391 protein-coding genes, 9 tRNA genes, 2 other RNA genes and 2 pseudogenes (1 of these 404 only partly in view) are annotated in these 461,373 nt (G+C 53.3%); 214 read left to right on the top strand and 190 right to left on the bottom strand.

Annotation, left to right across the window (positions count from 1 at the left end; all coding sequences use genetic code 11):
* On the top strand, window positions 1-309 hold the end of the coding sequence (gene ftsP, locus J5067_RS12850; RefSeq protein ID WP_264651269.1) for a cell division protein FtsP. 1,098 nt of this gene lie to the left of the window's left edge; the window shows 309 of its 1,407 coding nt (coding positions 1,099-1,407); its start codon lies off the left edge, out of view; it ends in the stop codon at window positions 307-309.
* 42 nt (window positions 310-351) lie between these two features.
* Here the strand turns inward: ftsP and J5067_RS12845 are convergent, their stop codons facing one another.
* Window positions 352-1,386: an alpha/beta hydrolase gene (locus J5067_RS12845; RefSeq protein WP_264651268.1), complete on the bottom strand. Its 1,035-nt coding sequence runs from the start codon at window positions 1,384-1,386 to the stop codon at window positions 352-354.
* A 28-nt stretch (window positions 1,387-1,414) separates the two neighbouring features.
* Complete coding sequence (locus tag J5067_RS12840) at window positions 1,415-1,921, bottom strand: phenolic acid decarboxylase (protein WP_264651267.1); 507 nt, start codon at window positions 1,919-1,921, stop codon at window positions 1,415-1,417.
* Between the two features lie 101 nt (window positions 1,922-2,022).
* On the opposite strand from J5067_RS12840, the gene J5067_RS12835 reads away from it, so the two are divergent.
* Window positions 2,023-2,916, top strand: a complete 894-nt coding sequence (locus J5067_RS12835) for a LysR family transcriptional regulator (protein WP_264643887.1) — start codon at window positions 2,023-2,025, stop codon at window positions 2,914-2,916.
* 13 nt (window positions 2,917-2,929) lie between these two features.
* On the opposite strand, the gene J5067_RS12830 is transcribed toward J5067_RS12835, so the two are convergent.
* Window positions 2,930-3,883 carry a PfkB family carbohydrate kinase gene (locus tag J5067_RS12830; protein ID WP_264651266.1) on the bottom strand — a complete coding sequence of 318 codons (954 nt, stop codon included), beginning with the start codon at window positions 3,881-3,883 and terminating at the stop codon, window positions 2,930-2,932.
* Window positions 3,883-5,283 (bottom strand): cytosine permease, encoded by a 1,401-nt coding sequence (locus J5067_RS12825; protein WP_264651265.1) that lies wholly within the window; start codon window positions 5,281-5,283, stop codon window positions 3,883-3,885. Before J5067_RS12825 ends, J5067_RS12830 begins: the two co-directional genes overlap by 1 nt.
* 779 nt (window positions 5,284-6,062) lie before the next feature.
* Here J5067_RS12825 and J5067_RS12820 point away from each other — a divergent pair.
* Window positions 6,063-6,800, top strand: coding sequence for a GntR family transcriptional regulator (locus J5067_RS12820; protein WP_264643890.1), 738 nt, complete (start codon window positions 6,063-6,065; stop codon window positions 6,798-6,800).
* 445 nt (window positions 6,801-7,245) lie between these two features.
* Here the strand turns inward: J5067_RS12820 and dkgA are convergent, their stop codons facing one another.
* From dkgA to J5067_RS12790, 6 genes are all read right to left on the bottom strand, one after another.
* Entirely contained in the window at window positions 7,246-8,091 is an 846-nt protein-coding gene (gene dkgA / locus J5067_RS12815) for a 2,5-didehydrogluconate reductase DkgA (RefSeq protein ID WP_264651264.1), read from the bottom strand.
* 252 nt (window positions 8,092-8,343) lie between these two features.
* Window positions 8,344-9,003 (bottom strand): DedA family protein, encoded by a 660-nt coding sequence (locus J5067_RS12810; RefSeq protein ID WP_264643892.1) that lies wholly within the window; start codon window positions 9,001-9,003, stop codon window positions 8,344-8,346.
* Between the two features lie 241 nt (window positions 9,004-9,244).
* Entirely contained in the window at window positions 9,245-10,438 is a 1,194-nt protein-coding gene (gene metC, locus J5067_RS12805) for a cystathionine beta-lyase (RefSeq protein WP_264651263.1), read from the bottom strand.
* A gap of 192 nt (window positions 10,439-10,630) precedes the next feature.
* A complete protein-coding gene (locus tag J5067_RS12800) occupies window positions 10,631-11,923 on the bottom strand; it encodes a TRAP transporter large permease (protein ID WP_264651262.1) in 1,293 nt (430 codons plus the stop codon).
* 15 nt (window positions 11,924-11,938) lie between these two features.
* Entirely contained in the window at window positions 11,939-12,445 is a 507-nt protein-coding gene (locus J5067_RS12795) for a TRAP transporter small permease (RefSeq protein WP_264651261.1), read from the bottom strand.
* 178 nt (window positions 12,446-12,623) lie between these two features.
* Window positions 12,624-13,601, bottom strand: coding sequence for a TRAP transporter substrate-binding protein (locus J5067_RS12790; protein WP_264628106.1), 978 nt, complete (start codon window positions 13,599-13,601; stop codon window positions 12,624-12,626).
* A 571-nt stretch (window positions 13,602-14,172) separates the two neighbouring features.
* Between J5067_RS12790 and exbB the strand changes: the two genes are divergently transcribed.
* From exbB to J5067_RS12770, 4 genes are all read left to right on the top strand, one after another.
* A complete protein-coding gene (exbB, locus tag J5067_RS12785; RefSeq protein WP_264651260.1) occupies window positions 14,173-15,207 on the top strand; it encodes a tol-pal system-associated acyl-CoA thioesterase in 1,035 nt (344 codons plus the stop codon).
* 3 nt (window positions 15,208-15,210) lie between these two features.
* The gene (exbD, locus tag J5067_RS12780) at window positions 15,211-15,633 is read left to right on the top strand and encodes a TonB system transport protein ExbD (protein WP_264643897.1); all 423 of its coding nucleotides are present in this window, start codon (window positions 15,211-15,213) and stop codon (window positions 15,631-15,633) included.
* A gap of 462 nt (window positions 15,634-16,095) precedes the next feature.
* Window positions 16,096-16,545 carry a YhbP family protein gene (locus J5067_RS12775; protein ID WP_264643898.1) on the top strand — a complete coding sequence of 150 codons (450 nt, stop codon included), beginning with the start codon at window positions 16,096-16,098 and terminating at the stop codon, window positions 16,543-16,545.
* 28 nt (window positions 16,546-16,573) lie between these two features.
* Complete coding sequence (locus tag J5067_RS12770) at window positions 16,574-17,239, top strand: NAD(P)H-binding protein (protein WP_264651259.1); 666 nt, start codon at window positions 16,574-16,576, stop codon at window positions 17,237-17,239.
* A gap of 11 nt (window positions 17,240-17,250) precedes the next feature.
* Here the strand turns inward: J5067_RS12770 and nrdG are convergent, their stop codons facing one another.
* The 3 genes from nrdG to ridA form a co-directional block, all read right to left on the bottom strand.
* Entirely contained in the window at window positions 17,251-17,715 is a 465-nt protein-coding gene (gene nrdG, locus J5067_RS12765) for an anaerobic ribonucleoside-triphosphate reductase-activating protein (protein ID WP_264651258.1), read from the bottom strand.
* 120 nt (window positions 17,716-17,835) lie between these two features.
* Window positions 17,836-19,974, bottom strand: a complete 2,139-nt coding sequence (gene nrdD, locus J5067_RS12760; RefSeq protein ID WP_264643901.1) for an anaerobic ribonucleoside-triphosphate reductase — start codon at window positions 19,972-19,974, stop codon at window positions 17,836-17,838.
* 475 nt (window positions 19,975-20,449) lie between these two features.
* A complete protein-coding gene (gene ridA, locus J5067_RS12755) occupies window positions 20,450-20,836 on the bottom strand; it encodes a 2-iminobutanoate/2-iminopropanoate deaminase (protein WP_264651257.1) in 387 nt (128 codons plus the stop codon).
* 20 nt (window positions 20,837-20,856) lie between these two features.
* Between ridA and J5067_RS12750 the strand changes: the two genes are divergently transcribed.
* Complete coding sequence (locus J5067_RS12750; protein ID WP_264651256.1) at window positions 20,857-20,979, top strand: hypothetical protein; 123 nt, start codon at window positions 20,857-20,859, stop codon at window positions 20,977-20,979.
* Here the strand turns inward: J5067_RS12750 and pyrI are convergent.
* Window positions 20,976-21,440 (bottom strand): aspartate carbamoyltransferase regulatory subunit, encoded by a 465-nt coding sequence (pyrI, locus tag J5067_RS12745; RefSeq protein ID WP_195314358.1) that lies wholly within the window; start codon window positions 21,438-21,440, stop codon window positions 20,976-20,978. The genes J5067_RS12750 and pyrI overlap by 4 nt on opposite strands.
* Window positions 21,441-21,454: 14 nt before the next feature.
* Entirely contained in the window at window positions 21,455-22,390 is a 936-nt protein-coding gene (pyrB, locus tag J5067_RS12740) for an aspartate carbamoyltransferase (protein ID WP_264643904.1), read from the bottom strand.
* 460 nt (window positions 22,391-22,850) lie between these two features.
* Between pyrB and J5067_RS12735 the strand changes: the two genes are divergently transcribed.
* Entirely contained in the window at window positions 22,851-23,318 is a 468-nt protein-coding gene (locus J5067_RS12735; RefSeq protein WP_264643905.1) for a YhcH/YjgK/YiaL family protein, read from the top strand.
* Between the two features lie 234 nt (window positions 23,319-23,552).
* Window positions 23,553-24,560 carry a LacI family DNA-binding transcriptional regulator gene (locus J5067_RS12730; RefSeq protein WP_264651255.1) on the top strand — a complete coding sequence of 336 codons (1,008 nt, stop codon included), beginning with the start codon at window positions 23,553-23,555 and terminating at the stop codon, window positions 24,558-24,560.
* A 21-nt stretch (window positions 24,561-24,581) separates the two neighbouring features.
* On the opposite strand, the gene argF is transcribed toward J5067_RS12730, so the two are convergent.
* A complete protein-coding gene (argF, locus tag J5067_RS12725; RefSeq protein WP_264643907.1) occupies window positions 24,582-25,589 on the bottom strand; it encodes an ornithine carbamoyltransferase in 1,008 nt (335 codons plus the stop codon).
* A 163-nt stretch (window positions 25,590-25,752) separates the two neighbouring features.
* On the opposite strand from argF, the gene rraB reads away from it, so the two are divergent.
* Complete coding sequence (rraB, locus tag J5067_RS12720) at window positions 25,753-26,187, top strand: ribonuclease E inhibitor RraB (protein ID WP_264643908.1); 435 nt, start codon at window positions 25,753-25,755, stop codon at window positions 26,185-26,187.
* A 49-nt stretch (window positions 26,188-26,236) separates the two neighbouring features.
* On the opposite strand, the gene J5067_RS12715 is transcribed toward rraB, so the two are convergent.
* Complete coding sequence (locus tag J5067_RS12715; protein ID WP_264643909.1) at window positions 26,237-26,740, bottom strand: GNAT family N-acetyltransferase; 504 nt, start codon at window positions 26,738-26,740, stop codon at window positions 26,237-26,239.
* Between the two features lie 380 nt (window positions 26,741-27,120).
* Between J5067_RS12715 and J5067_RS12710 the strand changes: the two genes are divergently transcribed.
* The 4 genes from J5067_RS12710 to J5067_RS12695 all read left to right on the top strand — a co-directional run bounded on the left by J5067_RS12710 (window position 27,121) and on the right by J5067_RS12695 (window position 32,454).
* Window positions 27,121-28,182 (top strand): alpha/beta fold hydrolase, encoded by a 1,062-nt coding sequence (locus J5067_RS12710; RefSeq protein ID WP_264651254.1) that lies wholly within the window; start codon window positions 27,121-27,123, stop codon window positions 28,180-28,182.
* 85 nt (window positions 28,183-28,267) lie between these two features.
* On the top strand, window positions 28,268-29,884 hold the full coding sequence (locus J5067_RS12705; protein WP_264651253.1) for a methyl-accepting chemotaxis protein: 1,617 nt from the start codon (window positions 28,268-28,270) through the stop codon (window positions 29,882-29,884).
* A gap of 311 nt (window positions 29,885-30,195) precedes the next feature.
* Window positions 30,196-31,377 (top strand): YjgN family protein, encoded by a 1,182-nt coding sequence (locus J5067_RS12700; RefSeq protein WP_264651252.1) that lies wholly within the window; start codon window positions 30,196-30,198, stop codon window positions 31,375-31,377.
* A gap of 9 nt (window positions 31,378-31,386) precedes the next feature.
* Window positions 31,387-32,454, top strand: coding sequence for a M48 family metallopeptidase (locus J5067_RS12695; protein WP_264651251.1), 1,068 nt, complete (start codon window positions 31,387-31,389; stop codon window positions 32,452-32,454).
* A gap of 150 nt (window positions 32,455-32,604) precedes the next feature.
* Here the strand turns inward: J5067_RS12695 and J5067_RS12690 are convergent, their stop codons facing one another.
* The 3 genes from J5067_RS12690 to pepA all read right to left on the bottom strand — a co-directional run bounded on the left by J5067_RS12690 (window position 32,605) and on the right by pepA (window position 37,595).
* Entirely contained in the window at window positions 32,605-35,460 is a 2,856-nt protein-coding gene (locus J5067_RS12690) for a valine--tRNA ligase (RefSeq protein ID WP_264651250.1), read from the bottom strand.
* Window positions 35,461-35,472: 12 nt separating this feature from the next.
* Entirely contained in the window at window positions 35,473-35,922 is a 450-nt protein-coding gene (locus tag J5067_RS12685) for a DNA polymerase III subunit chi (RefSeq protein WP_222159278.1), read from the bottom strand.
* 161 nt (window positions 35,923-36,083) lie between these two features.
* Window positions 36,084-37,595, bottom strand: a complete 1,512-nt coding sequence (pepA, locus tag J5067_RS12680) for a leucyl aminopeptidase (protein WP_195314366.1) — start codon at window positions 37,593-37,595, stop codon at window positions 36,084-36,086.
* 281 nt (window positions 37,596-37,876) lie between these two features.
* On the opposite strand from pepA, the gene lptF reads away from it, so the two are divergent.
* The 3 genes from lptF to J5067_RS12665 all read left to right on the top strand — a co-directional run bounded on the left by lptF (window position 37,877) and on the right by J5067_RS12665 (window position 40,292).
* Window positions 37,877-38,977 (top strand): LPS export ABC transporter permease LptF, encoded by a 1,101-nt coding sequence (gene lptF / locus J5067_RS12675; RefSeq protein WP_264643915.1) that lies wholly within the window; start codon window positions 37,877-37,879, stop codon window positions 38,975-38,977.
* Window positions 38,977-40,053, top strand: a complete 1,077-nt coding sequence (gene lptG, locus J5067_RS12670; RefSeq protein WP_264643916.1) for an LPS export ABC transporter permease LptG — start codon at window positions 38,977-38,979, stop codon at window positions 40,051-40,053. The genes lptF and lptG overlap by 1 nt, the downstream gene beginning before the upstream one ends.
* A gap of 154 nt (window positions 40,054-40,207) precedes the next feature.
* A tRNA-Leu gene (locus J5067_RS12665) sits at window positions 40,208-40,292 on the top strand.
* 405 nt (window positions 40,293-40,697) lie between these two features.
* Here the strand turns inward: J5067_RS12665 and J5067_RS12660 are convergent.
* The 12 genes and pseudogenes from J5067_RS12660 to J5067_RS12605 all read right to left on the bottom strand — a co-directional run bounded on the left by J5067_RS12660 (window position 40,698) and on the right by J5067_RS12605 (window position 51,469).
* Window positions 40,698-41,225, bottom strand: coding sequence for a hypothetical protein (locus J5067_RS12660; RefSeq protein WP_264651249.1), 528 nt, complete (start codon window positions 41,223-41,225; stop codon window positions 40,698-40,700).
* 399 nt (window positions 41,226-41,624) lie between these two features.
* Window positions 41,625-42,083, bottom strand: a complete 459-nt coding sequence (locus tag J5067_RS12655) for a hypothetical protein (RefSeq protein ID WP_264651248.1) — start codon at window positions 42,081-42,083, stop codon at window positions 41,625-41,627.
* Window positions 42,084-42,153: 70 nt separating this feature from the next.
* Window positions 42,154-43,095 (bottom strand): hypothetical protein, encoded by a 942-nt coding sequence (locus J5067_RS12650; RefSeq protein WP_264651247.1) that lies wholly within the window; start codon window positions 43,093-43,095, stop codon window positions 42,154-42,156.
* A 225-nt stretch (window positions 43,096-43,320) separates the two neighbouring features.
* Window positions 43,321-43,605 (bottom strand): annotated as a pseudogene (locus tag J5067_RS23235) (type VI secretion system PAAR protein); the annotation flags it as partial.
* A gap of 342 nt (window positions 43,606-43,947) precedes the next feature.
* Window positions 43,948-44,559: an ATP-binding cassette domain-containing protein gene (locus tag J5067_RS12640; RefSeq protein ID WP_264643921.1), complete on the bottom strand. Its 612-nt coding sequence runs from the start codon at window positions 44,557-44,559 to the stop codon at window positions 43,948-43,950.
* Window positions 44,543-45,328, bottom strand: coding sequence for an ABC transporter permease (locus tag J5067_RS12635; protein ID WP_264651246.1), 786 nt, complete (start codon window positions 45,326-45,328; stop codon window positions 44,543-44,545). The genes J5067_RS12640 and J5067_RS12635 overlap by 17 nt, the downstream gene beginning before the upstream one ends.
* Window positions 45,329-45,355: 27 nt before the next feature.
* Window positions 45,356-46,084, bottom strand: coding sequence for a molybdate ABC transporter substrate-binding protein (gene modA, locus J5067_RS12630; RefSeq protein ID WP_319802393.1), 729 nt, complete (start codon window positions 46,082-46,084; stop codon window positions 45,356-45,358).
* Between the two features lie 216 nt (window positions 46,085-46,300).
* On the bottom strand, window positions 46,301-47,509 hold the full coding sequence (locus J5067_RS12625) for an MFS transporter (protein ID WP_264651244.1): 1,209 nt from the start codon (window positions 47,507-47,509) through the stop codon (window positions 46,301-46,303).
* A gap of 349 nt (window positions 47,510-47,858) precedes the next feature.
* The gene (locus tag J5067_RS12620; protein ID WP_264651243.1) at window positions 47,859-49,025 is read right to left on the bottom strand and encodes an iron-containing alcohol dehydrogenase; all 1,167 of its coding nucleotides are present in this window, start codon (window positions 49,023-49,025) and stop codon (window positions 47,859-47,861) included.
* A 317-nt stretch (window positions 49,026-49,342) separates the two neighbouring features.
* A complete protein-coding gene (locus J5067_RS12615; protein ID WP_264629379.1) occupies window positions 49,343-49,561 on the bottom strand; it encodes a helix-turn-helix domain-containing protein in 219 nt (72 codons plus the stop codon).
* Window positions 49,562-49,646: 85 nt separating this feature from the next.
* The gene (locus J5067_RS12610; protein ID WP_264651242.1) at window positions 49,647-50,123 is read right to left on the bottom strand and encodes a helix-turn-helix transcriptional regulator; all 477 of its coding nucleotides are present in this window, start codon (window positions 50,121-50,123) and stop codon (window positions 49,647-49,649) included.
* Window positions 50,120-51,469: a type II toxin-antitoxin system HipA family toxin gene (locus J5067_RS12605; protein WP_264628011.1), complete on the bottom strand. Its 1,350-nt coding sequence runs from the start codon at window positions 51,467-51,469 to the stop codon at window positions 50,120-50,122. Before J5067_RS12605 ends, J5067_RS12610 begins: the two co-directional genes overlap by 4 nt.
* 276 nt (window positions 51,470-51,745) lie before the next feature.
* Here J5067_RS12605 and J5067_RS12600 point away from each other — a divergent pair, with 276 nt between their 5' ends.
* On the top strand, window positions 51,746-53,167 hold the full coding sequence (locus J5067_RS12600) for a hypothetical protein (RefSeq protein WP_264651241.1): 1,422 nt from the start codon (window positions 51,746-51,748) through the stop codon (window positions 53,165-53,167).
* Window positions 53,168-53,218: 51 nt separating this feature from the next.
* Here the strand turns inward: J5067_RS12600 and J5067_RS12595 are convergent, their stop codons facing one another.
* Complete coding sequence (locus J5067_RS12595) at window positions 53,219-54,556, bottom strand: aspartate aminotransferase family protein (RefSeq protein WP_264651240.1); 1,338 nt, start codon at window positions 54,554-54,556, stop codon at window positions 53,219-53,221.
* Between the two features lie 600 nt (window positions 54,557-55,156).
* Here J5067_RS12595 and J5067_RS12590 point away from each other — a divergent pair.
* From J5067_RS12590 to J5067_RS12570, 5 genes are all read left to right on the top strand, one after another.
* Window positions 55,157-56,173: an ABC transporter substrate-binding protein gene (locus J5067_RS12590; RefSeq protein WP_264643930.1), complete on the top strand. Its 1,017-nt coding sequence runs from the start codon at window positions 55,157-55,159 to the stop codon at window positions 56,171-56,173.
* A gap of 107 nt (window positions 56,174-56,280) precedes the next feature.
* Complete coding sequence (locus J5067_RS12585; RefSeq protein ID WP_264651239.1) at window positions 56,281-57,279, top strand: ABC transporter ATP-binding protein; 999 nt, start codon at window positions 56,281-56,283, stop codon at window positions 57,277-57,279.
* Window positions 57,276-58,922, top strand: a complete 1,647-nt coding sequence (locus J5067_RS12580) for an ABC transporter permease subunit (protein ID WP_264651238.1) — start codon at window positions 57,276-57,278, stop codon at window positions 58,920-58,922. The genes J5067_RS12585 and J5067_RS12580 overlap by 4 nt, the downstream gene beginning before the upstream one ends.
* 37 nt (window positions 58,923-58,959) lie before the next feature.
* Window positions 58,960-59,730, top strand: coding sequence for a DeoR/GlpR family DNA-binding transcription regulator (locus tag J5067_RS12575; protein ID WP_264651237.1), 771 nt, complete (start codon window positions 58,960-58,962; stop codon window positions 59,728-59,730).
* 132 nt (window positions 59,731-59,862) lie between these two features.
* Complete coding sequence (locus tag J5067_RS12570) at window positions 59,863-60,291, top strand: molybdopterin-binding protein (protein WP_264629042.1); 429 nt, start codon at window positions 59,863-59,865, stop codon at window positions 60,289-60,291.
* Between the two features lie 21 nt (window positions 60,292-60,312).
* Here the strand turns inward: J5067_RS12570 and J5067_RS12565 are convergent, their stop codons facing one another.
* Together J5067_RS12565 and J5067_RS12560 are read right to left on the bottom strand one after the other, a co-directional pair.
* A complete protein-coding gene (locus J5067_RS12565) occupies window positions 60,313-62,439 on the bottom strand; it encodes a peptidase domain-containing ABC transporter (protein WP_264651236.1) in 2,127 nt (708 codons plus the stop codon).
* Entirely contained in the window at window positions 62,432-63,703 is a 1,272-nt protein-coding gene (locus tag J5067_RS12560) for an HlyD family secretion protein (protein ID WP_264643935.1), read from the bottom strand. Before J5067_RS12560 ends, J5067_RS12565 begins: the two co-directional genes overlap by 8 nt.
* A gap of 582 nt (window positions 63,704-64,285) precedes the next feature.
* On the opposite strand from J5067_RS12560, the gene J5067_RS12555 reads away from it, so the two are divergent.
* Window positions 64,286-64,462 (top strand): hypothetical protein, encoded by a 177-nt coding sequence (locus J5067_RS12555; RefSeq protein WP_264643936.1) that lies wholly within the window; start codon window positions 64,286-64,288, stop codon window positions 64,460-64,462.
* A gap of 534 nt (window positions 64,463-64,996) precedes the next feature.
* On the top strand, window positions 64,997-65,323 hold the full coding sequence (locus J5067_RS12550) for a microcin (RefSeq protein ID WP_264643937.1): 327 nt from the start codon (window positions 64,997-64,999) through the stop codon (window positions 65,321-65,323).
* 83 nt (window positions 65,324-65,406) lie between these two features.
* On the opposite strand, the gene J5067_RS12545 is transcribed toward J5067_RS12550, so the two are convergent.
* Complete coding sequence (locus J5067_RS12545) at window positions 65,407-67,029, bottom strand: Na/Pi cotransporter family protein (protein WP_264643938.1); 1,623 nt, start codon at window positions 67,027-67,029, stop codon at window positions 65,407-65,409.
* An 874-nt stretch (window positions 67,030-67,903) separates the two neighbouring features.
* Here J5067_RS12545 and J5067_RS12540 point away from each other — a divergent pair.
* The 6 genes from J5067_RS12540 to J5067_RS12515 all read left to right on the top strand — a co-directional run bounded on the left by J5067_RS12540 (window position 67,904) and on the right by J5067_RS12515 (window position 73,322).
* A complete protein-coding gene (locus J5067_RS12540; RefSeq protein ID WP_264643939.1) occupies window positions 67,904-68,575 on the top strand; it encodes a nucleoside recognition domain-containing protein in 672 nt (223 codons plus the stop codon).
* Window positions 68,565-69,041 carry a YjiG family protein gene (locus tag J5067_RS12535; RefSeq protein WP_264625432.1) on the top strand — a complete coding sequence of 159 codons (477 nt, stop codon included), beginning with the start codon at window positions 68,565-68,567 and terminating at the stop codon, window positions 69,039-69,041. Before J5067_RS12540 ends, J5067_RS12535 begins: the two co-directional genes overlap by 11 nt.
* Window positions 69,042-69,123: 82 nt before the next feature.
* Window positions 69,124-70,227 carry a M20 peptidase aminoacylase family protein gene (locus tag J5067_RS12530; RefSeq protein ID WP_264643940.1) on the top strand — a complete coding sequence of 368 codons (1,104 nt, stop codon included), beginning with the start codon at window positions 69,124-69,126 and terminating at the stop codon, window positions 70,225-70,227.
* A 126-nt stretch (window positions 70,228-70,353) separates the two neighbouring features.
* Window positions 70,354-71,187, top strand: a complete 834-nt coding sequence (locus J5067_RS12525; protein ID WP_264643941.1) for an ABC transporter ATP-binding protein — start codon at window positions 70,354-70,356, stop codon at window positions 71,185-71,187.
* Entirely contained in the window at window positions 71,184-71,960 is a 777-nt protein-coding gene (locus J5067_RS12520) for an ABC transporter ATP-binding protein (protein WP_264651235.1), read from the top strand. Before J5067_RS12525 ends, J5067_RS12520 begins: the two co-directional genes overlap by 4 nt.
* Window positions 71,961-71,984: 24 nt before the next feature.
* Entirely contained in the window at window positions 71,985-73,322 is a 1,338-nt protein-coding gene (locus J5067_RS12515; protein ID WP_264643943.1) for an MATE family efflux transporter, read from the top strand.
* Between the two features lie 44 nt (window positions 73,323-73,366).
* Here the strand turns inward: J5067_RS12515 and J5067_RS12510 are convergent, their stop codons facing one another.
* Window positions 73,367-74,947, bottom strand: a complete 1,581-nt coding sequence (locus tag J5067_RS12510) for a methyl-accepting chemotaxis protein (RefSeq protein ID WP_264651317.1) — start codon at window positions 74,945-74,947, stop codon at window positions 73,367-73,369.
* A 404-nt stretch (window positions 74,948-75,351) separates the two neighbouring features.
* Here J5067_RS12510 and J5067_RS12505 point away from each other — a divergent pair, with 404 nt between their 5' ends.
* Window positions 75,352-76,071 carry a YafY family protein gene (locus tag J5067_RS12505; protein ID WP_264651234.1) on the top strand — a complete coding sequence of 240 codons (720 nt, stop codon included), beginning with the start codon at window positions 75,352-75,354 and terminating at the stop codon, window positions 76,069-76,071.
* Window positions 76,072-76,146: 75 nt separating this feature from the next.
* Complete coding sequence (locus J5067_RS12500; protein ID WP_264651233.1) at window positions 76,147-76,530, top strand: VOC family protein; 384 nt, start codon at window positions 76,147-76,149, stop codon at window positions 76,528-76,530.
* A 68-nt stretch (window positions 76,531-76,598) separates the two neighbouring features.
* On the opposite strand, the gene rhaM is transcribed toward J5067_RS12500, so the two are convergent.
* The 4 genes from rhaM to rhaB all read right to left on the bottom strand — a co-directional run bounded on the left by rhaM (window position 76,599) and on the right by rhaB (window position 80,634).
* Window positions 76,599-76,913 (bottom strand): L-rhamnose mutarotase, encoded by a 315-nt coding sequence (gene rhaM / locus J5067_RS12495; protein WP_264628922.1) that lies wholly within the window; start codon window positions 76,911-76,913, stop codon window positions 76,599-76,601.
* Between the two features lie 158 nt (window positions 76,914-77,071).
* Window positions 77,072-77,896, bottom strand: coding sequence for a rhamnulose-1-phosphate aldolase (rhaD, locus tag J5067_RS12490; RefSeq protein ID WP_264643946.1), 825 nt, complete (start codon window positions 77,894-77,896; stop codon window positions 77,072-77,074).
* Between the two features lie 6 nt (window positions 77,897-77,902).
* A complete protein-coding gene (locus J5067_RS12485; protein WP_264651232.1) occupies window positions 77,903-79,165 on the bottom strand; it encodes an L-rhamnose isomerase in 1,263 nt (420 codons plus the stop codon).
* On the bottom strand, window positions 79,162-80,634 hold the full coding sequence (gene rhaB / locus J5067_RS12480) for a rhamnulokinase (protein ID WP_264651231.1): 1,473 nt from the start codon (window positions 80,632-80,634) through the stop codon (window positions 79,162-79,164). Before rhaB ends, J5067_RS12485 begins: the two co-directional genes overlap by 4 nt.
* A gap of 334 nt (window positions 80,635-80,968) precedes the next feature.
* On the opposite strand from rhaB, the gene rhaS reads away from it, so the two are divergent.
* Both rhaS and J5067_RS12470 read left to right on the top strand, forming a co-directional pair.
* Window positions 80,969-81,808 carry an HTH-type transcriptional activator RhaS gene (rhaS, locus tag J5067_RS12475; protein WP_222159318.1) on the top strand — a complete coding sequence of 280 codons (840 nt, stop codon included), beginning with the start codon at window positions 80,969-80,971 and terminating at the stop codon, window positions 81,806-81,808.
* 33 nt (window positions 81,809-81,841) lie between these two features.
* Window positions 81,842-82,684: a helix-turn-helix domain-containing protein gene (locus tag J5067_RS12470; RefSeq protein WP_264643949.1), complete on the top strand. Its 843-nt coding sequence runs from the start codon at window positions 81,842-81,844 to the stop codon at window positions 82,682-82,684.
* Window positions 82,685-82,694: 10 nt separating this feature from the next.
* Here J5067_RS12470 and J5067_RS12465 read toward each other — a convergent pair whose 3' ends face one another.
* Together J5067_RS12465 and rhaT are read right to left on the bottom strand one after the other, a co-directional pair.
* The gene (locus J5067_RS12465; RefSeq protein ID WP_264643950.1) at window positions 82,695-83,225 is read right to left on the bottom strand and encodes a DUF1440 domain-containing protein; all 531 of its coding nucleotides are present in this window, start codon (window positions 83,223-83,225) and stop codon (window positions 82,695-82,697) included.
* 345 nt (window positions 83,226-83,570) lie between these two features.
* Window positions 83,571-84,605: an L-rhamnose/proton symporter RhaT gene (gene rhaT, locus J5067_RS12460; protein ID WP_264643951.1), complete on the bottom strand. Its 1,035-nt coding sequence runs from the start codon at window positions 84,603-84,605 to the stop codon at window positions 83,571-83,573.
* 303 nt (window positions 84,606-84,908) lie between these two features.
* Here rhaT and dgoD point away from each other — a divergent pair, with 303 nt between their 5' ends.
* Both dgoD and J5067_RS12450 read left to right on the top strand, forming a co-directional pair.
* Complete coding sequence (dgoD, locus tag J5067_RS12455; protein WP_222159322.1) at window positions 84,909-86,090, top strand: galactonate dehydratase; 1,182 nt, start codon at window positions 84,909-84,911, stop codon at window positions 86,088-86,090.
* 66 nt (window positions 86,091-86,156) lie between these two features.
* Entirely contained in the window at window positions 86,157-86,654 is a 498-nt protein-coding gene (locus J5067_RS12450; RefSeq protein ID WP_264643952.1) for a TIGR00645 family protein, read from the top strand.
* Between the two features lie 172 nt (window positions 86,655-86,826).
* Here the strand turns inward: J5067_RS12450 and ubiI are convergent, their stop codons facing one another.
* From ubiI to J5067_RS12430, 4 genes are read right to left on the bottom strand one after another with little or no spacing between them, the layout of a single operon-like run.
* A complete protein-coding gene (gene ubiI / locus J5067_RS12445; RefSeq protein ID WP_264643953.1) occupies window positions 86,827-88,047 on the bottom strand; it encodes an FAD-dependent 2-octaprenylphenol hydroxylase in 1,221 nt (406 codons plus the stop codon).
* A 24-nt stretch (window positions 88,048-88,071) separates the two neighbouring features.
* Window positions 88,072-89,250, bottom strand: coding sequence for a 2-octaprenyl-6-methoxyphenyl hydroxylase (gene ubiH / locus J5067_RS12440; RefSeq protein WP_264651230.1), 1,179 nt, complete (start codon window positions 89,248-89,250; stop codon window positions 88,072-88,074).
* 5 nt (window positions 89,251-89,255) lie between these two features.
* Complete coding sequence (pepP, locus tag J5067_RS12435) at window positions 89,256-90,629, bottom strand: Xaa-Pro aminopeptidase (RefSeq protein WP_264651229.1); 1,374 nt, start codon at window positions 90,627-90,629, stop codon at window positions 89,256-89,258.
* A 53-nt stretch (window positions 90,630-90,682) separates the two neighbouring features.
* The gene (locus J5067_RS12430; protein ID WP_264643956.1) at window positions 90,683-91,267 is read right to left on the bottom strand and encodes a YecA family protein; all 585 of its coding nucleotides are present in this window, start codon (window positions 91,265-91,267) and stop codon (window positions 90,683-90,685) included.
* A 186-nt stretch (window positions 91,268-91,453) separates the two neighbouring features.
* On the opposite strand from J5067_RS12430, the gene zapA reads away from it, so the two are divergent.
* The 3 genes from zapA to J5067_RS12415 all read left to right on the top strand — a co-directional run bounded on the left by zapA (window position 91,454) and on the right by J5067_RS12415 (window position 92,718).
* A complete protein-coding gene (zapA, locus tag J5067_RS12425) occupies window positions 91,454-91,783 on the top strand; it encodes a cell division protein ZapA (protein ID WP_195315702.1) in 330 nt (109 codons plus the stop codon).
* Between the two features lie 115 nt (window positions 91,784-91,898).
* Window positions 91,899-92,082, top strand: a non-coding RNA gene (ssrS, locus tag J5067_RS12420) — 6S RNA.
* Window positions 92,083-92,127: 45 nt separating this feature from the next.
* Window positions 92,128-92,718 carry a 5-formyltetrahydrofolate cyclo-ligase gene (locus J5067_RS12415; RefSeq protein WP_264643957.1) on the top strand — a complete coding sequence of 197 codons (591 nt, stop codon included), beginning with the start codon at window positions 92,128-92,130 and terminating at the stop codon, window positions 92,716-92,718.
* Between the two features lie 14 nt (window positions 92,719-92,732).
* On the opposite strand, the gene nadR is transcribed toward J5067_RS12415, so the two are convergent.
* From nadR to serB, 3 genes are all read right to left on the bottom strand, one after another.
* Entirely contained in the window at window positions 92,733-93,992 is a 1,260-nt protein-coding gene (gene nadR, locus J5067_RS12410; RefSeq protein ID WP_264651228.1) for a multifunctional transcriptional regulator/nicotinamide-nucleotide adenylyltransferase/ribosylnicotinamide kinase NadR, read from the bottom strand.
* 96 nt (window positions 93,993-94,088) lie between these two features.
* Window positions 94,089-95,471, bottom strand: a complete 1,383-nt coding sequence (gene radA, locus J5067_RS12405; RefSeq protein WP_222159329.1) for a DNA repair protein RadA — start codon at window positions 95,469-95,471, stop codon at window positions 94,089-94,091.
* A gap of 17 nt (window positions 95,472-95,488) precedes the next feature.
* A complete protein-coding gene (serB, locus tag J5067_RS12400; RefSeq protein WP_264643959.1) occupies window positions 95,489-96,466 on the bottom strand; it encodes a phosphoserine phosphatase in 978 nt (325 codons plus the stop codon).
* A gap of 141 nt (window positions 96,467-96,607) precedes the next feature.
* Here serB and J5067_RS12395 point away from each other — a divergent pair, with 141 nt between their 5' ends.
* Entirely contained in the window at window positions 96,608-97,285 is a 678-nt protein-coding gene (locus J5067_RS12395; protein WP_264627917.1) for a YtjB family periplasmic protein, read from the top strand.
* Between the two features lie 329 nt (window positions 97,286-97,614).
* Complete coding sequence (locus tag J5067_RS12390) at window positions 97,615-98,940, top strand: gluconate:H+ symporter (protein ID WP_264644365.1); 1,326 nt, start codon at window positions 97,615-97,617, stop codon at window positions 98,938-98,940.
* Between the two features lie 62 nt (window positions 98,941-99,002).
* On the opposite strand, the gene tam is transcribed toward J5067_RS12390, so the two are convergent.
* A complete protein-coding gene (tam, locus tag J5067_RS12385; protein WP_264651227.1) occupies window positions 99,003-99,776 on the bottom strand; it encodes a trans-aconitate 2-methyltransferase in 774 nt (257 codons plus the stop codon).
* 247 nt (window positions 99,777-100,023) lie between these two features.
* On the opposite strand from tam, the gene prfC reads away from it, so the two are divergent.
* The 13 genes from prfC to J5067_RS12320 all read left to right on the top strand — a co-directional run bounded on the left by prfC (window position 100,024) and on the right by J5067_RS12320 (window position 113,622).
* Window positions 100,024-101,613 carry a peptide chain release factor 3 gene (gene prfC / locus J5067_RS12380; protein WP_264643962.1) on the top strand — a complete coding sequence of 530 codons (1,590 nt, stop codon included), beginning with the start codon at window positions 100,024-100,026 and terminating at the stop codon, window positions 101,611-101,613.
* Between the two features lie 404 nt (window positions 101,614-102,017).
* The gene (gene osmY / locus J5067_RS12375; protein ID WP_264643963.1) at window positions 102,018-102,632 is read left to right on the top strand and encodes a molecular chaperone OsmY; all 615 of its coding nucleotides are present in this window, start codon (window positions 102,018-102,020) and stop codon (window positions 102,630-102,632) included.
* A 170-nt stretch (window positions 102,633-102,802) separates the two neighbouring features.
* A complete protein-coding gene (locus J5067_RS12370; RefSeq protein ID WP_196906570.1) occupies window positions 102,803-102,964 on the top strand; it encodes a DUF1328 domain-containing protein in 162 nt (53 codons plus the stop codon).
* 168 nt (window positions 102,965-103,132) lie between these two features.
* Window positions 103,133-103,345, top strand: a complete 213-nt coding sequence (locus J5067_RS12365) for a stress-response protein (protein ID WP_264643964.1) — start codon at window positions 103,133-103,135, stop codon at window positions 103,343-103,345.
* Window positions 103,346-103,396: 51 nt separating this feature from the next.
* On the top strand, window positions 103,397-104,242 hold the full coding sequence (locus J5067_RS12360; RefSeq protein ID WP_264628560.1) for a TatD family hydrolase: 846 nt from the start codon (window positions 103,397-103,399) through the stop codon (window positions 104,240-104,242).
* A gap of 314 nt (window positions 104,243-104,556) precedes the next feature.
* Window positions 104,557-106,089 carry an ABC transporter substrate-binding protein gene (locus J5067_RS12355; protein WP_264651226.1) on the top strand — a complete coding sequence of 511 codons (1,533 nt, stop codon included), beginning with the start codon at window positions 104,557-104,559 and terminating at the stop codon, window positions 106,087-106,089.
* 58 nt (window positions 106,090-106,147) lie between these two features.
* On the top strand, window positions 106,148-107,065 hold the full coding sequence (locus J5067_RS12350) for an ABC transporter permease (RefSeq protein ID WP_264643967.1): 918 nt from the start codon (window positions 106,148-106,150) through the stop codon (window positions 107,063-107,065).
* A gap of 71 nt (window positions 107,066-107,136) precedes the next feature.
* Window positions 107,137-108,042: an ABC transporter permease gene (locus J5067_RS12345; protein WP_264651225.1), complete on the top strand. Its 906-nt coding sequence runs from the start codon at window positions 107,137-107,139 to the stop codon at window positions 108,040-108,042.
* A 10-nt stretch (window positions 108,043-108,052) separates the two neighbouring features.
* The gene (locus J5067_RS12340) at window positions 108,053-109,042 is read left to right on the top strand and encodes an ABC transporter ATP-binding protein (RefSeq protein ID WP_264643969.1); all 990 of its coding nucleotides are present in this window, start codon (window positions 108,053-108,055) and stop codon (window positions 109,040-109,042) included.
* Window positions 109,039-109,920, top strand: coding sequence for an ATP-binding cassette domain-containing protein (locus J5067_RS12335; RefSeq protein WP_264643970.1), 882 nt, complete (start codon window positions 109,039-109,041; stop codon window positions 109,918-109,920). The genes J5067_RS12340 and J5067_RS12335 overlap by 4 nt, the downstream gene beginning before the upstream one ends.
* A gap of 35 nt (window positions 109,921-109,955) precedes the next feature.
* Complete coding sequence (locus tag J5067_RS12330) at window positions 109,956-111,386, top strand: M20 family metallopeptidase (RefSeq protein WP_264643971.1); 1,431 nt, start codon at window positions 109,956-109,958, stop codon at window positions 111,384-111,386.
* A 72-nt stretch (window positions 111,387-111,458) separates the two neighbouring features.
* Window positions 111,459-112,391, top strand: coding sequence for a LysR family transcriptional regulator (locus tag J5067_RS12325; RefSeq protein WP_264643972.1), 933 nt, complete (start codon window positions 111,459-111,461; stop codon window positions 112,389-112,391).
* A 214-nt stretch (window positions 112,392-112,605) separates the two neighbouring features.
* Window positions 112,606-113,622: a 1-aminocyclopropane-1-carboxylate deaminase gene (locus J5067_RS12320; RefSeq protein ID WP_222160934.1), complete on the top strand. Its 1,017-nt coding sequence runs from the start codon at window positions 112,606-112,608 to the stop codon at window positions 113,620-113,622.
* A 37-nt stretch (window positions 113,623-113,659) separates the two neighbouring features.
* Here J5067_RS12320 and J5067_RS12315 read toward each other — a convergent pair whose 3' ends face one another.
* Complete coding sequence (locus tag J5067_RS12315) at window positions 113,660-114,163, bottom strand: Lrp/AsnC family transcriptional regulator (RefSeq protein WP_264628249.1); 504 nt, start codon at window positions 114,161-114,163, stop codon at window positions 113,660-113,662.
* A 412-nt stretch (window positions 114,164-114,575) separates the two neighbouring features.
* On the opposite strand from J5067_RS12315, the gene J5067_RS12310 reads away from it, so the two are divergent.
* Window positions 114,576-115,853: a NupC/NupG family nucleoside CNT transporter gene (locus tag J5067_RS12310; RefSeq protein ID WP_264643973.1), complete on the top strand. Its 1,278-nt coding sequence runs from the start codon at window positions 114,576-114,578 to the stop codon at window positions 115,851-115,853.
* Window positions 115,854-115,887: 34 nt separating this feature from the next.
* The gene (locus tag J5067_RS12305; RefSeq protein ID WP_264643974.1) at window positions 115,888-116,625 is read left to right on the top strand and encodes a 4'-phosphopantetheinyl transferase; all 738 of its coding nucleotides are present in this window, start codon (window positions 115,888-115,890) and stop codon (window positions 116,623-116,625) included.
* A 27-nt stretch (window positions 116,626-116,652) separates the two neighbouring features.
* Here J5067_RS12305 and J5067_RS12300 read toward each other — a convergent pair whose 3' ends face one another.
* From J5067_RS12300 to J5067_RS23300, 3 genes are all read right to left on the bottom strand, one after another.
* Window positions 116,653-119,430, bottom strand: a complete 2,778-nt coding sequence (locus tag J5067_RS12300) for a hypothetical protein (protein ID WP_264627622.1) — start codon at window positions 119,428-119,430, stop codon at window positions 116,653-116,655.
* A 296-nt stretch (window positions 119,431-119,726) separates the two neighbouring features.
* Entirely contained in the window at window positions 119,727-122,537 is a 2,811-nt protein-coding gene (locus J5067_RS12295; protein WP_264651224.1) for a hypothetical protein, read from the bottom strand.
* 491 nt (window positions 122,538-123,028) lie between these two features.
* Complete coding sequence (locus J5067_RS23300; RefSeq protein ID WP_369076102.1) at window positions 123,029-123,187, bottom strand: Arm DNA-binding domain-containing protein; 159 nt, start codon at window positions 123,185-123,187, stop codon at window positions 123,029-123,031.
* A gap of 426 nt (window positions 123,188-123,613) precedes the next feature.
* Between J5067_RS23300 and J5067_RS12290 the strand changes: the two genes are divergently transcribed.
* From J5067_RS12290 to J5067_RS12275, 4 genes are all read left to right on the top strand, one after another.
* On the top strand, window positions 123,614-123,907 hold the full coding sequence (locus J5067_RS12290; protein ID WP_145522506.1) for a DUF1778 domain-containing protein: 294 nt from the start codon (window positions 123,614-123,616) through the stop codon (window positions 123,905-123,907).
* A complete protein-coding gene (locus tag J5067_RS12285) occupies window positions 123,904-124,392 on the top strand; it encodes a GNAT family N-acetyltransferase (protein WP_264628393.1) in 489 nt (162 codons plus the stop codon). Before J5067_RS12290 ends, J5067_RS12285 begins: the two co-directional genes overlap by 4 nt.
* A 437-nt stretch (window positions 124,393-124,829) precedes the next feature.
* Window positions 124,830-124,991 carry a hypothetical protein gene (locus J5067_RS12280; protein ID WP_264651223.1) on the top strand — a complete coding sequence of 54 codons (162 nt, stop codon included), beginning with the start codon at window positions 124,830-124,832 and terminating at the stop codon, window positions 124,989-124,991.
* A gap of 65 nt (window positions 124,992-125,056) precedes the next feature.
* Window positions 125,057-126,655, top strand: a complete 1,599-nt coding sequence (locus tag J5067_RS12275; RefSeq protein ID WP_264651222.1) for an anti-phage dCTP deaminase — start codon at window positions 125,057-125,059, stop codon at window positions 126,653-126,655.
* A gap of 191 nt (window positions 126,656-126,846) precedes the next feature.
* Here J5067_RS12275 and J5067_RS12270 read toward each other — a convergent pair whose 3' ends face one another.
* The 4 genes from J5067_RS12270 to mobC form a co-directional block, all read right to left on the bottom strand.
* Window positions 126,847-127,980 (bottom strand): beta family protein, encoded by a 1,134-nt coding sequence (locus tag J5067_RS12270; protein ID WP_264651221.1) that lies wholly within the window; start codon window positions 127,978-127,980, stop codon window positions 126,847-126,849.
* Between the two features lie 10 nt (window positions 127,981-127,990).
* Entirely contained in the window at window positions 127,991-129,220 is a 1,230-nt protein-coding gene (locus J5067_RS12265; RefSeq protein WP_264651220.1) for an ImmA/IrrE family metallo-endopeptidase, read from the bottom strand.
* Window positions 129,217-129,480, bottom strand: coding sequence for a type II toxin-antitoxin system HigB family toxin (locus tag J5067_RS12260; RefSeq protein WP_264628002.1), 264 nt, complete (start codon window positions 129,478-129,480; stop codon window positions 129,217-129,219). Before J5067_RS12260 ends, J5067_RS12265 begins: the two co-directional genes overlap by 4 nt.
* A gap of 303 nt (window positions 129,481-129,783) precedes the next feature.
* Window positions 129,784-130,530, bottom strand: coding sequence for a MobC family replication-relaxation protein (mobC, locus tag J5067_RS12255; protein ID WP_264628003.1), 747 nt, complete (start codon window positions 130,528-130,530; stop codon window positions 129,784-129,786).
* Window positions 130,531-130,671: 141 nt separating this feature from the next.
* Between mobC and J5067_RS12250 the strand changes: the two genes are divergently transcribed.
* The gene (locus tag J5067_RS12250) at window positions 130,672-130,833 is read left to right on the top strand and encodes a hypothetical protein (protein ID WP_264651219.1); all 162 of its coding nucleotides are present in this window, start codon (window positions 130,672-130,674) and stop codon (window positions 130,831-130,833) included.
* A 559-nt stretch (window positions 130,834-131,392) separates the two neighbouring features.
* Here J5067_RS12250 and J5067_RS12245 read toward each other — a convergent pair.
* On the bottom strand, window positions 131,393-131,743 hold the full coding sequence (locus J5067_RS12245) for a hypothetical protein (RefSeq protein ID WP_264628109.1): 351 nt from the start codon (window positions 131,741-131,743) through the stop codon (window positions 131,393-131,395).
* 185 nt (window positions 131,744-131,928) lie between these two features.
* Between J5067_RS12245 and J5067_RS12240 the strand changes: the two genes are divergently transcribed.
* A complete protein-coding gene (locus J5067_RS12240) occupies window positions 131,929-132,123 on the top strand; it encodes a YlcI/YnfO family protein (protein WP_264628108.1) in 195 nt (64 codons plus the stop codon).
* Window positions 132,124-132,281: 158 nt separating this feature from the next.
* Here the strand turns inward: J5067_RS12240 and J5067_RS12235 are convergent, their stop codons facing one another.
* From J5067_RS12235 to aspA, 7 genes are all read right to left on the bottom strand, one after another.
* A complete protein-coding gene (locus tag J5067_RS12235; protein WP_264651218.1) occupies window positions 132,282-133,544 on the bottom strand; it encodes an integrase arm-type DNA-binding domain-containing protein in 1,263 nt (420 codons plus the stop codon).
* 171 nt (window positions 133,545-133,715) lie between these two features.
* Window positions 133,716-133,791: transfer RNA gene (locus J5067_RS12230), tRNA-Phe, on the bottom strand.
* Window positions 133,792-133,921: 130 nt separating this feature from the next.
* Window positions 133,922-134,503: a transcriptional regulator gene (locus J5067_RS12225; protein WP_264643987.1), complete on the bottom strand. Its 582-nt coding sequence runs from the start codon at window positions 134,501-134,503 to the stop codon at window positions 133,922-133,924.
* 45 nt (window positions 134,504-134,548) lie between these two features.
* On the bottom strand, window positions 134,549-136,276 hold the full coding sequence (locus J5067_RS12220; RefSeq protein WP_264651217.1) for a protein-disulfide reductase DsbD: 1,728 nt from the start codon (window positions 136,274-136,276) through the stop codon (window positions 134,549-134,551).
* Entirely contained in the window at window positions 136,252-136,584 is a 333-nt protein-coding gene (gene cutA, locus J5067_RS12215; RefSeq protein ID WP_264643989.1) for a divalent cation tolerance protein CutA, read from the bottom strand. The genes J5067_RS12220 and cutA overlap by 25 nt, the downstream gene beginning before the upstream one ends.
* 108 nt (window positions 136,585-136,692) lie before the next feature.
* Window positions 136,693-137,994 carry an anaerobic C4-dicarboxylate transporter gene (locus J5067_RS12210; RefSeq protein ID WP_264651216.1) on the bottom strand — a complete coding sequence of 434 codons (1,302 nt, stop codon included), beginning with the start codon at window positions 137,992-137,994 and terminating at the stop codon, window positions 136,693-136,695.
* A 151-nt stretch (window positions 137,995-138,145) separates the two neighbouring features.
* Window positions 138,146-139,585, bottom strand: a complete 1,440-nt coding sequence (aspA, locus tag J5067_RS12205; RefSeq protein WP_264643991.1) for an aspartate ammonia-lyase — start codon at window positions 139,583-139,585, stop codon at window positions 138,146-138,148.
* A 499-nt stretch (window positions 139,586-140,084) separates the two neighbouring features.
* On the opposite strand from aspA, the gene J5067_RS12200 reads away from it, so the two are divergent.
* From J5067_RS12200 to ubiA, 5 genes are all read left to right on the top strand, one after another.
* Window positions 140,085-140,555, top strand: coding sequence for an FxsA family protein (locus J5067_RS12200; RefSeq protein WP_264651215.1), 471 nt, complete (start codon window positions 140,085-140,087; stop codon window positions 140,553-140,555).
* 208 nt (window positions 140,556-140,763) lie between these two features.
* Window positions 140,764-141,057 (top strand): co-chaperone GroES, encoded by a 294-nt coding sequence (locus tag J5067_RS12195; RefSeq protein WP_195312573.1) that lies wholly within the window; start codon window positions 140,764-140,766, stop codon window positions 141,055-141,057.
* 35 nt (window positions 141,058-141,092) lie between these two features.
* Entirely contained in the window at window positions 141,093-142,748 is a 1,656-nt protein-coding gene (groL, locus tag J5067_RS12190; RefSeq protein WP_264643993.1) for a chaperonin GroEL, read from the top strand.
* Window positions 142,749-143,017: 269 nt separating this feature from the next.
* The gene (gene ubiC / locus J5067_RS12185; RefSeq protein ID WP_264651214.1) at window positions 143,018-143,566 is read left to right on the top strand and encodes a chorismate lyase; all 549 of its coding nucleotides are present in this window, start codon (window positions 143,018-143,020) and stop codon (window positions 143,564-143,566) included.
* Window positions 143,567-143,578: 12 nt separating this feature from the next.
* On the top strand, window positions 143,579-144,442 hold the full coding sequence (gene ubiA, locus J5067_RS12180) for a 4-hydroxybenzoate octaprenyltransferase (RefSeq protein ID WP_264644366.1): 864 nt from the start codon (window positions 143,579-143,581) through the stop codon (window positions 144,440-144,442).
* Window positions 144,443-144,512: 70 nt separating this feature from the next.
* Here ubiA and plsB read toward each other — a convergent pair whose 3' ends face one another.
* Entirely contained in the window at window positions 144,513-146,978 is a 2,466-nt protein-coding gene (gene plsB / locus J5067_RS12175) for a glycerol-3-phosphate 1-O-acyltransferase PlsB (RefSeq protein WP_264643995.1), read from the bottom strand.
* A 128-nt stretch (window positions 146,979-147,106) separates the two neighbouring features.
* On the opposite strand from plsB, the gene J5067_RS12170 reads away from it, so the two are divergent.
* Window positions 147,107-147,475, top strand: coding sequence for a diacylglycerol kinase (locus J5067_RS12170; protein WP_264643996.1), 369 nt, complete (start codon window positions 147,107-147,109; stop codon window positions 147,473-147,475).
* Window positions 147,476-147,595: 120 nt separating this feature from the next.
* Window positions 147,596-148,207, top strand: coding sequence for a transcriptional repressor LexA (gene lexA / locus J5067_RS12165; RefSeq protein WP_264643997.1), 612 nt, complete (start codon window positions 147,596-147,598; stop codon window positions 148,205-148,207).
* Window positions 148,208-148,273: 66 nt separating this feature from the next.
* Here lexA and zur read toward each other — a convergent pair whose 3' ends face one another.
* Both zur and J5067_RS12155 read right to left on the bottom strand, forming a co-directional pair.
* The gene (gene zur / locus J5067_RS12160) at window positions 148,274-148,795 is read right to left on the bottom strand and encodes a zinc uptake transcriptional repressor Zur (RefSeq protein WP_264643998.1); all 522 of its coding nucleotides are present in this window, start codon (window positions 148,793-148,795) and stop codon (window positions 148,274-148,276) included.
* A 99-nt stretch (window positions 148,796-148,894) separates the two neighbouring features.
* The gene (locus tag J5067_RS12155) at window positions 148,895-149,596 is read right to left on the bottom strand and encodes a pirin family protein (protein WP_264643999.1); all 702 of its coding nucleotides are present in this window, start codon (window positions 149,594-149,596) and stop codon (window positions 148,895-148,897) included.
* Window positions 149,597-149,704: 108 nt separating this feature from the next.
* Here J5067_RS12155 and J5067_RS12150 point away from each other — a divergent pair, with 108 nt between their 5' ends.
* A complete protein-coding gene (locus J5067_RS12150) occupies window positions 149,705-150,601 on the top strand; it encodes a LysR family transcriptional regulator (protein ID WP_264644000.1) in 897 nt (298 codons plus the stop codon).
* A 28-nt stretch (window positions 150,602-150,629) separates the two neighbouring features.
* Here the strand turns inward: J5067_RS12150 and J5067_RS12145 are convergent, their stop codons facing one another.
* The 10 genes from J5067_RS12145 to J5067_RS12100 form a co-directional block, all read right to left on the bottom strand.
* The gene (locus J5067_RS12145; RefSeq protein WP_264651213.1) at window positions 150,630-151,625 is read right to left on the bottom strand and encodes a glutathione S-transferase family protein; all 996 of its coding nucleotides are present in this window, start codon (window positions 151,623-151,625) and stop codon (window positions 150,630-150,632) included.
* 108 nt (window positions 151,626-151,733) lie between these two features.
* Window positions 151,734-152,129, bottom strand: coding sequence for a DoxX family protein (locus J5067_RS12140; RefSeq protein WP_264644367.1), 396 nt, complete (start codon window positions 152,127-152,129; stop codon window positions 151,734-151,736).
* A 189-nt stretch (window positions 152,130-152,318) separates the two neighbouring features.
* The gene (locus J5067_RS12135) at window positions 152,319-152,603 is read right to left on the bottom strand and encodes a YqjK-like family protein (protein WP_264629437.1); all 285 of its coding nucleotides are present in this window, start codon (window positions 152,601-152,603) and stop codon (window positions 152,319-152,321) included.
* On the bottom strand, window positions 152,600-152,995 hold the full coding sequence (locus tag J5067_RS12130; RefSeq protein WP_264644003.1) for a phage holin family protein: 396 nt from the start codon (window positions 152,993-152,995) through the stop codon (window positions 152,600-152,602). The genes J5067_RS12135 and J5067_RS12130 overlap by 4 nt, the downstream gene beginning before the upstream one ends.
* Before the next feature lie 24 nt (window positions 152,996-153,019).
* Window positions 153,020-153,325, bottom strand: coding sequence for a YqjD family protein (locus J5067_RS12125; protein ID WP_222159365.1), 306 nt, complete (start codon window positions 153,323-153,325; stop codon window positions 153,020-153,022).
* Between the two features lie 185 nt (window positions 153,326-153,510).
* Entirely contained in the window at window positions 153,511-153,930 is a 420-nt protein-coding gene (locus J5067_RS12120; RefSeq protein ID WP_264651212.1) for a DUF1090 domain-containing protein, read from the bottom strand.
* Between the two features lie 6 nt (window positions 153,931-153,936).
* The gene (mzrA, locus tag J5067_RS12115; RefSeq protein ID WP_264644005.1) at window positions 153,937-154,317 is read right to left on the bottom strand and encodes an EnvZ/OmpR regulon moderator MzrA; all 381 of its coding nucleotides are present in this window, start codon (window positions 154,315-154,317) and stop codon (window positions 153,937-153,939) included.
* Window position 154,318: 1 nt separating this feature from the next.
* Complete coding sequence (locus J5067_RS12110) at window positions 154,319-154,993, bottom strand: DedA family protein (RefSeq protein WP_264644006.1); 675 nt, start codon at window positions 154,991-154,993, stop codon at window positions 154,319-154,321.
* A gap of 414 nt (window positions 154,994-155,407) precedes the next feature.
* The gene (gene exuR / locus J5067_RS12105; protein ID WP_264644007.1) at window positions 155,408-156,184 is read right to left on the bottom strand and encodes a transcriptional regulator ExuR; all 777 of its coding nucleotides are present in this window, start codon (window positions 156,182-156,184) and stop codon (window positions 155,408-155,410) included.
* A gap of 249 nt (window positions 156,185-156,433) precedes the next feature.
* Complete coding sequence (locus J5067_RS12100) at window positions 156,434-157,732, bottom strand: MFS transporter (protein WP_264644008.1); 1,299 nt, start codon at window positions 157,730-157,732, stop codon at window positions 156,434-156,436.
* Between the two features lie 547 nt (window positions 157,733-158,279).
* Here J5067_RS12100 and uxaC point away from each other — a divergent pair.
* The 4 genes from uxaC (at window position 158,280) to J5067_RS12080 (ending at window position 163,386) form a co-directional block, all read left to right on the top strand.
* The gene (gene uxaC / locus J5067_RS12095) at window positions 158,280-159,689 is read left to right on the top strand and encodes a glucuronate isomerase (protein ID WP_264644009.1); all 1,410 of its coding nucleotides are present in this window, start codon (window positions 158,280-158,282) and stop codon (window positions 159,687-159,689) included.
* A gap of 109 nt (window positions 159,690-159,798) precedes the next feature.
* A complete protein-coding gene (locus J5067_RS12090) occupies window positions 159,799-161,250 on the top strand; it encodes a tagaturonate reductase (RefSeq protein ID WP_264644010.1) in 1,452 nt (483 codons plus the stop codon).
* A 17-nt stretch (window positions 161,251-161,267) separates the two neighbouring features.
* A complete protein-coding gene (locus tag J5067_RS12085) occupies window positions 161,268-162,761 on the top strand; it encodes a UxaA family hydrolase (RefSeq protein ID WP_264644368.1) in 1,494 nt (497 codons plus the stop codon).
* A gap of 91 nt (window positions 162,762-162,852) precedes the next feature.
* Window positions 162,853-163,386, top strand: a complete 534-nt coding sequence (locus J5067_RS12080) for a YgjV family protein (protein ID WP_264644011.1) — start codon at window positions 162,853-162,855, stop codon at window positions 163,384-163,386.
* 59 nt (window positions 163,387-163,445) lie between these two features.
* Here J5067_RS12080 and sstT read toward each other — a convergent pair whose 3' ends face one another.
* A complete protein-coding gene (sstT, locus tag J5067_RS12075) occupies window positions 163,446-164,693 on the bottom strand; it encodes a serine/threonine transporter SstT (RefSeq protein ID WP_264644012.1) in 1,248 nt (415 codons plus the stop codon).
* Window positions 164,694-165,310: 617 nt separating this feature from the next.
* Here sstT and J5067_RS12070 point away from each other — a divergent pair.
* The 3 genes from J5067_RS12070 to J5067_RS12060 all read left to right on the top strand — a co-directional run bounded on the left by J5067_RS12070 (window position 165,311) and on the right by J5067_RS12060 (window position 166,387).
* Window positions 165,311-165,556, top strand: coding sequence for a hypothetical protein (locus tag J5067_RS12070; RefSeq protein WP_264651211.1), 246 nt, complete (start codon window positions 165,311-165,313; stop codon window positions 165,554-165,556).
* Between the two features lie 314 nt (window positions 165,557-165,870).
* The gene (locus J5067_RS12065; protein ID WP_264651210.1) at window positions 165,871-166,257 is read left to right on the top strand and encodes a nitrogen fixation protein NifS; all 387 of its coding nucleotides are present in this window, start codon (window positions 165,871-165,873) and stop codon (window positions 166,255-166,257) included.
* On the top strand, window positions 166,241-166,387 hold the full coding sequence (locus J5067_RS12060) for a hypothetical protein (protein ID WP_264651209.1): 147 nt from the start codon (window positions 166,241-166,243) through the stop codon (window positions 166,385-166,387). Before J5067_RS12065 ends, J5067_RS12060 begins: the two co-directional genes overlap by 17 nt.
* Before the next feature lie 84 nt (window positions 166,388-166,471).
* Here the strand turns inward: J5067_RS12060 and J5067_RS12055 are convergent, their stop codons facing one another.
* Together J5067_RS12055 and J5067_RS12050 are read right to left on the bottom strand one after the other, a co-directional pair.
* Window positions 166,472-167,425, bottom strand: a complete 954-nt coding sequence (locus J5067_RS12055) for a TerC family protein (protein WP_264651208.1) — start codon at window positions 167,423-167,425, stop codon at window positions 166,472-166,474.
* A 350-nt stretch (window positions 167,426-167,775) separates the two neighbouring features.
* A complete protein-coding gene (locus J5067_RS12050) occupies window positions 167,776-168,786 on the bottom strand; it encodes a Gfo/Idh/MocA family protein (protein WP_264651207.1) in 1,011 nt (336 codons plus the stop codon).
* A 208-nt stretch (window positions 168,787-168,994) separates the two neighbouring features.
* On the opposite strand from J5067_RS12050, the gene rlmG reads away from it, so the two are divergent.
* On the top strand, window positions 168,995-170,134 hold the full coding sequence (gene rlmG / locus J5067_RS12045; RefSeq protein ID WP_264644018.1) for a 23S rRNA (guanine(1835)-N(2))-methyltransferase RlmG: 1,140 nt from the start codon (window positions 168,995-168,997) through the stop codon (window positions 170,132-170,134).
* Between the two features lie 19 nt (window positions 170,135-170,153).
* Here rlmG and J5067_RS12040 read toward each other — a convergent pair whose 3' ends face one another.
* Window positions 170,154-172,166, bottom strand: a complete 2,013-nt coding sequence (locus J5067_RS12040) for an NADPH-dependent 2,4-dienoyl-CoA reductase (protein ID WP_264651206.1) — start codon at window positions 172,164-172,166, stop codon at window positions 170,154-170,156.
* A 207-nt stretch (window positions 172,167-172,373) separates the two neighbouring features.
* On the opposite strand from J5067_RS12040, the gene J5067_RS12035 reads away from it, so the two are divergent.
* A complete protein-coding gene (locus J5067_RS12035; RefSeq protein WP_264644020.1) occupies window positions 172,374-172,670 on the top strand; it encodes a hypothetical protein in 297 nt (98 codons plus the stop codon).
* 88 nt (window positions 172,671-172,758) lie between these two features.
* Here the strand turns inward: J5067_RS12035 and J5067_RS12030 are convergent, their stop codons facing one another.
* Together J5067_RS12030 and J5067_RS12025 are read right to left on the bottom strand one after the other, a co-directional pair.
* Window positions 172,759-173,184 (bottom strand): organic hydroperoxide resistance protein, encoded by a 426-nt coding sequence (locus tag J5067_RS12030; RefSeq protein WP_264644021.1) that lies wholly within the window; start codon window positions 173,182-173,184, stop codon window positions 172,759-172,761.
* An 88-nt stretch (window positions 173,185-173,272) separates the two neighbouring features.
* On the bottom strand, window positions 173,273-173,743 hold the full coding sequence (locus tag J5067_RS12025; protein WP_264644022.1) for a MarR family winged helix-turn-helix transcriptional regulator: 471 nt from the start codon (window positions 173,741-173,743) through the stop codon (window positions 173,273-173,275).
* 309 nt (window positions 173,744-174,052) lie between these two features.
* Between J5067_RS12025 and spy the strand changes: the two genes are divergently transcribed.
* The gene (gene spy, locus J5067_RS12020) at window positions 174,053-174,541 is read left to right on the top strand and encodes an ATP-independent periplasmic protein-refolding chaperone Spy (protein WP_264644023.1); all 489 of its coding nucleotides are present in this window, start codon (window positions 174,053-174,055) and stop codon (window positions 174,539-174,541) included.
* A 79-nt stretch (window positions 174,542-174,620) separates the two neighbouring features.
* Here spy and J5067_RS12015 read toward each other — a convergent pair whose 3' ends face one another.
* From J5067_RS12015 to J5067_RS12005, 3 genes are all read right to left on the bottom strand, one after another.
* Window positions 174,621-175,220, bottom strand: coding sequence for a hypothetical protein (locus J5067_RS12015; RefSeq protein ID WP_264651205.1), 600 nt, complete (start codon window positions 175,218-175,220; stop codon window positions 174,621-174,623).
* Between the two features lie 24 nt (window positions 175,221-175,244).
* A complete protein-coding gene (locus J5067_RS12010) occupies window positions 175,245-175,595 on the bottom strand; it encodes a DUF1304 domain-containing protein (RefSeq protein ID WP_264644025.1) in 351 nt (116 codons plus the stop codon).
* Window positions 175,596-175,681: 86 nt separating this feature from the next.
* On the bottom strand, window positions 175,682-176,599 hold the full coding sequence (locus tag J5067_RS12005; protein WP_264651204.1) for a LysR family transcriptional regulator: 918 nt from the start codon (window positions 176,597-176,599) through the stop codon (window positions 175,682-175,684).
* Window positions 176,600-176,742: 143 nt separating this feature from the next.
* Between J5067_RS12005 and J5067_RS12000 the strand changes: the two genes are divergently transcribed.
* Window positions 176,743-177,132 (top strand): RidA family protein, encoded by a 390-nt coding sequence (locus J5067_RS12000; protein WP_264627897.1) that lies wholly within the window; start codon window positions 176,743-176,745, stop codon window positions 177,130-177,132.
* Window positions 177,133-177,407: 275 nt separating this feature from the next.
* On the opposite strand, the gene J5067_RS11995 is transcribed toward J5067_RS12000, so the two are convergent.
* From J5067_RS11995 to rpsU, 5 genes are all read right to left on the bottom strand, one after another.
* A complete protein-coding gene (locus tag J5067_RS11995) occupies window positions 177,408-178,667 on the bottom strand; it encodes an LD-carboxypeptidase (RefSeq protein ID WP_264651203.1) in 1,260 nt (419 codons plus the stop codon).
* Between the two features lie 339 nt (window positions 178,668-179,006).
* A tRNA-Ile gene (locus tag J5067_RS11990) sits at window positions 179,007-179,082 on the bottom strand.
* 158 nt (window positions 179,083-179,240) lie between these two features.
* On the bottom strand, window positions 179,241-181,088 hold the full coding sequence (gene rpoD / locus J5067_RS11985) for an RNA polymerase sigma factor RpoD (protein ID WP_264644028.1): 1,848 nt from the start codon (window positions 181,086-181,088) through the stop codon (window positions 179,241-179,243).
* A gap of 220 nt (window positions 181,089-181,308) precedes the next feature.
* Complete coding sequence (dnaG, locus tag J5067_RS11980) at window positions 181,309-183,057, bottom strand: DNA primase (RefSeq protein WP_264644029.1); 1,749 nt, start codon at window positions 183,055-183,057, stop codon at window positions 181,309-181,311.
* A 137-nt stretch (window positions 183,058-183,194) separates the two neighbouring features.
* On the bottom strand, window positions 183,195-183,410 hold the full coding sequence (gene rpsU, locus J5067_RS11975; protein WP_001144069.1) for a 30S ribosomal protein S21: 216 nt from the start codon (window positions 183,408-183,410) through the stop codon (window positions 183,195-183,197).
* Between the two features lie 230 nt (window positions 183,411-183,640).
* Between rpsU and tsaD the strand changes: the two genes are divergently transcribed.
* A complete protein-coding gene (gene tsaD / locus J5067_RS11970; protein WP_264651202.1) occupies window positions 183,641-184,654 on the top strand; it encodes a tRNA (adenosine(37)-N6)-threonylcarbamoyltransferase complex transferase subunit TsaD in 1,014 nt (337 codons plus the stop codon).
* 64 nt (window positions 184,655-184,718) lie between these two features.
* On the opposite strand, the gene argR is transcribed toward tsaD, so the two are convergent.
* Entirely contained in the window at window positions 184,719-185,189 is a 471-nt protein-coding gene (gene argR / locus J5067_RS11965) for a transcriptional regulator ArgR (protein ID WP_222159505.1), read from the bottom strand.
* 485 nt (window positions 185,190-185,674) lie between these two features.
* Here argR and mdh point away from each other — a divergent pair, with 485 nt between their 5' ends.
* Window positions 185,675-186,625: a malate dehydrogenase gene (gene mdh, locus J5067_RS11960; protein ID WP_264651201.1), complete on the top strand. Its 951-nt coding sequence runs from the start codon at window positions 185,675-185,677 to the stop codon at window positions 186,623-186,625.
* A gap of 57 nt (window positions 186,626-186,682) precedes the next feature.
* On the opposite strand, the gene J5067_RS11955 is transcribed toward mdh, so the two are convergent.
* The gene (locus J5067_RS11955; protein WP_264644032.1) at window positions 186,683-186,964 is read right to left on the bottom strand and encodes a helix-turn-helix transcriptional regulator; all 282 of its coding nucleotides are present in this window, start codon (window positions 186,962-186,964) and stop codon (window positions 186,683-186,685) included.
* A gap of 184 nt (window positions 186,965-187,148) precedes the next feature.
* Here J5067_RS11955 and J5067_RS11950 point away from each other — a divergent pair, with 184 nt between their 5' ends.
* Window positions 187,149-187,535, top strand: a complete 387-nt coding sequence (locus tag J5067_RS11950) for a DNA-binding protein (protein WP_264644033.1) — start codon at window positions 187,149-187,151, stop codon at window positions 187,533-187,535.
* Window positions 187,536-187,801: 266 nt separating this feature from the next.
* Complete coding sequence (locus tag J5067_RS11945; protein ID WP_264644034.1) at window positions 187,802-188,185, top strand: DNA-binding protein; 384 nt, start codon at window positions 187,802-187,804, stop codon at window positions 188,183-188,185.
* 12 nt (window positions 188,186-188,197) lie between these two features.
* Here J5067_RS11945 and ispB read toward each other — a convergent pair whose 3' ends face one another.
* Window positions 188,198-189,169, bottom strand: coding sequence for an octaprenyl diphosphate synthase (ispB, locus tag J5067_RS11940; RefSeq protein WP_264651200.1), 972 nt, complete (start codon window positions 189,167-189,169; stop codon window positions 188,198-188,200).
* Between the two features lie 253 nt (window positions 189,170-189,422).
* Here ispB and rplU point away from each other — a divergent pair, with 253 nt between their 5' ends.
* The 4 genes from rplU (at window position 189,423) to cgtA (ending at window position 192,495) form a co-directional block, all read left to right on the top strand.
* A complete protein-coding gene (gene rplU / locus J5067_RS11935) occupies window positions 189,423-189,734 on the top strand; it encodes a 50S ribosomal protein L21 (protein WP_264644036.1) in 312 nt (103 codons plus the stop codon).
* Window positions 189,735-189,754: 20 nt separating this feature from the next.
* The gene (rpmA, locus tag J5067_RS11930) at window positions 189,755-190,012 is read left to right on the top strand and encodes a 50S ribosomal protein L27 (protein ID WP_264644037.1); all 258 of its coding nucleotides are present in this window, start codon (window positions 189,755-189,757) and stop codon (window positions 190,010-190,012) included.
* A 100-nt stretch (window positions 190,013-190,112) separates the two neighbouring features.
* Window positions 190,113-191,072: a DMT family transporter gene (locus J5067_RS11925; protein ID WP_264651199.1), complete on the top strand. Its 960-nt coding sequence runs from the start codon at window positions 190,113-190,115 to the stop codon at window positions 191,070-191,072.
* 250 nt (window positions 191,073-191,322) lie between these two features.
* Entirely contained in the window at window positions 191,323-192,495 is a 1,173-nt protein-coding gene (gene cgtA / locus J5067_RS11920) for an Obg family GTPase CgtA (RefSeq protein WP_195312619.1), read from the top strand.
* A gap of 88 nt (window positions 192,496-192,583) precedes the next feature.
* Here cgtA and dacB read toward each other — a convergent pair whose 3' ends face one another.
* Window positions 192,584-194,032 (bottom strand): serine-type D-Ala-D-Ala carboxypeptidase, encoded by a 1,449-nt coding sequence (gene dacB, locus J5067_RS11915; RefSeq protein ID WP_264644039.1) that lies wholly within the window; start codon window positions 194,030-194,032, stop codon window positions 192,584-192,586.
* Window positions 194,033-194,292: 260 nt separating this feature from the next.
* On the opposite strand from dacB, the gene greA reads away from it, so the two are divergent.
* Entirely contained in the window at window positions 194,293-194,769 is a 477-nt protein-coding gene (gene greA / locus J5067_RS11910) for a transcription elongation factor GreA (RefSeq protein ID WP_264644040.1), read from the top strand.
* Window positions 194,770-194,887: 118 nt separating this feature from the next.
* Here the strand turns inward: greA and yhbY are convergent, their stop codons facing one another.
* Window positions 194,888-195,181 carry a ribosome assembly RNA-binding protein YhbY gene (gene yhbY / locus J5067_RS11905; RefSeq protein WP_196906616.1) on the bottom strand — a complete coding sequence of 98 codons (294 nt, stop codon included), beginning with the start codon at window positions 195,179-195,181 and terminating at the stop codon, window positions 194,888-194,890.
* Between the two features lie 203 nt (window positions 195,182-195,384).
* Here yhbY and rlmE point away from each other — a divergent pair, with 203 nt between their 5' ends.
* The 6 genes from rlmE to J5067_RS11875 all read left to right on the top strand — a co-directional run bounded on the left by rlmE (window position 195,385) and on the right by J5067_RS11875 (window position 200,987).
* The gene (gene rlmE / locus J5067_RS11900) at window positions 195,385-196,014 is read left to right on the top strand and encodes a 23S rRNA (uridine(2552)-2'-O)-methyltransferase RlmE (RefSeq protein ID WP_222159517.1); all 630 of its coding nucleotides are present in this window, start codon (window positions 195,385-195,387) and stop codon (window positions 196,012-196,014) included.
* 47 nt (window positions 196,015-196,061) lie between these two features.
* Window positions 196,062-197,954: an ATP-dependent zinc metalloprotease FtsH gene (gene ftsH / locus J5067_RS11895; RefSeq protein ID WP_319801674.1), complete on the top strand. Its 1,893-nt coding sequence runs from the start codon at window positions 196,062-196,064 to the stop codon at window positions 197,952-197,954.
* Between the two features lie 165 nt (window positions 197,955-198,119).
* A complete protein-coding gene (gene folP / locus J5067_RS11890) occupies window positions 198,120-198,953 on the top strand; it encodes a dihydropteroate synthase (RefSeq protein WP_264651198.1) in 834 nt (277 codons plus the stop codon).
* 6 nt (window positions 198,954-198,959) lie between these two features.
* Entirely contained in the window at window positions 198,960-200,297 is a 1,338-nt protein-coding gene (gene glmM / locus J5067_RS11885) for a phosphoglucosamine mutase (protein WP_264644043.1), read from the top strand.
* Window positions 200,298-200,548: 251 nt separating this feature from the next.
* Entirely contained in the window at window positions 200,549-200,884 is a 336-nt protein-coding gene (gene secG / locus J5067_RS11880) for a preprotein translocase subunit SecG (RefSeq protein ID WP_264644044.1), read from the top strand.
* A 16-nt stretch (window positions 200,885-200,900) separates the two neighbouring features.
* Window positions 200,901-200,987: transfer RNA gene (locus J5067_RS11875), tRNA-Leu, on the top strand.
* A 120-nt stretch (window positions 200,988-201,107) separates the two neighbouring features.
* Here J5067_RS11875 and J5067_RS11870 read toward each other — a convergent pair.
* The 6 genes from J5067_RS11870 to J5067_RS11845 form a co-directional block, all read right to left on the bottom strand.
* A complete protein-coding gene (locus J5067_RS11870) occupies window positions 201,108-202,670 on the bottom strand; it encodes a TolC family protein (RefSeq protein ID WP_319802392.1) in 1,563 nt (520 codons plus the stop codon).
* 40 nt (window positions 202,671-202,710) lie between these two features.
* A complete protein-coding gene (locus J5067_RS11865; protein ID WP_264651196.1) occupies window positions 202,711-211,758 on the bottom strand; it encodes a putative Ig domain-containing protein in 9,048 nt (3,015 codons plus the stop codon).
* Between the two features lie 280 nt (window positions 211,759-212,038).
* Window positions 212,039-212,839, bottom strand: a complete 801-nt coding sequence (locus J5067_RS11860) for a phage tail protein (protein ID WP_264628213.1) — start codon at window positions 212,837-212,839, stop codon at window positions 212,039-212,041.
* Between the two features lie 306 nt (window positions 212,840-213,145).
* Window positions 213,146-215,251 (bottom strand): HlyD family efflux transporter periplasmic adaptor subunit, encoded by a 2,106-nt coding sequence (locus J5067_RS11855; RefSeq protein ID WP_264651195.1) that lies wholly within the window; start codon window positions 215,249-215,251, stop codon window positions 213,146-213,148.
* Window positions 215,248-216,582 carry an efflux RND transporter periplasmic adaptor subunit gene (locus J5067_RS11850; protein ID WP_264627906.1) on the bottom strand — a complete coding sequence of 445 codons (1,335 nt, stop codon included), beginning with the start codon at window positions 216,580-216,582 and terminating at the stop codon, window positions 215,248-215,250. The genes J5067_RS11855 and J5067_RS11850 overlap by 4 nt, the downstream gene beginning before the upstream one ends.
* Complete coding sequence (locus J5067_RS11845; protein WP_264644369.1) at window positions 216,579-217,367, bottom strand: efflux RND transporter periplasmic adaptor subunit; 789 nt, start codon at window positions 217,365-217,367, stop codon at window positions 216,579-216,581. The genes J5067_RS11850 and J5067_RS11845 overlap by 4 nt, the downstream gene beginning before the upstream one ends.
* A 386-nt stretch (window positions 217,368-217,753) precedes the next feature.
* On the opposite strand from J5067_RS11845, the gene J5067_RS11840 reads away from it, so the two are divergent.
* Complete coding sequence (locus J5067_RS11840; protein WP_264651194.1) at window positions 217,754-218,989, top strand: hypothetical protein; 1,236 nt, start codon at window positions 217,754-217,756, stop codon at window positions 218,987-218,989.
* Window positions 218,990-219,006: 17 nt separating this feature from the next.
* Here the strand turns inward: J5067_RS11840 and J5067_RS11835 are convergent, their stop codons facing one another.
* The 4 genes from J5067_RS11835 to J5067_RS11820 all read right to left on the bottom strand — a co-directional run bounded on the left by J5067_RS11835 (window position 219,007) and on the right by J5067_RS11820 (window position 228,752).
* A complete protein-coding gene (locus tag J5067_RS11835; RefSeq protein WP_264651193.1) occupies window positions 219,007-219,672 on the bottom strand; it encodes a two-component system response regulator DcuR in 666 nt (221 codons plus the stop codon).
* Between the two features lie 89 nt (window positions 219,673-219,761).
* Window positions 219,762-221,051: a dicarboxylate/amino acid:cation symporter gene (locus tag J5067_RS11830; RefSeq protein ID WP_264644054.1), complete on the bottom strand. Its 1,290-nt coding sequence runs from the start codon at window positions 221,049-221,051 to the stop codon at window positions 219,762-219,764.
* Between the two features lie 626 nt (window positions 221,052-221,677).
* On the bottom strand, window positions 221,678-223,429 hold the full coding sequence (locus tag J5067_RS11825) for a ShlB/FhaC/HecB family hemolysin secretion/activation protein (RefSeq protein ID WP_264651192.1): 1,752 nt from the start codon (window positions 223,427-223,429) through the stop codon (window positions 221,678-221,680).
* Window positions 223,430-223,445: 16 nt separating this feature from the next.
* The gene (locus tag J5067_RS11820) at window positions 223,446-228,752 is read right to left on the bottom strand and encodes an MBG domain-containing protein (protein ID WP_264651191.1); all 5,307 of its coding nucleotides are present in this window, start codon (window positions 228,750-228,752) and stop codon (window positions 223,446-223,448) included.
* A gap of 523 nt (window positions 228,753-229,275) precedes the next feature.
* On the opposite strand from J5067_RS11820, the gene J5067_RS11815 reads away from it, so the two are divergent.
* The 11 genes from J5067_RS11815 to cptA all read left to right on the top strand — a co-directional run bounded on the left by J5067_RS11815 (window position 229,276) and on the right by cptA (window position 243,717).
* Window positions 229,276-229,352, top strand: a tRNA-Met gene (locus J5067_RS11815).
* 218 nt (window positions 229,353-229,570) lie between these two features.
* Window positions 229,571-230,023: a ribosome maturation factor RimP gene (gene rimP, locus J5067_RS11810; RefSeq protein ID WP_195312632.1), complete on the top strand. Its 453-nt coding sequence runs from the start codon at window positions 229,571-229,573 to the stop codon at window positions 230,021-230,023.
* Between the two features lie 21 nt (window positions 230,024-230,044).
* Entirely contained in the window at window positions 230,045-231,556 is a 1,512-nt protein-coding gene (gene nusA / locus J5067_RS11805) for a transcription termination factor NusA (RefSeq protein WP_264644057.1), read from the top strand.
* 26 nt (window positions 231,557-231,582) lie between these two features.
* The gene (infB, locus tag J5067_RS11800) at window positions 231,583-234,297 is read left to right on the top strand and encodes a translation initiation factor IF-2 (protein WP_264644058.1); all 2,715 of its coding nucleotides are present in this window, start codon (window positions 231,583-231,585) and stop codon (window positions 234,295-234,297) included.
* A 93-nt stretch (window positions 234,298-234,390) separates the two neighbouring features.
* Window positions 234,391-234,792 (top strand): 30S ribosome-binding factor RbfA, encoded by a 402-nt coding sequence (rbfA, locus tag J5067_RS11795; RefSeq protein WP_222159527.1) that lies wholly within the window; start codon window positions 234,391-234,393, stop codon window positions 234,790-234,792.
* A complete protein-coding gene (truB, locus tag J5067_RS11790; RefSeq protein ID WP_264644059.1) occupies window positions 234,792-235,736 on the top strand; it encodes a tRNA pseudouridine(55) synthase TruB in 945 nt (314 codons plus the stop codon). The genes rbfA and truB overlap by 1 nt, the downstream gene beginning before the upstream one ends.
* Window positions 235,737-235,871: 135 nt before the next feature.
* Window positions 235,872-236,141, top strand: coding sequence for a 30S ribosomal protein S15 (gene rpsO, locus J5067_RS11785; protein WP_195312637.1), 270 nt, complete (start codon window positions 235,872-235,874; stop codon window positions 236,139-236,141).
* Window positions 236,142-236,441: 300 nt separating this feature from the next.
* Window positions 236,442-238,568 (top strand): polyribonucleotide nucleotidyltransferase, encoded by a 2,127-nt coding sequence (pnp, locus tag J5067_RS11780; protein ID WP_264644060.1) that lies wholly within the window; start codon window positions 236,442-236,444, stop codon window positions 238,566-238,568.
* 131 nt (window positions 238,569-238,699) lie between these two features.
* Entirely contained in the window at window positions 238,700-239,584 is an 885-nt protein-coding gene (nlpI, locus tag J5067_RS11775; protein WP_264644061.1) for a lipoprotein NlpI, read from the top strand.
* Window positions 239,585-239,760: 176 nt separating this feature from the next.
* The gene (locus J5067_RS11770) at window positions 239,761-241,677 is read left to right on the top strand and encodes a DEAD/DEAH family ATP-dependent RNA helicase (RefSeq protein ID WP_264651190.1); all 1,917 of its coding nucleotides are present in this window, start codon (window positions 239,761-239,763) and stop codon (window positions 241,675-241,677) included.
* A gap of 321 nt (window positions 241,678-241,998) precedes the next feature.
* Window positions 241,999-243,717: a phosphoethanolamine transferase CptA gene (cptA, locus tag J5067_RS11765; RefSeq protein WP_264644063.1), complete on the top strand. Its 1,719-nt coding sequence runs from the start codon at window positions 241,999-242,001 to the stop codon at window positions 243,715-243,717.
* Window positions 243,718-243,774: 57 nt separating this feature from the next.
* On the opposite strand, the gene J5067_RS11760 is transcribed toward cptA, so the two are convergent.
* From J5067_RS11760 to J5067_RS11750, 3 genes are all read right to left on the bottom strand, one after another.
* The gene (locus tag J5067_RS11760; RefSeq protein ID WP_264644064.1) at window positions 243,775-244,806 is read right to left on the bottom strand and encodes a luciferase-like monooxygenase; all 1,032 of its coding nucleotides are present in this window, start codon (window positions 244,804-244,806) and stop codon (window positions 243,775-243,777) included.
* A 97-nt stretch (window positions 244,807-244,903) separates the two neighbouring features.
* Window positions 244,904-245,782, bottom strand: coding sequence for a U32 family peptidase (locus J5067_RS11755; protein WP_264644065.1), 879 nt, complete (start codon window positions 245,780-245,782; stop codon window positions 244,904-244,906).
* 25 nt (window positions 245,783-245,807) lie between these two features.
* On the bottom strand, window positions 245,808-246,803 hold the full coding sequence (locus J5067_RS11750) for a peptidase U32 family protein (RefSeq protein WP_264644066.1): 996 nt from the start codon (window positions 246,801-246,803) through the stop codon (window positions 245,808-245,810).
* A 368-nt stretch (window positions 246,804-247,171) separates the two neighbouring features.
* Between J5067_RS11750 and J5067_RS11745 the strand changes: the two genes are divergently transcribed.
* On the top strand, window positions 247,172-247,696 hold the full coding sequence (locus tag J5067_RS11745) for an SCP2 domain-containing protein (protein ID WP_264644067.1): 525 nt from the start codon (window positions 247,172-247,174) through the stop codon (window positions 247,694-247,696).
* Entirely contained in the window at window positions 247,690-248,199 is a 510-nt protein-coding gene (locus J5067_RS11740; RefSeq protein WP_264644068.1) for a GNAT family N-acetyltransferase, read from the top strand. The genes J5067_RS11745 and J5067_RS11740 overlap by 7 nt, the downstream gene beginning before the upstream one ends.
* Window positions 248,200-248,403: 204 nt before the next feature.
* Here the strand turns inward: J5067_RS11740 and J5067_RS11735 are convergent, their stop codons facing one another.
* The gene (locus tag J5067_RS11735; protein ID WP_264644370.1) at window positions 248,404-248,706 is read right to left on the bottom strand and encodes a GIY-YIG nuclease family protein; all 303 of its coding nucleotides are present in this window, start codon (window positions 248,704-248,706) and stop codon (window positions 248,404-248,406) included.
* Between the two features lie 290 nt (window positions 248,707-248,996).
* Between J5067_RS11735 and J5067_RS11730 the strand changes: the two genes are divergently transcribed.
* The 5 genes from J5067_RS11730 to deoD all read left to right on the top strand — a co-directional run bounded on the left by J5067_RS11730 (window position 248,997) and on the right by deoD (window position 254,982).
* The gene (locus tag J5067_RS11730; RefSeq protein WP_264651189.1) at window positions 248,997-250,523 is read left to right on the top strand and encodes a methyl-accepting chemotaxis protein; all 1,527 of its coding nucleotides are present in this window, start codon (window positions 248,997-248,999) and stop codon (window positions 250,521-250,523) included.
* A gap of 235 nt (window positions 250,524-250,758) precedes the next feature.
* On the top strand, window positions 250,759-251,538 hold the full coding sequence (gene deoC / locus J5067_RS11725; RefSeq protein ID WP_264651188.1) for a deoxyribose-phosphate aldolase: 780 nt from the start codon (window positions 250,759-250,761) through the stop codon (window positions 251,536-251,538).
* 48 nt (window positions 251,539-251,586) lie between these two features.
* Window positions 251,587-252,921, top strand: coding sequence for a thymidine phosphorylase (gene deoA, locus J5067_RS11720; RefSeq protein ID WP_264644071.1), 1,335 nt, complete (start codon window positions 251,587-251,589; stop codon window positions 252,919-252,921).
* Between the two features lie 67 nt (window positions 252,922-252,988).
* Window positions 252,989-254,212, top strand: a complete 1,224-nt coding sequence (gene deoB / locus J5067_RS11715) for a phosphopentomutase (RefSeq protein ID WP_264644072.1) — start codon at window positions 252,989-252,991, stop codon at window positions 254,210-254,212.
* Window positions 254,213-254,262: 50 nt separating this feature from the next.
* A complete protein-coding gene (gene deoD, locus J5067_RS11710) occupies window positions 254,263-254,982 on the top strand; it encodes a purine-nucleoside phosphorylase (protein WP_264651187.1) in 720 nt (239 codons plus the stop codon).
* A gap of 90 nt (window positions 254,983-255,072) precedes the next feature.
* Here deoD and J5067_RS11705 read toward each other — a convergent pair whose 3' ends face one another.
* Together J5067_RS11705 and fhuF are read right to left on the bottom strand one after the other, a co-directional pair.
* Window positions 255,073-255,552: a discoidin domain-containing protein gene (locus tag J5067_RS11705; protein WP_264644074.1), complete on the bottom strand. Its 480-nt coding sequence runs from the start codon at window positions 255,550-255,552 to the stop codon at window positions 255,073-255,075.
* 134 nt (window positions 255,553-255,686) lie between these two features.
* Complete coding sequence (gene fhuF, locus J5067_RS11700) at window positions 255,687-256,433, bottom strand: siderophore-iron reductase FhuF (RefSeq protein WP_264651186.1); 747 nt, start codon at window positions 256,431-256,433, stop codon at window positions 255,687-255,689.
* A 65-nt stretch (window positions 256,434-256,498) separates the two neighbouring features.
* On the opposite strand from fhuF, the gene fhuD reads away from it, so the two are divergent.
* The 3 genes from fhuD to J5067_RS11685 all read left to right on the top strand — a co-directional run bounded on the left by fhuD (window position 256,499) and on the right by J5067_RS11685 (window position 261,752).
* Entirely contained in the window at window positions 256,499-257,419 is a 921-nt protein-coding gene (gene fhuD, locus J5067_RS11695) for a Fe(3+)-hydroxamate ABC transporter substrate-binding protein FhuD (protein ID WP_264651185.1), read from the top strand.
* Window positions 257,416-259,380 (top strand): Fe(3+)-hydroxamate ABC transporter permease FhuB, encoded by a 1,965-nt coding sequence (gene fhuB, locus J5067_RS11690; RefSeq protein ID WP_264651184.1) that lies wholly within the window; start codon window positions 257,416-257,418, stop codon window positions 259,378-259,380. Before fhuD ends, fhuB begins: the two co-directional genes overlap by 4 nt.
* 101 nt (window positions 259,381-259,481) lie before the next feature.
* Window positions 259,482-261,752 (top strand): TonB-dependent siderophore receptor, encoded by a 2,271-nt coding sequence (locus J5067_RS11685; RefSeq protein ID WP_264651183.1) that lies wholly within the window; start codon window positions 259,482-259,484, stop codon window positions 261,750-261,752.
* A gap of 49 nt (window positions 261,753-261,801) precedes the next feature.
* On the opposite strand, the gene rimI is transcribed toward J5067_RS11685, so the two are convergent.
* From rimI to J5067_RS11670, 3 genes are all read right to left on the bottom strand, one after another.
* Window positions 261,802-262,242 carry a ribosomal protein S18-alanine N-acetyltransferase gene (gene rimI, locus J5067_RS11680; protein ID WP_264651182.1) on the bottom strand — a complete coding sequence of 147 codons (441 nt, stop codon included), beginning with the start codon at window positions 262,240-262,242 and terminating at the stop codon, window positions 261,802-261,804.
* 15 nt (window positions 262,243-262,257) lie between these two features.
* Entirely contained in the window at window positions 262,258-262,674 is a 417-nt protein-coding gene (locus J5067_RS11675; RefSeq protein ID WP_264644080.1) for a DNA polymerase III subunit psi, read from the bottom strand.
* Between the two features lie 162 nt (window positions 262,675-262,836).
* Entirely contained in the window at window positions 262,837-263,382 is a 546-nt protein-coding gene (locus tag J5067_RS11670) for a chorismate mutase (RefSeq protein ID WP_264628895.1), read from the bottom strand.
* Between the two features lie 243 nt (window positions 263,383-263,625).
* On the opposite strand from J5067_RS11670, the gene rsmC reads away from it, so the two are divergent.
* A complete protein-coding gene (rsmC, locus tag J5067_RS11665; RefSeq protein ID WP_264651181.1) occupies window positions 263,626-264,672 on the top strand; it encodes a 16S rRNA (guanine(1207)-N(2))-methyltransferase RsmC in 1,047 nt (348 codons plus the stop codon).
* Between the two features lie 68 nt (window positions 264,673-264,740).
* Here the strand turns inward: rsmC and J5067_RS11660 are convergent, their stop codons facing one another.
* The gene (locus J5067_RS11660; protein ID WP_264651180.1) at window positions 264,741-265,739 is read right to left on the bottom strand and encodes an aldo/keto reductase; all 999 of its coding nucleotides are present in this window, start codon (window positions 265,737-265,739) and stop codon (window positions 264,741-264,743) included.
* A 112-nt stretch (window positions 265,740-265,851) separates the two neighbouring features.
* Here J5067_RS11660 and J5067_RS11655 point away from each other — a divergent pair, with 112 nt between their 5' ends.
* From J5067_RS11655 to J5067_RS11640, 4 genes are all read left to right on the top strand, one after another.
* Entirely contained in the window at window positions 265,852-266,748 is an 897-nt protein-coding gene (locus J5067_RS11655) for a LysR family transcriptional regulator (RefSeq protein ID WP_264644084.1), read from the top strand.
* Between the two features lie 121 nt (window positions 266,749-266,869).
* Window positions 266,870-266,955, top strand: a tRNA-Leu gene (locus J5067_RS11650).
* 49 nt (window positions 266,956-267,004) lie between these two features.
* A tRNA-Leu gene (locus J5067_RS11645) sits at window positions 267,005-267,090 on the top strand.
* A gap of 34 nt (window positions 267,091-267,124) precedes the next feature.
* A tRNA-Leu gene (locus J5067_RS11640) sits at window positions 267,125-267,210 on the top strand.
* A 71-nt stretch (window positions 267,211-267,281) separates the two neighbouring features.
* On the opposite strand, the gene J5067_RS11635 is transcribed toward J5067_RS11640, so the two are convergent.
* Complete coding sequence (locus J5067_RS11635) at window positions 267,282-267,572, bottom strand: DUF1435 domain-containing protein (protein WP_264644085.1); 291 nt, start codon at window positions 267,570-267,572, stop codon at window positions 267,282-267,284.
* 148 nt (window positions 267,573-267,720) lie between these two features.
* A complete protein-coding gene (gene fucO / locus J5067_RS11630) occupies window positions 267,721-268,872 on the bottom strand; it encodes a lactaldehyde reductase (protein WP_264651179.1) in 1,152 nt (383 codons plus the stop codon).
* Between the two features lie 778 nt (window positions 268,873-269,650).
* On the opposite strand from fucO, the gene gcvT reads away from it, so the two are divergent.
* The 3 genes from gcvT to gcvP all read left to right on the top strand — a co-directional run bounded on the left by gcvT (window position 269,651) and on the right by gcvP (window position 274,292).
* A complete protein-coding gene (gene gcvT, locus J5067_RS11625; RefSeq protein WP_264651178.1) occupies window positions 269,651-270,745 on the top strand; it encodes a glycine cleavage system aminomethyltransferase GcvT in 1,095 nt (364 codons plus the stop codon).
* Between the two features lie 133 nt (window positions 270,746-270,878).
* The gene (gene gcvH, locus J5067_RS11620) at window positions 270,879-271,274 is read left to right on the top strand and encodes a glycine cleavage system protein GcvH (RefSeq protein WP_264651177.1); all 396 of its coding nucleotides are present in this window, start codon (window positions 270,879-270,881) and stop codon (window positions 271,272-271,274) included.
* A 144-nt stretch (window positions 271,275-271,418) separates the two neighbouring features.
* A complete protein-coding gene (gene gcvP, locus J5067_RS11615) occupies window positions 271,419-274,292 on the top strand; it encodes an aminomethyl-transferring glycine dehydrogenase (RefSeq protein ID WP_264644089.1) in 2,874 nt (957 codons plus the stop codon).
* A gap of 75 nt (window positions 274,293-274,367) precedes the next feature.
* Here the strand turns inward: gcvP and J5067_RS11610 are convergent, their stop codons facing one another.
* Window positions 274,368-274,976 carry an HD domain-containing protein gene (locus J5067_RS11610; protein WP_264651176.1) on the bottom strand — a complete coding sequence of 203 codons (609 nt, stop codon included), beginning with the start codon at window positions 274,974-274,976 and terminating at the stop codon, window positions 274,368-274,370.
* 302 nt (window positions 274,977-275,278) lie between these two features.
* Here J5067_RS11610 and J5067_RS11605 point away from each other — a divergent pair, with 302 nt between their 5' ends.
* A complete protein-coding gene (locus J5067_RS11605) occupies window positions 275,279-276,790 on the top strand; it encodes a carboxylesterase (protein ID WP_264644091.1) in 1,512 nt (503 codons plus the stop codon).
* 123 nt (window positions 276,791-276,913) lie between these two features.
* Window positions 276,914-277,561: a hemolysin III family protein gene (locus J5067_RS11600; protein WP_264651175.1), complete on the top strand. Its 648-nt coding sequence runs from the start codon at window positions 276,914-276,916 to the stop codon at window positions 277,559-277,561.
* 61 nt (window positions 277,562-277,622) lie between these two features.
* Here J5067_RS11600 and ygfZ read toward each other — a convergent pair whose 3' ends face one another.
* Window positions 277,623-278,624: a tRNA-modifying protein YgfZ gene (gene ygfZ / locus J5067_RS11595; RefSeq protein WP_264651174.1), complete on the bottom strand. Its 1,002-nt coding sequence runs from the start codon at window positions 278,622-278,624 to the stop codon at window positions 277,623-277,625.
* 258 nt (window positions 278,625-278,882) lie between these two features.
* Here ygfZ and sdhE point away from each other — a divergent pair, with 258 nt between their 5' ends.
* Both sdhE and J5067_RS11585 read left to right on the top strand, forming a co-directional pair.
* Complete coding sequence (gene sdhE, locus J5067_RS11590) at window positions 278,883-279,149, top strand: FAD assembly factor SdhE (protein WP_196907542.1); 267 nt, start codon at window positions 278,883-278,885, stop codon at window positions 279,147-279,149.
* Entirely contained in the window at window positions 279,130-279,561 is a 432-nt protein-coding gene (locus tag J5067_RS11585) for a protein YgfX (RefSeq protein ID WP_264644094.1), read from the top strand. Before sdhE ends, J5067_RS11585 begins: the two co-directional genes overlap by 20 nt.
* A gap of 58 nt (window positions 279,562-279,619) precedes the next feature.
* Here the strand turns inward: J5067_RS11585 and fldB are convergent, their stop codons facing one another.
* Together fldB and J5067_RS11575 are read right to left on the bottom strand one after the other, a co-directional pair.
* Window positions 279,620-280,138, bottom strand: a complete 519-nt coding sequence (gene fldB / locus J5067_RS11580) for a flavodoxin FldB (protein ID WP_264644095.1) — start codon at window positions 280,136-280,138, stop codon at window positions 279,620-279,622.
* A 148-nt stretch (window positions 280,139-280,286) separates the two neighbouring features.
* Window positions 280,287-281,612: an MFS transporter gene (locus J5067_RS11575; RefSeq protein WP_264651173.1), complete on the bottom strand. Its 1,326-nt coding sequence runs from the start codon at window positions 281,610-281,612 to the stop codon at window positions 280,287-280,289.
* 319 nt (window positions 281,613-281,931) lie between these two features.
* Here J5067_RS11575 and xerD point away from each other — a divergent pair, with 319 nt between their 5' ends.
* The 11 genes from xerD (at window position 281,932) to J5067_RS11520 (ending at window position 291,947) form a co-directional block, all read left to right on the top strand.
* A complete protein-coding gene (xerD, locus tag J5067_RS11570; RefSeq protein ID WP_264651172.1) occupies window positions 281,932-282,831 on the top strand; it encodes a site-specific tyrosine recombinase XerD in 900 nt (299 codons plus the stop codon).
* Window positions 282,832-282,909: 78 nt separating this feature from the next.
* Window positions 282,910-283,626 carry a bifunctional protein-disulfide isomerase/oxidoreductase DsbC gene (dsbC, locus tag J5067_RS11565; RefSeq protein WP_264644098.1) on the top strand — a complete coding sequence of 239 codons (717 nt, stop codon included), beginning with the start codon at window positions 282,910-282,912 and terminating at the stop codon, window positions 283,624-283,626.
* 74 nt (window positions 283,627-283,700) lie between these two features.
* Window positions 283,701-285,434, top strand: a complete 1,734-nt coding sequence (gene recJ / locus J5067_RS11560) for a single-stranded-DNA-specific exonuclease RecJ (protein WP_264651171.1) — start codon at window positions 283,701-283,703, stop codon at window positions 285,432-285,434.
* 124 nt (window positions 285,435-285,558) lie between these two features.
* A protein-coding gene (gene prfB, locus J5067_RS11555; RefSeq protein ID WP_222159568.1) for a peptide chain release factor 2 occupies window positions 285,559-286,657 on the top strand; the annotation gives its coding sequence in 2 pieces (ribosomal slippage) (window positions 285,559-285,633 and window positions 285,635-286,657; 1,098 coding nt in all).
* 8 nt (window positions 286,658-286,665) lie between these two features.
* The gene (lysS, locus tag J5067_RS11550) at window positions 286,666-288,183 is read left to right on the top strand and encodes a lysine--tRNA ligase (RefSeq protein ID WP_264651170.1); all 1,518 of its coding nucleotides are present in this window, start codon (window positions 286,666-286,668) and stop codon (window positions 288,181-288,183) included.
* Window positions 288,184-288,323: 140 nt separating this feature from the next.
* Window positions 288,324-289,091 carry an AraC family transcriptional regulator gene (locus J5067_RS11545; protein WP_264651169.1) on the top strand — a complete coding sequence of 256 codons (768 nt, stop codon included), beginning with the start codon at window positions 288,324-288,326 and terminating at the stop codon, window positions 289,089-289,091.
* Between the two features lie 67 nt (window positions 289,092-289,158).
* Entirely contained in the window at window positions 289,159-289,842 is a 684-nt protein-coding gene (locus J5067_RS11540; protein ID WP_264651168.1) for a LysE family translocator, read from the top strand.
* A gap of 82 nt (window positions 289,843-289,924) precedes the next feature.
* Window positions 289,925-289,998: transfer RNA gene (locus tag J5067_RS11535), tRNA-Gly, on the top strand.
* A gap of 229 nt (window positions 289,999-290,227) precedes the next feature.
* The gene (locus J5067_RS11530) at window positions 290,228-290,437 is read left to right on the top strand and encodes a hypothetical protein (protein WP_264628203.1); all 210 of its coding nucleotides are present in this window, start codon (window positions 290,228-290,230) and stop codon (window positions 290,435-290,437) included.
* A 2-nt stretch (window positions 290,438-290,439) separates the two neighbouring features.
* On the top strand, window positions 290,440-291,327 hold the full coding sequence (locus tag J5067_RS11525; RefSeq protein WP_264628204.1) for a hypothetical protein: 888 nt from the start codon (window positions 290,440-290,442) through the stop codon (window positions 291,325-291,327).
* Window positions 291,328-291,785: 458 nt separating this feature from the next.
* Window positions 291,786-291,947: a hypothetical protein gene (locus tag J5067_RS11520; protein WP_319802390.1), complete on the top strand. Its 162-nt coding sequence runs from the start codon at window positions 291,786-291,788 to the stop codon at window positions 291,945-291,947.
* Window positions 291,948-292,094: 147 nt separating this feature from the next.
* Here J5067_RS11520 and J5067_RS11515 read toward each other — a convergent pair whose 3' ends face one another.
* Window positions 292,095-292,379 carry a HigA family addiction module antitoxin gene (locus J5067_RS11515; RefSeq protein WP_264644105.1) on the bottom strand — a complete coding sequence of 95 codons (285 nt, stop codon included), beginning with the start codon at window positions 292,377-292,379 and terminating at the stop codon, window positions 292,095-292,097.
* A 447-nt stretch (window positions 292,380-292,826) separates the two neighbouring features.
* Between J5067_RS11515 and J5067_RS11510 the strand changes: the two genes are divergently transcribed.
* From J5067_RS11510 to J5067_RS23230, 16 genes are all read left to right on the top strand, one after another.
* Entirely contained in the window at window positions 292,827-295,262 is a 2,436-nt protein-coding gene (locus J5067_RS11510; protein ID WP_264651167.1) for a DMSO/selenate family reductase complex A subunit, read from the top strand.
* A gap of 13 nt (window positions 295,263-295,275) precedes the next feature.
* Window positions 295,276-295,902, top strand: a complete 627-nt coding sequence (locus J5067_RS11505; RefSeq protein WP_264651166.1) for a DMSO/selenate family reductase complex B subunit — start codon at window positions 295,276-295,278, stop codon at window positions 295,900-295,902.
* A complete protein-coding gene (locus tag J5067_RS11500) occupies window positions 295,895-296,671 on the top strand; it encodes a DmsC/YnfH family molybdoenzyme membrane anchor subunit (protein ID WP_264651165.1) in 777 nt (258 codons plus the stop codon). Before J5067_RS11505 ends, J5067_RS11500 begins: the two co-directional genes overlap by 8 nt.
* Window positions 296,672-296,726: 55 nt before the next feature.
* Entirely contained in the window at window positions 296,727-297,320 is a 594-nt protein-coding gene (locus J5067_RS11495) for a molecular chaperone (RefSeq protein WP_264644109.1), read from the top strand.
* Complete coding sequence (gene napF, locus J5067_RS11490) at window positions 297,320-297,862, top strand: ferredoxin-type protein NapF (protein ID WP_264644110.1); 543 nt, start codon at window positions 297,320-297,322, stop codon at window positions 297,860-297,862. Before J5067_RS11495 ends, napF begins: the two co-directional genes overlap by 1 nt.
* 397 nt (window positions 297,863-298,259) lie before the next feature.
* Window positions 298,260-299,399 carry a UDP-4-amino-4-deoxy-L-arabinose aminotransferase gene (arnB, locus tag J5067_RS11485; RefSeq protein WP_264651164.1) on the top strand — a complete coding sequence of 380 codons (1,140 nt, stop codon included), beginning with the start codon at window positions 298,260-298,262 and terminating at the stop codon, window positions 299,397-299,399.
* Between the two features lies 1 nt (window position 299,400).
* A complete protein-coding gene (gene arnC / locus J5067_RS11480; protein WP_264651316.1) occupies window positions 299,401-300,393 on the top strand; it encodes an undecaprenyl-phosphate 4-deoxy-4-formamido-L-arabinose transferase in 993 nt (330 codons plus the stop codon).
* Window positions 300,390-302,369: a bifunctional UDP-4-amino-4-deoxy-L-arabinose formyltransferase/UDP-glucuronic acid oxidase ArnA gene (gene arnA / locus J5067_RS11475; protein WP_264651163.1), complete on the top strand. Its 1,980-nt coding sequence runs from the start codon at window positions 300,390-300,392 to the stop codon at window positions 302,367-302,369. The genes arnC and arnA overlap by 4 nt, the downstream gene beginning before the upstream one ends.
* The gene (gene arnD / locus J5067_RS11470) at window positions 302,366-303,283 is read left to right on the top strand and encodes a 4-deoxy-4-formamido-L-arabinose-phosphoundecaprenol deformylase (RefSeq protein ID WP_264644113.1); all 918 of its coding nucleotides are present in this window, start codon (window positions 302,366-302,368) and stop codon (window positions 303,281-303,283) included. The genes arnA and arnD overlap by 4 nt, the downstream gene beginning before the upstream one ends.
* On the top strand, window positions 303,283-304,941 hold the full coding sequence (gene arnT / locus J5067_RS11465; RefSeq protein ID WP_264627813.1) for a lipid IV(A) 4-amino-4-deoxy-L-arabinosyltransferase: 1,659 nt from the start codon (window positions 303,283-303,285) through the stop codon (window positions 304,939-304,941). Before arnD ends, arnT begins: the two co-directional genes overlap by 1 nt.
* Window positions 304,938-305,264 carry a 4-amino-4-deoxy-L-arabinose-phosphoundecaprenol flippase subunit ArnE gene (gene arnE, locus J5067_RS11460; RefSeq protein WP_264627814.1) on the top strand — a complete coding sequence of 109 codons (327 nt, stop codon included), beginning with the start codon at window positions 304,938-304,940 and terminating at the stop codon, window positions 305,262-305,264. The genes arnT and arnE overlap by 4 nt, the downstream gene beginning before the upstream one ends.
* Before the next feature lie 15 nt (window positions 305,265-305,279).
* Entirely contained in the window at window positions 305,280-305,669 is a 390-nt protein-coding gene (locus tag J5067_RS11455; RefSeq protein ID WP_264627815.1) for a 4-amino-4-deoxy-L-arabinose-phospho-UDP flippase, read from the top strand.
* Window positions 305,670-306,015: 346 nt separating this feature from the next.
* On the top strand, window positions 306,016-307,248 hold the full coding sequence (locus J5067_RS11450; RefSeq protein WP_264644372.1) for a PocR ligand-binding domain-containing protein: 1,233 nt from the start codon (window positions 306,016-306,018) through the stop codon (window positions 307,246-307,248).
* Window positions 307,249-307,264: 16 nt separating this feature from the next.
* Entirely contained in the window at window positions 307,265-308,359 is a 1,095-nt protein-coding gene (locus tag J5067_RS11445) for a response regulator (RefSeq protein ID WP_264644116.1), read from the top strand.
* A gap of 98 nt (window positions 308,360-308,457) precedes the next feature.
* Complete coding sequence (gene metK / locus J5067_RS11440; RefSeq protein WP_264651162.1) at window positions 308,458-309,612, top strand: methionine adenosyltransferase; 1,155 nt, start codon at window positions 308,458-308,460, stop codon at window positions 309,610-309,612.
* 19 nt (window positions 309,613-309,631) lie between these two features.
* Window positions 309,632-310,201 (top strand): BMC domain-containing protein, encoded by a 570-nt coding sequence (locus J5067_RS23230; protein WP_319802389.1) that lies wholly within the window; start codon window positions 309,632-309,634, stop codon window positions 310,199-310,201.
* Between the two features lie 634 nt (window positions 310,202-310,835).
* On the opposite strand, the gene J5067_RS11430 is transcribed toward J5067_RS23230, so the two are convergent.
* The 15 genes from J5067_RS11430 to J5067_RS11360 all read right to left on the bottom strand — a co-directional run bounded on the left by J5067_RS11430 (window position 310,836) and on the right by J5067_RS11360 (window position 325,060).
* Window positions 310,836-311,741 carry a permease gene (locus tag J5067_RS11430; RefSeq protein WP_264651161.1) on the bottom strand — a complete coding sequence of 302 codons (906 nt, stop codon included), beginning with the start codon at window positions 311,739-311,741 and terminating at the stop codon, window positions 310,836-310,838.
* Between the two features lie 152 nt (window positions 311,742-311,893).
* On the bottom strand, window positions 311,894-312,811 hold the full coding sequence (locus J5067_RS11425; protein WP_264651160.1) for a glycyl-radical enzyme activating protein: 918 nt from the start codon (window positions 312,809-312,811) through the stop codon (window positions 311,894-311,896).
* Window positions 312,812-312,899: 88 nt separating this feature from the next.
* Complete coding sequence (gene grpM / locus J5067_RS11420) at window positions 312,900-315,452, bottom strand: glycyl radical diol dehydratase GrpM (protein WP_264651159.1); 2,553 nt, start codon at window positions 315,450-315,452, stop codon at window positions 312,900-312,902.
* Window positions 315,453-315,559: 107 nt separating this feature from the next.
* Complete coding sequence (locus J5067_RS11415; RefSeq protein WP_264644121.1) at window positions 315,560-316,135, bottom strand: DJ-1/PfpI family protein; 576 nt, start codon at window positions 316,133-316,135, stop codon at window positions 315,560-315,562.
* 10 nt (window positions 316,136-316,145) lie between these two features.
* Window positions 316,146-316,445, bottom strand: coding sequence for a BMC domain-containing protein (locus J5067_RS11410; RefSeq protein WP_264627160.1), 300 nt, complete (start codon window positions 316,443-316,445; stop codon window positions 316,146-316,148).
* 28 nt (window positions 316,446-316,473) lie between these two features.
* On the bottom strand, window positions 316,474-318,000 hold the full coding sequence (locus J5067_RS11405) for an aldehyde dehydrogenase family protein (protein ID WP_264644122.1): 1,527 nt from the start codon (window positions 317,998-318,000) through the stop codon (window positions 316,474-316,476).
* Between the two features lie 50 nt (window positions 318,001-318,050).
* The gene (pduB, locus tag J5067_RS11400; RefSeq protein ID WP_264644123.1) at window positions 318,051-318,836 is read right to left on the bottom strand and encodes a propanediol utilization microcompartment protein PduB; all 786 of its coding nucleotides are present in this window, start codon (window positions 318,834-318,836) and stop codon (window positions 318,051-318,053) included.
* 25 nt (window positions 318,837-318,861) lie between these two features.
* On the bottom strand, window positions 318,862-319,143 hold the full coding sequence (grpH, locus tag J5067_RS11395) for a propanediol utilization system shell hexameric protein GrpH (RefSeq protein WP_195312699.1): 282 nt from the start codon (window positions 319,141-319,143) through the stop codon (window positions 318,862-318,864).
* Between the two features lie 291 nt (window positions 319,144-319,434).
* Entirely contained in the window at window positions 319,435-320,634 is a 1,200-nt protein-coding gene (gene tdcD / locus J5067_RS11390) for a propionate kinase (protein ID WP_264651158.1), read from the bottom strand.
* 53 nt (window positions 320,635-320,687) lie between these two features.
* On the bottom strand, window positions 320,688-321,197 hold the full coding sequence (locus tag J5067_RS11385) for a heme-binding protein (RefSeq protein WP_264651157.1): 510 nt from the start codon (window positions 321,195-321,197) through the stop codon (window positions 320,688-320,690).
* Window positions 321,198-321,470, bottom strand: a complete 273-nt coding sequence (locus tag J5067_RS11380) for a EutN/CcmL family microcompartment protein (RefSeq protein WP_264644126.1) — start codon at window positions 321,468-321,470, stop codon at window positions 321,198-321,200.
* Between the two features lie 9 nt (window positions 321,471-321,479).
* Window positions 321,480-322,241: a flavoprotein gene (locus tag J5067_RS11375; protein WP_264628739.1), complete on the bottom strand. Its 762-nt coding sequence runs from the start codon at window positions 322,239-322,241 to the stop codon at window positions 321,480-321,482.
* The gene (gene eutJ / locus J5067_RS11370; RefSeq protein WP_264651156.1) at window positions 322,238-323,059 is read right to left on the bottom strand and encodes an ethanolamine utilization protein EutJ; all 822 of its coding nucleotides are present in this window, start codon (window positions 323,057-323,059) and stop codon (window positions 322,238-322,240) included. Before eutJ ends, J5067_RS11375 begins: the two co-directional genes overlap by 4 nt.
* Window positions 323,052-323,741, bottom strand: a complete 690-nt coding sequence (pduL, locus tag J5067_RS11365) for a phosphate propanoyltransferase (RefSeq protein ID WP_264651155.1) — start codon at window positions 323,739-323,741, stop codon at window positions 323,052-323,054. The genes eutJ and pduL overlap by 8 nt, the downstream gene beginning before the upstream one ends.
* Window positions 323,742-323,923: 182 nt before the next feature.
* Window positions 323,924-325,060 carry a 1-propanol dehydrogenase PduQ gene (locus J5067_RS11360; protein ID WP_319802388.1) on the bottom strand — a complete coding sequence of 379 codons (1,137 nt, stop codon included), beginning with the start codon at window positions 325,058-325,060 and terminating at the stop codon, window positions 323,924-323,926.
* Between the two features lie 342 nt (window positions 325,061-325,402).
* Between J5067_RS11360 and J5067_RS11355 the strand changes: the two genes are divergently transcribed.
* The 6 genes from J5067_RS11355 to J5067_RS11330 all read left to right on the top strand — a co-directional run bounded on the left by J5067_RS11355 (window position 325,403) and on the right by J5067_RS11330 (window position 337,604).
* Window positions 325,403-328,096: a hypothetical protein gene (locus tag J5067_RS11355; RefSeq protein ID WP_264651154.1), complete on the top strand. Its 2,694-nt coding sequence runs from the start codon at window positions 325,403-325,405 to the stop codon at window positions 328,094-328,096.
* 195 nt (window positions 328,097-328,291) lie between these two features.
* Window positions 328,292-330,991: a hypothetical protein gene (locus J5067_RS11350; protein WP_264651153.1), complete on the top strand. Its 2,700-nt coding sequence runs from the start codon at window positions 328,292-328,294 to the stop codon at window positions 330,989-330,991.
* 725 nt (window positions 330,992-331,716) lie between these two features.
* Entirely contained in the window at window positions 331,717-333,084 is a 1,368-nt protein-coding gene (locus J5067_RS11345; protein WP_264644133.1) for an NCS2 family permease, read from the top strand.
* Window positions 333,085-333,412: 328 nt separating this feature from the next.
* Window positions 333,413-335,059 (top strand): Na+/H+ antiporter, encoded by a 1,647-nt coding sequence (locus tag J5067_RS11340; protein ID WP_264644134.1) that lies wholly within the window; start codon window positions 333,413-333,415, stop codon window positions 335,057-335,059.
* A 363-nt stretch (window positions 335,060-335,422) separates the two neighbouring features.
* The gene (locus J5067_RS11335; protein ID WP_264644135.1) at window positions 335,423-336,115 is read left to right on the top strand and encodes a response regulator transcription factor; all 693 of its coding nucleotides are present in this window, start codon (window positions 335,423-335,425) and stop codon (window positions 336,113-336,115) included.
* Window positions 336,105-337,604 (top strand): HAMP domain-containing sensor histidine kinase, encoded by a 1,500-nt coding sequence (locus J5067_RS11330; protein WP_264644136.1) that lies wholly within the window; start codon window positions 336,105-336,107, stop codon window positions 337,602-337,604. Before J5067_RS11335 ends, J5067_RS11330 begins: the two co-directional genes overlap by 11 nt.
* 18 nt (window positions 337,605-337,622) lie before the next feature.
* Here J5067_RS11330 and edd read toward each other — a convergent pair whose 3' ends face one another.
* Window positions 337,623-339,446: a phosphogluconate dehydratase gene (gene edd, locus J5067_RS11325; RefSeq protein WP_264644137.1), complete on the bottom strand. Its 1,824-nt coding sequence runs from the start codon at window positions 339,444-339,446 to the stop codon at window positions 337,623-337,625.
* 825 nt (window positions 339,447-340,271) lie between these two features.
* Here edd and gntR point away from each other — a divergent pair.
* Entirely contained in the window at window positions 340,272-341,267 is a 996-nt protein-coding gene (gene gntR / locus J5067_RS11320; RefSeq protein WP_264651152.1) for a gluconate operon transcriptional repressor GntR, read from the top strand.
* A 4-nt stretch (window positions 341,268-341,271) separates the two neighbouring features.
* Here gntR and J5067_RS11315 read toward each other — a convergent pair whose 3' ends face one another.
* Entirely contained in the window at window positions 341,272-341,799 is a 528-nt protein-coding gene (locus J5067_RS11315; protein WP_264644139.1) for a gluconokinase, read from the bottom strand.
* A 297-nt stretch (window positions 341,800-342,096) separates the two neighbouring features.
* Between J5067_RS11315 and gntT the strand changes: the two genes are divergently transcribed.
* On the top strand, window positions 342,097-343,431 hold the full coding sequence (gene gntT / locus J5067_RS11310; RefSeq protein ID WP_264651151.1) for a gluconate transporter: 1,335 nt from the start codon (window positions 342,097-342,099) through the stop codon (window positions 343,429-343,431).
* A gap of 44 nt (window positions 343,432-343,475) precedes the next feature.
* On the opposite strand, the gene actP is transcribed toward gntT, so the two are convergent.
* The 3 genes from actP to acs all read right to left on the bottom strand — a co-directional run bounded on the left by actP (window position 343,476) and on the right by acs (window position 347,545).
* On the bottom strand, window positions 343,476-345,131 hold the full coding sequence (actP, locus tag J5067_RS11305; protein WP_264644141.1) for a cation/acetate symporter ActP: 1,656 nt from the start codon (window positions 345,129-345,131) through the stop codon (window positions 343,476-343,478).
* Window positions 345,131-345,439, bottom strand: a complete 309-nt coding sequence (locus J5067_RS11300) for a DUF485 domain-containing protein (protein ID WP_264644373.1) — start codon at window positions 345,437-345,439, stop codon at window positions 345,131-345,133. The genes actP and J5067_RS11300 overlap by 1 nt, the downstream gene beginning before the upstream one ends.
* Before the next feature lie 144 nt (window positions 345,440-345,583).
* Window positions 345,584-347,545: an acetate--CoA ligase gene (gene acs, locus J5067_RS11295; protein ID WP_264651150.1), complete on the bottom strand. Its 1,962-nt coding sequence runs from the start codon at window positions 347,543-347,545 to the stop codon at window positions 345,584-345,586.
* A 784-nt stretch (window positions 347,546-348,329) separates the two neighbouring features.
* On the opposite strand from acs, the gene J5067_RS11290 reads away from it, so the two are divergent.
* The 5 genes from J5067_RS11290 to J5067_RS11270 all read left to right on the top strand — a co-directional run bounded on the left by J5067_RS11290 (window position 348,330) and on the right by J5067_RS11270 (window position 354,199).
* The gene (locus J5067_RS11290; protein WP_264644143.1) at window positions 348,330-348,728 is read left to right on the top strand and encodes a transcriptional regulator; all 399 of its coding nucleotides are present in this window, start codon (window positions 348,330-348,332) and stop codon (window positions 348,726-348,728) included.
* Between the two features lie 294 nt (window positions 348,729-349,022).
* A complete protein-coding gene (locus J5067_RS11285) occupies window positions 349,023-351,371 on the top strand; it encodes a TonB-dependent siderophore receptor (RefSeq protein WP_264644144.1) in 2,349 nt (782 codons plus the stop codon).
* A 154-nt stretch (window positions 351,372-351,525) separates the two neighbouring features.
* Window positions 351,526-352,050: a sigma-70 family RNA polymerase sigma factor gene (locus tag J5067_RS11280; RefSeq protein ID WP_264644145.1), complete on the top strand. Its 525-nt coding sequence runs from the start codon at window positions 351,526-351,528 to the stop codon at window positions 352,048-352,050.
* Between the two features lie 8 nt (window positions 352,051-352,058).
* Window positions 352,059-352,994: a DUF4880 domain-containing protein gene (locus J5067_RS11275; RefSeq protein WP_264628271.1), complete on the top strand. Its 936-nt coding sequence runs from the start codon at window positions 352,059-352,061 to the stop codon at window positions 352,992-352,994.
* A 194-nt stretch (window positions 352,995-353,188) separates the two neighbouring features.
* Window positions 353,189-354,199: an AI-2E family transporter gene (locus J5067_RS11270; protein WP_264651149.1), complete on the top strand. Its 1,011-nt coding sequence runs from the start codon at window positions 353,189-353,191 to the stop codon at window positions 354,197-354,199.
* 45 nt (window positions 354,200-354,244) lie between these two features.
* Here J5067_RS11270 and J5067_RS11265 read toward each other — a convergent pair whose 3' ends face one another.
* A complete protein-coding gene (locus tag J5067_RS11265) occupies window positions 354,245-355,771 on the bottom strand; it encodes an MFS transporter (protein WP_264644148.1) in 1,527 nt (508 codons plus the stop codon).
* Between the two features lie 564 nt (window positions 355,772-356,335).
* Between J5067_RS11265 and J5067_RS11260 the strand changes: the two genes are divergently transcribed.
* Window positions 356,336-356,545, top strand: a complete 210-nt coding sequence (locus J5067_RS11260) for a helix-turn-helix transcriptional regulator (RefSeq protein WP_264644149.1) — start codon at window positions 356,336-356,338, stop codon at window positions 356,543-356,545.
* Window positions 356,546-356,586: 41 nt separating this feature from the next.
* Here the strand turns inward: J5067_RS11260 and J5067_RS11255 are convergent, their stop codons facing one another.
* Window positions 356,587-358,077: a mannitol dehydrogenase family protein gene (locus J5067_RS11255; protein WP_264651148.1), complete on the bottom strand. Its 1,491-nt coding sequence runs from the start codon at window positions 358,075-358,077 to the stop codon at window positions 356,587-356,589.
* A gap of 204 nt (window positions 358,078-358,281) precedes the next feature.
* Here J5067_RS11255 and J5067_RS11250 point away from each other — a divergent pair, with 204 nt between their 5' ends.
* The gene (locus J5067_RS11250) at window positions 358,282-359,565 is read left to right on the top strand and encodes an O-acetylhomoserine aminocarboxypropyltransferase/cysteine synthase family protein (protein ID WP_264651147.1); all 1,284 of its coding nucleotides are present in this window, start codon (window positions 358,282-358,284) and stop codon (window positions 359,563-359,565) included.
* An 88-nt stretch (window positions 359,566-359,653) separates the two neighbouring features.
* Here the strand turns inward: J5067_RS11250 and J5067_RS11245 are convergent, their stop codons facing one another.
* From J5067_RS11245 to J5067_RS11220, 6 genes are all read right to left on the bottom strand, one after another.
* On the bottom strand, window positions 359,654-360,691 hold the full coding sequence (locus J5067_RS11245) for a L,D-transpeptidase family protein (RefSeq protein ID WP_264644152.1): 1,038 nt from the start codon (window positions 360,689-360,691) through the stop codon (window positions 359,654-359,656).
* 258 nt (window positions 360,692-360,949) lie between these two features.
* A complete protein-coding gene (locus tag J5067_RS11240) occupies window positions 360,950-361,750 on the bottom strand; it encodes an amino acid ABC transporter ATP-binding protein (RefSeq protein WP_264628165.1) in 801 nt (266 codons plus the stop codon).
* The gene (locus J5067_RS11235) at window positions 361,750-362,652 is read right to left on the bottom strand and encodes an amino acid ABC transporter permease (RefSeq protein ID WP_264644153.1); all 903 of its coding nucleotides are present in this window, start codon (window positions 362,650-362,652) and stop codon (window positions 361,750-361,752) included. Before J5067_RS11235 ends, J5067_RS11240 begins: the two co-directional genes overlap by 1 nt.
* 64 nt (window positions 362,653-362,716) lie before the next feature.
* Window positions 362,717-363,595, bottom strand: a complete 879-nt coding sequence (locus J5067_RS11230; RefSeq protein ID WP_264651146.1) for an ABC transporter substrate-binding protein — start codon at window positions 363,593-363,595, stop codon at window positions 362,717-362,719.
* A 74-nt stretch (window positions 363,596-363,669) separates the two neighbouring features.
* Window positions 363,670-364,473: a deaminated glutathione amidase gene (locus tag J5067_RS11225; protein WP_264644155.1), complete on the bottom strand. Its 804-nt coding sequence runs from the start codon at window positions 364,471-364,473 to the stop codon at window positions 363,670-363,672.
* Window positions 364,474-364,514: 41 nt separating this feature from the next.
* A complete protein-coding gene (locus J5067_RS11220) occupies window positions 364,515-365,498 on the bottom strand; it encodes a nitrate ABC transporter substrate-binding protein (RefSeq protein WP_264644156.1) in 984 nt (327 codons plus the stop codon).
* Between the two features lie 131 nt (window positions 365,499-365,629).
* Here J5067_RS11220 and J5067_RS11215 point away from each other — a divergent pair, with 131 nt between their 5' ends.
* The gene (locus J5067_RS11215; protein ID WP_264651145.1) at window positions 365,630-366,961 is read left to right on the top strand and encodes an aminotransferase class I/II-fold pyridoxal phosphate-dependent enzyme; all 1,332 of its coding nucleotides are present in this window, start codon (window positions 365,630-365,632) and stop codon (window positions 366,959-366,961) included.
* Between the two features lie 60 nt (window positions 366,962-367,021).
* On the opposite strand, the gene nifJ is transcribed toward J5067_RS11215, so the two are convergent.
* The gene (gene nifJ / locus J5067_RS11210; protein ID WP_264651144.1) at window positions 367,022-370,555 is read right to left on the bottom strand and encodes a pyruvate:ferredoxin (flavodoxin) oxidoreductase; all 3,534 of its coding nucleotides are present in this window, start codon (window positions 370,553-370,555) and stop codon (window positions 367,022-367,024) included.
* Window positions 370,556-370,905: 350 nt separating this feature from the next.
* Between nifJ and J5067_RS11205 the strand changes: the two genes are divergently transcribed.
* From J5067_RS11205 to J5067_RS11195, 3 genes are all read left to right on the top strand, one after another.
* Window positions 370,906-371,334, top strand: coding sequence for a hypothetical protein (locus J5067_RS11205; RefSeq protein WP_264644159.1), 429 nt, complete (start codon window positions 370,906-370,908; stop codon window positions 371,332-371,334).
* A 312-nt stretch (window positions 371,335-371,646) separates the two neighbouring features.
* Entirely contained in the window at window positions 371,647-372,306 is a 660-nt protein-coding gene (locus tag J5067_RS11200; RefSeq protein WP_264644160.1) for a metallophosphoesterase, read from the top strand.
* A 207-nt stretch (window positions 372,307-372,513) separates the two neighbouring features.
* Window positions 372,514-373,005, top strand: coding sequence for a GNAT family N-acetyltransferase (locus J5067_RS11195; RefSeq protein ID WP_264644374.1), 492 nt, complete (start codon window positions 372,514-372,516; stop codon window positions 373,003-373,005).
* A 52-nt stretch (window positions 373,006-373,057) separates the two neighbouring features.
* On the opposite strand, the gene J5067_RS11190 is transcribed toward J5067_RS11195, so the two are convergent.
* Window positions 373,058-373,435, bottom strand: coding sequence for a cytochrome b562 (locus tag J5067_RS11190; protein WP_264644161.1), 378 nt, complete (start codon window positions 373,433-373,435; stop codon window positions 373,058-373,060).
* A gap of 340 nt (window positions 373,436-373,775) precedes the next feature.
* On the opposite strand from J5067_RS11190, the gene J5067_RS11185 reads away from it, so the two are divergent.
* The 4 genes from J5067_RS11185 to J5067_RS11170 all read left to right on the top strand — a co-directional run bounded on the left by J5067_RS11185 (window position 373,776) and on the right by J5067_RS11170 (window position 383,421).
* Window positions 373,776-374,198 (top strand): hypothetical protein, encoded by a 423-nt coding sequence (locus J5067_RS11185; protein ID WP_264628454.1) that lies wholly within the window; start codon window positions 373,776-373,778, stop codon window positions 374,196-374,198.
* A gap of 377 nt (window positions 374,199-374,575) precedes the next feature.
* The gene (locus J5067_RS11180; RefSeq protein WP_264651143.1) at window positions 374,576-379,978 is read left to right on the top strand and encodes a calcium-binding protein; all 5,403 of its coding nucleotides are present in this window, start codon (window positions 374,576-374,578) and stop codon (window positions 379,976-379,978) included.
* A 12-nt stretch (window positions 379,979-379,990) separates the two neighbouring features.
* Complete coding sequence (locus tag J5067_RS11175; RefSeq protein WP_264651142.1) at window positions 379,991-382,093, top strand: type I secretion system permease/ATPase; 2,103 nt, start codon at window positions 379,991-379,993, stop codon at window positions 382,091-382,093.
* On the top strand, window positions 382,093-383,421 hold the full coding sequence (locus J5067_RS11170) for an HlyD family type I secretion periplasmic adaptor subunit (RefSeq protein WP_264627884.1): 1,329 nt from the start codon (window positions 382,093-382,095) through the stop codon (window positions 383,419-383,421). The genes J5067_RS11175 and J5067_RS11170 overlap by 1 nt, the downstream gene beginning before the upstream one ends.
* A gap of 43 nt (window positions 383,422-383,464) precedes the next feature.
* Here J5067_RS11170 and J5067_RS11165 read toward each other — a convergent pair whose 3' ends face one another.
* The 20 genes from J5067_RS11165 to J5067_RS11070 all read right to left on the bottom strand — a co-directional run bounded on the left by J5067_RS11165 (window position 383,465) and on the right by J5067_RS11070 (window position 412,289).
* Entirely contained in the window at window positions 383,465-384,055 is a 591-nt protein-coding gene (locus J5067_RS11165) for a hypothetical protein (RefSeq protein WP_264627885.1), read from the bottom strand.
* 150 nt (window positions 384,056-384,205) lie between these two features.
* Window positions 384,206-386,335, bottom strand: a complete 2,130-nt coding sequence (locus J5067_RS11160; RefSeq protein WP_264651141.1) for an HlyD family efflux transporter periplasmic adaptor subunit — start codon at window positions 386,333-386,335, stop codon at window positions 384,206-384,208.
* A complete protein-coding gene (locus tag J5067_RS11155) occupies window positions 386,335-387,690 on the bottom strand; it encodes an efflux RND transporter periplasmic adaptor subunit (RefSeq protein WP_264651140.1) in 1,356 nt (451 codons plus the stop codon). Before J5067_RS11155 ends, J5067_RS11160 begins: the two co-directional genes overlap by 1 nt.
* Complete coding sequence (locus J5067_RS11150; RefSeq protein ID WP_264644170.1) at window positions 387,687-388,433, bottom strand: efflux RND transporter periplasmic adaptor subunit; 747 nt, start codon at window positions 388,431-388,433, stop codon at window positions 387,687-387,689. Before J5067_RS11150 ends, J5067_RS11155 begins: the two co-directional genes overlap by 4 nt.
* Complete coding sequence (locus J5067_RS11145; RefSeq protein ID WP_264651139.1) at window positions 388,433-390,199, bottom strand: TolC family protein; 1,767 nt, start codon at window positions 390,197-390,199, stop codon at window positions 388,433-388,435. Before J5067_RS11145 ends, J5067_RS11150 begins: the two co-directional genes overlap by 1 nt.
* Before the next feature lie 105 nt (window positions 390,200-390,304).
* Window positions 390,305-398,461, bottom strand: coding sequence for a beta-propeller fold lactonase family protein (locus tag J5067_RS11140; protein ID WP_264651138.1), 8,157 nt, complete (start codon window positions 398,459-398,461; stop codon window positions 390,305-390,307).
* A gap of 55 nt (window positions 398,462-398,516) precedes the next feature.
* Window positions 398,517-400,136, bottom strand: a complete 1,620-nt coding sequence (locus J5067_RS11135; protein WP_264644173.1) for a pilus assembly protein TadG-related protein — start codon at window positions 400,134-400,136, stop codon at window positions 398,517-398,519.
* Between the two features lie 131 nt (window positions 400,137-400,267).
* Entirely contained in the window at window positions 400,268-400,870 is a 603-nt protein-coding gene (locus J5067_RS11130; protein ID WP_264651137.1) for a TadE/TadG family type IV pilus assembly protein, read from the bottom strand.
* Window positions 400,857-401,384 carry a hypothetical protein gene (locus J5067_RS11125; protein WP_264644175.1) on the bottom strand — a complete coding sequence of 176 codons (528 nt, stop codon included), beginning with the start codon at window positions 401,382-401,384 and terminating at the stop codon, window positions 400,857-400,859. Before J5067_RS11125 ends, J5067_RS11130 begins: the two co-directional genes overlap by 14 nt.
* Window positions 401,385-401,392: 8 nt before the next feature.
* Window positions 401,393-402,229, bottom strand: coding sequence for a tetratricopeptide repeat protein (locus J5067_RS11120; protein WP_264651315.1), 837 nt, complete (start codon window positions 402,227-402,229; stop codon window positions 401,393-401,395).
* A 52-nt stretch (window positions 402,230-402,281) separates the two neighbouring features.
* Entirely contained in the window at window positions 402,282-403,241 is a 960-nt protein-coding gene (locus J5067_RS11115; RefSeq protein ID WP_264644176.1) for a type II secretion system F family protein, read from the bottom strand.
* 12 nt (window positions 403,242-403,253) lie between these two features.
* Entirely contained in the window at window positions 403,254-404,234 is a 981-nt protein-coding gene (locus tag J5067_RS11110; RefSeq protein ID WP_264651136.1) for a type II secretion system F family protein, read from the bottom strand.
* Window positions 404,235-404,251: 17 nt separating this feature from the next.
* Complete coding sequence (locus J5067_RS11105) at window positions 404,252-405,655, bottom strand: CpaF family protein (protein ID WP_264644178.1); 1,404 nt, start codon at window positions 405,653-405,655, stop codon at window positions 404,252-404,254.
* Between the two features lie 28 nt (window positions 405,656-405,683).
* Window positions 405,684-406,883 carry a hypothetical protein gene (locus J5067_RS11100; protein ID WP_264651135.1) on the bottom strand — a complete coding sequence of 400 codons (1,200 nt, stop codon included), beginning with the start codon at window positions 406,881-406,883 and terminating at the stop codon, window positions 405,684-405,686.
* A 14-nt stretch (window positions 406,884-406,897) separates the two neighbouring features.
* Window positions 406,898-407,566, bottom strand: a complete 669-nt coding sequence (locus J5067_RS11095; RefSeq protein WP_264644180.1) for a CpaD family pilus assembly lipoprotein — start codon at window positions 407,564-407,566, stop codon at window positions 406,898-406,900.
* A gap of 24 nt (window positions 407,567-407,590) precedes the next feature.
* Entirely contained in the window at window positions 407,591-409,024 is a 1,434-nt protein-coding gene (locus J5067_RS11090; RefSeq protein WP_264644181.1) for a type II and III secretion system protein family protein, read from the bottom strand.
* A gap of 80 nt (window positions 409,025-409,104) precedes the next feature.
* A complete protein-coding gene (gene cpaB, locus J5067_RS11085; RefSeq protein ID WP_264644182.1) occupies window positions 409,105-410,037 on the bottom strand; it encodes a Flp pilus assembly protein CpaB in 933 nt (310 codons plus the stop codon).
* Between the two features lie 118 nt (window positions 410,038-410,155).
* Entirely contained in the window at window positions 410,156-410,707 is a 552-nt protein-coding gene (locus J5067_RS11080; RefSeq protein WP_222159633.1) for a prepilin peptidase, read from the bottom strand.
* Window positions 410,708-410,714: 7 nt separating this feature from the next.
* On the bottom strand, window positions 410,715-410,942 hold the full coding sequence (locus tag J5067_RS11075) for a Flp family type IVb pilin (RefSeq protein ID WP_319801676.1): 228 nt from the start codon (window positions 410,940-410,942) through the stop codon (window positions 410,715-410,717).
* 237 nt (window positions 410,943-411,179) lie between these two features.
* Window positions 411,180-412,289: a 4Fe-4S binding protein gene (locus tag J5067_RS11070; RefSeq protein ID WP_264651134.1), complete on the bottom strand. Its 1,110-nt coding sequence runs from the start codon at window positions 412,287-412,289 to the stop codon at window positions 411,180-411,182.
* 336 nt (window positions 412,290-412,625) lie between these two features.
* Between J5067_RS11070 and J5067_RS11065 the strand changes: the two genes are divergently transcribed.
* Together J5067_RS11065 and J5067_RS11060 are read left to right on the top strand one after the other, a co-directional pair.
* Window positions 412,626-413,402 (top strand): MBL fold metallo-hydrolase, encoded by a 777-nt coding sequence (locus J5067_RS11065; protein WP_264651133.1) that lies wholly within the window; start codon window positions 412,626-412,628, stop codon window positions 413,400-413,402.
* 60 nt (window positions 413,403-413,462) lie between these two features.
* Window positions 413,463-414,419, top strand: a complete 957-nt coding sequence (locus J5067_RS11060) for a GlxA family transcriptional regulator (RefSeq protein WP_264644186.1) — start codon at window positions 413,463-413,465, stop codon at window positions 414,417-414,419.
* 4 nt (window positions 414,420-414,423) lie between these two features.
* On the opposite strand, the gene J5067_RS11055 is transcribed toward J5067_RS11060, so the two are convergent.
* Entirely contained in the window at window positions 414,424-414,957 is a 534-nt protein-coding gene (locus J5067_RS11055; RefSeq protein ID WP_264628207.1) for a hypothetical protein, read from the bottom strand.
* A gap of 106 nt (window positions 414,958-415,063) precedes the next feature.
* Entirely contained in the window at window positions 415,064-415,783 is a 720-nt protein-coding gene (locus J5067_RS11050) for a hypothetical protein (protein WP_264628208.1), read from the bottom strand.
* 209 nt (window positions 415,784-415,992) lie between these two features.
* Between J5067_RS11050 and J5067_RS11045 the strand changes: the two genes are divergently transcribed.
* The 10 genes from J5067_RS11045 to J5067_RS11000 all read left to right on the top strand — a co-directional run bounded on the left by J5067_RS11045 (window position 415,993) and on the right by J5067_RS11000 (window position 427,721).
* The gene (locus J5067_RS11045; RefSeq protein WP_264651132.1) at window positions 415,993-417,018 is read left to right on the top strand and encodes an ABC transporter substrate-binding protein; all 1,026 of its coding nucleotides are present in this window, start codon (window positions 415,993-415,995) and stop codon (window positions 417,016-417,018) included.
* A complete protein-coding gene (locus tag J5067_RS11040) occupies window positions 417,015-417,998 on the top strand; it encodes an iron ABC transporter permease (RefSeq protein WP_264651131.1) in 984 nt (327 codons plus the stop codon). Before J5067_RS11045 ends, J5067_RS11040 begins: the two co-directional genes overlap by 4 nt.
* Window positions 417,998-418,753 (top strand): ABC transporter ATP-binding protein, encoded by a 756-nt coding sequence (locus J5067_RS11035; RefSeq protein ID WP_264651314.1) that lies wholly within the window; start codon window positions 417,998-418,000, stop codon window positions 418,751-418,753. Before J5067_RS11040 ends, J5067_RS11035 begins: the two co-directional genes overlap by 1 nt.
* Window positions 418,754-418,765: 12 nt before the next feature.
* The gene (locus J5067_RS11030) at window positions 418,766-419,578 is read left to right on the top strand and encodes a class I SAM-dependent methyltransferase (protein ID WP_264651130.1); all 813 of its coding nucleotides are present in this window, start codon (window positions 418,766-418,768) and stop codon (window positions 419,576-419,578) included.
* Window positions 419,575-420,429, top strand: coding sequence for a ModD protein (modD, locus tag J5067_RS11025; protein ID WP_264651129.1), 855 nt, complete (start codon window positions 419,575-419,577; stop codon window positions 420,427-420,429). The genes J5067_RS11030 and modD overlap by 4 nt, the downstream gene beginning before the upstream one ends.
* 26 nt (window positions 420,430-420,455) lie before the next feature.
* Entirely contained in the window at window positions 420,456-422,432 is a 1,977-nt protein-coding gene (locus J5067_RS11020; RefSeq protein WP_264651128.1) for a TonB-dependent siderophore receptor, read from the top strand.
* A 52-nt stretch (window positions 422,433-422,484) separates the two neighbouring features.
* Window positions 422,485-423,147, top strand: coding sequence for an MOSC domain-containing protein (locus J5067_RS11015; protein WP_264651127.1), 663 nt, complete (start codon window positions 422,485-422,487; stop codon window positions 423,145-423,147).
* A 246-nt stretch (window positions 423,148-423,393) separates the two neighbouring features.
* Entirely contained in the window at window positions 423,394-424,221 is an 828-nt protein-coding gene (gene licT / locus J5067_RS11010) for a BglG family transcription antiterminator LicT (protein WP_264644194.1), read from the top strand.
* A gap of 105 nt (window positions 424,222-424,326) precedes the next feature.
* Window positions 424,327-426,228: a beta-glucoside-specific PTS transporter subunit IIABC gene (locus J5067_RS11005; protein WP_264651126.1), complete on the top strand. Its 1,902-nt coding sequence runs from the start codon at window positions 424,327-424,329 to the stop codon at window positions 426,226-426,228.
* Between the two features lie 20 nt (window positions 426,229-426,248).
* Window positions 426,249-427,721 (top strand): glycoside hydrolase family 1 protein, encoded by a 1,473-nt coding sequence (locus J5067_RS11000; protein WP_264644196.1) that lies wholly within the window; start codon window positions 426,249-426,251, stop codon window positions 427,719-427,721.
* An 83-nt stretch (window positions 427,722-427,804) separates the two neighbouring features.
* Here the strand turns inward: J5067_RS11000 and dgcJ are convergent, their stop codons facing one another.
* The 3 genes from dgcJ to cbpA all read right to left on the bottom strand — a co-directional run bounded on the left by dgcJ (window position 427,805) and on the right by cbpA (window position 430,670).
* The gene (dgcJ, locus tag J5067_RS10995; protein ID WP_264651125.1) at window positions 427,805-429,319 is read right to left on the bottom strand and encodes a diguanylate cyclase DgcJ; all 1,515 of its coding nucleotides are present in this window, start codon (window positions 429,317-429,319) and stop codon (window positions 427,805-427,807) included.
* Between the two features lie 125 nt (window positions 429,320-429,444).
* The gene (cbpM, locus tag J5067_RS10990) at window positions 429,445-429,750 is read right to left on the bottom strand and encodes a chaperone modulator CbpM (RefSeq protein ID WP_264644198.1); all 306 of its coding nucleotides are present in this window, start codon (window positions 429,748-429,750) and stop codon (window positions 429,445-429,447) included.
* Window positions 429,750-430,670 carry a curved DNA-binding protein gene (cbpA, locus tag J5067_RS10985; protein ID WP_264644199.1) on the bottom strand — a complete coding sequence of 307 codons (921 nt, stop codon included), beginning with the start codon at window positions 430,668-430,670 and terminating at the stop codon, window positions 429,750-429,752. The genes cbpM and cbpA overlap by 1 nt, the downstream gene beginning before the upstream one ends.
* A gap of 275 nt (window positions 430,671-430,945) precedes the next feature.
* On the opposite strand from cbpA, the gene J5067_RS10980 reads away from it, so the two are divergent.
* The 7 genes from J5067_RS10980 to J5067_RS10950 all read left to right on the top strand — a co-directional run bounded on the left by J5067_RS10980 (window position 430,946) and on the right by J5067_RS10950 (window position 437,487).
* Window positions 430,946-431,461: an RNA polymerase sigma factor gene (locus J5067_RS10980; RefSeq protein WP_264644200.1), complete on the top strand. Its 516-nt coding sequence runs from the start codon at window positions 430,946-430,948 to the stop codon at window positions 431,459-431,461.
* Window positions 431,448-432,422, top strand: coding sequence for a FecR family protein (locus tag J5067_RS10975; RefSeq protein WP_264651124.1), 975 nt, complete (start codon window positions 431,448-431,450; stop codon window positions 432,420-432,422). Before J5067_RS10980 ends, J5067_RS10975 begins: the two co-directional genes overlap by 14 nt.
* A 160-nt stretch (window positions 432,423-432,582) precedes the next feature.
* The gene (locus tag J5067_RS10970) at window positions 432,583-435,024 is read left to right on the top strand and encodes a TonB-dependent siderophore receptor (RefSeq protein WP_264651123.1); all 2,442 of its coding nucleotides are present in this window, start codon (window positions 432,583-432,585) and stop codon (window positions 435,022-435,024) included.
* A 5-nt stretch (window positions 435,025-435,029) separates the two neighbouring features.
* Window positions 435,030-436,262 (top strand): MFS transporter, encoded by a 1,233-nt coding sequence (locus tag J5067_RS10965; RefSeq protein ID WP_264651122.1) that lies wholly within the window; start codon window positions 435,030-435,032, stop codon window positions 436,260-436,262.
* Between the two features lies 1 nt (window position 436,263).
* A complete protein-coding gene (locus J5067_RS10960; RefSeq protein ID WP_264644204.1) occupies window positions 436,264-436,713 on the top strand; it encodes a hypothetical protein in 450 nt (149 codons plus the stop codon).
* A 130-nt stretch (window positions 436,714-436,843) separates the two neighbouring features.
* On the top strand, window positions 436,844-437,089 hold the full coding sequence (locus tag J5067_RS10955) for a type II toxin-antitoxin system Phd/YefM family antitoxin (RefSeq protein ID WP_264644205.1): 246 nt from the start codon (window positions 436,844-436,846) through the stop codon (window positions 437,087-437,089).
* Window positions 437,089-437,487 carry a type II toxin-antitoxin system VapC family toxin gene (locus tag J5067_RS10950; RefSeq protein ID WP_264627926.1) on the top strand — a complete coding sequence of 133 codons (399 nt, stop codon included), beginning with the start codon at window positions 437,089-437,091 and terminating at the stop codon, window positions 437,485-437,487. The genes J5067_RS10955 and J5067_RS10950 overlap by 1 nt, the downstream gene beginning before the upstream one ends.
* 287 nt (window positions 437,488-437,774) lie before the next feature.
* On the opposite strand, the gene J5067_RS10945 is transcribed toward J5067_RS10950, so the two are convergent.
* The gene (locus tag J5067_RS10945; protein WP_264651121.1) at window positions 437,775-439,163 is read right to left on the bottom strand and encodes a sigma-54 dependent transcriptional regulator; all 1,389 of its coding nucleotides are present in this window, start codon (window positions 439,161-439,163) and stop codon (window positions 437,775-437,777) included.
* Window positions 439,153-441,108 (bottom strand): transporter substrate-binding domain-containing protein, encoded by a 1,956-nt coding sequence (locus J5067_RS10940; RefSeq protein WP_264651120.1) that lies wholly within the window; start codon window positions 441,106-441,108, stop codon window positions 439,153-439,155. Before J5067_RS10940 ends, J5067_RS10945 begins: the two co-directional genes overlap by 11 nt.
* A gap of 460 nt (window positions 441,109-441,568) precedes the next feature.
* On the opposite strand from J5067_RS10940, the gene J5067_RS10935 reads away from it, so the two are divergent.
* Window positions 441,569-442,828, top strand: coding sequence for an alpha-hydroxy-acid oxidizing protein (locus J5067_RS10935; protein WP_264651119.1), 1,260 nt, complete (start codon window positions 441,569-441,571; stop codon window positions 442,826-442,828).
* Window positions 442,829-443,078: 250 nt separating this feature from the next.
* Complete coding sequence (locus J5067_RS10930; protein ID WP_264651118.1) at window positions 443,079-443,996, top strand: Rpn family recombination-promoting nuclease/putative transposase; 918 nt, start codon at window positions 443,079-443,081, stop codon at window positions 443,994-443,996.
* A gap of 77 nt (window positions 443,997-444,073) precedes the next feature.
* Here the strand turns inward: J5067_RS10930 and J5067_RS10925 are convergent.
* The 3 genes and pseudogenes from J5067_RS10925 to smpB form a co-directional block, all read right to left on the bottom strand.
* Window positions 444,074-445,318 (bottom strand): annotated as a pseudogene (locus tag J5067_RS10925) (integrase domain-containing protein).
* A gap of 185 nt (window positions 445,319-445,503) precedes the next feature.
* Window positions 445,504-445,866, bottom strand: a transfer-messenger RNA (tmRNA) gene (ssrA, locus tag J5067_RS10920).
* Window positions 445,867-445,911: 45 nt separating this feature from the next.
* Window positions 445,912-446,394 (bottom strand): SsrA-binding protein SmpB, encoded by a 483-nt coding sequence (gene smpB / locus J5067_RS10915; RefSeq protein ID WP_264644211.1) that lies wholly within the window; start codon window positions 446,392-446,394, stop codon window positions 445,912-445,914.
* A 155-nt stretch (window positions 446,395-446,549) separates the two neighbouring features.
* On the opposite strand from smpB, the gene J5067_RS10910 reads away from it, so the two are divergent.
* Both J5067_RS10910 and J5067_RS10905 read left to right on the top strand, forming a co-directional pair.
* Window positions 446,550-446,984 (top strand): type II toxin-antitoxin system RatA family toxin, encoded by a 435-nt coding sequence (locus J5067_RS10910; RefSeq protein WP_264644212.1) that lies wholly within the window; start codon window positions 446,550-446,552, stop codon window positions 446,982-446,984.
* Complete coding sequence (locus tag J5067_RS10905) at window positions 446,977-447,261, top strand: RnfH family protein (protein ID WP_264651117.1); 285 nt, start codon at window positions 446,977-446,979, stop codon at window positions 447,259-447,261. Before J5067_RS10910 ends, J5067_RS10905 begins: the two co-directional genes overlap by 8 nt.
* Window positions 447,262-447,308: 47 nt before the next feature.
* On the opposite strand, the gene bamE is transcribed toward J5067_RS10905, so the two are convergent.
* From bamE to nadK, 3 genes are all read right to left on the bottom strand, one after another.
* Window positions 447,309-447,644 (bottom strand): outer membrane protein assembly factor BamE, encoded by a 336-nt coding sequence (gene bamE / locus J5067_RS10900; protein ID WP_264625736.1) that lies wholly within the window; start codon window positions 447,642-447,644, stop codon window positions 447,309-447,311.
* A gap of 178 nt (window positions 447,645-447,822) precedes the next feature.
* Entirely contained in the window at window positions 447,823-449,484 is a 1,662-nt protein-coding gene (gene recN / locus J5067_RS10895; protein ID WP_264651116.1) for a DNA repair protein RecN, read from the bottom strand.
* Window positions 449,485-449,571: 87 nt separating this feature from the next.
* Window positions 449,572-450,450 carry an NAD(+) kinase gene (nadK, locus tag J5067_RS10890; RefSeq protein ID WP_264644215.1) on the bottom strand — a complete coding sequence of 293 codons (879 nt, stop codon included), beginning with the start codon at window positions 450,448-450,450 and terminating at the stop codon, window positions 449,572-449,574.
* Between the two features lie 138 nt (window positions 450,451-450,588).
* On the opposite strand from nadK, the gene grpE reads away from it, so the two are divergent.
* The 9 genes from grpE (at window position 450,589) to nudK (ending at window position 459,853) form a co-directional block, all read left to right on the top strand.
* Window positions 450,589-451,176 carry a nucleotide exchange factor GrpE gene (grpE, locus tag J5067_RS10885; RefSeq protein ID WP_264644216.1) on the top strand — a complete coding sequence of 196 codons (588 nt, stop codon included), beginning with the start codon at window positions 450,589-450,591 and terminating at the stop codon, window positions 451,174-451,176.
* A 229-nt stretch (window positions 451,177-451,405) separates the two neighbouring features.
* On the top strand, window positions 451,406-452,644 hold the full coding sequence (locus J5067_RS10880; protein ID WP_264651115.1) for an Nramp family divalent metal transporter: 1,239 nt from the start codon (window positions 451,406-451,408) through the stop codon (window positions 452,642-452,644).
* A 161-nt stretch (window positions 452,645-452,805) separates the two neighbouring features.
* Complete coding sequence (locus J5067_RS10875) at window positions 452,806-453,960, top strand: iron-containing alcohol dehydrogenase (RefSeq protein ID WP_264651114.1); 1,155 nt, start codon at window positions 452,806-452,808, stop codon at window positions 453,958-453,960.
* A gap of 181 nt (window positions 453,961-454,141) precedes the next feature.
* A complete protein-coding gene (locus J5067_RS10870; protein ID WP_264651113.1) occupies window positions 454,142-455,158 on the top strand; it encodes a 2-dehydro-3-deoxygalactonokinase in 1,017 nt (338 codons plus the stop codon).
* 14 nt (window positions 455,159-455,172) lie between these two features.
* Window positions 455,173-456,165, top strand: a complete 993-nt coding sequence (locus J5067_RS10865) for a 2-dehydro-3-deoxygalactonokinase (RefSeq protein ID WP_264644220.1) — start codon at window positions 455,173-455,175, stop codon at window positions 456,163-456,165.
* Window positions 456,166-456,241: 76 nt separating this feature from the next.
* Window positions 456,242-457,549 (top strand): MFS transporter, encoded by a 1,308-nt coding sequence (locus J5067_RS10860; protein WP_264644221.1) that lies wholly within the window; start codon window positions 456,242-456,244, stop codon window positions 457,547-457,549.
* Window positions 457,550-457,634: 85 nt separating this feature from the next.
* Entirely contained in the window at window positions 457,635-458,303 is a 669-nt protein-coding gene (locus J5067_RS10855) for a bifunctional 4-hydroxy-2-oxoglutarate aldolase/2-dehydro-3-deoxy-phosphogluconate aldolase (RefSeq protein WP_264644222.1), read from the top strand.
* Between the two features lie 135 nt (window positions 458,304-458,438).
* Window positions 458,439-459,236: an IclR family transcriptional regulator gene (locus J5067_RS10850; RefSeq protein ID WP_264644223.1), complete on the top strand. Its 798-nt coding sequence runs from the start codon at window positions 458,439-458,441 to the stop codon at window positions 459,234-459,236.
* Between the two features lie 38 nt (window positions 459,237-459,274).
* Window positions 459,275-459,853: a GDP-mannose pyrophosphatase NudK gene (gene nudK, locus J5067_RS10845; RefSeq protein ID WP_264644224.1), complete on the top strand. Its 579-nt coding sequence runs from the start codon at window positions 459,275-459,277 to the stop codon at window positions 459,851-459,853.
* A 41-nt stretch (window positions 459,854-459,894) separates the two neighbouring features.
* Here the strand turns inward: nudK and tkt are convergent.
* Window positions 459,895-461,373: transketolase (gene tkt, locus J5067_RS10840; protein WP_264651112.1), on the bottom strand; the 1,479-nt coding region annotated here is incomplete at its 5' end.

Here is a 461,373-nt window from a genome sequence, read left to right as displayed (position 1 = left end):
GGTGCGATGTGGGATATGACGCGCACGGATGTACAGACGCAGGAAGGGCGCTGTGAACGCTGGATCGTTCACGCCGATTCACCGCAGCCGTTCCATATTCAGGGGGCGATGTTTCTGGTGCGCAGCATTAACGGCGCGGCTCCTGCTGCCGATCAGAGCGGCTGGAAAGACACGGTGTGGGTGGATGGCGACGCTGAACTGTTGGTTTATTTCACCCAATCGTCATCGGCGTCATTCCCATTCCTCTACTACAGCCACACGCTGGAGATGGCGGATCGTGGTTCCACCGCACAGCTGGTGGTGCAGTAAAACGGCCCTATAAGGGGGCGTAGGCCCCCTTTACGCTTCACATTACAGATTGGCGTTTGGGTTACTTGGTGTTGCTACGGCAGGTGTGGCAGCAGAAACCTTCAGCGTCAGTTTGAACCACTCCACCACGCGATGAATCAGCGGCTCTTGATACCACGGCAAATCGCCGTGATTCGCCCCTTCCAGTAACACATACTCTGCCGGATTTCCGCCCTGCTTTAATGCCTTAAACAACTGAGCACTTTGTACCGGGGAAACCAGCGTATCCGCGCTGCCGTGCAGGATCAGGAACGGCGGTTTTTTGCCGTTAATGTGCCCCATTGGGCTGGCGTTGAGGGCTTTCTTCTCATCCTTGCCGATAGCTGCACCGGGGAAATCGCGGAAGGCCGCACCATGCACCAGCAGCGCTTCTGTCGAGGCTGGCGAACGGTGCACCTCCTGAATATTCTCCGGGAAGCCAGCACCAATATTGAGCAGATTGGAGAGCCCATAGAGGGTGACCACGGCCTGTACATCAGAGGATTGGTTGAGATAATCCCCTTTATCGAAGGATTTTTCACCGTTGGTTACGCCCAGCATTTGCGCCAGATAGCCGCCAGCGGAGTCGCCCAATACGCCGATGCGTTGTGGATCGATGCCATATTCTGCGGCGTGTTCGCGCAGGTAACGCACGGCGGCTTTACCGTCTTGTACCGGTGCAGGAAAGGTGTCTGGCACGGTGCGATATTCTGCGGCGGCAACCACAAAGCCTGCCTGGGCAAGCGCCATGCGCATTTCGATAAATTTCTCATGATCGGCAGAGGTAAAACCACCGCCGGGGAAATAGACAATCGCCGGTTTTGGTGCGGCAGTCCGTGGGATGAGGAATGACATCCTTAACTGACGTACCGCACGTGGGCCTTTGATCTGGCTGTAGATCACATTGCTGATGGTATCAATTTGTCCGCGGGTAGCGGCAATCTGAATGACCTCAGCTCCGGGTGTGTAGCCGGGGAGTTGCTGTGGGGCAGCGTAGGCGGATGTGGCGGCAATGCCTGCCACCATCGCGCCAATCAAGGCAATCTGTTTTATTTTCATGACGTTCCTTAGAGTACTACGGTATCGGTTACTTCAGATTATCAGGAAAATTGGCGGGCAGTTCGCTGGCCGGGCAAGCGATCACGCTCTCGTTATCGGTGCCGCAATCACGCACAAAGGTAATGGTGGCAAACTCGTCGATCACTTCCGTTGGGTAGGCCGGGCCCGCAGCGCGGTAGGCTTCCATGGTAGGGATATGATCGTTTTGGAAGCACACGGTTTTTTGCGGATCGTTGATAACCCAACGGGGGAAGAAGATGGTGCCGTGGAACAGGCGATCGCCCAGATTCACGATCAGGCTGACATCGGTGCCGGTCGGTTCCGTCCAGGAAATTTTATAGACGCTGTGGGCAACGCGAACGATGTGGGCAAACTGATCCTTGACCCAACGGTTAGCGACGATGCCGCTGTGAATGCGGTAATCCAAGGTGTGGTCGTTCTTCACGTAAATCTCATAGTTCCAGCCATTATCGTAGGTATAAACCAGATGTTTGCCGACAAAATCGCTGAGATCGTGCTTATCAAATGTACTCATGGTCCTGCTCCTTTTGTTCTTGATGTCAGGATCATATTGCGTCACTGTATGAATTAATAACGCTGATTTTCCATCTAATTCATCTAAAATGTAGATTGATTATGCACAAGACAACGCTGGAACAATGGTTCTTGCTGGATAAAGTGATTGAGCTGGGCAGCTTTGCGCGTGCGGCACAGGCAACGCATCGCAGCCAGTCTTCGGTAAGCTACAATCTGGCGCTGCTTCAGGAGCGCCTCGGCGTGGCATTGCTGGAGGCTAAAGGACGTAAAGCAGAGATAACCCCTGCCGGCGCGCTGCTGCTGGCGCAGGTCAGGCCGCTGCTCAATGCCTTTCATTATGTGGAAACGCAGGCGGCCACGCTGAAAAAGGGGGTGCGCACGCGTCTTGATCTGGTGGTCGATAACGTATTTCCCCGCGAGACGCTGTTTGCCATCTTGCGTGAATTTCAGCAGTTGCACCCTGATACTCACCTCCACCTGACGGAGATACTGGAGAACCAATCCTGGGACGTTGATGCCGATGTGGCGGTACTGACGCGGCGTGAAGACATGATGGGACGGGGAGAATGGCTGATGAACATCGATTTTGTTGCCGTGGCGCACCGCGATCACCCGTTGCATCAACTGCCTGCGCCGTTACGTGAAGAGACGCTGTTGCGCTATCCGCTGGTGCGGATCGCTTCCCGTGAAAACAGCATGCCCTTGGCGGTAACGGCGGCCACTGAATATTGGACGTTCTCCACCGTCGAATCGGCGATTGAAGCGGTGATGCATCAGGTCGGTTATGGCTGGTTACCGGAAGAGTGGATTACCGCACCGCTGGCGTCGGGCATGTTAAAAACGCTGGCGTTAGGGCACGGCACGCGCCGTGCCACGCCGCTGCACCTGATTGTCCGGCGGGCGTTGGCACCGCTGGATGAACAGGTGAAAACTCTGCTGACCCTGTTTCGGCGCGCCAGCCGCGGTACGCCCCAAACGGGGCGTACCGAATAAGCGTGCTGGCGGCTTAGCGCGTGGGGAAGGCGGGCAGCGGAGCGGCGTCGGGGAAATAGTCGTCTAGCGTATTCCAGTCGGGAGGCTGTGACGAGCCTTGAACGGCAACCATGCAGGCGGCAACGCGATTAGCCAAATCGACCGCCTGCGTCAGCGGCCAGCCCGCAGAAAGGCCCGCCAGCAACCCGCTACAGTGCGCATCGCCCGCACCAATGCTGTCTACCACTGTGACCGGATACGGCGCCACGGCTTGCGGCGCGGCGTCCGGTGGGCAAATCCATGCCCCTTCCTTATCCAGTCGACAAATTAACGTGAGTCCGCTGCGCGCGGCGTACTGCTGTGCCAGCGCGATGATATCGCCTTCGCCCAGCAGGTGCCGCGCCTCGTCACGGTTTAGCGTCAATAGCGTGCGACTGCCAAACAGCGCAGTGATAAAGCCGGGCGGGATACCCGGTAAGCGAGGGCCGAAATCGATCAGCTTTTGCTGGGGTTGCGCCAGAACCCAGGCGCGCAGGGCGGCACCGCCAGTACCAAACAACTCGTAGCCATTCACATAAATCAGCGTATCGGCGGTGGGTTGCAGGTGGTGCAGCATGGAAGTGGTGATGTGGGCCTCACAGCCAGTGATACTGATAAACGTGCGTTCGCCGCCCGGCTCCGCCAGCGCCAAGCACCAGCCATTGTCCATATCGGTATGGCGCATCAGCACCGGCAGATGCAGTGCTTTCATGGCGGTTTCCACCGCATTACCCCAGGTGCCGTTGCCCACCGGCATGCCGTTGAGCACCGACGCGCCAAGGCGGGTGAGTGCGCGCGCTACGTTAAAGGCACAACCGCCGATTTGCAGCCCGTTGTCTTTGGCTTCCACGTCTTCGCCACTGAGCGGCATGCGTGGAACGCCCAGCAGCATATCGCCGCAAGCACCGCCGATCACCAGCACGGGTTGGAGCGTTTTCTCTTCATGCATTAGTGGTTCTCCTTGGGCTGTAGCATGACATAGAGGCCATACGTCACGCCGCTGACGCCGAAGGAGAGGAACAGCCCAAGGCTGGAGTTTTCAAAGATACCGGTTGCCCACGGGCCATCGATAAAGCCAGTCCTGGTCACCATCAGCCCGGCAAACGCGCCCAACAGCCAGCACAGTAACGGCACCCAGCGTATGCCGCTATTCTTGCCATTGACGGCAAACAGCGCATCGTTATCGTAGCCGTGGTGCTGGCGCAGGCAGATATAGTCCAGAATAAACACCGCAGACCACGGGCCGAGAAACAGACCACAAAAGATCAGAAACGAGATAAACGGCGAAAGAAAATCCTGCGAGACAAACAGGACGTAGACAGCAACGCCCACCACCAGCACGGCATCCAGAGAAACCGCCACCGACTGGCGCAGTTTTACGCCGATAGCCAGCAGGTTCAGGCTGGCGGAATAGAGGCTGAGCACCGCGATAGTAACGATACCCGCCGTGGCAGTCAGCAGGTAGGGCACTGACATCCACGGCGGCAACACCGTCCCGATAAGCGCGATAGGGTTAGCCGAACTGGTTAACTCCGGTAGCTGGGCGGACAGTAAAATGCCTGCCAGCATCAGCAGAACGAGCGGTAACGCCGAGCCGCCGACCACGGCAAAAAAGACGCTACCGCGCGTCGTCGTGGGGCTTTGATAGCGGCTGTAGTCCGCCCCGGCGATGGCCCAGCCAACCCCGGTGCCTGCCGCAATCACGGATACTGCGGGCAGGAAGCCTGTCAGCCAACTGCCGGAAGGCATCGCCAGCACCACTCCCCACGGGGTGTTGAACAAGATATACGCGACGACGATAAGCGTCATGGTGCCGAAGATTTTGGTGATCCAGCTTTGCATCAGGATCAGGGTGTTTTGCCCCAGAATACTCACCACAATGGTCAGGCCGCCAAACAGGATCAGGCAGATGGCGGTCAGCGTGGGGCTGCTGGTAAAACCGATGGCTTCAAACAGGGCTACCAGCGTCAGCGTGCCGGTGGTCAGGTTGACGGCTTCCCAGCCCATCAGGGTAAACCAGCCAAAAGCCGTAGGGGCGATATTGCCCTTCAGGCCAAACACCGCACGCGACAAGGTCAATGTGGCGGTGCGGCCTGTTTGCCCGGCAAACGAGGTGTATCCGACCAGTGCGAAGCTGGCGACGCCCACAATGGCGGCGAGCAGCGACTGAATAAACGATAATCCGAACGAGACGATAATGGCACCATAAACGATGCCAAGAATACCAATATTCGCAGCACACCAAATCCAGAACAGTTCTAACGGTTTTCCTGTGCGCTCCGCAGCAGGAACAATATCAATTCCTGTATTTTCAACTTGCCAAGTCTTATTCTGCTGTGTTTCACCCATGACGGCGGCTCCTTGTTGGCCTTAATGAAGCGGGTGGCGGAAAGGGCAGGCATGCAGTGATGATTGATAACGGCAGCCATGCCGAAGAGAGTCCGATGTTAAAACATAGCAGCGGAACGGCAGGACAGACAGTAATTTAATGCGTTTGTTGAGCTGTGGTGTGAGGAGTGCGCGTGGCGCTGGTGAGGAAAAAATAAAGGGGCTGCCAAAATAGAATGACCGCCCCTTTTCTCAGTTCATGCGTGGGTGAAACGAGTGATACCGAGTGACAAAATAAAACGACTGTTAAAGGTGTTGTTATGTGCCTAAGGTGTCTGGCACTAAGTACTGCTTATTGCTGTGTGTTGTCTTTATGCCATTTCATGTTAATGGGCTGTATTTCTAATGATATTCTTCACTGCACGACATTTTTGCTACGTATTTTCCTGGTATTGCTAAAAGTCCTTTCGTATGCCATTGAAACAACGGCTGGCATACCTGCTCAGTTCACATTTTCTGCTCTGAGCGCTGTTCTCATCGCACGATCTACTTAAATAACAAGGACATTATTGTGATCTGTGTCGTGAGACGCTACTTTGTGGTCAACTAAATGACCCCCTGGTGTTGGCACGTCTGTATTTAATGTATACAATCCACAGTACAAAATCAAGTCCAATTAAATGCCATTGAGATACCAATACCAGTCCTGAGTCTTGTCTCGTGGTAATGTGCCCCTGCCATGCTGACACCTGTCGGGGGGATGCTACCCGTGGCGCAAAAAAACACTATAAGGCCGTACTATGCAGGAGCTATTTCGTTGGGTCAGGCACACACTTGAGCAACCCTCTACAGCACCGCGCTATATGCAATTAGCGATGGTTTTGGAGCAAGGCATCAACCAGAACAAAGCGCTGGCAGGGCAATTCTTTCCCGCTGAACGCGCGATTGCGCAGCAGTTGGACATTTCTCGCGTTACGGTCTCTCGCGCTTTGGCGTTGTTGGAAGAAAAGGGATTGATTGTTCGCCAGCAGGGCGTCGGAACGCGTATCAGCCAGCACCTTGACTATTCGCTGGATGACGAAGAAGCCGGGTTCACCAAGCTGGTGTTGCAATCCGGAGGTGTTGCCGGTAATCGCTGGCTGGAGCGTACCACCACGCTGTTGCCGGACGAGGTTGCTAACAGCGTTCCTGCCTTGAAAGGTGAGCGGGTGACCAAACTACGGCGAGTGCGGTTGATCAACGGTGAACCTGTGTCGCTGGAAACCACATGGATCCCGCTGGCGCTGTTGCCCGCACCGGAGATTCTGGAGCACTCGCTCTATCAATACTGGGCGGAGCGTGGGATTCTCCCGGCGAAAAAGAAGGTGCGCATCAAGGCGATTGCCTGTCAGGCTGAAACCGCGCGTTTGTTAAACATTCAGCCAGGCATGCCGCTGCTGTTTTATCGCCAGCATACCTACAATGGGCAAAATGGTTTGCTCGAATATTGTGAAATTTACTGTCGCAGTGATATCTACGAAATACAGATATCGGATTGAAGCCGTATTTCAGCCAGCCTCATTGCCGTTGAGGCTGACTGTCTCGTCAGATTATTGACAACCGTCGCGAGCCTGGCAGCGTACCCACTCTGCTGAGCCCTCGTCCGGACCTGTTGCCGGGTCGTTGAAATACATCCGATCGTTGCCTATGTGCGCGTTAACGCCTGCGGTAAGGCTCAATATGCTCGCCAAGAGCAGATATTTGATTGCATTTTTCATCGGTAACATCTCCATCATTCATAGGGTTTTGGGTATTACACGAACGCCTGAACTGCGCCATGAAGCATGGAGTAGGGCTTATACCCGATCAACGGATGCGGAGTGGTTGTTTGGTTTCTGTTAACGTTGGGGAAAATTCTGATTGTTATTTGATAGGAATCTTCGGGGGAAAGGCGAGTGCCATGGAAAAAAAGAATTTCCGCCACCGGCAGTGGCGGAAGCGCGTTTAATCTTTGGTGGGAAACGTGGTGCGTGGCACATCCGGGTCTGGTCCCAGCCGTTTACCCGCATCCAGCTTGGCGATCTCGCCCAGTTCGTCTTTGTCGAGACGGAAATCAAACACATCGAAATTTTCTCGGATGCGCGTCGGGGTAACGGATTTGGGGATCACCACCAGACCAGAATCCAGGTGCCAGCGGATCACAATCTGTGCGGGCGTTTTGCCGTATTTCAGCGCGAGCTGACGGATCAGCGGTTGCTCGAATACCCCTTCTCCCCCTTGTGCCAGCGGACTCCACGACTCGGTTTGAATCTGGTGCGTGGCATTCCAGGCGTGTAATTGGCGCTGCTGGAACAGAGGGTGTAGCTCAACCTGATTAATGACTGGGAATACGCCGGTTTCTGCTTTAAGGCGTTGTAGATGGTGTGGATGAAAATTGCTCACGCCAATGCTTTTTACCAGCCCCTGCTCCTGCAAACGCAGCAGGCCGCGCCAGGCGTCAACATAGGTATCCTGATCCGGCACTGGCCAGTGGATCAGATAGAGATCGACAAAATCCAGCCGCAGCTTTTGCAAGCTCTCTTCCAGCGCTTTTTGCGGATCGGACTGATCGGTATTCCACAGTTTGGTGGTGATAAACAGCTGATCGCGGGGCAGCGTGCTGGACCGTAACGCCTCTCCGACGCCTGCTTCATTTTTGTAAATCGCGGCGGTATCAATGGCCCGGTAGCCGGTGTGTAGCGCATCGGTCACCGCGGCCACTGTTTGTTCGTGTGTCGCTTGCCACACGCCCAGGCCGAGCTGCGGCATGATGTTGCCGTCGGCCAGTTTGATCATGGGTTGCGTCGTCATGTCATTCTCCTTTATTCGAGAATCCTCCCTGCCGAGGTCGGCAAGGGCTCGGTTAGTGTTCAGCCACCGGATACGGTGATGAATGGTATCCCTTCAACCCTGTTCGTAATGGACAGGACATGTCGGTTAAGTCTAGCCGAAAATAGCAGCAAAGCGGTGAGGAGAGGTAACGGTACCTGCTTTTCTTGCACGTAACATCAAGAAAATCAGAGGGTAGCGGGTACCGTTGAAAGAGCCTGGAGAGGTCCTGCGTTAGGCGGCGGAGCGCCTTCTGTGCCACAACATCACCAGCATGCCAATCAATCCACTGATCAGTAACACAATGGGAAGAATGATCAGGGCGGTCATGACCTGGTCTTCATAACGCTTGACCAGGGGTACATGGCTAATGGCATAGCCCAGTGTGACAATACCAAACACCCACAGGAAACCGCTCAGCCAGTTAAATATCTGAAAACGCAGGCTGTTGAGGCCAGAAATGCCTGCCATGGTTGGCAACAGGGTGCGGATAAAGGCCAGGAAGCGGCCCACTAACAATGCCACCAGCCCATGACGATGGAACATATGGTAGGCGCGTTGGTGATAGTGTGCTGGCAGTTGCAGCAGCCACCCTTTTACGAGGCGTGTATCCCCTAGCCAGCGACCTTGCAGGTAACTGAGCCAACAGCCGAGACTGGCCGCGATGGTAAGCAGTAACATGGTGGGCACGAAGCTCATCACGCCTTTGGCGATCATGGCCCCAGTGAGCAGTAGCAGACTGTCACCCGGCAGAAACGATGCCGGCAGCAAGCCATTTTCCAGAAATAAGGTCGTGAAAAGAATGCCGTAGATAACCCAGATAACATTGGGGTCGGCCAACGCACTGAAATCTTGCTGCCACAGCGCCTGAATGATGTCGTGAACCACACTCATATTACTTCCTGCCAGGTGTAGGGGCCCAAAGTACAACCCTGCTCGCACAAACGTCGAACGGATCAATCTGTGTCGCTAAGCAATAGCGTAGGGCCAAGATCTTAGTGTCGCCAATACGAACACCTTTCGGCGACAGACATAAGCTCTGTTATTCGTGTAAAGCGGTTTTTTTGTCTTACTTATTCCGTTCATCATACACGCTTTACACACACCACCGCAGCCATATCAAGGGATATCGCCGTCACACTTTGTGAATTCTGTTGAATCCGGCTGTCAAATCATCGATCAGATCATCACAGTCTTCAAGCCCGATATGTAACCGAATAAGTGTGCCGGTGAAATCGATGCCGCCAGCGGGACGAATCGAGGCCAGATCCTCCGGCTGATTCGCCAGGATCAGGGATTCGAAACCGCCCCAGGAATAGGCCATGCTGAAATGCGCAAAATTGTCCAGATAGTCGGACAGTTGCTCCTTGCTCAGCTTTTGCTTTAGCACAAAGGAGAACAATCCGTTACATCCGGTGAAATCACGGAGATAAAACTCATGCCCTTTACAGCTCGGTAGCGCCGGGTGGTTGACGACCGCCACTTCTGGCCGTTCAGCGAGCCAGTGGGCGATGCGCAGGCTGCTCTCCTGATGCTGCTTGAGGCGAACCCCGAGGGTGCGCAGACCGCGGCTGGCGACGTAAGCGGTGTCGGCATCGACCATCTGCCCCATCAGATAGGAGTGCTCACGCAACTGATCCCAGCAGCGAGCGTTGGCAACGGCGGTGCCCAGCATGGCATCGGAGTGGCCGACAATATATTTGGTCCCGGACTGCACGGAGATATCGATATCGAACTCAAGCGCTTTGAACAGAATGCCCGCCGCCCAGGTGTTATCCATGATGATCACGATATCGGGGTTAACGCGGCGCACTGCGCTGACGATGGCTGGCACATCGTGCACTTCCATGGTGATGGAACCGGGAGATTCGAGGAACACCACTTTGGTGTTTTCCTGAATCAGGTCAGCAATACCCGCACCGATAAGCGGATCAAAGTAGCGGGTAGAGACATTGAATTTGCTCAGCACGTTATCGCAGAACGCCTGGGTCGGTTCGTAGACGGAACCGGTCACCAGCACATGATCACCGCTTGAAACAAAGGAGAGGATCGCATTAGAGATTGCCGCTGCGCCGCACGGATAGAGCGCACAGCCCGCGCCGCCTTCCAGCTCCGTCATCGCTTCCTGCAATGAGAAGTGGGTCAGGGTGCCGCGACGTCCGTAAAACAGGCCCCCTTTGGCCCGGTTGAGGGTGGCCTGTTTCTTGTCGGCAACCGTCTCAAAAATCAGCGATGAGGCGCGTTGGATAACGCTGTTGACCGATCCCTGAGTGTATTTTTTGCTGCGTCCTGCTGAGACCAGCGTCGTTGCTGTTTTCTTGCTGCTCATGTCTGTTTCACCAAAGAGAATGGAAGCGGTTACGTTAGCATGGTGTGAAGAAGAGAGGGATTGCGTTTTTTTCATCTGGGAGAAAAACGGTCAGAGTCACTGTTTTTGAGGAGGCAGAAATGATGTCATGCTGGAGAAAGCAGGGAAGTGCCAGCCCGTCTCGCACGAAGGGCTGGCGGAATTGAGGCGGCGTTACCCGGTATGAACGCCGAAAAGCTTGGGCAGCCACAGGGAAATGGCGGGAATATAGGTGACCAGCATCAAGACGAAGAATAGGCCGCAGTAGAAGGGCACCATCGCCTTCACCACCTGCTCTATTTTCTGTTTGCTCACGGCACTGGCGACAAATAACACAGAGCCAACTGGCGGTGTGATCAAACCAATCCCCAGGTTAACCAGCATGATCATGCCGAAATGCACCGGATCGACCCCGAGTGAAATGGCGACAGGTAACAGTACCGGCGTCAGGATCAGGATCAGCGGGGCCATATCCATCAGCGTGCCGACCAACAGCAACATGATGTTGATCCACATCAGAATGACGTACTTGTTATCCGAGATAGACGTGAAGAATTCGGTAATGCGACTCGGTAACTGCATGTAGGTCATGATGGCACCGAAAGCCGCAGCAAAACCGATCAGGATCATCACGATGGTGACGGTTTTTACCGTGCGGTACATCAGCTTCGGCAGCTCCGCCCAGGTGTAGTCTCTGTAGATAAACATGGTGACGAAGAAGGACCACACGCAGGCGATAGCCGCAGATTCGGTGGCGGTGAAGATCCCCGAAAGAATCCCGCCCATGATGATGACCACGGTCATCAGGCCCCACAGCGTATCAACAAAGATTTTAAGCGCCTGTTTGAAAGGCACCCGCTCGCCTTTGGGATAGCCGCGTTTATGGGCAAAGCCCACGCACATCACCATAATGGTAAAGCTCAGCAGCAGGCCTGGCATGATACCGGCGATAAACAGTGAGGCGATGGATACCGTGCCACCTGTGGCCAGCGAGTAGATGACCGAGTTATGGCTAGGCGGCGTGAGGATGGCCTGTACCGAACCGCTGGCGGTCACGGCGGCGGCAAAATCACGCGGATACCCTTTTTTCTCCATTTCAGGAATCATCACTGAGCCGATGGAGGCGGTGTCGGCAACCGAGGAACCTGAGATGGCACCAAAGAAGGTGGAGGCCACAATGTTCACCAGCGACAGGCCGCCACGAATAAAGCCAACAAAAATATAGGCGAAGTTCACCAACCGGCGGGCAATACCGCCTTCCGCCATGATGGCACCGGCCAGAATAAAGAACGGAATGGCTAACAGGGAGAATTTGTTCACCCCATTGGTTATCTGGATCATCACCGCTTCAAGCGGCAGATCGATCCAGAACGCACCGACAATGGCGCTAAGACCCACGGCGTAGGCCACGGGTACGCCAACGGCGAGCAGCACCGCCAGCGCGGCAACTAAAATAAATGCATCCATGGTAATGCCTCCGGATTAAGCGCTGCCCAGCATCACGACAGGACGTTTATCCTGCGGACCAAAGCATATTCTTTCGACAATAAACAGCAGTGTGATCAAAGAGCCGATCGGCAGCGGCAGATAGGTCTCGCCGGCTGTCAGTATCGGAAACTCAGCCACGGGCTGTTCCCACAGTTCGATGCAAAGTTGCGTGCTGTAATAGAGGATAAATCCGCTGATCAGTAGCATCAGCATGTTGGTAAGAAAACTGCACACGCGCTTGCCGCTCTCAGGCAGACGATCGGTCACCATGCTCACGGCAATATGCGAACAGGCGCGGTAACTGACGGCGGCACCGACAAAGGTAAAGGTTACCATGCAGATAATGGCAACCGGCTCCGGCCAGGAGAGTGCGGAGTTCAAGACATAGCGTGCGAAAATGCCAACCGGAATGATCAGTGTCATGACCAATAACGTTAGCCCGGAAACCCACATGGCAATCAGATAGAGAATATCCATTGCAGAAATATAAATACGACCCATTGCTTCCACCTGTACCACCCTGCGCCATTATCCTGTGCCATTATTGGGATATCGTCCGCGCCTTTAGCCCATGACAAAACTCAGACTGTGCAACGTAATAATGTCTGCCGGGGTAACTTATGCTATTAGGGATAATGGGCGGGCCAGTGCTAAACCAGCCCGCATTATTAACGGTAGACTATTTCACGTCTGCCACAGCCTTGATCAGATCCTGGTATTTCGCACCAAACTGATCGCGTACCGGTTGTGTCGCTTTGTAATAGTAATCGGTATCAATGTCGTAGAAATTCACGCCGCCGGCCTTCATTTTATCCAATGACTGCTGGTTATAGGCATTCCACAATTCACGCTGTTCCATTTGCGCTTCTTTGGCTAATTTAAGAATCAATTCCTGTTGATCTTTAGTGAGTTTATCCCATTTGGTTTTTGAATAGAGGAACAGCTCAGGAATAATAAAATGACGGCTCCAGGTAAAGTTTTTGGCGACCGGCATGTAGTTGTGCGCGACGAAGGTGGGCGGATTGTTTTCCGTGCCATCGATGACACCGGTTTGCATACCGCTGAACACTTCACTGGTTCCCATGGCGATAGAGTTCGCTCCCATGGCTTTCAGCGTGGCCAGCGCGACCGGGCTGCTCTGTACCCGAATCTTCATGCCTTTGAGGTCTTCCGGTTTGGCGACCGGGGCTTTGGTGATCAGGTTGCGCGTACCGGCATCCATCCAGCCAAGGAACACCAGCTTGGATTTACTGTTATTGGTAATCTTGTCACCAATTTCCTGACCAATTTTCCCGTCCAGCACTTTGTGCATATGATCTTCATCACGGAAAATATAGGGCAGGGTAAACACTTCGATTTCTGGCAAAATGGCAGCAACCGGGGTCATGGAGACGCGAATAATATCGATGGCACCCAGTTGCGCCTGCTCAATCATTTGCTTCTCATCGCCTAATACCCCGCCTGGAAAGGTTTTTATTTCCAGTTTTCCATCCGTGGCGGCCTTTAATTTCTCTCCCATTTTTTGTACGGCTACCACATTGGGATAGCCTTCGGGGTGAACATCGGATGCTTTGATTTGCAATGCGCTGGCTGAATAACTCATAAACAGCGTGGCGGAGCTTAGGCAGATGCCTATCAGTGTTTTGGATAGCTTCATTCGGGTCTCCAGAAGTCTCGAGGATATATTCGTGGTACGACTATTATTGTTCTATAAATAAAACCCGGTGCGTAATGAAGAGAATTAGAAAATTAAGTCAAAATAATTTCCCCTCATATTCAAGGGTAAACTAACCTATTATACCACTTTGCGGAATGACTCGTATCACAAAAGCGCAATATAGGTAACTGAATGAAACAATTGATGGTAATTGATTTCTTACGTGTCATTTGAATGTCTATAGTATTGTTTTTAGTGCCATTAATTATTTCTGATAAGGTCTTTCCTGTAAGACAACTTATCGATGTTTACTCAACAATGGTGTAATAACTCAAAGTCGATCACAGAACGCGACTTTTGTTGTTCCTGGGCTGGCAAATTGGCAGACCCGCGAAGGCGTCATGCCAAATCAGTGTTTCACCTTATGGATATTAGGGTTTTTTGTGCTCAAAAAGCATAAATACTAATGAGAACTACTATCAATTCGTGCTCAGTTTGATATCATTTCCCGTCGATTCGTTGCACTATTCATTGGTGTTGTACTATTCATTGGTATAGGTGGAGGCACAGCGTGAAAACGGCTGTCGGTCATATTTTTTCCCAGGCATTGCCCGCCTGGCTTACACAACGCGGCGCGTTCAGCGCATTTTCCCGTAGCATGTTGACGGCTCTGGTTTTAACGGCGGGGCTGGTCACGTCAGCAGGACTAAGTGGAAATGCGTTTGCGGCACCGGCCTCTACGCCTGTTGCCAACGCCGCTGCCGCCAGCGCACCACAGGCTGCCGCTACGGCATCGACGCCTTTGGCGGCTGAATCCGCTGTCGCAGGGGCTGCTGCGGTGCCTGCATCGCCGTTGGCTCTGCCGCAAGGCAGTGCAGGCAATATCATGAAAACCGATCTTTCCGTCTGGGGCATGTATCAGCATGCGGATCTGGTGGTGAAATCCGTGATGATCGGTTTGCTGCTAGCTTCCGTGATTACCTGGGCGATCTTCTTTGGTAAAAGCGTCGAACTGCTGGGTGCCAAACGTCGCCTGCGTCGCGAATACGCGGCGTTGGAACAGGCACGCACCTTAGATGACGCTGCGGATGTCGTTGAGGCCTTCAAAGCCGACAGCACCGCGGCGATATTGCTGGCCGATGCGCAAAATGAATTAACCCTTTCTGCCCGTTCTGATGACAATAATGGCATCAAAGAGCGTACCGCTTTCCGTCTGGAGCGCCGCGTGGCGGCTGCCGGTCGCCATATGGGGCGCGGTAACGGCTATTTGGCAACGGTCGGGGCGGTGGCACCCTTCGTCGGGCTGTTCGGTACGGTCTGGGGCATCATGAACAGCTTTATCGGCATCGCACAAACGCAAACCACCAATCTGGCCGTGGTCGCGCCGGGGATCGCCGAGGCCCTGTTGGCCACCGCGGTTGGTCTGGTCGCCGCCATCCCGGCGGTGGTGATTTATAACGTGTTCGCTCGCGGGATTGGCAGCTATAAAGCGCTGATGGGTGATGTGGCGGCACAGGTGCTGCTGCTGGTGAGCCGCGATTTGGATGTGGCCGCGAGTAACGGTAACCGTTTGACCGCAGCTAATCAAAAACTGCGGGTGGGTTAAGTTATGGCGATGCATTTGCACGATGATACGAGCAGTGACAACGAGATGCATGACATCAACGTCACGCCGTTCATTGACGTGATGCTGGTGCTGTTGATCATCTTTATGGTGGCAGCGCCGCTGGCGACCGTCGATATTCGTGTCGACTTGCCGGCATCCACTGCGGTGCCGCAACCCCGTCCGGAAAAGCCGGTCTATTTGACGGTGAAAGCGGACAAACAGCTGTATGTGGGTGATATTGCGGTGAGCGAGACCGGGCTCACCACGCTGTTGGATGAACAAACGAGTGCCAACAAAGAGACCACCATCTTCTTCCAGGCAGATAAAACCGTGGACTATGAAACCATGATGCGAGTTATGGATACCTTGCGTAAGGCGGGCTATCTGAAAGTCGGATTAGTGGGTATGGAGTCAGCGGGTAAATAATTGCCTGTACCGTCCCGCACTTCTGGCGGGACGGCCTGTCACCCTGTGCGCTCAGGTAAAACGCGTATATTGCTCCTGTGCGTCCGGTGTCCCCGTATAATCCTACCAACGTCAAACTCTCCCCCCAGCGCATCGTGTAAAGTGTGCCGTCGGCAACCAGCATCCGTCATGCACGATTTCACACGGGCTTTTTATCCTGAATACACGGCCTACGCTTTCGGCATCGATGACGCTGCCTGTTTGCATCACCGCACGGTGTAATGGTTACAACAGGTTGATTTTTCATCGTCATGACGCATTATGAGAGGCTATGAGTTACTTATCGAACCACGATAAGGTTTTACCGTGCAATCATGCATGGCACAGGGAATATAGCGGTGGAATCGGTAATGCGTAATATTCTGATTTTTGTTTTAACGTGCGCGGGTGTGTGATGCGTGTCATAGCACCAGGAGAAGCCTGATGAGCAAAGGAAATGAGCTGTCTATTATTTCCCGCTATATGAAAAAGCTGCATGTGTTGACGTTATGCGTAGGGGGAAATTCGGAATTATGGTGTGCGAGCTGCTTCTATACTTATGACGAAAATGAGGTCGCCTTCTACATCATGACAGAAACCTCGACGCGCCACGGTGAAATGATGCTGCGCTACCCGGAGGTTGCCGGGACCATTGCGGGCCAACCCAAAACCGTCATGCTGATCAAAGGCGTTCAGTTCAGCGGTCAGGCAATATCACTTCAGGGCGAAGACGCCGTGGCGGCCCGTGAGCGCTACACGCAGCGTTTTCCCATCGCCCGAGGGGCCACCTCACCCGTTTGGCGCTTGCGAGTTGATATCTTGAAGATGACGGACAATACATTGGGGTTTGGCACCAAACGCTATTGGTACCGCGATGAACAAAACGACGGATAACTGAATGAATCTGGCAACAGGAGGAGCCATGAGTCGAGTATTGCTGCTAGGCGCGACAGGATTAATTGGGCAGGAACTGCTGAAGCTGCTGCAAGCCAATAGCCGGGTAGAGGTTATCTATGCGCCCACGCGCAGGCCGCTGCCCACGCAGGACAAACTGGTCAATCCTTGTCATGAGGATGTGCGCGTTGCGCTGGCGCAATGGCATGAGCCGGTCGATATTGTGTTTTGCTGCCTGGGAACCACGCGCAAACAGGCAGGCAGCAAGCAAGCGTTTCGCTTTGTTGACTATACGCTGGTGGTCGACAGTGCCGCGCAGGCCAAGGCGCTGGGCGCCACACACCTGCTCACGGTGAGCGCCATGAGCGCCAATGCGACGTCACCGTTTTTCTATTCGCGCACCAAAGGTGAGATGGAAGCGGCGCTACGTCAGCAAGGATGGCGGCATTTGACGCTGGTACGCCCTTCACTGCTGTTGGGCGAGCGGGCAACGCGACGGCCGCTGGAACACTTTTCCGCTCCGCTGCTCAAGTGGCTGCCTGCTAAATGGCGAGCGATCGAAGGTAAAGCGGTGGCGAGGGCACTGATGAATCACGCCTTTTCACCGGAGCCAAAAGCCAGTGTGACGGTGCTCGAAGCCGAGGAACTGCGCGCCTGGGGCAGTCCGCCGCTTGCGCCGGATCTGCTCAGTTAAGCCTGCGACTGTCACCGCAAACGGTGGATGACCTGATTGCTGCTGCCACGCCAGATTAACGCAGGATCCTTGAGATCCTGTACAAATTTTCCGTCCACCAACACGTTGATGAGCGCCACGACCCGTTGTTGCTCGGGCGTGAGTTCAGCCAGCAGGTAGCCGGTCCACATCCAGATATCTTTTCCGGGGCATTCGGCGCGAATGCGCTCCACCAGGCGCAGCACGTCCGGTACGTTTTGCGGATGGAGCGGATCGCCACCGGAAAGCGTCAAGCCCTGGCGCGGAATCTGCGTATCCTGTAAATCGGCAATGATCTGGTCTTCCAGCGCCTGAGTAAACAGCTGGCCGGAATTGAGCCGCCAGGTGCTTTTGTTGTAGCAACCTGGGCATTGATGCACGCAACCGGAAACAAACAGCGTACAGCGCGTGCCGGGCCCGTTGACCACGTCAACCGGGTAATACTGATGATAATTCATGGTATGGCATTGTTTGCTGGGTAATGGTTTGTTGAATAGACGAGATCCGGCGTCCGTTGACGCCGGTAAACGTGCAAAGCTGGCCGCATCCCTGCGGCCGTCAGGCACGGCGTGGGCTGGTTAGCCCAGTTGACCATTGCCGAGGTGCTTGATCCGGCGTTTAACCTCTTCCTGCTTCCCGGCGTTGAACGGACGTGCATCCGGGCTGCCCAGATAGCCGCACACCCGGCGCGTCACGGATACGCGCGCGGAGTCGTGATTGCCGCATTTCGGACAGGTAAAGCCTTTGCTGGTGCACTCAAACTCACCGGTGAAGCCGCACTCGTAACACTCATCGATCGGCGTATTGGTGCCGTAATAGGGCACACGGCTGTAGCTGTAATCCCAGACGTCTTCCAGCGCTTTGAGGTTATGTTGCAGGTTCGGGTACTCGCCGTAGCAAATGAAGCCCCCGTTTGCCAGCGGCGGGTAGGGCATCTCAAAATCGATCTTCTGGTAAGGATTCACCTTCTTCTCCACGTCCAGGTGGAAGCTGTTGGTGTAGTAACCTTTATCCGTTACGCCCGGTACCACGCCAAATTCAGCGGTGTCGATACGGCAGAAACGGTCACACAGGTTTTCACTCGGCGTACTGTAAAGGCTGAAACCGTAACCCGTTTCCTCTTTCCACTGCTCGGTTGCCGCTTTCAGGCGCGCGACGATGGCGACCGCCTTTTCACGCAGTTGTTCATTGTCGAACACGTGTGTCTGGTTGCCGAACAGGGCGTTAACGGTTTCATGAACCCCGATATAGCCCAGTGAAATAGACGCCCGGCCGTTTTTGAAGATTTCAGCGACGTTGTCGTCCGCTTTCAGACGTACGCCGCAGGCTCCTTCCATATACAGGATCGGTGCAACGCGAGCTTTGACGTTTTCCAAACGAGCGATACGCGTCATCAGCGCTTTTTTCGCCAGTTGCAGACGATTATCCAGCAGGTTCCAGAAGCGCTCTTCGTTGTGCTCGGCCTCCAGCGCGATGCGTGGCAGGTTGAGGCTGATTACCCCGAGGTTGTTACGGCCATCGTGGATCTGCTTGCCCTCTTCCTCATACACCCCGAGGAAGCTGCGGCAGCCCATTGGCGTTTTAAACGAGCCGGTAACCTTAACCACCTGATCGTAGTTGAGGATATCCGGGTACATCCGCTTGCTGGCGCAATCCAGTGCCAGTTGCTTGATGTCATAGTTCGGATCGGCAGCCTTGTGATTGACACCGTCGCGGATAGCAAACACCAGTTTGGGGAACACCGCGGTTTTACGGTTTTTGCCCAGGCCGGCAATGCGGTTGCGCAGGATGGACTGCTGAATCAGGCGCGATTCCCAACTGATACCTAGGCCGAAACCAAAGGTGACAAACGGCGTTTGACCATTGGCGGTGTGCAGCGTATTGACTTCATATTCCAGCGACTGGAAAGCGTCGTAGCACTCTTTTTCGGTACGAGACAGCGCATAGGCGTCTGCATCGGGAATGTGCCACTCATCGGCGGTTTCCCGGTGCTTTTTATGGCTGGCGGTAACGAACGGTGCCAGAATCTCATCGATACGGTTAATGGTGGTGCCGCCGTAAATGTGGCTTGCGACCTGCGCGATGATTTGGGCGGTCACGGCCGTGGCGGTTGAGATGGATTTCGGCGGCTCAATCTCCGCATTACCCATCTTGAACCCTTTGGTCAACATGCCTTCCAGATCGATCAGCATACAGTTGAACATCGGGAAGAACGGGGAGTAGTCCAGATCGTGGTAGTGAATTTCACCGCGCTCATGGGCAAGCACCACGTCGCGCGGCAGGATATGCTGCTTGGCATAGTGCTTGGCAACGATCCCGGCCAGCAGGTCGCGCTGGGTGGGGATCACTTTACTGTCTTTGTTGGCGTTCTCGTTGAGCAGGGCCATGTTGCTCTGTTCAACCAGACCGCGAATTTCCTGATTCAAACGGCCACGCTGTTCGCGGGCGACATCACGATCGTGACGGTACTCAATGTAGGTACGTGCAAGCTGTTTATACTGGCCAGACATCAGCAGGTTTTCGACGGCGTCCTGGATATCACGGATATCGACACGTGCTTTCCCTTGCATTTGTTGAGCGACCGCACAGGCCACGGTTGCACAGTAATCTGTATCATCAACTCCTGCCGCATGCGCAGCACGTTCGACCGCCTGCTTGATGAGCATCTCATCAAAAGGCACCTGGCAACCGTCCCGTTTAATCACTACTGGTTTCAACGTTCGTTCCTCAGAGTTGTCCACAAGCGGAATCCGCAGCGGACAAGGGCTGCGGGGGGTTGTGGATGATATTGTGGATAAGTACTACATGTAGTGTCTGTAATTATGATAGACACTATATGTAGTTTTGGGTGAAAAGAAATTCGCGATTTATTGACCTGGAACAAAGAATTTCGAGCAGCGTAGAAAGGGTGTGCAATGCCGTTGAGCGAAATAAAAATAATGTATTGATTTGATTAGTAGTTTTTTATCTCTGCGCCATAAGGCAAATTACGAACAAAAAAGCATAATAAACGTAGGGAAATAACAATAACACCCACCTCTGTCATTCCCGCGCATGCGGGAATCTCCTACAGAGTAAACGTGTTCCTTCTGCCAGAGATCCCCGGCTTACGCCGAGGATGACGAAAAGTAAAGTGGCTTTGTTAGCAATCTCAAGGGGCAACGATGTTACCCCGTGCTACAGCGCTTGCGCTTAGCGGCGTACCGCGATGGCTTCGATTTCGATCTTCACATCTTTCGGCAGACGCGCCACTTCTACGCAGGAGCGCGCCGGGAACGGAGCCTGATGCAGAGTAAAGAAGGCTTCGTAAGTGGCGTTAACGGTGGCAAAGTCTTGCAGGTCTTTCACAAAAACCGTAGTTTTCACGATGTCGCCGACTTTCAGGCCTGCCGCTTCCACAATGGCCTGCACGTTTTCAAGAGACTGGCGCGTTTGTGCGACGATGTCCTCGGCAATCAGGCCGCTTTTCGGGTTTACCGGAATCTGACCGGAAGTGATGATCATGCTGCCCAGATCGACACCTTGTACATAAGGGCCGATAGCGGCTGGGGCGTGTTCCGTACTGATGCTACGTGACATGGCTTCTCCTGGATTTCGACATGGCTATTTTCGACGGGACAATTCCCACCGGGCCTGCGCCGGGCGGGAGACAGCTTACCATTATTCAGAAAAGCGCGGCGCAGGCAATGGTATTGATGAACCAGCGCCGCACAGTGGCTTAGCGGTCGGCCAGCACGGCCTGGCGTTCAAACTCTTTCTCGCAGTATTTGCACTTGAGGTGTGCATCGCCATCGCGTTGCTTGACGCTGAACGAGGACGTGACCGGCTCACTGCGGCTGATGCAGTTGCTGTTCGGGCAGGTCAGCACGCCATCAATACGTTCCGGCAGGCTGGGCACCAGTTTGCGTACCACCGCGTAGTCATCAATCTGGTTTACCGTGGCCTGCGGGGCGTAGATCGCCAACTGGTTGGCCTGTTGCTCTGTCAGGAAGATGTTTTCAATCTTGATCAGATCCTTGCGCCCCAGATGGTTGGAGGGCAGGTTCAGCCCGATGGTGATGCGCTGGTCGGTGGCGGTCAGCTTGAACAGCGTCAGCAGCTTGAAGCCCACCTGCGCCGGGATATGGTCGATAACGGTGCCGCGTTTGATGGCTTCAACCTGTAATTTGTTATCCTGAGTCATGATGCTTTCCCCTCTCACAGAACCAGTTCGCGATTTAATACCAGCGCCAGCAGCGCCTGACGTGCAAAGATGCCGTTGCCTGCCTGTTGGAAGTAATAGGCGTAAGGCGTGCTGTCGACATCCGTCGTTATCTCATCCACGCGCGGCAGCGGATGCAGTACTTTCAGGTTGTCGCGGGCTGTTTCCAGATCGGCGGCGCGCAGCACAAACTGCGATTTGATATTGATGTATTCGGACGGGTCCAGCCGCTCTTTCTGTACGCGGGTCATGTACAGAATATCCAGCTCCGACACCACCTCTTCAATGCTGGTGTGCAGACTGTAGGTGATGTTCTTCTCTTCCAGCATCGCCAGAATGTAATCCGGCATCGCCAGTGCGTCGGGCGCGATAAAGTAGAAGCGGTTGCCGTCGAATTTCGCCAGCGCCTGCGTCAGGGAGTGCACGGTGCGACCGTATTTCAGGTCACCGACCATGGCGATATTGATGTTATTCAAGCGTCCCTGGGTTTCCTGAATGGTGAACAGGTCGAGCAGGGTTTGCGTCGGGTGCTGGTTGGCACCGTCTCCGGCGTTGAGCACCGGAATGCCACCGGAGAACTCGGTGGCAAGACGCGCTGCGCCTTCCTGCGGATGGCGCATCACGATGGCATCGACATAGTGGCCGATAACCGAAATGGTATCTGCCAGCGTCTCGCCCTTCTTGCCGAGTGACGTGTTATTGCTGTCAGCAAAACCGACCACGGAGGCCCCCAGACGGTGCATCGCGGTCTCAAAAGAGAGCCGGGTGCGCGTCGAGGCCTCAAAGAAACAGCTGGCGATCACTTTATGTTTTAACAACTCCGGCTGCGGTTTGGCCTTCAGGCTAGCGGCTACCTGCAACGCCAGCTCCAAATCTTCGCGGGTGAGGTCGTTAATCGAGATGATGTGTTTTTGATAAAGCGGATTGACCATGTTTGCTTTTCTCCCAACGGTTAGCCCTGAAACATTTTTCTCTCGTCCTACCGCTGTCGGCCGACGAGGTTCGCCCGGTATAACAGGCAAAAAAAAGCCCCTTCAACGAGGGGCTTTTTTTAAACGATCGGTGATTGCCGGAAAAGAGGCGGCGCGCTGACGAAAAAAGGGGTCAGCAGCGTGATAAATACAGCATGTGGTGAGGCAAGCGCACATGGTTCCTCCTGGCAAATTGTGGCGCATTATACGCGCGAGATTTGCTATTTCAAGCGCTAATTTATGCGCAATAGTCGCATTTTTAGGCATTGGCAATCGGTTGCTTAGAGAAAACCTTACGCGTTCGACCAATGAAAATAAAGGGGATAGGTAGCACTTTTGCCACTGTAGACTAGCGAGAATGCCTATGGCGGAGTATAAAGTTCGCTAAAACGACGTTTTACTTTTCACGAGAGGATTTACTATGATCACCGGGAATATCCACCAGCTTGAATTGGTTCCTTATCTGCCTGCCAAACTGCGCGACGCGATCGAGTACGTAAAAGCCAATATTACGGCTGATACCCCGCTGGGCAAGCACGATGTCGATGGCAACAACGTATTTGTGCTGGTTTCCAATGACAGCACTGAAGCGTTTGAACAACGTCGCGCTGAATACCATGCCAAATATCTGGATATTCAGATTGTGCTCAACGGCGTTGAAGGCATGACTTTCAGCAACCTGCCGGCAGGCACGCCTGACACCGACTGGTTGGCGGATAAAGACATCGCGTTTTTGTCTGCCGGTGAGCAGGAAAAAACCTTTGTCATGCAACCGGGTGATTTTGTTGTCTTCTTCCCAGGCGAAGTCCACAAGCCGCTGTGTGCTGTGGGTGAACCTGCACGCGTGCGCAAAGCCGTCGTGAAGATCGACGCGTCACTGGTGCTGTAATCTTGCTACCGCGCGCGACGCCGAGGACGTTCGGTGCCGCGCACGGTGCGTCATCGGGATAATTGATCCCCCTTCATATATTCATCCATAATCACCTATATAAATATCGTCCCGTTCAGTGATGCCGCGGTTTGTGCTTATCGCGTAATGAGGGGAGCGCGGTTGTGCTGCCTCCTTACTGACAGTTGATGATGGCCTCGCCGTGACTGCGCGCGCCCTAAGGAAGGAGTAAAAATGGTTACGATACAGGATGTGGCGAAAAAGGCGGGCGTCTCTAAAGCGACGGTATCTCGCGTACTTAACGGCAAAAACGTGGTACGTGAAGATATGCGGCAGCGCGTGTTTCGCGCCATCGAGGAAACCGGATTCAGTCCAAACCTGCTGGCCCGCCAGCTCGCCACCCGCAAAACCAACTCGATTGGTTTGGTGATCACCAACTCTCTGTATCAGGGACCGTTTTTTTCCGAAATGACCTATCAGGCGGCGTCATGCAGTGAAAAGCATCAGCGCCAGCTGATTCTGGCGGATGGTAAAAACAGCGCGCAGGACGAGCGCAATGCCATCGGCATGCTGCTGGCACTGCGTTGTGAAGCCATTATTGTCTATCCCAAATTCTTATCGGCAGAAGCGCTGGAAACGCTGATCGAGCAGCATGAGACGCCGATCATCGTGATTAACCGTAAGCTGCCTCATCATCAAAATCACGCGGTCTATATCGAGCATTACCACAGCAGCCAACTGATGACGCAATATCTGCTCGATCAGGGGCATAGGCGCATCGCTTTTATTGCCGGGCTGCCCGGTTCCCCGTCAGGTGAACAGCGGCTTGCCGGGTTCCTTGATACGTTAAAGGCGGCGGGCATCGCACATGATGAGGCGCTACGTCTGGAAGGGGACTGGACGCCGGAAAGCGGCTATCGCGCCGCCCAAACGCTGTTGGCGCGCAATGTGGACGTCACCTGTGTGCTGGCGGCCAATGATGATATGGCGATTGGCGCAGCCAAGGTGTTTCTCGATGCCGGAAAACGGGTGCCGCAGGATATGTCGTTGGCGGGGTTTGATGACATGCTGATTGGGCGCTACTTTTCTCCCGCCTTAACCACGGTGCATGTGCCGATTGCTGCCATGATTCAGGATGCGATTGGTCGCCTGGTGGCGGCGTCAGAAGGCGATGCCATGCCGATCCCGCCTTGCCAACATCAAGGACGTTTGGTTATCCGAGACTCCGTCGCCAGGCGCTGAGCATGGCGCGGAGTGCGGCCCTTATTCCTGACCGAGCGTGGCAACCATCACCGCTTTGATGGTGTGCATGCGGTTTTCTGCCTGATCGAACACAATGCTGTGTGCCGATTCAAACACCTCATCGGTCACTTCCATGCCGCCGTGCAAACCGTACTGCTCGGCCATTTGCTTGCCGATGGTGGTGTGATCGTCATGGAACGCGGGCAGACAGTGCAAGAATTTCACCTGCGGGTTACCGGTGGCGGCGAGCATCGCCATATTGACCTGATAGGGTTTGAGCAGCGCAATCCGCTCCTGCCACACCTCTTTGGCTTCTCCCATGGAAACCCACACGTCGGTGTAGATGAAATCCGCACCGGCCACGCCTGCGGCGATATCTTCCGTCAGCGTGATTTTTCCGCCGGTCATCTCGGCAGCAGCGCGGCACTCGGCCACCAGATTGGCATCGGGCCAGCAGGCTTTGGGCGCGACCAGCCGCAGATCCAAACCGGTTAACGCAGCGGCTTCCAGCATGGTGTTGCCCATGTTGTTGCGCGCATCGCCCGCGTAGACCAGCGTCATGTCGCTAAAGGCGCGCTCAGGCAGATGCTCCTGCATGGTCAGTAAATCCGCCAGCAGTTGTGTCGGGTGAAACTCGTTTGTCAGCCCGTTCCATACCGGAACACCGGCGTACTCGGCCAGCGTTTCCACCAGCGCCTGGCCGTAACCACGGTATTGGATGCCGTCATAAATTCTGCCCAGCACGCGGGCGGTATCCTTCATTGACTCTTTATGACCGATCTGGCTGCCGCTTGGGCCGAGATACGTGACGCGCGCTCCCTGATCGTATGCAGCAACTTCGAAAGAGCAACGAGTACGGGTCGAATCTTTTTCGAAGATGAGTGCGATGTTTTTATTTTGCAGGTAGCGTTTTTCGGTGCCGTTCTTTTTGCCGGCTTTCAGTTGGGCAGATAAGGTTAACAGTACGCCGATCTCAGCGGGGGAAAAATCCATTAATCTTAAGAAGTGACGCTGGTGAAACGAGTTCATTGTAGTTATCTCCATGTGGCTCAACGCTGTTGGTTGAATTAAAATTCACTTTATATGTGTAATTATTCAATTTCAAGGGGCGACGTCAAACTTTATGGTGGAGAGGGCGTCGGGGGTGTGGGAGAATACGGTAATAACGTAGAGATTAACGGGGGACAGACACATGGCAAACCGCGATTTACTGGACGAACAACGGGAAGAAACGCGCCTGATTATCGAAGAACTGCTGGATGATGGCAGCGATCCGGACGCACTGTACACCATCGAACACCACTTTTCGGCGGAAAACTTTGACGCGTTGGAAAAGGTCGCTGTTGATGCCTTTAAAATGGGCTACGAAGTGACGGATGCGGAAGAACTGGAAGTGGAAGAGGGCAAACTGCTGATGTGTTGTGATGCCATTAGCGAAATGGCGCTCAATGCCGAGCTGATCGATGAGCAGGTAGAACAGTTAATCGAGCTGGCTGCACGTCACAACGTCAATTACGACGGTTGGGGCACCTACTTCGAGGATCCGGATGGCGAAGAGGGTGAAGAAGGCGAAGAAGGCGAAGACGACGATTTCTATGATGAGGACGATGACGGCAAACGTCATTAATCCCTCTCTGGTATCACGGGCGTGCCGAAGTGAACTTCGGCACGCCGCTTTAGAGCTGTTTTAGCATGGTGACTTCACAGTCACCGTGGCCGGTGTTGCCCATCGCGTGCGGAATGTGTTCAAACCCCAGTTTGCGATACAGCGCAATCGCCTGCGTCAATGTGCTGGTGGTTTCCAGATAGCAGCGTCGGAATCCCTTCTGGCGGGCGAAATCGAGCGCTTGCAGCGCCAATTGGCGCGCCAGTCCCTTGCCACGTAATACCGGCAAAAAGTACATCTTTTGCAGTTCACACACGTCAGCTTCTCCCTCCTGCAAGGGCGCGACACCGCCGCCGCCGACCACTTCTCCTTCGTACTCAATGACCCAGTAGGCGCTGTTTGGGTGGTTATACAACTGAAACAGGTTGTCTAAATTGGGGTCAGAGACCGTATATCCCTTATCTGCCGTCAGGCCAAATTCCGCAGAAACATGGCGGATCACTGCCGCGATGGCAGCGTTGTCCTGTGCGGTAATGGGGCGCATCCGCAGAGAAAGGGGAAGGGCGGTTGTCATGGTGCTTACTCTTATACTGATAGGAGACGATGATATTTTCTTACGCTGTAATACCATTGAACAGGGTTTTTGTGCAATACCGGGTTAACGGGCATTGGCCATGCGCAGCCTCACCATGATCCAATTCTCTGCGTTGATTTTTTGTCCGCGCATTTTTTCTTGTCTAATGGATTAGGCACAGTTATTGTACGGGTATGGCCGTTTTGCACGTTATTCAATCATAACATTATGATTGTTATCTGATTATGTAGGATGCGCCAGAAATTTACCTTATGACAATATATTATTGTTATTTAATGGTTAGCCTGCGATCGATATTGGGATGTGACCTGGGACACATTATTATTGAAATCCATTTACCCTTATGGATGACGAGTAGTATGGCCCATCGCATGTTGTCAGGCTGGATTAGCCTGTTTTTACTGTTTTTATCTCCCCTCGCTTATGCACAACCCTTACAGCCTCAGGAAGGCGATTGGCGGCCTGCCGAGTTTCGTTTTCATACCGGTGAAACGCGTAATGACCTCCGTCTGCACTACTACACGTTGGGTGACCGCAGTAAGCCTGCGGTGCTGCTGCTGCACGGCACCAATCAGCCAGTCAGCGCGCTGCTGGCGGACGGATTTGGCGGCGAGTTATTTGGGCCGGGCCAACCGCTGGATGTGACGAAACACTTTATTATCATTCCCGAAAGTATCGGATCGGGGAAATCCTCCAAACCCTCCGACGGTTTGCGCACGCAATTCCCGCAATATAACTACGATGATATGGTGCTGGCACAATATCGACTGGTGACGGAAGCGTTGGGCATCAAACATTTGCGTCTGGTCATGGGCTACTCCATGGGTGGCATGCACACCTGGCTGTGGGGGCAAAAATACCCGGACATGATGGATGCGCTGGTGCCGATGGCGTCACAGCCCAATGCGTTGTCGGGCCGTAACTGGATGCTGCGCCGCATGCTGATTGAATCCATCAAACGCGATCCGGCCTGGAAAAATGGCGATTATCAGACTCAGCCTCCGGCTTTGCAGACCGCTAATATCATGTTCAGCATCGCCACCACGGGCGGCACCCTGGCTTACCAGAGTAAAGCGCCGACGCGTGAACTGGCGGATAAGCTGGTGGATGCGCGACTGGCGGCTCCCGTGACCAGTGATGCCAATGACTTCATCTATATCTGGAATTCCTCGGCGGATTACAACGCGATGTCCGGTCTGGAACGCATCAAGGCCCCGATGCTGGTGATCAACGCCGCTGATGATGAGCGTAATCCGGTGGAAATTGGCTCGCTGGAACCCGCGTTGAAAAAGGTCAAACAGGCATCGCTGTTCTTGATTCCGGCAAGTGCGGAAACCAGCGGCCACGGAACCATGATGTCCGCCCGCTTCTATCGCACTGCGCTGGGTGAATTCCTGGCAAAAATGCCTTCCCATCAATAACTGCGGTTTTTTCTTCCGGGCAGGCGTGTTCACAATGAAGCGCCTGCCCGGCTTGCTCTTGATGACCACTCACTAGGGACGATGTATGTTTCGTAAGATAAAGATCCGCACGACGCTCAGCATCATGGTCTTATCGTTGACAGCGCTGTTGCTGTTTGTCGGGATGCTGGGGCTGTTTGCTGCCCAATCAGGTAATCACTCCTTCGCCAGAGTTGATAAAGAGGTGCTGCCCGGACTGGTCGCATTAAATGAAAGTTCGGAATTACTGCTGCGCGCGCGTCTCGATCTGCGCTTGTATGAATCGCTGATGAGCAACGGCTCGCAGGACGCGGCAACGGTGGCATTAAAACGCGCCAAAGGGAAAATTGATGGTGCCAGTGAAAAATGGCAGGAGTATTTGACCTATCCGCAGGCGGAGCAAGAGAAGGCGATTTCCGCCGAGATGGCCCGTAAGCGTGAAACCTTGATGACCACCTTTATCACCCCGGCGCTTGCCGCGCTGGAAGCCGGAAACCTGGATGAATATCGCCAGCGCGCGGGTAAATCCACCGTGCTCTATGCCGATTTTGATGCTGCGTCCAAGAAGCTGGTGCAGTTTAAACGCCAGAATATCGATGACGCCTACACCGCCTCCAACGCCAGCATCAACCGTATGGAGATGATGCTGACGGTGGCGATCGCGCTGGCGCTGGTATTGGCGCTGCTCTCCTGGCTGGTGATGACGCATCTGGTGGTTAAGCCATTGAATCAGGCCATTGGCGTGTTCGATCGCATCGCACAAGGCGATCTGCGCGCTCGCTTTGAAATGCAGGGCAAAAATGAGATCGCGCAGCTGTTAGGCGCCGCGCAACGCATGCGTGACGGGCTGGAGAATATGGTGCGCGTGGTGCGTAACGGCACTGATGCGATCGGGGTTGGCGTGGGCGAAATTGCGTCCGGCAATATCGATCTCTCCAGCCGCACAGAGCAGCAGGCGGCATCGCTGGATGAAACGGCGTCAAGCATGGAGCAGATCCTCTCGACGGTCAGTAATAACGAAGATAACACCCGCAAGGCTAACGATCTGGCGCAGAAGGCCTCGGCCTCGGCAGCGCGCGGTGGCGGTGTGGTCTCCGAGGTAGTGGATACCATGCGCACCATTCAGCGCAGTTCCGCCAAGATCTCCGATATTGTCGGAGTTATCGACGGCATTGCCTTCCAAACCAACCTGCTGGCGCTCAATGCCGCAGTGGAAGCCGCGCGTGCCGGAGAGCAGGGCAAAGGATTCGCGGTGGTTGCCAGCGAAGTGCGCACGCTGGCGCAGCGTAGCGCCACGGCAGCCAAAGAAATTGGCTCGATGATTGATAACTCGCTGACCAGCATCCAGCAAGGTGCTGGTCTGGTCGAAGTGGCCGGAAAAACCATGAGCGAGGTGCTGGATGACGTGAGGAAAGTGGCGGACATCATGGATGAAATCATGATGGCATCCGGTGAACAGAGCCGGGGCATTTCGCAAATCAATATCGCGATTAATCAGATGGATGGCGTGACGCAGCAGAACGCTGGACTGGTGGCCGAGGTGGCAACTGCGGCAGGATCGTTGCAGGATCAGGTTTCTCACTTGCAGCATGCTATCGCCAGTTTTCAACTTGATGATGGGCATGTGTCTGAGAATGGGCTGTTCCCGGCGGTATCGCCCGTGGCACTGGTGGGCGTGCGTTAATCGCCAGACAAAACAGGTTCCGTCTCGGCGGAGCCTTTTTTATATCAATATAGAATATTTATTCTGCTAACTAAATAAGCGTATTGGGTGTGTGTATTTCTCCGCGCAATACCATCCTCTCTTTGCCTGATTTATCAGATTTATCGCAGTGCATAATTCATATTTATATCGATGCATTTATCAAATGCAAAAAAAAGTTTATTTTTTCTATTCTGCGTGTTCAAATCAGGTGTTTTTATTATATTGCATCAATAAATTTGACTTATTTTTAGTTTTTGGATTTTTTCCACTTCTTTTAGGATGAAAGTGTTATGAGTGACAATATCTCGCAAGGGAACGGCAAACATGCCGTGGTTTTTCATGGGAAATCGGGAGAGTATTTTTTAATCTGGCTGGTCAATGCGCTATTAACCACGATCACCCTGGGTATTTATTCTGCCTGGGCGACGGTGCGCACCCGTCGTTATTTTTATGGCAATACTGAGATTAACGGCGATCGTTTTGATTATCACGCCGAGCCCATCCAGATCCTGAAAGGGCGCATCATCGTGATTGGCGCGCTGGTGCTGCTGTATCTTTTGCTGCTGTTTACACCTGTGGTCGGGCTGGCGGTATTGCTGGTGTTTTCCGCGCTGCTGCCGATGCTGATTATTCGTAACTGGCGCTATAACGCCATTATGACCAGTTATCGCGGCGTGCGTTTTAACTATTTGGGCAGCGTAAAAAGTGGCTATTGGACGTTTTTGGCGATTCCGCTATTAATGGCCGCTGTGTTGGTGCTGTTGATGACCACTGTCGGCAGCTTTTCTTCGCTTATCAGCAATGCGACTCCGCTAATTGTGGCTGCACTGCTTTACATCCCCGCGTTGATTGCGTTGGGCGGCGTGATGAAGTATATGATCGCCGATCTTTATGTGAATAACCTGCGGTTTGGTACCGCGGCATTTAATGCCGCGATCAGTAAAGCGGCGTTTATTAAAATTGCCTTTTTCAGCCTGTTGTTTTTTATCCCCTTCCTGATATGGACGCTGTGGTTTTCAGGGGCTGTACTGCTTTCAGTGATGGAATATGTACAAACAGGTGGGCATATCACGCATCGCGTGGACTACACGTCGCCCTATGGCGGTATCTTCAAACTGATCGCGGCGTATGTGTCGTTGATTATTGGCGGTCTGGTTGCCAAGTGCTATATCGTGGTGGCGGAACGCAACTATATCTTTAGTAATACCACGCTCAGTGACAATGTCCAGGTGCACTCCAACATGAAATTGGGCGCTTACCTGATGCTGTTATTCACCAACACACTGATTACGCTATTTTCTTTGGGGCTGGCCGCGCCGGTAGCACAGGTGCGCTATGCGCGCTTCATGGCGAATGCCACGCAAGTGAGCGGTGACCTTTCTCTGCTGAACGTGCAGGCGCACGGTGATACCGCGCGTTCGGCGGTGGCGGAAGAGGCTATCAGCGCACTGGATCTCAACGTGGGCATCTAAGGCGACCTGATGATTATCGAGGGATACTATCAGTATCCGGGGCGTGCCGCACAGGAGGCGGCACGCGTGACGCTTGGTGAGCTGGATGCTTCTTTGGTGCTGATGTGCCGCGACGCGGGTTCACAGGCGTTTATGCTGGCGCACGTCGAGGTCTCGCAAGCGTTAGGCTCAATACCGTTGACGTTGACCTTCCCTGATGGCGGGCGCTTTCGCCCTGCTGATGATGCGTTGTTTCGTGCCTGGGTCGCACAACATAAGCCTCCCAGCCTGGTGTACCGGCTAGAGAAGTACAAACGGGGCGCGCTGTTTACCCTGCTGGCGACGGTGTTGGTAGCACTGAGCTATGTGTATGTGGTGCTGCCTTGGCTGAGTGCCACAGTGGCGTTGCATATCCCCACTGCGGTGGAACAGCAGTTGGGGGAACATACGCTCGCCTTGCTGGAGCGTACCGAGCTAGCGCCGTCAACCCTTCCGGAAGCGCGCCAGCAGGCGTTACAGCGCCTGTTTGAGCAAGCGCAACCGCCTGAAATGCGTCAGGCGCGCACCCCGTTGCGTCTGCGCCTGATGAGTGCGCCGGGCATTGGTCCAAATGCATTTATGCTGGCAGATGGCACGCTGATCGTCAGCGATGAGTTGGTTAAGCTGTCGCGCCACGACGATGGTCTGGTTGCCGTGATGCTGCATGAAATGGGTCACCATGCATACCGTCATCCCATGCGCATGCTGGTGCGTTCCTCGTTGGTGTCATTGACGTTTATGTGGATCACCGGCGATGTCAGCGGAGTGGGGGATACCCTGTTACAGTCCGCGGCCTTCGTGAATGAGCTGCAATTCTCTCGTGATATGGAGCGTGAAGCGGATGCGTGGGCGATAGCGGAAATGCAGCGGCAGGGGCGTTCGCTTCAGGCGATGCAGGACATCTATCAGCAATTGATGACGGTATCGGAAAAAGAGCATCAGATTGAGCGTGTTATGCCGGATTGGCTCAGCACGCATCCCGATATGCAACAGCGCCTTGATGCCATCAAGGCACAAGACCCCTCTGTCATCCTCGGCGAAAGCCGGGGATCTCTGTGAGAATAAACGCGTTTCTTCTGTAAGGGATTCCCGCCTGCGCGGGAATGACGAGGGAGGGTGGGAATGACGGTGGGAGCAGGGCCGTTTGTCAGCAACATAAAGCCCGGACTTAGCGGTCCGGGCTTTTTATTTACACGGGGTAATTATCGATTACAGCGCGGCAATGGTGGCCTGCTGTTCCAACAGTTTGGCTTTCGCTACCGCATAGCCGTCACGTTTTTCACGCTCTTTGGCAATCACCGCTTCCGGTGCGCGCGCAACAAAGCCTTCATTGGAAAGCTTGCTGTCGATGCGGTTGATTTCCGCTTCAACCTTGGCAACTTCCTTGGCCAAACGCTCCAGCTCTGCGTCTTTGTCGACCAGATCCAGCATCGGGATCAGCAACTCCGCGCCTTCCAGCAGGGAGGTAACCGCTACCGGGCCTTTTTCGCCAGCAGGCAACAGTTGAACGCTTGCCAGACGCGCCAGCGTTTGGATAAAGCTGCGGTTCGCTTCCACGCGACGTTGCGTTTCCGGCGTTGCATCACGCAACAGTACATCGAGCGGTTTGCCCGGCGCGATGTTCATCTCGGCGCGAATATTACGCACGGCGGTGATCGCCTGCTTGATCCATTCCAGATCGGCCAGCGCCTGCGCATCTTCTGCGGTGGCATCATAGGTCGGGAACGGTTGCAGCATGATGGTATCGTCGGTAACGCCCTTCAGCACTTTAACCTGCTGCCAGATGGTTTCCGTGATAAACGGAATGATCGGGTGCGCCAGACGCAGCAGCGCTTCCAACACCGTAACCAGCGTGTGGCGCGTACCGCGCAGTTCCGCCTCGCTGCCACCGTTCATTACCGGTTTAGCCAGCTCCAGATACCAGTCGCAGAACTGGTTCCAGGTGAACTCATACAGGATACCGGCGGCAATATCGAAGCGGTAACCGTCCAGCGCGTCGCGGAAGGCTTTCACCGTGCGGTTGAATTCAGCCAGAATCCAGCGATCGGCCAGTGACAGCACTTTCTCGCCGCCGTTAAAACCGCAATCTTGCCCTTCGGTGTTCATCAGCACAAAACGGCTGGCGTTCCACAGCTTGTTACAGAAGTTGCGGTAACCTTCCAGGCGCTTCATGTCCCAGTTGATATCACGACCGGTAGAAGCCAGTGCCGCCAGGGTGAAGCGCAGGGCATCAGTACCGTGCGGTTCAATACCATTAGGGAACTGTTTCTCGGTGCGTTTACGGATTTTCTCCGCCAACTGCGGCTGCATCATGTTACCGGTGCGTTTTTCCAGCAACTCAGGCAACGAGATACCGTCCACCATGTCCAGCGGGTCGATCACGTTCCCTTTGGACTTGGACATTTTCTGCCCTTCGTCATCGCGGATAAGCCCGGTCATGTACACGGTGTGGAACGGCACCTGCGGCTTGCCTTCGTCATCTTTCACGAAGTGCATGGTCAGCATGATCATGCGCGCAATCCAGAAGAAGATGATGTCGAAGCCGCTTACCATCACGCTGCTCGGATGGAACGCTTTCAGCTCTGCCGTTTGTTCCGGCCAGCCGAGGGTGGAGAAGGTCCACAGCCCGGAGGAGAACCAGGTGTCCAGCACGTCTTCGTCCTGGCGCAGTTCAACCGAGTCAGCGAGCTGATACTCGCGGCGCACTTCCGCTTCATCACGGCCTACATAAACGTGGCCGCTGTTGTCGTACCATGCCGGAATACGGTGGCCCCACCATAATTGGCGCGAGATACACCAGTCCTGAATGTCACGCATCCAACTGAAATACATGTTCTCATACTGCTTCGGCACAAACTGGATACGGCCATCTTCAACCGCTTCCACCGCCGGTTTTGCCAGTACGCCAGCGCGAACGTACCACTGGTCGGTCAGCATCGGTTCGATGACCACGCCGCCGCGATCGCCGTAGGGAACGGTCAGATCGTGCGGTTTGATCTCATCAAGCAAGCCCAGCTCATCCAGCTTGGCAACCACCGCTTTACGGGCGGCAAAACGCTCAACGCCGCGCAGGAAATCAGGAATGTCATTGCTGTATACCGTGCTGGCTTCGCCGTTGGTATCAAACACTTCAGCTTCCTGACGGATGTCGCCATCGAACGTCAGGATGTTGATCATCGGCAACTGGTGACGTTTACCGACTTCGTAGTCGTTAAAATCGTGCGCCGGAGTGATCTTCACGCAACCGGTGCCTTTTTCCATGTCAGCGTGTTCATCGGCGACGATCGGAATACGACGATCCACCAGCGGCAGGATCAGGAACTTGCCGATCAGATTTTTGTAGCGCGGATCTTCCGGGTTGACCGCAACACCGGTATCCCCCAGCACCGTTTCTGGACGCGTGGTGGCGACCACCAGATAGTCTTTGCCATCAGCGGTTTTTGCGCCGTCGGCCAGCGGGTAGCGCAGGTGCCACATCGAGCCCTTGCTCTCGCGGTTTTCCACTTCCAGATCGGAGATGGCGGTGCGCAGTTTCGGATCCCAGTTCACCAGGCGCTTGCCACGGTAGATCAGGTCTTCTTTATACAGGCGAACGAACACCTCTTTCACCGCGTTGGACAGGCCTTCATCCATGGTGAAGCGCTCGCGCTCCCAGTCCACCGAGTTGCCTAAACGACGCATTTGACGGGTGATGGTGCCGCCGGATTCTGCTTTCCACTGCCAGATTTTTTCGATAAAGGCATCGCGACCATAATCGTGGCGCGTTTTGCCCTCTTCGGCGGCGATTTTACGCTCAACCACCATCTGGGTGGCGATACCTGCGTGGTCAGTACCTGCCTGCCACAGCGTGTTTTTCCCTTGCATACGCTGATAACGAATCAGGGTATCCATAATGGTTTGCTGGAACGCATGGCCCATATGCAAGCTGCCGGTGACGTTCGGCGGCGGGATCATGATGCTGAAGCTTTCCTGGCTCGTGTCACCGTTTGGCTTGAAGTAGCCTTGCTGTTCCCAGCGCTCATAGAGCGGCTGTTCGATATCTTTCGGGTTATATTTGGTATCCATTATGTCTACTATTCAGTGCGTTGGCGGCGTCGCCGTAGTCAATTGAAAGCCGACGCTGCGATACGCCTTGTAGCGATCGCGCGCCAACGGTTTCAGGGATTCTTCATGAGGGACAAAGTCTATCACTTCATGGAAAGCGGTGGCAAAATCTGCGAACTGCGGCAGCAGGCTGATCAGCACGTCCCGCGAGGTGCTGCCCCGGCGTTGCGGCCAGGCCAGCTCGACGGGTGCGCCCTGTCGCGGGCCTTCACCGGCGAGGTTATGCGGCACAAAGGCGCTGGCATCGCGCTGCCACAGCGCATCGTCCAGTCGCAACGCTTGCTGCTCGTCTTCACAGGCGATAAGCACACGCTGCCCGCTGCGCCAACGTTCCGCCGCCAGCTCGCAGGCCAGCGCCTCACAGGCGCTAAGCCCATCGACATCGTCACTGTGTTCGAGAAGGTAGAACGTTGCGTTTTTCATTGTTTACTGTAGGTGAGGGGACGATATAAACCGGCCCTGGGTTGCTGATCATGTTTTTTCTGCGTCATTCCCGCGTAGGCGGGAATCCCTCACAGAGGAAACACGTACTTCCCGCAAGAGGTCCCCGGCTGTTGCCGAGGACGACAGAGAACGGCCTCTTTTTATTCTACGTCATTTAACCCGGCGCGATTAAGCAGGAACTGCGACAACATGGCTACCGGACGGCCCGTTGCCCCTTTGGCCTTACCGGAACGCCAGGCAGTGCCCGCGATATCCAGGTGCGCCCAGTTGTATTTGCGGGTAAAGCGCGACAGGAAGCACGCGGCGGTAATGGCACCACCCGGACGCCCGCCGATGTTCGCCATATCGGCGAAGTTCGATTCCAACTGCTCCTGAAACTCATCGCCCAACGGCAAGCGCCAGGCGCGGTCACCGGCTTGCTCTGATGCGCCGAGCAGTTCGTGCGCCAGCGGGTTATGGTTCGACATCAATCCGGTAAGGTGATGGCCGAGCGCTATCACGCAGGCACCGGTCAGGGTGGCGATATCAATCACCAGTTCCGGCTCGTAGCGTTCCACATAGGTCAGCGCGTCGCACAGCACCAAACGGCCTTCGGCATCGGTATTCAGCACTTCAACCGTTTGACCGGACATGGTGGTCAACACATCGCCCGGACGATAGGCGCGGCCATCAACCATGTTTTCACAGCCAGCCAACACCCCGACAATATTCAGCGGCAGCGCCAGCTCGGCGGCCATGCGCATCACGCCGTATACCGTGGCAGCACCGCACATGTCGTACTTCATTTCATCCATGCTGTCGGCGGGTTTGATCGAGATGCCGCCGGAGTCAAAGGTCAGGCCTTTGCCAACCAGCACGATAGGGCGATTTTCCGGATTGGGGTCGCCTTTGTACTCAATCACCGACATCAGCGATTCATTTTGCGAGCCTTGTCCAACGGCCAGATAGGCGTTCATGCCCAGCTCTTTCATCTGCTGTTCGCCAATCACGCGCGTCACGATATTCGGGCTGTAGGTATCCGCCAGTTGGCGTGCCTGCGAAGCCAGATAACCGGCGTTACAGATATTCGGCGGCATGTTGCCGAGATCTTTCGCGGCCTTGATGCCTGCGGCAATCGCGAGTCCGTGCTGAATAGCGCGCTCGCCGCTGGTGAGTTCACGGCGCGTTGGCACATTGAACACCAGTTTGCGCAGCGGACGACGCAGTTCGACCTTGTTGCTTTTCAGCTGATCGAAGGTGTAGAGCGTCTCTTTTGCCGTCTCTACCGCCTGACGCACTTTCCAGTAGGTGTTGCGCCCTTTGACATGCAGCTCGGTCAGGAAGCAAACGGCTTCCATTGAACCGGTATCATTCAACGCATTGATGGTTTTCTGGATGATTTGCTTGTATTGACGCTCATCCAGTTCACGCTCTTTCCCGCAGCCAATCAGCAGAATACGTTCTGACAGAATGTTCGGCACGTAGTGCAACAGCAGGGATTGCCCCACTTTGCCTTCCAACTCGCCGCGGCGCAGGAGTGCGCTGATATAACCGTCGCTGATTTTGTCCAATTGTTCGGCAATAGGGGACAGGCGGCGAGGTTCAAACACGCCGACGACAATGCAGGCACTGCGTTGTTTTTCCGGGCTACCGCTTTTTACACTGAACTCCATGTACTCTCCTGAATCTTAAAGACAAAGACGGGGCCAATAGCTAGAATGTGACACTCCGTAATACTTTCCCGCCGTTACACTTACCTAACCTGTGTTAATCTTAACGGCGCGGCGAATCTGTTTTGGTGATGATAAGCAGGTTCTGATACAACGTCGGGCGCGCGGTATGCTGTAATGCATCATAGCGACAAAGGTTGCCACAAATGCGTATAAATGGCGAGTTAGCGATGAAATTATCGACTTTCCTGCAAAAAGACAAGTTTTCACAGGTTTAATTAAGCGTGATCATCATTCGATATCTGGTACGGGAAACCTTTAAGAGCCAACTGGCCATCCTGTTTATTCTGTTACTGATCTTCTTTTGTCAGAAGCTGGTGCGGATATTGGGTGCGGCGGTTGATGGTGAAATCCCGACAAACTTAGTGCTCTCCTTGCTGGGGCTGGGCGTGCCTGAAATGGCGCAGCTCATTCTGCCCTTGAGCCTGTTTTTAGGGCTGCTGATGACGTTCAGCCGCATGTATACCGAGAGCGAAATCACCGTCATGTATGCCTGCGGACTGGGCAAAACGGTGCTGCTCAAGGCTGCCTTTATTTTGGCGGTGATCACCGGTGTGATGGCGATGATCAATGCGCTGTGGGTCAGCCCCTGGTCTTCACGCCATCAGGACATCGTGATGGCAGAAGCCAAGGCTAACCCCAGCGTCGCGGCGCTGGTGGAAGGGCAGTTCCAATCGGCGCAGGGCGGCAATGCGGTGCTGTTTGTCGGCGATGTCAAAGGGCAGGAATTTGAGCATGTGTTTCTGGCACAGCTGCGCCCGAGCGGCAACGCGCGTCCTTCGGTGGTGATTGCCGATCGTGGACGTGTGAACGTTGACCAAAATGGCGCACAGGTGGTGACGCTCAATAAGGGCTCCCGCTACGAGGGCACCGCGATGTTGAGGGATTTCCGCATCACGGATTTCACCAACTATCAGGCGGTTATCGGGCACCAGAACGTGTCGCTCCAGAACACTGGCGTAGAACAGATGACGATGCGCCAACTGTGGCAGTCGGATGAGAACGCCGCGCGTGCCGAGTTTCATTGGCGTATTACGCTGGTGCTGTCGGTGCTGATCATGGCGATTATTGTGGTGCCGCTCAGTGCGGTAAACCCACGCCAAGGGCGCGTGCTGAGCATGTTGCCCGCTATGCTGCTTTATCTGATTTTCTTCCTGCTGCAAAGCTCGCTGCGTTCCAATGCCAGCAAGGGAAGAATTGATCCGGTGGTATGGATCTGGCTGACCAATCTGGCCTATATCGGGATTGCGCTGCTGCTCAATGTCTGGGACAGCGTGCCTCTGCGCCGGTTGCGCGCGCGGATGAAAGTACAAGGAGCAGCCTGATGTTTGGCGTACTGGATCGCTATATCGGCAAAACCATCTTTAACACCATCATGATGACGTTGTTCATGCTGGTTTCGCTGTCGGGCATCATCAAGTTTGTCGATCAGTTGCGCAAAGTCGGGCGCGGCGACTATACCGCGCTGGGCGCGGGCCTCTATACCCTGCTGAGCGTGCCAAAGGATATCGAAATCTTTTTCCCGATGGCGGCGCTGCTTGGCGCGCTGCTGGGGCTGGGAACGCTGGCGACACGCAGTGAATTGGTGGTGATGCAGGCCTCTGGTTTTACCCGTTTACAGATTGCCGGTGCGGTGATGAAAACCGCCATTCCTCTGGTGTTGCTCACCATGGCGATTGGCGAATGGATTTCACCTGCCGGTGAACAGATGGCGCGCAACTACCGCTCACAGATGATGTACGGCGGCTCGATGCTCTCGACCCAGAACGGGCTGTGGGCCAAAGATGGCAACGACTTTATCTATATTGAGCGCGTGGTGGGGGATAAAGAGCTGGCGGGCGTGAATATCTACCAGTTCGACCCGGAACAGAAACTGCTCTCCGTGCGCTACGCGGCATCGGCGGAATTTGATGACGATGCCAAGCTGTGGCAGCTCTCTCAGGTTGATGAATCTAACCTGCGCGATGGCAAACAGATTTCGGGCAGCCAGACTATTAGCGGAGAGTGGAAAACCACCCTGACGCCGGACAAACTGGGCGTGGTGGCGCTGGACCCGGATGCACTCTCGATTCGCGGCCTGTACGACTACATCAACTACCTGAAGCAGAGCGGGCAGGAAGCGGGCCGTTACAAGCTCAACATGTGGAACAAGACGTTCGCCCCGCTTTCGGTGGCGGTAATGATGCTGATGGCGCTCTCCTTTATTTTTGGGCCATTACGCAATGTGCCTGCGGGCGTGCGCATCGTCACCGGCATCAGCTTTGGCTTCCTGTTTTACGTGCTGGACAAGGTATTTGGTCAGCTTAGCTTGGTGTATGGCTTGCCGCCGGTGCTAGGCGCGCTGGTGCCGAGCCTGCTGTTTATGGTGATCAGCCTATTGCTGCTGTTAAAACGACGTTGAGTGCATCCGGCACGTCGCCGCGTGCCGGGAAAATGCGCAAAAAAGTGTGCTAACGCTGTTTTTTTCAGCATTCAACGCACCAGAGTGCGGAATAGTGTTGTGTCATCAATCTCAAACGGTATAATGCACCTCGTTTTCCGCATACTACTTCAGTGCCGAAGTGGCGAAATCGGTAGACGCAGTTGATTCAAAATCAACCGTTGAAAGACGTGCCGGTTCGAGTCCGGCCTTCGGCACCATTAGTATGAAAATCAAGTCACCTTCGGGTGGCTTTTTTTATGTCTGAAATCCGTGCCACATAAGTCTTCACCCGCATTCTCTGTCAACGGAAATCAACCTGACTCCACCTACATCAATCTCTTTGCGAGTCTAAAACCGAGTATGTGTGCTGGTTCTGTATGACTTATAGCCATAGCTGAAAGGATAACTATCATGGGCCTTGCCGTCACTAAGGTACGTTCTGCTCAATCCGAGGAAAAGAAGTATGCATTGGTTGATTCATCTCAACGGTTCAACATTTTCGCATCGGCGGTAAACAACACTTGTTCAGCGCTTACCGGTTAACATCATCGACTCGCCAGTTTGTTAAATGAATAGAGAGCCAGTAAATTTCACATCACTGCATTTACTATGGTTGACAGTAATTAATTGATTTTTTTATCAATACTGGCTTCGTAGCAATATGTCGGACCGTCTTCTCCCTCAACCATTTTTTCATGAGGTAAAATGGTAATGGTGACAATTGAGTCCGCCTCCCACAGTTTAAACACTTTTTGTTGCTCGCATACGTAAATCATTTTCTTTTTAAAATCAAAATATTCTATTCTTAAAAAATCAAATCCTTCTTGTTCGATTAATCTGTCATCAAATTCAAAAGTAATGGTTTTTCTGTTAGAATAATCACCTCGATATAACACACTATGTACTTTTGCGGAGCGAATCACAAGATATCCATTCTGTACTACCGCCTCGGGGAGAACTATCTCAAACCCGGTTTGATAGAGAGGTGAACCTACAGGGCGATAATGATAATAGCCTTTGCCATTAAGAACATTAGATATTCTTTCATCATTTATCGAATAACTCCGAAACGCACCTGCCATTGTAGCCTCCTTGGCATTAATAGGATGAGTAAAGCTGATACAGCACCACAGCAGAAAAAAACGTGTCATGTTATTCTCGCTTTTCTTTGGGAGTGAATTTCACTAAGCCTTTTGTTAACCCTGTAGGCGTTTCTCCTGATGACGGTAGCATACGTCCACCTTGTTTTCTCCATAATGCAAATCCATTTGTTCCCTCTCTCTTGGAACCAAATTTAAAGATCCCATCGGCCAGTCCAGGATGCGGTAATGCTTCATGCTCATCAGACAATTTATAAACTGAAAAGTCTCCTCCGGTAGTACGTAATTTCTTCAGGTTTTCTGAGAGTTGACGAGATGTAGCCTTATCTCTTTGTCTAAGAATATCGCCGTAAAAGGTTCTGGTCAGAAATGCATTTACTGAGATCCCTGACCTAGATGTATAAGAAAATACTCCACCATCCAGAGCGAAAACGGTGGGTATGAAAGTGATTAATTGATTTTCTTATGTATATTAGCTTCGTAGCAATATGTCGGGTCACCTTCCCCCTCATCAATTTTTTCATGAGGTAAAATGGTAATGGTGACAATTGAGCCCGCCGCCCACAGTTTAAAGACTTTTTGTTGCTCGCACACGTAAATAATTTTCTTTTTAAAATCAAAATATTCTATTCTTAAAAAATCAAATCCTTCTTCTTCTATTAGTCTGTCATCGAATTCAAAAATAATGGTTTTTCTGTTAGAATAATCACCTCGATATAACACACTATGTACTTTTGCGGAGTCAATCACAAGATATCCATTCTGTACTACCCCCTCGGGGAGAACTATCTCAAACCCGGTTTGATAGAGAGGTGAACCTACAGGGTGATAATGATAATAGCCTTTGCCATTAAGAACATTAGATATTCTTTCATCATTTATCGAATAACTCCGAAACGCACCTGCCATTGTCGCCTCCTTGGCATTAATAGGATGAGTGAAGCTGATACAGCACCACAGCAGAAAAAAACGCGTCATGTTATTCTCGCTTTTCTTTGGGAGTGAATTTCACTAAGCCTTTTGTTAACCCTGTAGGCGTTTCTCCTGATGACGGTAGCATACGTCCACCTTGTTTTCTCCATAATGCAAATCCATTTGTTCCCTCTCTCTTGGAACCAAATTTAAAGATCCCATCGGCCAGTCCAGGATGCGGTAATGCTTCATGCTCATCAGACAATTTATAAACTGAAAAGTCTCCTCCGGTAGTACGTAATTTCTTCAGGTTTTCTGAGAGTTGACGAGATGCAGCCTTATCTCTTTGTCTAAGAATATCGCCGTAAAAGGTTCTGGTCAGAAATGCATATACAGAAATACCAAAATAATTAGCCAGTTGTTGAGCCAGACTGTGTTCAGGCTGAGCATCGTTATCGCTATAAAAGGATTCACGTGTTGTACGTGAGATCCCTGTCCTACATGCATAAGAAAATACTTCACCATCCAGAGCGAAAGCGTTGGATATGAACGTATTTAGTGTCGACGCAGTAACACTGATTTTACTATCGCCTTTATAATTAAGGTTTATAGTTCCAGGATATCCATGAGAGAAGATAATAAGATTGATAATCTTATATTCATCTCTATCTTTATTCATTAGTTTAATTAAGTCCTCCTGAAAACATAGTTTAAACACGTCAAACCTATTATGATTGCACCAATATTCCAAAACGCCAATCTCAAGATTTGTATAGCCATCAGAAACATAAGCGATTGTTGTTTTATCCGCTTTTCCCTTGGATAGTCTCAATTGTCCGGTTGCAGCGCCAATGAACATCATTTTTAGCCAAAATGAATCATAATGGAGTTCGGAACCAATAACAATAATACGCTCTTTTTTAAAGGTCTTGATCTCTATTTCTTTTCTTTTGTTATTACCCACAGGGGAAAATACTGATTTGCCAATGGTCTTCCATGTTCTATTCATTTATTCATCCCTTATCTCTATAGATAACTCATCAGGTGATAAACTAAAGACCGTATGGGTGTGTCCTTTATCATCCGTTTTTCCATATTCATAACGGCCATCAGCGCGTAATATCCGATATTCCCTGTTGGTAACAGGCTTACCCGTCTTCTGATCTTTGATGGTAAAGGCTTCATCAAACATGCCTTTCAACGAAATCAGTCCCGAGGCGTCGGGGGGATTATCCCCGACAAATACGGTTCCCGAACCGACGACGTTGCCCCCACAGCTAATCGCACTCCCCGTCAAAGCAAGTGGTAGCTTGTTGATAAATATCGTGCTAGATCCACTGATAATGTGACGAGGATGGAGTGAGCTTCCCGCTTTACTGTGTTCTTCCAGTGGGTCGCTTACCCTTGCTGCTGGTCTCCCATCAATAAAAACGTTTGATGAGCCAGCAATAATCGGCGTTGACGAAAATCCGTCATGATCGGTTCCGATATCTCCTACCTTGGCTGCTTTTTTTGTCATTCCTTGACCTTTGAGATGTTGATACTATTGATTCAAATTGACACTGCTATAGCATGGCGTTGACAGTGTGTGCTTGTTGTTACGCGTGTTGAGTAAAGACATCACTCTCTTAGCAATCCCCATGCCAATTTTTATCTCTTTGCTTTAACATTAAATTTATTTCTCTCCGTTTTTCCTTGGGTAAGGTTTGAGCAATACATTGCGCAGACCTCGTGAAAAAACGGCATCCATTGCTCAAAAAGTGATTTATACCAGCAAGTGAGCAATAAATTGCGCAGAATGCGCAGTTATGCTGCCAATTTGAATTGGCCTAGTGGAGGGACGATAGACTATTTACAAGGCCTATAAAAGACACCCTTTAGCAAGGCTCAACTGCTGTTGAGCTAACGCCTCGACTTCTCGAGGTTCATGCGACACTAACAATAGCGTTACCGAAAAGAGCTGCTGTATTTCCTTCATTGCCTGCCATAGTCGTAACCTCACTGGCCAATCGAGGCTGGAGAATGGCTCATCGAGTAACAGAATCTGAGGTTCACTGATCAATGCCCGCGCCAGGGCTGCTCTCTGCTGCTCTCCACCCGAAATTTGTGTCGGGTAGCGTTTAGCCAAATGTTCTATTTCGAGTAATTTCAGCAAGTCGTGACGTTTTTCACTGGCCTGTGGTTTTTTAGCCGCGTACTGAGCAAGGCGCAGGTTATTATCAACCGATAAATAAGGAAACAAATACAAGTGCTGATTCAGATAACGACAAGGACGCTGCCAGATAGGTCGTTTATCGATACATTGATCGGCTATTGATATAGTTCCTCGATAATCAATGTTCCCTACGATAGCGTTCAGCAACGTCGTTTTCCCACTGCCAGAAGGGCCACAAATAGCAGTACAGCTACCCGGCTCCACTGAAAAACTGATATTTTCCAGAATGCCGCAGGAAAGATCATTCACCTTTAACATTCAGCCTTCCTCGTTGTTGCAACAGATGCAGGATTACTAAGAGAAAAATCGAAAAAATAATCAGCAACAGGGCACAGCCGACCGCCAAAGAAAAATCACCGCTGGCAATATTCAGGAATACCGCAATGGGTAAGGTTTCCGTTTTCATTCTGGTCGCGCCAGCCAACATCAGCGTGGCGCCAAATTCACCCAGCGCCCGCGACATCGCCAAAACACAGCCACTCAGTAATGAACGCCAGACGAGGGGGATTTCTACCAGGAAAAACGTTTTTAGCGGTGTTAAGCCTAAATTATAAGCTGTGTGTATATAAGGCGGTGAAATAGAGATAAACGCACTGTAGGCATTGCGCGTTTGTATTGAACAGGCAACGTAGGTTTGCGCAATGATGATACCAAAGGGAGAAAATAACCATTTAGAGAGTGTTGGAACTAACTGCCCAACATACCCTTCTTGTCCCAAAAGGAGCAACAGACCGATTCCGACGACCAATGGCGGCATGACCATGGGTAAATCCAGCAGGATGTTTATTATGTTCTTTCCTGGAAATGAGAGGCGAGACATTGCCCAGGCGGCAGGAAGACTGATTACGCTTGAGAGCAATAAAGAGGTTAGCGCTGTACTGACAGACAGCAACAGCGCAAACTGGATTTCATCATCGGATAATAACTGAATAAACTGGCTAAGGCTCAACTGGGAGAAAAGTGCAAGCAGCGATCCGCCAATCAAAAAAAGCAGAAGTACCAGCGGTATTAATGCCAGTTTAGCCATTCAGTTATCTACCCGACTTAAATTCAATTAATTCTTCTTAATTGGCAGATAGCCTTGATCGGTAAATATCTTGATGCCCTGCGGTGACGCGAAGTATTCAGCAAGTTGTTTAGCTGCATCTGGGTGTGCGCTGGTTTTTAATACGGCGATAGTGGCTACCTCTTCAGGTGTTCCTGCTGGGGAAGGTAACAACGTTAGTCTATCCTGATTCTTCATCGCATCAGAAAGCCCAATAACCGCAGCATCCACATCACCGTTCATTAAGTAAATCAGCAATTGCTTAATCGTGGTTGCCTGTACAACCACCTTCTCTTTCAGCTCTTTCTCATAACCGCTGGCGACCAGCAATTGTTCTCCACTTTTTCCCAGCGCAATCGCTTTAGGGTCACCCATGCCGATTTTTAAATGACTTTTTGCAAGATCGGCCAACGTTTTCACTTCTCCGCCAGTCGCCTTCCTTACCACCATCACTGGCGTGTGATACACCAGAGGATAAGAAGACGTTACCTGCCCGTCTTGCTGTAATTTTTCAACATAGTCTTCAGAACCCGGCAGGAAAACATCCCCCGTCTTGGTCAGATTAAAGCGCGTGAGAATTTGCCCTGAACCACCGTATTCAATAACCACCTTATGGCCGGTGTTTTTTTCAAACAATGCCACCACGGATTCTACCGGCTGTCTTAACCCAGCGCCGGCATACAGATGTAACTCGACCGCACAGGCCGTGTAACTTGCCATGAGTAAAGGCAGCACCATAAGGGATTTTATTAAGCGTGTAGGCATGGGGAATTCTCTTATCATTAACATTCTTGGAAAGGGAGAGCCGAACGAATAGTTAGATCCCTATATATTGAATTATATAACGACAAGCAAAATAATAGGGATTGCGATAAAGAAAAAGTAGCAAAAAGATGATCTTAGTCATGTTGAACCTGGCATATCCCTGCGCAGGCTCTCTTTAACCCGGTGAAATCAACTCGCTTCTGCCGTCGTTTCCCGCGCGATATCCGTTTGCTTGCGTCGCAACTGCGTCAGCACTAGCAGCAGGGCGAGTAGCGCCAGCACTGCGCCGGAAATGGAGACTGCACCGTAGCTTCCGCCAAGGTTTAGCACGGCGCTGCCTAACGCGGCACCCAGCGCGTTGCCGAGGTTAAACGCACCGATGTTGACCGATGAGGCCAGCCCAGGCGCACCTGCTGCTTCGCGCATTACCCAGGTTTGCAACGGCGGGACCACGGCAAAAGCGGCGGTGCCCCAGACGACCAGGCCGATGGCGGCACCGGCCTTGGAGGTCGCCAGCCAGGGGAATGCCGCCATGCTGATGGCGATCAGGCTTAAAAACACCATCAGCGAGCCTGTTACCGAACGGTCTGCCAGCTTGCCACCTAACTTGGCCCCGAGGGTGAAGCCAATGCCAATCAACACCAGCATGCCAGTCACATAGCTGGGAGAAACCTGCGTAATCGATTCGAGCGAAGGGGCAATGTAGGTATAGAGCGTAAACATGGCACCAGCACCCATGACGGTGGTTGCCAGAATCACCAACACCACGGGCTGCGTCAGTACGCGCAGTTCGGCTCGCACATTGGGCCTTTCTCCGTGGCCGCCTTTGGGCAGAAAGGCTCCCAGTGACAGCATTGCCGCAACGCCCAACAACGCGATACCCAGGAATGATTCACGCCACCCGACCACTTGCCCAAACCAGGTCGCCACGGGAACGCCGCCGATATTGGCGATGGTTAACCCCATAAACATGGCAGCAACGGCACTGGCTTGTTTCTCACGTGGAACGAGGCTGGCCGCCACAATCGAACCAATACCAAAGAATGCCCCGTGGTTTAAGCTGGTGATGATCCGTGCAATCACCAGGCTGGTGTAATTGGGGGCTATGGCGGAGGCCAGATTACCCAGGGTAAAAATTGCCATCAGCGCGATCAGCGCTCTGCGGCGCGGCCAGCGGGCGAACAGTAGCGTCATCACCGGCGCGCCCACCATCACACCGATGGCATACGCTGAAATCAGCATGCCTGCGGTGGGGATTGAAACATCCATGCCCTGAGCGATGGTCGGGAGCATGCCCATCGGGCCAAATTCGGTGGTGCCAATACCAAATGCGCCAACGGCGAGCGAGAGCAATGGCAGGGTGGAATGGGAGGGTGAAGACGTACGGCTTGTCGACATGATTTGCTTCCTAATCGTTGCGATTTGAACGCCACCAGCATTGAATCGCCCCGGAAATACAGGCATCCATCAGCGCTTGCGATTTGAACTTGGCATTCTGCCGTGATTACGCGGGGAGATAAACGTAGAAATATAAAAAACACTTTTGCGAAAAGTGGCAGACTGATAGGTAAATCACTGTCCCCTCGTCATCCCCGCCTACGCGGAAATGACCATTCTAGTGAGCTATTATCGATGAAAATGCGGGGAGGGGAATCGGGTGAAAGGTGTAGAGAGAGCTACCTACGCGTTGTTTCAGGACTCGCTGTCCCTACCGCGTTGGGTAACTCCCTCTTGGCGATGTTGTTGATTACAAAATCGCTTCGCCTTCATAGGCCTGACGGTACAGCTCAATAACCTGCTCTTTGGTGGCTTTGCGCGGGTTGGTTAATTGGCAAACGTCTTTCTTCGCATTCTCAGCCATAATGGCGAAATCTTCCGGTTTCACGCCAAGGCTCTTCAGATCGCGTGGAATGCCCACCTGTTTGCCCAAACGTTGAATCGCGCTAATGGCTTTCAATGCAGCTTCATCTGTCGACAGGCCATCCACGGTTTCTCCCATGGCTTCGGCGATATCTCTGAAGCGGTTAAGGTTGCCGATAAGGTTGAAGGATTCGACATACGGCAGCAAAATGGCATTACACACGCCGTGCGGCAGATTATAAAAGCCGCCTAGCTGATGCGCCATGGCATGGACATAGCCCAGTGATGCGTTGTTGAAAGCGATCCCCGCCAGATATTGCGCATAGGCCATATTATCTCTGGCTTTCATATATTCACCATTGGCAACGGCCTTCGGCAAATATTGGGTGATCATTTTGATGGCTTTTAAGGCGGCGGCATCCGTAAGTGGATTTGCCATGGTTGAAACATAAGCTTCAATGGCGTGGGTTAATGCATCCATCCCTGTCGCAGCTGTCAGTGACGGTGGCATCCCGACCATCAATTCCGGATCGTTAATGGAAATTTGTGGCGTAACGCGCCAGTCAACAATCGCCATTTTAACTTTGCGTTCTGTATCGGTAATAATACAAAAACGGGTAATTTCCGACGCGGTGCCCGCCGTGGTGTTAATGGCCATCAGCGGGATCATATCGTTGATCGATTTATCGACGCCTTCAAAATCGCGAATATTTCCGCCGTTAGCGGCGATAAGGCCAATCCCTTTCGCACAGTCATGCGACGAGCCGCCACCGAGAGAAACAATCGCGTTACAGTCATTTTCCCGATAAGACTTGATGCCTTCCGCAACGTTTTTATCCGTCGGGTTGGGCTCTGCACTGCCAAATATATGAACGCCAATACCTGCCTTTTTATAAATTTCAGCAACCTTATCCGCCATTCCACTTTTGGCGAGGAAGGCATCGGTGACAATAAGGATTTTTTTGGCATTTAACGTTTTTGCAAGACTACCGGCTTCCTGAACGCTGCCCTCACCAAATACATTTCGTGTGGGTAGAAAATAATATGTCGACATACAATTTCCCCTATTTATAAATGATGGCTGTCAGTATGTTCATCAGAGCTTCTGGTAATTTTGTTAAAAAATAGCCACTTAGCGCCAACATTAAGCAGCACCAGACATGGATAACAAAAGCAGAGGTTGAACATCTGTGGGCAGTGTAAGGGAATAACGGCGATGAACTTTGATTTACATCACATTACATGCGATTGTTTTTAACAATAAGTGACATTGTTTTTACAACTAATTTGCGAGATGTTCAAAACTGACCAAGGATATGCGTTGTACTGGGGAGCGTGAAACTGGGGGGAACAGGCGACGATGGGAGAGAATCAGTAGTCGAATAGCGCAGCTAATGAAGTACCGAGCCCTGCGGCGATGATACTGATGATTTCTAAGGTTGGGTTTCTGATACCACGTTCAATACCGCTTAAGTAAGTACGATCCAGATTACATCTACTGGCCAATGCCATCTGCGTGAGCCCTGCCTGAACGCGCAACGTTTTAATGCGTTGTCCAAAGAGCCGGGTCGTATCTCCGGTGTTCTGCATGTTGGCGCTCTCCTGTCGTTGCTACCTCTGTGATTCATCATTATAACCCACCCAAAGTAGAACGTTATCTGTGCAATCTGCATTTTTATGCATCGGATTTCTCGGACGCCAAAAGCGCGGCAAGCCGATGGCGCGAAGTGGGGACAAGTCCTACCTGAAGCCCAAAAGGGTTGAATAGCTTGTTGATGACATCAGCGGTGTAGTTGCCTCGGTCATTTTCAACGTCGGACAGCGTTTTGCGTGATATTGAAACCAGAGTGGCGAAGGCATCTTGCTTTAGCCCTAATACGTCAGCCCGAAGCATTTTTAGCGCCTTGCCCTGTGTGATTTCACCCAGTAGCAGATGCCTGATAATGTCATTCATGGCAGATTGCCTTTCTGGTGTGCTAATCGGCTTGGCCTTTTTAGAAACTCGTTGCCGCTTTATACTTTGCACTCCGGGGGACGTTGTGTACGGCTGGGCGGTATAAGGTGTTATCGGTTCTTGCAGCGTGCGGTTTTTTTCTTTTATTCTCCTTATCGTTTCGCTCGCTGGCATCACATCACTGTTTTGATTTTTCATAGCAATCCCCATCTATCCAACTTTTGTTCTATATAGTTGAAACCGATAGACGGCAGGGTAACGATCTGTTCGGGAACCCCCCTTTGTATCAGTCTCTCTTTGAGTCCCAATAATTGTTGTGCAGTATCTTGCAATGCTTTCAGTAACGTTTCTGCTGGAACAAGATCGTTAAGCGCTTGTGCAATCCCTATAAAATTATACTCGCCCCCATTTTCTAATGGCACGGCCCACTTCATTGTGCGTGCAATCCCCTCGGGATCTGCTTTCATTGGGGCAAAGTCGTAGATGGGGGCTAGCGTAATGCGGTTTTCTGCTCTGAGAAATGCGGTATTTCTTCCATGATTATCGCTGTTGCCGAAAATAATATTCAGTAAATCCCGACGCACCCATTCGACAACAAAAGCCGTAATATCAAAATTAAAGCCTTGTGCTGTCACCATATTACTGCGCGTAATTTTTTCTATCAGTGTTCTGAGTGTATCTTCATGATAAAGCGTAACGCCGGGCGCTTTTCTTAATATTGAATACACGGATTCCATGGCAAACCGTTTGATATCACTTTCTTTTTCGAAAGAGACATCAAATCTGGGAAGCCACAGGGAAGGATAGTTTTCCCCTTCTTCCAACCGCATGTTTTTAATAGGAATTGTACTGAATCCGAGATCCGTCAGTTCCTGGTAATAATAGTATTCGGCGCGCAATATATTACAGTCAACGTCGCTGCGGTTTCCTCGAGGGTATTTAACCAGATAATGGATATCTCTCTTGCTCGGATCCTGTTGGTAAGTATCAATCCATATGTGCTGCTCAGGTGTACAGCGGAGTAATAATTTCGGTGCTTCGCCTCCTGCACCTGTTGCTCCGCCTGCCGCAGCTCCGCGTTGTTGAGCATAATCCAGAAAATCACTCGCTCTGTTTTTAACGTCATCAACTGAGAAAAAAAGCTGTTCCGCCTCGGGATGGAACTCTGGTACGGATTCTTTGATGCGCAAATTGCCAATTGGCGACATAGTGCCATGTTTTAAAATAACAAAATTTTGCTGACTGGGGGTCAGCCCTTCGAGATCAAGGTATTTCTCCCAATAACGTCGGCTTGCCCCGCTGGGGATAATATCATCGAGAAAACGCATCCAACCGGGCTGACCATCATCATCGAAGAAGAGGGATACGGGGTGGTTAAGAGATACTGCGTAATTATCATCACGGTGCAGGTGGTCGATGGCGTAGTCGGACTGATAGTCCAACCCGGTGAGTTGATACCTGCCGTGTTCACTTTCGGGAAAAGTGATGAGTGCAATATCGCACCATTGATTGTTAAGGAAAGCCTGTAGCGTTAACTGTTCCATCTGCATACCTCCCGTTACTCTATGAGTAAAATAGTACGTTTAATCTGCATAATTTTCAATCAGTGTAACCTTTTTTACTCTTTAACTTCATTTTCGGTTTTTATGGGTATTTTGATACGCATTATTTTTTGAGCGACAAAGCCAACGCTCTACCCGCCCAAAAGAGACTAAAAATCAGAGCATGCCCGTTGCCAGCCTTTGATAATCAATTGCATGATGTAGCGCGTTTTACCCGATAGCGGGTAGAGAATTAATGATTACATAACAGGATGCTCGATGAAGCGGCTAACACTACTGACTCTGGGATGGGTACTGTCTGCACCGGCGTTTGCACAGCCACAACTGCCTGCGGTGGTTATCAAGGATGTGACCCTGGTGTCCGGCAATACGGTGCGAGTGGGCAATGCCATTAACGCCCTTTTTCGTATCTCCACGCTGGGGAGCGGCACGACGGATTTATGGCTTAATGTCGATTGCGATACCGGCCAAAAAATACACCTGTTTGCCAGTGTTACCCCTCCCGTACCAAACCGGCCAAGCGTTCGGGTCTATGGCGCGGGCTCACTGGCTCGTTATGTTCCCGGTCTGCCTTTCGAACCGGAGGCGGACAGCCCCTACAGCACCGATCCTGCTCTGGATGTGTGTCAACAAAACGTCCCCGTTCCGCAATGGGTTGCGCTTGCTGAGCCTGATACGCAGGGTAACCGGCCGTATATTGATGTGACTAACAGCGCGAGGCAGGGCGATCGGCTTCAGGTGCGTCTCGCAACGGACTATGCGCGTATTCATCAAGATGAAAAATACCTCGCGCCCTATTCGGTGAAAATAACGGATAAGGTTTTCGATTGCGTACAGGATAAGGGCCAAACCCTTAATCAGTTTGCGTTGGATAATCAGGGACGAATAACGGATAGCCAGTCTGAAGAAAATCCTGCATTAAACGCGCTTTCCGCTGAGGAAACTGCGCTCGCGAAAAGGCTTTGCGCGGTTAACGATATTCGCCAGCTTAGCGGTAATGGCACGCTGGAATGGCGTGAAAAGCCAATGGCGGAGGATTTACCGTTACGACCTGATTTTGCGCAAAACGATCCGGCTCCGATCCAGCGTCCGCCACTGCCACAGGCCGTGGCGAATACGGTGCAACAGGCGGTTGCGACACCGCAACAGCGCCCGACATTCAAGCGCCTGAGCTACGTCCAAAAATCGCCGGGTGAGGATCTCGCCTCGTTTGTGGTGCAAATGGACAGCCTGCCGGATGGAACGGTACTGACGTTGGATAAAATGACGTTGGGTGGCGTGGTGTTTTATTCACAACATGTACGCCTGTTTAATATCGTGGACGTCAAGAAATGGGATTCGCTGGCAGAAAAACCGGTTATCAGCAACACGCTGGAAAACACGTTTGTGCTGCCTCCGACGGCGGGTACCGAGTATCGCTGGAAGAATAGCCAGAGCGATACCAAGTCAACCGGCCAGCAGTGCCGTGCAGATGACGCATGGCGCAATGCCACGGCAATTAGCCCGCATTTTCCCGGTCGCTATCTGGAATTCACTTGTACCGACGATCGCGGTGATGGCCGCCCGATGAGCAGTGATTATGCCTACCTCGAGGACTTGCAGGTGTTTATTCGCATCGGTTATCACGAAGCCGGTGAGAAAAAGCGTTTTGCCTTTGACGATGTGACGCTGGTGAAGTGATCTGTCTTGGCGCACGTTCCCCGTTTGAGCGGAGAGCGTGCGCCAACGTCATTAACGCACGGCACTCAGCACCTTGTCCAACGACCCTACCAGCCAGTCGATATCCTGCGCCTGAAAAGCCAATGGCGGGCGCAATTTCAATACGTTGCCATAAGGACCTGCCACTGAAGTCAGCACGCGCTCGGCTCTCAGGCGTTCGATCACATCCAGTGCCAGCGCCTTGTCAGGCGTTTTGGCGGCGCGATCGCTCACCAGTTCGAAACCGATAAATAACCCGGCTCCGCGCACATCGCCCACGCATTCATGACGATCGGCGAGTCGTGCCAGTTCTTGCCGCAGTTGTTCACCGACAATCAGACTGTGCTCCTGCAACTTCTCTTCGCGGATCACCCGCAACACCGCCTGCGCCGCCGCCATGGAAACCGGGTTGCCGCCAAAGGTGTTGAAATAGGGGATCTCATCGCTAAAGGCGGCTAACACATCGGCTTTGGCGAGCAGGCCAGACACTGGAATCCCGTTACCCATTGGTTTACCCAGCGTCACCACGTCCGGCACGATACCGTGGCGCGCGAATCCCCAGAAGCTGTCGCCGGTGCGTGCAAATCCCGGTTGCACCTCGTCGGCGATAAAAATGCCGCCGTTGGCATGCACCACGTCGAGTGCGGGTTTCAGGAAGCCTGCCGGCCCTGGCAGCACGCCATCAGAAGAGAAGATTGAATCGACCAGCAGACCGGCGAATTTGATGCCGTGCGCCGCCATGTCGTCGATCTGTTTTTGGATCTCATTGGCAAACCAGATGCCTAAATCGGGTGCGTCAACGCGGTAACGATCGGGTGGTGGCACCAGACGCGTGGTGGACGCGAGCGGTTGGCCGCTGCCCAGCGCCGGTGATGCGCCAGAGGTCAGTTCGCTGGTGCCGTGGTAGGCCTCCTGGCTGACGATGATGCCGGTGCCGCCGCTGTACGCCTTGGCGATACGGATCGCCAGATCGTTGGCTTCCGAGCCGGTGCACATGTACATCGCTTTGTTGATGTCGTCAGGCACGGTGGTCAGCAGATCGGCGGTGTAATCCAGAATGCGTTCATGCAAATAGCGGGTATGGGTATTGAGCTGGCTCATCTGCTCATGCACGGCGGCGATAACGGCGGGGTGGCAGTGGCCGATGCTGGCAACGTTGTTGTAGACATCCAGATATTTATCGCCCGCGGCATCCCACAGGTATTGCCCTGCACCGCGAACCAGATGCACAGGGTTGCGATAAAACAAACGATAGGATTCGCCGAGCAGTTGGCTGCGCTTATCGGTCAGTTTGCGCGTTTCGGCATCCAACGCCTCCGCGTGTTCTGCGCGAAAGCTATTGGTATCCATGATAGTTGAACGTGTTGCCATGATGACTCCAAATTTCGGTTAAGCACACTATTTCGATTAAGCACAGTATTTCGAACGGCATCGTGTTTCTGTCAGACACCGTGCATAAACAGGATGGGAATAGCTTACGCATTAACCTGAATTAAATGCAACTAAATACACAAATACATTTAAATGCACTTTTTTGATGCGCGTAAAACACCAAAAAAGTGCAATCCGTTACACATCATCCTGCGTTGTTACTGCGGTTGCTGACAAACCATCCTACTGCTACCGTCACCTCCGTCATTCCCGCGAAGGCGGGAATCTCTTGCCGAAAAAACGTGTTTATCCTTACAGAGATCCCCGGCTTACGCCGAGGATGACGAGAGGTAAAGTGGCGTTGTCATCAGTCTGATTACTCTCCGTTTACACCATGAATATCGGCCAATGCCTTGGTTTAGTAGCCTCTTTTACGCTGAATAATACGCTTTGTATCGGGTTGGCATGATTAGTGCTTAAAAATACACAGATGCAAAATAACGCACAAAAAGACGCAGAATGTGAAATGCACAAAAGTGCTCACCTTCTCAGGGCTACGCCACCGAGTTATGACTTCCGCAACCATTAAGGGGAACATTTATGAAACGTTTTTCATTACGCCGTACCGGCCTGATGGCGGCATGCGCCTTTGCGACCCTGGTGGGAGCGGCACAGGCAGGCACCATCACGGTGTATACCTCGTTGGAAGAGGATGAAATCAAGGATTACGTCGCACAGGCGAAGAAAGACATGCCGGATGTCACCGTGAATGTGCTGCGTTTGTCGACGGGCGATCTCGGTCCGCGCATCTTGGCAGAAGCCAAGAATCCACAGCATGACGTGGTCTGGGGATGGGCACTGACCAACGTGATGGACCCGCGCATTTCTGCACTGCTGGAGTCGTATGCCGCCAAAGGCAGTGAAAAGCTGGATGAAACCTATCGTGCACCGGATAACAAATGGTTCGCGGCCACGGGTTACATGGCGGCGTTTTGCGTGAACACCGAAGCGCTCAAAGCGAAAAACCTGCCGGTCCCAGCGACCTGGCAAGATCTGACCAACCCGATTTACAAAGGCGAAGTGGTGATGCCGAACCCGGTTTCATCGGGTACGGGTTATTTACAAATCGCTGCGCTGCTGCAATCCAAAGGGAATGAAAAAGGGTGGGAATTCCTCAAATCGCTGGATAGCAATATTGCGCAATATACCAAATCCGGCTCTCGCCCGTGCAAAGCAGCGCGTACCGGTGAATACGCCATTGGCGTGTCGCTGGCGTTTGCCGCGATGCAATCTATCGAAGAAGGGTACCCGGTCAAAATGGTCATTCCCAGCGATGGCGCAGGCTATGAGCTGGAAGCCTCCGGTTTGATGGCAGCATCAAAAAATAAAGCCGACGCCCAGCGTTTCCTGGATTGGACCTTATCCAACAGCGCGGCGACGCTGTACACCAAATACAAAGAGATCGTCACCATTCCCGGCGTCGAGCAATCGAAAGCCGCCAAGCTGGCGGGCCTGCCTGCCGATCTCTCCAGCGTGCTGTTCCCGGTCGATTTCGCCAAAAGTGCCAAACAGCGCGATGCCATTTTAGAAACCTGGCAAAAGGCGATTGGTCGCTGATAACAGGCTGTTTTTCTGTACCAACGCTGGCTGTCAGGCCAGCGTTGAGGCCGTTGTAATACAAGGCGTCTTTGTCCCAGACGTTGTTTAAAGAGGATAGTAAGTACATGGCGCTGGTGATTCAGAATCTCTATAAAAGTTTTGACGGCCACGTAGCGCTCGATCGCATTAATTTGTCGATTGAGAATGCGGAGTTTGTTTGTTTACTCGGGCCCAGTGGCTGTGGGAAAACCACGTTACTGCGGATTATCGCCGGATTGCTCAGCAGCGATGGCGGAAAAATCACTCTGGATGGCCGCGATTTGATCAACGTGCCCGCCCGCGATCGCGGGTTTGGCATTGTGTTCCAGTCTTACTCATTGTTCCCCCACATGACCATTGCGCAAAACATCGGTTATGGGTTGAAAATTCGTCATACGCCGGAGGCGGAGATTCGCGATCGCGTCAATAGCCTGTTGGACACGGTGCGCCTTGGCGGCTTTGGCGATCGTTATCCTAATCAGCTTTCCGGCGGTCAGCAGCAGCGCGTAGCAATAGCGCGAGCGTTAGCCGTTAATCCGTCGTTGCTGTTACTGGATGAGCCGCTTTCCGCACTGGATGCGCGCGTGCGCGCCGGATTGCGCCAGGAACTGCGTGAAGTCCAACAACGGTTAGGCATTCCTACGCTGATGGTGACTCACGATCAGGAAGAAGCCATGAGCATGGCAGATAAAATTGTCTGTATGCAGGGCGGTCTGATCGTGCAGGAAGGCACGCCGCGCGAGCTTTATACCGCACCGCGCACCCGCTTTGTGGCTGAATTTATGGGGCACAGCAATCTGTTGCCCAAAGCAACGGTCCAGCAGTGGATGCCGGAACTGTTACAGACCTCTGCGCCAGAGAATGCCGAGCTGTTTATCCGCCCTGAACGCATTGCCATGGCGAAAGCGCCTGATGCCGAGGGGCAGGTGGTGAGCACCCGTTTTTTGGGCAGCATCCAGCGGGTTGAAGTGCTGTGGAAATCACATCCGTTGCTGGTGGAAACCAGCAGTGCCCTCAACTGGTCGGCGGGCGATCGCGTTACGCTCTCCATTGCTGCGCAAGATTGCGCCTGGGTGCAAGCATGAGTTATTCACTCCTTCCGCCGCAAACGGCGGCTGACCGCTGGTTATCCCGCCTCTGCCTCTATCTGCCGCTGGCAGCATTGCTGGCGTTTTTTGGCGCGCCGATGCTCAGCATTCTGTGGCACAGCCTGCTCGACGATCGCAGCGGCACGTTTGGTGTGTCGAACTATCTGGCGCTGATGAATGCACCGGGCGTCTGGCGCGCGATGTGGAACAGTCTGGTGCTGGGTATCGTCACCACGCTGGTGACGCTGCTGCTGGGGTTTATCGTCGCGTATGGGCTGGAATGTACCGCTATGCCTGCCAAGCGCTTTATCTCCTTTGCCACGTCGCTGCCGGTATTAGCGCCATCGCTGGTGCTCGGTCTCGGGCTGATTTTTCTGCTCGGGCGCAATGGCATCGTGGGGAATCTGCTGGGCGTGCGCCTCAATATTTACGGCTTTTGGGGGTTGCTGATTGCCAACGTGCTGTATGCCTTGCCGCAGGCGATCTTGATCATTCGCGTCACGCTGCGCCAAAGCGATACCCGGCAGTATGAGGCGGCGAACGTACTGGGTGCCACCGACTGGCGGCAGTTTCTGGACATCACTCTGCCGGGCGTGCGCTACGGTATTTTGAGCGCAGCCTTTGTGGTGTTTACCATCACCATCACCGATTTTGGTAATGCGGTGGTGATCGGCGGTGATTTCTCGGTGTTGGCGACGGAGATTTACAGTCAGGTCAGCGGGCAAATGAAATTTGGTATGGGGGCCGTGGTAGGGATTCTGTTATTGCTGCCTGCGGCGGCATCCATCTGGATCGAGCGCGCCGCGTCGCGTCGTCAGAAAACCATCGGCACGTCATCCGCCATCCCGCATATTCCTCAACCGTTGCAGCGCCGCGATATTCCGTTTTATCTGGTGAATATGACCATCGCACTATTGATTGTGACGGTGATTGCTACTGTGGTGATTGCCAGTATGATTCGCCTGTGGCCCTATCGCCTGGATCTGACGCTGAAGCATTACAACATCGATCTTGCCGGGGGATATGCACCGCTCTGGACATCCATCTGGATCTCGGCGTTAGCGGCGGTTATCGGCACGCTGCTGCTGTTTTTGCTGACGTTTGGCATTCGTCGCCAGCCGGGGAAAAGCGCGGATTTTGCGGCGTTGCTCAGCGCACTGCCCGTGGGCGTACCGGGACTGGTGCTCGGGCTGTCGTATGTGTTCACGTTCAACACCGCCGATCTGCCGTGGGGGATGCTGTATGGCTCGGCGATTCTGGTGGCGCTGTGTAACTACTACCATTATCACACGCAAGGGTATACCACGATGATGATGGGGATGCGCAATGTGCCCAACGCCATGGAGGATGCCACCACCGTGCTGGGGGGCGGCGTGGTGCGTATCCTGCGCGATGTCTATTTGCCTGCCATGCGACTGACCCTGATCTCTGTCGCCATGTTCCTGTTTATGCGCTCGATGGTGACGCTCTCGGCGGTGATTTTTCTGGTGACGCCGTCGCTGCCGCTCGGTGCGGTAACCGTGATGCGCCTGGACGAAGCGGGTTTCACCTCGCAGGCAGCGGCTTTTTCTACGTGCATCATGGGGATTGTCGCTATAATGGCGCTGCTGCTTCATCTCTTGACGGCGAAACGCCAATGACCGCCGTTTACGCCTTTACGCCAGAGAATCACTATTGATGCTAGAAGAGACTCGCTTACACCGTATCCGCGCGCTGCTGTCCACATTGAACCGGGTCAGTACGGAAAAAATCATTCAGCATCTCGGTGTCTCGCGAGAGACGGTGCGGCGCGACATTCTGAAGCTAGAGTCCATGGGCGCGTTACGCCGCGTCCATGGCGGCATTGTCGCGACATCGCTGGAGCCTGAACCGCCGCTGTCGGTGCGCAACACCGTGCGTGAAAAAGAGAAGCAGGATATTGCCCGCGCCGCGGTGCAGCAGCTTAGCGCTGGGCAAACGCTGTTTATTGATGCGGGCAGCACCACGGCGCTGTTGGCGGATGAGTTGCTGTCAATGCCCGGTATGACGGTGATAACCAACAGCCTGAATGTCGCGTTGAAGCTGACCACGGCGGAATCGACGATGCATCATGAGGTGATTCTGCTTGGTGGCCATATGGGGCCGTCCATGCAGGCCACCCGCGGTGATTTGACGGTGAGCGAGATCCAGCGCTATCGCGCCGACGTTGCGCTGTTGTCACCGGTAGGGATCACCAGCGCTTCGGGCGCCAGCAGTTTTGCGCACCATGAAGCCGCCATTGCTCGCGCCATGGTCACAAATGCCAAAACGCGTATTATCCTGGCGGATAACAGTAAGATAGGTATCACCAGTCGGGTGATTTACGCCACGCCGCAGGAAATCGATATCATCATTACCGATGCAGGTTCGGCAGCTAAACCTGAATGGCAACTGCTTCAGGCGCAGTGTGCCCATGCCATCGTGGTGTAACCCGCGACGCATTATGCTTTAAACGCAAATGTGTTACCCCTCAGGGAGTAATAATAAAAAACGCTTTTGAATTTTAGGGATATATGTTCATGATAGCGCTAATCCCTTGTTAATCAGCAGGAGTAGCGAGCTATGTCAGTGTCGGCAAGAAATCAACTTTCTGGTGTGGTGGCGTCGGTAACCGAAGGCGCGGTCAATAATGAAGTGGTTCTCACGTTGGAAGGTGGGGAAACCCTGACCACCGTGATCACCCGTGCCAGCAGCAATACGCTGGGTCTGGTGCCGGGTAAAGCTGCGATTGCACTGGTCAAGGCGCCCTGGGTGATTCTGGCTTCGGCCAACAGCGGCCTGGTGTTCTCCGCCCGTAACCAATTCCGTGGCAAAGTGACCTCTGTCATTCCCGGCGCGGTCAACTCCACCATCCATTTGCTCACCGGCAGCGGCTTGGCGCTGACCTCCACCATCACCAATGAAAGCGTGGCAGAGATGCAGGTCAGCGTTGGCAGTGAACTGATCGCCCTGATTAAAGCCTCCAGCGTGATTTTAGCGACCAAAGCCTGATGCGACGCGTTCGGTATGCCATTAGGGCATACCGACTATTTTCCCCTCTGGGCCGAGGGTGATTACCCTATCGGCACTGGCGAGCGTCGATTCTCGATGTGCAATGATAATCCGGGTAATGTTCATCTGCCTGATCGCCAGATTAACAAAGGCTTCGCTTTCTTTATCCAGTGCGCTGGTGGCTTCGTCCAGAAAGAGAATGCCCGGTTTGCGATAGAGCGCGCGAGCGATAAACAGGCGCTGTTTTTGCCCCCCGGAAAGCCCTTCACCCAACTCCCCAATCAGGGTTTCATAGCCCATGGGTAATGCCATGATGGTGTCGTGAATATAGCTGGCTCTGGCACACTCCATCATCCAGGCGTCATCCATCTCTTGCTCAAAGCCGCAGATGTTCTCGCGTATTGAGGCGCTGAACAGCCGATCTTCCTGCAATACGCACCCGATCATTTTGCGGTAATTGTTGACGCCGATGTGCTGAATATCGTTGCCATCGATCAGGACTTTGCCGGATTCCGGCGTAAACAGCCCGCACAGCACTTTCATCAGCGTTGTCTTGCCCACGCCAGAGGGGCCGGCGATCGCCACGCTTTCCCCCGGCGCAATGGTGATATTCAGATCGCAGAATATCGGAGCAGAAAGGCTGTCGTAGCGAAAGCTCAACGCTTGCGTGGTTAATGCGAGCGGGCGCATGTCAGCATGAGCGCTGATAGTGGGCATGATGGTCTCTTGCTCGCTCAGTGCGATATCGCTGATGCGCTCGTTGTGCAGGCCCATCATGCGCAGTTGCAGAATAAACGCCACCAGCGAGGCAATGCGGTCAGAAAATTGGCTGCGAAAAGCCGAGAACGCCACAAACATCCCCAGGGTCATCTGATTATCGATAACCAGATCGATACCTAACCACAGGATCACCACTTGATCACAGGCGGCGATAAAGGTGTTTACGCCGCCGAACAGCAGATCCATCCGGGTGATGCGGATACCGGTATTGAGAGTGTCAACTTGCAGATTCAGCCAATGGGTGTGTCGCCGTTCGCACATGCCTTGCATCTTGATGGTGGCAATGCCGTACAGCGTCTCCATAAAATAGGAGTTGGCGCGTGCGCTTCTGACCAGCGCTTCTTCAGACAACTGGCGATAGTAGCTGTAAGTGGCGAAACGGGTGAGGATATAGATAAAGGTAAAACCGACCACCCACAGCGTCAGGTGGCCGCCATACAGCAACATCATGATCAATACGCCTATCACCATGATGCTATCCATAATGGCACCGACCACGCTGGCGGTGAAGGTGGCTCGCAGCGTGTCGAGGGAGCCAAAGCGCGAGTGGATATCTCCCAGTTTACGCTTTTCGAAATAATCCAGCGGCAGATGCAGCAGGTGCATAAACAGACCTGATTGCCATTGCACGTTGATCAGCGTTCCCATCACCAGGGATGACCAGGCGCGAACCATACTGATAGCGGCCCGCAGCAGAATAAAAAAAACCAGCGCAAGACAGATCAAGCTCAATAACCCGCGATCGGCAGCAGGAAGGGCATGATCCATCACCAGTTGCGTACCAACCGGGACGATAAGCGTAATGGCTTCGATGACCAAAGAGAGACAAAAGATCTTTATCAGTGCCCCTTTGATCCCGTGCACGCTGCGGACCAACTGCCAGGCGCTGAGGCGCTTTGTGACCTTTTCTGCCTTGAACTCGCTGCCCGGCCACACCTCCAGCGCGACCCCGGTAAAACAGCGTGATATCTCGGCCAGCTCAACGGTGCGACGCCCCTGTGCCGGATCGTGCACCACAAAGCGGTTATGTTTGGCGCTGACCAGCACAATAAAATGGTTGAAGTTCCAATGCAGGATACAAGGGGTTTTCAGTGCTTCAAGCTCGTGCAGATCCACTGACAGCGCACGCGTTGTCATTCCCAACTGTGCGGCGAAGTCGTTTAATCCGGCAAGCGTGGTGCCACGGGTGGAGAGCCGGAACCGTTGGCGCAGGGCGCTGAGATCGATATTTTTACCGTAGTAGCTACAGATCATCGCCAGACAGGCCAGTCCGCATTCAGCAGATTCCGTCTGGTGCAGCATCGGGAGTCGACGGCGCAGCCCCAGATCCAACTGATCGATAATGCTGTTGCGCCAGCGGTTATTCATGCACCGGCCCTGTGGCACTGTGTTTCATGTCGTAAAAAGGTGCCAGCATCCACTGGTATATTTTCCGCTTTTCGAGAAACAACGTGGTTTGCGCTTTCATCCCGTTTTCCAAGTAGAGCGTTTTCCCGCTGTAATGAATCATTTGTTTATCCGGCCGGACCAACACCTTGTAGTAGGGGATTGCAGCGGCTCGGTCAGTCGGTGCGCCCTGATAAGTTTGCATTTCCTGCTGTGAGGCAGGCGCTTTTGAGATCAGTCGCACCGTGCCGGAAAATTGGCCAAATTTTTCAGCAGGAAAGGCTTCATAGCGAATATTGACGTTGTCGTTGATGGCGATGTAAGGCACTGCATCGTTAGGCACCCAGATCACTAAATAGTACGCGGAGAATTTATCCGGCATGATTTGCAGCAGGCTGTCGCCCACGTTAATCATCTGTCCCACGCTAACGCTTAACGAGTCTATTTTCCCGCTGGATAACGCGCGAATTATAATTTCGCCTTCTGCATCAGCATTCACCAGTTCTTTCTGTAATTCATAGCGTTGTAATTCCATATGATAAATTCGGTTATCAAACTCGGCTTCCTGCGTACGCAAATCACTTTCCAGTCCGGTGATTTTTAATGCATTTTGTTCATTCTGGGTGCTCAGACTTAGCAGGTTATTTTGTTGTTGGTAATAAAGTGCTATCTGATTGGTTAACTGATCTTTGTTAATCAACCCTTTCATCTGATAGCGGCGATAATTCTCCATATTGGTTTTCATGATGTTTATGCCCTCTTCAGCGCGTGTCAAAATAGCAGAGGAGCGTTTAAGTGCATCACTGTATTGTGATTTTTGTTTATTTAATGCATCTAATGTGGATAATTTACTTTTTTCAATGCGTGAGATGATATTGGCGATACGCACCAGCTGATTTTCAATGTCCTTACGGTGGTTATCACTGACAACGCCACTGCGGGTACTTTTACTTACATCAATACGATAGAGCGGATCGTTTTTTTTAATGTCTTGCCCTTCGGTAACATATTTCTTCACAACAAAGCCCTGTACACCTGAATAAATACTTACAGGACGAGGATGCGTGCTGATTTCTCCCCCGACATTGACGCGTCGGGTGTAAGTGCCAACAGTGACAAAGATAATAAAAGAAAACAGAAAGAACAGGCAAACCAGCGCGGTTAACCAAGGAGACATACCTGGAAATAAAATGGCTTTTCCCTGCCATGGCATTTTTCTGTGTCCCAACGCTTCCTTGCGAAACACGCATACCTCTCAGCATATTATGTTATCGACTACAGGGGCTAAACTTTCGAAAAACGCACATATTTAATATAGGGTGCGCTATAGCATAGTTAATCCCCTTCTGATGTCAATGTTATGGGGGGAAATTCATTTTTTTATCAAATTAGTGGTTGATTTAATAAATAAATAAAGAAAAATTAAACCTCTTTCAGAGAAGTTCTGTCAGGATGGGATAAATGAAGTTAAAACGAACAAAAACGTAACTAAAGATACATTGCATTTCCTCATTCTCTTGTGCACCTATCGATGCCTACTCATCAGATTTGGAGCGAAAAATGTTATCAGGTATTTTTTCTCCAGTGTGGTTTTCAGTCATGTCCTATATTATTTTTTTGCGCAAGCGAAAAACCAAAAAGCATTTTGTTCATATTTCATTTATTGTATTTATGTCCTGCTTTAATGGTTTTTTTTATCCCTTGTTCACAGATTTTCTAAACGATAAAGACATTCATTTTTCATTGGCAACGAGTCTGGTTTCTTCATTGGTAGCAATTGTTTTAAATATGATAATTTTCCTTTTAGTTATATTAAACAGGAGGTCGTATGAGAGAAATTGACGAAAATATGTTGATAAATGTATCAGGTGCAGGTGGGGATCAAGCAGATAAGAACCAGCAACTACTCAACACACTTGGTTCAAGCATGGCGTGGGGGGCGGGGGTGGGCGCAGTGACCGGCCCTGGCGGTGCAGTAGTGGGGGCGCTGTTTCCTTTATTTTAAAGGTTACATCGCCCCAGGTGACGCAAGCCGAGTTCTGCATCCTTTAGTGTCAAATGAACAGGGTAGAATTTAATTTTTTTATCAAGTCAGTGATTAATTTAATAAATAAAGAAAAAATTAAACAAAAATTAAACCACTTTCAGTGAAGTGCTGGTTGCAGAGGGGGAATAACGCTAGAATGAACGAAACTCGTAACGAAGATACATTGCATTTCCTCATTCTCTTATGTGTCTATTGATGCCTAATAGTCAGGCTTGGAGCGAGAAATGTTATCAGATATTTTTTCTCCAGTATGTTTATCAGTGACGTCTTACATTATTTTCTTACGTAATAGTAAAACTAAAAAAAATTTATTCTATATTTCATATAATGTATTTACGTCCTGTTTTATTGGGTTTTTTTATCCCTTATCAAGGGATATTCTACACGATACAGATACTTATTTTTCACTGGAAACAAGTCTGGTTTCTTCATTGGTGTCAATTGTTTTAAATATGATAATTTTCTTTTTGGTTATATTAAACAGGAGGTCGTATGAGAGAAATTGACGAAAGTATGTTGATAAATGTCTCGGGTGCAGGGAATGACCAAGCGAGCAGTAATAAAGAATTGCTCAACACGCTGGGAGAAAATATGGCGTGGGGCGCCGGATTTGGCGCCGTCGGCGGTATCGCTGGCGCTGCCGGCGGTGCTGTGAGTGGTGCGGTACAAACCGTTGTGCAGGAAGCGGTTAAACACGGCCCGGTCAGCGTGCCGATCCCCGTGGTGCCGATGGGTCCGACCTGGAACGGCAGCGGCGGTGGCGCGTCGCCCTGTGTCATGGATAAAGAACTGGCAATCTCACGCCCTCAGTCGTGTTGAGTCGGTTAGTGGTATAACATTTATCGCAGGATGAATGTGCAGGAGGGCAGCGTTTTGCTGCCCTCCTGTCGTTGTGACAACGATTATTCTGCTGAATCTTCCGGGTCTGGCTCCAGCACATGATACGCCACGGCACAGAACAGCGAATTCAGACGCCGGATATCCCCCAGCAGTCCCATATGCAGCGAGCTGGTTTCCAGGCTCTGTGGGTTTTGCTGATGCAGGCGTTCCACGTGAGCGTGTGAGTAGCGACGACCCAGCAGAATCAAACGGTGTTTGGCACGGCGCAGGCGTTTGGCGTTGGTCATGTCTCCGGTGAGAAACACTGACATCGCCAGCGAGAGGGAACTGGTGAGGCGTTGATGCAGCGCCAGCAGTTCCTCCATGCCCTCGGAGGATAAGGAAAGCCGGGCATCCAGCGCCTTGTTAGTGAACGACGACGAAATATGCTCGAGAATACCGCCCGCCTGTTTCAGGTTTAACGCCGTATCGATCACTTCCGCCCAACGGCGCGAATCTTCCTCTCCCAGGTCGTCCTGACGAATTTGCGCCAGATAGAGCTTGATAGCGCTGTGTAGCATATCCGCCTCTTCATCAAGGCGGCTGATCTCGCGTTTTTGCTCTCTGTCACCCAACAGCACCAGCCTAAAGCGCTCCAGCATTTGCGCGACGACATCGCCCAGTCGCAGCGTTTCGCGTACCGCATTAGCGAGGGCAAGCGAAGGCGTGTCCAGCGCGCTGTTGTCGAGATAACGCGGTGCGGCGGTGGCGTTATTCATATCCTCATGGGGCACCAAACGGCGACACAGACGCGCCATGCTGGTCACCAGCGGCAGCATCAGCAGGCAGCGCAGCAGGTTATAGACGACATGAAAATAGATAACGGCTTCGTCGGAGGCAACGTCCGTGCTGCTGATCCACAGTGCAAGCGGTGCCAGCCAGGGCAGAATCAACACGCAGCCGATGATCTTGAACAACATACTGCCGAGCACCAATTGTCGGGCGCTGGCACTTTGTCCGCGTCCTCCGAGTATTGCCAGCACACCGCTGCCGAGGTTGGCACCAATCACAATGCACAGCGCCATTTTCAGCGGAAGCAGCGCGGTTGCTGCCAGCGTCGCCGTCAGCAGCACAGCGGCAAGGCTGGAATAGCTGACCATGGCGAACACCGCCCCCAGCAGCAGTGCCAGCAGCGTGTCATCAGAAATGGAGGTAAAAATCACCAGAATGGCGCTGGAATGGGTGATGGGGGCAGCAGCAGCGACGATCAATTCCAGCGCCAACAGGATCAATCCAAGGCCGATGCCCACTCGCCCCAGTTGGCCGACACGGGCCTTGCGGTTGGAGAGAAATGCCACAATCCCGCAGAGCAACAGCAGAGGAGAAAGCCAGCCTAAGTCAAACGTCAGGATACGCGCCATAAGCGCGGTACCGACATCTGCCCCCAGCATAATCACCAATGCAGGGGAAAGCGCGATCAGTTGCTGCGACACAAAAGAGATGGCCAGCAGCGCGGTGGCGTTACTGCTTTGTACCAGCGCTGTTACGCCGAGACCGGCCAAAAATGCCATGCTGGTTTTCTTGATGCTGGCACTCAATATACGGCGCAGGTTTGCACCATAAACTCGCATAATACCCGTGCGGACGATATGGGTTCCCCATACCAGCAGTGCAACGGAAGAGAGCAAATGCAGCAGCGTCAACATAGTCTATCCTGATGAATATTGTGGTTCGAAAACAAGCGGTGCTGATGGTTTATTCAGCGTGCCATACCGCGATATACTAACGAAGTGTATCACAAGCCCCGTGAGTATTTTATTTTATTCTAAAGAAATGCGCAGGAAGTAGAATTAATCTCTGTTTGGATAGGGTTTATTTAATCGTTTTTACTGATTATCAGATTCCGCTCTGATTACAATATTACAAATCACCAACATAATGATGAGAATAATGCTGTACCCGCAAGACGCGGAATTTTTCGCCCCCGGTTATCGGATTGACATGTTATTTTTTTCTGCCAAAAACGTGCAGAGGAAAAGTTAATTTGTTCAATATATTCAATGCTAAAAGCCCATCCAATTTCTGCATGCGGTATGCAAATTTGGTCTTTTTACCCTAACGCTTTATGTTTTAGGCTGCCATTGGCGTGGCGGGAAAGCTGATTTGCTTTTTCGGCAAGACTTTCATGAGAATAAGCCTTGACAAGCTTAGGGGAAATAAAAAAGGATAGGTTGCTGCAATTGACTGAGCATCATCCATCGAGATGCATGTATAACGTTTATATCCGTCATATTTTACCTTGCAGGTGCGTTGGCTGTGTTCACTTACCCGAATCACTTACCGGGTTAACCCTCACTTGCCATCTTCCTGCAACGTGAATTATTCGGGTATACAAGGCCTAAAACGGGCTTTGTTCTATAACGGCCCCGCGTCTTATTCCGTTATCAATCTCAGCAATATTTCTGGCGTGTGCTGCACGCTGGTCGCAGTTTTTTTCTTCATTTGTCACGGCATCAGCGCGGGAAAGCGGCGTTGAGCGTGGCTTTTTCACCAACGCAGGGGATTCAAAAGGGGATTTGTATGTCAGAAGAGATCGCGCAGCCAACGGCGCAGCGTGCGGGCCTGTTTAGAAAATTGGGGCCCTATATCGCGCTGGTTGGGGCGATTCTGTTTTTCTCAGGGCTGTTTTTCAAGGTCGATGGGCTGAATTGGCTGGGTGCCTTCGATTTCACCACGTTGGGCGGTAGCTTTGGTGCCATCAAAGAGGGTGGAACCTTTATCGGCGCGGGTGGCATCAGCGCCAAAGCGGGCTTTATCTTCGCCCTGTCGCTGGTGCCTACGGTGATGCTGGCGTTGGGCGTGCTGGAAATCTTCACCCACTACGGTGCCATCCGCGCGGCGCACCGTCTGTTGACGCCGCTGCTGCGTCCGCTGCTCGGCATTCCCGGCCTGACGGGGCTGGCGATGATCACCGATCTGCAAAGTACTGACGCCGGTGCGGCGCTGACCAAAGAGTTGAGCGATCGCGGTGATATCACGCAGAAAGATTTGGTGATCATGAGCGCATGGCAGTATTCCGGTGCCGGGCTTATCAATAACTACTTCACGATTGGTTCCGCGCTGTTCCTCTCGATGACCGCACCGATTGTGATTCCGCTGGTGCTGATGTTCATCATGAAATTTGTCGGTGCTGCGCTGGTACGCGTGGTGCTTAACACGGTTTATCGCAAGGATTTTCAGAATGAGCAATAACAGCCCCGCCAAGGTGTCCAATAACCCGTTTGATATTTTCGTGGTGGGGGCGCGTAAAGGCTTCAATATCGCTATCAACAACCTGTTGCCCAACGTGCTGATGGCCTATGTGATCGCGGAAATTCTGAATTTGCTCGGCATCATGGCGCTGCTGGGCAAGGTGTTCGCACCGATCATGGGCCTGTTCGGCCTGCCCGGCGAAGCGATCACCGTGCTGCTGACCTCCTGGCTTTCCGCCTCGGCGGGCACTGGCGTTGCCGTAAGCCTGCTGTCCAAAGGCACGCTGGATGGTCATATGGTGACGATTCTAGCCCCGGCTATTTTCCTGATGGGCTCACAGTTGCAGTACATGGGCCGGTTGCTCGGGGTGGCGGATGTGCCGAAGAAATACTGGCCGCTGCTGATGCTGACCAGCATTATCAACGCCATGATCGCCATGTTGATCATGCGCGTGTTTTTTGCCTGATGCTGTCGATGCCGGTACGGTGGTTACCGACCGGCATGATTGATCTCCTGCGGGACGCACAAAGAGAAAAGAGAGCGTAACTATGTCCATCGTATTAGAGCATTACAACTACCTGCACACCATTCCAGAGCTGGGTTTTCAGGAGTTTAAAACCTCGGAGTACCTTGCCAGCAAAATGGAAGCGGCAGGGTATCGCGTCACGCGCGGTATTAACGGCACGACCGGTATTGTGGCGGAATTAGACAGCGGCGTGCCCGGTCCACTGCTGGCACTGCGCGCGGATATGGATGCGCTGGGGCACATCATCGACGGTGAGCATTGTGCACGCCACACCTGTGGGCACGATGCGCACTCCTCGGTAGTATTGACGGCAGCGCAAGAGATTATTCGCGAAGGTATCGTCAAAAAAGGCCGCCTGCGCATTCTGTTCCAGCCGGCAGAAGAGCTGGGCACGGGTGCCATTGCCATGGTGGAAGGCGGCGCGCTGGACGGTGTGGATATGATTCTCGGTTTCCACCTACGCCCTGTCGAAGAGTGCGTGCTGGGCGAAGCGGTACCTGCCATGTACTACTCTGCCAGCAGCACCTTTGAAGTGACCTTCCACGGCAAACCGGCGCACGGTGCGCGCCCGCATCTGGGGGTAAACGCATTGGAGGCCGCCGCACAGGCGGTGATGGCGGTTAAAGCCATTCCACTGCCGCCGCACCTGACCTGGAGCGTCAAGGCAACCCGTTTCCTGTGCGATGCCGGTGTGACCAACTCGATTCCGGACCGCGCCACGGTGTGCTGGGATTTGCGTTCTGCGCAGAACGACCTGATGCAAACGCTGAAAGAGAAAGTCAAACTGGCGATTGAGCACAGCGCCGCTGCGCTAGGGGCAACTGCCGACGTGGTACTGACCAAAGAGATTCCGGCGGCGGAAATTCATGATGAAGCCACCGCGCTTATCAGCGACGCTATCGTTGATGTGCTTGGCCCGCAGGGGCTGACGGAGCCGAAAAGCACCGCTGGCGGTGAGGATTTCTTCTTCTATCCGCGTCTGCGTCCCGAGGTGAAAGCGGGCTTTTGGGGATTGGGTACCAATCTGAAACCCGGCTTGCATCACCCGGATATGCATTTCGATCTCAATTCACTGGAAGTGGGCGTTCGCGTGTTTAAACGCTGCGTAGAGAAAGCATTAGGCTAAATGCATCCAACGCCCCTGACGGGGCGTTTTTCCCCAATTAATCCCCGTTTTTTTGATATTGCGCCGCCGCGTGTTGGGCGCTATCTGCTAGTGTGTGCCAGACACGTTTTATCAGGACGCACTGCTGTGAATACCCCGTTGTTACAGGTCGAACATCTTGAGGTCGCGCTGGCACAGACATCGCGTGCGCTGCTGCACGATGTGTCATTTTCGCTGGCACCGCATCGTTGCCTCGGGGTGATCGGGGAGAGCGGCAGTGGAAAAAGTCTGCTGTGCCGCGCTCTGCTCGGACTGCTGAATACCGCTTTTGTTTGTCGAGGCACCCTGCGCTTTGCTGATGATCAACCTCTGGGGTTTCATGATGCCGCGCTGCGCCGCTATCGCGGACGGGACATCAGCCTGATTCCACAACATCCGATGACAGCGTTCGATCCGCTGCAACCCATTGGCAAACAGATGGTGGAAACCCTGTGCGCGCATCTGGCGTTGCGGCCCGGTGAGGCCAAAGAGAAGGCCATCGCACTGCTGCAACAGGTGCGTCTGGAAAATGCGGCTAAGCGCTTTGATGATTACCCCGCACAGTTGAGCGGTGGCATGTTGCAGCGGGTGACGATTGCCATTGCGCTCGGGTTGGCTCCGCGCCTGCTGATTGCCGATGAACCCACCAGCGCGTTGGACGCCGTGACGCAGGCAGAGATCGTACAGTTGTTTGCTGAACTGCGCTCGCGCAACGCCATGACGCTGCTGTTTGTGTCTCACGATCTGGGTGCCATTCAGCGCCTGGCAGACAGCGTGATGGTAATGTATCAGGGGAGGGTGGTGGAGCAGGGCGAAACCGATGCGGTGCTGAGCCATCCCCACCATGCGCATACCCGTTATCTGGTGGAGGCGCGGCAGGCGATGTTACGCCGCTACGCCCAGTGGGCTCCGCCTGTTGCCGCGCAGGAGGAGAGGGCATGAGTGTCTGGCTTGAGGCGCGCAATGTGAGTCAGCGCTATCAGCTGCGCGCGACGGGCGAATGGCAGGCTGCGCTGCAATCCGTCTCGTTCAGCATTGCACGCGGCGAATGCGTGGGGATCGTCGGTGCCAGTGGCAGCGGGAAAAGTACGCTCGGGCGCGTGTTGCTCGGCCTCGAGCGCCCGGAGGAAGGCGAGGTAATACTGGCGGGCACGTCGCTGTATGCAACATCGAGCCTGTGGCGGCGCGGTATCGGCAACGGTGGGCGGGTTGGTGCGGTGTTTCAGGATTATGCTTCCTCGGTAAATCCATTGATGTGCATTACGGACATTGTGGCCGAGCCCTTGCGGTTACAGCGGCGGTTAGGTCGAACGGCGGCGCGCGAACGCGCTGGGGCGTTATTACACCAGGTGGGATTGGACGACGCGCTGGGCACTCGCTATCCGCACCAGCTTAGCGGCGGTCAGATGCAGCGCGTGTGTATCGCGCGCGCCATTGCCTGTGAGCCTGAACTGGTGGTGTTGGATGAAGCGGTTAGCGCGCTCGATGTGGCGGTTCAGAGACAAATTCTTGATTTATTAGCTGAGTTGCGGCAACGTCTGGGCTTAACTTATCTGTTTATCAGCCACGATCTCACCGCCGTGACCTATTTGTGTCAACGCGTGTTGTTTTTGCATCAGGGCCGAATCATTGAACAGGTGAATGATATGGCGGCACTGGGGCAGGTTCAGCACCCCGCTGCTCGCCGCCTGTTAACGTCGGTAATGGCGTTCTGACGCTGCTTGAGGTGCGTTTTTTCCATGTCCTCCCCCGCTCCCGCACTGGCTCGCGTAAGCTATGTCAGCTATCTGGCACTGGTATTCCCCTTTGTTATTTCTACGCTGACCACGCCGTTACTCGGTGCGGTGGATACCGCACTGGTGGGGCATCTGCCCGATCCGGCTTTTATTGGAGGTGTGGCGATAGGCGCGGTGATTTTTAGCACCCTCTACTGGCTGTTTGGTTTTCTGCGTGTGAGTACCACCGGTTTTACTGCGCAGGCGCTGGACGATCCGCGTTTGCTGACCAGTGCGCTGTTTCGCCCGCTGCTGATGGCAGTGGTCATCGGTCTGGTTTTTGTGGCGTTGCAGCAACCCATTTTCTCGGCCAGCATGGCCTTGCTCAAACCGGATGCCGCCGTGCGCCAGCACGCCCATGATTTCTTTTTCATTCTAATCTGGGGTGCCCCTTTTACGCTGGTGAACTATGTCTGTCTGGGCTGGCTGATGGGGCGTTTGAAAACCCGCGCCGTGCTGCTTAACCAGATTGGTATCAATGTGCTGAATATGGCACTGGCGCTGTGGTTTGTGCGCGGGTTGGAATGGGGCGTGCCGGGCATTGCCAGCGCGACGCTGATAGCGCAAATCAGCGGCACGCTGTTGGGCTTGCGTCTGATTTATCGCTATCTGACGCCGGACAAGGCCGCCATGTCGCCTGCCGCTTTGCTCTCCTGGCGCGAGTTCAAAGCCATCATGATGGTGAATGGCGATCTGATGCTGCGCACGGTATGCCTGCTGGTGGTGACGAATCACTTTGTGGCAACGGGCGCGTCCTTTGGCACAGAAATGCTGGCCGCCAACGCGGTGCTGTTTCAGATTCACTATTTGATGGCGTATCTGTTTGACGGTTTTGCCAATGCGTCCAGCGTGTTCAGCGGGCGTGCTCGCGGTGCTAACGACGCCGACCACTTCCGCCAGACCTTGCGCTATTCTGCGCTGTCTACGCTATGGATGTCGGGGTTGCTGGCGCTGTTATGGGCCTGGCAGGGCGACAGCGTCATCGGCTGGTTTACCCATCAGGCGGAGATTGTGGCGCTGTGTCAGCGTTATAGCCTCTGGCTGATGGTGTTTCCGCTGTGCGGCGCGGCAGGCATTATTTTTTACGGTGTGTTTACCGGCATTACCTACACCGCGCCAGTGCGCAATTCCATGATGCTGGCACTCATGGCATGGTTTGCCGCGTGGTATTTTTTGGTGCCGGTGTACGGCAACCATGGTCTGTGGCTGGCGTATCTGGCGTTTAGCCTCGGACGTTCGGGCTTTTTACTGCTGTGGTTGCCCGGTGCGAGCCGTCGTCTCAACCACGCGCACGCCGTATAAATCAAACGTCCCCTTCCACGCGCGGTGGAAGGGGATACTGCCGATTAGCGCAAGCGCAGCGCAGACGCTTGTTCAACACGGAAGAAGCGCACGGCGTTACGTAACTGCTCACCTTGCTCGGTCAGTGATTCTGCTGCGGTCGCGGATTCCTCTACCAGTGCCGCATTCTGCTGAGTGACCTGATCCATCTGATCGATGGCGACGCTGATCTCTTTGATCCCGATGTGTTGTTCATCAGATGCCATCGAAATATCCGCCACGATTTTGGATACCTGATTGACCGAATCGACCACGTCGGTCATCGCCTTGCCCGCTTTGTCAGCCTGCTGCGAGCCTTCGGTGATCTTCTCTACCGTGCCTTCGATCAGCGCTTTAATTTCCTTGGCGGCATCGGCACTTTTCTGTGCCAGCGTGCGCACTTCACCGGCAACCACGGCAAACCCTTTGCCTTCGCTACCGGCACGCGCCGCTTCCACCGCCGCGTTCAGTGCCAGGATATTGGTTTGGAAGGCAATGCCCTCGATCACGGCAATAATGTTGACGATCTTTTGCGAGCTGTCAGAGATTTCCTGCATCCGCGCCAGCATATCGTTAACGATGTCACCGCCCTGTGACGCGGTATCAGAGGTTTTCTGTGCCAGCGAGCTGGCTTCGCGGGCGTTATCCGCATTTTGTCGTACCGTTTGAGTCAATTGCTGCATGTTGGACGAGGTTTGCAGCAGTGAAGCGGCCTGTTCTTCGGTGCGCTGCGACAGGTCACTGTTGCCTTGGGCAATCTCATTTGACGCCATGGTGATGGATTCACTGCCGTCAATAATATTACGCACGGTATCTGCCAGTCGCTGATTCATATGGCTGATGGCTGCCAGCAGACTGTGGTTGTCCCCGGGACGCAGGGTGATGGCCGTCAGCAGGTTACCGGTAGAAATTTCATTCATGATCTCCATGGCATAGCGCGGCTCGCCGCCCAACTGACGGGAGATACTGCGTGAAATAAACAACGCCAATACGCACGACATCACCACCGCCAGTAACAGCATGCCGAGCAGGGTGTATTTCGCGTCCTGATACCCTGCGCTGGCCTCACGGGCTGCGGCATTGCCTTTCTCAACCTCCATGTCGACCAGTTTTGCCAGGTCTTTCATCAGTTGGCTGCGGTATTTTGACGATACTGCACCACTGATACGGGACGCTTCCTCCAACTGACCTTTGCTCACCGCAGCGATCACGTCCTGATTCACGGCGCTGAATTGCCCGAAGCCTTCAATAATCGGGTCTAACAATGATTTCTGACCGCTGGCGGTAAGCAGCCTGGTATAGCTGTCCAGCGCCCGTTGAAAGATAGCGGTATCTTCCAGTAATTCAACGCGATGTCCTTCACGCTCTTTGTCCGTGGTCGAGGCGATATATTGAATCTGTTGCAAACGAATCTCGGACAGCGTGCCCCGCATCTCCAGCGTGTAGCGCACGCCGGGCAAGCGGCTATCACGGTAGGATTCGATATTCTGGTTGTTGAGGTGTAACTGATACAACGCTGCGCTGCCGAGCAACAACATCAGTACGATCAATATTGAAAAACCGGAAAGCAGTTTGGTTAGCAGTGAAAGCTGAGACAGTTTTTTCATCATAATAAAATACCAGGCGGGGAATGTTACTCAGGGTAACGGCAACCTGGAGGAATTCTTTATCCGAATTAAAATGCTGCGACACTTTTTTGTTTCTTTTTACATGTTCATCAAAAAACGCGTTTTTTTCGATTGATTTTTATTGCCTTTCAGCGATTGTTGCGGGTGTTTCAAGCGGTTGTGGCGTGGCCTGTTGCGCGGTGTAGATAAAACAGACAAATAAATAAAAACTCGCAGTGAAATTAAAAAATAATAGGTGTGATCATTATTGCCATAATAAGCATCAAGTAAAAACAATAAAAATAAGGCCTACTTATTTTCCCACTTACATCATCAGAAATGTCATGATGAGATAAAGCAGCGCATCATGGCGCTAAACGGTACTGCTATACAGAGAGTGTGTTATGTCGCGCGCGCAACGCTTACTCGCGTTATTACAGCTATTACGCCAGCACCGCTTCCCGGTGAGGGGAGAGCAGTTAGCCGAGCAGCTTGGCGTTAGCCTGCGCACGCTCTATCGCGATATCCGCACGCTGCAAGCGCAAGGAGCCAGCATTGAGGGCGAAGCGGGCGTGGGCTATCTGCTGCGTCCCGGGTTTATGCTGCCGCCGCTGATGTTCTCCCCTGAAGAGTTGGAAGCCCTTGCGCTGGGAGCCCGTTGGGTGAACGAGCGAGGCGACGGCCATCTCGCGGCCGCCGCGCAATCGGCGCTGGGGAAGATCGGCGCGGTGCTTCCACAGCCGTTGCACTATGTGATGGAGCACTCGGGGCTACGCGTTGGCCCAAGCGAAGCGTATAAAAGTGACGATGACGTGATGTACCAACTGCGGTTGGCGATTCGCCATGAGCAGCGGATAGAGATTGCCTATTGTGACCTTAAAAACCGGCACTCAACGCGCACGCTATGGCCATTAGCATTAGGCTACTTCGATCAAACGCAACTGCTGGCGGCCTGGTGCGAGCTGCGGCAGGATTTCCGCCACTTTCGCACCGATCGTATCGCAACGCTGACGCGTTTGCCCGATCGCTTTCCCAAACGTCGTGAGCAATTGCTGCAAGCCTGGCGAAAAAGTGTGTTTGATACGGAAACGCCGCCGGACTCAAAGCCTACTGACAGAAACTGACACCCGATACCGCTAACGTACTCCCTGGCCTGATGCCGCTTGCGCAGGCCCTATCATTGTGACAAGGAGTACGTGATGACTTTTGCCCCGAACAGTCTGATCCTGTATGTGCAGGATGTTGATGTCAGCGCCCGTTTTTATCAAACCTTGCTTGGTGCGCCGCCGCTGGAAACCTTCCCCGATTTCACCCTGTTTGCGCTACAGCCGGAATTCTCACTCGGCTTACAGTCGCGTCAGGGCATATTCCCACCGCCGCAGCCGCAGGTGGGTGGCACCGAGCTGTGCATGAGTCAGGCGACGGACCGCGATGTGGATGCGCTTTACCGCGCGTGGGTCGCACAGGGCGTCACCATCGTGGCTGAACCGACGCGTCTGGAGTTCGGTTACACCTTTGTGGCGCAGGATCCGGATGGTCATCGGCTGCGGGTGTGCGCCACGGATGTCTCGCACTATCAGTAGACGATAACGCCTGATGTGATAACGCCGCGGCGTAATGGTAGCGTCGCGGTGTTAACCAAACGCTCTGTTTAATCGAGGTAAAATACCGGTTTCAGTTCGTCGCTCACCGGGCTGTTATCCGGGTTGGCGGGCATCACGTCGCTCATGTGTTTCCACCAACGCTGGCAGACGTCAGTCTGTGCCACCGCATCCCACTGCGCTTGCGACTCGATTTCAACATAACCAAACAGCAGATGACGTTTTTCATCAAGAAAGATGCTGTAGTGGTGCGCGCCGTGCGCCTTCAGCACCTCGGCCAGCTCAGGCCATATGGGGTTGTGGCGGCGTTGGTATTCGTCGTGACACTCCGGGAATACCGACATAACAAAGGCTTTTCGTAGCATGGGGAACTCCAATAAGTCACTGAACTGGACTCTTTCACCTGTCTCGGTCATGCCCGCAAAAGCGGGCATCTCCTACAGACGATATGCATTCCTTCTGTACGAGGTCCCCGGCTTGTGCCGAGGACGACAACAGTGTGGGTTGAGGAGGGGATGAAGCGTTATACCTTCAGTGCCGCTTCCATCGGTGTGACGCCAAAGCGTTTGCCCAGCGCAATCAGCTCTTCCGTGGTGATGGTCTGCTTTTTGCCGCCCATGGAACGCACTTTTACCATCACTTCTGCCGCTTTTTCGGCGGTGTCGATCAGGCCAAAGGCTTCGTCCAGCGTCGGGCCGGTACCGAAGATGCCGTGGAACGGCCACAGTACCAGCGAGTGAGACTGCATTTGCTCCGCCGTTGCAGTGCCAATGGCGTCGGTGCCCGGCACCATCCACGGCACGATACCGACGCCGTCAGGGAACACCACCAGACATTCGGTGCTGCCTTCCCACAGCTCGCGGGTAAAGGCGGCGCTGTTCAGATCCAGCACATAGCTCAGGGCAATCAGGTTGGTAGCGTGGCAGTGCATGATGATGCGATCGCGTCCCTGGCTAGCCGCCATGCGCACGATGTGCGACTGGAAGTGCGCCGCCAGCTCAGAGGTAGGTAAACCGCCGCCGGTCAAGCCCCAGAAAATACGGTAGCCTTTGCCATCGTCATCCACCTGCAATAACACCAGCGTATCCGCCGGATCTAACTGCACGTTGCGAAAGAACTTGCCCGAACCGGTCACGATAAACCAGCAGCCTGCCAGCTCCGGCATCGCCAGTGACAGCGCTTCGTGGCGTGGCGTCGGGGTAAAATCGCTTTCATAGGGCGTGACGTCTTTGGCATCGAGGCGCAGGCTGACGTTGCCGCCATTGCGTTCGTCCCAGCCTTTGAGCCACATATCGGTGGTGGCTTTAATCATGCCTTGTACAAACCAGGAAGACAGAATTGCTTGCATAATCACTTACCCTTGACGTTGACGAAGAATGGTTTGTTCATAATGGCGTACCTGTTGCAGCCATTCGCTGCCCGGCGTCACATCGTGGCGCTGGCAGTAGTGTTCCCACACGGCTTGCCACGGCAGCGATTTCTGCTCTTCCAGCAGCGCCAGACGTGCGGTGTAGTCGCCCTCTTGTTCCAGTTGGCGCAGTTGCTCGGTGGGTTCCAGCAGGGCGCGCAGCAGCGCTTTTTTCATGTTGCGCGTGCCGATGACCCAGGCGGCAACGCGGTTGATGGAAGCATCAAAGAAATCGAGGCCGATATGCACGCGGTCGAACAGGTTGTGGCGCACGATCTCATGGGCGATGGCTTGTGTTTCGTCGTCCAGCAGCACCACGTGATCGCTGTCCCAGCGTACCGGGCGGCTGACGTGCAGTAACAGGCGCGGTACGTACAACATGGCGCTAGAGATCTTGTCGGAGATCACTTCCGTTGGGTGGAAGTGGCCGGCATCAAGGCACAGCGCGGTGCCGCGGCTGGTGGCGTAGCCAAGATAGAATTCGTTGGAGCCCACGGTGAAGCTCTCTGCGCCGATGCCGAACAGCTTGCTTTCAACGGCATCAATGTGGTGTTGCGCATCCAGCGGCTCGGCAATCACTTCATCCAACGCGTTTAACAGGCGCTGGCGAAATGCCAGACGATCGATGGTGAGATCTTTCATGCCGTCCGGCACCCAGATGTTCATCACGGAAGGCGTGCCCAGCTCGCGGCCAAAATAGGCCGAGATACGGCGGCTGGCCTGACAGTGTTCAATCCAGAAACGGCGCACGTTCTCATCCGGATGGGAGAGAGTGAAGCCGTCGCTGCTGAGCGGGTGCGAGAAACAGGTGGGGTTAAAATCCAACCCTAAATGCTGTTCTTTGGCCCAGGCCACCCAGCGGCTAAAGTGTTTCGGTTCGATGGCGTTGCGTGCGACAGGTTCATCGGATTCCAAATAAATCGCATGCAGATTCAGACGCTTCGGTCCCGGAATCAGGCGGAACGCCTGCTCAAGGTCGGCGCGCAGTTCATCGGCGGTGCGCGCTTTGCCCGGATGGTTGCCGGTGGCGGCAATACCGCCGGTGAGTGCACCTGCGGACTGCTCGAAGCCCACCACATCGTCCCCTTGCCAGCAATGCATCGAGACGGGGATGTTATCCAGTTGCTTCAGGGCAGCCTCGACATCAACGTTGAGCGCGGCATAGCGCGCCTTGGCCAACTGCCAGGCCGATTCAATGGCGGTATTCATACGGTAAGCTCCTCAGTGGCGTGGCACAGCGCCTCAAAACGGCGCCAGTGTCCGGCAAAATCGTCAATAGGACGGGGGATATAACGTTGTAATGGAAAGCTCTCCGCCAGTTGCTGGCGAAAAGCGGTAAGATCGGGTACGGCGTCAAGCGCCATCAGCTGACAGCCAATATTGCCGAGCGTCGAGGCTTCCACCGGGCCTGCCAATACCAGTATCTGGCAAACATCGGCGCAGAGTTGGTTGAGAAACGCGTTCTGACACCCGCCGCCCACAATGTGCAACTGGCGTAGCGGTGTGCCGCGCAGTTCTCCCAACTCCAGCAGGACGCGACGGTACAGCAGTGCCAGGCTGTCAAAGATGCAGCGGGCGAATTCGGCCTGGGTAGCGGGCTCACTCTGCTGGTGCTCGCGACAGAAAGCGCGAATGGCCTCACACATCGACGGCGGATTGATAAAACGATCGTCATTCGGATTGATTAAACGCGTGAACGGTGGCAGTGCGCTGGCATCGCGAATCAATGCGGGCAAATCAGCAATGTTCATCTCCAGCGCCACGCGTTGCAGTAACCACATGCCCATGATGTTTTTCAGGACGCGGTAGCTGCCGTTGATGCCGCCTTCGTTGGTAACATTTGCCGCCAGTGCGCGCGTATCGTGGTAGGGCACATCGCTTTCAATGCCCATCAGCGACCAGGTGCCGGAGCTCAGGTAGGCGCTGTCGCCTTCGGTCAGCGGCGCGGCCACCACGGCGCTGCCGGTGTCGTGCGTGGCGACGGTAATCACCGGAATGGCATCGCCTGTCGGAGAGGTCCAGGCACCGAGCGTTTTTCCGGGTTGTGCTGGGGGACTGAACCACCTGGCGGGCAGATCGAGCCACGCCAGTAGCGACGCGTCCCAGTTTTTGGTGTGCAAATTGAGCAACTGGGTGGTGCTGGCGTTGGTGTACTCGCAGCCGACGCTACCAGTGAGGCGGTAGTGGAGATAGTCCGGGATCATCAGAAAATGGGCAATGCGGTCGAGGTTTCCGGGGTTGGCGCTGCGCCAGGCTTTCAGTTGATACAGGGTATTGAACGGCAGAAACTGAATGCCGGTCAGATGATAGATATGCTCGGCACCGAGTTCCGCAATGGCGTGCGCCATTACGCCATCGGTGCGGTGATCGCGGTAGGCATAGGGCAGATCGACGCGTTCGCCGGCGGCATCCAGCAGCACATAATCCACGCCCCAGCTATCGATGCCGATGCTGTCAGGGCGGATGCCGCTGTCGGTGATGCGGTGCAAGCCGGTGAGGATTTCCTGTTCCAGCGCATCGAGATCCCACAGATGGTGGCCGTCCTGTTCTACCAGGCGGTTGGTAAACCGATGGATCTCTTTGAGCGCCAGTTGCCTGTTCTCGACTTGCCATGTTGCCAGCATGACCCGGCCGCTGGAGGCGCCTAAATCCACTGCGACAATATTTTTCACCGCCATTGCCGTTCCTCTTTCACTGATTCATGTTGCGCAGTGTAAAGAGCCGGTAAGCGCGTCGCCTTCCAGTGAATGCCATGGGACAGAGCAGGTTGGCAAAATGGCAAAGCTGGCCGTGAAAGGCGTCACATTTCGTTGATATCAGTAGGTGTTATGCCGTGTCTTTTGCTCCTGTGATCCTAGCCACACTTCCGTGAATTGGCGGTGAAATCTTTGAAAAATGACGTCACCCTGAAAGCGAAACGTCGGGATTTGAAGGTGAAATCTCATCAGGGTGGGTAGGCTGTTTTCTATCGATGTTTGCATTGTTGCAAAGCAGAAAAACAGGGGGCTTGAAATGACGTTGCTACAAGGTGATGAGTTTTTCGTTTCTCGCTCGGTGACCGTTGCCGTGGAGCCGCGTGCGCCGCAACAGGCATTTCCTGAGCATTATCATGATTTTTGGGAAATTGTGCTGGTGGAGCAGGGGGCGGGCGTGCATGTTTTCAACGACCAGCCGTTTGCGTTATGCAGCGGTGCGGTGTTCTTTATTCGCGATAACGATCGCCACCTGTTCGAAGACGTTGATGGCCTGTTCCTGACCAATGTGCTCTATCGTTCGCCGCGCGGCTTTCGTTTTCTGTCTGATATCGCCTCCTTCCTGCCCTACGGGCCCAACGGTGAGTGGCAAGGGCAGTGGCAGGTCAATGCGCCGACCATGCAGCAGTTGAAAGGGCTGCTGGAACGCCTGTCGCTGTTGGCCCAGCGCGACACGCCGGAAGATATTGCCGCCAGCGAAAGCGTATTTCTGCAAATTCTGGTGCTGCTACGGCAAAAATGTTTCCAGACCCAGAGTTTGGATGGCGATCGGCACGGGGTACAGGCGCTGCTCGGCTGGTTGCAAAACAATTACTGTGAAGAGGTAAACTGGGGGGAATTGTCCGATCGCTTTGCGCTGCCATTGCGTACCCTGCACCGCCAGTTGAAGCAGAATACCGGCATGACACCACAGCGCTATCTCAATCGCTTACGCTTGCTGGAAGCGCGCCGTCGCTTGCAGCAAAGCGATGAATCGATTACGACCATTGCGCACGCGTGCGGTTTCAGCGACAGTAATCACTTTTCCACGCAGTTTCGCAAGGCGTTCTCTGTTGCACCCAAATCCGTACGTCAGCATACGGGGAGTGCTGCGGAATAACACAACGCCCGTGTAGGTGAGGTGAGTGTGACCATGACGCGCGGTTTAAAGCTGCAAACGGAAGACTATTTCCTTACCGATAAACAGGCGGTACGGGTGGCAGAGCGTCACCCTCAGCCTGATTTTCCCCTGCATCATCATGATTTCGAAGAGTTAGTCATCGTGTGGCGCGGCAACGGTCTGCACCTGTGGAACGACGTGCCCTACCGCATTACGCGCGGCGATCTGTTCTACGTCAGCGCCAACGATCGCCACAGCTATGAGTCGGTAAACGATCTGGAACTGGACAATATCCTGTTTGTTCGCGATCGGCTGACGCTGCCCGCAGACTGGCATAACCTGCTGCCGGGGGCTGACGTGCCGCAATCTCAGCGCTATTGGTGCCTGGGGTCGGCGGGCATGGATACGCTGCGCGACAAGGTGGATGATTTGGCGCAGGAGTGCATGAAGTCGGACACGCTGTCGTCGCAGCTTAGCGAAGTGCTGCTGTTGCAGATTGCGCTGTTGGCGCTGCGTTACCGCCATTTACCCGATAGCCCACAACTGGCCGATGCGCACCAGTTGGATTTGTTGATGCTGGCGCTAAGGGCCAGTATCGGTAGCCCATTCCGTTTTGATGCGTTTTGCCAGCAGCATGACTTTAGCGTGCGCGGATTGGGTGCGCGCTTTAAGCAGGAAACCGGGATGAGCGTGGCCCAATACCTGCGCCAACTGCGGTTGTGCAAGGCGATGGAGCTGTTGCGTTATGACAGGCAGACCATTGGTGAAGTGGCAGCGCAGTGCGGTTTTGACGACAGTAACTACTTCTCGGTGGTGTTCCATCAGGCGCAGGGCATATCACCCAGCGCCTATCGCCAGCGTTTTCTGGCAGGATGAACGGCTAAACTCAGCGCGCAGCCTCGTCCACATCCGGTGCGTGGGTAATACGGTTACGCAGATCGCGGCGCACAATTTCCACCAGCCAGAAGCAGAACATGTGGCCGAAAATTTCGGAGAAGTGTTCAGCGAACGGCTGATCCCACGGTGCCGGTACGGTGCCCATCAGCGGCAGCAGGAACACGTGGAACACCACGTGCAGCACCAGGCCATACAGCGCACCTTGCCACAGTTTGATCTTTGGCCACACTTCCGCCACCACGCAATAGATCACCGCGAACGTGATAGAAAAGCCGAAGTGCATGATAAAGCTCATGATCGGACGAGGGTTGCCGTTGTACAGGTAGCTCAGATGCGACATATCGAAAGACATGCCCATTTGCTGCAACAGTTGCTGCGGTGGGTTGGTCAGGTCACGCAGGGGCGTACGCGGCGGGAAGGGAATCTCCCAGCCAAATTTAGCCAGCGCACAGACCACACCGGCAATAATCCCCACTAGCAATGCCACCAGAATTTTATCCCTTGTGGTGCGTAGTTGCATTTCTCTTTCTCCTTGAATAACGATTTTTACCGCAGTTTATTTCTGAAAATAGCGCCAATTGCCATAGACAATAGCGCTGTAACTAAATGATTTGAGAGGATAATACGCCTGAAGGGATTTATTTTCTAACGTGAAATAAAGGCGGGATTTTCATAACTCATTGTTTTATAGGTAAAACACCGATGTTGCATAATGTTTGATTATGTAAGCATTATTGACCATGTGACATTATCTTGTTGTTATGGCTGAATATTGTTGCGACTTTTACGACGGATGGTGCAATGTTGGTAGGGTGTTACACGCCGCTCCGGCGGTGTCTGCCTCCGAGAGCGGCATGTCATAGTATCAGGATGCCATGCCCATCCCCACGATATTGGCTGCGAGAATAATGATCAGCCCGCCCAGCACCAGCACGCTGACCGGTTTTTTCCCTACGTTGTTCCACTCTTTCAGTAACAGCCCGACAATGCCGCCGCACAGCACGTAGAAGCTCATGTGCAGCATCCAACTGAGGTAGGTGTAATCGGCCGGAATATTGGCGTGGCCCCAGGCGTAGAAGAAGAACTGCAAATACCACATCACCCCGCCGAGAATGGAAAACAGCGCATTGGTAATAAGCAGCGTTTTGGCCTGTGACAGATCGGCTTTAATCGAGATGGTGGGGCTCATGGCTAAACGCAGGAAACAGAAACCCAGGTTGACGATGGCACCGCCGCCCATAATCACCACGTAGCTTGGCAGTGCCACGTAGAGTGGGTTAAGACCCAGCGCCTCTGCTGCCTGATGCATCGGCTTGGCCGCATCCATGGCGAATGACATACCTGCGGAAAAAATCCCGCACATTACGGCCAGTATCAATCCCTTCTTGAGATTGAACTCTTGAGCACGAATGCCAAGCGCACGCTCTTTCAGTAAACCGGCGTAGCTCACCACGCCCACGCCAATCAGCGCCACGCCTACGCCGACCAGGCTTAACTGCCCGCCGGTGGTGCCAAACAGTTGCATAAATTTGCCTTGCAACAGCGGGGTCATCAGGGTGCCGATTATCAGAGTAATACCGATGGCGATACCGATACCGAGCGACATGCCGAGGTAGCGCATAGTCAACCCGTAGTTGATATTGCCGATGCCCCACATGGCACCGAACAAAAACACTGGCAGCAAGGTAGAAAAACTGAATGAGCCGAAATAGCCCCAGAAATCGGGCAGCAGCAGGGCACTGATGCTCCAGGGCAAAATAATCCAGGAGAAGAAACCGCCCAATGACCACATGGTTTCCCATGACCAGTGACGGACCTTTTTGAACGGGGCATAGAAGCAGGCCGCGCTGGCAGCACCGACAAAGTGCCAGAAAAGCCCGAGGAGAATTGCGCTATTCATAGAACCCTCTTGTTTTCATTCTAATCAGAGTAGGAGTACGTGTATCAACGCATCGCGGGGGATGGTTCGATAGGGCAAGTGTAAAAAGTGAACGAGCGGGCGACCTTCCGCTCCATGCCACCACCAGCAGGTCACACGGCAAGATGCGAAAGGTGAATGCCACTGGCGTCACAAAAATAACCAAAGGAAAGAATGAAATAGCGTTTCAAGTGAAAGGGTGTTTAAGCATTGACGAAGCACGGCACGCTCGGGTTATGCTAAGGGTTTGGGGTCCCCATCGGGCTGAAAGTGGAGTAATGCAACGTGAAAATTACGGATGTCAAAACCATCCTGGCGAATCGCTACCTGTTTGTAGAGATTCACACCGACGAAGGTCTGGTCGGGATCGGCGAGTCAGGCACCTGGGGGTTTCTGGATGCCTCCATGGGGGCGGTGGAAGCGCTGAAAACCTACCTGATCGGACAAGATCCGCTGCGTATTGAGCATCACTGGCAGTATATGTACCGCTGCTGGCATTTTCGCGGTGCGGCCATCATGGGGGCGATCAGCGCCATCGACATCGCACTGTGGGATATTGCGGGCAAATTCTACGACACCCCGGTTTACAACTTGCTGGGCGGTCGCTGCCGCGACAAGGCGCGGGTTTATGCCCATGCCGGGGGCAAAACCACGGAAGAGACCATCGCCAACCTGAAAAAGATGAAGGCACAGGGATTTACCGCGATTGGGCACCTGACGCCATTTCTGGATGAGTCGCGCGGCGATCCCTATTTCATCACCCATGCGAAAGAGATCGGCGAAGCCATTGAGCGCATTGGCGCTTATCGCGAAGCGGTGGGGAATGACGTCGATCTCTGTATTGAAGTGCATCGCCGACTGAAACCGCACGATGCAATTGTATTTGCACAGGGCATCGCGCCCTATCTGCCTTACTTTATTGAAGATCCGATTGGTGCCGATAACTTTGATTCGATGGCGCAGGTTGCAGACAAAATCAACGTGCCGATTGCTACCGGCGAGCGTCTGAACAACCTGCAAGAGTTTGCCATGCTGATCAAACGCAATGCGGTTTCCTATGTGCGGCCTGATGTGTGCATGTGCGGAGGCATTACCGGTGCCAAGAAAATCGCGGCGCTGGCCGAAGCGCACGACCTGATGGTGGTGCCGCATAATCCGCTCAGCCCGGTTTCTACCGCCGCCTGCTTGCAAATTGCGGTAAGCATCCCCAACTTTGCCCTGCTGGAATATCCCGGCGACGACCAACCGGCACTGTCGGAGAAATTTGGTGCCACCGGCGTGGAAAATGGCGTATTGAAGCGCGATGTGGTCAAGAGCACCTTCAAGTGCGTTGACGGTTTTATGGAGATCCCCACGGCGCCGGGCATTGGCATCGAACTGGCGGATGACGTGGCAGAAAAATATCCCTACCGTCGCCGTCCGCTGAAAACGCGTCTTCATGTAGATGGTTCGGTGGTCGATCAGTAAACTGTGCGTTTTGCCGTCGCGTGCCCATTACGCGACGGTGGTTATTCACCTGCAAAAAGAAGAACTATGGAACGTTTTATTGAAAACCTGATGTACACATCGCGTTGGTTGCTGGCCCCGATCTATCTGGGACTGTCGCTCGGGTTGCTGGCGCTGATGCTCAAATTTTTCCAGGAAGTGTTTCACATTTTGCCAAACGTCTTTGCGTTGGCAGAGGCCGATCTGATCCTGGTACTGCTGTCGCTGATTGATATGACGCTGGTGGGCGGCCTGTTGGTGATGGTGATGCTGTCTGGCTATGAGAACTTTGTCTCGACGCTGAACATTGATGAGGATCGGGAGAAGCTGAGCTGGCTTGGCAAGATGGATTCCGGCTCACTCAAAAACAAGGTTGCGGCATCGATCGTCGCCATCTCTTCCATCCATCTGCTGCGCGTGTTTATGGATGCGCGCAACACGCCGGATAACAAACTGATGTGGTATGTGATTATTCACCTGACGTTTGTGCTGTCGGCGTTTCTGATGGGCTATCTGGATAAAGCAACGCGCCACGAAAAGAAGTGAGGTTAACGGTACGCCACTCTGGCGTACCGTCAGACTGCTGACAACGTTCGTTGTTAGGTGAAGTGCGGCGATGGGGTCGTAGCGGCGTAAGCCGCCGGAGTGCCCCTCGTCACGATTCGCCGGGTAACACGGACTTGCCGAAAAGGCGTTGCCAGCAACCTCACTGTTCCATTCACTGCGGCGTAGTGGTTTGCGCCAGCCATTCCGGCAGGTCATTTAATCCCATCGCCTGACGCACCAGCACCGGTTTCACCCCCGGCAGGCGGTTCGCCAGCGTCAGACCAATATCACGCAGCAGTTTTTTCGCCGGGTTCTCCCCGTTAAACAGCTCCCTGAACCCTTGCATGCTGGCCAGCATCAGCGCGGCACTGTGCTTGCGCTGGCGTTCGTAGCGTCGCAGGTAGAGGTGTTGCCCGAAATCCTTGCCTTGCCCTTGTAAGCGTTTAATTTCGGCAATCAGCGTAGCGACATCCATAAACCCGAGGTTGACGCCCTGTCCGGCCAGCGGGTGGATGGTATGCGCGGCATCGCCCACCAGCGCCAGTCGGTGCGCGGCAAAGCTACGCGCATAGCGCCCGGTTAACGGGTGTGTTTGTCGCGCGCTGACCGTGGTGCATAGCCCAAGATGCGTATCAAAGGCGATCGCCAACTGCTGGTTAAACGCGTCATCGGGCAGCGCCAGCATAGCGTCGGCCTGCAACGGTGGCAGCGACCAGACAATCGAGCACAGGTTTGCCTCCGCCAACGGCAGAAACGCTAAAATACCATCGCCGTGGAACACCTGGCGCGCCACGCCGTCGTGCGGACGTTCGGTGCGAACCGTTGCCACCAGTGCGTGATGGCCGTAATCCCAGAACGTCAGCGGAATATCGGCCTGCTGACGTAGCCAGGAGTGTGCACCGTCTGCGCCGACCACCAAGCGCGTCGTGAGCATGGTGCCATCGTCCAGCGTGATAAACGCCTCGTTCTCGCCCCAGGCCACCTGCTGTAACACCGCCGGTGCTATCAGCGTAATGTCTTTTGCTTTCTCGGCTCGCTGCCACAGGGCGCGCTGAATGACATCGTTTTCGATAATGTGGCCGAGGCGGGAAAAGCCGTAGGCCTCGCCCTCGAAATGGATGTTGCCAAAGCTGTCTTTGTCCCACACGTACATGGCGTTATAGGGGCTGGAGCGCTGTGCTTCGATGTCTTGCCAGACATCAAGATGACGCAGCAGGCATTCGCTGGCCGCGTTAATGGCGGAGACGCGCAGCGAATAAGCCCCGTCCGCTGCCGCTTGCGGTGGCGTGCGCTGTTCCAGCACGGCAATGCGCAGCCCGGAATGTTGCAGCCCGCAGGCTAATGCCAGGCCGACCATGCCGCCGCCCGCGATAACCACATCAAATGATTGCATAAGCCCTGTTTCCTGTTGCTTGCATTAACGACTGACCCAACCCAACGTACGGCGTGCAAAGGTATCACGCACGGGCGCAACGGTATTCATGGTCATCAAACCCAGATTGCGGCCCACTTCCAGCGAGGTAAAACTGTTGGCGAACAGGCGTACCAAACCGTCCGTCAGCGCAATGGTTGCCTGTTGATCGGGTTCTCGGCGCTGGCCGTAGCGGCTCAGCACGCGATAGCTGCCGGTGTCTTCCTGCTGCGCGGCGGCCTGTGTCAGGGTTTCTGCCAGTGACATCACGTCGCGCAGCCCGAGGTTGAATCCTTGTCCGGCAATTGGGTGCAGCGTTTGCGCCGCATTGCCCACCAGCGCCACGCGATGTGCGATATGGCGTGCCGCCGTCACCAGTCGCAGCGGATAGGTGTGGCGTTCGCCGATATGGGTGATTGCGCCCAATCGCCAGCCAAAGGCGCGTTGCAGCGCGGCGCGGCATTCAGCCTCGCTCCAGGCGGCCACCTGCGTCTGATGGGATAACGGGTGGCACCATACCAACGAACTGCGTCCACCGTGCATCGGCAACAGTGCCAGCGGGCCGTCAGGGGTAAAGCGCTCAAAGGCTTTGCCCGCGTGAGGCAACTGGGTGCGGATGTTGGCAATAACGGCAAACTGCGGATACTCCTCAGTCTCCCATTGCATACCGCAGGCCCGCGCCAGCGCGGAGGAGGAGCCGTCTGCCGCCACCAAGAGTTGCCCGTGCAGCGTGCTGCCGTCATCCAGTTGCAGGGTGGCCTGTTCGGCGCTGCGTTCAACCTGTACCACCTTGCGCGGGCAGTGCACGCTCACGCCCGGCGCATTATGGAGTAAGCGAAACAGGGTCTGTCCAACCTGATGTAGCTCCACCACGTAACCCAACGCGGCGGCGCGATAATCACTGGCCTGCATGTTGACCACGCCAGCGTGGCCGCGATCGCTGACGTGCACCGAGGTGATGGGTTCTGCCTCGCTGGCGATGGCTTGCCAGACACCGATACGTTTGAGCTGTTGCACGGTGCCTTCCGCCAGCGCGATAGCGCGGGCGTCGAAGCCGGGATGCGCGCTGTCCAGCGGCGAATGTGCTTCAATCACCTCGACGGGAAGGGTGCCGCCGGAAAGGGCAGAAATGGCCAGTGCCAGCGTTGCTCCCGCCATGCCGCCGCCAACTATCAGGATCGTCATGGCGATTATCTCGCTGCCTGACGTGCGGCACGGGCCTGAGCCATCAGCGCTTCAATGTCGTCGGCGTCTTTCACCACGCCCGCCGTTAACACTTCATTACCACTGTCAGTGATCAGAATGTCATCCTCGATGCGGATACCGATGCCGCGGTACTCATGGGGCACTTTGGCGTCTGGTGCGATATAGAGCCCCGGTTCGACGGTGAGCACCATGCCGGGTTCCAGCAAACGACTGCGTTCTGATGCACCGTAATCGCCGACATCGTGCACGTCCAATCCCAGCCAATGGCTGAGTCCGTGCATGTAGAACGCGCGGTGCGCCTGTTCGGCGATCAGTTCATCGACGTTACCTTTCAGTACGCCGAGTTTAACCAGCCCTTCCACCATGATACGAATTACCTGCTCATTCACTTCACGAATGCTGACTCCGGGCTTGAACAGCGCCAGCGCTTTGCGCTGCGAAGCCAGCACGATGTCGTAAATCGCGCGCTGCGGGGCGCTGAATTTTCCGCTTACCGGGAAGGTCCGCGTGATATCACCGGCATAGCCCTGATATTCACAACCGGCGTCAATCAGCACCAAATCGCCCTCGCGCATTTGCTGCTCATTTTCGGTGTAGTGCAGAATGCAGCCGTTATCACCGCTGCCGACAATGGTGTTATACGAGGGGTAACGCGCACCGTGGCGGGTAAATTCGTGATGAATTTCCCCTTCGAGCTGGTATTCGTACATCCCCGGCTCACAGTGTGTCATGGCGCGGGTGTGGGCCTTGGCGGTGATATCTCCGGCCCGACGCATCAGGTCGAGCTCTTTCGGCGATTTAAACAGGCGCATCTCGTGCACCCAGGGTCGCCAGTCGGTCTGCGTCGGCGGTGCGATAAGCCCCTGACGCGTGCCGTTTCGCAACGTTTCCAATGCGCTGAACAGCAGACGGTCCGCGTACTCGTACAGCCCCTGAGCGTGATAAATCACATCCAGCCCGTTCAGCAGCAGGTGCAACTGTGCATTGATGTCGCTAAAGGGCAGGGCGCGATCGACATTCAAGCGCGACGGGGCCGCTTCCTGCCCCAGACGGCGTCCAAACCAGATTTCCGCCGTGACGTCGCGTACACGGTTGAACAGGACGGTATGGTGATGATGTTCATCGCTTTTTACCAGTAACAGCACCGCTTCCGGCTCGTTAAACCCGGTGAAGTACCAGAAATCGCTGTTCTGGCGATAAGGGTACTCACTGTCAGCGCTGCGCGTGGCTTCCGGTGCGGCAAAAAAAATCGCCGCGCTGGCGGGGGCCATTTTTTCCAGCAACTGCTGGCGGCGGCGAGTATATTCCTGACCAAAAGCGTCTTGTTGAATCATCACCTGCTCCTGTGTGATGCGCATACGGTGATTCCCTTCCTGCGTGGGAATCCCTGCGGGTAAGGCCGGATGCGCGATTAATGTAGCGTCGGTTTTTTCTTCTCCGGTGCAGTCTGTACCGGGCGTGTATATTCACTGTGGCAGAGAATGGCAGAGACCCTGACGTATTCGATGATTTCTTCCAGCGATTGCGCCAGCTCTTCCTGATCTTCATCTTCGTCATAGCCGAGCTGGGCAATATTGCGCAAATCATCGATGGCTTCTTTCAATTCGCCCTGCGCCTTGTTCAGGCGCGGCTGAACCACACCGAGTCCGAGCAGAAAGTGATTGACCCATCCGGCCAGCGCATCGGCACGATCAAACACGCTCACTGACGTGTTGTCGTCATCCGGCAGCAACAGTTGGAATTCAAAGCCACTCTCTTCCAGCGCTTCTTTGGTGACCTGATACAGGGTTTGCAACGGCTGAGAAACCAGATGAGAGAAGGCCAAGCCATCGTTTGTCAGCTCGTGTAACAGCGTTTTCCAACTGTCGTCGGTGTTGCCCCCGCACAGGATACCGCTGATAAGCCCGTGTATTTCCGCTGCCGTCAGTGCAACTTGTTGCTGTGTAAGGAGCGTGTCCAGGGTTTCATAGCCGGGATACGTGGTTTCTATCGACATGTGCTTTGTTCATCGTTGGCGGGTTGGTATCGTGTTATGCTACCACCAAGCTCGGCTGCTATGCCAGAAAGGGCTTGTTTCTTCTATGTTGAGTTATTATAGTGGCGCCCGCGTGAATGGGCTGTTGCCAGCCGTGATATGAATTTTTTCTGCGGCGCAGAAAACGAAATGAGGCAGGAAAGGGGCATGTCTGCACAACCAGTAGATATTCAAATCTTTGGCCGTTCGTTAAGAGTCAATTGTCCGCCGGAACAACAGGAAGCGTTGAATCAGGCTGCGGAAGATCTTAACCAGCGGTTGCAGGATCTCAAAGTGCGCACACGCGTGACCAACACGGAACAATTGGTGTTTATCGCTGCACTGAACGTGTGCCATGAACTGGCGCAAGAACGCCTGAAAACGCGTGATTACGCGGCGAATATGGAGCAGCGCATCCGCATGTTGCAGCAGACCATTGAGCAGGCGTTGCTGGAGCAAGGGCGCATCAGCGAGCGTCAGGGCACACCTTTCGAGTAAGTCGAAGAGGGCTATCGCCTTGCCTCGCATTTTGGTTTTTTAAATCGATTTTTGTTAGTTGGCCGATGTTTTTCGCTATAAAGCGTGATAGAGTTATTCACGAGTAAAGAATAAAATTTCTCTGAGGTGTTTGTCTGCGGGTCAGTCCCCTGAGCCGATATTTCAAACCAACAGAATGTAACGCTCCGCAGCCGGTGAGCATGCTCGGTTCGTCCGAGAAGCCTTATGGTTGCGACGGTATGTTCACCTTGAACCAAGGGTTCAAGGGTTACCACCTGCGGCGGCATCTCGGAGATCCCTTCTCCCCCTTCTTTTCCTTGTTATTGCCTATGAATTCTGCGTCCATGCCCGTTTCGCCACAGCAACAGCGTCAGGCCATGCGCGATCGCGTGCGTCAACTACGTCGTGCGCTTACGCAGCAGCAACAAACCTGGTTTGCCCAGCAGATTGCCGAACGCGCATTGGAACAACCTGAAGTGCAGCAAGCACAGCGGATTGCGCTGTTTTTGTCGTTTGACGGTGAGCTGGATACCCAGCCGTTGATCGCACGTCTGTGGCAGCAGGGAAAAGCGGTGTATCTGCCGGTATTGCACCCGTTTTCGCCGGGACATCTGCTGTTTTTACACTACGATGCGCAGACGCCGCTGGTGAAGAACCGCCTGAAGATCTTTGAACCGCGTCTGGATGTGCGCCGGGTGTTGCCGCTGACCCAACTCGATGTGCTGTTTACCCCGCTGGTGGCGTTTGATGCGCAGGGGCAACGGCTGGGGATGGGCGGTGGCTTTTATGACCGGACCTTACAGGGCTGGCAGCAGCGGGGGCCGTACCCGATTGGCTTGGCCCATGACTGCCAGCAGGTCGATGCCATCCCGAATGAAGCGTGGGACATCCCATTGCCTGCTATTCTGACACCCTCTCGCCGCTGGCAGTGGTGAATCTCGCGGGTTGATTACAGCGTCGGCGTATCCGGCCCACCAGAGGTGCGGTGCGACAGCATTTGCTGCACCAGTTCCACGCAACGCAGGAAGCGCGAATCATAATCGGATTCGGTCACGTGTATATAAGGGGCGTTATTCTTCACCAGCATGGTTTTGAGCAGCGTTTGGAACGCGCTGCGTGCGGTACTGCTCCCCAGGCTACGTAACCCATCCGCGACCCACGGCGTATTGTTTTCCAGCAGGATCACCAGATCAAACCGGTATTCATCAATCAACGCCTGAACAAAGGGGTGTTCGCGCCCTTCATACTGCTTGCAGAATGCCTGGGTGGTGATGAAATCGGTATCGATAAAGGCCACTTTATTGGCATATTTCACTGCAAAATCAATGTATTGAGCTTGTCCTAGCGCGATTTTGTCGTAGTCGGAATATTGCAGCGCCATCTCGTCGCCGCCCAGATGGGAAAAGACATAATCCCGGCCAAACTCCCAGGCGCTGGTGGTGTTGAATATGTTGGCGAGCTTGTTGACCAGCGTTGATTTACCGCTAGATTCGCCGCCGAGAATGGCGACGGTGCGCACGAAAAAGGGCTTCACTTCAGTGGGAATATAATCCCAATAGCGGAACGGATCGTGGCGGATCTGTGCGCCGCTGATGTTCATAAACGATCGTTCCGGGTCAACCAGCACCGCGTCGATGCCCAACTGCTCCCGATACTGCGGGGCATCTTTGGCTTCGCTGGTATAGACAAAGTTGGGCTCAATCGCCTTCTCTTGCATAAAGGCTTTGATGCCGCGGCTCCATACATCCCAGCCGTGCGGGTAGGGCTCCATGCCTTCTTCGTTAAAGGCGTGAATGCGGATATTCTTCTGATATTTAAAAGTTTGTAGCAGCCAACGCAGACGATCGCTCACGGTGGGCTGCTGCGACATCGCGCTGTGTTCAAACAGCAAGCGGTCACGCGATTCGTCGTAACCCAGGATCACATGCAATTCATCAACCTGACTACAGGCGCGCTGGATCAGGTAGATATGGCCGGTGTGCAGCGGATAAAATTTGCCGAACACCACCCCGATGGTTTTATCGTGGCGAGGAAATTCCAGTTCCAAAAAGCGGTGCAGTGCTTCCAGCTTTTGAGCGCTGGGGTTTTTGATCTTGGCATTCAGCAACTGGCTGAGATAGCCCTTGGTCATGCCGGTTGCGTCGGCAACCTGCTGAAGGGTACACCCTTTCTTGCGGATGGCAGGTTTCAGGTAATCAAAAGATGACATCGTCAGGCACTCTTGGTTTAGCACGTGTGTTTAGCATGCTAAACCAAGATACCACAAGCATACGCAACCTGCGCGCCTGTTCCCGCTGCTTGGGTATTAAAGATCGTCGAGGATCGCCAGTGCGTCAGTCAGCTTTTTCACGCCAAACACCTGCATATTGGCGGGTGGGCGTTTTGGCGCATTGGCATGCGGGACGATAGCGCGTTTGAAGCCGTGCTTGGCCGCTTCGGAAATACGTTCCTGACCGCTGGGCACCGGCCTTATCTCGCCAGACAGCCCCACTTCGCCGAACACCACCAGATCTTGCGGCAGCGGCCTGTCGCGCAGGCTGGAGACCAGCGATAACAGCAGTGCCAGGTCGGCGCTGGTTTCGGTGACCTTTACGCCGCCGACCACGTTCACGAACACATCCTGATCCGCCATTTGCAGCCCGCCGTGGCGATGCAGCACGGCGAGCAGGAGCGCCAGCCGGTTCTGTTCCAGACCAACTGCGACGCGACGCGGGTTGGCCATCATCGAGTGATCGACCAACGCCTGAATCTCTACCAGCAGTGGACGCGTGCCTTCCCACACCACCATAACGGAACTGCCGGACATGACTTCATCACCCCGGCTGAGAAAAATGGCGGAGGGGTTGCTGACTTCGCGTAATCCTTGCTCGGTCATGGCGAAAACGCCCAATTCGTTGACGGCACCGAAACGGTTTTTGTGGCTGCGCAGGGTACGGAAACGGGAATCCGCATCGCCGTCGAGCAGCACGGAGCAGTCAATGCAGTGCTCCAGCACCTTGGGACCGGCCAATGAACCGTCTTTGGTGACGTGGCCCACCATCACGATAGCGACACCGCGCGTTTTGGCAAAACGGGTGAGATAGGCGGCGGTTTCCCGCACCTGCGCCACGCTGCCGGGGGAGGATTGGATATCGGCCAGATGCATCACCTGAATCGAGTCGATAACCATCAGCCTGGGCTGTTCCTGTTCGGCAATCAGGCAGATTTGTTCGATGCTGGTTTCCGACAGCATGTTGAGGTGCTGGGTCGGCAGGCCCAAGCGGTGCGCGCGCATCGCCACCTGCTGGAGCGACTCTTCCCCGGTGACGTACAGGGTTTTCATCTGCTCGGAAAGTTTGCACAGGGTTTGCAGTAGCAGGGTACTTTTCCCCGCGCCGGGGTTGCCCCCGATCAGAATGGCGCTGCCGGGCACCACGCCGCCGCCCAACACGCGATCGAACTCGCTAAAGCCGGTAGAAAAGCGCGGCAGCGCTTCCAGGCTGATGTCAGACAGCTTTTGTACGCGGCTGATGCCCTCGTGGTCGCCCGCATAGCCGGTACGGCGATCGGTGCGGGAGGTCGCGGCGGCGGCCAGCCGCACTTCGGTAATGGTGTTCCAGGCGTTGCAGGCGCTGCATTGGCCCTGCCAGCGCGGGTAGTCGGCACCACATTCGTTGCAAACGAAGGCGCGTTTAACGGCTTTTGCCACGGTTCACCTCACTGCTGTTAGCGTTTTTCGTGCCGCAGGCTGCCGCTCAGTACGCACATGACGCCGGTTAAATCGGCATGGCGGATGCTGACGGGGGCCTGCTCATTCACTTTGGGTTTGGCATGATAGGCGATGCCGAGTCCAGATGCCTTGATCATCACCAGATCGTTAGCACCGTCACCGATGGCAATGGTCTGCTCTTCGGGGATCTCCAGCTTTTCTGCCAGTTGGCGCAGGGTTTTGGCTTTATATTTGGCATCGACGATCGGGCCGACCACTTCGCCGGTCAATTTACCGTCGCGCAGGCCCATTTCGTTAGCCACTGCCGCTACCAGGCCGAGTTTCTCTTTCAGGTGATCGGCGAAATAGGTAAAGCCGCCGGACGCAATGGCAACGTGCCAGCCCGCGGCCTGCAACTGCTCGACCATATAGATCAACCCCGGCATCAGCGGCAGATCCTTACGCACTTTTTGCAGGATATCGGCATCGGCTCCCTTCAGGGTACCCACGCGTTCGCGCAGGCTGGCGGAGAAATCCAGCTCACCGCGCATTGCCCGCTCGGTAATCGCGGACACCTTTTCTCCGGTGCCGGCCAGTTTGGCGATTTCATCAATACACTCAATCTGGATGGCGGTGGAGTCCATGTCCATTACCAGCAAACCGGGGGCACGCAGCGTCGGGGTGTTGCACATCGGCGCCACATCCATCCCCAGCTCGTGAGCCAGTTTGGTGGCGCGCGGCGTGAGCGAACCGGCCAAACGCACCACCTGATAGTCCTCTACGTTCCAGGCGCTGACGATCACCATTGCCGCACCGAGCTTGCGCTGGTAACGCGTGAGCAAGTTTTTATCGAGCACGTCGCCGTAGAGCAGCCAGCCGGTGTCCCCCGCGCGGTAGTCGAGCGGCATCACTTCATCACCGCTGAGTGATAACGGCAGTCCCGGCCAACAGTTAATCTCGTTAGGGAGATCGCGGTAGGTCTGACTATTCGGCATGGGGCATCCTCTTCTGGCAAAAAAAGCGCGTACTGACGCGGGTAAACATAACAGAACATCACTCAGAAAACAGGGCAACAAGCTATCCTATCGCTATCGCTTCTGGCAACATGAAAGTATGCAAATCGCTCAGGGATTCTCATGGTCCACACCCGGTTAAAATTCCGCTTACACCGTACCGCTATTGTGCTGATCTGCCTGGCGCTGCTGGTCGCATTGATGCAGGGGGCGTCCTATTTCAGCCTGAGCCATCAAATGGCGCGTTCAGAGCAGGTTGAAGACATTGCGCGCACGCTGGCGCGGCAGGTGGCGTTCAGCCTGACGCCGCTGATGGAAAGCAACGATGATAACAGCCAGAAAATCAGCACGATGCTGGCGCAGTTAACGCAAAATAGCCGTATTCTTGACGCGGCACTCTATCAGCAGGACGGTTCGTTGATTGCCCGCACCGGGGAAGAGGTCGTGGTGCGCGACCGGCTGGCGCTGGATGGTAAGCGGGTGGGTAGCTATTTCAACCACCAGATTGTGCAGCCCATCAACGGCAAGGATGGCCCGATCGGTTTTCTGCGTATGACGCTCGACACTCACGTGTTGGCGACCGACGCCAAGCAGGTCGACAATACCACCAATATCTTACGCCTGATGATTCTGCTGGCCTTGGCGATCGGCATTATTCTGGCCCGCACGCTGTTGCAGTACCGCCGCAGCCGCTGGCAGCAGTCACCCTATCTGCTCACCGCCAACACGCCGGTGAAGGAAGATGACGAGAGTCGCTCAGCGCTTGTGCCGGAGGAGAAAACGGACAAGTCCGAGTCATAGTACGAGATCGATAACGGTGGCGCGTGTTGTCGCGTGCTGCCGTGCCACTTCCCGCCTTTTGGTTTCCCTCTTAACCTTATTGGTATAATACGTTTCTCATTTATTGCATGTTTATCGTATACGTTGCATTTCTTTATGTGATTTAAATCACGTAGAAGTAGTGGTCATTTTCCCCATAAAAAAATTTTTAATCTTCATCACAGTTTTTGGCGCAGGGTGGGCGCCTAATTGGTAGGACATGTTTTGCTGTGGTCATGTATGTAGAAAAGAAATGTCCGACTAATTTGGTTTTTTTATTCAATGTTTACGGGGAAAATATGAATTTCATTATTGAGGCGCTGCCCATTATATGGGTGGCTCTGGGCGTCGTTTTGCTGTTAATTTTAAATATGAAATTTAAAATTAACGGGATGTTGGCACTGCTGCTGGCGGCGGTTTTTGTCGGGGTGTGTGAAGGGTTACCACTTGAGGCAATTGGTAAATCGATTGAAAATGGCGTCGGCAGTACGCTGGGGCATCTGGCATTAATTATTCTGTTTGGTGCCATTCTGGGTAAATTGATGGTGGATTCCGGTGCGGCGCAGCGGGTTTCATCAACGTTACTGAAAAAATTCGGGCCACAGAAAGTTCAATGGGCCATTCTGGTGATTGGCTTGATTTTCGGTCTGGCTATGTTCTACGAAGTGGCCTTCCTGATTTTGGCTCCACTGATTATCAGCATCGCCCGAGAAGCAAAAATTCCTTTCCTGAAACTGGGTATCACCATGGTCGCCGCCGCCACCACGGCGCACAGCCTGTTCCCACCTCAGCCCGGCCCCACGGCGCTGGTGACTGCATTCCATGCAGATATGGGGATGGTGTATATTTATGGCATTATCGTTGCCATCCCTACCGTAATTTGCTCGGGCATCCTGTTACCCAAACTGCTGGGGAATTTGGATCGTCCCATTCCCGAATTATTGGAATCGCAAAAGGTATTTTCTGATGATGAAATGCCAAGCTTTGCGATCAGCCTGTTGGTGCCCTTGATCCCGGCGATGATTATTACCGGTGTTACCGTGCTGAAGCTGTTTATTGCCAAAAATAGCGTGGTGCTGCCTTTCCTTAATTTTATCGGCAGTGCGCAAATCAGTATGTTGATTGCGGTATTGGTCAGCCTGTTTGCTTTTGGCGTTAATCGCGGCAGAAGTATGTCCGACGTCATGAAATCCTACACCGTTGCCATTGAAAAAGTAGCCATGGTGGTGTTTATCATCGGTGCGGGCGGCGCGTTTAAACAAATTATCATGGACACCGGCGTCGGCGATTATATTGCGGATATGATGCGCCATTCATCGGTGTCACCGCTGATCATGGCCTGGTTTATCACCGTACTGCTGCGTCTTGCTACCGGTGCTGGTACCGTCTCCGCCATCACGGCGGCTGGGATTGTCGGTCCGATGATCACCACCTTTAACGTCAACCCGGCGCTGATGGTGCTCGCCACCGCCTCCGGGAGTAACACTCTGACTCACGTTAACGATGCCGCGTTCTGGTTGTTTAAGGAGTATTTTGGGCTGTCGATTAAGGACACCTTCAAAACCTGGGGGCTGTTGGAACTGACCAACTCGGTGGTGGGATTACTGATCGTGCTGCTGCTTTCGCTGGTGGTATAACCCTTTACCGTTGTCTTGATTGCTTCAGGCCCGCCAGCGCGGGCCTTTTCTTTGTCTGTCACTTAGCGTTTGCGTGCCACAATAAACAGACGCGGGAACGCCAGCAGGCGTTTGCCGTCGGCGTGTGGCGGGTAGGCCGTTTCCAGATGTTGGCGATAGCTAGCAAGAAAGGCGGCCTGTTCGGCGTCGTCAAGCGGCGCAAGGAAAGGGCGCAGGCCGGTGGCGCGAAGCCAATCGACAATCGCCTGTGCGTCATCCATCGGGTGATAGTAAGTGGTGCGCCACAGGTCGACGTCGCAACCGGCATTGGTCAGCAGATCGTAATAGGCGCTGCTGGTGAGCAGGCGCTGGCGCACACTGGCGGTATCACCTATTTTATCACGCCAGCGTCCCTGTTCGGCCACCGTGCGCATCAGCCGGTGGCTGGGTTCGTCCAGGTTATCCGGCATCTGTACCGCCAGCATACCCCCTTGAGCCAGCTGCTGTGCCAAATGCGGAAACAGCTGTGCATGCTCCGGCACCCATTGCAACGAGGCGTTGGCATAAATCACATCCTGTGGCTGCGCGGGCCGCCAGGTGGCGATATCTGCTTGCACAAACCGCTGCTGCGGCAGGCGTTCGCGTGCTTGTGCCAGCATGGCTGCCGAAGTATCGACGCCCGTCACCGTCGCGTGCGGCCACGCCTGCGCTAACAGCTCAGTGCTGTTACCCGGCCCGCAGCCCAGATCGCTGACGGTGTTGGGATGCGGATGTGCAATGCGGGCAACCAGTTCTTGTGCCGGGCGGGTGCGTTCATTGGCAAAGCGTAAATAGAGCGCGGGGTTCCAATCTTTCATCGTTGTTCCTGATGGGTAGCAGACGGGGCAGGGTGAAAACAGCATGCCAGATTTCTTTCTCTGGCGCTTGTGGGGATACGTTGCCTTTTATTTCCAACGTATTGCGCGAATATGCGCCGATTGATTGTGTCTCACCCACAAATCAGGGAAAATACCCGGCTAATACGATTTTTTCCCACTTTGCCTGACGCGAACATCCTGATGCCGATGCTCTCGCCGGGTGGTTAACATAAGAAACCTGAAAATCATGTCTCCAAGTGAATACGCCCGCGAAGTTGCGAAACGCAGAACGTTCGCCATTATCTCTCACCCCGATGCCGGTAAAACCACCATTACCGAGAAGGTACTGCTGTTCGGACAGGCCATTCAGACCGCCGGGACGGTGAAGGGGCGCGGCTCGAACCAGCACGCCAAATCAGACTGGATGGAGATGGAAAAGCAGCGTGGTATCTCCATCACTACGTCAGTGATGCAGTTCCCGTATCGGGAGGCGCTGGTCAACTTGCTGGATACCCCGGGGCACGAAGACTTCTCCGAAGATACCTACCGCACGTTGACGGCGGTGGACTGCTGCCTGATGGTGATCGATGCGGCAAAAGGGGTGGAAGATCGTACCCGCAAGCTGATGGAAGTGACGCGTCTGCGCGATACGCCAATTCTGACGTTTATGAACAAACTCGACCGCGATATCCGCGATCCGATGGAAGTGTTGGATGAAGTGGAAAGCGAACTGAAAATCGATTGTGCGCCGATCACCTGGCCGATCGGCTGCGGCAAGCTGTTCAAGGGCGTTTACCACCTGTACAAAGACGAAACCTACCTCTACCAGACCGGGAAGGGCCATACGATCCAGGAAGTGCGTATTGTCAAAGGGTTGGATAATCCGGATCTGGATAAGGCCGTCGGTGAAGATCTGGCCGCACAGTTGCGCGAAGAGCTGGAACTGGTGCAGGGCGCTTCTCATGAATTTGAGCTGGAGGCTTTCCTGTCTGGTGCGTTGACGCCGGTGTTCTTCGGCACCGCGCTGGGCAACTTCGGTGTCGATCACATGCTGGATGGACTGGTCGCCTGGGCACCTGCGCCGATGCCGCGTAAGACCGACACCCGCACCGTTACCGCGCAGGAAGAGAAATTCACCGGTTTCGTGTTCAAGATTCAGGCGAACATGGACCCGAAACACCGTGACCGCGTCGCCTTTATGCGCGTGGTGTCCGGCAAGTATGAAAAGAGCATGAAGCTGCGTCAGGTGCGTACCGGCAAGGATGTGGTCATTTCCGATGCGCTGACCTTTATGGCGGGTGACCGTTCCCATGTGGAAGAGGCATTCCCCGGCGATATCATTGGGTTGCACAACCACGGCACCATCCAGATTGGCGATACCTTTACCCAGGGTGAAGAGATGAAATTCACCGGTATCCCGAACTTTGCGCCGGAACTGTTCCGCCGCATCCGTCTGCGCGATCCGTTAAAGCAGAAACAACTGCTCAAAGGATTGGTGCAACTCTCGGAAGAGGGGGCGGTGCAGGTGTTCCGCCCGCTGGCCAACAACGATTTGATTGTTGGGGCCGTGGGGGTGTTGCAGTTTGACGTGGTAGTGGCGCGCCTGAAGTCAGAGTACAACGTGGAAGCCATCTATGAATCGGTCAACGTCTCCACCGCACGTTGGGTTGAGTGTGCCGATGCGAAGAAATTTGAAGAGTTCAAGCGCAAGAACGAGTTGCATCTGGCGCTTGATGGCGGCGACAACCTGGCTTATGTGGCACCGACCATGGTAAACCTGAATTTGACGCAGGAACGCTACCCGGACGTCACCTTCTTCAAAACCCGCGAACACTGATTTTTCCCGCGAGTGCGGTGTTGTCGGTTAAAAAACCGGCGTTTAAAAGGACTCGGGCGTAGTGTCCGGCCTTTTAAACGTCGGTTTTATTTTATGACTATTTATCAATTGATTAGGCTGTTTTTATTTGATTTTTACCCGCCCTTCATTCCCACGGACAAATCCGAAATGCCGCCGGAAAGGGACTTTTCCTCCCTATTCCGCTAGGAATCGTCGTTCCATGCACTATAGTTAATATCGCGTTAACAATTAGTGAGTTTCACTGCTGGTGATAAATCATGTAGTGCGTTATATCGACTACGGGATATTTGGCGACGTTAAACGCTTGGTTTTGCTGAGTCGCATTGAGTGCCAACACCCGCGTGATTGATGTCCGCGTGGACCATAGCAAAAGGAAATAATCGATGAAAAACATCCTTAACGCAAAAACGATGATGGCTGTTGTACTGGGTTCCCTGCTGACGGCGGGCAATGCACTGGCCGAAGAGACGCTGGGGCAAAAAGTGCAGCTGGCGGCGACAACCACGGGCGCAAAGATTGACAGTTCTCTCCAGAAAGCCTCTGGCTACATGGATGACAGCACCATCACCGCCAAGGTGAAAAGTGCCCTGATGGATGACAAGGGGATCGAGAGCGGAGACATCTCCGTCTCCACCACCAAAGGCGTGGTTACGCTGACCGGTTTTGTCCCTAGCCAGGCCGTAGCGGCGCAGGCAGTCGCAGTGGCGACCAAGACCGAAGGCGTGCAGTCGGTGAGTGACAAACTGCAAATCAAGGATAACGCCACCCAGTCAGTGGGTTCCTATACCGATGATGCGGTCATCACCAGCAGCATCAAGGCCAAACTGCTGGCTGACAAAATCGTGCCGTCGCGCCACGTGAAAGTGGAAACTCAGGAAGGTGTGGTGCAACTGAGCGGTAATGTGAAAAACACCGCGCAGTCAGCGCGTGCAGAGAGTATCGCCAAGGCGGTATCCGGTGTGAAAAGCGTTAAAAATGATCTGACCGTCACCCATTAACGGGCCTGTCGCCCCTTAATGCTCGCGTATTCGGCGGAGGGCAACCTCCGCCACCCTCAAGCCAATTAGCACTTGGTGTCGTTAAAATAAAAGACCGGTGGAAACGCAGCGGTATGCGTAATTAACCTCAGGACGAGCGCCACTCACCCTCGTTAAGGTAAGGAGAGCGTATGTTTCGTTGGGGCATTATTTTTCTGGTGATAGCACTGATCGCGGCGGCTCTGGGATTCGGTGGGCTGGCTGGTACCGCAGCGGGTGCGGCCAAAATTGTCTTTATTGTCGGGATTATCCTGTTTTTGGTCAGCTTGTTCGCGGGACGTAAGCGACCCTGACTATCCGTACCCACAATCGCCATTTGTCTGAAATTTTAGTCTGCGCACGGGGTGTTAACGAAAATCAATCTGAACCATAATAAGATTGTCATCGTCACCCCGCATACTGTTTGCGATGCTTGCTGAACGTTGGTGTGATTACGGTGCGGTTTGTTCGGGAGGTTCGTGATGAATAGCGATATCGTGGTAGGTCGATGGAAGCAGTTGAGAGGGAACTTCTGGGCGCTGTGGGCCGAGTGGTTTGACAGCGATTGTGCCTGGCTGGAAAGCAACAATGATTATCTTGCCGGTATTTTGCAGGAAGATTACGGACTGCAAGAGGGCGATGAACTGTCGGATGCTGTTGTGCAGGCGGAAAAAGGTTCAGTAACGCTACACTAAGTTGATGCTACACTACGTTCACGTTGCCCTACGTTGACGTTGCACTCTGGCATGGATAATTCCCACAGGCGCTTTTCCTTTATAGATACCCATTGTCACTATGATTTTCCGCCCTTGAGCGAAAATGAAGTGGCAAATATCGCGCTCGCCGCAACGGCAGGGGTAACGCATATCCTGGTGCCTGCGGTTGAGTCCCGCTATTTTGCGCGCATCACTGCGCTTTCGCAGGCTCATCCTGAAATCTATGCCGCGCTTGGCTTACACCCACTCTATATTGCCCATCATCAGGATAGCGATGTGGATCTGCTCGAACAGCAGCTGCGTCAACGGGATGACCGACTGATCGCGGTGGGAGAAATCGGGCTGGATCTGTATATGGCCGAGCCCCGTTTCGAACGCCAATGCGAACTTCTGGAAGCGCAACTGGCGTTGGCGAAGCGCTACGACTTGCCGGTGATGCTGCACTCCCGACGCACTCACGATCGTTTGGCGCAGCTGTTGCGCCGTATCGATGTGCCGCGCAAAGGCGTGGTACACGGTTTTGCTGGCAGCGAGCAGCAGGCGCTGGCCTTTATCAAGTTGGGATACTGCATTGGCGTCGGCGGCACCATCACCTATCCACGCGCCAATAAAACCCGTCAGGCGATTTCTCGCCTTCCTCTCGATAGCCTGCTGCTGGAAACCGATGCGCCCGATATGCCGCTTAACGGTTTTCAGGGACACCCCAATCGCCCCGAGCGTGCCGCCAATGTGTTTCACACCCTGTGTGAGCTGCGTTCAGAACCGCCTGAGGTGATAGCGGACGCGCTGTATCGCAACACCTGCCGCCTGTTTACCTTGCCGGGCGTTCACGCCAACGGCGGGGTATCAAACGTCGTTTCTCAAAGCGAGAAATAGCAACGCCTTATCGCTACTCTCGTTAACAGTGCAAAAAATCGACGCTCTGCACCGTTATCGATCTTCCCCTCTGCACCGCTACATCGCGCGGTTGCTCGCTAACGCGCTGCGCTCATGGCCGATGGATAGCGATTTATTATTGCTCAATGCGTAACAACGGCAGCAGCGCGGCGGTTTCTCGTTTTGAGAAGGCTGCTGTCTTAAATCAGTAACAAGCTGGCAACCCGGTTGGCGTCACTCTTGCAAAAACACCCTGAACCAGGATGAACGATGATCCTTGTATTCCTCCTTTTATTCATGGTGTGGAGAGTAACATGACGCGTTTACTTGCAAGACGGCTACAACAATATGTGTTCACGGCAGCGCTGATGGGAATGGCCGCCCAAAGTTACGCCGGGAAAGCCAATGATACGTTGGTCTATGCCTCTGACAGTGAGATAGAAAATGTCAGTCCCTATCACAACACCATGCGGGAAGGGGTGATTTTAGCCCATCTGGTGTGGAGTAACCTGGTTTACCGCGATCCAAAAACCGGTGAATACAAACCGGAACTGGCTACCGATTGGCAGTGGGAATCACCGACTGCATTACTGATGCATTTACGCCAAGGGGTCAAATTTCATAATGGCGATGATTTCACTGCGGATGACGTCGTCTATACCTTCGAACATGTTGCCGGCCCGAATACCGACTCGGTGGTGCCGCAAAGCGTTAACTGGATCGCGCGCACCGAAAAGGTGGATGACTACACGGTCCGCCTGCATTTAGCCAAGCCGTTCCCGGCGGCGTTGGAGTACCTTTCCGGCCCGACACCTATCTTTCCGGCGAAGTATTTCCAGAGCGTGAAGCTGGCAGGTTTTAGCCGTGCGCCGATTGGCACCGGCCCGTATAAGGTGGTGCAGGTGATCCCCGGTCAGGGCGTCACCATGGCGAAAAATCCCGATTACTTCAAAGAGAGCCCCCTGGGTCAGCCCAAGATCGGCAAGCTGAACTTTGTGGTGATCCGCGATCCGGAAACCCGTCTGGCACAGTTGATGACCGGGCAGGTGGATTGGATCTGGCGCGTGCCTTCCGATCAGACCGAGGCGTTGTCTGCCATGCCGAACCTCGCGGTGAAAAGCGGTGAAACCATGCGCGTCGGCTTTGTGGCGATGAGCATTCACAGCGATTCGCCGGAAGGGAAGCCTTTTCAGGATGTGCGCGTGCGTCAGGCGGTGAATTACGCCATCGACCGCCAAAGCATGGTGACTAACCTGGTGAAAGGCGGCAGTAAACCGGTTTATACCGCCTGCTTCCGTGAGCAGGTGGCCTGTGATGCCAGCAAGGCGATCAATTACCCGTTCGATCCGCAAAAAGCCAAACAGCTGTTGGCGGAGGCCGGTTATCCCAACGGGTTTGATACCGATATCTGGGCCTACCGTGAGCGTGATTACGCGGAAGCGATTATTGGCTATCTGCGGCAGGTTGGCATTCGCGCGCGACTGCATTACGTGCAGTTTCCGGTGATGGCGGACGCGTTGATTTCCGGCAAAGCGCCCATGGCGTTCAATACCTGGGGCTCGTTTTCGATTAACGATGCTACCGCGTTCACCACGCCGTACTTTGGTGGCAAGGGCAATGACATCTGGAAGGATCCCGAGGTGACTAATACCTTGCTGAAGGCCGATGAAACCATCAACACCCAGGATCGCGCTGCGCTGTATGCCACCGCGTTGGGGCGTATCTCCTCTCAGGCCTATATTGCGCCGTTGTTCTCCTACTCAACCCACTATGCCTTTACCTCCGATCTGAATTTTCAGGATTGGCCGGACGAGCTGCCGCGCTTTGCCCTGTCCAGTTGGAAGTAATGCCTGTGGCGGGAGAAGCGCCGCTTCTCCCGCGTTGTGACCAAGAAGGAGCCGCATTATGGCGAAGTACGTTTTTCATCGGCTGCTGGTGGCGCTCGCGGTGTTGTTTACCGTGGCGCTGGTGAGTTTCTCTCTGTTGCATCTCTCCGGCGATCTGGCAGCAGCGATTGCCGGTCCTGAAGCCACGGCAGAGGTGATTGCGCAGATTCGCGTGCGATACGGATTGGATCAGCCGCTTGCCACGCAGTTTGGTCATTGGCTCTGGGCCGCGCTGCATCTCGATTTCGGACGTTCTTTCTATTTTGAACACACTGTGATGGAGCTGATTGGGCAGCGTATGCCGGTCACCCTGAAATTGGGGGCGGTTTCTTTGCTGCTGGCGCTGTTGGTGGCGCTCCCGCTCGGCGTATTGGCGGCGGTGTTCCGTGATTCCTGGGTCGATCGCAGTGCCGTGATGACGGCGGTGCTCGGGCAGGCTATGCCCAATTTTTGGTTTGCGCTGCTGTTGATCCTGATTTTTGCCGTGGGGCTCAAGTGGTTGCCGGTCGCCGGTAATGCCACCTGGCAACACTTTGTTCTGCCCGCCATTGCGCTGGGCTACTACGCCATGCCCTCCCTGATGCGGCTTACCCGCTCCGGTATGCTGGACGTGCTGAACGCTGACTATATCCGCACCGCGCGCGCCAAGGGGTTGAGCAGTTTTCACGTCATCGTCAAACACGGCTTGCGCAATGCGATTATTCCCGTGGTCGCGCTGGCGATGGTGGAACTGGGCTTTATGTTGGGCGGCTCGGTGGTGATTGAATCGGTGTTTGCACTGCAAGGCTTAGGGCAATTGGCGTGGGATTCCATCTCCCGCAATGACTTCCCGGTGGTGCAGGCCATCGTCCTGATTATCGCGGTGTTCTATATCGTTCTCACCTTTCTGGCGGATGTGCTCAACGCGGCACTCGATCCGCGCTTACGGGCGCGCTAGGAGTGAGCAACATGAAAGCATCTGAAAAGACATCCGCATTGTGGCTAGGTTTTTTTTCGCGAGGTGGCGCTGTGACAGTAACGCAAACTGAGGCCGGACAAACTGGGTTATTACCGCAACCGGGCCCGTGGCAACGTGCCGTGCGGCGCATCCTGGGTCACCACAGCATGACGCTGGGCGTGGTGATTTTAGGGATTGTGGTGGTACTGGCGCTGCTGGCGCCGTGGATCAGCCCGCACGACCCTTATGCGCAGGATGTCAGCCGACGCCTGATCCCGCCGGTCTGGTATGAGAAGGGCAGTTGGGAGCATATTCTGGGCACCGATAAGCTGGGACGCGACTACTTAAGTCGCCTGCTGTTTGGGGCGCGCGTTTCGCTGCTGATCGGGCTAGCCGCCGCCGCGCTGGCGGGCGTTATTGGCATCACGCTGGGCGTGGTCGCCGGTTACTTCGGCGGGCGTGTGGACGCAGTGGTGAGCTATCTGCTGACGGTACGCCTCTCGATGCCAGTGATTTTGGTGGCGTTGGCGATGGCATCGCTGGTGGGGGGCTCGGTAAACGTGGTGATTCTGCTGCTCGGGTTACTGCTGTGGGATCGCTTTCTGATCGTCTCGCGCTCCGTAACGCGCCAACTGCGGGAAGAGGAGTTTGTTGCTGCGGCGAAAACGTTGGGGGCATCGTCGGTTTTCATCATGGTGCGGGAAATTCTGCCCAATTTAGTGGGGCCGCTGACGGTGGTGGCAACGCTTGAGATTGCCCACGCCATTCTGTTGGAAGCCACGCTCTCCTTTCTGGGGCTTGGGGTACAACCGCCGATGCCCTCCTGGGGATTGATGGTGGCAGAAGGTAAAGCCTACATGTTCTTCCAGCCCTGGGTGATTTTGATCCCCGGTATTGTGCTGGCGGTGGTGGTGCTAGGCATCAATCTGGTCGGTGATGGCTTGCGCGATATCACCGCCGTAGACGGGCGTAACTGAGGAGGTTGCCATGAGTCAGGATAGCTTGTTGGATGTCAAAGACCTGCGCGTCGATCTTCCCACGGCGCGTGGCACCTTGCACGCGGTGCGCGGTATTGATTTCTCGGTGCGTAAAGGCGAGATGCTGTGTCTGGTGGGCGAATCAGGGTGCGGTAAATCCATGACGTCGCTGGCCCTGATGGGCCTGTTGCCGCGCAAGGCGGTGCGCAGCGCGACGCACTTGCGCTTCAAAGGGCAAGATCTGCAAACGTTGAACAACAAACAGATGGCAGCGATCCGCGGCGATCAGATCGCCATGATCTTTCAAGAACCGATGACCTCGCTGAATCCCTCCTACACGCTGGGCGAACAGCTATGCGAGACGCTGCACGCGCACCGCAAGGTAACGCCGACCCAGGCAAGGGCACGCGCGCTCTATTTAATGGAACGGGTCGGTATTCCGCAGGCTGGGGACCGTCTGCGCCAGTATCCGCATCAGCTTTCGGGGGGATTGCGTCAACGTATCATGATCGCTATGGCGCTGATGTGTGAGCCGGAGCTGATCATCGCGGATGAGCCGACCACGGCGCTGGATGTGACCATTCAGGCGCAGATCCTGCGCATGCTGCGCGAATTGCAGCAGGAACTAGGGACCGCGGTGATTTTCATCACCCACGATCTGGGCGTGGTGGCGCGCATCGCCGATCGCGTGGCGGTGATGTATGCCGGTCAGATTGTTGAGACCGCACCGGTGAAGGAGCTGTTTGGGCATCCGCAACATCCCTATACCAAAGGGCTGATGTCGTGCATTCCGGTGCGGGGAAAAACCGTTCCGGGCCAGTTGCTACAGGCAATCCCCGGCGTGGTACCCAGTCTCATCGGCGCGCAGCAAGGGTGTGCGTTTCGCAATCGCTGCCCGAGCGCGCAGGCCTGTTGCAGTGAAAATCCGCCTTATGTTGCGGTGACGCCGCAGCAGCACGTGCGCTGTGTACAGGCGCAAGCCTGGGAGGACGTGGCATGAGCGAAACGGTAACGGCGTTTGGCGCGGTACAACCCGCCCCCTACATTCCCGGCAATGACGATTTGGCGTTAGAGCTTTGTGCCTTGAGCCGCGAATTTCGCCTTAATCGCGGGCTGTTTGCGCGGCCCGGTATCTTTACTGCCGTCAATAACGTCTCTTTACGCGTGCGGCGCGGTGAAACCTTGGGGCTGGTGGGCGAATCCGGCTGCGGTAAAAGCACGTTGGCAAAGATGCTGCTGGGGCTGTTGCCACCGACCTCGGGTAACGTCCTGATTGAAGGGCGTGAAATCGATGCGGGCGATCGCAAAGCGCTGGCGACCCGCATTCAGCCGATTTTTCAGGACCCGTACTCCTCGTTGAACCCGCGCCGCACGGTGGCCGATATCGTCGACGTCGCGCTGCGCCTGCATAACATCGGCACCCCGGAAACCCGTAAGCAGCGGGTGCAGGAGATGCTGGACCGGGTTGGGATGCCAACCCGAACCCACGGGCAGTATCCCGGCCAGCTTTCCGGCGGTCAGCGCCAGCGCGTCGCCATCGCTCGGGCGCTGATCATGCGCCCGGCGATCCTTATCTGCGATGAGCCGACCTCGGCGCTGGATGTGTCGGTTCAGGCGCAAATCCTCAATCTGTTGATGACGCTCAAGCAGGAACTCGGTCTGACTTACCTGTTTATCAGCCATAACCTGGCGGTGGTGGAGCATCTGGTGGATCACGTTGCCGTGATGCGCAAAGGGGTCATTGTCGAGCAGGGGACGCGCGAGCAGATTTTCGAAACGCCGAGGCACCCCTATACCCAAGCTCTGCTCGCGTCAGTGCTGACACCGGAGCCGGGGCTCGGCATTCCCGATATTTCACCCAGTTACAGCGGATTATGACCCGAACACGGCAAAATGAAGAAGGATGCAGGCAGATGACGCGTGAAGAATTGATGCAAGCGGCGAGCGACTATATGGCGTCTGGTGCGTTTTTGGAAACGCTGGCGCGGCGGGTAAGTTACCCAACGGAAAGTCTGGTCGCAGAGCGCGCGCAGCAGATAATGGCCTACCTGACGGAAGAGATGGTGCCCTCGCTTCAGGCATTAGGCTTTGAGTGCCGCATTGTGGATAACCCGGTCGCGGGTAAATGGCCTTTTCTGCTGGCGCGCCGTATCGAGCCCGAAGCGCCGTTTACGCTACTGACCTATGGTCATGGCGATGTGGTGCTGGGGGATGAAACAAACTGGTTGGAAGGGGTCGATCCCTGGAACGTCACGCCGGATGGCGATCGCTGGTATGGACGCGGTACGGCGGATAACAAGGGTCAGCACACCATCAATCTGGCTGCTCTGATGCTGGTGCTGAAAGCGAAGCAAGGGAGGCTTGGCTACAACCTGAAGCTGATTCTGGAAATGGGGGAGGAAACCGGTTCCCCCGGTCTTGATGCCCTGTGCGCGAACTACAGCGACTGGTTGGCGGCGGATTTGTTTATCGCTTCTGACGGCCCGCGCGTGGTGGCCGAGCGCCCGACGCTGTTTCTGGGCTCGCGCGGCGTGTTTAACGTTGAGCTTCAGGTCAAACTGCGTGAAAGCGCGCATCACTCCGGCAATTGGGGCGGGCTGTTGGCAAATCCCGGCATTCGTCTGGCCCACGCGTTAAGTAGCATTGTCGATGCGCGTGGACGCATTCTGGTGCCGGGATTACGCCCGGCAGTATTGCCCGAGCAGGTGCGTTATCTGCTGCGCGATATCGCTTTGGGGACTGGCCCCAACGATCCGGCCATCGATCCTGACTGGAACGAGCCGGGCCTGACGGCGGCAGAGAAGCTCTACAGTTGGAATACCTTTGACGTGCTGGCCTTTACCACCGGTAATCCCGATAAGCCGGCCCATGCCATCCCGCCAGTGGCGCGGGCGCACTGCCATATGCGCTACGTGCCTGGCAGCGATGTGGATAATTTTCCACGTTATTTGCGTGAACATCTGGATGCGCACGGGTTTGAAGATGTCACGATGGTCACCCCCGATCACTGCTTTACCGCTACGCGCCTCGATCCCAGCGATCCCTGGGTAGCGTGGGGCGAAGCCTCTATTGCCCGCAGTACCGGGAAAAAAGCCGCCATCCTGCCTAACTTCGGCGGCGGCCTGCCAAATGCCTGTTTTTCTGAAACCTTAGGGCTGCCGACGCTGTGGGTGCCTCACTCCTATCCGGCCTGTAGCCAGCACGCCCCTAACGAGCATTTACTGCAATCGGTCGCGCAGGAAGCGCTGCAACTGATGGCCGGTATGCTGTGGGATCTGGCAGAGCAGGGGGCAGCAGTGTGCCATCAGCGGGAGCAGCAATCCGCCGTCGCCACCGTTGCTTGATACTGTCATTAGCACTCGCGCGCACCGATTTTCTGGTGCGCGCGTTGCCATTTTTAAGCGCAGGAGGTTGCCATGCATAACACCGAGATCCGCTACTTTATGGCCGTGGTGAGTACCGGTTCGCTGAGCGCCGCCAGCCAGCAACTTTTCGTCGCGGTTTCCGCCATCAGCCGACACGTCCAACGGTTGGAGAAACGTTTGGGCATGCCGCTGTTTGAGCGCAGCGCGCGCGGCATGGTGCTCAATGATGCCGGGCAAATTCTGGCAAACCATGTCAGACGCAGCATGGCGGATATGAAACTGGCGATCGCCGAACTGGAGGGCCTCAAATCTCGGCAGCAAACCCCGATTCGCGTGGTGTGTACCGATGGCCTGGCGTTGAATCTGGTGCCGCTGCTGCTGGCGCGCTTTCGCCAACTGCACCCTGAAGTCAATTTCCATTTGATTGTCGGCAGCGGCCAGCAGGTGCCCGAGTGGGTGCGGCACGGTGAAGGTGACGTGGCGATTAAATTTAGCCTGGCGGCGGAGCCGGGGGTTGACGTTATCGCCTCGTTTCCCGCGCCGGTGACCGCATTTATGCATCGAGAGCACCCGCTGGCGACGCGCGATTTTGCCTTGTCCGATCTGAATGCCTATCCGCTGGTGTTGCCGGACCAAACCGCCACCATCCGACAACTGTTCGATCTGTGCTGCCGAATGAACAGCGTGTTTATCGAACCGGTGTTTACCAGCAACCAATTTTCTGCGGTGTTTGGCTATGTGCGTAACGATCGCGATGCGATTGGTATCTGTAGCCATTTTTCGGTGATGGGGCACATGCTCAACGACGATCTTCAGATCCGCAGTGTTGACGTGGAGCCGCTGGGGCAACGCATGCTGCAAATTCAGACCGAGATCGGGCGTCCTCGGACCGCACTGCTGGCGAGTTTTTGTCAGTTTCTCAAGCAAACGCTGACGGAAATGGACCGCCAAGTGCGGCAGCGTTATGGGATGCCAGAACACTAAAAAATCGTGTTAATTTTATTTCGTTATTTATTCTTAATGTGGTTTTTTGATTCTTATAAATGCATTTATCTGTTTTTACTGGTCGAAAATTGGATTAATAACGCAATTTAAATTCATCATTAATTTGTTAGTCTGTTTTTACGGCGTGAGGATATTTCCCGATGAAATAGCCATCTCCCGTTTCCCTAATGCCACTTTATTTTGGAGCTTGATGATGAATCTGGAGAAATTTCCCCGCTATCCGCTGACTTTCGGTCCCTCTCCCATCACGCCGTTGAAGCGATTGAGCGAACATCTGGGCGGTGATGTCGAACTTTATGCCAAGCGCGAAGACTGCAACAGCGGCCTGGCGTTTGGCGGCAATAAAACCCGCAAGCTGGAATACCTGATCCCAGAGGCGCTGGAACAAGGGTGCGACACGCTGGTCTCGATTGGCGGTATCCAATCGAACCAAACGCGCCAGGTTGCTGCCGTGGCGGCGCACCTCGGCATGAAGTGCGTGCTGGTTCAGGAGAACTGGGTGAATTATGCGGATGCGGTCTACGATCGGGTCGGCAATATTGAACTCTCGCGCATTATGGGGGCGGATGTACGCCTTGATGCCGCTGGGTTCGACATCGGCATTCGTCAAAGCTGGCAGCAAGCGATGGAAGAAGCCGCGCAAGACGGCGGAAAACCGTTCCCGATCCCGGCTGGCTGTTCTGAGCATCCACTGGGTGGATTAGGCTTCGTCGGCTTTGCCGAAGAAGTGCGCCAGCAGGAAAAAGAGCTGGGTTTTACTTTCGATTATATCGTGGTCTGTTCCGTAACCGGCAGCACCCAGGCGGGGATGGTGGTGGGTTTTGCCGCTGACGGGCGCTCTCGCCGTGTTATCGGCATTGACGCTTCCGCCAAACCGGAACAAACCAAAGCGCAAATTCTGCGTATTGCACAGAACACGGCAAATCTGGTGGAGCTGGGCCGTGAGATCACAGAAGAAGACGTGGTGCTGGATACCCGCTACGGTGGGCCGGAGTATGGCTTACCCAATGAAGGCACGCTGGAAGCGATTCGTCTGTGCGCCCGCACCGAAGGCGTATTGACCGACCCGGTTTATGAGGGAAAATCCATGCACGGCATGATCGACATGGTGCGTCGCGGTGAGTTTCCCAAAGGTTCCAAAGTGCTGTATGCCCACCTAGGCGGTGCCCCGGCACTGAGCGCTTACAGCTATATTTTCCGTAACGGCTGATTCTGGCGGCGCTGCTGGCCCGTTTGGGCCAGCGTTATCAAAAGGGTAACTGCGTGGTTGAGAGCACCTGACGCAACCCCATAAAGGAGCGTATTTGTCGCACTCCGGGCAGGAATAACAACTGCTCGGCATGTAACTTATTGAAACTTTGATTATCTTTGGTGCGAAGCATCATCATGTAATCGAACTCTCCCGTCACCACATGACATTCCATACACCCACTGATGTTTTGTGCCGCCAGTTCGAAATCGGCAAACGACTGAGGCGTCGAACGGTCCAACACCACGCCGATAATCACCACCATGCCGGCATTTAACGCTTCCGGATTCAGCAGGGCCACCGTACCTTTTATCAATCCAGCCTGTTTTAAACGTTCTACCCGTCGCAGGCAGGCCGGAGGGCTGAGATTAACTTTTTCTGCCAGCGCCACGTTGGAGAGTGAGGCGTCCTGTTGCAGCAGTTGCAGGATGGCGTAATCGAATTTGTCGAGGTCAGCGGACTTTTCTTCTGTGGTGGTTGGAGATAATGTTTTTGTTTTCATTGTGTTGCCCTTTATTCGTCGCCTATAACCCATGCTGCATAACATAAAATTGCGTGTTGTAGCCGATATCGTTCAGCTAAAACCATCAATTATCCTCAGCGCTGCTGAAAATGAACGCTATACCCTCGCAGCAAACAATATTATTAACACATCGCTTTTCCCAATAACCATAAGAAAAAACGATGAGAATAGTGTCCTGAGGTGTTTGGATGCCCATAAGGTGTGGAAAAAGAACGTGATAGAAATCCCAGATGCGAGGGTTCAAGCATGTCAGAAAGTGTTCAAATGTGACAAAAAATGCGTATTTCCCGAGTGGCCGCTTTATAATCCGCCTTTGACGTTTTTCGGGCAATCTGGCCCGAGATGAATAGTCTATCCTTGATTTTCAACAACGCATAAAAGGGAACTTCTTATGCAACTCATTATGAGTCTTATTGGCATGGCTGTGTTGGTGCTGGTTGCCGTTTTGCTTTCCAGTAACCGCAAGGCTATTCGCCTGCGCACGGTGTTGGGCGCTTTCCTGCTCCAGATTGGTATTGGCGCATTGGTGCTTTATGTGCCGCTTGGGCGCAAGATATTGGCAGGGATGACCGAAGGGGTTGCCCTGATTATTGGTTACGGCAACGAAGGCGTATCGTTTATTTTTGGTGGCCTGGCGTCCGATAAGATGTATGAGCTGTTTGGCGGCGGTGGCTTTGTGTTCGCACTGCGGGTGCTGCCGATCATTGTCTTTTTCTCCTCGTTGATTGCCGTGTTGTATTACATCGGGGTGATGCAATGGGTTATTCGCCTGCTAGGCGGAGCGCTGCAAAAGCTGTTAAAAACGTCGCGTACTGAATCGCTTTCGGCGACGGCAAATATCTTTGTCGGGCAGACGGAAGCACCGCTGGTGGTCCGTCCCTACATTGCTACCATGACGCGCTCGGAGCTGTTTGCGGTGATGTGCGGCGGGCTGGCATCCATTGCCGGGGCGGTGATGGCGGGCTATGCGCAGATGGGCGTGCCGTTGGAGTATCTGATCGCTGCCTCCTTTATGGCCGCGCCAGGGGGCTTGTTGTTTGCCAAACTGATCGTGCCAGAGACGGAAACCACACACGACCATGAAACTCACTCCGGTTTTGTGAGTGCCGATGATGAGCCTGCCAACGTGATTGACGCAGCGGCCAGTGGCGCGGCTTCAGGGTTACAGCTGGCGCTCAACGTCGGTGCAATGTTGCTGGCGTTTGTGGCGCTGATTGCCTTGCTCAATGGCATCCTGGGGGGCATTGGCGGGTGGTTTGATTATCCACAGCTCTCTATGGAGCTGATTTTAGGTTGGTTGTTCGCACCCGTGGCTTTCCTTATTGGGATACCGTGGCAGGAGTCGACGGTGGCGGGGGCCTTTATCGGCCAAAAACTGATTCTTAATGAGTTTGTTGCCTATCTGAATTTTAGTCAGCATCTCAAAGCGGACGACGCCGTAGCAGCCCTGGGATTGCAGGTGCTCTCGGATCAATCGAAAGCCATTATTTCGTTTGCCTTGTGCGGCTTTGCCAATCTGTCATCGATTGCGATTTTGATTGGTGGGCTCGGCAGCATGGCGCCAAACCGTCGTCAGGATATCGCGCGTTTTGGGCTGAAAGCGGTCGCTGCGGGAACGCTTTCAAACCTGATGAGTGCAACCATTGCTGGATTCTTTCTGGCGCTTTAAAGCCTGACCCGCAGCAGGGGGAGAGTGTACGTTAATGACCATCTCGGCGTTTGTCGGCAATATTGAATGGATGACACTGCCTTTGCCCACTGGCGAGGCTGTGTATCCTGGATTCTGCGCCTATTGTCGCTTCAACCCAGAGGCTTACCACGATACGCTTTATCATCGTATTGATGTGCCCTTGTCTGCGGAGTTGGCACGCTCGGTGCCCAAGCGCCGCGCTGAATTTCTTGCCGGGCGTTATCTGGCGCGCCATGTGCTGGAAAAACTCGGTATAAACCAGTTTACGCTGCTTAGCGGCCAGGACCGCTCACCGGTGTGGCCTGAAAATCTCTGTGGCTCTTTGAGCCACAACAAAGACAGCGTGCTGTGCGCTATTCACCGCCGCAGCGACGTATTCAGCGGTGTGGGTGTTGATGTGGAAACGCTGATGAGTGACGATCGGGCCGCTTCACTCTGGCCTGGTATCGTCGGTGATGAGGAGCGCCAATGGCTGCAAGGAGTGGATATGCCGTTTTGTCAGGCGCTGACGTTGAGTTTTTCTGCCAAGGAGAGCTTGTTTAAAGCCATCTATCCTTCGGTACAGCATTACTTTGATTTTTTGGATGCGCAAATCACCGTGCTCAATCAGGCTCAACAGGTTTTCGAACTGCAATTGCAAACCACGCTAGCCCCTGAATTTCCCACAGGTCGGCGCTTTAGGGGGGTATACCGGATGATGGCTGACAAAGTCACCACCTTCCTCTGTCTTGAATCATCGACGGTTGCCTGACGAGAACCGCGATACTCAGGCACGCATTCAAAGGAAACGGTAGTTGCCTGTTATTTTCGTGGGGATTGGCGTATCGGCATATTCAAGTGATAGCTGTCCCAGATGCTTTTTCAACGCCATCGCTTTGGTTTGTCTGAAATTCAGCAGCACATTGGTCAGTGATGATTTGGTTTGTACCCTTTCGCCGTAACTGTAGAGATCAACGGTGTGCAATTGATATGTCGCCTCGCTTTTAAATTTGGCAATCCGCTGACGTAATTCCTTCAGTTTTTTTCTCTCTTGAAGCCTGTTTAGTACATTCGGCGTGCTCTCTAACGTGTTTAACGCATGTTTAAATTCCAATAATCTCTTTTGGTCATTGATATTGATGTTGTATTTTGCAACAAGACTGTGACTCAGTTTTTTATTTAAATCGTTTCTGTTTTTACTGGATGCGCGGTCGGCGAGTGTGCGCAACGTATCAGCATATGGCTGTGGACGAGGCTCCCCCTTAAACACATGTTTTAATGTCGTCTGTTGCTGCGAGGCTGATAGGTATCTGGTCAGCAAACGGCCTTGCGGTAAATTAACCGGTTTGTGCAACCTTCGCGTCACCTTCAAATTTCCTATCTTATGCATGGGACGAATGATTTCCCCAGTGTCAGTGAGGGTGGCTAACGTGTTGTAGACTTTTTTAATCTGCTTATGGTTACGTCGTTTGGGCATCGACCTTTTTGGGGTTGCAGTTCTGCCTCGGGTACGACTGTGTTTAAAAACGCTTTTTGTTTTTGATTTGGCGCTCATCCCCTCTTCGATAAGCGCAAGGCGATAACATAACTGTCCATTGTCGTTGATAGTGTTGGGCGCAATAATGTACTTTTCTCCGGCAAAAAAAGTGCCAGAGCCGGAAAGTAGCGTTAAGGTGCTTTTTTTATCGACGGCCGGCTGCTGCGCTGTATCTGAACATCGGGTTTCTTTCTTATTGTTATACGTGAATACCGAGGCACTGACCCCGCTACCACAAGCTAGCCGAGGCGAGTAAAGTCGCGTATTTTCAACGGGTGTTATACCCAACGTTGCACGTAATTCATTAATTTTCATATCCAGAGACAGTGAGGTGCCATATTCACTGAGCTGTCTTCTTTTTACTGCTATCTGGTGATTGTCAAAAAAGCTATTTTTGTTATCAATGTTGGATGATTGATCGAGAAGTGATTTAAACTGACAGGGAGTTAGTTCAAATGATAAATCTAATTCCTTGGTTTTATACAACGTTAAGAGGGCATTTGCCTCAAAGGGCATAACAGAGAAAAAATTAATGCCACTCTGGCTAAGTAACGTTGATTCCAAGCCCTGGCCTGTTCCTATCAGTAAGGTGTTACAGATTTTTCTCTTACGGGTAAATACTAATTTTATATTACCTGTTGTTGTCTTGGTTAAAATCAGGCAATGCGTTTTCGCGATTGAGAATTTGGCTCCGGCGAACCAGCCTGGATGAAAAGGCATACCATTTTGTAATAAGCTAAAAAAAATGGAAAATTCATTTTCCTTGCTCAAGGTAAGTGCATCATTTGTTGCAAGATTTTTGATGATAGATAATGTTTTTTTTGCGAATGTATTTTCTTCTGGCATAAATTCTGGAAGATCATTAATCAACGGTGAAAAATCATGCTTAAGACCTGTTATAGACGTATTCACTAATGATTCATGTGATAGGCTTTTTTTCTCTGTTCGTGTTATCAAATCCTTGGTTACCGATATGGCGGCATTGATGCCAGGATCTGCGAATTTGATTCCTTTCAGTAATTTTTCTTTCCTGCTGCGCTTTGCTTTATTTTTTTTGAGGGCTAAGCGGATAGGATCGACCATTCGGGAAATAAATGGTATCGGTAGAGAACGAAAATTCCCCCACCGGGTTGATGAAAAGGGCTGCCCACAGTGATATTTCTCATACACATCGCCACCTAAAAGTGCGTAGAACCCTTGCGGCGGTTTATGGCTTGCCTTTTTTTTTCTGAGCAATGTTCCGGATATATTCTTAGGATCAATATAGAATATTCTTACTTTATCTCGTTTTAATGCCTCTATTTGCAACATATTTCTACACCGTTTGACGGAAACGATGTGGTACTTTTTGTTAAATAGCGGCTTTATTTTGTATTCCATGAGATTATAGTCATATTTTTTGTTTCCTGCTGAATATGCACTTAAGTATAAATTGTTATTCCTGAAATCAAAATGAGCGGTGTTTCCGTCACATCCTTGAAGTGAAAGATCTGTTGATAATGGTGTGGGCTGTTTCTTATAGGTTACGTTGATGATTTTAGTCGTTTCTTTTTCAGTGTCGACACTGGTGTTGGTGCTAAACTCAATGGAGTAATAAATATTTTTATTTTTTTGTTTTGCAGTGAGTTCACCCTCGGTATCGATATATAATGATTCAAATGTGATATTGCTTCTGTCTCCTTCCCTATTGAGAGTGTAATAAGTATAATCGTTCTTTTTACTGTGTTTTCTATATAAACCAGAGAGTAAATTCTGGCACTGACCTTGTATCAATATAAGATCGCCTTCCTGATCGAGCGTTACTCCCATGTCACTGATCAAAGGCATTCTACAACTCCCTAGAAAAACATAATCCTTGGTATTGATTTTACCGATCTTACTCGGTGTCAATGTGACGTCTTCAGAAATGATGTCTGGCAGTCTGTGATACTTGTTGTGATGGTTTTTTTTAGTGATGATACTGTGAGTTGAGTGGTGAATAAAAGAGATGTTTTTGATTAATGTATTAGAACGCGTTGGTGAAAATTCAGATGCTTTCATGGTTCGCACAGGAATGATCGATTTTGTTATATTCAATGGCAGACGTAGTGATGTTGTCATAATCAACCTAAGGGTTACGAAATGTTTATCCTAAGCGTCGATTAATGTAATGCATTAAACAGCTATTTAATTTAATAAAACCTCTGGATTTAAACTGTAAGAAAAAATTCTCATAACCTAAATATAAAATAAATAATTCCTTCATTTCTTTGTCACAATCGATTGATCCGTTATTCAACGAGTTGAATCTTTTCAAAGAACTCGTGTTATTACTCTCTGCGATATTCCCTGCTGCGTTACTCTAGCACATGTAGATTGGACACTATCCGGTAAGGATGCGTTGTATTTTCTTTACTATATTCAAATGTTATGTTTCCAAGAGGCCTTGTTAAAGAAATGAATTTCCCATCATTAAAATAAAAAATGAGATTTGGTATGGTCGAGGAAAAGGTTGAAAAACAACCTGTACTCATTAAATCAATTTTAGCTAATAAATATGTTGCATTCTCTTTAAATGATTTCACTTTAAAATGCAGTTTATTTATTGAGATTTGCAGTTCCTCTCCGCTTAATTGTGAAGTATTATCCTTGATTATTGCAATTTCATGTTCGAGATCTTCCTTATCCTTTTTACTTTCTTCTGTCAGTTTATAGTCTGTCCTTATATGATAGTTTATCGTTTTTCCCATACTGTTTCTTTCTTTGTTTATAAGGTCATGTTTTGTCTTTTTAAGTGAATCAATAAAATCCTTATGTAGGAGAACGTCCTTGATTGAGTTATTTTTTTTCTTTAATAAGTGTGATTTTACTTTCTTGTTTTTTTTGCATATCAATTCTAAATTTGTCAGGCAACGAATGTCATGGTTTTTTTCTATTTCCATATCCATTTCATTGAGCGATTCAATAACATCAGATAACGTTTTTTCGGTTCTATCAAGAAAATTTTTACCGCTAGTATACTGATGGGATTTATTTATATATGCCTGGCGGCTTACTATGTTTTTACTGTTTGACTCTTCAACAATCGGAAGGGGGAAATAGTAATCATTATTATTAATATCTGTTGACACTATTGGCATGATTTTGTTTTCTCGAACCAGTTTTGCATGTGGTGACAGAGCCTGTAATTCAATTTTTTTGCTGACGCTTTCACCTGAATCAGGTGTGATATTGGTTTCTTTGGTAAAATTTATTGAAAGTATATCCCCAGATAGCATGATCCCGGCAGTGCTTCTCGGCGCAACAATGTAATTACCTGGTTCATAGCCTGTTCCCATTTGAAGTCTGAATTCAAGTGCTCTTGCCTCAATGGATAATTTATTGGTATATTCATTTTTTTTGTTAATGGATATGTTGTTTTCTCTTTCATCGAGAAATTGAATCAACTCACTTTTTTTACTGCTTTTTTCGATGAAAGTTGAGAGATCTTTTTCTTCTAGCTTTAATGACATAGTTCTGGTTTTATCCATTTGTGAAAATAAAATAATATTCGACTCAACAGGCAAAATGGTAAAGTAGTCAATGTTAGGTGTTTTTAATAAGGTTTTTTCTAAACCTTGCCCCGTGCCGGCTAACAGCGCTATTAACGCTGTTAACCTATTATCAAAAGAACAGGATATTTCGTTGTCATCACTTTTAGTAAAACTGACGCAATGTTTTTTTGAAAGTGCCCCAACAATACCAACAAAATAGGCAGGGGATAATGGAAAACCGCCTCTGGCTATACCACCAAAAAAAGATATGTCGTTAGATTTTATCAGAGATAATTGATCGCCATTTTTAAGATTTTTTAATATGTTTGGTATGGCAACGTTAAGATCTTTTTTACAGATTATGCTGTCAGGTAGTTTTCCAATCAGCGAGGTATAATTATTATTCATATTGGTGATGTCGCTAGAAATCTTTCCTGTTTTTTCGGATGTTCTACACAACGATGAAAGATTTTTTATCGTTGATACCGTTGCGCGTATTCCTGGGTCTACAGCATTTACCATTGCATAAAAGGATTTTTTGTAATGTTTCTCATACCAATTGTGTTTAGATTTTTGTAAGTTTATTCGGAAACTATCAATTGCATTACCGAAAAGGGGAATCCATTTGCTGCTAAAATTACCAAGGCGTGTCGAGCTAAACGGTTGGCCCGAATCATAATGTTCATGAGGATCTGAACCCAATGCAGAATGTAGATTTTGTGGTGGTTTATGAGAGAGACTCTTTACGTTTAACGTGGGCAATTCTATTCTATTTGGATTTAGGTAAATTATTCTCTTTTTTCCATTATGAATAGTTTCAAGTTGAAGCACATCCCTCGTTTTTTTGACCGAAAGTATAGTGTACCCCTTGAGTGATTTTATTTTCACAAGAGAATCATATTCTTTGTAATTGACTACATTGTTTTCTTTTTTAAATTCAGATAAATATAATTCGTTATTTTTGAATGTAAATGTTAATGTGATGCCATCTTTTCTCTCAAATTTCAGATCTTCAGCTCCCCATTCACCTTGTTCTGTTAAACGTAAAGTGATGTTTGCGTTCGATTCAGATGAAGAATATGTTCTACAGTTCTTTTCTATATCAATAGTGTATTGCTTTGACGTGTCTTTTATTCTTCCTGTTAATTTACCATTTTCATTTATGCGTAATGCATCAAATAAGTAATCATTATTATTTGTTATGTCGTGAGCACTGTAGCAGCAGTATTTCCTTTTCTTGATATATTTGTTGTATAAACCTGATATCAACTCCTTGCGCTGGCCATTAATAAACGTAAGCCTACCCTCCTTATCCAGCGTGATCCCCATGTCCAAAAAAGATTCTGTTTCGCAACTACCCAGATAAAAATAGTCTTTGGCGTTGATGGATGAGGTGTCTTTAATCATTGTTGGCACTAATTTTATATCGAGACTGACCTCTTTGGCTGCATCAGAAAGCATTGATTCATAAGATTCTTTTAATTGGTTGATGCGCCGAAAGTCGAGCGCAGAGTTGCGAATACGCGAAATATCAGAATGTGAGGTAGGGAAAGTGTTCGATCTTTCTCTCATTCCTTCACAAAGGTTATTGTTGACTTGGTCTGATAGGTTGGATTTTATCTCTGCAATCAACATGCAGTACCTCTACCGATTGAATAAGTGATATTGATTAAAAACATAATGTAATCGATAGCGTGGGAGTTTATTTTTCAAGTATCGACTGTTTTTTGTATATTTTCATTTTTTGTAATAACGACATGGTGTTGGAATGGAAGTTACATAGCGAAATTGAATATAAATCGTCACAATTATTTCTGATGGAAATTATAGGAAGTGAATATGTCAACACTCGGTAAACTGCACCCTTTACTTTTGCGGTATTCCGAAAGTCCATTAGGAGAGATCGGTATTCATCGCACTGTACGTGACTCGCTCAATGCTATAAATCCCGCTAAATTTCCATCAATATAAGAGTGATTGCATTCTCGAACTTATCCGCATATTCGCTAAGTCACTGGCTTGTTTTCTCCGCGGACTCGAGGTAGAAAACGGCAATCCAGCATTTGGGGGCAGGGTGGGTGATAATCGGTGGGTAATGGGCTTTGGCTTTCAGGCTGTGCTTGGTTTCAATGGCGGGACGAACGGGTGATCAAAATGGCGCTACAGCGGAAATACCACCGCTTAGCACCATGAGTAGATATCGTTAGATAAAGCCCTAACGCATCTGTGAGCCTGTATGATTTTTCTAGGTTTTTTGCTGAGCGGATCTTGCTATCAGTTAACATGGGCGGGTCACTCCGTTCATCGAACTGAATGACCCGTAATTTGACCCACTTTTTCCGGATACCTAGGGATAACTAAGAACGCATCGGGAAAGATTTTTATGCCACTTTGGTTGCATTACAAACACATAGGGATTTATAGGAACGTATAGGGAGGCATAAAAAAGAGGAAGTGGTGCCCGGACTCGGGAACATTCAGCTCTCTATTAGGTTGAACGGCAGCATAAATTTTAACCATGTTTGTTGTCAAGACCCGTAGGTTGACCCCGTTTTTGGGCTGTTCAGAACGGGCGAGTTTGCAAACCGCATGGCAAGATGTCGGGCTCGTTCTTTCTATCAGTTTTCTCACGCCATTTATAAAACGTAATGACATTAGCGTTACGTGTGCTGTATGATTATCATCCAGATGACAGGTCGGAGGGTGACATCATGTCAGCGACACATAGCGTTTCAGTTAAACGCGAAACATTAAATTTACGCATCAAGCCCGCAGAACGCGATCTTATCGATCGTGCGGCGAAAGCCAGAGGAAAAAATCGCACGGATTTTGTCCTTGAGGCTGCGCGTGCTGCCGCAGAAGAGGCGTTGATCGACCAGCGGATCATCATGGCAGATCCTGAAGCTTATCAAGAATTCCTTGCGCGCTTGGATCAAGCTCCCTCGCCGAATGCTGCGCTGCGGAAAACCATGCAAACCCCAGCACCGTGGGAGCAGAAAAAATGATTTCCGCCCCTGAGCCACTTCACGCTAAGCATGAACTTTCCGCATTCTGCTGCGGCGTGGAGTCTATGGATAACTGGCTGAAACAGCGGGCGATGAAAAATCAGGTATCTGGCGCATCACGGACTTTCGTCAGTTGCGATGGCTCGAAAGTGCTGGCGTATTACTCGCTGGCTTCCAGTGCTGTGGCAACAACTGCTGCACCCGGACGTTTTCGCCGTAATATGCCCGATCCGATCCCGATTGTGGTGTTGGGGCGGTTGGCTGTAGACACATCGTTGCATGGGCAGGGCGTTGGTCGGGCGTTGGTGCGAGATGCTGGGCTGCGAGTAATTCAAGTGGCTGAGACTATTGGCATTCGCGGGATGTTGGTTCATGCCTTGTCTGATGAGGCGCGGGAGTTCTACTTGCGGGTGGGGTTTGAGCCTTCGCCGATAGATCCTATGATGTTGATGGTGACATTGGGGGATTTGGCTGGGAGCATGTAATTTCAAATCATTACAGTTGCCTTAAATTTCAGCAAATGTACTGCGATTGGTGAATATGTGCTCAAACTCAGAGATTAATACCGCAAAACTGTTATCTGAGAATCACACCTTTCAACAACGTGAGCAGTGGATAACAAAGAGTTAGCACGAAAATCTGAGTGGTTTAAGTCGATAGGACTAAGATTAGCCTATGATATAGCCCGCAAAATTGAAAAAAGATATAAAGATTTTAACAGATGTACGCATACTTTACTCGATGGCTTAAGCTGCCTATGTGGTTTTTTTGATTAAAATCAATGTATTATATTATTTTCAACCTTTAATTGAAAACCCTGTACTTTGCATTATCCTCATTATAGTGTATGAAAATCACTTTTAGCGGTTGACGAGATGTTAGGCACAGGTAGAATGTGCCAACTTTTGGCGAGGGGCGTCTAATGATTGTTAAATTTAAAGTTTCGACTACTAGAGAAGAAAAAAAACAATCAAATCATAAGGATAGTGCTGGGGCTGTTATAAAATTTAAGCCTAAGTCATCCGTTGATGAAGAAAAAATTATCCAGTCTATAATTGTTCGTGCTGAACAAATGAATTGGTAAAAATTAGTAACACTCTTGAACGTTTCTTATATATAGTGGTGTTTTATGTGAGCAGGAATACCACTATGCCAGCTAACACAGCAAAAAAACAACCCTCTCAACATTTAGACTCAAATCAAGATAACCCTGACTCAATCGAAATGCTGACAAGCCGTCAGTCAAACGAACTAATTATTGCTTTTTGTGGACCAATAGGGGCTGGGATAAAATCAATCAGAGAATCGTTCCAAAATAACTTAGTAAAAATGGGATATGAAGTTCACCATATTCTTTTAAGTGAGATTATGGATAGTATTAGTAATGTTACAACCCAAATTGATAATCCCTATGAGCGTTATAAAAAAAGACAACTACAGGGAAATGATTTACGAAATAGTTTTTCCCCCCAGATATTGGCAGAGGCAGCAATTTCAAAAATAAAGCTTATCAAGCAAAAGATAAAAATTGGAAAAGGAGAAGCTGAAGATTCGATTTTCAAAGGAAAAATTGCATATCTTGTCGATCAGCTAAAGAATCCTTCAGAAGTAGAATTGCTTCGAATGGTATATCAACATAATTTTTATCTTATTGGTGTTCTGAGAAGTGAATCTGAGAGAAAAAGAAATTTAAGAGATGAAACAATTAAACCTGAACAGATTGACGAACTTATTCACTTGGATAGAAAGTCAGGTGGTAAGCATGGACAACAAGTTGAAAAGACTATTTTAGATTCCGATCTTTTTGTCAAAAATAACCATAGTCATAGATCAAGTATCGACTCTAAAATAATTCGATTTATTAATATTATTCATGGCAAAAATGGAATATCTCCAACATTCAAAGAAAAAGGAATGTTTGTTGCTTTCTCGGCATCCTTGCAGTCAGCTTGCTTATCTCGACAAGTTGGTGCTGCTATTCTAGATAGAAATGGAAACATTATTTCAACTGGTCGAAATGACGTTCCTAAGTTTGGTGGAGGGCTTTATACTTATGAAGATGAAGAAAATGATTTTAGATGCATTCACAAAGGTGGCCGTTGTTATAATGATTTACATAAAAACAAAATAAAATCCGGAATTACTCGTGAATTAAAAAAGGAAATGAATAAATTTTTTGAAGAGAATAAAATTGTACAAGATGAAACTCTAAAACAACTTCCATTAGATGGACTTTATGAAAAAATAGCTGACGAGATTTTTGATAAAACGCCAATCGGTTCTTTAATTGAATATTCTAGAGCGATTCATGCGGAAATGGATGCTATAACTACACTAGCTAGAACTGGCGATGCCTCCACATATGAAAAATTAATGTTCACAACTACTTTCCCATGTCATAACTGTGCTCGACATATAGTAGCAGCTGGAATTAAAGAAGTTATATATATAGAGCCTTATGAGAAAAGCCTGGCACTGGACCTCCATGATGATGCGATCAATGATGCAAATAGCAGCAATCCGGAAAAAGTCTCTTTTATTCAATTTGAAGGTGTATCGCCTAGGAGATATCATAAATTTTTCTTTGCTACAGCAGATAGAAAGAAAACAGATGGAAAAGCCGAAGAGTTTACTACAAAATATAAAAATCATGTAGATATACAATTTCTGGATAGTTATCAATCAATAGAGGAAAAGATATCTGGTAACTTCTTTAAAAAAATTAAGCGTGTTGAAGGGGAAATATAACACAGCGAATCGTTTCTGAAACTGAATTTTTTAGCCATTATGTGAATTATATATTTTGAGGTCGAGTAGCGATTAACATGATGAAATATTCCTTTGTTTTGAACTGACCTGTTAAAAATTGAAGCTTAGTGTTTCATTGTGTTGATCTGATCGTGGTGATAAAAAAGAGCGCTGAAGCGCTCTTTTTTAACTTAATGCTGAAACTCTCGTTGATGTTGAATAGTATATTCAAACTCTCTGATTTCAGCAAACACATGCGTGGCATGATGGTTTGTATCAATTGAAACCCAATTTGTTGTATTTCCTACAAACTGTTCTTTTGCACATTTATCAATCATTTCGTCTCCCCAGCTAAATTTAGGTGCTTTGTAGTACGGGGAAGATATCAGTTTTTTTGACAAATCTTGCATTTGAGCTCCTTTTTTCCCAATGGCGCGAGAATAACCTCGAACGACAAAAATACTGTCATCGATTGTATATCTAATTTTTCCATTTGCGTTAGGGGCAATTATTTCATCACCTACTGATGGACTTACTATACCATAATCGCCAAATACCAATTTTAGTCTTGGATGAAATTTTTTGAATGCTTTCCATACTTTTACTTCTTTACGAACTACTATTCCTTGTGATTCTCGCTTAGGAACCATACCATTGATGTCACCGCTAATAGAACATCCAGCAATGGATAAAAATCTAAAATTATAAGGTTGCAATGTCGTTATTGCTCTCTGAACTTTTTCGTTCAAGTCGACGATTGACGATTTGGTTATATCTTCGAAGTCTAGAATAACAGAACAGTGTTCTGGAATAATATCTAATGAAGAAAATATATCATTGAAAGTATCAAAAAATGGCTCTTCTTCAATCATATCTTCAAATGCAAAAGAGTTTAGTCTAATAATGAAATTATTTTGCCTTTGGGAGATTATTTTTAGGGTTGTTGAATATTCATCATCTTCCCACCGATCATAACCAATGACAGGAATTACTTGGCTATTATTTTTTTCAAGTGAACTGATTATATGGCTTAATATATGCTCTCCTGATTCGATATTTGAATTAGGAGCCCATCGACTTATATCAATCCCCATTGGCAGTCCGCGCATAACTTTAGATAATGAAGTTGTGTTGTTGTTAATAAAAAACTCAACTGGGTTTCTAATGTTAATGTATTTTTTTGATTCTCGTTGTTTTTTTGTAAGGATCGGAATTTCAAATACAGGAAGTATGCTTTCCATTACTTGAGGATTAGCCTGCAAGTTATCGATTGCTTCGAATTCGCCTTTTTTAGCTTTTAAGATAGGCATGTATTTAGGGTACATAAATCCTCACTTACCAAATATGATTAGGAAAATGTTTTCTGACTTCACCTTGCCCAACTAGCTCTGAAAATTGATTATATTGACCAGTCTCCCTTCGTATCCTTCCCGCAATGATGGATGGATGGATTCTTAATTCTCTGGAGAGTTCATCAATTGTGCTTTTACTAGGGGTCAAATATGCTGAACTCCGTTTCCATACAATTCGAGGAATTAATGTATCTCTGGCAATTCTATTTGCTTCGGCTTCCATTTTATCAGCGCTATCTTTGAGAGTCTCAAGATCATCAACAAAGGTATTATTTGAATCAACATGCTTCCATATATGTACAACTTCATGAAGTAAAGTGAACCAAAAGTTATCGAGACGATCCTGCCTTAGTGTTAGTGCAATTATGGGGCGCCCGTCAGTGTCTTTCAAGGCGGCACCATCTATTGCAGTACCCGTAAGTGGGGGCTCAATTATGACACATATACCATTCTTCTCTAAAAATTCCACAGCCAGTAATGGGCCGTATTCCGACCAACTTAAATGAGCTAGTTCTTTTAGAAAATCTTTAGAAATACAATCCTTTTTGAATTCTACAGCTAGTTTTTTCTCTCGTGATTTTTGTACAACTCTTGCCACCCAAGCATGCAATTTATATACGGTTGTTGGAGAATAGGCATCACCATTTAATGTCCTTTTAAATGCAGTAGCAGTATAGTTTGAACCAAGCCTTTCAATGAATTTTTTAACTTGCTCTTCTGCATTAACCTTAGTCTTGGATTTCAGGTTCTCGATCCAACCTTTAGAAAGCATTTCTTTAATTGGAAATTTTGCCCAATTGACATCTTCTGCTGCTGTACGATCTGCGTATCCTGCCTCGGTCTCCATGCCTAATAGTGTTTGTGGTGATATGCCTAAACCTATTGACAAAGCTTTTATCATTGCAACTGTCAGCTGGCGCTTTCCTGATAAGACTTCAGAGACCCGACTTTTGGTTCCGAAGTAAGGGGTTAAATCTGATTGTTTTAATCCTTGCTCTTCCATTCTGAACTTTATTGCATCGATAGGATTGACCGGCGTTACTGGATAATTTGCATTCTCGTAGTTTTCAATGATAACAGTGAGTAACTCTAGTCGCTCTGAATCTTCTGAGCCTGCAATAAGCTCAAAAGTGAGCAACCTTTCAACTTCTGAAAGGTAAGCATGATATTGTTCTTCAGTTCGAATGACTCGAACTTCGGTGATTGTATTCATTTTGATACCACTTGATTTATCACTGCGATGCTCCTGTCAAACTTGAATGTGACTTTTATACCCAGCGATTTAATGCCGCACACAAAAAAAATGCAGCATACCTGATCAACTTGCTGGGCTCTTGGAAAGGTATCTAAAACGGCTCTAACATCTTTCCAGTAAGCATTGGTAAGCTCAGCTGTCCAGGCAGAAAGCCAAACATCAGTTTCGTGATTAATGCCGCTTAGTACCTGAAGTCTTTGCTTGCCAATTAGTCGCATTGATGTTCTCCATTTGGGAACTATGATAGGTGTGGTAATATTGAATGTCAATAAATGGTTCCCAATAATGGAACTTTTCATGTATGAGAGCTCATATTCGTTATGAGGTCTAAGGTGTTAGAATCAACTACGTTGAGGCTATATATGGCAATTTATTGATCTAAATCAAAAAGAGCTCGTTCATTAAAAATGATAAAATTCAATATATTAAATATATAGAATAAATTGACGGCTACGTAAAACTTCAACTATAGGAAACATGACGATATCAGTGATATCACCATTGGTATAAAAATCATGTGGTTATTTGTAATTGTTTAGATCAAGTCTGTTCAGTTCCTCAACCGTATAAACCCGAAAAACATTGCGGTGCTTCGCTTCCAGCGGGATACGCTGATGACTGACGATGGCGTATTTCACGCTATTGAACATCCGCTCAATGGCTCGCTTTATCTGCGGGTCTGGCACGATGTAGAAGACGTACATCCAAAGTTTTTGAGTCCGAGTTATCAAATGCTGGGTGACAATCGCCTGATAACGGGCCTTGGTTTTCAGATGGCGCTCAGCTTCAACGGCGATAACCGTCCCGTCAGGTAACGTTATCACCCCGGCCGGGCGATGATATACCTTATAGCGGCTGCGGAATGTTGAATCAGCGCCGCTGATCCACCCATAAGCGCCTTTCTTCTCCAGAAGGAGCCGTGCTAGCTGACGATCAAGGCGCTGCATCAGCGTCCAGCCAGTGACTTTCGAGGGCTCAAATCGTGCAGGAAAGCCATCCTCATGGGGTGTGACAACAACGGATAATCCGTCATTGGTGATCCCCCACAGAGAGATTTTCACCATTCTGGTGTTTATTTCATGCTTTTGGACCAATCCCAAGCTAATGGCTTTCGCCAGCAGCAAATAAAGCGGTTTGTGATTTTTAAAATCAAAAAGCAGCATCAGGTTTTTAAAACTACTGTAGGTTTCTTGTTTCAGAAAATTGAGCAGGACCCGGATCTTTTCGTGATTACGCGCCCGTCGTTCACTGTAATCGTAAATAAGCATGCATCCTCCTTTGCATTGTATTGGACTGTTCTCTCTTTCGGCTTTATCGCCTCATTGCATGGGGGAATACCTTCGCCCACAGGCATGAGTCGACGTCATGAGGCGATCTTGTGGGGAGAAAGAGGTGACCGCATTGCGGTCATGCGCCGGAAAATACATTTCCCGGCACAAAACGGCATGCACCAGTTCATGCGGGCTGGACGCCCTTATTACCTGGCGCATGGGGGTAATGTCGCGGCTGGACGCCGCACCAAAACCCCCAAGGTCAACGGCGGCACACCGTCGCGCGCTACGCGCGACTAACCCCTTTGAGACGCCGTTTTTTGCCCCTTTTTTCTTTTGCCCGTTCCGGTCAGCGAAAAAATAGGAAAACGACTTCAAAGTGGTTAGTCGCGCCACGCTACCGGCTTTGGGCCGGAGACTTAGCCGCGACGGTGTGCGGGGCAAGCCCCCCACAAAAACCGGCATTCTGGGGAATGCCTTTTTGCTCGCTGGGGCGGCAAAATTTTTGCGGCTCCCCCCGGCCTGCTCGGTTCCCCTCGGGGGGAACGCTCGCCGGTGGGTTCGGGCGACGCAAATTAGCAATTTCTGCGAAATTGAATTTACTCGCCTCACGCCACTTGTTAATTCCTGCGGAGCGCAGAAATTAATAAGCCTAAATGCGTCATGCTTGGTGTGTCCGCAGGGCTGCATTTTATTCCCCTGTTGAAGTATGTCGTTGGGGAATGCTAGCGAGAAAGGGAAGGCGTGACGTTAAATTACTCAATATCGAATGTGATGAGTTTTTGGTTATGCAGTTCCACCAACAAAAAAGCTCTGCCCGTCACTACTGACGGCAGAGCTTTGATCGGGAGTGCTAGGTTCAGCACGTTGTCTTGCTGGTCAGTGCTTGCGCGCGTTCCTGCATATCGGTGAGGGCAGGGATAAGCAGACAGATAGCGGTCAGCCCATGCCCTAATTGGCATAAGCTCTCAGGTGTGGATTCGTACACCTCATTTTCGGCAAAGGTGATCAGTGCGTCACCGATAAAATTGAGGCAATGGCAAAGTCCGGCGCGGGTTTCAGCGCAATAATAGGCGGCCAGCAACAATTCATCGTTGTCCATGATCGAGAAGTCCAGATGAGCCAGTGCGGCGCTCATGGCAGAATACAGGCTATCGCACTCCGCCAGTGATTGATAAGGCGTGCGCGTGTTACTATCAGCATCAGCCATAGCATTAGTCTCCTTAATGTTGTGGTCAGAAGCCCGGTGAGTGTTGGCGCACTGCCGGGTTTCGTTTTTCACCATAAATTCTCTTTTGGTGCACATACACCATAACGCTAGGTGCACATACACGTCAACGTGTTTGAAAATTATTTTCCCTTGTATAGTGTTCGTTCAGTGAAAAGGAAAACGGCATGCCTACAGGCTCAAAAAACAAACGTTCGACAACAAAGGGAATACGTTTCCCGCACGAGCTTATCGAAGCAATCAATGCCAGCGTCGCGCTGGAAAAAGCGAATGACCCTGACGCGAATTTTTCAGCCTGGGTGCTGGATGCCTGCAACAAAAAATTGGCTGCTTCACGGCAGGGCAAATCGACGAAATCATAGCGTTATGAGCAGTGACTGACAGAATGGGAAGGGCGGCAAAGGCGTTCTTGTTGTGAATCAGTGCTGCATGCATGATGCAACGAAATTGCTCCCGACAGGCTTTCTATGGAATAGAAAGCCTGTCGGGAGCCTGTGTGGGTAACGCGTCAGCGGCAAGATCAATGCTTCCCTGCGTTACTCCGCGCATAAACATAGGGTGCGACATAACCCTCTCGATTGACATCCAGATAATCTGACCACCACTGCATCATTTCGATTCTGGCTTCCAGATGCTCCGCCTTATGCACGTAAGCTGCCCGCACACCGTTGCGCTCTTTGTGACTCATCTGTCGCTCGATGGCATCCTTTGACCAGCGTCCGGACTCGTTCAGGGCGCTACAGGCCATGGTCCTGAAACCGTGGCCGCACACCTCGGTTTTGGTGTCATAGCCAATAACGCGCAGCGCCTTGTTGATGGTGTTTTCACTCATCGGCTTGTTCAACGTATGTGCACCCGGAAAAACAAAGACTGATTCGCCAGAAATTGCCCGAATCTGTTCCAGTAGGGCGACCGCCTGCCGTGACAGCGGCACCAGATGTTCATCCCTCATTTTTGCGCCACGTTCTGAGAATCTCACGCCGTTTACCGCTTCGCGCTGGGGTGGCACGGTCCAGATATGCACTTTCAGGTTGAATTCATCCCAGCGGGCAAGACGTAGCTCACTGGCGCGCAGGAAAACATGGAGATTAAGTTCCAGCGCTAGTCGAGTTAGCATCCGACCTTGGTAGCTATCAATCTTCACCAGCAGTTCTGGTAGGCGTTTCAGCGGCAGGGCAGGATGATGTTGGGTCACAACCGGAGTCACAACGCCATCCAGATCGTAAGCTGGATTGTATTTGATCACGCCTTGCTGCACCGCATGACGCATGATTTTGGTCAGATGCTGGCGCACGCGCCCCGCGACGTCATGCACGCCTTTATCGTCAATCGCTTTAACCAGTTGTGCCAGATGGCGGGTTTCAATCTGAGCGATATCCATCGCGCCAATAGCAGGAAAAACGTAGCGTTTCAGGCAGGTGAGGATTTTAGCGGCGTGCGCGTCCGACCACAGATTAAGGCTGCTGGTGTGCCAGCCAGTGGCGATATAGCGAAACGTTCTTGATTCGTCCACTGCGGATTTTTCTGCCTTGCGAGACAGCGAAGGGCAGACACCGGATGCCAGCAACTTACGCGCCGCGTCGCGCTTTTCTCGGGCTGCTGCCAATGAAATCAACGGGTAAGCGCCAAAGGCGAGGCGGTTCTCTTTACGGTCGAAGGTATAGCGGAAATACCACCGCTTAGCACCATGAGTAGATATCGTTAGATAAAGCCCTAACGCATCGGTGAGCTTGTATGATTTTTCTAGGTTTTTGGCTGAGCGGATCTTGCTATCAGTCAACATGGGCGGGTCACTCCGTTCATCGAACTGAATGACCCGTAATTTGACCCACTTTTTTCCGGATACCTAGGGATAACTAAGAATGCATCGGGAAAGATTTTTATGCCACTTTGGTTGCATTACAAACACATAGGGATTTATAGGAACGCATAGGGAGGCATAAAAAAGGAGAAGTGGTGCCCGGACTCGGAATCGAACCAAGGACACGGGGATTTTCAATCCCCTGCTCTACCGACTGAGCTATCCGGGCAACGGGGCGCATTAAACCGTATTGGCCGCTTGCCGTCAACGGGTTTGTGCAGGAAAAGCATCAAAACCACGTTGATTGCCGACTTTTCAGTCAGGATGACGCATTTCTCAGCGTCGCGCCCCAGGTTCTGTCAGGTTAGCGCACCGTTTTTGCGGCATAACGCGAACCGCAGTACATCCTCCGCCAGACGGCGTGCCGTGGCGATGTCATCCGCGTGGTGTTTTACCATCAACCGACTCAGGCAACCTTCGAGAATCAATTCCATCTGCTGAGCGACCATTTCAGGATCGTCCGTTTCCAACTGCGCCAGAAGTTCGCGCGTGTAGTGGAGCGATGCCTGTTTTTGACGCTCTGCAATCTGATGGATGGGATGATGGATATCAGGATAAAAACTGCACGCCGCAATAAACAAGCAGCCGGGATAGCGCTGGTTCTGTAACGCCTCATGCAACACCTGATAGCGCGCCAGCAGTTTTTCCTCAACCGAGAGCGCGTCATCCAGCAACAGCTGACGTCGCCAGGTATCCACCTGCTGGCTGTGGTGCCGCAGACAATCATAGAGGAGTGCTTCACGATCCGGCCAGAAGGCGGTCATGGCCTCTGCGGTGATGCAGTGTTTCTCCGCCAGAGTGTCTAACGTTAAGGCGGCAACGCCCTGTTGTTCCAGTAAGATCAGCGCGCTCTCAAGTACCTCGTCCCGCTGTAGTTGCATGATATCCCCCTTGATTCAGACTGGGGCCGCCACCGTTTCAGCAGCTTATTGCCCCAGTTTTTGCAAATGTGCCCGGAACGCCTCGGCATTCATAAAACCCGTAATGCGTGAGTCGGGAATCTCTCGGCCATTACTGTCAAAAAAGAGTATGGTCGGTAACCCCATAACCTGAAATTTTTTCAGCAAGGCATTTTGCTGCGCGTTGTTGGCGGTGACATCCGCCTGAAGGAGTTGAAACCTGACCAGATCCTGTTTAACGTCCGCATCGCTGAAGGTGTATTTCTCAAACTCTTTGCAGGCTACACACCAGTCGGCATATAAATCCAGCATGGCAGGGCGCTGGCTGCTAGTGAGGGATTGGTTCAACCCTTCCAGATGATGAACCGGTGTAAACGGCAGAGTCGATGTGTGAGCGGTGCTGGCTTGGCTTGATGAAGGCATTAACCATTCTTGCAATGGACGAGCGGCGGTCACGGCACCAATCAAAAGCAGCAGTTGTATCAAACGCATCCCGCGCCAATGGCTGCGCAAGCCCAGTATGATCAGCCAACTCAGGAAGGAAATTATCAGCAGGCTCCACAGGCGAGCTCCCCAGATATCGCCTACAACGCGTTCCAGCAGAAAAACCGGTAAGGCCAGAATGACAAACCCAAAAGCAGTTTTGATGTGCTGCATCCAAGGACCGCTACGGGGTAAAAAGCGGTTGCCGAACAGCGTCACCGCGATAAGCGGCAAGCCCATACCGAGCGCATAGAGATAAAGGATGCCGCCACCGGCGACGCTATTACCGCTTTGCGCAATGTAGAGCAGGATGGCGCTGAGTGGGGCTGTGGTGCAGGGCGAGCAGATTAGTCCTGCCAGTGCCCCCATGCAAAAGACCCCACCCAGAGAGCCGCTTTGTTGTCGATTGCTCCACAGCGCCAGACGGGTTTGCAGGGCGGAGGGCATTTGTAGGTTATAGAGGCCAAACATCGACAGCGCAAGGGCGATAAACAACAGTGACAAGCCGATCAACACGGCTGGGTGCTGTAGCGCCGCCTGAAAGCGTAGCCCTGCCGCCGCGATGATAACGCCGAGCAGCGTGTAGGTCAGCGCCATGCCTTGCACATAGGTGAATGCCAGCAGCAGGGTGCGACGCGCGGATAATTGCTGTTTCCTGCCAAGAATCAGCCCGGAAATCAGTGGGTACATCGGGAGCACGCAGGGGGTGAAGGCAACACCAATACCGATTAACAGCGCCCAAAGCGGAGAAAACGGCAGTTGTGCTGGTGCTACCGGTGTTGTGGCCGTTGGAGCTCTATCGCTGGGCGTTGGCTGATGGCCTGCGGTCACTGCGCTTAACGGAATGTCCCGCGTTTCAGGCGGGTAGCAAAAACCTGCATCGGCACAGCCTTGATAGGTAACTCGCACCGTTGCACCCGCGGTGCTCTGCGTAACAGGGACGGTCACCGTGAGGCTATCGCGAAAAATTGCCACTTCGCCGAAAAAGTCGTCCTTGTGCGGCAGACCTGCGGGTAAGGACATGTCGCCTAATACGGCTTGGCCAGGAGCCAGGCTGATTTTATCGCGATAGAGATAATAGCCCGGATGGATTTGCCAGCGCAGCGTCAGCGTCTCTTGCTGTTGCTGAAAATCGAAAGCAAAGGCGCGATCTACCGTTAGAAAGCGGCTGTTTTGCACTGGAGATGATGGCGCAAACAGGGATGCGCCTGCCAGTTGAGGGCAGATCAGCGTGCTTAACAGCAGGATCAGCGTAAGGATGCGGTTAGCCATGTCAGGTAATCTTTGTCGCCATCCGTGATCGGAACCACCAACAGTTCCGGCGTTTGATAAGGGTGTTGTTGTTTCAGGCGTTGCAGCAGCGCAGGTTGGTGCAAGGTATCGCTCTTGATCACCAGTTGCACTTCCTTTTGCTGCTCCAGCTTACCTTCCCAGACATAGAAAGAGTGCGCGCCAGGCAGTACTGTGACACAGGCTGCCAGCCCGGCATTGAGCACATCGGTCGCCAACTGTTGTGCAATGGGTTCGTCCGGTGCGGTACACAGGACAACGATGGCGCTACTGCTCGCAGGATTTTCCATGGTCACCCCAGTGAAAGAGGAACTGGGGGTACTATACCCTGCTTTGGGGGCCAAGGGGAATGGATGCCGGGCGGCGAAGCACCGCCCGGGGTGAATACCGGAGGGGCGTTACAGCACCAGATTCCCCAGAACAAAGCCAAAGATGACGGATAGCGTAATCGCCAGAACGCCAGGCACCAGGAACGCGTGGTTAAAGACATACTTGCCGATACGGGTTGAACCGGTGTCATCCATTTCTACGGCGGCGAGCAGCGTAGGATAGGTGGGTAACACGAACAGCGCTGACACCGCGGCAAAGGAGGCGACGGCAGTGACTGGCGTCACGCCCAGCAGTAATGCCGCGGGCATCAGCGCCTTCGCTGTCGCCGCCTGTGAGTAGAGCAGGGTAGAGGCAAAAAACAGTATTACCGCCAGCATCCACGGGTAATTCTGCAACAATACCCCTGCGGTGCCCTGAATTTCACCGATGTGCGCTTTTACGAAGGTATCGCCTAACCAGGCCACGCCCATCACGCAAATGCAGGCGCTCATGCCGGATTTGAAGGTGCTGGCAGAGAGGATTTTGGCGGTATCCAGCTTACAGGTGATGCAGATCAGGGTGGCGACCGTCAGCATAAAGACCACGATGGCTTCGTTACGCGGCAGTATGGGCTTGGCAATCAGCCCGACGGTGTCGCTGATGGCGGTGGCGTAAAGCATCACAGCGACAATCCCCACTAAAAACAGCAGCACAGAACGCTTGGCCCCCATTTTTATCTCCAGCTTGCTGACGCCGCGCAGCACGGTTTCACCCTTTGCCAACCGCGCCTGATAAATCTCGTCGTCTTTCAGCTCCTTGCCCAAAAAGTTGGTCACTACGGCGGTAAGTAACACCGCGCATAAGGTGGTGGGAATACAGATGCCGAGCAGCAGCAGATAGCTGACGCCTTTCGGTTCAAGAATGCTGGCAACGAAAACCACGGCGGCGGAAATCGGTGAGGCTGTGATGGCGATTTGCGAGGCCACAACGGCAATCGATAACGGGCGGGAGGGGCGGATCCCTTGTTCTTTAGCCACTTCGGCAATCACCGGCAGGGTTGAGAACGCCGTGTGCCCTGTCCCCGCCAACAGTGTCATAAAATAGGTGACGACAGGGGCCAAAAAGGTGACGTATTTGGGCTGACGCCGTAGCAATTTTTCCGCCAGGCTCACCAGATAATCCATTCCTCCGGCGACCTGCATGGCCGCGATGGCGGCGATGACCGCCATGATGATTTGAATCACGTCGAAGGGAATGGCACCGGGTTTGATTTGAAACACCAGTGTCAGAACCAGAACGCCGAGACCGCCAGCAAAACCGATACCGATCCCACCGAGCCGTGCGCCGAGGTAAATAGCCAACAGAACGATAACCAACTCAAAGGCAAACATACCAATGCTCCTTTTTTAGATAAGAAATTCTTATGGTTATGGGCAAACCTGAGGCCATAAAAAAGGCACGCCCGCAAAATGCCGACGTGCCTGTCAGGAGTAACGCGAGCGCACCCGATGGTGAGGCGCGCTGTGCTAACCGATTGGACGCTTAAGACGCGTCGTTGTCATCCGTGTAACGTTTGGCCTTATAGGCCGGGTGCATCAGGTTTTGTACCGAGAAAATGTCATCCAGTTCACTTTCGGTCAGCAGACCGCGCTCCAGCACCACTTCACGCACGCTCTTACCGGTTTCGGCGCAAATCTTGCCGACAATGTCGCCATTGTGGTGGCCAATAAACGGGTTGAGGTAGGTGACAATGCCGATGGAGTTGAACACGTAGGCTTCACACACCGCTTTGTTGGCTGTAATGCCGTTAACGCATTTTTCCAGCAGGTTGTGACAGGCGTTGGTAAGAATATGGATAGATTCAAACATCGCCTGGCCGATCACCGGCTCCATCACGTTGAGCTGCAACTGACCCGCTTCAGAGGCCATGGTGACGCAGGTGTCGTTGCCGATCACCTTGAAGCACACCTGATTGACCACTTCCGGCACCACCGGATTGACCTTAGCGGGCATGATGGAAGAGCCTGCCTGCAATTCCGGCAGGTTGATTTCATTGAGGCCAGCGCGCGGGCCGGAAGAAAGCAGCCTAAGGTCGTTACAGATCTTCGACATCTTCACCGCCAGACGTTTCAGCGCACCGTGCACCATCACGTAAGCGCCGCAGTCGGAGGTGGCTTCGATCAAATCCTCAGCCGGTACGCACGCCAGGCCGCTCACTTCTGCCAGACGCTGCACGGCTAACTGTTGGTAACCGTCCGGTGTGTTCAACCGCGTGCCGATAGCGGTTGCGCCCAGATTCACTTCCAGCAGCAACTCGCCGGTGCGCAGCAGGTTTTTGTTTTCTTCGTAAAGCAGCACAGAGAATGCGTGGAATTCCTGACCCAGCGTCATCGGCACTGCATCCTGCAACTGGGTACGCCCCATCTTCAGGATGGTTTCAAATTCTTTGGCCTTGCGCTCGAAGCCGTCAGCCAACTGGGTGATGGCGTCTATCAGCGTCAGGATGGCACTGTACACCGCAATACGAAAGCCGGTGGGATAGGCGTCGTTGGTGGACTGGCACTTGTTCAGATGATCGTTAGGGTTGAGATACTGGTATTCACCTTTGTTATGGCCCATCAGCTCCAGACCAATGTTAGCCAGCACTTCGTTGGTGTTCATGTTCACCGAGGTGCCCGCTCCCCCCTGATACACATCAACCGGGAACTGATCCATGCATTTGCCGTTGTTCAGCACTTCATCGCAGGCACGGATAATAGTATCGGCAATCGCGCGGGGAATGGTTTTCAACTCGCGGTTTGCCAAGGCAGCGGCCTTTTTGACCATCACCATGCCACGCACGAATTCGGGAATATCGCTGATTTTGTGGTTGCTGATGTAAAAATTTTCAATTGCCCGCAGGGTATGAATGCCATAGTAGGCATCGGCGGGAACTTCACGGTTACCTAACAGGTCTTCTTCAATACGGATGTTGTCTGACATGAGAGCCTTCTCTTGAATCCTGCAACTTGATGAGAACGCGTTTTGCTAACCACCTTGGTGTTAACAAAAAAGCGTGTTAACCAATAATCGTGCCAATAAACGCGAGTTATTATCACGAGGGTGTTACCACAAAATGTATCACCACAGGCAACAGTCGCAGAACGATTGACCATAACTGCCTCCGCTGGGGTGATGATATATTGTATAGAATCCCAAAAGCGTAGTTTCGATCACTCAATGAAGATGTGTAATTAATAAAGTAAATAAATTGTGATAGTGGTCACTGGTGATTATTGCGCAACGAAATTTTCCATCTACAGGTTGAAAATCCTCGCTTGCGCTACCACTTCATTAAATTATAAGGGTTGATGTTGGATCTCTGGTGATAGGTCTTCATGATGGCCGGATGCATAACAGATGACGGCAGCCTGTGACTCAGGCGGATATCGATCGTTTTGTTCGTTTTATAACAAACAGTTAAATAAATCAGGAGAATCCAGTGCGCTGGTTACCGCTATTCCTACTCTTTCTTTTTGCCTACATCGAAATTTCGCTGTTCATCCGCGTTGCGGAAGTTCTGGGCGTCGCGGTGACGTTGCTGCTGGTGGTGTTTACCTCCTGTATTGGCGTTTCTCTGGTGCGCAATCAAGGGGTGAAAACGTTTATTCAAATGCAGCAGAAAATCGCGGCGGGAGAGAGCCCTGCGGCGGAAATGGTCAAAAGCGTATCGCTGGTATTGGCGGGCTTTTTGCTGCTGCTGCCCGGTTTTTTCACTGACTTCCTGGGATTGCTGCTGTTGTTGCCCCCGTTGCAAAAGCGGTTGACGGTTAAACTGATGCCTCATCTGCACATTTGGCGTGGCGCTGGCACCGCATCGTCCGGCAACAACGGCAACACCTTTGACGGTGAGTACTATCGCAAAGATGATGACCGTAAAAACCTCGAGCATAGAGACGATCAAGACAAATGATGCTGATTAAGAAAAAGATATTAAACATCTGTTTTATATCTAATTTTTATTCTTCATTATCAGAATTCCATCGTTATCGCAAAAAAAAACCTTTTTCTCCCTTGAAGGGAAGCGAATCGTCCCCACTTAGAAACTCACAAGGCGGGTATCAAAATGTACCCGGCGTTAATCCCAAACTGATATGGACTTTCTCAAAGGAGAGCTATCAATGAAAATTCGTCCATTGCATGACCGCGTGATCGTCAAGCGTAAAGAAGTCGAGTCCAAATCTGCTGGCGGTATTGTTCTGACCGGTTCTGCTGCGGCTAAATCTACCCGTGGTGAAGTACTGGCTGTGGGCCATGGCCGCATTCTGGAAAACGGCGACGTAAAACCGCTGGATGTGAAAGTTGGCGATATCGTCATTTTTAATGATGGCTATGGCGTGAAAGCCGAGAAGATCGACAACGAAGAAGTCCTGATCATGTCTGAAAGCGACATCCTGGCGATTGTTGAAGCGTAATCATCTGAATCGAACGAATTTAAGGGAAATAAACCATGGCAGCTAAAGACGTAAAATTCGGCAATGACGCGCGCGTAAAAATGCTGCGCGGCGTGAACGTTCTTGCGAACGCAGTAAAAGTGACTTTAGGCCCGAAAGGCCGCAACGTCGTCCTGGATAAATCTTTTGGTTCTCCGGTTATTACCAAAGACGGCGTGTCCGTAGCGCGTGAAATCGAGCTGGAAGACAAGTTCGAAAACATGGGCGCACAGATGGTGAAAGAAGTGGCCTCCAAAGCGAACGACGCAGCGGGCGACGGCACCACCACGGCAACCGTACTGGCACAGTCTATCGTGAACGAAGGTCTGAAGGCCGTTGCCGCAGGCATGAACCCGATGGATCTGAAACGCGGTATCGATAAAGCGGTTATCGCTGCGGTTGAAGAACTGAAAAAACTGTCCGTACCTTGCGCTGACACCAAAGCCATTGCTCAGGTCGGTACCATCTCTGCCAACTCTGATGACACAGTGGGTAAACTGATCGCTGAAGCCATGGAGAAAGTGGGCAAAGAAGGCGTTATCACCGTCGAAGAAGGCTCCGGCTTACAAGATGAACTGGCCGTTGTGGAAGGGATGCAGTTCGATCGCGGTTATCTCTCCCCGTATTTCATCAACAAACCGGAAACCGGTTCCGTTGAGCTGGAAAGCCCGTTCATCCTGCTGGCTGACAAAAAGATCTCCAACATCCGTGAAATGCTGCCGGTACTGGAAGCCGTTGCCAAAGCAGGCAAACCGCTGCTGATCATCGCAGAAGATGTTGAAGGTGAAGCGCTGGCTACGCTGGTGGTGAACACCATGCGCGGTATCGTTAAAGTGGCTGCCGTGAAGGCACCTGGCTTCGGCGATCGTCGTAAAGCCATGCTGCAAGACATCGCAACCCTGACTGCCGGTACCGTTATCTCTGAAGAGATCGGTCTGGAACTGGAAAAAGCCACCCTGGAAGATCTGGGTCAGGCAAAACGCGTTGTGATCAACAAAGACACCACCATCATCATCGACGGTGTGGGTGATGAAGTGGTTATCCAGGGTCGTGTTGGTCAGATTCGTCAGCAGATTGAAGATGCGACTTCCGATTACGATCGCGAAAAACTGCAAGAGCGCGTTGCCAAACTGGCGGGCGGCGTTGCCGTTATCAAAGTCGGCGCGGCTACTGAAGTCGAAATGAAAGAGAAGAAAGCACGCGTTGAAGATGCGCTGCACGCGACCCGTGCTGCCGTTGAAGAAGGCGTGGTTGCCGGTGGTGGTGTAGCGCTGATTCGCGTAGCCAATGCCATTCGCAATCTGCAAGCTGAAAACGAAGATCAGAACGTGGGTATTCGTGTTGCGCTGCGCGCGATGGAAGCACCGCTGCGTCAAATCGTGGAAAATGCCGGTGAAGAACCTTCCGTTGTGGCTAACAACGTGAAAGCAGGCGAAGGTAACTACGGTTACAACGCCGCAACCGAAGCTTACGGCAACATGATCGACATGGGTATTCTGGATCCAACCAAAGTAACCCGTTCTGCACTGCAATATGCCGCATCCATTGCAGGCCTGATGATCACTACCGAATGTATGATTACCGACCTGCCGAAAGAAGATAAAGGCGATTTAGGTGCTGCTGGCGGTATGGGTGGCATGGGCGGTATGGGTGGTATGGGCGGCATGATGTAATCAACGCCGGGCACTGGCGCGTTGCGCTGAGGCCCGGGTGGATAGCATCAACACGCTTTTACGCTCAACGTAAACACTATCTGGTATAGCGCCAGATAGTGTTTTTTTATGCGCCATTTTTGTCTTTTTTCTGAGCAAACGGCGATCAAATCTTGCCAGCGCGCTGTCAAAGATTAAAAAAATGTTATCATATTGCGCACCCAACGGTGGCGGGGTGTGCTGAGGCGTGATGTTTTGTGCGTTACAACAGCCACCATTGGAGTAGGGATATGTCCGATGCAGCGCTAACACTGCTGCGCACCATAGAATGGTTGCACGCGACCGATTGGTTAAAAGAAACGCCGATGGCGTTACCATCCCCCGTCGATACCTGGCTGACAGAGACCGGTTCGATGACGCAGCGGCTGGAACGACATTGCACACAGTTGACGGTGGTGCCGTACTATAATGGTTACGTTGCGGCTGAGATGCTGGGTGATGAACAGCACGAGTTGCCTGACTGCGCGCGTTATTGGCTGCGAGAGGTGATAATCTACGGCGATGGACAGCCCTGGGTGGCCGCCAGAACGCTGATTCCGCCCTCAGCCCTTGACACCTCGGTGTCCGCGTTGACTACGCTTGGTAATACACCGCTCGGGCGCTATCTGTTCAAACAGAACTCCCTGCAACGCGATTACATACACATTGGACGCTGTGAAAACCTGTGGGCTCGGCGATCCCGTTTGCGTTTGTTTAATCAGCCGATACTGCTGACAGAATTGTTTTTGCCCTCGTCGCCTGCGTATCATTTTCAAGGCGTTGACCAGGGTAACCGTTAAGGAGAAATGACGTTGGAACGAAGTATGACAGCGGGAAAATGGGGCGCTTACTGTCGGTTAATGCGAATTGATAGGCCGATCGGTTCCCTGCTGTTGCTCTGGCCAACCCTCTGGGCATTATGGCTGGCGGGTGGCGGTGTGCCGAGACCGTGGACGCTGTTGGTGTTTGTCGCGGGGGTGTTTCTGATGCGCGCGGCAGGCTGTGTGATCAATGATTACGCCGACCGCCATTTTGATGGGCATGTCAAACGTACCGCGTCTCGCCCTTTACCCAGCGGCCTGGTGAGCGAGCAATCGGCAAAAGTGCTGTTTGTCGTTTTGGTGCTACTGGCGTTTGCGCTGGTGCTGACGTTGAATCGGATGACCATTTGGCTCTCCGTGGCGGCGTTGGCGTTGGCATGGATATACCCCTTCATGAAACGCGTCAGCCATCTGCCGCAGTTTGTGTTGGGCGCAGCCTTCGGCTGGTCGATCCCCATGGCGTATGCCGCAGTCAGCGAATCGCTGCCCGCCAGCGCCTGGATCATGTTTTTAGCCTACATCTGCTGGACTGTCGCCTATGACACGCAATATGCCATGGTCGATCGCGATGATGATCTCAAGATTGGCATCAAATCCACCGCTATTCTGTTCGGGCGCTTTGATACCTTGATCATCGGCTTGTTGCAGGCGAGCATGCTGGCGTTGATGGTGGTGCTAGGCATGCAAATGAAGCTGGGCGCCGCATTTTTCCTGACGGTGCTGATGGCGGCTGGTCTTTTTGGTTATCAGCAATGGCTGACCGCCGGGCGTGAGCGCGATGCCTGTTTCCGTGCGTTCCTCAACAATAACTATGTGGGCATGGTGTTGTTTGCGGGAATTGTGCTGGGGCTGTGATGGTCCCCGGCATCACACAGGGCGTGTGATGCCGGAGTAAAGCGGTAACGGATGGTGCTTTAACGCAACACTACGCTTGCGCTACTTCCTGCTTTTCGTCTTCCGGTTCTGCGCTGGCCGGTGTACTGGCACTTTCAATCGTCAACCTGACTTCCGGTGTGATTAAATCGCTCAGAATACGATAGAGCTCCAGTGTACTGCGCGTATCCACGCTGCTGCTGTCGCTGATGTAGCCTTCCTGACGTAGCGTGGCTACCAGCGTTGAGAACACGGCTTTATCAAAGAACTCAGGCGCGTTAATGCCATGCAGCACCGACAGACGCTGGGCCATATTGCGGCTTTCTTTTTCCAAGGTACCGCGGTTCATTTCCGGGTTAGCGCCGAGTAATGACAGCGTAATCGCGTAGCGTTGCAGGGTTTCCCGCACACCGGCAGCCAGCAGTTGGAGCGTGCGAATTCGCAGCGGATTTAGCACCAGCGCATCTTGTTTGATGACAATCAGTTCCTGACGCACCAGCTCCGTGGTTAACGTTTCAATGACCGCAGGCAGTGCCTCTTTACTGTAATGCAAGAACAGTTCGGCTTGAATTAACGGGTAAATCAACGACATTTGTCGTGTTAATTCATCCGGCGTGATCCTGCCACGGTGCATGATAATGCTGGCGATCATCGATGGCAGCACCAGCAAATGCTGGATGTTGTTGCGGTAATACGTCATCAACACGGCCTGTTCGCGCGGCAGAATGATGATCTCGCCAATATTGTCTTGTTCAACTTCAAATTTGTTCATTGCCAGCGCGTGTTCCAGCAGTTCCGGCGCCGTCTTTTTCGGCGCAGTGACATCTTTGCTGTAAGGCACGTTGCGCAGCAATTGCAAATAGCAGTCCAGTTGCTCATGCATTTGTTCACGGGTCAGCGCGCGCTGACGTGATGCCAACAGTGCGGTGGAGCACAGGTTCATGGCGTTGGCGGCTGCGGCGTTGTTAATGCGCACCATGATGATATCGGCAATATTCTGCACGGTAGGCGTGAGCCAGGTAGGGCGCTGCGCTTCAATCGGATCGATCGCCTCGCGCCACTGCGGCACATGGTGATTGAGGTAAGGCGTCAGCGACAGTGGCTCGCCAAAATTCACATAGCCTTGCCCCAGATTGCGCAGTTTGCGTAACCCGCGCACCATCTGCATCAAGCCTTCTTTCTCTTTAGTGGCACCGCGCAACTCTTTGGCATAGGTGCCCACTTCCATCACATGCTCATAACCCACATAAATCGGCACCAGCGTGATGGGGCGCGTACCACCGCGAAGCATCGCCTGAAGGGTCATGGCCAGCGTGCCGGTCTTGGGCTCCAGCAAACGGCCGGTGCGCGAACGCCCCCCTTCCATAAAGTACTCAACGGAGTAGCCGCGAGAGAACAGCTCACCGAGATATTCACGGAAAATGGTGGAGTAGAGCTTGTTGCCTTTGAAGGTCCGGCGAATAAAGAAAGCACCCAGACGGCGGAAAATCGGTCCTGCTGGCCAGAAATTCAGGTTGATACCTGCCGCGATATGGGGGGGAACCAGACCCTGGTGGTAAAGCACATAGGAGAGCAGCAGGTAGTCCATGTGACTACGGTGGCAAGGCACGTAGACCAGCTCATGGCCATCCTGCGCCAACTGACGTACGCGCTCGGCATTGTGTACGTTGATACCTTGATACAGGCGGTTCCAGGTCCAGCTCAGAATGCGATCCGACAGCCGCACGGCTTCATAAGAGAAGTCCGCGGCGATCTCTTCCATCAGGGCGATAGCATTTTGCTGCGCTTTCTCATGGGAGATTTTCTTGCTGCGCGCCTCATCTTCAACGGCTTTCTTGATGGCCTTCGAGTCCAGCAGCTTATGGAATAGCTCCTGACGTACCGGCAAACGCGGGCCTACGGCGGCCAGGCGTTGACGGGCAAAGTGCATGCGTGCGACACGCGCCAGTTTGTGCGCTATGGTTTTGTCGGTGCCGTGTTCGGTTGCCATGTGACGCAGCGACACGATGCTGGAGAAGCGTACAAAGCTGTCGCGTCCCAGCCAGATAACGGCGAAAAATTTCTCAATCCCGTTGAGCAGACGCAGATGCGGCGTGGCACCGTGCTGTCCTTCACGGCCCGGAGAGCGGCCAAACATGACAGAAACGGGCACCATCTGCACATCGAGATAGGGATTGTTGCGGTGCAGATCCAGATAATCGTGGAACAGTTTGACGGATTCCTGCTTCGGCGTGTAATAGCGGAATACGCGTGGGCCATCGTTAATAAATACGTGGCTGGGCAGCGACACACCGTCAATTTCCGTGGGTTCCAGCGGATCCGGCAGTTCTAACGCTTGGCATTTTGCGCGCAGCGTCAGTAAATCCGCCTGTGAGTTATAAGGCAGCACATAAAGAATGGGGCGAGAAGGATCTAGCCCTAACTCCGCCACGGGATCGTTAGGAATTATCTTGCTTTTCACTAACAATTTGAGTGGGAAATTCAGTAATTTATAGTAAATTTTACGCCAGCCGGACATAACAACCAGAAGCCTCTTGAGTAGCAATGCGCCGCAAGGATACCAGAAAGTACAAGGGAGATCTGTGGTGTGAGACAACGGTGTTACGGGAAAATTGCAAAAAATCTCTGATAAACGGGTGAAAAAACATGAATAAGGCTACCGGGGTAACTCGGATTATCAAGGCAACCGGGTACTCCCTCAAAGGGCTGAAACAGGCATGGCAGCACGAAGCTGCATTTCGACAAGAACTGATGCTGCTGGTCGTAGCGGTGCTGGTCGCGTGTTGGCTGCCCGTAGCACTGCTGGAGCGGCTATTGCTGATTGGCGTAGTGGTGGTAGTGGTGCTGATGGAACTGGTCAACAGCGCCATTGAGGCGGTTGTCGATCGCGTGGGAACCGAGCATCACGAACTGTCCGGGCGCGCCAAGGATATCGGATCGGCGGCCGTGTTTGTGGCCTTGGTGTTTGCCGGCATTGTCTGGGTCAGCATTCTCTGGCCCCTCATCCTGGGGTGATTTCAGCATGATTTTGGGGCAACGCTCATAAAAACACGGGTATTTGCCTCTCTGTCATTCCCAAGCCGCGATGACCTGTATATACTCACAGATAAACTGTATAAACAACCAGGGGGCGGGATGAAAGCATTAACAACCAGACAGCAGCAGGTCTATGATCTGATTCGCGATCATATTGCGCAGTCCGGCATGCCGCCAACGCGTGCCGAAATCGCCCAGCGACTGGGTTTCCGCTCACCGAACGCAGCGGAAGAGCATCTGAAGGCGCTGGCGCGCAAAGGCGTGATTGAAATCGTCTCCGGCGCATCACGCGGGATCCGCCTGTTGATGGAAGAAGAAAATGTTGGACTGCCGCTGATTGGCCGTGTCGCCGCGGGTGAGCCGCTGCTGGCGCAAGAGCACATCGAGTGTCACTATCAGGTCGATCCGGCCATGTTCAAACCGCACGCCGACTTTTTGCTGCGCGTCAGCGGTATGTCTATGAAAGACATCGGTATATTAGACGGTGATTTGCTGGCCGTGCATAAAACCCAAGAGGTGCGTAACGGCCAGGTAGTGGTGGCGCGCATTGAGGATGAAGTGACGGTTAAGCGCTTGAAACGTCAAGGTAACACCGTACAACTTCTGGCGGAGAATGACGCATTTTCTCCCATCGTGGTTGATTTGCGTGAGCAGAGCTTCAGCATTGAAGGATTGGCCGTCGGTGTTATCCGCAACGGTGAGTGGAGCTAAACGCCGTTAGCCGACAGGGCGTTTCTTTCAGGGAAAGCCTTGTCGGTGATGTATCAGCCTTTCAGATCAACGTCCGGGTTTCGCACTCTTGATGGGCACCGTATGGTCATGGTGACAGTGCCCGTGTTCACGGCAATCAGCCACTTCCTGACAGGCTTCGCACAGGCCGTGTGCCTCGACCACGCTGTGACGCAGCGTGAAATTAGCGCTTTGTGCCAACTGCTGAAGAATGGCTTCAATGCCTTCCGTCTGGCGTTCCGTAACTTGCCCGCAACGATCGCAAATAAACAGCGCTGAAGTATGGCTATGCTCTTCAATGTGGTGACACATGACATAGCTGTTGGTCGATTCCACACGATGGATAAACCCTTGCTCCAGCAGAAAATCCAGCGCGCGGTATACGGTAGGGGGTTTTGCTTGTGGTTCTGAGGCGCGCAGCAGATCCAACAGATCGTAAGCACTGATCGCGCCGTGTTGCTGTGCCATCAGCCGAAGCACTTCGAGTCGCTGTGGCGTAAGGCGTACATTGCGCTGCTGGCAAATGCTTTCCGCCTGGGCAAGGAGTTTGTCTTGGTCGCTTGAATCCATTGGCCTGATCCTACCGCTTGATGATGAACACGTCCTCCATCTTACCATGTAAGGCGCGGGGTGCGCTGTGATAATCCATCAAAGCGCCGAGAAAGCGACTCAGGCAACCAAATCGATCAGCAGCGCGCGCAACGGGGCTTTGGCGCGGATAGTCAGCTGTTTTTCCTGCTGAATGAAGGCGCCGTCTCCACACTGTAATACCGTTGCGTTCTCTTGCGGCGTCATGGCTTCCATCGCACCGTGAATCACCTGAAAGTAGGCGCGGTTGCCGTTGAGCGTAAAGGTGTGCTGTTCACCCTCATCGAGTTGCAGATGATGTACCCAAACCTGCTGGCGAAGTTGCAGGCTGCCGTTTTCACCTTCCGGTGAGGCGAGCAGTTTGACCTTTGCATTGCACAGTGCAAGCCGTTGCAACGCGCTGTTTTCCCGTGACGGGCAGGCATTGAACCACAGTTGCAAACGCGTCAACGGCGTTTCATCGCTGATGCTGTGCTCGCTGTAGCTTACCGCTGGCTGTGCCGCCAATAACAAGACGTCACCCGCTTTTGCGCGGATATGCCCGCCGTTGCTGTCGCGATATTCCGCTTCACCTTGCAACAGAATATTTAAAATATCGACCTGCGGGTAGGTACGTGGCTGAAATGCCGCGCCTGGCTTGAGGACTTCCTGGTTCAACACGCGCAGTGAGGCAAAGCCTAACAGTTCAGGATCGAAATAATGGCCGAAGGAGAAGGTGTAGCGCGCTTGCAGCCAGCCGTAGTCAGCTTGACCGCACTGTTCCGCTGTTCTGCATGTGATCATGGTTCTGCACCTCAAAAATTATACTAAACAGATAGTAATTGTGTGGACGTTGGATTGTTAGCTAGTTAATCTGGTGGGTATATTCAAAATTCCTGAATGAGTGAATAAATGGCAAAAGATCGGGCATTAACGCTGGAAGCGCTGCGAGTGATGGACGCCATCGATCGCCGTGGCAGCTTTGCGGCGGCGGCTGATGAGCTGGGGCGCGTGCCGTCGGCGCTGAGCTATACCATGCAGAAGCTGGAAGAAGAGCTCGACGTCGTGCTTTTTGATCGCTCAGGTCACCGCACTAAATTTACCAACGTGGGCCGGATGTTGCTCGAACGGGGAAGAATCCTGCTCGAAGCGGCGGATAAACTCACCACCGATGCGGAAGCGCTGGCACGCGGCTGGGAAACCCATATCACCATTGTCGTTGAAGCGCTGATCCCTACCGAGAAGTTGTTTCCCCTGCTGGATAAGCTGGCGCTGAAGGCTAATACCCAAGTGTCATTGCTGACCGAGGTGCTGGCCGGTGCCTGGGAGCGTCTGGAGCAGGGGCGGGCCGATATCGTGATTGCCCCTGATATGCACTTTCGCGCCTCTTCCGAAGTGAATACGCGCAAGCTATACACCATGAACAACGTTTACGTTGCCAGCCCGGACCACCCTATTCATCAGGAGCCTGAGCCCCTGTCGGATGTGACTCGCATTAAATATCGCGGGATTGCCGTGGCGGATACCGCGCGTGAACGCCCGGTATTGACCGTGCAACTGTTGGATAAGCAGCAGCGTTTAACGGTGAGTTCAATTGATGATAAACGCCGCGCGCTGTTGGCGGGATTGGGCGTTGCCACCATGCCTTACCCGATGGTCGCCAGGGATATTGCCGAAGGGCGCTTGCGGGTTGTCAGCCCGGAATATTCCATGGAGAGCCAGATTATCATGGCCTGGCGTCGTGACAGCATGGGCGAGGCAAAATCCTGGTTCTTGCGCGAATTGCCCAAAGCGCTGAACCAGGCGTGATGTGCTGCTCGCGACGATCGTTTGCTGATTAAACCGTCCGCTCATTAAATCTGTCGCGCCCGTGCGGCGCGCTCAGGTCGTTTTCTGGCCCGATGGAAATAATGCCGTGCGGATTGATGGTACCGTGGCTGCGATAGTAGTGATGGCGGATATGTGGGATGTTCACGGTATCCGCAATGCCAGGAATTTGGTAAATATCGCGCAGGAACCCAAACAGATTCGGGTAGTCTGCCAGCCGACGTTTGTCACACTTGAAATGAGTGTGGTAGACCGGATCGAAGCGCAGTAACGTGGTCCACAGCCGAATATCGGCTTCAGTCAATGCGTTGCCTGTCAGGTAACGCTGTTGCGCCAGACGGACTTCCAACGAAGCCAATGCCTCGAATACGCCATTGACCGCTTCATCATAGGCGCTTTGCGAGGTCGCAAATCCCGCTTTGTACACGCCGTTATTGATGGTGGGGTAAATCCATTCGTTTAACGCATCAATTTGCGTACGCCGCGCCTCCGGGTAGTAATCGCCGGGCGTTGCGCCAATGCCATCAAACGCCGAATTGAACATGCGGATAATATCAGCGGATTCGTTGCTGACGATGGTGTGGCGCGCTTTGTCCCACAGTACCGGAACGGTAACGCGTCCGCTGTAATCGGTATCGGCATGCAGGTAGAGCTGATAGAGAAATTCGTGCTGATAGAGTGAGTCACCGGTGGTGTCAGGAAAATCGATGCCGAAAGTCCAGCCATGATCCAACATCAGCGGATGCACCACGGACACGCCGATATGTTCCTGTAACCCTTTAAGCTGACGCATCAGCAAGGTGCGGTGCGCCCAGGGGCAGGCGAGCGAAACATAGAGGTGGTAGCGGTTGGCTTGAGCCTCGAAGCCACCTTCGCCCGTAACGCCCGGCGCGCCATCCGGCGTTATCCAGTGGCGAAACTGCGCTGTGGTACGTTTGAAGTGACCGCCTGTCTTGCTGGTGTCATACCAGGTATCGTGCCATACGCCATCGATCAGTTGTCCCATAGGTCCTCCATCATCAATGTAAAAACCAGGGCGCAGAGTACTGCGCCGCTGGTGCGAGAGGGTATGCCTGGTGTTGGCATCAGACTGCTTTGGTATAAAACTACGGTATTACCACTTTTTATTCAAAATACGGTCGATGCTGAAAGCACCCGGACCCGTTACTGCCAGCAGCAGAAAACCGCCTGCGATGGTCAGGTTCTTCAGGAACATCAACTGATTTACACCTTCGGCAAAGTTAGTGTGAAACAGCAGGGCAGTCAGCAGCGTGAATCCCGCTGTGAAAAGGGCTACGGTGCGAGTCAGAAGACCGAACAGCACCGCCAGGCCACCGCCCAGTTCCAGCAGAATGGTCAGCGGCAGCAGAAAAGTCGGAACGCCCATCGCCTGCATATATTGCGCGGTGCCCGCATAAGCATCACCCAGTTTGCCGTAACCTGCCACGATGAACAGGATTGGCATAAAGATGCGAGCGATAAGCAGCGCAGTATTTTCTAAATTTTTCATCATTTGTCTCCAAGGGAAAGGGGGGCTGGCAACAGGTCTGTATGCCGCTCTAGAGCAGGATATCTCTGGGGATATCATCTGCACATCCGGTATGGAGCAAATACTATGGGGGAAATGATTTGGATTCCAGCGAGTTAAATTGTCTGTTTTTTTCAGAAAATCTGAATATGTGCCAGCAATCCGTGGTGCCTAGCGGGGCGACAGCGTTTTGCGCAGAAGCCGTAGTGTTCCCAGCAGGCCAATGCCGCGTCTGGCCCAACGAATCAGCCGGTTTGGGTGGCGCACGCCATACAGCGCCGCAGCGCCGGAAGCGAGAAGCCAGTAGCGACGCCACGCCATGATGCGCAGCCAGTAACCATCGTAGCGGGCTGTTTTTTCCAGCCACACTCTTCTTTCATAAATCACATCGATACGCTGCTGCTCAATCTGGCGTAACAGTCGGGTCTTTTCTTCCCGGCGCTGCTGACGATTCATTTTTCCTCCTCTTCCAGCAGCGCTCTGTCGGTGCGAAGTTCTTTACGCGTGGCTTTGAGCAGCGTGGCGCGACGCGCCTTGGCGAGTGTCCACAGGCCGATAATCAGTGCCAGACCGAGCAGCGTGGCGGTGATCCAGGCTAATGCCAACAAACGGTATTCTGGCTCCAGACCCCAAATAATCAGTGCAATCAGGCTCATCAGACCGAATGCGGCGAAAATAAGGGTGAGTCCGGTGAGCAGCAGCAGCTGCAACAGATGATTCTTTTCTTCTTCTAACTCAATGACAACCAGACGAAGGCGCGTTTCCACAATGCCGACAAGCAGCGTCAGGATACGCTGCGCTGAAGCAATAGCCCCGCTAGCGGGGCCCTGTCGTTGTTTTTCAGTCATAAAAAATTACTGAACTCCCGTCAATCAGCGGCGTGCCAGCAAAACGCCCAGCACAACCCCTACCGCAGCGCCGATACCTACGCCGGTCCACGGGTTCTGCCGAACATAGTCATCCGCGTAATCAGCAGCTTCTTTGGTCTGGTTAACGATACGTTCGCCGGTTTCACTTAACCGTGAGCGCGTGTCCTTCAGTGCGCTTTCCGCTTTGCTGCGTAATTTTTCCAATTCCGCTTTGGATTTATCGCTTGAGGAGTTCAAGACTTCTTCCAGGGTATCCGCCAGTGATTTCAACTCATTGCGCAACAGTTCAGATTGTTGATCTTTAGCCATGATTAACTCCTTTTGGATAAATAACGAGTATTAACTATAGCTCAACTTTTACGATTGGAATGGCGAAGTGGGACGAGATAATTCTGATAAGCTGCTGTAAGCGCTGGGTAATACCATAAAACGCGCCCAACCTGGGTCTATGAACATGGGGTGGGCGGCAATCAATACCAGCGGAACCTGATGGATTACTGCCCACCGGCAGCGGTGATTTCCTGCTGGGCCGCACGCAAGTCTTGCTGGGCTTCGGCGAGTTTTCCCTGCCGTTTTTGAATCTTGTCCGCATCGGCACCGGATTGCTGGCTTTCGCGTAATTCCGCTTCTCGCTCCGCGACTTTCGCTTGTTTCTCAGCCAGATTTTGCTGACGTTTGACGCGCAGGTCATCATCCTGACAGTGAGTTTGCACACTGCGCAGCGCTGTTTCCAGACCTTGAATCTGGCCTGCGTTACGGTGCTGGCGAGCCTGCGCCAACTGCTGTTCGATATCATAGGCTTTGGCTGCGCAGGTGCCTGCTGGCGGTACTTTTGCGTCAGCGGCATAGGCGTTGATGGTGCAGAACGCCAGACTTGCGATAACAAATCCACGGAAAACGGCTACTTTTTTCATATCATTTCACCCCAGTGTTGCAGTTTTTTGCGTGAGCTTTTGCCGCCAGAAAGGAACGGGCTTAGGCGGCTGCTGAGTGATGATTTTTGCCTGCGGAAGCGAGGATCGGAGTGCTTCACGCGCGGCAAAGGTCTGCTCCGATGAAGCCAGCCTGACAATCAGACTGTCCGGCGCAGGGGTAATGCTTTTGATGGCGATACCACGCTCATTAAGACGCTGGTAAACGTAAAAGCCATCAGGGAGCGGGGCACCCTGATGGTGAGGAAAAATTTGCAGCAACGTTTCATCCTGTTGACGGCTCGGTGTCTGGGTCAGCAGGATAATCGGCAGCATCACCAGGATCATCATGCGCCAGATGGCTTTCAGATAACGCCAACCGAATAACACGTTAGTTCCCTTTTCCAGCATTGTCGGCGCGTTTCTTACGCCACAACACCAGCAGTGAACCGAACAGACCGACGAACAATAACACCAGTGGCAACATCATCAGGCAAAACATCAACTCGTCTTCATACTTCATGAAAAGCGGCGTCTTGCCTATCGCAAACCCGAGCGACACCAGGATCAACACCCACAGCAGCCCGCTCATCCAGTTGAAAAACTGAAAGCGCGTATTGTCCAGCCCAGAAAGCCCGGCAATGGTAGGCAGCAGCGTGCGAACAAAGGCGAGAAAACGGCCAACCAGCAGCGCGGACAACCCATGACGGTGGAACAACAGATGCGCACGCTGGTGATAGTGTGCGGGGAGATGAGAGAGCCAGCCTTGTACTACCCGGGTATTCCCCAGCCACTTCCCTTGAATATAGCTTACCCAGCAGCCAAGGCTGGCGGCGGTGGTTAACAACGCAATAGTGAATGCATAATTCATCGTACCTTTGGCAACCAGCACGCCGACCAATACCAGCAGGCTGTCTCCGGGCAGAAAGGCCGCGGGTAACAGACCATTTTCCAAAAACAGGATCATGAACAGAATAAAATAGAGCGTCCAAACCAGTTTGGGGTCAGCGAGAATATCGAAATTTTGGTGCCAAAGCGCATTAACAAGTTCTTTAATTAATTCCATTCGGTATTCCTAACACAACAGCATGCTACGTGGCCCATCGGCGATGAAATACACCGACTGCAAGGGTCATTATGTACACCGGCTCGCCATGGTGAGCGCTGTTAGAGTAGAACATACCGATGTTCATCTATCTCATTAGCTTAATCCATTTTGCCCGACGAACGTGTATTGTTGCGTCTTGGCGGCAGTAACGCCGGAAATACCGGATTAAGCGTTAAAAAGAGCTTCTAACTGTAACAAAAGCCTAAAGGTTGAGATAGAGAATTATCACAGGAAAATGTGAGATTTATCGCTGCTATTTGAGAGAAAAGGTTTTTTTGCGCCCGATTTTACATTTTTTGACACTAACGGGTATTTTCAGACGTTTTTGCCTCTGTTAAGTGACAGAGGCGACAGGTTTTTTTGTGCGGGTGCTCAGGATTTGTGCGCAGTGATCGGCTCAAGATGCACGACGGGATTTTCGGCAAACATATAGCGGTCAACGTTGAATTCGAAGTCATCGGTGGTGGCACGAAACAGCATTTGCTTGGTGTTTTCCAGGTGCTGCCACATCGCCAGCTTGGCGGCGTAGGGATCTTTGCGGATCAATGCTTTAAGGATTTGATCGTGCTCTTCGCACCAGCTTTCTATCGAACGGTCGTCAATGTGTTCGTGCAATTTAAGCCAGTAGGGGTTGTGTATCCGCTGGCTCCACATTTTTTCCACGATAGTGGCCATGGCGGAGTTCTGTGTCGCTAACGCCACCTGAATGTGAAACTTCAGATCCCACTCGGAATCACGGAAACGGTCTTCCTGACGCGCATATTCCTGAATCTCCATCAATTGGACAATGTCTTGACGCGTCACCTGAGTCGCCGCAAATTCGGCAATATTGCTTTCGATTAACTGGCGTGCCTGCAACAGCTCAAACGGTCCGGCAGTGACAAACTCGATATCGCTGCCACTGGGGACGCGATGACTTTGCTGATTGGAGATGACATGAATGCCTGAGCCTTTGCGCACCTCGACGTAGCCTTCCACTTCCAGCATGATGATCGCCTCGCGCACTACCGTGCGGCTGACGTTCATCTCTTCAGAAATGTAGCGTTCGGCGGGTAATTTCTCGCCAACAAGATAAACGCCACTTTCGATGCGCTGTTTAAGTTCTGCGGCTAACTGTTGGTATAGTCGACGGGGCTCAGTGAGTGCCATATCTTTGCTCTTTAATAGATGACGGTCCGTAAATGGGGAACCTTTCCTTGCGACTTTCCTGCGCCGCAACCTCACCACAGGGGCGAAAAAAGGCTGAGAAAACCATCGCGTCGAGATTTGTTATACCACTTATTCGTGTAGCCGACCAACATCAAGGTCACAGTTATGCATTATCAGCCTGCAATAAAAACGCCCGATAACCGGGGTTATCGGGCATCAAGACGGGTTTAACCGCGAGACAGGCAGTGATTAATGCTGCTGTGCCGCCTCGAGCGTTGCTGGTTGTTCTGCTTGCACCGCAGGACGGTCTTGCAGAATGACCCAGATCAGAATGGCACCCAGCACGTCAAAGGCTGCCAGCACGGCGAACAGCGGACCGAAGCCGATGGTGTCTGCCAATGCGCCAACCACCAGGGCAAACAGGGTGCTCGCCAGCCAGCCAGCGCCGCCGGTCAGCCCGTTAGCGGTAGCCACTTCGTTACGACCGAACACGTCAGAAGAGAGCGTGATCAAGGCACCGGACAGCGACTGGTGCGCAAATCCACCTACGCACAGCAGCGCGATAGCAACATAAGGACTGGTGAACAGGCCGATAATCCCAGGGCCAATCATCAATACCGCACCCAGCGTGACCACCATTTTACGCGAAACGATCAGGTTCACTTTGAAATACTTCTGGAACAGCATCGGCATGTAACCCCCCAGCACACAGCCAAAGTCGGCAAACAACATCGGCAGCCAGGCAAACATGGCGATTTCTTTCAGGTTAAAGCCATACACCTTGAACATAAACAGCGGGATCCAGGCGTTAATCGTGCCCCAAGCCGGTTCAGCCAGAAAACGCGGCAGTGCGATACCCCAAAACTGGCGGTTACGCACGATCTGCCAGGCAGACATCTTCTTGGCATTATTCGACTGATGCTGAGATTCCTGACCATTCAGGATGTAATCGCGTTCCTCATCGGTCAGCTTTTTCTGGTCTTTCGGGTGTTTATAAAACGCCAGCCAGCACAGTGCCCACACCATGCTCAAGGCACCGGTGATGATAAAGGCCATTTCCCAACTGTGCATCACGATGGCCCAAACCACCAACGGCGGCGCGATCATGGCACCGATCGAGGAACCGACGTTGAAGTAACCTACGGCAACGGAACGCTCTTTGGCCGGGAACCATTCACTGCTCGCCTTCAGGCCCGCAGGTATCATGGCGGCTTCGGCCATGCCGACCAAACCACGCGACAGCGCCAGACCTTGCCAGCTGTTTGCCATTGCCGTACTGGCACAGAAAATAGCCCACAGGATGGCGAACATGGCGTAGCCGACTTTGGTGCCCAACAGGTCCAGCACGTAACCGGCGACAGGTTGCATGACGGTATAGCAGGCGGAATAGGCAGCAATGATGTAGGAGTATTGCTGTGTCGTGATATGTAACTGATCTTGCAACGTCGGGGCGGCAACGGCGATAGCATTACGTGTCAGGTAACCGAGCACGGTGCCAATGGTCACCAACCCGATCATATACCAACGTAGCCCTTTGATTTTACGCATTTGTGTTTTCTCTCCGAGTCAAAAAAATAACACCGTGCCGCTAGCTGTGCTAACAACCGGTGTCGTATTAGCCAACAAGGTTGGCTAGCGCACCTCCCAGAAGGGCGCAATCGCAGAGTTTCAGTAACGGAGTAGGTTTGTGGCGTCATATGCGCTTACTTTTAGGAAGGTGGCAAGGCGCATCGATAAGGACGCCTTGCCGCCTTTTACTCTCTTGAAACCTGCTTTTGATTTGGACCAGAATTTTTTCTCTTGGGAATGGAATAGAGATTGAATACCGGTTCAAGACGGCGCTACAATAATTTGTCATACAACTTTAAAAGTTGAGTGACATCACAAAACCATTATATTTATGCGGAATTGCTAAAATTTGTTCGATATCGGCCTGTGTTGAGAGCTTGCTGCGCGGTGTCCTGACCAATTTGCCAGGCGTATGATTTTTTGCGATCATGACCTCACTAATGATATGAGATATCCAGCATAATTGGTGTGATATCTTTCAACAAAGGCCAATGTTGTGCCTGAGCGCACGGTGAGGAAGAAGAGTATGCCCCAGTTTCTTAGCGAAGATTTTCTGTTAGACAGCGAATTTGCTCGTCGTTTGTATCATGACTATGCGGCTGATCAGCCTATTTTTGATTACCATTGCCACTTGCCGCCTGAACAGATTGCAGAAAACTACCGCTTTAAAAACCTGTATGACATCTGGTTAAAAGGTGATCACTACAAATGGCGTGCCATGCGTACTAACGGCGTGCCGGAGCGTCTTTGTACCGGTGATGCCAGCGACTGGGAGAAATTCTCCGCCTGGGCAGAAACCGTACCGCACACCATTGGTAACCCGCTGTACCACTGGACGCATCTGGAACTGCGCCGCCCGTTTGGTGTAACAGGTACGCTGTTAGCACCGGGTACGGCGAAAGAGATTTGGGATCGCTGCAACGCCTTGCTGGAGCGTGATGAATTTACCGCGCGCGGCATCATGCAGCAGATGAACGTGAAAATGGTCGGCACCACTGACGACCCGATTGACGATCTGCGCCATCACAAAGCCATCGCCGCGGATGGCAGCTTTAACGTCAAAGTGCTGCCGAGCTGGCGCCCGGACAAGGCCTTCAACATCGAGTTGGCGACCTTTAATGACTACATGGCGAAACTGGGCGAAGTGTCTGATACCGATATTCGTCGTTTCAGCGATTTGCAGACCGCGCTGACCAAGCGTCTGGATCACTTTGCTGCGCACGGCTGTAAAGTTTCTGACCACGCGCTGGACGTGGTGTTGTTTGCCGAAGCCGACGAAGCGACGCTGGATGGCATTCTGTCTCGTCGTTTGGGCGGTGCTGCGCTGAACGATGTGGAAGTGGCGCAGTTCAAAACGGCCGTACTGGTATGGCTGGGGGCGGAATATGCGCGTCGCGGTTGGGTACAGCAGTACCACATTGGTGCACTGCGTAACAATAACCTGCGTCAATTTAAACTGCTGGGGCCAGACGTTGGTTTCGACTCCATCAATGACCGTCCGCTGGCGCAAGAACTGTCTCGCCTGCTGAGCAAGCAGAATGAAGAAAACCTGCTGCCGAAAACCATTCTGTACTGCCTGAACCCGCGCGATAACGAAGTGCTGGGCACCATGATCGGTAACTTCCAGGGTGAAGGCATGCCAGGCAAAATGCAGTTTGGTTCTGGCTGGTGGTTCAACGATCAGAAAGACGGCATGCAGCGTCAAATGACACAGCTGGCGCAACTGGGCCTGCTGAGCCGCTTTGTCGGTATGTTGACCGACAGCCGCAGCTTCCTGTCTTACACTCGCCATGAGTATTTCCGTCGCATCCTGTGCCAGATGATCGGCCGCTGGGTAGAAGACGGCGAAGCACCGGCAGACATCAACCTGCTGGGCGACATGGTGAAAAACATCTGTTTCGATAACGCTAAAAACTATTTCGCCATCGAATTATAAGACCGTGGGCGCGCGCAGGTGCGCGCGCCTTGACATGTATCGTGGGCAAGGTGACAGGGCGGTAACAACCTGACCCCGATCGCACTTCCTGTCCTGAGGTAGCTTCTTAATGCAAACATTGAATCGTCGTGACTTCCCTGGTCGTCAACATCCTGATCGTATTATCCAATTCGGTGAGGGTAACTTTCTGCGCGCGTTCGTCGACTGGCAGTTGGATTTGCTAAACGAACATACCGATCTGGATGCGGGTGTGGTGATCGTTCGTCCGATTGATACCGATTTTCCGCCTTCATTAGACACTCAGGATGGGCTGTATACCACAATCATTCGCGGTTTGAATGAGCAGGGTGAAGCGGTGCGTGAACCGCGCCTGATCCGCTCTGTTAACCGTGAAATCAACATTTACCGTCAGTTTGACGAGTATCTGGCACTGGCACATGACGCCAATATTCGTTTCGTGTTCTCCAACACTACCGAAGCGGGCATCAGCTATCACGCCGAAGATCGTTTGACGGATACGCCGCCGGTCAGCTATCCGGCAAAACTGACGCGCCTGCTGTTTGAGCGTTTCAACCACTTCAACGGTGCTGCCGACAAAGGCTGGGTGCTGTTGCCGTGTGAACTTATCGATTATAACGGCGTTGCACTGAAAGAACTGGTGCTGCGCTATGCCGCGCAGTGGGAACTGCCGCAGGCCTTTGTCACCTGGATTAACGAAAACAACACCTTCTGCTCCACGCTGGTTGACCGTATTGTGACGGGCTACCCGCGCGCCGAAGTGGAAGCGCTGCAACAGGAAATGGGCTACCAGGATACCTTCTGGGATACCGCTGAATACTTCTACCTGTTTGTGATTCAGGGGCCGCAATCGCTGGCACAAGAGCTGCGCCTCGACAAGCTGGACCTGAATATCCGCATCGTTGACGATATCAAGCCGTACAAAGAACGCAAAGTGGCGATTCTGAACGGTGCACACACCGCGCTGGTGCCGGTCGCCTTCCTGGCCGGGCTGGATACCGTGGGCGAATCCATGAATGATGCGCAAATCAGCAGCTTTGTGGAAAAAACCATTGCCGAAGAGATCGTTCCGGTGCTGGATTTGCCGCACGATGAGCTGACGTCCTTTGCCCAAGCGGTACTGAGCCGTTTCCGTAACCCGTTTATTCAGCACCAGTTGTTATCCATTGCCCTGAACGGCATGACGAAATTCCGCACCCGTATCCTGCCGCAACTGCTGGCCTACCGTGAGCAGAAAGGGGCATTACCGGCGCGTCTGACCTTTGCATTGGCAGCGCTGATCGCGTTCTACCGCGGCGATCGCAACGGTGAAGCCTATCCGCTGCAAGATGATGCGCACTGGCTGGAACGCTATAGCACCCTGTGGCACGGCGTTAACGATCGCACCACCTCGCTGCAAGCGCTGGTTACCACCGTGCTGAGCGATGCGGATCACTGGGAACAGGATCTGACACAGGTGCCGGGATTGGTAGAACAGGTTACGCAGCAACTGCAAGCGATCGTCGATCGCGGCATGAGAGCGGCAGTAGAAGGGTATTGTTAATGGCTGAAGATTTATCGATGCAAAGCATCATCAAAATCCATGCGCTGGACAATGTGGCCGTTGCGTTGCGTGATGTTGAGCAAGGCGAAACGGTAGCGGCGGGCGGCGTCACGGTGACGCTGCCGCAGCCGGTGGCGCGCGGACACAAATTTGCGCTTTATGACATCGCACCGGGCGAGATGATCGTGAAGTACGGTTTGCCAATCGGTCATGCGTTAGCGGCTATCGCATCGGGGCAGCATATTCATTCCCAGAATGCCAAGACCAACCTGAGCGATCTGGATGAGTATCAGTACCAGCCGGAATTCATGACGCTGCCGGCACAGATGGCCGATCGTGAGGTACAGATCTACCGTCGTAACAACGGTGATGTCGGGGTGCGTAATGAGCTGTGGATCCTGCCGACCGTGGGCTGTGTAAACGGCATAGCGCGTCAGATCCAGACCCGCTTCCTGAAAGAAACCAACAATGCTGAAGGCATTGACGGGGTGTACCTGTTTACCCACCCGTTTGGTTGCTCGCAGTTAGGGCAAGACCATGAAAACACCCGTACCATGCTGCAAAACATGGTGCGTCACCCCAACGCGGGTGCGGTGCTGGTGATTGGACTTGGCTGTGAAAACAATCAGGTAGACGCATTCCGCACCACGTTAGGCGACTATGACGCAGAACGTGTTACTTTCATGATCTGCCAACAGCAGGATGATGAAGTCGAAGCCGGGTTGGAGCGTCTGCATGCATTGTATGAAACGATGCGTCACGACCAACGCGTTCCGGGCAAACTGAGCGAGCTCAAGTTTGGTCTGGAGTGCGGCGGCTCGGATGGTTTGTCAGGCATTACCGCCAACCCGTTGTTGGGGCGTTTCTCGGATTACATGATCGCCAACGGCGGCACCACCGTGCTGACGGAAGTGCCGGAAATGTTTGGCGCAGAGCGTATTCTGATGAGCCGTTGCCGCGATGAAGCGACGTTTGAAAAAACGGTCCACATGGTCAATGACTTCAAACAGTACTTTATCGAGCACAACCAGCCGATTTATGAGAACCCCTCGCCGGGTAACAAGGCCGGTGGTATCACCACGCTGGAAGAGAAATCACTGGGCTGTACCCAGAAAGCGGGACAGAGCAAAGTGGTTGACGTGCTCAAGTATGGTGAACGCCTGCATACGCCGGGGTTGAACCTGCTCAGCGCACCGGGTAACGATGCGGTGGCTACCAGCGCGCTGGCAGGCGCGGGTTGCCATATGGTATTGTTCAGTACCGGTCGCGGAACGCCTTACGGCGGTTTTGTACCCACGGTGAAACTGGCAACCAACAGCGAGTTGGCACAGAAAAAACCGCACTGGATCGACTTTGATGCCGGCCGCCTGATCCATGGGGTGGAAATGGACGATTTGCTGACCCAGTTTGTGGACATGATCGTGCAAATTGCTGATGGCAAAAAGCTGGCGAAAAACGAGATCAATGATTTCCGTGAACTGGCGATATTTAAAAGTGGCGTAACGTTGTAAAACCTCCCGCTTTTAATTAAAATGAAACGGCGTTCCATTTATTGGCGCCGTTTTATTTATTTTCACCACTCCTTTTCCCAAGGCACAGATCATGACGAGCTATTGGTTTGCTCAGGCAGTGGGGGCGATTGCCTTCCTGGTGGGGATTACCGTATTTTTCAACCGTGACGATCGCAAATTCAAACTACAGCTTTCCCTCTATAGCGCCATCATCGGTATCCATTTCTTTTTGATGGGGGCAAATGCCGCTGGTGCCAGCGCACTGCTGAATGCCGGACGTACGGTGATTGCCACGCGCACCCACAACCTTGTTGTGATGTTTGCCTTTATTATTCTGACGCTGGTGTTTGGGCTTTCTGGTCTTAAGCATGCGGTTGAACTGCTGCCAATCATTGGTACGCTGATCAGCACCTGGGCGCTGTTCCGCACCAGCGGGTTGACCACGCGCTGCATCATTTGGTGCGCCACACTGTGCTGGGTAATACATAACGTATGGCTTGGATCAATCGGCGGTTCGCTGATTGAAGGCACATTTTTGATTCTGAATGGCTACAACATCATTCGTTTTTGGCGCATGCAGAAGCGTGGATTGGACCCATTCCGGGCTGAAACGCAATCGCGTTAACGTCGTTATTGCTCCGTTTTCCCTCACCTTCAGACAGACGATGAGGGAAACGTGCAGCCTTACAGCAGGTTCAGCCGCTCTTTCTCTGCCAGCTTGGCATCTTCCGCATCACACACCGCCGCCGTAAAGATGACGTCCGTCGAGGAGTTCACTGCGGTTTCCACCGAGTCTTGAATCACGCCGATGATAAAGCCGACGGCGACCACCTGCATGGCTACGTCATTGGCGATACCAAACATGCTGCACGCCAGTGGGATTAACAGCAGCGATCCTCCTGCCACGCCGGATGCGCCGCAGGCGCAAATGGCGGCGACCACGCTAAGCAGCAACGCGGTTGGCATATCGACATGGATGCCCAGCGTATGCGCGGCAGCCAACGTCAGGACGGTGATGGTTACCGCCGCGCCCGCCATGTTAATGGTGGCACCCAGCGGAATGGCGACAGAGTAGGTGTCTTCATCCAGATTCAGCTTGCGACACAGCTCCATATTCACCGGGATGTTTGCCGCTGAGCTGCGGGTGAAAAAGGCGGTAATACCGCTTTCCCGCAGGCAAGTCAGTACCAGCGGATACGGATTGCGGCGAATTTTCCAGAATACAATCAGTGGATTGATAACAAACATCACGATCAGCATGCCGCCGACCAGCACGGTCAGCAGGTGAGCATAACCCCACAGTGCATCAAAGCCGGTTTCTGCCAGCGTAGAGGCAACCAGGCCAAAAATCCCGAGCGGTGCAAAACGAATGACCGTGCGCACCAGCAGAGTAACGGCATCCGATGCATCATTGATAAAGGCTTTGGTGGACGGTGAGGCGTGGCGAAACGCGATGCCAAAACCGACGGCCCATACCAGAATACCAATGTAGTTAGCGTTGATCAGCGCGTGTATCGGGTTGGCGACCACGCTCATCAGTAACCCTTTCAGCACTTCAACAATGCCCGCTGGCGGCACGATATCGGCAGACTGTGCACTCAGGGTCAGCGTGGTGGGAAACAAAAAGCCCAACACCACCGCGACCAGCGCCGCCGAAAAGGTGCCGATGCCGTAGAGGATCAGGATGGGGCGGATATTGGTTTTTTGCCCTTGCTGATGATTGGTGATGGAGGCCATCACCAGAACCAGCACCAGTACTGGTGCCACGGCTTTCAATCCGCCGACGAACAGCGTACCGAGCAGGCCGACGGCAAGGGCGGCGGAGGGCGACAACAATGCGAGGGTAATACCTAGCGCCAGCCCGATAACGATTTGCTGCACCAGGCTGCCTCGCGTTATATAGCGGAAAATTGCAGAGTATGTATTTTTCATAAAATAGGCGGTATTCCCGTTCCATAAGCTGACAAGGGTTGTGTGATGGCACGTTGCAGGATGAAAACCTCTGGAGAATGCAATGGGTTTTTTTTCATAACCTGTAACAAAGTGTTTGCGCAGAGCAGTATAGGGAAAAGAGGCATTAAAAAAAGCAATGGCACACGATTTTGTGCGGCGGGTCATTCATAAATCGCCTTAATCAGCAGGGGGATGACCAGAGAGATAGCGACAGGAATAGGGAATAGAACGATCAGCATCATTTTGGGGCCGAGCAACACCAGGCGGGTACGCCGTAACCGCCGAACCCAGTTCAGAGGTTCATTACGGAATGTTGGCGTATGCTGTTTATGGCGCTTATTGCTGGTTTATATTAGTTTTTTCATGAGTTACCTCGAATTACGCGTTTACTCACTGATTTCCGTGTCTACTATTGCTGGATAAGAATATATAGATAATTATATTGTTATGTAATTTCTTTATTCTTGGATATAACCAGAAATTTGCGGCAAGGTTGTCTGAATATAATGAAATATCCAGCAATAGTAAGCTCCGTACAGATTTAATTTATCTTATCTCATTCACAGATGCCATTGCAAAGGATAATAATTATTCCTATGATGACTATCAAAAAAAGAATCGAGGAGATTCTACGTTTTAAACATTCAGAGCGTCAATATAACATTGATATGTTGCATTCAGATGGTTTGCATATTGATGCAGTACTTTCTTTCTATCTTTACGAAATAGGTATGAATGCTAAAGCAAAAGAGTTATTGCTGAGTGTCAAATCATGTGGCTTCCATACAGAACTTATTGATAGCTACTTACGTCAAATGTCTTATAACAATAATAAGGAATAAATAGCTGTTCCAAATAGTAAATTACCTTGGGGGAACCACGTTGAACGGGTGTAGCTGGTATTATATGACACACTGACCCGTAACCATTGTTGTCTTCTATGTGATTTTTGCTGAAAAAAATACGCCATTTCAGTACACGGTAATAAATCAATGTTTATAACATCATCTTGTTTACTTTTTGTGCATTGTAGTTAGAGGGAAATCAAGATAAAAATAATTGCGTTGAATTTAAGGAATAATTGAAAATAACCATGGTGATGAAAAATATTATTTAGCTGGAACCTTGCGCATCGGCACTTACAAAGGTATTTAGGATGGTAAAAGAAAAGATATACTTCATCTATATGCCATCCCCAATGCTTGGACGTAGCCCAATACAGGGGATTCATGGGGCTGGTTTTTTCGGGAATCTATTTGGGGTATACACGGAAGATAAATACATATCGAAATTGAAAACGGAATTAGAAAGAAGGAATCTACACTGGAGTATAGAGAGAGATAATACAGAATCTGATATAGAGAAACTTATTGAACAAAAAGCCAAGTTATTTATCTGTGCTCCTGGGCTTAAATATCAGTTCTACAGAGGAGTGTTTGATAAAGAAAATATAATTTATTTAAGTATGATTGAATATGCAAACAATATTACTCATAGGGTGTTCAAAAGAATAGAGGAGTTAGAAAATGAAAGAAAAACATAATGTCATTTTGAAAGAAATTACTGATGAACTAGCATTATCCTTAGTTTCAGGTGGTAATGGTACAGGTAATTCAGCTCCGACAGGTTCTGGTACATGTGTTGGTGGCCCAATAGGCGGTAGTCGTGGGTGAACGATGGAAAAATTTTTCAGGATGAGGGGGATGGCAAGTCAGTGCTGGTAGAAATCGCCTCCTGTTACGGAGGCGATAAGTCGCTTAGCGAGCGGCGCGCTGGTTAACCCACAGGTTAATCAGCAGGGTGAGAGCCAGAATGCTGGCAACGACGCCCAGAGAGATAGCGATAGGAATATGGAACAGATCGATCAGCATCATTTTGGTGCCGATAAACACCAGAATGACGGCCAGACCATACTTGAGCAGCGAGAACTTCTCCGCCACGCCAGCCAGCAGAAAATACATGGCGCGCAGACCCAGAATGGCGAACAGGTTGGAGGTCAGCACAATGAACGGGTCGGTGGTAACGGCAAAAATGGCCGGGATGCTGTCAACGGCAAAGATAACATCGCTGATCTCAACCAGAATCAAGACTAAAAACAGCGGGGTGGCGTACAGAATGCCGTTGCGCCGCAAGAAGAAGCGTTCGTTTTCGATGGTGTCCGTCATCCGCAGGTGGCCGCGTAGCCAGCGCACTAACGGCTTGTCACCGAGATCGCCGCCATCGTCTTTGGAAAACGCCATTTTCAGGCCGGTGAACAGCAAGAACGCGCCAAACACGTAGAGTAACCACTGGAACTGCGTAACCAGCCAACTGCCACCAAACACCATCAGCGTTCGCAGAATGATGGCACCCAGCACGCCATATACCAGTACGCGTCGCTGATACTGGGCGGGCACGCTGAAATAGCTGAACAGCATCAGCCAGACGAAGACGTTATCCACGGCGAGCGCTTTTTCGATCAGATAGCCGGTGAGGAAGGCGAGCGCTTGTGTGTTGGCGACTTCTACGCCGAGCGTGCCTTTCAGATACCACCAGAATCCGGCGTTGAAGGCGAGCGACAGCGTAACCCAAATCAATGACCAGGCGGCAGCCTGGCGAAATGTCATGGTAGTGGCACCTTTACGCCCTTGATAGAGCAGGTCTACCGCCAGCATGGCAATAACGATGACAGCGAAGCTGCCCCACAACCACGGCGTACCGATGGAGTTCATAACAGGTTCCTTGCAACAAAAATTAACACCGTCAGGCCTCATTTTTATCTGGCGCGGTGGTGGGCCAGGTAAAAAAAAACGACATGTATCGGAAGACACAGGTCGTTTGGTCACTCGCGTTGCAAATGTCCCTCGCCTTCCGGCAAGGTCTCACTTACAACGCCAATGCGGAATGCTCATTGGTATTGCCCGATAACCGGAAGCACATCTCTGCCCACTTTACAGCAAGCCTGACACATGACTTCGTAATGACGATTAATCGGCGGAAAAGTTACTCCCCTTTGCATCAGCAAAGATAGGTGAAAAGTCGATCCAGGTCAAATTTTGTGTGTGTTTTTCACCCGCGCTGGTTAGCGCTCCTCTGAAAGCGAGCTGCTGTCGGTTTGGCTGTCGGCGGGGAACACCACCCCGGTCTGGCGGCGAATTTCTGTTTGCAAGCGCGCCACGGTGAGCGAGCGTGCCAGAAAGGCGTGATTGACGTCATTCTGGGCGACCAGTGAGGCAAAGGTTTCCACTTCATACAGCATGCTGTTGATATGCTGCGGTTGTGACAAATCGATGCGTTGGCCGTTGCGCGGCATTAGGCTCACCTGCTGGCACTCCGACAGCCGGTCGATGACCAGCGATCCTTCCTCCCCCTGAATTTCACTGGGAATGGCGCTGTTGCTCACCTTGGAATGCGCGATAATCACGTCAAAATCCCCGTAATTCAGCACGACGCTGCCGTGTCCGTCCACGCCGCTGTCCAACAGGGTTGCACTGGCCTGAACATTGTGGGGATCTCCCCACAGGCTGACGGCGAATGCCAGGCAGTAGTAGCCAATATCCATGATGGAGCCGTTGGAGAACGCCGGATTGAAGGTGTTGGGATTCTCTCCCGCCAGATAGGGCTGGTAACGGGAAGAATATTGGCAGTAATTCAGAAACACTTTACGCAATCGACCGATGCGCGCCAGGCCTTGCATCACCACGGCGTAATTGGGCAAGCTCGCGGTTTTGAAGGCTTCAAACAACACGACCTGATTGGCCTGTGCGCAGGCGATCATTCTCTGCGCTTGAGCATGGTTCGATGCCAACGGTTTTTCGCAGACCACATGCTTACCATGCTCAAGAAACAGGATGGTTTGTTCCGCATGCAGGCTGTTTGGGCTCGCGATGTAAACCGCATCAATCAGGTCTGACTGGGCGAGCGCCTCCAGAGAGGTGAAACAGTGTTCAACCAGATAGTCCGTTTGAAATTGCTGCGCCTTTTCCTGCGAACGGGAGTAGATGGCGATCAATTTCATCTTGCCGGTTTCATGTGCAGCATCAACAAACTGGCGCGTGATCTGACTGGTTCCTACAATAGCGAAACGAATCATAGCGGGTCGATGTTCCTGGCGAGAGCGTTAGAGAAACAGAGTAACATGATGTAGGCGCAAGGCAATCGTCGTGTCGTGGTTCTGCCTAGGGGAAAACCATGGCAACAGGATGTCACGCGGCTGGATTCGCCCTGACTGGCGAAAAGCATTCACGGCTACCCGACGTTACGGGGTAAACTGCGCAACCTTTATGACGCGGGAGAGGCCAATGAGCCAACTGGAACTGGAAACGCGCACGCTCACGTTGGTGCGTTATCCGAAAACGGCTGAGAATTCCACCTTACAAGCCTGGGAAGCGGCAGACGCGTTTTTGCTTAACGAGATTGCTGCCATGGAGCTTGCGCCCGGGCCTGTTGTGATTCTGAACGACACCTTCGGTGCACTGGCCTGTGGATTACAGGCGTATGAGCCGCTCTGCGTCAGCGACAGCTACCTGAGCCAACTGGCGACGCGGCATAATCTGTCGCTCAACGGCTTTGTGCCGGAATCCGTCATGCTACAAGACAGCCTGGCGGCATTACCCGATGCGCCATCGCTGGTGGTTATTAAGGTGCCAAAAACCCTGGCGATGCTGGAGCATCAGCTCCGCATGCTGCGCGCGGTGGTCGCTCCCCATACGCGAATTATTGCTGGCGCTAAGGCGCGCGATATTCATACTTCCACGCTGCAACTGTTTGAAAAAATTATTGGCCCGACGCGGACCTCACTGGCGTGGAAAAAGGCGCGTCTGATTCACTGCGACGTGGCGCAAATCAATGTAGGTGAGTATTCACCAACCGTTGAGTGGGAGCTGGAAGGTTATGGTTACCGTATCCACAACCACGCCAACGTGTTTTCACGCGGTAGCCTGGATATTGGTACGCGCTTTTTTATGCAGCACTTGCCGCGTGATCTTGAAGGCAAGATGGTGGATTTAGGCTGCGGTAACGGGATTGTCGGGCTGGTGGCGCTGGCGCAAAATCCTTCAGCGCTGGTCAGCTTTATTGATGAATCCCATATGGCGCTGGCTTCCAGCCGCATGAACGTGGAAATCAACTGTCCGCAAGATCTGCCGCGCGCCAGTTTTGTGGTGAATAATTCCCTGGCCGACATTGCCCCTGATTCGCTGCAAGCCGTGCTGTGTAATCCGCCGTTCCACCAACAGCAGACTATCACCGACCATCTGGCCTGGAACATGTTCAGCGATGCGCGCCGCTGTTTAGCACACGGCGGTGAGTTGCGCATTGTAGGCAACCGCCACCTCAACTATTACTCGAAGCTGAAGCACCTGTTTGGCAACTGCGAACAGCTGGCGGGCAACAACAAGTTCGTGGTGTTGCGCGCGGTGAAACTGGCATCGTCTCGCTGAACGGAGCTTGAACAACCGGCTACAGCGTTAGCGCCAGCCGGGTGGCCTGATCGATGGCCCGCCGGGCATCCAGTTCGGCGGCGACATCCGCACCGCCAATCAGATGCACGGCGCACCCGCTAGCCTGCAACGGCGCATACAGCTCGCGCCGTGAATCCTGTCCTGCACAGACGATGACGGTGTCGGCGGCGATGCATCGCTCTTGGCCCTCATGCATAATATGCAGCCCGGCATCGTCAATACGTTGATATTGCACGCCGTCCATAAAGATCACGCCGTGGCGCAGTAACTGCGCCCGGTGTATCCACCCGGTGGTTTTACCGAGATGTTCACCCAGCTTTCCTGCCTTGCGTTGCAGCAGCACGATTTCATGCTGATGTATCGAACCTGTTGCTGTCTCGGCCGGGAGTGCCAGCACGCCGCCCCGTTTATCAAGCGTGCGATCGATACCCCATTCGGTATAGAAATCGGCTTGCGGTGGCGCGCTCAGGTAATGGGCAACATCAACGCCAATCCCGCCAGCACCGATAATTGCCACCCGTTTGCCAACGGCAACTTTATCGCGCAGCACCTGTAAGTAGCTCACTACGCTTGGGTGATCAATGCCGGGAATCTCTGGCGTGCGTGGCGTTATGCCACATGCAAGGATAACCGTATCGAAAGTTTTAAGATCGTCTACCGTGGCTGTGGTGTTGAGGCGTACCAATACGTGAGTGAGCACCAACATACGGCGGTAATAGCGCAGCGTCTCCGTGAATTCCTTTTTGCCGGGGATTTGCCGGGCCAGATTAAACTGGCCGCCGATGTTACTGTCCGCTTCGAACAACGTCACCGCATGGCCACGCTGTGCCGCGTTAATGGCAAAAGCAAGCCCTGCCGGGCCAGCGCCGACCACGGCAATCCGTTGCGGTGTGTCTGTCGCTCTTACGGGCAGTTTTGTTTCATGGCAGGCGCGCGGGTTGACTAAACATGACGTCACCTTGCCGACAAAAATGCGATCGAGGCAGGCTTGATTGCAGCCGATACAGGTATTGATCTCATCGCTGCGGCCGGTTTCTGCTTTTTCAAGCAAGTGCGCATCCGCCAGAAAGGGGCGCGCCATGGAAACCATATCAGCGCAACCCTGTGCCAGCATCTGTTCTGCCTGTGCCGGATCGTTGATGCGGTTGGTGGTGATAAGCGGTATGCTGACCTTGCCCATCAAACGCTGAGTCACCCAGCCAAAGGCACCGCGCGGCACCAGCGTTGCGATGGTCGGGATGCGTGCCTCGTGCCAACCAATACCGGTGTTAAGTAGCGTGACGCCTGCGGCTTCCATCTCTTGAGCCAGCGTCTCTATCTCTTGCCATGAGGAGCCGGACTCCACCAGATCGAGCATCGACAGGCGATAGATGATAATAAAGTGCGGCCCGGTCGTACGGCGTACCGCGCGCACAATCTCCAATGCGAAGCGGCGGCGGTTTTGTTCGTTGCCACCCCAGTCGTCATGGCGCTGGTTGGTGCGCTCGACCAGAAACTGGTTAATCAGATACCCTTCAGAGCCCATGATTTCCACACCGTCATAGCCTGCCTGTTGGGCCAGCGCCGCACAGCGGGCAAAATCAGCGATGGTGTGTAAAATTTCCTCATGGGTCATGGCGTGGGGAAGGAAAGGGCTGATCGGTGCCTGAAGGGCGGAAGGCGCAACGGGATCGGGTTGATAGCTGTAGCGTCCGGCATGCAGAATTTGCAGCGCAATCTTTCCTCCCGCTTCATGCACCGCAGCGGTGATCGGGACATGGTGATGTAGCTGCGTTTCATGTTCAAGTGTCGCACCGCCGGCGACCACGGCCCCTTTGGCGTTGGGCGCAATACCGCCGGTGACAATCAGCGCTACGCCGCCCTGCGCGCGTTCTCGATAAAACGCTGCCAACCGCGCGGTGCCTTGCGGATGCTCTTCCAAACCGGTGTGCATCGAACCCATGATGACGCGGTTTTTTAACGTGGTGAAGCCCAAATCGAGTGGCGAAAAAAGCAGGGGATAGGCGTGCATGATGCTCTCCACAGAAACCGCGCAAGAAACTGGTCTGATGAGTTTACTGTAGCGAGTGTTGAATGTTATGTGAAATAAATGTTTATTTATTGTGATTCGTGTCATTCCCTGCGACGACACTCGATAATCGGGACGGCATGCCAGAAGGTTTGTTGTCCGTGCCAACAATCATTATAATTCGCGGGATCAGAGTGCTAAGGAATCGCTATGTGGGTGGATGAGTGGGAACCGGCGCTGGAAAGTGCGCTTACCGATTTGGAACGTTGTGTCAGGTTGCAGCAGCAAGGCTGGCGTCAGGACCGTGAAACCTGGCAGCAGCAGCTCACGCAGGCCCAACAGCGGGAAGCGGAGCTGTGCGCGCAGATCGAAAGGTTAGTGATTCAATTAAACTCTATGGATGCGTCGCCGGAACGAAATCCCCTGGTGCAGCGCATTAAAATGATTGGCGCCTATATTGACGCCTTGGCGAAGGATGCCTCCGCCTTTAGTCGTTCACTTCCCTGATCGGTTTGATTTGTCCTGTTTTTTCCACTGGTGTTGGTGCTCGCTGAGCAAACGGCAGCAAACTGCCGTTTGCATGACGCTGTGTGACTTACAGTAGCGTCAGGGTTACGTCGATATTGCCGCGTGTGGCGTTAGAATACGGGCACACGATATGGGCTTTTTCCACCAGTGCTTGTGCCGTTTCACGCGCCAATCCCGGCAGATCAATTTTTAATTCCACTTCAATGGCAAATCCGGTTGGTGCGGCACCGATACCGACGCTCCCCTCAATGGTGGTCGCCGCTGGCAGTGCAATTTTTTCTTTGCTGGCGACAAATTTCAGCGCGCCAAGGAAACAGGCTGAGTAACCTGCGGCAAACAGCTGTTCCGGGTTAGTCCCTTCGCCACCGGCACCGCCCAGTTCGCGCGGCGTCGTCAATTTGACGCTCAGTTGCTGATCGGAGGATTCGGCGCGGCCATCGCGTCCGCCGGTGGCTTTTGCGTGAGCGACATACAGTACTTTTTCAATGGACATGGTGTAACTCCTATGGGCTATTTTTTATCACGATATTAAATCGTGTGCTATTTAAATGGTCGAAATAAAACGTCGAGATAAGCGGCCATCAAAGATTCTCGATCAGTCTGGCTCGCAGGTATTCTAATTGCTGCTTCATTGCTTGCAGCGTGGTGTCATCACACTGTGTGGCGCACCGCATGCTTTCCGGTATGGCACGCGCCTTTTGTTGCAATGCGCTGCCTTCTTCCGTCAACCGAATCAGCACCTGACGTTCATCTTCTGCACTGCGCGTTCTGCTTACCAGGCCGGATTGTTGCAATCGCTTGAGCAACGGCGTCAGCGTGGCAGAATCCAGATAAAGCTGTTCACCCAGTTCCGACACCGTAAGTCCGTCGCGTTCCCACAGCACCAGCATAACAAGATACTGGGGATAGGTAAGCGACAGTGCTGCCAGCTGTTTTCTATAGACTTTATTCATTGCCAGATTGGCTGAATAGAGTGCGAAACAGAGTTGTCCGTCAAGCTGGTAGGCCTGCGCTGGCAATGATGTTGGTACTGTCTGCGTTTTCTTGTTCATGAAATACAATCTAGATAGACAAAGATTAAATAGCAAGCGATTTAAGAGTAAAAAACTTTGTTTTTTGATAATGGATTGATTTTAGTAATTTTATATTTTCATTGTTACCTAGACTAAGAGAGCCTTAACGTTTTCCTTGCAGGGTTTACATAGTTTCTCCGCATTCTCCACATTTGACGCAATTGTGGAGACGGAACTTGCAGAGATTTACCCTTACGCTAATTAACTCGAAGTTGCACCGTCTATACTCAACACCGTCAACACGACAATCGTCGTTAATGAGTAACCTGGAAAGAGAGAGATAGCACTATGCGTAAACTGACAGCGATTCTGGTGGCATCTACCTTGGCGTTTGGCGCAGCGGGTATTGCGCATGCGAACGATGCTCAAAAAGGCCACGGTCATGAAGCTCGTATGATGAAAGGTGAACGCGGTGGCCCTCGTACTGGCATGCATGAAGAGTGGATGCTTAAGGATCTCAACCTGACCGAGGCGCAGAAAAAGCAGGTTGGGGATATTATCCGCGATGCGCGCGATAACATGCGCAAAGTAATGCAGGACGAACACCGTGCAATGCGTGATGTGATTGCCGCAGACACGTTCGATGTGGCGAAAGCCCAAGCGCAGGTCAACAAGCAGGATGAGATTCATAAAGCGCGGATGGTAAGTCGTCTGGAGACGCAGAACAAGATCTATAACGTTCTGACGCCGGAGCAGAAAAAGCAGTTTAGCGAAAATTTTGATAACCGCATCAATCACAAGATGACAGAACCCGCTGAGAAGGCTGCTACTAAGTAATTCAGACTTTCTCTTCTGACAACCGCCTTACTCACTGTGCGAGCCTGTTTATAGGGCGGCCGATGAGAAGGCGGTTTTTTTACGCCAGACGATTACCGGCTGGCTGTCCGCGTGCGAGTAATGTGAGCCACTCGTTATGGGTTAGCTTGCGATAAAGCGGGCGTATGCGCTCCTTAACGAAGCGCAAAAGCGCCTGCTCATCCATGGATTCGGCCTTGGTCGGATAATCCCCCCAGCCACTGTCATACAGTTGGTAATAGAGGTTGTTCAGATAGCCGGTGGTCTTTGCAAAAAAACGCGGGCCAAAGTCGAAAAAGTGCTGGGAAAACAGATATAAGCTCTCTTCTACGCCCTTGGCGTTCGGGGTGTTCAGCAAATACCACATTTGTATCTTTAGCCAGACCAAGGCGCTGGTATCTGAGTTGGGCCTTTTTATTTTATTCTCATACAGATAGCGATCGAGATAGCCGTTTATCTCGTCATAATCCAGTTTCACGTCCAGGCAGAACGACGCAATGATAAGCAGCGTTTCGGAATCATTGCCAAACAGCACTTCCTTTTCCGCCCAATCAATCAGCGCGCTATAGTGTTTCTCCCGGTGTATAGGTTCAAGCAGGGGTTCGAACTCATACAGGGATAATAAATCCTGTAAGGTGTAGGGGTAGGTTAATGCATCCATGCCATCATCCTTTTTTAAAATGCGTCAATGGCTCATCAGCGCGATGAGCGCAATCAACGCGGGAATTGCTTGAACATAGAGGATTTTCCTACTCACGGTGAGGGCGCCGTAGAGTCCGGCAACCAAAACGCAGGCAAGGAAAAAGACCTTAAATTGAAAACCTGCTTCGCCCAGCCATAATCCCCAGAGTAATCCAGCGGCTAAAAAACCATTGTACAACCCCTGATTCGCAGCCATTGTCTTGGTATCGCGAGCAAAATCAGCGCGTAAATTAAAGGCTTTACGACCAACGTGGGTGTTCCACAAGAACATTTCCAGGATGAGGATGTAAACGTGTATCGCTGCAACAAGGGCAATCAGAATGTTTGCCAGCACAATCAAGCCTTATCGAAACCGTGATGTCGGTAAAGTATAGGTGAAGTGGATGGGTAATGAGTAAGAATTGTTAAACGTCCCGCCGATCACCGGGCACACTTTGGCGCATGGCGAGCCATAAGTTCAATCACCCAGTCGATAAACACCCGAAGCTTGGCGCTTAAATACCGGTTTGGGGGAAAAGCCAGATAAAGTGGCATTGGGCTAAATTCCCACTGTTCGAACAGCCGGTGCAATTCGCCACGCGCCTCATGCGCTTCTGCCATGTAACTGGGCAACAAAATAATGCCAAGTCCTGCCAGGCCAGCGGCAAGATAGGCATTGCCATCATCAACGGCAAGCTGATAGCGCCCGTTAATCCTGACTGTGTTGCCATCATGGCTCGCTTCCAGTGCGGCAACCTTTCCGGTTTGTGAATTCAGATAGCCGACCAGATAATGTTCTGATTGCTCCAGTTGATTAGGGTGGGTGGGTGTCCCCGCGTGAGCCAGGTAATTCGGTGTGGCATAGGCTCCGATCGTCAAATCCCCGACATGGCGGGCAATCAGTGACTGCTCCGAGATACCGCCTCCTCGTATCACGCAGTCCACGTTCTCCCTGATCATGTCTACCTTTCGATCGCTGGCACCGAGATCAATCTGGATATCGGGGTATTGCGCATAAAATTCAGGCAAGGCGGGTACCAGAATCAGACGAGCCAGTGGGCTGGGAACGTCAACCCGCAGCTTACCTCTGGGCGTTGTAACGGCACTGGAGAGGCTGGTTTCCGCATCATCCATCGCAGCAAGCAAACGGACGGCATGCTCGTAATACACCGTGCCATCGGCAGTAACATGCACCTTTCTGGTGGTTCTGTTCAGCAATTTGACGCGCAATCGGGTCTCGAGTTGTTGGATTAACTGGGTAACGGTGGTCTTGTTCATCTGTAACGTCGCAGCGGCTTTGGTAAAGCTGCCCGACTCGACCACCCGAATAAAAGCCTGCATTGCGTCAAAGCGATCCATCTCGTTGCCTCATGCCTTTCTGATTGTTTGTATTTTACAAATAATGATGCGGCGTTTTGCGCGTTTATCTTACCGTCACTATGCCTCTAGACTTCGGTTACACACAAGTCATCCATCTTGAAACGGTTATTCAGAGGTATGTTATGGCAATGCGCGATGTGGTTTTTCCTGAAGGGCGGCAAGATCTCTATAACCGCAATCGCTATTCCCCGGCAGTGAGAGCCAACGGCTTTTTATTCGTGTCAGGGCAGGTGGGAAGCCAGGAAGACGGTTCACCTGAACCGGATTTAAAAACACAGGTGAGGCGGGCATTTGAGAATTTGAACGCGGTGTTGTTTGCCGCGGGCTGCACGTTTGAGGACGTTATGGATGTAACCGTTTTTGTGGTCGACCCTGAATCGAACCTGGAAACCATCTGGAGCGTGGTCCCGGAATTCTGGGGCGAAGCCCCTTATCCTGCCTTGACCGGGGTCGGCGTCTCTTGGCTGTCTGGCTTTCACTTTGAAATCAAGGTGGTAGCCAGGTTGCCGTAAGGATCTGCACTGTGCTAATGCGGTGAGTCGGTAAAACGTCCAGCGACACATTAGCGCCATTTTGGCGGCAATTAACAAAAAAGCCACCTCGCAAGAAGTGGCTTAATAATCTGATTTTTAAGATAAAGTATTGTTCGCCATTGTTTGGGGCTTGGCTGACCGAAGAATCTGGGCCGTACTTCTTTATCTACGCATAAAGACTGTGAGTAATGATATCAAGGCCTGTTACCGAGCTTGAAACGGAATGGTCAGCATACTCAAAAAAGCTTTGCCGGTTACGCAGACGGCCGATACGTATATTGCGTCGTTTTTACCGGAGGCTGGGTCAGGCTACACTGCCCGTATACGCTGCTGCATAAAATAGTACCCTGATTATTCAAAATGAATGGCTGGTTAGTTTCACCATGCCCAAATTCCGGATAATAATAAACAGGATAGGTAACACGCTCGGCGAACTGTTTTATTACATATCGGTAAAGATATTTTTCTTCGTCGCTTGCATTTTTACCGTAAAACTGACCAAAAATAACGGCGCGTGGATGGAATTTTCTGCTGAATTCTATCTGATGCAAGGTCCGGTCAAGCTGTTTTGCCGTTACTCCCGTATCTTCCAGCATCATAATTTTGTCTGAATAGGTACCCTCATATAGGGTGGAAAACAGTGACTGCACCAGGGTCAGGTTACCGCCATCCAGTTTACCACTCACCGTTCTTACAGCCTGGCGGTTCATCGGTTCGATGCCTGGGTAATTAACCCCATGAGACAGGGCCTCAAAGGCTTCATTCAGGCTGTTGTTCATATTAAGTGTTTTGTTGCTGTCAATCTCATGCATTTCTTTATTAAAAGAAGCCAGCACGCCATGCACGCTTGGCCAGTTCAGCTCATGGTTCACAAAGTTGTGGATGGCTGTCACGTCACTGAAGCCGATGATCGTTTTCGGTGTGGATGCTGAGATACGCTTCTGGCTTGCATGTAGTGCCGGATAAAGGTTGAGCGCCCCCGAACCTCCTCTAACAAACCAGAGGTAATGCACATTACGGTCACTGAGAGCATTAATGAGGGTTTGGGCCCGTTTTTCATCCGTGTTGACGTAACCCAGCCTGGTAGGCTTCTGGTCGAGATATCGTTTGTCAACCGAGTAGCACTCGCGAGAAAGTGCTGTCTCAATCTCCGGGATGACGCTTTCATCATATTGCGACGAGCTTGCGATCAGGAATACCGTTCCCTTTTGAACGGAACAGCCTTTTCGTACATGTGTTTCAGTCGGAGGGGATGTTTTCTTCATAATGGTCTGCGGGATGGGCGCACATCCGGACAGAAAAAGCAAAAGGACGGGGATTGTGATTTCTTTCGAGACCCTGTTTTTCATCCGTATCATATTTTTCCTTTTTAACGATAGGGTTAATCCTGTTTCAGTTACGCCGACATCTGCTGAGCGGTGGACGGTCATATAAGGGGCTCTGCTCGAATTATCTGAAAATGGAGCGACCATTATGCTTACGCTCTTTTCAACAACGGGTAAAAAGCGATCCACTTATCGTCACCGCCAGCGTTTTTTGGAACAGGGGAGTTTTTCAGTTTGAAGGATCTCTTATGGGTCTACGAAGAATTCTATCTGTCAGATAAATAATGGTTTTTTCTGGGTTCGGTTAAATGGAAAGATCTGTAGGAAAGGGTTTTCTTTTCAGTGAATGAGAGAGAAAACCATCTAAGGCAGATGGTTACAGATTTTTAATACAGGCAAAGCGCTGAAATTTTCGGATGGCTGCAAGTGGGCTTTTGGGGGAGAGACAAAAAGGGGACAATGGCCACAACCCACAAAAAAGCCACCTCGCAAGAAGTGGCTTAATCATCTGATTTATCAGCTAAATTTTGGTGGCCCCTGTTGGGTTTGAACCAACGACCAAGCGATTATGAGTCGCCTGCTCTAACCACTGAGCTAAGGGGCCATGTGGGCGTGAATTATACGGTAACATGGCGGGGCAGGTCTAGAGCAACGTTGCCCGTATGCTGGTTTTGTATGCAGCCTAGCCTGTTGTTATCGTTATAAATACCATAAAAAAGCCCCCGATATTGAGGGCTTTTTCCTATTTCCATTTAGATGCTGTTAATCATCCAGGAAGCTGCGTAACACTTCGGAACGGCTTGGATGACGCAGCTTGCGCAGCGCCTTGGCTTCAATCTGACGGATACGTTCACGCGTCACGTCAAACTGTTTGCCCACCTCTTCCAACGTGTGGTCGGTGTTCATGTCGATACCGAAACGCATACGCAGTACTTTAGCTTCGCGCGCCGTCAGGCCAGCCAGCACATCGTGGGTGGCTGAACGCAGGCTTTCTGACGTCGCAGAGTCCAGCGGCAGTTCCAGCGTTGTGTCTTCGATGAAGTCTCCCAAATGCGAATCTTCATCATCACCGATCGGCGTTTCCATCGAGATCGGCTCTTTGGCGATCTTCAGCACCTTGCGGATCTTGTCTTCCGGCATCAGCATGCGCTCGGCAAGTTCCTCTGGCGTCGGCTCACGGCCCATTTCCTGCAACATCTGACGCGAAATGCGGTTCAGCTTGTTAATCGTTTCGATCATGTGAACAGGAATACGGATGGTACGCGCCTGATCGGCGATAGAACGGGTGATCGCCTGACGGATCCACCAGGTGGCATAAGTAGAAAACTTATAGCCACGACGGTATTCAAACTTGTCTACGGCCTTCATCAGGCCGATGTTGCCTTCCTGAATCAGATCCAGGAATTGCAGACCGCGGTTGGTGTACTTCTTGGCAATAGAAATTACCAGACGCAAGTTCGCTTCGACCATCTCTTTCTTGGCGCGGCGTGCCTTGGCTTCACCAATCGACATGCGACGGTTGATGTCTTTCACCTGCTCGATGGTCAAGCCGGTTTCTTCTTCGATCTGGTGCAGCTTCAGCAAACTGCGCTGCACGTCCTCTTCCACTTCAACCAGTTTCTCGCTCCAGGGCTTGTTCATTGCCTTGGCGGCGGAGAACCAGGTGTCATTGGTTTCGTTACCGGTGAACAGCGTGACGAAGTTTTTCTTCGGCATTTTGCACTGTTCAACGCAGAGTTTCATGATCAAACGCTCTTGCGTGCGAACGCGATCCATCATGGTGCGCATGCTGTTGACCAGGAAATCGAACTGTTTTGGCACCAAACGGAACTGCTTGAAAATGTCAGAGAGCTTCAGGATCTCTTCTGCGGCCTTGGCGTGGTTACGGCCATGGGCTTTGATCGTTTGACGCGTGACTTCGTACTGTTCACGCAGCTCGGTAAATTTCTGACGAGCCAGTTCTGGATCGATGCTGTTGTCTTCTTCCGCATCGTCGTCGTCTTCGCTCTCTTCGTCATCATCATCGTCGTCATCCATCTCTTCGCTGGACAATTCCGATCCCACGTGGGTTGCGGTAGGCGCAAGATCTTCTTCGGCGTTGGGATCGACAAACCCGGTGATCAGATCGGAAAGGCGGCTCTCTTCAGCCTCGACGCGATCGTATTGTTCCAACAGGTAAGTGATCGCTTCAGGATATTCGGCAACAGAACACTGAACCTGGTTGATACCGTCTTCGATCCGCTTGGCGATGTCGATTTCACCTTCGCGGGTGAGCAACTCAACGGTGCCCATTTCACGCATGTACATGCGCACCGGATCGGTCGTACGCCCGATTTCGGACTCTACGCTTGAGAGCACCTGAGCAGCGGCTTCTGCGGCATCTTCATCGGTGTCAGACGTAGTTTCTGCCAACAGCAGGTCATCCGCATCCGGTGCTTCTTCCATCACCTGGATGCCCATGTCATTAATCATCTGGATGATGTCTTCGATCTGATCGGAATCGATGATATCTTCCGGCAGATGGTCATTGACCTCAGCATAGGTCAGGTAGCCTTGCTCCTTACCACGGGTGACAAGTAGCTTCAGCTGTGACTGCGGGTTTTGCTCCATAAGACGGTATCCACACTTCAGAGTATTAGGTTGGTGTCGGTCGGCATAATTATACCGGTCACCTTTCACGATGCAGGTGCCTTTCGCTCGCCTGTTCGTAGAAAGCTATTGGGTATAGCCAACAATAACATTCGGGGTATTTCTTCTTCTCGCCGCAGCCCCTTCTAGCGGCTTTGGCAGGGCTTCACCCTGCTGGTTATCGGCAATTAAGCCTCTGTAATCAGTTCTTTCTTGTAAGCGCCTGGTTCAACATGTGCACTTCGTTACGTTCTTCTGCGGTCAACCCCCGCAAACGTGACTGCGCGATCAATGATTCCAGCCGCTCCTCTAACATATGGTTATATAGGGTAGTCAAGGTATCGATAAACGTCTCTTCTACCTTGTCCTCAACGATCATGTGGTTCCAGGTTGCCATGGTTTCAAGCTGTGGGCCTGATTTATTCTCCCGGTAAAGCTCCAGAAGTTGCCCCGTTGTCAAACCGGGCTGTGCCTGGCACGTTTTCACCAGCTCAATAAACAGCGGCACGCCAGCCATCTTCGATGATGCCAGCCCGTCCGGCGCGGTCACCAATGCTGCCAACTGCGGATTTTGTACCAGCAACCCTATTAGTATACGCATAGTTGTGCGTTTTAGTTGGGGCGGCTGGTAGGGCTGCGCCTGTTCTGCCGTTTTTGGCAGCAGTTTATCCAGTTGGCGATCGTCAAGAATCCCCAGTTTGTTGCCGAGCTGTTGACGTAGATACAGTCGCAAGGTTTCTCCCGGCACCTGACCAATCAACGGCAATGCGTCTCTTCCAAGTTTGGTTCTGCCCTCGGGAGAGCTCATATCCACCTGCTGTTGCAGGGTATCAAACAAGAACGTGGAGAGCGGCAGCGCCTGCTCCATCCTCTGTTCAAACGCTTGTTTACCCTCTTTACGCACCAGAGTATCCGGATCCTCTCCATCAGGGAGAAACATAAAGCGCAACTGGCGACCATCATTCAAATAGGGTAGCGCCGTTTCCAGGGCGCGCCAGGCGGCATCTCGGCCTGCACGGTCACCGTCATAGCAACAAATCACCTGATCGGTAACGCGGAACATCATCTGAATATGGTCAGCCGTCGTGGCGGTGCCCAGTGAGGCGACGGCATAATCAATACCGAATTGCGCCAGCGCTACCACGTCCATATAACCTTCAACCACAAGAAGGCGTTTTAGTTCCGTGTGATTTTGTTGCGCTTCGTAAAGGCCATACAGTTGGCGGCCTTTATGAAAAATTTCAGTTTCCGGCGAGTTCAGGTATTTGGGCAATCCGTCTCCCAGCACGCGTCCGCCAAAGGCGATAACACGGCCGCGCTTATCGCGGATCGGGAACATGACGCGCTCACGGAAGCGGTCATAGGTACGTCCTTGCTCATTCTTAACCAGCATTCCCGCATCGCTCAGGGTTTCACGATCTTCATCGTGACGACCAAAGCGCTTTAATACGTTGTCCCACCCCGGAGGGGCGAAGCCAATAGCGAAGTGGCGAATCACTTCCGCACTCAGGCCGCGTTGTGCCAGATAACCCTGGGCGGTGGCTGCCGTTGGCTGGTTTAATGCCTGCTGATAAAACTCGCTCAGTTGTCCCATCAATTCATACAGGCTTTGACGCTGATGGCGTTCAAGCGCTGTAGTGCCAGTGCCGGATTCATAAGGCACTTCCAGACTGTGCATGGCTGCCAATTCTTCGATACTTTCAACGAACTCCAGGCGATCGTAGTTCATTAAAAAATCGACGGCATTGCCGTGCGCGCCGCAACCGAAACAATGGTAAAACTGCTTATCACCGTTTACGGTGAAAGACGGGGTTTTCTCATGGTGAAACGGACAGCACGCGTGAAAGTTCTTGCCCTGCTTCTTGAGCTTCACGCGCGCGTCGATCAGATCGACGATATCAGTGCGTGCCAGCAGGTCATTGATAAAGACGCGTGGGATTCGTCCAGCCATAAGCCCCTGTTTTTAATACAAATAAACGATAGCTTATAAACGACAACAAGCCGCGCTTCCTTTCGGAAAGCACGGCCTTCGTATGCAACTGCTAAGTCTGCGGATTAATCACGCGGTGGAGGCCAGGCCTCCAGAAATTAATACAGACGAGTGCGGCGTGCGTTTTCTCGAGCCAGTTTCTTCGCGTGACGTTTCACCGCAGAAGCTTTAGCGCGTTTGCGTTCGGTGGTCGGTTTTTCATAGAACTCACGACGACGAACTTCAGCCAGAACACCCGCTTTTTCACAGGAACGTTTGAAGCGACGCAGCGCTACATCGAACGGCTCGTTTTCACGTACTTTAATTACCGGCATGTGCCTCTCACCTTAATAATTCGGTATGTGCTGGCCTTGTGCCAGCCTTTTCAAAATGGTGCGGAATTCTACTGCAAACGTGATGCGCTTGTAAAGCATTGCGGCGATCATAAAACACCCAACGCGCACGCAGAGCAGAAAATCCAAACCGTTAATGGTAGACTATCTGTTGTATGAAGCAAGTGGCAAGTGGATGTCGGCTTGCGTGGCAACGAATGTTAGGTAGAACGATGCGCATATTGGGTATTGAAACCTCCTGTGATGAAACCGGGGTGGCGATTTATGACACGGATGCCGGGTTATTGGCTAACCAACTGTATAGCCAGGTAAAACTACATGCTGATTATGGCGGTGTCGTGCCGGAACTGGCCTCGCGCGATCACGTGCGTAAAACGGTTCCCCTGATTCAGGCTGCCCTGAAAGAGGCAGGACTGGCCGCATCGGACATCGATGGCGTGGCCTATACCGCCGGTCCTGGGCTGGTGGGCGCATTGCTGGTCGGCGCGACGGTTGGGCGCGCGTTGGCGTTTGCCTGGGGTGTGCCGGCCATTCCGGTTCACCACATGGAAGGGCATTTGCTGGCCCCGATGCTGGAAGAGAATCCACCGGCGTTTCCCTTCGTGGCGCTGTTGGTTTCAGGCGGCCACACGCAGCTCATCAGCGTCACGGGCATCGGTGAATACCGTTTGCTGGGCGAATCTGTTGACGATGCTGCCGGTGAAGCCTTCGACAAAACGGCAAAGCTGCTGGGACTGGATTACCCAGGAGGCCCGATGTTGTCCAAACTGGCACAGGGTGGAGATGCCACACGTTTTACCTTTCCTCGCCCAATGACCGACAGACCAGGGCTGGATTTTAGCTTTTCCGGTTTGAAAACCTTTGCCGCCAATACCATTCGCGCTAATGGCAACGATGATCAAACCCGTGCAGATATTGCGCGCGCGTTTGAAGATGCGGTGGTGGATACGTTGGCGATAAAATGTCGCCGAGCGTTGGATGAGACCGGTTTTAAACGTCTGGTGATGGCGGGCGGGGTCAGTGCCAACCGTACGCTGCGCGCTCGCCTGACAGAGATCATGGCCAAACGGGGCGGGGCGGTGTTTTATGCGCGGCCTGAGTTTTGTACTGATAATGGCGCGATGATTGCCTATGCGGGCAGTGTGAGGCTGTTGCACAACGAAAGTCAGGAACTGGGCGTGAGCGTGCGTCCACGTTGGCCATTGGCGGAATTGCCTGCCGTTTGACCCAACCCACGCCAGATACCCTCATCTGGCGTGAGTCACTGCATCAGCAGCCCCTCGCGGGTCACTACAGTTCCTGTTCGAACAGCGCCAAAATGGCGTCGAACAGCTGTTTGACGCTAAAGCCGCGCGCTGGCGTGGTGAAAATGGTGTCATCCCCGGCGATGGTGCCCAGAATCCCTTCCGATTTCCCCAGTGAATCCAGCAACCGAGCGATCAATTGCGCAGCACCCGGACTGGTGTGAATAACCACAACCGCATCGTTATAATCGACATCCAGCACCAGATTTTTCAGCGGGCTGGTGGTGGTGGGCACACCCAGCTCCGCTGGCAGGCAATAGACCATCTCCATTTTGGCATTGCGCGTGCGCACTGCGCCAAATTTAGTCAGCATACGCGATACTTTTGATTGGTTTATATTTTCAAAACCGTCGTCTTGTAACGCCAACACGATCTCGCTTTGAGAACTAAACTTCTCTTCCTTTAACAGCGCCTTGAACGCTTTGACCAAATCTTCCTGTTTCGTGGAGTTACGCATTCTGCACCGTTTGTTGTGATCGTTGATGCGTGCATTATGCAGTTGGGTGAATTTTTATGCAATATGGGCGCTTAAAGAAGTGACTCGGCAGGGTTCAGTACGATAACTGCGCTAAAATGTTTGAATCACGTAAACTATGGAAAAAAAATGCGCGCTTAGTCACATAAAAGTAAATGAAATGTTATCAAAATGAGGTTGTTTACTGGCTGCGGTTCGGTGTAATGTAGCCGCCATCGTACTGAACGTGATGCACGCTGCATTATTTACTCACTTACTTATAACTTTACTTACCTTACAAATCACTCGGCAGATTTTGATTTATTATTAACGACATAGTTTTTCCTTTTTCATGACCTGATAGCGAGGTCTCGGCATGGCCGGCATCCGTTCGGTAAGCCGTTCAAACCTCCTGATTTTATTTATGTCTGGTGGTTTATTGCACAAATTCACGGCATTTTTACTTTTACGATAATAAGGAGTTTAGGATGAAAGTTGCAGTTCTCGGAGCAGCAGGCGGTATCGGTCAGGCTCTCGCGCTCCTGCTCAAAACCCAGCTTCCTTCAGGTTCAGAATTATCTCTTTATGACATTGCACCGGTAACGCCGGGCGTCGCCGTTGATCTGAGCCATATCCCTACAGCAGTATCCATCAAAGGCTTTTGCGGTGAAGACGCTACCCCTGCGCTGGTCGGCGCGGATATCGTTCTGATCTCGGCCGGTGTCGCTCGCAAGCCGGGCATGGACCGTTCCGACCTGTTCAACGTGAATGCGGGGATCGTACGTAATCTGGTTGAACAGATCGCTCGCACCAGCCCGAAAGCCTGCATTGGTATCATTACCAACCCGGTCAACACCACGGTGGCGATTGCCGCGGACGTACTGAAAAAAGCCGGTGTGTACGACAAGAACAAGCTGTTTGGCGTAACCACGCTGGATATTATCCGCTCCAACACCTTTGTGGCGGAACTGAAAGGCAAACTGCCGCAAGAGGTTGAAGTCCCGGTGATTGGTGGACACTCTGGGGTGACGATCCTGCCCCTGTTGTCGCAAATCCCTGGCGTAACATTCAGCGAGCAGGAAGTGGCGGATCTGACCAAGCGTATCCAGAATGCGGGCACGGAAGTGGTGGAAGCCAAGGCCGGTGGCGGATCGGCAACCCTCTCCATGGGCCAGGCGGCGGCGCGTTTTGGGCTGTCTCTGGTACGCGCTCTGCGAGGTGACGAGGGCGTGGTGGAATGTGCCTATGTGGAAGGTGACGGCGAGCATGCCCGCTTCTTCGCACAGCCGCTGTTGCTGGGCAAATCCGGCATCGTTGAACGTAAGTCGATTGGCGCACTGAGCCCGTTTGAAAAACAGGCTCTGGATAACATGCTGGGCACCCTGAAACAGGATATCGAATTGGGCGAATCCTTTGTGAGTGGCTCAGCACGCGGTTAATTGGTGTCTAAACCAGATCGCAATAAGCCGGAGAGAAGGTGCTCCGGCTTTTTTGTATCAGGGTTTTGGGTCAGGATCGTCACGTCGGATAAGTTTTTTCCTATCAATCAGCATATTAGTTTTCGGATCGTAGTAACGGCTGGGCCAGATTTCAGCAGGGTGAATGTTGATTGCCTCGGCGATGAGCCATTCACCCTTGGGCCAGGGGCGTGATATCGCATTGGCCAGGGTGGAAGAGCTTAACCCCGCTTCTCGTGAGACCGCCGCCAGCGTGGTGCCTTTTTTACGGAGTGCGGCAATGATATCGGCAGGGTGCCAGTCGTGTTTCCTTGCGCTCATAATCTTTCCTTCTTGCTACAAGATAATGGTCCATTGGTGGTATAAATAACGCTCGTCAGTTAAACGCATGGAATGCGTGAACGGAATTAGGAAAAAATATAACATGATATTTCCAATAATTTCCTTAACGTTTTTCCTAATAAATTAAATTTTGTAATGCATCGCACTATCAGGATGAAAGGCTATGAAAAAAGAGTGGTTCACCACTGCTGAATTGCTGGGGATGGCGGGATTGCCTAAAACACGGCAAGGCGTAAACAAACGCGCTCGCGAAGACGGTTGGGAAAAGCGCCCTCATAAAGGCGTTCAAGGGCGCGGCGTTGAATATTCCCTTTATAGCCTGCCAGAACCGGTGCAGCATTCGCTTTCACTGCAAGAAACCCCTTCATCCTACGCAGTGCGCCAGGCCGATATGCTGGCCGTCTGGATTCAGATCTATCAGCAGTGCTCTGAGCAAGAAAGAGAAGCGCTGGTCGCGCATATCTTGCGCCACGGTATGGCCTCTGTGTTGTCTCAGTTGCGGATTTCATCGTCAGTTGATGCAGCCCCTGGTGATCCATCCGCTGTCTGAACCTGTACGGATGCCCTCTTTTGCGGATGGTGTACGCCCCGCTGACCTGCCACTTTTTTCCCTTCTTTGTTCAGTTCCCGTTTCAACGTTAGTGTGCGTTTTAGTCCAATATATAACACCTAATCGCTAATTTAATCGGTAACGATTACTTGTTATTAGGAAATGAATTGTTGTTTATATTTTCATTATTGGAAACCAAGGTAATGGTATGGGTCATCGGCCATCACCTTGGCGTGCGTTAATGCCGTTTATGGAGGATGTTGCGAATGGAAAAAGCATGGTTGACGCCCCAGGAGCTACTGGGCATTGCAGGTTTGCCAAAATCGAGACAGGGCCTTAACAAACGCGCCAGAGAAGAGGGCTGGGAAAAACGTAAACGAAAAGGGGTGCAAGGGCGAGCCGTTGAATATGCGCGAGAGAGTTTACCGCAGGAAGTGCGCAAACGGCTCCAGATTCGTGAAATGACGGAAATGTCACCGCCGACCTATACGACGCTTGCCAAGCCGCTGTTGGCTTCCTGGATTCAGATATTTGAAAAACTCTCCGTCAGTGAACAGGAGGCGTTGATCGATTTTGTGCTGCGTGAAGGGGCGATTGCCATGTTGTCACGCCTCGAGATCGCGAGCGATCCCAACGCAGCGACAACATAGCGCACGGACGCATTAATAATCGCGTTGAACGGCAATATGTGCCAGACCTACCAGTGCCTCACGGAAAGGGGTCGGCGGCAGCGCTTGAAGCGCGGAAATCGCTTTATCCGCCTCTTGCTCTGCACGCTGCCGGGTGTATTCCAGCGAGCCGCACTGCTGCATGGCGGCAAGCACTGGTTCCAGCAGATGGCGACCATTGCCCTCCTCGATCGCCTTGCGGATCATCGCACATTGCTCACTATTACCGTTACGCATAGCGTGTAACAGCGGCAGGGTCGGTTTGCCTTCGTTCAGGTCGTCACCGGTATTTTTGCCTAAGGTTTTACCGTCGGCACTGTAATCCAGCAGATCGTCAATCAATTGGAATGCCGTACCGAGAAAACGCCCATACTCCTGTAACGCTTTTTCCTGCTCGTCGGTGGCGCCTGCCAAGATCCCGGAGGCCTGCGCTGCGGCTTCGAACAGGCGCGCCGTCTTACTGTAGATGACACGCATGTAACTCTCTTCGGTGATATCCGGATCGTTACAGTTCATCAGTTGCAGCACTTCTCCTTCAGCGATGACGTTGACCGCTTCAGACATCAACGCCAGCACGCGCAGCGAGCCCAGGCTGGTCATCATCTGGAACGCGCGCGTATAGATGAAATCCCCAACCAGTACACTGGCCGCATTGCCGAAGGCGGCATTGGCTGTTTCCTTGCCACGACGCATATCCGATTCATCCACCACATCGTCATGCAGCAGCGTGGCGGTGTGGATAAATTCAATCAGTGCGGCGACCGTGACATGTTTATCACCTTGATAAGCCAGCGCGCGGGCGGCCAGTACGGCTATCATGGGACGAATACGCTTCCCGCCACCACCGATAATGTAATTGCCAATCTGGTTGATAAGTACAACATCGGAATTGAGTTGTGCCAGAATAACGCCATTGACGTCGTTCATATCATGGGCAGCTAATGCTGTGATCTGTTCTAGATTCATATCTGTGCCAGTGCTTTTTCTGTACGCCGTGGTTAGGGTCGGTTCTATACCGGCTTCGATGGTTATTGTGGACTGATTGTACTTGAAAAATGACACAGATAAATGGCTGTGAAGAACCTGTACTCTTTTTCTTCAATTCTCTCGAATCTGCACTTGTCATCGGTAGGTTTTTTGCGTAGAATTCGCGCCCTATTGTGAATATTTATAGCGTGCTCGAATACTCAATATGAGTACGCGGAAAGCGGAGTTTTATATGTACGCAGTTTTCCAAAGTGGTGGCAAACAACACCGAGTAAGCGAAGGTCAAACCGTTCGCTTGGAAAAGCTGGACATCGCAACTGGTGAAGTTGTTGAATTTGACCAGATTCTGATGGTTGCTGATGGTGAAGAAATCAAAATCGGCGTTCCTTTCGTCGATGGTGGCAAGATCAAGGCAGAAGTGGTTGCCCATGGTCGCGGTGAGAAAGTAACGATTGTTAAGTTCCGTCGCCGTAAACACTACCGTAAGCAAGCGGGCCACCGTCAGTGGTTCACTGACGTGAAAATTACTGGCATCAGCGCTTAAGACTTAGGAGAGCGGATTAAATGGCACACAAAAAAGCTGGCGGCTCGACTCGTAACGGCCGCGATTCCAACGCACAACGTCTGGGCGTAAAACGTTTCGGCGGTGAAAGCGTTCTGGCTGGCAACATCATCGTTCGTCAACGTGGTACTAAATTCCACGCGGGCACTAACGTAGGTTGCGGCAAAGACCACACTCTGTTTGCTTTGGCTGACGGTAAAGTCCAGTTCGAAGTTAAAGGCCCGAAAAACCGTAAATTTATCAGCATCGTTGCTGAGTAATTTTTCGCGTCAGGTCTGACAGATATAAAGCCCCGCAATTTATTGCGGGGCTTTTTACATTTCCATATCCCTTCACCACCCGCAACACACTGAGAGAACCATGCAGACGAAACAGCAGGCTGGCATCGGGCTGAGCCTGGCCTTGACGGCGGCAGTATGCTGGGGTGCATTGCCCATTGCCATGAAGCAGGTGCTTGTTGTCATGGAGCCCTATACTGTGGTGTGGTATCGGTTTTTTATTGCCTCGATAGGGCTGGGGATCATTCTTTTCTCTCGTGGTCAACTGCCGCCGCTGCGTCTTTTTCGCCATCGGCGCTGGTGGGTGCTGTTGTTGATTGCCACTGGCGGGTTGCTGGGTAACTTTGTGCTGTTCAGCTCCTCACTCAAGTTTTTAAGCCCGACCACATCGCAAGTGATTGGGCAGCTTTCCCCGGTGGGAATGATGTTCGCCAGCGTGCTTGTTCTGAAAGAAAAAATGCGCGGCACGCAGATTATCGGTGTTGCGATGTTGCTGTGCGGTATGCTGCTGTTCTTCAATGCCAGTCTGATTGAAATTTTTACTCGACTGACGGATTACACCCTCGGCGTGTTATTGGGAATGGGGGCCGCTGCGGTGTGGGTGAGCTACGGCGTGGCGCAAAAAGTATTACTACGCCGCTTGTCGTCACAACAGATCTTGCTGCTGCTGTATGTCCTGTGTGGGCTGGGGATTTCGCCGTGGGCGCATCCTGAGGCGATTTTTCAGCTTACCCGCTGGCAGTTGATTTGCCTGCTTTTCTGCGGTGTGAATACCCTGATTGGCTATGGGGCATTGGCCGAGGCGATGGCGCGCTGGCAGGCGGCGCAGGTGAGCGCCATTATTACGCTGACACCACTGTTTACGCTGCTGTTTTCTGATCTGCTGTCCATCCTGTGGCCGCTCTATTTTGCTACACCGGCATTAAATCTTGTGGGTTATATCGGGGCGTTTGTGGTGGTCTCCGGGGCGATGTTTTCCGCGATTGGGCACCGTTTTTTTCCGGGAAGAAAACGCGATACTGTCATACCGGTGCCAAAGTAACGTGCGGTAGCCTGATGCTATCGAAGGTTGTGTGCGCTGTTTATTTTTAATACAGATGAAATCAACGCGGGAAGCGGGTACAATGCCGCTCCCTTGCGAGGTGGGTTCTGTTACGTTCCGTTTTTTGCATGATGCGCGGCGGTTATTCACGCGTCATGCCATGAAAGCATCACGCCAAAGAGAACCGACAATGTCCTGATGCATGGCGTCTGATGATGGTGATCTCTATAGGTTGTTGCGGAGAGAGTAAATGAAGTTTGTAGATGAAGCTACCATCCTGGTGGTGGCTGGTGACGGCGGTAATGGCTGTGTGAGCTTCCGCCGTGAAAAATATATCCCCAATGGTGGTCCGGACGGTGGCGACGGCGGTGACGGCGGTGACGTTTATCTGTTGGCGGATGAAAGCCTGAATACGTTGATCGATTTTCGCTTTGAAAAATCTTATCGCGCCGAGCGCGGTCAGAACGGGCAAAGCCGTGATTGTACCGGCAAACGTGGTAAAGATATCACCATCAAAGTGCCGATTGGTACGCGTGTGCTGGACGAAAGTACCGGAGAGGTGCTGGGTGATATGACGCGCCACGAGCAGCGTTTGATGGTGGCGAAAGGCGGCTGGCACGGGCTGGGTAACACCCGTTTCAAATCGTCGGTCAACCGCGCACCGCGTCAGAAAACCAGCGGTACGGCAGGTGAAGAGCGTTCTCTGATGCTGGAATTGCTGCTGCTGGCGGATGTCGGGATGTTGGGGCTGCCGAATGCCGGCAAGTCGACGTTTATTCGCGCGGTGTCTGCTGCTAAGCCCAAGGTGGCGGATTATCCCTTCACCACACTGGTGCCGAGTCTTGGCGTAGTGCGTATGGACAGCGAGAAAAGCTTCGTCGTGGCCGATATTCCTGGGCTGATCGAAGGCGCTTCCGAAGGGGCGGGTCTGGGCATTCGTTTTCTCAAACATCTGGAACGCTGCCGCGTGCTGCTGCACCTGATCGATCTTGCTCCGATCGATGAATCGGATCCGGTGGAAAATGCCAAAGTGATCGTCAATGAGTTGCAGCAATACAGTGCTTCTCTGGCAGAAAAACCGCGCTGGTTGGTGTTCAATAAGGTCGATCTGATCGAGAAAGAGGAAGCAGAGCAGCGCGCTAAAGCGATTGCTGAAGCATTAGGTTGGGAAGGTAAATACTACCTGATCTCTGCTGCTAACCGTTCTGGCGTCAACGCACTGTGCTGGGATGTGATGAACTTCCTGGAAACACAGCCGAAAGCCATGGCTATCGAAGAGAAAGGGCCCGAAAAAGTCGAGTTCATGTGGGATGATTATCACCGTGAACAGCTGGCGGCGGTGGAAAATGAAGCCGAAGAAGAGTGGGATGACGACTGGGATGAAGATGACGACGAAGGTGTCGAGATCATCTACCAGAAATAATTCTCAGGCTACGATCCTCCGGTGACGGAGGATGTTGCTGGCACGACATCAGGCACGATCCCTTTTGGGGATCGTGCTTTTTTTTACCTCAATTGCTCTGATAAAGATCTTTGTACAGACGGCTTTCAAAGCGCGCCAGCGGCACACGGCGCGCACGCTGATCTTCAGGCGGCACCGCATAGCCCGACAGGAATTGCACGAAAGCCATGCGCTGGCCGCTGGCCGTGGTGATAAAGCCTGCGAGGTTATACACCCCTTGCAGCGCACCGGTTTTCGCGGAAACCTTGCCGTCTACACCGGCTTCATGCAGCCCGGCACGGTATTGTAAGGTGCCGTTGTAACCCGCCAGAGGCAGCATCTCGATGAACTTCAATTCGTTATCGTGCTGAGCAATGTATTGCAGCGCCTGCATCATGGTGGCGGGTGAAATCAGGTTATGGCGCGACAGGCCAGAGCCATCAACCACAATGCTGTTGTCCAGATTGACGCCCGCTTTTTGCCGCAGCACCTGACGCACCGCATCGGCTCCGGCGCGCCAGGTGCCTGGCACGCTAAAGCGCTCGTGCCCGATGGTGCGAAAAACCGTATCTGCAATCATGTTGTCTGATTTTTTCAGCATGATGGTGAGAAGGTCATGCAGCGGGGCGGATTGCGTCTGAGCCAGCACGGTGCCCGCAGGGGTTGACAGCGTTTGGCGACGTAAGCTGCCGGTGATACGGATATCCGCTTGTAACAGCTCATCTTTAACGATGGCACCGGCGTAGCTGGCACCATCCTGAATCGCAAACGCCAGCGGCAGCGGTTCGGCGCGTTGCATCAGACAGCCGGTCAGTGTGAAACGGTTTAATTCGCCCGGCACCACGTCCAGTTCGCAATATTGCGCGTCAGAAGCGCCCTTGGCTAACGTACGCACTTCGCTGAACATCTGGACCGGGTAGTAGGAGGCAACGCGAATAAACGCGTTGTCACCCGCTTTAGGGGCGCTGTAGAGGGAGACGGAGAAACAGTTGCGATCGACAATGGCAGCGCCCGGCGGTGCGCTAAAGCACTGTGTCATGTCGTTCCACGGCCAGCCGGGAGCTTTGTCGTGGCTGGAGAACACCGAGGTATCGATGATCACGTCACCAGAGATGCTTTGTACGCCGCGTTTTTTCAATTCGGCGATCATATTACGGATCTGCTGGCGCTTCAGCGTAGGGTCGCCGCTAAAGCGTACCACCAAATTACCGTTCAATTTTCCACCACTTACTGCGCCATGACTTTCCAGCGTGGTGACGAAACGGTAATCTGGACCTAGCTGTAGCAAAGCGGCTAACGCCGTCAACACTTTTTGGGTACTGGCGGGTAATGCCATTTGTTCGCTGTTGTAAGCCACTGCGGGACTACTGGCACCTACTTTTTGCGCCAAAAACGCCAAATTAGCGCCATCCGGCAGGTATTGAATGTGATCGTTAATGCTTGCTGCGTGAGCCGGTAGTACAGAACTCTGTAGCATAACCGCGCAGGCAAGTCCGGAAAAAGTCGATAAAAAACGCATAATCTCAGCTTACAACAGGGTAACGTGGGGTCATACTACGGCGCAATGCGGTCTAAAGTAAACGATGACCCTTATGGAACTCTGGGTTAAAATACGTATCAAAATGCAAAATCGTTCCTGACCTGAAACCTTGTTCCGGGTCAGGTTACTTTTGTTTATCGCCAGGGAGCGCTGGCATACCGACCGTCTGTCGCATCGTTCGTTGAAGCGTCAGGATGACGATAATGAACGTCTTACAAGTTTCTTAGAGGTTTGAAGATATGAAACAATTTCCGATGACATTGCGTGGTGCAGAAAAACTACGTGAAGAGCTAGAATTCTTGAAAGGCACTCGCCGTCCGGAAATCATTGCGGCGATTGCTGATGCCCGCGAACACGGCGATCTGAAAGAGAATGCTGAATACCATGCGGCGCGCGAGCAGCAGGGCTTTTGCGAAGGTCGCATTCAGGAAATCGAAGCCAAGTTGTCCAATGCGCAAGTGATTGATGTGACGAAAATGCCAGCCAATGGGCGCGTCATTTTTGGTTCAACGGTGTCCGTGATGAACCTGGATACGGAAGAAGAACAGACCTATCGCATCGTGGGTGATGATGAAGCGGATTTCAAACAAAACCTGATTTCTGTGAATTCACCGATTGCCCGTGGGCTGATTGGCAAAGAGCAGGATGATGTCGTGACCATCAGAACGCCCGGCGGTCTGGTCGAATATGAGATCCTGAAGGTCGCCTATCTGTAATTTCGCCGATTAAATCGGCAAATTGTGTAAAGAAAAGCAAAAGGCCGCATGCGGCCTTTTCTCTAACGAACGGGCATGGCACCTTTTCGTTAAATGTGAAACACGGTGATATAGTTGGTTACTTGGGTAACACAATTTTACGTTCTTTTGACGGGCGATACAGCACCAGCGTATGGCCGATAACCTGAACGTTGCAGGCACCGGTTTCGCGGATAATGGCTTCAACAATCAATGCCTTAGTATCCCGATCTTCAGTTGCAATTTTAACTTTGATCAGCTCATGATGTTCTAGCGATTGTTCAATTTCAGCCAGAACACCTTCGGTAAGGCCATTATTACCCAGCATAACCACCGGTTTTAGCGGGTGAGCCAAGCCTTTCAGGTGCTGTTTTTGTTTGTTGCTTAGATTCATGTGTCTTTTTTACTTAGGTTGGGATTGAAAACGGGTCATTCTACCGCCATCTCACCATTATAACCAATTTGGTGACGTTGATGGGCCGATCTTTAGCGGCGTCGGTGTTGAACCATACCGGTGGTAAATGACACGTTGATGGTTAATGGCAAGTGGGTTGTACATAACAAGTTGATTGTACATAACGAAGAGTTGGAAAGCCGATGGCAAATAAAAAGCGTTCTGCAAGCTCCAGTCGCTGGTTGCAGGAACACTTTAGCGATAAATATGTACAGCAGGCGCAGAAAAAAGGGCTACGCTCGCGCGCTTGGTTTAAACTGGATGAAATACAGCGCACTGACAAACTGTTTAAACCGGGCATGACGGTGGTAGATCTGGGCGCTGCGCCTGGTGGATGGTCTCAATACGTGGTGACGCAGATCGGCAATGCGGGCAGGATCATCGCGTGCGATATTTTACCAATGGATCCCATCGTTGGTGTCGATTTCCTTCAAGGCGATTTTCGTGATGAATTAGTGCTTGGCGCCTTGATGGAGCGGGTAGGGGATAATAAAGTTCAGGTTGTGATGTCAGACATGGCACCTAACATGAGTGGGACCCCCGCCGTGGATATTCCAAGAGCCATGTATCTGGTTGAGTTGGCGTTGGAAATGTGTCGGGATGTTCTGGCACCGGGCGGAAGTTTTCTGGTGAAGGTCTTTCAGGGAGATGGCTTTGATGAATACCTGCGACAAATTCGCTCCCTGTTCACAACAGTGAAGATTCGTAAGCCTGATGCTTCGCGTGCTCGTTCTCGTGAAGTGTACATTGTAGCGACAGGGCGTAAACTGTAGTACCCTAACGCTGTTTTTTAACACAGTTGTAATATGAGGTTAATCCATTGAGTGACATGGCTAAAAACCTGATTCTCTGGCTCGTCATCGCAGTGGTGCTGATGTCCGTATTCCAGAGCTTTGGGCCCAGCGAGTCAAATGGCCGCCGGGTGGACTATTCTACCTTCTTGACTGAGGTGAATCAGGAGCAGGTCCGTGAAACACGTATTAACGGGCGTGAGATTAACGTTACAAGAAAAGATGGCAACCGCTACACCACCTTCATTCCTGTTAACGATCCCAAGCTACTGGATAACCTGCTGACCAAGAATGTGAAAGTGGTTGGTGAACCGCCGGAAGAGCCGAGCCTGCTGGCATCGATCTTTATCTCCTGGTTCCCGATGCTGTTGCTGATTGGCGTCTGGATTTTCTTCATGCGTCAAATGCAAGGCGGTGGCGGTAAAGGCGCTATGTCCTTTGGCAAAAGCAAAGCGCGCATGCTGACCGAAGATCAAATTAAAACCACGTTTGCTGACGTCGCTGGCTGTGATGAAGCCAAAGAAGAAGTGAGCGAACTGGTGGAATACCTGCGTGAGCCGAGCCGCTTCCAGAAGCTGGGCGGTAAAATTCCGAAAGGCATCCTGATGGTAGGGCCGCCGGGAACGGGTAAAACCCTGCTTGCCAAGGCGATTGCTGGCGAAGCTAAGGTGCCATTCTTCACCATTTCCGGTTCTGACTTTGTTGAAATGTTCGTGGGTGTTGGTGCATCTCGTGTGCGTGACATGTTCGAGCAGGCGAAAAAGGCAGCACCTTGCATCATCTTCATCGATGAAATCGATGCCGTAGGCCGCCAACGTGGTGCGGGTCTGGGCGGTGGTCATGATGAACGTGAACAAACCCTGAACCAGATGCTGGTTGAGATGGATGGTTTTGAAGGCAACGAAGGTATTATCGTGATTGCCGCAACCAACCGTCCTGACGTGCTTGACCCTGCATTGCTGCGTCCGGGCCGTTTTGACCGTCAGGTGGTGGTTGGCCTGCCGGACGTTCGTGGCCGTGAACAGATTCTGAAAGTGCACATGCGCCGTGTTCCTTTGGCGACGGATATGGATGCATCAGTGATTGCGCGCGGTACGCCGGGCTTCTCCGGTGCCGATCTGGCAAACCTGGTGAACGAAGCGGCATTGTTCGCTGCACGCGGTAATAAACGCGTGGTATCCATGGTGGAGTTCGAGAAAGCCAAAGACAAGATCATGATGGGTGCTGAACGCCGCTCTATGGTCATGACGGAAGCGCAGAAAGAGTCTACCGCTTATCACGAAGCGGGCCATGCGATTATTGGTCGTCTGGTGCCGGAGCACGATCCGGTGCACAAAGTCACCATTATTCCGCGCGGTCGCGCGCTGGGTGTGACCTTCTTCTTGCCGGAAGGCGACGCGATCAGCGCCAGCCGTCAGAAGCTGGAGAGCCAAATTTCTACGCTGTACGGTGGTCGTCTGGCGGAAGAGATTATTTATGGTGTAGAAAAGGTCTCTACCGGTGCCTCGAATGACATCAAAGTGGCAACGTCTATTGCGCGTAACATGGTGACACAGTGGGGCTTCTCAGAAAAACTGGGGCCGTTGCTGTACGCAGAAGAAGATGGCGAAGTGTTTCTGGGCCGTTCTGTTGCCAAGGCAAAACACATGTCTGACGAAACGGCGCGCATTATCGATCAGGAGGTCAAATTGCTGGTTGAGCGTAACTACGTGCGGGCGCGTGAACTGTTGATGGCGAATATGGATGTGCTGCATTCGATGAAGGATGCGTTGATGAAGTACGAAACTATCGATGCGCCGCAAATTGATGACCTGATGTCACGCCGTGACGTGCGCCCGCCTGCGGGATGGGAAAATGCATCGGCCAGCAGCAACGAACCGGGCAACGGTGGCGGTACGCCGACCGCAGCACAGCCAAGCTGATAAGCGAGAAGTGCAGCCAACACACCTGCAACTTGAAGTATGGCGGGTATAGCGGCGTTATGTGATAGTGTTATCCGGTCATAGCGCTGTTGACCACTTCTTTTAAAACCCCGGCTTGCCGGGGTTTTTCTTTATTGATAACCCGGTTGTTAAAGGAAGAAGGTGATGAAACTAATTGCCCGTGATGCCATTCTGGATCTCACTCATCCTCAGGTGATGGGAATTCTCAACGTTACGCCGGATTCATTTTCCGACGGTGGCAAATATGTCTCGCGTGATGAAGCAATCCGTCATGCGCAAGAGATGGTAAACGCGGGAGCCACGCTGATTGATATCGGTGGCGAATCGACCCGTCCTGGCGCGGCGGATGTCAGCGTGCAGGAAGAGCTGGATCGCGTTATCCCGGTGGTTGAAGCCTTGGCGGCACGCTTTGATGCCTGGCTATCGGTTGACACGTCCAAACCCGAGGTGATTACCGCTGCGGCGCAGGCCGGTGCGCATCTGATTAACGATATTCGGTCATTGCAGGAACCGGGAGCGCTGGACGCTGCGGCGGCAACCGGACTGCCGATTTGCCTGATGCATATGCAAGGCCAGCCGAAAACCATGCAGCATAATCCGCATTATGACGATGTGGTGGCCGATGTGAACACCTACTTCCAACAGCAGATCGCACGTTGCGCCGAGGTTGGCATCGAAAAAGATCGCCTGCTGCTGGATCCCGGATTCGGTTTCGGTAAGAATTTATCGCATAATTACCGCCTCCTGGCGCATTTGCAGGAGTTGCATCATTTTGGTTTACCGCTGCTGGTCGGGATGTCGAGAAAATCCATGGTGGGACAACTGCTCAATGTTCCTCCGCTCCAGCGCGTACATGGTAGCGTCGCCTGTGCGGTCATTGCTGCCATGCAGGGCGCGCATATTATTCGCGTACACGATGTAAAAGCGACAGTGGACGCAATGCGAGTTGTCGAAGCCACGTTGGCAGAGAAGGAATAATAACGAATGAGTAACCGCAAATATTTTGGTACGGATGGTGTGCGTGGCAAAGTGGGCGAGACGCCCATCACCCCGGATTTCGTGTTAAAACTCGGTTGGGCAGCCGGGAAAGTGCTGGCGAGCCACGGTTCGCGCAAAATCATTATCGGCAAAGACACCCGCATTTCTGGCTATATGCTGGAGTCGGCGCTGGAAGCCGGGCTTGCCGCCGCCGGATTATCGGCCTCATTTACCGGCCCGATGCCGACACCCGCCGTGGCGTATCTGACGCGCACCTTCCGCGCTGAAGCGGGCATCGTTATCTCTGCATCACACAACCCCTACTACGACAACGGCATCAAGTTTTTCTCCATCGATGGCACAAAGCTGCCGGATGAGGTGGAAGAGGCCATCGAAGCGGAACTGGATAAACCGCTGACCTGCGTGGAATCGGCTGAGTTGGGCAAAGCGAATCGCATTGTGGATGCGGCCGGGCGTTATATTGAGTTTTGTAAGAGCACGTTCCCGAACGAACTGAGCCTGAGTGGATTAAAAATCGTGGTGGATTGTGCCAATGGCGCGACCTACCACATTGCCCCAAGCGTGTTGCGTGAGCTGGGCGCAAAAGTGATTGCCATTGGCTGTGAGCCTGACGGCATGAATATCAACGAATCCTGCGGTGCAACGGATGTTCGTCAGCTTCAAGCCCGCGTGCTGGCGGAGAAGGCGGATGTCGGCCTGGCGTTCGACGGCGACGGCGATCGGTTGATCATGGTGGATCACGAAGGCAATAAGGTCGATGGCGATCAGATCCTCTATATCATTGCGCGTGAAGGGTTGCGTCAAGGGCAACTGCGCGGTGGCGCGGTGGGCACCCTGATGAGTAACATGGGCCTGGAGCTGGCATTAAAGCAATTGGGTATTCCGTTTGCTCGCGCCAAAGTGGGCGATCGTTACGTACTGGAAAAAATGCAGGAGAAGGGCTGGCGCATCGGCGCAGAGAACTCCGGGCACGTTATTCTGCTGGATAAGACCACCACGGGAGACGGTATTATTGCTGGTCTTCAGGTGCTGACGGCGATGGTGCGCAACCATATGTCGCTGCACGACCTCTGTAGCGGCATGAAATTGTTCCCGCAGGTGTTGGTCAACGTGCGCTTCACCGGCAGTAATGATCCGCTGGAAAGTGATGCCGTGAAAAACGTTGTGCTGGAGGTGGAGAAAACGCTGGCGGGACGTGGTCGCGTACTGCTGCGTAAGTCTGGTACCGAGCCCCTGATTCGCGTGATGGTAGAAGGGGAAGATGAAGCACTGGTTATCAGCCTTGCCAATCAGATTGCGGATGTCGTGAAGGCTGCGCATTAATTTCTCGGGTGCCGGGTTGTCTTTGTGGACCATAACGGAGACACCCCCAGCACCCGCTGATGTGTTTAGCCGTTTTTTTCCGCAATCGCATTGATCTTTCTAAAATACACTTGCGTCGCCCAGTGGGTTTGGTTAGTATTCAGACCCGCTCTACCAGGGACATACGCTGTCCGTTGAGCGAGATGTGTGCGGTTTGCCGCGAGAATTTAGCCTCCTCATCTGTTGATGGGGAAACAGTTACGGGTACTATCATGTACGAAGCTCTTTTAGTCATTTTCCTGTTGGTTGCGTTAGGCCTGGTTGGTCTGATCATGCTGCAACAAGGTAAAGGTGCTGATATGGGTGCCTCGTTCGGAGCAGGGGCATCGGCAACGTTGTTCGGTTCGAGCGGTTCCGGTAACTTTATGACACGCATGACCGCTGTGTTGGCGACGCTGTTTTTCGTCCTCAGCCTGGTCTTAGGGAACATGAGTTCACATCAGAGCAAGAGCGGCAGTGAGTGGGATAATCTGGGCCAACCTGCTCAGGTTGAACAGCCTGCTACGCCAGCAGCACCGGCTGCGCCTGCGAGTGACATTCCCAAGTAATTAAAAGATTTCGGATGCCGAGGTGGTGGAATTGGTAGACACGCTACCTTGAGGTGGTAGTGCCCGATTGGGCTTACGGGTTCAAGTCCCGTCCTCGGTACCAACATTAAGAAAAGACGTCGATTGACGTCTTTTTTTTTATCTGTGTTTTACGAGTAACGGACTTTCCCTTCCTTCTCTCGCCGCGTTGCCCTGATGCCCGTTGGACATCAGGGCGGCTACCTTAGAACGATTGCAGCGTACTGATTTTACCCTGTTGCCATTCACTTTCTGATTGGCGCAGCGCTGTGCTGATGTCGACCAGTTTATCGGAAGGCAACGTTTTTGGCAGCAGGTCTAACCCGACGCTGGAGATAATCTGCCCGTAGGTATTGCGCAGCTCCGCATAGGCGAGATCCTGACGCAGGTCGGCATTCAATGCATTAAGCTCGCCCTGAATCAATTGCAGTTCACCGATGCTGTTGGCCTGGTAGCGGTTTCTCAACTGCTGGGCAATTTGACTATCCAAATCACGCAGCTCTGCGCTGGTTTTATACTGGCGCAGCGATTCGTTATAGTTGGCACGTGCCACATATAACTGCGCCATGATGGCCAGCGACATGGCTTGACGCTGGATCTCTGCCACCTGCTCGTTCGCCTGAGCCGTTTTACGTGCCGCAGGGCCGGACATCAGGTTAAACAGGTTCCAGGTGGCTTTGACGCCAACGTCGGCCCAACTGTTGTTAACCAGGAAGGAGTTACTGTCGTAATGGCCTCCCACACTCAGCTCAACGCCTGGCAGCATGCGCAGCAGCGCTTTACGGGTTTCAGCCGCGTGAATCCGGACCTGATAATCCTGTTCCCGCAGTTCCGGTCGGCTGACCAGTGCGGCTTCTTCAAGGGTTTTTTGGTCTACGTTCAACTGCGGAACAATTTGCTCGCTGCTGCTCGGCAGTGCCAGTTTGAACGGGGTATCCAGCGGCAGGTTCATCAGAGTGGCAAGTTCAGTTTTGGCCAAGGACAGTGCCCGACGCTGTTCTTCCAACTGGCGGGTAGCATCGATCAGCGCCCGACGATAGCTCAATGCTTCAACAGGGTCACCGACCTGTTGCACCGTCATGCGCTCACTGGCCTCACGTGCCTGATTTACCCGTGCGATCAGCCCGTCAATTTGGCCTAATAAACGCTCAGCGGCGACCGCACGCCAATAGGCAGAACGCACATCTTGCAGAATGGTATGTACCACCTTGCGCTTGCGTTCCTCGGCAATCCAACGCTGATCGGATTTCTGTTTGGCGCTGACGTAGCTGACGCCGAAATCGAGTACGTTCCATACCATGGTGAGATCGGCCACGTCACGATCGCGATCTTGTGAGGTTGATGGTTCAAGGGATGTACGCCCTGTTTCAACGCTGCGGCTGCTGGATGCGCTCATATTATTACGCCCCACGTAGCCCGCTGAGGCCGCCAGCTTTGGCAGCATATCATAACGCGCCAACTCCAGTTGCTGCTGGGCCAGCGCATTCTCCATCACCTTTAAACGTGATTCGAGGTTGTATTTCAGAGCGCGCGCCATAGCGTCATACAGGCCAATCGGCGCGGTGACCGGTTCTTGCTGGCTGAACATCGCCACCCGATCCTGCTGGCTGCGCTGCGTGCTTTCCGCCCTGGTAATGGGGTCGCTGGTCACGGCGCAACCGCTGAGTGCGACCACCAATGCACTCAGGCTAAAAAGTTTTCGTCCCTTTATCCATATTTCACCGCTGCCCAAGGTTGTTAATGCCGACAACCGGCTTGCCACAAACATGTTCGTCATAACGTTAGCGCCTTCTGCTGTAGACTTGTTGTTATCCCTGTTGCTGACCCCTATCGGACAATGCCTGCTCAATGGCCGACAGGCGTTGTCCTTCAGCATCTCCAATCTGTTGTAATTGCTGATGCAACGACGGGGTAAATGTCGCTGCGGTTTGTTCGGTTACAGGAGTCGTGCCGCCTGCCCTCGCGGTATCTGGATTCGTGCCGATACCCTTCCAACTGCCTTGGTCAAACACTTCCATCGGCGTTAGCGATGGCAAGTAAATGCCAGAGAACACGCTGGCAAGTGAGGACGAGCCACCCAATGCAGGATCCTTGCTGAAGCTTGGGAACGATCCCAATGAACTGTCAAACTGGGTACCGTTACTGTGTGCCCGCCCACCAGCGAAGGTCGAGGCCACCTCGCTGGTTGGCACGTTGTCCGCTGGGCGGTCGTGGCGCGTGGAGGCGAAGATGGTGGACATCATTGAACCTGCTGCGGCTGTATTTCCGGTGTTGAAACCGCCGAGCGAGTTTGATGAGAACAGTGAACCCAAGGTCTGTGGCGCAGCGCTCGCTGTCAGGGATTGCGGCGTTTGGCTTTCTCCCGAAGGGGATACGCTGACACCGTTGGTCACGCGGAACTGCGGATCGCCGCTGGGAACATCCGTGCGGGTCACGGTCAGGGTAAAGTTGGTACTGACCGACGCATCGCCGTCGTTGGCGGTCACCTTGATGCTCAGGTTGCCGACATCGCCATTGCCCGGCGTACCGGAGAAGGTGCCAGTGGCGGCATTAAAGCTGAGCCAGCTTGGCAGCGGAGAGCCGTTTGCCAGGGTGGCACTCAGCGTCAGGGTATCGCCATCCGGATCGATGAAGGTGCCAGCCGGTACGGTGAAATTGAAGCCGCCATCCTGCGCCACACTCTGTGGCGGGATGGTGCCGGACACTACCGGCGCGTCATTGACGTTGGTGACGGTCAGGCCAAAGGTGGTGCTGACCGACGCATCGCCGTCGTTGGCGGTCACCTTGATGCTCAGGTTGCCGACATCGCCATTGCCCGGCGTGCCGGAGAAAGTGCCGGTGGCCGGGTTAAAGCTCAGCCAGCTTGGCAGCGGAGAGCCGTCTGCCAGCGTGGCACTCAGTGTCAGCGTATCGCCATCCGGATCGCTGAAGGTGCCTGCCGGTACGGTGAAAGTGAAGCTGCCATCCTGCGCCACGCTCTGTGGCGGGATGGTGCCGGACACCACCGGTGCGTCATTGACATTGGTGACGGTCAGGCCAAAGGTGGTGCTGACCGACGCATCGCCATCATTGGCGGTCACCTTGATGCTCAGGTTGCCGACATCGCCATTGCCCGGCGTGCCAGAGAAGGTGCCGGTGGCCGGGTTAAAGCTCAGCCAGCTTGGCAGCGGAGAGCCGTCTGCCAGGGTGGCACTCAGCGTCAGCGTATCGCCATCCGGATCGGTGAAGGTGCCAGCCGGTACGGTGAAAGTGAAGCCGCCATCCTGCGCCACACTCTGTGGCGGGATGGTGGCGGACACTACCGGCGCGTCATTGACGTTGGTGACGGTCAGGGTAAAGCTGGTACTGACCGAGGCATCGCCGTCGTTGGCGGTCACCTTGATGCTCAGGTTGCCGACATCGCCATTGCCCGGCGTACCGGAGAAGGTGCCGGTGGCCGGGTTAAAGCTCAGCCAGCTTGGCAGCGGAGAGCCGTTTGCCAGGGTGGCACTCAGTGTCAGCGTGTCACCATCCGGATCGCTGAAGGTGCCTGCCGGTACGGTGAAATTAAAGCTGCCATCCTGCGCCACGCTCTGTGGCGGGATAGTACCGGACACTACCGGCGCGTCATTGACATTGGTGACGGTCAGGCCAAAGGTGGTGCTGACCGACGCATCGCCATCATTGGCGGTCACCTTGATGCTCAGGTTGCCGACATCACCATTGCCCGGCGTACCGGAGAAGGTGCCAGTGGCGGCATTAAAGCTGAGCCAGCTTGGCAGCGGAGAGCCGTCTGCCAGGGTGGCACTCAGCGTCAGCGTATCGCCATCCGGATCGGTGAAGGTGCCTGCCGGTACGGTGAAATTGAAGCTGCCATCCTGCGCCACGCTCTGTGGCGGGATGGTGCCGGACACTACCGGCGCGTCATTGACGTTGGTGACGGTCAGGCCAAAGGTGGTGCTGACCGACGCATCGCCATCATTGGCGGTCACCTTGATGCTCAGGTTGCCGACATCGCCATTGCCCGGTGTGCCGGAGAAAGTGCCAGTGGCCGGGTTAAAGCTCAGCCAGCTTGGCAGCGGAGAGCCGTCTGCCAGGGTGGCACTCAGCGTCAATGGGTCGCCATCCGGATCGGTGAAGGTGCCTGCCGGTACGGTGAAATTAAAGCTGCCATCCTGCGCCACGCTCTGTGGCGGGATAGTACCGGACACTACCGGCGCGTCATTGACGTTGGTGACGGTCAGGGTAAAGCTGGTACTGACCGAGGCATCGCCGTCGTTGGCGGTCACCTTGACGGTCAGGCTGCCAACATCACCATTGGCGGGCGTACCCGAGAAGGTGCCGGTAGCCGGATTAAATGACAGCCAACTGGGCAGTGCCGTGCCGTCTGCCAGCGTGGCACTCAGCGTCAGCATATCGCCATCCGGATCGGTGAAGGTGCCAGCCGGTACGGTGAAATTAAAGCTGCCATCCTGCGCCACACTCTGTGGCGGGATGGTGCCGGACACTACCGGCGCGTCATTGACGTTGGTGACGGTCAGGGTAAAGCTGGTACTGACCGAGGCATCGCCGTCGTTGGCGGTCACCTTGATGCTCAGGTTGCCGACATCGCCATTGCCCGGCGTACCGGAGAAGGTGCCAGTGGCGGCATTAAAGCTCAGCCAGCTTGGCAGCGGAGAGCCGTTTGCCAGCGTGGCACTCAGCGTCAGGGTATCGCCATCCGGATCGGTAAAGGTGCCTGCCGGTACGGTGAAGCTCAGGCTGCCATCCTGCGCCACGCTTTGCGCCGGGATCGGGGTTGCGACCACCGGTGCGTCATTGACGTTAGTCACGGTCAGGCCAAAAGTGGTGCTGACTGAGGCGTTGCTGCCATCGGTGGCGGTAACCTTGACGGTCAGGCTGCCCACATCACCATTGGCGGGCGTACCCGAGAAGGTGCCGGTAGCCGGATTAAATGACAGCCAACTGGGCAGTGCCGTGCCGTCTGCCAGCGTGGCACTCAGCGTCAGGGTATCGCCATCCGGATCGGTGAAGGTGCCTGCCTGTACGGTGAAATTGAAGCTGCCATCCTGCGCCACGCTCTGTGGTGGGATGGTGCCGGACACCACCGGTGCTTCATTGGGCAGTGTTACTGTCAGGGTAAAGTTGGTGCTGACCGAGGCATCGCCGTCGTTGGCGGTCACCTTAATGCTCAGGCTACCGATATCGCCATTGCCCGGCGTACCGGAGAAGGTGCCAGTAGCCGGGTTAAAGCTCAGCCAGCTTGGCAGCGGAGAGCCGTCTGCCAACGTCGCGCTCAGCGTCAAGCTGTCCCCGTCCGGATCGCTAAAGGTGCCAGCCGGTACAGTAAAGCTCAGGCTGCCATCCTGCGCCACGCTTTGCGCTGGGATCGGGGTTGCGACCACCGGTGCATCATTGACGTTAGCCACGGTCAGGCCAAAAGTGGTGCTGACTGAGGCGTTGCTGCCATCGGTGGCGGTAACCTTGATGGTTAGGCTGCCAACATCACCATTGGCGGGGGTGCCAGAGAAGGTACCGGTAGCCGGGTTAAACGATAGCCAGCTGGGCAGTGCCGTGCCGTCTGCCAGCGTAGCGCTCAGGGTCAGCGTGTCACCATCCGGATCGGTAAAGGTGCCTGCCGGTACGGTAAAGTTCAGGCTGTTATCCTGATCTACGCTTTGCGCCGGGATAGGGGTTGCGACCACCGGTGCGTCATTGACGTTGGTGACGGTCAGGCCAAAGGTGGTGCTGACCGAGGCGTTGCTGCCATCGGTGGCGGTAACCTTGATGGTCAGGCTGCCAACATCACCATTGGCGGGGGTGCCCGAGAAGGTACCGGTAGCCGGATTAAATGACAGCCAACTGGGCAGTGCCGTACCGTCAGCCAGTGTGGCGCTGAGCGTCAGGGTATCGCCATCCGGATCGGTAAAGGTACCGGCGGGTACGGTGACACTCAGGCTGCCCCCTTGTGCAATGCTCTGTGCCGGAATGGTATTGGAGACTACCGGCGCATCATTCACGTTAGTCACGGTCAGGCCAAAAGTGGTGCTGACCGAGGCGTTGCTGCCATCGGTGGCGGTGACCTTGATGGTCAGGCTGCCAACATCACCATTGGCGGGGGTGCCAGAGAAGGTACCGGTAGCCGGGTTAAACGACAGCCAACTGGGCAGTGCCGTGCCGTCAGCCAGTGTGGCGCTGAGCGTCAGGGTATCGCCATCCGGATCGCTATAGGTGCCTGCCGGTACGGTAAAGTTCAGGCTGCTCTCCTGATCTACACTTTGTGCCGGGATAGGGGTTGCAACCACCGGTGCGTCATTGACGTTGGTGACGGTCAGGCCAAAGGTGGTGCTGACCGAGGCGTTGCTGCCATCGGTGGCGGTAACCTTGATGGTCAGGCTGCCAACATCACCATTGGCGGGGGTGCCCGAGAAGGTACCGGTAGCCGGATTAAATGACAGCCAGCTTGGCAGTGCCGTGCCGTCTGCCAGTGTGGCGCTGAGTGTCAGCGTATCTCCGTCCGGATCGCTAAAGGTGCCTGCCGGTACGGTGAAGTTCAGGCTACCTCCCTGCGCCACGCTTTGCGCCGGGATCGGGGTCGCCACCACCGGTGGATTCCCTGCGATCAGCGTCAAGGTGGAGGTCGCGGTGCTGGTGGCATCATCGTTGACCGTGACCGACACGGTACGGCTACCCGCCGTCGGCGTTACGGCAGCATTGTTATACACAATGGCGCGCAGCGCGATCTGGAAAGCTTCCACCGTCGCACCGCCCGTCAGTGTCACCGTCTGGCTACCATTACCGGTGACGTTGATACCGGCAGCATGGGCGGCGAGTAACGCCTGCTGTGAAAGGGATAAGGACTCACTATTGCCGTTTGTCGTCCCGGCCAAACTGAGCGTCAGTGTCCAGAGGCGGGAATCCCCGTCGGTTTGACTCAGGGTTGCCAACGCATCCGTCACCGCAATGCCCGTAGCAGCGGATGTTGGCACCGTGGTGGTGTAATTAGTGCCAGTGGTACTGCCATTCAAATCGACCTGCGGGGCGGTGCCGGAAGCAAACTGTGATTCATAGGCACCGATATCCACACCGCCCTGACGAACGCGATCCAGCCCGCGCACATCGGTGTCACCGGTGATGTAGAAGCGGCTGCCCTGATTGATGGCGTTGCTGGCCGTGGCGGCCAGTCGCGGATCGGATGACGACACCTGATCCACACTGCCACTCAGAATGTTGTTGCCGCCGTACAGGGTGTAGCTACCGCCAGCCGGTTGTCCCGTTGGGGTGTAGGCTACAATATCCTGGCTGGTGCCGGTAATGATGGAATTGCGCACGCTGGCGACCCAACTGAGGGCATTGTTAATGAATTCAAAGACAATGCCGTTGGTCTGACCGGTAATGGTAGTGTTTATCAGGCTGATGTAGGTGGTGGTGGGGTTACCCTGATTCCCGGTTAACCACAACCCGCTGATACCGAAGGTGCTGCCCGCCGGGTTGATACCGGTATTGTTGGTGATGGCGGAGTTGGTTATCGACAAGAAGACGTTTTGCTGGGTCCTCGACACGAACAGCCTGATCACCCCTTCATTTAAATTGCCAACCATAAGGTTGTCGTGAATATTCACCCGGTCGAAATCAAAGTTGTAGGTACCGGGCGCAATGTTAAACAGGTCGAAGACGCCATTGCCGAACATGGTGTCACGGTTGCTTGAAATATCCACGTTGTACAGCCGGAAGTTGACATCGCTGGCACTGTAGCTGATCCCAAACACTCCGCCGGTGTCGGTACTGTAATCGGTGGTGAAATTGGTCAGTGTCAGGTTTTGGATCGCCAAGGTGATGGATCCGGTAACGATTTGAAAACCGGAATAGCCGCCACCGTTCAGGGTGAAACTTTGGCCGTCAATCAGCACGCTGTCGGTCGGCGACAGAATGGAACTGGCGAGGGTTACGTCGGTCTGGAACACGATACGATCGATACCCACCGTGTTATTCGCCCAATACAAGGCTTCACGCAGACTAAGCCCGCCGCCGTCATTGGCATCCTGTTGTACCGAACTGCCAAAAGTTGCATCGTCGCCGGTATCATCGCCGGCGGTGACATACAAGGCACTGTTGCTGGCAAGCACGTTCACGTTTGAGGCCAGGTTGAGTGCTGTGCTGTTGTTGCTGCCGCCGTTGTCGCTGACGGCGCTCAGGGTGACAGCACGCGTAGCCGCGGTGGCGCTGGCGCTGCTATTGCCATAGCGCAAGCCATCTACCAACCCGGCGATCTCACTGTTACTGGCGCTCATGCCGCTTAATTGCAGCGTGACGGTGTTACCGGAGCGTATCACGCTGTAGTTGCCGATACCGGTCAGAGTGCCGCTGCTGTTGGCGCTCAGATTGATATTGTTGCCGCCAACGTTGATAAATTCACCGCTGTCGGTGACATTGGAAACGGTCAAGGTCAGCGAACTGAAGGTCTGGCCGCTGTCGTTGGTATTGGCTAGCACGCCGCTGAACAGATCAACTGAGCCCGCCATCCCGCCGATAAACACCGGGTTGCTGCCGGTGGCACTCAATGTCGGCGCATGGCCTGCGCTGGCCGTGGTGGCATCCACCTTGACCACACTGACCGTATTATTACCCGCGCTGTCCCTGGCCACCACATACACATCATACGCGGTGCTGGCGGCAAGGCCGGTCAAGGTAAAGCTGAAATTGTAGGGCGCGCTGTTCAGCACCTGGCTGCCCGAGGCGGGGGCGGAACCCCCTGCGGCATTTTGCCCGGCAATTACCTGTGCGGCGGTCGGCGCGCTGGCACCATCGGCCACCACCACATAATAGACATTCCCCCCCTCACTGACGCTGCCGCTGAGATTGAAGCCGCCCGCTGTGGCGTTGGAGACCGCTGGCGACTGGTCGAACGTCGGGGCGATATCATCGGCTACCACCAGCGTCACTACCTTGTCATAGGTGGCTTCGCCATCAGACACTTGCAAGCGTACCGAGTAGGTGCCCGCCGCCATGCCGTTGGCGTTGACCGCTTTCAGGGTGTTGCCGCTAATGGTGAACAGGGCGTTATCGGTGCTGCCGTTACCGCTGACCAGACTGTAGGTAAACACGCTGGAATCCACATCGGTCGCCGTCAGGGTGGCGACAGTCCCGTTGCTGCCGAGCGATTGCGCAAAGGTGGTGGAGGAGAGCGTAATATCGGTCGGTGCATCGTTCACCGGTACCACGGTGACTTCGCTGCTGATATTCGGCGCAACGGTATTGTTGCTGGTGCCGGAATCGGTCAATTGCGTTAGCGTGACCGTGCGTGTGGCATTGCCGGGGTTGTCGCTGCTGTTGCCGTAGGTTATGCCGGACAGCAGGCTGCCCATGTCGCTGTTGCTTAGCGTGGCACCGGTGATGCTGACGGTGGCGATACCGCCGCTCAGGCTGACACTGGCGGTGCCAAAACCGCTGCCGAGCGAGACGCTGTTACCGTTGCTGAGCGCGACATTGATGCCGTGAATGGTCAGGTATTCGGTGCTGCCCGCCACGTTGCTGACGGTAAATGCCGCGCTGGAGAAGGTTTGCCCTGTGTCATGGGTGTCGACACTGATGCCGGTAAACACACCGACTTCTGCGCCGTTCTCGGTGAACGTGGGGTTGGTCCCGCTGCCGCTGGCCGTGGGGGCATTATCGGCAGATTGACCCGAATTGGTGGAGGTAAAGTGCCACACCAGTACGCCGTCACCACTGGTGTTTTGTGTGTTGACGTGAAAGGTGATGGTTTTATCATTGCCATTGACCGTGGCAGAGATATCCGCCGCACTGGTAGTTGCTGCGTTGTCCTTGGTGACTGAGGTGATAGCCAGTAGCGTGCTGCCGGAGAAGGTAAAATCAAACGATTCCAGTCCGTCGCTGGCGTAGATGCCATTAAGCATGACCATGGTAATGGTCGAGTGGACGGGGTCGATATCGGCGTACCAGTTGGAATTGTCGACATCAAACCCGCCATCAAGAAACAGTTCGACCCCGGAACCCACTGTGCCAGTGGAAAAGGGAAAATCGTCAATCAGGAAATCGACCGTGGTACCGCTGACATCGAGCGTGTGGCGATAACCGTCAATATGTATTGCGCTGGTTTCGATACTGCCGCTCTGACTTTCCAAAACCCAATCGCCGCCCAGTCCGCTGGCACCCGTAGTATCACTGGAGGCCGCCACATCAGCGCCAGTGAGCTGTGCCAACAGCGTGACGAAACTTTGCCCGGAGTCCTGCGCCACGTCGCAACCGTAAATCAGCAAATCCCCCGAATCTGTTAGCGCGGCACCCAAGGTGGCGAGATCGGCGGCACGGGTGTTAGCGGTGTCGCTGTTTAGCGTCAGGCTGCCTAACTGGATTTCCCCTTCTGAACCGTGGCTCAGAATATGGATGGCGTCATAGCCGTTGTGGCTTTGTGCCCACTGCACCAACTGGCTGAGGCCATCTTTGCTGCCGTCAAACAGCTCGACTTCAATGCCCGCCGGGACGTTATCCACCAGCGTTTGATAATCGGTGACAGAGGTATCGATAAACACCACTTCTTTACGTACTGTTTCGCCGACGACCGCAATATCGCTGGTACCGCTGCTGTCATCGTGATTGTTGGTGTGATCGGTTTGGCTATTTTGCGTCTGGGTACCGTCCCCTGCATGGGGCGCGTCGCTGCTGTCGCTCGCGGCGGTGGCGTTGGCATCCGGTGCCGATGACGCGGTGTCCGTCTGGGCGACAGTGGCGGCGACAGCACCATCAAACATCATGCGTGCTTCAAGTAGCACCCCGAGTGGGGTCGGTGAGGTAGCATTGAATGCGGCAGTGTTTCGGTCGCTGTTTCTGCGGGTTTGTAACAAATGGCGCCATAGCATAAAAATACTCCCAAAATCATTGCCTGGTGATCACAATCGGAAGGGGAGACGCTAAACCTCACGTAACAAAACAGCGAAAAAAAGTTGCCACATGATTGTTTTGTTGTCTTGGTGTAAATCTAAGTTAAAAACTTATCCTTGGAAATGTAAATTTAGCAATCGGTGCTAAAAAAATAGAGCGTCTTTTGGCAATGCCAGGTTAATAACCGTGAGTGGCAGATCATTGCAAAAAAAACCCTATCGACCTGATGTTGCCAATAGGGTCGATAGGGAATAACACTTACTGACGCTGTGGGTAAATTCCTTGTGCGGCGATGCAGGCGGTCAGCCCTAACGCTGGGTCTCGAACCGAGAAGGCCGCGCCGGAGCCGGTCACGCCGACTGAGACGTCAGGCACCTTGAACGAAAACGCCGGGATGGTAGGCGAACCCGTAACGGCAACATCGGCCTCCAGCTTGGAACCGACAGGTGGTTTGGTCTGCACATAAGGCCCTTTGAAAGTGGCATTCTGGTTGCCGGCACCCACTGGCACCGTGGCGCTTATCACTGACAGATAGTTAGTCCCTGCCGCGGGTACGGCGGTGCCGCTGCTGGGTATCGTGGTGGAAAGCGGCAGGCTGGCGGTGACGCTCAGCGTACCTGGCACGGCCGGTATGGTGACGTTATCCGCAGTCGGCTGCACCTTGGTGACGACATGGGTGTGCGGTGCCAGATTGCTGGTGTTGAGCGCGATGCTTTCCGTCCCCATCACTTGCCCACGGGTGATGGTGCTCAACCCCGGCCCTTGGCCGACGCCGACAGCACTCCTGCCGCGCAGGTCAGGAATACCGAAGGTGCCTTGTGCCTGGTTTCCGCCGAAGGTGTTGCCGACCAGTGTGAAAAGCGCCTGATAGGCATTGATCGAGAGAATTTGTCCTTGTGCGGGCAGGTATCCCTGCGGGCAGAAATCGGTGACCATATAGCAGACAGACCCGGTTAGCGGGTCTGCCGCGCATGCAGAAGCCTCTTCCGGGTGCAGTAAGACAACAGCCAGAGAGGTTGCCAGCGCAGTTTTGGCAAATAACGATGCAGTGAATTTCATATTGACTCTCCTTGCGAAAAACTCGTCTTTAGGGAACAACATGGATGTACAAAAATGATTAGCTTTCTTATTATTTTAAATAAGGACTAAAATGCAGAAATAATGGCTATCTAAACACCATAGCTCAGCGTTTTTAATTTGTTAGTGTTAGAGAAAAAATTTTAATTTATTTAAAACACTCCCAGGCTTGATAGGGGGTGTACGCGGGAATAACCGAATTATCTCAGTTAATGTGTGGTATTCATTATCTAATAAAATAGGTAACGCATTGAAATGTAATTACATGTGATGATTTTTTATCTGAAATTAAAATCCGCTCTCTCTTATTCCCAACGCTGCGATACGTCGCCACGCTGCACCCAACAACGATTCTTTCTCGCCTTGTAAAATAACGCTGCCGCGTAAAGGTTGCTGTGGCAATGGGGTTTGCGACATCAGCGTGAAGCGCACGCTGTAGTGCGCCTGTACCGGTTGGGGATATTGCTGATTGTCGCGGCGAACAGCAATGGGGCCATGGCGGTCAGACGCCAGCATTTCCTGTTGCAAATAAGCGCTACCGGTAGGCGCAATCGTGGCTAAGCGCACTGCCTGACGTGGAAAGGCCGGGTCGTCGGCGAGGAAGACGCCCTCCATACCTTGCTGAGCGCGTGTCAGGCGATCTTCGGGAATATAACCCATCACTCGTCCTTGAAGGGGGTCTATGACCCGTAACAGGGGCGTATCCGCGGTTACCCAGCGGCCAAGGGTGGTATCCCGGGCAATGTCACGCACTACCCCGGCTTGCGGTGCGCGTAGCACCAGGCGTTGCTGTTGCGCAGCCAAGCCCCGGTAGCGAGCCAGTGATTCCGCCAATTGCCTGTCGAACACCTGCGTTTCACTGGCCGTCTCCTGACGAGCGGCTCCCCGCCGTAACTGCTGTTGCAACAGTGCAATACGCTGGCGTTCAATATCGAGGCGATAATCGAGGTCGCTGGATCCCAGCTCCAGCAGGATATCTCCGGCATTAACCTGCTGACCATCGGTAACATAGAGGCGTTTTACCTGTGCGGGCAGCGGTGAGTAAAGGGTGCTGACGTTGGCGGCTTCCAGTACTGCCGGGATATGCACGCTACCGCGCCAGGGATAAAGCAGGACAAGCAGCGCCAACAGGCAAAACAGGATGACGCGCAGCAGGGATGCAGGCTGTATGGATGACCGCATAGACCACCAGATATAAGCTTCTTTTAAGATAGGCAACGCAATAAACCAGGCGATCTCAATCAGCATCAGGCCGATACCGATCACCTTGATAAAAAAGTGGTACACCACCAATGCGATGCCAAAGAACAGGAAGAAACGCCAGATCCACGAGGCGTATCCCCAGATAAGCAGTTTACGTTGCAGGTCAGGCGACCAGGTTTCCGGCGGCGGATGTCCGTAGCCAAACAGGCTTTCACGCAGTCGCCAACGGCATAGGGCGTAAGCACGCTCCTGCAAGTTTTCCACGCGCCAGAAATCGCTCAGTAAAAAGTAACCGTCAAAGCGCATCAGGGGGTTCAGGTTTACCGCCAGCGTGGTGACCCAGGTTGCACTGGAAAGCATAAAGGCCGCGGTGCGCATCGGGCCATCGGGCAGCAATGCCCAAACCAACAGTGCAATCCCGGCCAGCAGCATTTCGGCCAGAATGCCGCCAGCGCCAATCAACAGGCGTGAGCGCCGATCTTTAAGTTTCCAGGCATCGCTGACGTCAGTATAAAACAAGGGAAACATGACAATAAAGGCCACCCCCATGCTCTGCACCCGGCAGCCAGCGCGCTTCGCCATAAACGCGTGGCCTAGCTCATGAAAAAATTTGGCGAACACCAGAGAGACACCGAATACGGCCATACCGGACAGGCTGAACAGATGAGGAAACGCGTGGGTATAGCGCACCCAGTCACGGCTGACCAGAAACAGGCCCAACGCCAATAGCAGCGGAAACACGCCAATGAGAAAAGGCGTGCCATAGCGCTGTAACCAGGGCCAGCAACGATTGAGAATCGGGTCCGGACGCCACAGCGGAATGCGAAAAAACAGATATTGATGCAGTATCTTTTTCCACCAACGGGTATGCAGGGCGCGCGCTTTGTCCAGATAGCGTTGGCGCTGCTCGGCATCCCCGGAACTGACCAAATCGTGCTGACGCAGAAACTGCAACAGTTGCTCCAGCTCCTTTACCCGCAGCGGCAAACCCGGTTCCTGATTGGCTGCGGCCAGAATCTGCTGCGGGTGGCGCAGCGACCAATAGCGCAGCATCCGGATCGCGGACGGTGCCAGCGTGAAGTAACGCCCGGTGATCGGATCGGAAAGCACCCATTGTGGTGCGCCGTTGCTGCCGGGGGCGGATTCTGTCAATTGAAGATCGGCGCGCAGTGCTGGCAACAGCGGATTCATAGCCCAATAGCCTGACGGATCACGGCCAGCGGCCGACGGAACAGATAAACCGCCAATGGAACGTAGTCGCCAGACAGTTTAGCCGTACCGCGCAGGCCAATACGCGGCGGTGCGTCGGTAAAGCGACCATCCAGTCGGTAAGCCAGATTCCCTGCCGGTGTCTGCTCTGATTCATAGGCGATACGCGACAACTGCGCCGCGTGGGGCGTCAGGGGATCGCTGTCGAGGAACAGCGTAATCGGTGCATCCTGCTGCAATTGAATGGCATCGCCGACATCCAGCTCGATACGCAATGCGGCCAGCATCGGGTCCGCCAGTTCCATCAACCGTTCGCCGGTGCGCACGGGTTTACCCGTCCAACGGTCCGCGTCGGCGAATACGGCGATACCGTCACGGTCGGCCCGAATCTCCGCTCGGTTAAGCAGGGCAGTGGAATAATCACGCTCGGCGCGCTTTTGCGCTACCTGAGCAGACAGGAAGTCCAGACGCGCTTTGGAATCCGCATCCTGAAACGCACGCTGCGAGCTAGCGCGGTATTCCGCTTCGGCGACGTTGAGTGCTCGCTCCGCCACGTCAGCTTGCGCTTTTAGGGTGGTGTCATCAAAACGCACCAGCACATCACCCTGATGGACGCGTTGGTTCGGTTGCACGACAAAAGATTGAATCACGCCATCCAGCGGAGCCGCCACGACGCGGCCCTGATGAGGGACCACTTCCGCGGGTGCGAGCACAGACTGACGCACCGGAATAAACAGGCAGGCAACTATTAGTAGCAGTGGCACGGCGATTTTCCAGCCAGCCCGGCGCTTGCGCCAGCGCGAGGTTTGCGGCTCAAGCGCCAGCCAGGCGTGGCTAAAGGCCCCGCCAAGCTGCTCTGCCAGAACCCGATCGGCGTTCTGCCACGGTTGCTCACGCGCATACCAGATGGCTCCAAAGGTGTTGCCTTTACGATCGGTTAGCGGCGACCACAGCGCTTCGGGAGCGGATAACGCTTGCCAGTCACGACGGCTCTGCTCATCAAGCTGTGTGGCTTCGATCACCGAGCATTGCCGAAATGTGTCGTTATCTGCTGCTTGCAACTGGGTGCAAGCTCGCTCGATAAACGCGACAAACGGCGCATGGGGCGCCGGTTGCGTAACGCCGGTCACTGCGCGTACCCGTCCATTGACGATCAGGGCGGCATGGCGAAAGCCAAACAGCGGTTGGCTATCGTTGACGATGCAGTAGGCCAGTTCTTCGCTGGTGGCCGCCGCACGAGCCTGCCTTTCGACGTCGAGAAAACGGGCGAATACCGCGGCACTGGCCGTGGTAGGCGAGGCGGGGCTGGTCACTTCGCCTCCGGGAACTGCGCAGTACCGCTCATTCCTGCCATCAGGCTCTGATCGGGATGCGCCAGGGATCCGGTCAGACCGAGGGTCTGGCTGCTCTCATCAATGCGCGCACCCAGTCTTGCTACTGTGGCTTGCAGCGGTTTGCCGGTTTCGTCGGGTGTAAACGTGAAGGTTAAACCGGGTTTTAACACTGACAGCAGGCGTGACGAAACCAGTAAATTAATTTCCAGATGGCGGTTGTTCACGACATCCAGCAGCGGTGCGCCCTGCGCGACGCTCTCATAAGTCTGAGCGCGGCGTTTAACGACTTGTCCGTCGAAGGGGGCGTTGATGCGACAACGATTGACCTGAATCTGGTACACCTGGCTTTCCGCTTGCGCCTGCGCAAGATGGGCGGCGGACAATGCCACGGCGTGTTTACCAACGGATTTCAACTGGGCCAACTGCTGATTTTGGTTCAGTTCAGCCTCTGCCGCCCGCGTTGCCGCTTGCGATGCGTTGAGCTGGGCTTGATAAATGGCGCAATCAAAACGCACGACTACGTCGCCTTTTTTGAACGCTTCCCCCTCCTTGAACGGCATCTCGACAATGCGTCCCGGCAGATCGCTGGAGAGGGTGGCCTGATCGACCGCGACCAAAATGCCGCGCGCTTGATTATCGGTGCGGTTCATCGGCGTATCGCTGGCGACAGTGGGGGCGAGAAGCGGATCCGACACATTCGCCCGTACTGGCTGAAGCAGTGAACCAAGAAAAAGCAGACCTACCGTACAGCGGTAACCCAACATGTTAACTCTATTCACTCTCGCCTGCCTTTGCTGCGAAGGTCGTGATTAACACCGAGAATACACGATGGAATTCGGTGTTACGTTCTGTTAATTGTTTGTATTTTAATGTTTCGCAGTATAGCAAATGGGGCCAAAGTCGGAAGAGGGTGACGATCGGTTCCGGTAAAAATTCCTTGTGACAGAGATCTTTCCGCAAGCGCACGCTTCAAGCCCGACCCTATACGTGATAGGCGTTTTGTTTACGCCTCATCGCGTAAAGGCGTTCCCTTAAAATTTCATTGTGCTGGTTATGAAATAATCATCGTCACGAATGTTGTCGCTGTCTTGGCGACTTACATAGCCGTTAGTCGTGAAATGATCAGTAATCAACGAAAGGTACAAGCGTAATGATGATAAAAAATGGCGGAGTCACTCTATCACCACGAGTGAATGGAACAACGACCACCCGCGTCGGTGACGGTGATATGACTACCCGTACTGAGCCAAAAAAAGCGGAACCCAAAGGCAAACTGCAACGGCTCTTATCGGGCATCAGCAACAACTCTTGCACCTTTTCTAATGCGGTAAAAAATGCGTTTGTCGGTATCGGTGAGGTTTTCAAGAGCATCGCGATGAAATGGGGGGCGGGTGCCTCTACCCCTGCGCGTATGCCGACGAAAAAGGCATACGCTGCTGATGCGACGGCACAGTGCAATACGCTGCTATTAGGCCTAGTCTCTGGCGAGCGTGCGAATACCGTGACGCCAAAAAGCATTTTGAGTCCGCTGCTTAACGACGGAAATCCAGTTCCTGGTGATAGTGACAGCGATAAAGATAAAAAAATGATTTTTGATTACCTCGTCAAAAACCCAACGAGCCATTTGTTTAGCAGCGACAATATTCGTTGCCAGGGCGATTACATTTATTTCAAGAAGCCTATTTCGCTGGTTCGGCAGGGCAACGATCTTTTATTTATCACCAACCCGATGGAAGGACGGGCGATCTCCAGAGTGAAGATTGACACGCGTGTTGGCACTAATGGGGAGTTCCGTGGTGAAACCGCTATGAAGGTTTTGCGAGACGAAACGCTAACGTTCACTAGCCTGGCCGATCTATGCCAAAAAATGACCGCAAATCCGCAACGCAATATCAGCGCGATGATGACGGGTAATACCGTTAAAAGTTTTCTCAATGGTGATAAAGCCCAGGCAAAATTACTCCTCTCCGGCGAGCACGCTGAGCGGTTTAAGGCATTTGTTTCAGTCGATGCCTCCGGGAATTATATCTCGAAATATCCTGTCAGCGATCTGGCGCAACCGACAACGTGGCAGCGTGTCGAGACTAATGGCGCGCTGAACGCATCGGACGCCCCCGCTGTGTCGCATCATGCCTCTTCCCGGGCTTCCTCCAACAACCTGTCCGCTACCCGTCGCACCATCAGCCCTGGCGCGGGACATGTGCGTGAGATGGCTAAGCGTTTTGATGCGCGACCGCCTGTTACTGACCACGCTTCGGCTCAGCATGAGGCACCAGCCCGCAAGCAGGAGATATCTTCTAAGATTAAGGCTCTGCAAGATACATTGGCTGCGAAGGTGAACCAGAACAAACCGTTAGGTGGCGGTATTCGCCAACGCTCCCGGTGATAGCGCTACTATGCTGATTACTGAGCGGAATGAGAGAATAAGCGGTACATATACATAGGCCTTCCTGAGGTGCCATAGTGAAACTGTGCAGTAAGCATCTGTTTTTCAGAAAGGTAGAGCAGATATTTTCGACAAGATACGCATGATAAACCGATAGCGTTTGCCAGCATTTTGGTGGAGAAGGCTTGCTCTTGATTGCTTTTAATCCAAGCAAACACGATGCGTAATGTCACGTTCGTTAGCCCTTTGGGTAATGCACGTGATGCTGTTGGGATTAAAACGGGTGTATCACTTGCCCATTGTCTATATACCGCTAATTTTTCCCGATAGGCACTTAAATTATGCTCAAGCCGGGTGAATTGAAAAGGCGCTAATAACCAATCAACCATGCGGTGAGCATACGGGGCATCTTTTTGGTTGAGGATATGACAGTCTTTTTTGGAAGCGATAAGCATGACATGGACATGGTCATTCTCCTCACACAGCTCGGAAAGTAAGCTGCCTTCATGGGTATAGGGGATGTTTTGATTGAGTAGCACAAGGTCGACCTTAGGTTCATCCTGTGCTAAGAAACATTTTGCTTGTATGAGCGAAGAGGCTATTCCTGAGCAGTTAAATCCGCGAACATGGTTGACGTAGATCCGGTTTAATTCTGCGACCGGCATATTATCGTCAACAATCATTACATTAATCACTGTATCTCGTCTCCATTCGCACGATAATAGGCGGGCAATAGCACGTCTATTATCGTTTCGATTTTTCTATGTATAAATCAGCTGGATTTTGTTTCTGCCATTACCAATATTGTTTCCTCTTCGGAATGGTCATAATCGTCTTCCAGTTTGGCAACGACAGCGGTAGCGATACCATTTCCAATGACGTTGGTCGCTGTACGCCCCATATCAAGGAACTGATCGATACCAATGATGAGCAAAATGCCAGCTTCCGGTAAATTGAACATCGGTAATGTCGCGGCTACGACAACAACGGCTGCACGAGCGACACCTGCCATTCCCTTGCTTGTTATCATCAGCGTCAGAAGAATCATGATTTGCTGTGACAGATCCAGATGGATGTTGTAAGCCTGAGCGATAAACAGGATGGCAAACGCTTGGTAGATCATGGAACCCACAAGATTAAACGAATACCCTAATGGCAGAACGAAACTGGTGATTTTCTTCGGCACGCCAAAAGTATCGAGTGCATCCATGGTTTTAGGATAGGCCGCTTCACTGCTTGCGGTAGCAAATGCCAGCATGCACGGTTCACGTAACAATCGCGCTAAATTCCACGTTGCATTTTTACCCAGAAACAATGAACCGACGCCCAGCATCAATGCCCACAACAGCAGTAGACCGAGGTAAAACTCACCAATCAATTTACCAAAATCAAACAGCAGGCCCATTCCTTGTGTTGTGATTGACGATGCGAGCGAGGAGAAGACCGCAAGCGGAGCCAGGCGCATCACGTAGTCAGTGATACGAAACATCACTTTGGCCAATTCTTCAATCATCTTTTCCATGCTTACGCCGTGCTTACTTTGCCCTTTGACGTAAGCTAACGCAGAACCAAAAAACAATGAGAACACGAGAATTTGTAAGATCTCATTATTTGCCATGGCTTCGACGATGCTGCGTGGGAAGATATGACTAATAAAACTTTTCAGCGTAAAGCCTGTCACGTTCATCCCAGTATCAATTGTGGCTGTTGCCGCCGGGATCTCCAGGTTCATACCGACGCCTGGTTGAAATATATTTGCGAACAGAATACCGATGAACAGTGAAACGAGAGAGGCGCTGACAAACCACGCCATGGCTTTTAAACCAATGCGTCCTACAGATGAGGAATTTCCCATGCTGGCTAATCCTGAAACCAGAGTGGCAAATACCAGCGGTGCGATGATCATTTTGATCAGACGGAGGAATACATCGGTGATCAGGTTAAAATATGAAGCAATATTTTTGGCTTCATCAATACGCAGGTACGTGTGACAAGCTCCACCGACGATAATACCTAGGATAATCGCCAGTACGATATAAAACAGCAATCTATTTTTTTTCATTCTAGGGAACCTTTTGAGGGTGAAGTAGCCAGGCAATAATCTATCTCTGCAATATTTTTTAACATATTATAATGGGGCGTTTTTTTTGGCCCTCTATAGAGTGATGCTGAAGTAAGATGCTATATAACAGCCATACGTTGTACCTTGCTTTTAATGATAATGATAAAATGATTACGTTAAAGAATAGGGAAATAAAAACCACCTGATAAAGTATCTGCAATTGAATGCGGTAGTTTGTGTCAACCTATCTGCTACACCTTTCCCTGTGTGACCGCTATTTAATATGATGTGTAAATAGGTATCTATCACAGTGCGCCCACATCAACTGTCACGGAGCATTGAGTCTCTTCAACTCCAAATAGAAATATCACATAGGTAGAGTGCAATATGGCAATCGTTGGGTGCAGTCTAGTGGAGCGTATAGCGGTAAAATGGGCAATTTATCACTAATTAATCGTTTCTAATGAAGAGATGTAGCCAAAATGTATCTGAGTGAAAAATCTAATCCCATAATAAAGTGGTAGGTAATCAGTAGAGATCGCTACGTGGTGGTATATGCCTGTGGTTGCGGTGAGGAGTGCGGAAAAAATCCGCATACCTATAAGGCATGCGGATTAACAAAGGGATCAGAAGAAGGTTAGCACGCGCAGATTGACACGATCGTCATCGGGTTCGCCGCTTTGTTTACCTCGGGCATATTCAACGGAGACCATGGCGCTGTTAGGGCTGGCTATCTGGCTGGTACTCAGACGTAAACCCAGCCCGTAAGCGCTACCGTGCACTTCTTTTTGTTCTAACGCTGTCGGTTTTGAGAGCCCAACGGTGCCCAGTGAGCCAAAGGCGTAAGGCATCAGTGCATTTCCAAAGGTTGGTGCCCAGGAAAATGCGCCTAATGGCTGTGGCAGACCCACTTCTGCGCGCCCTATCAACGCACTGTCACCGCTCATCGTGCCAGCGTCGAAAGCGGAGATCCAACTTGAACCGCCCATAGAGACCTGCTCGGAAGAGGGCAATACGTTGTTAAATGCCGTTTGTGCCAATCCAGCCAGTGAGAGCTGCACCTTGCCGTCAGCCAACCCCTGGCTGTAGTTCATGGTCAATTCCAATTTTTGAAAATCGGGTTTGGCACCGTCTTTGCTCATGGGGAGGTCAACGCTTCCCTTTCTGGCTCCGAGCCCATCGATGCCGAAAGAGGCGGTCAGGGAGGAAGAAAAGCGGGAGGCGTAATCCGTTGTGGCATCGAACGACTGCGTCACACGCAAGATGCGGAGCTTATCCTGTGTAAACGGGATATCGAGATTGTTGAGTTGCAGATCCTGCTGCTCATTCTGAATATCAAAAGCCACCAGCGTCGAGGTATTGATATCGCGGGCGCGCAGCCAATGGTACCCCACGCGGGTTGAAAAACGGTGATACCGATCGCGGGTGGTGACAGCTGTTTCCGATGTCGGTTTGGTGCGGCTATCAACCCCTTCAAGGTTTAGCCAGAAACCGTCGGTGCCTAAGGGGACGACAAGCCCAAGCGCAAACTGGCGGCTGCGCGGCTCGCTGTCCATGATGGCATCATCGCCGCGTGGATAACCGTTCAAACGCATATAGAGCTGATCGCCCAAACCGGTGATGTTGTTGAGCTCTCCGCCGACGCCGAGTGAATATTTGCCGAGCTCATCGGACTGCCCGTTATCGAGTGAGACGCTCCCGGTGATAGGGTTATAACGCCCATCGACGATCAACACGGTGGATCCGGGTTTGCTTCCCGGTTGCAGGGTTGATTTGAGCATTACGCCCGGCGTATCGCCCGCCAGCAGTAAACGACGTTCTAGCAGGCTACGCGTAAGGCGTTTTTCTCCCACAAGCGGAGCCAGCACGCTTTCCATCCGGCGGCGGGCCGTGATCGGAAAGGCGGAGGCATCGATTTTTTCAATAAAGCCATCGGTGATAATCACCCTCAGCGGCGCGCCGTCATTAATTTGCTGAGGTGGCAAGGTGACGCGCGTTAGCAGGTAGCCTGCGTTGGCATACGCGGCTTCCAACTCTCGTGCCGCAGCAAATAGCAGGGCAGCCGAAACGCGCTTGCCTTTGAGCGTGGACTCAATACGGGCTGTTTCTTGCGCCAGTTCAGGATAGCCACCCTCAACGATGATGCCTGATGGCACAACGTACAACTGCTCTGAACCTTGCGGCGCATGCAGACCCGTGGTTGCAGGCAAGGTGATCCGCCCGCTATCCCGTTGCTGCACGGGGGCGTAAGTAGGTTGTGCTAACTGGCCCGCCGATGGCGCAGCCGATGCTGCGCTGGTGCTGAGGCCGATACCGATGCACAGGCTGAGCAGCGTCGGTGACAAAAATGCTGGTGAAAACAAAGATGATACTCGCATCAAAAATCTCTTTTTATTATTTGCCTGAGCAAGAAAGTGCGTAGTCCGCGCCTAACATACATACCGCGCCTGCAAGGCGAGGCTCGACGGTGGCCATGACGTCATTGTTGGCACTGCTGCTATCCGTTTGTCCCGATGCCGTCGAGGCTGTAGTGGCATCGTGCGTTACCACCATGCTTGAACCGGTGATCTGTTGCGTCAGGTTTTGGGTAGCGAAACGGTTACCAATATTGGCAGCGAGCGGTAAATCCGTGGGGATCGGCAGGTCGACGGTTAATGCACCATTCACATAGGTAATGTTGTAGTTGGCAAGGCGATCGCCCAGCGCATTTTCAGCCACGACAGCATATTGACCCACAGCCGCAGAACGATCGGCACCTGAACTTGATACGGTTACCGACTCGACGGTATCCCCGTTCAACAGTCCATTAGCCTGATAGCCGAGGGTTGCTGTTTGACCATAAAGCTTGCTGGCGTTATCGGCGCTAATGGTGAGTGCCGCCGGGGTTACGGTCAGTGCGCCATCGTTATAGCTGATGGTGTAGTTGCCCAGTTTGCTACCGGTTGCATCGCTGGCGGTAATGCCGTAGCTGCCGACGTTGGCGGTGCTGGCGTTACCGGTGCTGGTCAGGGTTAACCCATCAACCGTATCGCCGTTCACCAGACCTGCGGTGGTATAACCGAGATTTGCACTGTTGCCGTAGATCTTGCTGGTGTTATCGGCACTGATAGTGAGTGCCGCCGGGGTAACAGTCAGCGTGCCATTGTTATAGCTGATGGTGTAGTTACCCAGTTTGCTGCCGGTTGCATCGCTGGCGGTGATGCCGTAGCTGCCAACGTTGGCAGTGCTGGCGTTACCGGCGCTGGTCAGGGTTAACCCGTTAACCGTATCGCCGTTCACCAGACCTACTGCGGTATAACCGAGGTTTGCACTGTTGCCGTAGACCTTGCTGGCATTGTCGGCGCTGATAGTAAGTGCCGCCGGGGTAACGGTCAGCGTGCCATTGTTATAGCTGATGGTGTAGTTGCCCAGTTTGCTGCCCGTGGCGTTGCTGGCTGCAATACCATAGCTGCCGACATTGGCGCTGGCGGCGTTACCGGAGCTGGTCAGGGTTAACCCGTCAACCTTATCACCGTTGACCAGTCCTGCGGCGGTATAGCCGAGATTCGCGCTGTTGCCGTAGATTTTGCTGGCGTTGTCAGCGCTGATGGTGAGTGCCGCAGGTGTCACGGTTAGGGTGCCGTCGTTATAGCTGATGGTGTAGTTACCCAGACCCGTTCCGGTCGCATTGCTGGCCGCGATACCGTAGCTGCCGACATTAGCGCTGGTGGCGTTACCGGCGCTGGTCAGCATCAGTCCGTCAACCGTATCGCCGTTCACCAGACCTGCGGTGGTATAGCCGAGATTCGCGCTGTTGCCGTAGATTTTGCTGGCGTTGTCGGCGCTGATAGTCAGTGCGGCGGGTGTCACGCTTAGGGTGCCGTTGTTGTAGCTGATGGTGTAGTTACCCAGCCCAGTGCCGCTAGCATTGCTGGCCGCGATACCGTAGCTGCCGACAGTGGCGCTGGCAGCGTTACCGGCGCTGGTCAGCGTCAGTCCGTCAACCGTATCACCGTTTACCAGCCCCTCAGTGGTATAACCAAGGTTTGCACTGCTGCCATAGATTTTGCTGGCGTTATCAGCGCTGATGGTAAGCGCCGCCGGAGTGACGGTCAGCGTGCCGTTGTTGTAGCTGATGGTGTAGTTACCCAGACCCGTTCCGGTCGCATTGCTGGCCGCGATGCTGTAGCTGCCGACGTTGGCGGTAGTAGCGTTACCAACGCTGGTCAGCGTCAACTCATTAACCGCATCGCCGTTTACCAGCCCCTCAGTGGTATAACCGAGGTTTGCACTGTTGCCATAGATCTTGCTGGCGTTGTCGGCGCTGATGGTAAGTGCCGCAGGCGTTACGGTCAGCGTGCCATCGTTATAGCTGATGGTGTAGTTGCCCAGTTTGCTGCCGGTAGCATTGCTGGCCGCGATACCATAGCTACCGACAGTGGCGCTGGTGGCGTTACCGGCGCTGGTCAGCGCCAGCCCGTCAACCGTATCGCCGTTCACCAGACCTGCGGCGCTATAACCGAGATTTGCACTGTTGCCATAGATCTTGCTGGCGTTGTCAGCGCTGATGGTGAGCGCCGCCGGGGTGACGTTCAAAGCACCACTGTTATAACTGATGGTATAGTTGGACAGCCCGACACCGCCTGCACCACTTACTGCGAGACTATAGCTGCCAACGTTGGCCGTGGAGGAGAAACCTAAGCTTGTATAGCCCATCGAGGTAATATAATCCCCATTGACTAACCCGGAAGCGGTGTAGGAAAGGAAGGGGAAGCTGCTGCCATAGACTTTACTGGTGTTATTCGCGGTGATGGTCAGCAGCGCGGGCGTAACGGTGCCGCCAAGGCTGATAATACTTGCCGCTTGTCCGCTCGCGTTAATGGCGGTCAGCCCTGCGGTGCTTAATGTGTGAACACCGACATTGTCTGTAAGCTGAAGCCCATTGGTCAAACGGCCGCTTATCGCGTTCCAGAAACCGGCACCATAATAGGTTGTCGTTGGTGTCGCGCCGTAAACGGCATTCTGTGCCACACCGACGACGCCTGAGAAACCAAACAGTGCGGGGGACGCGGAACCGCTAGCGGGTGCCCAAACTGTGCTATCAAGCCCGCTAAAGTTACTGGCGTTTTTCATTTGAGCGGTAGTGAGCCCAACGACAGTGCTGTTGCTGCTGCCGGAGCCTACCCCCACCGAGGAGGAGGTTTGGGTATTCCAATAGAGATTTTGCAGCGTGCTGAAGCCGTTATATCCGATCAATCCGCCATAGAAGGAGGGCGGCGTCGAGTAGTTAAAGACAGCGGCGGCATAACTATTGGCGACAGTACCACTTGCGTTATAGCCGACCAATCCCCCTGCCCAAGAGTTAATGCCTGTATTCAAGGTACTGGTGGTGTAGACATTATTCAATGCACCGGCGTTATAACCGACCAGTCCTCCGATAAAGGATGCGGCACCGCCCATACCCGATGCGGTTATATTGGCAGCAGAGTAGCTCTGGTTAACTTTCGCCCCGAACGCGTTGTTTCCGACTAGTCCCCCGACATTCTGTGAGCCATTGCCGGATGTTCCTGAGAGATTGATGGTGCCATCGGCATAGCTTTGCAGAATATCTTTATTATTTTGCCCCACCAGTCCGCCCCAATAGGAACCGTTTGAACTGTTGATCGCTGTGATGTTGGCACCAGAATGGCTGTATTTCACTGTTCCGATATTTTGCCCAACCAGTCCACCCATATAGGTGGTGGCTGTGGAAGTGCGCGTCAAGCTACCGGCCGCAGAGGCATAGGCCACCGTACCGGTGTTATAGGCGGCCAACAGGCCGGCATAGAAGGTGGCGGCGGATGAGCCGGTCAATTGCGCCGCCGTCAGCGCGACATTTCTGATGGTGCCGGTGTTATAACCAAACAGCCCTACATACGTATCGGCACTGTTGATTTTCAGGTTGGAGAGGGTGTTGCCAAGACCAGTGAAGATACCGCTGAATGCAGTTCCTGACGATGTTCCGACAAGGGCATTGCTGTAAGTGGTGCCGTTGGCATTCACATTCTGTGCCAGCGCATAACGACCCGATAATCCGGTGGTATCGATGGCATCCAACTGCGCCATCGAGCGTATCAGCGTGTAGCTCTCGCCGCCGATAGAAAGTGATGAATTGGCGCCAGACAGGGTGACGGATTTGCCCGATAGCAACGTATAGTCTTTTCCACTGCCATAATTGAGCGCCAGACCCGCGTTGGTGCCGGTCGCAGCGATATTGCCGTTAAGAGCAATGTTGCCAGCAGCCTCCAGCGTTAACGTGGTATCGGCGGACCAGCCAATATTGCTGGCAACGGTAATATCACCGCTCTGTGTACCGCTGGAGCCTGTTGAAACGGTCACATTCGCCAATGCCAGCGCCCCTTGCAGCGTGCCTGCATTGATGACGCTATCATCGGCGCTGGCGCTGAACCCCGATCCTGTATCGGCGGCCGATGAGATAATCACATTGTGCGGATCGAGCAGCAGGTTACCGTATTTACCACTGTCCGCCGACAGATCGGTTTTGCCCGCGTAAGCGAGTGTCGCTTTGCCTGAGACTTCTGCTTCGCCACCGTTGCCAGCACCCGCACCGCGTGCGCTGATGTTGCCGGCAAAGCGGGTATGCTTATCTGACCACACAACAACGTTACCGCCGTTGCCCTCGATGATCGCATCCGCTTTTACTACGGTGGAGGCATCAAGCGTGGTAGTTGTGGCGCGCTGTGTGCTGCCTTTACCTTGACGTTCACCGCCAATGTTGACGGTGCCACCGCCAATGTTGACGGTGCCACCGCCGGTTTTACCGGAGACATCCACCTTGGCACCCGCCAGAGCAATCGAATCGCCGGTAATGTTCACCTTACCGCCATTTCCCTGCGCCGCGGTGGCGGTAACGGTGCCCGATACGGCAACGTTGCCACCCTCGCCGCCGCCAATGGTGATGGCGCCGTTTTGGCCGCCCACGCTGTTGGCTTCAACCACGCCGGAGAGATTGATGGCGTTGCGTACCGCATTGCGCGCGGTTGCGGCCGTCATGATAACCGCCCCTCCGTTAGCCGATACGGTCCCGTTATTCTGAATCAACGCCTCTTTCACGCCGGAAGTGCTCGGTACCGCAACCTGGAGGAAACCATCGCCAGAGAGATCGAGGGTCACTTTCTCGGCTGCTCCCAAGCCCACTTTGCCTACCGGTACATTGATAAGTCCGTCATTTTTTACGCTCCCTCCCATCAACGCTGCATATCCGCCGCGCCCGACGCTGATGATCCCGGCGTTACTCACCTCTGCCGAGTTTCCGTTTCCGGTAAACTGACGTTTCCCTTTAAGGAAATCCTCATCTTTGATGTCCAGCGTTGAAGCGACAAATCCGCCGCCCACCTTGACCGAACCGGAGGAGGTAATCGCAATTCCGTTCGGGTTAATCAGATAAACCTGCCCGTTCCCGGTGACCGCGCCCGCTATCGAGGAGCGAGTGGCGCCGGTTACCCGATTGAGAATCGCAGAGGAACTGCTCGGCTGGATAAAATTAACTGATTGGCCCTGACCGACAGAAAAACTGTTCCAGTTAACAATGGCCGTATTGGATTGCTGCGTTACCGTCATCGCATTGCCGTTTCCGCCAATAGACACGTTACCCGCTGCGACCGAGGCACCGCCTGGCAATTCTCCGCCCAGGGTGGGGGCGGTGATTGCGGTGCTGACCAAAAGTGCGATGATACGTTTGTTAAACCTGGTGTTAATTTTGCTGTGCTGCGTATAACAAGATGTTACTAAAAAAGGCGATGTCATTAGCATCATTCCTAAAAATGGTGATAGTTGTAAATTTCGTTTCCTTATTATCACACTCTAAATTTACGGTAAATTTACATTTGCACTCATTGGGTTACAAAGTGAGCAAGTGAACAGCGCGAAGGATTAAATGCTGATTAGACGCGCTGTTGATTGTTTTAAATGCGTTTATCACCAGGATGTGGAGCGTTTTTTGCCAATGGGGTTTCTTAAAAAATGGGATACGACTTTAATGCTGTTTTTTTCATCGTTTTTGCGCTGAATTGAGACGTTTTTCTCTGTTTTTTGTGAGCGCGCGGCGGGCTGTTTTTCAAGGGTTGACAACTGTCTTTTCTTTTCAATAGAATACGGGAAGATTTCAGATCTTGTCCTCGCATCATCTCTGATTGATAGCTTGCATTTTCACGGTTGGCGGCGTACTATTTGCCACGTTTTCGGACGCGGGGTGGAGCAGCCTGGTAGCTCGTCGGGCTCATAACCCGAAGGTCGTCGGTTCAAATCCGGCCCCCGCAACCAAATCACTTCTTTCGCTTAAGTTTTTTTTCAAATGAACTGTGAGTGGCGGTATGACACCCACAGCGGTTTTTTGAAAAAATCCTTGCGAGAAGTAATGCCGCAGCCTGTAGCGGTATATAGGGTCCAGTTGCATAAAGCCCCGATATTTCGGGGTTTTTTGTTATTTGGCAACAACATGACTGGGCTTTTAGCCCTTTTTTTATGTCTTGGGGGTGGGCTTGTCCACATTAGAACAGAAATTGACAGCGATGATCTCGGCACCCGTTGAAGCATTAGGCTACGAATTGGTGGGCGTTGAGTTTATCCGTGGTCGCCAATCGACGCTGCGTATCTATATTGATAGTGAAGACGGCATCACAGTTGATGATTGTGCTGATGTCAGCCACCAGGTGAGTGCGGTGCTGGATGTTGAAGATCCCATTACGGTTGCCTATAACCTGGAAGTGTCATCACCTGGCCTGGATCGTCCTTTATTCATCGCAGAACATTACGTGCGTTTCCTCGGCGAAGAAGTGACCCTGGTGTTGCGCATGGCGGTACAAAACCGTCGTAAATGGGCGGGAATTATCAAATCCGTTGAAGGTGAGATGATTACCGTAACAGTGGAAGGCAAAGATGAAGTGTTCGCACTGAGCAACATCCAGAAGGCGAACCTGGTACCCCACTTTTAAAGTTTGGATGAGGCAACTAGGATGAACAAAGAGATTCTGGCTGTTGTTGAAGCAGTTTCCAACGAAAAAGCCGTTCCGCGCGAAAAAATTTTTGAAGCACTGGAAACTGCGTTAGCGACAGCGACAAAGAAAAAATACGAACAGGAAATTGACGTTCGGGTTTGCATCGATCGCAAAACCGGCGATTTCGATACGTTTCGCCGTTGGGTTGCCGTTCATGAAGTGACACAACCAACGCGTGAAATCACGTTGGAAGCGGCCCAATTTGAAGATCCGAGCATCGAGCTCGGCGGTTACGTTGAAGACCAGATTGAATCCGTCACGTTTGACCGTATCACCACGCAAACGGCCAAACAGGTTATCGTGCAGAAAGTACGTGAAGCTGAACGTGCCATGGTGGTCGATCAGTTCCGTGAGCAGGAAGGCGATATTGTTACCGGCGTCGTCAAAAAAGTGAACCGCGACAACATTTCGTTGGATCTGGGCAACAACGCAGAAGCGGTGATTGGCCGTGAAGATATGCTGCCGCGTGAAAACTTCCGTCCGGGCGACCGCATTCGCGGCGTGCTGTACTCAGTAAGACCGGAAGCGCGTGGCGCACAGCTGTTTGTCAGCCGTTCACGCCCTGAGATGCTGGTGGAACTGTTCCGCATCGAAGTGCCGGAAATTGGCGAAGAAGTTATCGAGATCAAAGCGGCTGCTCGCGATCCAGGTTCTCGCGCCAAAATCGCGGTGAAAACCAACGACAAGCGTATCGATCCGGTGGGTGCGTGCGTGGGTATGCGCGGTGCGCGTGTACAGGCCGTCTCCAGCGAACTGGGCGGCGAACGCATTGACATCATTCTGTGGGACGATCATCCGGCACAGTTCGTCATCAATGCCATGGCACCGGCAGACGTCGTTTCCATCGTGGTTGACGAAGATACCTGCACCATGGATATCGCCGTGGAATCCGGCAACCTGGCGCAGGCGATTGGCCGCAACGGGCAGAACGTGCGTCTGGCTTCCCAACTGCTGAAACAGCACCGTTCAGATGACCGCTGGGAACTGAACGTGATGACCGTGGAAGACCTGCAAGCCAAGCATCAGGCGGAAGCACACGCGGCGATCGACGTATTTACCAAGCACCTCGATATCGACGAAGAGTTCGCCACCGTGCTGGTAGAAGAAGGTTTCTCCTCACTTGAAGAACTGGCCTATGTGCCTATCAAGGAACTCCAGGAGATCGATGGTCTGGATGAGGAAACCATCGAAGCACTGCGTGAACGTGCCAAAGCGGCATTGACCACGTTGGCGTTGGCGCAGGAAGAGAGCCGTGGCGGTGGCCAACCGGCGGAAGATTTGCTCAGTTTACCGGGTTTACCGCGCGAGTTGGCGTTCACTCTCGCCGCGCGCGGAGTATGTACGCTGGAAGATCTTGCTGAGCAGGGCGTTGACGATCTGACGGATATTGAAGGGTTGAACGATGAGAAGGCCGGTGAGTTGATCATGGCCGCCCGTAATATCTGCTGGTTCGGCGACGAAAACGAATAATGACACTGTAGCAGGAAAGGAACAGCATGACAGAAGTGACCATACAATCGCTGGCCGTAGAGATTCAGACTCCGGTAGACCGCCTGATACAGCAATTTGCTGATGCGGGAATCACCAAGTCTGCATCGGATAACGTGTCCCAGCAGGAAAAAGAGACGCTGCTGGCGCATTTGAACCGCGAACGCGGTTCTGCGGCCGGTAAGTTGACTCTGCAACGTAAAACGCGTAGCACCTTGAATATTCCGAGCACTGGCGGAAAAAGTAAATCAGTGCAGATTGAAGTCCGCAAAAAACGCACGTATGTTCAGCGCGATCCGCTGAACAGTCAGCAGGCTGAAGAAGAAGAGCGTGCACGGCAGGAAGCGGAAGAACTGGCTCAACGTGAAGCTGAAGAGCAGGCCCAACGTGAAGCTGAAGCAAAAGCTCAGCGTGAAGCGGCTGAAAAAGCGAAACGTGAAGCTGAAGAGCAAGCCAAGCGAGAGGCCGCTGAAAAAGCCAAGCGTGACACAGCGGAAAAAGACAAATTGAGCAACCAACATAATCATAGTACGACAAAGTCTGTTCCGGCGACAGACAAGGCCCGCCGTGAAGCTGAGGCTGCTGAACTGAAGCGTAAATCTGAAGATGCTGTTCGCAGCAAAGTCGAAGAAGATGCACGCCGTGTTGCGGAAGAAGCACGCCGTATGGCGGAAGAGAACGCTGCCAAATGGGCCAGCGAGACACCGCGTGAAGAAGAGGATAGCACTGACTATCACGTCACTACCTCGCATCATGCCCGCGTCGCTGAAGATGAAAACGATCGTGAAGTCGAGAGTAATTCTCGCAGTCGCACCCGGACAGCTAAAGCGCCCAAGCAGAAGAAAGGCAACCGCCTGTCTGAAAATAAAGCTGATCGTGAAGAGGCGCGCGCCGCAACCCGTGGTGGTAAAGGCAAGCGTAAGCCCAGTACGTTACAGCAAAGTTTTAACAAGCCGGTTCAGGCTGTTAACCGTGATGTGATGATTGGTGAAACCGTTACGGTTGCCGAATTGGCGAACAAAATGGCGGTGAAAGGCTCTCAGGTCATCAAGACGATGATGAAGCTGGGTGCCATGGCGACCATCAATCAGGTTATCGATCAGGAAACGGCGCAGTTAGTGGCGGAAGAAATGGGCCACAAGGTTATCCTGCGTCGCGAAAACGAGCTTGAAGAAGCGGTAATGAGTGACCGTGATATGGGTGTTGCGGCAGAATCGCGCGCACCGGTCGTGACCATTATGGGCCACGTTGACCACGGTAAAACCTCACTGCTGGACTACATTCGCTCCACTAAAGTGGCTGCGGGCGAAGCAGGCGGGATTACCCAGCATATCGGTGCCTATCACGTTGAAACTGACAATGGCATGATCACCTTCCTGGATACCCCGGGCCACGCCGCGTTTACCGCGATGCGTGCGCGTGGTGCGCAGGCAACGGATATCGTGGTGTTGGTGGTTGCTGCTGATGACGGCGTGATGCCACAAACCATCGAAGCGATTCAACATGCCAAAGCGGCCAAGGTGCCAGTGGTGGTTGCGGTCAACAAGGTTGACAAGCCAGAAGCCGATCCGGATCGCGTCAAAAATGAACTGACGCAATACGGCATCATTCCGGAAGAGTGGGGCGGTGAGTGCCAGTTTGTCCCTGTATCAGCCAAAGCCGGTACCGGTATCGATGATTTGCTTAACGCCATTCTGCTGCAAGCAGAAGTGCTGGAACTGACGGCTGTCCGTAAAGGTATGGCAAGCGGCGTGGTGATTGAATCCTTCCTGGACAAAGGCCGTGGCCCGGTAGCAACGGTACTGGTGCGTGAAGGTACGCTCAACAAGGGCGATATCGTGCTGTGTGGTTTCGAGTATGGCCGCGTGCGTGCCATGCGTGATGAGCTGGGCCGCGAAATTACCGAAGCGGGTCCGTCCATTCCGGTAGAAATCCTCGGCATGTCCGGTGTTCCGGCTGCGGGTGATGAAGCCACCGTGGTGCGTGACGAGAAGAAAGCCCGTGAAGTGGCGCTCTATCGTCAAGGCAAATTCCGCGAAGTGAAACTGGCGCGTCAGCAGAAATCCAAGCTGGAAAACATGTTCGCCAACATGACCGAAGGCGAAGTGTCCGAACTGAACATCGTGATGAAAGCCGACGTTCAGGGCTCTGTGGAAGCGATTGCCGATTCGTTGCAGAAACTCTCCACCGACGAAGTGAAAGTGAAGATTGTGGGCTCCGGCGTAGGTGGGATCACCGAAACCGACGCGACGCTGGCCGCAGCGTCCAACGCCATCATTCTCGGCTTCAACGTCCGTGCCGATGCCTCTGCCCGTCGCGTTGTCGAAGCGGAAAGTCTGGATCTGCGTTACTACTCCGTCATCTATGATCTGATCGACGAAGTGAAGCAGGCGATGAGCGGTATGCTGGCACCGGAATACAAGCAAGAGATCATCGGCCTGGCCGAAGTTCGCGACGTATTCAAATCACCGAAGTTTGGCGCAATCGCTGGCTGTATGGTGACGGAAGGTATCGTGAAACGTCACAACCCGATTCGCGTGCTGCGTGACAACGTGGTTATCTACGAAGGCGAGCTGGAATCTCTGCGCCGCTTCAAAGATGACGTTAACGAAGTGCGTAACGGCATGGAATGCGGTATCGGCGTGAAGAACTACAACGACGTGCGTGTTGGCGATAACATCGAAGTGTTCGAAATTATCGAGATCAAACGTACTATCGCTTAACCTGTCAGGGTAGGGCGAGACGCGCAACGTTTGCACGTCATATTGACTTATAGGGGGCCTAGTGCCCCCTGATTTTTCCTTGAGGACTCGATTATGGCTAGAGAATTCAGTCGCACTCAGCGCGTGTCGCAAGAGATGCAGAAAGAGATCGCCATTATTCTTCAGCGTGAAGTGAAGGATCCGCGCGTGGGCATGGCGACAGTTTCTGGTGTCGATCTGTCACGCGATTTGGCGTATGCCAAGGTATTTGTGACGTTTCTGAACGATAATGAACCTGAGCAGGTGAAAGCGGGTATCAAAGCATTGCAGGATGCCTCTGGTTTTATTCGTGTGCTGCTCGGTAAGGCAATGCGTTTGCGCGTGGTGCCGGAATTGACTTTCGCCTACGACAACTCGTTGGTGGAAGGGATGCGGATGTCCAACCTGGTGACCAATGTCTTGCGCAGTGATGCCGAGAAGCGTTCTGCCAACGGTGACGACGATCGGGAGGATTGATGAGTCGTCCTCGTCGTCGCGGCCGTGATATCCACGGCGTGTTATTGCTGGATAAACCGCAAGGTGCGTCATCCAATGACGTGCTGCAAAAGGTAAAACGCATTTTTAATGCCAACCGGGCCGGACACACCGGTGCGCTGGATCCGCTTGCTACCGGTATGCTGCCGATCTGCCTGGGGGAAGCCACCAAGTTCTCTCAGTATTTGCTGGATTCGGATAAGCGTTACCGGGTGATTGCTCGTCTGGGGCAGCGTACTGACACCTCAGATGCCGATGGCAATGTGGTGGAAACGCGCGCGGTGACGTTTACCGAGCAGGCATTGGCGGATGCACTGGAAAGTTTTCGTGGCACCACGCAGCAGGTGCCATCGATGTATTCTGCGCTGAAGCATCAGGGCCGTCCGCTGTATGAGTATGCGCGCCAGGGGATCACTGTCCCGCGTGAAGCGCGTGATATTACCGTGTATGAACTGCTGTTTATCCGCCACGATGCCGATGAGTTGGAGCTGGAAATTCACTGTTCCAAAGGTACCTACATTCGTACCATCATCGACGATCTCGGTGAAAAGCTCGGCTGTGGTGCCCATGTGACTTATCTGCGCCGCGTGCAGGTTGCCACTTATCCGGCAGAGCGCATGGTGACATTGGACAGTCTGCAAGCCCTGTTGACGCAGGCGCAAGCGGAAGGGCAACCCCTTGAAGCGGTGCTGGATCCGCTGCTGATGCCGATGGACAGCCCGGTCAGTGATTATCCTGAGGTGAATTTGCCGCCAGCCGTGGCGGGTTACCTCAAGCTCGGGCAGGCTGTTGCAGCGGCTAACGCCCCCGCAGAAGGGATGGTACGCATCACCGAAGGTGACGCCCATTCGTTCATTGGCATGGGGATTATCGATGATGCCGGACGCGTGGCTCCCAAGCGTCTGGTGGTCGAATTCTCGGAATAAGGCTCACCGCGTCTGCCTTGCGATCGGCCATGGCTGAGAGTAGAATGGCGCGGCCTATTTTTAATAGGTTACAGAGGTCGCTGAATTAGAGATCGGCACCTGTTTTTTTTATCTATACTGTTTTGGAGTATTACAATGTCTCTAAGCGTTGAAGCTAAAGCAAAAATCGTCGCAGAATTCGGTCGCGGCACTAACGACAGTGGTTCTACCGAAGTGCAGGTTGCTCTGTTGACCGCGCAGATTAACCATCTGCAAGGCCACTTCTCCGAGCACAAAAAGGATCACCACAGCCGTCGTGGTCTGCTGCGTATGGTTTCTCAGCGCCGTAAGCTGCTGGACTACCTGAAGCGTAAAGATGTAGCGCGTTATGCTACCCTGATCGAGCGTCTGGGTCTGCGTCGCTAATCTGGCGAGTTTCAGTGGAAAGGGGCCTCATAGGGCCCCTTTCTTCTAGGAAGTGCTTGCAAAACAGAGTAATGTATCACCGACTTTGTCGTCGCCGTTCGCTACAGAGGTTCGCGCGGCTAATGAGAAACTTTATGTCTCTTTCTGGACCTGTTCCAGCGTGGCGTGAGGGTTGTCATTAGTCGCGAGGATGTAGTGAGATGGTTTGTAATCAACGGGGAGACGCTGCGTCGAGCATAACGACATCGGCTGGCATCTGGTAAACCCGAGAATGATAAACCCTGAGTAAAGGATATTATTTTGCTAAATCCTATCGTACGTAAGTTTCAATACGGTCAGAACACCGTCACGCTCGAAACGGGCATGATGGCACGTCAGGCCACTGCTGCCGTAATGGTCAGCATGGATGACACCGCTGTTTTCGTTACCGTTGTCGGGGCGAAAAAGGCCAAAACGGGTCAGGACTTTTTCCCGCTGACCGTTAACTATCAAGAGCGTACTTACGCTGCGGGCCGCTTCCCTGGCGGGTTCTTCCGTCGTGAAGGCCGTCCTAGCGAAGGCGAAACCCTGATTTCTCGCCTGATCGACCGCCCGATCCGTCCGCTGTTCGCCGACGGCTTTGTGAATGAAGTGCAGGTTATTGCTACCGTGGTTTCGGTAAACCCGCAGATCAACCCGGATATCGTGGCGATGATCGGTGCTTCTGCGGCGCTGAGCCTGTCCGGTCTGCCGTTTAACGGGCCGATTGGTGCTGCTCGCGTTGGCTACATCAACGATCAGTTTGTACTGAACCCGACCATCGATGAACTGAAACAGAGCCGTCTGGATCTGGTGGTTGCCGGTACGCAGGGCGCGGTACTGATGGTGGAATCCGAAGCGGACCTGCTGAGCGAAGATCAAATGTTGGGTGCGGTGGTGTTTGGCCACGAGCAGCAACAGGTGGTTATCGACAACATCAATGAACTGGTGAAAGAAGCGGGTAAACCGCGTTGGGATTGGCAGGCACCCGCCGTCAACGTTGCGCTGTTGGAACGTGTGCAAGCACTGTCTGAAACGCGCCTGGGCGATGCCTACCGCATCACCGAGAAACAACAACGTTACGAACAAATCAACGTCATCAAAGCTGACGCTGAAGCCCAATTGTTGGCTGCGGATGACACGCTGGATGCGGGTGAGATCCAGGATATCCTGGGCAGCATCGAGAAAAACGTGGTGCGTAGCCGCGTTCTGCGTGGCGAACCGCGTATCGATGGCCGTGAAAAAGACATGATCCGTGCGCTGGATGTGCGTACTGGCGTGCTGCCGAGAACCCACGGTTCTGCACTGTTCACCCGTGGTGAAACACAGGCGCTGGTAACAGCGACGCTGGGTACCGAGCGTGATGCGCAGAATATTGATGGATTGACCGGCGAAACGACCGATCGCTTCCTGCTGCACTACAACTTCCCTCCGTACTCTGTGGGCGAAACCGGTATGGTTGGCTCGCCGAAACGTCGTGAGATTGGTCACGGCCGTCTGGCGAAACGCGGCGTACTGGCAGTGATGCCTACCGCAGCTGAGTTCCCGTACACGGTGCGTGTGGTGTCTGAAATCACGGAATCCAACGGCTCTTCTTCCATGGCTTCTGTCTGCGGTGCCTCTCTGGCGCTGATGGACGCGGGCGTGCCGATCAAAGCCGCCGTTGCGGGTATCGCAATGGGTCTGGTGAAAGAAGGCGATAACTTTGTGGTGCTGTCCGACATTCTGGGTGACGAAGATCACCTGGGCGATATGGACTTCAAAGTGGCCGGTAGCCGTGAAGGCGTTACCGCACTGCAAATGGATATCAAGATTGAAGGTATCACCCGCGAAATCATGCAGGTTGCTCTGAATCAGGCCAAGGGTGCACGTCTGCACATTCTGGGCGTGATGGAACAGGCTATCGGCGCGCCGCGTGGCGACATTTCTCAGTTTGCACCGCGTATCCACACCATCAAGATCAGCGTTGACAAGATCAAAGACGTGATTGGTAAAGGTGGTTCTGTGATCCGTGCGCTGACCGAAGAGACGGGCACCACTATCGAGATCGAAGATGACGGTACGGTGAAAATCGCCGCAACCGACGGCGATAAAGCGCGTCATGCCATTCGTCGTATCGAAGAGATCACCGCAGAGATCGAAGTGGGTCGCGTCTACCAGGGTAAGGTAACGCGCATCGTTGATTTCGGCGCGTTCGTTGCCATTGGCGGCGGCAAAGAAGGTCTGGTACACATCTCTCAAATCGCTGACAAGCGCGTTGAGAAAGTCACTGACTACCTGCAAATGGGTCAGGAAGTTCCGGTTAAAGTACTGGAAGTTGACCGTCAGGGCCGTGTACGTTTGAGTATCAAGGAAGCAACTGCTCAGTCTCAGGATGCCGCTGCTACAGCGCCTTCTGAGGAAGAATAACAGCCGTTTTGCTGTTGTTTTGCCACTCCCCGCTCAGGCGGGGAGTTGGGCATTTTGTGAGGCGCGGATAGCCTTACATTGAGCGTGCGGGGACAGGATGTTCATCCAATGTTTGTCTTCGGGAGTGGGAAATGAAGCCTTTCTTACGCTGGTGTTATGTTGCGACAGCACTTATGCTGGCAGGATGCAGCAACACGGATTGGCGTAATAACGCGGTATTGGCAATTCCAGTGCAGCCTGCTTTACAGCAGGAAGTCATTTTGGCGCGCATGGAACAAATTCTTGCCAGTCGGGCGTTAACCGATGACGAACGCGCACAGCTATTATATGAGCGCGGAGTGCTGTATGATAGTCTCGGACTGAGAGCGTTAGCGCGTAATGATTTTTCACAAGCGCTATCAATCCGTCCGGATATGCCGGAAGTGTTTAACTATCTCGGCATTTATTTAACGCAGGCAGGCAATTTTGATGCTGCCTATGAAGCGTTTGATTCTGTACTAGAGCTTGATCCAACTTACAATTATGCGCGTTTGAACCGGGGCATCGCTTTGTATTATGGCGGTCGTTACCTGTTAGCGCAGGATGATCTGCTGGCGTTTTATCGAGACGATCCGAACGATCCTTTCCGCACGTTATGGCTGTATCTGGCTGAACGGGAGATAGATCCCAACACAGCCAAGGCCGCGCTGAAGCAGCGTTATGACAGTGCAGAAAGAGGTCCTTGGGGATGGAATATTGTCGAATTCTACCTGGGCAACATCAGTGAAGCTGTGCTGATGGAGCGCCTGAAGGCAGAAGCAACGGATAACACTTCGCTCGCTGAGCATCTCAGTGAAACTGACTTCTATTTAGGTAAGCACTACCTAAGTCTGGGGGACAAGAATAACGCCATGGCGTTGTTCAAGCTGACGGTTGCCAACAACGTACATAACTTTGTTGAGCACCGCTATGCATTGTTGGAATTGGCATTGTTAGGCCAAGAACAAGACGACCTATCAGGATCGGACCAGCAATAGCTGACGAACGTAATCAGCCGGGAACCACCGTTTCCATCGCCTTAACGGGCGAGGGCTTTTTTGTTCGTTTTTTAATCTAATTTGAGCCGGTTCACACTTTTCAATGAAAATGACTGAGTATTTTCTCGACAAGTTACGTGTAGACTGGCCGCCATTTCACTATGAGGCACGTTTACATGGCAGAGTTTGAAACCTCTTTTGCTGACCTGGGGCTGTCCGCTCCTATTCTGAATGCACTGTCGGATCTGGGATATGAGAAACCCTCTCCCATCCAGGCAGAATGTATTCCTCATTTGCTTAATGGTCGCGACGTGCTGGGTATGGCCCAGACCGGTAGCGGCAAGACAGCAGCGTTTTCATTACCGCTGTTGCACAATCTCAAACCTGAATTGAAAGCACCGCAAATGCTGGTGCTGGCACCGACCCGTGAGTTGGCGGTGCAGGTTGCTGAAGCTTGTAATGATTTCTCCAAACACATGCACGGTGTGAGCGTAGTAGCGCTCTATGGCGGCCAGCGCTATGACGTTCAATTGCGTGCATTGCGCCAGGGTGCGCAAATTGTGGTGGGTACACCAGGACGTCTGCTGGATCACCTGAAACGCGGTACGCTGGATCTCTCCAACCTGAGCGGTCTGGTGCTGGATGAAGCTGACGAAATGTTGCGTATGGGCTTCATTGACGATGTCGAAAACATCATGGCCCAGATTCCGGCTCAGCACCAAACGGCGCTGTTCTCGGCAACCATGCCGGAAGCGATTCGCCGTATTACGCGCCGCTTCATGAAAGATCCGCAGGAAGTGCGCATTCAGTCAAGCGTGACGACGCGCCCGGACATCAGCCAGAGCTACTGGACTGTGCACGGCATGCGTAAGAACGAAGCGCTGGTGCGTTTCCTGGAAGCGGAAGATTTTGACGCTGCCATCATTTTCGTGCGTACCAAAAACGCAACGCTGGAAGTGGCTGAAGCCCTGGAGCGTAGCGGGTACAACAGCGCGGCACTGAACGGTGACATGAACCAGGCGCTGCGTGAGCAGACGCTGGAACGCCTGAAAGATGGTCGTCTGGATATTTTGATCGCCACCGACGTTGCGGCACGCGGTCTGGATGTAGAACGTATCAGCCTGGTAGTGAACTACGATATTCCGATGGATGCAGAATCCTACGTGCACCGTATTGGCCGTACTGGCCGCGCCGGTCGTGCAGGTCGTGCATTACTGTTCGTGGAAAACCGTGAACGTCGCCTGCTGCGCAACGTTGAACGCACCATGAAGCTGACCATTCCGGAAGTGGAATTGCCGAACGTTGAACTGTTAGGCGAGCGCCGTCTGGCGAAGTTCGCTGCCAAAGTGCAGTCACAGCTCGAAAGCAGCGATCTGGATATGTACCGTGCGTTGCTGGCTAAACTGCAACCGGCTGAAGAGCTGGATATCGAAACGCTGGCTGCGGCATTGCTGAAAATGGCGCAAGGTGAGCGTCCGCTGATCCTGCCGCCGGAACCAGCGATTGAGCGTCGTCCGCGCCGCGAATTCCGCGATCGTGACGAGCGTAATGATCGTAATGACCGTGGCGATCGTCGCCCCGGTAATGATGGCGATCGTCCGCAGCGTCGTGAGCGCCGTGATGTGGGTGAGATGCAACTGTATCGCATCGAAGTGGGTCGTGATGACGGCGTTGAAGTTCGCCATATCGTCGGTGCTATTGCCAACGAAGGGGATATCAGCAGCCGCTACATCGGCAACATCAAGCTGTTCGCATCGCATTCAACCATCGAATTGCCGAAGGGGATGCCGGGCGATCTGCTGACGCACTTTACCCGCACACGCATCCTGAACAAGCCGATGAACATGCAACTGATCGGTGATGCACAGCCGTTCGAACGTCGTGAACGCAGCGACAGCCGTGGCGCACCGCGTTCTGGCGCTGGTGCTGGTGCTGGCGATCGTCGTGAAGGTGGACGTCGTTCATTCGGTGGGCAGGGTGATGCTCGCCGTGAAGGTCAGGGCGAACGTCGCGAACGCAATTTCAACCGCGACGGCCAACGCAGTGAAGGTCAACGCGCTCCGCGCCGCCGTCCTGCGGATGTTGGTCAATAAAAAGCACATTGAGTAATCGGTGTATTGGCTTATCTTTGGGGCGAAGTTCAACACTTCGCTTCAAATAATAAAATAGTGCCTTACATAACTTTTACCCTTGTTTTATTTTTGGTATAAAAAGCGGCCCGCCGATAATGGGGGGCCGCTTTTTTTTTGACTCACCGGCTGAACTTAATTTTATATTAAGGTCTTAAACGGATAGTACTGCTCTTCGGTGTTGATTATTGCAGTGCCGGACGAGAGGTAATCAAAAAATAGACCTCATTAAAGTAGTGCTATTTGGCGCTGCATAAAAAATAACAACGTTGTGTGGAATTGAATATGTCTGAACTCTTTGTTAAAGAACGCTTTAGTTGGCGTTCGCTCGGATGGCTTTTGCTCTATTTTTGGTTTTTCTCCTGCGCACTTCAGCTTGTCATCGTTCTGACCGGTCACAGCGGCACCACGGGGCTACGTGATTCGTTACTTTACAGTTTGTTATGGCTGATCCCCGTTTTTGTTTTCCCTGCCAGAACCAAAATCATCAGCAGCGTACTGGGTATCCTGTTATGGGCTACCTCTTTGATCGCACTGGGTTACTACTCGATATACAAACAAGAGTTCTCACAGAGCGTCATGTTTGTGATGTTCGAGTCTAATAGCAAAGAAGCTGGTGAATATGTAAGCCAATATTTCAGTCTGAAAGTTTTGGCTATATTGATTTTTTATACGCTGATAGTCGGATTCCTGTGGCGTAAAGTGCGCCCGGTTTACCTGCCGTTAAAATATAAAGTCACGGTGTGTACCTTAATTGCCGTGGTGCTGTTTGGTGTCCCCCTTTATAAAAAAATGCACAACGAGGGAGAAACGCTGGCAGAAGCCAGTGGCTATCTGGCAAGCCGTATGTCGACCACCGCACCGTGGCAGTATATTGCCGGTTATGTTGAGTACCGCCAGCAATTAGAAAGCATGACGGAAATGCTCAAGCAGAATGCGGCATTGCCCCCTCTGGCAAACCTGAAAGATGCTAATGGCGATACGCCGCGCACGTTGGTGTTGGTGATCGGTGAATCAACCACCAGCAGTCGCATGAGCCTGTACGGCTATGGTCGTCAGACCACGCCGCGTCTGGATGCACTGCGTAAAAGCGATCCCAATCTGGTGGTGTTCAACGATGTGGTGACTTCACGCCCCTACACCATTGAAATCTTGCAGCAGGCACTGACGTTTGCCGATGAGCAGCAGCCGGATCTCTATCTGACCAAGCCCTCGCTGATGAACATGATGAAACAGGCCGGATACAAAACGTTCTGGATCACCAATCAGCAGACAATGACCAAACGGAATACGTTGCTGACAGTATTCTCTCAGCAGACTGACGAACAGTTCTATATGAACAATCAGCGCACTCAAAGCGCGCGTCAGTACGATGACGTGGTGTTCGCGCCGTTTGAAAAGGTGCTGACCGATCCCGCAGAGAAGAAGTTTATTGTGGTGCACCTGCTAGGCACTCACATGAAATACAAATTCCGTTATCCAGAAGATGCAACCAAATTTGTCGGGCGCGAAGGGATTCCTGACGGTGTGAGCGACAGCGATGTCGAAGTCTATAACGATTACGACAATGCCGAGCTGTACAACGATTACGTGGTTGAAACGCTGATCCGCACCTTTGAAAAAACGCAGCCGAATGGTTTCCTGCTCTACTTCTCGGATCACGGTGAAGACGTTTACGAGACGCCGCCGCACACCGTGCTCGGACGCGATGAGTCTGCACCGACGCGTACCATGTACACGGTGCCGTTCATTCTCTGGAATTCGCCACAGTGGCAGAAAGATCACCCGATCGACTATGCCCCTTACGTAGACCGGAAATACAGCAATGCGCATCTACTGCATACCTGGTCAACGCTGGCGGGACTCAGCTACGATCTTCAGGAGCCCGGAAAAAGCCTGGTCAGCCCTGCGTTTCGTCAATCAGAGCGTTGGATAGGCGATCCCTACAGTAAGAAAGGGCTGCGAACTTTTGATAGCTTGCCTTACACCGCAGGCGGAAAATAATCCTCAGGCCGTCACTGTGGTGGAGAGGGGATTCCCTCTCCACCAGACGGAATGGCGCTAGCCGATCACCGCCTGACGTATCTGCATGATCCGCTCGAAAGAGTCTTTTCGCGCTTGATGATCAAAAATCTGTCCGTTGATCATGATCTCATCTGCTTTTGTCTCTCGCAGCAGGCTACGCAAGCCGTGCTGCACTTTACTGTTGTCACCCACGATCGCCAAACGCAGCGCTTGATCCACGCCAAACTGTTCGGCTGGAGACCAGAGTGATTCCATATCTTGCACTGGCGCGGGCAGCGGTCCGGGTTGTCCGCGACGTAAATTCAGAAACTGCTGTTGGACCGAAGTGAACAAGAAACGCGCATCGCGTTCACTTTCAGCCGCAATGACATTCACGCACACCATGGCATAGGGCTTGTTCAGCGTAGCAGAGGGTTTGAATTTCTCCCGGTACAGCGCCATCGCCTGAAGCAACATATCCGGGGCGAAATGCGCGGCGAAGGCGAACGGTAAACCCAATGCCGCCGCTAACTGCGCGCTGTAGAGACTGGAGCCCAACAGCCAGAGAGGCACCTGCAAGCCTTGGCCCGGCACGGCGCGCACCGCTTGGTCTGGCTGAGCATCGGAAAAATAGCGTTGTAATTCCTGTACATCGCGGGGGAAATCGTCGATTTCCGCATTCTGGTGGCGACGCAGGGCCATCATGGTGCGTTGATCGGTGCCCGGCGCACGTCCCAGACCCAAATCGATACGTCCGGGGTAGAGTGATTCCAGCGTGCCGAACTGCTCGGCGATCACCAGCGGGGAGTGGTTTGGCAGCATGACGCCACCGGATCCTAGCCGGATACGCTCTGTGCCGGACGCAAGATAGCCGATCAGCACCGAGGTTGCGGCGCTGGCAATACCGGTCATGTTGTGATGTTCGGCTAACCAATAACGGTGGTAGCCCCATTTTTCCGCGTGCTGCGCCAGATCGAGCGAGTGATGAAACGCGTCTCTCGGCGTTGCCCCTTGTGGGATCGGCGCTAAATCCAAAACGGAAAATGGGATATCGTGAGAAAACAGGGCGGTTTGATTATTCGTTGACATTGCGGCAGGCTCACTGTGTTTTTTTCACAGTATTGCGCACGTTCGCACATTTTTATATTCAAAACGGGCGATCGGGCGGCGAGCCGCCCGTCGCCTATCAGGACACCAATTCCAGACCGGCAACGCGTCGCCAGTAGCCGTTACAATCGGCATCTTGCGTCAGGGCCAGTGGTGCCTGCCCGCGCTCGTTAGCCCGAAAGTTATCGACCAGAGCCAGTGTATCCAGCGATTGCGGTGACAGGCGGACGATATCTACCAGGCCTTTCATCGATGCCAGTTCGTTGCCGAGGTTATAGCAATAGCCGCTCATGGTCTGGATACCGTTGAGCACAAACACCTGTTGGTTTTCCTGCGACAGCATGGCGCGTCCCTGCGGGTACTTGATGCAGCAGGTTTCGCACTCATCCTTGGCGCGGTTTTCTGAGCGAGCGGTGAAACAGCGCGCCGAATAAGCCAGCGGTAAGTGTCCGTAGCCCAGCACTTCTACCTCGAACTGATGGCGAAAACCGAGCGCATCGCATTGGTCGAGCAGATCGCTCAGCCAGTCGCGGGAAAGCTCTACCGGCATGCACCAGCGCATCATCCCTTGCTTATGCAACAGGCGCAGCGTGTGGGCGTTGTAGCAGTTGAGCGCATGACCCGCGACAAACGGTAAATGGCGGTCCGCCGCCATGTTCACCGCGCCGAGATCGTTGGCTTCCAGCAGGAACTCGCCGTTCTCCACATAGCGTTTCAATTCGCTCAGTTCTGAAGGGGCCTGAATCAACGCCAACGAGGACAAAACGATCTGCTTGCCGCTGGCAGCGAGCTGTTTCGCCAGATCGAGCCAGTCGCCCACTTTGATGGCGCGTCGCTTGCTGCACACCGTTTCACCCAGATAGATAATATCGGCGCTGCTCTGGCTGGCTGCCTGATAAAAGGCTTCCACATCCGTTTTTTGCCAATAGTAGAGGATGGCACCTAACGCATATTTCATAGTGTTCTCTTCTCTCACCTGCCGCTTATTGCCATTTACGGTGGTACGCACCCAGCGTGGTTTGCGTGCCTTCCGCCACTGCTCCGAGCGCTGACATCCACTCCGCACTCGGGGTGAAAGTGCTGGGGGAGGCGAGGCAACGGTCAATGGCTTGTCGCCAGACGCGGGTGATTTGGCTGACGTAGGCCGGGCTGCGCTGGCGTCCTTCGATTTTTACCGAGGCAATATTGGCTGCCAGCAGGTCCGGCAGTAACTCCAGCGTATTCAGGCTAGTGGGTTCTTCCAGGGCGTGGTAACGCTCACCGCCAACCAGATAGCGACCTTTGCACAGCGTAGGATAACCGGCATTTTCATCGTCCTGATATCTGTCGATCAGGACATTGTTCAAGCGCGATTCCATCCCTTTTTCGGTTTGCTGCCAGCGCACAAAACGGGCGGGCGAACAGGCACCTACGGTATTGGGGGATTCCCCGGTCAGGTAGGAGGAGAGGTAACAGCGGCCTTCTGCCATGATGCACAGGCTGCCGAAGGCAAACACTTCCAGCGGCACCGGGCTGGTACGCGCCAATTGTTTGACCTGATGGATCGACAACACGCGAGGCAGTACGATGCGGTGAACCGCAAAATGGCGCTGATAAAAACGAATTGCCTCTTCGTTAGTCGCAGATGCTTGTACAGAGACGTGCCGTTCAATATGCGGATAGCGCTCTGCGGCATACTCAAGCATGGCAAGGTCGGCCAGGATCAGCGCATCGGCACCCATGTTGGCAGCCATATCGACAGCGCGCTCCCAGCGTTGATAGCCGTTTGGGTGGGCGAAGGTATTGATAGCGATATGCAATTTGCGCTGATGGCGATGCACATAATCGCTCGCCTCCTGCAACTTCTTGTCCGTGAAGTTCAACCCGGCAAAGTGGCGGGCGTTGGTATCGTCTTTTAGCCCGATGTAAACAGCGTCGGCACCGTTATCAATTGCCGCTTTCAGTGCGGGCAGGTTCCCTGCGGGACACAGTAATTCCATACGGGTTTCCTCATTCATCAGGTTGCCTGATGTCATGTCAGGGCTGATGCAGGACGGGGACATGCGGAAAATGAGAATATCAACGCATAACCCTTCTTTAACGTTAGGGAATCTTAATTAACCCGCTGGTGCAGGACTTTGATTTAGGCCAGCTTATCGTGTAATGAATAGGGATTGCTTGCAGCATTACCGAGATTTCCGTGCATAATAATGAAATTATTGACCCGGTATCGCGTCTGCTTTACCGGGCTGTGGCAAAATAGCGTGATGAGAAAAGCAGCGCCTGCGGTACGCATGGCCTGAGCGGACTATGCGTTCAGCGGGTGAGTAGCTTGCATTGAACGGTTTGCTTTATAAGGGGTACGTCAGTGTTGGAAAAACTACGGGCACAGATTGTGCGTCAAGGTCCGGGCTTGTTAGGTAAGCCTCTGAAGTTTACCCCATTTGCCCTACAGCGGCAGGTGTTGGAACGGGTGCTGCGCTGGCAGTTTCAACAGGCGCTGGATGAAGGCGAGCTGTCATTTCTGACAGAACGCTGGCTGAAAGTGGAAGTCCGCGATGTCGGGCTGACCTGGTTCGTTACCTTGCGAGACGATCGTCTGGTGGTGAGTCAGCATGAAGTGGAAGATGTCAGCTTCAGCGCGGAAGCCAACGATCTGGTGCTGATCGCTGCGCGCCGTGAAGATCCCGATACGCTGTTTTTCCAGCGTCGCTTGCGTATTGAAGGCGATACCGAGTTGGGTCTGTACGTTAAAAACCTGATGGATTCTATCGATCTGGATGCCATGCCAGCGCCGTTGCGTATTGGCCTGCTGCGTTTGGCCGATTTTATTGAGGCGGGATTACACGAGGGCGCGATGCACGCTGACGATCGCGCACCCACCACATGTTAGTACGGGTGGAAATTCCGGTAGATGCAGCGGGTATTGATGCGTTGCTGCGTCGTGCGTTTCCCACCTCGGCAGAGGCTGAGCTGGTTCATCAACTGCGGGAAGACGGGCTGTTAACGCTTGGCGTTGTCGCGACGGATGACGAAGGCGTGGTGATGGGATACGTTGCTTTTAGCCCGGTAACCATCGCAGAGGAAGACCGGCAGTGGGTCGCTTTGGGGCCGCTGGCGGTGGATGAAACGCTGCGCCGTCAAGGGTGGGGGGAAAAACTGGTTTACGAAGGGCTGGATGCGTTAAACGAGTTTGGCTACACCGCCGTGGTGGTGCTCGGCTCTCCCGCTTATTATGCCCGTTTTGGCTTTGTGCCTGCCCGGGAGCAGCAGTTATGTTGCCGCTGGCCCGATAGCGACGATGCCTTCCAGATGTACCCGCTTTCCGATAACCATTTTGAAGGCGTGAGTGGCACTGTGGATTACGCCGCGCCCTTCCAACTTTTTATACCTTAAATAATTCGAGTTGCAGGAAGGCGGCAAATGAGTGACAAATCTGTCTGGAACAGATTTGAACAGCGCTTGCGCTGGCCCGCAGGGTGAATCTCAGGGATGAGATTCATTAATCCCGATGAGCTTACTCAAGTAAGTGATTCGGGTGAGTGAGTGCAGCCAACACACCTGCAACTTGAAGTATGACGGGTATATCCCCTGAGCGCTTCAGGGGATATCAAGGCGTATATAGTCAGAGAGCGCCGTAGGCTGGTCGCGTACCAGCCTCTCTTTTTGCTGCTTGCTCAGCTGCTTCAGGCGGTATTCCAAGCGTAACGCCGTGGTGTGATCCCCCACGTCACAGTGATACACCAGCGTCAGTTCGCCTTTTCCTCGCAGTGCCTTTGCGCCTTTTCCACCCTGATGCTGTGCCACTCTGCGCGTTACATCGCGTGTGATGCCGGTATAAAGCGCGCCGTTAGCGGTGCGCAGCATATAGAGTTGCCACTGGGGGCGTGAGGCGTCTGTCATGGTTAAGGAGGCATCTTTATCAGTCATGATAATGGCAGTGTAGCCCGAAGCGATGAATTCAAAAAACCTTATATTTTCTAGGTCTTTGATGTAACGATAACTTTACTTACATTGATAATATAACGATATGCGCTTCCTTTTTAGTATGAACAGCCCCCTTTTGAAATGGCATAAGAAGTAAATATATCTCATTGGGTCTTTCATCGTTTTTAAAATTTTTTTTGAGAGGACATGAATACTTTAATCTAAGGATCGATATGCTGATAAATCTTCTATCCAGGGATTTTTCTATGAGCATTAAATTAAAATTGATTTCAGTCATGACGTTGATGGCATTGCTACTGGGTGTCGTCACGGTAATAGGACTGTCGGGTATTAATAACGTTAATCAGTCGATGAAAACCCTGTATAACGACAGGTTGGTTGCTTTGGGGTATCTGGCTAACGTCACTCGCCAGACGGACAGCGTGATGTTTGAAATTGCCAGCGTTGATCTGGCTCAGCCAGATAACCTCAGCAATGCGCTCAGCCAGATTGAGAATGCACTTAAATCCTATAACCAACAGTGGACGCTCTACAGCAATACCTATCTGACTGGCGAAGAGAAAACGCTGTTTGAAAAATATGCAGTATTACGTGAAGCCTATCATCAGAACGTTATTATTCCTGCTATCAATGCCATAAAGAACAATGACAAAGATAAGTTGGAAGATATTATTAATCATTCGCTTAAAAAAGAGTATTTGCCGCTGCAACGGGTTATCGACCAGCTTATCAAGCTCCAGTCTGACGTCGGCAGTACACTGTATTCTGAATCTCAAAATGATTTTAGTCGGATATTATCCATCGTAGTGATGATATTTTTAGCTGGGGTGTTGATTGTGGCGCTTTCCGGCTGGCGATTGATTATGTCGATTGCGGTTCCTATCAAACATGCGGTGGAATTGGCAAGGAAAGTCGCGAATGGCGATCTTACCCATCAGGTAGCGATCACGTCGCGTGATGAAATGGGGCAGCTTCAGACAGCATTACAAGAGATGATGCTGAACCTGACCGGCATCGTTGAACGCGTTCACCGCAATGCCGATATCATTGCCACGGCATCCGGCCAGATTAGCAGCGGTAATATCGATCTCTCCTCTCGCACCGAGCAACAGGCCAGCTCTTTGGAAGAGACGGCCGCTTCAATGGAGCAAATCACATCGTCGGTGACGTTGAATGCGACCAATGCGGCACATGCCAGCCAACTGGCGGTTTCCGCCTCTCAGCAGGCCGTCAAGGGAGGGGACATGATGGTGGATGTGACCGCCGCGATGGAACTGATGGTGGCCTCATCAGAGAAAATCACCAGCATCATTAACGTTATCGAAGGTATCTCTTTTCAAACCAATATTCTGGCACTTAACGCCGCGGTAGAAGCGGCGAGAGCCGGTGAACAAGGGCGTGGTTTTGCCGTGGTGGCCGGAGAGGTGCGCTCGCTGGCACAGCGCAGCGCCAGTGCGGCTAAAGAGATTAATGAGCTCATCAACGCCTCGGTTGAACAAGTGAGCCAAGGCCGCCATGTCGTCAGGAATGCAGGTAACGCCATTCAAGAGGTGGTGACGGAGATTAAGCAAGTGGCCTCACTGGTGACCGAAATCTCCACCGCCAGCCACGAACAAAGTTTAGGGATTGGGCAAATCAATACGGCGATTTCACAAATGGAGACGGTCACACAGCAGAACGCCGCATTGGTGAATGAATCCGCTGCTGCGGCGAGTTCACTGGCAGAGCGTGCCGAAGAGCTCAGTATGGCCGTCGGCGCATTCCGTATCTGATTGTCATCACGCGAAACACATGGATGTGTTTCTCTCCAACCCGTCACAATATCCTCGCCGCTTAGGTTGATAGCCTACGGCACGTCGCTATCTCTCCTCCCGTCTTATACTGATAGAGCAGCATGGTGGAAGGGTGACCCTCACCGCATTAATGTTGTTTAAATTACATTAAAATTGTTTTTTGTTATTATTCTCACAATAAAGCGTGAAAAACCATAACATACAGGATATTGCTATGACTGACTTAACTGCTGTAGCGCAACGTGCGCTGGGGCTAATGGATTTGACCACTCTGAACGACGACGACACACCAGCGCGGGTGGTCGCACTCTGTCAGCAGGCGCGTAGCGCGGCAGGAAACACGGCCGCCATCTGTATTTATCCCCGTTTTATCCCTCTGGCGCGTAAAACCCTGCGTGAGCAGGGCACGCCAGAGATCCGCATTGCGACCGTAACCAACTTCCCCGAGGGCGGTGATGATATCGATATCGCCTGCGCGGAAACCCTGGCGGCGATAGCCTACGGTGCCGATGAAGTGGACGTGGTGTTTCCCTATCGCGCATTAATGGCCGGTGATGCGGAAACCGGCCATACGCTGGTGGCTGCCTGCCACACGCTGTGCCAGAAGGCTGGCGTGGTGCTGAAAGTGATTATTGAAAGCGGCGAGTTGAAAACCGATGCCTTGATTCGTCAGGCGAGTGAAATTGCCATCGACGCCGGTGCCGATTTTATTAAAACCTCCACGGGGAAGGTGGCGGTTAACGCCACGCCGCACAGCGCTGAAATCATGCTGCAAACCCTCCGTGATAAAAACGTCGGCGACCGCGTGGGCTTCAAAGCCGCAGGCGGTGTGCGCACCGCACAGGATGCAGCGATTTACCTGAAACTGGCTGATGACATCATGGGCGAAGGCTGGGCCGATGCCCGCCACTTCCGCTTTGGCGCATCCGGCCTGCTAGGCGATCTCCTTACTACGTTGGGGCAGAAGGGGGCTCCCTCGTCGTCGGGCTATTGATTATTGGTGGCGTGGTGCATAACGGCAGTTTGATCGGGAGGCATGGCTGTGTTTCTGACTCAGGAAATCATTCGTAACAAGCGTGATGGCAAGACGCTGAGCGAAGATGAAATTCGTTTTTTCATCAATGGGATATGCGATAACAGCGTCTCAGAGGGGCAGATCGCCGCGCTGGCGATGGCTATCTGTTTTCGCGATATGACCATGGATGAACGCGTGGCGCTGACGCTGGCGATGCGCGATTCGGGCAGTCGATTACACTGGGGCGATCTCAACCTGAATGGTCCACTGGTGGATAAGCACTCGACGGGCGGCGTCGGCGATGTTACCTCCCTGATGCTGGGGCCGATGGTGGCGGCGTGCGGCGGCTATGTGCCGATGATATCCGGGCGCGGTTTGGGCCACACGGGCGGAACGCTGGACAAGCTGGAGTCGATTCCTGGCCTCAACATCTTCCCCGAAGACGAGCAGTTCCGCGACATCATCCGTCAGGTCGGCGTAGCGATCATCGGGCAAACCCGCTCTCTGGCACCTGCCGATAAGCGTTTTTACGCCACGCGTGATATCACCGCGACGGTCGACTCTATCCCATTGATCACCGCCTCAATACTGTGTAAAAAGCTGGCGGAAGGGCTGGATGCGTTGGTGATGGATGTCAAAGTGGGATCGGGTGCCTTTATGCCCACTTACGCGCTGTCGGAACAGCTGGCCCAATCCATCGTCAGCGTGGCAAACCGGGCGGGGTGCCGCACCACGGCGCTGTTAACCGACATGAATCAGGTGCTGGCGTCGAGTGCCGGTAATGCGTTGGAAGTCCGTGAAGCTGTTCGGTTTTTAACGGGTGAGCACCGTAATTCCCGGCTGTATGATGTTACCATGTCGCTTTGCATTGAGATGTTGCTGGCAGGCCGTCTGGCAGAAAACCCTGATGTGGCGCGCCAGCGTCTGCAAGCTGTGCTGGATAATGGACGTGCCGCTGAAGTATTTGGTCGTATGGTGGCAGCACAGGGCGGACCAACGGATTTTGTCGAGCAGATGGACGCTTATTTACCGGTAGCCGTGCTCAGTAAACCGGTGTTTGCCGCCCGCAGCGGTGTCGTTACCGCGATGGACACCCGGGCGCTCGGCATGGCGGTGGTCGCGTTAGGCGGCGGGCGTCGTCAGGCGGGGGACACTATCGATCACAGCGTCGGGTTGGATGCCGTGGTCAGCCTGGGCGATAGCGTGGATGCAGAGCGTCCTCTGGCAGTGATTCATGCCAACAGTGAAGCCGCATGGCAAGAGGCGGCGCAGGCGGTTCGAGCCGCCATCAGCATGGGTGATGAACCGCCAATAGCAATGCCGATGATTTATCGCTGTATCGGTGCCGATCAGGCTGATTAACACCGAGTCACCGGCTTGGGCAACGGCGAGCAACGCAAACGCCGCTTACGAAAGATGAGAGAAAACAATGAAACGTGCATTTATTATGGTTCTGGATTCATTCGGCATCGGCAGCAGCGCAGATGCGGCGCGTTTTGGCGATGCCGGTTCCGATACCCTTGGTCACATTGCGCAAGCCTGCGCCGAGGGTAAGGCCAATCAAGGCCGCAATGGGCCGCTTAACCTGCCGAATTTAACCCGTTTGGGGCTGGGCAAGGCGGCGGAAGCCTCTACCGGGCATTTCCCTGCGGGGTTGGATGCGCAAGCCGACATCATCGGTGCGTATGCGCACGCCAGTGAAATTTCCTCCGGTAAAGACACGCCGTCGGGCCACTGGGAACTGGCCGGGGTACCGGTGTTGTTCGATTGGGGCTATTTCAGCGATCATGAAAACAGCTTCCCGCAGCCACTGCTGGATTTGCTGGTGGAACGCGCCAACCTGCCGGGTTATCTGGGCAATTGCCACTCTTCCGGCACCGTTATCCTCGAGCAACTGGGCGAAGAGCACATGAAAACCGGGAAGCCGATTTTCTATACCTCGGCCGATTCTGTGTTCCAAATCGCCTGTCACGAAGAGACTTTCGGGCTGGACCGGTTGTATGAGCTGTGCGAAATCGCGCGCGAGGCGCTTACCGATGGGGGCTACAACATTGGGCGTGTTATCGCTCGCCCCTTTATTGGTGACAAGCCGGAAAATTTCCAGCGCACTGGCAACCGTCACGATTTGGCCGTCGAACCGCCTGCACCTACCGTACTGAAAAAACTGGTGGATGAAAAAGACGGGCAGGTGGTTTCCGTGGGCAAGATTGCCGATATCTATGCCCAGGTAGGGATCACTAAAAAGGTCAAAGCGACCGGTATTGATGCGTTGTTTGATGCCACGCTGAAAGAGATGGACGCCGCAGGCGACGATACCATTGTCTTTACCAATTTCGTTGATTTTGACTCTTCCTATGGTCACCGACGTGATGTTGCGGGCTACGCAGCGGCGCTGGAACTGTTCGATCGCCGCCTGCCGGAGATGCTGGAGCGGGTCAAACAGGGCGATATTCTGATCCTGACCGCCGATCACGGATGCGATCCTACCTGGCCGGGCACCGATCACACTCGTGAACATGTGCCGGTATTGATTTATGGGCCGACGGTGACGCCGGGTTCACGCGGGCACCGCACCACGTTTGCCGATGTCGGGCAAACCGTAGCGCACTATTTTGGCGTGTCCGACATGGACTACGGCACCTCGATGCTGTGATCGCCGGTACTTACTGAATTCACACGACGTACTCTATAAGGAATCAAAGAATGGCAACGCCACATATCAATGCGGAAAAAGGGGATTTTGCCGATGTTGTACTTATGCCGGGCGACCCGCTGCGTGCGAAGTACATTGCCGAAACCTTTTTGGAAAATGCCCGTGAAGTCAATAATGTGCGCGGCATGCTGGGCTACACCGGCAGCTACAAAGGGCGCGCGATTTCGGTGATGGGGCACGGTATGGGTATTCCGTCCTGCTCTATCTACACCAAAGAACTGATCACCGAATATGATGTGAAAACCATTATCCGCGTTGGCTCCTGCGGTGCGGTACGCGAGGACGTGAAGCTGTATGACGTGGTGATTGGTATGGGTGCCTGTACGGATTCAAAAGTAAACCGTCTGCGCTTTAAAGATCATGACTTTGCCGCCATCGCCGATTTTGCACTGGTGCGTAACGCGGTTGATGCGGCTCAGGATAAAGGCATCACCGTTCGGGTAGGCAACCTGTTTTCTGCTGACCTGTTCTACACGCCAGATCCACAGATGTTCGACGTGATGGAAAAATACGGCATTCTCGGCGTAGAGATGGAAGCGGCGGGGATTTATGGCGTTGCGGCCGAATTTGGTGCCAAGGCGCTGGCCATTTGCACCGTCTCTGACCATATTCGCACCGGTGAACAGACCACGTCGCACGAACGCCAAACCGCGTTTAACGACATGATCACTATTGCGCTGGAGTCAGTGCTGTTGGGCGATCGCCGCTAGTCTGGCCTGTATGCATTTATAAAAAAGCCCCGTCAAAATATTTGCCGGGGCTTTTTCTTATCAGCACCACAGGGTTAGGACAACACGGACTTATTTAATGGCCCGGCTAGGGACTTGTGCCGCGCTGTTAAATGTCACTTCGTTGATGGCACTCCATTTATTGGTATCGGTGCCAAACGTATCCAGCTTGATAAAACGCGCGTTGATAGCCGGGAAGGTGAATTTCTCACCGTCTTTGGCATCGTTAGAGGTGACCAGATTATCAGCCAGTTTGGTCCAGCTCTTACCATCGGCGGAATAGGATACAGAGAACTTCAGCTTGCGCTCTTCCGCTTTGAACGGCACCAAGACAAAGTTTTCAATGGATTGTGCCTTATCGAGTTCCAACTGCACCCAACCTTCACCGTTTACCGCCCAGCGCGTTTTGTTGTTGCCATCAGCAATGTTGGCCGGGGTATGGCCCTTATCGGCGTCATAGCCGGAAGCGGTAACATTGGTGACTTGCGCGGCGGTAGCAGAGAGTGAGAACAGCCCGAACACACAGGCAGTGACCAGAGCGTATTTTTTCATTTTTTTACCTCATTCACAGGGATAACGGAACGCAGTTCCATTGCGTTAATGTGAAATGAGAGTATGAAAAAAAAGAAATGCTATTTCAGTTAGCCGCGTCGCGTTATTGCGATTAGTGCAGCAGCAAAATGTTGTCACACCTTCACGCGCGTTGCGCGCTTGCTGTTTTCTGCGCGCAGACGCGGACAACTCGGGCATAGCGCCCCGCCTTCCAGACGATAAATCAGGCAGCAATGTCGCCGCTCCTTTTTTTGCTCACCGGAGGGAAGGGTACGTAAACGAATCGGTTGATATAGGCGATTTTTTTCGCCATTGGCCAGCTCTGCTCTATCGAGTAAATCTGCGGCGTGCTGCACATCAACGCCCTCTTGTGCCGCCAGATTCATTCCCTGGTAAAAACGCACCCCAGCATTATTCCAAAACAGTGTTGCACTCAGCCCGGAGAGCGCGGAGAGCTGTTGGCATACGGGAGCGATGTGTTCATCAATCAGCGGTAAAAAAGCCTGCCACTGGCGATCCGCAACCGGACTGCCGAGCGAGGAGAGGACAAAACGCTGTGGCGTACCTTGTTCACTCTGCACATAAGCAATGTCCGCCAAACGGTAAGGGAGTTGCCACTGATAGCGCAGGTGTACGTAGACCCAGGGGGCAACCAGTAACGCAAAATACCACTGCGACCATCGGGACATCAGGTAGGGAATCGCCTGCTCTGGCTGCCCTTGGGTCAGCGTGTGCAGCCATGATGGAACTTCCGCTGTTAGCGGCGCTTGCAGCAGCGTAGTGGGAAAGAGCGTGGCGCCGTCAGGCGCAGAGAGCGAAAAACGCGTTTCTATCGCGCGTCTGATTTCGGCATGTTGTGGTTCTAGGCCATGGCTATTCACACCGACTCCGCTGGTGGGCATTGGCAACAGAAGGAGGATTTTGCATAATACGACGCAAAATTGGAATGATAATAATTACTTTTCTCATGATTGGCTTATCGGGTACCTTTTCTCGCCGTCATTTATTGAAACTGGCCGCGCTCTCTCCCTGGTTCACGTCGGGCTTTGTCTCGGCGTCTGATCCTATTGTCAGTCTCGATCGGATTATTGCGCTGGAGTGGCGGCCGGTGGAGCTGTTGATGGCGCTCGGCATTACGCCGCTTGCCGTGGCGGAGAAGGGTAATTATCACCGCTGGGTGGTTGAGCCTGCGTTGTCTGACCGTGTGATTGATGTCGGGCTGCGCAATGAACCCAACATGGAGTTGTTGCAACGCCTCAACCCCTCTCTGTTTCTGGTGTCACAGGGCTTTGGGCCCGATATTGAACCTCTGACCCGTTTGGCACCGTGCTTCGCTTCGGGTTTCCGCGATGCACAGCATCAACCGCTTGATGCAGCCCGGCGCGATCTGCTTTTGCTCGGCCAGCGGTTGAACCTGACACGTATTGCCGAGCAGCATCTGCTCGAGTTTGATCGTGAACTGGACACCCTGGCACAACGTCTTCGTGCTTATTCGCCCCGTCCTTTGCTGCTGTTCTCACTGCTTGATAGCCGCCGTGCGCTGGTTATGGGCAATAACAGCTTGTTTAACAACGTGCTCACTCGGCTCGGTTTAACCAATGCCTGGCAGGAAGAAACCAACTTTTGGGGGAGCGCCGTGGTGGGCATTGAGCGTCTGGTGCGTTATGAAGAGGTGCAGGCACTGTTCTTTGTTCAGGGCGATACCGCACTGCTGGATGCGGTGTCCCAGTCAGCGCTGTGGCGCATGATGCCCTTTGTTCGGGACAATCGCTGGCAGACCTTGCCTGCGGTCTGGTTTTATGGCGCCACGTTCTCGGCGTTACGCTTTGCGCGGCTTCTGGCGCAGGCATTGGAGCCGAAGGCATGAGAACCTTTGGCCTGCTGTGGTTATCTGCGTTGGCGTTGGTGGCGATTGGGCTGACTGGCGTGAATTTTAGTCAACTGGTACCGGCACCTCTTTGGTGGCACAGCGTATGGAGCCCGGACGGGCAAGATGCTAGCCAGATGCTGTTTCATTTCAGTCTGCTACCACGGACCGTGCTGTCTCTGCTGGTCGGTGCCTCGCTGGGGCTGGTTGGCGTCTTGTTTCAGCAAATTTTACGTAACCCGCTGGCGGAGCCTGCGACGCTCGGCGTTTCCGCCGGGGCGCAATTAGGGTTGGCACTGGCAACGCTGTGGGCGTTGCCAGGAGGGGAAACCACGCGACAGTTAGCCACTATCGTCGGGGCTGTAGGGGCGGGTGCCATTGTGTTTGGTGTGGCATCAGGACGGCGCATGTCGCCCATTACCCTGATCCTCGCCGGATTGGTGGTGGGGCTGTATTGCGGTGCGGTGAAAAGCTTACTGACGCTGTTTAACCATGAACGCTTGCAAAGCCTGTTCCTGTGGGGCAGCGGTATGCTCAATCAGTATGACTGGAGCGCCGTTTCGTTCCTCTGGCCCCGCATGCTGATCGGCCTGGTTATCGTGTTGCTCATGATCCGTCCGTTGGCGATGCTGGCATTGGACGACACCGTTATCCGCAGTCTGGGGGTAAACCTGACGGTGGCGCGTATTGCCGGGTTGGGTATTGCCATGGTACTCAGCGCCATGCTGGTTAGCGTAGCGGGTGTGATCGGATTTATTGGTCTGTTTGCTCCGCTACTGGCACGCATGTTGGGTGCCAGAAGGTTAGGACCGCAGCTTGCGTTGGCGATGCTGGTGGGGGCACTGCTGCTGGCGATCAGCGATCAATGTATTATCCTGCTCGCGCGCTACTGGCGCGAGGTGCCGACGGGGGTTGCGACCGCGCTGGTGGGCGCGCCGGTCATGCTGTGGTTACTGCCACACCTGCGCCATGTGAATGTGCCTGCGGTGGACACCGTTCGCCAATCCGTGCGTGAACGTGCGCTGAGCACGCCGCTGTTGGCCCTTTACGCTGCGTTGCTGCTGCTTCTGTTGCTGATCGCGCTGGGCAGCGGGCAGGATCAAAACGGCTGGTACTGGTCGTTGCATGAGATGTGGCAATGGCGCTGGCCGCGCGTGGTTGCTGCGCTTTCGGCCGGTGCGATGCTTGCTGTCGCGGGAACCTTGATGCAGAAGCTGACCGGGAATCCAATGGCCAGCCCGGAAGTCTTGGGGGTTACCTCGGGCGCTGCTTTTGGCGTGGTTCTGCTGCTGTTACTGGTTCCGGGGGATGTGTCATCGTGGCGTTGGCTGGCCGGCAGTGCTGGCGCGGGTGGCACGCTGCTGCTGATCATGCTGCTGGCAAACCGTGGCGGTTATTCTTCCAGCCGCCTTTTGCTGGTGGGGATTGCCTTGAGCACCGTATTTTCTACCCTGCTGACCTTTATTCTGGCGAGTGGCGATCCGCGCACCGGATCGCTATTAGCCTGGCTGGCCGGTTCAACCTATAAGGTCAGCCCGCAGCAGGCGTACATTTCGGCGCTTATTGCGCTGGTATTGCTGAGCGCCACCCCGCTGATTCGCCGTTGGATTGCCATCATGCCGTTGGGCGCAAGCGTGGCCCAGTCCGTTGGGGTTGCACTGCGTCCTGCGCGTATGCTGATTTTACTGCTGGCGGCAGGATTGGTTGCCACCGCGACATTGGTGATCGGTCCGCTGAGTTTTGTTGGCCTGATGGCCCCCCATCTTGCCCGTTTTCTCGGGTTTCGCCGCGCATTGCAACAGATCGTTATCGCTTCGCTGCTGGGCGGCATGCTGATGCTGATTGCCGATTGGCTGGGGCGCGTATTGATTTTTCCTTATCAAATTCCCGCCGGTCTGTTAGCGACATTCATAGGGGCTCCGTATTTTATCCTGCTGTTACGTCGGCAACATTCTGCCTGAGTGCGGAAAGTAAACCGTATCGCCGCTTGCATTTGTAAATCGAATTCGCATAATTGCGAAGCAGAATAATAATGATTTACATTTGCAATTAAGGGATAAAAATGACAGCGTTAATTCATATAGCACGCAAGCCAACCCGGCTTGCGGTGCTCATCGGGGCGTTTTGTGGCACGATAGCATTGCCGATTTTGGCGCAGAGCACCTCCTCAGTGGCTGCAAGCGCAGCAGCTCAACCGACCTCTCCTGGCGAGAGCGCAAACAGCAAAGATACCATGACGGTGATTGCCAAACCGGAAGATAACTTCCGTGCCGGTGGCGATCAGTTGGTGCCTGCTTATCTGGATGGACAGATCGCCAACGGCGGACGCGTCGGCTTCCTCGGTCAGCAAAACGCGCGCGATGTGCCGTTCAACGTCGTCAGCTATACCAGCAGAATGATTGAATCACAGCAGGCGCAAACCCTGGGCGATGTGGTCAAGAATGATGCTTCGGTGCAAAGCGTACGCGGCTACGGCAACTTTGCCGAAGCCTACCGTATTCGCGGCTTTAAACTGGACGGTGATGATATCACCATGGGCGGCCTGTTTGGCTTGATGCCGCGTCAGATTGTTTCCACCAATATGATTGACCGGGTTGAGATCCTGAAAGGGTCCAACGCGTTTCTTAACGGTGTTTCCGCCGGTGGCAGCGGCGTGGGCGGTGCGGTGAATGTCGAGCCCAAACACGCTGATGATGTGCCGCTAACGCGCGCCACGGTCGACTACACCTCTTCCTCACAGGTTGGGGGCGCGCTCGATATCGGGCGACGTTTTGGTGACGATAACCGCTTTGGGGTACGTGTTAACCTGCTGCACCGGGAAGGAGAAGCCGCGATTGACGATCAGCGCGAGCGGGTTTCATTGGCCGCTGTCGGGCTGGATTATCGTGGCGATCGTTTCCGTTCCTCGCTGGATGCGGGCTACCAGCACCAGTATCTGCACGGTGGCCGTCTGGGAATTAACACCTCGCTTGGCGGGCTGCAAGCGATTCCAGAGCCGCCAACCAATTCTCACAACTACAGCCAGCGCTGGGTCTATACCGATATGAAATCCCGCTTCGGGATGCTGCGCGGCGAGTACGATCTGGATAATCGTTGGACGCTCTATTCTGGCCTTGGCCTAAGCAACACCGAAGAGATAGGCAATTACAGCACGCCGAAATTGACACTGGCCGGTGACGGTAGCGCTACGCTCGGGCGTTTAAGCACGGCGTATATCGCTCAGAACACCGCCTCGTTGGCGGGTATTCGCGGTAATTTTGATACCGGTCCGGTCAAGCACGAAGTCAACCTGGGTTATTCGGGTATCCATACCAAGACCAAAGTGGCGTTCACCATGTCTAAATATGACTACGCCACGAATATCTATAATACCCCGGTGGTGGATTTCCCTGCGACTACTAGCAGTAAAGGCGATATGGATTCACCGAAAATACGCAATCGCATGCAAAACTGGGGACTGGCACTGTCTGATACGCTCTCGATATTAGATGACAGCGTGCGCTTTACCGCAGGGTTGCGCCGTCAGGAGATCCTAGTGCGCAATTATGAATACTCGGGTATTGAGAGCGGCACCGGGGGACGTTTCGACCGCACCAAGATAAGCCCGGTGTTAGGCGTGGTGGTAAAACCGTGGGAACACGTTTCACTCTATGCCAACCATATTGAGGCATTGCAGCCGGGCACGAAAGCCCCGACGACGAGCGGAGTGTTAAACGCGGGACAGATTTCAGGCATCTACGTTGCTAAGCAAAATGAAGTTGGGGTTAAATTTGATTATCAGCGCGTAGGTGGCTCGCTGGCGGTTTACGAGATCAAACGGCCAAACGGTGCTCTCAAAGATATCGATGAGAATACAAAACTCTACGGCCTGAACGGCGAGCAGCGTAATCGCGGCGTGGAACTGAATGTGTTTGGTGAGCCGATGTACGGTCTGCGCCTCAACGGCAGCGCTACCTGGCTGGATGCCACGCTGACCAAAACCCACAAAGGTGCCAACGACGGCAATGATGTGGTGGGTACACCCGGCTACCAACTGGTGTTTGGCAGTGAATATGATATCCCTTCGGTGGAAGGCTTGACGCTGTCTGGCACCGTGTTGCGTTACGGTTCACAGTACGCCAACGAAGCCAATACGTTAAAACTGAAGCCGTGGACGCGGTTGGATCTGGGCGTGCGCTACAGTACGCCACTCAACGATCATACGCTGATATGGCGTGCCAACGTCGAGAACGTCACCAACGAAAAATATTGGGCATCGGTGGATGATAGCGGAACATACGTGACACAGGGCGATCCGCGCTCGCTGAAACTTTCGGTATCCGTGGATTTCTAATACTGACCGCGCCTGTTGTCAGGGTTAACTGGCGCAGGCGCGTTATGGTTTACAGCGGCAATGCCATGATCACCGCATCTTCGCGCCCGTTAGCTGCCGGGTAGTAGTTGCGCCGCAGCGACACTTCGTTAAACCCTAACTGTTCATACAGCGCGATGGCGTTGGCGTTGGATGCGCGAACCTCTAGCCACAGCGTGGTAATGTCGCGCGCCTCCAGCGTTTCAATCAACTGTTCCAGCAGATGCCGACCGTGGCCTTGCCGTTGGTGTGAGGGATGGACGGCAATATTGAACAACGTCGCTTCATCCAGCACCACCTGGGTAATAGCAAACGCCACCAGCGTGTCGTCGAGCGTTAATTTCAGGTTCAGGTAGCGTTCACCCTGATTACTGGTAAAGGTGCTTTCCGTCCACGGAAAAGCGTGGCTAGCCTTTTCAATGGCAAAGGCGGCAGGCAAATCGTGGGCCGTGAGGGGAGAAATAACGTGCATGATAAACAACCTGAATTAATGGGCCTCTGAGGCTGCCAGCAAGGGAAGATGTTCACTGATTTGTTGCCACAGGGCGCGTTTGGCGCTGGGGTTGGCATACAACTCGTCCAGCGTCGGGCTACTCAATTGCACACCCGTCCATGCGGGCGGCACATCAACTCCCAGGCACCAGGTATGACAATGTGTCGAGGCGGGCAGCATGGCAATCTGTTCCGGCGTGAGCGGATACACCTGTTCCGGGCGCAGTGACAAACTGTGCAGCACATCACCAATCAAGGGGTCATGGGAGGCAGGGAGCGGGGCGGCGACAATCACCAGACGCGTTTGTGTCGGCAGGGTAACGGCAATTTCGCCCTGCAACACCGTGGGGCGACGTAACGTCCACTGCGTAATCCCCATCTGTTGTAAAAGCCAATCGCGTCTTGGTGCCATAATTTCCAATGCTCTGTTCGCCATGATAGCCGCGCTATGCTAACAAACCTGATACGGATGCGCCAATAAAGTGAACCGCAGCAGCGTTTTCCCCTTCAATAGCGCTAATGGCCAATACCGTATTTTTCAAACCTATCGCAGTGGAAAATAAAAGCCCTTACGTTAGGGGCTCTTCAAGGTGATTTGTTGCAATGAGTACCATATGCGCGCTTTGTCGCTCTCCTTTAAGTTAGCCTGGTCAAGCACACGGAGAAAGGCGGTTTTGTTGGTGAATCGTTCGCCTTGGAGCAGGGTTGCATTAATACAAGAGAGAATGTCGGTGTTCAACCCGCTTATTTTTGATCTGACCTGTGGTAGTGGATCCGGTCGCCAGTTACTTTCTGCAACAGACAGCCAGTCAGCGCGATAACGATATTGGATGGCTTTAGCGGCATCCATTTGCGCCTGAATAAACGGTTTTACTGACTCGCCGTGCAAGCCCAGCTTTTCTGCCACCGCGACTGAATTGGCCAACACGTTGACTTCCTGCGGCACGTCTTCAATGGCAAGGTGTTTTTCTGCTTTATATCCCGCCACATCCTTCATGTAAGACAAACGCTGGTTAATCAATGAGGCCAGATCGCCGCATTGGGTGGGCGAGGCCAGTGCGGTTTCAGAAAAAAACAGTCCGGCCAAAAGTAGCGATCCTGCTGACACTTTACTAAACATTTAACGTCACCTTTTGCTGTAAGGGGGATATATGTCTTCGATGCAGACTCCAACGCTGGGAATAATAGCGGGTTAGCAAAACGCGTTGATAAACGCTGGCTTAATAGAGAGCGATATCCTGTACCAGCGCGTCACCTTCAAGGCTGGCGACTGAACTGTGTTTGCATTGTTGCCTTTTGCGCCCCTGCAACCGGGATAATTTAGGGTATAATCGCCGTTCTATTTTTGAGGAGCGAACACCTGATGTCAGCATTAACCCCCGCCAGTGAAGTGATACTGCGCCACAGTGACGAATTTATTTCACGCCGCGTGCTGTTTGCCGGCGACATTCAAGACACGTTACCAGCGCAGTTTGACGCGGCGGAGGTGCACGTGCATCTCACGCAATATCACCATTGGCTGCCGCTGAACAAAACCATGGGCGATAACGCGCAGTTTGGCTTGCTGGTGGATGCTGAGCAGGTGGCTGCCTGCGATACCCTGATTTACTACTGGCCGAAGAGCAAACAGGAAGCGCAGTTCCAGCTCGCCGACCTGCTGTCGCATCTTGCCGTGGGCAGCGAGATTTTTGTGGTGGGTGAGAACCGCAGCGGTGTGCGCAGCGCGGAAGGCATCCTTGAAGGCTTTGCCACCATGACTAAAATTGACAGCGCGCGACGCTGTGGGCTTTATCATGGTCAATTAGAGGCTGCCGCTGAGTTTAACCTCGATGACTGGAAAGACAGTTACTACGTTGAGGATGTGCCGGTTGCGACCTTGCCCGGCGTCTTTAGCCGTGATGGTCTCGATGTCGGCAGTGCGCTGCTGTTATCCACCTTCGCGCCGCACATGAAAGGCAAGGTGCTGGATATCGCCAGCGGCAGTGGTGTGGTGGCGGCGGTGTTGGCAAAACAGTCGCCCAAACTGCGTTTGACGCTGAGCGATGTCAATGCGGCGGCGTTGCTGACCAGCCGTGCCACGCTTGCGTTAAACGAATTGGAAGGTGATGTGATTGCCAGCGATGTCTATTCGGATATCGCCGGGCGTTTTGACCTGATCGTTTCCAACCCACCGTTTCATGATGGTTTGCAAACCAGCCTGAGTGCGGCCGATCGTCTGATTCGCGAAGCGCCCAAGCATTTGAATATCGGCGGACAGTTACGCATTGTCGCTAACGCCTTCCTGCCGTATCCGGCCTTGCTGGATGCCACTTTCGGTAATCACGAAGTGCTGGCGCAAACCGGACGCTTCAAGGTGTATCAGGCCACATTAACGCGCGCCAGCAAGCATGCCAAACCGGCTGCGCGCTAACCGTGTACGGGCCTCAGTGATACTCAGAGGCCCGCAATTTTGCTACTGGTATTGAGTGTTACGCGCTGTTAGCGGAGATTGTTAATGGTAGCCATGCTCTCCGTGCCGTAACGATCGCCCGCGGCGGCCGCGAACGGGAAGATGGCTTCAATCGCTGCCAGTTCTTCTTGGGTTAGCTGAACATCCAGCGCAGCGATATTCTCTTCCAGATAGCGGCGGCGTTTGGTGCCCGGAATCGGCACGATATCATCACCCTGCGCCAACACCCATGCCAGCGCCAACTGCGAAGGGGTGACGCCTTTCACCTGCGCCAGTTTTTCTACCTGCTCAACCAGCGCCAGGTTTTTGGCAAAGTTGTCCCCCATAAAGCGCGGGTTGCTGCGGCGGAAATCGTCCGGTGCCAAATCTTCCGGGCTGCGTAACGTACCGCTCAGAAAGCCACGCCCAAGCGGGCTATAGGGCACAAAACCAATGCCCAACCGACGACACGCCGGGAGGATCTCCGCTTCCACATCGCGCGTCCAGAGCGAATATTCCGTTTGCAGTGCGGTAATCGGGTGTTCGCGGTGCGCTCGCTCCAGCAACGAAACCGGCGCTTCACTTAATCCGATATAGCGGATCTTGCCTGCGCTGACCAAATCGCTCAATGCACCGACGGTCTCTTCAATCGGTACGCTCGGATCGACGCGGTGCTGATAGTAAAGGTCGATCTCATCCACGCCGAGACGCTTCAGGCTGCCTTCGACCGCCTGACGCACGTAATCCGGGCGACCACAGACACCGCGAGCATGCGGGTTGCTCGGATCGCGCATTATCCCGAATTTGGTGGCAAGCACCACCTGTTGACGTTTGCCTTTGATGGCGCGCCCGACCAACGCTTCATTGGTGTGCGGGCCGTACATATCGGCGGTATCCAGCAGGGTAACGCCCAGTTCCAGTGCGCGGTGCAGCGTGGCGATCGCCTCTTTTTCATCCTGCGCGGTCGAGTAAAAATCACTCATGCCCATGCAGCCAAGCCCGATGCTGGAAACCAGCGGTCCCGTTTTGCCAAGTTGACGTTGTTGCATTGTGTGTTCTCCCTCGCTCGTAAGATGGATGCAGTGTGATTGTTCAGGGAATAAAGATAAATGGCGGATAATGTGCAACACTGTTCAAAAATCACCAACAATGGCGGTGTTGATGGACCATATTCAGGCGATGCGTACCTTTGTGCGAATTATCGAACTGGGCAATTTCAGTCGGGCAGCCGAAAAACTGAATTTGCCGCGTGCCACCGTCAGCCATACCATCAAACGGCTCGAGGCTCGCCTTGGTGTCCGGTTGTTGCTGCGCACCACGCGCCAGGTACAGGTGACGGCTGAAGGCGAGATTTACTACCAGCGCTGCCTGCGGTTGCTGGCGGAAATAGACGAAACGGATACGTTGTTCTCACGCCAGAAATTGCGTCCTTCCGGGCGAATTCGCGTCGATATGCCGCACTCGCTGGCGCGCGAGATTGTGATTCCCGCACTGCCGCAGTTTTATCAGCGCTACCCCGAGATTACGCTGTGCCTGAGCGCCAATGATGCAGCGATTGATGTGCTGCGCGAAGGCGTAGACTGCGTGCTACGCGCCTGGCAGGTGGAAGATGAGTCGTTGATTGCGCGCCATCTGCCCGCGTTGGAGCAGGTAACCTGCGCCTCCGCAGCCTATATTAAGCGCTATGGTATGCCGCAAACGCTGGATGATTTAGCCACACACCAGGCGGTAGGCTATTTCTCTCAGCGTACCACCCGCCACTATCCGCTGGATTTTATGTCGCAGGGGGTGTGCGAGCAGCGTACCCTACACAGTCAGATTGATGTCAGCGGGGCGGATGTCTACGTGGCAGCCTGTCGCGCCGGGTTGGGGCTGATCCAGTCTCCGCGCTATGGCGTGCGACACTGGCTGGAAAGCGGCGAACTGGTGGAGATTCTGCCTGAGATGCCGCCACCGGATATGCCGTTGTATATCATGTACCCTGCCGGGCATTTCCTTGCTCCGCGCGTCAGCGTGTTTATCGATTGGCTGCGGGAGTGCTTCGCGCGTCCGTTATAAGGCCAATATGACGATTTTTGCAGCAAACCCAGCGCCCAAGCGGAAATAATCATTGACGTTGTTGAGAAAATCTCTAGAATTCGCCCCCGTGGTGGCACGATGCAGATCGTGTGACGGCGTTGCGAAGGTGGCGGAATTGGTAGACGCGCTAGCTTCAGGTGTTAGTGTCCTTCGGACGTGAGGGTTCAAGTCCCTCTCTTCGCACCAACATCACCACATGTGTTATCAACACAACGGTTTGTCTCGCATAGCATCTGCGAAGGTGGCGGAATTGGTAGACGCGCTAGCTTCAGGTGTTAGTGTCCTTCGGACGTGAGGGTTCAAGTCCCTCTCTTCGCACCATGTGTGCGTGGCAAACAACAGAGCAGTACCCAGTGCGAAGGTGGCGGAATTGGTAGACGCGCTAGCTTCAGGTGTTAGTGTCCTTTGGACGTGAGGGTTCAAGTCCCTCTCTTCGCACCATTTCTCAATGCTTTTCCCTTCTTTTTATTCTCTTGTACTGATCAACACGTTTTCCCGGTGCTGTTTGCCCGTTACGGCCACGTCGTTTGAAAAGCCACTACCAATGCGCTTAATCCGCCAGCCAGCGCGACGCAGGAAGGCAGCAGCAGGTAATGACGCAAGCGAGGATGGAACAGCATGACGGCGGTCGCCAGCAGTGCAATCGCTACAATCAGCTTCCAACTGTTGAGTTGAAGATCGAGCAGCGCAAGCAACGGCATCAGTGCGGCAGGCAGCAGAATGCCCCAGGCACTGCTCAGGCGTTTACCCAGACACCAGCTGGCACTCCATAACCCGCATGCGGTAATCATTGCGGTCAGCATGGCTGCGCTCCTCTATGGATGATGAAACTCATGATTGATAATGATAACCAATATCATATGTGAATTTATATCATTTACGAGCGGGCGTAAACCCCGGCAAGCGATGCCGGGGCAGGGAAATAGTGAGGGAAATTGCGGGGGGAGGGAATCAGTAGATAGACTGATATAGCGCCTTGATTTGCTCCAGTGTGACATCACGTGGGTTGCCGCCAGTGCAAACGTCGTCGAAGGCAGCCTGCGCCAACGCCGGAATATCCTCTTCCTTCATGCCCACCTGACGCAGACGTGCCGGGATATCCACATCCTGAGACAGCTGCTTCACGGCGGCAATGGCGGCTTCCCGCGCTTGGGCGATCGGCATCTGTTGTGCGCCCTCGACGCCCATCGCTACCGCGATTTGGCGGAACTTGTCGCCGGTGTAATCAGCGTTGAATGCCATGATATGCGGCAGCAGGATCGCGTTTGCTACGCCGTGCGGGGTGTCATAGAAAGCGCCCAGCGGGTGCGCCATACCGTGTACTAATCCTAATCCCACGTTCGAGAAACCCATGCCTGCGACATACTGTCCCAGCGCCATCGCTTCCACCCCTGCGGCATTGCCCGCAACGGAATCGCGCAGCGAACGGCTGATGATCTCGATAGCTTTCAGATGTAGCATGTCGGTCAGTTCCCATGCGCCTTTGGTGGTAAAGCCTTCAATCGCGTGCGTCAGGGCATCCAGGCCGGTTGCCGCCTTCAGTGAGGCGGGCATGCTAGCCATCATGTTGGCATCGATAAACGAGACGATAGGAATGTCGTGCGGATCGACGCAGACGAACTTGCGCCGTTTTTCTTCATCGGTGATCACGTAGTTAATCGTGACCTCGGCAGCGGTGCCTGCGGTGGTCGGGATGGCGAAAATCGGTACGCTGGGGCGGCGCGTAGGCGCAACGCCTTCCAGACTGCGCACATCGGCATATTCCGGGTTGTTGATGATGATACCAATCGCTTTACAGGTGTCCTGCGGCGAACCGCCGCCAATGGCGATCAGGTAATCGGCCTGCGCGGCCTTATAGCGCTCAATGCCTGCGGTCACCACGCGGATAGTGGGGTTAGGCACCACGTCATCATAAACCTCGTAGGGCAGGCCCGCCTGATCGAGCAGGGTGATGACTTTACTCACCACACCATATTTCACCAGGTCTTTGTCGGTAACCACCAGTGCTTTGTGGAAACCACGCCGGGTTATCTCTTCCACGATATGGTTAATCGCCCCCGCACCAAAATACGAGGTTTCGTTAAGGATCATTCTTTGGGTCATCGTCGTATTCTCCATAACATTTTGATTTTAAGATACCCGTCATACTTCAAGTTGCAGGTGTGTTGGCTGCACTCGCTTACCCGAATCACTTACTTGAGTAAGCTCATCGGGATTCCCTCGTTTGCCGCCTTCCTGCAACTCGAATTATTTAGGGTATAGATGCTGAAAAGGGTTGGGTGGCGCAAGCGGTCGGGGCTGGAAACGCCCTCAAGGCGCGAAACGTTAATCTTCATAGCGTTAGCTTCTATGCCATCAACAACGGAAAGACCGTGATGGATCGCTGATAAATAGATATTACCCATTCAATCAGTATGGATACGTGACAGGGGAATTGCCTTCCCCTCGTTGCCATCGTCGGTGACGCGGTGGCAGTGAGCGCAAGGTGGGTGTGATCGTCGTCATCTTTAGCGTTTTTGGCACCGCGGCATAACCGTAGCCTTTGGTTGAAATATTCTAATTCCAGCTATTTTTTTGCATTATAAAAACTAATCCATTGCAAATATCGCTGTGGCGATCATTCTCTAACGATGCGAATATTTGTGTCATTATTTTTGTTTTAAATCCATATTATTGGTTTTTTATCCTAATTAATGATTTTAATTTGGCGATTTTCGTTGCCTTGTGCTCTGGCACTCTTTTTGTCTTTCACGGCTGATATATAGTTTAACTTATGACAGAGGGTGTGGTAGCCCTGTGGAAGAGGTGGTAAGTTCAACGCAAAGAAAGCGTTTGCGTGGCGTGATTCGCGCCGTTTGCAAGGAGAGGTTCGGGAGAAAAAATGACACAGCAAACTCCGTTGTATCAGCAACATGTAGCCGATGGCGCGAAGATGGTCGACTTTCACGGCTGGATGATGCCGCTGCACTACGGCTCACAGTTGGATGAACATCACAGCGTTAGACGTCATGCAGGCATGTTCGATGTGTCGCACATGACCATTGTGGATTTACTCGGCCCGCGCGTACGCGAATTCCTGCGTTATCTGCTGGCGAATGACGTTGCCAAACTCACGCAACCGGGCAAGGCGCTTTATACCGGGATGTTAAACGCCTCGGGTGGCGTCATTGACGATCTCATCGTCTACTTTTTGACTGAAACGCATTTCCGGCTGGTGGTGAACTCCGCCACGCGGGAGAAAGATCTGGCCTGGATCGCCGAACATGCCAAAGCGTTTAACGTGGAGTGGCAGGAACGCGACGAACTGGCGTTGATTGCCGTGCAAGGGCCGTTGGCACAAGAGAAAGTGCAGGCGTTGCTCAGTGCGGAACAGCGCGCGGCAACGGCGGGTATGAAACCCTTTTTCGGTGTACAAACCGGCGACTATTTTATTGCTACCACCGGGTATACCGGTGAGTCAGGCTATGAAATCGCCCTGCCCGCAGAGCAGGCGGTGACGTTCTGGCAACAGCTGCTGGCGGCTGGAGTGCAGCCGTGCGGCCTCGGTGCGCGTGATACGTTGCGCCTCGAAGCGGGCATGAATCTTTATGGTCAGGACATGGACGAAGGCGTTTCGCCGCTGGCCGCCAATATGGGCTGGACCATCGCCTGGCAACCGGAAGAGCGTGATTTTATTGGTCGGCAAGCGCTGACCCACCAACGCAGCGAAGGCACTGAGCAGTTGGTTGGATTGGTGCTGCGCGAAAAAGGGGTGCTGCGCCATGAAATGCCGGTGCGCTTTACCGATGCGAGTGGCACGGTACAGGAAGGCATGATAACCAGCGGGACCTTTTCTCCCACGCTGGGCTTCAGTATTGCACTGGCTCGCGTGCCGCAGGGTATTGGTGAAACGGCGTTGGTGCAAATTCGCCAGCGCGAAGTGCCCGTAGAGGTGACTAAACCGGTATTTATTCGCGGCGGCAAGGCGCTGGTTTGACGCCGTGCCCGATGTGACCATGATTATTTATTGATTAACGTTAGCGCGATATATACCCAAACGCCTGCGCGTTGCAGCAAGGCGGGTATTGCGCGATTCGATACGACGAAGCGATTTTAAGGAGAGTAGGGCAATGAGCAGCACAATTCCAAACGCATTGAAATACACCTCATCCCATGAGTGGGTCCAGGCCGAAGGCGAGGGTGTCTATCGTGTTGGTATCACCGAACATGCCCAGGAGCTGTTGGGAGATATGGTTTTCGTCGATTTGCCTGACGTCGGTACGCAGGTTGCGATGGGTGACGACTGCGCTGTCGCCGAGTCGGTCAAAGCCGCCTCAGATATCTACGCGCCATTGAGCGGTGAGATCGTGGCAGTGAACGATGCGCTGGAAGGACAGCCGGAGCTGGTCAACAGTGCGCCTTATGCCGATGGGTGGCTGTTTAGCATCAAAGCGTCTGATGAAAGCGAATTGAACGAATTGCTGGATGCTGCGGCTTATCAGGCGCTGTTAGAAGAAGACGAATAACCTTGTTGCCCCGTGATGGCTTTCCGCGCATCACGGGGTAAATCGATTTATCAGCCTGTAAGACGTTGAGCGCCGTCTACCGCGTTCGCACTTGTAGTTTGCTATGAACGTTCTAACCATTGCTTGAAGCAGGAAATCCCCCTAATGACTCAGACTCTCAGCCAACTCGAACATGACGCCGCTTTTGTGGAGCGTCATATCGGCCCTACGCCCGCGCAGCAGGCGCATATGCTGGAAACGCTCGGCGCGGATTCATTGTCGGCGTTGATTCGGCAGATTGTGCCGGCAGATATCCAGTTGCCCAACCCGCCAGCGGTGGGCGATGCGCTGCCCGAGCATCAGGCGTTGGCGGAGCTCAAGTCGATTGCCAGCCGCAATCAGCGCTACAAGAGCTATATCGGTATGGGGTACAGCGCCGTGCATATGCCGCCGGTCATCTTGCGCAACCTGCTGGAAAATCCCGGCTGGTACACGGCCTATACGCCTTATCAGCCTGAAGTCTCGCAAGGGCGGTTAGAAGCCTTGCTGAATTTCCAGCAAATGACGCAGGATTTGACCGGGCTGGAACTGGCCTCTGCCTCTCTGCTCGATGAAGCGACAGCGGCGGCGGAAGCGATGGCAATGGCAAAACGCGTCAGCAAGCTGAAACAGGCTAACCGCTTCTTCGTGGCGGAGCATGTGCATCCGCAAACGCTGGATGTGGTGCGCACCCGTGCCGAAACCTTTGGTTTTGAAGTGGTGGTTGGCGATGCTGCTGCGGCATTGGAAACGGAAGGCGTGTTCGGCGTGCTGTTGCAGCAGGTGAACACCTATGGTGAAGTGCATGATTATCGTGAACTTATCGCGCAACTGAATGCGCGCAAGGTCATCGTCAGCGTCGCCGCCGATATCATGGCGCTGGTGCTGCTGGCGGCGCCGGGCAAGCAGGGGGCCGATATTGTGTTTGGCTCCGCCCAGCGTTTTGGCGTGCCAATGGGCTACGGTGGTCCGCATGCGGCCTTCTTCGCTTGCAAGGATGAATATAAACGTGCCATGCCGGGGCGTATTATCGGCGTTTCACGTGATGCAGCGGGTAACACCGCACTGCGCATGGCGATGCAGACGCGCGAGCAACATATTCGCCGCGAAAAAGCCAACTCTAACATCTGCACCTCTCAGGTGCTGCTGGCGAATATCGCCGGTTTCTATGCGGTGTATCATGGGCCGCAGGGGCTCAAGCGTATCGCTGAACGTATTCATCGTTTAACCGATATTCTGGCCGCTGGGTTGCAGCAGGGCGGCTTGAAACTGTGGCACACCACCTGGTTTGATACGCTGGCGGTTGAGGTAGCAGACAAGAACGCCATTATCGCTCGCGCGCAGAATGCCGGGATCAACCTGCGCACCGATCTCTATCACGGGGTCGGCATCACGCTGGACGAAACCACCACCCGTGAGGATGTTCAGGCACTGTTTGACGTGCTGCTGGGAGACGATCACGGTCTGTCGATTGCTGCGTTGGATGCGGCGCTCAGCGGCGGTTCGTCGTCCATTCCTGCTGCGTTGGTGCGCACGGATGCCATTCTGACCCACCCGGTGTTCAACCGTTATCACAGTGAAACCGAGATGATGCGTTACCTGCATCGCTTGGCACATAAAGATCTGGCGCTGAATCGGGCCATGATCCCGCTGGGTTCCTGCACCATGAAGCTGAACGCGGCGGCGGAAATGCTGCCGATTACCTGGCCGGAGTTTGCGGAACTGCATCCGTTCTGTCCGCCGGAACAGGCGCAAGGTTATCGTTTGATGATCGAACAGCTTTCCGGTTGGCTGGTGCAACTTACCGGTTATGACGCCGTGTGCATGCAGCCCAACTCGGGCGCGCAGGGCGAGTATGCCGGTTTGCTGGCGATTCGCCGCTACCATGAGAGCCGAGGTGACGATCAGCGCACGCTGTGTCTGATTCCAAGCTCTGCACACGGCACTAACCCGGCATCGGCACAGATGGCAGGGATGGCGGTAGACGTGGTGGCTTGTGACAAGCAGGGGAATATCGATCTGCACGATCTGCGGGAGAAAGCCGCGCAGGCGGGCGATCGTCTTTCCTGCATTATGGTGACCTATCCTTCCACGCACGGTGTCTATGAAGAGACCATTCGTGAAGTGTGCCAGATTGTCCATCAACACGGTGGGCAAGTGTATCTGGACGGCGCGAACATGAACGCGCAGGTGGGGATCACCACGCCGGGATACATTGGTGCAGATGTGTCGCACCTTAACCTGCATAAAACGTTCTGCATTCCGCACGGCGGCGGTGGGCCGGGCATGGGACCGATCGGGGTGAAAGCGCATCTGGCACCGTTCGTCCCAGGGCATCAGGTGGTGCAGATTGATGGCTTGCTCACCACGCAGGGTGCGGTATCCGCGGCACCTTTTGGCAGCGCGTCCATCCTGCCTATCAGTTGGATGTATATCCGCATGATGGGCGCTGAAGGGCTGAAGAGCGCCAGTCAGGTGGCGATCCTCAATGCCAACTACATTGCCACGCGTTTGAAGGACGCCTATCCGGTGCTGTACACCGGCCGTGATGGCCGTGTGGCGCACGAGTGCATTCTGGATATTCGCCCGCTGAAAGAGAGCACCGGTATCAGCGAAATGGATATCGCCAAGCGCTTGATTGACTATGGCTTCCACGCGCCGACCATGTCGTTCCCGGTGGCGGGAACGCTGATGGTAGAGCCGACCGAATCTGAGAGTCAGGTCGAGCTGGATCGCTTTATTGATGCGATGTTGGCGATCCGTGCTGAAATTCAGCGTGTGGCACAAGGTGAATGGCCGCTGGAGGATAACCCGTTGGTGAATGCGCCGCATACCCAGCAGGAGATTGTCGGTGAGTGGTCACATCCCTACAGCCGCGAACTGGCGGTATTCCCGGCAGGGGCTGAGCATAAATACTGGCCGAGCGTAAAACGCCTGGATGACGTGTACGGCGATCGCAACCTGTTCTGCTCTTGCGTACCGATTGGCGATTATGCGTAATTGACGTTATAAAAATGAAAACCCGCTGAATGGCGGGTTTTTTATCGAGCTGCTTTTATCGGGCAAGCCGGAAAATTACCCCAACCACCCTTTGGCCTGCGCCGTTTCCAGATGATCTTTCAGATAGCGCCACAGCTCGGGATTGATCTCGGCGATAAAGCTGGCGCGTCCTATTACTTGCTCCAGTCGGATACCGTTTTCGACCCAGCTTTGCCCACTGTTATGCAGGTTCATCAGGATCGGTAAAATGCGGTCGATCATCAGCGCAAAGCGCGCGTTCGCGGTGTTACCCGCTTCATATTCCTGCCACAGTTGCAGGAAATGTTGGTGTTGTGGCTCGGGCAGCAGGCCAAACAATCGAACGGCGGCGGCTTCTTCCTGCGCCTGAATCGCTTCTCGAGCGCTCAGATCGTAGACCATCACATCGCCAGCGTCGATCTCGACGATATCGTGTACCAAGGCCATTTGAATCACGCGCTGAATATCCACGTCCTGACTGGCATAAGGTGCCAGGCTCATCGCGGCAACGGCAAAGTGCCAACTGTGCTCTGCGGAATCTTCGTGACGGGAACTACCGATGATTTTTGAACGACGCTGTACGCTTTTTAGCTTATCAATTTCCATCAGGAAACCAACTACTTCGGTCAGCGCACCGAACTCGAGAGTGGGTAAAGCCAGGGACATCAAAACCACCTTACATCCATTGATGTGTCAAACGCGGCTGTAGCAAACACTGCGCAGTCAAACAAAACCGGCTCATTGTAGGGGATGCTGGTGAGAATTTACACGCTTTATTCCGCGATGATGTCCCTTTGGCACTGACTGTTCCGTCTGATAACAGACCTTTCGGGCGGGTAGATTGTCGACTATCGTTATAGTCAGGGCACGAAATAATCAGTTTGACGGGGCTTCCCTCAACGCAGTGTGCGCAATGCATTCTGCAAAGTAAAAACCAAAATAAAAGCGCTAATAATAAGGGGGCAATGATGCCTGTTCGTATCATTCGACGCACGATTAAATATGTTGTTGTTATCGTGTTAGCCATTGCATTGACGTTTCTGGTTATTCGGGTGTTTGACTCACAGCGGGGACCCGCACTGGCTCCCTGGCATATTTATGTGCCGACAGAGATGACGCCAGACCAACTCGATCGTGCCAACTGGGAGCAGTATTTGGCTCATGAGGATCGCTTGTTTCAACAAGTAACCGAGCAAGTCACCCAGACGCTGGACAGGGATGAACAGGTCGCCTTAAACCGTTATTTTGTCGGCAGCCCCGTCTATCCGGGTCGCTTCGCCCACAACTGGAACCACTCTTATGAACTGATGCCGGAAGGTCAGCCCAAAGGGGCGGTGGTGCTGTTGCACGGGCTGACCGACTCGCCCTACAGTATGCGAAATGTCGCAGAGCTTTATCGTCAGCACGGTTTTGTCGCTATCGGGCTGCGTATTCCCGCGCACGGCACCGTGCCCGGCGCGTTGACCAAGGTTCGTTGGGAAGATTGGTTGGCGGCTACGCGTTTAGCAGTGCGCGAGGCTGCGCATTTTGTTACACCCGCGAACGGGGGAGAACGCTTACCGCTGCATATCGTTGGTTTTTCTAACGGCGGGGCGCTCACACTGAAATACGCGCTCGATACGCTCAGCGATCCCGCGCTGCCCAAGGCAGATCGTCTGGTCCTGATCTCCCCGATGATTGGCATTACGGCTTACGCGCGTTTTGCCGGTTTGGCCGGGTTACCGGCGATTTTTCCGCCGTTTGCCAAAGCGGCCTGGCTCGGCATTGTGCCGGAATTCAACCCGTTCAAATACAACTCGTTCCCGGTGAACGGTGCGCGCCAGTCTTATCTGCTTACCAGCGTGTTGCAGTCGCAGCTTGAGCAGGAAGCGCGGCAGCGCAGGCTGTCGGAGCTGCCGCCGATTTTAACCTTCCAGTCGGTGATGGATTTTACCGTCAGCACGCGGGCGGTGATCAGCGCGTTCTATAATCTGCTGCCGCAAAACGACAATGATTTGGTGCTGTTTGATGTCAACCGCACCATCAATTTCGGTCTGTTACTGCGGGATGCGTCAGCGGCGGCGATTGGACAATGGCTGCCGCCTACGCCGCGTCTGTACGGCACCACGGTTATCACTAACGCCTCAGTACAAAGCGCCAAGGCGGTCGCCTTTGACACCAAATCAGGCAGCATGGAAGTCACGCGCCGCGATCTCGGGATGGATTACCCCGAAGATGTCTATTCGTTATCGCACGTCGCGCTGCCGTTTTCTGACAGCGATTCGCTTTATGGCCGTTTCTCCACGCCGCCGTATGAGTTTGGTATTCCACTTGGGCGTATTGCCGCTCGTGGTGAACGTGGCGTACTGATTCTCGATTTGGATACGTTGCTGCGCCTTTCCTCAAACCCTTTCTATGACTACATGATGCAGCGCATTGATGAGGTTATTCCCGGCGAAAGGGAACCGGGGCCAATGCCGGGTTCGGTTCAAGCCCAGTAGCGTGCCGGGTTGATAAATAGTTTCAGCGTACGCTTGTACTCTGAAACTATTCTCGATTACACTCTGCCCGATGAGATTGCGCGAAGTTTGTACAGCCAACCGTACCGGGAGCAAAAACGGAATATGGTGAAATCAGAGAGTAATGCCGGTTATACGTTGGCGGAAGAGATAGCCAACAGTATCAGTCACGGTGCTGGCGTGGTGTTGGGGATTGTCGGGTTGGTGCTGCTGCTGGTACAAGCGGTGGACAATGGCGCGACGAGCATGGCTATCGCCAGCTACAGTTTGTACGGTGGCACCATTATTCTGCTGTTCCTCGCCTCCACGCTCTACCATGCGATTCCCAGTCCGCGCGCTAAACCCTGGCTCAAACGGTTCGATCACTGCGCCATCTATCTGCTGATAGCTGGCACCTACACGCCGTTTCTGTTGGTGGGGCTGGATTCGCCGTTGGCGCGTGGCTTGATGATTGTCATTTGGAGCATGGCGCTGGTGGGGGTGTTGTTCAAACTCGCTTTTGCGCATCGTTTTGAAGTGTTGTCGCTGGTGACGTATCTGGTGATGGGATGGCTGTCACTGATTGTGATTTATCAGTTGGTGCAGGTGTTGGCACCGGCTGGCGTCACCTTGCTGGCGGTGGGCGGCGCGGTGTATACCTTGGGCGTGGTGTTTTACGTGAGTAAACGCATCCCCTATAACCACGCCATCTGGCATGGCTTTGTGCTGGGTGGCAGCCTGTGCCATTTTCTGGCGATCTACCTTTACGTTTAGCCGCGAAATACCCTTCTGGCACCGTTTCTTGATGAAGCAGAAACGGTGCTCAGTGACGACATTATTCAGACAATGAATAAGGCAGCGGTTGCAGACTCAATTGACTTTCCGCCGCGTCGCGCACGCGCAACACGCTATCCGCTTCCAGATCGTTATTCAGTACCGCTTGCACCCACAGCGTGCCATCGCTTAACCGGCAGGCGGCGAGTATCGTACCGGTACGACGCCAGTTTTCACCCATTTTCAGCTCCAGATCTTCGCCCGCTTCTGGCACGCGCGGTGAAGTGCCCGCCAGCCAATAGAGCGCCCGCTTGTTGGCACCGCGGAATTTTGCCCGCGCCACCATCTCCTGCCCGGTGTAGCAGCCTTTATTAAAACTGATGCCGTTAAGTGCCTGTATATTCGTTGCTTGCGGGATGAACTGCGCGCTGTTTACGTTGTCAATAATCGGCAGTGCGGATTCAATATCCAGTGCCAGCCACTGTTGACTGTCGGCCCATTGCACGCTGTCTGCCAGTTTGGCACCTAGCGCGGCGGTACCTTCTTGGTTCAGTACCAGAAGGAAACGTTCAGCGGGAAGCGCAAAATGCAGCAGTGTACCGAAGGGGTGACTGATCACAGGATGTTCAACGTCCGGCAGCGTGGAGAAGACCTCTGCTAAACGTTCGCGTATAGTGCTTCCCGCAGCGCCGATCAGTTGGAGATTGTCATCTGCGACGATAGTGGTTTTGGCAAAGACGGCGTATTTTTTTAACTCATTTAACTGCGTATCGCGCAGATTGCGACGTACCAGATAGGCGAAGCCATCGTTGTGGGCAAACAGGCGCAGTGCGCTCCACATTTTGCCTTTGGCATCACAATGGCCGCAAAGGACATGTTGATCGGGGGCTAACGCGTTAACATCGGCCGTCACCTGGCCTTGCAGGTAAGTGCGCGTGTCCGGGCCGGTAAGTGTCACCAGTGCCCAGTCATCAAGGGCGATCAGCGTAGCGGGAAGCTGCGTCGAGGCCATGATGGCGTGTGATTTAACCGTTTGTGCAGCAAAGGGAAGTGGGGTTGCCATGTAACCATCCTCGCGAAGGTTTGCGTTTGGCCTAATGGTAAAAGAGCTTGCAGGGTTTGCAAGCAGTTATTCGTGCCATTGCCCCCGTGATTTTCAGTTAGCATATTTAAAAGCGTTACTGAGCGTGTGCGATCGATGACCTTCTGCGCGATACGCTGATATGCGCTAAAATATGTCAAAATGTTACATTTAGTTGAGTGTTTATCTAGACATCCGAGTTACACTACACATTGGCGTCGATAAAAAGTAGGAAAAGCAATGGATATCGATAATAAGGCGCGAATTCACTGGGCGTGCCGCCGAGGAATGCGAGAATTGGATATCGCCATCATGCCCTTTTTTGAACATGAGTATGATGTGCTGAACGATGATGACAAACGCGCGTTTGTGCGTTTATTGCAGTGCGATGACCCTGACCTGTTCAACTGGTTGATGAACCACGGTGAGCCGGAAGATGGGGAACTGAAACGCATGATCTCTCTTATTCAGACGCGAAATAAAGATCGTGGCCCTGTGGCGCTGTGATTTACGCGTCTCCTGGCGCATGCAGGTCTTTTCTTTGCTGGTGCACGGGCTGTTGCTGTTGCTGATTCTGCTGGCACCGTGGCCTGACGGTTATGCTGTGCTGTGGTTATCGCTGATGACACTGGTGGTGTTCGGGTTTATCCGCAGCCAGCGTAATATCAAAGCGCGTCACGGCGAAATCGTGTTGCAGGATAAAGCGAGCATTGAGTGGCAGCAGCATCGCTGGCGCATTATCCGCCGTCCGTGGATGTTGAAAAACGGTATCTTGCTGTCGCTGCGGCGCAGTGACGGCAAACGGCGGCAGCGGCTCTGGCTGGCATCTGACAATATGGATAAGCAGGAATGGCGGCACTTGCGTCAGCTGCTGCTGGAGAGTAACGCGTGGGCGGGAGAAAACCCGGACGTGCACTAGTTTCAGGTTCAGCCGACAGCACGCTGTCGGCTGATGTCTCTCGGGGTATCCCCGACGCTTACAACTGCTCAGCCATTTCCTGTAGAATTTGCTCGCACCACTGCTGCAAGCGCTCATCGCTCAGGTCATACTGATTCACTTCATCAAGCGCCAGCCCGACAAAGTGTTTCCCATCCGGCGTGAGCGGTTTGGTGGTGGTGAACTCATAGCCTTCGGTGGGCCAATAGCCAATAAAGATTGCGCCGCTTGCGGCCAACTGCTGATGCAACATACCGAGCGCATCAAGGAACCATTCACCGTAGCCTAGCTGGTCACCCATGCCATACAGCGCAACGATTCTCCCTTGGAGCTTCAACGAGGATAGCTGTCCCCAAATGGCTTCCCAATCTTCCTGAATCTCACCGAAATCCCAGGTTGGGATACCCAGAATCAGGAATTCATACTCTTCCATCTTCTGCGGATCGACATCTTTCACGTTATGCAGGTCGACCAGCGATTCACCCAAAATATCGCGAATTTTTTCCGCTGCCATCTCGGTGTAGCAGGTGCTGGAGCCGTAGAACAAACCAATTTTCATATGCAATTGCAGCGTGTTAAACAAACTTGTTATTAGCCTAACCGAATCTTGTGGCGAGGTATAGCGTGCGAGTCGTTTGAGAAAAAGCGCAGGAGAAAAAAAAGGGTGAAGGTTACCCTTCACCCCTCTTCACGTTTGCCTGTGAGGCTTAACCGAGCGTTTGGTGACGCGTTTCTTTGGTCAGCAACAACGCGATAAGCGTTAAGGACGCCATGGCGAACAGATAAACACCCACGTAGAACAGCCCGTAGTTGGCGGTCAGCCAGGCCGCGATATAAGGCGCAACCGATGCTCCCAGAATCGAGGAGACGTTATAGGAGAACGAGGCCCCGGTATAACGCACTTCGGTGGGGAACAGTTCAGGCAGCAATGCACCCATCGGGCCAAAAGTCAGCCCCATCAGACCCAGTCCCAGCACCAGAAACAGCATCACCAGCGGTTGGCTGCCAGACCCTAACAGAGACGGGAACAGCATCGAGAACACCAGCATGCCGCAGGTAACCACGATCATGGTCTTGCGGCGGCCATAGGCATCTGCCAGCAGCCCGGCAACCGGGATCAGCAGACCAAAGGCGATAACCGCTACCATCAGCATCCACAGGAAGCTGTTACGCGAGAAACCCAGCCCTTTGGGGATTGGCGAGGTGCCATAGGTCATGGAGTAGACCGTCATGATGTAGAACAGCGTATAGGTGGCAAGCATGATAAAGGTACCAAGAATGGTGGCTTTCAGATGCTTGTTCAGCAGCGTTCCCAGCGGGATGCGGACTTTCTTGCCGGCTTCGATAGCTTTGGTAAACACCGGCGCTTCGTGCAGAGAGACACGTACATACAGGCCGATCAAGACCAATACCGCAGAGGCAACGAAAGGCACGCGCCATCCCCAGGTCATGAACTGCTCTTCGCTTAACAGCCAGGAGAGCAGCAGGAACGTGCCATTGGCGAAGAAGAAGCCGATCGGCGCGCCCAACTGCGGGAATGAGCCATACAGCGCACGCTTGTGGGCTGGTGCGTTTTCGGTGGCCAGCAAGGCTGCGCCGCCCCATTCACCGCCCAGACCCAAGCCCTGACCAAAACGCGCCAACGCCAGCAGCAACGGTGCGAAAATGCCGATGCTGTCATAGGTCGGCAGCAGGCCGATCAGCACGGTAGAGATCCCCATGGTCAGCAGGGAAGCAACCAGCGTCACCTTACGGCCGACGCGGTCGCCGAAGTGACCAAACAGCGCAGAACCAATCGGGCGAGCCACAAAGGCAATGGCAAAGGTTGCGAGCGACTGTAGCGTCGCAGCGGTCGGATCGCCCTGCGGGAAGAAGATATGCGGGAAAATCAGCACCGCGGCAGTGGCATAGATATAAAAATCGAAAAATTCGATCGCGGTTCCGATCAATGAAGCGACAACAACCTTACTGCGGGAGTTAACCGGGGCTGCGTCCGCCTCTGCATCGAGAGTGGGCGTGATGGTGGCTTGCATAGGACTCTATTATCTTTTTTTATCGACAGAACTGTCATTCTAGTCACAGAAAAAAAAGCATTTCAATGCTAGCCCAAAAAGCGTAAAAGCGGCTACAGAGCCTGCTTTGGTGAGTTGCGCGATTGTAAATACTTCCTGTGAGATAAGTTATGCTTTACCCTATTTTGTAGTGCAGAGCGGCGAATAACACAGCATAAAATAAATTTGCATAAAAAATCGGCGGCGCGAATTCAGGTGATGATCCTGCCCCTTTTATCGTCACTTCGGGCATAATAACCACAGGGTTTTACCCTGCACGCCGTTCAGCGAGGAGAAGCGTATGCAAGCACAGGATCGGGCACACATTGAACAGTTTCTTGAAGCTATGTGGCTGGAGCGAAACCTGGCTGATAACACGCTGACCTCTTACCGGCGAGATTTAACTGCACTGGCTGATTGGCTGGAGCATGCTGACAGTGATTTAGTGCAGGTGCAGGCACTGGATCTGCAAGCGTATCTTGCCGAACGCGTGGAAGGGGGATACAAAGCGACCAGTTCAGCGCGTTTGCTGAGTGCCATGCGTCGCTTTTTTCAGTATTTATATCGGGAAAAACGGCGTAGCGACGATCCCAGCGCGGTATTGTCCTCTCCCAAATTGCCCCAGCGCTTGCCCAAAGATCTCAGCGAGGCGCAGGTGAATGCGTTGCTGCAAGCGCCCTGTGTCGATGAACCGCTTGAACTGCGCGATAAGGCCATGCTTGAGGTGCTGTATGCCACCGGGCTGCGCGTCTCGGAGCTGGTAGGGCTGACCATCGCAGATGTCAGTTTGCGCCAGGGCGTGGTGCGGGTGATTGGTAAAGGCAATAAAGAACGGCTGGTGCCGCTGGGGGAAGAGGCCATTTATTGGCTGGAGCGCTACCTTGAGCACGGCAGGCCCTGGCTGCTGCACGGACAAACGCTTGATGTGCTGTTTCCAAGCTCGAGAGCGCAGCAGATGACGCGCCAAACCTTTTGGCACCGTATCAAACACTATGCCGTGCTGGCATCCATTGACAGTGAGAAGCTTTCACCGCATGTTTTACGCCATGCATTCGCTACGCACTTGCTGAACCACGGGGCTGATTTGCGTGTCGTACAGATGTTGTTGGGGCATAGCGATCTTTCAACAACGCAAATTTACACACACGTTGCCACTGAACGGCTGAAGCAGTTGCATCAACAGCATCATCCGCGCGCCTGACATTGCAGGCGACATAAGGGCCAGACGGCTGAACGCGCCCTTTACAGGCGGAATACACCATGAACGGGACTGAATACGATGAAAAAAGGGCTAATGGCGCTTTCTTTACTGCTCGCGGCGACGAGTAGCGCAGTACACGCCGATGATGCGGCGATTAAACAGACACTGACCAAACTGGGTATTGAAAAAATGGATATCCAGCCTGCGCCCGTCGCTGGTCTTAAAACCGTGCTGACGGAAAGCGGTGTGCTCTACGTAACGGAAGATGGCAAACATCTGCTGCAAGGGCCGCTTTACGCATTGGACAGCGGCACGCCGGTGAACGTGACCAACCAGATTCTGAAAGGAAAACTGGATGCCTTGCAGGATCAAATGATCGTCTATAAAGCGGCGCAGGAAAAACATGTGATTACCGTTTTCACTGATATCACCTGCGGTTACTGCCACAAACTGCACGAGCAGATGAAAGACTACAACGATTTGGGCATCACCATCCGTTATCTGGCTTTCCCGCGTCAGGGGCTGAATTCACCGACGGAAAAGGACATGCAGTCTATCTGGTGTACCGCTAACCGTAACAAGGCGTATGACGCCGCGTCGCGCGGCGAAGCTATCTCCCCGGCAACCTGTAAAACCGATATCGGTGCCCATTACGAGCTGGGCGTTCAGTTCGGCGTGCAGGGTACACCCGCGATTGTGCTGGAGGACGGCACCGTGGTACCGGGGTATCAGGCACCCAAAGAGATGTTAGCCATGCTGAACGCACATCGGGCTGCGGCCAAACCGGGCGCATAAATCGCAGTCAGGTTGTCCCATTGAAAAGCGATAACGTGTGATGCACTCCGTTATGCAGTGGAATTGAAAATAAAGTGGAATTAAAAACCATACTCCGCCGGCGTCCTCTGGCGGAAGGCTCTGGGCTTCCCGCAACGCTTCCTCCGTTACTACGTCGGCTGTATGCGCAGCGCGGCGTCACCGAGGGCCAGGAACTGGATCGCAGCCTGCGCGGCCTGCTTGATTATCGCCTGCTTGATGGCATTGACGATGCGGTGGTGTTGCTGCAACAGGCGCTGGCAGAACAACGGCGCATCGTCGTGGTCGGTGATTTTGATGCCGACGGCGCGACCAGTACCGCGCTGGCTGTGCTGGCGCTGCGCAGCATGGGCGGTAGCCGGGTGACCTATCTGGTGCCGAACCGCTTTGAAGATGGCTATGGCCTGAGCCCGGAAGTGGTGGTGCAGGCCGAGAAGCTGGGTGCAGAGCTGATCCTGACGGTGGATAACGGCATTTCATCCCATGCTGGCGTGGATGATGCGCATCAGCGCGGTATTCAAGTGTTGGTGACCGACCATCACCTGCCGGGGGAAACGCTGCCCGCCGCCGATGCCATGATTAACCCCAATCTGCGCGACTGCGCCTTTCCTTCCAAATCGCTGGCCGGCGTCGGTGTGACGTTTTACCTGATGATGGCGCTGTTTGTGCGTCTGCGCGACAGCGGCTGGTTTAGCCAGAAAGGGTTGGCGGAACCGAAACTGGCCGAACTGCTCGATTTGGTGGCGTTAGGCACGGTGGCCGACGTGGTGCCACTTGATGCCAACAACCGTATTCTGGTGTCGCAAGGGTTGAATCGTATTCGTGCCGGCAAGTGTCGCCCAGGCATTCGTGCCTTGCTGGAAATCGCCAACCGCGATGCCAGCCAACTGGTGGCAAGCGATCTGGGTTTTGCGATTGGGCCACGTCTCAATGCGGCAGGACGTTTGGATGATATGTCGATTGGCGTGGCGCTGCTGCTGTGTGATGACATCGTCGACGCGCGGATGCAGGCCAGCGATCTTGATGCGCTCAATCTGGCGCGGCGTGAAATCGAGCAGGAGATGCAGGCGGAAGCCATGCAACTGTGCGAAAAGCTGGAGCACGGCCTTGAACAACTGCCGCTGGGAATCGCCATGTATCATCCCGAATGGCATCAGGGCGTGGTCGGTATTTTAGCATCGCGGCTTAAAGAGCGTTTCCATCGCCCGGTGATCGCGTTTGCACCGGCGGGCGAAGGGGTACTCAAAGGCTCTGGTCGTTCGATTCCCGGTCTGCACTTGCGCGATGCGCTGGAGCGACTGGACACCCGCTATCCGGGGCTGATGGTTAAATTTGGCGGCCACGCGATGGCGGCGGGGCTATCGCTGGAAGAACATCAGTTTGATACTTTCCGTGAGCGCTTTGGTGAACTGGTCGGCGAGTGGCTGGATGAATCACATCTGGAAGGGGTTATCTGGTCTGACGGCGAACTGATACAAACCGAGCTGAATCTGGTGACGGCAGAGATGCTGCGCGATGCCGGGCCGTGGGGACAAGCGTTTCCTGAACCCACGTTTGACGGGCGTTTTCGTATCTTGCAGCAGAAGCTGTTGAAAGAGCGCCATCTGAAGCTGATGCTGGAGCCGGTCAACGGCGGGCCGCTGCTGGACGGTATCGCGTTTAACGTGGATACCCGTTGCTGGCCCGACAGTAGCATTCGCGAGGCGGAACTGGCCTACCGCCTTGAAGTTAACGAGTTTCGCGGTAAACGCAGCGTGCAATTGTTGATACAGCATTTGTGGCCGGTGTAGCGAGTCATCGTCCGTATGGGTAAAATTGCGCCAGACGGCTATAAACCTGGGGTGTATTCCGCTAGAATAACCGGTTTATATCCATTTTTCTCCGTCGCTTGACGGCTAACGTAAGACGCTAATCATGTTTGAAATTAATCCGGTAAAAAACCGCATTCAGGACCTGTCTGACCGGACAGCTGTTCTGAGGGGGTATCTTTGACTACGATGCCAAGAAAGAACGCCTGGAAGAAGTAAACGCCGAGCTGGAACAGCCCGACGTCTGGAATGAACCTGAGCGCGCACAAGCGCTGGGTAAAGAGCGCTCCTCGCTGGAAGCGATCGTCGATACCATCGATCAGATGACGCAGGGACTGGAAGACGTTTCCGGCCTGCTCGAACTGGCAGTGGAAGAGGACGACGAAGAGACGTTTAACGACACCATCACCGAAGTGGATGGGCTGGAAGCCAAGCTGGCACAGCTTGAGTTCCGCCGCATGTTCTCCGGCGAATACGACAGCGCCGACTGCTACCTCGATATTCAATCCGGCTCCGGCGGGACCGAAGCGCAAGACTGGGCCAGCATGCTGCTGCGCATGTACCTGCGTTGGGCCGAGAGCAAAGGCTTTAAGACTGAAGTGATTGAAGAGTCTGAAGGGGAAGTCGCGGGCCTCAAATCGGCCACCATCAAGATTATCGGTGACTATGCCTTTGGCTGGTTGCGTACCGAAACCGGGGTGCACCGTTTGGTGCGTAAAAGCCCGTTTGACTCCGGTGGTCGCCGTCACACCTCATTCAGTTCCGCGTTTGTCTATCCGGAAGTGGATGACGATATTGATATCGAAATCAACCCGGCAGATCTGCGAATTGATGTGTATCGCGCCTCCGGTGCTGGTGGACAGCACGTTAACCGTACCGAATCTGCGGTGCGTATTACCCACTTACCCACCAACATTGTTACCCAGTGTCAGAACGACCGTTCACAGCATAAGAACAAAGATCAAGCGATGAAACAGCTGAAAGCGAAGCTGTACGAGTTTGAGATGCAAAAGAAAAACGCTGAGAAGCAGGTGCTGGAAGACAACAAGTCCGATATCGGTTGGGGCAGCCAGATTCGTTCCTACGTACTGGATGATTCCCGAATCAAAGACCTGCGCACCGGGGTGGAAACGCGTAATACCCAGGCCGTGCTGGATGGCGATCTGGACCGATTTATTGAAGCAAGTTTAAAAGCGGGGTTATAACAAGTCACATGGCTGAGTCACAATCACAGGGTGCCGATCAGGCGCTGGATCTGAACAACGAATTGAAAGCGCGCCGCGAAAAACTGTCGGCGCTGCGTGAACACGGTATCGCATTTCCTAATGATTTCCGCCGTGATTCCACTTCTGATGCGCTGCACGCCGCTTACGACGATAAAGAAAACGAAGAGCTGGAAGCGCTGGGCATCGAAGTGACCGTGGCGGGTCGTATGATGACGCGCCGCATTATGGGTAAAGCCTCGTTCGTGACGTTACAGGATGTGGGTGGCCGCATTCAGCTGTACGTGGCGCGTGACGATCTGGCGGAAGGCATCTATAACGAGCAGTTCAAAAAATGGGATCTGGGCGATATCCTGGGCGCGCGCGGCAAGGTGTTCAAAACCAAGACCGGTGAGCTTTCCATCCATTGTACTGAACTGCGTCTGCTGACCAAGGCGCTGCGCCCGCTGCCGGACAAATTCCACGGTCTGGCGGATCAGGAAACCCGTTATCGTCAACGCTATCTGGATCTGATCGCCAACGACGAATCGCGCAACACCTTCCGCGTGCGTTCACAGATCATGTCCGGTATCCGCCGTTTCATGGTGGAGCGTGGGTTTATGGAAGTTGAAACCCCGATGATGCAGGTGATCCCCGGTGGTGCTTCCGCACGTCCTTTTGTGACTCACCATAATGCGCTGGATATTGACATGTATCTGCGTATTGCGCCGGAACTGTACCTGAAGCGTCTGGTGGTCGGTGGTTTTGAGCGTGTGTTCGAAATTAACCGTAACTTCCGTAACGAAGGGGTTTCGCCGCGTCACAACCCGGAATTCACCATGATGGAACTTTATATGGCCTATGCCGATTATAAAGATCTCATCGAGTTGACCGAGAGCCTGTTCCGCACCCTGACGCAAGACGTGCTGGGCAGCACCACGGTGCCTTACGGCGATCAGACGTTTGATTTTGGCAAACCGTTTGAGAAGCTGACCATGCGCGAGGCGATCTGCAAATATCGCCCGGAAACCAACGTGGCGGATCTCGACGATTTCGATAAAGCATCGGCCATCGCGACATCTCTGGGAATCAAGATCGAGAAAGGCTGGGGTCTGGGCCGTATCGTGACCGAGATCTTTGAAGAAACCGCAGAAGCAAATCTGATCCAACCGACCTTTATCACCGAATATCCGGCGGAAGTTTCACCGCTGGCGCGTCGTAATGATGACAACCCGGAAATCACCGATCGTTTCGAGTTCTTTATTGGTGGACGTGAAATCGGTAACGGCTTCTCCGAGTTGAACGACGCAGAAGATCAGGCAGAGCGCTTTGCCGATCAGGTACGCGCCAAAGACGCGGGCGACGACGAAGCCATGTTCTATGACGAAGACTACGTCACCGCGCTGGAACACGGCCTGCCGCCAACTGCGGGTCTGGGCATTGGTATCGACCGTATGGTGATGCTGTTTACCAACAGCCACACCATTCGTGACGTCATCCTGTTCCCGGCGATGCGTCCGCAGAAGTAAGCTTCTTCGAACGACGGATGCGTAATAAACCCCATGCTTGCATGGGGTTTTTTTATCCCTAATCATCCCGCGAGTCATGCTGGTAAACCCACAGAGAAAAATGCTACCGTCACGCTTCTGTTTCGGGGGGAAGTGGCTCCATGATTACCTATCGTGATGGCTGGTTTGAACTGGCGTTGTTAGAAAATACCGGCGGATTTCCACGCCATACCCATGATGAATATGTGATTAGCGCCAACCTCAACGGCGTGGAGCATGTCTGGCTGGATGGCAACACCTTTGATGTCGATCCCCAGATGGTGACCACCTACAATCCGCATCAGCTACAAAGCGGTGATAACAGCGATGGGCGCTGGCAATGTGCTTCGCTCTACGTACAACCCGGCGCTTTCGAGCATTTCTTTGGCCGCACCTTTCGGTTTGCACAAGGGGTGCAACAGACTCCCGCTCTGGCGCAACAGTTGAAACTATTGGCAAGCCCCAGCGATGAGCCGGGCGATGGCGAGATGTATCAGGAGCGGCTGGTGCTGCTATTGGCCGCGTTGATGGACAACGACATGGGCAGCCCTGCGCCGTTAAAAATGGTTAGCGAGGGCGGCAGAGTCAAACGCATCAAGGCGCGTTTACTCGATTGCCTCGCAGAGCCGCCCAATCTGGATGCGTTGGCGCGTGATGAACACATTACCGTGGCGCATCTGGTGCGCAGTTTTCATCAGGAAGCCGGTATGCCGCCGTTGGCCTGGTTGATGCAGCGCCGTATCGGCAAGGCCCGTGAGCTGCTGCGTCAGGGCATGAGCATCACTGAGGTTGCCCTTAGTCTTGGCTTTGCCGATCAGGCGCACTTCACCAAAACCTTCAACCGCTTTAATGCCATGACGCCGGGGCGTTTTCAGCGTATCAATTTCTGACAATACGTCCTGTCATCGACCCCGTAGACTTGCGTTTATTGTTGATGTCTGCGGAGCTGTGGCGGTTATGTTGTTAGTGGTGCTAAATGGCATTTTGCTTTCCCTCTCGCTGTGCCTGGATTTGGGGATGGTGAATACGGCGATCATTAACCGGGGTATGCGTGACGGGCCGCGCGCCGCGTTTATGATTGGCTTTGGTTCCTGTTTTGGCGATCTGGTCTACGCGGCACTTTCTGCGTTTGGCTTAGCGGTTGTCTTTACCGCGCTGCCGGTACGCTGGGCGCTGTGGATTGGCGGCGGTGCGATTCTGCTGTGGATGACGTGGAACATGGCGCGCATGGCCTGGCGTGATTATCAGACGCAGCGGTTAGCGCCCGTGGACGCCGATGTGACTGATGTTCCGGTGGTGGCAAAACGGTTTCGCGGCTATGACTTTCTGAGCGGCATGGGGATGGCGCTGGCATCACCGACCGCGCTGCTGTGGTTTGCAGCGATTGGCGGCTCGATTATCGCGCAGTCAACGGACGGCTCAACGCTGATGGTGAGCGTGTTTCTCAGCGGCTTCTTTATCGGTGGATTGCTGTGGACGCTGTTTCTGGCCGGCATGATCAAGTATGGCCGACAGGCACTGCAAGGGCGGCTGACCTTTTACTGTTATGTCATCTCGGCACTGCTGTTTGCCTATTTTTCCGTGCAGGTTATCTATCACGGCTACCAAACGCTGCTGATCCCACTGACAACCGTTGACTGATCGCTCAATACGCCACCACTTTCGCCGGGTTTTTGCTTGCCCGGCAAGCGGATAGCGCTATAATGCCCAACGCACACCTGATGCGAGTGTAGTTCAATGGTAGAACGAGAGCTTCCCAAGCTCTATACGAGGGTTCGATTCCCTTCACTCGCTCCAAACACACTTCTCACGATGTCCAGTAAAGTCAACCAAACCCGGATACCGCAGCCTTTCACTAAATACTGATTATCTCGACGTCTACTCCCGACTACCATGCCGAAGGCAGATACTCGCGTATGGATGCGCTAACCGCCGCGCAAAATCATTCTGATTGATTTTGCATCATTGCTCATTTTTGAGTACGATTACCCCAGAGGTAAACACAATGTTTGCTAAGGAGGATGACATGGGAATTTGGTTCTCTCGCAAAAAAACGAGTAACAATTGTTCCGATCCTCAGGCTAATAGCACAGATGTTACGGCGTCAGCACAGGTTGACAAACGTGGTGGGGTTTACATCTCATCTCAGCAGATATCTGAACTTCCTGAGGTTAAAGAGATGCGCCGTCTTGCTGCTACAATTGTTAAACAGGATCTTGCCACTGTAAGGAAATAGTATTGCTGGCCTTGTTAATTATCCCTATCTTGGTTAGCGGCTATATTATGATAACCGCTAATCAATACCACTATTTCCGCTTGTATCGTCATGAAGGTCAACTGCTCTATATGAAGGTTGCTGCTCTGGGCACATTCTGCTTGGTTGCAGCAGTTATCATCGCGGCAGGCGTCAAATATTTTTACCCAGATTTCCGCCTTGTTTCTGATATGATTAATATCTTTAAGGTAACATCTAAACCAGAGATAGACAGGGTTTATATGTGGTTAATTTTATTATCAGCCACATCAATATGTTTTTCTTTGCTTTATGTTTCGGTCGTTTGGGTTAAGGACTTCATACGTGGTTGCTATTACAAACGCGAAGTTTATAACGATATAACTCAGGCAATGAGAGCGCGAGTATTACGAAAAACATACTCTCAGGGTTCACGTGATATACTTTTACTGGATGCCATTGAATCAGTACCGAAAAGGCCAATGTTGCTCACGCTTTCATCAAACAAAGTATATGTTGGTTTAATCAATGGAGCTGGCGAGCCAACGGAAAATCAGGGACCACATCAGCATATTTCATTCGTTCCGCTAATGTCAGGGTACCGGCACAAAGAGAATTTATCAGTTACTTTTACTAACGCTTACCCCGGTGAAATACAGGTTAAAAGGAATGCTGCGGTACAGGGCGTCAGTAAGAGGAAAGTACAAGGTCTTGAAATTATGATATCCATTGATGAAATCAGTTATATATCATGGTTTGATTTTCAGGTGTATCAAGCGACTAACAACAAAATTGAAAGCAGAGGCCATGTTATTGGCGTTACGAAAAACGGAAGAAATATTTACCGAAGGCCGAATAAACCGAGTGAACTCGCATCACGAACTTCTTTGTGAGTTGTGGTATGCATAAATGAATTTAATTAGTACCTATCATCCTACGCACTATACCCAAGCCGTTTATGCATAATCAGCGCTTACTCTATAACACTCTCGCTGCCGTCACTAAACCAATGTAACGTTTTATCATGCCCAGCAATTAAATTGGGTGACATTGGTTTTTTTGACTTATCTTTTCAATAAAGAACTCTACTGCTCGTTGTGAGAAGTTCACATTTACATTTTTGAGGTCATTCCAAAGCGATGCTTGGTTAACTGGGATTGATTGCCCGTCTCTTTCAATGGTCACCTCTGCAACCGGCTTCACTTTCGAATAAGAGGGTGTATTTTCCCAATCACCATGGCTGACGCACAGTCTACCCAAACTCGCCTCAAATATCAGTACTGTATTTATCGAGGCTCCCCGCAGGATAAGGCGTTAACGCGTTGCCAACTGCTCTCTAAGGCGGTGCCCCATGTTTGATAATACACCGTTGGGCGTGGAGGAGATTATCGATCAGTGTCGCGCGCTGGCGTATGCAACGGTTGAGCTGAGCCGTCTGAGGCGACAGACATTCTGGCATTTATCCTGTCAGAACGACTGGATTGCCTATATCACACCTTTCACCATCCGGTAGCGGCGGGTGAGTACCACTAACGTTGTGGTTGTGTGTAGCACCGTGAAGTGTCTGTAAATCGATATTCAAAAAGTTCGTCTCGGGAACATGGGCTGATAGTCAATATATCGCCCTACTTAGCCCTCTATGCCTCAACATTTTTTACTATTACGCAAAAGACAGTTTATGCAGGTGGCTCAAGTCGAAGGTTTTTTTTGCTTCGTGCAGGCTGTAGTTTGCCTGAATTTTTAGCCAGGTTTCCGGTGTGCTACCGACAACAACAGACAGGCGTAACGCCATTTCAGGTGTAACCGATGTATGACCGGAAAGCAGACGGCTGGCTGTAGAGGGGGCGATATCCATTGCTTTAGCGAATTGCCGCAGGCTGATGTGCATATCTTCCAGTATTTCCCCGATAACGTCGCCGGGGCGGGCGGGGTTAGCCATAACCATGTCATATACCTTCACATGTTCCTCATTAGGGGAACAGTATAACCAGTGTTCCCTAATGAGGAACATATCATTGTTTATTGACAGAGACGGGGTTTGAGATTGGTTTTATTTAACTTATTGATTTTATATATAAATAATTAATAGGCTATTTTTTGTTCTTCAAGGTAAATATTTTTTACAAATCCTGTGTCGTGATATTTTCACTTACTTATATATAGATGAAATACTATTCATAAATGGCAATAAATATCATTATCATTACCTGCGTTTTTGCAAAAAGGCAGCATTTAACACCAAAATCGCTATGTATTTAAGTAAATAACGCCTTGTCACGATCACATTTCTACCCTTTTAGGGGTAATAGGCCTTACCCGCTTGATCGATATCAATCCCACATTATTAGCAAGCCTTTATGGTTAGCAGGGTAAGCAAAGTGGGATAATAATCATGAAGAAAATTATTGAAGACCTTTTACATCAGGAAATATCTCGTCGGGACGCGGTGATCGATGCTGCCAAGATCGGTTCGGCGGTGGCGATTACCAGTGCCATCACCTTGCCGTTTTCTGCCAATGCACAACCTGCGGTGACGCCGACCGGTGTGGTGAACGACAATGAAACCGTTCGCCACAGCGCGTGTTTGGTCAACTGCGGCAGCCGCTGCCCTCTGAAGGTGATTGTGAAGGACGATCGCATCGTGCGTATCGAGCCGGAAGATGCCAAAGATGACAGCGTGTTCGGTGAACACCAGATTCGCCCTTGCCTACGCGGGCGTTCTAACCGCTGGCGTGTTTACAGCCCGGACCGTATTAAATACCCGATGAAGCGTGTCGGTAAACGCGGTGAAGGCAAATTCAAACGCATCAGCTGGGAAGAGGCGACCGCGTTTGTCGCCTCGGAAATGAAGCGCATTGCTGAGAAATATGGCAATGAGGCGATCTACTACAACTATCAATCCGGTGCCTATTACCACAATCAGGGAACGCACGCGTGGAAACGCCTGCTGAACCTGACGGGCGGCTACCTGAACTATCACAACACCTACTCTACCGCGCAAATCGCCACCGCCACGCCGTACACGCACGGCACCTATGTCGGCAGCCACTTTACGCAAATTGCTCATTCCGATCTGGTGGTGTTTTTTGGCCTCAATCTGTCGGAAACTCGTATGTCCGGCGGCGGACAGGTGGAAGAGTTGCGCCGTGCGTTAGAAAAATCTCAGGCTCGCGTGGTGATCATCGATCCGCGTTACACCGATTCCGTCATCACCGAGCATGCCGAATGGCTGGCGATTCGCCCGACCACCGATGCGGCGTTGGTCGCGGGGTTGGCTCACACCCTGATTAGCGAAAACCTGATCGACGAAGCGTTGGTCAACCGTTACAGCGTCGGGTTTGATGCCAGCACGTTGCCCGCGTCTGCGGCACCGAATGCCAGCTACAAGGATTATATTCTGGGAACCGGGCCAGATGGCATTGCCAAAACGCCGGAATGGGCGGCGAACGTCACGGGCATTCCGGCGGTGCGCATTCGTCAATTGGCGCGGGAAATCGCGGGCGCACGTGCCTGCTATATCGGTCAGGGCTGGGGGCCGCAGCGCCACGCCAACGGCGAGCAAACCGTGCGCGCTATCCAGACGTTGCCAGCGCTCACCGGTCACTTTGGCTTGCAGGGCACCAACAACGGTAACTGGCCTTATGGCACACCTTACGGTGTTCCAACCTTGCCGGTGGGCAGCAACCCGATCAAAACCTCGATCCCTTGTTACCTCTGGACGGATGCCATTCTTAATCCCGAAAAAATGACGGCCACTACCATGGGCGTGAAAGGCGCAGATAAGCTGCGCGTCGGCATTAAGATGGTGGTCAATCAGGCTGGGCAGGCGCTGTTGAACCAACACGGTGATATCAACCGCACGCGCAAAATTCTGGCGGATGACACCTTGTGTGAAACCATCGTGGTGATTGATAACCACATCACACCCAGCGCCAAGTTCGCCGATATCCTGTTGCCGGAAACCAGCTATCTGGAAGCGGAAGATCTGGTTGATAGCTCGTATTCAACGGGCTCGCACAACTACATGATCGCTATCCAGAAAACCATCACGCCGATGTGGGAAGTGCGTAGCACCTACGATATTTGTGCTGATATTGCCGGTCATCTGGGACTGAAAGAGCAATTCACCGAAGGCCGCACGCAGGCGCAGTGGGTAGAAAAACATTACCAGCAGGTGAAAGAGAAACGCACTTACTTGCCAGAATGGTCGGTTGCGAAAGAGAAGGGTGTTATCGATCAACAGATCGCGACGGAAAAACAGAGCATCGCTTTTCTGGATTTCCGGGCTGATCCGCAGGCCAATCCGCTGAAAACACCGTCAGGCAAGATCGAGATCTATTCCGAAGCGCTAGCGAAACTGGCTCAAACCTGGACGCTACCCGAAGGCGATCGTATTCCGGCGATCCCTGAGTTTTGCGTGGTGCGTGAATCTCATCTCAATAAAACCATGACGGCCAAATATCCGCTGCAACTCAGTGGGTTCCATACCAAGGGCCACACCCACTCTACCTACAGTAACGTGCAATTCCTGCATGAAGCGGCACCGGATGAAGTCTGGATCAACCCGATCGATGCGGCCGCGCGCCAACTGAAATCTGGCGATCGCGTGCGTGTATTTAACGATCGCGGTGTGGTGGAAATTCCCTGCAAGGTCACTCCCCGCATTCTCCCGGGCGTCGCCGCTATGCCGCAAGGGGCCTGGACACGCCTTGACAGCGCGGGTGTCGATGTTGGCGGGTGCATCAACACCCTGACTTCCCAGGATCCTTCGCCGCTGGCGAAAGGCAATCCGCAACATACCAACCTGGTTGAGATTCAGCGCGCTTAAGGGGATATGACTGATGACACAATATGGCTTTTTCGTTGACTCCTCGCGCTGCTCGGGCTGCAAAACCTGTCAGGTCAGCTGTAAGGATAATAAAGATCTGGATCTTGGGCCGAAGCTGCGCCGGGTCTATGAATACGGCGGCGGCAGTTGGGTGAAAGAGGGCGAGTCCTGGCAAAACGACACCTACAGTTACTACCTGTCGATCGCCTGTAACCACTGTGACGATCCGACCTGTGTGGCCGGTTGTCCGACCGGTGCCATGCACAAGCGCAAAGAAGATGGGCTGGTGCTGGTGGATGAGAACGTGTGCGTTGGCTGCCGTTACTGTGAGATGCGTTGCCCCTACGGTGCGCCGCAGTTTGATGCACACGCCAAGGTGATGCGCAAATGCGACGGCTGTCTGGATCGATTACAGAAAAATCTGCGCCCGATCTGTGTCGATTCCTGTCCGCAGCGCGCGCTGGATTTTGGGCCCATTGATGAACTGCGTGCCAAATACGGTACTGAAAACCAGATCGCACCGTTGCCTTCTGCGTCGCTGACGCACCCGAATCTGATCGTCAAACCGCACCCGAAAGCGCGGCCGAGCGGCGATAAAGACGGTGCTATTCAAAACTTGCAGGAGGTGCGCCATGCATGAGTTGCCTTTGGTGTTTTTTACCGTGCTTACGCAGAGTGCGGTGGGAGCGTTTATTCTGCTGTTGGTGGCGAGGACGTTAAAACAGCTGGAGGCGCGGCCGTTAGCGATTGGGCTGTTTGCTGCAATGTGTCTGTTTGGTCTGGCCTTGCCGATTGCGGGGCTGCATCTCGGGCAGCCACTGCGTGCCATGAACGTGCTGCTGCGCGCCGGGCACTCGCCGATGAGCAACGAAATCGTGCTTTCGTCGCTGTTTTGCGCGTTCGGCGGCCTCGGGGCGCTGGGGTTGCTGCTTAATCGCGGCGCACAGCGCCTGTTCAGCGCGCTGACCTGGATTGCCGCCGTGGTGGGGGTGCTGTTCTTGTTGGCTATCCCGCGCATTTATCAGTTGCCGACAGTAGCGACCTGGAACACCAACTACACGCTGTTGATGATGCTGCTGACGCCAATGATTGGCGGCGGTGCGCTGGCGGCGGTATTGGGTGCGCGCCGGATTGGGCTGGCCGTGAGCGTATTGGCGACGCTGGTGAGCTTCTGCCTGCGTCCGGGCTACATGGCAACCTTGATGAGCGCAGACAGTGCGCTAACCAGTGCACAGCTTGCCTGGTTCAGTGCGCAAGCAGTTCTGCTCGCCGTGGGGGTAGTCGGGGCGATGGTGCATGTCCGTTATAAAACCGGACGCTCACTGCTGGCGGCCAGTGCGCTGGTGGTGATTGTCGCTGAGCTGGCGGGCCGTGTCGCGTTCTACAACCTGTGGACGTTGCCGATGTAATGCCGTGCCGCCCTGCAAGCTATTGCCCAGGGCGGTATCCTAAGGGGAGAGCCCGATGTCATCTATTGCCGTGTTGCCGCGTTTTTTAGGCGCACTCTTTTACTACCCGCCGACACACCCCGATGTGCAGGCGATCGTTGCGAGCTTATCTGCGCTGCCTGCGCTGTGTCCCTGGGCAGAACGCACCGAAATGGAAGCGCTGTGTCAGCGCTGGCCGGTGCCTGATGCAGAAGCGTTTATCTGGCAACACTCGGTGCTGTTCGAAGGGCAGGGAGAGATGTTTGCACCGCCTTGGGCGTCGGTTTATCTGGAAAACGACAACCTGCTAATGGGAGAAAGTACGGTGCGTTATCGTGCTTTTCTGCACCAGCACGGGCTGTCGTTTACCGGTGTGCAGCAGGAGCCTGAGGATCAGTTCGGGTTGATGCTGCTGGCGTTCGCGGCACTGTTGGAACAAGAGAAAGAGCAGGCGGCACACACGCTGCTGGAAACGTATTTGCTGCCCTGGAGCGATCGCTATCTGGAACGCTTACAGCAAAATCCTCACAGCCCGTTCTATGCCCAACTGGCAGCGGTAACCCGATTGCTGCTACGGGGCATGCAGCGTCATTATGGGTTGCAGCCCGAAACGCCACGGATGTTTTTCTGATGGAAAAGGATGAGCGCTACTATCGCGGGTATTTGTCTCATCGCTACGTCAGTCGGCGCGGGTTATTCCGCGCCTTTCTTAACGCTTCGCATCCGCGAGAGTCGCTACCCGATCGCGCCCAACCGCGTGCGCCACTTCCTCCCGGTGCGCTGCCTGCACCGCAGTTTTATCAACAGTGCAATCGTTGCCAGCAGTGCGTTAACGCTTGCCCGATGGGCGTGTTGATCGTCAATGACGAGGGTTATCCGCAGTTGGCTATCGAGTACGCCAGCTGCGATGGCTGTCAGACATGTATTTCGCACTGCCCGTCGGGGGCGCTATTGCCACAGGCACACTTTGATACCGGATTACGTCCGGCGATCGGTGCCACCTGCATCAGTCAGCAACGTCATTGCCGCAGTTGCATCGATACCTGCCCAAGTCAGGCGCTTTCCCTCAGTGAGCGTGGGTTGCCTGATGTGGACAGCACGCGTTGTCATGGCTGTGGAGAGTGCTTGATTCAATGTGAAATTCAGGCAATTTCGCTGACGCCTTTCGCTTAAATAACACCTCAATATCGACCCCGCCCTACAATCATTTACGCAGTGGTAATGTGATTTTTATTTTTGAACGTGATGTTATTGTGACGTCAATGGCTATTATTGTTTTTTAAATAAAACCTCAATGAATATATAAAATAAGAAGAGACGATTGAACTTTTAATTTAATCGCTTTATTAAACGTATTTTAAACACAGTTCGGATGAGACGTGTTTAGGGTGTTCATCTGAGTTATTTTAGTAATGCGTACCTGTATCATTATTTGTAATGGTTAAAAAACAGGGCTCGACTATATTTACCAGCCAACTTTTTTCTTATTTCCTTTCAGGGAGTAATAGAAATTAAGGCGGTGAAATCATGATGTTTTTTACGTTTATTATTTTATCACCAGGATATTGTCATGCTTGATTTTTTACCTTTCTCTCGCCCCTCTCTGGGAGAGGAGGAGATTGCTGCCGTGAATGCGGTCATGTTATCCGGGTGGATCACCTCAGGGCCAAAAAATCAGCAATTGGAAGCTGCTTTTTGTTCGCTAACCGGCAACAAGCACGCCATTGCTGTCAGTTCTGCGACGGGCGGGATGCATGTAACCTTGATGGCGCTGGATATCTCCCCTGGCGATGAAGTCATTACCCCCTCGCTGACCTGGGTTTCTACCCTCAACATGATTGTCTTGCTCGGCGCTGTGCCGGTGATGGTGGACGTCGATCGCGATACGCTGATGGTTACGCCGGAGGCCATTGCTGCCGCTATCACGCCGCGTACGCGTGCCATTATTCCGGTGCATTATGCTGGTGCGCCGGCCGATATGGATGGGATTCGCGCTATTGGTCATCGTCACGGCATTCCCGTTATTGAAGATGCCGCTCATGCCGTTGGGGCTGAGTATCGCGGCGCCCCCGTCGGGGCGCAAGGCACCGCGATTTTCTCCTTTCATGCCATCAAAAATATGACCAGCGCTGAGGGCGGACTGGTGGTCACGGATGATGACCAGCTTGCCGAGCGTATCCGTAGTCTTAAATTTCACGGCCTGGGCGTGAATGCTTACGACAGACTTGCACAGGGACGTGCACCCCAGGCAGAAGTAATAACACCGGGCTACAAATACAATCTCAGTGATATTCATGCTGCCATTGCGTTAGTGCAATTTGGCAAGCTGGCGCACGTTAACCAACGGCGTCAGGAGATTGCGCAGCGCTATTTATCTGAGCTTGCCGATACGCCACTGCTGCCGCTAAGTCTGCCTGAATGGCCGCATCACCACGCCTGGCATCTGTTTATCTTGCGTGTGGATGCTGAACGCTGCGGTATTTCACGCGATGCATTAATGGCCGCGCTGCAAGCACAAGGGATTGGCACCGGTCTGCATTTTCGCGCGGTCCATACCCAGAAGTATTACCGTGAGCGTTTTCCCGCACTTGAACTTCCTCATACGGAATGGAACAGCGAGCGCCTGTTATCCATTCCCCTGTTTCCGGATATGACCCATGACGACACATCACGCGTTATCGATGCGCTGCGCAAACTTGCCTGCGGTTGATATGTTCACCTTGCCACCGATAAACAAAGTCTCCGTTGTCATCCCGGTATTCAACGAGCAGGAGAGCCTGCCCACGCTGATTCAGCGCACGTTGGCTACCTGTGAGACGCTGGGTAAGGCCTATGAGATTGTGCTGGTCGACGATGGCAGCAATGACAACTCGGCGCGACTGATGACGCAATTCAGCGAAATGCCGGATAGCCACACGATCGCCGTATTGCTTAACCGGAATTACGGCCAGCACGCCGCGATCATGGCGGGGTTCAGCCATGTGACGGGCGATTTGATCATTACGCTGGATGCCGATCTCCAGAATCCGCCGGAAGAGATCCCGCGTCTGGTGGCAAAGGCCGATGAGGGCTATGACGTAGTGGGCTCGGTGCGCCAAAACCGCCAGGATAGCCTGTTTCGCAAAATGTCATCGCGCCTGATAAACCGTTTTATCCAGCGCACCACCGGCAAGGCCATGGGCGATTATGGCTGTATGCTACGCGCTTATCGACGCCATATTGTCGATGCCATGTTGACCTGCCACGAACGCAGCACCTTTATCCCCATCCTGGCCAATATCTTTGCGCGTAAGGCGACGGAGATTCCTGTCGAGCACGCTGAGCGCCTGCACGGTGATTCCAAGTACAGTGTGATCGGTTTGATCAGCCTGATGTATGACCTGGTGACCTGCCTGACCACCACCCCTTTGCGTCTGCTCAGCGTGATCGGTAGCGCCATCGCGCTGTCCGGGTTCTTGCTGACCTTTGTGCTGGTGGCGTTGCGTCTGGTATTCGGGCCCGAATGGGCGGCCGAGGGTGTTTTCATGTTGTTCGCCTTGCTGTTCAGCTTTATTGGCGCGCAGTTCGTGGGGATGGGAATACTGGGTGAATATATTGGCCGTATTTACAACGATGTGCGTGCTCGCCCTCGTTATTTTGTGCAACGCGTCGTTAAGGGCGAGGCCTGCAAAGACGAGACTCGCCAAGAGAGAAATGTGAAATGAATACCGTTGTTTTTGCTTATCACGATATGGGATGCGTTGGCATCAATGCCTTGCTGGCCTGTGGCTATCGCATCAGTGCTATTTTTACCCATGCGGATACGCCCGGTGAAAATCCTTTTTTTGGCTCGGTGGCTCGTATTGCCGCCAGAACGGGCATTCCTGTCTATACACCGGAAGACGTGAATCACCCGCTGTGGCGTGAACGCATTCGCGCGCTCGCACCGCAGGCCATTTTTTCTTTCTATTACCGCCGTGTGCTGAGTGAAGACATTTTGCAGTGCGCACCTTTAGGCGCGTTTAACCTGCATGGCTCACTATTGCCGCAATACCGTGGCCGCGCACCGCTGAATTGGGTATTGGTCAACGGAGAAACGCAAACGGGCGTCACGCTGCACCGCATGACGTCAGAACCCGACGCGGGCCCGATCGTCGCACAACGGCGGGTTGATATCGCACCCGATGACAATGCGCCTGGCTTGCATCATAAACTGTGCGAATCCGCAGACCGTCTGTTACGCGATATTCTGCCGGTGATTAAATCCGGTAACTATCCGCAACAGGAGCAGGATCACGCACAGGCCAGCTATGTCACCCGGCGAACCCCGGAGGCGGGGCGGATGGACTGGTCACGGCCCGCGCATGAATTGTACAACCTGGTGCGTGCGGTCACGGACCCGTGGCCGGGCGCCTTTTGCTATGCCGGTGCGACACGCTTGACGGTGTGGTCTTCCCGTCTGCGGCCAGATTTCCCTAGCGCACCGAGTGGAACCGTGTTGTCCGTTTCACCGCTGGTGGTTGCCTGCGGTAGCGGTGCGCTGGAGATTGTGACCGGGCAGAGTGACAACAGCGTGTTTATGGCGGGTGAGCAACTGGCACAAACCGTAGGCATGGTGGAAGGGGCCAGGCTGAACGCCTGCTTGCCATGCCAAGCTAAGCGCGTACGGGTATTGATCCTCGGGGTAAACGGTTTTATCGGCAACCACCTGACGGAACGGTTGCTGCAAGATGAAAATTACGAAGTCTACGGCTTGGATATCGGTTCCGATGCCATTGCCCGTTTCCTGCTCAATCCACGTTTTCACTTTGTTGAAGGCGACATCACCATCCACTCGGAGTGGATTGAGTATCACATCAAGAAATGTGATGTCGTTCTGCCGCTGGTTGCTATTGCCACGCCGATTGAATACACGCGCAATCCGCTACGGGTATTCGAACTGGATTTTGAAGAGAACCTGAAAATCGTGCGTAGCTGCGTCAAACACCAGAAGCGCATCATCTTCCCTTCCACCTCTGAAGTGTATGGGATGTGTAGCGATAAGGTGTTCGATGAAGATCGCTCATCGCTGGTGGTGGGGCCGATTAACAAACAACGTTGGATCTATTCGGTTTCGAAGCAACTGCTGGACCGAGTGATCTGGGCCTATGGTGAAAAGCAGGGACTGCGTTTTACGCTGTTCCGCCCCTTCAACTGGATGGGGCCACGGCTTGATAGCCTGGATGCCGCCCGCATCGGCAGCTCGCGCGCCATCACGCAGTTGATTCTGAATCTGGTGGAGGGATCGCCCATCAAACTGATTGATGGCGGTGAACAGAAGCGCTGTTTTACCGATATCAACGACGGCATCGACGCGTTATTCCGCATCATTGAAAACCGTGACAACAAGTGTGACGGGCGAATCATCAATATCGGTAATCCGAACAATGAGGCCAGTATCCGCGAACTCGCGGAGCTGTTGCTCGAAAGCTTTGAACGCCATCCGTTACGGCACATTTATCCGCCGTTTGCCGGCATGTGCGTGGTGGAGAGCGGCAGTTACTACGGTAAAGGCTATCAGGATGTGGAACACCGCAAACCGAGCATCGCCAATGCGCGCCGCCTTCTGGGTTGGGAGCCACAGGTCGAAATCCGCCAGACGATTGACGAAACGTTGGACTTTTTCCTGCGCGCTCACCCTACACCGGATTCCGCCCCATGAAACGTGTCGGGCTGCGTATTGATGTTGACACCTGGCGCGGCACGCGAGTCGGCATGCCGCGCCTGCTGGAAACGTTGGATCAGCATGGGGTTCAGGCAAGCGTCTTTTTCAGCGTTGGGCCAGACAATATGGGACGTCACCTTTGGCGTCTGGCCAAACCGGCTTTTTTGTGGAAGATGCTGCGCTCCAAGGCGGTTTCTCTGTATGGCTGGGATATCCTGCTGGCGGGGACTGCCTGGCCGGGCCGCCTGATTGGGCGCGGTAATGCGGACGTTATGCGACAAACGGCGCGTACCCACGAAGTGGGGCTTCATGCCTGGGATCACTTTGCCTGGCAAACCTGGGCGGGTATTTGGCAGCCAGCACAGTTACATCGCCATATCGACCTGGGTAAAACGGCGCTGGAGGATGTGCTGGGTCAGGCCGTCACCTGTTCCGCCGTGGCCGGGTGGCGGGCGGATCAGCGCATCATTGAAGCCAAGCAGTGCTTTGGTTTCCGCTACAACAGCGATTGTCGCGGAAGCACGCCATTTCGGCCCCGCCTGGCAGACGGTACATTAGGTACCGTTCAGGTCCCGGTCTCATTGCCCACCTGGGATGAGGTTATCGGTTCCACCGTACAACCGCAGCAGTTCAACCGCTATTTGCTCAACGCCATGCACAGCGCGAGAGGTACACCCGTGTATACCGTACACGCGGAGGTGGAGGGCATTGCCTTCCAGCGAGAATTCTCGGCGTTGCTCTCCATGGCACGTCTCGAAGGACTTGAGTTTTGCCCTCTGGGGACGTTGCTTCCAGAATCAGAAGCAGATTTGCCCGTTGGGCATGTAGTACGCAGCGCCATCGAAGGGCGGGAAGGATGGCTAGGCTGCCAACAGTGGTTGAATAGTCAACAATATCAGGTCGGTCAGTAATGAAGGCAGTAACCTACACGCTCGCATTGGTCGCTTTGTGGGCGCTCTATTACGTTATTCCCGTTGAATACCGCTTGCTCTGGCAGCCGGATGAAACCCGCTATGCAGAAATCAGCCGTGGCTTACTGGCCTCGGGGGATTGGGCGGTGCCGCGTTTTTTAGGTATTCGCTACTTTGAAAAGCCGATAGCGGGTTACTGGATCAACAATCTGGGTCAATGGTTTTTTGGTCATTCCAATTTTGCAGTGCGTGCGGGAGCGATATTCTCCTCTTCACTGACCGCCTGTCTGGTGGCGTGGCTCTCCTGGCGGATCTGGCGAGACACGCGTACTGCGCTGCTGGCGGCAGTCATCTACCTTACCTGCTTGCTGGTCTACGGCGTAGGGACTTACGCCGTGCTCGATCCTATGCTTGCGCTGTGGCTCTCGCTTGCCATGTGCAGTTTCTGGTATGCCGCAGAATCCGAGTCCGTAGGCAAAAAGGCCATCGGGTATCTGGTGCTGGGTGTGGCTTGTGGCATGGGGGTGATGACCAAAGGCTTTTTGGCGCTGGCGGTGCCCGTTATTAGCGTGCTGCCGTGGGTGGCAGAAAAGAAACAGTGGAAATCACTGTTGATGTATGGACCGTTAGCCGTGTTGAGTGCGGCGGCGGTGACATTGCCTTGGGCGCTAACCATCGCAGAGCGTGAACCGACATTCTGGCACTACTTTTTCTGGGTAGAGCATATCCAGCGCTTTGCGGAGGAGGGGGCGCAGCACCGGGCACCGTTTTGGTATTACCTGCCGCTGTTTCTGCTGGGTGCATTACCCTGGCTGGGCTTTCTTCCTGGTGCGCTGCGCCAGGGCTGGCGAGACAGGAAACAGAATAGCGGCCTGATCTATTTGCTGGGCTGGACACTCCTGCCGCTGCTGTTTTTCAGCCTCGCGAAGGGAAAGTTGCTGACCTATATTCTGCCCTGCTACGCGCCGCTGGCGGCATTGCTGGCGCATCATGTGCTGGGCGCTGCCCGCGAAGGTGGCAAGGCGCTGCGCGCCAACGCACTCATCAATATGCTGTTTGGTTTTACCGGCCTGCTAGCCGTGGTGCTGGTATTGGCTCCCCATCGGTTGGCGAGCTATCCGCTCTATACGCCGCAGGAGTATTGCAAGATGCTGGCGGCAGCGGTGATATTTCTCTGCTGGGCGCTGATAGGGGGGCTGGCGTTGGTGCAACCGCGTAACCGGTGGCCCTGCGCGGCACTGTGTCCGCTGGCATTGGCGCTGCTGGTGGGCGTTGCCGTTCCCGATCGTGTAGAGAATGCCAAACAGCCTCAGGCGATGATTGAGCCCGCTCGCGCGCAGCTGCAAGCGAGCCGCTATGTGCTGTCCAACAGCGTAGGGGTTGCCTCAGCGATTGCCTGGGAGTTACAGCGTGACGATATTTTTCTCTACAGCCGCCGCGGGGAACTGGCCTGGGGCTTGGCGTTTGAGGACAGCGCAGAACGGTTTGTCTCTGAAGAGGCTTTCCCTGACTGGCTCGCCGCTCACCGTCAGCAAGGCAATATTACGCTGATGCTGCTGCTTGACGATGACGACAGAACGACGATACATGCGCTGCCAACGCCGGACTGTGTCTATCAGCAAGGACGTTTTGCCGTTGTCGAGTATCACGCGCAGTGAGTGCATGGTTAGGGGTTTTGCTGGTCAGCATGCTGAGCTGCATGGGGCAGATGTGCCAAAAACAGGCGGCTGGCGCGCCTCATCGTACCTATGCGGTGCGATGGCTGTTTGCTGCTCTGCTGCTGCTGGCGCTTGCGCTATTGCTGTGGCTGGTCGTGCTACAGCAGCTTCCGGTCGGCGTAGCCTATCCGATGTTGAGCCTGAATCTGGTTTGGATCACGTTGGCGGCGCGCTGGATTTGGCGGGAACCGATTGATGCGCGGCATATCCTCGGCATTCTGTTTATCATCTCGGGCGTCGTTTTGCTCGGTGTTACGGCTTAGCGTGGAGGCGATAGCATGGGATATCTAGCGGCGTGCCTCAGTGTCATGTCGGTCAGCATCGCGCAGTTGGCGATTAAATACGCCCTGTCCGGATTGCCACCGGTATGGTCGATGCGTACGCTGTGGGACGGCGCACTGTGCCAGTGGCTGCTGCTTGCCGCTGGGCTGGGGTGCTATGTGCTGTCGCTGATTGTCTGGCAATTCGCGTTACAGCGCCTGGCGCTGGGAAAAGCCTACGCATTTTTGAGCCTGAGCTATGTGCTGGTGTGGCTTGGCTCGCTTCTGTTACCCGACTATTCAGAGCATTTTTCATGGCTGGCGTGCATCGGCGTGTTCGCCATCATGGTGGGCGTATTGTTGGTCTGCTGGCCGTCACGCGAAGAAAAACCCTCTACTTCGTCATAGTGCAAGAGTCGATCGGGCTCAAACAAAACAAACATGTTCAGGTGTAATTTCTTGTCATTCTTATGGCAATGGCACCGTGTGAGATAGGTCATAGCATCCTTACCGTAGATCGTAAATAATACAAGACCGTTATCAATAGGAATATACCCGTCATACTTCACGTTGCAGATGCGTTGGCTGCGTTCGCTCACCCGAATCACTTACTTGAGTAAGCTCATCGGGCTTCCCTCACTTGCCGCCTTCCCGCAACCCGAATTATTTAGGGTATAGAAGGGATATTCCTACGGCGGCGGAGGGGCGAAAACGGATTCTCAGACACGGTGTCTGACTGACAGAAAAGAGCATGATGAACAACAAATATCCATTGCAAGAAATCCTTGACGTTGAACGGCTGCAAACGTTGCAGGATAACTTCAGCAAATCCATGATGATTGCATTGGTGGTTGTTGATGAAAAAGGCGTCCCGGTTACCAAACCCAGCGGATTTTCTGATTTTTGCGCCCGTTCGCGGCGTAATCCTGCATTAGCCCAGCACTGCTACGACTGTGATGACGCCGGAGGACGAGCGGCCATGGCGGCCTGCCGCCCGGTGGTGTATCGCTGCTACTGCGGGTTCGTTGAGTTCGCGGTGCCTATCATGATAGACAACCACTATCTCGGTGCGTTTATCTCCGGTCAGGTCAAAGTCGAAACCTCAAAAGAGACCGAAATTCCCTACATTCTGGCGGAAAATGGTGTGTGGGAAGAGAACCCCATGCTGGTGAACCTGCATGAAAACACCAAACGCATGCCCTACGAGCGTTTTGAGTCTACCGCCTATACGCTGTTGCACGTCGCGTCTTACCTGGTAGAACAGGCTTACGCCAACAATATCCAGCGCGAGTTGCATCAAAAAGATCTGGCGTTGACCAATGAATTGCGCAAACGCGTGGATATCGAGCGCTCTCTGCATGAGGCGGAGTTTAAAGCACTTTCCTATCAGATAAACCCTCATTTCCTGTTTAACGTACTCAATACTATCGGCCGTTTAGCCTTTTTGGAGAACGCCCAGCGCACCGAAAACATGGTGCATGATTTCTCCGACATGATGCGCTATCTGCTACGCAAAAGTAATAATGGGCTTATCACGCTGCGTAATGAAATCAATTACGTCAACAGCTACATGTCAATTCAAAAAGTCCGCATGAGCGATCGTTTTGATTACATGTTCAGCATCCCGGACAAATACCTGGATGTGATCTGTCCTTTTCTTATTTTGCAGCCGCTGGTGGAGAACTTCTTTAACTACGTGGTCGAGCCACGAGAAATAAAAAGTCACATTCATATTAAAGCCACCGACGATGGCCACGATGTGATTATTGAAGTGACGGACAATGGCGATGGTATTTCGCCGCAGGATATCGAGCATATTCTCTCCGGTAATGAGAATCGCCAAAAAGGCGGCATCGGTATCAACAACATTCAAAATCGACTTCAGTTGCTGTTCGGCGAGCGTTATGGACTGGAGATTGCCAGTCCGCATAAACCGAAGCAGGGAACCTCTATCAAGCTGCGTTTCCCGATGCTGGAAGTCCATTAATCCGGGGAGAAACACAATGTACAATTTTGTGATTGTGGAAGATGAACACATTGAATCCGAGTCTTTGCGCCGCATGATCTCGGAGCATATCGAAAATGCCACCATTCATGAAGCATCGACCGGACGCAAAGCCATTCAACTGATCGATCAGCTTAATCATATCGACATGATCCTGGTGGATATCAATATTCCGCTGCCGAATGGAAGAGAAGTGATCGAGTACCTGCGTCGTAAAAACGATCAGACCAAAGTGATCGTCACCACTGCCAATGATGATTTCGATATTGTGCGCAGCATGCTGAGCCTGAAAGTGGATGATTACCTGCTCAAACCGGTCAAACAGAGCATCATGACCGAGGTAATCAAAAAGGTGCTGCACTACGATGAGCAGGATAATCAGGTAACACGCGAGCTGAAACAGAAAGTGTTTGCTCTGATTGACGATGGCGATTATCCCGCCTGGCATGAGTTGGTGTTTCAGACCATCGACGGTGCCTACTGGGATAAATCCGGCGATCGCCGCCAGACGGTGGTGGATTTTCTTGCGCTGCTCGACCAATACGTGACGGCACAAGGCGACAAGTTTGCCGCTTCTCATGCTGCGGCGCTCAAAGGGGTGACGCGCGACGTTGCCAGCCGTGGGCTGACGGAAGGGCTTTACTACCGTATTCTGCGCAGCGTGTTTACCCTGAGTGAAGCGCTGTTTGAGCGGGCGTTTAAAAGCGCTGCGCCGCAGGGGGATTTTATCGAACGCGCCCGTTACCACATCGAGAAGAATATTTTCAGCAACATCACCCTGGATGATATCGCCGAACGCGCTTTTGTCAGCGCCTGTTATCTGAGCCGGGCTTTCAAGAAGGCCACCGGTACCGGTTTTTCCACCTATGTGGCAAATCGAAAAATAAAAATTGCCAAATCTCTGCTGCAATTCAGTGATTTAAAGGTCAATACTATCGCGCTGGAACTGGCGTATCAGGATGCGAACTATTTCTGCCGCATCTTCAAAAAAGAGACCAACATGTCTCCTTCCGACTACCGCAAGCTGATGGTGTTTAACCCGCAGGTTGTCCCACCGGCGGCGGGGAACAGCGTAGTGCTACCCGCGCGGTGATAACGCAAAATAGTCCAACCTGACAGCAAGAAAGTTTACCGGAGCCGTTAGCCCCCCCGAGTAAAATAACGGGATACTCTCAGTGGGGCGAGGCTTGCGTGGACGAGTACCTGTTTACTTCCGAATCAGTGGCGGAAGGCCATCCGGACAAAATCGCCGATCAGATTTCTGATGCGATTTTGGATGCGGTGTTGCTACAAGATCCCTGGGGCCGCGTGGCGTGCGAATGTCTGGTGAAGACTGGTGTCGCCATAGTGGCGGGAGAAATCACCACCAGCGCATCGATTGATGTGGAAAGCGTGGTGCGCCACACCATCAAACAGATCGGTTATAACCACTCTTCGCTCGGCTACGACGGCAATACCTGCGGCGTGCTCAACCTGATCGGTCGGCAGTCGCCGGATATTGCCAGCGGCATTCAGGGTGAGGTGTTAACCGAGCTGGGTGCTGGCGATCAGGGCATTACCTTTGGCTACGCCACGGACGAAACGCCGGAATTGATGCCTGCAACCCTGGTCTATGCGCATCAATTGATGGCGCGTCAGGCCCAGTTGCGTAAATCCGGTCGCTTGCCCTTTCTACGTCCAGATGCCAAAAGCCAGGTGACGCTGCGCTACCGCGATCGTCAGGTGATTGCGGCGGACACCATCGTCATTTCCACGCAGCACGCGCCTGATGTCTCACTTGAAACGCTGCGCGAAGCGGTGATCGAAGAGATCGTCAAGCCGGTGCTTCCCACACGCTGGCTGACGCCGCACACCCGTATTCTGGTCAATCCGGCCGGATCGTTTGTTACGGGGGGGCCGGTGGGTGACTGCGGGCTCACCGGGCGCAAGATTATCGTCGATACCTATGGCGGTGCGGCTTGCCACGGTGGCGGTGCGTTTTCGGGCAAAGATCCTTCCAAAGTCGATCGCTCAGCGGCCTATGCGGCGCGCTATGTAGCCAAGAACATCGTGGCCGCCGGATTGGCGGCACGTTGTGAGGTGCAGTTGGCCTGGGCTATCGGCGTCGCGCGCCCGGTGGCGGTGCGCATCAACACGTTTGGCACCGAGCGGGTGAGTCGCGATCGGTTGCAGCACCTGGTGGACGCGCATTTCGATCTCAGCGTCTACGGCATGATTACGTCGCTTGATTTACTGGCGCCGCGTTATCGCCACACGGCATGTTACGGGCATTTCGGGCGATCCGATTTTCCCTGGGAATTCACCGATAAAGCCGCGTTGTTACAAGGCGCGGCTTCATTGATATAACGATACACAGGAATCGCTTATGGCTAAGCAAAGTTTGGGTCTGATAGAAACCGTGGGGCTTGCCGCGGCCGTTGAGGCAGCGGATGCGGCGGTGAAATCTGCCAACGTCAATCTGGTCGGCTATGAGCTGACCAAAGGCGGCGGTATGGTTACCGTGAAGCTGGAAGGGGAAGTGGGGGCAGTCAATGCCGCGATTGCAGCGGCAAGCGTTGCCGCCGCTAAAGTGGGGCAGGTGTATGCCCATAAGGTGATTGCGCGCACTGCTGAAGGGATTGAAGCCATTACGCACTCGGCAGAGACGGTCGGCGTTGCCAAACCGGAGCCGCTGGCACCGGAAGTGGTCATCACGCCGCCTGCCGTGCCTGAACCAGAAACCAAAGCAACCACGATTCCCGTGGTGACGCTTGAGCCGAGCGACAATGGGACATCATGCGGGGATATCTCCGAGCCGCCAGCGCCAGCACCACAACCGGCGGCGCAAGCGCCTGCTGCACCGGACGTTCCACCAAAGACCGAACCTGAGCAATCTGCGAAAAAAACGACGCCACGCCCGATGGGCAAAAACACACCGCGCAAGGGTGACAAATAATCACGATGTGATTTCAGACCGACGACAAACCTGCTTTACCCACTCGTCATCCTCGGCGAAAGCCGGGGATCTCTGTCAGAAGGAACGCGTTTACTCTGTAGGAGATTCCCGCCTGCGCGGGAATGACGGGCTGTAGGCGGGAATGACGGGCTGTAGGCTGGAATGACGGGCTGTAGACAGAATGGACTGGCAGTGGTTGGGATGATGGTGCAAACGGTGATTTCTCTTCCTACTCTCCCTGGCAACCGCCGGGGATTTTTTTGTTCTGATTATGCGGATTAATTAAGGGGGTGATTGACCTACAGCATCAGGGTTTTGCTGTTGACCTACCCGCGTCAAATGGCGCTGAGGAAATGGGGGACGCCAGGATGAGCGGCAGGGATGCCGCGAAAGGCAGCGCCGTGCTGGGAGCACGTCGTTGCCGGTCCGTCCGGCGGCACCCATTTCCGAAGGTATCGCGCAGCGACGCCATTACGCAAAAAGCGCGGGGTCGAGGGGAGTGGGCGACTGCACACCCCTCGTCGGGCGCGTGCCACGCGAATGGCAGAGAAACACAGCGTTTTTCGCGCACGAAACTGCAAGCTGCACGTAAATGAATCCCCAGTTTTTAGTAGCATCAATACTGGGGATGAACTCAAAACAACGGCACCGCCGCAAAAAAACCAATGGTTGCCAGCAGGTTGACCAACGTCGTCATTATCGCAATGGTGAACGCCGGTGGGTCAATATGGGTATCGCCATGAACCAAAAACAGGCGGGATATCAGTTCACCCAGCAGTGCGCACAGAACGCCGACCACTGCCGCCCAGATCAGGCTGCCGGAGGCCGCTGCTGCCAGTGCGGCAGGAAGGGCAATATGGTGGGACACCGGCACCTGGGTATTGAAATGCAGGAATACCAACGAGAACGCTGAAATCCCAAAGGCCAGCAACGCACCGCTGCCTCCGAAGCTGTGACCCAGATAGCCAGCCATCAACCCAATGCCGATGCCCAAGACCGATAGCTGAGGAATGCGGCTGTGATAGGGCATCCAGCACTGATCCTGCGGCGGGTAGCAGCGACGTACCCCGCTTTGTGGTTTACCCAGCAGACCGGTAGTCCCGAACATCAGCCGCACGATCATGCCAGAGATCACCACGGTTAACGCCACCGTGTCGGTCCATGCCAACCCCGAAGAGAAGGCAGGCACTTGATTGAACAGCCAGGCGATCACAAAGCCGATGGCACCGAACGCACCGCCGACCAGCAGCACATCGGGGGCCCCCAATCCGCTGAGTCCGGCCGTGATATCACGGCCAGAGGCCAGTTTGCCTTTTTTCGCCGCATAGGCGGTTGCGGCCACCCCGGCGGCAAAACCGCCGACGTGTGGGCCGAATACGCCAAAAGGAAACTGAATAAATGTGGTGGCGCTGCCGGTGACAATTTGCGATATCGCCATGGCAATCACCAAGAGGCCGACAAATTCAAAGGCCGCAAGGGCTCCGATCGCGGCACCGAAAATACCGCCGCCGAAAGCGACTAAAATATCAATGCTGTTCATTACACTCACCTTGATTGTGTGGGTACAAGAAATAAGCGACGTAATACATCACGTCGGTATTATTGATGTGAAAATAATTATTTTTAATAATAACAAGCTAAAAATCGGGCAACGTGAAAATACGTTTCCCGATAATGTTTTATACCGTGCGATTAACCCCCAATATGACATTGGAAACCCAATGATTCGATTTCCTGTTTGAGGATAATTACGGTTTCTTCCGGTATGCTGGGCGCGTCACCCATCGGGTATTCACGGCCAAGTAACGTGTATTTATTTTCACCGTAGGTGTGATAAGGCAATAAATGAATGGTGTCGACATTCGACATCATACGGGCAAATTCGGCAATGGCGTGAATTTCTTCGCGATTGTCATTCACGCCGGGTACCAGCGGAATTCTCACGATGGTTTTGGTAATAAATGAAATTCTAATCAGGTTTTCTAATATACGCTGATTATCCACTCCGGTATTACAGCGATGCACGGCTGGATTGATTGCCTTGATATCCGTAAGCGCCAAATCAATATACGGGAATACGTCTTCGATGGTTTGTGCAGACGTCAGTCCGGTGGTTTCAATCGCGGTATGCCAGCCCTTTTCTTTACAGGCCTTCAGCAGTTCGCGGGCGAATTCCGGCTGCGCCAGCGGCTCGCCGCCAGAGAGCGTAATGCCGCCGCCAGAACGGCGATACACGTTCTCTTCTTTTTGTAGCTCTTGTATCACTTCACGCACGGTGATGCGCTTGCCTTTCATTTCCAACGCGCCGGTCGGACACACGCGGGTGCAATCACCGCAGTTAACACAGCGTTGGCGATCGACAAAATGCGGTGCGGTGATGGACAGCGCCTGGTGTTGACAGGCTTCCAGACATTTACCGCAGTGGATACAGTCATTCTTTTTGAACAGCAGCTCAGGGGTTGGCCGCTGCGATTCCGGGTTGCTGCACCATTTGCAAGAGAGCGGGCAGCCTTTAAAAAAGGGGATGGTACGGATACCGGGACCATCGTGCAGGGAATAGCGTTGAATATTGAAAATCACGCCTTCCGTATCATAGTGTACTTTATTCATAACATGGCTCATGGGCGACGCGTACCCTCGGGAGTGTGGTGAATCCAGGGCGACACTCAAAAGTGTCGCCCCGACCCTCAGCAGCGCATCAGAAGTGCTGTTCCGTGCGGCTGATGATGTCGTCCTGTACTTCTTTCGCCAGCACCACGAACTGGGCGCTGTAACCGGCGACACGCACCACCAGATCGTTGTGTTTTTCCGGGTGTGCCTGTGCCTCGATCAGCACATTGCGGTCCACCACGTTGAACTGGACGTGCATCCCTTTGCGATCGAAGTAGCTTCTTACCATGCCGCCGAAGTTCACCAGACCTTTGTCCCCAGCCAGTGCAGAAGGCAGGAATTTCTGGTTGTACAGGGTGCCGTTGGAGGCGCTGAAGTGGTCCAGTTTAGCCACCGAGTTCGCCGCTGCGGTTGGGCCCAATGTGTCTTTGCCCTGACGCGGTGAAACGCCATCGGCCAGCGGTTCTTTCGCCAGACGACCATCGGGCAGCGCCGCGACGTCTTTACCGAACAGCACGTTAGCGGATACCGGGTAGATACCGGCCTGGAACTGGCCGCCGCGTGGGTTGGTGTATTTCTCCACTTCCTGGCAGTAGATCAGCGCACAACGGCGTGCCACCAGATCCACATCATCGATGTCGTTACCGAAGCACGGTGTGCTTTCCAGAATGCGGCGAATTTCCTGATGGCGATTTTCGCTGGCACCGTAAGTCGGGGTTGCCGGTGCACTGGCAGAAAGCTGACGGTACACTTCGTTCTTGATGGCGGACGGATCCAGCGTACCGTTCTGTTCCACGATACGTTTCACGATGTCATAGACATCTTGCTCATTCAGCGAGGATTTCGCTGCGCCAGCGTGAGGCGCAGCGCCAACGGAGTAACCGAAGTTGGCATCCAGCGCGCCTTTCAGCTCTTGCAGCGTCAGTTTACGGTCCTCAAACACCTGTTTCTGGATGGCGTAAACGGAGTCACCGGTATCGGCCACGCCGAACGCCTGCGGGCCAGTAAAGTTGTAGATGGCACCGCCGTCTTGCAACGATTTACCGCGTCCGATGCAGTCATCGACCATGGCGGAAAGGAACGGCAGCGGGCAGCGCTCGGCGTGCGCGATATCCACGCTGTTACAGGCTTCGACCAACTGATGGACAAAGTGCGCCATCTGTTTTTGGAACGCGGTATAGAACGCTTCGATGTTACCGAACTGCGGCAGTTCGCCCGTGACTGGGCCGATCTGTTTGTTGCCCGCACGACCGTTGTTCAGGGTGATTTCCAGCACTTTAGCGACGTTAAAGAACGCGGCATCGTGCCAGCCTTCGGTACGGTGCGGCGCTTGCGGTTCCACACAGCCGATGATGCAGTAATCACGCGCATCGTGCAGAGACACGCCACGGTTTTGCAGTGCCGGGATAATCACTTCATCGTTGTACATCGCGGGAACGCCGAGTCCCAGACGCGCCACTTCACACGCGCGATACAGGAATTCATCCGGCGTGCCTTGCCATACGCGGATCGAGAAAGAGGGCTGCGGCAAGCGAACATGTGCGGTCGCTTCCATACACATGTAGCTCATTTCGTTGGTGGCATCGCGCCCGTCTTCGGTTTGGCCACCCACGCACAGGTTTTGGAACACGGCGAAACCGGCGAATGCCTGCGCGGAGACTTCATCACGGGTTTTGTTGATGTCGTTCAGCTTGATCCAGCAACAGTCCACCAGTTCCTGCGCAAATTCTTTGGTGATGTTTTTGTCGGCGGCGTAGTACGGGTACATGTACTGGTCGAAACGCCCCGGGGAGATGGAGTGACCGCTGGATTCAATCTGCAACATGCTTTGCAGGAACCAGAAGGTCTGGCACGCTTCCCAGAAGGTGGATGCGCCGAATTCTGGAACGCGCTGGCAGTTTTGGGCAATTTGCAGCAGCTCTTGCTTACGCGTCGGGTTGCTTTCCTGCTGTGCCAACTGTGCCGCATGCTCTGCATAGCGGTGCGCATAACGGATCGCCGCGGTGTAGCTGATGATCACCGAGTGATAGAACTGCTCTTTTTTAATGTAATCCGGTGAGCTGCGATCCAGTTTTTCCAGCGCGCGTTGTACTTCATCAATGATGCCACGGAACCCGATTTTCAGGATTTTGCCGTAGTCCACGCTGACGTGGCCGACGCCGCCGTAGAAGTAGTTGCCGACGGTGAATACGCCGCTCGCCATACTCTCTTTGGTGGCATCGGACATATAGGATGCAGCCAGCGCACTGGTGGTTTTACCCGGCCAGTAGGTGAAGGCATCATGCAGTTCTTTGGCGGTTTCTTTCGGAATGATAAACGGGTCAGCGACGCGTGAACCCATGGTCTCGAACTCTTTTTCCACCCAGTCGTAAGAGAATTCCGGGCAGATTTCGGTAGAGCGCGGGTTTTTGGTTACCGCACCGACGATCAACTCGTCCGGGCGAATGGTCACCGGCAGATTATTGAAGATCTTTTCTACCACTTTGGCGCGACGCATGATCGGCGGTAAGCCTTCGGTTTCTTTATAGGCTTCGGTGGCCAATACGGCGCGTTCAGATTCGACATAGGGCTTTGCCGTCAGAATCATATTTTTCAGTCTGACAACACGGTCGGTCGGATTGGAAAAACCTTTCTCTAACATATCCAGGACTCCTGCATATTTAAAATTATTCATGATGTAGGCAATACAGAGGCCTCCTTCGCGTTATTCAGCGTGAAAGATGACCGTGAAATATATGTGCTGTGCGCTTAGATCTGCACAGTGGTGCCAATCAACGAAATAAACTGACGCAACAGCGCCGGATGCCCCATCCAGGTAGTTGCCGTCACCAGATGGCCGTCGAGAATAGCTTCGTCATCGGCGGCAGAACGATAAATACCGCCCGCTAATTCGATTTCTGGTTTCATGGTGAAATACCCGGTCAGGGTTCGGCCTTTTAATACGCCTGCGGCCACCAATATTTGTGGGCCGTGACAAATAGCGGCGATCGGCACGGAAAAATTAAACGCATAGTGAACTATATTCAGAACGGATTTATTCAGACGCAAATATTCAGGGGCGCGTCCGCCAGCAATATAAAACCCGCAATAGTCCTGCAAACGAATGTCATCAAACGAGGCGGTCAGCCGAAACAGATGTCCGGGCTTTTCGCTGTAAGTCTGATCGCCTTCAAAATCATGAATGGCGGTTTTAATAAATTCGCCTGCGCGCTTTCCCGGACAGACGGCGTCCACCCGGAAACCCAATGCGCTTAATGCCTGCCATGGCACAATGACTTCATAATCCTCAGAAAAATCACCCGCTAACAGCAGTATTTTTTTCATAGGTTGGTTCTCAGAACGCCGTGTTGTCATTTTCGATCATCCGCATGGCCTCGTTGACCGCAGCGACTTCGCCAAAGATTGCCAGCGTCGTGATGTGCTGAGGGCAACTGCCAAAGATTTCCGAAACCACCACATTGGCACTTTTGCTGGCCAGATCGGCATAGAAATAGAGATCCGGTACCGGCAGCATCAGTAGCCCAATGGCGTCAATGCGCAACAGATCGAGCCGTGAGCGGAATTCGCCGGGCATCCTTCGCTTCAGCATCGCCACAATGTCGGGTGTTGGTGCATTGATGATTCGTGTTTTCATTGGCAAATGACCCTCAGCCTCGCGACGATTAACGGATATTGAGCGATTCCACCATCACACAGCGGCGGGTGCGGGCAAACGACCGTGCGGACGTCAACCCTTCCCCGGTCGGCCCGGCGATAGTGAAAGTGGCATGCCCTTCGCCGCCGACGCCGATGCCGGCATAAGACGGCCCGTTTTTAACAAAGATGGTGGTTTGAATCAGCTTCGCCATCTTGGTCAGTTTTTCGACGTTGGTGGAGTGCATGATGGCGGTATGACGGTTGCCGTGTTCCACTTTAACGGCCAGGTCGATAGCGTCATCGACGTTATCAACGCGCACCACCGGCAGAATCGGCATCATCAGTTCATGCACCACAAAGGGGTGATTTTTTTCCGTTTCGATCAGGATAACTTTGGTGTCCGGTGCGCTGGAGATCCCCAGTTGTTGCAGGATGAAACGCGCATCTTTACCGACAAACGCGGTATTCGGACCGGTGCCTTTTTCATTCAGCACCAGCGTTTGCAACTGCTGGATCAACGGCTTGTCACACAGCAGGTAGGCACCGCTTTTCTTCATGCAGTGGATCAGATAATCCGCTACCTGATTTACCACGATCACCTCTTTTTCGGCGACGCACGGCAGGTTGTTATCGAAGCTGCATCCCTTGATGATATCGCGCGCGGCCCGTTCGATATTGGCCGTTTCGTCCACCACCGCAGGCGGATTGCCCGCACCGGCTCCGATGGCTTTCTTGCCCGATGACATCACCGTTCTCACGATCGCCGGACCACCCGTTGCCACCAGAAGGTTGACGCGTGGGTCTTTGATCAAGGCATTGGTGTTGTCGATGGACGGGTTCGCCACGGTGACCACCAGATTGGCCGGTGCGCCCAACTGCGCCAGCTTCTCGTTGATCAGCCGCACCGCGAGGCGCGATACGTTGCGCGAACGCGGGTGCGGGCTGAATACCACGGTATTGCCTGCCGCCAGCATGCCGATGCTGTTGTTGATGATGGTTTCCGTCGGGTTGGTGGTGGGGGTGATGGAACCGACCACGCCGAACGCGGAGTACTCGATTAATGTCAGCCCACCGTCACCGCTACACGCCTGCGTTGCCAGATCTTCCGTGCCCGGCGTTTTCAGCGCTGCGATGCGATTCTTGGTCAGTTTGTCCTCGTAGTTACCCATGCCGGTTTCTTCGACGGTCATGCGGGAGATGTTATCCAGCACATCTTCTTGAAGAAACACCTCACGCACGCCCTTCACAAAGGCATCCCTGTCTTGCATCGAGCAGTGACGATACTGCACTTGTGCTATCGCGGCGGCGGCAATGGCTTCGTCCATGCTGTCGAAGATACCCGCGTCTTGCGCTGACGGTTGCGGTGCGGTGGTTGTCGGCTGTTGCTGCGCCAACACCTGCGCCACAATGCTGCTGACCAGCGATTGCTCGGTATGAGGTGCTGCTGTAGCGGCCGGTGTGGCGGCTGCGGCGGCACCCGCGCCGGAGGCGACGGGGTTACTGTATTTGCTCAGGATGGTGGAGACCGCCTGGGCGATTTCAAGGTCGTTCATCTTTTGGTTCCTTTCCTCACATCGCACGGCACGCGAGCGCGCCTGACGGATCAGATATACGGCGTGGTGGTCGATCTGATTTCCGCTGGATCTAACGTGGACAGCAATTGCAAACCGACTTCGCGGGCGGCGATCACCGCCTGGCGTACCGCGCCAGAATCGCCAGCGAAGGTGAAGATCACTTCGTTACTGTAGCTGGTGCCTTTGCTCGGGCTGGCATACCCGACAGGGTCGATCACCGCCGCCTTGGCAGCGGTATCTGCAATCAGCACACCGATAGCCGCCGGTGAGGCGCAGGTCATACCGAACGACTTACCGATAGGTGCGCCAAAAGCTTTGTTCAGGGCAAAGCTGGCGCGTGCGGTGTACTGGAATTCCAGATGACCAGCGGGAGAGCCGTATACATCGCCCATGGTGCGGTCGATTTCGTTCAGGGCGACTTCCACGGCGCGGCGGGCGTCAGAGACGTCTTCTGCACCGAAGATGATCATACAGCCGTGCCCGCCACCGCCTTCGGTGTCGCGCGCCAGCTCGATGATCAACACTTCGCTGTTGGTGGCTTTCACCGCTTCATCAGCGGCAAAAATATGCGGACCCGCGCCGGTACGTGCGCCGATAATACCGATGGAGCGGAACTTCTTATCGATATTCATCAACTCATGCAGTTGGTGATCCACGTTGGCGATCACCAGACCGATGGTGTGGCCCAGTGCGGTGCCGACAAATTCTGTCAGCCCGCAGCCCGCGATGCTGCCGAGCGCTTTGCCAGCACGTGGCGCGTCGTTCTGCTTGTTCATCACGTCAGATATAATCTGTTCGACAAGATTATCTCTCATAGGAATAATCCTCGCGGTTTAGCGATCAGCCCAGTGCCTTCGGCAGAATTTTTTCCACTTCGGTATGCGGGCGAGGGATCACATGCACGGAAACCAGTTCACCGACTTTATTGGCGGCTGCGGAGCCCGCGTCGGTGGCCGCTTTCACGGCACCCACATCGCCACGCACCATCACGGTGACCAGGCCGGAGCCGATTTTTTCGTAGCCGACCAGCGTAACGTTGGCGGATTTCACCATGGTATCTGCGGCTTCGATGGCGGAGACCAGACCTTTTGTTTCAACCATACCCAATGCTTCTTGTTGCATATCAACCTCGACGTTTTGTAGTAAAAAACTTGTAGTAAACAGTGTGGGGAATCTGTCCGGCGGACCGGGGTCTGCCCTCATTCCGCAACCGGTAACTCACCGATTTTGCTGTTTAGGATGTTATGAATATCCCGGCCAAATGTTTTGCCGATGAGCGAGACTTTTTTGTTATCACTTTCAGCGGGGCGACAATAAAATCCACGCTGGTTTATCAGGGCCGCAGCGGCGTAGTACCGTGCTGCCCTAAACTGTTAAATGGGTCACGTTTCAATAAGCTGGGGACGCGGCGCTTTACGCCAACTGCGCAATCTGTGCCGCGTCCATCGCGATCATTTTCTCTTCGTTGGTGGGAATAACCGCGATAGTGGGGAAGCCTTCGGCGGAAATTACACCGCTGCGCCCGCCTACCATGTCGCTGTTTTTTTGCTTATCCAGCTTTAGCCCCAACACCGACAGTCGTTCGATGGTCAACTCGCGGATCAGCGCCGAGTTCTCGCCGATGCCGCCGGTAAACACCAGCGCATCCAAGCGTGAGAGCGAGGTGAGGTGGGCGCCCAGGTGGCGCGCCAGACGATGCACCATCACATCAATCGCTAATCCTGCGCGCTCGTTGCCGTTTTCCCGTGCTTCTTGCAAGGTGCGGCAATCGCTGGAGATGCCGGAAATGCCGTACAGGCCGGAGGCGTTATTCACCGTTTGGTAGATTTTTTCGATGGGCTGCTGGGTGCAACTGGCGATATAGGCGGCGGCACCGAAATCAAGATCCCCACTGCGCGTGCCCATCACCAGCCCTTCCAGCGGCGTCATGCCCATCGAGGTATCGACGCTGTGCCCGTTTTTCACTGCGCAGATGGAGGAGCCGTTACCCAGATGAGCGACCAGAATGCCGTGATCGTCCTGATTGAGATCCAGCATGGCGCGGGCTTGTTCCGCAATGTAGCGGTGTGAGGTGCCGTGAAAACCGTAGCGTCTCACCTGATACTTTTGCTGATACTCATAAGGAATGGCGTAGGTGTAGGCGGCTGGCGCGAGCGTCTGGTGAAAGGCGGTATCGAACACCGCAATGTGTGGCAGTGACGGCAGCAGCGCCTGAGCCGCTTCGATCCCGGTCAGGTTGGCGGGGTTGTGCAACGGTGCCAGCACCGACAGCGCCTGAATTTTTTCAATCACTTCCGGTGTGATCAACACGGAGTGTTTGAAATCGCTGCCGCCGTGGGCGACGCGGTGGCCGATAGCGGCAAGTGAATCGATCAGATTTTTGCTGCGTAGCGTAGCGAACAGCACTTTCAAGGCTTCATGGTGGCTGGCGGATTCGAGCGACAGCACAGACTTGTTGCCTGCGCTGTCTTTGACGGTAATCACCGCGTTATCCAGCCCTAAGCGTTCAGCCAGGCCGAACAGTAGCGGTTGTCCGTCGTTGACGGGCATAACGGAAAACTTTAATGACGATGAACCACAGTTAATCACGAGCACAAGGGAAGATAAGGACATAAGCCCCCCGAAATAAGAGATGACAAAAAAATCCAGCGTGTTATTCGCGGCTGTCAGGCAAAAGGTGACAGGGAAAAACGTTGCTGAGTGAATTGGTGCAGAACGTGGCGCGCGATCGCGACATCTTCTTCGGCGGTGCCACCGCTGATGCCGATACCGCCCAGCAGGTGTCCCTGATGCCAGCAGGGCAGTCCGCCACCGACGGCGCAGATATCGGTCTGTTGCTGTAGTCCGAACAGGGGTGCACCGGGTTGTACCTGTTCGGCCAGTTCGTGCGTCGGCATACGCAGTGCCACGGCGCTGTAAGCCTTTTGTCCGGCGAGGCGGTGGCTGACCAACAGCGTGTTATCCATGCTGACGAAGTAACGCGGATGGCCGTGTGCATCCACCAGGCTGACGACAATCGCCAGGTGCATGGCGCTGGCTGTCTCCTGCGCCAACTGCGCCAGCAGGGCGAAATCAGCAACGGTCAATGCTTTGCGTTCTGGCTGAGGCTGGGCGGCAATCGCCTGTGTAATCCAACCGTCCAAATCGCGCAGTGCAGGGTGCTGTTGTGTCAACATTTAGCCCTCACTGTGCTCGGTGGCATCGACGATACCGACGATAGCGGCATCAATGACGGAGTGCTCTTTGCTGTTGGTCATGCGTGCTGAACTGCCGGTGGCGACGATCACAATTTCTCCGTTGCCTGCGCCGACGGTATCCACCGCCACCTGCGTGCGTTGCGTGGGGTTCATGTGCTCATCCAGACGCGTGACGAGCAGCAGTTTCATGCCGTTCAACGATGCATGTTTGGTGGTGGAGACCACCGTGCCGGTGACTTGGGCCAGATACATGGTGCCTCCTCAGGATGCGGTTATTAACGTGATGCGGCGCGCGGCTAGCTCATCGCGTGCTGCCGGGGTAATCAGGGTGCCGGGTCGGACACTTAGCGTGTCTTCGCTATGCAGGCGTACATCGCGTGCGGTGAGTAATGACTTACCAACGGCGGCGACAGCGCGGTGTGGCACAGATGCCTGTGGTGCAGCCGGTTGTCCCATCATGCGAATGCCGAATTGGCGCAGCGTCTCCTGATAGCGCGAGAGTTGTGCCAGATAGGCGGCTGGCATGGCGGCATCAGGGTGATGCAGTGCGATGATGCGCACGTCCTGCGCCAGCGCCTGAAAGACCCATTGGCTGGCGGCGTTATCACGCAGGCCGAGCGCTATTTTTGCCAGACTGTTATCGGACAAGGCTGGCAGCAGCAGCGTATCGCCGCTGCGTAGCGTGGAGTCAGTGGCCTGTTGGCACGGCACCTGTGGTAGCAGGCGGTTCAGGGCATCGGCAAAGCGTGTGTGCAAGCGCTGTGCGCTGTGGGAGAAGTGCACGCTGAGCAGGCAGCCTGCCTGCGCCAGTGCTGCCAGATAGCGCAGCGTGGCTGGGAAGGCGGCTGCATCATCGCCAGTGATCAGCACAAAGGTGGTTGGCTGCCGTGGGATGTCGGCCTGTGTGCTTTCGAACCCTAAACTTTCGATCCATAAAGTACGGCGGGCAAGCGCATCAGTGATGGCTTTGTCAATCAACGAAGAGAGCGTCTGGCGGTTCATGCTTCCTCTCGTGAACGTCATGGTGCCGCCTGCATGGCAATCCCCAGCGGGGTGACCAGCAGCGGCTCCACCGCAGGAATGATGTTTTTCCCGGTGACCTTGCGGAACACGCCGGGAAATTCGCTAAAGCTGCTGGCACCGCCCACCACGTGAATGTTTCTGACGTTATAGGCTGTCAGCCAGTCACGGGTCAGGCAGGCCATTTTTTCCACCACCGGGCGCACCAGCGGGAAGATATCCGCTTCTTGCGCCCGGTCGTGTTTTAACTGCTCTGCATCGGCATAGGCGAGACCCAGCGCGCCTGCCAGCACCAGCGTCATATGGGTGCCGCCGGTCGGTTCGTCGGCGGAAAAGAGCACCTTGCCGTTGCGCAGCACGCTAAGTCCCGTGGTGCCGCCGCCGACATCCACCACCGCGCCGTTACGCATATTCAGCGCTGTGGCGGCCGCCACCGGCTCATCGACCACATTCGTCACCAACAGTCCCGACGACTCCACCACGTTGGCGATCACCTTGGTATTGCCCTCGGAAATCCCCGGCGGAATGGCAGTAGCGGCGTGGGTCAGTGATTGGCCTAAGCGGGCTTCCAACTGCTGTTTCAGGTGCTTCACCACCCTGGTTGCAGACAGGTAGTCGACCACGATGCCGTCTTTCACCACGGAGGAAGGATAGGTAATGCCGGTGATGGGGGCGTTGTGACGGTCTACCACCACCATGGCAATATTTGCAGTTCCCAGATCGACGCCGACTTTCAGCACGCCATCATGCTCGCGGCATTCGGCATCGCGGATCAGCTGTGCCAGCGTGCGCAGTCGCGTCTCAACGGAAACGTCAGCCATGGAGTTGCTCCGTGATAATGTTGACCAGATCGCCATTGCGCAGCCCGTAGGCATTGGCTTCTTCCACATCCACATGCAATTCCAGCACCGATGCCTGCGTGGCGCGCACCACCACGTGCTGCATGATGCCGGCACGCTGTCCCTGTGCCTGAATGCTCACTTCCATGCCGTCGCGCAGTGCGTGGCGTTCCGCATCTTCCGGCGAAATATGGATATGCCGCCAGGCGACAATAGTGCCCGATGCTTTTTTTACGCTGCCTTTCGGGCCAACGATTTCAATACCGGGAGAGTCCTGAAGATCGCCCGACATGCGCACCGGGGCTTTCACGCCCAGTACAAAACTGTCGGCGACAGAAATTTCCACTTGTGTCGTGGGGCGCAGTGGGCCGAGCACACGCACATTTTTGATTTCCCCTTTCGGGCCGCGCAGCGTGACACACTCTTCGGCGGCAAACTGACCGGGCTGTTTCACGGCTTTCATGCGCGTTAGCGTCGCGCCGTAGCCAAACAGAATGTCCATGTCTTCCCGCGCCAGATGGATATGGCGATTAGAGATGCCAACCGGCACCTGAAGCGGCGCGGTGGGTGCGTTAAGGATTTCAGCGCGGGCTGAGCCCTGTGCGGCCAGTTCTTGCATTACCTGCTGGGTGATCCATGCAATCTGTTGCTGTGTTGCGTTCATTGATTCAGTTACCTGCGTTTTCCTGTCTTTACGTCATACACCGGTGCCGTTGGTGCTGTTGTGGCACGTCGCGGTGGTGCTATTCACCCTAATCAACGCGACGCGCCCGCGTTTGTGATTCGCGAGGACTTTATTGCGCAGCCCGTGGCGGGCAGGACAATTTCGTCCAGTCGCGATTCTGGTTAGCCTGCAATCTGGCTTATCAACTGGCTGACCGCATCGCGGGTGGGCGCGTGTGGATTACTGGCGGTGCAGCCATCTGCCAGTGCGGCATCGATCAAGCGCGAGCGCTGTTGCTCAACGTCATGGGCGCTGATATTCAATTCTCGTAACGTTGCCGGGATACCGAAGCGTTGATTTAACGCGCGAATTTGTTGGGATAACTGCCGGATGCGCGTGTGCTGATCGCCCTGTTTAATGCCTGCTAACGCCGCGCAGCGCGCGTAGCGTTCGCGTGTGGCATCACTGCCGGTGGCCGCGTTGTAATCGATCACCAGCGGGAGCAGCATGGCGTTAATCTTGCCGTGAGGAATGTGGAATACGCCGCCCAGAGAATGCGCCAAACCGTGCACCAGCCCCAATCCCGCCGTGCTGAATGCCATGCCCGCCATGCAGGAGGCGTTGTGCATTTTGGCGCGCGGCGTAATGGCTTGCGGTTGCTCAAACACCTGTGGCAGATAGTCCCACACCAACAGGATGGCCTTTTCCGCCAGCGCGTCACTGAAATCGTTAGCCTGGGAGGAAACGTAGGCCTCAATCGCGTGAGTGAGCACGTCCATACCGGTATCAACGGCGATACCGCGCGGCACGCTCACCACCAGTTGTGGATCAAGAATGGCGATATCCGGCTGTAACTGGTCGGAGACCAGCGGGTATTTTTGACCGTGCTCGGGATCGGAGATCACCGCGTAGGTAGTCACTTCGGAGCCGGAGCCGCTGGTGGTTGGGATCGCCACCAATACTATCGGGTGCTCCGGGTGTAACGCTTCCAGCGTGACCTTGATGCCTTTGGCGGCATCCAGCGAGGAACCGCCGCCGAGCGCGATAATCACGTCTGGCTGTAGCGTTTTGAAGGCGGCGGCCCCGGCGTGCAGCACGTTAACATCAGGGTCGGGTTTAACGCCGCTGAAAATGCTGATGCGCGCCTGTGGCATAAAACCGGCGAGATAATCGGTTTTGCCGGATGTCGCCATAAAGTCATCGGTGACAATCGCGACGGTTTTATGGTTATAGGCGCGTAAGGCTTCCATTGCCGTGTCACCGAAATAGACGCGCGGCATGGCAAACACAGGAATATTCATGGCGTGATGTCGTTCCATGGGGCTGTCAGTGCCAACAGGCAGCAAACGGCGTAGGTTTCTCAATGAGGGCTAACCTAACATGCAGTGAAAAAGGAGCGGCAGCGGCAGCGTTGCGCAGGAGTTGGATTCTTTTGTCCTGTCGTAACGGGGATATCAAAATAATCCACGCAGGGAGGTTCGCTCACTGGCTAAACAAGGCGGTGGCCAGTTTTAGTTGACCGCTACAGTAGCGGGATGACATCTGGAAGGCCTGTCATTAATCGATTGGAAATGCGCTTTTTCTGAAGCGGTCGCGCTTATTGATATACGCACTCACGGCTATTGTTTATTAATTGAGCAATCACACAGGGAGGTGAGCTTATGCCAATCAGCGCGCAGGATTTCAGGCGAAGTGCGGGATGCTACGATGATAAAACGCAAGGATATGTCGCAGAGTCCATTATCCAACAGCGGTTAAATCGTATTGCCGCGTCGCAAACCCGTAAACTTCCTCAGCAGTTTGGATGGATGACGCTCTTGGCTTTACTGAGCGTGGTGTCAAATAATACGTTGCGCAGACATGTCTCTGAGCGTTTTTTTTCTGCTTCAGAGTATTGTCGAAAAAGGGGAGAGGAAAATAACCCTGCTGCTTCTTATAATGTCACTGGAAATATTAAAAATGTTTTTCCGAATGATGCCACTTTATGTGATAAGTTCGATAGCCATTATTCTTCTACAACGATTGCTCCTCCGCTGAATCCACAGCAGTTAATGCATGGTTCATCCTCGTTGAGGCAAACGCGAGAAAGTATTGAGGATTTCTTGCCATTCAGCTTTTACTCATTCGCTGATGCCTTTAGACGCTACGATCCATTATCTTTTCCTGGTACCCATGCCGCGGTTGTTGAGTCTACACCGGCGCCCCTGTCAACACCGTCGGATTCTGTTGCAACCGTCAAAAATGATTACACCTGTATTCATGCAAGACAAAACCTTTCTTCCCTCGATATTCTTTATCGTGTCGCGGATACGATCGATTATCCTATTTCTACTTTGGCGATAGAAATTAAGGTGATTACCTCTTATTTGCAAAGTGGCGTGTGCCCAACCGAAGCTTCGCTTTCTCATATTAGTGTCATCGCTAAATCTATCGATGCCATGCTGTCTTCAGTGTTGGGTTTTTTTTCGGAATTCAATCCGCTTGGAATTATTAGAAATATAATAACCCCTGCCATTAAAATGGTCGTGGATGATTACAGAGGTAGAGGAATTACTATTGATGATGCTTTATCTCTAAATGAAAATATTTTAAGTTATGCTCGAGGTGTGGTAGATATATCCACTAGAGAAATTGACAAAAAGTCTGGCATTAACACTGTGTTTGTGCCGCAAGGTATGTCGTTTGAAAATGATTATATTTATGTTCATATTAATAAAAAAATATGGAGATTAACAAAAGTAGACGGCAAGTTGTACGCGGCCAGAGACAATGTTTTATATAGAACCAGTTATGTTGAAGATACCGGTGTTTGGCATATTTATGAACAAGAGTTAATCAATGCTGAGAAGAATGACGATCTGTTTAATCAACTTTGTGAAAGCAGATATCGTCGAGGCGTATCTTCAGGAAAATTGTGTGGCACTTTTGCGATTACTGATGCTTCTGAATCAGGTTCTTCGCACGCTTCAGCGTCCCAGCCGGTTACTGCGTCTGATGCTTATCCGTTTACCCACATTGAACGCGATATTATAAACAGACTGGATATAGGTTTAAGTCCACACTCATTTCGCGTGGATAAGGTTATTTTTCCTGATAATTGGGTCATATACCGTGTTCGTGATGAAGATAAATTGATTTCAACCGTCTACCATGCGGTAGAAATGAATGGAAAACTGGTGCCGATTAAAGCGACTGCTATCATAAACAATCATATCTCTTGCGAAATTTATGATTTAAACGACTGGCATGCCAGTCATCGGGTTGAGTTTTATAATAATCAGTGGCGGTTTGAACCGGTTACCTCTTTTTATCTTTCTCATGACTTGAAAGAAGCCATTAGCCACTATGCCTATCATGCTATGTTTTATGATACTTTAGATTTAACAAAAATATCGATGCCTGGCCCTCATGGTTTGCAAGTGGATAAAAATGGTCATACCTATTTAAGAATTAATAACAAGTATATAAAAGTCCATCAGCATGATATCGATGCATGCTTAGCAGTGAAAAATGAAGGGCGAATATATATTACCAAAACAGACGGTAAGTTCCATTTGTCGCATGCTCGGCTAGAAAGAGGGAGGCTGGAAGTAAATGCCTTAACTATAAAAGAAGATATCAACCTGCATTCAAGTAAAGGGGTGAGTAGTAATAAAAATCACCTGCTAAATTATCATTGGAATTTAGTTCATGTTAATATAAAAAATTATAATTATCACACTTATAACTCCATTGGTTCAGAACTGGAAGTTATGCTAAGAATGAAATATAACGTTAATGGTTTTAGTGAATTTTTTGAACCACCAGATCTGCAATGGCATGAAATTATCAAGGTGGATGACGATGGGCAGGTGTGGCGGTTTGTTGCTGATATGTATCAGCATAATCGACACAGTCCGACATTTCTACCCTGGAATGAAAAATATCTTTTGGCTTATTCCTACACAAAGAAAGAGGTTAAGAACGGGTACAATGAACCGGCTCGAATTTATAACCATGATATGGAGCCCTTGGCACCTGATGCATTACCCAACGTACTTTCTAATGATGAAAAAGTTGCGTGTGTGAAAAATTATCTTAAAAGAAACGGAGGGTTTCTTGATATTACTCTCAGTGATTATCCTAAATTACAGAATATAGATGCACATACCAACAAGGAACGATTGCTAAAAATAACTATCAGTTTTCTGGATAAGACGATTTTTTCCGTTAACCAGGGCATTGTGGTGCAGGAAGGCAAGCCGCCATTGGTGTTTGTCACCACAGGGCACAATATCAATGTTGCAGAGAGCCCGGTTAACGCTTCACCGCCTGAATCTGTCGCCAGAAAAAGAGTGAAAAAATCGCACCATTAAAAAAGCGGGTATCAGAGATACCCGCTTTTTCAGTGCTAGCTACGACGTACGTAACTGCATAAGTGCTTTAATTGCCAACGCTTAACCGAAGATTGCGTAGGGAGCCAGACCACAACAGGTTTTGCCCAACGTGTTTATTACTTTGTTGATAAATATATAAACTTATTTTACAGGAATTAACCAAGGAGGTGAGGAATGCCTGTCAATATACAGCAGTATAGACGCGGCATAGGGCGTTTTGAATGTAGACGTCGAGATTATATGACGCAATATACTGTTCAGAAAAAATTAAATCTGTTATCAGAATTGCAATCAACCAAGCTGCCGACAAAATTCAGTTGTATGAGCATGTTAGCAATGATGGGCGTGCTATCTTCGTTGTCTCGTGGTGAAAACTCTGTGGATGAAATACCACAAAAAAGTGTTGGTAAATACCAAGTAAATCACGTTGATGGTGGTGTTTCACATCAAATAAGGTTTGTGGATAAACAACCCTATTCGGCCTATAAAAATAGGTTAAGTCAGATGATCTACAATGAGTTCTGCTCTTCATCTCCCGTACCTCACGGTGTGACGGAAAAAAAACAAAATACTCTTTTCCCAATGGGTAATCTGCAAGACAGCATCATCGATTCGATGAATCAAGCCGTAAAATCACTATCGGGTTTTATTAATTATTATGATCCGCTGCGTTTTCCCGCTGCTGATGCTGCCGTGCCAGTCGCAGTACCAACGACAACCGTCGTGCCACTCGGAGATGATGTAAAAATAAAAAAGCTGAATGTCGATTGTCTCGATAAAAGAAGGGCTCTTACCGTCAGTGATGTATTGAAAACCATTGCAGATTCTTTTGAGCGTCCTTTCGAATCATCGACAATCGAGTTGCAAGTGTTGTCCCATTATTTAAAAAGTGGCATCTGTCCTTCGGAAGCTGAGATAGAAAAAGTGAGAAAGATAACCACGGAGGTTGACAAGGTCTCTTCGATAATGTCTTCATTAGTCCCTGAATTGACATTTATCTCATTTGTACAACGTATTTTTTCTCCAACCATTAGGATGATCTCTAATGACATTAAAGGTGACTCAATGTCACAAGTAGATATTGAGTCTATTTATAATGAGGTGCTTGGGTTTTCTAAGGCTATGGTCGATATTACTATTCATGGAAATATTCATCCTACCACTATAGACGACGTTAGAATACCAAAGTCTCTCTTTTTTGAAAACGATAGGGTTTGTATAAATCAAGACAATAAAGAATGGCTGCTTTTTCGTCGCGGTAATATGCTTTATGCTGAAAACGAGGGGAGGGAGCACCCTGTTGGATATCTTCAGTGGGAAGAAAAATGGCGCATTGATGAAGGTAAAGAAGTCGCCAGCGAACCTGAAAGCAGTGATCCTTTTTTTACCAACTGCGATCGAATAATTAAACGAGGCATAACGTTTGGGAAAATTTGCGGTAAACCGATGGAACGTGTGTATGATAGTGAAGGTAATTATTATTACGTTGAAAATGCTTCTCGGGATACACCGCGGATTGTTCCGTTTAACGAGTATCGCTTTAGTCATGCTGAGGAAGAGATCATTAAGCGATTTGATATTGGGCTTCCTGTAACATCGCCTCTGGTCAAGCAAGTTCATTTTGAACATTATGGTAATATATATCGTGTTTATTCTGATAATAAATTGTATCGCAATTTTTATAATACGATATCTATAGATAATAGGTTAGTGCCAATAAGGGCGAAACCTATTTATAAACATCATCTGGATTGTGAGATCTATGACTTGAAAAAAACACACGTTTCTTATTCCGTTGAGTATACCGGCGGACGATGGCGTTTTGAACCCTCAACCTCTTCATCAATGTCAGAGCAGTTAAAAAGTGCCATTACTCCTGCGATGTATGATAAAACAGTAGATATACATAAACTCTCTATGCCAGGAAGTCATGGGCTAAAATTTGATTGCCAGGGGCATGCTTACTTAAAACAAAATGGGGATTTGATAAGGGTACTTGATTTTGAATCAAAACCTTATATTAAAAATAATAAAGGTGACGAGTTGCATTTAATATATAAACAACATGAGTATTCATTGTCTCATGTTGACGCTTATAATAAAAAAATATCATTAACTGCCGAAGAGTATCTAAGGGATAAACAGTTGAATTCAGAGGTAGGGATTAGTAATGATAATATTATGCAATTGGACCCTCATTGGGATCTATTAAAAACACATGTTAGGTCGAGTTCCTATGATATCGGTGATTTTGTGGGTTCTAGTATCTATGTCACATTTAGGTTGAGGTATAAAAAAGGGTCCTCTTCATTTCATGAACCGCCTGATATGCAATGGAGAGAGTTGATTAAATGTTCAGATGGTAAAAATGTATGGCAATTTCAGGCAGATATGTATCAGCATAATAAAAATAGCGGAACGTTTTTTTCATGGCATTTGAAGTATTCTGAAGCTTATTATTATTCAAAGGCAGTGAATAAAGACACTTATAATGGGCTTGTGAAAATTTATAATAGAAATATAAAACCATTATCACCAAGCAGTTTACCAAGGGCGCTTGGCAGGGATGAACGGATAGAGAACGTACAAAACTATCTAAAATTGCACGGGGGTATTCTGGATGTGACTATTCAGGATAATCCCAGGATAATAAAGCGAGAACTTAAGTATAATAAAGAAAGGGTAATTAAGTTCGATTTGGCAATGAACGACAAAAGTCTATTAACGTTTAACCAAGGTATCTTTATTGCCGACGGGCAACCCTCTGTTGCTTTCGTGACCACGAGCGATAATATTGCCATTGCTTCTGGAGAGGTAAATGCTGAACCGCCTGTTGAAGTGAGTCGGCAACGGATATTAAAGCACCGCAAATAAAAAAAGCGGATATCAGAAGATACCCGCTTTTCAGTCGCACACTACGTTTTCGGCAGTGGCGGAAATTTGTGCTAATCGCGAGCGATTAACGGAAGATAGCGTAGGGAGCCAGACCGCGATAGGTTTTGCCCAACGCTTTTATTACTTTGTTGATATTACGGACAATACTCATCTTCTTATTCCTACGCTTTCTTGAATCTTAGTGGTTAGTGAACATGTTGAAGTTAACGCTAACGTTTTCGAACATGGCAACGATTTTTTTGATCAGTTTCATTTGTCTCTCTCCGAGTGATTGTTCATTTTTCTGTGATGCTCTTCACGTTTTTAAAGATACGCCGGTTGGCCGCGCTGGTCAACTTTTTTGTGAGCCTAATCACAAAAAAATGGTTCATGGGTTTTCTGTGCATGAAACGCCGTTCTGTTTTGTCGAGCGATAGATAAATTGTCTGGATTATCAGTTGAAATACACCGCCCAGAAGCAGGATAATCCCCCGTTTCTCCTCCGACCTGCCAAATGCACCTGTGATGCGTCCCGCAAGCTAATCGTTTGCGTCCATTTTCAGTGTGATGTGCATGGTGTTCGGGGGCATCTGATATTTGCGCTGCGGCGCGGAAGCGCCGTTGTTGTGGGTGCGTGCAGCGATGGGAGATCGTCATGGCAGGCAAGGCCATATGCACCCTCCAGTTTTACTTTTACAAATAATGACATCTCAGGGGATACCACCATGTCAAATAGCACTCGTCAGGCTGGCAATGCGGCGCGTCCGCAAAGCTCACTTGATGCTTTTTTTCACATCACACAGCGCGGCAGTAATGTAAGACAGGAAGTGCTGGCCGGGTTAACCACGTTTCTGGCGATGGTGTATTCGGTCATTGTCGTGCCTGGCATGCTGAGCAAGGCGGGTTTTCCGCACACGCCGGTGTTTGTGGCAACCTGTCTGGTCGCAGGGCTGGGTTCCTTGCTGATGGGGCTGTGGGCCAATGTGCCCATGGCAATCGGCTGCGCCATCTCGCTTACCGCTTTTACCGCGTTTAGCCTGGTGCTGGGCCAACAGATCAGTGTTCCGGTGGCCTTAGGGGCGATCTTCCTGATGGGGCTGCTGTTTACCGTGATCTCGGTGACCGGCATCCGTTCCTGGATCCTGCGTAACCTGCCGTTGGGCGTGGCGCAGGGTACCGGTATCGGTATTGGCCTGTTCCTGCTGATCATCGCTGCCAATGGCGTGGGGCTGGTGATCAAGAACCCGATCGACGGTCTGCCTGTTGCGTTAGGTAACTTCACCTCGTTCCCGGTGATCATGTCGTTATTGGGACTGGCGGCCACCATCGGTCTGGAAAAACGTCGCGTGCCGGGCGGCATCTTGTTGGTGATCGTGGCTATCTCGATTATCGGCCTGATTTTCGATCCGAACGTGAAATTTCAGGGCTGGTTCAGCCTGCCGAGCCTGACTGATGAAAACGGTCACTCGCTGATGTTTAGCCTGGATATCATGGGTGCATTGCAACTGGCGGTGCTGCCAAGCGTGCTGGCGCTGGTGATGACGGCGGTGTTTGACGCCACCGGTACCATCCGCGCGGTTGCCGGGCAGGCGAACCTGCTGGATAAAGACGGGCAAATCGTTAACGGTGGCAAAGCGCTGACGGCTGACTCGGTGAGCAGCATGTTGTCCAGCCTGGTCGGGACGTCTCCGGCGGCGGTCTATATCGAATCTGCGGCGGGTACGGCAGCGGGCGGTAAAACCGGGTTGACGGCGACCGTGGTCGGTGTGCTGTTCCTGTGCCTGCTGTTCCTCTCTCCGCTGTCTTATCTGGTGCCGGGATACGCCACCGCACCGGCATTGATGTATGTCGGCTTGCTGATGCTGAGCAATGTCGCCAAGCTGAATTTTGATGACATTGTTGATGCCATGTCTGGTTTGGTGTGCGCGGTGTTTATCGTGCTGACCTGCAATATCGTAACCGGGATTATGCTGGGCTTTGGTGCACTGGTGCTGGGGCGTATTTTCTCGGGTGAATGGCGCAAACTGAATATCGGTACCGTGATTATCGCTATCGCGCTGGTGGTGTTCTACGCCGGTGGCTGGGCGCTCTGATTGTTCTGTAAGTGAGTCATTACGGGGAGCCTGGCTCCCCTTTTTTATGCCTGCGGTTTCGCTGGCGCGTGCAATCAGGAGCTCTTTGCTCCATGACGCCACTCATCGTTTTGCCTCCTCCCTCATGCTTTCCTTGAAGTGCCCCGCCGCGGTGATTTTTTGACGTAATTATTTGCAGGGTATTCATGCAAAAAATATGCGTTTTACCCTGAAATTTTGCCCCGCTGAGCGATATTTTCATGTAAAAATAATGGGGCACCATCTCATAACGTACAAAGGGCAGCTCAGCACACGGTTAGGCCATTATTGGACATCTCCTAAGGAAAGCATGGAAATCTTTTTTACCATTCTGATTTTAACCCTGGTGGTATCACTATCAGGGGTCGTTACACGTATTTTACCCTTCCAAGTTCCGCTGCCCTTAATGCAAATCGCCCTCGGGGCTATTTTGGCCTGGCCCCAGTTTGGTTTGCATGTTGATTTCAATCCTGAACTGTTTATGGTGCTGTTTATCCCGCCGCTGCTGTTTGCCGACGGCTGGAAAACGCCAACGCGCGAATTTATCAAACACAGCCGTGAGGTGATTGGTCTGGCGCTGGTGCTGGTGTTGATCACCGTCGCGGGGGTGGGTTACCTGATTTACTGGATGATTCCGGGTATGCCGCTGGTGGCGGCCTTCGCGCTGGCCGCCGTGCTATCGCCGACCGATGCGGTGGCGCTGTCGGGGATTGTGGGCGAAGATCGCATTCCGAAAAAGCTGATGAGCATCTTGCAGGGCGAAGCGCTGATGAATGATGCTTCGGGTCTGGTATCGCTTAAATTTGCCGTTGCGGTGGCGATGGGCACCATGGTGTTTACCGTGTCCGGCGCGACGCTGGAGTTCGTGCAGGTGGCGGTCGGCGGCCTGCTGGCGGGCGTGGGTGTAACCTGGCTTTACAGTAAATCATTGCGCATCATTAACCGTTGGAGCGGTGATGATGCGGCCACACAGATTGTGCTGCTGATGCTGTTGCCGTTCGCCTCCTACCTGATTGCGGAACACATTGGGGTGTCAGGCATTTTGGCGGCGGTGGCCGCAGGCATGACCATCAGCCACTCTAACGTGATCAGTAACGCGCCGCTGGCGATGCGATTACGCGCCAACAGCGTCTGGTCGATGTTGGAGTTCGTGTTTAACGGCATGGTGTTTATCATGCTGGGGCTGCAATTGCCCGACATTTTGGAAACCTCGGTAACGCAGGCGGAGCTGGATCCCACCGTTGAAACCTGGATGCTGTTTACCGATATCGCCATTATTTACGGTGCGCTGTTGCTGCTGCGTTTCTGCTGGCTGTGGTTTATGAAATATTACAGCCGCCTGTTTCAGAAGAAACGTCCGATGCTGTTTGCTCAATACACTACGCGTGAAATCTGGATCGCTTCTTTCGCCGGGGTGCGCGGTGCGATTACCTTGGCCGGTGTGCTGTCCATTCCGTTGTTATTAAACGACGGCACCGCGTTTCCTTCCCGCTATCAGTTGGTGTTTATCGCCACTGGCGTCATTCTGTTTTCCTTGCTGTGCGGGGTATTGACGCTGCCGTTACTGCTGCGCGGGGTGACGGTGGTGGACAAATCGCTCTATAAGAAAGAAGAGCGGATGGCGCGCATGGCGATTGCCGAAGTGGCGATCCGCAGCTTGCAGAAAATGGAAGAGCGTCTGGCGGCGGATCGAGAAGAAAATATCGATGAGCAGGTGGTGCGCGAAGTCAGCGCGCGTGTCATCGGTAATTTGCGGCGTCGCGTCGTCGGCGAGAGCGATTTGGAACACAGCCTGGAGATTGAAAATCTGGAGCGCCGTTTCCGTTTGACTGCCGTCACCGCTGAACGCGGCGAACTTTACCACCTGCGCGCCACGCAGCAGATCAGCAACGAAACCCTGAAAAAGATGCTGCACGATCTCGATTTGCTTGAAGCCGTGCTGAGCGAGAAAGTGTAACCCTGCCTTTGTTTCGCGGATGCAGGCTCAATGTGCGTTGAGTCTGCGTCGCAACTCCACGCCTTGTTGATCCCGCGATAGCGTGTTCCGAAGCCTGTCAGAGAACGTATCTGCACGAGGAACGCACGAAAACCCCACGATCGCGGAAAAACCCTACAAAATCTGGCTAATTGTCAGCATTGTAAACTACTTGTCATTAAATGATAATGATTGTTATTATCCTATAACGCGTTGACGCATAAGAAGCCGCCAGACAGGTTATTGCCTGTGTCAGAGTGGCTCAGATCCTATTGTGGTGGATCGGGAGCACGTCAGTACGCGTGATGTGGTGTAAGCAACCATCACTTTGACAGAGGGAAAACAATGCGCGTTTTAGTGGTTGATGACGACTCGGTGTTGTGCCATTGGCTTGGTGCAAAGCTGCACTCACACGGTTATGCCTGCAATATCGTTCATGATGGCGAACATGCGCTTAAAGCCATTAAAGATGAAATTTATGACGTGGTGCTGCTAGACCGGATGCTGCCAACGCTGGATGGTTTTAGCGTATTGCGTGAACTGCAAGGATTGCGTCACCCGCCTATCATGCTGCTTTCGGCGTTGGATCGCGATGTGGATCGCGTGATGGGGCTGGAACTGGGCGCCGAAGATTATCTGGGTAAGCCTTTTAATTTCAATGAGCTGCGTTTGCGCTTAGAGATTATGGTGCGCAGAGGAAAACCGCAGGAGGCACCGTCATCGCTGTTGACGTTTGAAGATCTGCAACTTGATCGTCTGCAACGGGTTGCCTGGCGTAGCGGGCAGCGCATCGATCTGACCGATAAAGAGATCAAGCTGCTGATCATTTTGATGGAAAACCCCGGGCAGGTGATCACACGGACACTGTTATTGGAACGCGTCTGGGGGTATCACTTCGATCCGCAGACTAACCTGATCGATGTTCATATGTCCAAGCTGCGGGCCAAGATCGACAAAGGCTTTCCCCGGCCGCTGATCAAAACCTTGCGATCGCTGGGCTACGCCCTGGGCGCTGTGGAAAAGACGGATGCCGCGTAGCGCACACAATGAACCCGCGCTGAGATGGCCGGCTAACGGATGGCGTGAGAAAATTCGCCATTTGTGCGTGCACGGCGCTAACCGTTATCCGGTATTTCTTCGCACCGCACAGTTTCGCCAGTTTATTACGCTGGTGTTTCTGTTTTTGCTGATGGTGCTGTGCTGCATTGTCGGCTTCAGCGTATTGAGTGAAACGTTGATCCGCACCCATGTACGCGACGTCATACTGGGCAATATCCATGACCATGCCACCCAAGCGCGGCTGACCGATACTTCTACGCTGATCGCTCAGCTCAAACGCGATAATCAGGCTAAAACTGATGAGTTACCTCTGTTTCTGGTGATGAGTAAGCAGGGCGAGATCCTCTATCACAACGCGGGTTGGATGTTGTCTGGGCCAAGTCATACCGCGTGCAAAATGGATGTTCCTTGCCTGAAGGCGCTGCTGGTAGAAAAGGGCGCGCTGAAAGCCAGCGATCGAGGACGTAGCGCGCCCGAGAGTAACCTGGTCGGTATGTCGGTGGCGCTGGACGATGGCGGCGTGCTGTTCACCGCCTATAATCTGCGGCCGATGCTGGAACGTATTCGTACTATTCCACTGGTAGCGGGGGCAGGGCTGTTTGTGGTGCTGTTGTTTTCGCTGGTGGTCAGCCGACATTTCAGTTTGCGCAGCCTGCGCAGCGTAGAGCGCATCCGCACCGCGCTGCACCGCTACAGCGCCGGTGAGCAGTACGTTCGTATGCCGCTCTCAACGCGCGATGACGATTTTCACAGCCTGAGTCACGACATTAACCAGAACCTGGAGCGCATCGAACGCCTGATGGAGCAGGTGCGCAGCACCTCAAGCCATATTGCCCACGAATTGCGCACGCCGCTGACACACTTGCAAAACCGGCTGTATAACCTGACTGAGCGTCAAGGTCTTGAGCATGAGATGCGCGAGGAGTTGCATCAGGCAGTGGAAGAGGTGCACAAGATTTTGGGGCTGTTTCGCACCGTCATGCGCATCGGCGAGATTGAAAGCGGGCGCTGTGTTCATCAGTTTGCCCGCTTTGAGGTGCGCCCGTTGTTGGAAGAGGTATCGGAGTATTATCAACCGTTAGCGGATGCACACCATTGCCAATTGCTGATTGATGCACCCGCCGGGACGCCGCTTTTTGGCGATCGGGCGCTGCTGTTTCAGGCGTTGGCGAATCTGATCGAAAACGCACTGAAGTATGCGGCTGAAGGTAAAGCGATCACCTTGAGCGTCACCCTTTATCGCGGCTGGACGGCACTGCGTGTGTCCGATCGTGGCCCCGGCATTCCTGAAAACCTGCACGCCACGGCGTTGGAGCGATTTCAACGCCTTGAAGGGACGCAGCAGCAGCCCGGTTTCGGGCTTGGCCTGTCTCTGGTGAAAGCCATTGCCGAACTGCACGGTGGTCAACTCAGCATGGCATCGGCCAATCCCGGTCTACACGTCTATTTGTGCTTAAAACGCACCTGACCGCTTACTGCGTCGATGCTACTGGGCGTAACGGTAGGGGATCGCGCTGGCACCCTGCTCCGCACCGGTAATGTTCTCGCGCAGTGCGGTAAACAGTTCGCGCCCCATTCCTACGTGGGAAGCGGACAAGTCCGGTTGTTCCGGGTGACGCTGCGCCAGCTCTGCTTCATCCACCAGCAGGCTGATCTCACCCGTGATGCCGTCAACGCGGATCATGTCGCCATCCTGAACTTTTGCCAGCAGGCCGCCTACGTAAGCCTCCGGTGTCACGTGGATGGCGGCAGGCACCTTGCCGGATGCGCCTGACAGGCGACCATCGGTGACCAGCGCAACGTTGATGCCTCGGTCCATCAACACACCGAGCGGCGGCATCAGTTTGTGCAGTTCTGGCATGCCTATCGCTCTTGGCCCCTGATAACGCACCACCACCACGCAATCGTTGTCCAGACGGCCAGTTTTAAAGGCGGCATCGACATCGTTCTGATCGTTGAATACGATGGCTGGCGCGACGATGGTTTGTCGCTCTTGCGGCACGGCGGAGGTTTTCATCACTGCGCGTCCCAGATTGCCGGAAAGCACTTTGGTGCCACCGTGTTTGGCAAACGGGGTTTCCAGCGGTGCGATCACTTCGGCGTCCAGCGACACCAGCGGGCCGTCGCGATAGACCAGTTTACCCTCTTCCAGGAACGGCTCCTGGGTGTAGCGATGCAGACCAAAGCCCGCCACGGTGTGGACATCCTCGTGCAGCAAGCCGCCGCGCAGCAATTCTCGCACCAGCAGCGACACGCCGCCTGCCGCCTGAAAGTAGTTGATGTCGCCAGGCCCGTTGGGGTAGATACGACACAGCAGAGGCACCACCTCGGACAGTTCAGAAAAATCATCCCAGGTGACGGTAAAACCGGCGGCTTTCGCCATGGCGACCAGATGCATGGTGTGGTTGGTCGAGCCGCCAGTCGCCAGCAGGGCGACAATACCGTTGACGATCACCTTTTCGTCCACCAGTTGCCCGACGGGCAGATAATCGCCCGCGCTTTCCGTCATTCGGGTGACCTGACGCGCAGCGGCCTCTGTCAGCGCATCGCGTAACGGAATATCCGGGTAGACAAACGAGGAGCCGGGCAGATGCAGCCCCATGATCTCCATCACCATCTGGTTAGAGTTGGCGGTGCCGTAAAAGGTACAGGTTCCTGCGCCGTGATAAGCACTGGCCTCGGATTCCAGCAGCGCATCGCGGCCGACTTTGCCTTCAGCATACAGTTGGCGGATGCGCACTTTCTCTTTGTTGGAGATGCCGGTGCGCATCGGGCCTGCGGGCACGAAAACGGTCGGTAGGTGACCAAAAGAGAGGGCTGCAATAAACAGTCCCGGGACAATTTTGTCGCATACGCCTAAAAAAAGCGCGCCATCAAACATGTTGTGTGACAAGCCAATCGCCGCCGACATCGCAATCAAATCGCGGCTCAGCAGGGAGAGCTCCATGCCGTCTTGCCCTTGTGTCACACCGTCGCACATGGCAGGGACACCTCCCGCAACCTGACCGACAGCGCCCACGGCGTTCAGCGCCTTTTTAATCAGATCCGGGTAGCGTTCATAGGGCTGGTGGGCAGAGAGCATGTCATTGTAAGAGGTGATGATGCCGATGTTGCTTTTGATCATGTTCTTCAAATCGGCTTTGTCTTCGGGCGAGCAGGCCGCGAAGCCGTGTGCCAGATTGCCGCAGGCCAGCTCGGAGCGGTGTACGGTTTTGCTTTTGGCGGCGGCAATCAGTGCCAGATAACGGCTACGCTCGGCGTGAGAACGAGACAGGATGTTGTGGGTAACGCGTGCAACAATAGGATTCATGCTATGCCCCATGTGTTTAACATTGATGCTTTGCTTAATTAAAATCAAATGCCAATGACGTCGAGGAAATAATTGGGCTACAGCAGCCAGCGGGTGTTTTAATTATTTTTAAGATGATAAAAACGCTCGTGCAAATAGACGCACGATACCAGATCGTCAATAAATAAAGAGCCCGTTGCTACGGTGAGTTACCGTAAAGGATGGGGGCGCATTACGGGGTGCTGATGGGGTTCATCGCAGCCTCATGTGATCCAGACTTTCATCTTTGCCGCTAGTGTTTCTCTCCAATAGGCTCGACATCAGGACACCCTGACGGTGATAAGACCACTATATACGCAAATGATACCGGTAACAATGGGTTTTACGGTCACGCTTTACTCGATTCAGCCGAGGTGAAAATTATTTTGTGATGGAGATCACGTTGTTATATGCAGGGGTAACAACGATGCAAAAAGTGCGATATCGGCATGAGGGTAAAGGGCGATAATATCTAAAATAATAATGGAAAAAATAAAAATTAGTTTGGGTTTCTTTAATATTGGTGTCGGCAGGTAAATATTATTTTCTAGCAGATAAGGAATGCGCCGCGCTATTAACCACGGGCAGTGACGTTTTTTTTATCACGGTGCAGCCTTGATTATTTTTAGTGGCGTTTTTTTAACGGGAAATAAGGAAAACGCAGGGTTGTTTCATCATTATTGGCAGTTGGGTTGCTATGGTGGCTCGGGGATTGTACTGGTGACCATCATGTCACCGTCACACAGACAGCGCGGGTTTTCTTTGTTACACTAAAGGACCGGCCAACAATATTTCAATCGATTGAAAATGAAGAAGAAAAGACCAGGTTTGCAAGATGTGGCCAATCGTGTTGGCGTCACTAAAATGACCATTAGCCGCTACCTGCGCGATCCGCAGAAGGTATCGGCGGCTCTGCGTGACAGCATCGCCGCTGCGCTGGATGAGTTGGGGTACATTCCCAACCGGGCGCCGGAGATTTTATCGAATGCCACCAGTCGGGCGATTGGCGTTCTGCTTCCTTCATTGACCAATCAGGTGTTTGCCGAAGTATTGCGCGGCATTGAACGCGTGACGGATGCGCACGGCTATCAGACGATGCTGGCACACTATGGGTATCACGCCGAGCGCGAAGAGATGCGCTTGATGTCACTGCTTTCCTACAATATTGACGGTCTTATCCTCTCTGAACGTTCCCATACGGAGCGCACGCGCAAGATGATTGAAGTGGCGGGCATCCCGGTGGTTGAAATCATGGACAGCGAGTCTCCCTGCATCGATCTGGCAGTGGGGTTTAACAACTTTGAAGCGGCCTACCAGATGACGCAGGTGCTGTTGGCCCGTGGGCACCGTTTTCCGGTTTATCTCGGCTCGCGTCTGGATGAGCGTACCTTGATCAAGATGCAGGGGTACGAACAAGCGATGCGCGATGCCGGGTTGACGCCGCGTGATGTCAACACCGATCGCCCCTCGTCCTACAGTCTGGGCGGTGAACTGATGAGAGAAGCGCGCGAGCGCTACCCGGAAACCGACAGCCTGTTTTGCACCAACGATGATATCGCGATCGGTGCAGCCTTTGAGTGTCAGCGGCAAGGGTTGCGCATCCCCGATCAAATGGCGATCGCCGGTTTTCACGGACACGATATTGGCCAGTCGATGGAACCGAAACTGGCCAGCGTGCTGACGCCACGTGAACGCATGGGGCAGGTGGCCGCAGAGCGGCTGCTGGCCAGGCTGCGCGGCGAGGTGGTTACCCCGCAGCGGTTGGATTTGGGCTTCACGATCCTGCAAGGCGACAGCATTTAACCCGTTAGCGACGAGAAACGACACCCGCGTTGCGTAGTGCCGCCAGACCGCGGGCGACAACCTCATCAAAGCTGCCATCGATATCGATGCTCACCACGTCAGTTTCATCTGTCGCAGGCTCTTCCAGCGCATCGAACTGACTTTTGAGCAGATCGGTGGGCATGAAATGTCCGGCGCGCGCTTTCAGGCGTTGCAGAATAACGTCGAAACTGCCCTTCATATAAAGGAACAACATATCCGGGTTGCCCTGACGCAAGCTATCGCGATAGCGGCGTTTTAACGACGAGCAGACGATCAAACCCACTTCATTTTTGTGGCGCAGACTGTAGGCCGCATCGTTAAGACGCTCAAGCCACGGCGCACGATCGTTGTCGTCCAAAGGCTGGCCGCTTGCCATTTTCTGAATGTTGGCGCGCGGGTGCAGATCGTCGCCATCAATGAATTTAGCGCCCAGCGCATTTGCAATAGCCGCTCCAGAACTGGATTTACCACACCCAGATACGCCCATGATGATGATGCTTTGTCCCGCCATAGTTTGATCTCTATCTCAAAATGAATATTTAAGCCGATATGATAGTTTCGCATTTTATCACGTTACCGGTATCATGATACCGGTAACAAGCAGGGGTGTGACAAAAATCACAGATTACCGATGAGGCTAACGAGGGCATAAACCGCTACTCCAAGGCGTCAGGCTTTGGCCCCCAAAGCTCGGTAGCACGCGCTGCCAGGTAACAAAAAGAACGCTACGTTGATGCAAAAGTAGCATTTATAGATCTGACTGTATTAGTTAACAGCATCTGTACGATTCCTATATCGGAGAATTATTATGCCATTAATCATTGTAGCAATCGGGGTTGCCCTGCTGCTGCTATTGATGATCCGTTGCAAACTGAACGGGTTCATTTCATTGATTCTGGTGTCGCTGGCCGTTGGCTTGGCGTTGGGCTACACCTCTCAGGGTGGGTTTAACGTTAATGGTGTCATCACCTCCATCAAAAACGGGGTAGGCGGTACGCTAGGCAGTCTGGCGCTGATCATGGGCTTTGGTGCCATGTTGGGCAAACTGCTGGCAGACTGCGGCGGTGCCCAGCGCATTGCAACCACGCTTATCGATAAATTCGGTAAGGGGCGCATCCAGTGGGCCGTGGTATTAACCGGTTTCACCGTTGGTTTTGCACTGTTTTATGAAGTAGGCTTCGTGTTGTTGCTGCCGTTGGTGTTCACCATTGCTGCTGCTGCGCGTATCCCATTGCTGTTTATCGGCGTGCCGATGGCCGCTGCACTGTCCGTGACCCATGCGCTGTTGCCTCCGCACCCGGGCCCGACGGCTATCGCTATTCTGTTCAAAGCCGATATGGGCAAGACCCTGCTGTACGGTACGTTGATTGCTATTCCGACCGTAATTTTGGCCGGGCCGGTCTATGCACGTTTCCTGAAAAGTATCGATAAGCCTATCCCTGCTGGGTTACACAACCCGAAAGTGTTTGCCGATCATGAGATGCCGGGCTTTGGTATCAGCGTGTTCACTACCCTGATTCCGGTTATCCTGATGACCGGTCGTGCGGTGGCAGAAATGACGCTGCAAAAAGGCCATCCGGTGCTGGGTTACGCTGAGTTCCTGGGCGATCCGGTGATGGCAACGCTGATTTCCGTGATCGTGGCGATCTTCACCTTCGGGCTTAATCGCGGTCGCTCTATGGATCAGGTGATGGATACCATCAACGATTCCATCAAGATCATCGCGATGATGCTGATGGTGATCGGTGGCGGTGGGGCGTTCAAACAGATCCTGGTGGACGGTGGCGTTGCGAAGTACATCGAAACGCTGATGGCGGGCAGTACGCTGTCGCCGTTGCTGATGGGATGGGCGATTGCCGCTGCGCTGCGTCTGGCGCTGGGGTCAGCGACCGTTGCGGCCATGACCGCGGGCGGTATTGTTGCGCCGTTGCTCACCATTACCGGCGTTAGTCCTGAACTGATGGTGCTGGCCGTCGGTTCCGGTAGCGTAATTTTCTCTCATGTGAACGATCCGGGTTTCTGGCTGTTCAAAGAGTATTTCAACCTGACGATTGGCGAAACCATGAAGTCATGGTCTGCGTTGGAAACCATTATTGCGGTATGTGGCCTGATTGGGTGCTTGCTGCTGAGTATGGTTATCTAAACGACTGGTTGTGGTTGCCTCCGTTTCGGAGGCAACCGAATCACTTAATGAGACACACTGCCTGATGCGCCTACGCCGGTTTGTGAGCGAACAAACTGCGCATAGAAACGTTCGCGTTCCTGCTTGCCTTCCTCTGAATTATCGGTAATCGAGAAGAACCAGATCCCGATAAACGCCACCAGCATTGAGAACAGCGCCGGGTATTCATACGGATAAATAGGCGTGGCGTGACCAAGAATTTTCACCCAAATGGTGGGACCCAGGATCATCAGCACGATAGCCGTCAGCAAACCCGCCCAGCCGCCCAACATTGCCCCACGCGTGGTCAGCTTCGACCAGTACATTGAGATGATGATTATGGGGAAGTTACAGCTCGCCGCTATCGAGAAGGCCAGCCCCACCATAAAGGCAATGTTTTGTTTTTCGAACAAAATGCCCAAACCGATAGCCACCACGCCCAGCGCCAAAACGGTGAGTTTTGAGACTTTCAGTTCATCACGCTCCGTGGCCTGCCCTTTCTTGATCACATTGGCGTACAGATCGTGTGACACTGCCGACGCGCCCGCCAACGTCAGCCCGGCTACCACCGCCAGAATGGTGGCGAACGCCACTGCGGAGATAAAGCCGAGGAAGAAGTTGCCGCCTACCGCATCGGCCAAATGCACCGCGGCCATGTTATTCCCGCCAATCAATGCGCCTGCGGCATCTTTAAAGGCGGGATTGGCGCTGACCAGTACAATGGCACCGAAGCCGATAATAAAGGTCAGGAAGTAGAAATAGCCCATAAACCCGGTGGCGTAAAACACACTTTTACGTGCTTCGCGTGCATCGCTCACCGTAAAGAAACGCATCAGAATATGGGGTAAGCCTGCGGTACCAAACATCAGGCCCAGCCCGAGCGACAGCGCCGAAATCGGGTCCGAAACCAGTCCGCCGGGGCTCATGATGGCAATGCCTTTCGGGTGGACCGCCGCTGCTGCTTTGAACAAGCCGTCGAAGCTGAAATTGACCGATTTCATCACCATGACAGCCATAAAGGTGGCGCCAAACAGCAGCAGCACGGCTTTGATAATCTGTACCCAGGTGGTGGCGAGCATTCCGCCAAACAGCACATACATCACCATCAGAATACCGACCAGCACGACGGCAACGTGGTAGTTCAGGCCGAACAGCAGCTCTATCAGTTTGCCTGCGCCGACCATCTGGGCGATGAGATACAGCGCTACCACCACCAGCGAGCCGCAGGCGGAGAGGGTGCGAATCGGTTTTTGTTGCAGGCGGTAAGATGCTACATCGGCAAAGGTATAGCGCCCGAGATTACGCAACCGTTCTGCAATAAGAAACAGGATGATGGGCCAGCCCACCAGAAAGCCCAGCGAATAGATCAGTCCGTCGTAACCGGAGGTATACACCAGCGCCGAAATGCCGAGAAACGACGCGGCAGACATATAGTCACCCGCAATCGCCAATCCGTTCTGAAAACCCGTGATATTGCCGCCTGCCGTATAATAGTCGCTGCGCGAACGTGTGCGCTTCGAGGCCCAATAGGTGATGTAAAGCGTGCCGCCGACAAACAGCAGGAACATGACGATGGCCTGAATATTCAGCGGCTGGCGTTGAACGTCGCCGGTGAGGGCATCCGCGTAGGCCATGACAGGGAGCATCAGACCAACAAGCGGTAATAACAGACGCGTTTTCATTACTTAACCTCACTCAGCAGCTTTTTGGTCATACGGTCAAATTCTCCGTTGGCGCGATAGACATACACCCCTGTCGAGATAAACGAGATAACGATAAGGCCAATCCCGATGGGAATGCCGCGCGTAATCGTTGCGCCGGGAGAGATGGGGGTACCCAGCCAGGCGGGGGCGAAAGCAATCAGCAAAATAAAGCTGATGTATAACACCAGGATGATCAGAGAAAGCGAGACGGCAAAAAGCTGACGTTTGCGCACCAGTTCCTTAAACACCGAGTGGTTGCCAATGCGTTGGTAGAGGACGTCATTCATCATAAATCTCCGGTAAATGGGTCTGGTCTGTATCCGGTTGCAAGTAAAAGCGTTGCCGATTTCAGGGTACAGCCAGCTAAGCCAGACCCTCGGGGTCTGGCGTTATCTGCTATCGGTTCGCTTAGTGCGTACTGCGTTTGATGTTTAAGACTGTGGCGTGTCCATGGTTTGTTTCTCTTCCAGCAGTTTTTCAACGACGCCAGGATCGGCAAGCGTGGAGATATCCCCCAGATTACTGGTGTCTCCCGCCGCGATTTTGCGCAGAATGCGCCGCATAATCTTGCCGGAACGGGTTTTCGGCAGCGAATCCGTCCAGTGCAGGATATCGGGCGTAGCAATCGGACCAATCTCTTTACGCACCCAATTGCGCACTTCCGTGTAAAGCGCACTGGAGGGCTCTTCACCGTGGTTGAGCGTAATGTAGGCGTAGATAGCCTGGCCTTTCAGGCTGTGCGGGATGCCCACTACGGCGGCTTCGGCAATCTTCGGGTGCGCCACCAGTGCAGATTCTATTTCAGCCGTGCCCAGACGATGCCCCGCCACGTTCAACACATCATCGACGCGGCCGGTAATCCAGTAGTAGCCATCTTCATCGCGGCGGGCACCATCGCCGCTGAAATACATGCCTTTAAAGGTCGAAAAATAGGTCTGTTCGAAACGCTCGTGATCGCCAAACAGCGTGCGCGCCTGTCCGGGCCAGGAGTCGGTGATCACCAGATTGCCTTCCGTTGCCCCGTCCTGCGGCGTGCCCAGGTTATCGACTAACGCAGGCTGCACGCCAAAGAAGGGAAGCGTTGCCGAACCCGGCTTGGTTTCGATCGCCCCCGGCAGCGGGGTAATCATTAACCCGCCGGTTTCCGTTTGCCACCAGGTATCGACGATCGGACATTGGCTGTTACCGATCTTGTTGAAATACCATTCCCAGGCTTCCGGGTTGATGGGCTCGCCCACCGACCCCATGATTTTCAGCGAACGCCGATTGCTGCCTTCGATGGCCTTGTCGCCGTCAGCCATCAGCGCGCGGATTGCGGTGGGGGCGGTATACAGGATATTGACGTGGTGCTTATCGACCACTTGTCCCATACGGCTCGCATCCGGCCAGTTGGGTACGCCTTCAAACATCAGCGTGGTCGCACCGCAGGCCAGCGGGCCGTAGAGCAGGTAGCTGTGCCCGGTGATCCAGCCGACATCGGCGGTACACCAATAGACATCGCCGGGATGGTAATCAAACACATATTTGAAGGTCATGGCGGCATAGACCAGATATCCGCCGGTGGTGTGCAGCACGCCTTTAGGTTTACCGGTCGATCCGGAGGTATAGAGAATAAACAACGGATCCTCGGCGTTCATCGCTTCTGGCGGGCAGTGATCGTCTGCACCGGCGATCAGATCGTGCCACCAGAGGTCGCGTCCTTCATGCCAATCGATAGCGGCACCCGTGCGTTGGTAAACAATGGTATGGGCCACCGTTTTAACGCCTGGGTTGCGCAACGCGTCATCAATATTCTTTTTCAGCGGGATAGTGCGCCCTGCGCGGATACCCTCATCAGAGGTAATCACCAGTTTGGCACTGGAATCAATAATACGCCCGGCGATGGATTCGGGAGAAAAGCCGCCGAAAATAACGGAATGAATGGCGCCTATGCGCGTGCATGCCAGCATGGCAACCGCTGCTTCCGGCACCATTGGCATATAGATAGCGACCACATCACCCTTTTTAATACCTAGTGATTTCAATACATTAGCAAAGCGACAGACACTCTGGTAAAGCTCGCGGTAACTCACCGTTTTGCTTTGGCTCGCATCATCCCCTTCCCACACAATGGCGGTTTGATCGCCAAGCGTGGCTAAGTGTCGATCGAGACAGTTGGCTGCAACATTTAACGTGCCGTCTTCGAACCAGCGAATGCGGATATGACCTGGATCGAAAGAGGTGTTTTTTACCTCAGTGTACGGTTTGATCCAGTCGACGATCTTGCCATGCTCCCGCCAAAAGGTTTGGGGATCATTGATCGATGCCTGATACCACTCGCGATACTGCTCGGGGTTAATCAGGGCGTTCTCCGCCACTGAGGCGGGTATGGTGTGTTTATTATATTGGCTCATAGCGCTCTCCTTAAACCTTGTTAAATGTATGTCAACAAATCGTTAAGTGTAGTGGTGCGCCAGAGTTTGTTTCTTTTTTGAGCGATGGATCACGCAATAAGGAGTAACGCAGTGAAAGGCAAAGCGTGGAGAATGGCGGGCCCAAAGCGTTTTCTGTTATTTATAAAAAAGCAAACCGGAACATGATTTGTGACATGTATCACATTATTGTGTCTGACTTGCTCGTTCACATGATCGTAAAGCATATAACGATCAATTTATTATTTTCAATAGATTACAACTATTACTTTTTATTATTTGATCGTCCTTTACGATCAAACGGCATAAAGATACTGCTTATTCAGCCGATAGTGTGCATACCAACACGGGTATATTTTGATCCAGAAGATGCTTTTCGATCGTTTGATCGACAGGTACGTTAAAATTTTAGTACATATGTAAAAAAATGAGAGCGGTATAAGCGACGAATGTGGTACGGGTTCACGGGATCTTTTGGCCTTTTACTTCTACACTTGAATAGCAATTCGTCGATGCAGGCTTCAGCCTGATCGTTCGAGATCAAAATACAACGTCGCGCTGCTTGAACATTACGCTAACGGAAGTACAAGATATTTTATCTATTTGTTTTTATTGATTAATTACGGTTTGCGGTTTCGGGCTATTGGAAGCATCTACGCAATGCTTTGCGATCCTGCGTGTGAGTCGCGCAGATCGGTAGAGGGTTGACGCAGCTTCTCAGTGTGTCCGTGGAGTTATCTTGTCATAGCATGAAGCAGAGGAAACGATGAGTCTGATATTTGGACAAAATGAGATCATAGGCATGCTGAGCAAACCTGTACAAAATGACAGGCGTGCCGTCGCCGTTATTGATGATAAATGCAAGGTTCTCTGTGCTAACTCTGCATTTAATGCCCATTTCGGGCTGCATTCTGAGACGAACAATCCGGTATCTATCGATGATGTCCTGCCGATAAACGTGAAGTTTGCCTATCAGGACTTTCTGACCAACAGCGACGTAATGAGTACGCGCGTCGTGTCGGATCTTCTGTCGGATGGCTTCACGAAAAAGCAGCTAAGCACGCTCTCTTTTTCTAAGCTGAATGTTGAAAACCGTGTGTTTTCTCTGATGATCTTGAATCAAGAGATCAACGAACCGGCTCCTGCCATTAACCTTGTTTCTTAGGGAAATAAAACAAGGACGTTCGAAATTACTAACATTACGGAATTATTAATTGCCAATAGCAATATAAGCTGCGTCTTTTCGGGCGTAGCGAATGTTATTAATGCAACTTAACGCAAATTATCGACCCTTTATTTTGTCCTGCCCGAACGAATAACCCCCGTTATCTACTAATTCATATAGCGTTATTTGTACGCCTGCCGTCAATACGCATTTTTTTCTTTTTCTGGTTCCCCTTTTGGTGACCGCCATTGGCATACCCATTAACAGCAATGAAAAACTGACAGGGGTATAACAATGAAATCATGGCGAACCGGGCCGGTAACGCTGGCGCTAAGAGCCGCACTTTGGGGAATGGCGCTGGGCGGTGCCGCTTCGGTCACGACCGTTTCGGCAGCAGCACAGGAATTTCATGTCACTGCGGGAAGCCTGGCTCAGGCATTAAACCAATTGGCGCAGCAATCCGGCGTTCTGTTGTCTTATGATCCGGCACTGACGGTGGGTAAACAGAGCAGCGGATTGCAAGGGCGTTATGAAGTGGAACAAGGGTTTGCGCAACTGCTGGCGAACAGCGGTCTGCGCGCCGAGCGCCACGCTGACGGCAGCCTCTCTATTGTGGCGCAGCCGGTAGCGCAAACAGCGGCTGCGGTGCCAGCGCGTAACGACCAGATCGTCGTCACCGCGCCGCCCAATACCGCGTTAAAGCTGGATGTGCCGGTTTCGGAAACGCCGCGTGCGATGTCCGTGGTGACACAGCAACAGATGGAAGAGCGCGGTGCCAAGAAGGTCGATCAGGCTTTGCGCTACAGCCCAGGCGTGCTGGCATCCTATTATGGGCCGGATAACAAAGCGGAATGGCTTTCTATCCGTGGCTTTAAGGATCAGTCACGCTTTCAAAACGGCCTTGCTGCTATTAATGAAAACGCGTATTTCGTTCAGCAGTTTGAAGCCTTTGGCGTGGATCGCGTCGAGGTTCTGAAAGGGCCTGCGTCTGTGTTGTATGGGCAAAACCCACCGGGCGGCCTGGTCAACATGATCTCCAAGCGACCAACGCGTTTGCCGCAGGGGCAAATATCTCTGGATTACGGCTCCAATGATTACCGCCAATTGGGCATTGATAGCGCAGGGCCGCTTAACGATGATGGCACGGTGCTTTATCGCGTTGTTGGCCTCGCGCGCGGCACGTCGGGTGAAATGGATCATGCCAAGAGTAACCGCTTCTATCTGGCACCCAGCATGACATTCCTGATGGGGGATGACACTGAACTGACCGTACTGGCAAGCTACATGGATACCCATTCCGATGTTACCAGCGGTTTTAAGCTGCCGTATGGCACGCTGCACAATACACCGTTTGGGAAAGTGGGTTACAGAACCTCACTGGGTGAACCCGGGCTCGACCGCAATAACACCCGTCAATTTACCTTGGGTTATGAGTTCACCCACCGTATTAACGATACCTGGACGTTCCATCAGAACACCAATTACAACTATCTGAATATGGATTTGCGTACTGCTTATGCTTCCTATCAGGTTAGTGAACGCGAAGCTCAGCGGGGCATGGTGTATCGCGATGGCTTTGCGCAAAACTGGGCGACGGATAACCGTATGGTTGGGGAGTGGCAGTGGGGAGATGTGGAAAACACGCTGCTGTTGGGTATTGATTACCGTCGCGCCAATTCACAAAGCCGCGATGGTGATTTCTACGGTATTGGTGCCATTGACATGTTTAACCCCGTCTATGGCAATGCCGTTCTGCCGCTCAACGATTTGTATTCTCACCGTACTGGACGCCACCAAATCGGTTACTACGTTCAGAACCAGTTTCGTTATGACGATCGCTGGATTGCCTTGATTGGCGGTCGTTACGATAAAGCGAAATCGCGCGATCAGAATCTGACTGATGGCAAGGGTAGCCGTAAGGATGACGACAAGTTCACCAAAACGGCTGGGCTGATGTACCTGTTTGATAACGGTGTTTCTCCCTACATTAGCTACTCTGAATCCTTTATGCCGCTTGTGGGCAATGACGGTAAAGGCAATCCATATAAACCGACCGTGGGTAAGCAGACCGAAGTGGGGATGAAATATACGCCGCACGGCTTTAACGGTTATGCGACCGTAGCGCTGTATAACCTGGTTCAGGATAACGTATCGACCACTGACCCTGATCACTCAGGCATCTCAATGCAAACCGGGCAGGTTCGCTCTCGCGGTATCGAGTTGGAAATGAGCGGTGAGGTGGCGCGCGGCCTGACGGTGCTGGCCAATTATAACTATGGCAAAGTCGAGACCACCAAATCACTTGATCAAGCCGAAGTAGGTAAACGCTTTGTTGAGCAGCCATTACAACAAGCGTCCGGTTGGGTGAATTATGCGTTCCAGGGAACACTCTCCGGTTTATCTGTGGGGACGGGGGTGCGTTATGTCGGTAGTTCTTTTGGTGATTCAAAGGAAAGCCCCAACCTGAAATCCCCTGCCTATACCCTTTGGGATGCCATGGTAGCCTATGACTTCACCAAGGATTGGCGCTTGCAGGTTAATGCCACCAACCTCAGCAACCGTGAATATGTCAGCGTGTGTAACTTCTGGTGTTACTACGGTGAAGGCCGCGTGTTCAATGCCAACCTGAGTTACCGCTGGTAATCACTGGCGCGATGGTTTGACAGATCGCTTTCATCAATTACCAAGCCCTGCCTGCGAGCGGGGCTTTTTCATTTATCACGCATTTGCCGATAGTGATTGACTTTGCATTTAATGATAATGAAAATCATTTCATTGTTATTAAATGAGACACAACGTGAACGGTCACGCGGCTACCTATGCTGATCCCGTCGAATCTTTGGCGGTACAGCGAATTTATCACGAGCACCATGTCTGGTTACAGGCGTGGCTGCGTCGGCGTTTGGGATGCTCGCAGCAGGCGGCCGATCTGGCGCAGGATACTTTCGTGCGTTTGATCAGCACGCAGCAGGCTACCCAACTGCGTGAACCTCGCGCCTGGTTGACCACCGTCGCCCATGGTCTGGTGGTGAATTTCTGGCGGCGGCGCGACATTGAAAATGCCTATTCGCAGGTACTGGCAGAACAGCAGATTGATGTGGAGCCTTCTTTGGAGCAGCATGCCATCATTATTGATACGCTGCTGGAGATTGATCGCATGCTCAGTACGCTGTCTGCCAAGGCCAGGCAGGCGTTTCTGTGGGTGCATATTGATGGATTGACCTATCAGCAGGTGGCCGATCGCCTTGGTGTCTCCGATCGCATGGTGAAAAAATACATGGCACAGGCGATGTTCGCTTGCCTGACCTGCCAGGAGCGCTAATCCCTGCCATGCGATCCGACGATATTCCCCAGGACGTGTTCTACGATGCCGCAGAATGGTATGCCATTCTCTACGCGGATGATTGCACGGCAAATGAGCGCCACGCCTGGCAGCAATGGCTGAATAGTCATCCACTGCACCAGCAGGCGTGGCAGCGTGTCGAGCAGATTCATACCCGTTTTCATTCCGTCGATAGCCCCGTGGCGTCCAGCGTATTGAGCCGTCAGGGAACCGAACGGCGTCACCTGTTAAAACTGTTGGCGTTGATGACGCTGCTGGGCGGTGGGGCCTATAGCGTCCCCTGGGAAACCTATGCCGCTGACTATCGCACCGCCAAGGGAGAAAACCGGTGCTGGGCGTTGGCAGAGGGGATGACGCTAAACCTGAACACCGATTCAGCGCTCTCACGCTACGACCAGGACGGAAAGATTGCTTCTCTACGCTTGCTGAAAGGGGAGTGCTTGCTGGAAAGCGCTGTGCCTTACCCGCTACTGTTTTCCACCCCTCAGGGGGAACTGACGCTGAATTCACCCTGCCGGTTTGATGTGCGCTGCGATGACGGTGAAAGTACGCTGGCGGTGTTTCAGGGGGAAGTATTGCTCCGCCCGGCGCAGCAATTGCAGGCGGCTGTGCGCGTTCTCGCTGGGCAACAAGTCACCTTTACTGTTGCGATGAGTCAGCCTGCGCAACCGGTGGAAGGCTTCCGCCAAAGCTGGCTGGATGGCGTGTTGCTGGCGGACAATATGCGGCTGGATAGCTTGATGCGTGAATATGCGCGCTACCGTAACGGCTACTTTCCCCTCGATGCCAAGGCGGCAGCGCTGCGTATTTCCGGTGTCTTTCCCTTGCAGGATGATGCGCGTTTTTTCAGCGCCCTGACCCGCACCCTGCCCATTATCGTCGAACGACGCTTTTCCTGGTGGATTACTCTGCGCGCCCGCTAATCCCTTCTGGTTTTTCATGCTAAAAACGCTAAGAATAGGACGGAGAAAAAGCAGAATTATTACCGGGCTTGTTTCGTGCGACTTTTCTCATGCGTCTTTTCTGGTGCGCAGAGAATGGTGCGATAAACCGAGTGCTATTTTTGGTGTCGTAAGTACGTGTACAGGTCCGATCATTACGCATACAGGATGTCGTCATGCAGTTATTGAATTTAAAACAGGCCAGATGGCTGAGCCTGGGTTTTATGTTTGGGGGATTGCTGCTGCTGCTGTCGCTACGGCTGTTAACGTGTTTCGTTGCCGGATTTTTGGTGTATGAAATCGTCAATCTGCTGACGCCCCATTTCCAAAAAATTATCAGTGGCAAACGCGCGCGTTGGGTGGTAGTGGCGATCATCAGTACGCTGGTGGTGAGTCTGCTTAGCCTGCTGTTTGGTAGCCTGACCGGGATTGTGATGCAGGAAATGCGTGACACCTCGGCCTTCAATGCGCGTATCGGCTTGATTCTCAATGACGTACAACGGCACATCATGGTCTATTTGCCGGGTTACTTGCCGGTGAGTGTCGAAGAACTACAGCACGAATTTATGCGCTGGGTGCAAGAACATATCGTGATGCTGCAAACCATGGGCAAAGATTTTCTGCACGGTTTTGTCACCATGTTGATTGGTATGGTGTTGGGGGCGATCGTCTCACTGTACAACGTGCAAGAGGACACGGATAAACCGATGCTGAAATCAGAACTGATGCGGCGCGTTTCGCTGCTGTCGATGTCATTTCGCAATATCGTGTTCGCCCAGGTAAAAATCTCTTCGGTTAACACCATTCTCTCAGCGGTGTTTATTCTCGGTGTTTTGCCCTGTTTTGGTGTGCATCTGCCGTTTGCCAAAACGCTGGTGGTGCTGACCTTCATCTTTGGGTTGATACCGGTGATTGGTAACCTGATATCCAACTCCATCGTGTTTATTTCTGGTTTGTCGATTTCCCTGCCGGTGGCATTGGCGGCGCTGGTTTATCTGATGCTGATTCACAAACTGGAATACTTCCTCAATGCACAGATTGTGGGCACTCGAATCAAGGCGCACGCGTGGGAAATCTTGCTGGCAATGCTGGTGTTTGAAGCGGCGTTTGGCATTCCGGGCGTGATTGCTGCACCGATTTACTATGCCTACCTGAAAAGTGAATTGAAGGAAGCGGCGCTGATTTAAGGTGGGAAAATAAGTCAGCCCGCGAGCGCGGGCTGACTGAAGGTATTAGCGTTCAGAAGTGGCAACTTGCGGTGCCGCAGCCTGCGGTTGTACGCCCAGCGGGTTATTCCCCCAGCACTGTTCGTATTTCCAACCGGTCAACTCTTCCGCGACGGCTCTGGCGTGTACCGGCACATCGGCGATAGCGCCACCGGCCTTGATACGCTCAATCTCTTCCAGCAGGATGGCGTGATTTTCACGATCAAGTTTCATTTGCGTGGTGTAGTAGATGGCTACCAGCGCCAGCCCGATAACCCCCAGCGAGAACACGCCGACAATCGCCAGCACGGCGCTTTCAGGCTGTGCGGCATGACCAGAAACAAAACCGAACTGCGTCAGCGTCCATCCCATGGCAAACACGATAACCGAGCGCACCATTTTGCCTGCGAAAGTCATGGCACCCGCGTAGATCCCTTCACGACGGCGACCCGTCAACACTTCATCCACATCGGCCAGGAAGGTGTAGACCGTCCACGGAATGTAGTAGATACCGCCGGTACTCAGACCAAAAATAGCGGTAATACCAAACAGCACGGCGATCGTGGCGCCGTCTGACCAGTTGGCAAAGTACAGCGCGGCGTAAGCGATAACGCTCACGATCACCACCATCAGTGCCAAACGGAACGGACGCGCAAAGCCCATTTTCACGCAGATGCCGATGAACGCGGCGGTAGAGATAAGCTGCATGATGGAGCTAAAGCTGTTCAACTGCGAGACCAGCGCGGTGTTTTGCTTTAACCCGAAGACGATGAAATAGGTGAAAGCAGAAGCGAACAGCCATTCAGCGCCAAAACCGAACAGGTACATTCCCAGGTGCTTGCGGAAAATACGCAAACGGAAGGTGGAAAGCATGTCCGCGCTCAGTTTTTTCAGCGTTTGCCACAGGTTAGCGGTTTTTTCATGCACCAGTTCATTCAACGGACGCTCCCAGGAGGTGGTGTACAGGGCAATCATTGCCGCGCACATGATGAACCCGTAGGTCAGGCCGGTGTAAAAGAATGGCGTGGCGGAGTCTTTACCATAGATGGCGATAAACTGGCCGGGGATAAAGGCTGCCAGGAAGTTAGCCAGCTTGCCGAAAATGGCTTTAGAACCGGTCAACTTGGAGCGGATCTTGAAGTCGTGCGTCATTTCGGTCGCCAACGTTTCGTATGGCACCATAATGGAGGTGTAAATCAGCTCAAACAGCACGTACGTCGCCATGTAGTACCAGAAGCCAAAGCCACTGACCCACAGCAACGGATAGACCAGCACCAGCGGCACACCCAGCAGAATAAAGAAACGGCGACGCCCAAACAGGCGGCCCAGCCGAGTATTATGAAAGTTATCACTGACATACCCCATCACCGGATTACTGATGGCATCAATGATACTGGCAACGGAGAAAATGGACGCGGCTTCAACCAGCGTAAGTCCACAGAAGGTGGTATAGAAATACATCAGCCATGCGCCGCTGATCGCCAGCGCGCCGCTGCCAAGCAGGTTTGCGCTGCCGTAGCAGAACGTGTGCTTAAAGGAGATAGATTTACTCATGATCAATTTGCCTACATTTTTAAAACAATATTTCATTTGGTATGAACCGATATTCCTATCATTTGCTCTATTCCTATGAAAGTAAACTGACGATCACGCTTTTAGGGTGATTTAATGGCAATTTGTCAACTTGATCATGAAATTACATTTTCTAATTTGACCGTAGTTATTTGATATAAAATCTTATTTATAATCACGCAATGCGATAATTAATTATCGCAACGCAATAAAATTTGGTTTTATCTCATTCTGAATGAAGAACATCTGGCGCTATTAACTGCTAAAAAAGGGTGATCTTCATCATAAAAACAGATGAATACGGGAAAGTGACATTTCATTGGCGATAACGGTCTTCAGCCTGAGTGTCAGTGGTGTCCGGCACACCGGGAACAGTGAGAGGGGGAGACGGGGCAAATACATCTGTCGCAAATGCTACCGGTGTCGCAGTTGCTACCACGATCGCAATCGTTTTTACTTACAAACTGATACCATCAGACAGCAGAATTCGTTGCTGTCTGGGAGCAGCGGAAATAACACAGCCAATTAATTTAATTAAAAAACCCTATGCCAATAATAATAAATCTGGATGTGGTGCTGGCACAAAAGAAGATGCGATCGCGTGAGCTGGCCCAACGTATCGGCATTACCGAACAAAATTTGTCGTTATTAAAATCAGGTAAGGTGAAAAGCATTCGCTTTGCAACGCTGGAAAAAATCTGTGAGGTACTGGAATGCCAACCCGGCGACATCCTTGCCTGCCGCCGGGAAGCGTAGCGATGCGGTGTGGCGATTGCGTGTGGTGATTGAGTGGGGGGCTAGTCGGAAAGGCTTTGCGCCAGTTCAGTGACCGTCGCCAATGCGCCTTGGTCGCGTAGGCGCAAGTAGGCGTCGGTCAGTGCCTGTACCAATGACGGGTCGGTGCGCAGGTCATCACCAAATACCGCCGTCAACGTCAACAAGCCCTGCACGCGCGTTTCGTCGTCCGGGGTGGATGCCGCTATGTTCTGTAAGGTGGTCTTCAGCGGATCGCGAATATCAATCGCCTCGCCGCGATCGTCGTGCCCGCCAATGTAGCGCATCCATCCGGCCACGCCGAGGATCAGCGCTTCGTAACGGCTGCCATTGCGCCGATGCCAGCGCAATCCATCGAGCAGGCGCTGCGGTAACTTTTGCGATCCGTCCATCGCTATCTGCCAGGTGCGGTGGTGCAGGGCTGGGTTGGCAAAGCGCGTAAGCAGGCGTTCGGCATAGTCTGTCAGGTCAACGCCGCTGATGGTTAACGTCGGGGCTTGCTCTGCCAGCATCAGGTGGCGCACCGCACGGCGGAAGTGCGCATCGGCCATGCAGTCGCTGATATGGGCATAGCCCGCCAGGTAGCCGAGATAGGCCAGAAACGAGTGACTGCCGTTCAGCATTCTGAGCTTCATGGTTTCATAAGGTGCAACATCCGCCACCAGTTGTACCCCTGCCGCCTCCCAATGCGGTCGACCCAGCGTAAAACGATCCTCCACAACCCACTGAATATAGGGCTCGCAGGCGATAGCGCAGGGATCGTCAACGCCGACAGCTTCTGCCACGTCGTGCAACGTTTGTGCGGTGGCGGCGGGCACGATGCGATCCACCATGGTGGAGGGGAAAGCCACTTCACGCTCAATCCACGCTGCCAGCGCGGGCGCAACAAGGCGTGCGAAATCAAGTACCGCGCGTTGGGCGGCCTTACCGTTTTCTGGCATGTTATCGCAGGAGAGCACGCTAAAAGGAGGGATGCCTAGAGCATGGCGTCTACGCAACGCTTCGGTAATGATACCCGGCACCGACAGCGGCTCGCGTGGATAGCGCAAATCATGCTGGATGTGGGCATTGTCGGTGTCCAGATTGCCGTGCGCACCCGCCAGACAATAGCCTTTTTCCGTAATGGTCAGGGAGACAATCTCCGTTTGAGCATCGGCCAGCTGTGCCAAAATGGCCTCTTTGCCATCAACGGCGGCGTGTAGCGAGGCGCACACCGCGCCCACTACGATAGCCTGATTGCCGCTTTCCCCCTTTTCCAGCACGGTAAACAGGTGCTGCTGCTCGCGCAGCGCTGAAATCAGGCTGTCATCGCTGAACAGCACCACTTCGCACAGCCCCCAATCGCCGCCTTCCTGATTGAGGACGCGGTGCGTCAGCAGCGCCTGATGGGCACGGTGAAATGCCCCAAACCCGATATGCACAATACGCGGGCGTAGGGCAGTGCGATCGTAGCGCGGTACATCGACGTTATCCGGTAGGGTTACAGTGGCGATATTTTGCTTTTTATCAGTCATTTATTTGTTTTTTTAGCAGGTGATCATCAGCTAAAGGTAGCTGTGATTTTGCACTGGCGCAACTGGTGGACTCGAGAGGGGAAAACTTATGCTCGTTTCTCCTAACTTATCGCGTTTTCTTCTAGCTGTGGCTCAGTCGCTGTGATTTTTGTCTGCTATTTTAGGAAGATACCTACCATCCACACGCATAGAAAGGTCTGCGCGATGAAACTGGAATCCCTCGTGTTACACCATGGCTATACCTCGGAAGCAACCACTAAAGCTGCTGCCGTACCGATTTACCAGACAACCTCTTACACGTTTGATGATACGCAGCATGGTGCTGACCTGTTCGATCTCAAAGTGGCGGGTAATATCTATAGCCGCATCATGAACCCCACCAATGCGGTGCTGGAAGAACGTCTGGCGGCGATAGAAGGCGGGATCGGTGCGTTGGCGCTTGCCTCGGGCATGGCGGCTATCACCTATGCGCTGCAAGCGCTGACGCAGGTGGGAGACAATATTGTCAGCACCAGCCAACTGTACGGTGGCACCTATAACCTGTTTGCGCATACGTTGCCGCGTCAGGGGATTGAAGTGCGTATGTTTTCTGCCGAGGATTTTGCTGCGCTTGATGCGTTGATTGACGATCGTACCAAGGCGGTATTCTGTGAATCCATCGGTAATCCGGCGGGCAACGTGGTGGATATCGCACAGATTGCCGCCATCGCCCACCGCCACGGCGTGCCGGTGATTGTCGATAACACGGTGGCAACGCCAGTGTTGTGTCGCCCGTTTGAGCACGGGGCCGATATCGTGGTGCATTCCCTGACCAAATATATCGGTGGACACGGCACCACGATTGGTGGCGCTATTATCGATAGCGGCAAATTTGACTGGGTTGCCAACAAGGCGCGCTTCCCGCTGCTGAGTGAGCCGGATCCCTCTTACCACGGCGTGGTTTATACCGAGGCATTCGGCCCGGCGGCGTTTATTGGCCGCTGCCGCGTTGTTCCCCTGCGCAATACCGGCGCGGCGCTGTCACCGCACAGCGCTTTTTTGTTATTACAGGGGCTGGAAACGCTCAGCCTGCGCGTTGAACGCCATTGCAGCAATGCCGAAGCGCTGGCGGGCTACCTGTCGTCGCATCCGCTGGTCACCTGGGTAAATTATGCCGCCCTACCGAACAGTCCGTACAAACCGACCTGTGACAAAATTTCTGGTGGCAAGGCGTCCGGGATTATCAGTTTTGGCATCAAGGGTGGCAAAGCGGCGGGCGGCCATTTTATCGATGCGTTGCAGATGATCCTGCGACTGGTGAACATTGGCGATGCCAAATCTCTGGCGTGCCATCCGGCCACGACCACGCACCGTCAGCTGAATGCGCAAGAGTTGGCACGCGCGGGCGTGAGTGAAGATCTGGTGCGTATCTCCGTCGGGATTGAGCACATTGACGATATTATTGCGGATGTGTCACAGGCGTTGGATGCTTCACAGCGCGGGGAGTAACGGGGCTTAGCCGAAGGGATGTGCGAAAAGGGATGTTCGATAAATTCCCCGGCTGATGCCGGGGATAGCAGGTAGGTTACTGCGCTAATCAGGAATGGTTGGCATCCGTTTGCGGTGCGGCAGCGTCAACCGGTTGCTGAACGTCATCCGGTACTGCAACCGGCGCGTCTTGCGGTGCCAGCGTTTCCAACGGCTGTGCAGGTTCCAGCGCACCGTTGATCTTGGTCGGCATACCGGAACGTGTTCTGATGGCGTTATCCACATCGCTGGTGTTCACGCTCGCGTCTGCAACCACTTTGCTGACTTTTGCAGTGATGCTGATCGGGGCCGGAGAGTCGGAGTGAAACTCTTCTACGGTACGAGACAGCGGATCGTGTACTTCAACGTAGCGGGAGCCGTCTGGCTCAACGGTGGCTTTTACCGGCTCATTGATAAACTGAACGCGGGTGCCAACCGGCACGTTGTTGAACAGGAATTTGATGTCGTCAGCGCGCAGACGCACGCAACCGTGGCTCACGCGCAGGCCGATACCAAAGTTGGCATTGGTGCCGTGAATCGCATACAGGTTGCCGATGTAAAGCGCATACAGCCCCATCGGGTTATCCGGGCCTGCCGGATAGACTTTGGGCAGGTACTCGCCGCGTGCTGCATATTCAGCGTGCATTTTGGCGGTTGGTGTCCAAGTTGGACCTGCTTTTTTACGCTGTACGCTGGTGGTCCAGTTGACCGGCGTATCTTTACCCAATTCACCGATGCCGATAGGCAGTACGATGACGGTTTTGCTGCCTTTCGGGTAGTAGTACAGGCGCATTTCGGCGCTGTTGATAACGATGCCTTCGCGCGGCGCATCTGGCAGGATCAACTGCTGTGGAATAATCATCTTGCTGCCCGGCTGCGGCAGGTAGACATCCGCATTGGGGTTAGCTTCCATCAGGTTGCTCAAGCCCATTTGGTATTGGGCAGCAAAGGCTTCCAACGGCAGCGTGCTGTCGGTTGGAACGGTAATTTCCAGGTTTTCCCCGATCAGACGGCTGTTGGCCGGCGGCAGCGGATAAACAACGGCAAATGCTGATTGACTGAAAGCAGCAGCGGCCAGAAGGGTGGTTAAGATCGCGCGAATACTCATCTTCATATCTTTATTGAGTGTGTGATGCCCGAAGGGCTGTGGTGTCGGTTTTTGTTAGCGGCTGAACCGCCCGGATGCGCATTATATGGTCAGAACGGCCTCGGAGGGAAATGGCATGTGCAATGAATCACATTTTTTGCCTCCGGGATGCAAAAAAGGGGAGTAATGACCGTCATTCCCGCGCAGGCGGGAATCTCTTACAGGCTAAACGCGTTCCTTTTGCCAGCGGTCCCCGGCCTACGCCGAGGACGGCGGGGGTTAAATAAAACGGCTCAGGAAGGCTTGAGTACGCGGATGTTGTGGTGTTACCAGGACATCGTCCGGACGACCTTGCTCCACCACTACGCCCTGATCCATAAAGATCACCCGATCGGCCGCTTCGCGTGCAAAACCAATCTCATGGGTGACGACAATCATGGTCAAACCTTGTTCAGCCAGAGAGCGCATGGTGGCCAGCACTTCACCGACCAATTCGGGATCGAGTGCCGAGGTGGGTTCGTCAAACAACATCACTTTCGGGCGAATAGCCAGCGCACGTGCAATGGCGACGCGCTGCTGCTGCCCGCCAGAGAGGTGGCGCGGATAGGCATCCGCTTTGTGCTCCAGCCCAACGCGTTTTAACAATTCTATGGCATACGCCTGCGCTTCATGGCGGTCCTGCTTATGTACACCGACCGGTGCTTCAATGATATTTTGCAACACGGTCATGTGGGGATAGAGGTTGAATTGCTGGAACACCATGCCGATATGGCTACGCTGGCGCGCAATGTCGCGTGCCGACAGGGCATAGAGTTTCTCGCCGCGCAATTGATAGCCGATCTGCTCATCGCCCATCATGATATAGCCTTCATCCATCTCCTCCAGATGGTTGATGCAGCGTAGGAAGGTCGATTTTCCCGAACCCGATGGCCCCAAAATCACCACGGTTTCACCGCTGTTCACTTCCAGATCGATGCCGCGCAGCACATGGTTGTCGCCAAAATATTTATGAACGTTTCGCGCGCGCACCAATGGCGTTTTTTCCGGATTTTCCGTCGCGGTCGAATGCAGTTTGCTCATTAAGACGCCTCCTTGCTGGACGCACTGGCTTTAGCGGGGGGCGTGCGGCGCGTTTCCGATGCCGGGCGACGCTCTCCGCGGGAGTAATAGCGTTCGATGGCAGATTGCCCAACGTTAAGTAGCGAGGTAATAAACAGATACCAAATCACTGCCACCATTAGCATCGGAATCACTTCAAACGTGCGGTTATAGATGGCTTGCACCGAGTAGAGCAGATCGCCCATGGCGATGACGCTGACCAGCGAAGTGGCTTTGATCATGCTGATCAACTGGTTACCGGTAGGCGGAACAATGGCGCGCATCGCTTGAGGAATGATGATGCGGCGCAGCGCACGGCTGCGGCTCATACCGAAGGCCTGTGAGGTTTCCACCTGACCGTTATCGACAGAGAGCAGGCCGCCGCGAATGATCTCCGCCATATAGGCAGCTTCATTCAATGCCAGACCGGCAATAGCGGCAGTGAGCGGTGTAATCAGATCGTTGGTGTTCCAGCTTATCCACTCCGGGCCAAAAGGAATGCCCAGTGAGACGCGTGGAAAGAGCGTGGAAAGGTTGTACCAGAAAATCAATTGCACCAGCAGCGGCGTGCCGCGAAAGAACCAGATGTAAAGGCTGGAAAGCCCGCTCAGCAACCGATTGCTGGACATGCGGCCAACCGCCAACAGCAGCCCCAATATAACGCCGATGATCATGGCCACAACGGTCAGGCCCAGGGTCACCGCCAATCCTTCGAGAACGGTTTTCTCGTTGAACCACTGATAAACCACATGCCATTCAAAGTTTTTATTGGTGCTGATGGACCAAAGGACATAAAAAGCGATAACCAGCGTTAAGCCCCAGGAAAGCCGCTGGCTAAAGCGGCTCGGTGGCAGGGCTCTGGCAACATTTCTCAGTGTATCCACGACGAAAGAATACCTCTCAACGTTGTTGGCGGTGTAATAAACGGTTTCTACCAAGAAACGTTAATTACTTGGCTAAATTGACGCCCGGCGCAGGCAGCATGTTGTCCGACAAGTGCCATTTTTTCATGACGGCGGCATAGGTGCCGTTATCAAACAGTTGTTGATAGGCTGCTTGAATCACTGGCGTCAGCGGTGAACCTTTGGAAAACACCGATCCTTGGTAGAGATCGTTAAAACCGTTGTGTTGTCCGGTACCTGCCAGTTCGAGCTGTCCGTTGGTCTGCTCAACGAAATAGGTCAGCGGTGCCTGAGAGGAGAAGAAAGCATCTGCACGGCCAGAGCGAACGGAAAGAATTGAGGTGGGCTGATCAGTGTAAGACTGCACCGCAATCGCAGGTTTTCCGGCGGCAGTACAGGCTTCTGATTGCTTGACGATCACTTGTTCAGCGGAACCGCCGGACATCACCGCAATACGTTTACCGCAGGTATCGTCCAGCGTATTGATTTTTTCCGGGTTACCGCTTTTCACTGCGAACACTACAAATTCACGCACAAAATCGACGAAATCATTTTTCTCCTGACGCGCAGGGAAATCACCGATTGGCCCCAGCGCAAACTGGTAACGGCCAGACTGGATGCCGCTCAACAGGCCAGATAGCCCACTGACGGAAGCATGCTCGATTTTAACGCCCAGCAGTTCGCCCAACGCTTTAGCGAGATCAGCGCTGGCTCCATCGAGAGAGTGTGTGCCGTTAACAATCTGGTAAGGAGGGAATGAGCCATTATTGACGGCATTCAGCACGCCGGTTTTTTTCACATCATCCGGCAAGCGATCGTGCAAACTTTTGTTCAGGGTTTGGGTCGGTATGTCAGCAGCCAGCGTGCTTGCAGAAAACAGTGAACCCATGAGTAGCGCGGTATATCCCAGTCTTTTCAGTGTCATGCTGTGTTCTCCTCTGCCTTTGTTGGAATGCAGATGTCAGTGATGGTAGTGAAAATCAGTGATGGTGATGAAAACTATCCTTGTATTTCATGTGGCAAACGCGGTGCTACAAAACGGCGGTTAGCCAGTGCCGGTAAAATATCACGGGCATAGGCAGTACGTTCAGGATCGATATCAGCATAGACCAGCGCGGGCGTTTCGGGTGCCTGAACAACCACGACGCCGAGGGGATCGACGACCATGCTGTTGCCAATGTTGCGCACACCGCACTCACCCACCGCTACCACATAGGTGGTGTTTTCCAGAGCGCGTGCGCGCACCAGCAGTTCCCAGTGTGTCTCTTTCAGCGGCCCTTTCACCCAGGCAGCGGGCAGCACCAGCAGGTCGGCACCGTCCAGTACCAGACGACGAGCGAGTTCGGGGAAGCGGACGTCGTAGCAGGTCATCAGTCCAACGTTCAATCCGGCAACGTTGACCAACGGCGGAACCTCTTCGCCGGGCACCACGTTTTCCGATTCCTTCATGGCGAACGCATCGTACAGATGTAATTTGCGGTACTGCGCGACGATGTCGCCGTTGCGAACGGCAACCAGCGTGTTCCACACTTTTTCTGTGCCGTTAGGAACATGGATGCTCATCATGGTGGTCATGTTGTTGCCCTGACTGGCTGCCAGCACCTGCGTCATAAACGGGCCATCAAGGGGTTGCGCGGCGGTCAGCACCAGCTTGGGATTGGTGATATCACGGGCCAGAATACCTTCAGGCAACACCAGAAGATCGGCCCCGGCCCGTTCGGCCTGTTCCATCAGCGAGAGCGTGGTGGTGACATTGTTTTGCCACTCTTTATCTACCGCAAATTGTCCCAACGCAACTTTCATAGCAACCCCTGTTATCCATCACTTAGTTAAGGTTCACATCACTACCGGCACGACCACGGGAACAGCGCTTCAGGGGTTAAACATTCCTCTGTGAGCTTCTGCGCATGCAGTTCACGGGCGAAATCAGCGATCATCACTTTATTCACCTCAAAGCCGTTATCATTCCAGTTAGCGGGCAAATCCTGCGCAGTTCTACGCAAATCGTCCAGCAGCCACGGCGTGGTGTCGGCGTACTTGATGCGTTTGTTCATCCACATGGCGTAGGATTGATCAATGACCTCGCTCAACGCTTCCGGCAGCCAGGGGTGCTCTTGGGCTATCTCTGGTTTGATGCCAAGCACGTGCATTCCCGGGTTGTAACCCACCGCATGGAAGTAATCCAATTCAGCCTGACGGAAATCCCGTTGCAATTGGCGTAACCCGGAATGCCCGCTAAAATACCCGTCTGGCATAAAGGGGGTGAAGATGGCATCCAGTCCGCCATTTTTCAGCAGCGTGATCAGCGGTTGTTCGCCGGGCGCGGCTTCAATTCTTCCCGGTTGACCAAACTTGCCGAGTCGGTCAACGATCGGATGTGCGTCAGTCAAACGGCCGGCATACCAGTACGCATCTTCCGTTTCCACCCCTTCGCGACGCAGCAACGCGCGCGTCCAGGTATTGCCAGAGTCCTGCCAGCCAGTAACGCCAATACGTTTTCCTGCCAACTGCGATAACTCGGTCAACGGGCTCTCTTCCGTTGTCAAAATGCAGCGCTGGCGGAACCCCCGCATCAAGAAATGCGGGAGTGCCAGCAAACTTTCATCGCCACGCGCACGACTTTGCGCGTAGCGGCTGAAAGAGACTTCGCCTGCATCGTAATGCGGGCTGTGGGCTAAATCGTCGGGCAGTGTGCCTACCCTGTCGATCGCCAACGTAAAGCCTTTTGGTTTGATGTCGCCTAAAGCGAGTGGGGTAAAATAGTCCCAATCGCGTACAGCCAATCTAATTGTTATTGTCACGTTGTTTTCCCCGGTGAAGGCTAACAAATCCGCACATCTCTTATTATTCGCTTGCTTACATTTGCGCACTTTTTATACGTAATGCGACTTTTTTTGATACTAGATCGTCATTTGTATGTGTACAATAAGATTTTTGTTATTGAACAAATTATTTTTTTATGACCACAAAAATCGATCCTAACTGGCTGGCAGGAATGCTTACCAACCCCACGATTCGGGGGATTGCGATGGATATCGCTGCATTGATCCGTGAAGAGCGCATCGCCATTGGTAGCCAGTTGCCGTCAGTTCGGGAACTGGCTGAAGTGCTGGGCGTTAGCCCGGCAACCATCTCGGCTGCCTGGTCTCAACTGCGGCGGCAGAAGGTGATTGCCGGACGCGGCAGAACCGGGATGTGGGTGTGTGGTCAACATGTTTCACCTCGGCCCGAGCGTTTCGAGAAGATCGGCAATTTTGGCAACACGATATTGGCCGATATGACACTTTCAGCGCCAGACCCGGCATTGCTGCCTGATCTGTCGGCCGCGCTATGCCATGGTCTGTTAGCCCCAAATTTGAACAGCTACCAGCGCACTGCCATCATTCCGGAATTGGAACAGACGGTGCGCCGCCATTGGCCTTATCCGGCGGAGGCGTTTATCACCTCGGATGGTGGGTTTGATGGTATGTATCTGGCATTGCAGGCACTGCTGTTTCCGGGCTCGTCGGTGGCCGTCGAAAGCCCAACGGCGGCGCGCGTGCTGGATATGCTCGATCATCTGGGCATGAATGCCATTATGGTGGAGTGCGATGAGCACGGCCCTGAACCGGAAGCGCTGAAACAAGCGTTGCTGCAAAAACCGACGGCGTTTATTTTCCAGCCCAGAACGCATTCGCACACGGGTAATGCCATAAGCCCGGAACGGCTGGCCGAGTTGGCCGCGCTGCTTGCTGTCCACGACAATGTGTTGATTCTGGAAGATGATGGCGTTGGCGAATTATCGACACACCCGGCGATCAGTCTGGGGCGCTACTATCCCGATCGCACGGTGCACATTCGATCCTACTCGAAAGCTTATGGACCGGATTTACGTTTGGCGGTGATATCGGGCAGCAAAACCTGTATGGGGCAGATTCAATCCTTCCGACATTTTGGCGCGGGATGGAGCAGCAGAATACTGCAAGGGGCGCTGGCTTATTTATTGACGGATGCACAAACTCAGCAGAGCATCGCGCATGCACAAGAGGTTTATCACCAGCGGCGACAGGCGTTAGCTGACGCACTAGCACGGCGCGGTATTTATGTGCCTGAAAACGACGGGCTCTGTATCTGGTTACCGGTGCCTTCGGAGCGTTATGCGTTGGTGACATTGGCCGCACGCGGTATTGCCGTGCAACCGGGGGAGCGGGCTGGAGTAAAAAGCGGGCAGTTTATTCGGCTCAGCATCTGCCAACTGCCCGATCATCTGGTAGAACCCGTGGCCGAAGCCGTCAGCCAGATCTTTCGCTAACGCCCATTTTCCCGACGAGATCCTCGGCTTGCACTGAGGATCTCGTCGGGCAGCACGGCCTTATTCTTGCGAGTTCTTCTCTGCTTTGCCTGCCATCATCGTCAGGAAATCAAAGCGACGCCGCAGATCCAGTTCCGCTTCTTCATACAACCGCGCGGTCTCTTCCGGCATTTGCGTATTCAGCCGACGGAAGCGTTGCTCTTTCAGTAGCGTCTCGCTCAGGCTGCTGGAGGGCGGACGGGAATCCGTGACCAACGCCGGTTTGCCTTCTTCCACACGACGCGGATCGAAGCGATAGAGCGGCCAGAATCCGGTAGCCGTCAGCTGACGCATCTGATCGTGACTGAACGCCAGATCGTAGCCGTGCTCTTCACAGGGGCTGTAGGCAATAATCAGTGACGGGCCAGGCCAGGCTTCTGCTTCCTGAATCGCTTTCACCGTTTGGTTAAGCTGTGCTCCCAGTGAAATCTGCGCAACATAAACGTGGCCATACATCATCACGTTGATACCCAGATCTTTACGCGCCTTACGCTTGCCTTTTTCACCAAATTTGGTGACCGCACCCAACGGCGTTGCCTTGGATTGTTGGCCGCCGGTATTGGAATAGCACTGGGTATCCAGCACCAGCACGTTGACGTTTTCTGTCAGGCTCATCACATGATCCAGACCACCGTAGCCAATATCATAGGCCCAACCGTCACCGCCAATCAGCCAAACGGATTTGTCCACCAGGTGGTCGGCATCGTGGCTGAGTTCCCGCGCTGCCGGTTCATTGACGCTGGCAAGCTGTTCACGCAGCTGTGCAATTTGCTGGCGGCGCAGATCCGGCGCAATGTTCTCTTCCTGCAAGGCGCTTACCAGATCGGCGGGGAGCTGCGGTGCCAACTGCAAGAGCTGACGCAAGGCGCGCTGGCGATGTTGATCCACGCTGAGACGGAAACCTAAACCAAATTCGGCGTTATCCTCAAACAGCGAGTTGGCCCAGGCGGGTCCGCGTCCATTGGCATCGGTGGTCCACGGCGTGGTAGGCAGGTTGCCACCGTAAATAGACGAACACCCGGTGGCGTTGGCTACCAGTAAACGATCGCCATAGAGCTGCGTTAACAGTTTGATATATGGCGTTTCGCCACAACCGGAACAGGCACCCGAGTACTCGAACAGCGGCGTAATCAGCTGTGACGTGCGGATATCGATACGTTCCAGCTTGTTCTTGTCGATTTCCGGCAATTGCAGGAAGAAATCAAAGTGGTTTTTTTCCACGCTCAGGTTATCCAGGCGGGACTCCATGTTGATGGCTTTGATCTCAGGGTTTTGACGGTCTTTCGCCGGGCACACCTCGACGCACAGGTTACATCCCGTACAATCTTCCGGGGCGACTTGCAGTACATACTTCTGACCACGCATATCGCGAGCTTTCACATCCAGCGATTGCAGTGAATCGGGCGCGTTGCTCATCGCCTCGGCAGGCACCACTTTGGCACGGATAGCCGAGTGCGGACAGGCGGCGACACAGTGGTTACACTGCGTACACAGCTCTGGTTTCCAAAGCGGAATGGCTTCCGCGATGTTGCGTTTTTCCCACTGAGTGGTGCCGGTGGGCCAGGTGCCATCGGGCGGCAGGGCGGAAACGGGTAAGGTGTCGCCCAGTCCGGCCAGCATGGTTGCCGTCACTGTTTTAACGAAGTCCGGCGCAGCATCGGACACCACGGGCGGGCGCTGCGGGCTGTCTGGATTAACCGCTTCCAGCGCAACGGATTCCAGCGCTGCCAGCGTGGCTTCCAGCGCCTTCCAGTTGCGCGCGACCAGCTCTTCACCTTTGCTACCGTAGCTCTTTTCGATGGCGTTACGCAGTTTCTCTACCGCCACGTCACCAGGCAAAATCTGCGAGAGATGGAAGAAAGCCATCTGCATCACGGTGTTGATACGTGCACCCAACTGACATTCACGGGCAATTTTTGCCGCATTGATGCAATAGACCTTTGCCTGACGTTGATTCAGCCCGGCTTGCACCTCTTGTGGCAGGCGGTGCCACAGATCGTCGGCGCTGTAAGGGGTGTTAATCAGGAAGATACCGCCGGGTTTCAAGCGTTCGACCATGGCGTACTTATCGATAAACTGCCACTGGTGGCACGCCACAAAATCAGCCTGATCGATCAGATAGGCCGAATTGATCGGGTGCGGGCCCACGCGCATGTGCGATACCGTCAGACTGCCTGCTTTTTTGGAGTCGTAGACGAAATAGCCCTGCACAAACATCGGTGTGCTGGAACCCACAATTTTGATGGCATTTTTGGTGGCGGAAACGGTGCCATCGCTGCCGAGTCCGTAGAACAGCGCTTCCAATCCGGCACTGGAGGGGAAGTGTTGCTCCGGCAACGGCAGTGAAAGGTGGGTCACATCATCATAAATACCCACGGTGAAACGTGGCCTTGGGTTAGCAAGTGCTAACTCATTAAAAATAGCCTGCACACACTGCGGTGTGAACTCTTTGGATGACAAGCCATAGCGGCCACCAATGGTGCGCGGCAGCGTGGCACGCTCGCCACGGGAAAAGGCTTCTGCCAGTGCGGTCATCACATCCAGATAAAGCGGTTCTGCCAGGGCTCCGGGCTCTTTGGTGCGATCGAGCACGGCGATGCTCTGCGCGGTGTGCGGAATGGCGGCGAGCAGGTGCTGTGCCGAGAACGGGCGATACAGACGCACTTTAAGCACGCCTACTTTTTCACCGCGGGTCAGCAGGGAGTCCACCACCTCTTCGCACGTGCCTACGCCCGATCCCATCAGCACAATCACGCGCGTTGCTTCCGGGTGTCCGTAATATTCAAACGGTTGATAGCGACGCCCGGTGGCTTCAGCAAAGGCATCCATCGCCTGCTCAACGTGAGAGTAGGTGTTGTTGTACCACGGATTGGTGGCTTCGCGCGCCTGGAAGAAGGTGTCTGGGTTGGAGGCGGTGCCACGGATCACCGGACGTTCTGGTGTAAGCGCTCGCTCACGGTGCGCGGCAATCGCATCTTGAGGCAGCAGTTTTAGCAAGACTTCATCACTAAGCGGTTCCACTTTATTAATTTCATGTGAAGTGCGGAAACCGTCGAAGAAATGGATAAAGGGCACGCGGCTGTTGAGCGTGGCGATGTGTGCAATCAAGGCGAAATCTTGCGCTTCTTGCACGGTGTTGGCACAAAGCAGGGCGCAGCCTGTCTGGCGCACCGCCATCACGTCAGAGTGATCGCAGAAAATGGAGAGCGCATGGGTGGCGACGGTACGGGCGGCAACGTGCAGCACGAAAGGGGTTAACTGTCCGGCCAGCTTGTAGAGCGTCGGGATCATCAGCAGCAATCCCTGCGATGAGGTAAACGATGTCGCCAGCGCACCCGTCTGCAACGCCCCGTGCACGGTGGCAATCGCACCGCCTTCCGACTGCATTTCGATCACCCGGGGGGTATCTCCCCACAAGTTCTTACGTTCATCGCTCGACCACGCGGCAGCTTGTTCAGCCATGGAAGAACTTGGGGTTATCGGGTAGATGGCGATGACGTCGTTTGCTCGCCAGGCTACAGAAACGACTGCGCTGTTACCGTCAGTGGTGATCATGATTTAACCTTAACTTGCTTGCTCACAAAATGAAATACGATTGCTTTTTTGCATTATCGCATCAGAGAAAAGGGTTTGGATGAACCATAATGTGCTCATATGGATAAATTCGCGCAAATGAGCATCTTTGCAGGAGAATGTATCACATAACCCCGTTACCGCCTATCTTGCGGAGGGTATCAGAACCACATAAAAAATAGGGATATCAATAAAAATCAGTGAGTAACGCCGCTATATTGAAAATTGTTAATTTTTCTCTTAAACCGATATTGCCCTGACAAAAAATGCGATATGTTACCTAAACCTCGGCGATGCAAAACCATTGACCAAGGGCATAATAAGAGGACAGGATGATGGCAGATGAGTTGCAGAACAAACTCGTTACGGCGTTAACGTCTCTGCGCGATCAGGGGAAAACGCCGACGCAGGCCGTCGAGCATATGATTCAGGCATTGGGCGGGCACTATCATGATATTTCCCGCATTAGTGTATTAAATGCCAAACTGATTGCCGATGTACTGTATACGGTTTATCAGGGAAAGATCGTCGCCCATGAATTGGCGGTGTTATTGCGCAATATGTGTTATGGCGGGCCTGATATCGCTCTGGCGCTTCGGACCACCTTCACGATGCTGGATGCGCAAGCGATTGGGGCGCTGCTGCTGGATACGCAGGTTTATCCCGAGAGTGACAAACAACAGGTGCACCATGCGTTGCACTATGCAAAATTTGCTGTACCTGAATGCGATCGGGCGGTGGAGGCGCTTTACGCCGCTTAGCACCCTAACTGCGTTGCCGCCATCCCGGCTTTCGGTGTGGCGGTGTGAATGCCTTTCCTGACTTCCCTCCAGAGCATTATCAGGCCTGTATCATCAATAACAACACCGCAAGACTCGGCGTTCCTTTGTTATAAAAATCGCTATTTTTCATGTCTCGGATATTTTTCATGCTGGTCGACTGCGATCTGTTACGCATAATTATGTGTGTCTGTGTGATTTTGCGATTTTGTGGTTTTTACTCCCTGATTGCATGAACAGCGCCGATGGCGCGCGACACTCTTTTAAGGCGTCATTGCAGTGCTGGAGGGGAAAATGCAAGAGGTTGTTCGCTACCGCAGTATTCGTGGAGATGATTATCGCCATGTGTGGGTGGTTGGGGATCTTCATGGCTGCTATCAACAATTGAAGCAGCAACTGATTGCACGAAAATTTGATGAACGTTGTGATCTGCTGATTGCTGTCGGCGATCTTATCGATCGCGGCCCGGACAGCCCTGCGTGTCTGGCTCTGTTGGATGCGCCCTGGTTCATTTCGGTGACAGGCAATCATGAGTGTATGGCGCAAGCGGTGTTGCAAGGAGAGAGTAGCGATTGCTGGCGCAACAATGGTGGTGGCTGGTATTTCGACTTGAGTCCGGTACATCGTCATTCCATCGATCGACTGATCCATCTGTCGGCGTCATTGCCGCATGTTCTGGAAGTCAACGTGCAAACGCGCCTTTATGTTATTGCTCACGCGGATTATCCGTCTGCTCGTTATGGTTTGGATCTACCGGTCGATGTGGATGACGTCGTGTGGGGGCGTACGCGGTTGCGCCAAGCCCAGGCTGGCGACTATCAACGGATCGAGGGGGCTGATCGTTTTATCTTCGGACACACGCCGCTTAAAAAGGTGTGCGCGTATGCCAATCAGATCTATCTCGATACGGGGGCCGTGTACGGTGGATCCCTTTCCATGGTGCGCTTGCGCTAGCAGGATGCCTTTTCTGCGCTTTGCTTGCTTTCTTGCATGCCCGGTTATCCCTCTTCGCGCTATTTAACCCTGTTCACGCTGATATTCTCGTTCGAGATAGCGCCGTGGCGTGATTATTATCGCCCAATGAACAAAATGCTGTTCATACTGCAACCTCTCTAAGGTAGCATCAGGAGGCAATGTTGGCGTTTATAATAGGAAAGGATGATGAATATAACCATTTATCCCGCTCAGAAAGCTGATGCGGGCGCGATCTTGGATATGATTATTGAGCTGGCGGAATATGAACTTGCCCGTAATCAAGTGATTGCGACGCGGGAAGACATTGAAAAAACGCTGTTTGGCCCTGATACGCGCACGGAAGCCTTAATTTGTGCCATTGACGGGGTACCGGTTGGCTACGCGGTATTCTTTATGAGTTATTCCACCTGGCTGGGAAAGAACGGTATTTATCTTGAAGATCTCTATGTAGCCAAACGTTTCCGTCAGCATGGTGCAGGCAAAGCGTTGTTGGCACATGTAGCAAAATTGGCCAAAGAGCGAGGTTGTGGTCGCCTGGAGTGGAGCGTACTGGATTGGAACCAGCCTGCTATCGATTTTTACGACAGTATTGGTGCTAACGCACAAAGTGAATGGATTCGCTACCGTTTGGACGAACAAGGCATTGAGAACTTTTTGCGTAAGCACGTAAGAGCGTGAATTGAACCCTGCTTGCGATCCGGTGGCCTGCTGAGAGGCCACCGGACGAATGTTACACACCGAGCTTTTTGTGGTACTCCGCGCGGGTTTTTTTCAGGTTGTCTGTCGCGGTTTTCGCTTCAGATAATTTTCCTGCATCTACCAGCGCAATAGCATCATCGATTTGCGTAATCAGCTTGCCCAACCCTTCGTTAAACACCTGGCTGTCAGGCCCTTTGTTAAATTCCGGATCGGCTTTGGCCTTGGTGGCGTGTTCCTTCATGGTCTGCAATTCAGATTTTAGCGATGCCGCATCGCTGGCGCTGTTAGCCCCTTTGTAACTGCCCGCCATCGCACGCATTTCTTCTTTCACCGATGCCTGACTGGCCAGCGGCAGTGCCAGTGTGACGCTCGCCAGTGCGATGCTTACTGCGATCATTGCTCTTTTCATTGCTTACTCCTGTTGGGGGATGCTTTAACGGAAGGGATACCCTTGACGTTTTGTTATTGTTATGTGAAAGAGTATTCATGAGTCTGTGAACGGGGTCAAATGGTATATCTCATTCAATGCATAAGAAAAAAATCTTGTCTGACATCCTCTTTTTGTAGGAATTCTATGCTACGGAGTCTCATTTTTTATTAATTTTTGTTTGACGATTATTTAATCAAATAGAGCGATTATTGAAAAACTGAATAAAGTGCGAAAAAAGTAAGCTTTTTAAGCATTATTCTATGTGTCAATAAAATAGTGAAAGGTGAAAACAATATCTGTTTAGATAAAAGGTGGTTGAATGATGATGCTCAATGAGGGCGAGGTGAAAATCAATGATTTCTATTCTCTTTTGCATAAATATCAACGCGTCATCTTATTTTTAATCGTGTGCATGCTTCCGATCTCGTTGTTTGCTAAGAATAATTCTTCTTCAGATACACAGATTATTAGGGGGAATAAAAAATTGCAGGGTAGGCAGTTAGTGGTTGAGGCTGAAAAACCCGGAAAGTACCGAATTGGTATTCTTGTTTTTCCCGGAATTGACGTCATTGCGATTGAAAATAAAGAGGAAAGATTAAAAAAGAAACGAGAGGTGCATGGTAAGGTCATTCAGGCACTGTCAGGGAAAATTTCCCTCTATGATTTTCACTACAGGACTCTTTTTAATGTTGTGATGTTCCCTTCGCATTATGTTTTTTTACACGGCGATATATACAAATAACGCAAGTTATTAAAGTTTATATGTTTATTATATTCTGAGGGGATAATGAAAAACAACAATGTCAATGATGTGAATGAGAATCGTACTCCTTGTGGTTTGATATTGGCTTCGTCACTTTTACTCGATGTCTTTGTTATCTTTCTTTATGTTTATGATTACTCGATGGATATTGTCTTACTTTGTGTTTTTTTATCTGTTTTTTTATTTTTTTTGTATGCATTGTGTTTTTATAAAAACAAAAAAAACACTGCTGATAAGGATGAAAAAATAAATAAGAAGCTCATGTGCTGTGAAAGATTTAATCATGTGTTTAATTGTTTTTATTTGTTGATTGATTTTGTTTTTTATGTATTCAAATATATTGGGAGGATTTTTCTATGACATGTTTACCTTCAAGCTTAGATAAAGAGAATAAAGAAAAACCTATTGAAATCATCAATGATTACATGAATAAAATACAAACAGCATTTGAATTTTTATCGAAAATTGCTCTTCCAGGACAGAAGCAATTCACATCAGTAATGAGTGGAAAATTTGGTGCAGTTACTTCAATTGCGAGTGTAATGACGAAACATAAAAGTGGCACTGATACTGCCAGTGATTGGTTAGGCGCAAGTTCTGACATTGCAAAAATCGTAGCGGGTTATACTGGGAACCCCATCGTGGCTGGCTTAGCTACTGTATTGGGTGTCGCATCATTTTTGACATCTAAAGGTGCGCAGGAAAAGGCAACATCTTTTTTAAATGCTCTCAAAGAGCACGGCATCATAGATCCACTGACTGGCGGATGGTTCTTGCCTCCAAGCCCTATCCCTCCCACCCCTAATGACAGTGCGACTGGACCCAGTACATCCTGTGCTGAGAATACAGTTTCTCCTATTATTATAGATTTGGATCGTGATGGTGTTGAAACATTATCAGTTAGTGCAGGCATTCTTTTTGACCACTTTGGTAATAATTTATCTATCAATACTGGTTGGGTTGCACCAGATGACGGTCTATTAGTATTAGACCGTAATGATAATGGTAATATTGATGATGGTCGTGAGCTATTTGGTAATAACACTCCTTTAAAAAATAATGAAATGGCATCTAATGGCTACAATGCTCTTAAAGTATTTGACGATAATTCAGATAATGCTATTGATGCGAAAGACTCTATTTTTGAATCACTAAAAATATGGAGGGATAGTAATGCTAATGCAAAAGTTGATTTGGGTGAGTTATATTCTTTGAAGGATTTTGGTGTCGCCTCTATTAGTATAGAATATGACAATTCTACCTTTGTCGATCCGCAGGGTAATGCACACCAACAACGAAGCCTTATTACCTATGTGGATGGCGTTACCGGCCAATCGGCAGATGTATGGTTTGCAGCTAACTTAGTGCGGACTCGCTATGATGGTACAATAAATTTAAAAGATTCAATTCGTAAATTACCGTATGTGCGTGGTTTTGGTAATATGGTAGATCTGCATGTATCGATGAGTGAAAATGACAAATTGAATTTGTTGGTTAAACAGTTTTGCGCCGACCCTGTCACAGCAAGAGACACGAATTTGATAAATGAAATTATGTATGCTTGGGCCGGTGTTGATGAACTAGATTCGAACAGTAGAGGTGGAAATATAGATGCTCGTCAATTATCCGTATTGGAGATAGCAACTGGGAGAAATTATAAAAATCATACAAATGGTACTACGAATCCTTTGCCTGGGGCTGCCATCATATTAGAGTCTGAGTATTCGCGTTTTTCAGCAAATATAGAGGCCCATCTATTAGCTCAAACTCTTTTTCGTAGTGAATTTAATTTGATAAAAGTGGTGTTTAATACTGGGTTGTCAAAAATTGATTGTGATTTTAGTGCGTTATCAGATCATCTTTCTATGCTGAAAGACTCAGATGTTGAATCGTATTTAAGACTAAGCAATGTACTTTATGCCTATTTGGAGTATATGCCATCTTATCATGATCTCAGGGAGCGTTTAGGTGTATCGCCTGAACGGAGCTTTATTGGTAGCAGTAACGATGATCTTCTATATGGAAAGTCTACGAATGACATTCTTTATGCGGGCGCAGGTGATGACCAACTTGATGGGGGGAGTGGTAATGACACGCTGATAGGAGGTACAGGCAATGACCGCCTTGAAGGGGAGAGTGGCAGCGATGTTTACCTGTTCAATCGGGGAGATGGAAGGGATGTCATTGCTGAGAGCAGCGGTGAATCTGACGATGTGGACGTGCTGCGATTCGGTGAGGGAATAACCCCGGAGCAGGTGGTGGTGGCACGGCGAGGCGGATCGACGAGCTCCAATTATGGCGATCTGGAACTCGGTTTTGAGTCCGGAGATGAGAGAGTGACGATCAAAGATTTCTTTAACGCGCCACGCTATCAGATAGAGCGCGTCGAGTTTGCGAATGGTACCGCATGGGATGTGGATACCCTGAAAGCAATGCTGCTGCGAGGTACAGAAGAGGCGCAGACGCTGTGGGGCTATGAAGAAGGGAGTGAGATACACGGTGGTGGGGGCGATGACCACCTGAATGGCAACAAGGGAAAGGACAGTCTGTACGGTGATGCGGGGGATGACACTCTGGAGGGTGGCACGGGTGACGATTGTCTGGCAGGTGGCGCAGGCAATGACCGCCTTGAAGGGGAGAGTGGCAGCGATGTTTACCTGTTCAATCGGGGAGATGGAAGGGATCTCATTGCTGAGAGCAGCAGTGAATCTGACGATATGGACGTACTGCGATTCGGAGAGGGAATAACCCCGGAGCAGGTGGCGGTGGCACGGCGAGGCGGATCGACGGCTTACAATTCTGGAGATTTGGCGCTCAGTTTGGCTTCCGGTGATGACAGGGTAACGGTCAAAGATTTTTTTTCTGAGAAACGACATCAGATAGAGCACGTCGAGTTTGCTGAGGGTACCGCATGGGATGTGGATACCCTGAAAGCAATGCTGCTGCGAGGTACAGAAGAGGCGCAGACGCTGTGGGGCTATGAAGAAGGGAGTGAGATACACGGTGGTGGGGGCGATGACCACCTGAATGGCAACAAGGGAAAGGACTATCTGTACGGAGATGCGGGGAATGACACCCTGGAAGGCGGAGACAGTAATGACATGTTGGCAGGCGGCGCAGGCAATGACCGCCTTGAAGGGGGGAATGGCAGCGATGTTTACCTGTTTAATCGTGGAGATGGAAGGGATGTCATTGCTGAGACCAGCAGTGAATCTGAGGGTATGGACGTGCTGCGATTCGGAGAGGGAATAACCCCGGAGCAGGTGGCGGTGGCACGGCGAGGCGGATCGACGGCTTACAATTCTGGCGATTTGGCGCTCAGTTTGGCTTCCAGTGATGACAGGGTAACGGTCAAAGATTTTTTTTCTGAGAAACGATATCAGATAGAGCGCGTCGAGTTTGCTGAGGGTACCGCATGGGATGTGGATACCCTGAAAGCAATGCTGCTGCGAGGTACAGAAGAGTCGCAGACGCTGTGGGGCTATGAAGAAGGGAGTGAGATACACGGCGGTGGGGGAGATGACAGCCTGTATGGCAACAAGGGAAAGGACTATCTGTACGGAGATGCGGGGAATGACATCCTGGAAGGCGGAGACGGTAATGACATGTTGGCAGGCGGCGCAGGCAATGACCGCCTTGAAGGGGGGAGTGGCAGCGATGTTTACCTGTTTAATCGTGGAGATGGAAGGGATGTCATTGCTGAGACCAGCAGTGAATCTGAGGATATGGACGTACTGCGATTCGGTGAGGGAATAACCCCGGAGCAGGTGGTGGTGGCACGGCGAGGCGGATCGACGACTTACAATTCTGGCGATTTGACGCTCAGTTTGGCTTCCGGTGATGACAGGGTAACGGTCAGGGATTTTTTTTCTGCGAAACGGCATCAAATTGAGCGTGTCGAGTTTGCTGAGGGTACCGCATGGGATGTGGGTACCCTGAAAGCGATGCTGCTGCGAGGTACGGAAAAGGCGCAGACGCTGTGGGGCTATGAAGAAGGGAGTGAGATACACGGCGGTGGGGGCGATGACCACCTGAATGGCAACAAGGGAAAGGACTATCTGTACGGAGATGCGGGGAATGACATCCTGGAAGGCGGAGACGGTAATGACATGTTGGCAGGCGGCGCAGGCAATGACCGCCTTGAAGGGGGGAGTGGCAGCGATGTTTACCTGTTTAATCGGGGAGATGGAAGGGATGTCATTGCTGAGACCAGCAGTGAATCTGAGGATATGGACGTACTGCGATTCGGTGAGGGAATAACCCCGGAGCAGGTGGCGGTGGCACGGCGAGGCGGATCGACGACTTACAATTCTGGCGATTTGACGCTCAGTTTGGCTTCCAGTGATGACAGGGTAACGGTCAAAGATTTTTTTTCTGCGAAACGATATCAGATAGAGCGCGTCGAGTTTGCTGAGGGTACCGCATGGGATGTGGATACCCTGAAAGCAATGTTGCTGCGAGGTACAGAAGAGGCGCAGACGCTGTGGGGCTATGAAGAAGGGAGTGAGATACACGGTGGTGGGGGCGATGACCACCTGAATGGCAACAAGGGAAAGGACAGTCTGTACGGTGATGCGGGGGATGACACTCTGGAGGGCGGCACGGATGACGATTGTCTGGCAGGTGGCGCAGGCAATGACCGCCTTGAAGGGGGGAGTGGCAGCGATGTTTACCTGTTCAATCGGGGAGATGGAAGGGATGTCATTGCTGAGACCAGCAGCGAATCTGACGATATGGACGTGCTGCGATTCGGTGAGGGAATAACCCCGGAGCAGGTGGCAGTGGCACGACGAGGCGGATCGACGACTTACAATTCTGGAGATTTGACGCTCAGTTTGGCTTCCGGTGATGACAGGGTAACGGTCGGGGATTTTTTTTCTGCGAAACGATATCAGATAGAGCGTGTCGAGTTTGCTGAGGGTACCGCATGGGATGTGGATACCCTGAAAGCAATGTTGCTGCGAGGTACAGAAGAGTCGCAGACGCTGTGGGGCTATGAAGAAGGGAGTGAGATACACGGCGGTGGGGGAGATGACAGCCTGTATGGCAACAAGGGGAACGACAGCCTGTACGGAGATGCGGGGGATGACACGCTAGAAGGCGGAGACGGCAATGACACCCTGACAGGTGGCAAAGGCGATGACCGGCTTGAGGGGGATGGTGGTAACGACAAGTTGATGGGAGGAAACGGGAACGACCGCCTCAAAGGTGGAACGGGCAATGACATACTCTCAGGCGGTACGGGTAAGGATCATCTTGAGGGAGGAAGTGGCAGCGACACCTACTTGTTTAGCCGTGGTGGTGGCCAGGATGTTATTGCAGAACACAGCAGTGAATCTGGCGATGTTGATGTGCTTAAGCTTAGTAAGGGCATCACTCCGCAACAAGTAACACTACAACGCCGTAGTGGTTCAAGCTACAGCAAGGCCAACGATCTGGCGCTGTTGTTCCAGAACAGCAAGGATAGCGTGACGATCCAAGAATTCTTTAGCGCACCACGATATCAGATAGAACGCATTGAATTTGCTGACGGTACGCAATGGCAGTCAACGGATATTCTCAATCATATTGAATCCGGGCAAGCATTGCCTACTGGCAAGAAAGTGCGTCAGCAACGGTCTGTCGCTTTGATGAAACAAGATATCGTCCAGTTTATGGGTTGGGATGAAGAGGATGATGCCAGTGTCTCTTCCGTCTCGCTGCCGTTAGCAACGGCACCATCAGATCAGCATCGCCAGCAATCTTCTCTCGCGTATTAATGGAGGCAGGGCATGTCTCAAGATAAATACGTGTGGCAAGGATTGGCATCGATCGTGGGATATTACGGTATCGCTGTCAATATAGAGGCTTTACAAGCGCAGTTCGGAACTGATACCCACCATGATATTAACGTGCAACTGGTTCGTGCTGCTCGTCACTGTGGCTTTCGCTGTCGCTATCAAGCCCGCATCACGGTTTCTGATGACATGCCCACACCTGCTTTAGTTTATTTTCCGGAAAAAGGGTATGTCTTACTGCTGGCAGTTAAAGAGGGTAAGTGGCTGATACAAGAGATATCTCGCGATCGATCTGAGATTTTCCATCCTGCTCAGGGGCAGACAGTAAGCGGTTTCATGTTCACCCGGCGTTTTTTCTCTGACAATTTGGCTCAGAAATTTAATCTGCGCTGGTTCGCTCAGGCTTTTATTCGCTATAAAAGCCTGGTGGTTGAGATCATGCTCGCCTCTTTTTTTATTCAGATATTGGCACTGATTCTTCCCTTATTTTTTCAGATTGTCGTGGATAAGGTATTGGCACACCAAAGTGTGTCGACGTTGGATGTGCTGGCGCTGGGGATGATTTGTGTCACTTTGGCGGATGTGGTGCTGGATGGGTTACGTAACTACCAGTTGGCGCATACCTCGCAGCGTATTGATGCCACGTTAAGTTCGCTGCTCTATCGTCATCTGTTGTCGCTCCCGTTGGGATGGTTTCGTGGGCGTCAGACCGGGGTGACCGTCGCCCGTGTACATGAGCTCAAAACGGTACGGGAGTTCTTGACCGGCAGTGCAATGACGTTAGGGTTGGATCTGTTATTCACTGTGGTCTTTTTTGTGGTCATGGCGATGTATAGCCTTTCTTTGACCGTTGTCGTCCTGATATCCCTGCTGCCTTACATTGTTTTGTCGGCTGTCATTACACGACCACTGCGGAATCGATTAGAGGATCAGTTTCGGCAGGGGGCGAAAAATCAGGCTTTTCTGGTTGAGAGTATTACTGCCATTGAACCCGTCAAGGCGATGTCCGTCGAGCATCACCTGACGCGTCGCTGGGATGAACAGACGGCGGCGTTTGTCAGCAGTTGCTTTAAAACTGGCAACTTGAGCAATATCGCGAATCAGATATCGCGTTTTATCAGCAGAATCACCAGCGTGGTTATTTTGTGGTATGGCTCTCGGCTGGTGATTGAGGGGGGAATGACGGTTGGAGGGCTTATTGCCTTTAATATGTTTGCCGGACACGTTACTGGCCCCATCTTACGTCTGGTGCAACTGTGGCAGGATGTGCAGCAAGTTTCTATTTCCGTTAAACGTCTGGGAGACATTCTGAATGTGCCGCCCGAGCAACAGCAACAAAGTGGCGTAACGCTTGCGGAAATACACGGGACCGTGCGTTTTGCTGATATCCGCTTTTCCTACCGGATTGATGCGCCCCCCGTATTGGATGGCCTCAACTTATCCGTGCAGGCAGGGGAAATCATTGGCATTGTTGGTCGCTCAGGTTCAGGTAAAAGTACCCTGGCTCGGCTGATACAACGTCTTTATCTTCCCTCGTCTGGGCAGATCTTTATTGATGACACCGACATTGCCCATACCGATCCGCATTGGCTGCGGCGAAGTGTCAGTGTGGTATTGCAGGAGACACAGCTTTTTTCTGGCACTGTGCGCGACAATATTGCGTTAGCGTTGCCTAACTCGCCCATCGAACAGGTTATTTCGGCGGCCACGTTGGCCGGTGCGCATGAGTTTATCAGCGCGCTACCGCTGGGGTACGACACCCCGGTTGGTGAGCAAGGCAACCTGTTTTCCGGTGGGCAAAAACAGCGTATCGGTATTGCACGAGCCCTTATCACTCAGCCTAGGATTCTCATCCTGGATGAGGCCACCAGCGCACTGGATTATGAATCAGAACGCGTGATTCAGAACAATATGGCTGAAATATGCCGTGGCAGAACGGTGTTCATTATTGCGCATCGGTTATCGGCGGTGCGCCGTGCTGACCGTATCATTGCCATGGCGTCAGGCAAGGTGAGCGAGCAGGGTTCGCATGACGAGCTTCTGGCGTCGGGGGGGCTGTATGCCCGACTGTATGCCTTGCAGCAGGGAGAGGCGTGATGAAAGCGCACTATCGTGAATTTCTTCCTGCGGTAATTGAAATCCAGGAAACACCGCCCTCTCCTGTAGGCAGAGCAATTTTATGGGTCATCATGGTATCACTCATCCTTGCCGTGCTGTGGTCGGCCCTTGGAAAGGTCGATATTGTGGCAGTGACTCACGGCAAGGTGGCGGTGAGGGAACTGTCTCGGCCTGTCAGCACGGCGGTCACGGCAGAAGTTGCCAGCGTGTTGGTACGCGACGGTATGGCCGTTAAGCAAGGACAGGCACTCATTAAACTGAATAGCCAGCATCTGGATGAGCGGGCCGAAGAGTTGCGGCTGAGGCAGAAGCTAAATCGTTTTCACCTTGTGCGACTGGATAAACTCAACCGGTATTACAACGGACAAACGTGGTCCACCGTATTTCCTGATCGTTACCGCCGTGAAGATATCCAGCTAGCAGACCAGCTCGCAGCCCTGCTGATAACCGAGGTGGAAAACGATCGGTACGAGAAAGAGGTATATGAAAGTAAAAAGGCGGTGTTACACGCACAAATGATGGGACATCACTCTCGCCAACGGCTGGCTGAAGAGCAGTTAATGGTTTTTAAAGAGCAATATCAGGCGATAGAGAGCCTGTATCATAAAAAAATAACCAGCCGCGACAGCTTATTAGAGATTAAAAAGGAATATTTGGAGGCGCACCATGCTGTCGATGGCGTAGCGGCAAACCAGGAAGAAAGCCGCCGTAGTCTGACGCAGTTGGAACAGGAACAAAGCAGCGCGGAGGCGAAAAAAATCAATTCGGTAGCCCAGAATATCGCGGAACGTGAACATGAAAATCATCTGTTGGCGAGCCAACTCAAACAGATTAACGCCCAAATAGCACAATACACGTTGCGCTCACCCGTAGAGGGTATCGTTGACTCGCTGGCTTTCCGCGATGCAGGAGGGGCCGTCGAGCCACCACAGGAGCTGCTCAAGGTTGTTCCCGTCGATAGCGAACTGGTAGCAGAAGTCATGATCAAAAATCAGGATGTGGGCTTTTTGCGCGTGGGGCAGTCGGTAACGGTAAAAATCAACACCTTTGATTTTACGCGCTACGGCTGGGTAGATGGCACGCTACAGAATATCTCTGCGGATGCCACAGAGGATAAGGCGCTTGGATTAGTTTATCGCGCGGTCATTGCACTTAAGCATCGTTCGTTGCGAGTCGGGCCTGACGAATGGCAACTGGAACCCGGTATGCAGGTGACTGCGGAAATCAAAACCGGTAAAAGGACTTTCCTTAGCTATCTCATCAGCCCGGCAATGGAGGCGCTGCACGATGTGGGCAAGCAGCGTTGAAAATACGCGATTAACAGCCCATAAAATCATCTGTCAGAGGATATTATCTTTGTTTTCGTGAATGTGCTTTTGATTGCGTCACGGCCAACGGGGTTAACAACTGCTCCCGCTCATGCCATACATGGGCAAACATATCCGTGAGCGGCGGATCGAACTTGAGTCTCTTGAGTTGGTAACCGATGCCAAGGGCGGTGATGTAGGTTTCTTCGTCCAGCGGTGTTTTGTGCACTAAAAAGGTTTCGATAAATTTTTTACCGCGTAGCGCGATAGCCGGGTCTTTTTCCTGCGGGAGCTTGTTGTTAAGGGGTGTTTTTTGACAGATGCGTGTCGCGGTTCCTCTCAGTTTGGTATTTTTAAAAATGTCATCGACTGAGGTGACCGCAATACCGATCGCCTGGCAGCGGCCCTCATGGCCTTCTTTAACCGCACAGCGGTACACGCTTTTCAAACAAGGGTGTTTCCTGGTGGTGCGAAACAGAAAACGCTCTCGTTGGGCTATCAGTAGGGGGAGCAGGTTGTTTTCAATCTTTTTAATCCGGTACGGCGCTATCTTGCTCGGAAACTGTTTTTCCTTGTGCTCAGTCGGTGCTATCAGGGGGCTGAGGCTCGGGGACTTATAGAGCGTGATAATCATGTCATCTTCCTTGTTGTTCCTGATTAGAGACCAGTATGCGCTATAGCCACTTGTTTTCTTTCTGAAAACGTTCCATGTGGTATTGGTGCTGGCTGGAAAAATCACGCCCTACAGCAGTTTTTCTTACCGTGGGTTGTGTCAACGGATGGTTTAAAAAGAGAGCTCGCGAATCAATACTGCCGACGCGAGTTTCCAGCCGCGCACCAACAGGCTTTGTGCTTCGCCCTCCATCACTACCGTACCGCGTAGTACCTGTCCAGGTGCGTGAAAATCAGGCGGCAGTCGTAGCAGGACGCGATATACCGCCTGTTCCGGGTGGAGTTTACGCTGTCCATCACTCAGGGTGGCGATTGCTCCGCCGTAGAGGGAAGCCAGCTCCGGCACGTTGTTCAGATCGCGTGCGGCAGTGCTGTCAATGTCGGCAACGGTGACGGGCATCGCTTCATGGTTAACATCCTGAGCGTAAAACGTACCGGAATTACCGATGCGTAGGCGCTGCCAATCTTTCTCAGAAACGAAAGCCTCTACCAGCCCGCCAACGGGCTGAGTGACGACGGCCAGCCATTCACCTTGTCCAAGCCACTCGCCTTCAGACAGCGGTGTGGCTATATCTGCCACCACGCCATCCATCGGGGCGCGCACCGTCAACTGCTCGGATTGGCGCAACAGCACCTGTAAACGCTGTTGTGCGGCATCCCGTTCTTGCTTGACGCGCAGGTGGTCGCCCGCGGCCTCTTTATTGAACAACTGGAATGTGCTTTGCCACTCCAAGGTGGCGATTTGTCGCTCCAACTGCTGCCGCTCGTGGGCTAAAGGTTCCGACGAAAGCTGAAACAGCACTTGCCCGGCCTGTACCGGTTGGCCGACCTGTACGGCGATACCGGCGAGCATCGCGGGCAGCGGCGTGTAGAGGCTACTTTGCTGTTCTGCTCGCAGCAAGGCGGGCGCGTAAACGTTTCGTTGCCAGGGCAGCAGCAGGAGAAGCAGCACAAGGGCACTGAGCGTCAGGGTGGTTATCATATTGCGATTCATTCGGTAGTCCTTGCGACGTTGGCTCCACGCGCGCAGCTCATTGACGATGGGCATCACCACGAAAACCCCGATCTCCACGGCAAACAACAGCATGCCCAACAGCTTAAACGCCATGTGATAGACCAGAATCGCGATACCGGTAAACAGGAACAGGCGGTAAACCCATACGGTAAAGGCATAGCCGACCAGCGTGCGTTGCAACCAGCGGGGAAACATCTCGGGTGGCGCATCCCCAAGGCCAAACAGCCACTCGCGCATCTGCCAGCGGCCCATGGCAAAGCCGCGCTGTTGCAGGTTGGGTACCTGCAAGGCATCCGACAGCAAAAAGTAACCGTCGAACCGCATCAGCGGGCTCAGGTTGACCGCCAGCGTCATGATCCAGGTGGTGGTAGCCAGCATAAAGGCAGCGCTGCGCAGCATGCCATCCGGCAGGAAGCTCCAGGCCAGGGTAGCCCAGGCGGCTAACGCCAGTTCAGTCAGCATACCGGCGGCACCGATGGTGATGCGTTGACGCCGCCGCGTTAGTTTCCACGACCCGGAGGTATCGGTGTAGAGCATCGGCATCATCACCAGAAACGCCACTCCCATGGTGGCGACGCGTGCGCCAAAGTGTTTACAGGCGTAGGCATGGCCGAATTCGTGCAGGATCTTGGTAACGCACAGCGTAAGCCCGGCCAGTGCGGCACCTTCCAGCGTGAAAAAATGCAAAAAGGTGTGGGTGAAGGTGTCCCATTGCCGTCCGGCGAGAAACAGCCCCAGCACGCCAGCCAGTATCGTCAGCGTTAAGAATGAGCGGCGATAGAACAGCGAGACCCAGGGCAGCGTAGCGCTGAGAAAACGGTCCGGGTGCCACAGGGGGATACGGAAGAACAGATAGTTCTTCAATAACATGCGCCACAGTGATACCCGCGAGCGCTGCACTTGCTGAGAAAATTGCGCCAGTGCTTTATCACCGCTGACGCGCGTCAGGCTGTTGGTTTGCAGAAAGTGGTTGAAATAGTGCACATCACTTTCATCCAGCGCCAGCGTCGACGCCTGTTGGATATCGGTAATAATGCGTGCGGCGTCACCCAGTGACCAGCGCGACAGCATTGCCATCTCCGGCCATCCGATACGAAAATAGAGGCCGCGCAGCGGATCTTCCAGCGTCCAACTGGGGGAACCATCGCGGTTCGCCGGGCCTTTATGCAAAATCAGCTCATCCCGTAACGGACTGAGTGGCGTCGCGGAAGGGGTTCCCGGCAGCATCAGACCCCCAGCCAGACGCGCAGCGTCGCCAGCGGTTTGCGCAGCAGGTAAGCGACCAGCAGCGTGCGCTTACCGTACAGCTTGGCCGTGCCCTTTAGCCCGACGCGCCGTTGCGCATCGTCCTCGGTAAAGCGGGCGCGCAGGCGGTAGGCCATCACGTTATCCGGCGTGAGCGCCGCACGATAACCGATTTGCGTCAGTTGCGCCTCCTGAGCGGCATTGGGGGCGACATTCAGGAACAGCCGCACATCCGCGCCGGTTTCCAGCGCAATCGCATCCGCAGCGGGCAGTTGGATCTCCAGTTCCACATCTTTCGGATCGGCGACCATCATGATCCGCTCTCCGACCGCTACGGAACGGCCAATCCATTCACTGGCATCGTCAAACACCGCCACGCCATCGCGCGGTGAGGTCAACTGCATACGCTCCAGTTGACGCAGGAGAAAATCTCGCTCGCTTTGCGCCTGCTCGCGGCGGCTTTGCAGAACCGCCAGACTGGCCTTGCTGTTGGCATCAAACAGCGCCTGTTGTTGCGCCTGACGATACTGGGCATCGGCGGTGGCAAACGTCTGGCGCGCGGCTTCCAGCCGGTTTTCCAGTTCGCGTGCATCCAACCGCGCCAGGGGCTGATTGGCTCGGATGGGTTGATTGGGGCGCACCAGAATATCATCGACTACGCCCGCGACAGGCGCGCGCACCATCACCGGTTGATGCGCCACAATCTCTGCCGGGGCCAACACGGACTGGCGCACCGGGATCAACATCACTAACGCCAATGCCACGGCGCTACACAGCACGATGCGGCGTTTTTTCGGGTGTGTTGGCGTCGCGCGGCGCTGTTTATGCAAGCTGGACCAGGCGTGGGCGTAAGGTTCTGCCAGCGTGTCCAGCAGCAGGATCTCCGCTGCCAGCCACGGGGTTTCGCGCGCCAGAATCAGCGTCAGTGTGGTTTCACCCTGTGCCGATCGCAATGGCAGCCACAACAGGTGTTCGGGCAGATGCTCATGCCACAGCGCCTGATCCTCAACCGGCAGATCCTGACAGCGTAGCGTACCGCTCTGGCGCTGTTCTGCCTGCCACTGGCGGCACCACCGACTAAAGGTGCTGCAAAAGGGCGCATTGTGATCGAGCGAGGCCAATCCCGAGACCGCCTGTAACCGCTGCTGCTCGTTGCTCCACAACAGCGCCTGACGATATTTCACCAGCGAATGGGTTTCATTGACGATAAAAAACGCCAATTCATCAGATGTTTCACGCGCGCGGGCACGCCGTTGCAGTTGCAGCAATTCGGCCAGTAGCGTGAGCTGTGGGTCTTGCTCGGTAGGTGCCGCAGGAGCGGCGGTCGGGCGATTCATGGCGTGCTGCCGTCTGGCGCTGCTATCTGCGCGACACCGCTCATGCCCGGCAGTAAGCCTGCGCTAGGCTGGGCCAAACGGCCAAACACTTTCACTGACTGACTTACCGGCTCCACCGAGGAGGAGATACGGCTAATTTCCGCCGGGTAGGTTAACCCGGTTTCATCCAGCGTTACCTGAAACGGGCTGCCCTGTTTCAGCCACACCAGCCAGCGAGAAGGCACGATCATCTCCAGCTCAAAGGCGCTGTCGTCATAGATAGCCAGTAGCTCTTTGCCTTCCGGCACGGATTCCCAGCGCTTGACCTTGGTTTCGGTGACTCGCCCCGAGAACGGCGCTTTGATGGCGCAACGTTGCAACATGGCGCGATTCACGCCGCTCTCCGCCTGTGCCATGGAGACGGTGGAGCGCGCCTGATCCACCTCAGACAGGCTGATGGCGTTGAGCTTGTCGAGGCGGTCGGCGATAGCCAGCTTTTTACGCGCGGCGTTTTCCGCCGCGCTGGAGTAGTTCAATTTCTCACGCAACACCGTACAGTCGAAGGTCAGTAGGGTATCTCCCTGCTTAAAGTGTTCACCTTCTTTCACGGTAATGTCGGTGATTTTTCCGGCGATTTCGCTCGATAATACGCTATAGCGCTGCGCGCTGAGCTGAACGCGAATATCCCCCTGCGCGGCCTGCCCCCACAGGGGCAGAACCAGCGTGCTTGCCAGCAGCAGCGGTCGCATCATGCTGCTCATCATTACCGCGAGCCTCCCGCCTGAAGGGATTGCAGGTTATCCCACATATCGGTGTTAACCACGCGATATGGTTTGGCCGCCGCTGATGCTGCTGTGGGGGTTGGCGTTCTCACCGTGGCAGCGGTTGGCAAGGGGGCCGGATGGGGCGCGACGACAGGTGCCGCTGGCGTAGCCGCTGCCAGCGACAGGCGCGGAACGGCGACACCGCCTTTTTCCAGCGCGCCCGTGGTGCGGGAGATGCTGTTGCTCAATGCCGCCAAGCTGACATCGTTGACGTTATCCGGCAACACATCCAACCCCGCCGCTTGGTATACCGCACCCAGTGCGTTTTGTACGTCGGCAAAGCTGCGATCGCGTGCGCGCGTGGTGAGAATGGTTTCGGTACTGACCCGTACCTGTTCCATCTGGGTTTCTGCCCGATGCTGCACGCTCAGTGCGGTCTGATTCAGGATACCGCGCTGGATGCGCGCCAGTTCCTGATAGCGACCAAACATGCGTGTGCTCTGTTGGTATTCCTGCCAGGCCACGTTCACCTGCGTCAGCACCGCCATACGCAATGCCTGACGGCGCACTTCTGCCAGATTTTCATTGGCTTCACCGGCACGTTTTACCGACGACCACGACAGCACGTTAAGCAGATTGCCGCTGACCTGAACCCCGGCGCTGGCCCATTGCTGATTCACCAGATAGCTGTTGCTGTCGCTGTTCACACCGGCAAACAGCGAGACACCCGGCAGCAGACGCAGCAGCGACTTGCGGGTTTCCAGCACGCTGTTACGTGCCAGATAGCCCTCTTCGCGCACTTCGGGACGTTTCACCATGGAGAAGTTTTCCAGATCGTCGAGCGAATAGGCGATCTTCGGTGCCACCAGACTGCTTTCACTCGGCACTACAAGGTCGAATTTGCTGGAGGGCGGCAGGTTCATCAACGCTGCCAGACGCGATTTCGCCACCACCAGATCGCTGTCGACGATCTCTAGCTGACGCACCATCTCCAGCATGTTTTTCTGGAAGCGCAGCGCCTCCACAGGAGCCAACAGGCGTTGTTGTTCGGTCTGGCGTGCATAGTCCAGCGTCTGACGGGCCTGCGTCAGTGCGGTGGTGACTTCCGGTTGTAAACGCTGGGCGGTGGCGGCTTCCCAGTAGGCGGTGCGCACCTGCCGGGTGATATCGGCCACCACGCGACGGCGGCGCTCTTCTGCTGCCAGAGATTTGTTGGCCTGCACCTTGGCGTTAAAGTAGCTGATGCCGAAATCCAATACGTTCCAGCTTAACGACAGATCGGCGGTGCGCGTGGTTTGATCCTGACTGGTGGAAGGCTCCAGAGATGTTTTTCCACTAGAGATAGATTTACTGCTGGAAGCGGAAGCGCTGTCGCGCGTTTGCATCCCGGCGCGAGCGGTCAGTTTAGGCAGCAGCATATCCAGATTCTGCACGCCGAGCAGGTTATCTTCCATGGCCTGTTCCAGCAGCGCAACGCGCTGTTGCAGGTTGTATTTCAATGCGCGCGCAATGGCCTCTTCCAGCGTAATGGTGCCGCGCACCGGTTCCTGATTGGCGAACATCTGCGTTCTGTCGCTCAGCGCCTGCGCCACCTGCTGTTCGGTGCTGATCGGTTGCGGTTTGACCGCGCAACCCGCCAGCCCGATGCAGGCAAGGGTGACGGCGATGCGCAGTGCTTTGGTGCCAGAAAGCCGTTGCGGCACGGCAGTGACAGACTGATGGTGGTGTTGCTGGCTATCCCAGAAAGTGGCTGTGTGCTGATTCACCGGGTTATTCCCTCTTGTAATGGGTTTATTCTCTGTCGGTTGTGGGCTGAGTGGCCTGCAACCGACTGAACGTATGGTTAAATGCTGCAATATGTCCCGCACCTGTCACGCGCGCAGACGGCTCAATTCACTCAGTGCTGCCAGTAGGGCATCCTGCTCGGCACGCGGTGCGCTAAGCTGCTCGCTAAACGCGGTTTTTCCGGTGGGCAGTGCGATCTCGATGCGGCTGTCCTGCACGCTGTCGTCCGGTAGCGGCGGCAGCGCGGTGGAGGCACCGCGATCCGTTGGCTGGCTAACCGATGTCTCGAGTCCGGTTTGCAACGTGACCGGTATGGTGCGACGCGCGCCGTCGGCCGCCTGCGCGGTCAGCGCCAACTGGATCTGGTTTACCTGCACGGCGTCAGGATCGGTGATGCGTAGCTGACCGCTGCGGGTATCAAACTGAATCCAGGCGGGCAGGGGACGTCCATTGGCGAGCTGCAACGACAGCGCTACGCCGTTATCACGCGCACTGAACAGGCGTGACGGCAGGGTAAACACCAGTGCGCCAGCGCTGTCGCGCTGCAACGACCCTTGCAGGCTGCTGTAAGCCGATTCCAACGAGGTGGTTTGACCGGGTACGCGCTGGAACAGCGATGAATCCGTCGCCTGTACCGACGTGTTGTCGCGCTGAACCGTGTTGCCGCGCGCGGCAAAATTCACCGTTTCCAGCGGCGGCAGCAGCGTTTGCATCACGGGATCGAGCACCCAGGGCGCGGCAGTGCGTTCTGCTGCGGAGTGAGACTGCGCTGCCGCAAATTCCGCGGAAAACGTAGCGTGTGCTGCCGGTGAAGACGTTTGAGACAGCGCCGCAACGATTGCGCTTAAGGGCTGTTCCTGTTCCCGTTCATTCAATGCATCGGGCACGCTTGCCGACGAGGTGGTCAGGATCACCGGGGCCGGTGCCGAGTTATCTGGCGTTTCCGGCTGCGGCTCCACAGGGGCTTGCGCGACGGTCACATTGACCGCATGCGTGGCTTGCGCTTTGCCATCGCTGGCGGTGAGTACCACGGTAAACGTGCCTGATGTGGCGGGTGTACCCGAAATGGTGCGAGTTGCTGCATCAAAGCTCAGCCCGTCCGGCAAGCCGCTGACGTTCCAGGTCAACGTGTCGTTATCAGCATCGCTAAACAGGTTTTCCGGCAAGGTGTAGTGATAGGCGCTACCCGCTTGCAGTGCGCCCAGATTCAGCCCGGCTTGGTCGTTGTACACCGGAGCACTGTTATCCGGCTCGACATCAGGTGCTTGCGCTACCGTCACCGTGACCGCATGGCTGGCTTGCGCTTTGCCATCGCTGGCGGTGAGCGTCACGGTAAATTCACCAGACGCCGTAGGCGTGCCTGAAAGGGTGCGGGTTGCTGCATCAAACTTCAGCCCGTCCGGCAAGCCGCTGACGTTCCAGGTTAACGTGTCGTTATCGGCATCGGTAAACAGGTTTTGCGGCAAGGTATAGTGATATGCGCTGCCCGCTTGCAGTGTGCCCAGGTTCAACCCGGCTTGGTCGTTATAGACTGGGGCGCTGTTTTCAGGGACATCACTGCCTTTGAAGGTGACGACAGTTTTTTCACTGAATTCAGTCTTAAGCTCCTGCCGCCAATCCCCTTCCTCATAAACGGTCAGACCCACTGTGCGGCTACCCGTAGCGTCTGCGTCGTTGTGGCTATAGGTGATACCATCGATCAACTGTGCGGTGCTGGCGCCGTCACGCGTAACATACAACGTCACGGTGGCAACGCCGTTGCTGACACTGACGCGGTATTCCATTCCGCTTTCACCAACAAAAGCCTGATAGTCGATGGTCTTGTCGAGCGAGATGTCCCCGCCCTCTACATGCAGCACATCACCGACACTGACCGGGGAAACGGAAATCTCTACCCGATGAATTTTTTGGCCAGCTTCAATGGTATCAATGAGTGTGTTCTTGAACAGCGTGATCGCATCGCTGCCCGGTACGTAGGTTGAGTTCACTGGCTCAGTGCTGACCACTGCCGGATCGTTAACGCCGATGAGATTCACCACGGTGGTGAATTCGGCTGTATGATTTTGTCCGTCATTGAAGTTGATACGGAAAGTGGCCTCAGTGCTGGCAGCCGTCAGGTCGTTACTGGTGGATTGGTAAGCAATGGCTCGCAGCACCTGCTGTGCTTCCGCTTGCGTGACGCCCGCTAAAAAGGTGATGGTCAGTTTGCCACTGGTATCGATAGTGACATTGGCGATCGCCTTGCCTCCCTGCGAGATCTTGCCATCCTCTGTCAGGGTCAGGCCGCTGCCGGCAGAAAGCCCAAACTGATCGCCAGCCTGTGCGCCGCCGGTGCGTTCAATCACCAGTGTGGCACCTTGATAGCTGCTTTGATCGTTGACCGGGGCCGATAAGATGCCGCCGGGGAGCAGTGCAACCGCATCGCCTCTTTCGGTAAAGGTTTCAGTGGCAGGTATGAGATCGAGGATAACCATCCCTTCCGGCCTCGAGCCGCTGGTACTATCCTGGATATACAGGGTGCCCGTGAGGTAAAGCTGCTTCCCATCGGCGCTGAAGCTGGCATAGCGCACCTCGCTCAATACCGTCCCTTTATAATCTGCTACATTACCAAAGCCTTCCACTGCCTGGCGCTGTGTCAAGCTGCCGTCGGCAGCGCGCGCATAGAGAATGATGCCGTAGGTGTTGTAATTGTCGCTGCGCCCCAGTTCCCCGGTGATCACCACGGAGCTGCCATCAGGAGAGACCAGTACCTGCTTGACGCTGGTTGGTTTCCCCTCGTCGCCTTCACCTGAGCTGATCGTCAAGGTTGAGGTTGCGGTGAGCGTGCCGTCTTGCGCTACGGTGAAGATATGCAGCGAGGTATTGTTATCCACCACATACAGTGATTTGCCGTCGGGTGAAACCGTGATGGCGGAGGCGTAGTAACCCTCTTCACTGGCCGTCGAACCGGCGATAGCTTGTTTGTAGGTCAGGGTGCCGTCGTCGCTCACGCTGAACCTGCTCACCACCGTATCGCCGCCTGAGGTTGCGACAAACAGCGTTTTGCCATCCGGTGACAGGGTCAGCGCGTTGGCACCGTCGAGTTGCTGGCCGGTGTCTCCCGCATCGGTGAGCGTTGTGGTCAGTGTCAGCGTCTCTCCGGTGCGGGTGAACACCAGCAGGCTGTCGCCGCTGGTGATGTAAACCTTGTCGCCGTTGGCTAACACATCGCGCACCATGCCGATATCGCCGCCAACGGTGCCAATTTGATGCAGATCGTTGGCATCAAACAGCGCGATATTATCTGCACCAATGACATACAGGCTGCTGCCATCGCTGGAAACGCGCACTTGCGCCGCACCGGTTAACCCGGTGATCTCCGCGCTTTTGGTCATGTACAGCTTGCCGTCGGTATCACGCTCGACCAGGTAAAGGACGTTGGACTCAACGTCCTGTCCGGTTCCCGTCGTTTCGTCATAAACCCAATCGCTGTGAGTGCGAACCAGGTAGATCTTGTCTCCTACAATCGTGATGCCTTGAAGGCCGGTAAAGCGGGAGTTGCCTTTGTCATCCAACAGATCAAACAAGTGCGCATAGTCAAGCGCACCCGTTTCGGCACCCAGATGCGGCGTCAGGCGGGTATCAAGCACGGCAACGGTGCTGTGGATATCGAGCGTGGTGGTGTTATCGGCGCTATCAACCAGTTGTGTCAGCGTGACGGTAACGGCACCTTGCGCTACATCGCTGTTCAGTACTCTATAGTGGATATTGTCGATCAGGGCATTCACGTCGTTTGGTGTGTTATCGCCGTTCTTGAGCTTGAGTGTGAGGGTAGTGATACCATCCTTAACCGTCACCTGATACGAATGTCCCTGTGCTGTCACGCCTTCGGAAGCCGTTAACGTGATAGTGGTGCCATCAATCACCAACGCATCATTGGCGCTGGCACGGTTTACCGTGAAGGTCAATTCTGAGAGCGCCGCGCCCGCTTTGCCAAGTCGTACATCCACATTATCGAACAGATCGACTGCTGCGGGTAGGCCGCTGGTAGAGATGATGGCGGTGGTCTGCTTGCCTTCCGCACTCAGCGTGGGTTCAACCGGCGAGTCGGTTAACAGCAGTGCCACGGCGGTTGTGGCGGATTTGCCGCCGCTATCGCGCACGGCGATGTTCAGATCAACCCGCGCTGGTGCTTCGGTGCCGGTGTTACGGTAGGTGACCTGCTGCAATACCTGATTGGCGGTGGCTTTATCCACATCACGGCTAAAGGTGATGGTCAGTACGCCATCCTGCGTCGCGAAGGTGGCAATGGTCGCCTTGCCCTTCATGATCGTGCCGTTTTCCAGACGCAACCCGGAACCATTTTTAAAGCTGAATTGATCGTCCGCCGAGGCACCGCTGGCGCGATTTATGGTCAGCGTCGTGCCTTTGTAATCCGTGATTTGATCCGCATCGACATCGGAGAAGTGTAATCCTTGCGCGAAGGGGGTTGAGCCATCGGCGGTGTAGGTTGCATTTGGTAAAGCCGAAAGTATCGCCAGTCCGGTGCCGCCGGAACTGCGTCCGCTATAAAGGTTGAGCCCATCTGCGCTGACCGCAATGTGGTTGGTGCGTGCGCCGGTATTGAGCGCGCTGACAAACGTCAGCGCACCGGTAATGGCATCGCGACTGAACACCAGTACTGAGCCACCGTTCATACCGGCATAAAGTGCCGTACCATCCTGTGAGATAACCAGTTCGCGCACCGAAAGCGCATTGGCAGGGGTATAGCCCTTGCTATAGAGATCCACCGTGCCGGCATAGGTCAAACTGCCATCGCTGGCGTTGCGGCTGAAAATAGACAGCGTAGCCTGCTGCCCGGAACCGACATAAACAAAATTACCGTCGGGGGAGAGGGTAATGTCTTGCATATTAGCCAAATAGCGATTATCGCTGGGGCGCGCTGCGCTGTTGGGATCGGCGCTAATGCTGGCATCATTGATCAGGCCGACGTAAGTCAGTTTGCCGGTCTGCGTATCGCGAGACAGCACAGTGATCATGCTGTTGCTGCTGTTGGCAACGTAAACCGATTTGCCATCGCCGGAGATAACCATGCCGCTTGGCGCATTCATGCCGAGCGTTGCAGAACCCCCTTGATACTCGCCTAAATAGGTGAGGGCACCGGTATCCGGATCGCGAGAGAATTGGGCTAACACCGATTTGCCGGTGGTGCCATCCACCGTCGTCAGGCCGTTGATGGTATAGAGCGATTTACCATCCGCTGAAATCACGATTTCGGTGATCTGTGCATCCAGCCCTGTTGCACCGTCCCCCCCTTGGGTGGCGACGATGCCCGCATAGGTGTATTGGCCGCTGGTGGCATCGTAGGTGAAGCGCACCAGTGAGTAGGTCGTTGCATCGCCGCTGTGCCCGGCGACGTACAGATCGTTGCCATGCATGGTCATCGTGGTGATACCGCTAAGGCCGTTGGCTTCGATCGCCGTGGTCTCCGGATTGTCGCTCTCACCCTGAATAAAGGTTTGCACCAGGGTTAATTCACCGGTTGTGCTGTCACGGCTATAGATGCGCAGCGTGCTGTTGCCACCCGCATTGGCTCCGTCGCTGCCGCTGACCAGCAGCGTTTTGCCATCCGCCGACACGGTGATAGCGGTGACGTATTCACCGTATCCGCTTAGGGTGCCGTTGTTGTAATAGAGCGTGGCGTCGGGGTTGGTGATGCTGTTTTGCCAACCGGGAGGATTATTGATGGCTAACGCGATGGTGGCGGCGATCGCCAGATCGCCAGTATCGTTACCCTCACCTTCGGTGCCCCCGTTATCGCGCAGGCTGGTCAGCGTGATGGTGCGTGTGCCCGTGGTGGCCTGTTCGGTGTCGTTGACGTAGGCGATGCCGTTGACCAGCGTTTGTGCCGCAGCGGCGGTTACGCCTGCTTCATGACCGATCGTCAGTGTGCCGGTTCCGTAGCTACGGGTGTAAGTGTAATGATAGTCACCGGCCTGACCGCTGCCGTCGCTCGCCAGATTGATGCGCGTGCCAGCGATGATAATAAATTCATTCGCAGCCTGGTCTACGTTGTCAATGGTCAACGTCAGTTCGATAATCGACTGACCAATCTCACCGGCGCTGATCGTGGCGTTGCTAAACGGGTTAACCACCGTGCCGTGGGTGTCATAGGTCTTGTTGCCTATGGGGGTGGCATCGAGCGTCGGGGCGGTATTGTTGGTGATCAGCACATCAAAGGTGACGGTTTGGCTGTCTGCCTTGCCGTCATTGGCGCGCAGGGCCAGTTTTACCAGGGTGCCATTGGTGTCGGCGCCGGTGTTGCTGTAGGTGATTTGGTGCAATACCGCATTGGCATCAGCTTTACTGGCACCCGCCAGGAAGGTGAGCGTGAGCGTGCCCGCGCTTTGGCTAAAGCTGGCAATAGCGGTATCGCCCTTCATCACTTTCCCGTCGATCAGTTGCAGGCCACTGCCTGGCGCAAAGCCGAACTGGTCGTCAGCTTGTGCGTCGGTTGCGCGGGAAAGCGTCAGCGTGGTGCCGTGATAATCCCCGTTGCCGTCTGCCAGGCGGTCATTGTTGGCATCAGACAGCGTCAAGCCGTGTGCCAGCGTAATTTCACCACCGCGCAGCAGCGTTTGGATGGGCGAATAGCGACTGATACCGTTGCCAGAAACCAGAATAGAGTTGCCATCGGCAGAGACAGCGATGTCACCGCCGTTGGTGGTGCCGGTGCTGCTGCCGGTGAGCGTCAGGCTGCCACTTTCACCCACGGCGTAAACATTCACGGTGCCCGTCGTGGTCGCAGCGTAAAGCTGGGTGCCATCGCGGCTAAGCGTCAGGCTGGCTATCTTGTCGCTGGTAACGGTGTTGATCTGGGCCAGCTTGTTGTCGCTGCCTAACTGGTAAATAACGATATTGGCGCTGGTTGGGTCACCGACGTACAGCAGCTTGCCATCGTTGGAGGTGGTCAGCGCGTAGTCGATGGAATCCATCCCTTTCTTGGTAAGAATAAGGTCGTCGATCTGTGTCAGGATGCCCGTCGTGGCATTACGTTGATACACCTTTATTTCGTGGGGGGCGGAAATCCCAGCACCGCTGTGGATTACATAAACATAGTCACCGGAGGTGGCAATCATGCCGTTACGGTGCGCCTCCAGTTTCTGCACCTGTGTTAATGCCCCGTCGGCATCGCGGTTGTAGACATACACCTCGCGCCCGTAATTACCGCTGGCATCCACATAGACTTGTTTGCCGTCATCAGAAATCGCCAGTCCGCCGGTTGAGCCGCCGCCTTCCATCTGGGTGGTGCTGACATACGCCAGCTTGCCGTCGTTGACGCTCAGTTGAATCAGATTACCGTTACCGGCAATGGTGTAGACCGATTTGCCATCGGCACTGACCACCAAATGGTTAACGGTGCCGAGGTCGTCAACCACCAGACTCTGCTGCTGGGTTAAGCGCCCGGTGCTGTCGACGGCGAAAACGGTGAGGGTGTTGTCAGAACCGGCGGCGTACACGTGGCTGCCATCTGTGGAATAGGCGATTTCTGTCGCTTTCGCCAGTGTGCCTGCGGTAAAGGCCTCTGCTTCCTGTAATAGGCTGCCGGAAAGCGCGGGAGGCACGTTAACCTTGTTGTCTACCGTCACGGTGGCGTGAATATCCAACGCCGCTTTCGCGTCCTGATCGCTCAGGCTTTTCAGCGTAACCGTGACATCACCGCTTGCCACGCTGCTGTCCAGTGGTTTATAGGCAATGCCGTCGATCAGCGTGGCAACGTCAGCGGGTTGAAAAGCGTCTGATGATTCGATACTCAGCGTGATGGTGGTGGTGCCACCGCTGACGGTGACCTTATAGCTGTAACCGTTGTTGAGGGTCGCTTCGGTTCCGGTGGTGGTGGGTTTCAGGGCAATGTCACTGCCATCGATCATCAGCACTTGATTGGCACCGGTGCGATCGACGGTGATCACTAACTCGGTCAATTCCTTGCCGCTGCTATCCGCACCGGTGTCAGTGGACACGGTCACCTTACTGAACAGATCCACGGCGGCAAAGCCTGTTTCTCCCTCATTGATGGTTACCGTACCGTGGGCCGGGGTGGCATCCACACCCGGCGCGCTGTCGGTGGGCGCGATAACCTGAGCGGCAACGGCATCCGCGGTGGCGACGGCAGCGGCGTCGAACATCATGCGCGGTTCCAACACCCATGCCTGACGGGGTGGGCGCGCAGGTGTATTGCCGGCTTTGGAACGGGAAAATGTCATGGTGTTTTGTCCTTATAAAAGAAGCAAATCGCGTTTGGCTGGCGAGATAGGGGGCTTACTCCACCAACCGCACGTAGCCGCCCTCGGTTTCGATTTGGCTGGCAATGCGATTCAGCCGTTGAATCAGTTGATCTTCGACGCCCTCTGCGCCGAACCCTGCGCCATCTACAAAGCTCATGCGTTTTTCACCTTCGGTGCAGATAAGCAGGCCCGGAGTGGCTTCCTCGTCAAACAGGTTGCGGCCGAAATCCTCCGGATCGCCGGGGCGAATACCCACAAAATAGAATTTGAGATTGCGTATACGGAAGCTGTCACACAGATCGCGAAAGCGTTTACGGGCGAACTGGCGTGAAACGTCTGAGCCGGTGCTGCCAGAAAATTGATTGCGCTTGAAGTTGTAGCTGTCGGTGTCGAACCAGTTGCCGACGGTGTTCGCCATCATCACAATCACTTTTTGCCCGTCGCCTTTGCCGTCCTGATTGAAATCAAGCGGCAGCTTGGCATCGCCCCAGCCTTCCGAACCGCGCATATTGGGTGACAGCGCGGCGGCAGCCCAGCCCATGGCAATGGCATAGTTAACGTTGAAACGCGGGGTGAACTGAGCAATACGCTGTTCCAGCTTGGTTTCTTCATTAGTGAGCGGCAGCAGTGCGGCGTTGGGACAGCCGCGATCGGCTACCATCCAGCGAGTATCGTTAACACCGCTGGCCTGGCCGAAATCAGGGTTAGGTCCGACCCAGGAGATCGGTGCCGCGCCGGGGCTCCCGTTTTGCGGCAGATCGTGACGGTAATAGACGCCAAACTGCGCCACTGGCGGCTCATCCCAAAAGAAATTTTCTTCCGCGCCCAGACCGCGGTACATGCACAGCAAATTTGCACGTCTGTCGGGAATACGGCGATCGTCCAAACCGCGATAGCCGGTGCGAAATAGCGTGGTGAGTTCTATCGGGTTGAGCGCGGTAGGTGTTGCCCAGCGGCGAATACGGTTGGTATCTTCTGCGTCATACACGTTAACCGACTGGCTGTAAGGCACCAGCGAGAGCCACAGGTTGTCCCGCTTGCCATCGGCGCTGCTCAGCATGCGTTCGACAAATTTGCGGCTGACGCTTTTCAATGCGCGGATATCGGCATCGCTCATTTCACCGGTGACAGGCATCATGAAGGCGATTTCCGTTGGCCGATTGATCACTTCCGCCGTGGAGTACACTGCCTGCTTTCGTGCGCCTAAATTCATCAGATTAGGCTGGGTATTGAAGCTGGCTTCGACGGTATAGGTTTTGCGCGTGTCGTTTTTGCGCCCTTCGGTGACGGTGACGTCTTCGCGAGTGAGCTTATTGTCGAGGGCGTTATTCAATCCGAGGTTGTTTTTGACGTACTGATAGGCCAGCTCTTTAATCTGTTCCGGGTCATACTCGTCGCCGTTGATGGTGGCCTGATGCGCGACGGCCAGTGCGGCGGCGTCTGTTGCGCGCTTGATCTGCGTGGCATCGCCGGTGGCGGTTGAGGTATCGACAATGAAGGCGGCGCTGACCAGCAGTGCCATGGTGCCGAGCACGTAGAACGCCGTGCCCGCACCGGTTTCCTGATGCATAAAAGCGGACAGCGCGGTGCGCCAAAAGGGGCGCACGCTACGACCATCTTTTTTAACTTCACTGTTTTTAATCGCTTTTTTCATCTTTTATTGTCCTGATTGACCAAATTTAGTGCATAGCTATCCCGCCCGAATCAGCGGGAAAAAAAGGAATACGACATGGCTCTGTATCAGTGCGCGTGGTTAGAGTGGGTCTTTTTGCCCGTCACGCGTCGTTATTTTTTATCGTTATCCAACCCGGCTTCTTTGCTCAGGGTTTCGTCTAAATCCACGACGCCGATGGCAACCCGATTGATTGCCGTGGCGTGCAATAAACCGCCTAATGACATGCCGCCCAGCAGGGCGACATCTTTGCCCTGGCGACAAATCTCCACCACCAGCATAGAGGTATTTTTGCTGCCCTTTTTGGCATCGCGCTCCGGCAGGTCTGGCAGATAGGGCGTATTCGTCTGGGTTTCACTCCCCACGCACAGCCCTTTCGCCGTGCCGCGACTCAGTTGCCAATAGAGATCGCCAGTCTGGCGCACGTTGCTGATCAGTAACTGATAATTCCCCAATCGCTGATTGGGCAGTACGGTATCCAGCAATCCCTGCAACCCGGTTTCCGTCAGATCTTGTTGCATCGCCAGTATTGAGGCGATGGCACCCGCGCGCTGCTCCATACGAGAACGTTCCAGACCAACGCTGTACATGTCGGCGCAGAGCGAACCGATCGCCAGAACAATCGGAAACGCCAGTGCGGTTTCCACGGCGGCAACCCCACGGCATGAGCTGCGAAAACGTTTCACGTAGCGCAACAGCGTGTTAGTTATTGTCATTGCGTAACTCCGTGCCGAACACGTGCTTGTACTGATAGCGGAAGGTGGTGCCCAGGGTTAACACTTCCGGCAGCGGCGTGATGAACGCCTTTTCGATCTGTACCGTGACGGACCATACCGGCAGCGTGGTACTGTTCTCTTCGTCATTTTGTGCATCGTTTGATGCATTGCCGCTGGCGGTAAAACCACCCAGCTGGTTCAGGTTTTCAAAATGCAGCACATTGACGGTAAGGTTGTCTGCGTTGAGATAGCCATACGCCGAATCCACCATGCGCGTTTTCAGGCGCGTGCTCATCTGTTCCGGACTGGCGGCGTTGAGATTATCGAGGCGGAAGCTTTGCACTGCTTTATCCAGCGCAGCGCTGCCGACCGCGATCACCAGCCCGATACGCGCCAGTTCAAACAGCATCATCACACCGACCATCGCGACCGGCACCAAAAAGGCCACTTCGGTCGCTACCACGCCGCGCGAGGCGCGCCAGCGTTGGGCCTGATGTTGGAACGTATCGCGCATACTTGCCATTATTCCGGGCTACTCAGTTGCAGGCGTTGGCGGCTGGAGGCCAGCAGCGTTTCGCCACGGGTTTTATCCTGCTGCATCTGTTGCAGACGCTGGTGCAGCGAGGCGATCAGCGCGTCAATCCGCTGTGGCTGGGCAATGGCACCAAGTGCCGTGCGCGCATCCTCTTCCCGGTCGCTGGCAAGATAGGCCAGCGCCAGATTAAGTTTACCGGTGGTGTTGCCGTCATCCAGTGAGCGCAGCAGCGGGATCGCTTTGTCCGGGTTGCCGCTGGCAAGCCAGGAGAGCGCCAGGTTGTTGATGGCGGAGACGTCTGCCGGGTTCACCTGCAAGGCTTTTTCGAACATCTGACGTGCCTGCGTGTGCTGCCCTGCGCTGTCCATCACCACGCCCATGCCATTCAGCGCCAGCGTGTTGTTGGGCTGCGCTTTCAGCGCACAGGTGAAATCTTTCTGCGCCATGGTGTTACGCCCCAGCGCTAACTGGGCGCGCCCCATGCCGAGACAGACTGCCAGCGCTTCTTCGGGCGACATTTTGTCCGTGTCGCCGCCTAATGACTGACGTGCCCGGCTGTACAGCTCCAGCGTTTGCTGCGGGGAGCGAGCCAGCGCGGCAACGCTGGCGTATTCCAGCATCTCTGATCCTTTCAGCATGTTACGGCTGTCCAAACGGGTATAGACGTCGGTCGCGGCTTCCACCCGGCCCTGATCGCGCAGTAAACGCGCCAGACGCAGCCCTTCGTCTTTATTGCCTTTGATCGCCATTGAACTGCCACAACCGGCCAGCACCATACTGAGCAGCAACACGGTCAATGAGAAGGTGCGGCGGCGGTAAGCCATATTGTTACTCAAGGTTATCTGACCAAACATCTTCACGGACTCCATCGGTGGTTCATTGTGACAACAGGCGCACCACACGCACCAGGGCGGGGGCAGCCATAATGGCGATAATGGGAGGTAGGATCAGCGTCATCAATGGCACGCTGAGCTGGGCGGGCAGCTTGCCCGCTTTCTCTTCCAGCCCTAAAATCAGTGTCTTGCGGCTTTCGTCCGCGATGGTGCGCAGCGCCTGAGAGAGCGGGGTGCCGTAGCGTTCTGCCTGAATCAGGGTGGCGACCATGCTTTCGATTTCACTGACGCGCGTGCGCTCTGCCAGGTGCATCATCGCCAAGGTACGATCGGACAAGATCTGCAATTCAGCGGCGGTGTAGTGCAGTTCATCGGCCATTTCCGGTGAGGAAAGGCCCAGCTCTTTCGATACCACGTGCAGAACACGTCCGATCGGCAAGCCTGCTTCGGCGCACACCACCATCAGATCCAGCGCATCCGGCACCGCACGCGCCAGTTTTTCGCCCCGGCTGGCGGCACGCCAACGTAACCACCACTCGGGCAGCATCGTGCCGACAAAAAAGCCGATAAGGCCGGTCGCGGCACCCGTCAGGCCGAGCCGATCGGCGGCGGGCAGCCATCCCCATACCAGCAGTACGGCAATCAGCGCACCGGTGATAAATTTTCCCATCACCAGCCAGCCCACCGCTTCATGACGGCGTAAACCGGCCAGATCCAGCATGCGGCGCAGGTTGCGACGGTCGCGGTCTGAACCCGCCAGTTGCTCGCCTTGCGCCGCGAGCGGCCGCAGCAGCGCTTCCAGCCAGGGGGATAACGCTGCTCCCTGACCGCGCAGGATGGAGTCTTGTGAATCTGTCTCCGTGCTCGCGGCAGGCAGATGCCCACGCAGGCGGTTTTCCAACAGTTTGTACTGACGCGCCTTATGTTGCGTACGGCCAAGCACGATACCCGCGATGATCAACATCAGCGCCAGCAGCAGTAAGGGGTCGCTTAATAACGTCATTTCGGCTCTCTCTTATCCAACCCGCTTGACCATCAAATGGGTCACCAACATCCCCAGCGAGACGCTGCACAGGGCGTAAATCAGCACCGAGGTGCCCACCGGGTCGGAGAACAAAAAGCTGAAATCCTCCGGCGATTTCATATACAAATAGGCGAGACAGCAGGGGAACAGGGCGGCAACAATCTTGGCGGAGGCGCGCGCTTCTGAGGTTTTCGACTGCACTTTCAGTTGCAGCTCGCGCCTGTCGCGCAGTGTGGCGGAGAGCCGCTCCAACGTCTCACCCAACCGACCGCCCGCTTCCTGGTTAATGATCAGAATCACCACGAAGAAGCGGTATTCCGCCATCGGCACCCGAGTGGCAGAGGTCTGGATCACCTGGCGTAAGGGAATGCCCAGCTTGAGCCAGTGATCGATGGTTTTGAATTCGTTGGCCAGCGGGCCGCTCAGGTGCTCGGCCACAATGGCGAAGGTATTCGCCACGGGTACGCCGGCACGACAGCTGCGGGTAATGGCATCGATCGCTTCCGGCAGGCTTTCGCGCAGGGCTTTCAGGTGCTTTTGTAGCGTGGAGCGGAACAGCAGTACGGCGGTGCTGACAAACAGCAGCAGGGTAAATACCAGTCCCATCGTCAATGGCAGCAGCGTGCGCTGTCCCATGATCATGCCGATCACCAGGCTGACAGCGCCTAACGAGAGTGCGCGTTGCACCAGGTTTTTTTTCCAGCCGATAAATGCCAACTGCGCCCAGAGGATCGCCAGCGCATGTCCCAGCACCGGCACACGCATAAACGGGGTCGTAACTTCATCGCGCAGGATGGAGTCTGAGGTTATCTCGGCGGCGGCTGGGCTGACCTCGTTTAACACCTGTTGCCAACGCTGTTCACGCTGTTGGCGATGCCGGCGCGCTGTCTGCCAGGCGGCGATAGCCAACACCAGCGCAAAGACGCAGCAAAATATCAGCAAGGTGATCAGATTCAGGCGTGCATCACTCATCGGCTCTCCTTCGATCCTCACTGCGCATCGAACAGGTGCGCTTTGTCGCTGTAGAACTGCGGGCGCTGAATGTGTTGTACATATTCACCGGTGAGCATGCCTTGGCCGTCCATGCCCTGGATCTGAAAGTTGAACAGATCCTGAAGCTGGATCACTTCGTTTTCCATGCCGCACACTTCGGTGATCGACACCACGCGGCGCATACCGTCGCGCATACGTTCAATCTGCACAATCAAATGCACGGCGCTGGCGATCTGACGGCGAATAGCCATCAGCGGCAACTGCATGTTCGCCATCATCACCATGTTTTCCAGACGCTGGATGGCATCGCGCGAGGTGTTGGCGTGCACGGTACAGAGTGAACCGTCATGGCCGGTGTTCATCGCCTGCAACATGTCGAAACTCTCGCCGCCGCGCACCTCACCAAGAATGATGCGGTCCGGACGCATACGCAGTGCGTTACGCATCAGATCGCGCTGATCGACGCGTCCGGTGCCTTCGGCGCTGACCGGGCGCGTTTCCAGACGCACCACGTGTTCCTGTTGCAATTGCAGTTCGGCGGCATCTTCGATGGTGATGATGCGATCGGTGCTGCCGATCTTTTGCGACAGCGCGTTGAGCAGCGTGGTTTTACCGGCACCGGTACCGCCAGAAACGATGACGTTTACGCGCGCCTGCATCGCTTTATTCAGCACATCCGCCATGGCGTAGGACATGCAGCGGCGTTCCGCCAGCGTTTCCAGTGACAGGTTACGCCGCATGAATTTACGGATCGAAATGGTGGTGCCGTCGATCGCCAGCGGGTAGGTGATCACATTGACGCGGCTGCCATCAGGCAAGCGCGCATCGACCATCGGGCTGGCTTCATCAATACGCCGCCCTACGGCTGCCGCAATGCGCTGCGCGGTGTTGAATACGTGTTCTTCATCGATAAAGGTAATCGGTGACAGTTCCAGCTTGCCGAAGCGCTCGATAAACACCTGCTGTGCGCCGTTGACCAGAATATCGTTGACGGTGTCGTCAGCCAGCAGCGGCTGGATCGGCCCGATACCGGTCATTTCATCCAGCATTTCGGCGGCGATGGCTTCCTCTTCCTGACGCGAAAGCTGGAGGCGCTGTTCGTCGCAAATGCGGCGAATCACGGTTTCAATTTGTGCCAGCAGTTTGTCGCGACCCATCATGGCCGCTTTACCTGCATCGATCTGATCGTAAAGCTGTGCACGGATCAGACGGCGTTGGCTGGTGCGGTTGTCCGTTTGGCGCGGGGCTGCACTGGGCGCCGCCGCCGGGCTGGCGGTGGACTGGGGGCGAGTGTCTGCCGCCGGGCGTGCCTTCAGCTCTGTGACGGTGGCCGCCGGTGTCGCTTGCGGTGCGCCTTTGCTGGCGTCCTGCTTTTGCTGCTGGCTTCTGCGAATCAACATGGTCAGTTACCTTTTTGAAAACGCCGCATCAGGCGCGTTTTAACCAGCGTGTAAACCAGCGTTTTTCTGCCGGTCTGGCACGCACACCGCAGGCCAGATCGACCAGCTGGCGCAAGCCCTGCAAGAAGGCGGGGGCGGCGGTCAAGTTGAGCGCACCCAGCGTCAGGCTGTGCGCCAGCGCGTGACCAGCATGCGGCAACACCACGTCAATCTTGCGTCCGGTGAACTGCTCAAACTGGTCGCGGGTGAGTGGGGCGGCGTTGGCAAAACGGCTCTGGTTATGCACCAACAGCAGGCGCTGGCCTTCGCTTTCATCACCGATCTCATGCAGGATACGGCGCACATTGCGCGCATCTTGCAGCGTCAATTCGGTGACGATAATGCGCAGATCCGCAAAGGACAGGACTTCCAGCGCGCCGGTTGGGTAGCTGTTCGGCAAATCCCAAATCACCTGATTGAACATGCGACACAGCACGCCGCCGAGATTCAGCACGTTGTCCACGTCAACCGGGCTGATTTCGCCCAGTTCTGGCTTCTGTGCCAGCATATGCAGGCGCGTATCCACGCGCAGCAGGGCGCGTTGCAGCAGACGGGTATCTAGCTCCTGCGTGTCCAGCACGGCCGCGAGTCCACCGTCTTCCGTTTGCCCTTGCAGCAGCAACTGATCGCCGTTACGGCGGTCGTAATCCACCAGAGCAACGGGCAGATGGCGCTCTGCGGAGAGCAAGCGGCTCAACCCCATCGCCACGGTGCTGCCACCGCAACCGCCGCTGGCGCTGACCACTGCAATGGTCCTGCCCATGCGGGCGTATTCCGGCCCAGCCTGTTGGCCTTCGCACTTGGCGAGCGTCGTCGCCAGCAGATCGAGGGTGAAGGGTTTGACCAGATAATCCACCACGCCAATCTGGAGCAGTGCACGGTACAGGCCGATATCCTGCGCTTTGCCTGCCGCCACCACCTGAGTGGTGGGGCCACACACGCCCAGCAACTCTTCCAGCGCGGGCAGCGGCCAGTGGGTATCATCAAGATCCACCAGCAGGATACGCGGCGGTAGATTCAGCTCGCACCATTGGCGTGCGCCAGCAATACCGCCGGACAGCACCGGCACGGCATGCTGATTCAAGCGCGAGAGCAGATCGCTGACGTCAGCCGCCTCGCGGGCGTCATGCACGAAGGCGACCAGCGGTTGTGCCAGTGCTTCGCCATCGGTAAGGGTAATGTCGCTCATGGAATGCCTCGCCCTTAATCTTCGTCAAAGTTAATGTCGATGAGCTCTTTCACTTCACCTTTGTGATAGCGTTCGATGCTGTTCACTGCGGTGACGCCATCGGCAGCGTCCAGCGCCTTGGCCTGGATCAGATCGCGCGGCTCAGCCACCATCTTCGCCAGGTTGTTTTGCGTGGCACAGCCCAGATAGCCAATGCCTTCAAAAGGTTTCACCATCAACTGATCGGGATTGTTCACTTCGCAACGCGTGGTTTTTACCGCCAGCGCTTCTGAAATCACTTCCAGATCGCCGGTTTGACCGCTTGCTGTCGAACGACGCAATTGCTTCACGTTGCGCGCGTCGGCCCCGGCATTTTTCAGTACCACGGCCAGGCGGTCTGCCATTTGCTCGCCGCGCACCGAATGCGGGACCAGCGTCAGGGTTTGTTTGGCGAGACGGCCCTGATCTTTCAGCATGACATTGAGCTGCTTGAGCGATTCGGGCGTAAAACCGCGTCCGTTAGGTGCAACCGCCAGCGTCACCGCCAGTGAGGTTGGACGGACTTCGATCGGTTTGAGAGCTGGCTGCTCGAAACGATCGGTACGCATTTTATTGATGCTGCTGTCGCCGCACGCGGCCAATAACAGCGCGCAGGCGCAGAGCGTCATGGAGAACAGCGTGTGCGTTGTGGTGTGGTTATTCATGTTTTTCACCGTTGTCATCCAGGGTTAGTAGAGGTAGCCGACGGAGCCGAAGCTCGGTGTGACGGCATCCAGCGTTCTTACCCCTTGCCCTGGCGTTTGCAGCTCTCCGGCATTGACCGGCTCAACGACATAGGCAGTGGCGATGATCACCAGTTCGGTTTCTTCATGGCTGGTGGATTCGTTTTCAAAAGCGCGTCCCAACAAGGGGATGCTGCTCAAGCCCGGTACGCCGGTCACAGTCTGGCCGTTGGCGCTGCGCAGCATGCCTGCCAGCGCAAAGCTTTGTCCGCTTGCCAGCTCTACCGTAGTATCGGTACGGCGTACTTTGAGCGCCGGTACGCGTGAGCCGCCGGGGATGTCTACCGCGCCTACGTCCGTCAGTTCACTCACTTCCGGCGCAATGTGCAGGCTGATGCGGTTAGCTGAGAGCAGCGTTGGCGTCATACGCAGGATCACGCCGTAAGATTTGTAATCGATGCTGACGCTGTTGTTGGTGATAAGCACGATAGGCACTTCACCACCGGCGGCAAAGGCGGCCGTTTCACCGGACATCGCGGTCAGGTTGGGTTCTGCCAATACCGTCGCCATGCCCTGCTGGTTTAACGCGGTTAACAAACCGCTTAAGCGCGAGCGGCCAAAGCTTAAGAAACCGGCATCGGTGGGGTTGCTAAAGCGTCCGGTGGCGGAGTCAAACAGCCCCAGTCGCGTACCGCTGCCCGCGTTGATGTTGCCGCTGCCCGTGCTCAGTGAGGCTGCCCAGTTAAAGCCCAGTTCGCTGGTCAATTTGCGCGAGACTTCTACCACACGCACTTGAATGTTGATTTGTGACGGGGTTTTGATCTTGAGCTGGTTGATCACTTTGGCGGAGGATTCACTGCTGCCCGGCAGTTTTTCAGCGCCGCCACCACCGCCGCCGCCACCTTGTGCTCCGGCGGACGCGCTGATGTAAGCCTGTACGCTGTCGATCACCCGTTTTGCATCTTGCGGGGTGTCTACGCTGCCACGCACGATCACGCCGCTGGGGATGGAGGCTTCCAACTGGATATCCGCGCCGGGAAACTCGCGTTTTATCCGCTCGCCCAGCGCTTTCAAATCGTGCTCGGACACCAGACGGATGGCGTTGATCACCGTACCGTTCTCATCCATGGCGTAGAGCGTGGTGGTACCGACGCTTTTGGCATAGACAAACAGGTTGCCCGGAGAAGGCAGCTCGAAGCTGGCGATGTTAGGGTCTGCGACCAGCACGCTGTCCGGCAGACCGTCAAGTTGTAACAGGCGTCCTTGATGAACCGTCAGGTGCACCACATTGGTTTCTGCCACTTCTGATACGCCTGCGGCCAGTGCGGCGCTGGGTATCACTACGGCGATGGGCAGCGCGGTACTGAGCAGACTCGCAGTGAGTAATCGTTTGCATGTTTCCCGAAGGTGCGATTTCAAATACAGCGAAAACATCGTCATTTACGTTAATTCCGTTATGGCTTTTAGGGTTCCATCAACAGCCCGCGTGCGGCATGGTCAGGCTGCCTGAATGCTGTTCGTCAGTGGGCGGGGAACACCAGCACACCTTTCTGCTCACCGTGATACACTTTCACCTGATGGCTGGATAACCCGTTGTAAATCGTGGTGCTTTGCGACAGGGTAGTGACGCGCGAGTGGCCCGGCTTCTCATCCTGGGCATCGGGCGTGGCACTGCGCAGCGCCAGGTGCAACATCCCCACCTCTTTGGCGACCGCCAGCACTTCTGCCTGTTCAGGTGTCACTTCAACGGTGACAGTTTGGTAGCTCGGCGTCCGTGTGCTGCTGGTACTGGCTGGTGTACGGCTGCGTGCGTTGGCGTCCTGTGCGACATCCTCTTCCACATCGCGGCGCGGACGCACATCGGTGTCGGTTTGGTTATTCAGCGCCAGTACCCGCAGATCGCGTGCGATAGTCTGAGAGGCCAGCATCGGTCTGACGACTGGCTGTGTGCGGCTGGGTGGCAGTTCCGGCTGCTCATCACGTCGCAGGCTCAGAATGATGTCGACGCGATCGCCCGCGGCCACCAGGCCAGAGTTGCTGGCGACTGCATTGGTCGGAATGGAGATGGCACGCATGCCTTTGCGCAGCACGGCGGCGACAAAGCCCGGTTCACCGGGTTTGACCAGCACGTTGCTGGTCAGCGGTGCGCCTTGCGCAACCGGTTCACGCAGCGTGGCGCCCAGCAGCAGTGACTGGCTGTCTTTGCCACGGATAAAGTTGAAATTGCGAGAAACCGTCCCTTCCACCACCTGCCAACTCAGCGAGGCGGCGTCAATAAAATCACCGGGGTGCAGATCTTTCGCCGCCACCAGAATAGCGGTTTGCTCCGGTGCTTTTACCGCCACCGGCGGCTGTGCGGGGGGCGTTGCGGCGAGATGGCTGCGGACCATTAGCGCAACGAGTCCTGCCAGTACCAGAGCGCCGGCCAGTACATAAGTAGCGTTTACTTTCATTCAGCTTGCCTGCTTTAGCGTGTGCGTCTTAATGTTGCGACGGATTAAAACGTTCAGATTTAAAAACATCGAATCTAAAGCCATCGAATTTAAAACCATTGAATCTAAAAGATGGAATTTAAAACAATGGAAAAATAAGGACATACATCGCACCAAAGGCAATGGCGACGCCATAGGGTATGCCTTGAGAAAGATCGGCGGGCAGTGCGGGAGGTAGCGGTAATCGGCTGTTAAACAGCCGGTTGGTTGCCTGTATGCCCAGTGCCACGGCGGTGGGAACGGTATTGAACAGCGGTAGCGTGAGCGCCAGAACCCCTCCCGCCAGCGCCGTTACCAGCACAAAAACGATCTGATGACCCGAGCCTACCCACAGGCACAGCACGCTCATCAGCTTGACATCGCCAGCACCTAACCGCCCGGTGAGAAACAGGATAAACCCGACCACCAGTACCACTGCGGCACCCGGAAGCGCCCACAACATTCCCTGTAACGCGGCGTTGTTTCCTCCGCCGAGTCGTACCACATCCGTGATGCCGAACAGCAACCAGCCCAACAGTAAAATCACTACCGCCCGATTGGCGATGCGCCGGACTAACAGGTCGGTACTGATACACCACGCCAGACACCCCAGCAGCAGCGCCGTTTGCAGCCACTGTGCGTTGACCGCCATCTGGTGCTTATTTCGCGCCGGAGGCTGCACCGCCACCCGCGCTGGTTCCAGCGCTGGTGATCTGATCGGCGATAGCGCTGAATTTCTCATTCAGTGCTTTCACAAAGATGCCATCGCCGCCAAAAATGGCGCCAATCGCTGCTGCCATTGCCGCCGCCAGAATGCCGTATTCAATGGCGGTGACGCCGCTCTCATCGCGCAGGAAAGAACGAAATTTTGCTTTCATGTTTCTCATGGGAAGGTTCTCTTTATTCGCAGCCAAAGAAATCATGGCTAATTCTTGAGCGGCCATGATGATAACGAAAGCAATAATGAGACTTATTATCAAACATCGCAAGTGACGTAACATTAATATTTGTTCATCTTTTATTACGTGAAATTGTCCTTATTAATCAGACGGTAAAACAATCTTTGCGCGATGCTTACTGAAGGGAGATTCCCCCTGTTTTAAGGGGGATTAGGGATATTGAGGCTAGGGATGACCGATGGATTGTGAGCCAGGAATAAGCTTGAAGTACATCTGTTCGGGGATAGGGCTGTCCCAGCCGCCGATCAACATGGCGAAGCCAACGGTGGCGAAAAGGATGCCGAGAATCAGGAAAGTCATCATCGCGCCGGACAGCGCTGCCCTCTGCCACAGGGGGCGATGTGCGTCTTCGCTTTTTACCGGTGAGCGCGGGGCATTCAACAGCGATAAGCTTAACGTTGATGCTACCGGACAGGATTCGACGCAGGTCATGCAGGCATTACATTCGGCGGTTGTTACCTGAATGAGCTTATCGACGGGAATAGTAGATGGGCACGCTTTGGCACATTTTCCGCAGTCGATGCAGCTGTTGACGTCACGACGGATTTTTACCGGCGACAACAGCGAAAACAGGCCCAGCAGTGCGCCATAGGGGCAGAGATAGCGGCACCAGAAATGTCGAACGAACAGACTGATAACGGTGAAGCCAATAATAACGCCCAGGGTGATATTGCCAATATTACGGAAGAAACCGAGCATTTTGACATCGGCAATCAGGCCATAGGGAGACATCAGGAACATATAAATGCCCTGTGCCGGCATGGATAACGCAATATAAAGAAAAAAACCTAATAGCAGATATTTCAAACCGCGCAGCGGAATATCCAGCCATGTTGGCAGTGTGAAGTGTCGTTTAAATATTTTTTTGCCGATGGCAGCAATCAATTCTGAAAATGTTCCAATGGGACAAAGCCAGGAACAGAATGATTTTTTCAATAGCAGGCTAGTGATAATAAAAGTAAGCAGCAGCAGCATCGAGGCAACATGAATCGGTGGCAGACGCCCCATTTCCCACAGATATTTGATATTCATCAGTCCGGCAATCGGTAACCACCCTTCGATACCGCCGGGTCTGGGCAGATAAACGCTGGCCCCGCCCGTTTCAAAATAGCGCACCCAGAAATAGAAGGTCACGCCGATATAGATATTGATGGCCAATAACAGTATCTGCGTCGCTCTGCGCCAGGTTGACGCGTTACGCCAGTCATTCCATGGCAATTTACCGCCCGTAGTACCGGGACGGCGCTGCCAGCGTTTTCTTGTTTTTTCGCTCATTGCTCTTTTCTTTATTATTTGGCATGTGACTACACCGTGGAAAGGTGAGGTTAAATTATCATGTCCACCTCAGGGAATAATTGATTTATGTGCGCATTCAGCGTGAACGGAATTATTAATTTGAGTAGAGGTTTTTAATTAAAACTGGCGTTTAATCATAAAAATACGCCTTTATGGGGATTGAAAAAATCACGCGACGACGCTGCATCAATCAGATTGTCCCATTTTCATCGATCAATGACCTGCGGGCAACTTATGCGTTTTCTCTGTGCACTTTACACTGCAAACCATCGATGCTCACACTGTCTTACTGGATGTTATCCACGGGAGTTTTCCATGAAATTGACGCAAATTCGTAACGCTACGCTGAAGGTGGACTATGCCGGAGCGACTTTCCTGATCGATCCTATGCTGGCGGAAAAAGAGGCCTGGGCCGGTTTTGCCGGAACCGCCCGTTCCTGGCTGCGCAACCCGCTGGTGTCGCTGCCGCTGTCATTAGAGGAACTGCTGGACGTGGATGCGGTGATTGTGACGCACACCCATCCCGATCATTGGGATGAGGCCGCCCAACGCCATATCCCCAAGGCGATGCCGATCTACACCCAGAATGCACAGGATGCCGCATTGATTCGCTCGCAGGGATTCTCACAGGTGCAGGTGTTGGCACAGGAGAATACCCTGGCTGGTATCACGCTCTGGAAAACTGGCGGACAGCATGGCAGCGATGCCCTCTATGCCAACCCGGATCTGGCGACACGCATGGGGGAGACCAGCGGTCTGGTGTTTGACAGCGCGAAGGAAAAGCGCCTTTATATTGCTGGCGACACCGTATGGGCTCCCCCTTATGTCGACAGCCTGCAACGTTACCAACCCGAGGTGGTGGTGCTGAATATCGGGTGCGCTACCGTGGATGGCTTTGGCCCGATTATTATGGGAAAAGAGGATGCCAGTCGAACGCTTGAGCTGTTACCGCACAGCACGGTCGTGGCCTCACACATGGAGGCAGTGAACCATTGCCTGCTTAGCCGTGCCGAACTGCGTGAATATTGCCGGGAAAATGGCATCGAACAACGCGTGTTGATACCCGACGATGGGGAAATGCTTTCACTTTGAATGCGTGGGTGACGGCAAAGGCCCACTGTCAGTAAACCGATATGTCACAGGAAATCGCCTATGCCCGCGTTACGCGTTGCCATTGTTGCCACTGAAGGATTCAGCCCATTTCATTTTTCTGTGCCCAGCATGGTCTTCGGCAAGGCATTGCCAGAGGCGGGCCGGTTTGAGATGAAGATTTGTGCACTAACGCCGGGAAGGGTGCAGTCGGACAGCGGAATTTCCATTGATGTGGAGCACGGTCTGGCTCTGTTGGAAACGGCAGATATTGTTATCATTCCATTTTGGCATCATCCGGATGAGAAACCTGCGCCCGAGCTGCTGGCGGCGCTGGTTCGCGCCTGGCAGCGCGGTGCGGAAGTGGTGGGGCTGTGCCTGGGTACTTACGTACTGGCCTATGCCGGATTATTGGCAGGGCGACGCGCAGCCACCCATTGGGAGTTTGAGCGCGATTTCAGCCGCCGTTTTCCTGATGTGCAACTGGACAGCAATGCGCTGTACACCCGTGACGATCGCCTGATCACGTCGGCTGGGACGGCCGCAGGGATTGATTGCTGTCTGGATATTATCCGTTGCCACTGTGGCAGTGCATTGGCAAATCGCGTGGCGCGTCGCATGGTGGTGCCCCCTTATCGGGATGGCGGGCAGGCACAGTTTATTGAACGCCCGGTGCCGGAAACCACGCGTGACACGCATATTAATACGCTGTTGGATTACCTGCGCAGCCATCTCGACCAGCCGCACTCTCTGGATGCGCTGGCGGCTTTTGTCAGCATGAGTCGCCGCACCTTTACCCGCCACTTTATCAAGGCGACCGGCATGACGGTGGGCGAGTGGCTGACCGCAGAGCGTTTGCAGCGCAGCCAGATGCTGTTGGAAAGCAGCGATCATAGCGTCGAGGTGGTGGCTCACATGGCGGGATTTGCTTCGCCGATTTCATTCCGACAGCGCTTCAAGGCCCGTTTTAACCTGAGCCCGAGCGAATGGCGTCGGGCGTTTCGTGGGCCTACGCGCTGAGGGATTATTGATTCTTTTCTCTGAATGCTTTTGCTGCGCTGTTGTAAGTCGAGATAAGTTCTTTCAGCAAGCTTTCCGTGTCGATGTGTTCTCCTGTATCCTCAAGAAAACGGTCGAAAAACTCGATTACCGAAGGTTCCAGCCGATCACCAAAGGTTTCCACCACATCTTCCAGCGTATCGCGTGGGAAGGTGATGAGTTGCTTTTTCACCTCAGTCACTTCTTTCTCGACTTTATCAAGCGTCTTCTTTTCTGCTCTCTCATCCTTCGCCTTCGCTAACGATTTGAACATCCGTTCAACGTGGTCTGCACTGGCGCGCTGTTGCAATGTGGATATGCGAGTATTGGGTGCTGACTGGGTGGGTTGGTAGAAAACAACGTTTGTGGCGTCCGGGCCCAGCACTCGTGAGCGCCATTGTGCGAGAGTCTCATCAGCGTCGATAGGGCTGGGAACATTGATGCGGTGTGGTTCACCGTCAAAATCGACAATCAGCGAATACGCTTTCAGTATGCGATAACAATACTCTTCTTTTTTCATGATCCGGCCTAGGGTGTTTGCAGTAACTTATTGTATATAATATTTATTCTTGTTCTGTTCAAGCGGATTCTCCACGCGCATGGTATTCACTCGTTTCGCCTGAAGTCTACGGGCGCATCAGCGGTTCAATGCCTATCCACTCTTTCTGAGGGTGATAACACAAAGGCATCGGCGGAATCGCCACTTTTTGTCCTGCCACCGTCATTTCGCCTAAATGGATGATCCACTTGGCGTTTTCCGTGAAGCGTGGCGTTTTGAATATCACATAGACCGAACCGTAATCATCGTTGTTAGTGAGTTTCGGGATACGGCGGTGCACTTCATCACTGTTGATATCGTAAGGGGATTGGCGCGCGTATTTCATATCGGGAATCGGGAAATCGTAGGTGAGCATACCGAGAAACAACTCTGGCCGCGCATTCACCCGAGTGCCATCTTCCAGCGTGACATAAGCCTGTCGGCTGTCGTAGAGCACCGGGATGGCAGGTTCACCTTTTTTACCGGGGCGAGAAGGGCGCTGGCGGTTTTTGTTATAGGCGATCAGTTGAACATAAAACTCCGGTTTGGCTTCCGGTCCATTCACGTAAGGAATGGAGAACAACGCTTGCGTATAGCGGGAAGGAGCATAGGAAATCGCATGATCGTAGAGATAAGTTTCGAGTGTCAGGGTGGTTTCCCCCTGCGGGCCCGGCACCTTGAAAGGGTACTCACTCTGGCAAAGATCTGTGTAGGCGGCGCGTTGGCGCTGCATTGGTACACAGGCACTGACGGATACCGCAATCAGTGTCGCCATTACGGCGCGTGTACGCCATTGATAACATGCCATAACTACCCTCTTTTATATTTATTTTCCAAGATATTAGCTTAAGTACGGCCCCTCGAGTGTAGTGCTATTTCTCGTATTTGAGCGTCGGCGCAATCTGAAAAGTTACGCAGTGAATGATTACCTGAGTTAGCAAATGTTGACATTGAGCAACGAACATTTCGTTATGTGTGTAAATATATAACGAAATATTGCGTATTCAGGATGATGTTATGCCAGTGACACGACGACGCCTGCTTCAGGCGGTGGCTGCCGCAGGGTTACTGCGGGGATGGCCCGCCTTTTCCGCCGAGGCCCTGACGTTTACGGTGGGAAGCTTACCCGCACCGCAACATATTCAGCGTGTGATCAGCGCGGGCGCACCTGCCGATTTGTTGCTGATGGCGGCGGCACCGGAAAAATTGCTGGGTTTCTCGTCCTTCGATTTCTCTCAAACGGGCAACGATCTGCTGCCGGAAGCGATTACCCGTTTACCCAAGTTGGGCCGTCTGGCGGGGCGTGCGACCACGCTGTCGCTGGAGAAACTGCTCGCGTTGAAACCTGACCTGATTGTTGACTGTGGCAATGCGGATGAAACCTGGACTTCACAAGCGCAACGCATCAGCAGCCAAACGCAAACCCCGTGGTTACTGATCAATGGCACGCTGGCACGCACGCCGCAGCAGTTACAGGCGATCGGGAACGCGTTTGGCGTAGCGTTTCGCACCGAACCGCAGGCGGAACTGGCACGTCAGTTTATTGAGGAGGCGCAGTCCTTCGCCCACTCGGATGCCGCTAACGTGCGCTTTTACGCGGCGCGCGGTGCCAGCGGGTTGGAAACCGGGCTGGCCGGCTCCTTGCACACGGAAGCGGCCGAACTGCTGGGGTTGAGAAATGTCGCGCAACTGCCGGGACGTCAGGGATTGGCGCAGGTGTCGCTGGAAAACCTGTTGGCCTGGCAGCCAGACATAATTTTGGTGCAGGAGGCAGCGACCTTGCACACGCTGACTCACGATCCGGTATGGCAGGGGGTGAAGGCCGTGGCGCAAAAACGCATCCTGTTTCTTAGCGGCTTGCCGTTTGGCTGGCTGGATGCGCCGCCGGGCATCAATCGGCTGCTCGGCTTGCGACGCTTGCACGCCTGGCTGGACAAGGACGTGGCACGTTCCTTTGAGGCTGACATGATGCGTTTTGCCACGCTGTTCTGGCATGCGCCGCTGAGCGAGGCTCAGTTTAACCGAATCGTTAACGCGCAATGAGAACGGCAACCCTGTTTACGCTGTTGAGCACCCTGGCGCTACTGTGCATCGCGCTGGCGGTGTTTTCCGGCGCTTATCCCTTAAGCCTTCATCAAGTGATCGGACTGCTTTTCAGCCCTGACAGACATTTGCCGCAAGATCAGATCGTGTTCTGGCAGATCCGCCTGCCGCGCATCGCCGCGGCGTTGCTGATTGGCGCTGCGCTGGCGGGGGCGGGTACTACCTATCAGGGGATGTTTCGTAACCCGCTGGTCTCACCCGATATTCTCGGCGTGGCGGCGGGGGCGGGCCTCGGTGCCTGCGTTGCGATTTGGCTGGGCTTGCCGCTGCTGTTGATCCAGTTACTGGCATTTGCCGGTGGATTGCTGGTGGTGGCGGGGGTTTGGCTGATCACCCGACAGGTGACGCGGCACGATCCGGTGTTGACGTTAGTGCTGGTCGGCATTGCGCTGGGAACGGTGTGCGGCGCGGGGATCTCGCTGATCAAAACCCTCGCCGATCCTTATACCCAGTTGCCCTCCATCACCTTCTGGCTGCTCGGTGGACTTTCCACGGTGACGCGCGCCGATCTTGACCTGTGTGCACCGATCATCCTGCTGGGCATGCTGCCGTTGCTGCTGCTGCGCTGGCGCATGAACCTGCTGACGCTGGCAGATGATGAAGCTCGTGCGCTGGGAATTAATGTCACACGCTTGCGCATGGGGCTGATTGTGTGCGCCACGCTGATGACGGCCAGCGCGGTAGCCGTCGCGGGCGTTATCGGCTGGGTCGGGCTGGTGGTGCCGCATATTGGCCGCTTGCTGACGGGCAACAATCATCAGCGTTTGTTGCCGGTTGCCATGAGCATCGGTGCCATTTTGCTGCTGCTGACCGATACGCTGGCGCGCGCCCTGAGTGCCACTGAAATTCCACTCGGCATTCTAACCGCCTTTATCGGTGCGCCGTTCTTCCTGCTGCTGCTGTTACGAGGGGGCCGATGATGTCGCTGCTCGAGGTGCGGCAGGCCACGGTCGGTTATGCCCGCCGCACGGTATTGCGCGATGTGGCGTTTTCCCTACCCGCGGGCAGTGCCTGCTGTTTGCTGGGCGCCAATGGCTGCGGGAAAACCACGTTAATGCGCGCCATTCTTGGCGTGTTGCCGCTGCTTTCCGGCGAGATTGTGCTGGCCGATACCCTTTTGCACCGCTATTCAGATGCGCAGCGCGCCAGCGTGATGGCCTGGGTGCCGCAGGCGCACGAAGGCGCATTCGCGTTTAGCGTGCTCGATATGGTGATGATGGGGTTGACGCCGCACATGAGCACGTTTGCCGTGCCCGGTCAGCGCGAACGAGACGCGGCGGTGCAGCAGCTCACTGCGCTTGGGATCGCCCATCTGGCCGAGCGTCGTTGGAACCTGCTGAGCGGCGGTGAACGGCAACTGGTGCTGATTGCCCGAGCGTTAGCGCAAAAGCCACGCTTGTTACTGCTGGATGAACCGGCTTCCAGCCTGGATTTTGGTCACCAAATCGATCTGTTGGAAACGCTGGTGGCGCTGAAACAGCAGGGGATGACGTTGTTGATGGCGACACACCATCCTCTTCATGCACGCGCAATTGCCGACAGCGTGGTGATGGTGGAGCCCGATGGCCGGGTGACTCAAGGCGCTCCCGCAGAACAATTGCACACCGACAGGCTCGCCGCGTTGTACCGGGTAACCCCGGCGCAGATTCACCGCCATTTGTATGGCTCTCATTGATAAGGGATAGCAATGCTGATTGATGACATTGATTTTGCAGGTCTTTACCGCCAGCAACTGGCGCTGGCCCATCGCACCGAAAAAACGCCCGACCACTGGGATAAGCGGGCGGAGAAGATGGCGGAGAATTGTGCTTCGCCCCAGGACAGCTACCTGCAACAACTGGTGGCAAAGATTGACTTGCGCGGTGCGCAGTCGCTGTTTGATATGGGGTGCGGTCCGGGCACCGTAGCGTTGGCGCTGGCGGATAACCTGGAGACGGTGTACGGCGTGGATTACAGCACGGGCATGCTGGAGGTGGCAGAGCGCCGCGCGCGACAGCAAGGTGCGGATAACGTGACCTGGGTGCGCCGTGCCTGGGAAGAGGAGTGGGACGCACTGCCGGTGTGCGATATCGCGGTGGCGTCGCGTTCGACGCTGGTGGCCGATATGCGGCAGGCTATGGAGAAGTTGAACCGGCAGGCACGGCTGCGCGTGTACACCACGCATCTGGTCAGCACCTCGTTTATGTCGCCGGTGATTCAGCGGGCGTTAGGACGCGAGGTGGTGGAACTGCCTAACTATATCTATGCCCTGAATGTGCTGTATCAAATGGGGATTTATGCACAAGTCGATTTTATCCGTGGACCCAACTGCCAGCAGGATAACAGTACTTATGCACGCTTCGAAGAGAACGTGAAATGGAGCTTCGGCACACTCAGCGATGACGAGCGTGAGCGGCTTTACCGTTGGTATCAACAGCAGAATGTCAGCACGATTTCGCCACCGAGTCGTGACTGGGCGTTGATCTATTGGGACAGCGTGCCGCTCGGGGCAACATCATGATTTTCCTTCCGCAGGCACTCACTGACGCTTGGCTACTGGAGGATATTCAGGGGGGCGATCTGACGACCCAGGCGCTCGGTATTGGTGGGCAGCCGGGACATATCACCTTTTTTCATCGGCAGGGCGGTTGTGCCAGCGGGATTGCCGCTGCGCGGCAGATGCTCACGTCACTTGGGGTGAGTGTGACCGCCTCGGTGAATGACGGCGAACGCGTGGTGGCCGGGCAGACCTTGCTGTGTGCCAGCGGCTCGGCGGCGGCGCTGCATCAGGGATGGAAGGCGGTGCAGAATGTACTGGAATGGAGTTGCGGCGTGTCTGGCTATCTGGCGTGCATGCTGGACCTGCTGCGCCAGCGCCATCCTGACGGGCACATCGCTTGTACGCGCAAAATGATTCCCGGCACCAAGCTGCTCGCTACCCAGGCGGTGCAGGCCGCTGGCGGGTTGATTCATCGCGCCGGATGCAGTGAAACCATCCTGCTGTTTGCCAATCACCGCCGCTTTCTTGCAAACGGCGATGACTGGCCTGCCATGGTGAGCCAACTGCGCCGCCATGCGCCGGAAAGAAAGATCGTGGTAGAGGCGGATACGCCGGACGAGGCGCTGGCGGCGCTGCGTGCGGCACCTGACTGCATACAGCTCGACAAATTTACCCCTGAGCAGGCGGCGAACATTGCCCGCCTCGCCCCCACGCTCGCGCCTGCTTGCACGCTGGCGCTGACCGGCGGCATTACGCTCGCCACCCTGCCGGATTATCTCGATTGTGGCATCACGCTGTTTGTGACCTCGGCGCCCTATTACGCGCCGCCAGCGGATATCAAGGTGCGTCTGGAGCCAGACTCGCCGCGTTAGTGAAAATAGAAAAGGACATAATAACAATGAGATTTAAGAGAAATTATCTTTACACCGCGCTGTCGCTTGCTTTCGCGCATAACGCTGTTGCTGGGCTGGAAAGCGATACCATGACCGTGTGGTCGAGCCCGGTGCCTGCGGCTACCACCACGGTGCTTAATCAGGAAACCATACAAAAGCTGGATAAACGTAATGTGGCGCAGGCGCTGAGCGTGGTGCCCGGCGTGGTGTTGCAAAAATCCGGCGGACGTAATGAGCAACAGGTCAAGGTACGCGGCTTTGATAGCCGCCAGGTGCCGGTCTATTTTGACGGCGTACCGGTCTATGTTCCTTATGACGGCAATCTGGATTTAGGGCGTTTCCTCACCTCCGATCTGGCGTCGCTGGAAGTGTCCAAAGGCTATTCGTCGTTGCTGCAAGGCCCGAACCAGATGGGCGGTGCCATCAATATTACCAGCAAAAAACCGACCAAACCGCTGGAAGCCAGCGTGGGATATCGTCAGGGCTGGAGCCGCAGCAAAACTAACGCCTTCGACACCCAGGCATCCCTGGGCGCCAGTAATGACACGGGCTATATTCAGCTCAGCGGTAGTCGGGTAAAACAGGATTTCCTTGGTCTGCCGCGCAGCGTAGACAATCCGGTTGCCGGTCAGAATGGCAAGATGATTAACTCCGCAGCGGATGATAAACGTGGGATCGTCAAAGTGGGCTTTACCCCGCGCGAAAACGACGAATACGTGTTTACCTATATCAATCAGGACGGTAGCAAAGAGAACCCGCCCTACACGGGTACAAATCCTGACCAGAAATCTCGTTACTGGCACTGGCCGCAGTATGACAAAGAGAGCTATTACTATCAGGGCACTACGCAGCTTGGCGATCGCTACACCCTGAAGAGCCGTCTCTATCGCGATACCTTCGAAAATACGCTGTTGATGTATCAATCACTGGCCGATCTGAAGAACCGTAAAGGGAACTACAGCCATTACTCCGATTTTACTAACGGAGCCGGGCTGCAACTTGCCGCCGATATCCGCACCCGTGATTTGCTCTCGTTTGCCGTGAACTGGAAGGATGATGTGCACCGGGAACGGGGCGCTGTCGATGCGCCGTTTGACCGCTACAAAGATCGCACCTGGTCTTTGGCGAGTGAATACCAATGGGCTGCGGCCGATAACCTCGACGTAGTCGCCGGTATCAGCTATGACTGGCGCGACAGCCGTCAGGGTATGAAACACGAGAAAAACGGCGATATTACCCATTACGCCAACAATAGCCAGAATGCCTTTAACTGGCAGTTGATGACCAAATATCACTTCGCCAATGAAGATACGCTGTCGCTCTCTTTCTCGGATCGCACACGTTTCCCTACGCTCAAAGAGCGTTACACCACCTCGAAACCCGCCTATAACGGCCAGACGGTGCTGGTCAATCCGCACTTGAATCCAGAACGGGCGCAAACGGTTGATGTGACCTGGAACGGCACCTTTACCCGCGACTGGGGCTATGATGTCAGCGTCTATTATAACCGCGTCAATGATGCGATTCTGGGGCATACCATTGATGCCAATACCCTGCAAAACCGTAACAGCGGGCGTGTGGACTACACCGGTCTGGATCTCGGTGTAAAAGGACAAGTGACCGAGATGTTGGATCTTGGCCTGAGCTACGGCCTGATTCATGCTGATGTGAAACAGGATGAAGTCGGTAAAGTGACTGATTTGCCGACGCACACGCTGGTGGCATGGATGACCTTCAAGCCTTGGGAACCCTTAAGCTTCACCCTGTCGCAGGAGGCGCGCTCCTCGGCTTACAACAGCAGTGACGCGAAACAGCGCGCTGCTGGCTTCACCGTGACCAATTTGCGTGCGGATTACGATGTCGGCCGTGGCGTTAGCGTCAATGCTTCGGTCAATAACCTGTTCGATACCGAGTATGCCTATAACGACGGGTTCATTGAGCAAGGGCGCAATTTCTGGGCGGGAATTGCCTACAAGTTCTGATTATCTGCTCCCCGGCGTGCTGGGGAGCACCTGCATTGAGGGTGGAGATTTTATGGAACGTGAACGCGTTATGGAACACACAGCAACGTTATCCCGTATTTTGTGCAATGCGACATCAACAACGCCCCCCCATGAGAAGAAGGTGTTTAGCGAGCGGGCCTGGATTCATTCTCACGGCCTGGAAACCGAGCAGGGGGATAAAACCTACTACCCGGATCCGGACTGTGCGTTATTACACTATGCGTGGGAACATTATGCTTTCTGGCGCGCTAAGTACCCCGATCGCGCTGCGCTATTCGACGCACCGGGCATTTTTGGTGAAAACTTTTCCACGCAGGGGATGACCGAACAGAGCGTGTGCGCCGGTGACATCTTCAAAGTGGGTACGGCTCTGCTTCAGGTATCCTGGGGGCGGATTGCCTGTAATACCATGGCGGGACGACTGGAAGATGATGCCGCACCGGCCTTGATGCACGCGCAATCCCGCAACGGCTGGTTCTATCGCGTGTTGCAGGAGGGCGAGGTTTACGCGGGGGCCACGTTTGAGCTGTTGGAACGCCCTTACGGTCAATGGCCGCTGAATCGCGTGCAGGATATCCTTTTCGATCTGGCCGCCGACCGTGAGGCGCTGGAAGCGGTTTATCAGATTGAAACCTTGTCGAGCACCTGGCGGGAACAGATTCGGGATCGGTTAGCACTGCTCGACCCACGTTGAGCGCGGAAAACACTGCGACAAGGATGTTTTTGTTTCCACATTTTATGCTGGCGGTGGGGCGTTGTGAATGTTTTGTTAATGCGTGATAATCATCACAATAAAACGAAAATCAAACATCCCCCGCTTGCAAGGTATACCGGGTTATGGTGTATTCTCAGGCATGGATTGTTACTGTTTGAATAACAGGCAAAACCTAAAAGAGATAAAAGACTCTTTTACGTTTTGCCTTTTTTTTTTGGGTGGAATATGAGAATACAACGGGTTCTGAATAACAATGTCATCGTTGCACGCGATTTTAGCGGCAAGGAGTGCGTTGTTATTGGAAAAGGCGTTGGTTTTAACAAAAAAACCGATGACCTGGTCGATGAGGCCTGTATTCAAAAAATATTTCGTCTCGATGAAGAGAACAGCATCGATAAAACCAGCGAGGCGTTTAAGGATGTTCCTGATGCGCTGTTTAATATCGTTCTCGATATCGTTAAGCAGGCGACCAGCAAACTTGACCGAAAAATTCACAAGAGCGTTTATGCCTCTTTGCTCGACCACTTGAGTTTTGCTATCGAAAGAACCCGGCAGGGTACTTATGTCGAAAATATGCTGCTGTGGGATATCAAGCGCCTCTACCGCAATGAGTTTACTATCGGCCAATGGGCGATTGCTGAAATTAATGCCCAACTCCACGTGGCGTTGCCTGAAGACGAAGCCGGATTTATTGCCCTGCATCTGCTGAACTCGCAGAAAGACGGCGCTATGCCGGATATAAAAGCGGTGTCGAAAGTGATTCAGGATATTCTGAATATTGTTAAATACCATTTCAAAATCGAATATGAAGAAGACTCAATAAATTTTCAACGGTTTGTTACTCACCTGAAATTTTTCGCGCATCGCTTGCTGAGTAATACTTATGTCACCAGCGATGACAGTTCGTTGCATGACGTTGTGGCGTTAAAATATTCTGCCTCCTATGAATGTGCTAAACGGGTGAATAAATTTATTAGCCATGATTATGGCCGTTCGTTAACCGATGATGAAATGATGTTTCTTTCTATACATATTGAACATGTGAGGAAATAAAATTTTAAAGACCGTTCTCACGATGGGGTTTACTGCAAGCGCTTAAATAGCTGCTTATTCATTCTGTAATAAAAATACGACGATGACTATTATCGAGGTCAGCCCATGAGTAATTTTCGTTTACTTGCCGGGGAAATACTGGAGCTTATTGGTGGTGAAAAGAACGTTGTTTCTTTAACTCACTGTATTACTCGCTTAAGATTTTCCCTAAAAGATGGCAAAAAATTTAATAAAGCAGCATTGGATAAACTCGATGGCGTTATTCTGGCCGTCGAAAGTAATAACCAATATCAGGTGGTGATTGGCAATGACGTCACCACCGTGTATCGCCTTTTGGTGGACGAGTTTGGCATTAAAGGTGATGCCTCCTCGGACAGTGAAGGTGAAGCCGATGGCAAGAAAGGCAATCTTGTCGGACGTCTTTTCAATAAAATGTCCTCTATCTTGGTGCCGATTGTGCCCGCCTTGGCCGGTGCCGGGATGCTGAAAGCGTTTCTGGTGATCCTGTCGACCTACCACTTTATTGATACCGCAGGCAGTACCTATAAGATTCTGGCAGCAGCGAGCAACAGCGTGTTCTATTTCCTGCCGCTGCTGTTGGCATTTTCCTGTGCCAAGGCGTTCAATGCGCATCCGTTTGTTTCTGTGGCGATTGTCGGTGCGTTGCTGGAACCGACGTTTACCGGGTTGATGGCAAAGCAGGGGGATATTGTTGAGTTTCTCGGGGTTCCGGTGGTGTTGATGAAATATTCCTCCACGCTGATCCCGGCGATACTGGCTATCTGGGCCTACTCCTATCTGGAGCGATTGTTAAAACGCCTGATTCACCAAAGCATCGAGATGGTGGCCGTGCCGATGTTGGGGATGCTGATCATGGTGCCGGTGATTGTTATTGCCGTCGGGCCGATTGGTGTCTACCTCGGGGACGGTATCGGTGCGGGCATCGCTTACATGAATGGCGTGAGCGGCATGCTGACCGGGGCGATCCTGGGCGGTGGTTGGACGCTGCTGGTGATCTTTGGCCTGCATTGGGGCATGGTGCCGGTGATGCTCAATAACCTGGCGCTGCGCGGCTTTGACACCATTAAACCGGCGACGGCCGCAGCGACCTTTGCTCAGGCGGGAGCCGCGTTCGGCGTGTTCCTGAAAGCCAAGGACAAAAAGCTGAAATCCTTTGCCCTGTCCAGCATGGTGCCTGCGCTGTTTGCTGGCGTGACCGAACCTATCGTCTACGGTATCTCTATCAAATATAAGCGCCCACTGGTGGCATCGCTGATTGCCGGGACGGTCGCGGGTGGCTTTATCGGTTCGATGGGCACCACGGTTATGGCCTATGTGTTCCCGGCATTGACCACGTTGCCAGCCTTTATGACCACCACGTTTGCCTATTACCTGATTGGTATCGGCATGTCGTTCACGCTCTCGGCCCTATTGACCTACCTGCTGGGCTTCGATGAGTCACTCGGAGAACAACCGAAGGCCGCGCCGCAGAATACCGTCGCATCCACCCCCGTGACCTCGGCCAGCAGCCAAAGTCTGTTACCGGGCATCACGCTGGCGGCACCGCTCAATGGCACTATCGTGCCGCTCACCTCGGTGAAAGATGCCGTCTTCGCCAGTGAAATCATGGGCAAAGGTATTGCGATTTTCCCCTCTGAGGGCGTAGTGACGTCGCCGGTGAACGGCGTGGTATCGAAGCTGTTCCACAGCAAACATGCCATCGGGATCACCTCTGATGATGGCGTGGAAGTGCTGGTGCACGTCGGGATCGACACGGTGCGGCTCAACGGTGAGCATTTTGCCAGCCATGTCAATGAAGGGGATCGTGTGACCACCGGGCAACTGCTGGTGACCTTCGATCTTGAGGCGCTGATCGCCAAAGGCTTCGATGTGACAACGCCCGTGGTGATTGCCAACACCGATGACTATCAGTCGATTTCAGCCACCGAACAACATCGCGTAAATAACAGCAACACATTAATGACCCTGTTTAGCGCCACCGTTTAACCATCAATGGGAGAGAAAATATGAAAGATTCAGCAATTACCGGTTTTCCAAAAGGTTTTTTGTGGGGCGGCGCAGTGGCGGCCAATCAGGTGGAAGGCGGATGGAATGAGGGAGGCAAAGGGCTCTCCACGGCAGACATGGCGATTCACAAAAAGAATCTGAAGCGTGAAGAGTATGAAAAGCACTATAAAATCACCGACGAGCAGATTGCCGATGCTATCGCCGCTACTGACGCCAGCCCGTACCCTAAACGCCGCGGTATCGATTTTTATCACCGTTTTCGTGAAGATGTTGCCCTGTTTGCCGAGATGAACTTCAAGGTGCTGCGCGTCTCCATTGCCTGGACACGTATTTTTCCCACTGGGATTGAAGAGCAGCCGAATGAAGAGGGGCTACGCTTCTATGACGAACTGTTTGATGAACTGCGCAACAACGGTATTGAGCCGCTGGTAACACTGTCTCATTACGAAATGCCGATCTATCTGGTCAACAATTTTGCCGGGTGGAATGGCAGAAAAACGGTGGATTGCTTTGAGAAATTCGCTGTTACCGTGCTGGAGCGTTATAAAGAGAAAGTGAAGTACTGGCTCACGTTCAATGAGATCGACAGCATCATCCGTCACCCGTTTACCACTGGCGGGATTGTGCCGGAGCGTTTCTCGAATGATGAGATCGAAACCGTGATTTATCAGGCGCTGCACCACCAGTTTGTTGCCAGTGCGCTGGCGGTAAAACATTGTCGTCGTCTTTGCCCGGAAGCAAAAATTGGCTGCATGCTGACGCGCTTGCTGACCTACCCGGAAAGCTGTGCGCCGGAAGATATTTTGCTGGCATACCGTGAAAACCAGCTCAACTACTTCTTCAGTGATGTGCAGATTCGCGGACGTTATCCGCGCCACATGACGCGCCGTTTCGCGGAAAAAGGCATTCATATCGACATGCTGCCGGGTGACGAAGAGATCCTGCAACAGCATACGGTGGATTTCCTCTCTTTCAGCTACTACATGTCGTTGGTCACCAGCGTCAACGCCGACAAGATGGATAAAGTGGGCGGTAACATTGCCGGTGGCGTGAAGAACCCCTACCTGAAAACCACCGAATGGGACTGGCAGATCGATCCGGTTGGGCTGCGGATTGCGCTCAACGATATGTACGATCGTTATCAGATCCCGTTGTTCGTGGTGGAAAACGGCATGGGCGCTGTGGATCAGATCGATGAAAATCATCAGGTGAACGATGATTACCGTATCGCGTTCTTCCAGTCGCACCTGAAAGAGATGAAAGAAGCGGTGAAAGACGGGGTGGAATTGATGGGCTATACCTCTTGGGCACCCATCGATCTTATCAGTGCATCGACGTCAGAAATGAACAAGCGTTACGGTTTTATTTATGTCGATCAGGATAACGACGGTAACGGCACGCTGGCCCGCTACCGTAAGAAGAGTTTCTATTGGTATCAGGATGTTATCGCCACCAACGGTGAATCGCTCTAAGGCGTGAATGCCAGGTCGGGGCGAGCATTTTGCGCCCCGACTTATCCGCATAAACCCGTATTTCCGGGCAGTGCAGGGCGGTATTATCGCGGTGTGTATTTATTGCGTTTGTGTTGGTACAGTAAATCGTCTGCTTTTAATAATGCAGTATCTAACGTGTCGCCGGGACGTAATTGATAAATACCGTAAGAAAACGCCGTCAATTTTTCTTTATCGGTTTCTGCCAGATTGCTATAAACCCGCGCAATGACATCCTGTGATGTCGTCAGGTTATAATCAATCAGAATCAGGCAAAACTCATCGCCACCCAACCGAATGCCGTAATCACTTTTGCGAATAGAGTGCGCCAGCGCCTTACCCAAAAACTGGATCGCTTTGTCGCCCAGATGATGACCAAGGGTATCATTAATTCTCTTTAATCCATCGATATCCACCGCCGCGACCGTTACTGAAATATCTCTGTTGATCAACGCCTGAACCTTTTTATCGAGCACGGGGGTCATTATTTTACGGTTATACAGTCCTGTCATGGCATCAGTCACATTATCTCGCGACAGAGACTGGTGGCGAACCAGTTGCTGTCTGGCATAGCGGCAGAGTAACCAGGTGCTGAGCATGTAAAGCGCAATCAGCCATAACATATTAAGGACGATATAGATCCCATCCAGTTTGATATGCAAGGTATAGTAACGAGTGATTTTTTCCTGGTGGCTGATCAGCGCCACAGAACGCAGTGCGGGACGGTGGAAAACAATGTTATCACCGGTTGTATTGTCTGTGACATAGAGTGAAAGGAACCGCCACAATAATGGACGTTCAGCGGTATAAAATGACGTTGCCAGATCGCTGATATTAATATCGGTAACGATAACGCCTTTAATTGTATTGTTTTGAAAAACGGGTGTCAGCATACTGATGATGTTTTTTTCGGTATAACCGTCGCGGTAAATGTGTGAGACAATATTATTGCCATTATGCAAATCATTTAATGCAGTTGCATCGATATTTATTGTCAGCGCGCTGCGGTCAATATCAATGCGACCATCATTGCTGACCAGCCAGTTATTAAAAGTATAGCGCTGGGTATCGACCAGTCGATTGATATAAATGTAGTTATTGATCAAGTCGATATAATATCTGACGTTATTGAAGGTATAACCGGTGTAGTTCGAGAAACTGTACGTTGAGGAGGCACCCGCTTCATACTCCTGAATATTTGCCAGTGCGGCAACATCCTGGCTCCAGTCCGCGCACTCCGGGTTGCGTGTCTGTAACGTTCCACTGAGCGTAGGCAAAGTCTGTTTCAGTAAGTTCAAACCATAGGTTTCGCCCACTGACTCGGCATACTGACAGATATCATGCGGTATGTTCACTTTGTTATCGATAACGGATGCTGAAGGCGAAAACGCCCTGGAGAGGCGGAAGGCAATATTTTGGTTAATATATTCTTCATGAAATAGCGCAGATTTGCCATTCTCCGCAATATATCCCATATAGCTTCTGAGCCCGAGATACTCATTAACAATAAAACTGGTAAAAATGCTGGTGGTCAGAATCACAATGAAAATAATTGCGCTAATAAATTTTGGCTGTGACAAGATGCAGCATCCCTTTATTAAGCACTGATAGCCATAGTTATAGCATAAAGCGCTTCATTGTGTGCAAAAGGGCAGGCGAAGGCCGGCCCCTTTGTTTTGCGTTTTCTTTAGCGTGTTGATACCGCTCAGGTGTGTGTAATAAAGCGGGACAGACGCTGTTGCAGCCGTCGATTTTCTAGGCGCAACTGTGCGTTCTCTTCCAATAATGTCAGGGCTACGGCGATACCGGGCCAATCTAACGCTAACTCTCTTCTTAAACGTAGGGCGTGCTGCATAATCGCGGCTGCACGATCGTCAAATTGCCAGCATGAGTGTTCATCTTCATGAGGTTCAATCACTCCCAGGCCGACAATTTCACTCAGTTCATCTTCCGAAACGCCGGTATGCAGGCAAAACTCAGTAACGGTAAAGGTGATGGTTACTGTCGACATTATGCTTTCCCCCATGTTTTGCGAGGATCAAAGGATGGTTGGGCGTCTGCCAACTGTTGCCACAGGGTGCTGGTGCTGTCATCCGGTTTCGGTGGCATCACGATTTTTATCACAGCGTACAGATCGCCGGTATGGTGTTTACCGATAAGCCCCTTACCTTTGATACGTAACCGTTGACCTGCCTGACTGCCCGCAGGGATGGTCAGCAGAATGCTCTCTTTCAGTGTCGGTACGGTGACTTTTGCGCCCAGTGCTGCTTCCCAAGGAGCAAGCGGGACGACAATTTCCAAATCGTGGCCCACGATATCAAACAGCGGGTGCGGTGCAATATGGATAACCAACCACAGATCGCCATTCGGCCCACCGTGTTCACCCGGTGTTCCCTGGCCTTTAAGGCGAATGCGCTGACCGTTGCCCACGCTTGCCGGTATCTTCACATTGAGCGTTTTGGGAATTTCCTGCTCTACCATGCCGAAGGCGTTATACACCGGTAGCCTGTAACTGATGGTTTGATTGTGTTCGCTAAGGGTTTCTTCGAGGAATACTGCGACTTCGATTTCAATGTCATGACCACGGGCTGCGCGGGATTGCTGTGACTGGCGTGCATGTTGACCAAAGATAGAGGAGAAAAGATCGTCAACGTCTTCAGCCTTATAGCGCTGGTCACTTTCATGTTGCGGCTGCCGAGTGAACTGCGGATCATTACGGTGTTGCCACAGTTGGTCATACTCTGCTCGCCGCTGTTCATCACTCAGCACTTCCCACGCTTCAGCCACGGCTTTAAACCGTGCTTCGGCGTCGAGCTCTTTACTGACATCCGGGTGGTATTTGCGGGCCAATCGACGATAGGCGGTCTTGATGGTCTTGAGATCGTCAGTCGATTTTACGCCCATGATGGCGTAATAATCCTTTAATTCCATAACGTAATCTCGCGTCATTTGATCGGTAAATGGGATTCCTGTGCGTGTTTTCACCACTAAGTGTAGGATAATCCCATGCAATGCATATCTCCACTGCAAACCACCAAAGCGATAACCGTACTTAACGTAATGCATTGATTATCATTTTTATTTGCTGGAAACGGTTGATAACATCAGCAATAATTGCCGTCCGTTCAGCCCATTCTTCCCGCCTTGTGGCACAGGATCCTTGCGCGGTTCGGCACTGTTTTTACTACCGTTCGGGGCTCGATGTCATGACCGACAAAAGCAAGGATCTCGCCGCGTTATACCTCACAGAGCATGAGCGCCTGGAACGGCAGATCCGGCGTCGGGTGGGGTGCCGTAATATCGCCAGCGACTTGGTGCAGGATATTTTTCTGCGCTTGTGGGAAAAGGCGGTTGAGTGGAAGGGCGACTCTGCCGCGTACCTCACCCGCTGTGCGCGTAATGCGGCAATTGACCATTTGCGAGCGGAAAAAACCAAAGCGGATTACCTTCAGGGTGTGCTGCCCGAGCACTATGCTGAGGAAGCCGAGTCGCCGCAAGAGATTGTCTCCGCACAGCAGAACATCCATCACATTGATGAAATCCTGGCTGCCTTACCGCAAAAAACGCGGCATATCTTTTTGCTCAATCGGGTTCATGGACGCAGCTTCTCGGAAATCGCTACGGTGATGGGCATTTCATCCCGTGCGGTGGCAAAACACATGGCGCGGGCCGTCGCTGCCTGCGAAGCGCGCATAGGAGGCGAGCACGATGACACCGACTGAGACGCAGATCCGCGAACAAGCGCGCGACTGGTTTATTTCTCTGCGGGATAATCCTTCGCGCGCTCAGCGTGCCGCCTGTGACCAGTGGCGACAGAGTCATCCCGCCCACGATGACGCCTATCGCGCAGTCGAGGCGGTGTGGCAGGCCACTGCGGCACCGGGCAAGCGACTGGCGGAAAAGGAGTCTGAAGCCCTGGCGGTTTATCTCACGGCAATCAAGCAGGCAAAACGCCATCAACGCGCAAGGCGGTGGCTGGTCTCGGCCAGTGCCTGTTGTGCGTTGGTGATGGCAGGGGTTCTCTGGTTGGAAAATCCCTACTGGATGCAGGATGTGACGGCGAGCCACGTGGCGAGCAAGGGCGAACGTCGTGACGTAACGCTGGCAGATGGCTCGCGGCTATTGCTGGATGCGGATAGCGCGTTCAGCGTAGCGTTTACGCCGCAAGGGCGGCGCGTCCACTTGCTGCGCGGTGCCGCTTTTTTTGATGTCACACCGTCGCAAACGCCCTTTGTGGTGGCAACGGCGGCCGGTGATGTGCGGGTGCTTGGCACACAATTCGATGTACGGCTGATCGATGACGCGGCACTGGTAACCCTGGCAAAGGGGAGTGTCGCGGTGACAGCCGGTAGCGCGATGACGCCAACGGTGCTGAAGCCGGGCGAACAGGCGCGCTTTAGCGCCAGCGGTACTCATGCGCCTGTCAGCGTGAATGTTGCAGACGAAATGGCCTGGCGCGACGGACGTTATATTTTCTATCGCGCTCGCTTGGCCGATGTGGTGCGTGAGGTGGAACGCTATCGTTCTGGGCGTATTCTCATCTCAGCATCCGCGTTGGCCAATGAAACGGTGACCGGTAGCTTCTCGCTGGCGGACAGTGATGCGGCATTGGCCTCTTTGCAAGCCAGTGTCGGGTTCCAGATGCGCAAAGTGACCGAACGACTGGTGATTCTCTCGCCATAATAATTTCATATTTTACAATGTGTTGTGATTTTTTAATTAAAAAGTTCATTTTCATGGTTCAGTGATCCGTTTCCTCATTCGTGAACGTAGTGAGAGTGCAAATGATAATTACTATTATTAACGCGCTCGCGGTTCATGACACGAGATAAGGATCTCCTTAATGAAACAAAAAAGAGCACACCAGGCCGGCTACCTGTTCGCCACCCTTTTACTGACCAGCTTTAGCGGTGCGAACAGCGCCGCAGCGCAGGTTCAGCAGCACGCAGCGCAGCAATTTAGTTTTAATCTCCCGGCGAAACCGGTCACTCAGGCGGTGAACGACATTGGTCGTATCACTGGCCTGTCAGTTGTTTTCCGCGAACAACAGGAAATGGCCGCTATGGGCAACCCCGTTCGCGGCACGCTGAGCGCAGAGCAGGCGTTGGCAACCCTGCTCAATGGCACCGGGCTGGGCTACCGCTTTAGTAATGCAACCACGGTACAGATTTATGTATTGCCCCCTTCGGCGAGGAGCGCATCAGCGGGAACGCCCGATACCATGGTGGTTCAGGCACAGGGGAATAGCCGACTTGGACCTGTTGTGGGTTATGTTGCCAGCAACAGTACCTCTGGCACCAAAACCAACACTCCGCTGATGAGAACACCACAGTCGGTCAGCGTGATTACCCGTGAACAGGCTGACGCGCAGGGCGCGCAAAGTTTGGTTCAGGCACTGCGCTATTCATCGGGCGTGGCGGCCGAAGTTCGCGGTTCGGCATCGCGTTATGATTTGCCTTATGTTCGTGGCTTTGGTTCACCGACCGACAGCAACCAGTATCTTGATGGCTTGCGTTTGCTGCGCGGCGGCGGCTATGCCATTCCGCAGATTGAAACCTATGGCATCGAGCGCATTGAATTCCTCAAAGGCCCATCGTCTACGCTGTATGGCGGTGTGACGCCCGGCGGGTTGATCAATGCGATTTCCAAGGTGCCTACCAGCGAGCCGCAGCACGCGGTTGAGATGCTCTACGGCAGCCATAACCGGATGCAGCTTGGTGTGGATTCCGCCGGGCCGCTCAATGACGATCGCTCGTTGCTCTATCGCGTGGTGGCGCTTGGCCGTAAATCGGACACGCAGGTGGTGAATACCAAAGAAGAACGTGTCTATGTCGCGCCCTCTCTGACCTGGATCCCCGATACTGATACCTCATTCACGCTGAATATGAGCTACCAGCACGATCCCGAAGGGGGATACTACGGCGTGTTGCCCACCGTCGGTTCACTGTGGCCCAGCCCGGCAGGGCAAATTCCCCGTAATTTCAACGACGGCGATCCGGCGTTCGATCAGTTCGATCGTAAGCAGAGCATGGTGGGGTATCAGTTTGAGCACCGCATCAATGACACCTGGAGTGTGCGCCACAACTTCCGCTATCTCGATCACTCAACGGTGACCAAGAGCGTAGGGACCTCCAGCATGGGGGCCGATGGGCATACTATCTCGCGTTATGCGCTCGGAACGGATGAAACGCTGCGCGGTCTGACATCCGATCTGCAACTTCAGGCTGAATTTGATACCGGGCGTTTGTATCACACGGCCTTATTCGGTTTTGATTATCAACAATCTGACTGGACGCAAATTCGGGATTATGGCGGTGCACCCTCCATTGATTTCCTGAACCCTGTGTATGGCGTGGCGACCAACCTGACGCTGGCGCGCATCACCAATCAGAAGCAGCACACCAATCAGGCCGGTTTTTACGCGCAGGATCAGATCGATATCGATCGTTGGACGCTGGTGGGTGGCATGCGCTACGACACTATTCGAACCAGAACCGATAACCGACTGAATGACACCCGTAGCGTGCAGGATGACGAAGCGGTGAGCGGTAAGCTCGGGCTGATTTATAACTTCGACATGGGAATTGCACCTTATGTCAGTTATTCCACGTCATTCCTGCCGGTCAATGGTACTGATGCCAGCGGCAGCGCCTTTAAGCCGACCACGGCGAAGCAGCGCGAAGTGGGGGTAAAATACCAACCTACTCATTTCAACGCGCTGTTTACGCTCGCCTATTTTGATATCACGCAAAGTAATGTAGTGACCTCCGTCAACCCTTACACCACCTACCAAACCGGGGAACAGCGCTCACGCGGCGTTGAGTTCGAAAGCAAGATGGCGGTTACAGACAACATCAATGTGACCGGTGCCTTGACCTACACCAACGCCGAAGTAGTTAAAGGATTAGGGGCAGATGTTGGACAGGCACCTATCGGCATTCCGGATTACACCGCTTCGCTCTGGGCGGATTATCGCTTCCGCTCCGGCGCACTAGAGGGGATTACCGTGGGCAGCGGCGTGCGCTATGTCGGCAGCACGGTGGGGGGATATTCGCCTAACGTTTACACCGTCAACGCCACGCGCTTGGATGCGCCGAGCTACACCGTGTTTGATGCGTCAGTCAGCTACGATTTCGGCAAAAGATCGCCAACGCTTAACGGGCTAAGCGGCAAGGTCAGCGTCAATAACTTGTTCGATAAACGCTATGTTACGTGCCTGTCCAATAACTTCTGTAACTACGGCAACGATCGTGTGGTGTATGCCTCACTGGCTTATCGCTGGTAATGCCAATGGAACAAGCAACACGGACTGATACGCAGGCACCGCGCACGCGTGAACAGCTAGCCACACTGGTGGGTATTAGCTCGCTGTATATCGGCTTCGGTATGACCATGGGGCTCATTCAGGGCGGCTTTCCGGCCATTATGCGTGCACAGGGCATCAGTCTGGGGGCCGCCGGGTGGCTGTACGCGCTCTATCTGCCGCTGGGCGTCGCTTTTCTGTGGGCACCGCTGGTGGATCGCTGGCGTCCACCGCTATTGCCGCCTCGGCTTGCGTGGGTTGTGCCTATGCAAGTGCTGGCGGCATTGACGGTAGCCATGGTGGCGCTGCTGGAAGGCGCTGCCATGGGCATCCTGTTCGCGATGGGGCTCTTGGTGGCGTTCACCATGGCAACCATGGATATTGCGCTGGACGCGCTGGCGGTAGAACGGATTCACCCAGCCTGGCGACCGCGTGCTGCGGCCTGCAAGCTGGGGGCATTATCGACAGGTGCCATGATTGGCGGCGGCGCGTTTGTCGCGCTGTTTCACACCTATGGCTGGAAGGTCATCTTCCTGTGTTATGCGGCCTCTCTGTTACTTCTGGTATTACCGGTGCTGCTGTTAATGAAAGAGGTACCGCATGCTGGCCCATTGAACGCTACGCGCCGGAACGCCGCGAGCCTAAGTGCGCTGCTGCGTAACCCCGTACAGCGCAAGCGACTCACACTATTGACGTTAACGTGCTGCGTTATTTTTCCGATTGCGGGACTGAACCGCCTGATGCTGCTCGATCTTAATGTGCCGATAGAACAGATCGGCGGGATCGTCGGCACGCTCGGGCCCATCTCAATGCTGCTCACCGCCGTTATCTCTATGCCGTTGATGCGTCGGGCTGGGCTTTCCGGCGCGCTGATGGCGTTCACTTCGCTGGCCTTGCTGGCATTGGCCGCGATGACAATCGGTTTTGTTCTCGGTCAGCCGTGGCTCGCCATGGCGGGAGCGATAGCGGTGGGTGCGGCGGTGAGCGGCATTTTTGTGGCATTGAGCGCCAGAATATTGGGGTGGTCGCGCGGGGCGCAACCCGCCACCGATTACGCGGCTTTTTACGGTGTAGGACGGTTTGCCAGCACGCTTGCCACTATTGCGGGTGCGCAAATGGTGAGCTGGATTAGCTGGCCGTGGTTCTACACATCGGGTGCGCTGGCATTACTGATTATCACGGGGCTATTGCGTGCCCCGATGGCAGAAAAGGATGAATAACATGAACCAACAACATCATTATTCCGGTGAGACACTGGACAGTGAAATTTTCGACAGTTCGCGCTGGCCCGTGGTATTCCTGCGCTTTCCCGCATTGGAGATGCCGAATCGCACGGACAGGTTACTGGCGGGATTGACACACATTCTCACACAGCAGCAGCGCGTGGCGTTGGTGTGGATTCCGGCAAGGCATGGTCATGAGAGAGAACCGCATGAACAAGAGAAGCAGGCATCGCGGTGGATGAAGCTCTATAAAAATGAACTGCGGGATTACTGCGCCGGCTATGTGTATTTGACCACTGAGCCCGAAGTGCGTGAGAGCCTGAGCGCCATGTTTCCCAAGGTGAAAAAGATCCTGCCGTTCCCGAAAACGCTGGCGGACGACATGGACGATGCTTACCGCAAAGCGACGGCGTTTCTAGCACTGGATGGGGAGGTGGCGGGAACCTAAAAGGATCAATACCCTGCTGTTGCACCGGATATCACTGTAGCATTAAATTGGTCTGGTCAGTCTGACTTGACCAATCATAATGGATGGGGTTATGATTAAAATGTATACGATGGCTAAGTCGGAGGATGTCATGGAAAAGGTGAATATCTATGAGGCCAAAACAAATCTTTCCAAACTGTTAAACGATGTTGTGAAAACAGGAGAGCCATTTCTGATTGCACGTAATGGCAAGACGTTGGTAAAAGTCGTGGCGTACACGGAGGAGAAACCTGTGCGTAAGCTGGGTTTCCTTAAGGGTAAAGGAACCGTTCCAGATAACTTCGATGCGCTGAACAGTGATGAAATACAAGACATGTTTGAAGGGAAGTATGACTAATGTATTTACTCGATACCAATATTTTACTTTTTGTTGCCTATCGCCCGGAATACCTCACGGAAGAGGTAAAAGCGATCGTTCAAGGCGTCGATAATGAGCTTTATTTTAGTGCTGCCAGTATTTGGGAAGTTTCTATCAAGTTTGCATTAAACAAGCCAGATTTCAATATCAACCCTGACGAACTCAGAACGGGGCTATTTGATAATGGTTTCAAGGAGCTTGTCATTAAAGGCGAGCACGCGCTCAACGTATTACATTTACCCGAGTTATTTCACAAAGATCCTTTCGATAGATTGCTGGTTGCGCAGGCGCATTATGAAGGTTTGACCTTTATTACATCGGATAATAACATTATTGCGTTATCTGGTAAATTTATCTCTCTTATACCTAATCGCTAACGTAAAATTCTCACCTGTTGCTATTCCGTTTTACCTTAATATCCCTTCCTTTCATCGTTGAGCGCAGCTTACGCTGCTCCTGTATAACCCGGAACCAGAGCAACTGGAACAGAAGGGCATCGAAAAAGGCGCTGAAAAAGGCCAGCGTGAGGCTACGTTGAAAATAGCCAGTGAATTGCTTCACAACGGTGTGGAGCTCGCGATTGTTATGAAGTCCACTGGCCTATCCAAAGAAGCGTTGACGAAACTCCAGCTCAGCCATTAATTCGGGTATGCACGGATCGGTATTACGTGTTCTCACTGGCTTTTTGTTTTTGGATGTCAGTTTCTCTACTCATGCCCGCATTGCCTAAACGGCGGCTCAAAGCACTTTGCGTTATCCCAAGCAGTTTAGCTGCGGCACTCTGGTTGTTATTGGTGCGAATGAGTGCCTCATGGATCAACTTCTGCGTGATTTCTCTAATGGTGGGCAAATTCGCTGGGAAGGTCATTCGTTCACTTTGAGGCATCTGTTGGCTCTGTTCTAACACCTTAAAAAAAGGCGCGAGTGCCAGCTCCTGGCCGTTACTGATCCCCGCCGCGGTAAAGGTTAACGATTTTAATTCGGCAATATTTCCGGGGAACGCGTAATGCTCCAATCGGCTCGCGAGCTCGTGGGGCAGTGCGAGGTAATCCCGGCCCAGTTCCTGGCAGGCCATCTCATTAAAATGTTGCAATAACAAACCAATATCGGCGGTCCGTTCTCTGAGCGGCGGCAGTTTGATGCGTTGTGGTTGCAAGCAGTAGAGCAATCCGTGGGAAAAATCCTTTTGCTCGAGTTGTTCCAGTGGCGCGGTGGTACTAAACAGCAATCGGCACTTGAGGGCGGTTTCCCGCAATGATCCCTGTGGAAAATAACGTTTGCGCTGGCACAGTTGAGTGAGCACCCTTTGGGTTTCTGCACTCGCCAGCGCGAGATGCGTGAGCAGCAAAAAGCCTGAGCCAGCCATATCGAGCAAGCCCGCCTGATTGGCAACCCCAAACAGTTTTTGCTGTAACATCTGCGGGGAGAGGTCCGCCAGAGACAGCGTTAACAAGGGTAATTCTGGACAAACCTGTTGTTGCAGCGCCTCCGCAAACAGGTGTTTACCCGTGCCAATTTCCCCTTCGATTAAAATGGGTTCGCGGCTATCGTGCAAAGCGGCAGCGAAAGTAAAGCAGTCGTGCATTTTGATGTCAGTGGTGAGGATTCGGTCAAACGCACTCAGATTCATGCGATCAAAGAAACCCTCTTTAATTTGATGGTAACGCCGTTCCAGCCCAATCATCTCCATGGCGCGGCGCACACCGATCAGCAACTGGTCCGTCGAACTGGTTTTGGTAATAAAATCGTAGGCACCTTGCTTCATGCACTCTACCGCGATTTCGGTTTCATTGAGTCCTGTCAATACGATCACTCGGACATAGGGAGCATGCTCGCGAATATCCCTCAGCAATTGCCGGCCGTCGAGGGCGGGCATATTGAGATCGAGTAGCACCAGCGCAATATCCAAATCGTTGATAAGTTGCAAAGCCTGGCGGCTATTTTCACAGGTGTAGGTTCTGGCCTCGGGAATATGCCGATTGAGCAACATATCGATGGTGCGCAACCAGCGAGTTTCATCATCGATAACGAGAATATTGCGACTAAGCTTCATTGCACATTCCTAACAAGATTTTCATTTCGGTGCCAATATTGGGTTGCGAATGGATAAGCCATTGGGCTCCGTGTTCGACAAGAATTTTATTGGTGGTTGAAAGCCCAAGCCCAGTCCCCCCCTGCTCACGACGCGTGGTGAAAAAAGGTTCGCGAATACGAGCCTGAATGTGGGGCTGCATACCGCAGCCATTATCGATGACTTTAAGGTATACCCGGCCTTCTTCGATCCCGGTTTCAATCGTCAGCAGTGGATGCGTTTTGTCCATCGCCAGACAGGCATTCTGGATCAAATTAATTAGCACCAACTGGAGTTGCAGCTCGTCCCCCTTAATCGCAGGAAGTTGAGGATGGAGTGAGAGCTGCAACTGCAACCGTTTGACATTGTTATGGGTTAACCGCAGGGCGGTTTCAACAATATGGTTGAGTGCGACAGGCTTAACATTGCTGAGACCATAGCGTGAGAAGTGTTTGAGATCGTGAATGATACAGCCAATGCGCTGGGCCGATTCCTGCACTGATTGGCTGGTGTAATTAAGTTCCTCAAGTCCCTGTTGCAGCACCTGCGGTTGCGAGCTCGTGGACGGTGATGCGCGTTTCAGATCGTCGATAATATCCTGCATCAGACTCATGGATTGGTTGATGAGCCCCACAGGATTATTAATTTCGTGGGCAATGCCCGTAGTCAACTCCCCTAGGGATGCCAGGCGACTGGAGAGTTCGCTCACCTGTTTCAATTCAAAGGGTTCGGTGTAGTCTTCGATAAATAAGGCGATCATATTGCTGGAGATCAAGTACAAATTCAGTTTCCAGCGTTTATTGTCGAGAGAGAATTCGATTAATTGTGATTCTTCACCATTAAACCCAGACTGGATAAGCTGCGTGAGCGCGACCTTTGGATATGCCTGTTCGAGCCTTTCTGGTGCTAACAGCCATTGATATTTACCGTTTTGCCAGATTATTTTCAGATATTGATCCAACAGGATAACGCCGCAGGGCAGACCGTCTAAAACCGAATGGAATTGGGCCGATACTCGGCTAATTTCCGCCTCGGCTTTTTGCCGTTGGTGGAGTTCCTGTTTAAGGGATTGGGTTTTCTGTCTGAGCACCAGGCTGATATACAGGGTGATCAACAAGCCAATGCTGGAAATGATAGCAGCAAATAATGCCCATTGAAAAAAATCGTTACGTACTTGCCCTAATTCTATTTTTTCCTTACCGAAGCCGACCCATTTATAAATCAAATCATCGAAATAGCCACCGTGGTAATTCTGCTCCAAAACGTCACTCACCGCCTTGGAGAACAGCGGGTCCTTTTCGGACATGACTAAATAAAACTGACTGAGAAATAATGGATTGCTCGCCGTTTTGGTCATTGGGAATTGCTGCAACAAGCGACGGGCACAGTAGAATTCGGCCAATACAAAATCCACTTTACCGGCGGATAACAGCTCAAATCCTTGCTCATTGGTGACGACGGGAATGAGGGTAAAATCCTGCGGATTAGCCTTAAGATACATCTCTACCGAAGAGGCTTGTTTAATGGCGACACGCTTTTTACGCAGAGCCGTCCAGGAGTCCACCTGGCCTGCGCTACGTAGGTTATAGGCACTGATATAGGTGGGCAATAGCGGTAGCGCAGTGTTGAGCGCAAAGGTCTCTCCTGCGGGCAAATCAATCACGGCTAGCTGGCGCGTATTATGGGTTACAGAATACAGGGTTTGCTCGAGCGTTTGGCGATTGATAATTAAATCGTATTGCAACTTTTGGGCAATTTGGCGGGCTAATTCAATGTTAAATCCAGTCTCTTCACCGGCCTCATTTTGCCACTCGAAGGGCGGGGTGTTGCTATGAACATTGAACGTCAGAGTTTGCTGCGCAAATCCTTGAACCGAGATGAGGCTCAGTGCTAATACCACTCCCCGTAAATATCGCCAATAGCTCACGCAATACACACCTTTTTGAACGCTTCCCAATAATGCTGATTGTTTTTTTATGGAGAAGAGAGGCTGAAAGCTTTACTTTACGCTGCTACTGAATAAAGGGAAGCGATCAATCTCGCTTTTTGGCATGGACGAAACCTTAAAAAAGTCAGTTTACCCTCGCAAACTGTTATCTGTTTTTTGACAGGGGTATCACATTTACTTTACCTGGTTAATGCTACGGTTACGTTATATTCTGTTAAAGAGAATGATAATTGATTAATATTTAAATGCCGAATCGCTGGGTTATGCAAAAATGCATAATAGGGTATGCAAGGTTCAAAGTTTTTTACGTTAAGCGATCTATCTCCTAATTTTATCCTCGAGTGTTATCCCTTCAGAAATGACGAAGCGTAAATTCAGGCCGTGAGCAATTCGCGTTAATAACTCCTGAAAAGAATTGAATAACATAGGGGACACTAATATGGACAATAAATTAGATCAAAATCGTCGAGAATTTTTAACCAAGGGAGCCGTACTCGCTGCTGCGGCAGGAACGCTTGCGCTGACCGCTTCATCTTCAGCCCATGCCGCAGAAGCTGTAGCCACAACGGGAGCCACCGCCTCGGCGGAGGAGCCAAAAGCCATCACCGGTTACATTAAAGAGCCTAAAAACTTAAAAGACGTACTCGGCAATGCGCGCAAAATCATGAGTACTTGCGCAGCATGTGATGTCGCCGGGGCAGGGCGTTGTAATGGTAAAGGTCCGTGCGGGGAAGGGGTTCCCGGTATGGGCGGTATGCGCCAAAGCTTTGTGCGCAACATTGAAGCCTTTGAGGGCATGAGTCTCACGATGCGCAGCCTGCACAATGTGAGCAAGCCGAAAATGGAAACGGAGTTACTCGGCGTTAAATTAGCGATGCCTATTCTGACCGGGGTCACCGGTGGTCTCACTTACAACATGGGCGCTGCCAACAAATTGGCGTTCGATGGCGAAGTCATGACCGAGGATAAATATGCGCGCGGCATTATCGAAGGGGCGGCAAATTCCGGTTGTTTAGGTTGGGCAGCGGACGGTATTGAAGACCCACTCGATACCTACAAGCGCCGTTTAGACGTGGTCAAAGAATTTAAAGGCCGCGCGATTGCGCAAATCAAACCGCGTACTCAGCAGGAAATCTTTGAACGTATCGATCTGGTGCAGAACGCCGGTGCCCCTTTCTTTGCGATTGATATCGATTCCGCAGGTCGTGCCGCCCGCGCATTACCCGGCAACACAGTTGAGCCTAAAGATCTGAAAAAACTTAAAGAAATCGTTAAATACGCCAAGATCCCCTTTATGGCGAAAGGCGTGATGACGGTGGAAGAAGCCCTGATGTGCGCCGAAGCGGGTTGCGGGGCGATAGTGGTGTCTAACCACGGCGGTCGCGTGCTGAGCTCGACCCCTGCGACCATGCATGTATTACCCGCTATTGTCAAAGCGGTCCGCGATCGCGGTTACAAGATGCCGATTCTGGTCGACGGTGGTGTACGTGATGGTGGCGATGTGCTTAAAGCGCTGGCCAGCGGTGCCCATGCCGTATTGGTTGGCCGCCCCATGCTGCGTGCCAGCCTCGGCGGTGGTGTTAAAGGGGTTGAGATGCAGTTCAAACGCTTCCAGGGCGAGCTTGAGTCTAGCATGGTGCTGACCGGCACTGCCGATGTGAGGAATGTTGACCCGGCGATTCTTCTTCAGAGCGTTTGATTGATATAAATCGCTGACGACTTCATCAGATAGAAAATCCCCTTTGAACTAGCGGTGGCAGTGTGACTGTTGCCACCGCTTTTTATCTGGACGTGTGTGAGATAGGGAACGCAATATTTTTTCCATGTCCCTGTGCAGAGGCCATTGAGTCGCGTTTATACCGTTAAACAGAGTCAAAGTAGCCTCGATTGAGGAAAGCGAGAGGCCAAGATAGCTAAACTGATGCGGGTGACTTTCAGAGTCCGCGCTAATGAAAAAGGTCAACAAAACCACCTTCCCGCACGATGCGACGTTTAAGCAGTTTTTGACGCACCCTGAATCCGCTCGAGATTTTATCCAACTGCATTTACCTGAGAAGCTGTTGGCGCTTTGCGATCTCACCACGTTGAAACTGGAATCCGGCTCGTTTGTTGAGGATGACTTAAGAGCGTTTTACAGCGATGTGCTTTACAGCCTACAGACACGTGCTGGAGCAGGGTATGTCCATGTACTGATTGAGCACCAAAGCAAGCCGGATAAGCACATGGCATTCAGGCTGATGCGCTACGCGATTGCCGCGATGCAGCGGCACCTTGATGCGGGAAACAAGAAACTGCCTCTGGTGATCCCGATACTGTTTTATGCGGGCAAGCCGAGCCCTTGCCCGAATTCCACCAACTGGCTACAACTGTTCGACGATCCGGCTTTAGCCAGGCAGCTCTACAGTGAAGATTTCTCGCTGGTTGATGTGACGATCATTCCCGATGAGGACATTATGCAGCATCGCAGTATGGCTGCGTTGACACTGATACAAAAGCACATTCGCGAACGAGATTTGTCTGACTTGATGGACCGGCTGGTAACGATTATGCTGACGACTAACATGACCAGACAACAGGTCATATCGCTGATAAATTACATGGTACAGGCAGGCAACACATCAAATGCTGAAGCTTATGTAAGGCAACTGGCACAACGTGTGCCGCAACATGGAGATGAACTGATGACCATAGCGGAACAGTTGGAACAGAAAGGTATTGAAAAAGGTATTGAGCAAGGTATCGAGAAAGGTGAGCGCGAAGCAACGTTGAAAATAGCCAGAGCCATGCTGCAAAAAGGAATGGATTTCGCCACTATCATGGAAATGACGGAGCTCTCTAAAGAGGACTTGGCTAAATTCGGCCATTGATACGCATTCTACTGGCGCATCTTTTAACGCCCAGAGGTGGCCTCTGCACTATGTGCAAAGGCTGAGCACAACCCTTTTCATTCATGCTTCAATCGAACAAACATGCTGTCGCCCTCTAAAAGGCTCCCCCTATCTGCCGCCTTCACAAAATCAGCCCACCATTGCATCAAGGGGCGGCGTTGTTCCAGATAGTCGCTGCGGTTATAGGCGCGGCGCACCTCGTTTTTATCCACGTGAGCCAATGCGGCTTCAATCACATCGGGTGAAAATCCGTGTTCATTGAGTGCGGTGCTGGCGATAGAGCGCATGCCGTGTGAAACCAGTACCCCCGCCAGGCCGGCGCGTTTGAGCGCGGCGTTGACGGTTTGGCTGTTCATCGGTTGCGACGGTTTGCTGCGGCTGGCGAAAAGGTACTCCCGCTGGCCGCTTAGTGGTTTCATCATTTCCAGAATGGCCAGTGCCTGATCTGACAGCGGAACGATATGTATCCGATTCATCTTCATCCGCTCGGCGGGAATGCGCCATTCTTTCGCTTCTATGTCGATCTCTTGCCAGCGGGTATCTGAGGCTTCAGAAGGACGGGTCAGGGTCAGCAGTTGCCACATGAATAGGCAGCGGGTCTGGAGTCCGATATTTGCCAGCCGCATGGTGTTCATCAGGTGTGGAAGTTGTTCCGGGAGAATGGTGGGCATGTGCTTTTTCTTCGGTTTCACGAATGCCTTGCTGATATGAACGCTGGGGGCGTCATCTATCAGGCCGGTGTTGACGGCATAGATCATCACCTCATTAATACGCTGGCAGAGTCGCCTCACTGTTTCTAGCGCACCGCGTGTTTGTACCGGCTGCACGGCTTGTACCAAGGTGCGCGCTTTGATATCGGTGATGCAGAGATCGCAGATGGCAGGAAAGATGTCTTTTTCCAGCGAGCGCCAGATATCGGTGGCTTAGTCTTCGGTGATGCTGCTCTTTTTTACCTGTAACCAGCATTCAGCGACGACTTTGAAGGCGTTGGCTTTGACTTCTAACGCCTGCTTGCGTTGCGAAAGCTGGAATTCATAAGGATCAATATTTTTTGTCAGCAGTGTACGTGCATCTCGGCGACGCTGCCGGGCATCGGCTAGGGTGACTTCGGGATAGGGACCAAAAGTGAGCTTTGCCCGTTTTTTGCTAAAGGGGCGAAGATAACGGTATTGCCAGACTTTCTTACCGTTGGTTTTGATCAGCAGTTGCAGACCATCGCCATCATGCAGCGTGTAATCTACTTCTCCAGGCTTGGCGGCCTTGATCTCTGTATCCGTGAGCGGCTTTGTTAGACGAGCCATAGGTGCCTTGTTAGGTACCCGGGGAATAGGTACCTAGCCGTTGGGTACCTAACAAGGTACCTATGGGCACAGGAAGTCGGAATACGTCGAAGGACCTATAAGGAAACAAAAAAGCCCACAGGGCTTGCGCCGTGCGGGCTTTCAGGACTTTATCGGTCGACTCTGGTGATCGCCGATTAAGAATTTGGTGGAGCTGGCGGGAGTTGAACCCGCGTCCGAAATTACTACACCGTCGGCACTACATGCTTAGTCTAGTCTTTACATTCGCCGGTTAGCTGCGAACAGACACGCCACTAACAAACTAGCCTGATTGGATTTAACGCTTCAACCCCAGGCAGGGCATCCACGCGATCTCTTTTGGGTTTGACCTCTCTTGATCCCCGTCCTAAGAGCGGAGGCTAGGGAGAGAGGGCTAAAAGCAGGTTATTAAGCTGCTAAAGCGTAGTTTTCGTCGTTTGCGACTATTTTTTTGCGGCTTTTTACGAGGCAAACCGCCCCTCGGCATGCTCCTAAGGCTACACAATCCCGTCGAATCCAGAATCAGCCCCAAGTACTTCAACAGTATAACAGAACCGTGACACCTTACGCTACTGCTAGCGGTTGGCGTTTTTCATGATGCGCGCCTTGTCCGTTTGCCACTCGCGCTCTTTGATATCCGAACGCTTGTCGTGCTCTTTCTTGCCTTTGGCAACACCAATCTTCACTTTTGACCAGGCGTTCTTCCAATAGAGCGAAAGCGCGACCACAGTGTAACCTTCACGATTAACACGTCCGTAAAGTGAATCCAGCTCGCGCTTGTTCAGCAACAGTTTACGGGTGCGTGTAGGGTCACAAACCACGTGGCTTGAAGAGGCCAGCAGTGGCTGAAAGGTAGCACCAAACAGAAAAGCCTCACCACTGTGCAACAGTACATAGCTGTCGCTGATGTTGGCCTTACCTGCGCGTAGTGATTTTACTTCCCATCCTTGCAACGCCAATCCCGCTTCGAATTCTTCTTCAATGAAGTATTCGTGGCGAGCACGCTTGTTTTGCGCAATGGTAGCGGAGCCGGGTTTATAAGCTTTTTTCTTTGTCATAGTGTCGTCATTATACCGAATGTTAAAGGGAAAGACATCACTGCCGCATCAGTGAACGCAGGTTGAGGAAGGGATGCGATCGTCGCCTCAGAATTTTTACCATCCGGGCCATCGGTGCTATTATTCTGCGCGTTTGAAGTTATACGGAAAAAGCCATGCCCAAGATTAGTCGCTCTGCTCTGGTGCCTTACAGCGCGCAACAGATGTATCAGTTGGTGAATGATGTCGCCTCCTATCCCCAGTTTCTGCCTGGCTGTACTGGGAGCCGGGTTATTGCTGCCAACGCTGAAGAAATGACGGCTGCCGTCGATGTCTCTAAAGCCGGGATCAGTAAAACCTTTACCACGCGCAATACGCTCACTGACAGCCAATGCATCAATATGCAGTTAGTTGATGGTCCGTTCCGTCAACTGAGTGGCGATTGGCGCTTTATTCCCTTAAGTGCCGATGCGTGCAAAGTTGAACTCCATCTCGATTTTGAGTTCACCAATGCGCTGATCGAACTGGCCTTTGGCAAAGTGTTTAAAGAGCTGGCAAGTAATATGGTGCAGGCCTTCACCCTGCGCGCCAAAGAGGTATACCGTGCCTGAAATTCGTGTCGATGTGGTTTATGCGCTGCCAGAACGTCAGTATATGCGGTCCGTGACAGTAGAAGAGGGCGCAACGGTGGAGCAGGCTATTGTCGCCTCCGGGTTGTTGACACTGCGTACCGATATCGATTTACAGATCAATAAAGTCGGGATCTTTAGCCGACCGGCCCGTTTGATGGACGCAGTCACCGAGGGCGATCGCGTAGAGATCTACCGCCCGTTGATTGCCGATCCTAAAGAATTGCGTCGCCAACGCGCGGAGCGTTCCAAAAAATAAGGCACATTCAGTGCCTTATTATGCGTGTTCTGATCCCCGTACCACTATCAATTCAGCGTCGGTTGATTTTTCACGTTGGTCAAAATGCCATCCTGGCTGAAGGTCAGCGTCAGCGTTTGCTGTTTTACCGCCTCATGCCCGGGTTGCTGGCGGAAAACGTAGAACCAGGTGTCACTGCCAAAGGGGTCTTGCATCATCGGCGTACCCAACGTATAGGCAACCTGTTGCTTGGTCATGCCAGTGTGGATTTTTGCTACATCAGCCGGTGCCAGATAGTTCCCTTGGTTGATATCTGGACGATAAACCAGTCTTTCCAGCGTAGAACAACCGGCGGTCAGCATAACAACCATCGCGGCGATGACGGTCAGCGTTTTACAGCGCATAGTAAATACATTCCTTAAGGGCATAGGTTGCCGATGATAATAGACCTTGCCTGTCTTGAAAACCGGCAAGGCGCTTGTATGACCACCGGAATGCAAAAAAGTTGATTATTTTTGTCTTAACGCCAACGGTAACAACGGTAAAACCCACTCAGCCATCAACATCAGCCATGGCTTGCTGTTAGGCGGCCAGTAACTCTTTGGCGTTCGCTAATGTGTTTTTGGTGACTGCACTGCCACCCAACAAACGGGCCAGCTCTTGCAACCGTGCGCGTTTGTCCAGCGGCTGCATCAGCGTTTCGGTGGCGGCACCGTCGGTGTGTTTGCTGACAAAGAAGTGTTGATGTCCGCATCCGGCAACTTGCGGTAAGTGGGTCACACACATCACCTGGGTGGATGTGCCGAGTTGGCGCAGCATTTTGCCAACAATCGCGGCGGTCGGGCCGCTGATACCCACATCCACTTCGTCGAAAATCAGCGCTGGGGTGTCCATTTTACGTGCTGTAATCACCTGAATGATCAGAGCGATACGGGAGAGTTCGCCGCCGGAGGCGATCTTCGCCAGCGCCTGATGCGGTTGCCCGGGGTTCGTGGTAACCAGAAAGGCGATGCTGTCGGCGCCATAGGCTGTCAGGCGTTCCGGTGAGAACTCCACTTCAATGGAGAAGTGGCCGTGTGGCATGGCGAGTTCATGCATTTGTGCCGTGATCAACTGAGACAGTTCATGTGCATGGTGCTGACGGCGGGTATGTAACTGTTCCGCAGCGTGAAGCGCCTGTTGGTGATATTCGCTGACGGCCAGACTGAGCGTAGCGTGGTTGCTCTCTTGTTCTGCCAGTTGCTGCTGTTCATCCAGCAGTTGCTGGTAGAATGCGGGCAGGTTTTCAGGGGTGATATGGTGTTTACGCGCCAGTGCCATCTGGCGTGACAAGCGCTGTTCCAGCTCATAGAGTCGGGTAGGATCAAGATCCGTTTGTTCGCTGTAGTGGCGCAACTCATCGCTGGCTTCGCTGATTTGAATGCTGGCTTCTTCCAGCATAGTTAGCACGCTGCCCAATTTTTCATCCATGGCAACAAGTTCACCGAGCTGGTGCTTTGCGCTGTGGAGCATGCTCATGATGTTCTGATCGTCATTTTCGCTGAGCAGTTGCAGTGTATGCTGGCTGAGCGACAGCAGTTGGCCGCTGTTAGCCAGCCGTTTGTATTCGATGTCAATGTGCTCGTATTCGCCGGGCTGTGGGGCAAATTCTTTCAGCTCCTTGAGCTGGTATTGCAACAGTTCACGGCGCGCTTCACGTTCGATATTCGCTTGTTGTAACTGTGCCAGATCGCGACAGCTTTGGTGCCACTGTTGCCAGATTTGTTGCATGGCAGTAAGCAGTTGCGGCTCGTCGGCATAGGCATCCAGCAGATGACGTTGGTGTTCAGGTTTAAGCAGCAACTGATGGGCGTGCTGCCCGTGCAGTTGAATCAGGTGCTGGCCCAATTCACGCAACTGAGATAACGGCACGGCGGTGCCATTGATAAAACCACGTGAGCGCCCGTCAGCACTGATCACTCGGCGCAGCAGGCACTCGTTGCTGTCATCCAGTTGGTTTTGCTCCAACCAGGCTCGCGCCGCAGGGGTATCGCTGAGGGCGAACCGGGCACAGATATCGGCGCGCTGTGCGCCAGGGCGCACCATGCTGGCGTCAGAGCGGTTGCCCAGACACAGGCCCAGTGCGTCAATCGCGATGGATTTGCCTGCGCCGGTTTCGCCGGTGATAACGCTCATACCTGATTGAAAATCAATTTCTAACTCACGCACGATAGCGAAATGACTGATAGTGAGTTGCGCCAGCATGAACCACCTTCCTGTATGTAACAACAGACTGTAATTACATACAGTATAATGCCGTTTTTTAACCAGTAAAGTGGTCCGCGCAAAATTTTAGAATAATTTTTTCGACCACCCTAGTTTGGTGCTTAACGTATTAAAATAGCTGTAATTTTCTGGGTGTATCAAATTTAGTGAGTATTGGCTGCGGGTAATCAGCACCTCTTCGCCTTCCTGTACCGGCAGGGTTATCTGGCTATCGCAGCTCAACTCCAGATCGTTGGTGATATGAGAAAACTTCAGGCGGATGGTGCTGCTGCTGTTTATCACCAGTGGCCGTGCTGAAAGCGTATGGGGAAACATTGGCACCAGCGCGATGGCATCCAGTGTCGGCGTCAGAATGGGGCCGCCACCGGAAAGCGAGTAAGCGGTGGAACCGGTGGGCGTTGAGATAATCAGGCCGTCCGAGCGTTGGGAAAAGGCGAAGCGATCGTCGATATAGACTTCGAATTCAATCATATGGGCGACTTTACCGGGGTGTAGCACCACCTCGTTGATCGCCGTGCTGGTGCTGTCGGGCTGATTGCGACGGCATACGTGCGCTTCCAGCATAAAACGCCGTTCGCTCAGGTAGCGTCCTTCCAGCACCTCGGTAAGCTGCTGTTGCGCCTGATCGGGATCGAGATCGGTCAGGAAGCCGAGATTTCCCCGGTTGACGCCAATAACATCAATGTCATAGCGAGAGAGCACGCGGGCGGCACCTAACATGTTGCCGTCGCCACCCACCACCACGGCCAGATCGGCTTGCATACCGATCTCTGCCAGGCTGCCGGTCAGCGCGTCGGGCAGGTTGAGTTCGTGGGCGATATGCTGCTCCAGCATGACCTGGTAGCCCTTGCTGTGCAGCCAGTGATACAACATCTCATGCGTCGCCAGTGCCGTGGGGTGGCGCGGGTGGCCCACAATGCCAATGCAATTGAACTGTTTAGTCATCGTTATGCTTTTCCTTACCCAGTGCCGCCCGGTATCACGAAATCTGTCGGTATATGTGACTGCTTCTCTTGAATCCCCGGTTTTGATCCCCATAATAAGCGAACAAGCGAGATGAATGCTAAAACCGCGGAGAATTTCATGAGTAGTAAAGAACAGAAGTCGCCTGACGAGCAAGTCGTAGATCAAATGGAAGCGGCACAGGGGCAACATGCGGAAGTGGAACCTGCAATGACAGACGTCGCCGACCCGCGTGATGAACGTATTGCCGAACTGGAAGCGCAACTGAGCGAACTACAGCAGCGTGAGCGCGATACCGTGCTGCGCGCGCGTGCCGAAACGGACAATATCCGCCGTCGCGCTGAAATGGACGTGGAAAAAGCGCACAAATTTGCGCTGGAAAAATTTGCGGGTGAAATGCTGCCGGTAATTGATAACCTCGAGCGTTCGCTGGATGCTGCCGATCGCAGCAATGAGTCCCTTGCCTCGTTGATTGAGGGTGTGGAACTGACGCTGAAATCGTTGCTGGATGCGGTGCGCAAATTTGGTATCGAGGTGGTGGGTGACGTGAACGTACCGTTTAACCCGGAAGTGCACCAGGCCATGACCATGCTGGAATCGGCCGACCATGCGCCCAATTCCGTAATGATGGTAATGCAAAAAGGTTACACCCTGAACGGCCGCTTGCTGCGTCCTGCGATGGTCGCTGTTTCCAAAGCGAAGGGCTGATTTCCCTGAGCGACCCGCGCGTGCCCTGAAGGCAGGCGTAACAAATTGAAATCAATAAAAACCCCAAGTGACTTTACCTTGGGGTTTTTTGTTTATATTTTGTTAACAATATGGCTGTGATCACATTTTTAGCTATCGCAGCAATCCGTTTTACCACTCCAAATGCACTTGATAATCATTATCATTCATGACAGAGTGAATCATTATAGAGGTAATAAAGGGTCATCGTATGCCGGGGAGCCGAGTGATAGAGACGGCCAGCCGCACATCAAGGAAGCTTAAGCTTTCCCTGATGGGGCCAGCATTTATAGCGGCGATCGGCTATATCGATCCGGGTAACTTCGCCACCAATATTCAATCGGGGGCGGCCTACGGCTACCAATTGCTGTGGGTGGTGGTATGGGCCAACCTGATGGCGATGTTGATCCAACTGCTTTCCGCCAAGCTTGGGATTGCCACCGGGAAAAATCTGGCAGAGCACATTCGCGATCGTTTCCCTCGCCCTGCGGTGTGGGCCTATTGGGTGCAGGCGGAGATTATCGCCATGGCAACCGATTTGGCTGAATTTATCGGTGCTGCCATCGGCTTTAAATTGCTGTTGGGGGTTTCACTGCTTGAGGGCGCAATCCTCACGGGCATTGCAACCTTCCTGATTTTGGCGCTGCAACAGCGCGGTCAAAAGCCGCTGGAGATGATTATCGGCGGGCTGCTGCTGTTTGTCGCTGCCGCGTATATCGTCGAGCTGATCTTCTCTCGTCCTGAAATGGCCTCGTTGGTGCGCGGAATGGCTGTGCCGCAGTTGCCCACTTCGGATGCGGTGCTGCTGGCCGCTGGGGTATTGGGGGCCACCATTATGCCCCACGTGATTTACCTGCACTCTTCATTGACCCAGCAGGGCGAGGCCCACACCCGTGCCGAGCGCTACGCCGCCACCAAAATCGACGTGGCAGTGGCGATGACCATTGCCGGATTCGTCAATCTGGCAATGATGGCTACCGCGGCGGCGGCGTTCCATTTTAGCGGCAATCAGGATATCGCCGATCTGGAGCGCGCTTATCTCACCCTCGATCCGTTGTTAGGGCGATCGGCGGCGACCATTTTTGGCTTAAGCCTGGTGGCTGCGGGGCTCTCTTCGACCGTCGTGGGGACGCTGGCTGGTCAAGTGGTGATGCAAGGGTTTATCCGTTTCCATATTCCACTGTGGGTGCGGCGCACGGTCACCATGCTGCCCTCGTTTATTGTGATCATGTCCGGCATGGAACCTACTCGCGTGCTGGTGCTGAGCCAGGTGCTGCTCAGTTTCGGCATTGCGCTGGCGCTGGTGCCGTTGTTAGCCTTTACCGGAAATCGGGCGTTGATGGGAGGTATGGTCAACGGTCGTTGGGTACAGAATGCCGGTAATGTGATTGTTTTTATTGTTATTTCTCTTAATGCGTATCTGCTGATCAGCACATTTTTCCTAAGCTGACGCAACATAATATTTCTCACGGCTAACGGATTGTCGTCACAATAAATGTGATGGCAGTCCATTTTTTTTATCAAAAGGCTGGCGCTCATTTTTCCTCCTCTCTATTATCTGGATCATTAATACGAACAGTGTTCGCATATGCGAACAATAAGAGGTGAGAGATGCCAGCTTTTGATTACAGTAATCCCGTCAAATTTCATTTTGGATTAGGACGACACAAGCAAGTGGGCGACATTGCCCGTCCTTACGGTAAAAAGGCACTGCTGGTGGCGTCAGACAGTTCCAAACCTACCGGGCAGTTGCAGGCGGTGAAGCAGTCGCTGACGGAAGCGGGCGTCGCGTTTGCGGTTTACGATCGCTTTATGCAGAACCCGCTGTCCACGCTGGTGGCTGAAGGGGCGCAGGTCGCTGTCGATGAAGGATGCGATCTGGTGATCGGTCTGGGCGGCGGCAGCGCGATGGACATGGCGAAAGGAATCGCTTTCTCTGCGGTCAATGAAGGTAGCATCTGGGATTACGTGTTTGGTCGTAAAGTCGGCACCCGCGCGTTGCCGATCATCCTCATCCCAACGACCGCAGGCACCGGCAGTGAAGCTAACCGCACCGCGGTATTCACCAACCCGGAAACCAACGACAAGAAAGGCTTGGTGAATCCGCTCATCTACCCGAAGGCGGCCATTATCGATCCTGAATTGATGCTGACTCTGCCAAAACGCGTGATCGCCGGGCCGGGAGCCGACGTGCTGTTCCATGCTCTTGAATCCTTCATTTCCAAGAATGCCACGCCGTTCAGTGAAATGCTGTCCCTGCGTGCGATTGAGCTGATTGCGCAGAACCTGCCGCTGGTCTATGACGATGTCACCAACGTCGCCGCCTGGGAGAATGTCACGCTGGCCAGCTCCCTGGCAGGCATGGCAATTGACTGTGCGGGCACCACGCTGCCGCACGCGTTGCAGCACCCGATGGGCGGTCTGCTGGACGTGGTGCACGCGGAAGGTATCGCGGCCATTTACAAACCCTTTATGGAATATACCTGGCCTGCGGCACCGGAGAAATTTGCCGCTATCGCCAAAGCCATGGGGGTAGATACGCGCGGCATGAGTCAGGAGCAGGCAGCGGAAAGCAGCGTGGCAGCGGTTCATCAATTCCTGACCGGCATTAATATGGTGCCTACCCTGACGCAATTGGGCGTTAAAGAAGAGCACTTCGATTGGTTGATTAATAATGTATTAACCACCATGAAAGTCGTGCTGTCGAATAATCCACGCGTACCAGACGGAGAAAAGATTCGAGAAATTTATCAGGGCTGCTTGTAATTCTGTCTGCGTTATCCACCAGGGATAAACGCTTATTTATCGGGTGCGAGTTGTCATTAATAACGACCCGCGCCAGATAAGAAAAAGCTATTCCACCTGACGAGATTTTTTCGTCAGAGGACTTCTGTACCCTATTTTTGATGCCCGTTATAAATGTTATGACAATAAGAGGCTAACGATTATGTTTGTGGTTATTGATTGTGGTTCTACCAATACCCGCCTTTATCTGATCAACGATCAGGCGGTAATCAGTAAAAATGAAATTCCTGTCGGGGTAAACAGCACGGCAGCGACCGGTAACAATACGGCCTTGAAAGAGGGCATTGCGGCCGGTTTCCAACAGCTGCTGGCGCAAGAAAGCCTGACGCTCAACGATGTGCGCTTTGCCATCGCTTCAGGGATGATCACCTCTAACCTGGGGCTGGTGGAGATCCCGCACCTGACTGCACCGGTCAATATCGACGATCTTGCCACCTTTGCCCGCCAATATCGCGACCCGGCTATTTTCCCGGTTGATATTCCAGTGGTGTTCATTCCCGGTATTAAAAATGCGCCAGGCAAAGGGGGATGGGAAGGGATCGCATCGCTGGATTTAATGCGTGGTGAAGAAACGCAGGCGATTGGTGTGCTGAGCCGCTATCAGCCCGCGTTGCCGTGCACCATCATTGAGTTGGGATCAACCACCAAGCTGATTCACATTGATGCGCAAGGAAGACTGGCTGGCAGCATGACGTCGCTGAGCGGTCAGGTGTATGCCGCTGTCCTGAAAGAAACTTTCATCGGCTCCAGCGTTAAAAGCGCTGAGCCCCAACCTGACTGCTTCTCTGAGCAGATTGCCGATGCAGCCTACCGCAGCGTCCAGCAGAGCGGGCTGTTGCGCACCATCCTGCTGACCCGTTTTATTCAATTCTCACTGGATACCCAACCGGCGGAGCGCAAGCTGTTCTGCGAAGCGGCGATGGCGGCTGATGACATGAAACTGTTTGCCGATGCCCAGCAGCAAGGGTTTGACCTGAACGGTGAGGTGATTTTTGTCGGCAACGCGCAGCGCTGCCATATCTACCAGCACATGATGAAAAACGTGCTCGGTCTGACGCGCCCTGCGACGCTTATCACCGCGCGGGACGAGATTGACCGGCTGGTGGTGGAAGGCGCGGGCTATATCGCCGCTCGCGTTGAACTGGGGCAACAGGGCTGAGGCAGGAGAGAAAAATGTATTCCGTTACCATCGATACCGGCACCACCAACACGCGCGTTTTTGTCTGGCAGGACAATCGCATTATTGCTGAAGCCAGCCAGGCGGTTGGCGTGCGTGACACGGCCATCACCGGCAGTAAAGAAACCCTGACGCGGGGCGTGCAGGCTGCGGTTCAGGCCGCGCTGGCACAGGCAGCATTACCGCCGGACGCTAAAGTGACCTACCTGTCTGCCGGCATGATCACCTCCAATGTTGGCCTGTGTGAGATCCCACACGTTGTGGCACCCGCTGGCATTAACGAATTGGCGGCGGGCATGGTGCAACAGGTCATTCCCGAGGTGAGCGATCAGCCGATTTGGTTTGTTCCCGGCATCCGTAACAACGATGGCGCGGTTGCGCCGGAAAACGTCGAAAAAATGGATGTGATGCGCGGAGAGGAAGTGGAAACCATTGGGGCCATTGCCGCGCTGGACATTCGCGGCCCGGCGCTGATTATCCAACCGGGTTCCCACTCCAAATTCATTAAAGTCGATGCGGATAATCGCATTGAAGGCTGCGTAACCACCATTGCCGGTGAGTTACTGGACGTGATTACTCAGCGCACCATTCTGGCCAGCTCGCTAAAACACCAGTTCGCCAATGAAGTAGAAGCGCAGTATCTGCTGCAAGGTGCGCATGATTGTGCCGCCGTCGGTCTGGCACGCAGCTGCTTCTCGGTACGCATTCTCGATATGTTCGCTTCACTGAGTGATAACCAAAAGGCGAACTATTTGCTCGGTGCGGTATTACAAACGGATATTCTCGCGATCAAAAACAGCAAAGCGCTGAATATCTCCCCGGATGCCACATTAGTGATTTGCGGCAAGAAAATATTAAAGAACGCCTTTGAAATATTAATTAAGGATGATGCCTTTTTTACCGGTGACGTGGTGGTGATTGATGATAATCAGCCGTCGCTGTCTGGCTTAGGTGCATTGGAAATTGCCCGGGTCAGGAAAATTATTTAACGAACATTCCGCCTGTTAGCAGGCAGAAGAATGTCATTACCTCTTACCCTACAGGTATTATTATAGGAATATCACGATGAGTACTCTGGTTAATACCGACGCCGCGAGTAAAAAAATCGGCAAGAAACGGTGGTTTGTCGTTTTCTTGTTATTAATTGGCGGCGTTATCAATTATCTCGACCGCGCGGCATTATCCATTGCCGCACCCGACATGATGAAAGATCTGCATTTGACCAATACCGATATTGGCTTGATGGGATCGGTGTTTGCGCTGATTTACGCCATGTGCCAGCTGCCTTCCGGCTGGCTGGTCGATAAATTTGGGCCGAAGAAAGTTTACAGCTGGGCCATCGGCCTGTGGAGCGGTGCCACCATGCTGACCGGTGCCTGTAGCAACCTGACGACGCTACTGTTTGCGCGCGGTATTTTGGGTATCACCGAAGCGCCATGCTGGCCGGGTGCGGCGAAAATTACCGCCTCCTGGTTCCCGAAAAAGGAACGTGCGCTGGCAACGGGCTTCTGGGATGCGGCATCCAAATGGGGCCCGGCCATCGCTCCTCCGATTCTGGTTGCCATCATTGTACCGTTCGGCTGGCGTGCCCTGTTCTTTATCGCCGGTGGTATTGGTCTGATCTTCCTGGTGTTTTTCATCTTCGCTTACCATCAGCCGGAAAAACATCCGACGCTGAGCAAAGAAGAACTTGATTACATTAAAGAAGGTGGCGGCGGTACCGCCGAGAAACTGGGCAACAGCGAAGTCACCATTAGCTGGGGCGGGTTGTTCAAGTACAAATGCGTGTGGGGCATGATTCTGGGCTGGTTCTGCTATGTGTGGATGATGAACATTTTCACCACCTTCCTGCCGCTCTATTTGATGAAAACCCAGAACATCGAACTCAAAGCGTTGGGCATCTACGCCAGTATCCCTTACTTCGGCGGTATCGTCGGGGCCATTGGTGGCGGGTATCTTTCCAAATGGTTGATGGACAGGGAAATTTTCAGTGATTCACTGGTTGCTAAACGCGTCACCATCAGTATCTCCGCGCTGCTGGCAGGCGTTGCAGTCGTGGCTATTCCGTTCGCCACCAGCCTGACCGGTACGCTGGCCCTGTTGGTGATTGCTATGGCGCTGCTCTCGGCACTTTCTGCAACCGGCTGGGCATTACCGGGTGATGTCGCTCCGGCATCCATGGTGGCTTCCGTGGGCAGTATCCAGAATTTCGGCGGTTACTTCGCCGGTTCACTCTCACCGTTGGTGACCGGCATGATCGCCGATGCCACCGGTTCTTACACCATGGCGTTCGTCAGCGGCGGCATTATCGCTGGCTGTGCCGCCCTGTGCTACTGGTTCATCGTCAGAAAACCGATCGTCGCTAACGCATGATCGCAGTGAAGGCGGCCTCGCGCCGCCTTTTTCGCCGTTTGTTGCAGTCGATTTAATAGTTAATTAAAGGGTTATGAGGTTATCAATGATTAAGCACCGAGTGATTCACGCCATAGAAGAAACGGGCATTATCGCGATTGTCAGAGGGACAAAACCCGAGGAGGTGATCCCCGTGGCACGCGCGCTCTACGATGGCGGCGTGCGCGTGTTGGAAGTGACCTGCAACACGTCAGGTTATCTGCGCAGTATTGAAGCGCTCTCGACGGAATTGGGCGACAAAATGTGGATCGGTGCGGGCACCGTGATCAATCCGGTGATGGCGCAGTTGGTGATGGATGCGGGCGCTACTTTTGTGCTGGCACCGGATTTTAATCCACAGGTGGTCAGCATGGTGCATGAAAAGCAGAAGCTGATGATCCCGGCCGTCGCCACGCCGTCGGAAATATTGCAGGCGTGCCGCATGGGCGTCGATTTGTTGAAGCTGTTCCCTGCCAACGGCCTGGGCGTCAACTATCTGAAAGAGTTGCAGGGACCGCTTAACAATCTCTCAATCATTCCTGTTGGTGGCGTGACGCTGAATAATGTCGCAGACTTTGCACAAGCGGGCGCATTTGCCGTTGGGGTGGGCAGCGAGCTGATCAATAAAACGTTAGTGGCCGAGCAGGCGTGGCAACAGTTAACCGAGCTGGCACAGACTTTTATTACGCGTTTCCACGAAAATAAAAAGCCAGACGACGTTTGTTACCCTCTCTGATTGACTATCATCTTCCGATAACGGCTGCCTGCTGCACTATCAACGCGGGTTGCCCTTATCGGCACTTTTATTTTTTCTTACCACTATGGTTATCTTGTATAATCCCGCGCAAGCGAATGCATGGGGATGGATGGCGTGGAAAAAATCAATCGCTCGGTGGCCAGAGCGCTGGATATGCTGGAATTGGTGGCAGGGACACGGGATGAGTTAACCATAACGGAAATCAGTACTCAGTTAGGCATACCGAAAAGTACCACCTTCGATATTATTTATACGCTGGTGGATAAAGGCTACCTTGAAATCGCCAATCCCCGTGTCAAATCTTTCCGTCTGGGGCTTAAACTGTTCCAGACCGGTGCGGTTTATCTCGATCAAACGCCGTTTCACGAAGCCGCACGCTCGGTGCTGGAAGAGTTGGCTGCCAGCGCGCAGGAAACCTCGTTTCTGGCGATGGAGAACGACGGCATGCTGGTGTATCTGGATAAAGTGGAGAGTGCTGCATCAGTGCGTACCTCTGCGCGCATTGGTTCCAATAACCCGCTTTATTGTACCGGCCTTGGCAAGGCGCTGCTGGCGACCATGCCGGATGAACAGATCAAAGCCATTCTCGATAAAACCGGCGGTTTGCAGCCGATTACCCCCTTCACCGTGACGGATGAAGCGCGTTTTTTCGGCGTGCTGAACGAAGCACGCCAGCGCGGCTACGTGATTGACGATCGTGAACATAACGCGGAAGTGTTTTGTGTCGCAGCACCTATTTATAACGCACGGGGTAAAGTGCAAGCGGCGCTGAGTATTGCCAGCTTGTTTTCCAAAGTAAAAGATAACCCTGAGCGTATTGCTGAGCTGGGTTCGCTGATCTCAACGGCGGCGCTGACGTTATCGCGTCGTATCGGTTTTCGCGGTGAACATCTGTATCAGGAGTTTCGTTAAGTCAGCCGCGTGGTTTTCGCGCGTGATGGAGTGTTGTGATGTCGTCTCCCATAAAGCTCATTGAAAAGAAACTGCTGTCCGATAACTGGTATGTGCTGCACAACTACACGTTCGATCTGCAACGTAAACGCGGCGGGGTGGTGCGACAGCGGCGCGAAGTTTATGACAAAGGCGATGGTGCCACCATTCTGCTTTATAACCGCGATAACAAGACGGTAGTGCTGACGCGCCAATTTCGTATGCCAACTTACCTCAACGGCAACGAGAGCGGCATGCTGTTGGAAACCTGTGCTGGCCTGCTGGATGCGTTATCGCCGGAAGAATGCATCCGTAAAGAAGTGATGGAAGAGACTGGCTACCTGATCGAGCAGGTTGAAAAACTGTTTGAAGCCTACATGTCGCCCGGTAGTGTCACAGAAAAGGTGCATTTTTTTGCTGCAGAATACCAAGATTCCCAACGTCTGGCGCGCGGAGGCGGCGTGGAAGATGAAGATATTGAGGTTATCGAACTGCCGTTTACTGACGCGCTGGCGATGATCAACGACGGGCGTATCTGCGATGGGAAAACCATCATGCTGCTGCACTATGCGCAGCTACAGGGATGGTGTGCAGCGTAAAAAGAGGAAGGGGCGTTTCTGAGGCGCCCCGATTGTTGAAGTCAGCCTTGGCGTAACAGCGAACGCGCCACATCCACCACGTTATCCACCGTAAAGCCAAACACCTCGAACAGTTTTTCCGCCGGAGCCGATTCGCCAAAGCTGGTCATGCCCACAATCGCGCCGTTCAGGCCGACATACTTATACCAGTAGTCTGCGATGCCCGCTTCGATCGCCACGCGGGCGCTCACCGCTTTCGGCAGCACTGCTTCACGGTAGGCCGCATCCTGCTTGTCGAACGCATCGGTAGACGGCATGGAGACCACGCGTACCTTGTGGCCCTGCGCGCTCAGCACGTCGTAGGCCGCTACCGCCAGCTCCACTTCTGAACCGGTGGCAATCAGGATCAGGTCCGGCTGACCGTCACTGTCTTTCAACACGTAAGCGCCTTTCGCCACGTCCGCCAGTTGCTGCGCGGTGCGTGTCTGCTGCGCCAGGTTTTGACGCGACAGGATCAGCGCCGTCGGGCCATCCTTGCGTTCGATGGCGTATTTCCATGCCACCGCGGTTTCTACCTGATCCGCCGGACGCCAGGTGCTCATGTTTGGCGTCACGCGCAGGCTCGCCATTTGCTCTACAGGCTGGTGCGTCGGGCCGTCTTCACCCAGACCGATGGAGTCATGGGTGTAAACGTAGATGCTGCGGATTTTCATCAGCGCGGCCATGCGCACCGCGTTACGGGCATATTCCACAAACATCAGGAAGGTCGCGGTATACGGCAGGAAGCCGCCGTACAGCGCCAGACCGTTGGCGATGGCGGTCATGCCGAACTCACGCACCCCGTAGTGGATGTAGTTGCCCGCCGGGTCTTTATCCAGTGAGACCGAGCCGGACCAGATGGTCAGGTTGCTCGGTGCCAGGTCGGCAGAGCCACCGAGGAATTCCGGCAGCAGCTTGCCGTAGGCTTCCAGTGCGTTCTGCGAGGCTTTGCGGCTGGCAATTTTCGCCGGGTTGGCCTGCAAATCGTCAATGAATTTCTGGGCATCGGCCTGCCAGTTGGCCGGCAGGTCACCGACGGTACGGCGTTTGAATTCGGCAGCCAGTTCCGGATAGGCTTTGGCATAGGCGGCAAACGCCTCGCTCCAGGCGCTCTCTTTTTGCGTGCCCGCGGCTTTGGCATCCCAGGCAGTATAGATATCGGCTGGAATGTCAAACGGCGGGTATTTCCAGCCCAGCTGTTCGCGTGAAGCGGCCACTTCGGCGTCGCCCAGCGGTGCACCGTGGGAGTCGTGGGTACCGGCCTTGTTCGGTGAACCGAAACCAATCACGGTTTTGCACATCAGCAGCGACGGTTTGTCCGTCACGGCGCGCGCCTGTTCGATAGCGCGGGTGATGGCATCGGCGTCATGACCGTCGACGCCACGCACCACGTGCCAGCCGTAGGCTTCAAAGCGTGCTGCGGTGTCATCGGTAAACCAGCCTTCCACGTGACCGTCAATCGAGATGCCGTTGTCATCATAGAATGCCACCAGCTTGCCCAG

Origin of the sequence: Candidatus Symbiopectobacterium sp. NZEC151 (assembly GCF_025962655.1) — a bacterium.
In the GTDB taxonomy this organism is placed as follows: domain Bacteria; phylum Pseudomonadota; class Gammaproteobacteria; order Enterobacterales; family Enterobacteriaceae; genus Symbiopectobacterium.
Note: the sequence above shows the minus strand (reverse complement) of the source record. Positions and strands in the feature narration are given on the sequence as shown.

Coding starts and splice junctions, on each gene's coding strand:
- J5067_RS12845 (WP_264651268.1), bottom strand. CDS start 1,386: ATGAAAATAAAACAGATTGCCTTGATTGGCGCGATGGTGGCAGGCATT.
- J5067_RS12840 (WP_264651267.1), bottom strand. CDS start 1,921: ATGAGTACATTTGATAAGCACGATCTCAGCGATTTTGTCGGCAAACAT.
- J5067_RS12835 (WP_264643887.1), top strand. CDS start 2,023: ATGCACAAGACAACGCTGGAACAATGGTTCTTGCTGGATAAAGTGATT.
- J5067_RS12830 (WP_264651266.1), bottom strand. CDS start 3,883: ATGCATGAAGAGAAAACGCTCCAACCCGTGCTGGTGATCGGCGGTGCT.
- J5067_RS12825 (WP_264651265.1), bottom strand. CDS start 5,283: ATGGGTGAAACACAGCAGAATAAGACTTGGCAAGTTGAAAATACAGGA.
- J5067_RS12820 (WP_264643890.1), top strand. CDS start 6,063: ATGCAGGAGCTATTTCGTTGGGTCAGGCACACACTTGAGCAACCCTCT.
- dkgA (WP_264651264.1), bottom strand. CDS start 8,091: ATGACGACGCAACCCATGATCAAACTGGCCGACGGCAACATCATGCCG.
- J5067_RS12810 (WP_264643892.1), bottom strand. CDS start 9,003: ATGAGTGTGGTTCACGACATCATTCAGGCGCTGTGGCAGCAAGATTTC.
- metC (WP_264651263.1), bottom strand. CDS start 10,438: ATGAGCAGCAAGAAAACAGCAACGACGCTGGTCTCAGCAGGACGCAGC.
- J5067_RS12800 (WP_264651262.1), bottom strand. CDS start 11,923: ATGGATGCATTTATTTTAGTTGCCGCGCTGGCGGTGCTGCTCGCCGTT.
- J5067_RS12795 (WP_264651261.1), bottom strand. CDS start 12,445: ATGGGTCGTATTTATATTTCTGCAATGGATATTCTCTATCTGATTGCC.
- J5067_RS12790 (WP_264628106.1), bottom strand. CDS start 13,601: ATGAAGCTATCCAAAACACTGATAGGCATCTGCCTAAGCTCCGCCACG.
- exbD (WP_264643897.1), top strand. CDS start 15,211: ATGGCGATGCATTTGCACGATGATACGAGCAGTGACAACGAGATGCAT.
- J5067_RS12775 (WP_264643898.1), top strand. CDS start 16,096: ATGAGCAAAGGAAATGAGCTGTCTATTATTTCCCGCTATATGAAAAAG.
- J5067_RS12770 (WP_264651259.1), top strand. CDS start 16,574: ATGAGTCGAGTATTGCTGCTAGGCGCGACAGGATTAATTGGGCAGGAA.
- nrdG (WP_264651258.1), bottom strand. CDS start 17,715: ATGAATTATCATCAGTATTACCCGGTTGACGTGGTCAACGGGCCCGGC.
- ridA (WP_264651257.1), bottom strand. CDS start 20,836: ATGTCACGTAGCATCAGTACGGAACACGCCCCAGCCGCTATCGGCCCT.
- J5067_RS12750 (WP_264651256.1), top strand. CDS start 20,857: ATGGCTATTTTCGACGGGACAATTCCCACCGGGCCTGCGCCGGGCGGG.
- pyrI (WP_195314358.1), bottom strand. CDS start 21,440: ATGACTCAGGATAACAAATTACAGGTTGAAGCCATCAAACGCGGCACC.
- pyrB (WP_264643904.1), bottom strand. CDS start 22,390: ATGGTCAATCCGCTTTATCAAAAACACATCATCTCGATTAACGACCTC.
- J5067_RS12735 (WP_264643905.1), top strand. CDS start 22,851: ATGATCACCGGGAATATCCACCAGCTTGAATTGGTTCCTTATCTGCCT.
- J5067_RS12730 (WP_264651255.1), top strand. CDS start 23,553: ATGGTTACGATACAGGATGTGGCGAAAAAGGCGGGCGTCTCTAAAGCG.
- argF (WP_264643907.1), bottom strand. CDS start 25,589: ATGAACTCGTTTCACCAGCGTCACTTCTTAAGATTAATGGATTTTTCC.
- rraB (WP_264643908.1), top strand. CDS start 25,753: ATGGCAAACCGCGATTTACTGGACGAACAACGGGAAGAAACGCGCCTG.
- J5067_RS12715 (WP_264643909.1), bottom strand. CDS start 26,740: ATGACAACCGCCCTTCCCCTTTCTCTGCGGATGCGCCCCATTACCGCA.
- J5067_RS12710 (WP_264651254.1), top strand. CDS start 27,121: ATGGCCCATCGCATGTTGTCAGGCTGGATTAGCCTGTTTTTACTGTTT.
- J5067_RS12705 (WP_264651253.1), top strand. CDS start 28,268: ATGTTTCGTAAGATAAAGATCCGCACGACGCTCAGCATCATGGTCTTA.
- J5067_RS12700 (WP_264651252.1), top strand. CDS start 30,196: ATGAGTGACAATATCTCGCAAGGGAACGGCAAACATGCCGTGGTTTTT.
- J5067_RS12695 (WP_264651251.1), top strand. CDS start 31,387: ATGATTATCGAGGGATACTATCAGTATCCGGGGCGTGCCGCACAGGAG.
- J5067_RS12690 (WP_264651250.1), bottom strand. CDS start 35,460: ATGGATACCAAATATAACCCGAAAGATATCGAACAGCCGCTCTATGAG.
- J5067_RS12685 (WP_222159278.1), bottom strand. CDS start 35,922: ATGAAAAACGCAACGTTCTACCTTCTCGAACACAGTGACGATGTCGAT.
- pepA (WP_195314366.1), bottom strand. CDS start 37,595: ATGGAGTTCAGTGTAAAAAGCGGTAGCCCGGAAAAACAACGCAGTGCC.
- lptG (WP_264643916.1), top strand. CDS start 38,977: ATGTTTGGCGTACTGGATCGCTATATCGGCAAAACCATCTTTAACACC.
- J5067_RS12660 (WP_264651249.1), bottom strand. CDS start 41,225: ATGACACGTTTTTTTCTGCTGTGGTGCTGTATCAGCTTTACTCATCCT.
- J5067_RS12655 (WP_264651248.1), bottom strand. CDS start 42,083: ATGGCAGGTGCGTTTCGGAGTTATTCGATAAATGATGAAAGAATATCT.
- J5067_RS12650 (WP_264651247.1), bottom strand. CDS start 43,095: ATGAATAGAACATGGAAGACCATTGGCAAATCAGTATTTTCCCCTGTG.
- J5067_RS12640 (WP_264643921.1), bottom strand. CDS start 44,559: ATGTTAAAGGTGAATGATCTTTCCTGCGGCATTCTGGAAAATATCAGT.
- J5067_RS12635 (WP_264651246.1), bottom strand. CDS start 45,328: ATGGCTAAACTGGCATTAATACCGCTGGTACTTCTGCTTTTTTTGATT.
- modA (WP_319802393.1), bottom strand. CDS start 46,084: ATGGTGCTGCCTTTACTCATGGCAAGTTACACGGCCTGTGCGGTCGAG.
- J5067_RS12625 (WP_264651244.1), bottom strand. CDS start 47,509: ATGTCGACAAGCCGTACGTCTTCACCCTCCCATTCCACCCTGCCATTG.
- J5067_RS12620 (WP_264651243.1), bottom strand. CDS start 49,025: ATGTCGACATATTATTTTCTACCCACACGAAATGTATTTGGTGAGGGC.
- J5067_RS12615 (WP_264629379.1), bottom strand. CDS start 49,561: ATGCAGAACACCGGAGATACGACCCGGCTCTTTGGACAACGCATTAAA.
- J5067_RS12610 (WP_264651242.1), bottom strand. CDS start 50,123: ATGAAAAATCAAAACAGTGATGTGATGCCAGCGAGCGAAACGATAAGG.
- J5067_RS12605 (WP_264628011.1), bottom strand. CDS start 51,469: ATGGAACAGTTAACGCTACAGGCTTTCCTTAACAATCAATGGTGCGAT.
- J5067_RS12600 (WP_264651241.1), top strand. CDS start 51,746: ATGAAGCGGCTAACACTACTGACTCTGGGATGGGTACTGTCTGCACCG.
- J5067_RS12595 (WP_264651240.1), bottom strand. CDS start 54,556: ATGGCAACACGTTCAACTATCATGGATACCAATAGCTTTCGCGCAGAA.
- J5067_RS12590 (WP_264643930.1), top strand. CDS start 55,157: ATGAAACGTTTTTCATTACGCCGTACCGGCCTGATGGCGGCATGCGCC.
- J5067_RS12585 (WP_264651239.1), top strand. CDS start 56,281: ATGGCGCTGGTGATTCAGAATCTCTATAAAAGTTTTGACGGCCACGTA.
- J5067_RS12580 (WP_264651238.1), top strand. CDS start 57,276: ATGAGTTATTCACTCCTTCCGCCGCAAACGGCGGCTGACCGCTGGTTA.
- J5067_RS12575 (WP_264651237.1), top strand. CDS start 58,960: ATGCTAGAAGAGACTCGCTTACACCGTATCCGCGCGCTGCTGTCCACA.
- J5067_RS12570 (WP_264629042.1), top strand. CDS start 59,863: ATGTCAGTGTCGGCAAGAAATCAACTTTCTGGTGTGGTGGCGTCGGTA.
- J5067_RS12565 (WP_264651236.1), bottom strand. CDS start 62,439: ATGAATAACCGCTGGCGCAACAGCATTATCGATCAGTTGGATCTGGGG.
- J5067_RS12555 (WP_264643936.1), top strand. CDS start 64,286: ATGAGAGAAATTGACGAAAATATGTTGATAAATGTATCAGGTGCAGGT.
- J5067_RS12550 (WP_264643937.1), top strand. CDS start 64,997: ATGAGAGAAATTGACGAAAGTATGTTGATAAATGTCTCGGGTGCAGGG.
- J5067_RS12545 (WP_264643938.1), bottom strand. CDS start 67,029: ATGTTGACGCTGCTGCATTTGCTCTCTTCCGTTGCACTGCTGGTATGG.
- J5067_RS12540 (WP_264643939.1), top strand. CDS start 67,904: ATGTCAGAAGAGATCGCGCAGCCAACGGCGCAGCGTGCGGGCCTGTTT.
- J5067_RS12535 (WP_264625432.1), top strand. CDS start 68,565: ATGAGCAATAACAGCCCCGCCAAGGTGTCCAATAACCCGTTTGATATT.
- J5067_RS12530 (WP_264643940.1), top strand. CDS start 69,124: ATGTCCATCGTATTAGAGCATTACAACTACCTGCACACCATTCCAGAG.
- J5067_RS12520 (WP_264651235.1), top strand. CDS start 71,184: ATGAGTGTCTGGCTTGAGGCGCGCAATGTGAGTCAGCGCTATCAGCTG.
- J5067_RS12515 (WP_264643943.1), top strand. CDS start 71,985: ATGTCCTCCCCCGCTCCCGCACTGGCTCGCGTAAGCTATGTCAGCTAT.
- J5067_RS12510 (WP_264651317.1), bottom strand. CDS start 74,947: ATGAAAAAACTGTCTCAGCTTTCACTGCTAACCAAACTGCTTTCCGGT.
- J5067_RS12505 (WP_264651234.1), top strand. CDS start 75,352: ATGTCGCGCGCGCAACGCTTACTCGCGTTATTACAGCTATTACGCCAG.
- J5067_RS12500 (WP_264651233.1), top strand. CDS start 76,147: ATGACTTTTGCCCCGAACAGTCTGATCCTGTATGTGCAGGATGTTGAT.
- rhaM (WP_264628922.1), bottom strand. CDS start 76,913: ATGCTACGAAAAGCCTTTGTTATGTCGGTATTCCCGGAGTGTCACGAC.
- rhaD (WP_264643946.1), bottom strand. CDS start 77,896: ATGCAAGCAATTCTGTCTTCCTGGTTTGTACAAGGCATGATTAAAGCC.
- J5067_RS12485 (WP_264651232.1), bottom strand. CDS start 79,165: ATGAATACCGCCATTGAATCGGCCTGGCAGTTGGCCAAGGCGCGCTAT.
- rhaB (WP_264651231.1), bottom strand. CDS start 80,634: ATGGCGGTGAAAAATATTGTCGCAGTGGATTTAGGCGCCTCCAGCGGC.
- rhaS (WP_222159318.1), top strand. CDS start 80,969: ATGACGTTGCTACAAGGTGATGAGTTTTTCGTTTCTCGCTCGGTGACC.
- J5067_RS12470 (WP_264643949.1), top strand. CDS start 81,842: ATGACGCGCGGTTTAAAGCTGCAAACGGAAGACTATTTCCTTACCGAT.
- J5067_RS12465 (WP_264643950.1), bottom strand. CDS start 83,225: ATGCAACTACGCACCACAAGGGATAAAATTCTGGTGGCATTGCTAGTG.
- rhaT (WP_264643951.1), bottom strand. CDS start 84,605: ATGAATAGCGCAATTCTCCTCGGGCTTTTCTGGCACTTTGTCGGTGCT.
- J5067_RS12450 (WP_264643952.1), top strand. CDS start 86,157: ATGGAACGTTTTATTGAAAACCTGATGTACACATCGCGTTGGTTGCTG.
- ubiI (WP_264643953.1), bottom strand. CDS start 88,047: ATGCAATCATTTGATGTGGTTATCGCGGGCGGCGGCATGGTCGGCCTG.
- ubiH (WP_264651230.1), bottom strand. CDS start 89,250: ATGACGATCCTGATAGTTGGCGGCGGCATGGCGGGAGCAACGCTGGCA.
- pepP (WP_264651229.1), bottom strand. CDS start 90,629: ATGCGCATCACACAGGAGCAGGTGATGATTCAACAAGACGCTTTTGGT.
- J5067_RS12430 (WP_264643956.1), bottom strand. CDS start 91,267: ATGTCGATAGAAACCACGTATCCCGGCTATGAAACCCTGGACACGCTC.
- zapA (WP_195315702.1), top strand. CDS start 91,454: ATGTCTGCACAACCAGTAGATATTCAAATCTTTGGCCGTTCGTTAAGA.
- J5067_RS12415 (WP_264643957.1), top strand. CDS start 92,128: ATGCCCGTTTCGCCACAGCAACAGCGTCAGGCCATGCGCGATCGCGTG.
- nadR (WP_264651228.1), bottom strand. CDS start 93,992: ATGTCATCTTTTGATTACCTGAAACCTGCCATCCGCAAGAAAGGGTGT.
- serB (WP_264643959.1), bottom strand. CDS start 96,466: ATGCCGAATAGTCAGACCTACCGCGATCTCCCTAACGAGATTAACTGT.
- J5067_RS12395 (WP_264627917.1), top strand. CDS start 96,608: ATGGTCCACACCCGGTTAAAATTCCGCTTACACCGTACCGCTATTGTG.
- tam (WP_264651227.1), bottom strand. CDS start 99,776: ATGAAAGATTGGAACCCCGCGCTCTATTTACGCTTTGCCAATGAACGC.
- prfC (WP_264643962.1), top strand. CDS start 100,024: ATGTCTCCAAGTGAATACGCCCGCGAAGTTGCGAAACGCAGAACGTTC.
- osmY (WP_264643963.1), top strand. CDS start 102,018: ATGAAAAACATCCTTAACGCAAAAACGATGATGGCTGTTGTACTGGGT.
- J5067_RS12370 (WP_196906570.1), top strand. CDS start 102,803: ATGTTTCGTTGGGGCATTATTTTTCTGGTGATAGCACTGATCGCGGCG.
- J5067_RS12365 (WP_264643964.1), top strand. CDS start 103,133: ATGAATAGCGATATCGTGGTAGGTCGATGGAAGCAGTTGAGAGGGAAC.
- J5067_RS12360 (WP_264628560.1), top strand. CDS start 103,397: ATGGATAATTCCCACAGGCGCTTTTCCTTTATAGATACCCATTGTCAC.
- J5067_RS12355 (WP_264651226.1), top strand. CDS start 104,557: ATGACGCGTTTACTTGCAAGACGGCTACAACAATATGTGTTCACGGCA.
- J5067_RS12350 (WP_264643967.1), top strand. CDS start 106,148: ATGGCGAAGTACGTTTTTCATCGGCTGCTGGTGGCGCTCGCGGTGTTG.
- J5067_RS12340 (WP_264643969.1), top strand. CDS start 108,053: ATGAGTCAGGATAGCTTGTTGGATGTCAAAGACCTGCGCGTCGATCTT.
- J5067_RS12335 (WP_264643970.1), top strand. CDS start 109,039: ATGAGCGAAACGGTAACGGCGTTTGGCGCGGTACAACCCGCCCCCTAC.
- J5067_RS12330 (WP_264643971.1), top strand. CDS start 109,956: ATGACGCGTGAAGAATTGATGCAAGCGGCGAGCGACTATATGGCGTCT.
- J5067_RS12325 (WP_264643972.1), top strand. CDS start 111,459: ATGCATAACACCGAGATCCGCTACTTTATGGCCGTGGTGAGTACCGGT.
- J5067_RS12320 (WP_222160934.1), top strand. CDS start 112,606: ATGAATCTGGAGAAATTTCCCCGCTATCCGCTGACTTTCGGTCCCTCT.
- J5067_RS12315 (WP_264628249.1), bottom strand. CDS start 114,163: ATGAAAACAAAAACATTATCTCCAACCACCACAGAAGAAAAGTCCGCT.
- J5067_RS12310 (WP_264643973.1), top strand. CDS start 114,576: ATGCAACTCATTATGAGTCTTATTGGCATGGCTGTGTTGGTGCTGGTT.
- J5067_RS12305 (WP_264643974.1), top strand. CDS start 115,888: ATGACCATCTCGGCGTTTGTCGGCAATATTGAATGGATGACACTGCCT.
- J5067_RS12300 (WP_264627622.1), bottom strand. CDS start 119,430: ATGAAAGCATCTGAATTTTCACCAACGCGTTCTAATACATTAATCAAA.
- J5067_RS12295 (WP_264651224.1), bottom strand. CDS start 122,537: ATGTTGATTGCAGAGATAAAATCCAACCTATCAGACCAAGTCAACAAT.
- J5067_RS23300 (WP_369076102.1), bottom strand. CDS start 123,187: ATGTTAACTGATAGCAAGATCCGCTCAGCAAAAAACCTAGAAAAATCA.
- J5067_RS12290 (WP_145522506.1), top strand. CDS start 123,614: ATGTCAGCGACACATAGCGTTTCAGTTAAACGCGAAACATTAAATTTA.
- J5067_RS12285 (WP_264628393.1), top strand. CDS start 123,904: ATGATTTCCGCCCCTGAGCCACTTCACGCTAAGCATGAACTTTCCGCA.
- J5067_RS12280 (WP_264651223.1), top strand. CDS start 124,830: ATGATTGTTAAATTTAAAGTTTCGACTACTAGAGAAGAAAAAAAACAA.
- J5067_RS12275 (WP_264651222.1), top strand. CDS start 125,057: ATGCCAGCTAACACAGCAAAAAAACAACCCTCTCAACATTTAGACTCA.
- J5067_RS12270 (WP_264651221.1), bottom strand. CDS start 127,980: ATGTACCCTAAATACATGCCTATCTTAAAAGCTAAAAAAGGCGAATTC.
- J5067_RS12265 (WP_264651220.1), bottom strand. CDS start 129,220: ATGAATACAATCACCGAAGTTCGAGTCATTCGAACTGAAGAACAATAT.
- J5067_RS12260 (WP_264628002.1), bottom strand. CDS start 129,480: ATGCGACTAATTGGCAAGCAAAGACTTCAGGTACTAAGCGGCATTAAT.
- mobC (WP_264628003.1), bottom strand. CDS start 130,530: ATGCTTATTTACGATTACAGTGAACGACGGGCGCGTAATCACGAAAAG.
- J5067_RS12250 (WP_264651219.1), top strand. CDS start 130,672: ATGCGCCGGAAAATACATTTCCCGGCACAAAACGGCATGCACCAGTTC.
- J5067_RS12245 (WP_264628109.1), bottom strand. CDS start 131,743: ATGGCTGATGCTGATAGTAACACGCGCACGCCTTATCAATCACTGGCG.
- J5067_RS12240 (WP_264628108.1), top strand. CDS start 131,929: ATGCCTACAGGCTCAAAAAACAAACGTTCGACAACAAAGGGAATACGT.
- J5067_RS12235 (WP_264651218.1), bottom strand. CDS start 133,544: ATGTTGACTGATAGCAAGATCCGCTCAGCCAAAAACCTAGAAAAATCA.
- J5067_RS12225 (WP_264643987.1), bottom strand. CDS start 134,503: ATGCAACTACAGCGGGACGAGGTACTTGAGAGCGCGCTGATCTTACTG.
- J5067_RS12220 (WP_264651217.1), bottom strand. CDS start 136,276: ATGGCTAACCGCATCCTTACGCTGATCCTGCTGTTAAGCACGCTGATC.
- cutA (WP_264643989.1), bottom strand. CDS start 136,584: ATGGAAAATCCTGCGAGCAGTAGCGCCATCGTTGTCCTGTGTACCGCA.
- J5067_RS12210 (WP_264651216.1), bottom strand. CDS start 137,994: ATGTTTGCCTTTGAGTTGGTTATCGTTCTGTTGGCTATTTACCTCGGC.
- aspA (WP_264643991.1), bottom strand. CDS start 139,585: ATGTCAGACAACATCCGTATTGAAGAAGACCTGTTAGGTAACCGTGAA.
- J5067_RS12195 (WP_195312573.1), top strand. CDS start 140,764: ATGAAAATTCGTCCATTGCATGACCGCGTGATCGTCAAGCGTAAAGAA.
- groL (WP_264643993.1), top strand. CDS start 141,093: ATGGCAGCTAAAGACGTAAAATTCGGCAATGACGCGCGCGTAAAAATG.
- ubiC (WP_264651214.1), top strand. CDS start 143,018: ATGTCCGATGCAGCGCTAACACTGCTGCGCACCATAGAATGGTTGCAC.
- plsB (WP_264643995.1), bottom strand. CDS start 146,978: ATGTCCGGCTGGCGTAAAATTTACTATAAATTACTGAATTTCCCACTC.
- J5067_RS12170 (WP_264643996.1), top strand. CDS start 147,107: ATGAATAAGGCTACCGGGGTAACTCGGATTATCAAGGCAACCGGGTAC.
- lexA (WP_264643997.1), top strand. CDS start 147,596: ATGAAAGCATTAACAACCAGACAGCAGCAGGTCTATGATCTGATTCGC.
- zur (WP_264643998.1), bottom strand. CDS start 148,795: ATGGATTCAAGCGACCAAGACAAACTCCTTGCCCAGGCGGAAAGCATT.
- J5067_RS12155 (WP_264643999.1), bottom strand. CDS start 149,596: ATGATCACATGCAGAACAGCGGAACAGTGCGGTCAAGCTGACTACGGC.
- J5067_RS12150 (WP_264644000.1), top strand. CDS start 149,705: ATGGCAAAAGATCGGGCATTAACGCTGGAAGCGCTGCGAGTGATGGAC.
- J5067_RS12145 (WP_264651213.1), bottom strand. CDS start 151,625: ATGGGACAACTGATCGATGGCGTATGGCACGATACCTGGTATGACACC.
- J5067_RS12140 (WP_264644367.1), bottom strand. CDS start 152,129: ATGAAAAATTTAGAAAATACTGCGCTGCTTATCGCTCGCATCTTTATG.
- J5067_RS12135 (WP_264629437.1), bottom strand. CDS start 152,603: ATGAATCGTCAGCAGCGCCGGGAAGAAAAGACCCGACTGTTACGCCAG.
- J5067_RS12130 (WP_264644003.1), bottom strand. CDS start 152,995: ATGACTGAAAAACAACGACAGGGCCCCGCTAGCGGGGCTATTGCTTCA.
- J5067_RS12125 (WP_222159365.1), bottom strand. CDS start 153,325: ATGGCTAAAGATCAACAATCTGAACTGTTGCGCAATGAGTTGAAATCA.
- J5067_RS12120 (WP_264651212.1), bottom strand. CDS start 153,930: ATGAAAAAAGTAGCCGTTTTCCGTGGATTTGTTATCGCAAGTCTGGCG.
- J5067_RS12110 (WP_264644006.1), bottom strand. CDS start 154,993: ATGGAATTAATTAAAGAACTTGTTAATGCGCTTTGGCACCAAAATTTC.
- exuR (WP_264644007.1), bottom strand. CDS start 156,184: ATGGCACTCACTGAGCCCCGTCGACTATACCAACAGTTAGCCGCAGAA.
- J5067_RS12100 (WP_264644008.1), bottom strand. CDS start 157,732: ATGCGTAAAATCAAAGGGCTACGTTGGTATATGATCGGGTTGGTGACC.
- uxaC (WP_264644009.1), top strand. CDS start 158,280: ATGCCCCAGTTTCTTAGCGAAGATTTTCTGTTAGACAGCGAATTTGCT.
- J5067_RS12090 (WP_264644010.1), top strand. CDS start 159,799: ATGCAAACATTGAATCGTCGTGACTTCCCTGGTCGTCAACATCCTGAT.
- J5067_RS12085 (WP_264644368.1), top strand. CDS start 161,268: ATGCAAAGCATCATCAAAATCCATGCGCTGGACAATGTGGCCGTTGCG.
- J5067_RS12080 (WP_264644011.1), top strand. CDS start 162,853: ATGACGAGCTATTGGTTTGCTCAGGCAGTGGGGGCGATTGCCTTCCTG.
- sstT (WP_264644012.1), bottom strand. CDS start 164,693: ATGAAAAATACATACTCTGCAATTTTCCGCTATATAACGCGAGGCAGC.
- J5067_RS12070 (WP_264651211.1), top strand. CDS start 165,311: ATGATGACTATCAAAAAAAGAATCGAGGAGATTCTACGTTTTAAACAT.
- J5067_RS12065 (WP_264651210.1), top strand. CDS start 165,871: ATGGTAAAAGAAAAGATATACTTCATCTATATGCCATCCCCAATGCTT.
- J5067_RS12060 (WP_264651209.1), top strand. CDS start 166,241: ATGAAAGAAAAACATAATGTCATTTTGAAAGAAATTACTGATGAACTA.
- J5067_RS12055 (WP_264651208.1), bottom strand. CDS start 167,425: ATGAACTCCATCGGTACGCCGTGGTTGTGGGGCAGCTTCGCTGTCATC.
- J5067_RS12050 (WP_264651207.1), bottom strand. CDS start 168,786: ATGATTCGTTTCGCTATTGTAGGAACCAGTCAGATCACGCGCCAGTTT.
- rlmG (WP_264644018.1), top strand. CDS start 168,995: ATGAGCCAACTGGAACTGGAAACGCGCACGCTCACGTTGGTGCGTTAT.
- J5067_RS12040 (WP_264651206.1), bottom strand. CDS start 172,166: ATGCACGCCTATCCCCTGCTTTTTTCGCCACTCGATTTGGGCTTCACC.
- J5067_RS12035 (WP_264644020.1), top strand. CDS start 172,374: ATGTGGGTGGATGAGTGGGAACCGGCGCTGGAAAGTGCGCTTACCGAT.
- J5067_RS12030 (WP_264644021.1), bottom strand. CDS start 173,184: ATGTCCATTGAAAAAGTACTGTATGTCGCTCACGCAAAAGCCACCGGC.
- J5067_RS12025 (WP_264644022.1), bottom strand. CDS start 173,743: ATGAACAAGAAAACGCAGACAGTACCAACATCATTGCCAGCGCAGGCC.
- spy (WP_264644023.1), top strand. CDS start 174,053: ATGCGTAAACTGACAGCGATTCTGGTGGCATCTACCTTGGCGTTTGGC.
- J5067_RS12015 (WP_264651205.1), bottom strand. CDS start 175,220: ATGGATGCATTAACCTACCCCTACACCTTACAGGATTTATTATCCCTG.
- J5067_RS12005 (WP_264651204.1), bottom strand. CDS start 176,599: ATGGATCGCTTTGACGCAATGCAGGCTTTTATTCGGGTGGTCGAGTCG.
- J5067_RS12000 (WP_264627897.1), top strand. CDS start 176,743: ATGGCAATGCGCGATGTGGTTTTTCCTGAAGGGCGGCAAGATCTCTAT.
- rpoD (WP_264644028.1), bottom strand. CDS start 181,088: ATGGAGCAAAACCCGCAGTCACAGCTGAAGCTACTTGTCACCCGTGGT.
- dnaG (WP_264644029.1), bottom strand. CDS start 183,057: ATGGCTGGACGAATCCCACGCGTCTTTATCAATGACCTGCTGGCACGC.
- rpsU (WP_001144069.1), bottom strand. CDS start 183,410: ATGCCGGTAATTAAAGTACGTGAAAACGAGCCGTTCGATGTAGCGCTG.
- tsaD (WP_264651202.1), top strand. CDS start 183,641: ATGCGCATATTGGGTATTGAAACCTCCTGTGATGAAACCGGGGTGGCG.
- argR (WP_222159505.1), bottom strand. CDS start 185,189: ATGCGTAACTCCACGAAACAGGAAGATTTGGTCAAAGCGTTCAAGGCG.
- mdh (WP_264651201.1), top strand. CDS start 185,675: ATGAAAGTTGCAGTTCTCGGAGCAGCAGGCGGTATCGGTCAGGCTCTC.
- J5067_RS11955 (WP_264644032.1), bottom strand. CDS start 186,964: ATGAGCGCAAGGAAACACGACTGGCACCCTGCCGATATCATTGCCGCA.
- J5067_RS11950 (WP_264644033.1), top strand. CDS start 187,149: ATGAAAAAAGAGTGGTTCACCACTGCTGAATTGCTGGGGATGGCGGGA.
- J5067_RS11945 (WP_264644034.1), top strand. CDS start 187,802: ATGGAAAAAGCATGGTTGACGCCCCAGGAGCTACTGGGCATTGCAGGT.
- ispB (WP_264651200.1), bottom strand. CDS start 189,169: ATGAATCTAGAACAGATCACAGCATTAGCTGCCCATGATATGAACGAC.
- rplU (WP_264644036.1), top strand. CDS start 189,423: ATGTACGCAGTTTTCCAAAGTGGTGGCAAACAACACCGAGTAAGCGAA.
- rpmA (WP_264644037.1), top strand. CDS start 189,755: ATGGCACACAAAAAAGCTGGCGGCTCGACTCGTAACGGCCGCGATTCC.
- J5067_RS11925 (WP_264651199.1), top strand. CDS start 190,113: ATGCAGACGAAACAGCAGGCTGGCATCGGGCTGAGCCTGGCCTTGACG.
- cgtA (WP_195312619.1), top strand. CDS start 191,323: ATGAAGTTTGTAGATGAAGCTACCATCCTGGTGGTGGCTGGTGACGGC.
- dacB (WP_264644039.1), bottom strand. CDS start 194,032: ATGCGTTTTTTATCGACTTTTTCCGGACTTGCCTGCGCGGTTATGCTA.
- greA (WP_264644040.1), top strand. CDS start 194,293: ATGAAACAATTTCCGATGACATTGCGTGGTGCAGAAAAACTACGTGAA.
- yhbY (WP_196906616.1), bottom strand. CDS start 195,181: ATGAATCTAAGCAACAAACAAAAACAGCACCTGAAAGGCTTGGCTCAC.
- rlmE (WP_222159517.1), top strand. CDS start 195,385: ATGGCAAATAAAAAGCGTTCTGCAAGCTCCAGTCGCTGGTTGCAGGAA.
- folP (WP_264651198.1), top strand. CDS start 198,120: ATGAAACTAATTGCCCGTGATGCCATTCTGGATCTCACTCATCCTCAG.
- glmM (WP_264644043.1), top strand. CDS start 198,960: ATGAGTAACCGCAAATATTTTGGTACGGATGGTGTGCGTGGCAAAGTG.
- secG (WP_264644044.1), top strand. CDS start 200,549: ATGTACGAAGCTCTTTTAGTCATTTTCCTGTTGGTTGCGTTAGGCCTG.
- J5067_RS11870 (WP_319802392.1), bottom strand. CDS start 202,670: ATGTTTGTGGCAAGCCGGTTGTCGGCATTAACAACCTTGGGCAGCGGT.
- J5067_RS11865 (WP_264651196.1), bottom strand. CDS start 211,758: ATGCTATGGCGCCATTTGTTACAAACCCGCAGAAACAGCGACCGAAAC.
- J5067_RS11860 (WP_264628213.1), bottom strand. CDS start 212,839: ATGAAATTCACTGCATCGTTATTTGCCAAAACTGCGCTGGCAACCTCT.
- J5067_RS11855 (WP_264651195.1), bottom strand. CDS start 215,251: ATGAATCCGCTGTTGCCAGCACTGCGCGCCGATCTTCAATTGACAGAA.
- J5067_RS11845 (WP_264644369.1), bottom strand. CDS start 217,367: ATGTTGGGTTACCGCTGTACGGTAGGTCTGCTTTTTCTTGGTTCACTG.
- J5067_RS11840 (WP_264651194.1), top strand. CDS start 217,754: ATGATGATAAAAAATGGCGGAGTCACTCTATCACCACGAGTGAATGGA.
- J5067_RS11835 (WP_264651193.1), bottom strand. CDS start 219,672: ATGATTGTTGACGATAATATGCCGGTCGCAGAATTAAACCGGATCTAC.
- J5067_RS11830 (WP_264644054.1), bottom strand. CDS start 221,051: ATGAAAAAAAATAGATTGCTGTTTTATATCGTACTGGCGATTATCCTA.
- J5067_RS11825 (WP_264651192.1), bottom strand. CDS start 223,429: ATGCGAGTATCATCTTTGTTTTCACCAGCATTTTTGTCACCGACGCTG.
- nusA (WP_264644057.1), top strand. CDS start 230,045: ATGAACAAAGAGATTCTGGCTGTTGTTGAAGCAGTTTCCAACGAAAAA.
- infB (WP_264644058.1), top strand. CDS start 231,583: ATGACAGAAGTGACCATACAATCGCTGGCCGTAGAGATTCAGACTCCG.
- rbfA (WP_222159527.1), top strand. CDS start 234,391: ATGGCTAGAGAATTCAGTCGCACTCAGCGCGTGTCGCAAGAGATGCAG.
- truB (WP_264644059.1), top strand. CDS start 234,792: ATGAGTCGTCCTCGTCGTCGCGGCCGTGATATCCACGGCGTGTTATTG.
- rpsO (WP_195312637.1), top strand. CDS start 235,872: ATGTCTCTAAGCGTTGAAGCTAAAGCAAAAATCGTCGCAGAATTCGGT.
- nlpI (WP_264644061.1), top strand. CDS start 238,700: ATGAAGCCTTTCTTACGCTGGTGTTATGTTGCGACAGCACTTATGCTG.
- J5067_RS11770 (WP_264651190.1), top strand. CDS start 239,761: ATGGCAGAGTTTGAAACCTCTTTTGCTGACCTGGGGCTGTCCGCTCCT.
- cptA (WP_264644063.1), top strand. CDS start 241,999: ATGTCTGAACTCTTTGTTAAAGAACGCTTTAGTTGGCGTTCGCTCGGA.
- J5067_RS11760 (WP_264644064.1), bottom strand. CDS start 244,806: ATGTCAACGAATAATCAAACCGCCCTGTTTTCTCACGATATCCCATTT.
- J5067_RS11755 (WP_264644065.1), bottom strand. CDS start 245,782: ATGAAATATGCGTTAGGTGCCATCCTCTACTATTGGCAAAAAACGGAT.
- J5067_RS11750 (WP_264644066.1), bottom strand. CDS start 246,803: ATGGAATTACTGTGTCCCGCAGGGAACCTGCCCGCACTGAAAGCGGCA.
- J5067_RS11740 (WP_264644068.1), top strand. CDS start 247,690: ATGTTAGTACGGGTGGAAATTCCGGTAGATGCAGCGGGTATTGATGCG.
- J5067_RS11735 (WP_264644370.1), bottom strand. CDS start 248,706: ATGACAGACGCCTCACGCCCCCAGTGGCAACTCTATATGCTGCGCACC.
- J5067_RS11730 (WP_264651189.1), top strand. CDS start 248,997: ATGAGCATTAAATTAAAATTGATTTCAGTCATGACGTTGATGGCATTG.
- deoC (WP_264651188.1), top strand. CDS start 250,759: ATGACTGACTTAACTGCTGTAGCGCAACGTGCGCTGGGGCTAATGGAT.
- deoB (WP_264644072.1), top strand. CDS start 252,989: ATGAAACGTGCATTTATTATGGTTCTGGATTCATTCGGCATCGGCAGC.
- deoD (WP_264651187.1), top strand. CDS start 254,263: ATGGCAACGCCACATATCAATGCGGAAAAAGGGGATTTTGCCGATGTT.
- J5067_RS11705 (WP_264644074.1), bottom strand. CDS start 255,552: ATGAAAAAATACGCTCTGGTCACTGCCTGTGTGTTCGGGCTGTTCTCA.
- fhuD (WP_264651185.1), top strand. CDS start 256,499: ATGATAATAATTACTTTTCTCATGATTGGCTTATCGGGTACCTTTTCT.
- fhuB (WP_264651184.1), top strand. CDS start 257,416: ATGAGAACCTTTGGCCTGCTGTGGTTATCTGCGTTGGCGTTGGTGGCG.
- J5067_RS11685 (WP_264651183.1), top strand. CDS start 259,482: ATGACAGCGTTAATTCATATAGCACGCAAGCCAACCCGGCTTGCGGTG.
- rimI (WP_264651182.1), bottom strand. CDS start 262,242: ATGCACGTTATTTCTCCCCTCACGGCCCACGATTTGCCTGCCGCCTTT.
- J5067_RS11675 (WP_264644080.1), bottom strand. CDS start 262,674: ATGGCACCAAGACGCGATTGGCTTTTACAACAGATGGGGATTACGCAG.
- J5067_RS11670 (WP_264628895.1), bottom strand. CDS start 263,382: ATGTTTAGTAAAGTGTCAGCAGGATCGCTACTTTTGGCCGGACTGTTT.
- rsmC (WP_264651181.1), top strand. CDS start 263,626: ATGTCAGCATTAACCCCCGCCAGTGAAGTGATACTGCGCCACAGTGAC.
- J5067_RS11660 (WP_264651180.1), bottom strand. CDS start 265,739: ATGCAACAACGTCAACTTGGCAAAACGGGACCGCTGGTTTCCAGCATC.
- J5067_RS11655 (WP_264644084.1), top strand. CDS start 265,852: ATGGACCATATTCAGGCGATGCGTACCTTTGTGCGAATTATCGAACTG.
- J5067_RS11635 (WP_264644085.1), bottom strand. CDS start 267,572: ATGCTGACCGCAATGATTACCGCATGCGGGTTATGGAGTGCCAGCTGG.
- fucO (WP_264651179.1), bottom strand. CDS start 268,872: ATGACCCAAAGAATGATCCTTAACGAAACCTCGTATTTTGGTGCGGGG.
- gcvT (WP_264651178.1), top strand. CDS start 269,651: ATGACACAGCAAACTCCGTTGTATCAGCAACATGTAGCCGATGGCGCG.
- gcvH (WP_264651177.1), top strand. CDS start 270,879: ATGAGCAGCACAATTCCAAACGCATTGAAATACACCTCATCCCATGAG.
- gcvP (WP_264644089.1), top strand. CDS start 271,419: ATGACTCAGACTCTCAGCCAACTCGAACATGACGCCGCTTTTGTGGAG.
- J5067_RS11610 (WP_264651176.1), bottom strand. CDS start 274,976: ATGTCCCTGGCTTTACCCACTCTCGAGTTCGGTGCGCTGACCGAAGTA.
- J5067_RS11605 (WP_264644091.1), top strand. CDS start 275,279: ATGCCTGTTCGTATCATTCGACGCACGATTAAATATGTTGTTGTTATC.
- J5067_RS11600 (WP_264651175.1), top strand. CDS start 276,914: ATGGTGAAATCAGAGAGTAATGCCGGTTATACGTTGGCGGAAGAGATA.
- ygfZ (WP_264651174.1), bottom strand. CDS start 278,624: ATGGCAACCCCACTTCCCTTTGCTGCACAAACGGTTAAATCACACGCC.
- sdhE (WP_196907542.1), top strand. CDS start 278,883: ATGGATATCGATAATAAGGCGCGAATTCACTGGGCGTGCCGCCGAGGA.
- fldB (WP_264644095.1), bottom strand. CDS start 280,138: ATGAAAATTGGTTTGTTCTACGGCTCCAGCACCTGCTACACCGAGATG.
- J5067_RS11575 (WP_264651173.1), bottom strand. CDS start 281,612: ATGCAAGCCACCATCACGCCCACTCTCGATGCAGAGGCGGACGCAGCC.
- xerD (WP_264651172.1), top strand. CDS start 281,932: ATGCAAGCACAGGATCGGGCACACATTGAACAGTTTCTTGAAGCTATG.
- dsbC (WP_264644098.1), top strand. CDS start 282,910: ATGAAAAAAGGGCTAATGGCGCTTTCTTTACTGCTCGCGGCGACGAGT.
- lysS (WP_264651170.1), top strand. CDS start 286,666: ATGGCTGAGTCACAATCACAGGGTGCCGATCAGGCGCTGGATCTGAAC.
- J5067_RS11545 (WP_264651169.1), top strand. CDS start 288,324: ATGATTACCTATCGTGATGGCTGGTTTGAACTGGCGTTGTTAGAAAAT.
- J5067_RS11540 (WP_264651168.1), top strand. CDS start 289,159: ATGTTGTTAGTGGTGCTAAATGGCATTTTGCTTTCCCTCTCGCTGTGC.
- J5067_RS11530 (WP_264628203.1), top strand. CDS start 290,228: ATGGGAATTTGGTTCTCTCGCAAAAAAACGAGTAACAATTGTTCCGAT.
- J5067_RS11520 (WP_319802390.1), top strand. CDS start 291,786: ATGTTTGATAATACACCGTTGGGCGTGGAGGAGATTATCGATCAGTGT.
- J5067_RS11515 (WP_264644105.1), bottom strand. CDS start 292,379: ATGGTTATGGCTAACCCCGCCCGCCCCGGCGACGTTATCGGGGAAATA.
- J5067_RS11510 (WP_264651167.1), top strand. CDS start 292,827: ATGAAGAAAATTATTGAAGACCTTTTACATCAGGAAATATCTCGTCGG.
- J5067_RS11505 (WP_264651166.1), top strand. CDS start 295,276: ATGACACAATATGGCTTTTTCGTTGACTCCTCGCGCTGCTCGGGCTGC.
- J5067_RS11500 (WP_264651165.1), top strand. CDS start 295,895: ATGCATGAGTTGCCTTTGGTGTTTTTTACCGTGCTTACGCAGAGTGCG.
- J5067_RS11495 (WP_264644109.1), top strand. CDS start 296,727: ATGTCATCTATTGCCGTGTTGCCGCGTTTTTTAGGCGCACTCTTTTAC.
- napF (WP_264644110.1), top strand. CDS start 297,320: ATGGAAAAGGATGAGCGCTACTATCGCGGGTATTTGTCTCATCGCTAC.
- arnB (WP_264651164.1), top strand. CDS start 298,260: ATGCTTGATTTTTTACCTTTCTCTCGCCCCTCTCTGGGAGAGGAGGAG.
- arnC (WP_264651316.1), top strand. CDS start 299,401: ATGTTCACCTTGCCACCGATAAACAAAGTCTCCGTTGTCATCCCGGTA.
- arnA (WP_264651163.1), top strand. CDS start 300,390: ATGAATACCGTTGTTTTTGCTTATCACGATATGGGATGCGTTGGCATC.
- arnD (WP_264644113.1), top strand. CDS start 302,366: ATGAAACGTGTCGGGCTGCGTATTGATGTTGACACCTGGCGCGGCACG.
- arnT (WP_264627813.1), top strand. CDS start 303,283: ATGAAGGCAGTAACCTACACGCTCGCATTGGTCGCTTTGTGGGCGCTC.
- J5067_RS11455 (WP_264627815.1), top strand. CDS start 305,280: ATGGGATATCTAGCGGCGTGCCTCAGTGTCATGTCGGTCAGCATCGCG.
- J5067_RS11450 (WP_264644372.1), top strand. CDS start 306,016: ATGAACAACAAATATCCATTGCAAGAAATCCTTGACGTTGAACGGCTG.
- J5067_RS11445 (WP_264644116.1), top strand. CDS start 307,265: ATGTACAATTTTGTGATTGTGGAAGATGAACACATTGAATCCGAGTCT.
- J5067_RS23230 (WP_319802389.1), top strand. CDS start 309,632: ATGGCTAAGCAAAGTTTGGGTCTGATAGAAACCGTGGGGCTTGCCGCG.
- J5067_RS11430 (WP_264651161.1), bottom strand. CDS start 311,741: ATGAACAGCATTGATATTTTAGTCGCTTTCGGCGGCGGTATTTTCGGT.
- J5067_RS11425 (WP_264651160.1), bottom strand. CDS start 312,811: ATGAATAAAGTACACTATGATACGGAAGGCGTGATTTTCAATATTCAA.
- grpM (WP_264651159.1), bottom strand. CDS start 315,452: ATGTTAGAGAAAGGTTTTTCCAATCCGACCGACCGTGTTGTCAGACTG.
- J5067_RS11415 (WP_264644121.1), bottom strand. CDS start 316,135: ATGAAAAAAATACTGCTGTTAGCGGGTGATTTTTCTGAGGATTATGAA.
- J5067_RS11410 (WP_264627160.1), bottom strand. CDS start 316,445: ATGAAAACACGAATCATCAATGCACCAACACCCGACATTGTGGCGATG.
- J5067_RS11405 (WP_264644122.1), bottom strand. CDS start 318,000: ATGAACGACCTTGAAATCGCCCAGGCGGTCTCCACCATCCTGAGCAAA.
- pduB (WP_264644123.1), bottom strand. CDS start 318,836: ATGAGAGATAATCTTGTCGAACAGATTATATCTGACGTGATGAACAAG.
- grpH (WP_195312699.1), bottom strand. CDS start 319,143: ATGCAACAAGAAGCATTGGGTATGGTTGAAACAAAAGGTCTGGTCTCC.
- tdcD (WP_264651158.1), bottom strand. CDS start 320,634: ATGTCCTTATCTTCCCTTGTGCTCGTGATTAACTGTGGTTCATCGTCA.
- J5067_RS11385 (WP_264651157.1), bottom strand. CDS start 321,197: ATGTTGACACAACAGCACCCTGCACTGCGCGATTTGGACGGTTGGATT.
- J5067_RS11380 (WP_264644126.1), bottom strand. CDS start 321,470: ATGTATCTGGCCCAAGTCACCGGCACGGTGGTCTCCACCACCAAACAT.
- J5067_RS11375 (WP_264628739.1), bottom strand. CDS start 322,241: ATGACGTTCACGAGAGGAAGCATGAACCGCCAGACGCTCTCTTCGTTG.
- eutJ (WP_264651156.1), bottom strand. CDS start 323,059: ATGGCTGACGTTTCCGTTGAGACGCGACTGCGCACGCTGGCACAGCTG.
- pduL (WP_264651155.1), bottom strand. CDS start 323,741: ATGAACGCAACACAGCAACAGATTGCATGGATCACCCAGCAGGTAATG.
- J5067_RS11360 (WP_319802388.1), bottom strand. CDS start 325,060: ATGGAACGACATCACGCCATGAATATTCCTGTGTTTGCCATGCCGCGC.
- J5067_RS11355 (WP_264651154.1), top strand. CDS start 325,403: ATGCCAATCAGCGCGCAGGATTTCAGGCGAAGTGCGGGATGCTACGAT.
- J5067_RS11350 (WP_264651153.1), top strand. CDS start 328,292: ATGCCTGTCAATATACAGCAGTATAGACGCGGCATAGGGCGTTTTGAA.
- J5067_RS11345 (WP_264644133.1), top strand. CDS start 331,717: ATGTCAAATAGCACTCGTCAGGCTGGCAATGCGGCGCGTCCGCAAAGC.
- J5067_RS11340 (WP_264644134.1), top strand. CDS start 333,413: ATGGAAATCTTTTTTACCATTCTGATTTTAACCCTGGTGGTATCACTA.
- J5067_RS11335 (WP_264644135.1), top strand. CDS start 335,423: ATGCGCGTTTTAGTGGTTGATGACGACTCGGTGTTGTGCCATTGGCTT.
- J5067_RS11330 (WP_264644136.1), top strand. CDS start 336,105: ATGCCGCGTAGCGCACACAATGAACCCGCGCTGAGATGGCCGGCTAAC.
- edd (WP_264644137.1), bottom strand. CDS start 339,446: ATGAATCCTATTGTTGCACGCGTTACCCACAACATCCTGTCTCGTTCT.
- gntR (WP_264651152.1), top strand. CDS start 340,272: ATGAAGAAGAAAAGACCAGGTTTGCAAGATGTGGCCAATCGTGTTGGC.
- J5067_RS11315 (WP_264644139.1), bottom strand. CDS start 341,799: ATGGCGGGACAAAGCATCATCATCATGGGCGTATCTGGGTGTGGTAAA.
- gntT (WP_264651151.1), top strand. CDS start 342,097: ATGCCATTAATCATTGTAGCAATCGGGGTTGCCCTGCTGCTGCTATTG.
- actP (WP_264644141.1), bottom strand. CDS start 345,131: ATGAAAACGCGTCTGTTATTACCGCTTGTTGGTCTGATGCTCCCTGTC.
- J5067_RS11300 (WP_264644373.1), bottom strand. CDS start 345,439: ATGAATGACGTCCTCTACCAACGCATTGGCAACCACTCGGTGTTTAAG.
- acs (WP_264651150.1), bottom strand. CDS start 347,545: ATGAGCCAATATAATAAACACACCATACCCGCCTCAGTGGCGGAGAAC.
- J5067_RS11290 (WP_264644143.1), top strand. CDS start 348,330: ATGAGTCTGATATTTGGACAAAATGAGATCATAGGCATGCTGAGCAAA.
- J5067_RS11285 (WP_264644144.1), top strand. CDS start 349,023: ATGAAATCATGGCGAACCGGGCCGGTAACGCTGGCGCTAAGAGCCGCA.
- J5067_RS11275 (WP_264628271.1), top strand. CDS start 352,059: ATGCGATCCGACGATATTCCCCAGGACGTGTTCTACGATGCCGCAGAA.
- J5067_RS11270 (WP_264651149.1), top strand. CDS start 353,189: ATGCAGTTATTGAATTTAAAACAGGCCAGATGGCTGAGCCTGGGTTTT.
- J5067_RS11265 (WP_264644148.1), bottom strand. CDS start 355,771: ATGAGTAAATCTATCTCCTTTAAGCACACGTTCTGCTACGGCAGCGCA.
- J5067_RS11260 (WP_264644149.1), top strand. CDS start 356,336: ATGCCAATAATAATAAATCTGGATGTGGTGCTGGCACAAAAGAAGATG.
- J5067_RS11255 (WP_264651148.1), bottom strand. CDS start 358,077: ATGACTGATAAAAAGCAAAATATCGCCACTGTAACCCTACCGGATAAC.
- J5067_RS11250 (WP_264651147.1), top strand. CDS start 358,282: ATGAAACTGGAATCCCTCGTGTTACACCATGGCTATACCTCGGAAGCA.
- J5067_RS11245 (WP_264644152.1), bottom strand. CDS start 360,691: ATGAGTATTCGCGCGATCTTAACCACCCTTCTGGCCGCTGCTGCTTTC.
- J5067_RS11240 (WP_264628165.1), bottom strand. CDS start 361,750: ATGAGCAAACTGCATTCGACCGCGACGGAAAATCCGGAAAAAACGCCA.
- J5067_RS11230 (WP_264651146.1), bottom strand. CDS start 363,595: ATGACACTGAAAAGACTGGGATATACCGCGCTACTCATGGGTTCACTG.
- J5067_RS11225 (WP_264644155.1), bottom strand. CDS start 364,473: ATGAAAGTTGCGTTGGGACAATTTGCGGTAGATAAAGAGTGGCAAAAC.
- J5067_RS11215 (WP_264651145.1), top strand. CDS start 365,630: ATGACCACAAAAATCGATCCTAACTGGCTGGCAGGAATGCTTACCAAC.
- nifJ (WP_264651144.1), bottom strand. CDS start 370,555: ATGATCACCACTGACGGTAACAGCGCAGTCGTTTCTGTAGCCTGGCGA.
- J5067_RS11205 (WP_264644159.1), top strand. CDS start 370,906: ATGATGGCAGATGAGTTGCAGAACAAACTCGTTACGGCGTTAACGTCT.
- J5067_RS11200 (WP_264644160.1), top strand. CDS start 371,647: ATGCAAGAGGTTGTTCGCTACCGCAGTATTCGTGGAGATGATTATCGC.
- J5067_RS11195 (WP_264644374.1), top strand. CDS start 372,514: ATGAATATAACCATTTATCCCGCTCAGAAAGCTGATGCGGGCGCGATC.
- J5067_RS11190 (WP_264644161.1), bottom strand. CDS start 373,435: ATGAAAAGAGCAATGATCGCAGTAAGCATCGCACTGGCGAGCGTCACA.
- J5067_RS11185 (WP_264628454.1), top strand. CDS start 373,776: ATGATGATGCTCAATGAGGGCGAGGTGAAAATCAATGATTTCTATTCT.
- J5067_RS11180 (WP_264651143.1), top strand. CDS start 374,576: ATGACATGTTTACCTTCAAGCTTAGATAAAGAGAATAAAGAAAAACCT.
- J5067_RS11175 (WP_264651142.1), top strand. CDS start 379,991: ATGTCTCAAGATAAATACGTGTGGCAAGGATTGGCATCGATCGTGGGA.
- J5067_RS11170 (WP_264627884.1), top strand. CDS start 382,093: ATGAAAGCGCACTATCGTGAATTTCTTCCTGCGGTAATTGAAATCCAG.
- J5067_RS11165 (WP_264627885.1), bottom strand. CDS start 384,055: ATGATTATCACGCTCTATAAGTCCCCGAGCCTCAGCCCCCTGATAGCA.
- J5067_RS11160 (WP_264651141.1), bottom strand. CDS start 386,335: ATGCTGCCGGGAACCCCTTCCGCGACGCCACTCAGTCCGTTACGGGAT.
- J5067_RS11155 (WP_264651140.1), bottom strand. CDS start 387,690: ATGAATCGCCCGACCGCCGCTCCTGCGGCACCTACCGAGCAAGACCCA.
- J5067_RS11150 (WP_264644170.1), bottom strand. CDS start 388,433: ATGATGAGCAGCATGATGCGACCGCTGCTGCTGGCAAGCACGCTGGTT.
- J5067_RS11140 (WP_264651138.1), bottom strand. CDS start 398,461: ATGACATTTTCCCGTTCCAAAGCCGGCAATACACCTGCGCGCCCACCC.
- J5067_RS11135 (WP_264644173.1), bottom strand. CDS start 400,136: ATGAAAAAAGCGATTAAAAACAGTGAAGTTAAAAAAGATGGTCGTAGC.
- J5067_RS11130 (WP_264651137.1), bottom strand. CDS start 400,870: ATGACAATAACTAACACGCTGTTGCGCTACGTGAAACGTTTTCGCAGC.
- J5067_RS11125 (WP_264644175.1), bottom strand. CDS start 401,384: ATGCGCGATACGTTCCAACATCAGGCCCAACGCTGGCGCGCCTCGCGC.
- J5067_RS11120 (WP_264651315.1), bottom strand. CDS start 402,229: ATGGCTTACCGCCGCCGCACCTTCTCATTGACCGTGTTGCTGCTCAGT.
- J5067_RS11115 (WP_264644176.1), bottom strand. CDS start 403,241: ATGACGTTATTAAGCGACCCCTTACTGCTGCTGGCGCTGATGTTGATC.
- J5067_RS11110 (WP_264651136.1), bottom strand. CDS start 404,234: ATGAGTGATGCACGCCTGAATCTGATCACCTTGCTGATATTTTGCTGC.
- J5067_RS11105 (WP_264644178.1), bottom strand. CDS start 405,655: ATGTTGATTCGCAGAAGCCAGCAGCAAAAGCAGGACGCCAGCAAAGGC.
- J5067_RS11100 (WP_264651135.1), bottom strand. CDS start 406,883: ATGAGCGACATTACCCTTACCGATGGCGAAGCACTGGCACAACCGCTG.
- J5067_RS11095 (WP_264644180.1), bottom strand. CDS start 407,566: ATGAATAACCACACCACAACGCACACGCTGTTCTCCATGACGCTCTGC.
- J5067_RS11090 (WP_264644181.1), bottom strand. CDS start 409,024: ATGACGATGTTTTCGCTGTATTTGAAATCGCACCTTCGGGAAACATGC.
- cpaB (WP_264644182.1), bottom strand. CDS start 410,037: ATGAAAGTAAACGCTACTTATGTACTGGCCGGCGCTCTGGTACTGGCA.
- J5067_RS11080 (WP_222159633.1), bottom strand. CDS start 410,707: ATGGCGGTCAACGCACAGTGGCTGCAAACGGCGCTGCTGCTGGGGTGT.
- J5067_RS11075 (WP_319801676.1), bottom strand. CDS start 410,942: ATGAGAAACATGAAAGCAAAATTTCGTTCTTTCCTGCGCGATGAGAGC.
- J5067_RS11070 (WP_264651134.1), bottom strand. CDS start 412,289: ATGAGCGAAAAAACAAGAAAACGCTGGCAGCGCCGTCCCGGTACTACG.
- J5067_RS11065 (WP_264651133.1), top strand. CDS start 412,626: ATGAAATTGACGCAAATTCGTAACGCTACGCTGAAGGTGGACTATGCC.
- J5067_RS11060 (WP_264644186.1), top strand. CDS start 413,463: ATGCCCGCGTTACGCGTTGCCATTGTTGCCACTGAAGGATTCAGCCCA.
- J5067_RS11055 (WP_264628207.1), bottom strand. CDS start 414,957: ATGAAAAAAGAAGAGTATTGTTATCGCATACTGAAAGCGTATTCGCTG.
- J5067_RS11050 (WP_264628208.1), bottom strand. CDS start 415,783: ATGGCATGTTATCAATGGCGTACACGCGCCGTAATGGCGACACTGATT.
- J5067_RS11045 (WP_264651132.1), top strand. CDS start 415,993: ATGCCAGTGACACGACGACGCCTGCTTCAGGCGGTGGCTGCCGCAGGG.
- J5067_RS11040 (WP_264651131.1), top strand. CDS start 417,015: ATGAGAACGGCAACCCTGTTTACGCTGTTGAGCACCCTGGCGCTACTG.
- J5067_RS11035 (WP_264651314.1), top strand. CDS start 417,998: ATGTCGCTGCTCGAGGTGCGGCAGGCCACGGTCGGTTATGCCCGCCGC.
- J5067_RS11030 (WP_264651130.1), top strand. CDS start 418,766: ATGCTGATTGATGACATTGATTTTGCAGGTCTTTACCGCCAGCAACTG.
- modD (WP_264651129.1), top strand. CDS start 419,575: ATGATTTTCCTTCCGCAGGCACTCACTGACGCTTGGCTACTGGAGGAT.
- J5067_RS11020 (WP_264651128.1), top strand. CDS start 420,456: ATGAGATTTAAGAGAAATTATCTTTACACCGCGCTGTCGCTTGCTTTC.
- J5067_RS11015 (WP_264651127.1), top strand. CDS start 422,485: ATGGAACGTGAACGCGTTATGGAACACACAGCAACGTTATCCCGTATT.
- licT (WP_264644194.1), top strand. CDS start 423,394: ATGAGAATACAACGGGTTCTGAATAACAATGTCATCGTTGCACGCGAT.
- J5067_RS11005 (WP_264651126.1), top strand. CDS start 424,327: ATGAGTAATTTTCGTTTACTTGCCGGGGAAATACTGGAGCTTATTGGT.
- J5067_RS11000 (WP_264644196.1), top strand. CDS start 426,249: ATGAAAGATTCAGCAATTACCGGTTTTCCAAAAGGTTTTTTGTGGGGC.
- cbpM (WP_264644198.1), bottom strand. CDS start 429,750: ATGTCGACAGTAACCATCACCTTTACCGTTACTGAGTTTTGCCTGCAT.
- cbpA (WP_264644199.1), bottom strand. CDS start 430,670: ATGGAATTAAAGGATTATTACGCCATCATGGGCGTAAAATCGACTGAC.
- J5067_RS10980 (WP_264644200.1), top strand. CDS start 430,946: ATGACCGACAAAAGCAAGGATCTCGCCGCGTTATACCTCACAGAGCAT.
- J5067_RS10975 (WP_264651124.1), top strand. CDS start 431,448: ATGACACCGACTGAGACGCAGATCCGCGAACAAGCGCGCGACTGGTTT.
- J5067_RS10970 (WP_264651123.1), top strand. CDS start 432,583: ATGAAACAAAAAAGAGCACACCAGGCCGGCTACCTGTTCGCCACCCTT.
- J5067_RS10965 (WP_264651122.1), top strand. CDS start 435,030: ATGGAACAAGCAACACGGACTGATACGCAGGCACCGCGCACGCGTGAA.
- J5067_RS10960 (WP_264644204.1), top strand. CDS start 436,264: ATGAACCAACAACATCATTATTCCGGTGAGACACTGGACAGTGAAATT.
- J5067_RS10955 (WP_264644205.1), top strand. CDS start 436,844: ATGGAAAAGGTGAATATCTATGAGGCCAAAACAAATCTTTCCAAACTG.
- J5067_RS10950 (WP_264627926.1), top strand. CDS start 437,089: ATGTATTTACTCGATACCAATATTTTACTTTTTGTTGCCTATCGCCCG.
- J5067_RS10945 (WP_264651121.1), bottom strand. CDS start 439,163: ATGAAGCTTAGTCGCAATATTCTCGTTATCGATGATGAAACTCGCTGG.
- J5067_RS10935 (WP_264651119.1), top strand. CDS start 441,569: ATGGACAATAAATTAGATCAAAATCGTCGAGAATTTTTAACCAAGGGA.
- J5067_RS10930 (WP_264651118.1), top strand. CDS start 443,079: ATGAAAAAGGTCAACAAAACCACCTTCCCGCACGATGCGACGTTTAAG.
- smpB (WP_264644211.1), bottom strand. CDS start 446,394: ATGACAAAGAAAAAAGCTTATAAACCCGGCTCCGCTACCATTGCGCAA.
- J5067_RS10910 (WP_264644212.1), top strand. CDS start 446,550: ATGCCCAAGATTAGTCGCTCTGCTCTGGTGCCTTACAGCGCGCAACAG.
- bamE (WP_264625736.1), bottom strand. CDS start 447,644: ATGCGCTGTAAAACGCTGACCGTCATCGCCGCGATGGTTGTTATGCTG.
- recN (WP_264651116.1), bottom strand. CDS start 449,484: ATGCTGGCGCAACTCACTATCAGTCATTTCGCTATCGTGCGTGAGTTA.
- nadK (WP_264644215.1), bottom strand. CDS start 450,450: ATGACTAAACAGTTCAATTGCATTGGCATTGTGGGCCACCCGCGCCAC.
- grpE (WP_264644216.1), top strand. CDS start 450,589: ATGAGTAGTAAAGAACAGAAGTCGCCTGACGAGCAAGTCGTAGATCAA.
- J5067_RS10880 (WP_264651115.1), top strand. CDS start 451,406: ATGCCGGGGAGCCGAGTGATAGAGACGGCCAGCCGCACATCAAGGAAG.
- J5067_RS10875 (WP_264651114.1), top strand. CDS start 452,806: ATGCCAGCTTTTGATTACAGTAATCCCGTCAAATTTCATTTTGGATTA.
- J5067_RS10870 (WP_264651113.1), top strand. CDS start 454,142: ATGTTTGTGGTTATTGATTGTGGTTCTACCAATACCCGCCTTTATCTG.
- J5067_RS10865 (WP_264644220.1), top strand. CDS start 455,173: ATGTATTCCGTTACCATCGATACCGGCACCACCAACACGCGCGTTTTT.
- J5067_RS10860 (WP_264644221.1), top strand. CDS start 456,242: ATGAGTACTCTGGTTAATACCGACGCCGCGAGTAAAAAAATCGGCAAG.
- J5067_RS10855 (WP_264644222.1), top strand. CDS start 457,635: ATGATTAAGCACCGAGTGATTCACGCCATAGAAGAAACGGGCATTATC.
- nudK (WP_264644224.1), top strand. CDS start 459,275: ATGTCGTCTCCCATAAAGCTCATTGAAAAGAAACTGCTGTCCGATAAC.